This window comes from Bacterioplanes sp. CLAM21 (genome assembly GCF_059641015.1).
The window spans coordinates 1,471,932-1,933,304 of record NZ_CM184929.1 but is presented as its reverse complement, the minus strand read 5'-3'; the positions used below and the strand labels follow the sequence as shown (position 1 = coordinate 1,933,304).

The window sequence follows — 461,373 nt, the reverse complement described above, 5'->3', positions numbered from 1 at the left end:
ATCACCGTTCATTAACCCCAGATTGTAATCATTGGCGGTAATCATAATAGGACGCCCGGCATACCAGCCTTTCGATGCTTCGATGTAGCCTCTGGCATGTAGCCTTTCAGCAATCGCCTCATTAAGCGCTTCCACTCCCCATGGCCCTTGCCGCACTGCACACAGCATCTGAAATTCAGAAAAATCCTTTAGCAGCTGCTGCGCCAGTACTTGCCACTCATCTAAGCTGCTGTGCTCAGTCAAGCTGTGGCCGCGCAGACGCTCAAGATAATGGCCATACCCTACTGGCGGCGATAAACAGTGATCTCCAACTATTCGCCCTTTTCCACCCTGTAAAAATGCGCTTGCCGTGCCATTTATCGCATGATTTAACAAGGCGGGCATTGGCTCAGACAGATCAGTTAGCCACAGCACATCGTTAAACAGCGGTGTACGACAGGCCTGCAACAGAGGTTTTGTTAGTTGTCCATCATTAACCGCTTGGGCCAGTTGCCGAATACCGCTGTCCTGCTGAAAACGGTAGCTCTTGCGCAACATCGCAATGGCCTGATCCAGGGGCTGGGCATCATCACACACCAACGCCTTTGGCAGCGACTGCTGACACACAGATGCCAGCCAATCGGCCGTTTGCTGAGTGTAATGACCGGCCGTTGCTCGTTGACATAATTCCCCCAGCACCGCACCGGCATCCACTGACGCCAACTGATCTTTATCGCCCAATAAAATCAGCTGTGCGTTAGCTGGTAGAGCGTCCATTACCGCAGCCATTAATTCCACATCCACCATAGATGCTTCGTCCACTACCAAAATATCTAACGGCAATGGCTGGCCACTGTGATGTCGAAAATAACGACTGTCGGGCCGACTGCCCAGCAGTCGATGCAAGGTCACCACCTGAGTAGGAATCAGCGACATCGACGGCGCACCGGGTAATTCAGACAATGGCAATTGCTGCACGGCCGAGGCAATGGATTCATTTAAACGTGCCGCCGCCTTACCCGTGGGGGCTGCCAAACGAATACGAAAGGGTCGTGATTGATGCGTTACCGCGATCGACTGCAATGCCGCTAATAACTTCACCACGGTGGTGGTTTTACCGGTACCAGGGCCTCCGGTGATGACCGCAAATGGACTTTTTGCAGCAATCGCGCAGGCCATCTTCTGATAATCAATATCGTCCTGCGGCGCTGTCGCAGTATCAAATAACACTGCCAACGCCGCCGCCAAGGTTAAACTGGGCTCACTGGTAGGCCGACTTAATTCCGACTCTGACGCCAGCCTTTGCGCAACTGCCGCAGCAATATCCTGCTCGTACCGCCACCAACGTCTTAAATACAGACGTTGGCCTTGCAAAACCAGTGGTGTTAACGATTGGCCATCACTCACGACTGTGCTCGTTTTCAGCACGTTCACACAGGAAGACAAATCCGTGCCCTGTAACAGCGCCGCTGGTTGCTGCTGTTTTGGCAGTCGCCAGCCAGATTCAGGTGGGGGCAACGCTAAGGTTGCTTGTGGCTGGTTAAACAATGCCTTTAAATCCAGACACACATGACCGCGCCCCACCTGATGGGAAAGCAAGGCTGCTAGCAGCACCACCAATAGCTCGGCTTCACGCCCCTGCTCTTGCTCAAGTTCAACAATAAGACGGGCAAAACCCACATCTAACGGTCGCAGCCATTGTAGTTGTTGCCATAAAGCCAAGATATCGAGCAGTTCTGCCAGGTCAGGTAAGGATTCATTCGGCTCGAACCATAATGATAATTGGCGCTTATCCATCGTTCGACTCCAGTGGCTCTGACGTGACGCCGGCAAACAAGGCATCTAACGATTCAATCACACAACGTTCTGGCTTATCGATAAAGACACCCCGACTATCGCTGTGAACACCGCGCAAAAATACATACACGGCACCGCCAATATCACGATCATAATCGTAATTGGGCAGCCTGGCTTTGAGTAAACGATGTAAGGCCAACAAATACAGCATATATTGTAAATCGTAACGTTTATCAATAATCACCTGGGCCATCGCTTGATCATGGTAAGCATGGTCATTATCTCCCAGATGATTGGATTTATAATCCAGCACGTAATAACGTCCTTGATGCTCAAATACCAAATCAATAAAGCCTTTGAGCATGCCATTTAAACGCCCTGGTTTAATACTGGCGCGCGGCTGAGATGCCAGTGTGTTTCGACTAACACACAGATCAAGCTGAGTTAATACGACGTCCTCACTTTCAAACCAAAACTCCATTTCCACCTGGTACTGTTGCAGTTGCGCCAAACTCACCTCGTCGTCAGGCAAGGGCAAAGGCATTTGCAATAGCTGCAATAACCAGTCGTACACACAGGACTGCCATTCCTGCCAGCCCAAGGTCAAACAGCGCTGCGCCACTATCTCTTGTAACGGTTGTGAATCTTTTAATAATTCGCCAAAACCAAAATCAGCACACCACTCCAGCAGCTCATGCAAGAAGGTGCCCGCCTGAGCGCCACGCGGAAATTGATGAATAGGAGAACCAATAAGGCCACTATCAGGCTCATTCATCTCCGTATTAGCGTCGGCCTCATCGGCCAAGTTTTGTTGCTGTGGCTGCTCAAATTCAGTCCGAAATGCCGTTTTCGCCTCACCCACGGCACTGTATTCAAGTGATGAGTAACTGGCGATCCACCAGTCTTCCTGGGTCTGACGCAAAGCCACTTGAGCGTCGCCTAATTGTTGTTGCGCTTGCGGTTGATAACGAAGCTCAGCGGGTTCAGGCAGAGGCTGCACAGCAATAGCGCTGCAACATGTCGACAATGCTTGAAGACCTGCTTCCAGATCCTCATTGGCGACTAGATAACCGAGCGCACTGTCTTGCCATCCACTGACGGTGGGTGCCCCAACCCAAGTGGCGAAGCGCGCACGGGTCAAGGCTACGTACAACTTACGTATTTCTTCGCCCAAGCGTTCACGCTCGGCTTTTTCCAAGTCGGCTTCGGTCGGGTCAAAAACCAAGCGTAACTGACCTTGCTCGTCATGGTATTGAGCCAAAAAGACTTTAGCGGGCCGCGACCGGCTATGAGTAGCAAAAGGCAAAAATACCAGTGGGTATTCCAGGCCTTTTGATTTATGCACGGTCACGACTTTTACTAAGCCCGCATCACTTTCAAGACGCACAGTCCGGTGCTCATGCTCATCGTCGGCCTGTAGCAATAGCTGTCGATAGTGACGCAATAATGCTTGCTCACCTTCCAATTGCTGACTGTCTTGTTGCAGCAATTCTGCCAAATGCAAAATATCCGTTAAACGTCGTTCACCGTCATCAAAACTCAGCAGCCGTGCCGGTACCTCATAATCCATTAATAAACGCCGCAACATCGGCAGAACGCCTTGGCGCTGCCACAACTGCTGATAACGTACAAAACGCTCGATGGTGCGCTCCAACTGCAACTCATCGCTCAGCAAGGCATCCAGTGACTGCCAGTCCAATCCCAGCGATGGCGTTGCCAAAGCGGCGCGAATATACACCAGTTGCGATGGCTCTGCACAGGCGCGCAGCCAACTTAGAAGCTCCAGCGCTTCTTGGCATTGCAATACCGAATCGCGATCGGATAAATAAACACTTTTCACACCGTAAGCCGTTAACGCTTGACGAACAGCTTGAGCCTCGCTGCGATTATTAACCAGCACAGCAATATCATGCGGCGCTAGCGGTGTTAGTTCATCATCGCCTTTAAACCCCGCTCGACCTTGCTGACCCAGTACCAGTAAACGGGCTATTTCACTGGCACAACCTATAGCTAACTGCTGCTGGCTATCGCCTTTGCTCAGGTCTTTACCGGAATCACTCCGCTGGCTATAAAAAATCAAACTGGCAGGAGCTTGCTCATCACAGCACCAGTATTTATCGGCCAGCTTTGCGTCAACGGGCAAAAATGGTAGCTGCGACTGCTCACCTTGACCAAACAGAAAGGCACCATCGCCACCGTGCTGATCGGCGTAACTAAATACATGATTGACGGCATCAACCATCGCCGGCGCAGAGCGATAGTTACTGGCCAGGGTGAATATTTGCTCATCCACCAACTGTCGAGCTGACAGATAGGTAAAAATATCGGCGCCGCGAAAACCATAAATGGCCTGCTTGGGGTCACCAATCATCAAAAAACAGCCAGCACCTCTTGGCGGCGATGTCTCGGCATAAATATTGCGAAAAATTCGATACTGGACCGGATCGGTATCCTGAAATTCATCCACTAAAGCAACAGGAAATTGCTGGCGAATAGTAGTAGCCAGCTGCTCTCCACGATGGCCACGTAAAGCCTGATCCAAGCGCAGCAGTAAATCATCAAAACCCATTTGACTATGTAGCTGCTTTTCGTATTCCAACCGTTGCTCTATCCAGCAACAAGCATGGCGTAATACCGCGCTGCGAGCCGAAGGCATATTGCGCGCCAGCGCCTGCAAATCGCCAATGGCCGTAAATGCCGGGTGCTGAGGCACGTCTTCGTCGCCTTTAACAATGCGCGCCAAGCCTTCTGGGGTTTGATTAATCAGACCGGCTTTATCCAGCCCCTCGGGCAAACGAATATCGGACTGAGACCATTGCAACAACATCGACCAAGCCTTTAGCATGGAATTTTTGCTATTACCGTTTAGGCGTTTCTGCTGCTGCAACTGGTTAAGTAATTCTTCAACCTCACTGTGCCAGGATGACCAGGGATGCTGCTTTAATGCATCCACCTGTTGCTGCTGTTGCTGCAGCGTTTTAACGATACGCTGCTCCACATCACCTGCATCGTCGGTAGCCGCCGGCAACTTACCAAGCAACGAACGCACCGACACCAACAGCTCATGGGGTTCGCGCCACCAACACAAAAATTCCTCGGCAGCGCGATCCGACAGAGGATAAATAAAGGTGCGCCAATAGTCTTCACAGGCTCGGGTTAGAAGTTCAGTCTGATCTGCTTGCAACGTGAGACGAAATAAATTCCCACTGTCAAAAGCGTGTTCACTCAGCATCCTATGACACCACCCATGAATGGTCGACACCGCCGCCTCGTCCATCCATTCAGCGGCCAGTAGCAATTTTTTTCGACACTCTGGCCACAATGCTGGGTCGCTATAATGCTCGTCACGCAGCTGAAATAAAGCCTCGGTATGGGTAGAAACAACCGCATGCTCACTAAATACCTCAGCAGCCTGTGTTAGGCGCGCACGAATGCGATCACGCAATTCTTTGGTGGCGGCATCAGTAAAGGTAACTACCAAGATATCTGGCGGTAACAAGCCATCCGTTAAACCTCCCTGGGCTTTAGGCTGGCCTAACACCAAACGCACGTACAACAATGCAATGGTAAAGGTCTTTCCTGTGCCGGCACTGGCTTCAATTAATATTTGACCCGTGAGAGGCAAGGATAACGGGTCTAACTTAGCCGGCTGATGAGGTGATTTTTTTTCAGGTTGCTTACTGCTCATAAACAATCCTTCAGCTCAGACAAATCGGGCGCTATGACGGGTTCACCTTGCTCAGCTTGCCACAAAGGTAAATAAACCGCTTTAAGCATCACAGTAAAATAGTGATCAAATAATTGCTCAGGCTGTGAATAGGCTGATCGCAAATAGCCTAGGTCACGCTGCCATGCCTGTTCTAAAACGGCAAGCGCCGCCTGCTTGGCCTGTAACTCATCACCCTGATACTTTTTACTTTTATAAAAGCTTTGAATCCAGGCAAAGGCGGCTTCGCAATGCAACGCCAGCGGCTGGCAACTACCATGACACCAAAGCTGAAGAATGGCTTGCAAGCAGGCCTGCGAGACATCAGCAGACAGACGCGCAAAGTGAAACTCGCGACCTTCTTCTTTAGCGATAATCAGTGTTTCAAACGGTTGGTCTGATAATTGGCCGGCCAAATGATAGAGCCAGTCTTTCATTAAATTGCGATAACGCACCTTACGCTGAGCACCACTGCCACTCAGCAAACTGCTTTGCGCAACCACCAAACGACAATAATGGCCCTGGTCGTTCACCCGAACATCCGCTAACCAATCCGCGACCTGCACATCAGAATGACCGCACATGGCAGTATAAAAGGATTGGCTTTCAACCGCTTGCGGCCAACTGTGTTTGGCCTTGATATAACGTCGAAAGAGATCGGGCATGCGCCCTGCTAGAGCAGTAGTCAGCAGTTGCTCGTTAATACCCATGCCGAGTTCACCACGCTGGGCCATACGCAATAGCTGTTGTTTTAGTGCAGCGTCAAATTCTTCCTCAGACTCACAGCGCTTCACCACCTGCTCAATCAGCTCCTGATCCAGACGCCAACGAGTAAGTCCATCAAAGGCGAAAGTCTCATGATCAAGGTCCATTTGCAGCTCATCAGCAAACTGCACTTGCAAACGGCGTTGATAGAAGGTTTCGATCGGAGATTTTAAAAACTGCGCCAAATCGACCAAGGTCAGCGGCTCTTGCGGTGGTCTAAATGCCAACGGCTGACGCGATGGTGATGGTAAAACGCCCTCGTGGGCTGCGCGCCATTCCTGTTCATAAGTAAAAAAAGCAGCAGCGGTCGATGGTTTATCTTCCGCATTAGGAAAATATTCACGACTAAAGGGCTGCAATGGATGGACCGTCGTTAATGGCTGACAAACACTCTGTGTATCATCATCACTGCAGCGCCACAGCAAATTTAAATGATCTTGCAGCTGGCTAACCAATACCGATGGTGGGCGCTCACTATCGTCGCGAATGCTGCGTCCGACCCAGCTGATGTACAAATGATCGCGCGCTGACAACATGGCTTCCAAAAACAGATAACGATCATCTTCACGACGTGAACGGTCGCCAGGGCGATAATCATGAGCCATTAAATCAAAATCAACAGGCGGCCTAGAACGTGGATAATCCCCATCATTCATACCCAGCAAACAAATTCGTCTAAATGGAATCGCTCGCATCGGCATTAGGGTGGCAAAATTCACTTTACCCGCTAAAAAACGCTGATTAAGGCCGGCTTCGTCTAGGCCATCCATCACGGCATCACGAACGATATCCAGCGGCAATGGCTGAGTTAATAGCGCCGCTTGGCAATCTTCCAGCCAGGCCTCTAATTGCCGACGAAAGCGATTCAGCAGCCAGATATCGTCGCTTTCAGCTTGATCAAAAAAATCATCCAACATGGCCGCCAACAGCGCATGCCACTGCTCGGCACTGTGGGATTGCTGTAATCGTTGCCACAGCCATTGCAACTGCCTGACAAACGCATCTAACCGCCCCGCCAAACTGGCCTGTAAACCGGCCACCTCGGCATAGGGCTCAACCCCATTCCAGGCAACATCACCACCCAAGCCATAGCCCAATAACATGCGTCGCATACCGGCTTGCCAGGTATTGCGCGTTAAACCTTCGGGCAACTCAAGACTATGGCGCTGTTTAGCGTGCAGCCCCCAACGAATATTCGCACCTTGAACCCAACGTCGCGCCAATGGCAGTTCGTCATCACTAATACCAAATCGCGCTCGCAACGATGGCACTTCGAGTAAAGATAAAATATCGCTACTGGCAAAACGACTGCGTGGCAATGACAACAGCGTCTCCAGCGCAATATACACAGGCGATTGATGCCGCTGCCCCTGATCTGAAATAGTAAACGGAATAAAGCGTAAATCGGTGCGATCATGGCGGCCAAATACCGCCTGAATATGGGGCGCATAAACATTAATGTCTGGCACCATCACCATAATATCCCGCGGCCGCAGACTGGCATCGGCATTAAACGCAGCGAGCAGCTGATCGTGCAAAATTTCTACTTCACGCAATGCACTGTGAGCCTGCTGAAAACTCAAAGACCGATCTTTTTTTACATCAACCACACGCTGTTGCTGGGCAATATCATTGACCGGCACTAAATGCAGAATATCGTTTTGTAGCTGGTGCAGTAGGTTTTGACAACCGAGTTCACCATGATCAGAAAAAATATCGATTTTCTGTTTGGGTGTCGGCAAGGCAAAACCATAGCTGGCCGGGTCATCAAATTCATCCAGCAAACGAATATAATCGCGCCCTTGTTTGCCCCAAGCCGCCAGTAACGGATTAGCGTATTGATGTAAGGTGTCAGGATCATCAATAGAGGAAAGAACCGGATGAAGTTTGCCTCGTCGCCGCGAGGCGGTGAGCAACTCTCGGTCAGAGATAATGTCGGCCCAAAAATACTGGCAAGGGTTATGAACGCATAATACCACCTGACTAAAGCGGCTCAGCACCGACAACGCCTCCAATGCCTGTCGCGGCAGCGAGGACACACCAAATACCACGATACGCTTAGGCAAGCGCTGCGGATTAGCTGGCTGTGCGGCAACCGTGCCTTGCTGCATAAAACGCGTGTGAATATGCGCACGACTGCTGCGCTCACTGCCGACGTCATCCAATAAACAGCGCCACAGCTGCGGCTGCCAACAGGATTCAACTGGCAAGGGTTTTCTCTCACCACGGGCGTTAATAACGATATCGTCACCCTGCTCCCAGGCCGCTAACCAGTCGGCGCGAAATACTTGGTACTGGTCGAATAAATCGGCGATTTTTTCTGCCAGCTGAAACACTCGTTCGTCTACGTCGTGTCCTTGCAAAAAACGCGCTAGCGGAGCAAATACGTCATCGCTTTGCACCAACTGAGGAAGCAGGCGATATAAGCGCCACAATAGCCGTCGTTTATCGAACGGCGATTGCTCAGGAACCTCGCCATCCGCCAACACTGCCCGGTAGGCTTGCCAAATAAACCGCGCAGGAAACAAGAACTCCATACTGGCCGCAATACCAAGGCCACCTGCGCCCCCAGCTTGAGGCCGCTCCGCCAGCGCTAGCTTCAACCATTGCGCGATGCCATTACTTTGCACCAGAAAAGTCTCTTGCTGCAGCGGTGGCATGGGGTTTTGCTGACACAAATACACCACAGCCCGCCGCAAATCTTCGAGATGATTGGCGTGAATCGCAAAAAAACCAGGCGTAATTGAGCGTGAATCAGACATAAAGACAAATCGAGCCGTGAAAACAGCCCCATGGTAAACCGAGGTGTGGCAAGAGGATACGCCCGAACGAGAACTATCGCAGTTCCGCTGCAGAAAAGAAAAAGGCCCGCTAAAAAGCGAGCCTTTTGAATTCTTTAAAAATGGTTGCGGGGGCCGGATTTGAACCGACGACCTTCGGGTTATGAGCCCGACGAGCTACCAGGCTGCTCCACCCCGCGGCATTTTTATCTCTGACAATATCAACAATTAGTGCAAAAATGGTTGCGGGGGCCGGATTTGAACCGACGACCTTCGGGTTATGAGCCCGACGAGCTACCAGGCTGCTCCACCCCGCGGCATCTCTTGCTTCTAACTGTTCTAACAACAACTCTACAGTAAACTGCAGTGTTGGTTGCGGGGGCCGGATTTGAACCGACGACCTTCGGGTTATGAGCCCGACGAGCTACCAGGCTGCTCCACCCCGCGTCAGAGGTTGCGCATAATAGGGATGCGGACCTCGGCTGTCAACACTAATTGCTTGTTTCTTTTAGATTTTTCGTAACTAACGATTGTTAGTCAGCGAATCGTAAGGAAAAAAGTCTCGTCTGTGGGTAGCCGACCAGCAACGGTGGTGATAGGTTAGAGCCATAGGGTCATTCGGGCCGTTTTCTTGGGAATAGCGCTAGAGCATCACTCTATCGTCTTAGCCAGAGACAGCCAGGACCGAGCGGTGTCGCAGATGCAGCACCGAACAATAACAACAACAAACAGACAGAAGCAGCACTATGAGTCCACATCCAACGTCTTCCATGACGACGGCGGTGCTCACACCGCTATTTGAAGCGCTAGAGAACCGCGGGCTGTCCACTAGTGAATTACTCCGCAGCATTGATATCAATGCCGATCAGGCTCTCACCCCTGGGCAACGCATGCCCATTCACCAGTTCGACCGCTTGCTGGAGCACTTATGCAAATGGCTGGATGATTCGTCCATTGGCATGCAAATCGGCCGTCATTTAGACATTCGTAATTTTGCTTTACTGGGTTTTCTGCTCAGCAGCTGTCAAACCGCACGCGAAGCACTGACTATTTTGCGGCGTTATTATTCGCTTATCAGCGACTCCCGGGCGCCGGATATTTTTACCGGTCACGAAACTATTAAGGTGGTGTTTTATGTATCACCTGGCAGCAGTGCCGGAAACGCCGCTCGGGCGGAGCTGATCGCCAGCGGCATTCACACCCTGGGTCGCTCACTGGGCGGTAAATACTATCGCCTGACCGGGGTTGGCTTTAGTGCCCCTGAGCCTCAGCACCAGCAACGACTACAAGACTTTTTTGGCTTGCCACTGCAGTATGAGCAGGGCCAAAACTGGATTAGCTTCAGCAGCCGCCATTTGGACAGCCCACTGTATTACGGTAATCCGGCTTTGTTTAATGAGCTGCGCGAGCAAGCAGAGCGAGCGCTGAATCAATTCAGTCAATATCGTGCTTTTAGCCGGCGGGTGCTGTATATCCTGCATCAATGGCCAGAAAACCTGCCAATGACAAAAGACGCGGTGGCCGATTTGCTCAGCACCAGCAGTCGCACCCTAACTCGACGATTGCAAGAAGAAGACTGTCAGTTCTCCACTCTGGTCAAAGACGTGCGCTTAAAAAAAGCCAAACAGGCCTTAGCCACGACCAGTACCGATGTTCAGCAGTTAGCCATGGAGCTAGGATTTTCTGATCGCCGCGGCTTTGAACGAGCCTTTAAGCAGTGGACAGGAGAAACGCCGGCGGCGTATCGGCGACGCCAGCAAAGCCACACAGACGAGCGGATTCTGGTGGCCAGCTAAGTGCTTGGCGGTGCTACCAGTCGTTGACTGATAGCGCCGCCCGTACAGTTCGAATTTTTTCCGTTTCTTCCAGCTTCACCAGATTCTCAAACAGATTGCGCGAGGCTTCGCTGGTCGCTTCACTGGCCATTTGCCGATACAAGGTAATGAGGTAGTCATCGATTTTTAACGCAATGGCTGACAGTTCTTCCACGGACATATCCGGATGACATTCACGGCAATTTCGTAACGCCTCGCTGATCGAGCCCGGCTCAAACTGATGCCACTCGTCCAATACTTTTTGCGCGGTGTTTTCGCTGGTGCTGGCCATGGTGCGAGCCAGAGCGTCTTCATGCTCCGCCAACAACTTGAGCATCATATCAACCCGCTCACGCTGCGTTTGATCTCTTAATTGCTGATATAAGTTGCTCGCATGCTCATGCAGCTTGCGACTGTAATCCAGCACATCCTTCACCGTGGCGTAGCTCATTTAGCGGTATCCTTTTGGCCAGTTAACTGCCTTTAGTTTAGCTGGCCAGCGCTACTCCATATTGATCTGACGCCGATAGATGCATATTTCTACCTGTTGATCAAAATCGTCCAGTACTGGCAAGGTGCCAAACACCGACTTCTCCATGGCATGAAGCTCAGGCAAACAATCGCGCCGCTCGACAATGGACTGACTTTCTGCCAACCACCACTCCGGCACTTGTTTAAGCCAAACCGATAAATCTTGATTGCTACTGATGTCATACAGCACATCCGCCGCCAGAAGCAGATCAATATCCTTTGCCAATAAACTTGCTTCGCTGATGGGCATGACCGTCACGCCATTTAGCTCAGCGTTCACCTGAGCCGCCAACAGCGCCATCGGATCACTGTCGAGTACATAAACATGGGCCCCTGCTCTGGCGGCTGCAATGCCAGCCAAGCCCGAGCCACAACCGAAGTCCAATACGGTTTTATCACCAAGCTCTCTGGCATTGCGATGAATATGACCGGCCAACGCCTGTCCACCCGCCCAAGCAAACGCCCAATAGGGCAGCTTTTGCCACCAAGCCTGAATTTGAGCACTGTTTAGCTGCACATTGACATCGTCGAGTGTCATTAAAGCTAATTTCACGTCTGTCTTTGCAATTGGTGTAACGGCTAATGATGCACCCTCCAAGAGCAAAGCGTGCTGCAGGTGCTGCCAGTTGTCTGTCTTGGTTATTTCCATGCGGCGTATTGCTGTTGTTTAGCGGTGACTTTTTGCAGGTAACGTCGGCTTTCACGACTAGGATGACTCTGCACTATGGTGTTGTACACCTGCTGATCTGACATGGCATTAATTCTGGCGATAGCATGGCGGCGGCCACGAGCAAAGGTTTTAAACAAGTTACCCGCTCCGCCATTGTAAGAGGCAATCATACAGTACTGACGTTTGCGCCAGCCCTGAATGTCTTTGAGATAGATGTCCCGCAAAACCGACAGATAGGCGGTACCCACGTCAACATTATTGGCGGGGTTAAATAAATAACGCCGCGACGGTGTATCTGAGCGCCGATAGATCTTGTCAAAAACATCCCGACCGGCAGTTTTCGGCATCACCTGCATCAAGCCATAGGCTCGTACAGGGGATACCGCCATGGGGTTAAAGCTACTTTCCGTCTCCATTATGGCCAGAATCAAGGCCGGCGATATCTGGTAGCGCTGCGCACTGGCTTGCACCAAGGGCCAATACTGGCGTGCACCGGCATGCAGAAAGTTGCGCACCATGGGAATGTCTACCCAAATCCGCTGCCCTTGCCTTTTGACTGAGCGCTCTGTTAACTGCTGGGCATAGCGATTGGCGCGCCAGGGAAAGAGAATGTCTTCGCCATCGAAGTCTTTCACCCGACCGGCTAAAAACGGTGTCCCCGTCAGCCCCATATCGGCTGCGGTATAAAGATCCACCTGATTAGGGTCCGCTGGCGTTAATAAAGTCGCGGTGATGGCATGCTGCAAGGCCTCCACTGGCTGCTCACCACCACGCTGCTCAACACGGATGCGTCCAGCAGCAAAATCTATGGTGACCCGGCTATGATAATTATCCAGATACTTCACTAAGCGATAACGATCCGAAGCAGCGAAGTCATCACCCCAGATCTCGTCGGCCTGCTCAGAAAAAAACAAGTACTCAAGAATGACCGCCTGAACATCATCGTCGAGCTGCTCGAAGTTCTCCGGCAGCTCGGTTGCCGCTGTCGTTACCGCCCAGAAGAACAGACACCCTAACCACCATCGCACAATAGTATGACTCCCGATTGCTAAGCGGCGAGTATGCACAAAATGGCTAGGCTAGGGCCAGTGGCGATTACCGACGCGCTTCGCGACGTACGGAGCTGGTAGAGAAATCCCTCGGCGTTAACCGCTCACTGAAGTTAGCCGTTTCGCCGCGCTGGTTGTCCAAGCCCTCAGCATAATAACGTCCTGACTGCAGGTCATAGGTCACTTCTAAAGTGGGATACACCATAGGCACATCGTAGAAATTAATGGTGTGGGCTTCCGTGACCTGCCACAGCTCACCCTCACTGTCGTATTCTTCAGCGTACAAAATGGACCAAGAATCTTCATCCACGTAGTAGCGCCGTTTAGCATAACGATGGCGATAGCCCACCCTTAAATTAGCCTCGACCACCCATACTCGGTGGGCCTCATAACGCAGTAAATCTGGCGCTATATGCCGCTCACCCAGAATGCGATCCAGGGTCAGATCCCCTTGGTGCACACGATAAGCATTGTACGGCACGTACAGTTCCTGCTTGCCGACCAAAGTCCAGTCGTAATAGTCCGGCGCGCCATTAAACATATCGACTTGGTCGATGGTACGAATGGAGTTGGTGTTAACGTCGGCGGTGTCATAGGACAAATCGGGGGTGCGTCTTAAGCGCCGCTGGCCAGGCACATAAATCCAGGATTTACGTGGTGAGCGCACCTGATCAAGCGTTTCATGCACTAAAGTAATACGCCCGGCCATCTGCCCTGGCGCTAGGGTTTTACGCTTTAGAAAAAAGATTTTGTTATCAAGCTCTTCTGGCTGCAACCCCACTTCGCTATAACGAATGTAATACTGATAATCGCGCAGTACATCCATACGCTCACCGCCTTGGGTAATCGAGGTAGCAACCGCTTCAAAGCGCATGGCATGGCCACGAAACCTTAAAGTGTGGTTCCACAACACTTCCAGCCCCGTCTTCGGCAATGGAAATGGCGACGCCATGGTGGCATTACGTACGCCGGCACCATACTCAAGCAACTCGGCCCGAGCAGCGTTCTGGCGAATGCCTTGGTATACATACTCTGGATACGACGCACTGCGCCGAGTTGGATAAATGTCCAAATAGAAGTCAGGAAAGCGCTGTAACAAGGCGATTTGACCCGCGGCCAAACGATCTTTGTGCTGCTGCCAATTATCGCCGTTGATGCGTAAATGAGGCCGATCCTCCACAAAGGGATCAGGATGAAAGGCACCGTCGGGGTGGCTGTTATCCTGCTTAAGACCGCCGCGCCAAGCAGGAATATCGTTGCCATTGCCCTGACGTTCAGCGCCTATTGGCGTCAGATCCTGTTGTAAACGCATGACATCCACTGCTGCAACATCGGCCCAACTGACACTGCTCAAAGCAGCGCTCATCAATACAATCAACCCAACACGCATTTATTGTTATCGCTCGTGTGATCAAAAGGGCGTCAAAGGCTAATGAGCGGCGAAAGTTTGATCAATAGATTGTTACAATTTTCTACATTGTGTATTTCCAAAACCTCAATTATTACCATAGTGCAAAAAAATACCGCGCTCAGCGCGGCATTCTGTAGGTGGAACCATTCAAACTATAAAGGACGGAGCAATGCCCATTCCCCACAAGATCACTGTGATGGCCATGCAACCGACCAGGGCACATAGACCCACGGTCAAAATGGAGCTGGCAAAAATAAAGCCACGTTCTTCCGGGATGTCCATAAAAATAGGAATACCGCTGTAAAGCAAATAAATGCTGTAGCTAGCTGCTGCTAACACCACTAATACATCTAGCCACAAGATGGGCACCAGACCAATAAACCCAGATAGGAACATGGGCGTGGCGGTATAAATAGTGAAGATCAAGCAACGCTCAAAGCTGGCGCTGGCACCAAAGGTTTTCTCCATCCACATAGTGCAATAGGAGACAAAGGCCACTCCCGCCAGCAAAGCAAAATAGAAGGCTATTGCCATGGGAACGGCACTCGCCATCGATAGCTTCACCACATCACCGCCAGCGATACTCCAGCCCATTTGGGTGGTGCCTATCAGTAGCGAAACGGGTGGAATAAGGGCCAGAAAAATTAGGTTGCGAACAAACACGGAAGTGATCGACCCGGGTCGCTCACGTTTGATTTGATCCCATTCATCACGAGGGTGATATAACAGGCCAAACATATGGCTGGTGAACATAGCAGGTCTCCTTCACGCATGAACTTGTCTCCAGACTATGCATGGCACAAGCAAAGCTCCAAGCGGTCATTGCTCCTTGTGAAAACCTTGTATAAAAAACAACCTGCTAATTTTAATCAATTATAACGTTTTTTTAGACTTTAAATTGTTCGCGGAAAAGTTGCTGATTTTGCGCCGCTATTTGTGCCAATGACTGGCGTTTCAACCGGGCCAGTATCTGAGCAATCAAAGGAATCATGGCGGGTGTATTGCCTGATTTTAAAAAAGCAGGAGTCATATCTGGTGCATCGGTTTCCAAAAGCCAAGCATTGGCGGGTAATTTGCTAACGGTTTGCCTAAGCTTTTGCGCGCGCGGATGCGTCACCGCGCCCCCCAGTCCCAACGCCAAACCACAATCTAAATATGCCTTTGCCTGTTGAACACTGCCACTGAAGCCATGCACCAAGCCTCCAGCGGTGAATTGCCGTTGACGCAAACGTTGAGCGACTTGATCGTGTGCCTTGCGCACATGCAGCACCACAGGAAGATTTAACCTGTGCGCCAGCTGCAATTGCTGATCGAACCACCACCACTGCTGCTGGCGCTGCTCATCCGTTTTAGCCAACACATAATCCAAACCAAACTCACCAATAGCCACACAGTGTGACTGTCGGGCCAATGATGCTAACGCATCAATGTGTTCTGGGCGATGCTGATTGATAAAATACGGATGCAGACCAACCGCATGCCACCAGTTTGCTTGGCTAGCACATAAGGTTTGCAAAGTCTGACTTTGCTGCAATGAAACACCAGGGATAAGCAAGCCCGTCAGGCCCAACGTCTGACACCACCGCCAGTGCTGCAAACGCTGTGGTTCAAATACCTTAAAATCATAATGGCAATGGCTATCAATCCATTCGAGCATAAAAGCACACCCATTCGGGTTATTTGATGACAAATACTTGCCAGCGAGGAAGCACAGCGCTAATACTGACGCCGTTTCAACGCGCTCCAACAAAGCGGAGAAAGCGCTATGGATCTTACGCTGGATGAGTTACGTGAAGTTATTGTCAGGCCGACGTTGCAACAACTCAACTGCCACAGTTGCGCTAGCGAAAATTTATTAGTTGCCTTGGCGTATCGCCATCAGCGTCACGGCAACCACGATAAATACCCGGGTATTTATCCCATTGATGCAGCGTTACACATGCGGCTTTGGAATCAATGCTTGGCGTTTAATCCGGATTTGGCCAGTCGTATACGCGGCTTAGCCTCACAGCGTGAATTCCTCAATAATCCACATCCAGAACTGACACTGAATCTCAGATATGCCACAGCCATTGCCTGGGCTGCCTACCTAGCCTATCCAACCGAATTAAAAACCCATAAGCCGGCAGCGCTACCGTAAATTTAACCGCGGCAGCACCTGCGCCCACAATGCCCGATAACTGCGCGCTAAAGGTACTTGCGGCTGAGCGATGACAATTGGCTGGCGAAGTTCTAGCATTTTTTCGGCACTGGCCGAATGGGCAATAAAGGTAGGCAACAGACCGTCGCACTGGGCAGCCTGATCTCGAACCCAGCTCACCTGAGCTGATTTGCGTTTATCAAGCATAGTGACAAACGGCAGCCACTGTTTTTTCTTCACCCAATCGAGCTGTTGGCGCATTTGCTGATAAGCGTGCAAAGATAAGCCCGACGGCTGCAGCGGTATTAATAACCGATCAACCGCTCTCAGCACGCCTTCCACCTGTGGTGTCAGTGCCGGTGGACAATCAATTACCACCAACGCGTAACGTTCTGATAGGGCACTCAGTGCTTGCAACATTGCCTGTCTGGCAGCCGATTTATCAGCCATGGTTTGCTGAAATTTTCGCAGTGAAAGATCGCCAGCAATAAGGTGCAAATTGCGCCAGTGTGTTGGCTGAATAAATTCACCTAAAGGAAGATCACCACGCCAGAATTTATTCTGTTTTTGCTCAGCCGTGCAATTCAAAGCCCAACTGGCGCCACCCTGGGGGTCTAAATCCCACAGCAAGGTTGGCAAACCGTCGGCGGCCGCCAAAGCCGCCAAATTAACTGCGGTGGTGGTTTTTCCCACACCTCCCTTTAAATGAAAAACGGCCGCCGACCGCATTGCAGCCTCCTGCTTTATTGGGGCCATCATGGCCCGCTTTATGATGGCACCATGATACCCGTCAATAGCTCACATTACAGCCCGATAGTCCACAATAGCCGTTGGGGTTTTTCGCTAAATATTGTTGATGCTCTTGCTCGGCAAAAAAGAACTCGGTCAGCTGTCGAATTTCCGTAGTGATATCACCCTGACCAGCCTGAGCCAAACGCTGTTGATAATGCTCTTTACTGGCTATAGCCGTGGCTAAATCCTGTTCCGACTCTAGGTAGATGGCCGAGCGATATTGGGTACCAACGTCGTTGCCCTGACGCATACCCTGGGTTGGATCATGACTTTGCCAGAAAACCGCCAGCAATTGTTGTAGCGACACGTCAGCGGCATCGTACCAGATGCGCACCACCTCGGTATGGCCGGTATTACCCGTGCAGACTTCTTGATACGTTGGGTTGGGAGTTGATCCTCCGGCGTAGCCAACGGCAGTGACCAGCACCCCCTCTTGTTGCCATAAGCGTCGCTCTGCCCCCCAGAAACACCCCATGCCGACAATCAGTTGGGCAGCGCCTTCAGGGCGCTGTAACAATGAGCGTTGATTAACAAAGTGCGCATCTTCCACCGGCATCGCTTGTTGGCGCCCGGGTAAGGCTTGTTCTGCGTTAGGGATGGACATCAGTTTTGGACGCCACATAATGCACCTCAATTACAAATTTGTGATGGCAAGCATTATGACAGAAGTCACCCGCACAGATTCCTGCAATCCGCTGAATTTATTTTTCCACGGCACCGGCAGCGGCGGACATTTAGCCCTTGGCAGTGCCGCCGCAACGATCGAGCGTAATGGCCAACCCTTACTGCTGATTGATTGCGGCCCCGGCACACTAGCGTCCTTTGTGCAGCGTTACCAACAACTGCCAGCGGCTATCTTTATGACTCATGCTCATATGGATCATATCGCCGATCTGGAGATTTTGACGGTCAGAGCCAGGCTGGCAAACCTGCCGCCCATTCCGATGTTTGTGCCACTCAATATTATCGCCACGTTGCATCAAAGGCTGGCCACCTACCCCGGCAGCATGGCGGAAGGAAATCATAATTTCTGGCAGTCGTTTCAATTATTACCCGTCAGCGATCACTTTATCTGGCAACAGCTGCACTGGCAGGTGTATCCCACACGCCACCATGCGCCAGGCTCCAGTTACGCTTTACACCTTCCTGGCGTGTTGTTTTATAGCGGTGATACTAGGCCCATTCCGGAGTTAATCGCACACCATGTGCAAGGTAGTGAGCCAATCTTTCACGATTGTGGACTGCAGGCCAATCCGTCTCATACTGGTCTGGATGACTTAGCGCGAGAATACCCAGAAGCCGTACGCCAGCGCTTGGTGCTCTATCACTATGCCGATCAATCGGCTGGTGATGCACTGACGCAAGCGGGCTATCGTGTCGCCCGGCCAGGCGACTGTTTTACCTTGGGCTCCCACGGATGAGCACGATGGAAACACTCAACCAACACCTGCAGCCCATGTTAACGGATGCCAGGGTCACAGCGCAGACACTGCCAAACTGCCAAAATCTCAAGTTATGGCTGCTTGACCCTGTGCCACTGCAGCGGCCATTTAGTGCCCAAGAAGTAAACACCATTGAGCAGTTCCCCGCTTACTGGGGGTTTTGCTGGGCCAGCGGCTTAGCTCTGGCACAGCTATTGCTGAAACAGCCACAGTTAGTGGCAGGCAAGCGCCTATTGGATTTTGGTGCCGGCTCCGGCGTGGTTGGCATTGCCTGTCTGATGGCGGGCGCCAAAGAGGTGATTTTTTGCGATATCGATGAGCAAGCATTGGATGCTTGCCGGGCCAATATTGACCTCAACGGTTGGCCCAATAATAACTGGCGTACCTTAGGGGAACTCACTGACGATCCCGTTGATGGCTTGGATATGCTGATTGCCGCCGATGTATTATACGACCGAGCCAATTTACCCTTATTGTCGTTATTTCGACGCCATAGCGAGCAAGTATTAATTGCCGACTCGCGTGTTAAACAGTTTGATTTTCCACCCTATCAAACCATCGGTTCAGCACCCTCCTGCACTCTGCCCGACCTGGATGAGTCACAAGAATTTCGCCAGGTTCGCTTTTATGGAACTGGGCTTAATCTTCATCAACTGTCGCCAGTATCAATAACGCCATAACCAGTATCAATAACACCATAAAAAGTGCAGATATATCTGCGAGCAATAAAGTGCCGACAGCTCTGTGAGTAAAAAAGTGCCGACAGCTCTATGAGTAGAAAAGTGCCGACACCTCGGTGAGAAATAAATTACGGACAGCTCTGTGAGCAATAAAAAGCCGGGCATTGCCCGGCTTTTATCTCTTATTAACTCAAACGTCGCTGGCCTTTGCCTGGATAGGTGGTCAGCGTCTTCGCCGTGGTGGCAACAAACTCCTTACTGGCGATGGTGTCAACAAACACCCAATCGCAACTGGCTTTTTGCTGAGTAAATTGCACCCGCATAAACCCACGAGATTTCGCATTAAGGAATTTCAGATCATCAACCAGTGCCGTCACCGCGCCTTCAAACCCGGCTTGCAGTTGTGCGTTGTCACCAAAACCGACATAGGTTTCAAATCCTGGTGAGGTCACTGATGCCGTTGCAAATTCAACCCCTACCGCCCCTTGCTGGCGCTGCACCACACCACTATCGTCAGCTACGTACAGTTCACTGGCCCAAGCGTTATGCGTATCACCGGCCAACACCACCAGGTTTTTATCCAACAATTGCGCTCGGCGTAGAATTTCTTCGCGAGCAGGGAAATAACCATCCCAGGCATCCAAATTGTAAGGTGCAACACTGGTCAGTCGGGCATTACTAGGGTCTGTCGCTTTTAATGTAGCCAACTCACCCAATAGCTGCGCTACCTCGGCTTGCTTGGCACTGGCGTCAACACCGGCTTCTAACATCGCTTGTATTGCACCCAGGCCCGACAGTAATTCGATTGGGATCATGATGCGACCCATCAGCACCTGCTGGCCCAATACCTGCCAGGTGGCTGTTGAATCAATCATGTCGCCCACTAATTGCTGCTGTTGCTCAGCGCCTAATAAGGTACGACTGCTGTCGGCCAGCGCGGCACTGAAACCGGCAATATCAATATTGCCTTCCGCATCGGCAAAATCTCCATATGCCAACGGCTTATCACGTGCCAGCATACGGGTATCACACATATGTAAACTGAGCAGATTGCCAAAATCGAAACTGCGATAAATCTTGCCGCGATCGGCCCCGGTGCGAATGGGTAACCATTCATGATAAGCCTGATGGGCGGCATCACGGCGAGCCGTAAAGTCGCCTTCACCGTCGTTATGATTTTGCGCGCCGTCTTTGTAAGTGTCGTTGGCCAGTTCGTGATCATCCCAAACGCAAATAAACGGCTTTTGCTGATGCACGGCTTGCACATCGACATCGGCGCGATATTGCGCATATCGAGCGCGATACTGCTCAAGACTCAGGATCTCATTAACCGGCTCTGGCGTACGGCCTTGTGCATCTGGGCTTGGGTACTCATTAGAACCATATTCATAGATGTAATCACCTAAGTGTACGACCACATCGGCATCGCTGTCGGCCATCGCCTTATAGACATTAAAAAAACCAGCCGGGTAATTGGCACAGGAACACACCGCCAAGGTGACACGATCAACCGCACCAGAAGGCAAGGTCTTAGTATGCCCAACCGGTGATGCCGCATTGTCTTTGCCGGCAAACTGGTAATAGTAGGTTGTACCTGGCTGCAAACCGGTGACATCCACTTTTACAGTGAAGTCTCGCTCCGCATCTGTGTATTCTTTGCCCGAGGCCACCACATCAGTCATGGCTTCATCGCGCGCCACCACCCAGGCTACTTCCGCTTCAGTACCATCGCTGTTATCAGGAGTAACCCGAGTCCAGATAATCACAGCGTCTGCCAGCGGATCGCCGGAAGCCACACCATGGCCAAAAACGAACACAGTCAGATCACGATCATCGTCGTCGTCACCAAAGCAGCCGGTCAGCGCCGCTGGAACAGATACGGCACTGGCACCTAAGGCAACGGATTTAAGAAAGCTACGGCGACTCACGCCAGACGGTTGCGTCATAAAAGACCCCTTATTGTAGTAAGAATCGTCCGACCTAATGCCATCGAGCTAAGGTCGGCTAGTTATTATGCAATCAGATTTATATGAAGGTTAGGGCATTTGAGCCCGACTTTTTGTGTATCTTTTTGTTACCTTCCGCTCCACCATACAAGCTCATGCGCCCCCCGCAAACCAGTAAAACTGGGCGATCTCCTACCTGTGTATCAAGTCTAAAACGCTAAGATTTCAGGCTTGAAACGCCTTAGCCACTACGCAACTCAGATGCGAGGTGCTGGCTCAGTTGCGGCAGATCCAGTACACTTGCGCCTCATTTTTTCGCCATGGTTCCCCTGCGGATGCTTGATCAAAACGCCCTTTCTCAGCTGAAATCCCTGAAACAAGAATTGCACGACAGCACACCACGCTTTCAGGGGCGGGTACGCGCCACCAGTGGGCGTTTTGGCTTTGTTAATACCGACGACGGTCAACAGTTTTTTATCCCACCCGATGAGATGGATAAAGTTCTGCCCGGCGATGTGATTGAATTTCGCGTTGAAACCAGCAGCGAAGGCAAGCAGCAAGCAGCAATAGAAAAGCTGATCGACAGTGAGCTGGACGACTTTTTTGGCCGCTACATTGTGCGCGGTAAAGGCCACTTTATTGAGCCTGACCATGGCAGTTTAAATCGCTGGATTTTTGTGCCGCCAGCCAAACGACAAAACTGCGAAGATGGCGATCTGGTCTACGCCCGCATGAGCCAGCACCCGTATCCTAAAGGGCGCGCCCAAGCCAATGTTGAAAAACGCATTGGGCCTGCGCAGGGCAAAGGCGTCGAGCACAGTTATATCCAACAAAAGTTCAATCTAGCCACAGACTTCAGTGACGCTGTGTTGAATGAAGTTAACGCCCTCAGTGAGCAAGGTCTGGATGACGTGCTGGCAAATCGTGAAGATTTCACCCATTTGCCTTTTGTTACCATAGATTCTGCTGGCACACGCGACCTCGACGATGCCCTGTACGCCGAAGCGCACAGCCATGGTTGGACACTGTGGGTAGCCATTGCCGATCCAGCCGCCTTGATTCAGCCAGGTAGCGAGCTCGACCGCAGCGCCCAACAGCGTGCGACCTCGGCCTATTTCCCGCAGCAAGTATTGCCTATGTTGCCCGCCGAACTGTCGGAGCAGCTGTGCTCACTGAATGAAGACGTTGAGCGTGCCGCGCTAGTGGTTGAGCTGCGTATCGCCGACAGCGGTGCCATCGAAAATACTCACTTATATCAGGGCCGTATCCGTAGTCGCGCCAAATTGGCCTACCCGCAGGTAGCCCAACTGATTGCCGGTGAAGATAACGACATCAGTGCCGAACTGCACGGACACTTACTGCATTTACACTCTTGTGCCCAGGCGCTGGCCCTGTTCCGTCAGCAGCACTGCCTAGTGATGGAAGAGCGTCCGGACTACAAGTTGCTGCTGGATGATGAAGGTCAGGTGCGCGATATCGTTAAGATCGAGCGCAGCGATGCCCACCGCTTGGTGGAAGAATGCATGTTGGCCAGCAACCGCTCAATCGCTGACTGGTTGGCGGAAAAGCAATACGGCATCTACATCAACCACGCCGGCATCCGCACCGAACGCCTTGGTGAAGTCACCAGCCTGTTACGTGAGCAGCTGCAATTAGAACAAAAGCCAGAGCTGCAGCACCTTGATCAATACGTTCAGCAGTTGCAAGCGGCTGCACAGTATGACGGTGAACTGCCACTGCGCATGATCATCAGCCGCCAATTGGAACGCAGCAGCCTGACCACTACCGACGCTCCGCACTTTGGCCTGGGCTTTCAGCGCTACACCACTGCCACCTCGCCGCTGCGTAAATACAATGACCTCTTGGTTCACCGTATTATTGGCGCCCTCCTGCATCAGCAAGCGGTGCAAGTGCCAGAGCAGCAGCAGCTGGAGCAAATACAGCAGTTGCAAAGCAACGCACGTATCGCCTCACAGCAAACCGAGCACTGGTTAAAGCTGCAATGGCTAGCACAACAGCCGGCGGATGCACTGTACGATGCCACTCTGGTGCATATGAATGCATCGAACTTTACCGTTCGTCTTGAAGATACCGGCATTGAAGGCACCATTGATCGCCGTAAGCAGCGCAAAGAATGGACCTTCGACACCAAAACCTTAAGCCATTACAAGGGTGAGCAGCGTTATATTCTTGGCCAGTCGATCAAGGTACGCATTCAACAGCTCGACAGTGATAAGCGCCAAGTGCAGTTCGCTTTAGCGGGCTAACACGGCAAACCGGCTTCGGTGTCCGAAGCCGCTGACGCCTTTGACTGGGTAACACGGATAGGGCATTGAATGGTTAATAGTTACCGAGCCGTTCTCAAGTGACAAAAAAGGAGCCGACTGGCTCCTTTTTTAAATTCATCGACTTTATATCAGTCAACTTTCCACGTTTTTACGGTAGCAAAGCCGTATTCGTCAATCCAATGATCAAGAATCTTTGGATTACGCTTAATCTTTTCCACCTTCTCATGGGTGGCTGGATTACGGTAGGTACCGACTGCCAACTTAGGTTTAGGCAAGCTGCTTTGCTTAACCACGGTCTTACGACCGGCAGTCTTTTCAAAGTGTTTTTTCAGATTGGTATATATAGATGAAGGCGCTTCCTGACCGGCCATACCAACAATCCACTTTTCAATCGCCGCAGAACGGGCAACAAACAGCTCATCTTCAGTCAGGCTGTTCTGGTTGCACAGGCGTTTAACAATGGTATCGAACTCCTTAATACCTTCGAGCTTCTTTTCCTGCTCTTTTTTCAGCTCTTGTAACTCTTCTATCTTTTGCTGATGCAGCTGAATCTTTTTATCGATATCCTCGGAGAATACGCTCACGGTTTACCTCAAATATAACCAATAGAAATGATCGCCATAACATACGGCGCACAAAAGCCCGCTTACGCAAAACGCAAACAGGTAATAAATATCAACGGATTCCAGAATCACCTGACAACGGTGACCCGTATTCGACGGTAGAGTATCAAACAAACATTAATATAATTCAATATTCAATATTGGCTTCAATCACAGCGGCAGACCAGATTCAACCTTTCTTCGCATTCGTTGACGCTACAACTTGATTTGGAACAGGCCGTCCCTAAAACCCGCTTGATGGTGGTAGTGCTAAAGATTACCATTCCCATCCTTTTCATCACAGAGATTGAGCTAATGATCACTCTCGCACACCTGAATGTCGGCCAACGCGCCCGAATTGACGGATTTATCGCCGATATCAGCGCGTTTCAGCGTAAGCTACTGGCCCTTGGCCTGGTGCCTGGAGCAGAAATAGAGCTGCGACGCATTGCCCCCTTGGGCGATCCCATGCAATTTCAGTTAACTGGCGGCTCTATTAGTCTGCGCCAGCAAGAAGCACAACAGATACACATCAGTTTGCTGCCCTAACAGCCAACCGTAATCGCCTGCCTACTGTTATCGAGGTTTCTATGTCTAAGGCTGTTGTTGGCCTGATCGGCAATCCCAATTGTGGTAAATCCACACTTTTTAATGCCTTAACCGGCGCTCGCCAGGTGGTCGGCAACTGGCCCGGAGTCACGGTTGAGCGCAAAAGCGGCGAATTACGCTGCCAGCAATGGCAGTGTCAGCTGGTCGACTTGCCCGGCACCTACTCATTAGATGCCAGTGACGAAGAAACCCCGGCCGATGAGCTAATTGCCAGGCAATTTTTATTAGCCCAAGAAGCCGACCTAATCATCAATATCATTGATGGCAATAATCTGCAGCGCCACTTATACCTGACCACTCAATTGCTGGAAATGGGCATTCAGTTGATTTGTGTCGTCAACATGCTGGACGTCGCCGCACGGCACGGTAAACGCATTGACTGCCAGGCACTGTCGCAGCAATTAGGTGTCACGGTGGTGCCCATGATCGCTGCCAGCGGAGAAGGTATTGACGCACTACAGCTAGCGATTGCTAACCAGCTCGATATTGGCCAACACGCCAAACCGATTATTCATACGGATAAAACACTGGAGCAGGCGCTTTGCCAAATTGAGAAACAAGTGCCGCAAACGTCACGCTTTATGGCCACCCACTGGCTGCAACATCCGGCTAATGCACCGCAGGCAATACAAGCATCCGTGACTCGTATCAGAGAGCAACTAACGCTGCCACAAGCCCTGGATACACATTTGGCCAGCCAGCGTTATCACACCATCAAACAGCTCGCTATCCCCGTTGAGCACCAAGCGTCTTACGACACGACCTTAACGGAGCGCATCGACCGCTGGGTATTACACCGTTGGTTAGGCATTCCCATCTTTTTGTTGGTGATGTACGGCATGTTCACCTTCGCCATTAATATTGGCGGCGCTTTTATCGACTTTTTTGATATTGCCGCAGCGACGATATTTGTCGATGGCACACGTGCATTATTAGACAGCAGCGGATCGCCCGCTTGGCTCACGACCCTGTTGGCCGACGGCTTAGGTGGCGGCATTCAGCTAGTGGCCACCTTTATTCCCGTCATTGCCGGCTTATATTTATTTTTGTCTGCCATTGAAGATTCCGGTTATATGTCTCGAGCGGCATTTGTTATGGACCGGCTGATGCGCAGCGTCGGCTTACCAGGAAAATCCTTTGTTCCGCTGATTGTCGGCTTTGGCTGTAACGTTCCAGCAGTCATGGCGGCCCGTACATTAGACACTCATAAAGACAGACTGCTAACCATCGCCATGGCACCTTTTATGTCATGCGGAGCCCGATTGTCGGTATATGCCATGTTTGCTGCAGTATTTTTCCATCAGCAAGGTGCCAGCGCGGTCTTTGCCCTCTATGTGCTCGGCATTATCATGGCCATTGTTACTGGCCTGGCGTTAAAAAAGACGCTGTTTCGCAGCGAGCTAACGCCCTTTGTTATGGAATTGCCCGCCTATCACATGCCCACCGTACGCGGCGTGTTATGGAAAACCTGGCAAAAACTGCAAGCTTTTTGCACCCGAGCAGGCAAAACCATTTTGCTGGTCGTTACCCTACTGAGCTTTATTAACTCCATTGGCACCGATGGCTCTTTCGGCAATCAAAATCGTGACGATTCAGCATTGTCTGCTGCCGCCCAGTGGATGACGCCGGTGTTTGCCCCTATGGGCGTAGAGCAAGACAACTGGCAGGCCACCGTTGGCATTGTCACTGGCTTATTTGCCAAAGAAGCGGTGGTTGGCACACTAGACGCTTTATACTCGCCTGCCGACTCAGACCAGCAACCGTTTGATTTGCTGGCTGGCCTACAACAAGCGCTGGCTACTATCCCTGAAAACCTGGCCGCAGCCGCCGATGGATGGCTCGACCCACTAGGCCTGTCGTTAGTCGGCGCCGATCAACAAGACGAGCAAGGTGTACAGGCCGCGACTTTTGAACGCATGGCCAATGCCTTTGGCAGTCCTGCGGCCGCCTTTGCGTATTTGGTGTTTGTGCTGCTCTACACCCCTTGCGTCGCCACTTTAGGGGCCATGGTGAGAGAGGCCGGTCTGCGTTGGATGCTATTTGTTGCCGCTTGGAGCACCGGGCTAGCCTACTGCAGTGCTGTGGTGTGTTACCAACTGGCGCAACTATTTAGCCATCCATTAACAGCCGTCGGCTGGATTATTGGCTGTTTTGCACTGCTCGGCTTGTGCTTGTGGCAGATGCGCCAATACGGCAATAAACGCGACCGCCAGCTGATTCCACTGACACCTATTTCCTGAGCTTTTGGCTGGCCAAATCATTGGCCAGCATAGACAGTCATAATCCGTGCTCATAGCGGCTATGATCTGGCGATTCGCTGGGGTAGAATGCGCGCGCTTAAAATCCGAGGACTAGACGATGGAATTAATCGCTGACCAGGGCACCTTGTTTGTCATCCTGGCCTGCATTTTTGGAGCATTCATGGCTTGGGGTATTGGTGCAAACGATGTTGCCAATGCCATGGGCACGTCAGTAGGCTCCAAAGCAATCACCATTAAGCAAGCTGTGTTGATTGCCATTGTATTCGAATTTGCTGGTGCATTTTTTGCCGGCGGTGAAGTAACAGCCACCATCCGCAAAGGCATCATTGATTCTGACGTCGTCAGCGCCAATCCTGACCTGCTGGTGTTTGGCATGCTGTCTTCCCTACTCGCGGCAGGCACCTGGTTATTAATCGCCTCCATGCGTGGCTGGCCGGTTTCGACTACCCACTCTATTGTGGGCGCCATTGTGGGCTTTGCCGCCGTTGGCATTTCCATGGAAGCGGTCAAATGGGGCAAGGTCGGCAACATTGTTGCCAGCTGGATTGTGTCACCCTTGGTGGCTGGCAGCATTTCGTTTGTATTGTACAAATCGGTTCAGCACTGGATTCACGACAGTGACAATCCATTTGCACAATCCAAGCGTCTAGTGCCTTTCTATATTTTGTTGGTGGGCTTTGTTATCGCCATGGTCACCCTGACCAAAGGCTTGAAGCACCTAGGCCTCGATATCACCTTTATGCAAGCGCTGGGCTACTCCTTTATCGCAGGCCTAATCATCATGGCCATTGGGGCGTTTTTTGTACGCCGCGTGCATGCCGACTCAGAAGTTTCGGAGGCCGCTCATCTCGCCAACGTGGAAAAAGTGTTCGCCATTTTAATGGTATTTACTGCCTGCGCTATGGCCTTCGCACACGGCTCTAACGACGTTGCCAATGCCATTGGTCCCGTCGCTGCTATTTACACCGTAGTCGCCAACGGTGGCGAAGTGGTCGCTAAATCTGTGGTGCCTATTTGGATCCTGTTGGTCGGCGCCGTCGGTATTGTGATCGGCTTAATGACCTTTGGTCATCGGGTAATCGCTACTGTCGGCACCGGCATCACTGAACTTACCCCTAGCCGTGGCTTTGCCGCCACCCTGGCCTCGGCCACCACGGTGGTCGTAGCCTCTGGCACCGGCCTGCCGGTGTCGACGACTCAGGTACTGGTCGGTGCAGTATTGGGGGTTGGCCTGGCAATGGGAGCTGGTGCTCTAAATCACCGCAAGATTGGATCTATCTTTATTTCTTGGTTGGTGACCTTGCCGGCTGGCGCCTTGCTTGCCATCATTTTCTTCTTAATCTTCAAGTGGATCTGGCTGTAAGGCCAATCTACCTCGGCCTGGGCTTTTAGATCGATTAGCTCAGGCCGACATCTTCTTGATCTTCAAGCGGATCTGGCTGTCAGCCGATCTACTCAGGCCTGACCTTTGAGATCAGCTCGCCTAGGCCAGCATAAAAACTTCCTCCCAGCCTGGATACCGGATCGAGCAACTGAGCATCGACCATAGTCCTTGGCGGCTCTCCCGTTACCAGCTCATCACGACAATACAGACGCTCAATCTGCAAAAACACAATATTCTGCTGCCCTGGCCCCAAACAAATTTGCTGCTGCCAGTGACATAAAAAGGCCACCGGTGCCTTGGCTATTCGTGGCAGTGGCGAGCCTGGCCAATCGATCAACTGCAGATCTTGTAGCTCAGGCTGATTCAGCTCACTGACCCCAGTTGGCAAACTAGCGGCACTTTGATTTAAGGCATCCAGCTGCTGCAAACTTGCAATATGCACTACTGCCTTATCGCGTCGCAGATTGGCGCAGGTATCTTTCACCTGGCCATCCGCTTTGTGGCCAATGGATACCATTAGTGTCGGCGGCTCAGAACATACCGGAGCAAAAAAAGAAAACGGCGCCAGATTTAGCTCACCATTGTCATGGCGACTCAATATCCACGCCACCGGCCTTGGTACAACGGTTTGTGTAAGCCAATGATATCTTTGATTAGGGCTGAGCTGATCCAATTCGATGTCCATAACACCTCTAATGGCATTTGCGGTGATGCCAGACTGTCGGTATAACGCCTGACTGTTCTTGGAGAATCTATGTTATCAGTCAGCCGTCTATTCCCTCTATTAGCCATCGTCATCAGCTTTATGGCCTGGGCCTTTCCGCAGCCCCTGATCAGCTGGAAGGACAGCATAGTGCCATTACTGATGCTGGTCATGTTCTGCATGGGGCTGACACTGCGCTGGCAAGACTTTCGCCGTGTCTGGCGTAAACCTCAGCCGCTACTGCTCGGCGTTGCTTTGCAGTTTACTCTTATGCCGTTGTTTGCTTGGGGTTTGAGCGAGGCGCTGCAATTACCACCCGATCTGGCGTTAGGCCTGATACTGGTCGGTGCCTGCGCCGGTGGTACAGCCTCTAATGTAATTACCTTTCTGGCGCGAGGCGACGTAGCGCTGTCAGTGGGCATGACGGTCACGTCCACCTTATGCGGCATCCTATTAACACCGTATCTTGTGTGGCTGTATGCAGGAAGCGATATCCAAGTCTCCCCTTCTGCCATGATCACCACGTTACTGCAGATCGTGTTACTGCCGTTGCTGGCCGGCGTCCTTTGTTATCGTTACCTGCCAGCCATGAGTCGCGCTCTACAACCTCAGTTAGCTAACATTGCCAGTGCGGTCATTCTATTTATTATTGCCATCATTGTGGCTCTCAATTCAGCTCAGCTGACGACAGTGGGCTTAACCACAGTATTGGCCGTGGCTCTGCACAACCTGCTTGGCCTCGCTTGCGCTTATGGTATTGCTCGCTTAGCCGGCCAGACTGAGGTTGCGGCTCGCACAATTGCAATTGAGGTGGGCATGCAAAACTCGGGATTGGGGGTTGCCTTGGCCATGAAATATTATGGTCCACTCACCGCCTTACCTGGCGCACTGTTCAGCATCTGGCACAATCTTAGCGGCAGCGCCCTTGCAAGCCTTTGGCAATGGCAAACTCGTAAAAAAATTGCAACACAAGTCAGGCAGTCTCACTAACGGCTACGCCAAATATTGAGATTGTGTGCAAAAGCCGCTTGGTATGCTCAGGGAAGTGGGCTACTATGACCTTGCCGGTAACCCCGGTGGTATTGACGAGTGCTCCATATTTGAACGATATGCTTGATACTGGTCGATGATAGAAAGGCATAGTTGCGACACCAGGCAATCACAAGACCCCAGTATCGACAGCGTATGCCAAAGTAATACCCGCCAATTTAGGCACAACTGTTAGGAAAAACGCATGGCAGATTTAGTTCAAGGCACCGTCAAATGGTTCAACGATGAAAAAGGCTTCGGCTTCATCGCTCAAGAATCCGGTAAAGACGTATTCGTTCACTTCAGTGCAATCAACGGCAACGGCCGTCGTTCACTGGTTGAAGGCCAAACCGTGACCATGGAAGTGGTTCAAGGTCAAAAAGGCCCTCAAGCGGAAAACGTGACTCCGGTCTAATTTTCCGAACCCAGCAGCTTCTGCTGCTGGGTTTCTTGCGTCCCCTACAGCCCGATGGTTAACTACTAAACATCTCAACCGGACAGCGTTGTTATGTTGGATCAGGGCGAACTTTTCAGTATTCCCAATCCTTGTCGTGGCATTTGCCAGGCCAATAATCGTGGCTATTGCAAAGGCTGCCTACGCAGTCGCGAAGAACGTTTCCATTGGCACGAACTTACCCCCCACCAACAGCAAATCATTATCAATTTGTGCGAAAAACGCCGCCGCAAAATACTGCAAGCCAAATATCGCAGTGATGACACTGCTCCCCCCGAACCAGCCCCTACTCAGCAAGAGCTGTTCCCACCAGAGCCGGAGCCCACTGCAGGTGAGCTCGATGGACGTCCGACTAACGGCACTCAGCAATCGCTGTTTTGAAGCTTGGATAGTGTTTGCTCAGCTGCCTGACTGGGCCGGTATTCAGCACCCAGCCCTGAGCCTGTAACTGAGCAAAAATAGCCTGCAAATCAAGCGGTCCAGTGCCAGGTTCAGCACGCCCTGGGCAATCGGCAAATTGAACATACCCAACCCGGCCAATATGCTCATCGAGCCAAGCATGAGTATTTTCCTGCATCATCGCCATATGATAACAGTCAACTGAGGTCTCTAATCTTCAGCCTCGAACATCATGGCCATAGTGTCTTGCTGAGCACTACTGCCCCTGCGCATCCAACCAATGACACTGCTGTGTTTGCAGTTGCACATGCACTTCTCCACTCAATAATTGAGCCGATAATATCAGAGCTTTTTCGCAACTCAGGCCGACAAAGCGCGGCGCGCAAGTGGTTATTGCCTATGCTGATGAGATGAACACCTCACAAGGAACCCACCATGAGCTTGTCGGATATTTTTGCCCAGAGCACTCAGCTGCCTCACATAGCCAAAGTGGTGCAAGAGCTGATTGACAGCATGAACGATGAAAATGCAGATATGGATCAGCTAAGCAAAAAAGTGGCCATGGACCCAGCCCTCACCGCCAAAGTCTTACGATTAGCCAATTCAGCTCACTATGGACTGTCACGTGACGTTTCTAGCGCCCATGATGCCGTTACCCTGTTAGGGTTCAGCACACTTCGCACCATGGTACTGGCGTCTGGCATGACTTCCGCTTTTAATGCGCCGGCGGGCTTTGATCAAACAAAATTCTGGCGAGATGCATTTGCCGTTGCAGCCATTTCTCATTGGTTGGCCGGATTCACGCCCGATGGCGATAAAGAAACCGCCTTTACCTGTGGCATGCTACATAGCATTGGTGAGTTACTGCTTCATAGCACCATGCCCGAAGCCGCACACAGCATTGACCAATCAGTAAAACTCGGTGGTACTCGACATTTATTAGAGCAGGTACAGCTGGGCTTTACTTCAGCCGAAGCCGGCGCCGAGCTGGCGCGACGCTGGAATTTTCCCACCGCCATACAAGAAGCAATTGCCGGACAAAATAATCCCGAACTAGAACTGCCTTTTAGTAATCTTGCCGGACTTTTGTATCTGGCACGCTACTTACGTAGCTGCCAGAGCGACCACGAGCGAGAAGATGACATTATCGAGGGATTTCCAAGCCATACTGCCCATCAGCTGGGTTTGGACGAGCAGCAGCTGTTTGATCAACTAGGCTCATTAAATGAACTATCATCAGGCTTGGAAGGACTATTAGATTGAGTATACAGCTGCTGCGCTGTTGCAACGCGCTGTGCCGGGTCCCAACGCAGCGCCTGCTGACGGCGCTGCTCCGCTGCTTTTAAACGCGGTAATAAACCAGTTTGATTGGCCACTTGAATTGCCAGCCCAGGACGAGCATTTAATTCCAGCAATAAAGGCCCACGATGCTCGTCGATCACCAAATCCACGCCCAGATAACCAAGCCCTGTCATGTCGTAACACGTGGCAGCAAAGGTCAATAAATCAGTCCAACCAGGGATAAATAATTGCTTAAGAGAACGGCCAGTATCTGGATGCTCGCTGACCGGGTTGCCATGCTGAACGGCACTGATGGCTTGCCCCGTTGCCATATCCAGGCCAACGCCAATCGCACCTTGGTGCAGATTGGCTTTGCCGTCCGATTCCCGCGTCGGTAAGCGAGTCATCGCCATCACCGGAAAACCACAGCAAACAATGACGCGAATATCCGGCAAGCCTTCATAAGCAAATGCTTGCAGCGACGTTTCTGCCACCACCCTCTGCTCAATAATGGCGCTATCAGGGCTACCACCCAAACTGTGCAGACCTGACAAAGTATTGGACAAGTGACGGCGTAAGTCGTCCAGCGTTAAAACGGCGCCACTGGCTTTAATGTAGCGACCCGGCTCACTGTGATCGATAACGACAATGCCTTTTCCGCCACTGCCCTTCGCCGGTTTAATGACAAAGCCTTCGCCCTCCGGCACACAATGATGCCATTCGTACACATCATGCTGTCGTTCAACCTGATGCAATAATTTCGGCGTTGGAATATTAAAGCGCTCAGCCAGCTGCTTGGTTTTTAGCTTGTTATCCACCAATGGAAACAAAGCACGATCATTGTATCGGCCAATGTAGTGACGGTTGCGGCCATTCATTCCAAGAATGCCGTTGGCTTTAATTTTGCGCCAGCGGTCAAACATCAACGCCCAAACTCCCGAAAGCGATGTAGTTCAAGCAAACGATAACCACCATAAGAACCTATCATCAGCACTAGGGCCAACACCACAAATTGCAAACCAAGGAAGTTAAAGGTCAGATGCTGAATCCAAGGATGGCTCATCGCAAGATACGCCAACACAGCAGTGAGCAGACTCCCACCTCCTTGAATAACCACTTCACGAGCACCTTCTTCTTCCCACAAGATAGACATGCGTTCAATGGTCCAGGATAAAATAATCATGGGGAATAAGGTGATTTTTAGACCTTCTGTCAGGCCAAATTTATAGGCCAATACGCTGAATAATCCGACAATAGCAATCACCGACACTATCACTGCTGTTATTCGGGCGACCAATAATAAATTCAGGCTAGATAGGTAGCTGCGCACCATCAGACCGGCACCCACCACCAAAATAAAGCCCACCAAACCCGTCAACAACGATGTTTGCATAAATGCCAGAGCGATCAGTACTGGCATAAAGGTTCCAGACGTTCGAAGACCCACAAGAATTCGCAAAAAACACACAATTAATGCACCAATGGGCAGTAGCAGAATCGTTTTAAAAACGGCTTGTTCTTCAATCGGTAGTGCGTGAATAGAAAAGTTAAATAAATCATATTGGCCCGACAGCTGCTCGGACAAGGCACCGTAGGCCGACTCCTGCTGTCGAATCATGGAAAAGCGAATACTGGAATGACGCGCTCCCATCACGTCCACCACTGGCTGACCGCCAGGATTCCAAATCAGTAGCTGCTCAGGTGCCAGAGTAGGCAGTTCATGCCCCGGCACAGGGAACAATTCGCTACCATCGCCTTGCCACACCTTAACAATGGGCAACAGCCCCTGATTACGGCGCCCATCTTCCAACGGCAAGGCATACACGACAGCGGCGGGAATATTCGCTTGCTGCAGCATATCGGCCAATAACTGAGGAATCTGCTGACCGTATTTATCTTTTAACAGCGCCACATGCTGTAGCGGCTGTGGCGCAGCAAACAGCTTAAACAACTCTCTGGCATAGCTAAAATGATCGGCCGATGTTTTTTGCGCACGCGCCATCACGTCACGAATCGCACTGGCGTAGGGTGCCGGCCACTGACGTTGGCGTAACTCAGGCGCAGGTTGTGGCTCGACGTCCTGTCCCGGGCTGACCAGTATCTCACTGCGATAAAATAGCGTTTGCGGCCCACTAGCCTGACGCACCGTCCACACCGCCCTGGCGTGGGGCTGCTCAACAAAATTGAGGCCATAACCGGGCGAAGCTCCCGTTTCCTGCAACGGCACTAATGCTGATTGCAAGGTCGGCCTGGCCATTTCCACTCGAACCGGTTGACCATCGGCGACAAAGTCAATGCGCGCCTCCACCAGCCACAGCGTTTGGCTTTCGCCAGGCAATAAAGGCACGTCGTATTGCACATGGCGGTGCAGAATTAAGCCCGAACCCAGTAAAAACAGCAGCACCACCAATACAAACGGGCCACGAGCCGTCATGGCGCAGACTCCTCAGAGGTTTCATCATCTTTGACTAGATTGGCTTTCGGGTGGATATGCTCACGGGCGACATCGATCAAAGCGACATCACGCAGAAACTCTCGCCCCAGCAACAGTGGGAAATCCATATCGCGGCGATCCGTTAGGGTAAATTCGGCGTCCTGTCGCAGCACTTTGCCCAACGACACCGTCAGAGTCACCACCGCCCTGCGATCCAGGTCATCACTGGACGCCTGACGGATACGCACATAGCGCTTAATCGGCGACTCCATTTCAACCTTTCCACCTATGTCTTCGTGATTAACGGTAAAGCGCACCCAACGCTTACCATTACGCTCAAACGGTGTGATATGCGTGGCACTAAGAGATGACGTGGCGGCACCGCTATCGATACGAGCAGGCAAATATTTTTGCAGTGCCGGCAGGTACAACCACTCAACAGAGCCAACAATGACTTTATCTATCTGGCTGTCATCATCCACAACCGGTGGTAAGCAGCTAACATCTGTAGCCGTCAATTCAGGCGAAGATGGAACTGCCGTCGCCGGCTCAGGTGACGTACTGACTGGCTCATGAGCAAGCCGCTGCACCGTCTGGTTCAATTCTCCCAGCGATTGCTGCACGCCCTGGCATGCCTCCAGCCATTGCTGCGACATCAGCTGCAACTGTTGTTGCTGCTGTGACTGCAAGGCATCATTCAGTGTTTGAGGGGTTAGTTGGCGATGTTCTGCCGACGGCCAATAGGCACAGCCACTCAGCATCATCAGTGCCAGCCAGCAAACTCTGAACATGTATTCTTTCTCCACCACAAAAAACCGCTGCGCATTTAACCACAGATTGCACTGTCATCAGAGGGCAGAAAGCGACGCCCACCGACTTCAGGCTGCAGAGCATGGCATAAAAGCGGGGTTCGATGGGTAGAGAAAGGAAAAGTTCAGAACAATGAGGACGCGGCGCCCAAAGCATAGGGCGCCGAGCAAACATCAGCCCATCTGCGACTGCAGGTAGTTCGGCAGACCAATCTTAGTAATCAGCCCCAGCTGCTGCTCCAGCCAGTGGGTGTGGTCGTTTTCGGTATCATCCAACAGCACTTGCAGCATATCTCGTGTCTGATAGTCACGAACCTGCTCACATAGCGCCATAACGTCACGCAAATCAACAATCACCTTATATTCCAGGTCAAGGTCACTTTGTAACATGGCCGGAACATCCTTACCGATATTCAACGGCACTCGGGTGACCATATCAGGGGTTCCACCTAAGAATAAAATACGCTCGATCAGTTTAGCGGCATGACCCTTTTCGTCTTCAAACTCGTGGTCAATACGTTCGTAGAGCTTGGTCAGGCCCCAATCTTCATACATGCGTGAATGAATAAAGTACTGATCCATCGCACTCAATTCACCAGCCAGCAGCTCATTCAGCTTTTCAATAACTTGCGGATCACCTTTCATACCTTACTCCTGCATCATGGACTGCTGATAATTTTGAATACCGATATCGGCGATAAGCTGCAACTGCGTTTCCAGCCAATCCAGATATTCTTCTTCATATTCAAGAATATCTCGCAACAGCTCACGACTAACAAAGTCCTTGACGCTTTCGCAGTAAGCAATTGCCTCGCGCATCACGTCCAACTGCTCTACGATTTGCTCTTGATCGCAGCCCAGCATTTCTGCCGTCGCCTCACCGATACGCAAACGATTCAGTTTTTGTAAATTGGGCAGACCTTCGAGAAAAAGAATACGTTCGATTAAGGCATCCGCCTGCTTCATATCTTTGATCGATTTTTTGTATTCTTTTTCATTCAGTTCTTCCAAGCCCCAGTTTTTGAACATACGGGCATGAAGAAAGTATTGATTAATTGAGGTCAGCTCGATACTGAGCACCTGATTCAGGTACTCGATCACCTTGCTATCACCTTGCATAAGAGTCACTCCATTCAGCAATAGATGGGAGTGTATGCCGTGAAGCGCGCAGACGCCAATAGTTTAATAATATTGGCACTCTACGCATATTTTTAAGAAATATTAAAATAAAAACCAATCGTATTTATATCTGCATGCAATAGTTATTTGCACTGATCATTTAGGTTTTATACCTAATTGATATTGGCCGTCACTAAAAAACTGCACCACCTCTTGGCGACGCTTGGCAATCAATAGAGGACCATCATCAAAAAATAGAAAGTTCTTCCAGTGCTGCTTAAAGATACGCCAGTTGGTTTCCACCACATGGTGTACATCGTAACAAAAGAAAACGACGGTATTATCCTGCCAATCACAATGTTCGGCGATCTCCTGCGGCAGCTGCACATCGTCACTTTCCCATGGCTCTTGCCAAGCAAAGCGTTCAGATTGCCAAACGCCATTGCGCGCCGGCCAATCATCGCTAAGAAAGTGACTGGCATGGGAAGCTTCTAGGCTAATCTGCTGGCGCCACACCTGTGCGGCACTTTCGGCAGCCAAAGGGCGTATCTGCTGACGCTGATCATCAGGTATAGGAAGCTCGCGGTGACGAAAAATCCAACCCTGACGGTATTCTTGCCAATCTTGATACTGCATAGCGCCCTTCTATTGTGACTACTCAGAGATAACGATGCGATCGCGCCCCTGCGCTTTCGCTCTGTATAAGGCCTGGTCAGCCTTATGAATCAACTCGGTAATGGTACCAGAATCCGACTGCAACGCCGTTAAACCAATACTGATAGTGACGCTTTCAACGTCTCCCGGCCACAAACAATCATGCAACTGCTGCCGCAACTGTTGGCACAAATGATGACCATCCAACAACGCAGTGTGGGGCATCAGCAACAGGAACTCTTCCCCTCCCCAACGCATTAACACGTCCGTACGCCGCAATCGAGTCGATAACTGCTGCGCCACTTGCCGTAGCACTTGATCTCCCATCTGATGGCCACAGCCGTCATTTATGCGTTTGAAAAAATCGATATCTATCAGTGCAACGGCCAATGAAAACTGATGACGCTGGGCCAACTGCAATTGTTGCTCAAATTGCTGATAACCAGCACGACGATTCAAAAGGCCGGTCAAATCATCCAGACCGGCAAGCTCTCGCAACCTGTGCTCCAGCTGCTTTTGCTCATCGATATTGTGCACCATACCGACCATTCGATAAGGACGACCCTGCTCATCATACTGACAAATACGACCGCGATCGCGAACCCAAATATATCGCCCGGCACGATTGGCAAGACGATACTCAGCGGCGTAAGCCTCTGTTTTGCCCTCAATATGCGACTGAATAGCAGCCATCACAGCAGCAAAGTCATCAACATGGATGTTGTTTTTCCAGCTATCCAAATGGGGCTTTAGGTCATATGGGCCATAGCCCAGCATGCGCTTTAACTGCGGGCTAAAAAATACTTCATTGGTGATGATGTTCCAGTCCCACATGCCATCGAATGCTTCATTCAAAGCATAGTTTAGCAACGGCTCACAACCGCCCAACTGCCTTTGTACGACATCGCGCTGGGCAATTCTACGGGCCTGCAACAGCACATAACTCTGCTCACCCCAGAGCAACTGGCGAAATAGGATTTCAACACTAAATTCACCACCATCGCTGCCAATATGATGGCCGCAAAAGGTGTAATCTGACTGAGCAGCGATGCTATTGACCATGCACTGCCAGTGCGGCACGTCGTCTACTTCTTTTAACAGCTGAACGATGCTGAGCTGACGCAGCTGCGATAGATCCAGCTTCAGTTGTAGCAAGCCGACGGTATTTGCCAACAGCAACTGGCCACTGACAGGATCAACGAGATAGACCGCATCTGCTAACAGATCAAAGCTGGTAAAGGCGTGCAGCGCTTCGGCGGGGAGTTTTAAAAGCGCCTCGTGAGAGGCGCTGAAAGATAAGTCAATCAAGCAAATACGGTATCCGCAATGTGCTGCTGCACAGTGCCCAGCTCAGCTGGAAGTACCGTGAGACGCTCCTTGCGAGTCAGCAGATCTGACAAATGATGGGGCAGCGCTGGGGTCGGGAAGCCTGCTTGTTGAATAGCCTGTTCAAATTTCACCGGGTGGGCAGTGCCCAGCGTGATCATGGGCAAGTGAGCATGACGACGGGTGCGACGTGCAGCTTCCACGCCGATGGCCGTATGCGGATCCAATAGATAACCGCTTTCGGCAAACACCGCTTGTATAGTGGCAATGGTGGTCTCTTCGTCAACGGCATGACTATCGAACAGCTCTCGTGCCCGAGCCAATCGATCAACATCCAGCTCAACCGCTTGCTCGCGCTGGTTCATTTGCTCCATCAGCTGTGCCAGCGCAGCGCCGTCGTGGTCATACAAATCAAACAACAGGCGCTCAAAGTTACTGGAGACAGCAATATCCATCGATGGAGTGATAGTGTGCAGCAGCGGTTTAACCTGATACAGGTTGCTGCTCATTAAGCGATGCAGCACATCGTTACTGTTGGTTGCGATCACCAGCTGCTCTATCGGCAAGCCCATTTTACGTGCCATGTAGCCAGCAAAAATGTCACCAAAGTTGCCGGTAGGTACTGAGAAGGCCATTGAACGCAGTGGCCCTCCCAAGTTCAGACTGGCGTAAAAATAGTAAACAATCTGCGCCATGATGCGTGCCCAGTTGATGCTATTCACCGCCACCAGTTTGCGCTCGCCGCGCAAGAACTGCTGATCACGGAAACTGGCTTTGACCATATCCTGAGCTTGGTCAAAGTTACCTTCAATGGCGATGTTATGAATATTATCGCCCTGAACTGTAGTCATTTGCCGACGCTGAACATCCGATACCTTACCATGAGGATGCAAGATAAAGATATCAACGTTGTTGCAAGCCTTAGTGCCTTCGATGGCAGCGGAGCCGGTATCACCAGACGTGGCACCCATAATCACCACCTTCTCGTTGCGCTTTTCCAGCACATAATCGAGCAGGCGTCCCAGCAGCTGCAGGGCAAAATCTTTAAATGCTAACGTTGGGCCATGGAACAACTCTAATACATATTCGTTGTGATCCAGCTGCTGCAGAGGGGCAATGGCTTTGTGACCAAAACTGGAATACGCCTCGTCAATCATGCCCTTCAACGCGGCGGCATCGATACACCCTTCAACAAAAGGATAAATCACCTTGTGCGCCAGCTCGGTGTATGGCAGATCACGCCACGACTCAATCTCTTCCAGACTGAAGTGTGGAACCGCTTTAGGAACATAAAGGCCGCCATCACTGGCCAAGCCAGTCAGCAATACCTCTTCAAAGCTCAACTCAGGAGCGCTACCACGGGTAGAAACGTACTTCATCATGACGCTAGTTGCTCTGCCAGAAACTCGGGGGCTAGGTATTCTACATAACTTGACCAAAGCACGCACTAGAGCTTGGCCAGCAGCCCTGAATGATAATCATCCACACTGATGGATAAGCCCAGCCGTTCTATTTGCTGATCGAGTTGAACCATTTGTTCCTGCAGCTCATCCAGAGTCAGGGTGTTATTTTCCAGTTGGTATAAAAAGAAAGAGCCATGCAAGCTGTAGTAGCGAATGCAAATTGCGTCCGGATCATCTTTGGCCAATGCCGCTTCTAACTTGCGACTGGCACGATAAATACGGTTAAACTCGCCCTTTAAAGTCAGCACGTAACGGATATCTTCCATCCAGGGCCGATGCCGAACTGAGTAAACCACGCCTGACACCAACAATAGAGCCGTCATTACCGCAGCGGCATTAAGCCATAAACCCTCCACATCCGCCCACAGCAGGTGGTACAACTCAGACAAGCCTAAGCTCAATACAAATAAAGCTATCACTAGCGTCCACTGCAAACGCGATACGGTGCGCAGATAGCTAGCCTGGTCTATTGCTTTAAAGCCCATACAACTCACAATCTATATTCAAACGGGCTTGCATTATACCGAGTTGCCCTGACCACAAGACATAAAAAAACCGGCACCACCTAGGTGAGCGCCGGTTTCAACAGCCGCAACCAATATGGTTACTGCACGTCAGCCATGTATTCAAAGCGTTTCCGCTCATGCTGAACGTGTGCCAACCACTTTGGAGCGATAGGGTCGTCAGGATTATCAGCCACTATGCCGGCAAATACTTTCTCTGCCGCATCAAAGCGCTTCAGCCTAAACAGCACCATACCCTTTAAGCTAAGAGCCTCATGACGTGCCTTTAAAGCGTCATCTTTTAATGCCTCATTGACACTATCAAGGGCTTCTTTCCACTCCTCGCGAGCGCGATAGTTCTGAGCCAGCTTGTAATAATCATCGCCTTTGCCGGACGTTTTTGCCGCTTTGGCCATGATAACAATGGCTTTATCGTACTCTTTAGCCGCCATCCAAGCATCACCCAGCAAAGTTAGATTACGTGCGTCTTTCTCAACCACGTCATCTTTCATGCCTTTGGCAAGGACGCGCCCAGCTTTGTATGGAACGTCTTGGCCCAACAGCACACTAGCGAAGTTCACCAGAGAGCTTTCCTTAACCAATAATCCTTTATCGTATGCCGTTTCCAGCGCCGATAATTGCTTGATTGGCTGATCTAGCTCTGCATACACCGCCGCCAATTGAATCCAATACTGCTCTTTAGGATAGTAGGTGGCCAGGTCCTGCATGCAACGGGCTAAGCTTTTGAAGTCCTTATTGTGATGATAAATACGACCTTCAATCACTAACCAGTTTTCACGCGGTTTTTTGCCCCGTTCCTTGAAGTCAGCGATAGCCGCTTTAATATCCGGCAAAGCTTTGTTGAACTTATCCAATTGGAAATAAGCCTGGGCACGCAGTACGTAAGCCGAAGCACTTGGCTTTTCAACCAAGTCAAACCATTGGTTTAACGGCACCAGCGCCTTTTCAAAGTCCTCATTTCTCATATGAAGACCAGCTAAGTTGTAAAGCGCACCCTGCTCAAGGCTGTCCGGAATATCTTCCAGGGCAGTCATCTGCTTATAAGTCTTGATGGCCTTTGCACTGTCTTCCTGACTGATGTAAATCAGAGCTTTAGTATTGAGAACGAGCGCCTTCTCGTAACTATTGAGCCGTCTATCTTCCAGACTTTGCAGATCGTCTAGGGCTTCGCCATAGCTTTCATTGGTCACCAGCTCGTTAATCGCTTCCAGGCGTTTATACACCTGCTGGCTTAAAGTCTGCGTGCGCTTCACACGACTCTTCTTTTCCTTAGCCTGCGAAGATGCATGCTCAGCAGCCAACACAGGCGCAGGAGAAACAGCCATCAAGGAGCACGAGAGAACGCCGGTGGCGACCATGGTCACTAAAGTTTTCATAGCTTATCTCCCATCACTTCTTTTCAAGCTCAAAGCGGATGATATTGCGCACCCCTGGCACTTCGATCGGCTGACCGTCAGCAACTTTAGGCTTGTACTTAAACCGAGCAGCTGCTTTCAGAGCGGCGCGATCAAATACGCCTGGTGGATCTGCTTCGACAACGCGAGGGTCGGATACGGTGCCCAATTTGGTCACAGTAAACTCAACCACCACATAGCCTTCAATACCACGATTTGCGGCGCGCTGAGGATATCTCGGTGCCACTTTGAAAATTGGCAAATACTCGCCATCACTAACAGCTGCCCCGCCCAGACCACTGTCAAGATTTAAGTCAGCTTCGATATCAAAACCACCGAGATCAAATCCATCAGCGGATGCCTTGGCAACGTCAGGCTTTGGCATCTCTGGTGGCGGTGGCTCTTGTGGCGGTGTCGGTGGCTTTTTAACCTTTTGCTCTTTGGTTCGCACCTCATCATCAGGCTCTTCCATGATGAAGCTCTCGATGCGAGCATACTCCTGAGTGTTGACCACAGAGCCACTACTACTAATGAGGCTCTGCATGACCCAGAAAACAGCAAAGGTTGCCACCGCTGCAATGGCAAGCGAAGCGCCATAGCGTACAAAGGCAGATTGCATGTTTACCTCTCTGTCGCCAGGGATACGTCGTAAACACCTGCAGCACGAGCCGCGTCCATTACCGCAACCAAAATTTTGGTTTTGGCTTCTTCATCCGCCTGAATCACCACAGTACCCTGTGGGTTTTCAGCATGCATACGCTCAATATTGGCACGCACCTGCCCTTCTTCCACCCGGCGCTTATCAATCCAGATCTCATCCATTTCATTAATGGCAATCAGGATATTGGCTCGCGGTTTTGATTGAGCAGTGCTGGCATCAGGGCGACTCACCTCGATACCGGTTTCTTTTACGAACGACGCCGTCACAATAAAAAAGATCAGCATGATAAACACCACGTCCAGCATTGGTGTGATGTCGATTTGACCTTCCTCTTCGGCCGCCGCCAGATTGGAAAAACCACGTCTCATAACTTTTTTCTCACTCAGTGATCAAATGTTAATTGATCTTCCAGATGAATTTTTTCTCGACTGATGTAACGGTCCAACAATGACTGCGCAAAGACGCCAGTCAGTGCTCCCACCATGCCAGCCATGGTAGGAATCGTGGCTTTGGAAATGCCCGAGGCCATTGCTTTAGGGCTGCCATTGCCTAAAAACGCCATTACATCAAACACCTCAATCATGCCGGTCACTGTTCCCAGCAAACCGAATAGAGGTGCTAAGCCGATTAACATTTTGATCGTGCTCATATTGGCTACTAGGTCGAACTCAAGCTTGCCGATCAGGTCCTGACGGACCTGATGGGCATGCCAAGAGCGACGTTCCGAACGAGCTTCCCACTCTTGTACAGCGGTCCTAACAGACCGCTTATGTACGAAAGTGAAATAAGCAACACGCTCTAGAACCATCAGCCACAGAACGAATATCAACCCGAGAATACCGTATAGAACGTCACCACCACGCTCCATAAACAAATATACCGGCTCGTACAATTCAACGAACATAGTAGTTACGCCGCTTTAGTATGTTGCTCAGCTTGACGCGCCAAGATGCCCGTGGCGCGCTCTTCCAGAATCATCATCAGTTCACGCGAACGGTTGTACGCTAAGGTATGCAGGAACACACATGGAATCGCTGCCACCAGACCCAGAACTGTCGTTACCAGAGCCTGAGAAATACCGCCCGCCATCAGTTTTGGATCGCCCGTACCATACAGAGACATAGTTTCAAACACGTCGATCATACCGGTTACCGTACCCAACAGACCCAACAATGGCGCCACTACAGAAATAATCTTGATCCATCCGATCGCACGCGTCAGGCGTGGAATCTCAGCGGCAATGGCTTCACCTAAGTGCAGTTCCAAGGTTTCGGTATCCGCATGTTTATTGGCATTAAAGACCGCCATAACACGACCCAATGAGTTACCTTCATCGGCTGCGTCTGTGTTCATTTGCTTATAGACCTTGCTGCGCTCTACTTGCAGTGCGGCCATACGCCAGATCGCCAATGCCACACCTAGAGCGGCCAGTGCAATAATGATGTAACCTACTACACCACCTTGCTCAACGCGCTGCATCAATTCAGGGGACTGGCCCATGATTCTCAGCAGAGTGCCTTTTGACGGATCGATCCAGAAACCGGTCAACTCAGCGCCGCTGGCATTTTCAAGCTCGGCAGCAGGGCCGGTATAACGGCCTGCCGGTTGCTTGTCCAACTCAACTAAACGACCCGTTTGGATGTCCCAGTTCAGATATTTGCCGTCTGCAATTGCGTTAAAACCGCCGACACGAGTCACGGTTTTGGTCACTGTATCGCCCGTTGGTAAAACCACCGGCGCTTCATACTTGGCAATATGACCTGAGTAAGTCGCTTCGGCCTGCATTTCAAACCACAAGCGCTCTAGCTGTTCGATCGATGGCAATTTAGATGAAGAGCCTGCGGTAGCAATGAGGTCTGTCAGGAACTGATCGCGGCCAGGCAGTTGAGAGCTGACGACAGAGCCATCAAATACACCCTTTGCATCACCGGCTACTTGTTGCAGTACACCAAAGAGTTCTTTCAGGTCACCCATCTGCTCAGTGAGAGTTGCCGTTGTTTCAGCAATGGTCTCTTCATTTTGACGCGCTTGCGCTTCTTTTTGTGAACTGAGCTTTTCCAGCTGGGCAAGTTCAGCTTTGGCTTGCGCCAGTAACTTTTCTTGCTCTGCTTTTGAGCTATTAAAGCGATTCAGTCGCTGTTTGAATTCTTGATTGTCGCGTGCCTGACCTTCTTTAACGAGCTTCAACAGATCATCAACGGTCAGCGACTCTTGCGCTTGGCTGAACGGAGCCGCAATCGTCAGTGCAGCGGCCATAAATAGAGCTTTGATTTTCATTATTTGGCCTCCTGCGGTGCTGCAACAGGCACCTCAATCAATGCTGGCGCTGCTTGTTCACGTGCAATACGAATACCAGCCATCACACGGCTCTTATAGGACGCATCCAGTGACTGCCATTCGCGCAAGGTGTTGTTCCAAACACCCAATTCCTTACCGTCGAGCGACTGGTAAACCAGTGCAATGCGCCCAACTCGTAAGAAGTCAACTTCACGAGCCTGACCATTTAATTCCAACGTGCCGCGGTAAGACTCGATGCTACGACCGTAATCCACCTCTGCCTGATAAGCATCCATCACTTTGCGATATTTCTCCGCCACAGTGACGTCAGAACGCTTCATCAAGTCAAACAAGCCAGCAACACGACCTTGGCGCTTGTCCGCCAAGAACGGAACGTCTGCTTTCACAAACTGAGCAAGGGCATTGGTCATTTTCAGCATCAAAGGAGTGATCTGGCGTTCAACCAACTTCACTTGTTTGATGCTGGCCTCCAGCTCGCTTAGCTTGTTTTGTTGATCGTTGAGCTGCGCATCCAGCTGTTTAACGTAAACCTTCAGGTCGTCAATCTGCTTTACTTGAACGCGATAGTCGGCTTCGGCAGCTCGAATTTTATCTTCGACCGCATCGATTTTTTTCTGTGACTGCTGAGCCTTATTGACTCGCTTAGCGCCATTTTCCAGTGCTGTGTCGACTGTGTTGGCTTGCGCACCGAACGCTACTCCGGCGGTGATCACTGCAGCCGCCAGGATATTACGAGTTCGCAGTTGCATCGGCATAGTTGTTACCCGTATCAATCTTCTTTTGCCTGTTACCAGGCCCCCAAATAAACCCGCGCAGGGTAAGGTTGTTATGTTACAAGTCTGTTACTTGACAGAAACGCCGCAGTTTTATGACAGGAACAGAGGTAGCTTGTCAAATAACTGCAGCAGATTTACTTACCCCAAGTCAGCGCGCATCTTACTGTTTTTCATCAGAAACCGCTGCATTTTATTGCTTTTGTCTTATTTGACCGATAGTCAAAAGTTCAAATAGTAACAAGCTGTTATTTATACGCCACAAAAACGAATATTGTTCGATTAATCAACAGAGTTCCGCATATTATTTACAACCTGCCAAACTGACACTGCAAATAGAAATTTCACAACCCCGACCTATGTAGTTACCCGATTATGACTAAGCATCCATCACGGAACCGCGAAGGCCTTCGCTGCTGTATTTATTGAATGCAGATCAACAAATAGGTATTAACCGCAAAATACCTATAAAGGTCATTGTGAGCCGATCCACTGCAAATCGTCGCCTTTTCAGGAATCGCCCATTACGCAAGGCCGCATAGCGCTACTCTGGCCGCTCGCGCAACCAATAGAGAGACGCGACCCACAACAACGATAAGTTAAGGACAATTCACCATGACTCTTAAGCCCTTGTCGGGCCGGCGACCACTGATTATGGCGGCGGCCATTACTTTAAACGGCTGTATCCTCGAACTCCCAGGCGACTTTCCCGATCAGGAAGAGATCTGTCAGTTCGACCAGCAGCGTGAAAGTTTGCGCTCCCAGTCGGCCCAACAGCGCCAGCCGCCTGTCATTGAGCAGATTTGGATCAATAATCAGCTCAGCTGGACCCCATTAAGCCCAACCGCACCTACCTTCAAACCTGGCGATCACATTCGTTTGCTCGGCCGCGGTTTTGGCCAAGGGCCAGATATCGATTTCAGCAAAATAATGATCGGCAATGCCCGCATCCTGGAAACTGATTTGCGCATGTTCAAACAAGAGCTGGCGCTCAAGGATCAGGTTAATTTTGAGCTGCCCGAGGTGGTCGACCGCTGGGATAAGAACATCCTTGGCTGGAGCAGTGAGCGCATTGACTTTCGTGTACCGGACCATGTCAGCTCAGGACCGCTGATCGTTCAAGTGCAAAAGCGCACCGGCTATAACGAATCGCTACTAAAACCCGGCTCGTCCCACAATGTGATTGATGCACAAACCTCACGCATCATTGATGACAGCTTTGAGCACAACTGCGATGTGGTCTCCACCCTGAGCCAAAGTCAGGCCACGAGCCCTATAGAAGTCAACGTCGACAACCCGGACTTTGCGGCACTGGCAGCCAAAGGTGAAAAGGTATTCTGGTCGTATGATTACAACATTGGTGTCGCCCACAGTGTGCGTAACCTCGATTGGGATGCCATCTTTGACTATCGCGCCAACGACCCCATCGGTGGAGGCAAAGCCGACCCGTTAAAACTGTTTGGCGCCTACCCGAGCGTGCGTGGTCAGGTACCCGATGTCGCCATGGACGATGTGTATTTTCCCGAATACCCCATGCCGACCCCTATTCCTGGCTTATTAACCAAACAACCGGCGCTGTTTAAAGGCAATACTAGAGATTCTGGCTGGGTCGGCTATCGCTACGCCGAAGCCAATGAGCCCTATAAAGGCAAGGGCGAGTGGATTGGCTTTAACTGCGCCTCCTGCCATGGTTATCGCATCAGTTACTCCCCCGCACCAGGCGAGCAAATCACCAAGGTCATTCCTGGTTTACCCAATCCGCGCTGGAGCATGAAATGGACGGTACTGCAGACCTTGCTGGATAAGTTTGACGGCGTGTATGGCTTAGAAGAAGGGCCGGCCTGGTCGCCAGGCAATAAACTGGTGGCCAAAGACATGCTGCTATATCACATCCCCGCAGGGGCAGGTGAGCATAATGTCGTGCGCGTCAATGGTGAAGGTAGCCATACCGACAACGACTATCAGTTCTCGCCCATTGCCATTCCGAACGTTACTAACTACATGGCCATTCGCCGCTCGCTGTCGCACACCGAATCCTACGTCGGTTTTGAAGGCTCTTATATTCACTCCGAAGAACCCGATGGTGCTCAGGGAGCGATGAAAAAAGAGTGGCTAGAAGCGCTCACAGCTTATATGACCACCCTCGACCAAAACGACGATGATTTACGCAACGTCGGCTTGTATCGCTGGCTTAAAGCCAACCAAAAGTTGGCTCAGCAAACGACGGAGCCGTCGTTAAGTGAAGGGCAGTTTGTGCAAACCGGCTGGCAACACTACCCCGGCGTCGTCGCCGCCGTTGAACGCGGCCAGGCCATCTTTGATCGTGACTGCGGCAGCTGCCATACCGATCAACTCGGCGCTCATACCAATGAGCAAATGCTGCGTTTGGATGAAGTAGGACGCTTCTTTACTCCTACTATCTACCAAAAAGAAACTCAGTCGGTGCGCGTCACCTTCTTGCGTGACTTGTACTGGACTCAGCATCGCGGTTTGTTGTCCGATGGCCATGTGCGCAATCTAGAAGACTTGGTAGCGGCCGAGCGCTGTGAACCCGGCAGTGAGTTGTACAACCAGTACTATACCTTGCACCCTCCAGTCCGCCCTGAGCTGGGTGGCCCGGATCATATAGCGGCTCACCCGGATTTAAATCGCAAAGGCGATGTTTTCCGCATGCCTAAGTCGAGCTATATCACCAAGCTCGATAAAGGCTATCAACGCAACCGCTTTATTGAGCGGCACAAATACTTTGTCGAAGTGCCCTGGGACGATCAGCATTATTATTGGGACTACCAGAAAATGCGCAGCGAATATGGCCCAGATGAAATGGGCACAGCAACGCCGATTGGCATGCCGGCTGCGCCCCACCCGTGGTGCGCACAACCAGGCAGCGCTACCGATGATTTGGTGCAGTACTTGTTAACGCTCTAAGGCACTGCCGCCCAGTGCTATGCTCTGGGCGGCAAGCTTTTACTGCACACAATAACCATTCCACAGCTGCTCAGAACTCACTGACGAGGCCGTCAAATGATGACTGGTGGCAGCCTGATCATCTGAATAATATTTAAACAATGACAACTCGCTATCGCCCACACGATTAAAACCATAGTATTTGCCATCAATTCGTCCGCCTTCACTAAGAAGGAACCAGCCGTCTTGATCAGAAAACAACATATATTCACGATCGGCTTCAAAGCAGCCTTGCAGATTGCGATAAAATGGCGTCACCACCATGGGCGAATAAAAGTAGTAAATGGCCGATAGCTGTCCTAGGCTGCGTGACTCCCAAACACCGTAAATTGTCAGCACATCATCACGACTAAATCCTACATCTCGACTGACTAAGCTGGGCAGCTCAGGAATGGGGGCAGTCACACACACATTATTCAGTTCCGATGCGCGAATATTCGCAGCTTTCAACACACCACTAAATCGCTCCGATTGATAACGCCAGATATCACCGTCTTTAGCGAGCGTGAGAGCCAGCTGGCCTTGGCTGGCGGTATTAACGGTAAATGTCGCGGCTCCTGATTTAATGATTTGCCCTTCATTCAAGTCATAACAGCCTTCCTCGGCCTGCCAATCATAATGGTCATACTCGCCCGATGTTTGCACGCGGATATATTGAGTATCATCGCCAAGCTGCCAGACGCCCGCGATCTGCGACAGGGAAATATCAGCCGTCGGCTGTTCGGGGGTGTCATTCGTATCCGTCCCGCATGGCGAGTATGCGCTCAGCGATACAGCACTTTGAGGCCTGGCCATAGAAACATTGCCAGCAGGCGTTGCCAAGGATAACTCGCCGGCAGCATTCACTAGTTGAATAGACTGATCGTCTTTCGTTAGCGACCAGCGCGACGAACTGATAGCGGCTAACCCATAGCGATCTTCGAAATAACAGCCATTGCCAAAGTCGAGGGTATACAGCATCGCCTGTGCGTCACCGCTATCTACCTGCAATAAATAATCGTCATAGCCATCCGGGCCATTAAAATTCACCCGCCACTGACCATCAATAGAATTGTCTGCTGTCATTGTCGACCCAGGGCCTGAACCTACAGAGGGGGCGCCGTCAGAGGAGCCACCACCTGAAGAATCAGCGCCACATGCACTCAATGCGCAAACCGTCGCCATCACCGCAACGTATTTGTTCATCGCAAAATCCTTTTTATAAAATATCCGCTCAGGTGCACATGAAAAGCACACCTAAAAAGTTCAACTTCCAGGAAAACGGCCGCTCATAGCGGCCATTGTTTACGACCAACGCTAGGGCTGAGTGGTAGCCACACCTTCAGGCTGATAGCGCAACCACTCTTGACTGCGCCCTAACCAGGACACACCAATGTAGCCACGTACTTCAAGAGACTGACCATCCTCGGCTACATCTAGCTTGGACTTATAAATACTGCCAGATTTAGGATCCAGGATTTGGCCACTACGCCACTCGCCCTCACCCTCGTGCTCCAAACCCCACATAAAGGTTAAGCCCTCTATCGGCTGATCTTTAAAATCATCGGGGCACTCTTCACAGGTTTTACCCTTATCGTCCGGCCTTAATAATTCGACAATGGTGCCTTCGAGCAAGCCCTTATCGTTAATTCGTATTTCCACCACACTGGCCTTAGAACCATCTTCATCATCAATCGTCACCCAGCGCCCCTCTGCCGGATCAGCGTGCACAGCAGCAGCCAGCAAACCAAGGGAGACGATAGAACCGATGGCAGGAAACAAACGAGTCATAGCAGATCCCCAAAATTTATAGTTGTTGTAATCATTCATACCCATAAGGGCAGCCTGATTATATAAAGCCGCTATGACCTGTCTAGCAAAGACCTGTTACTAGGCTCCAATAAGTTCTTATGCTAGTGAGCAACTGCGTTTTATAAGGCTTACAAATGCCACCTCTTGCCGATAGCCGTGCTTTATTTCATGCAACTTCGGCATGCTGAAAGAAACTTCACACACCCTATGTTAACCGCAGACATCTACGACCAAGGTCGTGTCGGGTTAAAAAGTAACACCTTAAAACTAGTTCTAACTCATTGTTTATTAACTATTTTTTTGAAAAACACTGATATTCATACGAAGTTAATACCAAGGTCTATCTTCTTAACCCGATACGACTCACCTAGCTTGAATAAGTACTAATAATAATCAGGAGGGGACTATGGCTTTCAAATCCGATGATGACAGGAGCGCATACTGGCGCCGCAACATACGACTTATGCTAACGCTACTGGCTATCTGGGCGCTGGTGTCATATGGCTTTGGCATATTGCTGCGCCCCATGCTGGATGTTATTCCCGTCGGCGGCGTAGGGCTGGGTTTTTGGTTCGCTCAAAACGGCGCCATTTATGTATTCCTTGCCCTGGTGTTCTTCTACGCCAAAAAAATGCGCCAACTCGATCGTGAGTTTGGCGTTGATGACGACTGACTGAGGAGCACATTATGGACCTGCAAACACTCACCTATCTGGTGGTCGGCGCGACATTTGCGCTCTACATGGGCATTGCTGTCTGGGCCCGAGCCGGTACTACTGGGGAATATTACGCCGCTGGGCGCGGTGTGCACCCTGTTGCCAACGGCATGGCTACGGCTGCAGACTGGATGTCTGCTGCTTCCTTTATTGGCATGGCCGGTTTAATCGCCTTTAAAGGCTACGACGCCTCGATCTTTTTAATGGGCTGGACCGGTGGTTATGTACTACTAGCCCTGTGCTTAGCACCTTACCTGAGGAAGTTTGGCAAATTTACCGTGCCGGATTTTATTGGTGATCGTTATTATTCGCGCACCGCACGGATTGTCGCCGTTATCTGCCTGATCGTCGCATCCCTCACCTATGTTATTGGACAAATGAAAGGCATCGGCGTGGCCTTTTCTCGCTTCCTGGATGTTGACTACGCCACAGGTTTGTACGCTGGCATGGGAATCGTCTTTTTCTATGCCGTGCTAGGTGGCATGAAAGGTGTTACTTACACCCAAATCGCCCAGTATTGCGTATTAATTTTTGCCTATACCGTGCCTGCTGTCTTTATTTCACTGAATCTAACTGGCAATCCATTACCGCAGCTGGGCTTTTTAAGTGACACTGCAGACGGTACGCCACTGCTCGTCAAACTGGATCAAACCTTAGTCGCACTAGGTTTTGCTGAATACACAGCACAAAAAGGCGGTACCTTTAATATGCTGATGTATACGCTGTCCTTGATGATGGGCACGGCGGGTTTACCTCATGTCATCATTCGCTTCTTTACTGTACCAAAAGTGTCTGATGCTCGTACATCCGCAGGCTGGGCACTGTTATTTATTGCCATTCTGTACACCACTGCACCCGCCGTCGGTTCCATGGCACGCTTGAATCTGACCAATACCATTCAGCACGGTGAAGTCGGTGCAACCGATGGCAACCTGGAATACGCTGAACGCCCAGATTGGTTTAAAAACTGGGAAACAACGGGTCTGCTGCAATTTGAAGACAAGAATGGCGATGGCCGTATTCAGTACTACAACGATCAAAATCCAGAATTTGCCGCTATGGCTGAAAAAGAATTCGGCTGGAAAGGCAATGAAATGGTGAAAGTCGATCGCGATATTATGGTGCTGGCCAACCCTGAAATTGCCAATTTACCAAACTGGGTGATCGCTTTGGTCGCTGCGGGTGGTTTGGCAGCCGCTCTGTCTACCGCAGCCGGCTTGCTATTGGCAATCTCATCGGCCATTTCTCACGATCTGCTGAAACGAACCTTTATGCCCGACATTAGCGAAAAACAAGAGCTGATGGCTGCTCGCATCGCCATGGCGGGGGCAATATTGGTGGCCGGCTATCTGGGACTAAATCCTCCAGGCTTTGCTGCTCAGGTTGTTGCATTGGCCTTTGGACTGGCAGCATCGTCAATATTCCCAGTATTGATGATGGGTATCTTCAGCTCGAGGGTAAATAACACAGGTGCCGTCGCCGGTATGCTCGTTGGCCTGAGTTCGACACTGCTGTACATATTCACCTACAAGGGTTGGTTCTTCGTCCAGGGTACCAACATGTTGCCCAATAGCGCTGAACATTGGTTCTTAGGTGTTGCGCCAGAGGCCTTTGGTGCCCTGGGCGCACTGTTGAACTTTGCCACGGCCTTTATTGTTACCAACCTCACCAAACCTGTGCCAGACGATATTCGTCATATGGTGGAAGACATTCGTTTTCCAAAGGGTGCCGGTGCCGCTCAGGATCATTGATACTTAAAGAGAACTTAGCCCGGCTTAGCCGGGCTTTTTTATACCCTGAAGATATCCAGCTGTACGATTCAGGCATTGCTGCACTGCCATCTGTTTGCCATGATCCCCCTTTTATTCAGCGGAGTTTGTATGTTTCAGGATATTTTGTTTTCGGTGGAAAACCGACTCGCCACCATTACCTTTAACCGTCCTCAAGTGTTTAACGCCATTCGCGTGCAAACCTATCAAGAAGTCATCTCCGCTTTACAAGAGTGCGAACAACGCGACGACATCAGTGTTGTCATTATGACGGGGGCTGACGGTAAATTTTGCGCCGGCAATGATTTAAGCGACCTATTGCCCGGTGGCGACTTGGCTGGCGTTCAGCAAGGTGTTGCTGGGATATTTGATACCCTAGCTGGCATGCAAAAACCGCTAATTTTGGCACAAGAAGGGGTCGCCGTCGGCATTGGTGCTAACCTACTGTTGCACGCAGATCTTGCCTTCGCTGGCCGTAGTATTCGCTACAGCCTACCCTTTAGTAAAATTGGCGTCGCTGCCGAAGGGGCATCCTCTGTATTGTTAAAAGAAGCCATTGGCGCCAAAGCGGCAGCCGATTTATTACTTACCGGCCGTTTTTTCACTGCTGAAGAAGCCGAGCACTGGGGTCTGATCAACACCGTGGTCGATGATGGCAGCGCCTTTGCACAAGCACAAAAAGCCGCACAATCACTGCTACAGAATTCCCAAGACTCGCTACGCGCTATCAAACAGTTGATGCGCCAGGAAAACCACCAGCAACGGGTAAACCTTGCAGTAGAGAAAGAGATGCAAGCCTTTTCAGCTCTGTTAGAAAGTGACGAAACGCAGATGCGTATTAAGCAGGTATTAAAAGGAAAAGGCTAATTCTCAGTGCATAGCAACCCTATGCTCTGACTCCAAGGTTCATATCTTTCTCCTGTCAGATGTAGCAGCATCCATCAGCCATTGATTGGTTAAGCTGTTATTCAGAAAAGCGACGTATGATGGCGACGCTTTGATCCAGGAGACTAATATGAACCTTTCCTACGTTAGTGCCAGTGCCCTATTACTGGCCCTAAGCTGCTCAACCAGCTTCGCCCAAGCAGAACCATCCAAGCATTTGGCGCAAGTTGGCATTAACTTGGCCAAAGGCCATGCCGAACACGACTTCTTTGGTCTGACCGACACAGAGTCAGATGTTAAAAGCCGTGGTTTTAGCCTGGCCTACAGCCGCTATTTTCCCCAAACGGGTAACCAATTACAGTTCAGCGCATCAAGACGCAACGTTGAATTTGATGACATCGATTCACGCGGGCATTTTTGGGGAGCTGAGGTCGACTGGAAAATCACTCTGACCAAAACACTAGTAAAACCTTATGTCAGTGTTGGCATGGGCTATCAAGATTTTAACAGCTCAGACGATCTAAAATTTGCAGACGACGATCTATCGGGCCTGAGTTTTAACCTAGGTGCCGGCCTTATTGCTGATATTTCTGATACTTGGCGCTTAGATCTGGGCTACCAACGTAAGGCCATTTGGAGCGATGATAATTTGGCCATCTTTGTCGATAGCGAAACACGCTTGGATGAAGTGAGCTTTACCGTGGGACGTTTTTTCTAATCGATTTTATGTGTGCAACACTAGGTGGATGGATCCACCACCCGTGCTGCCCGGCCATTGGGCTATTAGCGAACCATGCCTTGTTGTCGGCCAATGTCCGACATATTTCACCATCAAATTTTTGGCTGCATTTACTAGCTGGCAGGCTCATGACACTGCCTTCCCAAAGGAAGGCAAAGCCTCATTGACGCTGGTTATGACTTCAGCGTTTCAAGCCATTGTTGCTGCCATTTATCTTTTTGCTCACTCGATGCAAAACTTGACGATAAGCTGTGATGAGCCAACCAAGCCGCCTGACGACGAGTCATATTTAGGTGCTCCGCCAGTGCTAAATAGTTTTGCATAACATCGCCGCCAAAAAACGCCGGATCATCTGAGTTAACCGTAACCCGAACACCGCGTTCTAACAGCGTTAAAATCGGGTGCTCTGACATATGCTGATACACTTTTAAGCGAGTATTAGACAATGGACATACGGTTAAAGGCATTTGTGTATCGATGAGTTGTTCGATTAACTCATCGTCATCGGTACAACGCACACCGTGATCCACGCGCGCAACATCCAAACCATCAATGGCATCACGAATAAACTGTGCTGGCCCTTCTTCACCGGCATGGGCCACTGTTTTAAGGCCAAGCTCTCGGGCGCGGGCAAATACTCGCTCAAATTTAAGCGGTGGATGTCCCAATTCAGACGAATCCAAGCCCACGGCGGTTATTTTATCGAGATACGGCTCTGCAGCTTCCAATGTTTCAAACGCCGCCGGTTCGCTTAGATGGCGCAAGAAACACATAATCAGCTCACTGCTGATACCCATTTGCTGCTCTGCGTCTGCCAAGGCTCGAGTGATACCAGTCACTACGGTTTCAAACGCAATGCCGCGATCCGTGTGCGTTTGCGGATCAAAAAACGGTTCGGTATGTACCACACCTTGGCACTGACACTGCTGCATATACGCCCAGGTCAGATCATAAAAATCTTGCTCGGTACGCAGGACGTCAGCACAGCGGTAATAAATATCAAGAAAAGACTGCAGATTGTGGAAGTCGTACGCTTCACGCACAGCATCGACATTGGCAAACGGCAATTCAATACCATTACGTTGTGCCAGCTCGAACATCAGCTCAGGTTCCAACGACCCTTCTATATGCAGATGCAACTCTGCCTTAGGCAAAGCGCGCAGAAACGCTTGCTCGGCGATGTCGTCGGCGCGGGACAAATGGGTGTGAATCAAATCTACAATGGCCATGGAGCACTCCTCTGAAAATGGCGACACCTTAGAGGAGTTAAGCACTAAAGCCAATGCCAGGGGCTGTTACCACTTGCTAGATCTTAGCGGCTGAAGTCCATTTATGCTTGAACAAGGCATAAGGAATACCGTTAAACAAGCAACCCTCAGAGAACACCTGACCCCAGAACTTTGGGTTATCGTCGGGGTAGCAAAAGACGGCATAAAAAAAGGCGACCCAAAGGCCGCCTTTTCATCACACTTAAACCGTCACAACTTAGATGTTGTTGAACTGGTTAGAGGTGTTTTTCGCACCACCGGCTTTCAGTGCACGATCGCCTGCGTAGTATTCTTTGTGATCGTCACCCAGGTCAGAACCCGCCATGTTTTGGTGTTTAACGCACGCAATACCTTGACGAATTTCTTTACGCTGAACGCCTTCAACGTAACCCAGCATGCCTTGCTCACCGAAGTATTCTTTCGCCAAGTTATCAACCGACAGAGCCGTAGTGTGGTAAGTCGGCAGTGTGATCAGGTGGTGGAACACGTTCGCTTCACGAGAGCAATCTGCTTGGAAGGTCTTAACGCGTGCATCAGCTTCTGCTGCCAGTTCAGAATCGTCGTAGTCAGCTGACATCAGACGATCACGGTCATAGCTAGAAACGTCTTTACCTTGCTCAACCCAAGCGTCAAACACTTGCTGACGGAAGTTCAAAGTCCAGTTGAACGATGGAGAGTTGTTGTACACCAGCTTGGCATCTGGGTGTACTTTGCGCACTTCGTCCATCATCTCTTTGATTTCATGCACGGTTGGAACGGCAGTTTCGATCCACAGCAGGTCAGCGCCGGCATTGATGGCTTCAATACAGTCAAATACGCAACGCTCATGGCCAGTGCCCTGACGGAACTGGTACAGACCAGATGCCAGACGCTTAGGACGAACCAGCTTGCCATCACGGTTGAGCAACACATCACCGTTTTTAACGTCTTCAACGTTCACTTCTTCAACGTCCAGGAAGGAGTTGTAGATGTCGCCTTGATCGCCTTGCTCGTTAACCACAGCGATTTCTTTGGTCAGACCAGCACCTTCAGAGTCGGTACGAGCAACGATGATACCGTCGTCAACACCCAGCTCCAGGAAGGCGTAGCGCAAAGCACGCAGCTTAGCGTGGAAGTCAGCGTGAGGAACGGTCACTTTACCGTCCTGGTGGCCACATTGCTTCTCGTCCGCTACCTGGTTTTCGATCTGCAATGCACAAGCACCGGCTTCGATCATTTGCTTAGCCATCAGGTAGGTCGCTTCTGCGTTACCAAAACCTGCGTCAATGTCAGCAATGATAGGTACGATGTGAGTTTCGTAGTTGTCGATCTGACCTTGGATCTCTGCAGCTTTTGCAGAATCGCCTGCTTCACGTGCCGCATCTAGAGCACGGAACAAACCGCCCAGCTCACGTGCATCCGCTTGACGCAGGAAGGTGTACAGCTCGTTTACCAGCGAAGCAACAGCGGTTTTTTCGTGCATAGACTGGTCAGGCAGAGGACCAAATTCGCTGCGCAGAGCCGCAACCATCCAGCCAGACAGGTACAGGTAACGACGCTTAGTAGTACCGAAGTGTTTTTTGATTGAGATCAGCTTTTGCTGACCAACAAAGCCATGCCAGCAACCCAGAGACTGAGTGTACAGCGACTTGTCTTTATCAAACGCAGCCATGTCTTCGCGCATGATCTTGGCAGTGTAACGAGCAATGTCCAGACCAGTTTTGAACTGGTTTTGCACACGCATGCGAGCAACGTATTCTGGGTTGATTTGATCCCACGGGCTGCCGGCCGCTTCCTTAACTGCTGAAACCGCTTTGATTTCTTCTTGATAAACTGACATGAGCCAATCCTTCAGTAATATGTAGATGACGGCGATCTCCTCTACCCCACAGTTGGAGGATCTCGCTGGCTGCTGAGCATATTAGAGAGTTGCCCCACATAATTAAAATCAATAGCGTCAATATCTAGTATTTTACAGATGAATAATGGTGGAGCCTTCAGCCTGCCTTAAGCGGTAGCCAGATATGAAACTGTGTTCCTTGGCCTGGCTCACTGCTCACTTCTATACGCCCGCCGTGCTCCTGAATCAGACCATAAGAAATAGACAGCCCCAGGCCCGTACCATCGCCGACCGGTTTAGTGGTAAAGAATGGGGTGAACAGATGATCCAGATGCTCAGCCTTGATGCCATGGCCAGTATCACTGACATATATGCTAACGCCATCAGCGTTTTCGCCGGTACTGACATGAATTCGGCCATGGGCGGGTGTGGCATAGGAGGCATTGCTGAGCAAATTCACCAACACCTGGGTTAGTTTGCCAGGAAAACCAGTAATGACAGGTAAGTCTCCATACTCAACCTCAACCTCTGCAATATTATCCAGCTCGCCTTGCATGATATTGAGCGCACTGCGCACACACTCATTCACATCCATCGATTCAGCTGCGCTGTTGTCATTACGAGCAAACACTCTCAGGTCAGCGACAATCTGGCTGACCCTACGCAGCCCTTCTGTGGTGTCGGTAATGATGTCTTCGCTGTCCTCCAACACATAACTCAGCTCATGGGCTTTTACCATTTTGTCCCATTCGATTTTTAACGCATCCATGTCGCTTGCTTCCGACAGCTGCTGCTGAAAAGACTCAAAACAACGACACATCACCCGCATATTCTCTGCCAGCATATTGACGTTAGCGGTCACAAAGCCAATGGGGTTATTAATTTCATGGGCAACGCCTGCCGAGATAATGCCCAGAGACGCCATTTTATCGGCCTGCACCAGCTGGCGCCGGTTTTGCTCCAGCATGCGATTGGTTTGTTCTAACTCGCACAAGGAGTCGTACAACTCACGCGATTTTTCTTCCAACAATTGCTCAGCCTGCTGGCGAAGTTCGCGTTCGCGCTGCAATGCCTGTTTGTACGCTTGCAGTTCATCCATGCCCATACTCGCAACGTACAATCAATTCACAACAGTCATCGCCCTGGTGCATACAGCGCTGATGCGACAGCTCATAGGCATTACCAAAACGCTGTGCCGCTCCATCTATCAGCCCCTCCGCCAAACGGCACAATTTGCGTGGACTACGATATTGCATGCGCAGTTCACCCGGTTGTGTTCGAGTTAAATCAAAGGTCGGCAACGCAGCATCGGCATATAACTTGCGCACTTCGCGGTGCACGGTGTCTTCCACCGTTTCAAGAAAATCCAATAAATGATGGAAATCATGAAAGAACACCGGATAACTACGCTCAAAGGCTGGCACCATAAATTGGCCAAAGCGATATAACAGCGTATCGACACTGGCTTCAGATTGCTGCGCGGCGGCCTGCACTAAGGCAACCAGCTCTGCATCTGGGTAGGTGCCCGTCGCGACATACAAACCATCACTGCCGGCTTGATCCAACACCTGCTGCCAACCCATTATGCCAATTTGCTGCTCTGTCATTTGCCGAAGCAAATCAAACACCACACCTTTCATAGTGACACCTCCCTGGCTTTTACCATGACGTGCAAATCCTCGCCGGATACGCTCTGCAGATGTTGCAACTTGCTAATCAGTGCAGCATCGAGCACTTGCCCTTCACGCAGTAATGCAATGCCCCGATTGCTGAATAAGTGACGACTTAACTCCATACCAGGCTGTAACGCCGCGGCCGTTAATTGCCGCTCATCTTGATGCTGAAGCTCCAACCTATGCTGCTGCGAGGCAAAGGCCTGCACCACATCCGGGTCATACAATACGCCAGAAAAGCGTTTAATTTCTGCCAGCGCTTCATCATCGGAGTAAGCGTTCCCTGTGTAATAGCCCAGCGTTAAATCCATATAGTCACGCGCCACAGACATAATTCGACTGCCCAAGGGTATTGCGTCGGCCGCTAATTGATCAGGAAACCCAGAACCATCAAAACGCTCAAACTGATGGCGAATAAAATAACTGGCTTGCCCCAGACTGGGTATGCCCATAAGGGCCGCTTCTCCCAGCAGTGGAAACTGCCGAAACTGTTGTGCTTCCGCCTCACTCAAGCTGGCGTAGGGTTTATTAAACAAATTATCGGAAAAACCAAGCTTACCCATATTGGCCAACAACACCGCATCACGTATGGCATGAACCACCTTTTCAGGTAAACATAATTGCTGCGCTAGCTGCACGGCGAGATCAGCTTTGCTTTGATCCGCTTTATAGCCCGCGGGATTTCGTAAACCGGCAATACTGGAAGCCAGCGCCACCATCTGCTCATAGCTTTGTTGCAGCTCAGCGTGGGACTGCTGCAATAAGGCGTGGCTGTCTTGCAATTGCGCGGTGCGCTCACTGACAGTTTGTTCAAGGCTGCGATTAAGTGCCTCCAGCTCAATATTCTTTTCTGCCAACGCCTGACTGAGTTGTTGGTTTTGCTGCTGCAATAGCTTGCCCTGCAAGTGACGCTGCACTATGTCGCGCAGCTGTACATCATCCCAAGGCTTCGTTAAATACTGCACGATCTTACCGTTATTGATGGCGGCAATGGTGGCATCGAGATCGGCATAGCCAGTCAGTAAAATGCGTATGGTATCGGGAAAACGATCGGCGACGATGGCTAAAAATTCTGCCCCTGACATATGCGGCATGCGCATGTCGGAAATAATTAAATCGACATCGTACTGCTGCAGTAAATCAAGGGCGTGCTGGCCAGAGCTGGCCGAAAGAGTAGTCACATCCAGTGTGCGCAAGGTACGGGTAAGGGCCCGTAGAATGCTGTCTTCGTCGTCCACCAACAGCACCACAGGCGATGTAATTGAACTATCTGACAGCAGCTCTGCCACAGCAGGCCCATCCCTTGGAGTTATCTGCCCTCAGTTTAGGTCAGATCTACTCTTACTGCTGAGGCACGCGCAGCAAAGCCGGCCAATTGAAATTCGCAGGCATGCTAAGCATGGCTTACAGATGCTGAGCGCAAGCAAAAGCACTGGACCAAGCCCATTGGAAGTTAAAGCCACCTAAATGACCGGTGACGTCCACCACTTCGCCAATAAAATACAGCCCAGGCTGATGCTTTGCTTCTAACGTTTTGGATGACAGCTCGTCGGTGTCGACGCCACCCAGAGCAACTTCAGCGGTACGATATCCTTCAGTACCCGACGGCTTTACCTGCCAGAAATGCAGTTGAGCAGCGACCTGATCCATTTGCTCACCGTTAAGCTGGGACAAGCTCATGGCAGCCAGCGACGTTTGTGGCAGCCACCAATGCTCGACAAATCGTTGTGTGGTTTTTTCTGCTAGCCACTGACGCACACTTTGCTTGGGCTTTTGGTGCTGGTCCTGACGCAACTGTTGGGCAACATCCTGCCCAGGGAGTAAGTCGATCGATAAGCAATCACCCGCTTGCCAATAGGAGGATATTTGCAGCATTGCAGGTCCGCTCAAACCACGATGGGTAAACAGCATATCGTCAGCAAAGTGTTGGTTATTGCATTCCACCGCCACGGCCAACGCCGTGCCCGACAACGCTTTGCAGGTGTCTTTAAGCTGATCAGTAATGGTAAAAGGCACCAAACCTGCGCGATGAGGATAAACCTTGAGCCCAAATTGCTGTGCAATCTGATAGCCAAATCCAGACGCGCCCAAAGTAGGAATAGACGGACCTCCTGTAGCAACCACTAAGCGAGGCGCTCGATACTGCTGGCCCTTCGCCTCGACGATATAATGACCGTGTTGAAATCGCACACCCTCAACCGGCACAGACAAACGAACATGCGCGCCCTGCTGCTCGCATAGATCGAGCAACATATCGACGATTTGTTTGGCCTTATCATCGCAAAAGAGCTGACCATCTTTCTTTTCGTGATAAGCAATGTTGTATTTTTCGACTAACGAAATGAAATCCCACTGGTTGTATTGGCTTAAAGCAGACTTACAGAAGTGTGGGTTGTGACTCAAATAGCAACTGGGCTCAATATAATAGTTGGTAAAATTACAACGCCCACCGCCTGACATCAGAATCTTTTTACCAGCTTTATTGGCGTGATCCAATACCTGGACCTTAAGCCCGCGCTTAGCCGCCTGAGCAGCACAAAACAAACCGGCCGCACCCGCGCCCAGCACAATAACATCAGATTCCACAAGCATCTCAGAAGGTATCTTTGGTGAACATATCAGCGGTGCTATTATGCCTGCTCAGCATGGCCAGGTGCCAGCTGGCTGACCGATTGACATATGGGGATATGGCACGATGGAGCTGTTTGACCGCTCAGGATTGATGCAGGCGACGGGCTTAACGCCCACCAAGCTGGAGTTATTATTGCGACTGCTTAAAGGTCCTACACTGGATCGTATTTATCGGCAGTTGAATACCCAGCAGGGTATCGAAATGATTGCTGATGCCCTTGACCACCTAGGGATAGAGCTTGATTACGACGAGCAAGCTCTGAGTGCCGCACTGCCGTCTGAAGGGCCCTTCATTACCGTATCAAATCATCCATTTGGCTTCTTAGATGGCATCATACTGCTGCTCATTATTGGCAGACAGCGGCCACAGTTTCGCGCCGTTGCCAATTTTTTATTGAGTTATTTCGCCCCCATTTCTGACCTATTCATCACCGTAAATCCGTTTGAAAAAGGCGGTCCACGTGGCATGAACGGTATGCGTAAATCGATGCAGCAGCTGCAACAAGGCTATGGTTTGGGTGTATTTCCTGCCGGCGAGGTCTCTACCTGGTATAAAGGCCAGCAAGGCATTGCCGATCGGGAGTGGTCATTATCGACCATGAAAATGATTCAAAAAGCCAAAGTGCCCGTTATTCCCATTTATTTCCATGGCCACAATAGCCGCAGTTTTCATATGCTCGGCAAGGTTCACCCAGCGTTACGCACCATACGTATTCCGGCTGAATTTTTGAAAAAGCGTAACAGCGTTATTCAATTGGGTATTGGTCAGCGCTTAGAGTGGCAGGCCTTAGAAAACTATTCATCACCTGCAGAGCTTCGAGATGTTCTACGGCAACAAACCTACGACTTACGTGAACAGTGTTTAACGCCAGAGAAAAGCAGACGCTAGCCAGACAGTAAGACATACAAGCTGGCTGCAGTCATATAGAATTCGACGAGCGATACCAAAGCAGACAACAATACAGCGTGGTTATACTTCTGCTAGGGCCTTTTTTACCGGAGCGTAGCTTCGCCGATGGATGTCGCACGGCCCTAGACGCATTAATGCCTCCAAATGCACCTTAGTACCATAGCCTTTGTGCTTAGCAAACCCATAACCAGGATACTGCTCATCCAGCACAAGCATTTCACGATCACGTTGAACTTTGGCCAAAATAGATGCGGCAGCAATGCTGGCCACCAATGAATCACCCTTAATAATGGCGGTTGCTGGCATGTCGAGTTCAGGCAACCGATTACCATCAACCAGCGCATGCTCACAGCGTAACTGCAAACCATCAATGGCACGGCTCATGGCCAACATGCGCGCATTAAGGATATTTAAGCGATCTATTTCTTCCACCGTTGAACGGGCAATGCAGAAATCTAACGCATGCTCACAAATCTGCTCAAACAAAGCTTCACGCTTTTTTTCACTGAGCTTTTTTGAGTCAGTTAAACCAACAGGAATATTGTTCGGGTCGAGAATCACAGCAGCCGCGACCACATCACCGCACAGCGGCCCCGCCCCGGCTTCATCAACTCCGCAATAAAGGCTGTCAGCCTGCATCAGCTGCTGTTCAATATCGAGCACTTCGGTCATACCCGCTCCAACAGCGCCGCAACGGCATCGGCTGCCTGCTGATCAGCATCACGCCTAAGCTGGCGATGAATAAACATAAAGGTCTCATGCAGTTGCGACATCGCTTCACTGTCTTGCAAGCGCACCAATAAAGCATCAGCCAAATTTGTGGACGTCGCCTGCATCTGCAATAGCTCAGGCACGACCTCTCGCCCTGCTAACAAATTGGGCAGAGAAATATAAGGCTGCGTCACCAAACGTTTTAAAATGTGGTAGGTCAAAGGTGCGACGATGTAACTCACTACCATCGGCTTTTTCAATAACATGGCTTCTAAGGTGGCAGTACCTGAAGCCAGCAAGACCACATCGGCAGCCGTCATACAGGTATGAGACTGCCCTAAAACCACGGTTACTGGCAGTGGAATAGCAAACTCAGCTAACAGCTGCTCGAGCTGATTGCGACGCTCGACACTGGCTGCGGGAATAATAAAATGTAGGTCGTTACGTACCCGCAGCATACGCTGCGCAGTTTCGAGAAAAAGCGCACCCAGACGTTGCACTTCGCTGCTACGACTGCCCGGCATTAAACACACCAAGGCTTTGTCATCAGGTAGCTGTAATTGTTGCCGTGCAGGCGCAGGATCGGTATTTAAAGGAATTTTATCAGCCAGATGGTGGCCGACAAATTTAACGGGTACCTGATGCTGTTCATAAAACTGCGCTTCGAATGGAAACAAGGTCAGCATCAAATCAACCGAACGAGCAATCTTTTCTACCCGTTTCTCACGCCATGCCCACACTGATGGACTGACGTAATGTACAGTTTTAATACCGGACTGCTTGAGCTTTTGCTCTAGCGTCAGATTAAAATCTGGCGCATCAATACCGATAAAAACATCCGGTGGATTAGCGCGCCAGTATTTAAGCAGATCGCGACGTACCTTTAGCAGTTCAAACAGCCTACCCAAGACTTCGACCAAGCCCATCACCGACAAGCGTTCCATCGGCACAAAACTGTCCATGCCTTGAGCCTGCATCAATGGCCCGCCAATTCCCTCAAACGAGGCATCTGGGTACTTAGATTTTAATTCTTGAATCAGGCCTGCGCCGAGCATGTCGCCTGACGTCTCACCGGCTACTAAAGCAATGCGCATCAGCGAATAATACCCCGACTCGCCGCTTGTAAAGTTTGCACCAGCATTTGCACGGCTTCATCGGAGTCTTGCGACAATTCCGCCAGTGCTTCCTGTAACGTTAACCCCTGCCGATACAGGGTTTTATACGCCTGCCGTACTCGTTGAATGCTATCCTTGGCAAAGCCTCGGCGACGTAAGCCTTCAATATTAATGCCATGGGGCTTGGCAGGATAACCCTGCGCCATCACATAGGCTGGTATATCTTTCAATACAACAGTACCAGCCCCACACATGGCATGTGAGCCGATCAAACAATATTGGTGTACTTGCGTCGCACCGCCCAGAATCACCCAATCCCCAACATGCACATGACCAGCTAGGTTAGTGTCATTGGCAAAAATACCATGATCGCCAATCACCACATCGTGAGCGACATGAACATTCACCATAAATAAATTATCGTTACCGACCTGAGTGTGGCCATTGTCCTGCACTGTGCCACGATGAAAGGTGCAGGCTTCACGAATGACATTGTTATCGCCAATACTCAATGTGGTTGGCTCGCCACGATACTTCTTGTCCTGGCATTCCTCACCAATGGAAGCGAACTGAAATATGCGATTATTACGGCCGATTTTGGTTGGACCCTTGATCACAACATGGGAACCAATAACAGTTCCAGCATCAATTTCTACATCCGGACCAATAATACTAAAGGGCCCGACAACAACGTCATCGGCCAAAGTCGCAGCAGGATCTACTATTGCATGCGGATCAATCATTCCAGCTCCAGTTCCCGCTCTGCACAGGTGATATCAGCTTGACAAGCCACTTTATCTTCCACCAAGGCACGGCAGGCAAATTTCCAGATTCCACGCCGACCACTGACGAAACGAGATTCCAGTACAACTTGGTCGCCAGGGACAATGGGGCGCTTGAACCGAACGTTATCTGCACCTGCGAAATAATACAGAGTGTTATCAGTACGCTTTTCACCCAACATAGTCAGCCCCAGCAAACCAGCCGCTTGTGCCATCGCTTCTAGGGTAAGTACACCCGGCATAATAGGATGACCCGGGAAATGGCCATTAAAAAACTCTTCATTAATGGTGACGTTTTTCAAAACGCGAATCACCGCGCCTTGTTCGTCATCGAGATCAACTGACTGAACTCGATCAACCAGCAAAAACGGGTAACGATGGGGAAGAAATTCCTGAATTTGCTGAATAGTTTGCAGGGACATTACGTTTCACCTTTTTGGTGTTTCTCTAACTGTTGTAGCCGTTTGGCCATGGAGTCCAGTTGTCGGAAACGCGTCGCGCTGCGGCGCCACTCCTGGATGGGCATTTGTGCCGTACCAGAAGCATATACGCCTGACTCAGATATCGACTTGCTGATCAGCGCCATGGCTGCGACGTGCACACCATCGCCGATGGTCAAATGCCCGGACAAACCGGCACCGCCCGCAAGAGTACAATCTGCGCCTATTTGTGTGCTCCCTGCAACACCAGCACAAGCGGCAATAGCAGTTCTTTCGCCAACAGACACATTATGTGCAATCTGAATAAGGTTATCCAAAATAGCACCATCAGCAATAACCGTGTCGCCCAATGCACCGCGGTCAATACAAGTGTTGGCACCGATTTCCACATCATTGCCAATACTCACACCGCCTAGCTGCGCTATTTTATGCCAGCTGCCTTCGGCTTGGGCAAAGCCAAAGCCATCGGCGCCAATAACAGCACCTGAGTGAATGGTCGTGCGACTACCAATTTGAACACCGTGATACAGAGTTACATTGGCAGCAATACGGCACTGGTTTCCCAGCACAGAACCGTCGCCAATCACGGTACCTGGGCCTACTTCGGTATCATCTCCGATGACCACATGCTCACCAATCACGACATTAGCCGCCACTTTGACCCGTTCGCCAAGTTGCGCCGTATCGGCTACAACCGCTGTTCGGTGAACACCCAAAGCCGGTTGCGGACGGTTATCAAATATCTGGGTTGCCTTCGCAAACGCCAAATAGGGATTGTCCGCAATCAGTGCAATTCCAGGTACTTGGCTCGCCTGCTCAGCAGTGACAATCACAGCCGTTGCCTGAGTTGAAGCAAGATGACGCTTATAACTGTCATTGGCCAGAAAGCTGACCTCTCCCGGCTGAGCTGCTGTTATGGTATTGACACCAGAAATGACCAAGTCACTATCAAGGTTCGCAGTAGCGCCTATACGCTCAGCCAGATCAGTCAGCTTTATTCGCATACTCACCGGCCTACTTATCAGCGTTCAGTCGTTCCAACAATGGTTTTGTCAGGTCAGCTTGAGGTGATGCAAACACCACAGCGCCAGCCTGAAGCACGACATCATACTCGCCCTCTTCAATAATTGCTTTAAGCAACTTCTCAACATTAGGCAATTGTGTTTGGAAAAACTCTCTCTTCCAGCCTTGTTCAAGCTTCTGCAACTTTTTGGCAAAAAATTGGAACTCAGAACGTTTCTCAGCAAAGTCACCCGACAGCTTCTTAGCTTCTTCTTCGCTCATAAAATCGGCATTTTTTTCGCTCTTTTCTTTCATTTTCCGCAGTTCATCTTCGAGAGATTTCAGCTTCTTTATATCTTCACTGTTATCTTTTTCGAACTGTTGAATAGATGCTTTAGCAGCATCCGACAAAAACAAAGCCCGCTCCATATCAACCACGGCGATTTTTTGTTCAGCCATCGCTGTGTTCATTACTAGCCCTAGGGCCATCATTAATAACCAACGCATTATTTGCTCCTTGTAAATCAAAAATCAGAACACTTGGCCAAGAGAGAACTCAAAGCCTTCAGTACGATCGCCTGACTGTTCGTTCAATGGAATAGAATAAGTAAAGGTCAAAGGTCCGATCGCTGTAATCCAAGTAACACCGGCACCCACACTGGTGCGTAACTCGCCTAAGTCAAAGCCGTTTTTACAATACGGGTGCCTAGTCAAAGTTGGAACATCTGAATCACTCGGCTTGTAACACTGATCGGTAAAGGTATTACCGGCATCAAAAAACAGCACGCTACGCAAAGAACTGCGATCTTCGACAAATGGGAAAGGGAAAATCAACTCCAGACTGGCTTCAGTAATAACGTTACCGCCCAAGGCTCGCTCTGATTCAACAAAATAGGGAGCCGTTGCAATACTGCCATTATCGGTCAGCTCATAAACTGGCTTGTAACGATTGCTATTACTGACAGCGACTGCAGCACCATCATCATCTTCTTTGTAAACGACGCTAGGTGCATCCGCATCGACATCAGGGCGCCCCAGTTCATCTAACTCGTAAATAATGTCGTCATTGCTGTCGGTTTGAGCCAGCTCAACAACATTATATTCAGGCAAACCTTTAGGGCCAAGGCTATTAGAGCTATAACCTCGAACAGACCCGATACCACCTGCACGGAAGTTTTTAAAGAACGGCAAGCGCTCTTGATCACCAAAGCCATCGCCATAGCCTAGCTCAGTGCGCAGCCTCACAGACCATTCACTGGCGATAGGGAAATAGTAATTGGCAGAATAGTTTAGCTTGTAATAGGTTAAATCACTGCCAGGGACAGAGATATCAGCACTGACTTTGTGCTCGGTTCCCGCTGTTGGGAACAAACCACGATTGAGTGCATTGTAGCGCCAGGTCACCCCAAGCTTATACTCTAAGAAGTGCTCGCCTTCGTCTTCAATAAAATCAATAATTTCAGAGGGAACGGTACTTCCCCGGAACATATCAGTACTGGTCAAACCTAACGAAAAGTTCAGTCGCTGACGATTGGAAATCGGATAACCAAAAGTTAGATTGCCGCCTTTGGTATTGGTCTGATAGTCACTGACGGCGCTCAACTTCTCATAGTCAGTTTCACGATAGAAAACATTATAGCCACGGCTAACACCATCAATGGTGTAGTAAGGATCAAAGAAAGAGAAGTTATAAGACTGTACGGTGTTGTTTTTTTGCACGCCCAATGACATGCGATTGCCACTGCCCATGAAGTTATTCTGACTGATACTGGCGCCTAAAATAACGCCCGTACCACCGGCATAACCAATGTTAAAATTCAGGCTGCCGCTCAGCTGCTCTTCGACATTGTAGTTCACATCAATCATATCATCGGTACCGGGTACCGTAGGCGTATCAACCGTAACGCTTTTAAAGAACCCCAGTTGATCAAGACGCGATTTACCGGCATCAATCTTTTCAGTGGAGGCCCAACCGCCTTCCATCTGAATCATTTCTCGGCGAAGAACTTCATCCATAGTACTTTCATTGCCAGCGAAGTTGATACGGCGAACATAGGTACGCTTGCCAGGCTCAACAAAGAAAGTTAAATCAACTTCTAACGATTCATCATCAATGTCAGGAATGCCATCAACTTTGGCGAAAGTATAACCATCATTTCCTAAGCGTTTTGACATCCATTCACTGCTGCTGGTAACGCGACGTCGAGAAAAAGTCTCGCCGCTATCAAGCAGCACCAAAGATTTTAAATCATCTTCATCAACCACTAGGTTGCCAGCGAAGCGAATATCACGAACTTTGTATTTTTCACCTTCACTGACATTTAACGTGATGTATACGCTGTCTTTGTTCGGTGAAAGAGAGACTTGAGTGGATTCGATGTTAAAACGAATATAACCACGATCGAGGTAATATGAACGTAGTGTCTCCATATCCGCTGCTAACTTCTCGCGCGCGTACTTGTCATCGCTGGCATACCAAGACCAGAAGTTAGAGACTTGCAGCTCAAATTGCTTTAACAGTTCATCGTCGTCAAAGGCTTCATTACCAACAATATTAATGTGGGCAATATTGGCAACATTTCCTTCTTCAACGTTAATTTTAAGTGCCACCCGATTTCTTGGCAGAGCCTCAACATCTGTAGTGATACGGGCGTCATAGCGACCTTGCGCAACATATTGTCTCTCAAGCTCGAGAGAAATACGCTCCAGAGTTGACCGCTTAAACACCAAGCCTTCATCCAAACCAGACTGTTTTAAGCCATCCTTCAGCATATCTGTTTGAATGGCTTTATTACCCTTTATTTCTATATTGCTGATGGTTGGCAACTCCACCAATCGCACCACCAACACATCACCATCTCGCAATAATTGGATGTCGTTAAACAATCCCGAACGAAACAACTGCTTCGAAGCCCGAACCAAACGACTATCATCTACCTGATCGCCAACACTAATTGGCAATTGTTCAAAAACAGTACCGGCGGAGACTCTCTGCAAACCTTCCAGGCGAATGTCTTCAATTTTAAAAGATTCAGCGCTGGCAACCGATGACCAAACCCCGAACAACAGCGTAAACAGCACACAACGCATTAGTTTTTCCAGTCTCTCTCGGCTACATCAGCCGGCTGATATCGTTATAAAAGGCAACCATCATCAAGCTCGCCAACAAAAACATGCCCAGGTACAGTGCAGCTACTTGCACTCGCTCTGACAGCGGTTTTCCACGTAACGCCTCAATGGTGTAAAACAGAATATGACCGCCATCGAGCATAGGCACCGGCAGCAAATTCAAAACCCCTAGGGACACACTAAACAACACCAAGAAGTCAACAAAATATGCCAGCCCACCTGATGCTGAAGAGCCGGCTACTTTAGCAATGGTAATCGGCCCACTCAAGTTCTTCACCGATAAGTCGCCGGCTAGCATTTTCCATAGCGACTCTAGTGTCATACCAATCAGCCCCCAGGTTTTCTCCAACCCTTGCTGTAGAGCACTCAGTGGTCCGTAGCTGTGACTGCGAACCCAATCATCCGGATAAGGGACTGGCTTGGGGCCAACGCCTGCATAACCAATAGGCTTGCCTTCACGCTCTATGGCGGCCGGCGTCATAAACACATCCACCGTGCTATCACCGCGCACGACTTGCATGTTCAAGCCAGTATCTGGGTACTCGCGAATGAACTTTGCCCATGCGTACCAATCAGAAACTGGCTCTCCATTGACGTGGGTTACCTGATCTCCAACTTGCAAACCGGATGCCTGCGCGGCCCCACCCTCAACCAACTGCCCAACAACGGCCGGGACGGGCACATCCCGCAGCGCCAATCCCAACCCCGACAAAGGCGATGGCTGATCACTGCCCGACAACCAGTTATCCAGCAACAGCGTATGTTGGCGCAACTCGCCGGCCTCAGTCCGCACCGCTACCACTAGATCGGTGCTTTCCCCCAAGTAAGACAGCAAAGTCCACTGCACTTCTTGCCAAGTCTCGGTGCGCGTGTCGGCAATCTGGACAATTTCATCACCCGCTCTCAACCCTGCCCGGTCTGCGATTGAGTGTTCATCCACCGCCCCTATGACAGGCACCAACCCCTTAGTGCCTAACATAAACAACACCCAAGAGGCAGCTATGGCAAACAAGAAGTTGGCAAGCGGACCAGCACTGGCAATAGCAATGCGTTGCCACACGGGTTTACGTGTGAAAGCGCGGTCGAGCAAATGCTCAGGCACCGGCCCTTCACGCTCATCCAGCATTTTGACGTAGCCGCCCAAGGGAATCGGCGCTAAAGCGTACTCCGTGCCGTGCTTATCTCGCCACGACCATAGAGGCTTGCCAAAGCCGACCGAAAAGCGCAGCACATCAACACCGCAGCGCCTAGCCACCCAAAAGTGGCCGTATTCATGAATCACCACCAGCACGCTGATGGCGATAATAAAAAATAACACCGTCATAGAGGTCGATCCTCTTGCCAGAAAGCGCGTTCCATTAACGCCTGAACACAGTCACGCGCCCACTTATCAGCCTGCATAACAGACGCCAAAGAATCTGCATCGACCACATCATGGGCCTGCATAGCGGCCAAGACCGCATGTGGGATCGCGTTAAACGGAATTTGTTCCGCCAAAAATGCCGCCACCGCCACTTCGTTGGCAGCATTCAAGACAGTTGGCATGGTCCCACCTGCAGCAAAGGCATCAGCCGCCAGCTGCAAACATGGAAATGTCCGATGATTCGGCGCCTCGAAATTGAACTGCGCTATGTCAAACAAATCCAGCGAGCGCACACCCGCATCGATGCGCTCAGGCCAAGCCATACCATAAGCAATAGGTGTACGCATATCGGGCTGGCCTAACTGCGCTATGACAGAGCCATCACAATATTGCACCATGGAATGAATAACACTTTGCGGATGGACCACCACCTGTATTTGCTGTGGCTGGCAATTGAACAAAAAACACGCCTCAATCAGCTCTAAGCCTTTGTTCATCAAGGTGGCCGAGTCGACTGATATTTTTTGCCCCATCGACCAGTTAGGATGGGCCACCGCTTGGGCTGGCGTTACTTGCTCTAGCTGCTCGGCGGAATACCCTCGAAACGGTCCACCAGAAGCAGTCAGCAGTATTTTTTCAATGCCATGAGCATCGAAGTCGCCCGTGTAATGGGCTGGCAGCGATTGAAAAATGGCGTTGTGCTCACTGTCGATAGGTAGCAGTTCGGCGCCGCCATCGCGCACCGCTTGCATAAACAAAGCACCCGCCATCACCAGGCTTTCTTTATTGGCCAGCAAAATACGCTTACCGGCCCGAGCCGCTGCCAGCGTTGGCAATAAGCCAGCAGCACCGACAATGGCCGCCATGACTTGGTCGACTTCGCCCGCTGCGGCCACATCAGCCAATGCATCAGCACCGCCATGAACCTGAGTGGATAAACCCGACGCTGTGACCTGCTGTTGCAGTTGCAGCGCAGCACCTTCATCGGTCATCACCACATGCTGCGGTTTAAACTCACTGACTTGCTGCCACATACGCTCAACGTTACTGGCAGCAGTCAGCGCATAAACGACATAGCGCTGAGGATGACGTCGAATGACATCCAGCGTGCTCATACCGATGGAGCCAGTGGAGCCCAGTACAGTGATGGCTTGCATCAGGCGCTAAGCCCCCAATCCAGCAACACCATACAAAAAGCAAACACAGGCACAGCTGCCGCCATACTATCGATACGATCGAGCACTCCGCCGTGACCCGGCAGCAAAGCAGAGCTGTCTTTGATACCGCGATAACGCTTCATCATACTTTCCACTAAATCGCCAAGCACCGATATCACCATGGTCACCATGGTAATCGCCAGTAGCTTCCAACGACTTTCGATCGTCATTGGTTCAACGAAGTGATGCAGATAGAAACCAAAAGCAGCGGCAATCAACAAGGTGGTGGCAAATCCACCCCAAAAACCCGCCCAGGATTTACCCGGGCTCACTTCGGGTGCCAATTTTGAATTCCCCCAGCGTTTGCCGGAGAAATAGGCGCCGGTATCCGCACCCCAAACAATCAGCATGACGTAAAATATCAATAACGAGCTGTGCGGCTGCTCTTTTAGGTGCATAAAGCCAACCCACATAGGCACTAACACACACAAGCCGAGCAAGGCTCGAATCGGCCGTGATTGCCACAAACGGGTGCCACCGGGGTAACGTTGCACTAACGCAAAAGCGACCGTCCACCACAAAGTCCCCAGCGCCAAGTAGACGATCAGCCATTCCGGAAAGACCCGCAGCAACCGTGCACTGATATACAGACACACAAACACCACCAAGGCATACAACACCCGACTCCAGGTGCGTTCATAGCCAGCAATATTGGCCCATTCCCACGCACCTAGCGTGGCGATAGCGGCAATAAAAAAGGCAAAAGGCTTGAGCGGCAAAAAGAAAATGCCGACGATCATAATCGGGGCCAACACCAAGGCCGTTAACACGCGCTGCTTAAACACTGCGTTCCGCTTCCTCTAGCTGCTCGTCAGTGCGTCCAAAGCGGCGGGTGCGCTCAGCAAAGGCCACCAACGCTTGTTGGTATTCTGATTGTTTGAAGTCCGGCCAATATACGTCGGTAAAATAAAACTCGGCGTAGGCCATCTGCCATAACATGAAATTACTAATGCGCTGCTCTCCACCCGTGCGAATCATCAGGTCGGGAGCAGGCAAGTCGTGTAACCAAGTATGCTGATGCAACAGTTGCTCGTTGATTTGCTCAGGCTGCAACGTACCTTGCTTTACCTGCAGAGCCAACTGCTGGGCCGCCTGGGCGATATCCCATTGGCCGCCGTAATTGGCCGCAATCACCAGCGTCATGCGGTCGTTATCGTGCGTTAATGCCTCTGCCTCCTGCACCAGCTGCTGAATGCGCTGATCAAAGCCGGACAAATCACCCATCACACGCAAGCGAATATTATTACGATGAAGCTTTTTCACTTCTCGCTCTAATGCCAGCGCAAACAGTTGCATTAAGGCACTGACTTCATTCGCAGGACGCCGCCAGTTTTCGCTACTAAACGCAAATAACGTCAGCACTTCAATGCCGTGACGCGCAGAGGTCTCGACCACCGCACGCACCGCATCAACACCCGCCTTATGACCAGCCACTCCCGGCATAAGGCGGCGCTTTGCCCAGCGATTGTTGCCATCCATAATAATGGCAACATGCTTAGGCAGCTGACCTTTGGCGGCCAGACTGTCATCAATACTGGTAGACACGAAATTAAACCTTCATCAGGTCCTTTTCTTTATCCGCCAGCAAATCGTCGATCTGAGCAATATATTTATCGGTCAGTTTCTGGATTTGCTCCTCACCACCGCGTTGCTCGTCTTCAGAGATTTCTTTTTCTTTTTGCAGGTCTTTCAGGGTGCCATTAGCGTCACGGCGAATGTTACGAACGGACACTCGGCCCTTTTCTGCCTCAGCACGCGCTTGCTTGATGTAATCTTTACGGGTTTCTTCCGTCAGCGCTGGCATAGGTACACGAATAGTGTCACCAGAGGTTGCAGGGTTCAGACCCAGATCTGATTTCATGATGGCTTTTTCGATCTCGGGCACCATCGGCTTTTCCCACGGGTTAATCGCCAACGTACGAGCATCTTCCACCATGATGTTAGCCACCTGAGACAGCGGCGTGTCGACACCGTAATAACTGACCATAACGCCGTCGAGAATCGCTGGAGTCGCGCGACCGGTACGTACACGCTTAAATGCTTCCACTACCGACGCCACACTCTTGGCCATGCGCTCTTCTGCATCTTTTTTGATGTCGTTAATCATCGTCACTTATCCTCACTGACAATCAGAGTACCATCGCTGCCACCCGTCATCAGGCGGGCTAGCACTCCCTGTTCGTTCATATCGTAAACACGCAACGGCATGCTGTGATCGCGAGCCAAACAAATCGCGGTCAGATCCATTACGCCAAGCTGTTTCTCCAGCACTTCCTGGTACGTCAAACAATCGTACTTTTCGGCGTCTGGAACCTTCTTCGGGTCGGCAGTATACACACCATCGACGTTGGTTGCCTTCAGAACAAGATCGGCATTGATTTCAATGCCACGCAAACAAGCAGCCGAGTCGGTGGTAAAAAATGGATTACCGGTACCCGCAGAGAAAATTACCACATCGCCGCTATCCAGCGCCCGGATAGCACTACGACGGTCGTAGTGATCAACAATGCCGCTCATCGGTATCGCCGACATCACTCGGGTCGGCATATTAGCGCGCTCTAACGCATCGCGCATAGCCAACGCATTCATAACGGTGGCCAACATGCCCATATGGTCACCGGCAACACGGTCCAAGCCCGCTTCACTCAAGGCCTTGCCGCGGAACAGATTACCACCACCAATCACCAGCCCGACCTGCACACCAATGCCGCGCAACTGACCAATTTCCAGCGCCATACGGTCGAGCACTTTTGGATCAATACCAAAATCCAGCTCGCCCATCAGGGCCTCACCACTCAGTTTTAACAGAACTCGTTTGTATTTTGCGCTTTTCATTTCCGCCATGGCCTGGGTCTCTCCGGTGATCATCATATACAAATATGCCGGGCGAACCCGGCATATGGACAGGGGCACTCAGCGGTGCCGGCACCCCGATGGGCAATTAGCCTTTCAGCTGCGCTGCCACTTCCGCTGCGAAGTCAACTTGCTCAACTTCGATACCTTCGCCCACTTCAACGCGAACGAAAGATACCACTTCAGCACCTGCGGCTTTCGCCAGCTGGCCAACAGTTTGCTCAGGGTTTTTAACGAAAGGCTGCTCCAGCAGGCTGTTCTCTTTCAAGAACTTCTGCAGACGACCACCCATCATTTTTTCAACGATTTCATCTGGCTTGCCAGCCATATCTGGCTGCGCCTTGATGATTTCTTTCTCTTTTTCCAGAACTTCGGCTGGCATGTCTTCTGGGCTCAGAACACGTGGGTTCACAGCAGTAACATGCATGGCAATTTCTTTAGCCAGTTCAGCGTCGCCACCTTTCAGTTCAACGATAGCGGCCAGCTTGCCAGTTGCGTGCAGGTAAGCACCCACAGTTTCGCCTTCAACAACAAACGCGCGACGAACAGTGATGTTTTCACCGATCTTTTGTACCAGCGCCATGCGGTCTTCTTCCAGCTCACCTTCGGTCAGCTTAACCACATCGGTTTCTTTGCTTTCAGCCAGCTTTGCAGCCACTTTATCAGCGAAATCACCGAAGTTAGAGTCGCCCGCAGCGAAGTCAGTTTCTGAGTTAACTTCAACAGCAACGACAACGCCGTCGTTAGCGATCACACGCACTTTACCTTCGGCAGCAGTACGGCCCGCTTTCTTAGCTGCTTTCAGACCAGAGTTCTTACGCAGGTCTTCAATTGCCTTATCGATATCGCCTTCTGCAGCTGCCAGTGCTTTTTTGCACTCCAACATGCCCAGACCCGTGCGCTCACGCAGTTCTTTTACCTGTGCGGCTGAAATATTCGCCATGTCTAAATTCCTCTATAACAGTGTCTAAATATCTAAAAAAAGGGGGCAAGCCCCCTTTTTCATTCAGAGCCTGGAAGCTTATTCTGCAGCCGCTTGCTCAGCGTCTTCAGCCACTTCTACGAACTCGTCAGCAGCGCCAGTTGCCTGACGGCCTTCCAGAACGGCATCAGCAACGGCTGAAGCGTAAATCTGGATCGCACGGATAGCGTCGTCGTTACCTGGGATAACGTAGTCAACACCATCTGGGTTAGAGTTAGTATCAACGATACCAACGACTGGGATACCCAGCTTGTTAGCTTCTTGAACAGCGATACGCTCGTGGTCAACGTCGATCACGAACAGCAGATCAGGCAGACCGCCCATTTCTTTGATACCACCGATAGAACGCTCCAGCTTCTCCATTTCACGAGTACGCATCAGAGCTTCTTTTTTAGTCAGCTGCTCGAAGGTACCGTCAGATTGCTGTGCTTCCAGGTCACGCAGACGCTTAATAGACTGACGAATAGTCTTGTAGTTGGTCAGCATACCGCCCAACCAACGGTGAGCTACGTAAGACGCACCAGAGCGCTCGGCTTGCTCTTTGATGATCTTACCAGCGGCACGCTTAGTACCTACCATCAGAATCTTGTTGTTACGAGACGCTTGACCTTCGATCACTTTCAACGCTTCGTTCAACGCAGGAACCGTGTGCTCCAGGTTGATGATATGAATCTTGTTGCGAGCACCAAAGATGTACTTACCCATTTTAGGGTTCCAGTAACGAGTTTGGTGACCGAAGTGTACACCTGCTTTCAGCAGGTCACGCATGCTTACTTGTGCCATGATTTTACCTTAAGTTTCATTGGGTTAGGCCTCCACACTTCACGTTGCCGACCGCTCAAAAGAGCAGCACCCCGACTCCGCCTTAAGAAGTGTGTGTGTGTTCCCCAAACGCCTGAATGAACAACATCCAGGCAGGGGTGTGCTTTTCGCGGGCGCTTTATACCACTTTTCACCCTTGCAAACCAGTGTCAACGACAGGAATTACCGCACTGTTCACGCTGTCGGTCAGTCACTGTACAATAGAGACTGTTTAGAAATGTGCGAGCGATGGTCTCAATGTCTGTAACCTTTAAAACTGCTGATGAAATTGAAAAGATGCGCGTTGCCGGCCGACTGGCCGCTGAAGTGCTGGAAATGATCGGCGACTACGTCAAGCCCGGCGTCACCACCGGCGAGCTGGACCGTATCTGCCACGATTATATTGTCAACCAGCAGCAGGCCATTCCGGCACCGCTCAACTATCGCGGCTTCCCCAAATCGATCTGTACGTCCATCAACCATGTGGTGTGTCACGGCATCCCCAGTGATGACAAAGCCTTAAAGAAAGGCGACATCATTAATATTGATGTGACCGTCATCAAAGATGGCTACCACGGCGATACCAGCAAGATGTTTTACGTTGGCGAACCTACGCCAGCGCTCAAGCGTTTGGTCGACATCACCCAAGAGTGCCTGTACATCGGCATTGATATGGTTAAGCCGGGGGTACGCCTGGGTGATATTGGCCACGCCATTCAGCAGTACGCCGAAAGCAACCACTATTCCGTGGTGCGCGAATATTGCGGTCACGGCATCGGCAAAGAGTTTCATGAAGAGCCACAAGTCATGCATTATGGCCGTCCCGGCACGGGCTTTGAATTACAAGCCGGTATGACCTTTACCATTGAGCCCATGATCAACCAGGGCAAACGCTTTACCAAGCTGATGAAAGATGAATGGACGGTGATCACCAAAGACCGCAAACCATCGGCTCAATGGGAGCATACCCTGCTAGTGACGGACAGCGGTGTTGAAGTACTGACTCGCCGCCAGGAAGAGACGCGCTTCGCCTGAGCCACATTATGGACACAGTCAGCTTGACCTTACCCGAAGTGGATGTCGCCAGCCTGCAACAGCAACTGCAGCACGCTGTGTCCCCCATACCCGTTGTGCGCGGTCTGTTATCGCAACTGCAAGCAGACTGCCACGACTACTTTCGAGCCACGTTAGATGCCGTCACCCTAGTGCATCATCGCGCTAAGCTGATCGATGTTATTTTGCATACCTTGTGGCAACACCTGCAACTCGATGCCGACCATCTCGCCTTAATTGCCGTTGGCGGTTATGGGCGCGGCGAGTTGCATCCACACTCAGATATCGATTTGCTGATCCTGGCGCGCGACGAAGCCTCCATCAATCGACACAGCGAGCAGCTGCAAAGCTTTATTACTTTACTGTGGGACCTCAAACTCGATATCGGCCACAGCGTTCGCACCTTAGATGAGTGCCTAGAGGAAGCTGGCAAAGACCTCACCATCATTACCAATATGATGGAAAGCCGGCCACTGGCTGGTGATGCCAGCCTGCACCAATCGCTGCAAGCCGCTACCGCACCACAACAGCTATGGCCAGCCCAAGCATTCTTTAATGCCAAATGGGAAGAGATTCAGCAGCGCCACAAAAAGCACAAAAGCTCCGAATACAATATGGAGCCGAATGTAAAAAACTCTCCCGGCACCTTGCGCGACATTCAAACCATTACCTGGGTAACCATGCGCCATTTTGGCGAAGGCACACTGCAAGCGCTGGAAGACAACGGCTTTTTAACTGAATTTGAACATCAGCGTTTGGCCGGCAGCCTGACCTTTTTATGGCGAGTACGTTACGCCCTACATATGTTGTCTGGTCGCGAAGAAGATCGCCTGCTGTTTGATTTACAGCGCGAAGTTGCCGAATTATTAGGCTTTGAAGAAGACAACCGCCAGCTCGGCGTCGAGCAGTTTATGGGGCGTTTTTATCGCAACCAGCTCGCCACATTGGAACTGTGTGACTTGCTACTGCTGCATTTTAATGACGATTTTATGCACAGCGGTCAGCTTACGGATGTGGTTCCTCTCAATGAGCACTTTGTACTTTGCAACGGCTATTTACAGCTCACCGATCCAGATTTATTTCGCCGCGAACCCGAGTGGTTATTAAAAGTGTTTTTGCTAATGGCGCGCACTGCAAACGCCAAAGGCATACACACCACGACTATTCGTGCACTGCGCGATCATCGCCACCTGATCGATGACGATTACCGCAACAACCCGCAATACAATGCGGTATTTATGGAACTCATGCGCAATCGTGAACGCGTAGTACGCGAACTATCGCGCATGCTGCGTTACGGTATTTTGGGCGTTTATATTCCGGAGTTCGGCAAAATCATCGGCATGATGGAGCACGATCTATTTCACGTGTATACGGTCGATGATCACAGTTTGCGCATGGCCAGACTGTTACGCCATTTCCGCTTTAGCGATGTCCGTGAACGCTATCCACTGGCGTCACGAATCATCCATCGCATTATGAAAAAAGAAATTCTTTATTTGGCCGCCTTGCTGCACGATACCGGTAAAAGCATGGAAGGTGATCATACTGCCAACGGCGGGGAAATCGCCGCACGCTTTTGCCGTCAGCATAATTTACGCCCCACTGACAGCCATATGGTGACTTGGCTAGTCAGCAACCACTTACTGATGTCCAATGCTTCACAACGCCTAGACCTAAACAATCCAGAAGATATTCATGCCTTTGCGGTGGAAGTGGGTGATCAGCAGCATCTGGACATGCTGTATCTGATTTCTGTAGCAGACATTGTCAGCACCAACCCTAAGCTTTGGACCCCATGGCGCGCTGAGCAAATGCGTGAGCTGTATCGCAACACACAAAATGCTCTGCGACGCGGCCTAGGCAATCCTCGCAACATTGATGATGTGGTGGCAGAAATCCAACAGGAAGCTAAATCCCGCCTCATGCAGCAGGGCCTGAGCGAAGAGCGCATTGAACTGTTGTGGTCTAACCCGGGCAATGATTATTTTCTGCGCGAAGGCGTCGACAATATTATTTGGCAAACCCTGCTACTGGATCAGCATAATTTCAGCGACAAACCCCTGATTGCGGTTAGGCCAACGTCAGAACGCGAATTTGAAGGTGCGACCCAGATCTTTGTATTAGCCAAAGACCAACCGAATTTATTTGCCGTCACCACCGCCACGCTGGATCAGCTCAACCTGAATATTCAGGACGCGCGCATTATGACCTCCGAGCAGGAGAAAAATGCCGTCGATACCTACATAGTACTGGATGAAAACAACTTGCCGGTGGTCGATCCTAAACGTATTGACCACATTCGCTCGGTACTGGAAGACGCCATCAGCCGACCTGATGACTACAGCACCATCATTCAGCGCCGCACACCACGCGCGCTAAAACAATTCCGGGTCAACACCCAGGTCACCATGAGCAACGACCCCAGCACTCAACGTACGGTGTTGGAAATTGTCGCCGCAGATCGCCCTGGACTGCTGGCACGTATGGGGGCTATTTTTGCGCAATTTGGCGCTGAAGTTCAGGGCGCCAAAATTCTGACCGAAGGTGAGCGCATTCACGATATTTTCTTTATCGTCGATCACCATGGCCAACCGTTTTCCGATGCCAAACAGTGTGAAGCGCTGCGCCAAGCGGTGATTGAAGGCCTGGATCGCCAGGTCGAAGCACAGAGTGCGGTGTGATAGAACAAGCTTGCGAACACAGACATAAAAGTGCACGCCCGAGCCTTGGCGTGCACTGTTGGCTATTTTCAGTCTTTTTTGCGTCGGATCGGCGCAAAACCTTCGCCATCCATTAAGTTGCCAGTACGCACAGGTTTGCGTGGCGACGATTTGCTGTCGGCTTTTTTCCCTTTAGCCGCAGATTTTTTATGGCCTGGCGCTGGCTTTTTACCGCCTTTTAGCGCACTGGGCTTTTTCTTTTTACCCGCTACCTTACCCGAGCTTTTAACTTTTTTCGGCCCTTGATATTTAGCCTTTAAGCCGTCAATGGTGCGTGGCTCCAGCGTTTGCTGCTGATACTTTTCGATACGTGCCTTGAGATTCCATTCATGGGCACTGATCAGGGCAATGGCCAAACCATGCTGACCGGCACGCCCGGTGCGGCCAATACGATGCACATATTCATCGCCTTTGCGGGCCAGATCATAGTTAACAACCAGATCCATACCTTCAACATCCAGACCACGGGCGGCGACATCCGTGGCCACTAAGATACGTCGCTTACCCTGGCGCACCTGCTGCAGCACATAGTTGCGCTCATCCTGGGTCATTTCTCCGTGCAAAGCAGCGATACCATCGCGATGTTGACGCAGGAAATCAGCCAAACGATCCACCTCATCACGGCGGTTCACAAACACAATGGCCTTGTCATAGCTTTCATTGGCCAGCAGCCACACCAGCAAACGATCTTTATGGGCATTGTCGTCGGCCAAAATGCGCTGCTGGCGAATAAAGGCATGGGCATCACTGGCACTTTGGGTGGTGATCTCTTTGGCATCCACCAACCAGCTACCGGCAATGCGTTGTACACCTTGATGATGCAGCGTTGCTGACAATAAATACGTGCGGCGCTCGGCTTTGGCACGCTGCAAAATAATGTCCATATCGTCGGCAAAGCCCATATCTAACATACGGTCGGCTTCGTCCAACACCAGAAACTCCAGATCAGTCAGATCGACGGTTTCACGTTTAATATGATCCACCAGGCGTCCAGTCGTAGCGACCAGGATTTCAGGATTCTTGCGCAGCATTGCAGCCTGATACTTAAACTCCTCACCGCCGGTCAGCACGCCGACATCGAGGGTATTCATATCGGTAAAGGCTTTGCAGTCTTTGTAGACCTGACGGGCCAATTCTCGCGTCGGCACCAGAATCAACGCCCGAGTGGCTGTGTTAGGCGCATTGGTGGTCAACAACTGCTGCAACAATGGCAGTAAATAGGCTAACGTTTTGCCGCTGCCAGTCTCGGCACAGACCTGCAAATCATGCTCAGCCAGAGGCAACACCGCCTGCTGTACTTCGGTCGGGGTATCAATAGCGAGTTTTTCCAGCGTCGCCATGATGCGCGGATGAAATTCAATGCCTGCAAACACAGTTTGTTTCCCATGGTTTATGATGGCAGCAGTATACCAGAGCAACGCCTCAGACTGGGGCGATGACAGCAAACTAAAGGATGCCTGATGAAACCTTTGAACAAGTTTTTGATTATGGCCTTGGTCAGCACCGGTCTGCTGGCCGGCTGCGCCACCAGCCCCACCGGCCGCTCACAGCTGATGCTGGTATCGCCCCAGTCGGCCATCGTGCAATCGGAAAAAGCCTACGCCAGTACCATGACCCAGCTCACTGAGCAACGGCAGCTGGTGAAAGATGCAGCCAGATTGAAACGCATTCAGCAAATTACTGGCCGCCTGGTGAGCAAAGCAGTGGAAAAATACCCCAGCAGCAAAAACTGGCACTGGAGCGTTGCCGTGATTGATGACCCTAAAACCCTTAATGCTTGGTGCATGGCTGGGGGACGCATGGCCATTTACACCGGCATTATTGATCAGCTGTCGTTAACAGACGACGAAATCGCCCAGATTATGGGCCATGAAATTGCCCACGCCCTGGCCAATCACAGCGCTGAGCGCATGTCGCGCGCCATGGTTATGCAGGCCGGACTGATCGCCGCCGGCGCCGCCACAGAACAAGATCAGCTAACCCTGGCCGGAGCGGCCTTGGCTGCCAAACTGGCCCTTGAACTGCCCAACAGTCGCACCGCAGAAAGCGAGGCTGATCGCATCGGCATTGAACTGGCCACCCTAGCCGGCTATCAGCCCGAAGCGGCGGTAAGCCTGTGGCAAAAAATGGCCAAAGTCGGTGGCGGAGGCGGCCCTGAGTTCCTTAGCACTCACCCGGCACCGGGCAATCGTGCCAAGACCTTAGGCAAGCTGGCGAAACGCATGCATGCTCTTAACCCAGGACTGCAAAAAGCCGCCATTCATCCCATCAAGATGGTGACCTCAGGTCAGATCTAACCTTCCTTCTTAAGAGACGGCAGCGCCTTTGTTATACTGGCGCACCGTTTCCTCTTTTGGTTGTTGTATGAGCAAAAAAAAGCGCCGCGACATTCCGCTGTACGCGCACCCCATCATTGAAACCCACTGCCACCTCGATTATCTGAAAGACCAGCCGATTGATGACATTCTGGAGCAAGCTCGAGCGGTAGGCGTTGAGCGCTTTATGACCATCAGTGTTGAACCTGGCAATATGCCAGCAGCACTAGCCTTGGCACAGCAATACGACGACGTGTATGCCACCCTAGGGGTTCACCCCCATGAAGCAGCCAAATTCGACAGCGACTGCGCATCCTATATTCGCCAGCATGCCAGTGATGCCAAGGTCGTTGCCGTGGGTGAAATCGGTCTGGATTATTATTACGACAACTGTGATCGCAGCGTGCAGCGCCAGCACTTTGCTCGCCAGTTAGAGCTGGCCATCGAGTGCCAGTTGCCGGTAGTCATCCATACCCGAGACGCCGATGACGACACCATAGCGTTGCTTGAAGAATATGCCCCACAGATGACCCATAAAGGCGTGATTCACAGCTTTACTTCCGGCCTGCCATTGGCACAACGTGCTGTGGAGCTGGGCTTTTGCTTAGGCATCAATGGCATTGTCACCTTTAATAAAGCCGACAATGTTCGCGAGGTCGTGGCAGCCACTCCGATCGAACACTTATTGCTGGAAACGGATGCACCGTTTTTAACGCCCGTTCCCTTTCGTGGCGTAGAAAATGCGCCTAAATATTTGCCGTTTGTGGCAGAGACCATTGCCCAAGTCAAAGAATTAACCACCGAAGACGTACTGCAGCAGTGTTACCACAACAGCATACGTACCTTTTTTAATGGCTGATTTAGGCCCATTGGCATTGCGGGTGTTTTGGCAATCTTATTATCCATCACATCAATTTTCTGACGCCAACGCCATATGCACCAATGGGTATGGATTACCCTGCCCATCCAAATCAGAACGCCCCACCGGCACAAAGCCCAGGCTGCGATAAAACCCAATTGCTGCCGGGTTTTGCTCATTGACATCAACGCGAGTCACATGCAAATCACTGATGGCAAACTGACACAGTTGCTTGCCGATGCCGCTGCGGTGGACTGTAGGACAAACAAACAACATTTCTAGATTACCATCCAGCGCGCCACAAAAACCGACAATATGACCATCAGCTTGGCGCGCAACATACAGTGATACCGCATCAAAATACTGATCTAAGATCAGGCTTTTCAGCGTTGCTATGTCCGCTTCAGGTAAAAAATCGTGGGTGGCTCTGACAGCTGCTTCCCATACACTAATCAGTTGCCCATAGTCAGTGGCGAATGCAGGTCGGATAAAGATCATAATAAAATACGAAAAAGGGGCACCCGGAGAGGGGCCCTAAAGAAGGAAGTCATTCGAAGCGATGCAACAGCAATCAGCTACGAGCGTGCAAGCAGAATACCTTTAGAACAAAAGTATCTATAGATACAGTTGTCAGTTATATAACCAGTACAGTTGTAACTGTCTTCAATACAGCCGCCTATTCAACACTCTCTTATTGAGCCCCTGCTAGCGGTCGTAAAAATCAGTACTACAACAACTCATATCATGACTGCAATAAATGCACTAGGGAACCTCATCACACTGCCAGTGCTTGACCAGAAAACACTCATGCCTCGTCACTATTCCTGAGCCCAACCTATTATAAGTCGACAAGAAATAAATTGGCGTACGAGCAAAAACGAGAAAGCACTAGAAAGCACAGAGTGGTTCGCTTTTTGCACCTTGTACGAGATTTTATTGGCCTACTTATTGATTGTTGAACCAGAGCTCCCATTAAGCTCTGATGCGAATATGACAACCGCATCAGAGTCGTCCAGGCGATTTAAAGCTCTATTACTTTAAACAGAGAGATGCCCCAGTGGTAAAACAGCTCAGAGCCAACCTCAACCAAGCCACTACTTTTATCGACTAGCTCTACTGGCTCTAGGCCAGGCAAAGCACGGTACAAAGACGTCGAATGAGTAAAACGAAGGGTACCGTCATCTGCCAGAGAAAACAGCAGCGAATCACCTTGGAAGAAACTTCGTTGCAATTTATTGCCGTCTTTGTCTAGCAGCCACACCTGTTGATTGCCCGCCTCGCTGAGCTGGTGGTACGCTGCGAACGAGTCTGTTAAAGCAAATCGCATTAGATACAGCGCATTCCGATCACTGAGTACTTGCGACTCTTGAAGTTGTATCCTTTGCCCCTGTTCAAGTAGCGTTAAGGCATACTGATCGTCAGATCCAGCTTGCAACTGTAAATACATATGACGCGTACCATTGGGTGAGGTTTTTATGGCACGTACAGAACCCAACGGAAATGAAGCCAATTCAGTGGTACTTCCTTGGAAATAGCGCATCCTGATAGCTTCATTTGAGATATGGGTATAAAAAGCGGTGCCATCATCTAACAGCTGAATGTCGCTGATGTCATTGCCCAGCAGCTGAGTTGTATTAGTCTCCAGGTCGCGAATACTGGCGCGCCCATCATTCACCCACAGCGCCCATTGTCCGGCAACATGAAATTCACTGACGTTTTGTGCAAGAGCCGTCACTTCACCATCAGAGAAATAAAACAATGTTGGGGCATTTGCGTTATCGACAAACACAATACCATTAGAACTAAAAACAGGTGGATGGGATCGATCAATTCCCTGCCCCGAAGGACTGGCAATAGAGGTCAACTTATCGGAGTTAATCTCATTAATAACCAACGCATCGCCTTGCCAAGAAGCTAATCGCCGGCCTTCAAAAGCAGCAAAGTCTCCTTCAGCATCATACAACCGCTGTAGAGCGAGTCTTTCTTTTACTAAGATGTTCCCTTCGACTCTCGTCGTTTGTCCTTGCTCATCGATCGCCTCCAAGGCATAACGAACACTATCACCTACACCATAAAACGGCAGTTCGATGACCTCATGTAAGCGACCTTGCGACTCAATCAATGGTAGATTTTGCAGTCTAATTCGTTCGACAAACCTGACACGACAGGAGCCTTCTTTGTCTTCACACTGAGCATCGACGTCCACAGTATCACTATTCGCTGCCCAGCCAGATATCGGCGCCGTTACATATATTTCAGGCGGACGATCTAAATGAATTGCTTGGCTACGAACGCTTAGATTGCCTTTTACATCTTTCACTATCATATCCAGCACATAGTGCCCGGATTCAATGCCAGACAAATCTAACTCCGCCTGATAGTCTGCCGTGCATTGTCTGCCATCCTCTGCACAACTGGTCAGATTCAGCGCTTGTGACACGCCAGCAACAGACGCCGTTACAGAATCTATTTCAAACTCAGATGCCTCGATTTTGACACCCGTGTGATAGCTGTCATGGGCATACGATGAATGTGCAGATGCCCCTAAAGCAACAATACTAAAACGTGTTTTTGATTCGGGGCCAACCACAACCGTCAAAGAGCGCGTGACAGTGGCACCTGACTCTCCCTCCACGGTTAACGTATATTCAGTATCTTCGCCTGGTGTGTGCGAATACCAAACTGAAGACTCAATATCACCAATATCCGGCTCAATACGAGCAGAAGTCCCAGTAAATTCGGTCATTATCTGGATCGTCTGGCCTTTGGATACCTGATCATGACTGACGCTAAATTGCTTGATCGTTGGTGTCACAACCCCTCTACCCGGTTCTGGCTTGGTGTCTTTGCTGCGACTATCCGCATCATCAGAACCGCAAGCCGCCAGAAAAAAACTGAGTAGCGTAACTAGTGTAAAACGCACAATCCAAGAAGTATCACATCCGCGCCAACAACAGCAGTTGATGCCCATCCCTGAGTACTGCATAAAAAATCATCCTTGTAAGACATACTGATATAAGTATAAAGAAGCGCCAGAGGAATATCAGATAGCTTTACCTCATGCTGTCAAAGATCGGTCTCCATCCCGGTTACATCAATAGGCGTTGCCGAAGTAGTGTTACTAGGCTGCCTTCATCTATACTGAACGACTTGCCAACTCTTTCTATTAGCAGGTTATGAGCAAACGCCCAACTAAGCGCGAGCTACGTGAGCAACTGCAGCAACACACCCAACGCTATTTGCAGCACGGCGGTGAGATTCACAGTTTTCAGCGTGGAGAAACCGGCCTTGAAAATGGCCAGTACAATGACCGCTCCTTAGGGTTTGAGCAACCGCCCAGCAGCCGCACCCCGGTTGAAGACGTCTTACGCACCATCGACCAACGCCGCCAACAGCAGCGCAAAGGCCAGCACAAAGAAAAGCCTCGCCGTAAAAAGCCCAAACAAAAGATTATCTACGATGACTTTGGCGAACCCTTGCGAGTGATCTGGGAAGATGACTGAAACTGTCATCATGATTCTTGCCGCAGCACTGTTTATATACGGCTTAGTGGCACGGCAAATTGAACAACTGGACATTACTGCGCCCATGCTGTTTGTGCTGCTGGGCATTCTGTGTGGACCTTTACTGCTCGATTGGGTGGAGCCGGCCATCGATAGTGACGGGCTGCAACATATCGCCGAACTCACCTTGGCCATAGTGCTGTTTACTGATGCCAGCCAAATCAAACGTCAGCAGTTATGGCGCTACGAATCCTACCCTATCCGGTTATTGGCCATTGGTTTGCCGCTAACCGTGGCCGTCGGCACGCTGACGGCTTTTTACTGGTTCGCACTGGACTGGTACACCGCTGCCATTATCGCCGTTATCCTCACGCCAACAGACGCCGCGCTAGCACAAACCATTATGGACAAGCGCGAATTTGATACCCGCCTGCGTCAAAGCATTGCCGTTGAAAGCGGCCTCAACGACGGCATTGCCTTGCCCATTTTATTATTATTCGTCTCCCTTCTGGCAGCGGGCAGTCAGCAAGATGCCTGGCACTGGGCAGACTTTATCGTTACCCAATTGCTACTAGGCACGGCTATGGGGATTGGTGCCGGCCGCCTCGGTGGCAAACTAATCGATTACGCCATCGTACAGCATTGGATGCCGCCGTTGTATCAACGGCTTTCGTCGGTCGCCCTGGGCATATTCGCCTTTGTCGCCACCGAATCGATTGGCGGCAATGGCTTTATTGCGGTTTTTCTCGCCGGGCTATTTTTACAGTCAAAACGCAAACGGGTAATGGGCCGTTTAAAAGAATTTGGAGAAGCCGAAGGTCAGCTGCTCTCACTGGTGATCTTTTTTTTGTTTGGCGCCATTTTTGTTCCCGCCGCCTGGCCCATGCTTACTTGGCCCATGCTGGTTTATGCACTGCTCAGCCTAACCCTGGTACGCATGTTGCCAGTCGCCATTAGCCTGATTGGAACGCCACTCGATGCCAGCAGCCGGGCATTTTTAGCCTGGTTTGGGCCGAGAGGTATTGCCAGTATTTTGTATTTATTATTAGCCGTTGAGCAACTGGGCTACGCCGCCAACATTGCCCATTATGACGTGTTGTTTGGCACCAGTGTTGTGACTATTTTGCTCAGTGTTTTTATCCATGGACTGTCCGGTGGCGGCTGGGCCAACCTCTGTCAACGCCGCCAGCAAAGAGCCAAACAACCGCAGCAACAATCACGTTAGATGTAAAAGATAGCTATCAGTGCTGTCGCCAGCGTTGGTACATCAATGCTGTCATTGCAATTAACAGAGCCGCCAACCAAAAACCCTGCACTGCCCAATACGTAAATCCATAACTGCCAACACCTGCGCCAAGAGTAAACGCTGATACCAAGGTCAGATGCAGCCATAACTGGCGACGGTCCACCGTTCGTCCTGCAAGACGATTACCCAACCAGGAACCGATGTCAGATAAAATGCCAGTCAAGTGGGTGGTTCGGATTACCGAGCCACTAAAAGTCGCTACCATGGCATTTTGTAATCCGCACGCCGCCGATGCCAACCATTCCCCTGCCAACCATTGCCGCTGCAGCGCCCAACCGGCCAGTATTAGCAACAATGCCTCCAACCACAACGCCAATCCGTAGCGTCGACCTGGGCGCAGCGATTCATGGCCAACCACCATGCCGCTGACCATGGCTCCCAGAACAAAGCTCAACACCACAAGCAGCACAGGCCAGCCACTCTCTCCCGTAGCCCAATGACTGGCAACAAGCGTCACTGTTCCCGTTACATGGGATATTGCCTGGTGGACAAAACTTAATAAGGCTAATGCATTGATAAATCCGGCATTAAAAGCCAGTAGTGCTCCGCCCAGCATAACCCAGCGGGGTAGACGACGAATCAAGACCACCACCCCGAGAGCGGATAGCGCTGCTCGCTGCGGCGAAAAAATGCCACCGCAAACAATACGATCAGTACCGCACCAGACAATACTGGGGCAATTAAAAACTGCCACGATGGCGCTACCATCAACACCAGCAATGGATTTGCCCCCGCCGGTGGATGCACACAGCGACACAACATCATCAATGCCACTCCCAATCCTGATGCCATCGCCAGCCACATAGGATGATCAGCAGGCCAAGAAAACTGGTTTGCGATAAATAGCAATACCAGCCCCAAAGCGGCTGTTAGCACATGACCGCCAATCACATTACGTGGCTGCGCCAAAGGACTGGAAGGCAAGGCAAAAACAATCACCATAGTGGCGCCAAAGGGCACCATCAGGATTTTAACGTCAGTAAGCTGACTTAACCCGGCCAGCAATCCAATACACAAACTGGCTCCCAGCCCCGCCAACAGTGGGGGCCAAAACACTTGCTTGAAGTGGCGAGAAAAAGTGGATGTTTGCAAAGGTAATTCTCTCTAAGTAGACCAATCAGTCTACCAAGGTAGACAAACTGGTCTACTCATGTCAAGTTAACACCACGCCATTCACCTCAAAGACTCAAATGGAAAAACGACAACAACTGGTCGAAGCAGCCTTAACACTGTTTTATCAGCGCAGTGTTCACAGTGTCGGCATTAACGACGTACTGGCACAGGCCAAGGTGGCCCGAAAAACCCTGTACCATCATTTTGATAGCAAAGAAGCCTTGCTGCTGGCCGCCCTTCAGCTGCGCGATCAGCGTTGGTGCGACTGGCTACAGCAACGACTGACCCCGGCGTCATCACTAAATGATTTGATTAAGCGGCTATTCGATGCCCTGGATGATTGGTTCAACGAACGTGATTTGGCGCCGTTTTACGGCTGTTTTTTTCAACAATGTGCCAGTGAATACAGTCAAAGCGATAGCGATGTTTGGCTGTATTGCCATCAACATCAACAACGGGTACTGGCAATACTGAAGCAACAATGTCAGCGAGTCAGCCCAGAGCAAGAGCAAGAGCAAGCCATTGGATTAAAGCTGTTGCTTGATGGCGCCATCGCCCAAGCACAAACGGGAAATCGCAGCGCAGCGCTTGAAGCCAAAACCATCGCCCTGACAGCGCTTATCTGATGCTAGTGCTGAGCAAAATACTAATCACCTTTGCCAGTGTCTGCTTGCTAGCCAGTGTGGCCGAGCGCTTAGGGCCACGCTACGCCGGACTACTGGCTGGCTTTCCGCTCGGTACTGCCATCGTGCTGTATTTTTTTGCCCTGCAACAAGGCGATCAGTTTGCTGGCAGCAGTGCGGTCTTTACCCTGGCGGGCTTGTCTGGCGCGTTGGCGTTTGCCTGGGGTTATTGGCAAGTCATACGCAGACGCCCCCAGCTCAGTTTCCTGCCTGTTGCTGTCGTTGTGGCGCTGCTGTGTTTTGTTGCTGTGATCTGGCTGTTACAACACATGCCAGCCAGCCGCATTGCCTCCCTCGTTGTTACCGTGATCGCCATACTGGTGTTTCACCGAATGCAGCGTGGCATAGAGCCACTCTCTACCATTGACCACGGTGGTCAGCCAAAACTCGGGCATTCCTTCCTGAGTCACTCCCTTCTAAGCCAAGTCCTTCTAAATCATCCCATTGCCAGCTTGGTCTTTCGTGCGGCGCTGGCCACCCTGAGTGTTGTGCTCATTACGGCACTGGCCAGCTGGCTCGCGCCTTCGCAAGCGGGATTATTGGCGGCATTTCCGGTCAGTTTTTTCCCGTTGATGTTACTGCTGCACATTCGCTACGGTGCGCAGGTATTGGCGGCCAGCATTCGCCACTATCCAACCGGCATGGGCGCACTGCTGAGCTATTGCTTAACCGTCAGCTACAGCTATCCGTATCTGGGCCGCGATATAGGCACCCTGGTCGCGTTAGTCATGGCCTGTGTCTATCTGTTACTCAATCATTATTTCAGCCAAGCCCCAAGCCGCCGATAACCTGCCAATAGTCAAAGGAGCTGGCCATGGCATCAAGCATCAAGCTGGGCGCGGCACTGAGCCAACAGCTGCAACATCATGCTGTGAGTCGCCTGCCAGCAGAGCAAAAGGCTCCACCATCAACGGGCTCGGCGGGCATGAACGTTGAGCTGACACTGACCTCGGGCCAGCGCATCCAAGTGCAATTTGCCCAGCGCTTAAACGGCGGTTTGAAACACTTTTCTATCGCCAGTAGCAGTGAACTCAGCAACAGCACCGAGCAACAAATGCGCCAGCTGGTTCGCGACCTTGGCCACAGTGTCAGCGCCCTATTTTCTGGCAGCGAACATTCAGACCTATTTGCCTCATTACGCCATAACGACGTCAAAACTGCTGATCTTCAGGCATGGCATAACACCGGAGAAAACCAACAACGATTAAGTGTGCAGCAACAACGCCACGGTGATGGTGCCTTGGATTTAGACGGTCAATGGCAAGTACGGCAAGGCAGCCAATACAGCGAGCACAGCTTTGATGCTTTCCGCCGCGGCTTTGATCAGGCGGCATTGCTAGGACACAACGACCTGGCTTGGCTGCAACAGCAGATACAAGAATCCAGCGATGGTTTAGCGCCACAAATCAGCGGCTTTTTTGAATCGGCGATGAACGCCTTGTTACAACGCGCCGAACAAGGGCAACAATGGTTGCAACGCTTGGGCAGCGACCAACCCAGCGCCCAGCAATTTATTGTACAAACCGTTGAGCAACTGGCGCAGCCCTATTCCCCCGCCGCCAGTAATGCCTTGCCCGATTTTCGCGCCGAGTTTTTTAGCCGCAGCCAACAGCAAGGCCATCCCCCTGACGAGCAACTGTCGTTAAAGCTAACTCAAACCAGTTTTAAGGGACAGCAAGATGAGCATGGCGTCGCCTTTGCAAATCAAATCCGACGTTTGGATATGTGGCGTTTAGTCGATGGCCAACAGCAGCACATTCAGACCCGTTGGCAACAACGTGAAGAAGTGAGGCACAGGTACGACAACGGCGCATTAACCGATAGCCAGTACCGACTGGATTCGCAGTGGCAACAACAGCGCCAGGGACAACTGCCCAAGCGCCAGCAAATTCATTTAGGGCACCTCTGAATAATTCTGCACAGATCTGCGCGAGTGCAGCAGGCTTTCAGAACAAGGCGGAGATGGCAGGAAATGGCCAGCCCTTTTCAACATCGCCAACGACATTATGGAAGCCTGCAGCCCGCGCCCTAAGGGGATCGCCAGAGAACTCCAGCTCTGTGTCGCCGATTTTTGCTGTAGCTGGCTAGAGCGGCAAACCGGCTTCGTGATCTGGAGCCCTCTGGCGATCCAGAGCGGGCACCGAATTATTCAGAGGTGCCCTAGATACTCCCATCGCGCAGGGTTAAACGCCCGTTGCTATGCACAGTAACGCTGACTGCAACTCACGGTTTTAAAGATGTTAAGGTGCCAGCCTGTTGATATACTCGGCTCCTTGCGCCTGAGTCCATCGGGCATGATTGCTATTTATACGAGAGGTTTGCGTGAGCACAGAGTCCACCCCCAGTCAGTTTCAGGATACTCAGCAACTGCTTAGCCAGGACGGCTTTCGCGTCAGCAACATCTGGTATCACGGCACCGCATCTGGCCTGCTGGATTCGATTCAGCAACAGGGGCTGAAAGGCGCCGGCGACGCCGAGCTGATGTCACGCCAACAGCATTTATTAAAAACCATTGGTCACAGCAGCATTGGCAGTGACGATCCGATATTTTTAACCCAGAGCAAAGAACTGGCGTATTTCTGGGCACAACAAAAAACCCACAGCCGCAACCTCGCTTTTCAGCAACAAGAGCAGCCCGTGGTGTTACAGATCACCCTATCGCCAGAAGACAATGCGCAAGTTAAACCCGATGCCGGCGGCGCCGCTTTAATGCTAGAACCTGGCAACGCCTATATGACATTTCTGAAAGATTTATACCAACAGCATGGTCTGACACTGGAAGACATTAATCCGCTGCAGGCAGAGCGCCAGTACTTCTTGCAACAGCTGGGTTTAGCCTATCACCAGCAACCCATTGCCACCGATTGCCTACAGCCGTTGTAATCAGCGCCCTTTCGGTGATGGTGTTAGCCATGACAAAATGCCTGTTTTAGAAAATCGATAAACGCCCGAACCAAAGGGTTCGGGTGGCTGGTGGCCAAATACACCGCATATACCTGGCCGCTACCCGCCGCTTGCAAACTGGCCTGCCAATCCGGCAAACAAGGCTGCAATAGGCCGTTTTCGACGGCCTCTGCCGATACCCAATGTGATAATTGCACCACCCCAGCGCCGGCGATGGCTGCAGCCAATAACGGCATTCCACCGCGTGAACTGAGATTGCCATTAACGGCAATGCGCACATGTTGCTGTTGACGGCGAAAATGCCAATAGCTGAGCTGACGACCGCGACTGAGCAATAAACAATTATGACCACTGACGTCCTCTGGCCGCTCCGGCATGCCGTGGCGCTGCCAATACTGAGGGGCTGCCAGGACATGGGTATGATTATCCATTAGACGCAGCGCTTTAAGGCCAGAGTCCGTCGGTCGACCGATACGAATGGCAACATCAACATCTTCTTCTAATAAATCGACCATACGATTGTCGTGGGCAATCTGCAGCTCTATATGCGGATACTGGGCGATAAAATCCGCCAACTTAGGGGCCAACTGCTGTATACCAAAGGCCTCAAACACCGACACACTTAAGCGCCCTGACAGCGGCCCTTGCTGTCGCAATAAGCTGTACTTTAGCTCGTCCGCCTTAGCGACCCAGGGCCTGACATCCGTTAAAAAACGTTGCCCGCTTTCAGTGAGTTTAATTTGCCGTGTACTGCGGGCAAACAAAGCAACCCCCAGCTCCTGCTCTAAACCGTCAACCGCACGAGTGACCGACGACGGTGCCATGCTTAACACCTTAGCGGCTTTAGAAAAACTGCCCTGCTCAACCACTTTCAGAAAAATGCGCGCAGCATTTAGCATCTCTACCTCACTCACTATCTTTTGCATTTAGTGCAAAAAAGATACGCATAACATTTGCATTCTAAGCAAGATATCAGAGTCTTACACTGGCCATCCAGTTATTGGAGACGACATTATGAATCGTATAAGCTTTCAACAAATTCCAGCCGAGATGATGGCAAGCCTGATGCATACAGAGACCTTGCTCAAACAGCTGGATTGGGCCGATATTAAACTGTTTGAGCTGATGCGTTATTACATCTCACAGCTGAATGCCTGCCCCTACTGCCTCGATATGCACTACAAAGAAGCCTTGCATTATGGCGAAACACCCGAGCGCTTACATGCCGTGATTCATTGGCAAAGCCTGCCCTTTTACAGTGATCAAGAGCGTGCATTACTGCGTTGGGTTGATTGCTGCGTGGCAAAAACGGTCAGCGAAAGCGATAAACAACAGGCATTTGAGCAATTGCTCATGCACTACGATCGGGCTCAAATTGCTTGGCTCACTCTAGTGATCAGCCAACTGGCGCAGTGGAATTTACTGGTAAAGGCGTTTGGGTTTGAAGCTGGACACTACCAAGTAACAGCGAACTAACGGACACTCCCCGCTATAGCCTTTATAGCGGGGACGCAAATAAAAGTGCGACAGAGATAAATACAGCCCGGTTGTCAGGGCCTGTTAACACTATTTAGCTCTTTGCTGCTGCAAGTCAGTTTTTCTTGAGTGAGGCATGAGGAGTGTGGCTTACCTGAATGAGCAGCCAATAATGCTACTCAGGGAAAAACGGACTCCAGCCCTTCGGGGTATGGCTGAAAACCCCTCAATCTGTGTTGCTCATCCTTCATTTAACTCGTTAAACATCCCTCTTCGCGCCTTGATTGAGGAGTTTTCAGCTCATAACAGCGTGATCGAAATAGTGTTAACAGGCCCTAGGCCCTGGGGCGTTTGTCCTTAGGCTCAATGTGCCAATGGCCTAACAACCAGCCCGATAAGCACTGGCAGGTAAAATAAACCACAAAGCCTGCGAATACGGTATCACTGAGAAAGTGCCCTCCTTGCATGATACGAACAGCACTCATCATCACACCGAGCAGTAGACCAGCATACAACCAGCTGCGACGGCGAAATACCCAGGCCAGAGCGATAAAATAAAATGCCATGGCAGCGTGGCCACTGACAAAGGACTTGCCATTACCCTGATCATTGATAATAAAGGCCGGGGTAAACTGGTCCTTTCCACCAAATTGTTCAACGGCTCTCGGTCTTTCGCGCTGGAAGGATTCTTTAAATACGCCGTGTACAATCAGCCCAGGTCCGATCAATAACACCAGTAATAAAAATAGCCAAGGCCTTCGCTGCTGAGCATCAACGCCGTTAGGAATAAAGGTCAGGGTAATGACCAGCAGCATGATGGGAATAAGCACATGGGGCAGGTAACGAAATAACCAATAAATAGATTCATTAATTGGCTGATCGGCCAATGGCCAAGTAGCGCTGCCAGCATCATAAAACCAGCCACTCACGGTTAAATCTAACTGCGGAAAGAGCACAAAAACCACGGCCAATGCCCCGCAAGCCATCCATTCCCAATATCGCAACATGCTCGCCAGCCTCACACAAAAGCGCACAGCATACTTCAAGCTAAGATCAACGCCCAGTCAGACTGACTGACCTTTACGCCTGGGCTATGGCCTATTAACGCCATTTCGTCGCGCTGTTATGAGCTGAAAACCTCTCAATTCAGGCGCGAAGATGGGTGTTTAACGCGTTACAGGAAGGATGAGCAACGCAGATTTAGGGGTTTTCCGACATAACCCAACGCGCTAGAGTCCATTTCTTGAGCTGTGTTATTCGTTGCTTATTTAACGGGTTAAACGGCGCACCTCATGCCTTACTCAATCCAGCAACAAAGAGCTAATAAGCGTTAACAGGCCCTAACACCGCACGAGTGACCTCGTTGGGGGCCTCGAGCTGCGGATAATGACCGACGTCGCTCAGTTCCGTGACCGGCTCTTTAGCCACCACTTGGCGATATCGATCCACCATATGCTGGCCAGAAATTGGATCAGCCAGGCCATTGATCAGATGCAAGGGTTGAGGCCAATCAATCAATGCCGATACCCAGCGCTGTCTATGCCGTTTACGCTCTGCCATATAGCTCAGCAGTTTTGGCAAGACCTTAGTGCCCTGGTGCAACTGGATAAAGCGCCAGCATGCAGCGATATCATCATCCGACAGCGGCTGCCGGCAAATACGCTGCAAGCTTTTACGCAGTTTTTTTTCATTCAGCCCAAAAGCCAACCACCGCCCTAGCGGGCTGGCTAACAAACGCTGAGCCATTAATGGCCGGTGGGCCTCGGCAAATAAGCCACCATTAAGCAAGGTGACCGCACGCAACCGATGCTCTGAGCCATCTAACTGCCTAGCCATCAATTCCTGAGCCACGGTATCACCATAATCATGGGCTAAAACATCACACTGCTGCACAGCCAGATGTTGCATCAATGCCTGCTGCATATCTGCTTGCAGGGCAATGCTATAGGGAAGATCTCGAGGCTTATCGCTACAACCAAAACCGAGCATATCCGCGGCGATCAGGTCATAGTGCTGAGCTAGCGAGTCCCATATTCGATGCCAGTCCCAACTGCTGGTCGGAAAGCCATGAATCAACAGCAACACGGGCTTGTGCTGGCCAAATTGAGTAAGCGCCACCGAGGTACGATAAAAAATTCGCAGATCGTAACTGCGTTTAGCCGTTTGTGGGCGAAAAACCAGCCAGTGACCTTCGGCTTGCCAATCAGAAGGGTTCATAGCACATCTCAATATTCTGAAGTCTTATGCTAACAGCCAGTCACCTGTGCGTGTTTAGTGTGGTCTGTGCGCACCCACCAAAGTACTAGGACTCTTGTTTGAGCTGCAATGTTGGTAAGCGCAGGATATAAATACTCACACCCAATCCGATCAGAGGCAACAGCACCTGCAACATAGGACGAGGCACCAACACAAACGCCGTCAGCAATAACATGCTCCACATCAGTAACAGTGAATACACCTTAGCGCGCAGAGGCATTCCCTTACCATCAAGGTAATAAATAACATAACTCCCCAACCGCGGATGGCTCACCAACCAGTGATAAAAGCGGCTTGAAGTGCGTAAAAAACACGCGGCGGCTAACAGCAAAAACGGTGTTGTTGGCAGTACGGGCAAAAAGATCCCGAGCACGCCCAATACCACGGCCAGCCAGCCACAGGCAAAGACCAGATGGCGCAGCAATGGATGACGAATGGCTTTTTGTTCGGCCAGCTCTGAGTGCATAGCTAAGCTCCTTGCGCTATGGCGACAAGAATAGCTCAATAGCGCCGTGCAAAGCGACGCCGATATTCAGTTGGCGTTAAACCCGTCTTTTTACGGAACAGGCGTCGAAACGAGCTGGCATCCTCATAGCCGACTTCTGTCATCACCACATCGACGGTGCGGCTGGTCTCTTCCAGCAGTTTTTGCGCAGCTTCGATTCGCAACGATTGCACATACGCATTGGGTGGCATCGACAAGGCCGTATTAAAACGCCGGATCAAGGTACGTTTAGACACACTAAAGCGCTCGGCTAGACCTTCGACGCTAAAAGGATTGGCAAAATTTTGCTCCAACCAACTTTGTGCCTGGCGTACCAGTTCATCTTTATGGGGCTTGGCCAAGCGCATCAATGAATAAGACAGCTGGGTATCACGACGGTAATCCAACACAAAAGCCTTGGCCGTCTGCAATGCTGCTTCAAAGCCTGCGTGGCGTTCAATAATGTGCAGTCCCAAATCAAACCAGGCCAAGCCGCCACCAGCGCAGTAAATGTTTTCATCACGGGTAATGAGCTGCTCAGCTTGCAGCGCCACGTTTGGGTAGCGCTGTTCAAACTGTTCTTTAAAGCCCCAATGAGTGGTAGCCGCGCGGTTGTTTAATACCCCCGCCTCGGCTAACAGAAAGTTCCCGGTACAGTTGCCAGCAATGGTCCAGCCCTGGCCATCGGCATAGCGTATCAGCGTCCTAAGGGCCTCGGTATCGGCTAACACCTCTTCTATGGGGCCACCTATGGTGGGAACAATCAGCGCATCCACCTTGGCGGAGCCACCGATAATGTCGGCAAAATTGAGGTGGCTGGCCAGTTGCAAACCATTGATGCATCTCACTGGCTGGCCGACTTCAGTGGCGATACGCACGTTAAATAAACGCTCGGCATCACGTCCTTCAATCCGGTTCCAAGTCACGCCGGCAAGCGCAAACAAATCGGCCAGGCCAGTAATAGCAGACGCCAAAGCACGATCAAACCCCACTACCACGACATCGATCATAGTTGTCACTTACAGCCTTAAAGGTGTCTATATTGCCAATTACTGAAAGACGCGACAAGCGCCATAGTGTTGTCTTTTGAAGCCAATACCAGAGGCCGCCATGAGCAAATTGATCAACCCCATCGACCTCGACTTTCTGCTATACGACGTATTGGATGCTCAAGACCTTACCGCACTGAGCTACTACCAAGACCATGATCGCAGTACTTTTGATCAAGTATTGCGCACTGCCGAACATATCGCAGAGCACTATTTCCTGCCCCATCATGCCAAAGCCGATCAGCAGGAACCACAATTTAGCCATGGAAAGGTACGCACCTTAGAAGAGGTAAAACACGCCTGGCGCCACTACAGTCAATCTGGCTTACTTAACGCACGCCATGCCTACCAAGATGGTGGCATGCAGTTACCGGCCCTCATTCACAGTGCTTGCAACGCTTTTTTTATGGCCGCCAATCCAGCCACCGCTGCCTACCCCTTTTTAACCAGTGCAGCCGCCAATGTCATTCACCGCTTTGCCACGGACGAGCAAAAATCTCAGTATTTGCCTGGCTTATTTAACGGACGCTTTGCCGCCACCATGGCCCTGACCGAGCCCGATGCGGGCTCATCATTGGCAGACCTAAAAACCCAGGCTCGACCCCAGTCAGATGGAAGCTATCTCATCAAGGGGCAAAAAATGTTTATTTCCGCCGGTGATCACGACCTAACGGACAACATCGTACACCTAGTACTGGCACGAATTCAGGGTGCTACGGCTGGCGTCAAAGGTTTATCCCTGTTTATCGTACCCAAACACCGCATGCAGCCCAATGGTGATGCGGCCGGACATAACGACGTCAACCTCAGTGGTTTATTACACAAGATGGGGTACCGTGGTACGACCTCGACATTGCTGAATTTTGGTGAACAAAATCGCTGTCAGGGATGGCTTTTAGGTGAGCCTCATCAAGGCCTGCGTTATATGTTTCAAATGATGAACGAAGCGCGCATAGGCGTTGGTTTAGGCGCTGCCATGATAGGTTACCGCGGCTATTTAGAGTCATTAAATTATGCCCGTCAGCGCCCTCAGGGGCGGTCGCCACAGCAGCAAGACCCACAGTCACCAGCCATTAACATTATTGAGCACGCCGACGTTAAACGCATGCTGTTAGCACAAAAAGCCTATGTCGAAGGCTCCGTTGCCTTGTGTTTATTCGCTGCCCGGCTGGTCGACGACAGTGAACACGGCCATCAACCAGACAGCGCCGACCTGCTGGAGTTGCTCACCCCTATCGTGAAATCCTATCCGTCTTTCTATGCTGGCAAAGCCAACGATCTGGCCATTCAGGTATTAGGCGGCAGCGGTTACACCCGTGATTACTCGGTTGAGCAGTGCTATCGCGATAATCGCCTCAACCCGATTCACGAAGGCACCCATGGCATTCAGTCGCTGGATTTATTAGGCCGGAAATTATGGCAGGGACAGGGCCTAAAGCAGCTCAAACAACGAATGCAGCATACCCTCACCCAAGCAGAGCAACATGAGCAGTTGCGACCGCTGGGCCAAGCACTAGGCAAACATATTAAAACACTGACAGATACCATCACGCTGCTAGGAAAAACCTTGCAACGAGGGCAGCTGCAATTGGGGCTAGCCAACTCGGCACTGTTTCTCGATATGATGTCGCGCTGTGTCGTCGCCTGGTTATGGCTAGAAATGGCGGATAAGGCCTTGCACAGCCAACGCAGCAACGATTTTATTCAGGGAAAACTACAAGCGGCACGCTATTTTATTGTCTGGGAGCTGCCTGAAATTGAACACCAGGCAACCTTGCTGCAGTCGCTGGATAGCACTTGTCTGGATATGAAAAACGCCTGGTTTTAGCCAGGCGTTTATCTCAGAAAATACTAGCAAACAAGCCAGCAGTACCGCCGGCGATTAATTGTTACCTGGTTTTCGCCGTTGACGACGGGTTTTATCTTTTTTCGCCTGGCGAATATTACTGGTACGCTCAACCGCTTGAGCACGTTTTTTACTGCGATGCTTAACTTCGGCACTGCGCTCCGCAAAGGGGTTATCTCCCTGGCGGAACTCAAAGCGAATGGGGGTGCCTTGAATATCCAATACCCGGCGGAAGGTATTCGCCAGATAGCGTTTGTAATCCTCTGGCAATTCATTGGTCATATTGCCGTGCACAATAATACGCGGCGGATTGGAGCCACCTTGGTGGGCGTAGCGTAACTTAGGACGACGGCCACGAATTAACGGCGGCTGATGGCTGGCAATGGCATCTTCCAAAATGCGCGTAAGCATATTGGTTTGCCATTTCGCCATTGCAGACTGATAGGCTTTATCGACGGACTCATACAAGTGACCAACACCAGTACCGTGCAAGGCCGAAATAAAGTGCTGCTCAGCAAAGGTTAAAAAGTCAAAACGACGATCCAACTCATCCTTTACCCGCTGCTTATCGTAGGAATCCATGCCATCCCACTTATTGATCGCCAATACCAGAGCACGGCCAGAGTTGAGGATAAAGCTCAACATGTGCAGGTCTTGCTCGACAATACCGGTACGCGCATCCAGCACTAATACACAAACATGGCAGTCCTGAATCGCTTGCAAGGTTTTAATAATGGAAAATTTTTCCGCCGCTTCGGAGATATTTTTACGCCGGCGAATACCTGCAGTATCAATTAAGGTGTAATCCTGACCAAAACGCTCATAGGGAATATAAATACTGTCGCGCGTTGTGCCTGCGTGGTCATAAACCACCACCCTATCTTCGCCCAACATGCGATTCACCAGAGTTGACTTACCGACGTTAGGGCGGCCCACCACGGCTATTTTAATTCCGCGAACGTTCAGTTCTTCGTGGGTAACATCTTCTTCGACAGGCTCATCTTCCAGATAACCTGTTTCTGGCTCTTCGTCGCTAAACTCTTCACCTAACAACTCATCCATAACATGGTCAATCAGGGTCGATACACCGCGGTTATGTGCAGCGGCAATGGCCAAGGGATCGCCCATGCCAAGTTCGAAAAACTCACCCAAAACCACGTCGGGATTTTTGCCGTCGATTTTATTCGCCACCAAATAAGCGGACTTACCGGCCCGGCGTAAATGGTTGGCAATCATGCGATCACCAGCGGTGATTCCAGCACCGACATCGACCATAAAAAAGACGATATCGGCTTCTTCGATGGCCTGGAAGCTTTGCTGCGCCATGGCCTCGTCAATGCCTTCCTCTTCACCGCTGATACCACCGGTATCAATAACGATAAAAGGACGGCGTCCGACCTTGCCTTCGCCGTATTTACGGTCCCGGGTCAGGCCAGCAATTTCAGCCACCAGCGCATCACGGCTTTTGGTCAGACGATTAAATAAAGTGGATTTACCAACGTTGGGACGACCAACCAGGGCAATGACGGGTAACATGACGGTAACCTTAGATGGGACGAGACGACACGCTGACCTTATTGGTCAGCGTGTACTGTTAAGAGTAGCAGCTCACCAGTATTACTGGTGACCAGCAGGCCGCGCTCGGTTGCGACCATAGGTGCAGACAAACCAAAATCACGGCCACGCAATGCGTGCCAATTGGTCATTTCTGGAGAATTAGGCACATTTTGATGCAACGGCTTAGGACGCAAACGCTGACGTAATAACAGCTCTCCATCCACCTGACTGAGCAAATACAAAAAGCCTTCATCATCGGCAACAGCCAAATAACGATCAAACGCCGTCACCTGCCCAAGAGCTTTTCCTTGCAAGAGCGTTTGCTGCCACTGGCTGGCGCCATTGTATAAGTCGTAGGCTTTCACTGTGCCATCATCCAGGCTTAGGTAAAGACTGCCTAACGCCAATTCCGGATGGCCATAGCTAGAACCATCTTCCTGCCAGCGTACGTCACCACCTGGCGACAATGCGGCTACCTTGCCATGATAACTAGCGGCATAAACCACACCATTATCCAACACCGGAGTGCCATCAATATCGACCAAGCGCTCCAATTCTGAGCGGCCATCAGGAATTGCCAAACGAACATTCCAACGTGGCACGCCCAAGCGTTTATCCAGCGCGACGACTTTACCACTGGCAAAACCGGTCAACACCAGTTGATCCAGTATCAAAGGCGAACTGGTTCCACGCACCGACAATATCGGCATCGCATGTTCATAAGTCCACAGCTGCTCACCGTTATCACGCTGATAAGCCGTTAAGCGACCATCGATGGTATGCACATAGACACGGTCTTCATCTGCCGCCACGGGCGATACCGACTCAGAGGCCAAGGCCGTGCTCCAGTGGCGTTCACCATCAAAACCAAAGCTGTGCAGCATGCCATCATGACTGGTGACAAAGAGCTCATCGCCCGCGACAGCCACACCGCCGATGATGGGTTGCTCCAGCTCCAGCTGCCACACGGTATCGCCACTCTCAAGATCGAGCGCTAACACCTGGCCATCGTTGGTGGCAACGTAGACACGCTCACCCACCACTGCGGGCACTAAACGATTTTGCCGTGCACCCGCATACAAGCCGGTGTCGTAACGCCATTCAACGTCGACGTCGACCTGATTATCGATATCCGTTACACGAGCGGGCTGTTGCGCTGTGGTGCTACAGCCGGTCAGCGCCAACGCCAGCACCAATGAACCGAACCAATGCCGCATCAGACCTCTCCAGTGGAGGACAGGTGGTCAATCTTGCGTTGCAGTAATTGAGCGCCAGCACCATTTTCCTGAGCGGCTTGCAGTGCTTTTTCATACGCCGCCAGTGCTTCTTCAGACTTACCCTGACGCCAGTAAACGTCACCACGCGCTTCTTCAAATTGCGCCTGATACGCAGGATCTGGCACCGTCGCTACCGCGGCTAAGGCATCATCAAAGCGTTCTAGTTGCGTCAATACCAGTGCCAGCCGTGCTTGCGCTGTGTACTTAATCGGACCTTGTTCAGCACTATTGACTACTTGCTGTAACGCCTCTGCTGCGCTGTCGAAATCACCGGCGTCAGCGGCCAAGCGAGCGATAAACAAGCTGCCAAATTGTGCGTAAGCCGTGCCATCAAAATCATTCACCAAACGCTCTGCCAGCAGCTGCATTTCTGCACGACTGGCATCGGTTTGCTGCGCTTGCGGTAAAGCAGCTTGCTCCACCAACTGTGAATACAACTGTGACGCAGCTTCTGCAGTGGCCTGCTGACTTGCCTGGTAGTTATTCCAACCAAACCAACCGGCTGCAACAATCACAACGGAAGTCAGCAGACTTTTACCGTTCTCTGACCACCACTTTTTTAATGCTTCTGCTTGTTCTTCATCTGTGCGCATGTCACTCATGACTGCATCCCCAATCCGTTTTTATTAATTAATGTGCTGTGCTAGCCAGGCGGCTACATCTTGCTGCGGTAGTTGCACTTGCTCCAGTTCGCCGCGCAAGTCTTTCACCGTCACCTGCTGCTGAGAAACTTCGTCTTCACCTAGCAACAGCGCAAAACGAGCACCACTTTTATCCGCTTTTTTCATTTGTGATTTAAAGCTGCCGCCACCACAATGCGTCTGCACCCGCAGCCAGTCTTGCTCATTACGGATGCTGTCAGACAGTAACACAGCGGCGATATCAGTGTTGTCGCCTACGGCACAGACGTAAACATCCACCGTTTGATACACCTCAGCCGGCACACGTTGTAAGCTTTCCAGCAACAGAATCAAACGCTCAACTCCCATGGCAAAGCCAACGGCTGGCGTGGCTTTACCACCCAGCTGCTCGACCAAGCCATCATAGCGGCCGCCAGCACAGACAGTACCTTGAGCACCGAGTTTATCGGTCACCCACTCAAATACCGTTTTGCAGTAATAATCCAGGCCACGAACCAAACGCGGATTAATCTCGTATTGAACGCCAGCGGCATCCAAAATGCGGCGCAGCTGCTCAAAGTGTTCACGACTGTCGTCATCGAGGTAATCAAATAAGCTCGGCGCCGCAGCCAGCATCTCTTGCATGGCTGGATTTTTGCTATCCAGAACGCGTAATGGATTGCTATCTAAACGACGCAGGCTGTCTTCATCCAGCAACGCTTTATTGGCCGTCAGATAGTCGACCAAGGCTTGACGGTACCGGGCTCGCGCTTCGTTACTGCCCAGGCTATTAAGCTGCAGCGTCACGCTATCAGACAAGCCCAATTGCTGCCATAAACGCGCCGTCAGTAAAATAACTTCAGCATCAATATCCGGTGTAGCAATACCAAAGGTCTCTACACCGATTTGATAAAACTGACGGTAACGACCTTTTTGTGGCCGCTCATGGCGAAACATGGGCCCGGTGTACCAGACACGCTGGGTTTGGTTGTAGAGCAAACCATGCTCTTCACAGGCACGCACACAACCAGCCGTTCCTTCTGGACGCAACGTCAGACTGTCACCATTACGATCCTCAAAGGTGTACATTTCTTTTTCGACAATATCGGTCACTTCGCCAATCGAGCGCTTAAACAGATTGGTTGACTCAACAATCGGCATGCGCATTTCGCTGTAGCCATAAGCCGCTAGCAGTTCCGCCACCGTACCTTCAAGATACTGCCAAACCGGAGACTGGCTTGGCAAAATATCGTTCATGCCACGAATGGCCTGAATTTTATTACTCATGAGATGTGCTTTCCTCAACCAGCTGTTAACTGTCGCTGGCGATTAAATCTTTACGTTGCTGATCGAGCTCTGCGGCACGCTGACGAATCAAACGCTCCAGATCATCGACAAGATTTTCATTCTTCAGTTTCTGGGCGGGCTTACCATCAATGTATATCAGGTTCGGCTGACCACCCGCCAGACCGACATCGGTTTCTTTCGCTTCACCAGGACCGTTAACCACGCAGCCAATGACAGAAACGTCCATATCGGTGCGAATATCTTCAACCCGCTGCTCCAGCTCGTTCATGGTTTTAATGACATCAAAGTTTTGTCGCGAGCAGCTGGGACACGCAATAAAGTTAATACCACGTGAACGTAACTTCAGGGACTTCAGCATATCCCAGCCGACTTTGACTTCTTCTACCGGGTCTGCTGCCAGCGACACTCGAATGGTGTCGCCAATGCCATCCCACAACAATAGACCCAGGCCAATGGAGGATTTCACCGTACCACCGCGTAAGCCACCGGCCTCGGTAATGCCTAAATGCAAAGGCTGCTCAATCTGACTGGCAATTTGCCGATAGGCGGCCACCGTCATAAAAATATCGGAGGCCTTTAAACTCAGTTTAAAATCTGGGAAGTTTAACCGGTCGAGAATATCGATATGCCGCATGGCTGATTCAACCAGCGCATCAGGAGTCGGCTCACCGTACTTTTTTTGCAGCTCTTTTTCCAAAGAACCGGCATTAACACCAATACGAATAGGAATGCCATTATGACGGGCTGCATCCACCACAGCTTGAACTCTATCATCACGGCCGATATTGCCAGGATTAATACGCAAACAATCGACACCCAGATCGGCCACTTTCAGTGCAATACGGTAATCAAAATGAATATCAGCGACTAATGGCACGTCGACTTGGGCTCGAATTTTGCCAAAGGCATCGGCAGCGTCCATAGTCGGCACCGATACCCGTACGATATCGGCTCCCGCATCGACCACACGTCTGATTTGAGCCACGGTAGCGTCAACATCTAAGGTGTCGGTATTGGTCATGGTTTGAACCGAGATTGGCGCATCACCACCCACGGCGACCTTACCTACCTGAATCTGACGACTTTTGCGGCGCTTAATCGGGTTTTCAAACTGCATGATCAGCCAGCCGCTCCATCCAACGATTCACGATACTGCCGATACTCATCAGAGTCGGGAAATTGCTGCTTTAAATCCGCTGCAAACTGTATCGCACGCTTTTCCTGCTGCGAGATGGTTGCCAACTTAATACCCAGCCATAAACTGTGCGCGCTATGTTCCGTCTGATCGCGCTCTACCAAACGGTCAAAACGATCAAAGTAGCGTTGCGATTCTTCGTAACGCTGCTCTTCAAATAATAATGTTGATGCATTCACCAAAGCATCAACATTATAAGGCGCCAACCTCAACGCACGCATGTAGACATCGATAGCTTCGGTGCGCTTGTTTTGATGAAAGATCGTTATAGCCAGATCATTAAAAGCTGCTACACGGTTGTCATAATAACGATCATCTACAACGTCATGCAGCAAATCAGCAGCGTCTACATAACGTCCTTGCTTTAAGTATAAACGACCAAGATGATGTCGTGCTTGAGTGTAAGAGCTATCGTAATTCAGAGACTTTTTAAAGTACTCTTCCGCCAGGTCATCTTCACCTTCGGACTGCCACACCAAACCCATGGCATCATTAGCTGCTGGATCATTAGGGTCTATTTGCAAAGCCTTGGTCAGCCTTTGGCGCGCCCAATCAGTTCTGCCACGCTGCAAGTAACCCAGCCCTAACTGAGTATAGTTTTCCACTGCTTTTTCAGGTGACGCTTTGGCACTAAAGCGGCTCTCAGTTACGGTTACACAGCCGCTGCTGACAATGGTGGCCAGAAGCAATGCAGCCAGAGTCCGAAATCTATTGCTCACGCTCATCACTGTAGTCCTGTTGATTGGTCTAACTGTACAGCTTTAATATAACGCTCACTGCGGCGAGTCCGATCGGCGACCTGGCCCACCAGCTGACCACAAGCAGCATCAATATCGTCACCCCGAGTACTACGAATGGTCACCACATGACCGGCATTAATTAGGTAGTCTCGAAAGCGATAAACCCGGTTATTACTTGGGCGTTTATAGCCTGAGTTTGGAAACGGGTTGAATGGAATTAAATTAATTTTGCACGGTACCTGGCGCATCAGCTCAGCCAGCTCTTTGGCCTGCTCCATACCGTCATTTACACCATCAATCATGGTGTATTCAATGGTCGCTTTACGCTTATCAGGCAGTTTCTTCAGATAGCGATTGGTTGCCGCTATCAGTTCTGACAATGGATATTTCTTATTCAGTGGTACCAGCTGATTACGCAGTTCATCATTCGGTGCGTGTAATGACACCGCCAATGACACATCAATATCGTCACCTAGTTTGTCCATCATAGGTACAACGCCAGACGTACTCAGTGTGACGCGACGCTTAGATAAACCGTAACAAAAGTCGTCCATCATCAGACGCATGGCATCCACCACGTTGTCATAATTTAGCAGCGGTTCACCCATGCCCATCATGACCACATTGGTTATTCTTCCGCTGCGCCGCTCGCCTTCCTGATGAAAACTCATGGCAGCAACATAGACCTGACCGATGATCTCAGCCACGCTTAAATCGCGGTTAAAGCCTTGCTTACCGGTTGAGCAAAAACTGCAGTCTAATGCACAGCCTATTTGCGAGCTGACACATAAGGTACCGCGTTCCTTTTCTGGGATGTATACGGTTTCGACGGCACTGCCACCATCCATGCGCATCACCCATTTTTGCGTACCGTCGCTGGAAATATCGTGATAAATCACTTCCGGCAAACGAATTTCACAGACCTCATCCAGCTTGGCTCGCAGCGCCTTGCTCATATTGGTCATATTGGAAAAATTCGATTCACCGTATTGATGGATCCACTTCAGCATTTGCTGTGCACGAAAGCGTTTTTCGCCCAGGCTATCGAAAAATTCAGCCATTTTTTCTGGCGCCAAACCCAGCAGGTTAATTTTATCGACCTTGGCAGATGTCTGTTCTGACATAGTGGAATCCCGACGGTTTTCGTCCTCTATCAATTGAGCAGGGCAGCTCCTGCTGCCCTACGCCAGACTATAACTAGCCTGTGTTTCTTAGCGAGCGCAGATTTCTTCAGCAGAGAAGAAGTAAGCCACTTCGCGAGCTGCAGATTCAGCTGAGTCTGAGCCGTGTACCGCATTCGCATCGATGCTTTGAGCGAAATCGGCACGGATAGTGCCCGCCGCCGCTTCTTGTGGGTTAGTTGCACCCATCAGCTCACGGTTTTTAGCAATCGCATCTTCACCTTCCAGAACCTGAACAACCACAGGGCCAGAAGTCATGAAAGACACCAGATCACCAAAGAAAGGACGCTCTTTATGCTCAGCGTAGAAACCGCCAGCCTTGTCGTCATCCAGTTGCATCATTTTCATGGCAACAACGGTCAGGCCAGCCTTTTCAAAGCGAGTCACGATCTCACCAATTACGTTTTTGCCTACCGCATCTGGTTTGATGATGGACAGGGTGCGTTCTACAGCCATGTTAGTCTCCAATATAAAGCAGTTATTCACTAAAAAGCCCGTGTCAGTGTCATACATGACACCGGCCGGATTCAAAACCCGCGGATTATACGCACCTTTTAACGAAAGTTGTACGGCTCAACGTTGTCCACGCAATAAGCCGACTACTCGCGTGACTTCAGCCACCACAGCGTCGATGTCTTGTGTCTGAGAAAAGCGACCGGCGGAGAAGCGCAACCCAGCATGGGCTAAGGCATCACTGCGACCGATGGCCTTAAGCACATAAGACGGTTTAACACTGGCCGAGTTGCAAGCGGAGCCCGACGACACCGCAACTTTTGCCAAAGATGCCAGCAGTATCTCGCCATCGACGCCATCAAAGCTGACGTTTAAATGATTCGGACTCAGATGATCGATATGACCATTAAGGTACACGCCGCCGATCGCCTGTAAGCCTTGCCACAACTGATCACGCAAGGCCGACACATGGGCAACATCCTCTGCCAGCTGCTGGCGAACCAGCTCAGCTGCCACTCCAAATCCAACCAACTGATGAGTCGCCAAGGTACCGGAGCGAAAGCCCCGCTCATGACCACCGCCATGAATCTGAGCTTCTAGCTCAGGTTGTGGATCACGCCTGACATAGAGTGCTCCGACGCCCTTAGGACCATACGCTTTATGGGCCGACAGCGATAGCAAATCCACCTGCCAAGCCGCCACATCAATGGCTATCTTGCCCAATGCCTGGGCTGCATCGACGTGAAATATCGTATCATGAGCTGCCAGCAACTGACCTATGGCGGCAATATCCGTGAGCGTGCCAAGCTCATTATTAACGGCCATCAGAGATACCAGCACAGTGTTGTCCTGCAACGCATCCATCACTTGTTGCACACGGATCAGGCCATCGGCATCTGGGTTCAGCAACGTCAATTCAACATCATCACGCTGCGCCAGCCAGGCACACGGATCGAGCACCGCTTTGTGCTCAATAGCAGAAGTAATAATGTGCACCTTGCCTTGGCAACGTTTTAAAGCAGCCTCGACTGTGCCCTTAATCGCCAAGTTATTGCTTTCAGTGGCTCCCGATGTCCAAATGACTTCCCGCGGATCGGCAGCGATAACATCGGCCACCTGCCGGCGGGCTTGTTCAACGGCCTGCTCCGCTTTCCAGCCAAAGCGATGTGAACGAGAGGCAGGGTTGCCAAAATTGCCATCCAGAGTCAGACACTCTGCCATTGCCGCCGCCACAGCCGGATCGGCGGGTGCGGCGGCAGCATAATCGAGGTAAACGGGGGTCATATTCATTTCACCAGTGCAAGGTCGGCGCGATTGTACACCGCATTAACAGCCATCAGACAACCAGGGGATCATCATTTAGCACCGCATCGATGCGACTACTGGCCTGTTCTTCCTGGCGAGCTGCCGTATGTTGTATTTCCTGACGCTGAATCAGACAGTGCAAACTGATACCCGCCAGAAAGGTATGAATCTGATCACTGAGGTCGAGCCACAAATGGTGCGTTAGGCATTGCTGTCCGTCCTGGCAGTCCCCCTTACGCTGGCAACGGGTCGCATCCATGGATTCATTGACGGCATCAACAATGTCGGCAACATTGATATCACGATCGGCACGACTCAGACGATAGCCACCGCCTGGCCCACGCACACTAGCGACTAGGCCATTGCGGCGCAACTTTGCAAACAGCTGCTCTAAATATGAAAGAGAAATGCCCTGGCGACCGGATATGTCATTAAGGCTTACCGGGCCATTTTGAGCATGAATGGCCAGATCCAGCATGGCCGTCACCGCATAGCGGCCTTTGGTTGTCAGACGCATAATCCCCCCTCCCTATAAGTTGTGGGGGCATTATGCTAATGCCTGAGCAAAACAGTCAACTTTAGCCACATCCGTACTGACGCTTTCTTACTGACGCTGCTCTGAATGTGATGCCTGTGCGCCGTCCGTCGACTCAGTACCAGCCTCCACTTCGGTCAAACTGACAAAATCCTCTTTCGCCAGCTCTGGCAAGGCTTCGTCGCAGGTACGATCGCCCAGGTTGTGCAGCGCCTGGCACATGGTATCGATTTTCTTATCTACCGCGCCCATATGATCCATCAGATTATGGATAGATCGCGCAATCGGGTCTGGCATCTCATCGGTCATACCATAAGCATCGAAGCCAATCTTACGGGCAATTTCCGCCCTGCGATCATCTTCCTCAGCACGCTCACTGGCCTTCCGTACGATCCGACCAGGAATACCAACCACAGTCACCGCCTCTGGCACATCTTTCGTGACCACGGCATTAGAACCAATGCGAGCATTATCACCCACCAAAATAGGGCCTAACACTTTGGCGCCAGCGCCGACGACCACGCCATTCGCTAAAGTCGGGTGGCGCTTGCCTTTATTCCAGCTGGTACCGCCTAAGGTCACACCATGATAGAGAGTGCAATCGTCTCCGATTTCTGCCGTCTCGCCGATCACCACCCCCATGCCATGATCGATAAAAAAGCGCCGACCAATGCTTGCCCCTGGGTGAATTTCAATACCCGTCAGCCAGCGACTAAAAGCCGACAGAAACCGTGCTAGCCACTTAAATCCACGACGCCATAACGCATTCGCCAGGCGGTAGTGGATAATGGCATGCAAGCCAGGATAAGTGGTCACGACTTCCAGCGTATTGCGTGCTGCAGGGTCACGTTCAAACACACAAGCGATGTCTTCACGCAGCAATTTAATAATCAAGTTGGCTCCTTGGTGCAGATGAATGCCGTATAAATAGTGTCACTGGTCGTCGCGACGGATGCGTTTGCCGATTTGCGACAGCATACCGCGCAAGATATTCACTTCCATTTGGTCCGGTGCCGCACGCTGATACAAACGGCGCAACCGAGTCATCAGTTGCTTGGGAGTATTGGGATCTAGAAAGCCAATATCAACCAAGGTTTGCTGCATATGCTGCAACAGTCCGTCTAGCTGCTCATGAGTTGCCAGCGGATAGTCCCACTCCACTCCCCAGGCCTGCGAGGCTTGGTCAGATTCTCCGGCGACGGCCAGACGCATCTCATAACACAACAGTTGTATCGCTTGCGCTACGTTGAGCGACGAATAATCAGCGTCCGTTGGAATATGCACGTGCAAATGACATAGCTGCAATTCATCGTTACTTAGGCCGTTGGATTCTCGGCCAAAGACCAACGCTACTCGATTACCTGCTGGCACAGCACTCGCAACACGAGCACCCAACTCACGTGGCGATAGCAGCGGCCAAGGAATATGACGATTGCGAGCACTGGTGCCAATCACCAAGTGACTGTCTGCCAAGGCTTGCTCCAAGGTCGGCACGATCTGAGCAGCGTGCAAAATATCGTCAGCCCTTGAGGCGCGGGCAATGGCCTCGTCATCGATCTGGGCCTGAGGGTTCACCAGCACCAGACGGCTTAAGCCCATGTTCTTCATTGCCCGGGCGGCTGCGCCCAGGTTGCCAGCATGAGTGGTTTCGACCATTACCACGGCAACATCTGCCAGCGCAGCACGGATTGCAGCATCATCCATCATGATTTGCTTCAGTTTACTCGTTTTAAGGGCGGCAAAGTGTAGCGCAATTTATAGGTTGACTGATATAATTGCCGGTTCCCAATCGTTCTTTAAGAGATTCACTGCCTTATGCAACCCATGGTGAACTTGGCGTTGCGCGCTGCGCGTAATGCCGGTCAAGACCTGGTCCGTCGCTTGGACCGTTTTGATTCGTACCAGAGTACGGACCAAGAAAAGGCGAAGTTTATTGCCGACTGCACCATCGGCCTGGAAAAGGGCATTATTTTCGAACTGAAAAAAGCCTACCCAGAACACAACTTCCAGGGCCGCGAAACCGGTCTTAACCAGGGTGAGGCACACCAGCCAACCTGGCAAATATGCGTTATCGACGACATTGCTAACTTTCGTGTCGGCATACCTAGCATTGCCATCACCATTTGCTGCCTAATAAAAGGCAAAGCAGAGCATGCGGTAATTTTGAACCCCATGAACGGCGATGAATTCAGCGCAACCCGCGGGCGCGGTTGTCAATTAAACAACCGCCGTATTCGCTGCAGCACACTGCACTCATTAAGCGACGCCATTGTTGGTTACACCCAACCAATGAGCTTTAACGAATCCGCGTTCGAACAGCGTCAGCGCATTCAATCACTGATGTCACAAGGACAAGAGCTGCGCAATATTGGTTCCAACGCTCTGTCTATGGCTTATACCGCAGCCGATCGTTTTCAGGCAGCATTATTAGCCGATGTTGATGAGTTTTCCCTGCAAGCCGGCGGTCTAATCGCTCGCGAAGCGGGCTGCTTGTTGGCCGACATTCACGGCAAACCCAGCCTTAGCGCGCCAGCCAACTTGGTTGTCACTAATCCCAAGCTACTGCGCTCATTAGTCAGTGCTGGCGAATAAGCGAACGCAAAGCACAAAAAAAAGCGGCCGAAGCCGCTTTTTTTGTATCTGCCATCAACGAATGGCCGACACATCTTCCGCCTGCGGGCCTTTTTGCCCCTGAACCACGGCAAACTTAACACGCTGGCCTTCGGTTAATGAACGGTGGCCCTGGCCACGAATTGAGCGAAAGTGAACAAACACATCTTCACCTTCATCCCAAGTGATAAAACCAAAACCTTTTTTCACGTTAAACCACTTCACCACGCCGCGCTCACGGCCATCCTCAACGTCCTCTTCAACAATAGTGCCACTACCACGATGACGGCGACGACGGCTAGGAACCAGTTGGGCGGAAGCAAAACTAAGCACAAACCCCAACACAGCAAATACCGCCACCAATAACGCCGCTTGCTGCAAAGACCAGAAATTGGCCGTCGATAACGATGAACCATCCGCCAAAGTGACGTCTGACAATAAGGAGGTGACCGACAACACTGCTACCACCGCAGCCAGCACTGCACAAACGATTGCCACTAATATTTTTCGTACCACTAACTTACCCATGCGCTCTCTCATTTGGATTACGTTATTATGCCTACAGATCGGACCAACCTGATGACGATATCCTGACTGACCCGCTGTTTACACTGCCTAATTCGGGCCCTGCTGTAAATGGTTGATCGATAGCAATTCAGGAGAAGTATTAGGCGGGGGCGGAACATGATCATTTGCTGACAGTCAGCACCGCCGGGCCAGCCCCCGAGGCTGAAACAATCGATAAACCGTCCGGTATAAAAGCCCAATTCATTAAAAAAATCAACACGATAGCCAGGAGCACAAACACCATGACCGAAAACGCCGAACAACAGGACGACAGCCGCCTGGTAGAACTGGAGACCCGAATCGCTTTTCTAGAAAACACCGTCGATACGTTGAATGAGCAACTAAGCACCTTAAACCGTGATTTTCTGTTGGCTCACCAGGCATTGCAGCTACTAAACAAAAAATTGGAATCCCTGCATTCACAAGGCAGTGGCATTAAAGATGCCAGCGAAGAAACACCGCCGCCTCATTACTGAGACGGCGCCACATCATATCGCCTGGCGACGCTGCCACAACAGCGACAGCAATGCCAACAACCCGGTCAACAACAGCGGCAGTAACAATATGTTTAACACTTTGAGCCAAGCGCCCAAGGTTTCGATATCTTTATTTAGCGCATGCTGTACATCGCGCAACTCACGTCGGATATCCAGCTTTTGTTGCTGAAATTCCTCCAACGCCTGTTGCTGCTCAGCACTTAAGGTCAACTCTCCTTGGGCGCCACTGACAGGTTGCAACTCTGCCAACTTTTGCTCAGTTTCTGCCAGGCGTTGTTGCAGTTGTTGCTCGCTAGCCAAAAAGCGCGCCTCCGCCTGCTGGCGCAAGTCATCTACCCGCTCAAAGGGGCGTTGATACTGTCCGCGCGCGCGCAACGACATAAGCTCGGAGCTGCCGGTCAAATGATCGGCCAAATTAACCAGCAGGGTGCCATTATCCGCCCACGGCGTCGCAATGCGCTGGCCAAAGAAATTCTGTATCTGCACCCACATTCGATCACTGAGGATATCGCTGTCGGCAATAACGGTGACGGCGAGCTTATCGCTACTGGCTAAATGCTCACTCACTGCTTCCAAGTCAGCACGCACGGCATCTGCCTGCTGTGGGTTAAAAGCAGAACTCACCGAACCCGTGACCGTCGCTGCCAACACCTGACGCTCGCCCGACGCGATAAAATCACGCTGCAACGCCATTAAATCAGCGTTGCGTTGTAGTTTATTGGCATCCACTAACATGCTGTCAGCGCTACTCAGCAACCAAGGGGAAAAATGACTACTGGCCTCTGCTAATGGGGCTAAAGAACCCGCACTGGCTATATTTACCGACTCCAAGTTAGCCGATAATAATTGCTCCTGATCTAGACTGTCGGCGCCCAATGACAACAGCCCTAGATGACGCATGGGTGGTTTGCCAGGGCCCTGGCTGACCACCAACGCATTAGCCGCGTCAACGACGGCCTGATCAGGCTGCCAATTAACCCCCCAGGCGGTTAACAAACGTTGCAAACTGGTCGCACTGGCTGCTGAAGCCATGCCCATCATGGTATCCGCGTGCTCGGCGACCGGATCAATAAAGGCCAAAATGCGCCCGCCATTCAATGCATATTGATCAATGGCGTACAAGGTCTGCTCAGTTAACTCCGGCGGTTGAATTAACAACAACACATCGATATCACCATCGATTTGGGTGATGTCCTCGGACAAGGTGCGCACTTCATACAAGTCACGCAACTGCTCTATCGCGGTCCATGCAGGAGTTGGCTGCCCGCTACGCGGATCAAAACCACCCATGACAGGCAAGCCGCTGAGCATGCCGATCACTGGCGCCCTCTCTTGCTGCAGCCGATATATCATCTGGGTCAGCTCATATTCCAGGTAACCTTCGCGATCGGGCTGCAAAAATGGCAAAGACTCATAATTGCCCTGCTCATCACGCACCACCAAACCAAAATATAATTGCTCGCCAAAGCTACCCACCGGCACAGACTGCAAACCAAAACGCGTGGCATCATCTTCTGCGATAGAAAAGGCCTCTGGATCAACCTGCCTGATAGAAAGCTGAGCATTGGCATTCAGCCGATACTCTTGCAACAACTCATTAACTCGCTCGGCATAGGCTCTAAGCTGACTTAAATCACGACTGCTTTGCTCGGAAAAATACAGTTCTACGGTCAAAGGCTTGGCTAAATGTTGCAACACCTCTCGCGTCCCAACAGACAAGCTATACAGCTGCTGCTCAGTTAAGTCCAACCGAGCACTGCCACCGATCAGCTGCAATAAGCCCGCACCTCCCAGCAGTGCAGACATTGCCAGTAAAAACACCGATAAAGTTCGCATGCTGCTTCCTCCTTAGGCCGCTTTTTTAGACTGTAATAAGGCCGCCGTTGCAGCTAACCAGATACCAATCAGCAGTAAAAAATAGGCAACGTCGCGCACATCAACCACTCCACGAGAGAGGGCTTCAAAGTGGGTTAAGAAACTCAGCCCCGCTACCAGATCCACCATCGACAAAGGCGCCCAGGCGCGGAAAAACTCCAACACCAGGGGCAAGCCAGACACCATCAATAAGAAGCACATCACCACAGCCAAAATAAATGCGACGATTTGATTGCGGCTCAACACCGACATACATGACCCTACTGCCAAAAAGGCTCCGGCCATTAACCAACTTCCCAAATAGCTGGCGGCAATCACACCGTTATCCGGGTTGCCCAAATAGTTGACGGTTAGCCAAATAGGAAAAGTCATCAGCAGCGCAATGCCAGCAAATAGCCAAGCGGCCAAAAACTTGCCCCATACCGCTTGCACTATGGTGACCGGCAGAGTCAGCAACAACTCAATGGTGCCTAGTTGCCTTTCTTGGGACCACAGCCCCATGGCAACCGCTGGCATAAAAAACAAGTACAGCCATGGGTGAAAATTAAAAAAAGGCACTAAGTCGGCCTGCCCGCGCTGATAAAATTGACCGAGGTAAAAGGTAAATACACCCGCCAAGGCCAAAAACATGAAAATCACCACATACGCCACCGGCGTCGAAAAATAGGCACCCAGCTCACGTTTGCAAATAATCCAGCTCATCAGGCTACCTCCAACTGCGTTAATTGCTGGAACACGTCATCCAGTCGACCACGCTCCATATGCAGCGTATCGACTGCCCACTGCTGTTGATTCAGCAAGGTTAACAATGGCATATGCAGTTGCGCCGATGCTTGCGGCAGAATCATATAACCTTGCTGTGGCTCTAATTCCTCCACCGCACTAACCCCCGGCAATGCCAATAGCGCCGCTTCCAAATCGGCCTGAGGCGACTGCAACCTCAATGAAATTGCACCGTGATAGCGCGATTGCCGTTCCAGTTCGTGAGGCATTTGATCGGCGACCAATCGGCCAGCTGCAATAATCACTGCACGCGAGCAAACGGCCGTTACTTCCTCAAGAATATGGGTGGAGATAATGACAATCTTGTCTGCCGACAGTTGGGTAATGAGCTGTCGAACCTGATGCTTTTGATTTGGATCCAAACCATCGGTCGGCTCATCCAAAATCAGCACTTGTGGATCATGAACCAGCGCTTGAGCTAGGCCGACACGCCGCTTAAAGCCTTTAGACAGTGTCTGAATACGCTGGCCCAGCACCTCGCCAATATCGACCAGATCAATAACATGACGCAAACGCTCACGCAGTTGCTGCCCTCTTAAACCGCGCATTTCCGCAATAAAGCGTAAATACGGCAGCACCTTCATCTCTTCGTAGGCGGGGGCACCTTCGGGCAAATAGCCAATGCATTGCTGCACCGCCACCCGCTCGGTCACTACGTCATGACCCAAAACACTAATCTGTCCACCACTAGGCTCAAGGAAACCCGCCAACATTTTCATGGTGGTCGACTTCCCAGCGCCATTAGGACCCAAAAAGCCCAGTACCTCGCCGGGCCTTACTTGGAACGACAAGTCATCGACGGCAGTAAAACCGTCAAAGCGTCTCGTCAGATGCTGTATATCAATCATCTTTCACTCCATGCCAAACGCACATACTCGTGACGGCTCACAACAGCCGCCCATAACAGACTGACTAACGTCAGAATAATTCCCACATGGGTACCACTGGTCTTTAATAACGTTTAATCCCAGTCACGACCGGGGTAAACTCGCCCTCTATTTCGTCAGGCAACCGATTCAGGCCAACATGAGCTTTTTAAAGTCGTTACGACGCACCCTGTTCCGCTGGCAGCAAAAATGGCTATATGGAATTATTCGCACCCAGATCATTGGGCCAAGCGTGCAAGAATTCAACCTCGACCCCAGCAAGCCAGTGGTGTACGCATTACTGTATCGTTCACGCGCCGAGCAGCTAGTCATTGATAAAGAAGTGCGAGCCTTTGGCTGGCCTTCACCGCGAGAAGGTGCAGAACAACAGCAACTGGCTGGCACTCCGTATTTCCCAATATATCGACGCGCAGGTGCCCCTTTTCGCAAGCGCCCGACACCGGTAGTACATCGCTACTTAGTCCGTCATTGCCAATGGCTGCAGCAGCACGATGAGCAAGATATCCAGATTGTGCCGGTACGGGTATTCTGGGGCCGCGCCCCGGATAAAGAAGGATCGTTTTTACGTATCTGGCTGCAAAACAGCGGCACCCTAGGCGGACGGTTAACCACCTTAATGGCGATTCTGCTTAACGGTCGCAACACCTTTGTTCATTTCAGCAAACCCATGTCACTGCGTGAACTAAACGAAGGCAACAAAAGCCCCGAGCTTTTGGCACGAAAAGTTGCACGCGTATTGCGCGTTCATAACCGCCATGTATCTGCATCGGTACTCGGCCCCGATCTTTCGCACCGTCGTACCCTGGTACATAAAATCCCCCACGCCCCCAGCGTGGTCAAAGCCATCGAAACCGAAGTGGCCAGCACTGGCATTTCGCGCCAGCAAGCACAAAACAAGGCGTTAAAATACGCCGATGAAATTGCTTCCAATATTTCTTATACCAATGTCCGCTTCTTAGATGCCCTACTGACTTGGGTATGGAATAAGATTTACGACGGTGTTCAGGTGCATAACATTGATCACCTGAAAGAAGTCAGCAAAGACAATGAAATCATTTATGTGCCTTGCCACCGCAGTCATATCGATTATTTGTTACTGTCTTACCTGCTGTACCATCAAGGTTTACAACTGCCGCAAATCGCGGCTGGCATCAATCTGAACATGCCGATTGTTGGCCCTATCTTACGCCGCGGTGGTGCTTTCTTTATGCGTCGCACCTTCCGCGACAACCAGCTTTACTCTGCTGTGTTTGACCAATATCTGCACACCATTTTCACCCACGGTTACGCCACTGAGTATTTCGTCGAAGGCGGACGCAGCCGCACCGGTCGAACCTTGAATCCCAAGGCCGGCATGCTGGCCATGACACTGCGCAGTTACCTGCGTGATGCACGTAAGCCTATTTTGTTTGTGCCTGTATACACGGGTTACGAAAAAGTATTTGAAGCCAGCAGTTACTTGGGTGAATTGCGCGGCAAGAAGAAGCAAAAAGAAAGCTTATTGGGTGTCGTCGGAACCCTGCGCTCGTTCCGCAAATCATTTGGCAAGGTGCATGTCACCTTTGGTGACCCCGTTTATTTGACGGAGTTTCTCAATCAACAACAACCTGGCTGGCAGCAACAGGACTATCAAGCCTGTGACTATCGCCCTGACTGGTCGCGCACTACGGTTGATAAACTGGCCGTGCGGGTCGTCACTGAGATTAACCGTGCCGCATCGGTCAATCCCATCAACCTGATCGCGTTGTCAATTTTATCGGCGCCTCGCCAGGCCCAAGAAGAGGCCCAAATTATCGCCCAGATGGAATCTTACAAACGCCTTCTGGAGTTTATGCCCTACAGCCATTTAACCCAGCTGCCGGACGGCAATGGTGCTGACTGGCTGGCATATGGCGAAAAGCTAGAGGTGGTATCACGCTCTTCTCACCCGATGGGCGATTTAATTCAGACCAATGAGCGCCAGGCGGTTACCCTCACCTATTACCGCAACAATGTGCTGCATTTATATGCCCTGCCATCTCTACTGGCGTGTCTGTTTATCAGCCATACCCGTTACCAACAGCACGAGGTGGTGGATACCGTCAGGGAGCTTTATCCCTTTTTACAAGCCGAACTGTTTTTACAATGGTCAGACGATGAACTGGCTGAGCTGGTGCAGCATTGGCTGGAAGCCCTGGTCGGAGCTGGCTATCTGTATCAGAATGAGCACGGCTTTGATGCCACTCCCAGCAGCAGTGATGAATTCACTCAGTTAAGCGGTTTGGCAGATAATATGCGGCAAACATTGCAGCGTTATTATCTGACATTGAGCATTTTACAGCACGCCAAAGAAGACCTGGACGCTCAACAACTGGAAGAGCGCAGCACCTTATTAGCGCAACGCATCGGCCTGCTGTACGGCATTAATTCACCGGAGTTTTTTGACAAGCAGTTGTTTAGAACCCTAATCCGACAACTGCATCAGCAGCAGATGATTGAAGAGCGCGAACAAGGGAAACTGCATGCCACCGATAAGCTGCAACCCCTGCTCACCATTCTAGAAAAGCTATTGGATGGCGCCTTACGGCAAAGTATTCAGCGCAGTGTCAGCAGCGCCGATCACGACTAATGGCCAACTCTCGTCATTCGGGGCAGCGACCTGCCCCGAATATCCCCTCCAACGTTTGGGCTTAATACTTATTAAGGCGCTTCAACTTTAGCCAAGGCATAGACATCAAAGCGATTGGCTTTACCCACCAGGCTATAACTCGGCGGCTTATTATCCAGCGGCGGTGCTTTACGAGCACGCTTTACCACACAACGGCAACGTGCCACCCGCAGCGCTTGCCGCAATAACGCATCGGCATCGTCATCTGCCCCCACTAGCGAGCGAAATGCCTGCATGTCTTTTTTGACCTGAGCCTTTTGTCGGCCATCGTGAGCAAACATGGGGTCCAAATAAATAACGTCGACCACATCATCTGACTGCTCAAGCAGCCAACTGGCTGCCGGTTTATGCTGCAGCTGGATGCGATTAATAATGGCAGATAACTCTCTGTCCGGCTCATCAGATACGGGCTTACACAGCTGACTCCAAACGTCCGGTAAATCAACATGCCCAGCACGACGCAGCCCATCTGCGAGCAACGCCGCTACGACTGGGTGACGCTCCAGTGCTGTCACCTGACAACCAAGGGATGCCAGCACAAAGGCATCTCGACCCAAGCCCGCCGTCAAATCCGCAACGCTCGGGACATATTTTCCTATACCGACAGCTTTAGCTATGTCCTGCCCCTTACCGCCACCAAAGCGGCGACGATGGGCATTGGCACCGGCGCAGAAATCAACCTGGACTGGATTCTTCTCTTTATCGTTGCAAGCCAGACTTAAGCCAGTGTGATTCAGCCATAGCTGGTAATCATCGTTTTCCGGCCAATGATCCAATAACGTGAAATCCAAAGCCTGCGCGACTGCTTGAGCAGTAGCCTGCAGCTCCGGCTGGGTGCAAACCAAGGCCGTCATACCATGCCCATCATTAATAGCAGCACCAACAAGGAACCTAGTAACAAGCGATAAATAACAAAGGGCAGCAAGCCAATTTTTTCCAGCCAGCTAAGAAACAGCAGGATACACAACCAGGCACTAACAGCGGCTACCACTGTGGCCAGCAGCAACATGGACCAATCTATATATTCACTACCCTGCAGTAGTTCGGTTGTTTTTAACAGCATGGCTGCCAAGATCAGTGGAATCGACAGTAGAAATGAAAAGCGCGCAGCATCAACACGATGAAAACCAAGCAGCAATGCTGCTGTAATGGTGATACCACTGCGTGAAGTACCCGGAATCAATGCCAAAGCCTGGGCCAAGCCGATCAGCAACGCTGCTGTTAACGTCATTTGCAACAAAGACTTAGTTTCAGCCGCCTTAACATCAGCCCACCACAACAGCGCACCAAACACTAACGTCGTGCTAGCAATAACCCAAGTGCTGCGTAATGAGGTTTCTATCCAGTGGTTTAGTCCAAGTCCAGCAAGGCCGGCCGGTATAGTGGCAAGAATCAAGAACCAACCAAGGCGAGCGCTGTCATCAGGGCGAGAAAATCCTGTTTGCACAAAGCGCTGAGTGATCAGCCATAAGTCACGACGAAAATACGCCATCACTGCCAACAGGGTTCCAAAGTGCACGGCCACATCGAAAGCCAGACCCTGATCAGGCCAGCCCAACAATTGAGATGGCAGAATTAAATGGGCAGAGCTGGAAATCGGTAAAAACTCCGTCAGCCCTTGCAACAACGCTAAAAATATCGCCTGTAGCCAATCCATTTCACACTACCGTTTTAACAAGCTGGGTTGTTCGGACAACTTCTTCCAGGCCACACCATCACGCAAATATACCGGCGGGTGCTGATCGATATCACCAAACAGATTATTTTCCCAGGCATCAAGCACCAGTGGGGCAAGGTTTTCTGCCGTTAACGTGGCAGCGGCATCACCTTCAACGGCCGCCAAAGCTGGCAGAGACAATCCATTACCCACCGCCAATACTCTTTCAGGCGCATCCTGCAAAAACTGTTCAGGCGTGCAAACGTGCTCCTCACCCAGCAAATGCGCCAGTCCTTGGCGACGCTCATAATGAGCCCAAAAGACTTCACCCATATGTGCATCAATAACACTGACACAAGACTGACCATCCTCTGCCATGCTTTTCTGAGCCAAGCCCTGCAAAGTAGAAACCCCAGCAACAGGAATATCCAACGCCATAGCAATACCCTGCATCACCGAGGCTGCGATACGAATACCAGTAAATGAACCAGGCCCACGGGCATAAGCTATGCCGTCGAGCTGGTCTTTATTAAATTGCAGCTGCTGCAGAAGTTCATCCACCATAGGCAATAAACGCTGCGCATGCTTGCGTGGCTGCTGCTCAGCTAATCCAACAACACCCTCAGGACGAACCAGCGCAACAGAGCAAATATGGGAGGAGGCATCAAGAATCAATAAATTTGCCATAACGACCCGGATTAGTTTTTTAAAGGTCGCGAGTATAGCAAAAGAGAAAGTCCTTCTCCCGCTCCTTCATCGGTAGCAAAAGAATGACACAATAGAAGTGACGCCACACAGCCTTTAAGGCTGTGTGGCGTAAAAGGCTTATTCTGCGGAGGTTTCCACTTTTGCCTCAGTTTTTGCTGGCGCTGCCGCTTTAGGTGGACGACCGCGACGCTTAGGTGCCGCTTTTGCTGCAGCAGCTTTAGGTGGACGACCGCGACGCTTAGGCGCTGCCTTCTCTGTGCTAACAGCAGCTGCCTTTGGTGGACGACCGCGACGCTTAGGTGCCGCTTTCTCTGTGCTAGCAGCAGCTGCCTTTGGTGGACGACCGCGACGCTTAGGGGCTGCCTTCTCTGTAGTAGTGGCGGCAGCTTTTGGTGGACGACCGCGACGCTTTGGTGCCGCTTTTTCTGTGCTTGCTGCAGCAGCTTTAGGTGGACGACCACGACGCTTAGGTGCTGCTTTTTCTGTGCTTTCGGCCACAGCTTTAGGTGGACGGCCGCGACGCTTAGGTGCTGCTTTTGCTGTGCTGGTGGCTTTGGCCGGACGACCAGGACGAGATTCTTTTTCTGCCGATGCTTCGGCTTCTGCCAGACGCTGCTTCAGCTTTTTAGCCGCTGCCGCTGCTTTCGCCTGTTCTTTCTTCAGCTGAGCCTTAACTTTACTGCTGTCTTTACGCTCACGCTGTTTACGCCATTTAGCTTCGAACGCTTCAACGGCTTTTGCCAATTCAGCATCTGCTTTAGCGGTCAACTTAGCCTGAAACTCTTGCATAGCCTGCTCGGCCTGAGTTTCCGCTTCCTGGATGCGGGCCTGTAATTCAGCAACTTTTACGCCCGCCTTCGCTTTACGCATGGTGGCTTTTAACTTCTGCAGCTTCTCTTTCTCAGCCTTAACCTTATCAGCCGCCCGAGTAGCAGCGCGCTTAGTCGCAGCAGTTGCGCGGGGGCTGGTGGTTTTCGCTTTGGCTTCTACTGCATTCTTTTCAGCAGCTTGTACTTTACCTTCTTGAGTCGCGACGGCTGACTCAGCTTTGAGTAAGGCAGCACTGGCCTTAGCGATTACCGCAGGTACAGCCTTATCAGCCGCTTTTGCTGCAGCTGGTTTACGACCGCGCTTGGCAGGGGCTTTTTTAGGTCTGGCCATGTTTTGTTCCTCTGTTTTCACCTGATCTTTTAAAGCGAACGCCAGCGCAGACACTGACGATGGGTGCTATTTAATGCTCTGAATAAGAACGTGGTATTCCGATCCAGATGGGATTTAAACATCATTGCCAAGCAACGCGTTACGTTCAATCAGTTACACAGCAACCGATCGAATCCCATACAAAATCGTGAATCCAAATTCCTACCCAGTGCAATAATAGTATTTATATAACAAAAACCAAAACATTTATGCGCCAAAACACCACATTCAGGCCATTTTGTGTAAATTATCCGATTATCGGCGGTATCCAACCCTCTCTTATGGCCATTTGGCAGCCCGCAATCAAAAAAACTCTCACTCATCACAAAGCCGATACAGTACCGCTTTTGTTATTTGCTACGCTCGTTATTCATTCTACCGACACTCATCCAACAAATGAGCGTTCCCTATGCTAGGCACTAATGCCCTGCACACAGGTAACTTACGCAACAATAATTACGGCCACTAGCAAGTCACCCGGGTAAATACCCGCTAGCACACGCCCTTGCCAGATAACGCATTACCAAAGACCAAACGGCTTAGTAACAAATGCATGCATCACGATGCAATACCATTCCACACAGCGGCAAATACTTTATATAAGAGGAAACAAACTCTGACACCCTCAGAGTAGATGAGTTACGGAAAAGCGAAAGCATAGACAACCGTATTTGTTTCTATGCACCAAAGCGAGTTACTAATCTGTCGTTCCCCAGATAGTCACGACTCATCGATGCTAGCCAATAACACTAACCCTAAATGTAGAAACTAGTGGACACCAAGTCTTGTTTACACTCATGAAGTCATGCTTGCGGAGAGTGAGCACAACTCATAACAAGGAGAGAATTGATAAAACGACGAACCTTTGTGTTACCGCGCCAGAAGCTTCACTCACCTTGACTCCCAGCATACGGGGTCGTCAGCTAAATGAATGACGAGTAACGCCACATCAAAGAAACCGGATCCAGGCGATTAGATTATGGGCAAAGACACCTTATTACCGCATTGTTGTTTGCTAAACCCAAGACCAAGAGATAACAAGCAGGTTGGCATGTGGCGGCGAACGAACACTCTAAATACCCGCTCCATTCGGGTCCGACTGAGTTTTTTGCGGCAATAGCTAACGAATGTAATTAGTGAGCACAAACCTTAAGCAATTCGCCAAAGATAAACTGCGCGTCGAATTATGGTGTTGGAACACCCAAAATCTGTACAGGCGGCGCACTAACAAAACAAGGGAAACAAAAGAAAGGAACCGACGACCACCAAGCCGCCGGTCGGGGGATCTAGCTATTCAAAGCAGCCAGTACGGCAGTTTTAATGTCGTCTAGCGAACCAACACCTGCGATATGATGATAGTCTGGGGCATCATTACCCTGCTGCTGCAATTCTTTATAGAAGCTCACCAAAGGCGCGGTTTGATCATGATAGATGGCTAAGCGCTTACGTACCGTATCCTCCTGATCATCATCACGCTGAATCAGATCTTCGCCAGTAACGTCGTCCTTGCCAGCCGTTGCTGGTGGGTTGTACTCAACGTGATAAACGCGACCCGAACCTGGATGAACACGACGACCGCTTAGACGTGTGACAATTTCTTCATCATCAACATCTATTTCGACCACATGATCAATGGCGACACCGGCATCCAACATGGCTTGGGCTTGAGGAATGGTCCGCGGAAAACCATCAAACAAAAAGCCATTATTACAATCTTGCTGCGTAATACGCTCTTTAACCAGGTCAATGATGATGTCATCAGACACCAAACCACCGGTTTCCATGATTTCTTTTACTTTCAGACCTAGCTCAGTACCAGCCTTAACCGCAGCGCGCAGCATATCGCCCGTCGAGATTTGCGGGATAGCGAACTTGTCGCAAATAAATTGTGCCTGCGTACCTTTACCGGCACCGGGAGCACCCAACAGAATGACGCGCATGCGCATACTCCTTGTGGTTGTTAAATAGCCTACGGCTCTGAATGATTGTGCACTTTTCAACCAGAAGCCAAAAAAATAGGCCTAACCTTACTCTGAGCAAGGCTTGGCCTCAAGTCGAAAGCAGGAAAAAGCCTGCTTAGTAACCATCGAGTTAGCGCCAATGCAACGTCGTTACCAGCTACGGCAGCCTAACGTCAATCCGCAGCAACCCTTTCGATTAACACATGGACTGGCCATTTCAGCACCAATCATCACACTCTTTGGCATGGATCAGTGACACTCCGCTGTCGTCAGCCGGTATTTCGCATACCAGCCGCAATGCCAGCCATGGTCACTTTCAACGCCTGTTCAACGGCTTCATTAGAACTATCACCAGCCTGCCGTTCACGATACAAAAGCTCGGCTTGTAAATAGTGCAATGGGTCGGTATAGGGGTTGCGCACATTCATCGAATGTTGAAGCATAGGATTATCGTGCAACAGTTCAGGCTGCTGCTTTATTGCCAACACCAACTCGCGCATGCGCTCCAACCGCTGACGCAACAGGCTCCCCAATGGCTGTAGCTCTGCCGCTACCAATCGCCGTTCGTAATAGGCGGCTATCTCCACATCAGATTTCGACAATACCATTTCAAGCATATCGATATAGGTCCGGAAGAAAGGCCAGCTCTCATACATAGTATGCAAAGTGCTTAGTTCATCGCGTTCAAAGCTGGCTTGCAATGCCTCGTCTGCTCCTAACCAGGCAGGCAGCATCAAACGCATTTGTGTCCAAGCAAAAATCCAGGGAATAGCACGCAACGAGTTAATACCACCACCGGCTTTTCGCCGGGCAGGACGACTGCCTAACGCTAATTTGCCCAGTTCCATTTCAGGGGTGGCGGCGCGGAAATAAGTTACAAAGTCGGCCTCATCGCGCACCATGGCACGATAGGATTGCACCCCACCCGCTGCCAACGTTTGCATCAGCTGACGCCATTGCGGTTTAGGTGCGGCCGGCGGCAATAAATTTGCTTCCAACACGGAAGACACGTACACCTTCAGATTTCGCAAAGCAACGGCAGGCATACCAAATTTAAAGCGAATCATTTCACCCTGTTCAGTAACCCTTAGCCCTCCTTTCACTGAGCCCGGAGGCTGAGCCAAAATTGCGCTATGAGCTGGACCACCGCCACGCCCAACGGTGCCGCCACGACCATGAAATAAGCGTAAACGAATACCCGCCTGCTCAGCCGCTTGGGTCAGATTTTCCTGCGCCTGATACTGCGCCCAAACCGCTGCCAATTGACCGGCATCTTTAGAAGAGTCTGAATAGCCAATCATGACTTGTTGTCGCTGTTGGCAATACTGGCGATACCAAGGAACCTGCCACAGCTTTTGCATGCGCGGCGTCGCCAGCTCAAGATCATTTAGGGTTTCAAATAAAGGAACGATAGGTAATGGCTGATCAACACCAGATTCTTGCAACAGCAGTGCTACCGCCAGAATATCTGAAGGCTCACTGGCCATCGATATAATGTAACAAGACACTCCGGCACCAGCGTCAGATGCAATGACTCGCATCGTCGCCAATACTTCCTGCGCTTCCTCCGATGGTTGCCACTGCCTAGGAATTAATGGCCGCCTAGATTGCAGCTCACGCAATAAAAACTGCTGTTTTTCTTCTTCATTCCACTGTTTATAGTCGCCCCACTGATAAAAGTCGCACAGCTCGGCAATAACATCGCGATGACGCGTTGACTCCTGACGAACATCCAATTTCACCAAGGTCAAACCGAAACAAGCCACACGCCTGATTGTATCGAGCAATAGACCATCAGCCACGGTTTGCATGCCCTGGCTGACGAGACTGTCATAACACAACCGTAATGGCGCCATAATGTCGTCATCATTCAACATCGGTTGCTTGTCACTATCTTTTCCCGCCGCTTTTTCCTGAGCCCAGCGCCGTGTCTCTTTTAGACGATCACGCAACATATGCATGCAAGCACGATAGGGTTCGTTGCCAGGATACGCCTGGCGTAATTCGGCACTGGCTTCGGCCATCGACAGCTGACCGCTGAGCGCATGAACATCGCGTAACAATAAGTCCGCGGCCATCCAGCGAGCCAAGTACAAGACTTCGCAGGTGACCGTTGACGTTACATTAGGATTACCATCCCGGTCTCCGCCCATCCAGGAAGCAATTTTTACCGGCGCGGCCATCAATGGCAAAGGCTGGCTACCACGTGCCAACAACTGCTCATCGAGGTGGCGGGTTAATTGCGGAATCGCCTGCCACAAGGAGTTTTCGATCACTGCAAAACCCCATTTGGCTTCATCTACCGCTGTGGGCCGGACGCGGCGGATTTCATCAGTTTGCCAGATTTCTTCAACCAGTACCGCTAATCGTTGATCAATATTAACGAGCTGAGGATGACCATCACGTAAGTCATCACGCTGCTGCAGCAACTGTGAAATTTCATCGTATTTTTGAATCAAAGTACGACGGGTCACTTCTGTTGGGTGAGCGGTTAATACCAATTCGATGCTGACATCGGCCACCTGTTGACACAAATCCAAGCCGCGAACGCCATGCTCCTCAAGACGATCGAGTAGATCATTAAATAACTGGTCAACGTCATCATTTAGTATTTCCGAGCGCCGCCAGCTGGCCGCATGCTGCTGCTCAGCGATATTGGCCAAATTCAAAAACTGGTTAAATCCACGAACAACGGGCAAAACAGCATCATCAGGAATGGTTTTCAGCATGGCCAATAAACGATCACGCTCATGCTCTTCCCCACTTCGGGCCACTTTCGCTTGCTGACGAATATCTTCAATACGCTTTAACATGTCATCGCCCTGATGATGGGCAATGGTACGTCCTAGCAAATTTCCCAATAAACGTACTTTGTCTCTCAGCAAGGCATCCAACTCACTCATGATCACCTCCGTTATTGACCTAAGGCCCATCTTGTCCTGAATAGTGGCAAGACACAAATACTTTGCATTAGTGGCCTTAAAGTGCAAGCAGCGCGATTTGTTACACTTTTTTAAAGCAAGCAAGAAGTCCACACCTGACTGATGTTCATTCAGTTCGACAACGGAAGTTTCAATTTGCAAAGGAGAGCCATAAAAGGAGAGCCATAAAAGGAAACTCTCTCGACAGAAAACTGCCGAGAGGCCAATAACGCGACATCGCTTGGCAATAAAGAAAGCAGACACACTGCCTGACTGTGGCAGTGGGCGAGAGAAGAATTATTTAGCCAGTTGACGTTTAGCTTGCTGCCAAGCCTGTTCCATTTGCTCAGCCGTTGCCGTTTGCCAGCCACCCTGCTGTTCAATAGATTGTTCTACAATGTTAAAACGCTGGACAAATCGCTGATTACAACCGCGCAGCGCTGCTTCCACATCAACGTCGAGGTGTCGGGCTAGATTCGTTACAGCAAACAACAAATCGCCAATTTCGTGCTGCAAACGCTCAGAATCACGCAGCTGCAGTTCATCTTTTACTTCCTGCAGCTCTTCATGGATTTTATCCACCACGCCTTCGACATCCGGCCAGTCAAACCCCACCTTGCTGGCCTTTTTTTGCAGTTTTACCGAGCGCTGTAGCGCTGGCAAGGCCACTGGAACATCGGCTAATAAAGACGTTTTTGCGGTGGGCTTTTCTTGCTGCTTGATAGCATCCCAGCTGCGAGCGATATCGGCCTCTTGCGGACAGTTATCAGCACTGCGCTCACTTTCAAGGGTACCTTGCGGAAATACGTGAGGATGACGGCGAACCAGTTTAGTTACCAGCTTATCGATGATGCTAGCGACATTAAAATAACTGCGCTCCTGTCCCAACTGGCCATAAAAAATAACCTGAAACAGCAAATCGCCCAACTCTTCTTCCAGGTGAGGCCAGTTTTGCTGCTCAATAGCATCGGCCACTTCATAAGCTTCTTCTAGCGTGTGAGGCAAAATGGTGTGAAAGTCTTGCTTTAAATCCCACGGACAGCCCGTTTGAGGGTCGCGCAACCTTGCCATGCAATAGAGCAAATCATTCAGCTGATACGCCACTACAAACCTCCGCGTACACGACGTGCCGAAATCACATTCGGCAATTGGTCAATCTTATTCATAAGGCGGGCAAAATGCTCCAAGCTATCTACCTCGACGGTTAAACTCATCAAAGCGGTATTGTCATTCCGATTGGTTTGCGTATTTACCGACAGAACATTAATGCGCTCATTCGCCAACAAAGCACTAACGTCACGCAACAAACCGGTACGATCGTAGGCCGATATTTTCATATCGACCGGATAATGATTAGAAGGCTCTTCGCCCCAGCTCACTTGTAAAATTCGCTCCGGCTCATGTGCACTGAGGTGCAATAAGTTGTCGCAGTCACTACGATGTACCACTACGCCACGGCCTTTAGTGATGTAACCTCGAATATCGTCACCAGGCACTGGCGAACAGCAGTTGGCCATTTGCGTCAACAGGTTGCCCACCCCTTCGATAAAGATATCGTTGCCACCATCATCCTGGCGTTTGGGCGGTGACGTACGACGCAGCAGCGGCAATTCTTGCTGATCCATCGGTGCTGGCTGGCGCTGATCGACTTGTTGCAGTACTTGGTGCACTATCTGGCCCAGACGCAGATCGCCTGCTCCGACGGCAGCATACATGTCATCAATGGATTTCATGTTCATTTTTTCCGCCACCGGCTGCAGCGCTTCATCGGCCAGGTCCAAGCGGTCTAATTCACGCAGAACCATCTGCCGCCCTTCGTCGATATTCTGATCGCGGGCCTGGCGTTTAAACCAATGGGTCACCTTGGCGCGAGCCCGGGTGGTATGCAGATAACCGGCATCCGGATATAGCCAATCACGGCTTGGGTGGGCATTGGCGCTGGTCAAAATTTCTACCTGCTCACCGGTTTTCAACAAGTAGGTTAAAGGCACAATACGGCCATTGACCTTGGCGCCACGACATTTATTGCCGACCTCTGTATGTACCCGATAGGCAAAATCAACAGGCGTAGCCTTGGGCGGCAAATCCACTACGTGACCATCCGGAGTAAATACATAAATCCGATCAGGATTAATGTCCGAGCGGAATTCACCGGCCAGCTCTGGTAAATCATCCAACTCTTCGTGCCACTCTAATACTTGCCGCAGCCAAGCAATTTTTTGCTCGTAACCTTGGTCTTTGGCGCTGGTGTCGGTGCCTTTATAGAGCCAATGAGCACATACCCCTAACTCGGCATCTTCATGCATCGAATGGGTACGGATTTGCACTTCAAGAATTTTGCCTTCGGTATCAATCACTGCCGTATGCAGTGAGCGATAACCATTTTCTTTGGGGTTCGCTATGTAGTCGTCAAATTCATGGGGGATATGGCGCCATAAAGAATGCACTATGCCTAGGGCGGCATAACAATCTCGTAACTCTGGCACCAGAATACGCACCGCACGGATGTCATAAATCTGTGAAAAATCGAGATTTTTGCGGCTCATTTTGCGCCAGATACTGTAGATATGCTTGGCGCGACCGTAGACATCGCATTTTATCCCTGCTGCCAGCAATTCATCACGTAAGCGCTGCACGGCTTGCTCGATATATTGCTGCCGTGCGATGCGCTTTTCATCCAGCAAGGAGGCGATTTGCTTATAGGCTTCGGGCTGCAGATAGCGGAAGGACAAATCCTCCAGCTCCCACTTTAAATGACCAATGCCCAGCCGGTGGGCCAAAGGCGCATAAATGCTAAACACTTCATCAGCGACTTTGCGGCGTTTGTCTTCCGGAGCGTCTTTTACTGCACGAATCGCTGATGTGCGTTCAGCCAGTTTGATCAGCGCCACTCGCACATCGTCGATCATGGCTACCAGCATTTTACGCAGGTTATCCACCTGAGCTTCGCGTTGGCCTAACACACTGTCTGCGGTGGAGTTTTGAATGGCACTAATGGCGGCCATCCGCAGCACGCCTTCAATAAGGCCCGCCACTTCAGCACCAAACTGACGCTCGACTTTTTGCAACGCCACACGTCCCTCACGCACCGCGCGATAGAGAATGGCTGCGACGATAGAGTCAGTATCCAGGCGCAAATCCAGCAGTACGTGGGCCATCTCAATGCCCATTTGCGCACTGTCGATGGACCAGTAAGTACGATTGGCAATGGCTTCATCCGATAGCTGCTTGGCCAGTAGCAGCGCCTCGCGCAAACGCTCAGGATCTTTGACATCCTGGGCCTGCTGTACACCCTCTAACCAGCGTTCGACATCTAATGAGCCATCATGCAGTAGCGGATGGTCCTCACGTACTTTAACCATAACTATTTCCCCACCCTGGTTAGTAACACCATGGTTTCCACATGATGGGTGTGTGGAAACATATCCATAATACCTGCGCGTGTTACCCGGTAACCCCCTGCTACCAGGCTGCCCAAATCACGACTCAGCGTAGCAGCGTCGCAGGCTACGTAAAGAATGCGCTGCACAGATTTGTCTAACAAGTGTTTTATGACCGCTTCCGCCCCGGCCCGGGGTGGATCTAGCAGCACAGCATCGCACTGCGGAAGATCAGCGAGTGAAGACAATTCAGACAAATCTGCCATTTGCGCCTCAATAGTCAAATCAGACAAGTGCGCTTGCTGTTGCAAGCTTGAGACCATCTCGGCTTGCCCTTCCACTGCGACTACCTTGCTACCACGCCGCGCCAATGCCATAGAAAAATTACCATGGCCGGCAAACAGGTCGGCAATCGTCTCTCCCGCCCTAGGCTGTAACCAGTCCATGGCCTGCGCCACCATGGCGATATTGATATCACGGTTCACCTGAATAAAGTCATCGGGTTGTAGACGCAGCGGGTGACCATCAACACTGTGCTCGAGGGCCGGATAATCTGCCTGCAATGGCTCTGGCGCGGCGTGCTTGTCGTACTTCAGCCACCACTGTACCGGCAAAGCGTTGGTTTGTGTGTCGGTAAATGCCCGTAATTGTTGCTCACTGTCGGCATCTAACGGTTTAAGCAAGCGCAGGGTCAGTGCCAGGGCGTTATCGGCTTGCAGCACCTCAATTTGGGTCAATTCCGCCCGTCGCGGCCACTGGGTCAGAAAGTGACGCCAGCGCGACCAGTCCAACATGGGATGGGGTATCAGGACCGGGCAGGCATCAATGTCACTCAAGTGTTGTGAGCCTGCTTCGCGAAAACCAATGTAAACGCGCTGCTTTTCTTTGCTAAAACGCACACCGATACGGGCTTTGCGGCGATAGCGCCAGGGCGATGCCGTCAGTGCTGGTTGCCAATCTTCCACCTCAACACCGGCGCGAGTGAATTCACGCTGCACCCGAACCTGCTTGGCCTGTACTTGTTGCTCATAGCTAAGATGTTGCAGCTGACAACCGCCGCAGCGGTTAAAATGTGGGCATTCAGGCTCGATGCGATGCGGGCTGGGCTCGATGACACGTTTCAGCTCGGTGTAACAAACCTTCTTGCGTCGTTGGCCTAGCTGTACCTCGACGGTTTCACCAGGCAATGCCCCGGGAACAAAATAGACTTCACGCCCACGACGGGCGACGCCCAGCCCTTCGGAAGTCAGGTTATCGACCTGTAACGTCATCAGGCGGGGCGTTATTTGAGTCACACAGTTATCCTCTTATCATGCTAGTCACCGGCAAAAAGTCACGGCAGCGGGCATTATTGGGATCTGTCCGGCCTTTTCAAGAGCCCTTTGGTAACCGAGACAGTCTGTTGCATGACGCGAATTGACTAATTTGTCATTGCTGTGGAGCAAACACCCCTGACGACAGGTAACGATCTCCACGGTCGCAAATGATGCAAACAATGGTGGCGTTCTCTAAAGTTTGCGCCAGGCGCAAAGCACCCGCCACACTACCGCCCGACGATACACCACAGAAGATACCTTCTTCACGTGCCAGTCTACGCATGGTCTGTTCTGCTTCTTGCTGACTGATATCCAACACCTGATCAACAAAATGATCGTCGTAGATGGTCGGCAAATAGGCTTGAGGCCAACGCCGAATACCGGGAATGGAGGCGCCTTCAGCCGGTTGTAAACCAATAATTTGAACATCAGCATTCTGTTCTTTTAAGTAACGTGAGGTGCCCATGATGGTACCTGTGGTCCCCATCGAACTGACAAAATGGCTGATGCGTCCAGCGGTTTGTTGCCACAACTCTGGCCCTGTGCCACGGTAGTGCGCTTCTGGGTTATCACTGTTACCAAACTGATTAAGCACCTTTCCCTGCCCTTGCTGCTGCATCTCAAGCGCCAGATCACGCGCGCCTTCCATGCCCTGCTCACTGCTAACCAAAATCAGCTCAGCGCCATAGGCCTCCATCGCCCAGCGGCGTTCCATAGTGGCATTATCTGGCATGATAAGAATCATGCGATAGCCCATAATCGCTGCGGCCATGGCTAAAGCAATACCAGTATTGCCACTGGTGGCTTCAATTAAGGTATCCCCCGGGGCGATATCCCCACGCTGCTGGGCGCGCTGAATCATCGATAACGCTGGGCGATCTTTGACCGAGCCGGCGGGATTATTGCCCTCAAGTTTCAGCAGAACGGTGTTGCTGGAGTCTACCGGCAGCATTCGCTGCAAACGTACTAGCGGAGTATTGCCAACACAGTCGGCGATTGTCGGATAGTTTACTGTCACAACCGTGCCTTATTGTTTCTCTCAATTGCGCGCATCATACCCAGGCCAATAGCAAAAACGTAATAGCGATTGCGTCTTTGCTTATACTGAGAGTCGAGTTAATAATGCTAGCCATTTAGCTGCACACGACTAACGGCGCCATTGCCCCGCCTAAAGAGTGTCGATAATCTAACTTTCCTAAGCAGTCAGCCGGTAACGCCCTTTATATGAAACAGTGGAGTATTCAAAACCAGATTCTTTTACTGGCACTGCTGCCAGGCATTCTGGTGTCGCTGTTATTGGGCGGCTTTTTTGTCTATGACCGCAGCCACGCCCTCGACGACCTGCTAACGCAGCGCGCCTTAGCCATGGCCAATCAGCTCGCGCCGACATGCGAATACGGGGTGATGACGGGCAATGCCGGCATACTGCAAAACATCGCCAACAGCATGCTGGAAGAACGTGATGTCAGAGCTGTTAGTATCTACAACCAGGATATCAAGATGCTGGCCCACGCCGGCCCTAAGATGCTCACCGAGCGCATGGGCAGCACCGAACTCAGCGGCGAGCAACTGCAGCTGCTGCGCACCGAAGGCTCCATCCGGGTAAGGGCCCCGGTGTATGCTGAGCACCTGGTGATACCCGATCAACTGTCGGATCAGTTCTACGCCGAAACCGAAACGGCGCCGCCAAAGTTATTAGGCTGGGCTGAGCTGGAGCTGGCCACCACCAATACCCGCTTGGCGAAGTACCAGCATTTGGCCACCGCACTGAGCATTGTTGTCATCTGCCTGATTGGCTGTTTGTTAGTGGCACTGCACATAAGCCGGCGCATAGCATCACCCCTCACTAACATGGTCGAAGCCATTGGCAAGGTAGAAGATGGCGAACTCGATACTCGCGTGCACATAGACAACGGCAGTGAATACCAGCTGCTGTCATCGGGCATCAACTCTCTCGCCAGCGCTTTACAGCGCGCCCATCGTGAATATCAGCAAAGCCTTGAGCAAACCACCACTGACCTGCAGGAAACCTTGGATGAGCTGGAGGTACGCAACCACGAGCTGGCCATCGACCGCAGCCGGGCACTGGAAGCTAGCCGGGTAAAATCTGAGTTTCTAGCCAACGTCAGCCATGAGATTCGCACGCCGTTGAATGGCATCATTGGCTTCAGTGACGTGCTGGCACGCACGCCGTTAAGTCCACACCAGCAAGATTTTCTCAACACCATTCAGCGCTCTTCCGACGATCTAATGCGCATCATCGACGATATACTCGATATTTCAAAAATCACTGCCGGCAAACTGTCGCTGGAGCGTGAAGCCTTTATTCTGCGTGATGTTATCGATGATGTAATGACACGCTTGGGCCCACAAGCCCAGAACAAAAATATCGAGCTCTATCATTTGGTGTATTCAGATGTGCCCATCTGTCTCACAGGCGATGCCTTGAGGCTAAAACAAATTCTGAGCAATTTGGTCAATAACGCCATCAAATTTACTGAACGTGGCAATGTCACCTTACAGGTATCTTTGATCAGCCTTGAACCTCAACGCGCTACGCTGCAGTTTGTGATTCAAGACACCGGCATCGGCATGGATGAGCAACAAACCAAACGCTTATTCCAAGCCTTTAGCCAGGCGGACTCCAGCACCGCACGGAAATTTGGTGGCACCGGCCTTGGGCTCATTATCGCTCGAGCTCTGGTTGAGGCTATGCATGGCGATATTCAGGTGCACAGCGAGCCCGGCAGTGGCAGCACATTTACGTTCCATATCGGCATTGATCTGGCCGATGAACCCATGCCCGAGTCCTTTACCTCAGCACCGTGTGTAGCGCTATATGAACCCCATAGTTTGAGTCGCATCAACATCAGCAACCTGCTGCAACAGTGGCAAATTGCGGTGATTGATATTGCTGACAAAGAGCAGCTACAGCAATGGCTCGGCCCACAGCCACCTCAGCATATTGATGCCATTATTATGTCGTGTGAACGTGGCAAGCAGCTGCCACCCCTATCTCATAGCACGATGCCCATCATAGCGCTGATCAATAGCTTTCAGGCCAGCGACCTTGAGCTGCTGGAAAACTCGGGTGCGCACACGGCGTTAAGCAACCCGTTTTCACATCGCAAATTGCAAGCCGCTTTATGCCGCATATTGAATGGCGACGTCATAGAAGCTGAACCGCTCTCGGATGGAGAACCCGGGGCTCAGAAAGCTCATGTGCCGCCGCCGACGGTACTGGCCGTCGATGACAACGACGCCAATCTGAAGCTAGTGGTGACCCTGCTGCAAGAGTTGGGGGTGAAAACCTTATCGGCCACATCTGGCCACGGCGCCATTGAGCAATGCCTGCAACACAATGTCGATATGGTCTTTATGGACATTCAAATGCCGGGTATGAATGGCCTAGAGGCCAGCCAAGCCATACGTAAACTGCCTGGCAAATCACGACTGCCGATCATAGCCCTCACGGCACACGCGATGAGCGATGAAAAGGAAGCATTGCTCAAGGCTGGGCTCAATGATTATCAAACCAAACCCATCAGTCAGCGCCAGCTGGCCGACAGCATAGCCCAATGGACCCGTTATTCTGCTAAGCAAGGCATCGACAAACCGCCGGTTAAGAGTGATCAGAACTGCGTCATGGACATCGCAGCGGCCTTACAAGTCACCAGCAACCGACCAGAGCTGGCCGAAGAAATGTTCGACATGCTGCTTAGTTCCTTGCCTAAAGACACCGCGGCCATCGTCGAACAATGGGAAAATGAAGACTATGACGGCCTGCTGGCCGCGGTACATCGTCTGCACGGTGCCACCCGCTACTGTGGCGTGCCTTGTTTACGCCATGCCCTCGACCAGTTTGAGACCTGTATCAAAGCCAAACGCTATAACGAGCTACCGCAACACATGAAGCACTGCATGCAGCAAATCGACAGCTTGCAGCAATGGGCCCAGAGCCATGATTGGCGCTCACTGCTGGTGCCCGTGGATACCCTTTAGCAGCGACTAACTGCTTCAGCGCGACAGCAGAGCAAAGGCCAATACCCAATCGCCTTCGTCTGACAAACTGACCCAAGCACTGCGACCACCCAATTGCTGTAAGCGCTGCTCGGCGGCGCCAAAGAGTTGAACGCTCGGCGCTCCCTGCTGATCCCGCAGCACCTCTAACTGCTGAAAACCGATGCCTTTGGCAATGCCAGTACCTAGCGCCTTGGCTAAGGCTTCTTTGGCAGCAAACTGCTTGGCAACGAAGTTAATCGCCTGGCCTCGCTGCTGCCATAGAGCTTGCTCTGCCGGAGTCAAAAAGCGTTCAATTAAACGGTCGCCACGGCGCTGCCAGGCAGCCAGCATGCGCTGGCTATCGAGCAAGTCCGTGCCGATACCGACCACACCCGCATGCTGCGCCAGGTCAATCATGGACGCTGCAACAGTGCACGCATGTCCGCTACAGCCTTAGGCAAACCGACAAAGACCGCTTGAGCAATCAAGGCATGACCAATGTTAAGCTCATTCATGCCCTCAATGGCCACCACCGGCTCAACATTGTGCATATGCAGACCATGGCCAGCGTTAACGATCAGTCCGCAGCGCCGAGCGTAAGCGGCGGCCTGCACCAGTCGCTGCAGTTCTTGCTGTTGCTTAGCTTCGGTAGTGGCACTGGCGTAAGCGCCGGTATGCAGCTCTATAACAGGAGCTTTAGCTGCCAAGACGGCGTCAATTTGACGTTCATCCGGATCGATAAACAGCGAAACCTCACTGCCAAAAGCGTGCAACCGAGCTACGGCATCGGCTACCTGAGCTTGCTGTGACGCCACATCCAAACCGCCTTCGGTCGTCAGCTCCTCACGCTTTTCTGGCACCAAACAACACGCCTCAGGCTCTACCTCTTCCGCCAGTGCCAGCATCTCTTCAGTAATCGCCATTTCCAAATTCATGCGAGTGGTCAGGGTTTCTTTCAGCACGTAGACATCACGGGTCTGGATATGACGGCGATCTTCACGTGGATGGATGGTAATGCCATCAGCACCCGCCTGCTCTGCCAACATGGCCGCCATGACGGGATCTGGGTAACGGGTACCCCGGGCCTGACGTAAGGTCGCGACATGATCGATATTGACGCCCAGCAGGACGCGATGAGGGTTTTTCATGGATATTTCCCTTTTAACTAAATGCGGCACGTAAATAGGAGCTGATCAATGGACGTTGCAAATAGAATTGCAACGCCGCCTGCAAGGCTTTTTTAGCCATTTGCCATAGTTCAGGCCGATGTGAACCCGCAGCAAATTCTAACAACCAGGATCCAGCAACGGCATAGGCATAGGCATGGTGAACAGGCACCTTTTGCCAACCGTCAGGTGCAGCGAAAAGATAATAGTTATCGGGCTCGATCGGCCAGCCATGCACATCTTCGGTCCAGCTAAAGCCATAGCCCAGCGCGTGTAACAACCGCTGCTCAAACAGCCGTAACCAAGGGGAAGGAAGACTGCCGCCAGCCAGATGGGTCAATGCTTGACTGTAAACATCAAACAACTCAGGTAGTGGCTCACCACTGGGGAGCAGTTGCGCCAATAATTCAGTGAGATAACAGCCACAAGCCAATTGAGCATCAGACCAGTCACCGCACCAACGTGATTGCAACAGCGGCAATTTTGGCCAATCACGGCCCTCGCTCCAATCACCTTGGTACAGAATCAATTGATCGGCGCCACTGCGGCTGCTGACCCATAGCCGTCCTTGATCACGACTAAACAGCTCCAGCAGCCACTCCTGTTCACGCCATGGCTGCTTTTGCAACAGCCAGAAAGACTTCACTGATCGTCGTACCCCAAGCTACGCAGAGCACGTTCATCGTCCGACCAATTGGATTTTACCTTGACCCACAAATTCAGCATGACCTTGCTATCAAATAACAGTTCCATGTCTTTGCGTGCCTCTTCGCCAATACGCTTCAAACGATAGCCACCGTCACCGATCACAATGCGTTTTTGTGACGAACGCTCCACCAAGATTAAAGCGCTGATTTCCAATATCCGCCCATCATGGGAAAACTCTTCAATTTCCACCGTCATAGAGTAAGGCAACTCATCACCTAACTGACGCATTATTTTTTCCCGCACCAGCTCTGCCGCTAAAAAGCGTGAACTGCGATCGGTAATCTGATCTTCGGGATAAAAGTGCATGCTTTGCGGCATAAAACTAGCAATCAATTGCTCTAAGCGATCGACATTATGGCCAGTCTTAGCACTTAAAGGCACGATTTGTTCAAACGGATGACGCTCATTCAACTCCTGCAAATAGGGCAAGAGCTCTTCTTTTTCACGTACAAAGTCGACTTTATTGACCGCCAAAACAATGGGAGCACGCTGCTGCTTAATGGTTTTTAGCACCATCTCGTCTTCATCCGTCCAGCGCATACGATCCACCAGCATCACCACCAGATCAACGTCTTTAACCGCCGTTGTCGCCGCTCGATTCATATAGCGATTAATGGCTTTATCATGATTGCGGTGAATCCCTGGCGTATCCACATACACTACCTGTACATCATCTTCGGTTTTAATGCCAACAACCTGATGACGGGTGGTTTGCGGCTTACGCGAGGTAATAGATAGTTTTTGACCCAATATCCGGTTCAACAGTGTAGATTTGCCCACATTGGGACGGCCTACAATAGCAACAAAACCGCTGCGCTCGCTCATGCTTCTTCTCGCCCATGCAGACCTAACTGCTCTAATACTAATTCGGCGGCTGCCTGCTCAGCGTGACGCCGGCTATTGCCTTTTGCAACCAATGGATCTGCCAGCTCAGGCACACTGCAGCTCACAGTAAACACCTGTTCATTGGTGGGACCAACAACAGACTGCACATCGTAAATAGGTAAACGTAAACGATGCTTTTGCTGATATTCTTGCAGACGTGTTTTGGCGTCTTTTACCGGATCTTCCAAACTCAGGTTTTGCAACCGGCTCTGATACCAAGCCAGCACGACCTCGCGAGTAGATTCCAAACCACCCTCAAGATAGATTGCACCAATTAGCGCTTCGACCGTATCCGCGAGAATGGATTCGCGTCTATGCTCTCCACTTTTAATCACACTGCTGCCAAGAATCAAAAATTCACCCAGCTCAAACTCTCGGGCGATAGAAGCCAGGGTTTTACCACGTACCAACTGCGAGCGTAAGCGCGTTAACTTGCCTTCTTTCGCTTGCGGAAAACGTTTAAACAGAGCATCAGAAATGATAAGACTTAAGATAGAATCGCCCAGAAACTCCAGGCGTTCGTTATTCTTACCACCTTTACTGCGGTGGGTTAGGGCCAGATGCGCGAGTTTTTCATCCTGAAACGAGTAACCCAGGCGCTGACCCAGTTTTAACAAAGGATCATTCACCGGTCGAACACCATCTCGTGCTGAAAGCGTGCCACCAAATCGATATTGGCAACAACATTATCACGGCGCTCATAGGGCCAACTAAGAGTGATACGATCACGGGTACGCTGTATTTCCAACGTATCAATTGGGATTTGCAGGCGGTTAAAGTCAAGCCTATCTTCCAACAACCGCCGAATATCACGATTAGTCGTTTTTCCGTCAACTTCACCATTCTGCTCAATTTTCTGCAAAATCTGTTGTAGCATGGCGTCATCTACGTACATAGGCACCAGCGCCATGCCAGTGCGGATTACTAATAAACCGATAACAGCTATTAGCAATACGACCGGCAGAGAAATGCCACGTTGTTTTGTTATCATCATTCTTTCACCTGTAGTACCGCGAGGAAGGCAGACTGTGGAATTTCCACACTACCAATCTGCTTCATTCGCTTTTTGCCTTCTTTTTGTTTCTGCAGCAGTTTTTTCTTACGGCTGACATCACCACCGTAGCACTTTGCCGTCACATTTTTGCGTAACGCCTTCACATTCGTGCGTGCTACCACCTGATTTCCGACCGCCGCCTGAATGGCTACGTCAAACATCTGACGAGGAATCAGCTCTTTCATCTTTTCAGTCAAGGCGGCACCACGGCGACGCACGTTATCACGGTGCATAATCACCGCCAGTGCATCAACTCGATCGCCATTGACCAATACATCCAAACGTAGCAGAGGTGCTTCTTGAAAACGAACAAAGTTGTAGTCGAGGGAGGCAAAACCACGACTAGCGGACTTAATACGATCAAAGAAGTCCATAACCACTTCCGCCATAGGTAACTCATAGCGCAGCGATACCTGACTGCCGGTGTACTGCATATCCACCTGCACGCCACGCTTTTCGACACACAGAGAAATCACATTACCCAGGTACTCTTCCGGCACCAGAATGTTGGCTTCGCAGATCGGCTCTCGCATTTCTTCGATGCTGCCCACATCCGGCAATTTTGACGGATTGTCGACCTTCATCAATTCGCCTTTTTTGGTGATCACTTCGTACACCACGGTCGGCGCGGTAGTAATCAAATCAAGGTCATATTCACGTTCTAATCGCTCTTGGATGATCTCCATGTGCAGCATTCCCAAGAAGCCACAACGGAAACCAAATCCTAACGCATCTGACGATTCTGGCTCATAAAACAGCGACGCATCGTTTAGCGACAGTTTTTCCAGCGCATCACGGAAGTTTTCATAATCGTCAGAGCTGACCGGGAACAGACCAGCATAAACCTGAGGTTTTACCTTCTGAAAACCGGGCAAGGCATCGCTGTCTTTGTGTTTGGCTGCGACAATGGTGTCACCCACCGGCGCACCGTGGATGTCTTTAATACCAGCCACCAAGTAGCCCACCTCACCGGTGGACAATACGCCTGTTTCTTTACGCTTAGGGGTAAAGATACCAACACCATCAGCGCCATGATCACGGCCAGTTGATTTGATGTGAATCTTATCGCCTTTCTCAATACGGCCATTCTTGACACGAATCAGCGACACCACACCCAAGTAAGGGTCGAACCAGGAATCAATGATCAGTGCTTGCAGCGGCGCATCTGGGTCCCCTTCCGGGGCTGGAATGTGCTCTACCAGATCTTCCAGCACATCTTCGATATTCAGCCCGCTCTTGGCGCTACAACGCACCGCTTCTAGCGCATCAATGCCGATAATGTCTTCAATTTCTTGCGCGACCTTATCCGGATCGGCCTGCGGCAAGTCCATCTTGTTCAGAACAGGACGTACTTCAAGGCCCATATCGATGGCGGTATAACAGTTAGCCACCGACTGTGCCTCGACGCCCTGGGCAGCGTCGACCACCAGCAAGGCTCCTTCACAGGCCGCCAGCGAGCGCGATACTTCATAGCTGAAGTCTACGTGCCCCGGGGTATCAATGAAGTTGAGCTGATAGGTTTTGCCGTCACGCGCGGTGTAATCCAGGGTGACACTCTGCGCCTTGATCGTGATACCACGCTCACGCTCGATGTCCATGGAATCCAGTACTTGTTCTTGCATCTCGCGATCACTCAGACCGCCGCAGACCTGGATGAAACGATCAGACAAGGTCGACTTGCCATGATCAATGTGGGCAATGATGGAGAAGTTGCGAATGTGGTCCAGCTGGCTCACAGAGTAATCCGACGTTGATTGAAATGGGCCGGAATTCTACTGCAAAGCCAGCCAAATGGCTATGTAGTCGCCACCGAGGTGGCGACCAGGCAGGTTATTTGGGTATCTGAAGCGGCAAGAACATGGCCGATCCGCGGCGCACAATCCTGACAGGTACACTGCGCCCTTCTGGCAGGGCCTTCACCACCCGACGGAAGTCCTCCACCGAGCGAATGGCCTCTCCATTCAGCATGGTAACGATATCTCCATTGACCATGCCCGCCATAGCGGCTGCGCCGCGCTGCACTTGCTTAATGACCACACCATCGCCATAACGTTTACGCTGAGCATCGGTCAATTCGGCCACCGTCACACCAAGGCGATTACTGCTTTGCTGCTGTGGATCACTGCTCAGTTCAGCCACATCGCCGTCAGGTAACACGCCAATTTCAACCTCAATATCTTTACGCTTGCCATTGCGCACTATGCGTATCTCAGCCTCGCTGCCAGGCTTCACTCGGCCCACCTGGTGAGGCAGATCCGACGACAACTGAATAGCGTTGCCATTAAAGTGGGTGATGATGTCGCCATTCTCCAAGCCAGCCTCTTCTGCCGGACTACCTGGTACCACTTGCGCCACCAATGCACCCGCAGCCTTATCCAGACCAAAGGACTCAGCCAAGTCTTTATTAACTTCTTGAATGACAACACCCAGCCAACCGCGACTCACTTTGCCACGCTCTTTAAGCTGGTCAGCCACATTCATAGCAACATTGATAGGAATGGCAAAAGACACACCCATAAAGCCACCAGAGCGGGTATAAATTTGCGAATTAATACCCACCACTTCACCATCGAGATTAAATAGCGGGCCACCTGAGTTGCCTGGATTAATGGCCACATCGGTTTGAATAAAAGGCACATAATTTTCGCGCGGCAAGCTGCGACCTTTGGCACTCACAATGCCTGCCGTTACCGAATAATCAAAACCAAAGGGAGAACCTATAGCCACCACCCACTCACCGACCTCTAACCGATCAGAGTCGCCTAATTCAACGGTAGGCAGATCGTCAGCGTCTACTTTTAACAGCGCCAAATCGGAGCTGGGATCGGCGCCAATTAACGTAGCATCCAGTTCACGGCGGTCGTTTAAGCGCACTAAAATTTCATCTGCGCCCTGCACCACATGATTATTGGTTAAGATATAACCGTCTTTAGAGACAATAAAACCGGATCCCAACGAAGACTGTTCTTGCTGACCTCGTGGCATCGGCGCACCAAAAAAATGGCGAAATATTTCAGGCACATCGTCGGGCATGCCATACCGATTCATCGCCCCAGAGTTATGCTGTACGGTGGAAATATTCACCACTGCGGGCGATGTTTCTTTCACCAGATCACGAAAATCCGGCAGCGATGCCTGAGCTGGCAAACTTAAAACACACAACAGTGCCAGCACTGCCGTCATGAATGAGGAATAGGATTTAATTGATGTCATTGAAGTCCCTCTGTCATCACTGTGAAGCGTTTTGCTTCATCTAATCAAACTGTGAAGTTGTAATTCTGGGTGTCCAATTTTTGGCAAAGCGCCGACTGATCACCCGAGCTATCAGAAATCCCGCTAACAATGCCAGCATCGACGCAACGATACTGGCCAACTCACCCCAAGCACTAAATAGGGTCGCTGCCAGCACAAACAACAGTAGCGGAATGCCATATGCCACCAGCGCACTTTTGGCAACGCCACCGCGAGGAAGTTCGATAGTTACCTGATCACCCACCTGAAAGCGATGCTGCGACGTTGAAATCCATAATTTCATCGGTCGTCCTAACTCAGACAAGGTCCTCTGGCCACAGCCAGACTTGGCTTGGCAGGCCTGACAAGCACTGCGCTGTACCGCTTCCACCCAGACACCCTGTGGTTCAACCGCAACGATCTGAGCTGATTCAACGCTCATGACGACTCTCCGATCCGTTCTAGCGGATGAACTGAGTGGGCAATGCGCTGCGCCGTCACCATTGGCACTTCGCCCACCACTGTGATGCGATACGGCGTATCTTGCACCACCAGAGTACGAACGACGGCAGAGGTCGCACCCCACTGGCGCTGTAAAGCACCACCATCACGGTTAGTTTGATCAACAAAAATGCTCACCGCAGCCAGTCCATCGGTATACATCACAGTAGCAACATGGGCCTCATTATCGCTACTAGAGGGTTCACTGTTGACTTGCGCAAACCCCGACGGCAGCCAAGCAGGCAACCAAGTGGCAACATCCTTATCGACGACGCCCGTACCATTGTCATCCAAATGCTTGGCCACATGATGATGAGCCTGCTGAGGCTCAAAGTCGTCAATAGACGGATTTACATCCGTGTCGATTTGGGCAAATTGCAAACGTTCCAGTACGGTACCGTCGTGGCGCACCAGATCTGAGCGCAGCAGTAAGGCCGTTTTTTCATCCAGCCATAAGTCATAACCAAAGCGGTGCTGATCTTTTGGAATGACCCGCACTATCTGTGCGGCACGCCCAGCGATACGATCCTGGCCCGCTAGGCTGAGTCGATACCAACCCTCGATATCGCCCAGCTTTCTCCAGGCATCCAACGCCAGTGGATTACTGGCCGTACCGCCCAATCGCACCGCATGGTCACCGGGATGAGTACAGCTAATGGCATGACCTCGGCGAATCACCTCACGCGGCTCTCCAGTCAGGTGCTGCAGTTTCTCGTATTCTGTATTGTCGTGCACGGCATGACTGACGGCCATGGTTTCCCAGCGCCGAGCATCGCCATAGATCAACACCCCTTGATAGCTTTGTTCCTTAAAAGCGTGGGACATACGATCAAGCCAACTACGCGCATCCTCGGCAGACACCAAGCTTGCTGCCAGCAACAGCCAGCAGCCCAACAGGTAGTTCACTGCGGTGACGCTCCCGATGATTTTTGTGTTTGCTCAGGCTCGCCAAAGCTGGCCACACGAGCAAACGGCATCATGCCACGGCCGGTATTCAGCGCAGCATGCTCGGTATGCTGCAGCACATATTCCTGCAACTTGCGTTGCGCCTCCGGCAACTCAGCCTGCAACTGACTGGCCACCTGCAGCTCTGCTGGCGAAGCCGGGGCATCGGTTACCACCGAAGGTCCTGATGGAGCAATCGACTCAGACTGCGATACCGGCAAGGCATTTTCAGCCACCAAAGGCTGCTGCTCACTGTCTAGGCGTACACCCAGCAATACCGCCAAGGTTACAGCCGCCGCCACAGCACCACCGGTCAGCCAATGCTGCCAGCCTTGCGCGCCAGCCTCTGGCACGGTTTCAACCTGAGGCAGACTTCGCGCAGGAACATCGTCCATTGGCTCACCGTCAATGGCCTGGCGAATTCCACGCGACAAATCGACCGTATTGACCGCTTCTTCGCGCATCACAGCGCCAATCATTTCATAACGAGCCCAGGTTTGTTGCAAGCTAGGGTCGTTGTCCATTTCGTTTAATAGACGCCGCAACTCGAGCTCATCGGCGTGCCCGTCTTTCAGGGCGGATAAAGTTTCTTTTAAACGATCATGCATAGTTATCACCTAACACTCAGGCGCTCATGTTCAACAATGGCTGCATTTTTTTATCAATCGCTTCACGGGCACGGAAAATCCGCGAGCGCACCGTTCCGATTGGGCAGTCCATCACCTCGGCAATCTCTTCGTAACTCAAGCCATCGAGTTCTCGCAGCGTAACCGCCACACGCAGTTCTTCTGGCAACTCAGCGATGGCGGAAAATACCACCTCTCGCAACTGCTCACGCTGCATTAACGCATCTGGAGTATCAACATCCCTTAACCGATCTTCATCAGCAAAGTAGCTGGCGTCATCCAGTTCAATATCCTGAGTTGGGGTTTTACGACCACGACTAACCAGAAAGTTTTTAGCGGTATTGACCGCGATGCGATAAAGCCAGGTATAAAACTGACTTTCACCGCGAAAACCAGGCAAAGCACGATAGGCTTTGATAAAGGCTTCTTGGGTCACATCCTGCGCTTCGGCGTGATCACTAATAAAACGACTGACCAAAGCCAGTATTTTATGTTGGTATTTTATGACCAATAGATCGAAAGCACGTTTATCTCCGCGCTGCACACGAGCTACCAGTTGTTTGTCGGTCTGCTGGGCATCCGGCATGTGTCTGTCCGTTGGTTTGATTCCGGCATGGCTGGCCACTTGCGCGTGCATCACACCTTTCCTCCCGTCATCATAGTTACAGTAGAAAGGCATCGGCCGCTGCCGTCAGATGAAACATACCACAAGCGCTGGCCAATGCCTTACCTGCGATCAGAACCAATCTGGTTAAAATAGTTCCCCAGTGACAAAGATCTAACCGCGGCAGTATAGTGGCGACCATCTTCAACAAACGAAAATTCGGATGAACCAGTCTTTTACCTTTGACGTATTAATTATTGGCAGTGGCGCTGCAGGCCTGACGTTGGCGTTGTCTCTGCCGCCAGAGCTGCAGGTGGCGGTGGTCAGTAAGGAGTCATTGGAGGCAGGCTCCACCCGCTGGGCACAGGGTGGTGTCGCGGCGGTACTGGCGAAAGAAGACAGCGTTGAAGCGCATGTCGCCGACACACTAGACGCAGGCGCAGGCCTGTGCCATGAATCCACCGTGCGTTATACCGTCGAGCATTCGACCGCCGCGATTCACTGGTTAATCGAGCAAGGAGTGCCCTTTACCCAGGAAAACGGCGACTATCACCTGACCCGAGAGGGCGGACACAGCGCCCGTCGCATTATTCATGCCGCCGATGCAACCGGTCACGCTTTATCAGATACCTTACTGGCCAGAGCCAAAGAGCGCAGCAATCTGACACTGCTACACGACTACATGGCCATTGATTTAATCACCCGAGAAAAGCTGGGTGTTGGCGGGCATGGCTGTGTTGGTGGTTATTTCCTCAATAACCAGACTGGCGAGGTTGACGTGATTACCGCCCGCGCGGTGGCTCTGGCAACCGGCGGGGCATCTAAAGCCTACCTCTATACCAGCAACCCAGATGGAGCCTCTGGCGATGGCATTGCCATGGCGTTTCGAGCCGGCTGTCGCGTGGTCAATATGGAATTTAACCAGTTCCATCCCACCTGTTTGTATCACCCGCAGGCTAAATCCTTCTTGATTACTGAAGCGGTACGTGGCGAAGGCGGACGATTATTATTGCCCGACGGCCAGCCCTTCATGCATCAGTTTGATCCACGAGCAGAGCTGGCTCCACGTGATATTGTCGCCCGTGCCATTGACCATGAAATGAAGCGCCTAGGGGCTGATTGTCTGTTTCTCGATATCAGTCATAAACCGGCAGATTTTATTCGCGAGCACTTCCCCACTATTTATGAGCGCTGCTTGCAACTGGGCATTGATATCACCCGCGATCCCATCCCGGTGGTGCCGGCGGCCCACTACACCTGCGGCGGTGTCGCCAGCGACGAGTTTGGTCAAACCGACGTTCAGGGCCTATACGCCATTGGCGAAACGGCCTGCACCGGCCTGCATGGTGCCAATCGTTTAGCCAGCAACTCATTATTAGAGTGTTTGGTGTTTGCTCGCTCAGCGGCAGATCACATCGCTCACCACATTGATCACAGCGACCCCATTCCTAGCGCCCCCCATTGGGATGCCAGCCAAGTCACGGATTCGGATGAAGACGTCGTCATTGCCCACAACTGGGATGAGCTGCGGCGCTTTATGTGGGACTACGTTGGCATCGTTCGCACCACCAAACGATTGCTACGCGCCAAACACAGGGTCACCTTGCTACGCCAGGAAATTGAAGAGTTTTACAGCAACTATCGTGTTAGCCACGACCTACTGGAGTTACGTAATCTGGTCGATGTCGCCGATATGATTATTCGCTCGGCGCTACTGCGTAAGGAATCGCGAGGACTGCATTATTGCCTCGACTACCCTCAGCCGCTGCCAAGGGCCTACGACACGGTACTGACACCCAAATACTTGCGTGAACTGGGCGAACTATAACGCCCTAATGATGTAGATCCCGATACACACAGCGCCTCAATGCTTTAAAGTCTTCGGCGCTGTGAAACTGATCGGCCCGCAACAGCCAGTACTGCCAAGGCCAGCGACCATACTGTAATTTGACCAGCGATGCCCGACAGACCGTCGAGCTACGAATTATAAATGACTGCCTTTGTGCTGCACTTGAGCACCACCATCCATTGTCATCACAGCCAAGGGCCGAAAGCGGCGCGACCTTGAGTAGCCGCAGCCACCAAAGTGCAGGCACCAGCAGTAACCACACTGGATTGTGTTGACGCCAAGACAGCGCTAACAACACCGCCAGCGCGACCAGCAAAGCCATCGCATCTAGCCTGGGCTGGATTCGACTCGGTTTTAATATCCACTCATGCCTTGCGAGCATGGGCCAAAACGACCTCGACAATATCCGCCAGCGCCGTATCGTCAGGCACCTGTCGCTCTAAGAAGTAAGCAAACAGATCACTGTCTTCACATTCCAGCAGCTGCGCATAGGCCTGCTGCCGCTCAGTCGTTAACTGCCCATATGCTTGTTCAACAAAGGGCAATAACAGCACGTCCAGCTCCAACATACCGCGGCGCGAGTGCCAGCGCAGACGCTTTACTTCCGTTGATTCAGTCACAACATCATTCCTCATTAACAGAGGGCCATTTTAATCCTTCGATGGCGATGACAACAGAGGCAGTCAACAACCCCATTTCCTATGGCGTTATGTCCGGCAATAGATTGCAGTAAACTAGTGCCAATGATGGCCTGCTGGCACTGCAGAACAACCGCTCATCCACTGTGCAGCACCAATCCGAGGCTACAACTAAATAGCGCCACGCCCAATAACACCATAAATACCGAACTGTTATTGCCACGCTATAGCAGATACAAGGAATTCGCCCCATGTCCGCGATAGAAACACTAAGCTCTTTTGGCCATATTGATACTCACCGTGGTTTTGTGCCGGCATCGGCCAACGATAGCGGCAACGCCACCTGGCTATCACAGTTCTCGTTATTGCAGATTTCTGGCAATGACTGCGAAAAGTTCCTACAAGGCCAGCTCACCTGCGACGTCAGTCAACTCGATCAACGCTGGACCTTAGGCGCATGTTGCACCGCCAAAGGGCGCATGGTGGCCAATTTTGTTATCGCCCGCATGGGTGACGACTGTTGGTTGCGATTACCAGCCCAACAAGTCCAGGCACTGCTAAGCCATTTAAAAAAGTATGCCGTGTTTTTTAAAGTATCGCTGCAGATTCGCGACGACTACTGTGTGCTGGCCAGCTGGCAAGATCAGTCTGGCGATGATCTGTTAGATGACAAACTGACACTCAACTGGCCACAGCGCAGTGAAACCTGGCTGCCACTAACAGAAGCCCAAAGCTGGCTCAGTGAGCATCTACTCTGTAGCGAACAGCGCTGGCACGCAGAAGACATTCAACAAGGTTTAGTTTGGGTAACTGCTGCAACGCAAGAGCATTGGGTTCCACAAAATATCGACTGGCATCAGCACGGCGGTGTTAGCTTCAACAAAGGCTGCTATACCGGCCAGGAGATCATCGCTCGCCTGCAATACTTGGGCAAAGCCAAAAAAGCACTGGCCCTGCTGCAGGCCGACCATCCTGTTGATATCGACCTACTGAGCGACATTAACGATGGCAACGGCAAATCGGTGGGTGAAGTAGCCAGCTGGCGTCAGCAGCAAGGCCTTGGCCTGATCAACCTGACAGCGTTAAGCGCTGGCCAGCTCAATATTGATGGTCACGCCATCAGTGCTCAGCCCATCGCCTATACTCAGGAGCAAGAAGCGTAAGAGAACTCCCCCGTTTAAGGATGTAGCCGCGCATGACGAATCTGGCCAAGCAGGTAAAAGATGACATAGTCGCCCAGATTAAAAACGACGAGCTGGTATTGCCCACCTTGCCAGAGGTGGCTCTTCGTGTTCGCGAAATCGCCGAAGATGTGGACGCCAGCATCACAGATCTAACCTCGGTTATTGGCCAGGATCCGGCTCTGGCGGCGCGGATAATCAAGGTGACGAACAGCCCTTTGATTCGGGTATCGAGCCAGATTACCGACTTAAGCACCGCCATATCCCGCTTGGGCATCAACTTCACCAGCAACCTAGCCATTGGCCTGGCGATGGAGCAAATGTTCCAAGCTACCCATGACAACATTGACCAGCGCATGCGAGAGTGCTGGTCGCGGGCGATGGAGATTGCCGCCTCCGCTCAGGTGCTGGCCAAACACTTCACTAAGCTACATTCCGACCAAGCCATGCTAGCCGGCCTAGTGCATCAGATAGGCATGCTGCCCATTCTGAGTTATGCCGAGCACCATGAAGGTCTGCTATCTGACAGTTATTCCCTCGACATGGTGTTGGACAAACTACACCCGTCGTTAGGTGCTTACATTCTGAAAAGTTGGGAATTTCCAGAAGAACTGGTATTGGTGCCACGTAACTACCTTAATCTTGACTTCCAGGCACCAGAAGCCACTTACGTCGATCTGGTACAGGTCGCCACCGTGCAAAGTTATGTCGATACCGACCACCCACTGAGCGAAGTCGACAGCTCTAAGCTCGGCTCATTCCAACGTTTAGGGCTCGACTCCGACAATGACATCACTCAGTGGGACAGCCTCAGCGAAGAAGTGGGCGAAACCCATGCAGCCATAGGCGGAGGCGGCGAATGAGTCAGCTCAGTGATGACATTATCCAGGCGCTGGGAGAAGAGGGCGAAACCTATGCAGCCATCGGCGGAGGCGGCGAATGAGTCAGCTCAGTGATGACATTACCCAGGCGCTGGAAAGCGGCGAGATGGCTATGCCCACCTTACCCAGCGTGGCCGAAAGTATTTTACGCAATAGCCAATCCGATATGCTCACCGCACAATCGCTGGCACGGCAAATCGAGCAAGATCCAGCCATCGCCGCCAACCTAGTACGCATCAGCAACAGCCCCTTAGTCGGGCGACCCAATCATATTGCCGATCTTGCCACCGCCATCGGTTTATTGGGTGTGAGCTATTGCGCACAATTGTCCATCAGCCTGGCTTTAAAACAGCTGTTCTCCGCGAAAAAGCCCGAAGTCTCTAAGGCGCTGGAGAACACCTGGCGTCACAGCAGTGAGCAAGCGGCGTTGTGCACCATAATGGCGAAAGAGCTGGACGCCAGCCCTGGCGAGGCATTCCTTGCAGGTTTACTGCATCAAATTGGCGAATTACCGCTACTGCGCTGGTACGACAACCACCCTGAAGAAGGCGATTTAGAGCAATTATTGACACAACAGGCCAGACTCGGAGAGCAGCTGCTTCAACACTGGCAGTTCCCGCCTCTGTTGCAATCGGTACCTATGATTCGCAACGATCTCAGTGATCCGGCCTTGTATCTGGATCAGCCGCCAGAGCATCAAAGTGACGAGCGTTTACTCGACATCGTTGCCTTGGCCAGTTTTTACCTGGCCCATAACGACATCGAAGAGTGGCCTAGCTGCGCCATTTTACAGCGCCTCGATATTGCTCCTGATGAGGCCGGCAAAGCCATGCAAACATGGGACAGCCTGGCCATTCAGTCAAAATGGCAATAACAGCCGTGCCGACTTCGTTGAGTTGCTTAATAGATTAAATACGGCTTAGAGCTGCGCCAAAGGATGCTTGTCATCACTCCAAGGCGACTGGGTTAATTCTGTCAGCCAGCTGGCTGGCACGTCTGCAGCTTTGGCGTGTTGCCACTGTGGCTGGTTGTCTTTGTCGATCACCATGGCTCGAATGCCTTCAGCAAAGTCAGGATGACGCACGGCTTGGTAGGCCAGTACCAGTTCCCACTGCACCACTTCTTTTAAGCTCATCAGGGCACCACGCTGTAATTGCTGCATAATCAGCGCTGCCGTCGCTGGACAACCCTGACGATAATTATCCAGCCCCTGCTGCAGCCAAACATTGTCACTTTGGTAGTGACGCAAACGTTGATCCAACAGTGTCAGTGGCTCTTCGCCCAATGACGCCAGCGAATCACCAAATAATTCGTTCAAATCCTGCGACACCGCCTGCCAATGGCTCTCGATGCCCTCTTCGTTTGTCATAGCACGCAACAAGGTACGAACCTGGAAGTGGTTCATGGCGCGATTATCGCCCCACGCCAGTTGCTGCAACGACGACAGCAATTCTGGCCAGGCATCATCGGCCAAGGTGTATTGCGTTAACGCCAGCTGTCGAGCATCAGCAGCATTGATATGACTGCCACTTAGGGCCATCCAATGTCCCATTGGGTAAGGCAAACGTGCCAAGTAATAGCTAGCAGCAACATCGGGAAATAAACCGATGCGCACTTCAGGCCAGGCTAACTTGAGAGAATGACAACCAATACGGTGATTGGCACCAATAAATAGTCCCAAACCACCGCCCATCACAAAGCCCTGCCCCCAGGCAATTAATGGTTTGGTAAACTGATGGACACGGTAATTTTTGCCATATTCTCCAGCAAAAAATGCATCGGCATAACGGTAGCGCTGTTTACCTTTAGCCTGCATGCTGTCGTATAGCTGGCGAATATCTCCGCCAGCGCAAAAGGCCTTATCGCCCGCCCCGCGCAACAACACAGCCACAATATTATGGTCGTTCTGCCAACGCTCCAGCGCTTCACCAATCATGCCGACCATAGCTAAATCGACGGCATTCATTGCACTGGCTTTATTTAACGTCAGCACACCCAAACGATATCGTTGACCGCATGCTATTTCTTCCGTCATTACTGCTTTTTGCGCTGACACTGTCGACTCCTTTTCTGCACTGAGATTACACTGGCCACCATGACTCTGATACTCAGCCTTATTGTTGTCTCAATTATTATTGGCCTGCTCTTGCTGCTGATGCTAGTCGACCGAGGTCGAAGAAACGCTGTTTTGCGCCAAGCAGCAGACCAACTTGGTCTCAAATTCAGACCCTACGCCAGCCTCAGCCAGCCGGTACGTCAGGCAGGATTTCACCTGATCAACTGTGGCCAGTTTCGCCACTTTCGTTACCTGCTAGAAGGGCAATACCAAAACAAGGCGGTCAATATATTTGACTACAGTTTGGTGAATCAACAGGGAACCGCGACCCAGACCGTGCTCTTGATGCACTGCCCAGTGCCAGACAACAAGGATTGGCGCATGCAGCTGTGGCACAACCACTGGCTCAAAGCCGATCCACTGACCGATAAAAACCTGGTGGATTTACCGATATTACAGCCACACCAAAAACCCAAGGCCCTGCGCCAGTGGCATATAGCTAGCCAGCCCATCGCCCGCATGCACCCCTGTATGGATGCATTACAAGGCTGGTGTCTGGCACATCCCCACCTTCACATTGAGCTGGCCAATGGCATGCTGATGCTCTATCGACCGCAGTTTGAATTGAATGCAGAGCAATTGCAGCAAGCCCTGGATGATACCTTGCAACTGTGCGCTATTTTGCAGGAACCGAATAAATGACCCGATTATTGTTTGCCATAGCTAATGCCTTACTGGTGGCACTATTAACCGCCTGCAGCGCCTCGCAACAGGATGCACTGCTCGACACCAGCATCAATTTTGCCCGTAGCAGCCAAGCACTCGAGCTGAAATACAGCCAAGCGCTGGACGTGAATATGGCCTATCTGGAGCGTGCTGGTAGTGGCCTAACACTGCTATTGGTGCACGGTTTTTCGGCCAATAAAGACACCTGGCTACGTTTTACTCGCTATCTGCCCGATGATTATCGGCTGATTATTCCCGACTTGGCCGGTCACGGTGATACAGACGTCGCCGATAGCCATGACCTGATGATGCAGATGCAGCGCTTGCATGCACTGGCTGACCAGCTCGACATCAAAGCCTGGCATATTGCCGGAAACTCCATGGGCGGTGCCATCGCCGCCTTATACGCCGCGCACCATCCAGAACACGTGTTAAGCCTGGCACTGCTGGACGCCGCCGGGGTTGATGGAAGCCAGCAAAGTCCGTTTTTTGCCGCCCTAGAGCAAGGTCGCAACCCTTTGATTGCCAGCGATGAAGCCAGCTTTGAAAAGCGCTGGCAACTGGTGATGAGCCAGCCGCCGCCTCTGCCCTGGCCACTGAGACCGGCGGTGATTCGCCGAACACTAAAGCGACAAGCCCTAAATCGTCAGATTTTTGCCGATATGCTGGCCACCAAAGAAACCCTGGCACAGCAGCAATTTGCGCAGCAACTTAAACAGCGTGCACACATGCCGGTGTTGATTATGTGGGGACAAGAGGATCAAGTATTAGATGTATCGTCAGTCGAGGCTTATCAGCAACTGCTGCCCCAGGCTGACGTAGTTATTTATCCCGGCATCGGGCATCTGCCAATGATAGAAGCAGCAGAGCAAAGCGCTGAGGATTATCTGGCATTTTTGCAAAAGCACTTCGCTGCCATTGCAGCGAAGTAATCCAAACACTGCCGTCGTTATTGAATCCCCAGACTTTAGCAGCCTGGGGAGATCGAGCTTAGACCTTAGCCGTTTCTGCTATCGGCGCCAAAGGCACATCATTGTGCACCCCAGTCACCGGCGATGACGCGGCACTCACACGGTTAGAGCCGTTATCGGTTTTATACGAGGTGGCGTGATAGTGAGCCGTGGTACGCTTATCGACCGCCTGCATAAAGTACCAATCGGCCTGAGCCCGTTCCTTGGTAACATCAAGCAAAAAGAAGCCGCGATGCACCATGTCACAGTACTTCAGATGTGGACTGGAGCCCTTTAACGCCGCGGCAGCGACGTCCCCTATCACCGGCGGCAGCGCTGGCGATGTCACTGCCGGGGTGACAAATTCCACCCCTAATGCCCCCTCCCCGGTTTTGCCGTTATAAAGATGTCGATCAAACGGATCTTTGGCCAAATCGGCAACCCAAGTCGAATGAATATCGCCGGTTAACACCACAAAATTATTGATCCGATTGGCGGCGATATGATCAAGCAAACGTTTGCGCGTAGCGGTATAACCATCCCAAGTATCCAGGAAAAAAGACGCCCCTCCGCCCAGTTTATCGGGCAGCGCCACTGGGCCAATTTCTTGCATCTGTACCTGCTGGCCACACAATTTCCAACGAGCTGTCGAGCTGGATAATTGATTGTGCAACCACGCTTCTTGCTCAAAACCCAGCAAGGTTCGATTGGGATCATTACGCTCGCTCTGGGTAAAGAAACCCACCTGCTCGTCACGCCCTTCGACCCGGGTATCCAACATCATTAAGTCGATTAAATCGCCAAACTGGAATTTACGATAAACAGCCTCTAATGCATGGGGCTGCTGACGAATGGGCATCCACTCAAAATAGGCTTGCTTGGCCGCCGTTTTTCGCGCTAACCATTCACCTTCGCCGTCGTTATGATTTTCAGCACCGTCTTTCCAGGTATCGTTGGCAAACTCATGGTCATCCCAGGTCACAATAAAAGGATATTGCTGATGAGCGGCTTGCAAGTCGGGGTCGCGCTTGTACAGATTATGGCGCAAGCGATAATCGCTCAGACTGATGATTTCGTGTTTTGGCAACAGCGCACGCTGGGCACGCAGATCTTTATCGTCGTATTTGCCCTCGGCGTATTCGTAGATGTAATCGCCTAAATGCACAATAGCATCCAAATCGTTGCGCTCTGACAGCACCCGATAAACATTAAAAAAGCCATGGGCAAAGCTGGAGCAAGACACCACCGCCAAACGCACTCGGTCCATTCCAGTTTCTGCCGCTGTGCGAGTGCGTCCAATGGGTGATAACACATCCCCCGCACTGAACTGAAAATAATACCAGCTGTCTGGCATCAGACCATCGGCGTCGACTTTAACGGTGTAATCACGGCTGGCGTCGGTGGTGACCGTACCGCTATTCACCTCGTACTCCATATTCACGTCTTCGCAAATACGCCAGTGCACCGTGACCGGCGCCTCCACCTCGGGCGTGATACGGGTCCATAAAATCACTTGATTAGCGAGCGGATCGCCCGAAGCGACACCATGGGCAAAGTCTGCCAATTCACGATCGGCCAAAGGATCATCCCCAGGTTTACTGGACATGGCCAAAGCCGGACCCGCGACTGCAGCGGTTGCACCTAAAAGACCTGCTTGCTGGAAGAATTTACGGCGAGAAACAGTCATGATCCGTCTCCTTTATTGACGCGTCAGGGTTTGCGCAAAGGCGGCCTGATGCTCGCCGCTGTCGCTGTCGACTGTGTAGGCGGTACCGCGAAACTCATCGCCCTCTATTTCGATAAAAAAGAAACCTAAGGTGTTATCGGCTTGCCAATAAGCGGGGTTTTTATCTTTATTTTTTAATTCGCGTGTTTTACCGCCAGCGCCGGAGACGATATGAAACGTCTTACCGCATTTGTCGACCGGCTTCAGCCACTGCAAATCGTGATCATGGCCAGCAATCATCACATCAACACGATCGCACACGTGTTTTTTCAACATGTTGTAATAAATAACGCCAGCACCTGGAAAACCGTCGTACATGCCAGCGTTACCGTGTTTGCCATTGGAGATAAAAGCATGATGGGCAAAGGCGATTTTCCACGGCGCGTTAGAATCCTGCAGCTCAACATCCAACCAGCGTTGTTGTTTATCGCGATACGGCAGCTGCCAATACTCCGGATCGGCATCCGCCACTGCGGCTAACGGGTTTGAATCAAGGGAGAAAAATTCCACCAATGGCTGCACATCACCTTTGGGCGCGGTGAAATTGTAATAACGTGCCGGCATGTGCCACTTATTGCTCAGGCGATCGCGCTTGTAGTGGTACTCCACCTGCACCTCGCCTTTGTCGTTATTCAGACCATCGCCGCCGACCAACCAGGAGTTATCGTGATTGCCCAAAGTCATATAAAACGGAAAATCTAACTGCCGATAGGGCTGCTCGAACTTCATTTCAAACTGAATATCGTTACTGGAATCAGCGCCGGCCTCGTAAATGTTATCGCCCAGGCCAATGGCAAAATCACAGCCGCGCTCAGCGCACACTGCTTCTATCGCCTGTGCGACTTTATATTGTCCATCTTTGCCGGTACCCATATCGCCAATGGCAATAAAGCGCACGGTCTTGCCTTCGACAGGATCGACATCCGGCAGTGGATCAGGCTTATCTGACATAGCATATGTCGAGCAACACAACAGCAGCCCCACTAGGGCGCTAGCAATGGGCGTAACCTTATCGGTCATGGTGGTTCTCCGGGTGAGGGTCATTATTAGCGGGCAGCCTAGTGTCAGCGTGTTACAGCCTAATGATTGTTTTATTGCAGCCCTCAAACCTGGCTTTTTGCCATAACAGAGTTTGTTATCATGGCAGCCACCGCCGGCAAAGAGCTGGGCTTACGCAACTAAACGCCCTGCCCCAGCAGTCCAGCACGACTCTGCACCGACTCAGTAGGTACCAATGTGCCAAGTTGATTTTCGACCCGATTCGCCGCTTGTCGACTGCAATCGACTGTATAAACAGCAGCAAGATGGCAATCGCGCAGGCCCCCATGAGCAAAGACCCGGTTTATATCAACAGCAGCAACTCATCGCCGTTGCCCGCTTACTGCCTGGCCAGCAAGGTCAGGCGTGGCTGCTGCGAGGATTATGTGTGGCACAGCCATACCGAGGTCATAAATTTGGCCAGACACTGCTGCACTGCATTCATCAATACTGGCCCCAGCACGACATGTATTTAAGGCCACTGGCTGGCCTTGAAGGCTATTACCAAACCCTGGGCTATCACCTGCTGAACGATCAGCCAGCATGCCTGCGCGCCTTTCCTCGTCTGACGCGCGTCAGATCGGTCATGTTCAGAGCCGCCAGGCCGACATACACTGCGCTTTTTGATGGGAAAATAGATCATGGCGAAAGCGAATCAACTGACTCAATTGCTCAATAAAGTGCGTCGTCTGCCCAGCGCGTGGCAACCCAAAGCGCTGTCTTTCATTATGGGGAAGGTCATCCCCTTTGCTGGCACCGCTGGTACCCGGGTAGAAAAGCTTGAACCACAAGAGTGCGTAATCATACTAGCCAATCGCAGAAAGGTGCGTAACCACATAGGTAGTGTCCATGCGGCAGCGATGGCGCTATTAGCAGAATCCGCAACCGGATTTATGACGGCGCTGTCAGTTCCTGACGATCGCATCATTGTTATTCGAAAAATGGAACTTGAGTACCTCAAGCGCGCGAGCGGCGATATGAAGGCGGTGGCCAGCTTCAGTGACGAGCAAGTTGAGTATGTTCGTAACACTGACAAAGGCGACATTGAAGTGCCCGTGGTGATCACAGACGCCAATGGCACCGAAACCGTAAAAGCCACCATGGTGTGGGCCTGGACACCGAAAAAACGCAGCGCCTAACCCCTCTTATGGCGTAGCCTGACTACCCTCATGCTGGACGGATGCCGCTGCAGCGGATATTGTCATCGGCTTTTAAGCACCGGATAAGGCTCAAATGCTACGGCTTTTGCAGCGTATCCGGCATGATATTCACACAATAACAACGGCGAAAGCAGCATGAGCAATCCAACCCTCGCTCTGGAGCTCACCGACATCCACAAGTCGTACGGTGACCTGGAGGTGCTGAAAGGAGTCAGCCTACAAGCCAACACTGGCGATGTGATTTCCATATTGGGATCCAGTGGCTCCGGCAAAAGCACCTTGCTGCGCTGCATCAACTTGCTGGAGAACCCCAGCAAGGGCAGCATAGTCATCGGTGGTGAGCCGCTGGCGTTAAAACCTAATAAAAATGGCGAACTGGTGGCCGCCAGTGATAAACAACTGCAAGCCATGCGTGCCCGTTTGGGCTTCGTATTCCAGCAGTTCAACCTGTGGCCACACAAAACCATACTGCAGAACATCATCGAAGCACCCACCCAGGTGCTGAAGTTGCCCAAAGACCAGGCCATCGAAAAGGCACAAGCCTTGCTTAAGAAGGTGGGACTGGCGGACAAGCAGGATGCCTACCCGGGCAATCTTTCCGGCGGACAGCAACAACGTGTCGCCATTGCCAGAACTCTGGCCATGGATCCACAGGTGCTGCTGTTTGATGAGCCCACCTCCGCACTTGACCCGGAACTGGTCAACGAAGTGCTGGCGGTGATGCGGGAACTGGCGCAAGAAGGCCGTACCATGCTGATTGTGACCCACGAAATGCGCTTTGCGCGGGAAGTGTCGTCACAAGTGGTGTTTTTACACCAAGGGCAGATTGAGGAAATGGGGCCACCTGAGCAGGTGTTCGACCATCCGAAATCGCAACGTGTACGTGACTTTATGTCCAGCCATCAATAAAAACTTAAAAAAGCTGAAAACGAGGATGACTGTATGATTCGTAAACTGTTCGCTGCTGGCATTGTTCTGGCTTCAGTAGCCGCAGCTCCAGTGACGCTGGCTGCCGATAAAATCCGCATCGCTACCGAAGGTGCATACGCACCTTTTAACATGGTGGATTCTGACGGCAACCTGATCGGCTTTGACGTCGATATTGCCAAAGCCTTGTGCGAAGAAATGAAGGCAGATTGCGAAATCGTAGCCCAGGATTGGGACGGCATTATTCCAGGTCTGCGCGCACGTAAATACGATGCCATTATTGCCTCGATGTCGATCACCGAAGAACGTCTGCGAGTGGTCGATTTTTCTGAAAAATACTACTCCAACGTACTGGCGTTTGTTGCCGCAAAAGATAGCAAACTGGACGCCAGCAAAGACAGCCTGAAAGGTCTGACCGTCGGTGCTCAGCGCGCCACCATTGCCGGTCAAATGCTGGAAGATAAATACAGCGATGTGGTTACCGTCAAACTGTATGACACTCAGGACAACGCCTACCTAGACCTGACCTCGGGTCGTCTGGATGCGCTATTGTCAGATAAGTTCCCAGCCTTTGATTGGTTGCGTACCGAAGCGGGTCAGAAATTCGAATTTAAAGGCGAAGACCTCGACATCAATGACGAAATCGGCATTGCCGTTCGCAAAGGCGATAAACTGAAAGACAAGTTCAGCGCTGCGATCAAAGCCATCGTTGCCAACGGTAAGTACGAAGAAATCAACAAAAAATACTTCCCGTTCACCATCTACTGATCAAAACGCGATCTCCATACCCGGCCCAGGGATAGGCTTAAGCGCAGCATCGCTGCGCTGACAGGCTATCTGCTGCCGGGTTATTTGTATTCAGGACCTGGTTATGGATTTACAAGGCTTCGGCCACCTTTTACTTAGCGGCACTTGGCTGACCGTGCAATTGGCACTGAGCAGCTTATTCATCGGACTGGTGATTGGCTTATTAGGCGCCAGCGCCAAGCTGTCACAATCACGTTTATTGCGTGGTATTGCCACCAGCTATACCACCATTATTCGCGGCATCCCGGAGCTGCTGCTGGTACTAACCCTATACTTTGGCGGCTCACAGCTGATCATGCTGGTAGCTGGTTGGTTTGGCCACGACGACTACATTGAAGTCGGCCCCTTTGCCGCCGGTGTTGCGGCGCTATCGATTGCCTTTGGTGCCTATGCCACCGAAGTATTCCGTATGGCTATGCTAGAAATCCCCAAAGGCCAATGGGAATCGGCCGCGGCCATTGGCATGGGCAAAATACAAACCTTTTTCCGGATTATTTTGCCGCAATTATGGCGCTTATCGATTCCGGGCCTCGGCAATCTATTCCAAGTGTTATTAAAAGACACCGCCCTGGTGTCTGTGGTCGGCCTCAATGAGTTAATGCGCCAGGCCGCCGTTGGTGCTGCCAACACCAAACAACCGTTTGACTTTTATATGGCAGCAGCGTTGCTGTATTTAGGGCTGACTCTGGTCGCCACCGTCGTCACCATGCTACTAGAGCGTTGGAGCAAACCTGAATTACGTGGAGGCCGGGCATGAGCTGGGAATGGTCTGTTATCTGGGAATACCTGCCAAGACTGTGGCAAGGTGCCTTATTAACTCTGGAGTTGGTATTTTTCTCCGGCATTATTGGCATTGCATTGGCCATACCGCTGGCACTCATGCGCGCATCTCACAATGCTGTACTGCGAGCACTGCCATTTGCTTATATTTTCTTCTTCCGTGGCACCCCATTGCTGGTGCAAATCTTTTTGATTTATTACGGCGCAGCCCAGTTTGCAGTTATTAAAGAATCCTCGTTATGGCCCATTCTCAAAGAGCCCTACTGGTGCGCCATTATCGCCTTCTCATTAAATACCGCAGCCTACAGCGCGGAGTTGATTCGTGGTGCCATTCAGGCCATCCCTAAAGGCGAAATCGAAGTATCTCAGGCCTTGGGCATGAGCCGCGCGACTATGATTCGCCGCATTATTTTGCCACGCTCCTTTGGCATTGTATTTCCGGCCTACAGCAATGAATTACTGTTAATGCTCAAGGGCAGCGCATTGGCGTCAACCATCACCTTGCTGGACCTAACCGGCATGGCGCGCACCATTATTGCCCGCACCTACACGCCGCTGGAGATGTTTTTTGCCGCTGGCATGATGTATTTGCTGATTGCCGCTGTGATGATTGGCTGCTTCCGATTATTGGAACGGCGGATCAATCGCTACCAACACTATAAGCTGGATCATCAAAAGTACTGATTAAAGCGCCCTCTTTTGAGGGCGTTTTTTTCGTCTATTCCTGAACAATTTCATCGCGCATACTTCAAACTGATCATCTAAATGCAAAACTGAGATCTATTTAACAAGATCCACACCCCCCTTTGAGATACAACTCATTCACGGAATAATTTCCATTATAATCAATGACTTAGCCAAGAACGGTCAATAGGAAACCAAATGAAACTAGGAAACATTTTATCTGCAACTGTTATTGCTCTTCACCTAACCGGGTGTGCCTCGTACGGATATGATGTTGAAAGCGAAATTGTTACGATCGGGCCGAGCTACCCTCCAACAGAAACTCTAGAGCTGTCCTTTGGCGAGTACGATGGCGCAAAGAAATACCAGCAACTGGCTTTTATCCGCATCCTAGGCAACGAATACTCTGATACCGCAAAACTTGTCGATGAAATCAAACGAGAAGCCAAAGCAATCGGCGCGGACGCTGTTATTAACATCAAAACGGCAGATAAAGAAAGAACTCAACGCATGTCTAGCCCCCTAGACATCGTACTATCTGACGATTATGGATCAAAAGATAAAAAAGAAGACTACAAGTATGAAGCACTGGTATTAGAGGGAATAGCTATCAAATACCAAGAAGAGTAATGTCGGCGACAGTGTGTGATTGAAGGCTCGAAGTCCGAGGTGTTTTTTAAAGCAGAATGCTTTAAACCTGCCCAGCCCTATACCCTCCTTGAGGGATCTTATCCCTCACGCCGGCCCGGCGAGCGACTGAAAGCGTATATCGAGGCAGCTTCTGCTAGGAAAAAAGCGAGTGTAAGCCTCCTCGACTAGCGCAGCTTACAAACCGTAAGTGAGCATAGCGAGGCGCTTTTTAACGCAGCAGAAACAACGTAGATAGCTTTCAGCCTGCTTTGCGCTCAGCAGGCCGTGCTCCCTTCGTTAACAATGCCGTGGTCGCCGCAACGCCAACAGCCGGCAGGACGTTGGCTGGTGCTGCCATCCAGGCAGGCCCTGCGGACACAGCCATTGCCAACTCAGGCGGCCTGCTAGGCGCGGAAAAGCTGGGCGCTATACCGCGCTCGAAAGTTAGGATGGGGGCTGGTTTGTAGTAATTGCGCGAGAATCAGGCAAACCTTTCAAGCACCATGAAGTCAGCATGACCAAACTGAGGAACTTTTGAACAGAAGCAATCAAAAATAGATGTAAGACCGACCAGTTCTCGTTAGGATAACAGCTGAGAGCACCGATATACGATCAACATTCAGCCATGAGCTTACTTATTAAATGCAAATTTGCCATTGACAACTTAGCGGCCAAGATGAGTGATTTTTTCTCAGCCATTTCAGCCCGAATTAACTGGATATATGTCCGATTAATAATCATTACAATAAGTGCTGTTATACAGCTAATTGCAACATTAAGTGGTGTACAAACGACAATGCCAGCAATGTGGCACGCACTTCCTGTTGTCTTTATATTTAGTATTCTCGGCGTACAATTCCTCATCGGTCTTCAAGCCGTCAACCCTTTTTCAGCTAAGGTTTGGTTACGTCCAGCCTGGAGGCACAATCCCTTTAACCTTACGCAGCCGCTTCAAGTCTTTCATTTTGCTGGCTGGCTTATGCTCTCGAATGCCCTTTCATACACTCCAGCGGCTATAACTTGTAATAACGAAAACATGTTCCTAGCAGCAATGGCTGCAACGTTTGGCTCAGGTTTGCTGCTAGGCGTTCGGTTGTCAGTTTTCATTTTCGGCAGAAAGTTCACTCAGCTATAAAAAGCACTTTCATACAGTAAGCCGTATGCCCTCCTTGAGTGATCTTATCCCTCACGCCGGGCCGGCGAACTCCCTGCTTTGCGCTGCGCAGGCCTTCCTTCCTACGCTTGCAATGCTGTGATCGCCGCAACGCCAACAGCCTGCATCCCGGCAGGATGTTGGCTGGTGCTGCCATCCAAGCAGCCCCTGCGGGCACAGCCATTGCCAACGCAGGCGGCCTGCTAGGCGCGGAAAACCTGGGCGCTATACCGCGCTCGAAAGTTAGGATGGGTGTCTCGTTTGTTATTTCGTTTGTTATTTTGGAAGGATTTGCCAATTACCCTCAAACTCAGCAACGTCCTCGATGTTGAGAATCGCTTGCGAAGAAGCGCCCCCTCCAGGACGCCGATAGTCGTGCTTCTCCATGAATGCCGAGTAACGAGCTACGATCCTCTCTTGTATGTCGCGTTCAGTGCAGATGAAAAATCTTGCCCCGCTGATTTCCGCATCGGCCACCCGTACCAAAACCCAGACTAAATCTGGATGCTTAAGCGGTTTCAATGAACCTATTGTTTGACGGTTGCCTCCGTTGATACTGTGTTCGCACCACTTGTCGATAGAGGAGTGGACCAGCGCGCCTTTAGTACTCGCTTTAACCTGAACAGGGAATGACTTGAGGGATTCAGAATGAACTGCGGTGACATCAAATCCTGGTACGTTTCCAGAGTAAGGAGAAGCGTAATAGCCAAGTGTCCCCAACACTGCCGACACCAAGTGCTCCCCCACCTGTCCCATTAGTTTGTTCGATACCCCTGATGCCATACTCTCAACCATTCCTTAGCGTATAACGCCGCGTTAAGGCGTGCCGCTATGGGTGCCAAACTTGAGCAAAGCGAAACTGGCATGCGCTGCGGAATCGCTATTGAACACTTTGTTACGCTTTATTTTCAAGATTATGCTGAACCTTTAAGTACACATTCACACACTCTTCAACCAAATCCTGCTTACCATGTTGAATTACTAAAAGATATATTATGTGGACCAGTATGGTTGCACCAATATGTCTCTGAAGCTCTGCATTAACGCTTTCAACACTAGGTAACGCAGTAGCAGATGCATATAACAATAGATTTCTTTTGTTAGCATTATCTTTAATATATTGAAATATTGAAGTAATTCCTCGCTCGGACGCAACCGCACGTACTTCGCCCAGGTAATTTTTAGCATTACCTGAGGCATCAACATTAACCTGATTAAGTGGAGGGTCTGGCTGTAAAACTAAATCACCGATCTGCAACTGGGTCCTAAGTATACCTTGCCCATTATTCTTTTCGACAACTAGCTGATATGGATCCTCACTTAACTTTAATGCAACGCCTAAGAGAGTTAAAAATGGGTACAGGCCACCCTTATGCTTATGATCATGTATTTTTAGTTCATTAGAACGAAGATACCCTTTACTTTTCAGAGCAAGAAACAGAGCTGTTGCAGCCTCTTCTTCAGCAGTGATCGCCAAAAATGCAGCCACTTCAGGCATTGTTTCCGCAAGTTCAAAGGATCTCTCGACATAGCGAATACTCGACTTTGCAGCGAAACCTGAATGTCCTTTCGTAACCGATGACATTTCAAACACTTTCTTCTGAAAATCACTTAACTCCATGGAATCCTCATAAAACATAACAGTCTAATACCGTGCATGCCTGTTTTTCCAACTAGAACTATTCGAGATATTCCTTCCAAGCTATTGATTTACAACTAGACATCATGCTTTCTATCATCTTATCCTCTGGAAAAACGTGCTCGCCTACTATCCACGTTTCAAAGTTCTGGCACTTTACTTTAGGGTTAACTCAATGATTTATCGGTCATTTAAAGCTAACACCCTGCAGGAATACAGGCAAGTCGACCGAAAAAGCGTGGCAGCTCCTTGTCGCCTCCATAAACAGTACCTCTTTACATTACGTCTCTAGCCATTTTTTAGCTGATTGCTCACTCTTGCGCCTAGGTTTTCTGCGCCTTAGCTGGCCGCCTGAGTTGGCAATGGCTGTGCCCGGAGGGGCTGCCTGGATGGCAGCACCAGCCAACATTCTACCGGGATGCAGGCTGTTGGTGTTGCGGCGACCACAGCATTGGCGACGAGGGAAATACGGCCTGCGCAGCGCAAAGCAGGGAGTTCGCCCGCCCGGCGTGAGGGATAAGATCCCTCAAGGAGGGCATTGGATTTGGCGGAAAAGAAAAACCCTTTAAACAGCCCTGCTAATAATACAAACGAATAGCAGCAACAGCGGGAGCATCCATCCCAAGCTTAAAATTCGCTTTCGCGCCTAGGTTTTCCGAGTCTTAGCTGGCCACCTGCGTTGCCTATGGCTGTGCCGACAGGAGCTGCCTCGATATACGCATTCAGTCGCTTATCCGCCCGGCGTGAGGGATAACCTCAAGGAGGGCAGAAAAATTAGTTATTTCTCCAACGCCACCTTAGTAGAGACCAAACCTCGACTATCAATGCAACGAATATGCAAAGATTTTAACCCAGCTAGTCCTTACTGAAACGACTGCGTTAAGATAAAAAATCCCACTAAGGTTCTGATGCCAGCACCAGAAGCTAATCAGAACTCGGATGCAACGATACCAGTAAGGATTAATTCATGTCTGAAGTAATCATAAGGCATAGCGACAATAAAGATATGCAATCAATCAGAGAGATATACTCTGGCGATCTAGCTTATTCTGGTACTTTGCAGCTCCCTTACCCATCCGAACAGCTATGGCAAGCACGATTAGAAAAGCTTCCGCAGGGATCTTATTCCCTCGTTGCCGAAATGGACAAACAAGTCGTTGGGCAGCTGGGATTACATATTGAGCAAAACCCAAGGCGCAAACATGTCGCAGGATTCGGCATGGCCGTAAAAGATAGCTACCAAGGCCTGGGAGTCGGCAGCAAACTTCTCTCAGCGGCCATTGACCTGGCAGAGAACTGGCTCAATATCCAAAGAATGGAGCTAACCGTCTACACAGACAACCAAGCAGCCATTGCTCTGTACAAGCGGTACGACTTTGTTATTGAGGGCGAGTCGAAACATTACGCCTTTAGAAATGGTCAGTATGTCGATGTTTATCATATGGCAAGAATTAAGCAATCCATAGTGGCAAACCGCTAAGTTCCATATGGTTTTAACTGACAGCGCGATACAACACCAAACGGTAGTGGTCAACTTAAGTTAGCCACTACAGTCCCAACTGCTAACGAATATGCTACCCACCCGGCTCCACCAAATCGTTTCTGCTGTACTTACATCACATACCACTATCACCTTCATAGTCGATCACACCACGTCTTAAACTAATATCATTGCTCCTTAATCGAAACTCAGTATTTCACCCAGCATTCCCCTACATGAGGGTAACTGGTATCACAAGCTGAAAAATTTAGGTATAAACATGTGTTGAAAAATGAGCAAAGAGAACTTTCATGAAACTATACCGTTTTGTTACCGGCCCAGATGATGCCACCTTCTGTTTACGCGTCACTAAATCATTGAACAATGGCTGGGAACTGTACGGCAGCCCCACACTGACCTTTAACGGCGATACTCCGATTGCAGGCCAGGCCTTGGTAAAGGAAGTTCCCGAGGAAGAGTTTTCGAAGGATATAGATCTTCGTTCATACTGAAAGATCAAGTCGATGGGCACAGGCCAAACACATCAACAATCCAGCAAAACTTTTCGTTTCCAAGACTCAGTTCATGTTATGCATTTACGACATTTAATGCAGTCCGCTGAATTTTTCACGACAGCTAATATAAGCATTTCTTTGCCTATGAACCCTCCCTCTAGACAATCTGGCTATTTGCAACGACTTTAACAGTTAGCAAAAAAGATCATGCCTACACATCAGAGAATATAATGAAAAAATTTATTGCAATTCTATCTGGAAAGAAAAAAGGCACACTCACTGACGAGTTGCTTGCGGGTCATATCAGCTATCTCGATGAACTCGATCAACAAGGCACTCTTCTACTGTGCGGCCCTTTTACGGACGACGATTCTGCTATGCAGGTTCTACTCTGTGAAAGTCTACAGCAGGCATCAGAGGTCATTCACTCAGACCCCTTTGTAGAGCAGGGCTACTACAGCGAAGTAACACTAAAAGAGCTTATCGAAGCTAATCGCAGCAACAATTGGTTGTTATCAAACCCTCAGACACTGAGCAATCGCTCAAGCACTAACGACTAGGCAAAGTCCACTCTCAGGCAATCTGTAGGTGGTCTGAAACCACATCATATACCCAGATACATGGAGCAGCAGTACAGACCACCTCGGTTTCATTTCGTTTTCGCCAGTATCCATACGAATGTACAAACATCAAATATTAATCGCTATCGTTTCCAAACACTTCGTGCCTTAGCAGGCCGCTGGGGTTGGCGAGCCAACATCCTGTCAGGATGCTGGCTAGTGGCGTTGCGGCGACCATAACATTGGCAACAAAGGATAACGGCCAGCACTGCGCGAAAAGACGGAAGTCTATCAAGGCTGTTTCTGTTGCGTTAAGCACTCCTGCGCGAGTACGACTCAAATGCTCATTTACGGTTTGCAAACTGCGTTTTTGAAGTGCGACTATCGCTCACTTTTTCCTTACAAACACTGGCTCGATGTACGCTTTCAGCATTCGCCCACCCGGTGGGAGGGATATAATCCCTCGAGGGTGGCATAGAAATTGGCAAGAAATAACCCAAACCCAGTTATTTATCAAGCTCCGCCAAAATTGTCTCGGCATTACTGACTTCAAACGCCTTAGGTGCTTCCACATTTAACTGAGTGACGACACCATTATCGATAATCATGGCATAGCGCTGTGAGCGAAGGCCACCAAAGCCGCCGGTATCCATTTCAAGTCCTAACGCCTTGGTAAAGCTGCCATCACCGTCACCTAACATCATAATCTCTGAAGCATTTTGCGCCTTGCCCCAGGCCTGCATCACAAACGCATCGTTCACCGACACACATGCAATCAAATCGACACCTGCGGCTTTAATTTTGTCGGCCAGCACTACATAGCCTGGCAGGTGAGCCTCTGAGCAAGTGGGGGTAAAGGCACCAGGAACCGCAAACAATACAACACGCTTATTGGCAAATAACTCGTCAGTGCTGTGGGTCTGCATGCCATCAGCATTGAGTTCGCTGAGGTTAGCAGTAGGTATGGCTTGACCTGTCTGGATCATATCGACTCTCCTTTCATATTGATTGATCAGTGTAGCGAGCCTAACCACAACAAACCACTGACAAAAAGTATGGAATAAGCACCTGAGTCGGTATCACTGGGGCCTGTTAACACTATTTCGATCACGCTGTTTTGAACTGCCCCCCCAATCAAGGCGCGAAGATGGATGTTTAACGCGTTAAATGAAGGATGAGCAACACGGATTGAGGGATTTTCAGCCATAACCTGAAAGGCTGAAGTCCGTTTTTACCTGAGAATCATTGCATATTCATTTAAACCACGCTCCTCATGCCAAACTCAAGAAAAAACTGACTTGCAGCAGCAAAGGACTAAATAGTGTTAACGGGCCCTAGCAGTGTCCATTATCCTATTTTTTAGTATGCTGCCGTGCCATAAGGACCCGTTTTCACGGCTCCCCACGGCACGACAACACTGAGCGTGATCAATTGGATTAACGTTTCACATGGATTAGTTAGAACCGATATGACGCAAAAGAAGTTTCTGGCCCTGGCGGTTATCACATTGACCTGCCTGGCTATAAGCCTGGCCGCCCTGCCCTTCTTTGCCTCCCTGAAGCCAAGTGCTAGAGCGTATGCCAACTTGCCCAGAGTAGACTTATCGGCCATCCATCCCGGCGACTTTCAACGGCTTATTCATCCTACTAATACCCAGCTATCCCATGGCTATGAAATGAGCTTATTGGTATACCGAGCACACGATGGAAGCTTTCACCTGTGGGATGTGCCCAGCAAAGATGGGGCCATTGGCATGCCAGACATAAGCTGGTGGCGGCCCATGTACATGTGCAAGGATTTTGGCCCAAGCATTGAAGCCGGCCGAGTGGATGAATCACTGCCAATCACATGCCACGATAAGCCACTGCCATCTAAATGGTGGGCGAACGAATGGCGCTGGAGCATAACTGGAGAGGCGCTAGACTCACAGGTTGATGATATGCAAAATGCCGTCGGCACACTGGACGGCCAGATTTTTGTGCTCGGCAAGCGCCATTAATTCTGTGTTGCTCACCCTTCATTTAACTCGCCAAACATCGCTCTTCGCGCCTTCATTGACCAGTTTTCAGTTCATAACAGCGTGATCGAAATCGTGTTAACAGGCCCTAATACCCCTAAAAAAGAACCAATTTCAATATGAAACTAAGAAAAGCAACACCCAACGAGTTGGATCGTATTTTTGCCATGGGCTATGACGCTTGGCATGCTGGACTGTCCCTCAACGATTATCTGGATTCGTGTCGCAACAGCAAAAAATATCAAGCCGGCAGCTGGTATGTGCTTACTAACAAGAATGAGATTTTATCCTCCCTTATCGTTTATCGCGATCAGTTTGGCCTGCCATCGGGTTGCTTTGGTATTGGCTCAATCGCCACACCACCCAAGCTTCGAGGTCAGGGCTATGCATCACAACTGATTAAACTGATAAAAATGGAGCTGTTTAATAACCCTGGGGGCCAGGCCATCTATTTACACAGTGACATAAAGCCAGAGTTCTATAGCCAGCTTGGCTTTATTAAACTAGGAAACTCCAACTGTATGATATGTTTTAACCAGCCTGCCATTCAGCAAGTCGGCATGCGAGTCAGTGAAGATGCCGTCATTCCAGAGTATTTTTAGCCAAACTTACCAGGTGAAAACGATATAAAGCCTGTACTCATATCCTGAAACCGAGCAAGTCAATGATGCCAACTCTAGGATAAGGACCTATTAATCAGATAAGTATTTATAGGCAAATAAAAAAGGGCCTCAACTGAGGCCCTTATAACGACTTAGCTATTGCTACACCTAGGTATTATTCACCCTGGGTTTCAATGCCTTCTAACGATCCTGGAATAGTCCAGCCAGCCCACCAAGCATTCGCTTCGCTGGTACCCGGCGCTACCGCACCGATGTAGTCAGTGTTGTCGAAAGCAAAGCCAGAACCATTATCCACTGGCTGCCAAGCGTTTACGGTACCAGCTGGTGCACCCACCAGAGCCGCAGCAGCGTCGAGATCGACTGTGTTAGCACCAACGGTACCATTCACTGTATCAGCGTCGCGCTTAGCGTAAAAAGAATCAGAGCAAGCGCCGATCACGTTGGTCAAAGTCACATCAGACGGGATTTTTGCTGTTGCCTCATCACCGTCGTGATCTGAATCGTCGATACGCACACAATCAGCAAAGTTCAGCACTGCAGTGTTATACAAACGAGTGGTTAAAGAACCACGCAGACGCATGCCTGGCTGACCATCACTCACCGCACTACCAACGATGGTGATATTAGCCAGCGCACCTTCTGTTTGTGGCACATACTCATCGTCAGACGAATTGGCTTCGATACCACGAGGATCGTTAGAGCCACTAGGACCGGCTTTAACAGCATCTTTACGCACGATGGCGTATTGGATATTACCCTGATAACCGGTATCGAAGTCGATATCATCATCGTCATTGCCAGTCAGTACCAAGTATTTGGCATTCACGGTGCCACCAAACCACTCAACACCGTCATCCAGGTTATTGTGAACCTGAACGTATTCAACCGTGGTGCCGTGACCGACACCTTGCAAGGTCAAACCGTTTACTTCATTGTTAGGGCCTGCCACCTTGCCTGCTTCAGCAATACGGACGTACTTGAGCACACCACTGTTATCGGCTTTATCGTTACCGGCGTAAAAGCCAACACCGTCACCACCTTCACCCTGAACATTACAGATTCCGTCGGTATTGCCTTCAAAACATGCACCGGTATTACCAGCACCGTACTGAGGAGCAAAACCTTGAATAATTACGCCGCCCCATTCACCCAGGCCGTCAAAATCGTCGTCCATATCTGAGCTGAAGGTAATAGGTGCTGCTGCAGTGCCTTCTGCCATCAGTTTAGAACCGCGCGTTACCAATAAAACGCCATCGTCCAGGCCACGAATATCGGTGCCAGGCTGAATGGTTAAAGTAACGCCTGCGGTTTTAATGGCAGCCACTTGAGCAGCCGTTTCCGCTCGTGCATTACCATTTCCGACTTTTACAAAACCGTCCAACAGCCACTTTTTATCTGCCGTCAGTTGGTAGTCTTGATCAATTGTACCGCTCAACGTGCACACATCACCTGCACAAGAAACGAAGGCAGGGGTTGCATCTGGCTCAGTCACATCAGGAGGCGTTACACCACCGGTTGTGTCGTCATCATTGTCATCGTCATCACCACCGCAACCAACGAGCGCAGCAGCCAACAATGCAGCAACCAGGTAGTTTTTCTTCAGTTCCATGTTCATCCCTCAATATTTACAGGTCTTTCTTTAAGAGTTACGAACATTGTCCGAAACTCTTGTGACAGTCAGGTTACAACTCAGAAAAAATACTCAACTGAAGCAGAATACTTACTGCCCTCGTAATAACTTTCTATTTCTTTATTATTACGAGAAAAACTTACTTTTGAGTCGGTAATATTCTGAGCTTTAGCTTTAATTACAAAGGACTCGTTCATGTCATAGCGATAAACAATATCGTACGTCGTTCGACCATCTTCAATTTCAGCGGCCAAATCACCACGACTGGTCGCATAAATACGATCATCAAAATAATTCGCTAATAAAGTGAGAGACTGACCTGTCGAAAAATGATCAAAGCCAATTTGCAAGTTTCCTAAGAACTCAGATTGACCTTGTAACTGACGAGAAGAATCACCTTCAAGACGCTCAGCATCCGTGCCAGACAAGTCCACCTCAGAATCTATATAAGACAAGTTACTGGCAACAAACCCGGTAAAGTCAGAGTCTTCCAACAGGTTGATTCTGAAGTCCAGTTCAATGCCCTGAATATCTGCACTGGTAACATTATCAAAGGTGTAACCGTTAGCAGCACTGCCATCACCTTCGATAACAGATCGTTCAATAGGATCAGTAACGTCTTTATAGAACAACGCAAGGGTTAGACTTTCTTCATCTGAAAAATAGTACTCAGCGCGAAAGTCTACATTGGTGATATCCGAGATTTCTAGGTTTGGATTACCCTGAATCAAGTCATCGGTTTCTGGATCATATTGTGCCGACTCAGATCGTTCAGTAATACCTGGACGCGACACGGTCTGCGACAGCCCTAGACGTAGCTGCATGTCATCAGTCACCCGCCAGTTCAAAGATAATGCCGGTAAAACCACACTATCAGAGAGGGAGCTGGTAGCGCTGTCATTATCTGGGTACTTCAGCTCTTGTTCAAAGTCTTCATAGCGTAATCCAGCCATCACACTAAAACTGTATAAATCCAGCTCGGTGGAAATATATGCCGCAGCCATGGTATCGCTGGCACTGTAGTTATCGGTACCTGTGGTCGAACCCCGGAATTTAACACTGCCAGATTGAATATTATCACTCGAGAAAATATCTTCAGGCGATAAAGATAAGTCAATGCTCGGGTCATTTATATTCAGGTTAGAGTAACGTGCTAGCTCAACGTCACGGTCTTTATCGATAAAGCTCAGTCCACTTTTTAGCTTCATCGTCGCAGTGTCACTGAGCATGATATCCGCGCTGTAGTCCAGGCCAAGGTCAAAAGCATCTTCGCTTAAATCTGAGAAGCGACGTTCAACACTACCTAATAACCGCAACGGATTATCACTGCCTAGGGTGCGGCCATAGCTGTAGGTACGACGATCCGGCTCATAACGTGAGGTTTGGGCAAAGCCGATTCGCCAGTTTAATTTGTCTTCATCGCTTAACCCGGTGAAATAATGACTGGCGGAAAACTGCTGAGCAATATACTGGCGCTCCACCCACTGTAAGATAGCGGATTCAATCTGCTGATCTTTGCCTTCATCTTCAATTGAAGTAGTACGTACCGTATCATCAGTTTTTCGCAGCAAGATGGTTTTGCTCAAATAGCTACTGCTATTGGTATCCAAGCCGTACAGCAAGTAACCCGCTAAATCGATTTTTCGTTTGCTGCGTTCGAATTGTCCTTTCGCATCAACGTCATCAATCTCGCCGCCATGACGCGCCTCCCAGCTATCCTTGTAATCGAATGCAACATAATAACCATGGCCACCAAAGTCAGCGTCGAAATAGTCACCGGTTGAAAGCGCAAAGCCTCGATCCGGAGAGGCTTGTACCTGATCAACGTTATAAATGCCTTCAAATGAATCACTTAGGCGAACACTGTCTTCAGCGGAAGCACAGCCTGCTCCAGATTCACAAAAACGAGGGTTGTCTAAGCCACCTCGAGTTAATGAATCAGCAAAGGAAGGCTGCTCACGAATGCCATCGTCCACACCCAGCCAATCGCTGTTGCCACCTTGGTAGCTGTTGATGTCGCTGAATGTGGTACGAGAATTAATACCACCGGATAGCGAAATTTTGGTGATCGACTCTTCTGGTAACCCTTTGGTGCTCATGCGAATAGCGCCACCGGTAGAATCGCCTGGCAGGTCTGGGGTAAAGCTTTTTTGAATATCGATACCGCCCAATACCGTGGCTGGAAATAAATCCAGCGGCACATCTCGGCGCATGGGATCGGTACTCGGCATCATGCTGCCATTCAGGGTGGAAGAGATGTAACGCCCCTGCATACCGCGCACCACAGCAAACTGGCCACCAACGACAGAAACCCCTGCAACTCGCTGTAACGCCGATGCCGCACTGGTATCACCAAAGCGCGCTAACTGATCGGAGCCAATGGCATCGAGAACCGACGTTGCTTCTCGCTCCTGCGAGGTGGTGTTTATTGATGAAGATGAACCTAACGCCACCACTTCTTCAATAGCGTTTGCACCTACCATGCTGACATTTAGATTTAAACCGGTATTAACGCCCGCCATCACTCGTACATCATTGACTTGATGGTTGGAGTAGTTGGGATGTGCCACAAGCAAGCGGTACGCTCCACGCGGTAGCTCAAGGAAGAAATATCCATCCTGATCGGTGGTCGCAGATACGTCTGTACCTTCAACTCGTATAACGGCATTACTCACAGAACCACCAGTTTCCTGAGAGTCTAGGTAGCCACTGATTTGACCGACCGCGTCGCTCTCGTTGCCTTGGTAGAGCTTAACGCCTGGGACCGCTTTTCCGCCGACCATTTCAACCATGACCTCAGCGTTAGGTTTAGCCGCTGACACTTGTAAGGGAAACTCGCCCCATTTTTCACCGTATTGGGACAGCTTCACCTGATGTTCGCCTGCAGGTAACTGAAAAACGGCAAAACCAGCGTCGTCGACCAGTTTCTTTTGACCGTCGACACTGACAGCCAGATCACGCACAGCGGACCCTTCATCCGTTACATAGAAAACAGCTTCACCAGCCAATACCTGGCTTACCAATAAAGTCGATGCCGCACCCAACAGCACATGAGTCGGTTTCATGAGACCCCCACAAAAATATAGGTTTACTGCATGGCAAGTGGTGCGAGAACGCTTGGTTTGACCCACCGCCATACTTCGAACGTGGCGGCAGTATGTTGCTAAGATGTGACACTAACATGACAACTGGCCGAACCAGTGCATCAACAATAAGCATCAAAATTGAGGTTATTTCATATAACTGTCATCTTGTTGAGCATCGATGCCAAGCACAGCAAGACTGATCAGCCTATTTAATCAATTAAGCCGCTGCCATCGCGAATAAAAACAGCATCGAAAGAAGGAAGTATTCGAATAATCTTTTAAACCATCAAGGTTTGAAACCGGCGGACCGATTCAAAGAATAACTTATGACACGGATAAAACAGTGAATCTATTGACAATGGTTGCCAATATGAACAAACCATCTCAATTATAGTACTTTACGCTACCTCTCTTAATGAACAGTAGCTACTGCCCCTGCAAGTTCAATCAACTATAAGCCATTGACCCACTTACCGAATGCCTGAAGTTGCTGCTGTCGATCAGGCAATGAATCGAGCATGGCATCTAAGCTTTCAACCTCTTCCACCATAAAGTCGATAAATTTTCGAACTTTTTGTGGTAGATATTGGCGCGATGGATAAGCCAAAGAAATCGCCCTTGGCTTAAGTTGCCAATCCTCAAATACGGGCACCAGTTTTCCCTGAATAAGGTACTCACCTGCTAACAAGAATGGCACTTCTCCTATGCCCGCTCCATGAACCATGCTATTGACTGCACCAGCCAGCATATTAATAACAATATTCGGCTCTACTTTAACCAAATAGTCTTCGCCCTCGGCAGCATTATGTAATTCGTACACCTGAGGCTGCACACCTTCGCCAATTTTCACGCAGCGATAGCCCACTAAATCCCGTGGGTGGCTCGGACGACCCATGGCCGCTAGATACTCAGGACTGGCACAAAGCACATCATCTGTTCGCGTGATGGTTCTACATATCAAGCTACTATCAGGCAACGGGCCAAAATATACCCCCAAATCAAAGCCTTCTTCGGCTAGGTTTATCTGACCTTCGGTGTGCACCACTTCTAACCGTACGTGGGGATAGAGTTTCTGGTAGCGTGCAAGATAATGACCTATTACGCCACTGCCAGCCGCCATAGGCACAGCGATACGCAATAAACCATGGGCTTGGTGCTCACGATCGGCAATCATCTCATGTACATTAAAGATACCGCTGATACTTTTGTGGCAGCCCTCATAATAAGCTTGACCAACCTCAGTCAAGTGAATTTTACGTGTTGTGCGATGCAACAACCGCACACCAATTTTAGCCTCCAGATCCGCCAGCATCCGGCTCACTCTCGACTTAGGTATACCTAGCGACCTAGCTGCAGCAGTAAAACTGCCTTCGTCCACCACCCGGATAAATACTGCCAATTGATTAAGATCGAGCATTAGTGTTTCTCATTAAGAGGTCTGTTCGTGCCAATCACGCGCTGCAGTTGGACAATAATTGAACTATGGTACTATCAAGTGCCAATAATAATAATCGAGCGACGCTTATGTTCACAGCTTCGACCCGTACCGTTTCCGCCTGCATCTGCGCCATAGCCCTAGGTGGTTGCCTTGAGCAGGGAAAATCCACCGATAATACAGCAAACCATACACTCACACCTGACACCATGGTCAGCACAAGCATTGACTACAGTCGTTTTGTGGATAAAGCCTTGGTTAGCTGCTTACAGCGCCAGGAAATGGTGACCAGCGCGCAAGCTCAAATAATTAGTTGTCCGCAACAGAAAATTCGCTCGCTAGAGGGCATAGAACAACTCAGCGAACTGCGTATTTTGTCGGTGCCGCATAACACGATTGAAGATGTAACACCTGTGAGCACTCTCACTCAGCTACATAGTTTAGATATCAACAACAATAGAGTAACGAGCCTTGACCCTGTTGGTAAACTGTCAAATTTACGCACAATATCGGCCAAGCATAATCAACTCAATGATATTACCGGGCTAAAAGGCAGTGGCATTGAAAAGCTTTACCTAGACCATAATCCACTACAGAATCTCGATACCTTAGCAGACATGTCAAAACTCAAACACGTTAGTGCAATCGGGCATCAAGCGACCATTCCACAGCTGGCCGCTTCCGTGCAGAGCTTTAAGCTGTAAAAAACAGCCTGTAGCCTATGGCCTGGAAACACTAGAATCCATAGCTACACGCTGGTTTATAATGAGATCCGAACGAACGCAGATAACTCCGCTCAACACGAAGTGTTATAACTCTAACCCCTTAGCTTCCAAATGCAGAGCTTTGTCTTTCCGGGGCCTGTTCACACTATCGGTTATACGTCTGCGACCAGGATGGCAGCGCATTAACATTGCCGTAGTTTTCGCTACCGCTGTACAAGTCGTGCTTAGGGTGACCAGGAAAGTAGTTCATCGGGTGATCACCCTGCTGGGTCCTGGCTTGCAGACCACCATCTCCGCCTAGGTTAATCCAAAAACCAGGGTTGGAGGCCTCAGGCTTAAAGCTGCCTACCTGACTCCACTGAATAGAACGAGTACCAACACTAAAGAAAAAGGCCTCGGTATGCTCAAGATAGTTGGACTGAACTGGATACAACTGGCCATGGGGTGATTGTGCAATAAGGCGCTCAGGATTACTCACCAAAATACTGGCGGGAAAGCCGACACTGAATAAATCCAACGTTTTTTCATCCAGAAAGCCGATACTGCGTACACCTCCCAAGCTAGCCGCCAGCTTAATATCTCCCAAGGGGATACCAATAATTTCCGTTTCAGCGACGATGTCTGGATAGATGTAGCCTGAAATCACATCGATGATATTGCCCTGATAGCCAAAAGCATCTTCAGCACCAATTCGAAAACCTACTAATTTGCGAGAACCTGAGGTTTCATCAAATGCCAGTTCAATGTAGGGGTTTTCTTGTACAAAAGGCAGCATTTCGTAGCGACCATTTTCTCGACGAATTTGCCCTAACGTCAGGTCACGAAGTTTTACATCAACACCACCATCGGGGCGAAATCCACCAGGGAAATCAAAAAAACTTTTTTCACCCACATTATGAGTCAAGTTCGAACTTAGATAGTCAGAATCCGGTAGGCCCACATGGCCACAGGGCTTCGCGGTACACGCCCAATTAATATTGTCGTCATAGCTCTCTGGCAAAACATTGTTGTAACAGACCTTGTTGCCTCCGGCACCGCCACTACAGTTAGTGCCCTCAGGGCGCCAATAGCGCCCCAAGCTCACTTCTTCGATATTGGCGTTGATCTCTATTCGAGCGCCCATCGTAAGACGCAGAAGATCCAGGTCAGAACCATCCGGTTGAGCGATTTGTTGATCCTTAAGTTCAAATATGGCTTGCCCTACTGTCTCAGACAGCTCGGTTTCAGACATTGGCTGCAGCGCCATTGCAGCCTGAGATGAACAAACAAATGCAGCTATTATTATTGTTTTCATAAGCCATCCACCGGAAAGATATTCACTTTAGTTTGCGCCGGCATCTGCAGTTTCCCGTCTATCTCTACGGCAAAGATAAAGCGACTGTCTGACATTTGATTCACATCTTTATTGTCACCCAAATAAAAACCTTCGGTTTCCAACTGAGTAAATATCAGCTCTTCAGGCATAGTGATTTGCAGCGCTGTTTTATCACTGGCAGGCCCTACTCCGTCTATCAAATCGAGTCTCATACGATTAAACTCTATGGCACCAGTGACTTCGTTCATCACCAACCAATAATCTGTGACATCGATATAATCGGCATCTTGGTTCTGATAACTAAATCGAGTGCCAGAGGAGAATTCCATTCTCCCACTCAAAGTGATGCCGGCCTGGCCATCCACTTGTTGCAATTCATGGTCAGCCAGAGAAGCGAGTTCAGCAGCGGCCAGGGTCGACCATCCAACACCAATAAGCAGCATCCATTTCATGACTATAGGTCCTGTGTGGTGATCACCAAACGCTGGATTTCCAGGCCGCGAATTTCAATAACATTCTGGTTGGGAATATTCGGAATCTGGTTGCTAGGATTCTGGCTGTTATACAAGTCGACTTGTTCGTTATAGGTAACGGTTTTAGGCACAAACGCCCGATGGATAACATCAGGAACCGTTTCAACGATATTGCCATTGGCATCGCGCAAGTAGATATCCTGTCGTCCGGTAATCACTTCTTCATCATTTGGGTCACCAAACGACATAGACTCAATAAAGATATTGCCCTGAGGAGCCTGTCCGACATCTTGCGGCAACGCACCTATCTCTAACCGTAACTGGGTTTTTTCAACTCCCTCTCGCACACCTTGTGCCCATTTGCCACGCACATATTGATCGTATTTAACCGTACTGATAGTGACCGGCTGATCAACGCTGCCAAAAGGAATATACATATCAACATTATTCAACGACAATGTACTCGATAGGGATTTATTCGGGTCTGTTGTTAAACGAATGGCTTCGGCTTGAAGGCCAAAAGACAAGGACAATGCAAGACCTCGGTCGGCATAAACAGGCGCACTGTTGTTGCGATAGCCATTGTCAGTCAGCTGCTCTCCTTGATTGTTATGACCCCACAGGTAAAATTCAGTGCCGTATAGACGTGCGCCTTGAACATCGACATAACTCAAGAATGATTCATTAGTGTCAATCCGATCGGCATCTGTCGTTAAGGAATCCACCCGCATATGTAAGTCAAATTTACTGGCCGCTTGTCCTAGCTGCTGCTGCTGAGCATCACCTTCATTCTGATGACGCTGATATAGACTGCCCAAATTTCCCACATTCACATTGCTGCTTGTACCGTCGAAAAATCCGATGGGCAGGCCGGTGTAGTAGCGTTCTTGTTCACCACGATTCAAATTGATGGTGTTGTAGCGTACGATTTCATTTTCAACGCCCAGTTGATTATCACTGTAGTGATAAAAACCCAATTCTTGTTGCTGAATATCGGCGGCAGGAAAGGCCGTATAAAGTGCCGTTTGCTGGCGATTTTGACCAACCAATGGACCATTAGTTACCGTGTGCAGCTCGGTCAGTGTGCGAATATCGGCCACCACAAACGGGTCTGTATAACTGCCAAAGTATCCTGCACCGTTAACACTGCCTGGTACTTCACCCGCTTTATTGAAGCGCAACTCACTGAATACTAGATAGTCCGCTTGTAACGGCGACTCTTCCGTAAGACGTAAACGCAGCTGAAAATCATCAGGGCGACCATAATCGCCGGAGTAAAGCACCACGTTGTCAAAGGTGGCGCCAATCCCTTCACCAGTCACTTCTGCCAAGGAATTGTCTGACATTGCTTCCAGTGCCATGGAATGGTGCGCAGATAACATAACCAGCCACAGATAATGTCTCACGTTAATCCCTCCATACCCAGCGACGATCGCCATTCGAGCAGCTGCTGGACAGATTTAAGCGATTAATATTGCCGCCGATATAGCCACAGACAAAGTCGCCATCAATGCGGAAATCAGTTACACCACTATTGCCAAAGGTGGCACGCTGATCGCTATCGCTACTATTACAATTCCTATAGGTCGGCTCATCGTCTGCAAAGCTAGTCGGCAGAGCAAAACAGTAGGCTGAGCTTCCATTGAGATAAGCTTCTTGACTAATCATCAACCGATTATCAGGGTTCCACAGGAAGCGAGTCTGACCACTGCAAGGTTCACGGCCATCTCCATAAGAAACAAGACAGTCACTATCCTGATTGTCCAAACTGAGCGAGCGCCACACAGGTACGGCATTAAAACTAAGTTGCTTGTTCAGCTGCTCGGGTATGCTTCCGCCTGTTCCTGTTATCACCAGCTGCAAGTCAAAGGTGGTGACTGACGCCACAAATGGAATCAGCAAAGTTCCGCTAAAGACCGTGCCAGTCGTATTGTTATAGCTGGCAGCACCGGTGCGATTAGTAAATAACGAGTTGCCATTGCTCTGGGTCACTACACCATCAAACCAACTGCTGGTCATTAGCTGCCATTCATAGGCAATTTGATCCGGATCAATATTGGTGCCTGCCGGTATTTCTATTTCAAAGTCTACTTTCCGCCTTGCTGGGCTATGGTCTTTATTGGTCACTAAATAACTTGGCATACTAGGGAACTGCCCCGGTAGAAACTCAGTCACCACACCGTCATCTTTTAACCTAACAATCACGTGATCTTCCAATCGAGAAGCCTCTGCCAAGCGAATTCGAGTATCTGTTGGTGTACCCTTATTCGCTTCCGTAATGGCACCTAGGCCAACCACTCGTGCAGGTGCTGGATTAAGCAACTCTAAGATCAAATCAATGCCATTATTCGGCTCAATGGTGTTTAAGGTGCGCAGTGTCAGAGTCTGACGATCACTACCTGATGCATGAAAACTTAGGCTACCGGATGCAGAGCCAACACTGCTATTGCTAAAGTCGATGTAGTCATGGATGTCTTTGCCGACCGGTAGACCATCCACAGCGAGTTGATAAGACAGCGTAAATTCTGTTGCTGAATTCAAACTGCGATCAATGTGAATGTCTACATCAGCCCCTTCTGCAACACTGGCTTGGTCAGAGAGCGACGGCTCCAAGGCCACCAGTGAAGGGCTGGTAACATCCGTGATACTGATCTCGGCCATATCGTTTGGCCCCAGTACTTCAGATCCGACCGGCGCCAATATCAGCTTTAATACTTCCAAGGTTTCTTGAACATTATCGTTACTGACATTGACCTGCAGTGTTTGAGTTTCATCGGCATTGTTGATTGGCGAGGAGGGGCTGATTTCTGGCCAGCTAAGGCTGGTCAACGGCGAAGCATCATTGCCATCGGCACTGCCGCTTCCGTCAATGGCGACTGTTAGGCTAGCACTTGGCGCAAATACCCCGGTCTTGCTGCGAACGACTTCCACCTCGCACAATAGCTCTGACGCAGTCGGACGTAATTCCGACGGTACTGTTGCATCAGTATTAGGCTCCTTGCAGCTATAGCTGGTATTGGCAAAATTAAACTCCCCCGGCGCCCAGTCACGAATGATGAGCGTGGCACTGTCCTGATCGGTTAATAATGGATCTTTGCCCGCTTCCGCCACGAGCCCCATCAATTCCAATACCAAGGTGCGATCGCTGTCGTTACTGCTACGATTAATTACCTGAATATCAACACACTGAGATTCAGGTAAGCCTGCGCCTTGGTTGAACTGTGCAGAGCCTAAACCGCCAGCGACTGGCAGCCCGGTATTTAATACCTGATAATCAATACCCGCTTGAGCCGTTCCCGTTAATTGAAAGTTCACTGTCACGCTGCCTTCATTGCCAGAACGACGCCATATACACAACTGTTGGGTAGCCTGATTATTTTCTAATACAGGTTCAGTCAGCAGAGTTTCAGCAGAAAAATTACCGTACGGATTTGGGGTAACATCTTCCAGGCGTAAACGCAGCGTATCAGGCTCTGAAACATCAGCTATGGTGCCATTTCCAGGCAAACGCAATACAGCGGTTTCCGTACCTTCTCGCTGATTATCATCGCTACTGGCCAAGGACAAATTTACGCTTTTTACGCCGCGTTCGCCGGCTGCCCAATTTACCGTCACTGAACTATCGCCGGTACTGTTAAAGGCTAAATCTGCAGCGCCGGAGCCAACTTCTGCAATATTCCCTAATGTTGCTGTGCCATCGTTCGCAATAAAGTGCATTTCTGCACTAAGCGCATCAACACTGCCACGCCGGCGTTCAACCTGTATGGCAACGCTGCCTGCATCTTCCGACACCGTCTGCTGTGCTAGGGTAAAGCTCACTTCGCCAATGGGAGGCGGAGGCAACACTAAACCACGCTCTGCTGGCGACAGTGCGCGGCGATACAGTTGGATATCGTCGATCCAGCCGACAAATGATTGCGGTGCACCTGGTACATTACCAATATACAGATTGCCATCGTTGGCTAACGCAATACCACTGGCGGGTAAATTACCGACCTCGACACCGTCAATAAATAACCGTAACTGAGTCGCTGTTTTTTCATAAATCACATTGATCCACTGACGATCCAGCAGTGGCTGCGGTGTATCCAGCACTAGGTTGTCATCAAAGCCACCATCGTTGTTAGTGTCGCGACTGCTGTTTGTATGCAAGACATCAGTATTGGGATATAGAAATAGTCCGGGTTGCCGTTGTTGTGACCCGTCATCACCCTTTTGCAAAATACCGCGCCAATTGCCGTTGCCGGCCTGCTCAATACTGATACGAAAAGCAAGGGTGTATTCCTGCGCTGGAAGCTCAAGACCGTTACTATTATCTTGCTGCTTGCCAGCCACCACCATGACGTCATTGGCTGTCAGTACCAAAGCTTGGTTGTGGACAGCAGGCAAGGGGTTGAGTGAGGTATTTACAGCATCGTGGCCATTACCAGTCACATCCTTGCCCGGATTAGCACTGTCGTCGAAGGTGTAATGTGCTATGGCGGGTGCCACTACGGTGACAGTTATCGTTTTTTCGCCGCTGGCAGCGCTGGCAGTACCGCCGGCAATATCCGTCGCCGACACCTTAAACAGCAAAGTAATGTTCTGCTGCAATAACCGTGGCGCCTGATAATTGGCGGTAAGCACAGCAGATGCACCATTTTTCACCAGGTTTATATTACTAACCACCACGTCGGAGTCGGCAACATTGGAGTAGCGACTGTCCGCTATCAGCTCCCAGTTAGCCACATCGATACCCAAGCCTTCTTCATCGGTTAGAGTCGCGTGTAATACCTGACTGCTTTGCTCATCAACGCGTACCGATGTCAGACTGATATCGATTAACGGTGGGAAATTCACTTCATCACCGTTTAACCACCAGTTCCCCTCTTTCACTCTATCCTGGGCATTAACCCAGGCTTGACTTAATCCCGCCAACTCCAGCGCTAATTTAAGCTTGGCATTTTCCACAGCACTGGTAGGCGTAGAAAAACGCCATTCTGCACCTAAATTTTGACAAGCGGTGAATCCCTCAAGCCAAGATAATTGCCCACTGCTGCTGGCCGGCGCCAAACGCCATTCATATCCATTATTGCAAGCATAAGCACGATCGGAAACACTGGCCGGTGTATATTGACAGGCGTCCATCTGCCAAGTACCACCGTTACTAGCTAGGCGATCAAAATAGCCACAATCAAGATTCTCATTAAACAGTGAATTAACCGCCCAATCACTGTAAACCTGATAGCTGCGCCAGTTCCCTTCAGCTTGTTGATCACTAAAATTGAGCCATACAGAACGAGATACAGCTGTCGCTGCGGCTTGTAAACTTTGCTGGCTTTGACTGGCCGATACATTGCCAAATCCACTCGGTAAATAAAATTCACTGCCGGGATATTCTCGCTGGCAAGCAGCAAAACCGCGCGACCAGATATCGGCGCTGGCGGTAACATGCCAACTAATGCTGCCGCCTTGCAGTCGGCGACAAGCAAATGGACGCTGCTCGGTATCACACTTAGCTGCCAGCCACTGGCCATCCGAGTGGTCTAGTACCGCACAGTCGCGATTGTTCTGATTAACGGGCTCACCCTCACGCCACCAGCTATGACGCTCACGATTAGCAATCCACTGAGATTCTAATGCGGTATCCGTCCAGTTTATCCATATGGGTGAAGACATTTGCGCCAACAGCGCCTGTAACTCATCGGGGCTACGTGGTACAGCAAATACCGCATTCAACTCATCCTGACAGCGTCGAAACCCTGCCCGCCAAGAATCATTGCCGCCGTTAGCCAACACCTGCCAGTTACCATCAAAGCAAGCAAAACCTAGTGGATTGCCCAGGCTGTCAACGCTGGCGTGGCAGTCGCCATCAGTGACTGAGCCGTCGCTGTGCAACATGGAACAATCGGCGTTATTAATATTTTTAAAGCTAGGCCGCGCCCAGCCGGTGGTATTGATACGATTATTAAACCAACGACTATGCTGACTATTCACCTCCGACAGATAGCGTAAATTTAGCCAGGTGTTTTTTACTTGCGCTGGGGTTTTACGAATGGCGGCATCAAGCGCCGCTTCTTCAACCGCTGTCACTGGGGCTGCAAAAAAATATTCATTGCCATGTTGTTGTTTGCAAAGGCGCTCACCACGTTCATACGACCAGTAGTCTTCGCCAACTTGCGGCACCACTTGCAACTGACCTTCGACCAATTGCCCCTGGCTGATAGCAACACGCCAACGCGAACCATTAAAGCAGGCATAATGGGCTGCATCCTGACTACAGCTGGCCAAACGCCAAGGGTTATTACCGCTAGCCACACTGCTTTTATAGGCGCAGCTGACTCCGGGTTGCTGCCCTGGATAATCCGGTAGCAGCCAATTTTGATAAGGTAAGTTACTGACAAACTGGCCTTCATTACCGCCATCCGTTTGATTCAGCCAGACGCTATCTATATTTGCCCCACGACGCGCGGCGGCGGTAAGACGAGCAAAATCTAATTTAATGACCTCATCCGTCGACTGCGGGCTGGCAAAGACAAAGTCACCACCGTATTCGACAAAGCAGGCGTGATGCCCCTCGGCAAAACGGCGAATAATGCCCTCCGCCGTAGTCACTTTCCATTCATTGCCATCAGTACACGCATAGGGCAAGCTCACGCTGGACAAGCAACTGACGTCATGCCATTGACCACTGCCGTCCTGATAAACGCAATCTTCTCCAGGTGTGGTCTCAGAATCCGAGCCAATATCAACACCGCCATTATCTGGCTGCGCAGCCGCCCAATTTGGAAAGCCTGTGACAGCTGCGGCATTAATAACCCAATTATCTTCATCTTGCTTATCTGAGGCATTAATCCATACCGGCGAACCACCAGCTGTTGAAATCGCCGCAGCCGCACGGCTGTTATCATTTAAACTTGCCGGTGCAGCAAAGCGCCAACCGCTCCCCAGTGCCTCACAAGCTTGCGTTGCCTGGCGAAAATCCTGCAACATACCATTACCGGTAATTTGCCAACTATTGCCATTGCGACATAAATACCCTCGACTAACGTTTGCACACACCTCATCCGACCAGTCGCCATTGGCCGCTAAGGTGGCGCAATTTTCTGCCTCGCCACCGTCGGGTTGGCCACCCGACCAAATCGGCACTTCGACTGCAACCGTGTTCCACTGCCAGCTACCGGTAAAGCGCTGACCGTTAATCCAATAATCACTGCCTGCAGCGGCTATACGCGCGTCAAATCGCAACCGACTGGCGGCGTCAAAGGTGCGTGTAGCGGCAAATAGATAACCACTACCAAAGGCCTGCTGACACACATCAGCAGCGTGGGAGAAATCGGTTAAATCGGTCGTCAGAGTGGAAAAATACCAGCGGCTGCCAGAACTGCAGGCAACGGGCAACACATCGCTACAGCTACGGCTGTGCCAGCGCCCGCTAGCAGCATTTACGGCAACACATTGACCACTGCCAGGTTCAGCAGTGTCCCAACTATTCACCTGCTGATTCAGTTGCCAAACGCCTTCCTGAGCGGCATCACTGGCATTAATCATAACCGCACCTGAGCCGCTTAATAATGCGCTTAGTGCTTGCTGTTGACGGCGAGTGATGGGGGCAGCAAATTGATATTCACCGCCATGTATATTTTCACAACGGCGTCGCAAATCGTCATCGCCATTATCGACCGCTAAACGCCAATCACCCCCAGCGCCCATAAATGGGTTGTAACAGGCCGCCGTATAGCTGCCACTACAGCTCACATCTTGCCAGTCACCATTGGCATTTTGCACAGCACAATCGCGACTATCGCCAGCATTGCCTGGTTCACCATTGCCCCAAAACGGTGCCAACACATCCATGCCGGTGTTATAAACAAAGGTGTCTTCGTAGCGAATATCATTGATATTAATCCATACATCACCACTGCCCGCTAACTGCACCTGTTGCAGTACCGCCATGGTTTGTTCAAATGATACCGGCGCGGCAAACTTGTAATTGCCCGTTAAACCTTTATTGTCCACTACCGCACTGCAGGCATCGTGACCACGTTGCATGCTGTCGAACTCACTGCCCGCAGTTAATGTGGTTGCCGCTGGACTAATAGCCCAATCACTGCCGTTATAGCAGGCTACACGCTTGCTATTGCCACAGCCATTGTCATCCCATAAGCCTGCTTTTGCGCCTGTACCGCTGTACAGTTGCACGCAGTCACCACTGTTATTAGGCTCACCTTCATCAAAATATGCGTTGGTACCCCGATTATGAGCAATAGCATTTTGCAGATTAACATTGCTGCCGGTGGCGTATTCTTGCCAGTTTTTATTTTTATACACCAAGCTATTGGAATCGACTTCTAACAAGTCGTACCAGGTATAGAGCGCCAAATCACCACCAGGCTGGCTAGGCTCGCGAAAGTCGATATTCCAAGCAAAAGCACTGCGGTCACTCTGATATTGAATATTGAGCCACACCGGCTCACCTTGAGCCGTTATCAAAGCTCGCACTGTTGATTCATCACTGTTGGTTTCTGGTGCAGCAATTACATAGGATCCACCAAGCTGTCGTTCACATGCGGGAATGGCGGTATTGGTAAATTGATGAGTACTGTTGGATAACACCCAATTATTGCCATCACTGCACAAGGTTCGAGCACGGCTATTGCAATCGGCCATTTGCCATAAGCCATCGCTGGAGCGAGCCGTCACACAATCCCCCACACTGGTATCCGGTTGCCCTGCAGCCCAGGGCGGATTAGCACTGCCTTGCCAATCGGCATGGGTATTGGCAGTGGCCAGTAAAAAAATCAGCGGCAAAGACCACAACTCACGCATCATGCTCACCTTTGTTCTACTGTAGTGGCTGCACCCGCAGATAACTGCCGGGTTGCATAGTGAAGTTATTTAATACAACCCGACCGGTCTGGCCCTGATAGGTTTGTCCCGTACCCAGGCGAATAGCATTCACGCTGGCATCCATACTGGCGTCGACCACACCAATATGTAGTCCCTTTTCGGTTTGATCTAATGTCTGCGACAACGACACATTATTGAGCACCACCTCAGCCGTAAAGGCAGGTGCATCGGCATTAAAAGGATCGTCAATAGGTGAATCTTTAATGGTTAAATCAAAGCTGGTGGTACCAGCCAGGGTGGTATCAATACGCAGGCCTTGGTTGCCTTGGCCCGCCAGCGTATAGAGGACCATGTCCAGACTGCCGGTGTTAAAATTCATGTTTTCAACGCCGTAAGCCCCCATGCTGACAGATTCGTTACTGCCATCACCATCACTTAACGTCAGCCCACCAATGACCACATCGACATCGGTGACCTGATCAATCATGCCTTCTAGTCCAGTGGCGTAACCATTGTCCACCACCTGCAACTGATAGGCGATATCACCATTGGTGTTGATAGCGGCATTGCGAAAATTAATGCGTTGATCGCCAGTACGATAAAAAGCAGTGCCGACCGTGATATTACTCGCCAACTCCCCTCGAATGCCCTCACCTTGATCATTGGCACGAAAACTGACGTAGCCGCTAACGACGTCAATATCGCCATAACCAATATCGCCAAAGTCACTACTACCAAACAAATTGTTACCATTGTTATCGCGCAATGTGATGTTATTCATCTCAAAGCTGCCCTGGGTTTCACCAAACTCCAGCTTCAAGCCATCATTATCACCACTTAAAAATAATTCACTGACAAACTGAGCATTGCCGGTGGCTGGCTTAAATACAACATCGGTTCCCAAGGTGACGCCATCTTCGGTTAATGCAAAGCCAAGGCCACTACCATCCTCCATTGCTAGGCGATAGCGTAGCCGAGCACCATCAGATTCATTTAATAAAGCCGTTTCTATGTAGCTATTGCCAGCAAAGTTCCAGTCATTAATTTGCAAGGCACCAAATACAGTTCTATGGCCAATATTAATATTTCCCATTTGCAAGGTTAAGAAATCCATTCCATGGGTTCGAATAACTAAATCGCCATCCGCATTAACATCGAGGGTGGTCACAAAGTTGTCGCCGACCCGACCGCCATTGCCGTCAGACTGAGTTGCTCGAACCACAACGTCGTTAATGGCGATAAACTCATCCCGGCCATCATTTGCGCGATCCTCTTCGGTATAACGTATTTCCGAAGCCGTGATTACAGTGCCATCGGCTTGATCAATCGTGGTTTCGATGGTCAGCCCAGCTTGGCCAGTCACCGTCGACAGCGAATCTTCAGAAAGCGGCTGCAACGCCAGCGCAGGCAACCAGAAAAAAATGCCACTCACAGCCCAATTACGCATATCAGTGGCCCTCTATTTGTAGATACGAGTTGTTCGACAACTGCACCTGGGCGTCTAGGGTTCCCAGGCCAACAGCGCTTGCATTGAGCTGGTCGCTGCGCTCCAAACGCATATTTTCAACACTGAGGTTGCCGCTAATACCGCTGTCTGCCCGACTACTGTCAAAGTCCAACACCAGGCCACGCTCACCATCGACATTTAGCCGCATGCCACTCACATCCAAATGACTGAGCAATGACACATCGGCTGAAAATTCATGGGTTTGCTCATTGGGATAATCGGCACCTACGGCGCCGGCTATATATACCCACTGAAACGAGGTATTGGCGGGAAGGCGACTGTCGATTTCAATGCCGATATCAGCGGCATTTTTGGCATTTTTAATTAGCCAGTAACCACCCGTAGGAATTGAAATATTGCGAAAGGCGACGGAATTAAGTACATCATCACCAAGGCGAGCATTATAAATATTAAAGTTACCCGCAGAGGTGGTGGGCACACCAATGCGCAGGCCATCATCTTCCAAATCAAACGTCATGCCCTGTAATATCAAACCACCTGCAGCTGGATTTCTAGCATTGCTAAAACTAAAGGTATTGGTTAAACGTGCCCCGTCATCTTCGTAATAGGCGTCATAGCTCATCGAAGCCGGTATCGCTACATCCAGAGTAAAACCACTGCCCTGCTCACCACCGGCAAACATATGAGTGACCAGCGCATCACCGCTACCAATAACAAAACTACCCTGACCGACGGCACCCAGCGACTGACCATTAATGGCCAATGAGCCTATTTCTAGCTCTAGCGGTAAATCGCGATTGGTAAATACCACGGCTTTTTTGCCGCCCACATCTTTGACTTCAATATCGATCTGCAGTGGGCGATTATTGGCGGTGTACAGCCGGACCGGCGACATCGACAGCACACCAACAGTGCCATCATCACCCACACCGTCATCATCGATGTAACTGACGTTATCAATTCGGGCATCGTATTCACTGGTCAGCCGCAACCCTTGCGCTTGACCTGTCACCGCCGCGAGCTGCTGATCGGCCATTGGCTGCAAAGCCACCGCTGGCGTCACCAGGCTGATGCCCAGCAGACTACTCAGTAGACGTGGGGGCATGGTGAAATCCCTAGTTATTCTTGTTATTTTTGCTGATACGCCCAGGCAACATATCAGAAGCCGTACACTAGTGCTACTTTCTACCGGCGTACTGACGTAAGGCAATCCGAGCCAGTGTCATAAGCACACCCAAACACCGGGCTATAAGGCCCATGAAACATGAGGTTCTTGATTTTTGTTAATTCGTTCTGTAATAACAAATCATTATTACAGTATGTTACAAAATAAAGGCATAGTGAGCTTAACAGCAAGGCAGCCTGAGCAGTAAATACCTACGGGCTGGCACGTAAACTGCCATGATGGAGCTTGACAACTGGACGGCAACGGAACGGAAACCGGGCTGCAAGAGAGCAGACATCGGCTGCATAAATACAACGCCGGATGAATAACAATAATGAGGGAGCACAGCCTGTGGCCTTAACATCGATTTTTCGTATCAGCTTGATACTCGCCCTAGCCAACCTTTATGCCTGCGGTGGCCAGTCAGGAGGCAGCCAATCAAGCCAACAACCCGATGCAACAGACACTCCCTCAACACCGGACCAGCCACAGCCAGACCAGCCCGATAGCCCTGAGCCACAGCCCGACAGCGATACCACAGAGCCAGACTCCAACAGCGCGCTATGTACCCTGCCAGACATAGCCGAACCGGCAAATAAACAATTGCTCGCTCAGGCTGACGACAGCAATAGTTATAAGCTTGATGGTTTTTTGCAAAGGCAAGATTTAAATCAGGATTTAACCGGCACCTGGCTGGCGATTCATCAAGTTGAGCAGCATACAGATTTGGGCTTGCGTGGCCGCGAGGTGGTGCAAGTATGGCAAAGCAATGTATTTCAAATTCGCAATCAGCAAGACCAGTATCAGATCGCGTCCTGTGATTTAAGCGGTGGCTGGCAGGACTTTTCTGAGCATGAGAGCACAGTGCAATTGCCATTATTCGCCAGCGCAGGTTACCACCCTAGCTTTACCATCGAAGGCCCAACCATGATCAACGGCCAAATAATGGATAATATTAGTGCAGACGATGGCCATCAGGGGCGGCCTGTCAGTTTTCACCGGCAGCATACTCAAGCCATTAAAGTGGCTGCACTGACCGATGATTTAGGACACATTGATCATCAGATTAATCAGCTGTCACTGAATCAGCCCATTCAGTGTTTTACCCGCAGACTTGAGCGCAAGTTTGAACAAGGCTGCGAGCAAGATGCCAAGCTGATATATGACAGCACCACGTTAGTGGCGACTGGCGAACAAGGCAGCAGTGCGCTGGCCGTCAGCGCACAACAGGAAAAATATTTACTGATTAGCTCATTGCAACGCGGCAATGAGCAGCGCGATGGACTCACAGCCAGTCAGCCGGAGTTGGTGGGCGAACAAGTGGAACCAGTGCAAACTGCCATCAGCACCCAGTTTACTGGCACAAACATCAATCAAGGGCAAAGCACAGTGTCTTTTACCCTCAATATTGATGCCGTGCCCTAAGTCCTGTTAACACCGAGTGCCATTAGCCTTGCGACAACAGTTCACGCAGATCCAATATCGCGGCATTGGCACGGGAAATATACGACGCCATCACCAAAGAATGATTAGCAAACAAACCAAATCCACTGCCGTTCAACACCATAGGTGACCATAAAGGCTCCTGGGCGGCTTCCAGCTCGCGGATGATCTGACGCAGGCTTACCAGGGCATTTTTCTTTTCCAGCACATCATGAAAATCGACTTCGATGGCGCGCAAAATATGCGCCAGCGCCCAGGCCGTTCCACGCGCTTCGTAAAAGACATTGTCAATTTCCAGCCAGGGAGTTTTCACTTCTTGCTCGTCGGGTGTTGGGGTCGATTGAGACGCTGCAGGGTCACCGGCCAAATCGGTATTGAGCTGACGCTTGCCAATCGAGGCACTAAGACGCTGCGACAAACTACCCAAACGGGTTTCTACGTCAAACAACCACTGGCGAAGATTATCGGCACGCGCGTAAAACTGCGCATCGCCGGCATCGTCATCGGCCAAACGCTCCAGGTAACGCTCTAAAGCATCCAAACCCCGCCCGTACTCAGCCTCAGAAGATGGTATTGCCCAACTACGTGCATCAAAGTGCAACTGCGGCTCTGCTATCGCCAGATCCTTATCTTCCGTAGATTGGCTTTGTGAACGGCTAAAGTCTTTTCGCAACGCACGGGAGAAATCACGCACCTGTACTAATACACCGTATTCCCAGCGAGGAATATTATCCAGCCACAAACCCGGGGGAAATAGATCATTATTCAAATATCCACCCGGCTTATGCAATAGAGTATCGGTAATTTCCATCAGCGTCGCCGTAGTGGTAAAGCCAACCACAGGCTTAACACCTAAAGCATCGGCCTTGCTTTGCGCAACACCTTTCACCGAGAAAGCGTCGGGTTCCTGGCTCCAGTAAATGCCAATGAACACTGATCCCAACAAATAAATACCCACCAGCGCCAATAGACCGCCACGTAAAAAGCCCCGGTCGGCCCACCAATCTGCCAACCGTTCCTTGTTGTCGGCCCAACGCTCACTTAATTTGCTCATAACTACACTGTCTCCAACGAATGCCGTTGTCTGCTATCGGTATGACGCCAAGCCTACTGGTACAGCGCATGGTCGACAAGTGCTATAACCCAATCACAGCACTGGTATACTGGCATATTTACGCCAGCAAGCCGTCGCTATGAGTCTTTCACACCAACAGCTCACCCACCGCTATCAGCGCATACTCGAATCCATGTCAGAAGGCGTTTATGGCTTAGATGCCAATGGCCATGCCACCTTCGTCAACCCAGCAGCAGAGCGATTAACGGGCTGGCTACAGCAGGAAATTGAAGGCAAAACCATCCATCAGTTTCACCACCATAGCCACGCGGATGGTAGCCATTACCCCCATACCGAGTGTCCGATTTACCAAACTCTCATCACAGGACAAAGCGCTCACTGCGATAACGAAGTCTTTTGGCGCAAAGATGGCAGCTGCTTTGCCGTTGAATATTCCAGCACAGCCATTATCGAAAACGAGCAAATAACCGGTGCTGTGGTAGTGTTTAAAGACATCACTGAACGGCTGGAGCAACAGCGTTCATTGCAGGCGGCACTAAAGCAGGTACAGCAACTCAAACAGCACTTGCAACATGAAAACCACTATTTGCAACAAGAACTGCAGCAGCAAAAGAATGCCAGCGAATTATTAGGCCAAAGCGAGCCTATGCAACAGCTAAATGAAGCCATTCAGCAAGTGGCTCCCACACCCAGTTGCGTGCTGATTTCTGGCGAAAGCGGCACCGGTAAAGAACTGGTGGCTGAAGCGGTGCACAAATTAAGCCCCAGGCAAGAACGCACTCTGGTAAAAGTGAACTGTGGCGCCCTCAGTGACACCTTACTAGAAAGTGAGTTATTCGGTCACGAGCGTGGCGCCTTTACTGGTGCCCATCAACGCCGTACTGGCCGCTTTGAGCAAGCCAATGGCGGCACCTTGTTTTTAGATGAGGTCGGAGAGCTATCCCCTGCCGCCCAGGTCAAACTACTAAGAGCATTGCAAAACGGAGAAATACAGCGGCTTGGCAGTGAGCACACCATCACCGTCGACGTACGCGTAATTGCCGCCACCCATAGAGACCTGGCCGCCATGGTACGCGAGGGCCAGTTTCGCGCCGATTTGTATTTCAGGCTCAATGTATTTCCATTAACGGTTGCACCGCTTAGGCAGCGCCGCAGTGATATTCCACTGCTGGTACAGCACTACCTCAAACATCTGGCGCGCAAACTCAATAAACCCGTACCTATTTTGGAACCATCGCAACTGCAGCAATTAATGCACTACCACTGGCCAGGCAATGTACGGGAGCTTGTTAATGTGTTGGAGCACGCACTGATTTTGGGACAACACGAGTTACGACTACCGACCCTAACTAGCGAATTTCATCCGCACAGCAAAGAAAAAACACCCAGCTCTATGGCGGATGCTGAACGTCAACATATTCTGGCAACACTTGAATATTGCCAAGGCGTGATTGGCGGTAAAAAAGGAGCTGCCATGCTACTCGAATTGCCAGAGTCGACTTTGCGCTCGCGAATGAAAAAACTGGGCATTCGATAGGGAACTGCTGGCTTGCTGCATTTATTTCTTCATTAGTGTGCAATACGCCGACGCCAAGTAGAACCGTGTTTAAAATATTCCAAAGCCTTCGTCCTCACGCCAGGACGGAGCTTTCTGCTTTGCGTTGCACATGATTATCAATAGACCAGTAGTCCGGGGAAAACCAAACAACCTGCTCACTGCTTCAGAAAGCAGCAGGTTTTTGATATCGAAAGAACTGACACTGAATCAGCCGACCAACTAACACTCTCAATTCACCATATTTTCTTTCTAATAGGCCAAACATTATCACCACAGGGCTAGCAGGATCTACAATCAGCATCCTTACTGCTGAGCCACTTCCGTTATATGCTCACTTCCACGCAGGGTTTCATCAGGCACCCTCTGTTCAACATGACGACTAGGATAAGTTTTTATGACTCACCATTCTGGATCATGCCTATGTGGCGCGGTCAGCTTTGAAGTACAGGGTAATTTCGACAGTTTTTATCTATGTCATTGCCAGCATTGCCAAAAAGACACAGGTTCAGCTCATGCAGCTAACCTCTTTTCACAAACGGCAAAACTGGCCTGGCTCTCTGGAGCCGACAAGGTGACATCTTTTGCGCTCGCGGACACTTCTCACAACAAGAGTTTTTGCAAAGTATGTGGCTCAGCATTACCCAATACTCAGATCGAAGGCCTACTCGTCGTACCGGCTGGTTGCTTGGACAGCGAAGTTCCTTTATCACCAACGGCTCATATTTTCTTATCCAGCCAAGCCAGCTGGGAGCACGCGCTAAAAGATGCACCTCGACTCGAGCAACTCCCAGAATAGAAGTTATCGAGCCAATACAATAAGTACGATTGAACTCCAAATGCGCGGCTGTATTATTGTCGCTGCGTTTTCCTTTACTGGCACAGATACCCGCACCAGCAAACAACGTCAAACCAGGTGTCTTCATCTGATACCCTGGCCCGCACTTCAGACCAAGTTACGTTATGAAAATTGAGAAAATACAAGTACTTCCAGAGGACATCCACAATCTGGTTAATGAAAGCCAAGCCGATGGCTTTCGTTTTTTAAAACGCCTAGTGGATGATTTCAGTAACGGTACAAATCGATTTGATGGCATTGGAGAGGTTCTGTTGGCAGCGAGAGAGCATGGCCACCTCATTGCCATTGGAGGTATCAATAACATCGACGGCGTTGCACGATTAAGACGATTCTATGTCAGTAAGGCATACCGAAGAACAGGCACTGGCCGCCTCTTGCTCAACGAGCTTGAGCAGCACGCCAAAGATGTGTTTTCAGAGCTCGTATTGTTTACGGACACAGCCAGCGCCAGCCGCTTTTACCAAGCTTGTGGCTACATGTGCGTTAATGAAGCTGGCATCAGCCATCGCAAACGAATCACAACATAGGGCGCTCAAGGGAGCCTATTACCTTATCATGTCATCACAATGAGGTAATAACAGCTAAAACTGCAAAGGCCCGAACAAGCTGTAGGAGCTGCACAACTACCTTAAAATGCTGCTGACAGAGAACACCACCAAGGCCTTCGATCGCGCTGCTCAGTTGCGTTATTCGTTGCTTATTTAATGAGTTAAACGGCGCATCTAATGCCTCACTCAATAAAAAATGGATTCCAGCAGAAAAGAGCTAAATGGCACTAGCAGTGCCCTAATTAGCATCGTCTCCTTGTACAGGCCTGCCCAAACGCGCGGCATCCAAGGTGGATACCAGCCAAATCACAATTAACACCCAGATGGCCGTATTGGCAGCACTGCCATCTACCATAGCCATCGCTTGCTGTACCAGCTCGGTTACTTTGCCCGTATCCAGTGGTAAATCTTCTATGGTTAACTGAGCAAAGACTTGCTTACTCACCGTGATAACCGTCGTCATAATAAAATACAGACAAGCCGCCGCCAGCCCAAAGAAAATTGATCCCTGCACGTACTTTTTTAAATAAAAATGTCCCATCCCGGGAAACACCAATGCAGAATAAAGAGCAGCCTTTATCGATTTTGACATGCTATCGATCAACCTCGTTCAATATTTAATAAACAGCCATAGACCAACAACAATCTACCCATACCAGCATCTCCCTCAGATGCCGATCCGCCACTTTAGTTCACCCGCCCAAGATCGAAGAAAAATAAGCCTCAGTGCGACTAACAAGCCATAACAGTGGCCATTTAAGCTCTAGATTGCTAAGCCGATTTACCGTTCTCAAAAACTGGTACCACAGAACTCGAGTCCTCTGTATTCCTCAAAGGCGCAGGCAATGGGCCTCCATAACGTCTTTGCCGATGTTGAAAGGGCTAGTCATTTCCTGCCTCCACCAGCCTCGTTCTGAAAGCCTGCAAATCTCGCGCAGAGGTGTGCAGAATTTTTCAGAGGCTACTTAGGCACCGGATTATACAATCCAGCAGCGAGGTGCGTTAGAGATACCTGCCTTGCTTTCACCTTAGTGACTATAGGGTACACTCAGCAGATCACCCCGCTCGATACTAAGGAAAGCAGAATGCGGTATTTCGAGGACATTGCCACAGACACGACCTTAATGCTCGGACCAAGAGCACTGAGCCTAACGGATTCACAAGATTTTTGTCGCCAGTTTGACAACTTGCCTATTCATATGGATGCCAAACTTGCCGAGCAGTCGATCTATGGCGGTTTAATTGCCAGTGGCCTGCATACCTTATCCCTCAGCGCCTCTATTGTTGTTGATGGTTTCTTGGCAGATACTTCCATGACAGGCGCATCAGGCATGAGCAATGTGCGCTGGCTCAAACCTGTCACCTTGCCCAACCAGCTGTCAGTACGCTTTAGCGCCATTAAAAAGACGCCACCCAAAGCTGGGCGTAACTTTGGCAGCGTGCTCTGTTTATTAGAAACCCTCGATAGCGACGATGATTTGGTGATGACGGCAGAAGTAAACTATCTATTTCATTGCCGACCGACAGAGAAGCACATATAGTAAAAACACGAGACCTTGTGCATGAACATAACCAAGAAGCAGTTAGAAGACGCAGCCACAGAGAATATTATCACGGCGCAACAAGCCGAATCCTTGTATCAATATCTAGCCAGCCGCAGCAAAGATGTTCCTAGATTCACCTTTACCCATGTGCTCTACTACCTAGGCGGATTGATCGCCATTTCTGCCATGACGCTGTTTATGAATCTGGGCTGGGAGGCATTCGGCGGCGCAGGCATAGTGTTTATTTCCATTCTCTATGCCGCAGTCGGCTTAAAAGTTTGCCACGCTTTTGCAGCCAAGAACCTCGCTATTCCAGCCGGTATCTGCGCCACCTTTGTGGTTTGTTTAGCACCGCTGGCCATCTATGGGCTACAGCTATGGTTAGGAGTTTGGCCTGATGATAGCGTTTACCGAGACTATCACAGATATATCAGATGGCACTGGCTCTATATGGAGCTGGGCACTCTAGCAGCAGGCGTTGCCATTGCCTGGAAATATAAGTACCCATTTTTAATCATGCCAATTGCCGTCACACTCTGGTATATGACCATGGACATCACTGCCATGATTTCAGGCGGGGACCTCAGCTGGGAGCTTAGAAAGTTAGTATCCCTCTACTGCGGCCTGTTAATGATAGGCCTGGCCTTCTGGATTGATATTCGTTCGCGAAAAACCGCCGACTATGCTTTTTGGGTTTATATCTTTGGCGTTCTGGCTTTCTGGGGTGGCCTGTCGTTGCAACACTCAGACGATGAGCTGTCAAAATTCATCTACTTTTGCATTAACTTGCTTATGATAGGCGTCGGTGTCTTACTGGTTCGCCGAGTCTTTGTTATTTTCGGTGCACTTGGCAGCTGCTTTTATGTTGGCCATTTGGCAGCAGAGGTGTTTAAAGATAGCTGGCTATTTCCCATCGCCTTAACTGCCATCGGCTTTGGCGTTATTTATCTGGGTGTATTGTGGCAAAAACACGAGCATAACATCACTCGAAAAGCACGCCGCTTTCTTCCTCAGCCACTACAAGAATTACTCGATGGAAAGCCCTAGGGCCTGATCACGCTGCCATGAGCCAACCTTTGCTCAACTAAGACGCGAAGATGGATTTTCAGGCTCCTCAGCGCACACAGCTGGCTGCCTCCGGAATGACTAGCGATTAAACCAGACCAAGGCAGCCACTGGCCCCGTTTATTACTCTGCTCTCTCCATTTTTATTCTATCAACTCAAGCGCAACCGGCTGGCGACAATACCGCGACAGCCTCTTATACAAGACTCGCGACATATCGCGAGGCACGATATATCGCGGCTAAATATCGCGACGAAACCCAAACAGTTAGCACCCACTATCACGCCAACCATTATAAAAACTAAGCCAACAACTCTGGCACGTTCTGTGTACTAAAGGCGGCAACCCGTGATTATGATGCTGAGCGAGGCTTTCCATGCCATCACACCCACACTCCAACCTGATTGCCACAGATGCCCCCCTGCCCCACAGAGTGCGGCTATTTAACGGTCGTTTTCGCAACTGGCGCCGGGCAGCCAGCTGGCCACTGCTGACTTTTTTCTTTTTAACACCCTGGTTAAGCTGGAATGGCGAGCCAGCGGTTTTTTTAGACCTTAACGAAAAACAATTCCATATTTTTGGCTGGCTACTATGGCCAAAAGATTTATTAATGCTGACTCCAATAATGATTGGCAGCGCCTTTGCCCTGTTTTTTGTTTCCATGTTTGCCGGACGCCTGTGGTGTGGTTATAGCTGCCCACAAACCGTATGGACGTTTTTATTTATCTGGCTGGAAGAAAAAATCGAGGGCTCGCGCAATTTGCGCCGTAAGCTGGACCAAGGCAAAGGCAGCCCAACGCAAAAGCTGCGACGCGCTGCTAAATATGTGGTCTGGGCCGCTCTGGCACTGGCCACGGCCATCACGGCATTAAGTTATTTTTACCCGCTGGCGCATTGGTGGCAGGACGTCTCCCAAGGCGATATTTCAGCCGTCGCCATCACCTGGGTGGTCATTATTGGCTCGCTCACCTTTGTAAATGCAGGCTGGCTGCGTGAGCGTGTATGTACCCATATGTGCCCCTATTCGCGCTTTCAATCAGTGATGTTTGACAGCCAAACCTACACAGTGCGCTACAACGCCGAGCGCGGTGAGCCACGCGGCAAAAAAAGCGATAGCGGCAAACCATTGGGCGATTGTGTTGATTGTGGTGTGTGCGTACAGGTATGCCCAACCAATATTGATATTCGCCACGGCCTGCAGATAGCCTGCATTGATTGCGCCGCCTGTGTCGATGCCTGTGACTCCATTATGGAAACCCTCAATCGCCCCAAAGGCCTGATTGCCTACGAGCCAGAAGAACAACTCACGCTGGCGCAGCGCTGGCGCTTATGGGGCTACGGCAGCGCCGCCAGTGTCGCCTTTGTATTAGCCTTATTATTACCCGCCATGGCACCCGACATTGATATCAGCAGCGAACGCGACCGCCAGCGCCTATACCAGCTGACGGCGGCTGACACCATTGAAAACAATTACACGGTGAAGGTTCACAATCGCCGCCAGCAGGATGTCACGGTGACTATCTATGACGGTGACAAGCCCTTAGCCGAGCTGTTTTTAAAAGCCGGCGCACGCGGCAGCGCCGATATCGCCATCGAACGCTCGATGGACTTTGCCGAGCAACAGGTGGCCATCCGCATACATCATGGCCAACAGGATGAAATAGAAACCCTGAACTTCTCTAACCCGTACCGGCATAGCCTGGCAGCGAACTAACAATCCTGATTGGGCACCGACCTTATAAAAGGTGCCCAAGGCATTTCCTCGTGCGGCACATGCTTCCGCTTTGGCCTGCCCGGAGACTCTTCTCGCCTCCGGTGCAGGTCTTTTTTTGCCACCAGCCATCTGCATCAGTCCTGCCAGTTACGCCAGCGATCGTCCATCGTCAATGGCGGCCATTGGCATGCACTAACGGTCAATTTCAGCTTTTTATCACAAAGCGAGCGCCGTCCCTTGAATCAAGCCAACCAGCGCGTATCATCGCGCCAGCTACGGGCACACTGCCTGTTTTTCTTTTTTGCCACTGCGCTACCGGAATAGCACCATGACTCACTCAATAGCCAATAAACCTCAGCGCGATGCCCTGCTCGCCACCGCCCATACACATATGCCACTTGGTGTGGCCGACAGCTATCGCTACTGGGGCGATGACAACACGGTCTTTGTTGAGTCATTAAAAGGCTGCACCTTGACCGATGTTGATGGCCAGGAATTCATCGATTTCCGCCTTGCTTATGGCCCCATCATTCTCGGCTATCGCGATCAGCGCATCGACCAAGCCGTAATCGAAGCCATTACCAACATTGGCACCATGTCTGGCTTTTCTACCGGCCTAGATGCCAAGGTGATCGAGCTGGTAAAAAGCCTGTGTCCACAAATTGAAAAAATGCGCTTTGCCAACTCAGGCACCGAAGCAGTATTAGGCGCCGTTCGCACCGCACGTGGCTATACCGGACGCAACAAGATTGTGGTGGTCGAAGGCGGCTTTCACGGCCTCTACGATGAAATGATGTGGAAGCCCGACGTCGATGGCTGGAACCCAGACGAAAACAGCGCGCCTGAAATCAAATCCTTTGGCTGCGGCATTCCTGAGGCCAGTCGTGAGCACCTGGAAACCATTTCCCTCAACGATCAGCAAGCCTTAAGCGATGTCTTCGCACGCCTTGGCGATGACATTGCTGCCATCGTTATTGAGCCTATTATGGGCAACTGTGGCTCTATTGCCGCCAGCCAAGAATACATGCAAGCGCTGCGCGACCAGTGTGACCAGCACGGCGCACTGCTGATCATCGATGAAGTAAAAACCGGCTTTAGGGTTGCCAAAGGCGGCGCCCAGGAGCTGTACGGCATTTATGCCGACCTCACCACCTTTGCCAAAGCCATGGGCAATGGCTACCCAGTAGCGGCCTTCGGTGGGCGCGCCGAGGTAATGGACACCATTCACTTTGGCGCCAAGGGCGTTACCCATGGCGGCACCTACACCGCCAATATGATCGCCCTGTCGGCCGCCTATGCCACCTTGAGCGTACTCAAAGACACCGATGCCCTCGAAACCGTGCATCGCACCGGCGCCGCCATTCAACAGGTACTGTCGCGGGTGTTTGATAAACATGGCATCGAGCACAAGTTTGCCGGCCCAGATTCGATGTTTGGCATTCACTTTAACACTCGCGCTCATCAGCCGGTGCCACACAACTATCGCGACTGGAAGCAAACCAACAGTGAGCTGTATACCCGCTTTGCCCATCGCTTAATTGCCAAGGGCATTATGTTAGAGCCAGATTCGCGTGAGCCCTGGTTTATTTGCGAAGCCCACCAGCAGATCGATCTCAACTGGCTGGAACGCATTGCCGATGAAGCGTTGGCCGAGGCCATGGCCGAGCAAGAATAATTTATTTAGCGGCGGGGTTTACATTTAATCTGAATCTGGTTAAAGTACGCGCCGCTTGGAGGGATGGCTGAGCGGTTGAAAGCACCGGTCTTGAAAACCGGCATACGTTAATAGCGTATCTAGGGTTCAAATCCCTATCCCTCCGCCATATTCTAAAAGGCCGCTGCAGAAATGCAGCGGCCTTTTTTTATGGCTTCACCTTCATTGCTGCTCCGCTACTGACTAGCGCCACTCATTTTTTCACGACCGCACTGCCATGCTCACAGCAAAACCTGCAGCTGCTTTCTACTGACAACTTTTGATCCTAAGCAACTCCAGCAGACGATAAAACACAGGCATAAAAAAACCGGGCACTGGCCCGGTTTTTAAATTGCACTAAAAATGCACTACATGCGGTAGTTCATTTGCAGAGAAACACCCAACGCGTCCATTTCATAGGTGCCCTGGGCATTTTGCAGACCTTTTTGGGTATCATCGAGGTCATAGTCGTATTCATTCAAATCCGACTTATCCATCAATAAATACGCCAGGCCCATATCAAAACTGATAGCATCATTAAGATGGTATTTTGCACCCGCAGTCAGCCACTGGCGGTCGTTATCCGGCACGCGAGCGGTACGGTGCTTCTCCGCGACTGGTGACTCATCAAAGGCGTAACCAGCACGCAGCAGCCAGCTGTGATTGACCTGATAGCTAGCACCCAAGGCATAAGACCAGGTGTCATGCCACTTCTCAACGATATGACCAATGTAGTTTTCACCCAGGCCACTAATATCATCGATAATGCCGCGACGCGTGGCAATCACATCAAAGTACTTAAACACCGACCAGTCGGTCCAGGTCGCTCCGCCTTGCAACTGCAAACGATCATTGACCTGGTGCGCCAAACTAAAGGTGGCCGAACGTGGTGTGGTTAAGGGTACACGCGCTTCCTGGCTTTTCACTTCGCCAGTAAAACTGCCAACAGCGTTCATCAGTTCAGCATCGCTTAAACCAAACAGCTCACCATTTTTCGCGGCAATGGCGGCATCCGCCAGTACTACACCGTTGTTATCTGGGTCCAGCAGCGGGTTGCCTTTTAAATCGGCCGAGAACACTTCAACGCCTTGGCTCTGCTTAAATTTGGCCGTGCCTTCCAGGTTCAAATCGATTTCTGAGCGGTAGGCAAAACCAAAGGTCGTGGCCGGACTGATATCCCACATAATGCCAAAATTCCAGCCGTAGCCTTTATCGTCGCCTTCCACTTCAAACTTATTGTCGTAACCCATATAGCTCGGGTCAGACAAGCCAGAAATAGCGTCGATTTTGCCACGCTGCTGTTGATAAGCCGCCGAGTTAGGATCCAAACCACTGTTATTTAATTGCTGCAATGCACCGTCGACGTAAGCCGATGGCACAAAAGGTACGGTATCCAATTGCTTCGATAGCAGACCTTCGGCAAACACAATATCGATGCCCACACCAATCGATAAGGTATCGGTCAATTGATAAGCGAAGGTTGGCTGAATATCTATGGTGGTCAGCTTAGTTTCGTCAGCAAATCCACCGACCAGCGCATTGCTTTGATAATCGGTATGGGTGCCAAAAGGGGCAAAAATACCCAGGCCAATGGCTGCTTTATCATCCAGCGGGCGCACATAATACATAAAGGGAATGGTTGGATTGGGCACAAAATCGCCACCATCACCATAAGCACCCGGCTCGTATTGATTCGACAGGCCGGCGCTATTGCTACGTTCACCGCTAAAACTGCCTTCAACATCGATATAGGTCACACCCACACTCAGTTCTGGGCGCTTAAGACGAGTCATACCGGCGGGGTTGTAAAACACCACAGAGGCATCTTCGGCAACGGCAGCACGACCTGCGTAGGCGTTACCAACACCACTGGCGCTTTGCTCATTGATCTTATATCCCGAAGCCATAGCCTGACTGGCCAGAGCTACGGCGGTAGCCAATACCGACGCTTGCTTTAACATGAGGGGAGTTTCCTTGCTGACTGTTATGTTTATTAGGCGCGGGTCGATGAACTGACCTCATCGCACCTGCTGAATAGAAAACGGCGCGAGTATGCCAGCCAACTCCAGGCCAATTTGTAACAATTTGTGCCAACTAAGTAACATAAGGAAACAGAGCGGTGAGAAAGCATCAGCAATGTCGAGTGATATACTGCCCAGCCAGCCGCTCTAGCATCGAGATTTTGCAGTGACGTCAGCAACAGACAGCCATTACAGCCTGCGCCCCATTGCCATCGCCCGCACGCCGTTTAAAGAAAAGTTTGCCATCCCCCGTCAGCCGCGCTTGGCGGATGCGGTCCATAGCCAGTTACAACTGCTGCCACCGTACGACGATGCCAGAGCACTGGCCGGATTAGAGCAAGTCAGCCATTTGTGGCTGAGCTTTATCTTTCACCAAACACTCACTCAGCATCAGCAGCCACATTTACAAGTGCGACCACCGCGCCTGGGCGGCAATAAAAAAATCGGTGTATTCGCCTCACGTGCCACCCACAGGCCAAACAATCTGGGCATGAGCTTGGTCAAATTGCTCGCCATAGAACCGGGCCAGCTGGTGGTCGCCGGTGCCGATTTACTCGATGGCACCCCGATTGTCGATATTCGCCCCTACGTGCCTTACGCCGATCAGGCAACAGACGCTCATAACCACATAGCGCCCGCGCCACCAGAGCAAATTGAAGTGGAATTTGCACCACAGGCCTTGCAGCAAGCTCAACAGCATGGCCAACGTTTATCGCAGCCGGTGCAATTAGTGATACAACAGTGCCTGGCCCAAGACCCCAAGCCCGCTTATCAGCAGCCTGAGCCGACGCGGGAATATGGTGTGCAGCTATGGGATATCAACGTGGTCTGGCACTACCCAGCTGCCGATCATATTCGGGTGTTGCGCCTGGAATTAGTGCAGCAATAAGTATTCAAGGCCCTCGGCGCAGACCCTAACGGGGCAGCAGTTTATACACTCGCTGAACAAAGGACGTTAAGCCACGCTCACGAAACCTAGGCTCTTGCTCAATCAGCTCACGACTGTCTAACAGTTCAATATGATAATGACTGCTGTAATGCTGCTGAACTTCCTCATCGCTGAGGGCAAAGGGCGGGCCGCTCATGCTGGGCTGGTGATAATCGAGGGTTACCAATAGCTGCGGCGCCGTGCCACTGATATGGCGCAGGTGACGGCTGTAATCTCGGCGCATGTTCTCCGGCAAGGCCACCAAAGCAGCACGATCGTAAATCCAATCAATGGCCGGCAGTACAGGCTGAGCAAAAAAGTCGCCGCAGATAAGCGTCACGCCATCGGCACGATAAACGCGGGCATCGCCTTGCTCACTGATATGCCACTCTAGCCCCAAGCTGTGGCTGAGCTGCTCAGACAGTTGCTGAATAGCGATATCACTGAGTTCAATGCCAACCACGCTATGACCTTGCTGGCGCAGCCACAGCAAATCTAGTGATTTACCACATAAAGGGACCAGTACGGTTTGCCCGGCTCTGACCGACAAGGTCGGCCAGTACTTCAGCAAGGCTTTATTTACTTCATCCAGATGGAAGCCAATTTCCATCTTTTGCCACTTATCCATCCAAAACTCAGACTGCATGAAACCTGTCTATCTCCGTGTTTATTGCGTTCACTCGGTGCGATCTACAATCAGCGCTGTGATCGCAGAGCCCATTCGTTATGGCTACCGAGTCACTTTATAAAGTGCCTGCGACTTAAGCGGCCATCAATGGAAATCAGCTCTCTGACCACACTGCCCACTCATTACCGCTGGGTTCTATGAAGTGAAAACGACGACCGCCAGGGAAGCTGAAAATGTCCTGCTGAATACGACCGCCGGCGGCTTTGACTTGCTCCAGCTTGGCTTCCAGATCATCCGCCTGAATCACTGCCAAGGCCGCACCATTGGCCATGCGACTGGCTTTATCGCTGCGGTAAAAGCCGCCCGGAGTACCAGCACTGGAGAAGGCGATATAATCGGGGCCATACGATTCAAACTGCCAACCAAACACCTGTTCAAAAAATGCTTGGGTAGCGCTTAAGTCGCGGGCCGGAAACTCTACGTAGTTAATCATATCAACGTCCTTGTTCGCATTAGGTTAGGCTCAGGATTTTTTCACATATTCGGCAATGATCACAATACGCTGACCGTTTACCCGCCCTTCAATGTGCTTAACATTGTCGCTTAATGAGATACCGCGCACAGCCGTACCGCGCTTGGCGGTAAAGCCGGCACCTTTAACATCCAGGTCTTTAATCAATACCACGTTATCGCCAGCCTGCAGCGCCACACCATTGACGTCCAGAGTCGGCTCGGCATCCATCTCGGCCAGACCACGATCGGCCCATTTCCGCGTGTCTTCGTCCAGGTACAGCATCTCTAACAGATCCTGGGCCCAGGTCTCGCTGCTCAACCGCTTAAGCATGCGATACGCCATCACCTGCACCGCTGCTTCTTGGCTCCACATACTGTCGTTTAGGCAACGCCAATGATTGGCATCCAGATCACCCGACGCGACTTGCCCCTGGCAAGTACCACACAGCAATACACTGTTATCCACCCGTGCAACACTGTCAGGCGGCAGTAAATAGCCCACCAACTCGTCAGTACCACCACATAGTTCACACTGCTCATTGGCGCGCTGGCGCAAAGCTTGTTCAACGTTCATGCAATACTCCTACAAAAGAGAAGGGATTATCGCACAGCCTTAGGGATTTGACTCAGCTTCTGCCATTTACGCCTTGCCCTGATGTTGGAAACTGGCCGATTTGCGTCGCAAAACCTAAACACGCCCTAGGGCCTGTTAACACTGTCTCGATCACGTTGTTATGAAATGCCCCCTCAATTAAGGCGCCAAGAGTGATGTTTAACCAGTTAAACCACACGCCTCACTCAAGAAAAACGGACGTCCAGCAGCAAAGAGCCAAATAGTGTTAACAGGCCCTAGGCTAAGCTAACATAACAACAACGATTCCTGTGGCCCTCCCCATCATGCAGCGGTGGTCTTTTTTCATTGTGATATGGCTGCTCCAAAGCAGCCTGGCAGCCGAGCCGTTGCAGCTGGTGACGCTGCAGTACCCGCCCTATATTTACGAGCAGCAAGGAATGGTGCGTGGTGTCGCCGTTGATCTGGTGCAACAGGCCTTCGCCGATATGGACGTCGACATCAACATTCGGATTTTGCCCTGGGCCAGGGCCATCAGTGACATTGAATACGGCAAAGCCGATGCCATATTCACCGCCTTTAAAACGCCGGAACGCGAACGCTTTGCCGACTACAGCGAGGAGGTATTGTTTTTACAAAATATCAATATCATCCAGGCCAGAGACCACCCGCTGGATTGGCAACGCCATGGTGCGCGCATGTCGTTGTGTTTGGTCAATAACGTTAGTTATGGCAAACATATGGATGCGCTAATAAAACAGTCGTATTTTGCTGACCTGTATCGCACTAACGGCGCCAGCCAATGCGCTCAAATGCTGGCCACCGGCCGAGCCGACATCTGGGTCAACAATGAATATGGTGCCAGAGTCATTATTCAGCGCCTGCGCCTGGAGCAAAAATTGCTCATTCATCAACCGGCCGTGCAAAGCACACCCAGCTATATCGCATTTTCTAAAAAGCGGCAGCGAAGTGCTATTCGAGATCGCTTTGACCGCGCGTTAAAAAAGATGAAACAAGACGGCCGCTATCAGCAGCTGATTGATCAAGCGGCCAGCGAGGCTGGCCTTTTATCACACGATACCTTATTGCATTAAGGCAACCCAGCTCCTGTTATGGCTGCGCTACTAGGGACTCATCAGCAGCTGACTCACTAAGCGTGGCTGAAGCAGCAAATGGCGCATGACTAGCAATACTTTTTTGGTATTGATTAAATCCATACGACATCAGTATGACAACAGCAAATAACAGCATAGCTTTCATAACAATACGCTCCTTTGTTGTTAGGACCTGTTAACACTATTTCGATCACGCTGTTATGAGCTGCCCCCCTCAACTAAGGCGCCAAGATGGATGTTTAACGAGTCACATGAAGCATAAGCAACACAGATCAAGGGATATTCCGCCACCGACGGACTGGGGGCCATCGTTCCCCCAGCTGTGTTATTTGTTGCTTGCGTAACAGATTAAACGACATGCCTTATTCAGGAAGGCTAATTCCAGCAGCAAATACCTAAATAGTGATAACAGTCCCCAGCAGCGTATGCCCAGATTCTGGCTAGGTATTGTATAAAATTGCCATCAGCCATATTTTCCGAGCTGAGTTTAAGGCTCGTTAAACGCCTTAGTGCTGTTGCAACGCCGCCACATCGGGAAAGCGCTGCTGCCAATCTTTGATTAATGCCTGTTGGTCGATATCCCACGGGTGAAAGCCGGTACGAAAGAACTTGGCCAGTCCTTTCATATTGTCGCGCAAAATTCCACGTTTTCCCCAGAAAAACTGCCAGGCTTGCTTCCACTCACCAACACTAGGCCAATGGCGATCGGCCCATAACATCTGCACTTGATACCAGGCCAAACGCGAAAACAAACTGACCATGGCGATCACCATCACCCGCTTGCGCATAAACTCCTTATCAACACACTGGCGATAAACATCAAAGGCCACGGCTTTATGTTCAATTTCTTCGACCGCATGCCAAATCAACATTTGCCGTATTGTGGGATCAACGTCGTCCAGTAAATCTGGATTCTTTAACAAAAACTCAGCCAACGAGGCGGTAAAGTGCTCCATCGCTACGGTTAACGCCAACTGCCTGGGGGGACTTAGGGTTTTTAAAAATTCAATGCGTTTTTGCACAGCGTCGGTAATGTTTCCAATCGGAAAACCCAGCGACTCAATAGCGGCATTGAGCTGTTCATGGGAAACACCATGATGCGCCTCCTGGCCAATAAAGCCTTTAATTTGCTGTTGCAGCTGAGGGTCCTGAATATGTTGGCGATAATGGCGTACCGAATGAATAAAAAAACGCTCACCATCAGGGAACAAGGCCGACAGCGCGTAAAAAAAGGTGCTCACCAGAGAGTTATCATGAAAGGTGTATTTTCGCTTAGGTGGCTGAGTTTCAAAGCGCATACGCCTGGGTTTGATATCCGGCTGCCAAGCCTTGCCATCGAGATGATCTGCCGTTTGCGTCATTGTTTTATTGTTATTCATGCGCACACTCCGTAGAAGTTGACAGTGTCACTATCGCACAGTGCCTAATGCAGCGCCCGGTGATAAGCTTGCAAACTGCGGTGAAAAAATAACAACAAGGCACAAGCATGAAGATTGCTCACCCGGGGCGAGGCCATTTTCGCATCTCCTCAGACTACCTGATTTTATTGACCGAGCTGGCCTTTGAACGTGGCATTAGCGCCAAAACCCTGCTGCAAGGCTCAGAGTTACAAGAGTCGATATTGTTGCAGCCCGGCGTATTGGTTGGCCATGAGTCTGGCATCCAGGTAGTAGAGAATTTCTGCCAACAAGTACAAGACCCCAGTGCCGCACTGGAATACGGCAAGCGCATGACCCTATCCAAGCATGGTGCTCTAGGCTACGCCGCCCACTACAGCGCCACCATGACCGATGCCGCCATTAAGGTGATGCGTTATGTTGAAACCCGAGCGCAGATTTTTACTCTGCAACGCTACAGCGATGCCGACGTACGCAAACTCTATATCGAACCCAGATTCGACAGCCCAGCGGCCGCCGCATTTTTAGTCAGTGCCTTTCTTGCCAGCATTGAAACCATCTGTCGCACCTTAATTCAGGGCCCTGAGCATGACGCCCACAGTCGTATCGAACTGAGCTTTGATATTGATCTCAGCACACAGTCGGTGCTACCCAACTGCCAGCTACTCAGCGGCTGTGCCGATAACTGCCTGATCTGGCCGACTCAAGCCCTGCAAGGGCCGTTACCCTTTTTTGACGCCACCATGGAGCATATGGCCGAGCAGGAACTGGAGCAGGCCCTGCGTGAGCTGCAAGGTCGGCGCAGTATCAGCGGTCAAGTTCGTGATCTGATTGCCGATCACTTATCGCAGCCACTGAGCCTGGAGCAAATCGCCGTCCAGCTGCATATGTCCGCAGCCACCTTAAATCGCAAACTCAAACAAGAGCACAGCAGCTTTCAGCAGCTCAAGGATGACATTCGTGAGCAGCAAGCGCGCCATATGCTCAGGCAGCACGCCCTCACCATTGATCAGATTGCGCTGCAACTGGGCTATTCTGATGCCAGCAATTTCAGCAAAGCCTTTAAAACCTGGACCGGTATGTCGCCGTCGGCCTATCGCCGCCATTAACAGCACAAACACTGGTATTTTGCTGAGTTTTTCCGTATAAGGCGCAGCCTTACGTCTTCGCGAGTGAACCATGCCCTACCATAACCGCACCCCCCGACAAAGAGCCCGCCGCCCTCAGGCAGATGATCGTTTGCACTACCGCGAGCTCAGCGGTTTATGGCTGCAGTGGCTGCAACGCCAAGACCGCATGCCAATGGACCGCTGGCTGCGCAAAAACAACAGCAAAGGCAGCGCCCTGCGCCAACAACCGGCGCTGGCCCAAGCCATGTATCAAGCCCAGCGTTTTTTACAGCTGGCCTGCGCACTGGAACATCTGCAACGCCAGCCTCAGCCGCTCACTGACGCCCAGTGGCAAGCCTGGGATGCCGACTGGCAGCCTGAACAAGCCGAACAGCTGGACGCTCAGCACCTATGGCACTGGGTACAGCAGCGCTGCCAGGAAGACTGGCGCTGGCCCGATGGTTTTCGCAATCACGAACGCCGCGCCGAAGTGTTTCGCCAGTTCCGTGAGCAATGTCAGCAGCCACTGAGCGCCTCCTGGCTACTGTGGCACGGCATTCGCCCGAGCTGGCTGGCCAGCCTGAAGCAGCGCCAGCAATACAGTGATTGGAGCGACGAGCAACTGCTGCAATGGCTGCAACAGCAAAGCGAAACCGCACCGCTATGGCTGCGAATAAACCCTATTGCCAACAGCGCCAAGCTTGATCAACAAACCATCGTGCAAGAACTGCAGCAAGAAAAAGTATCGGTGCAGCAGCGCGGCTCACACCTGTGCGCGCGTGGCGGCCGCCACCTGGGGCAAACTACCCTGTACAAATCTGGCGTGGTTGAAATTCAAGATTTGGCCAGTCAGCGCATTGTCGCCGCCATAAGCCCAGCACCGGGTGAAAAAATCTGGGATGCCTGCGCTGGAGCCGGCGGCAAAGCCATCGCCATGGCTAGCCAGATGGATAATAAAGGCGCCGTGATTGCCACCGACTTGCACGAATACAAGCTGGCTGAACTGAAGCGCCGCGCCAAACGTGGCCAGCTGCTGAATATTCGCAGCTTTATCTGGGAAGGCAAAGAAGCACTAAAACTGCCCAAAGAAATTGCTCGCCAGCAAGGCTTTGACAAAGTGCTGGTCGACGCCCCCTGTTCATCCAGCGGCACCTGGCGTCGCAATCCAGATGCACGCTGGCGTTTAAGCAATGACGACACTCAGGAACTGATGGCTTTGCAACAGCGCTTATTAGTGCTGGCCAGCCAAGCCGTACGTCCACAAGGTGAGCTGATTTATGCCACCTGTAGCTGGCAGGTAGAAGAAAATGAGCAGCAAATTGCGCAATTTATGCAGCAAAATAACGGCTGGCAGTTACTCGAGCAAACCATGTTAGGTGCGCCCAAGGATGACGCCGATACCATGTTTGTCGCGCGGTTAAAGCGAGCGTAGATTGGTATTGGTTTAAGCGCTGCTGTTGTTAGTGGAAAAGCCGTGGTAATTGCCACGGCTTTTTTATTGGTGTTTTTTAAAATTACCGAGCAGCACAGATTTTAGCGCCAAGCCCTCCGCTCTCCTTGAGGTTATCCCTCACGCCGGGCGGGCGAACGACTGAAAGCGTTCATCGAGGCAGTTTCTGCAAGGCAAAAAGCGAGCGGAGTCGTGCTCAAGAAGCGCATTTTTCTTGAAGTAAAGCAGGACTCGCGCTCGAGGTGCTTATTAACGCCAATCCCTTTGCCCTCCTTGAGGTATCTTATCCCTCACGCCGGGCGGGCGAACTCCCTGCTTTGCGCTGCGCAGGCCTTTTCTCCTTTGTTGCCAATGCTGTGGTCGCCGCATCACAAAAAGCCTACTTCCCTGTAGGCCTTTTGTTGGCGCTGCCCTCCTGGCAGCCCCTGCGGGCACAGCCATTAACAACTCAGGCGGCCTGCTATGGCGCGGAAAACCTAGACGCAAGAGCGAGTTTAACGTTTGGAATGGGTATCTCTGATACTGATCATTAAAAAAGCGACTCTGCTCCCAATGTGAAGACATACTGATGGCAAACGCTCTTAAGCATCTCTAGTAGTAGATAATCTGGCACGCTTTCCCGGCTGGGTTGCCTGTATTCTCCTGGGGTGGTAGCTTAAAAGCCCAAGAAATCTGTGTGTTAGATCTTGAGTGCCAGAACTTTGAGTTGTGGATAGTAGGCAAGCACGTTTTTCCATATGAGAGAAAGCAGGATATCCAGCTGTCAATCAATGACTTGGAAGAGATACCTCGAATGGTTCTGGCAGGAAAACAGGCACGCACACTATTAAAACTGTTATGAATAATCAGGAAAGTTATGGAAGGACTCATTAAGTACGCAGAAAAAGCTTTTGAAATACCCTCGATTGCCATCATGGCAATGTTGGCTTTTCTAGCTATTCTAAAGATGGCAAAAAGATACTTTGATTCAAAGGTAGAAGAACGCAGCTCAAAAATTAGATATGTGGTTGATGAAATTAAAACCCTTGATATGAACAAGGCTTACCTTGTAGAGCAGGTCTTTTGCGAAAGATACAAAGTTCTTCTAAATTACAAAGAGATACTCTATTTTCTCCGAACGTCTAGGCCGTCGCTAAATTTATATCTTTATCAATCATCTTCAGAATATTTTACATTCAATAATACTGGCTACAAACTATCTCTACATAGTAATCGAACAGCTAACTCCTTGAGACGAAAAGGATTATTTTGTGGTTTCGGCTACTATATTTTTTCTATGCTAGCATTGACGTTTGCACAGGCAATGCCTGAGATGTATCTAAAAAATATTAGTGGTTTTGTATCGTTTTATTTTGTTTTTATATTTCTCGCGCTATTGGCAATCATTTGCGTACACTCCCAAATAAAGACTGAAAATGCACGTAAATTAATACTAAGCATCGAGCATGATAATTCATAACAAACCGCTCAAATACGTTCCGGCCACAAAAAACGTGACCTCCACCGGACTCGCTAACGCTCGCCGTTTAGCGGGGCGTTATGTTTTAAGAGAGTCATGAAGAAAATTACGATTTACATCGATCACTTGGATGATGACACTGATTTTGTCTTTATGAAAAAGTGGCTAGCGAAATGGGAGACAGACGTAACTATCGCTGACTATTCAACAGGCGGGTGGGAGCATTGCTGGGATTTAGAAGCACCGGAAGAAGCCGTTCAAGAAATACCTGAAGATTGGCTCTGTGCCAGTGACTGGGCCACTCCAGAGATATTTAATAAAGAATGAGACCGCAGATAAACATAACAAGCAAAGTCAGCATCGCCCTGCGGGCTGGACGCGCTAACGCGCGCCGCTACCTTGGGCGTTAGGTATCCGAGTTACCCATGAAAAATAGACACCTCACAACAACAATTGAGAAACAACAATTGAGACACCCACTATAGCCCCCACCCTAACCCGACACCCCAGTGGCAACTACTTCCGCATCAGCTAGGCTGAGTATCTGTGCCGTGAAGTGGGAGTACCGGCACAATAAAGACACAATAAAGACACCCACCCTAACCTCTGATGGCAAACGCTCTTCAGCATCTCTAGTAGTAGCTAATCTGGCACACTTTCCCGGTTGGGTTGCCTGTATTTTCCTAGGATGGTAGCTTAAACGCACGAAAAATCAGTGGGTTGGTCTTTGATCACCAGATCTTTGAGGCAAACAATCGAGACACAGATCCTGACCTGCTCTATTGCTTGGTTTGCTGGTGTAGCATCGTGATGACAATTGAGACACCCACTGATGACAATTTCCACCGGACAAAATTGGGTACGCTTCGTTTCACTATAGCGCACCCAATTTTGCCGTTTAGCTAGGCGTTAAATGTGAAATGAAATTAGGCGATATAGAACCAAACAAAAAGTACTTTCTGCTTTTATGGGTTGTTGGAACTGCACCGACGGCTTCTTTAGCATTTGACTATTTATACTTTGGCAAGTTAGTTAAATATCTTAAGTATGGTGGTTATATTGAGTATGGCTATTACGGTACAGTTCTTTTTTGTATTTGGTGCCTTACTTGGGGCGTCGCTATGCTAGCTTGTTCTTTTGTATATGCCAGTAAAGCAAACCCATTTAGGAAATGGATCACTTATACTGTAGACCGTGAGCTATGTTACATACGAACTCTTAATCTATTGGGATTTACAAGCGTAGCGTCTTTAACCATAGGGTGGCTGCTTCAATGGTAAGCTCCGAGCATCATTTAACAGAACGGTGCACCAGATGCTAACCTGCTGCTTTTTTATGTGCAGTACGCTACGCTCCATTATTACACATAAAAAAACCATCAGCTCAGTGCTTATGACATGGGCGTTATGTTGCTTGAGGCCGCATGGAACCCATAGAAGCATTTGCACTGTTTAAACAATCCAAACACCTACCCTAACCTGACACCCAATGGCAATCACTTCCGCAGCAGCCAGACTGAGAATCCGCACGCGAAGCGGGAGTACCATCACGCCCAAACCCAGATCATTAGAAGCCACACCCTAGAATCACGCTACATGTTACGTGCGTTTTTATGCGGTACGGACCATAACACTGGCCAGTGCTATGAGCACCGCCGAGGCTTGCCGGAAGATAAAACAACAACCAAGCCCCCCTCGAGCGTTTAGGTATTGATGATGCTCAATGGTTAGAAATAACCCAGCATTTCGAAAACTGCTTCCATACCTTGGCCTGCGGTAAAGATAAACTGCGCCCGAGCTATGAAACGCTGAATTATCATCGCTCGCTGGGACTCAGTCGCTGCCGCTCACTACTCAACTGGTCAGCCTAGCTCCTCGACCACTGCGGAATAACCAGAGACTTCCACGCTGAGGATAACCTACGTTCTCAATAAGACAATCATGCATAAAACGCATCAAACGGACTTATTGTGAACGCTCCTGCTCAAACAACACATGCGGTTGACAGGCCGAGGTCATCGCTGGAACAATCACTTTTCAGATGGATATCTTTTTAGTATGTGGGTTAGCCTTTTGACGCCAAAGATTCAAGACGCGAATACTAGGCGAGCACGTTTTTCCAGAGGGGAATATGAGAGAAACAGGATATCCATCTGCAAATCAATGGCTTGGAAGAGATACTCTGAATGGTTCTTGCTGGTAAAACAGGCATGTACACGAATAATCTGTTACACAAAATGAGATAATCAATCATGTTAAAAAAGGTTTGGACACTATTACTATTGCTGCCATTCACTTTTGCTTACGGAGAAGAAGAAAAAATGACTGAACACATAGACTTTGACGCTTCATGGGGAGGATATTACGCGGCCATTTCTAAAGACAGCGGCGAGATTTCGGTATTTCGTTTGCTCGACCTCAATAGAGACGCTTACCATATAGCTATTTATAAAGAGAAGTTCAGTTCAATTCCATCTAAAAAAGAAATCTCGCAGCTATCTCCATTTATTGGTCATGTACCAATTGATTCCAAAGCGTTATTGAATTATAAGCAGATTATCCTAATAGATAGCAAGAAGCTCACTGGAGAAGATTTGGACGGTTATCTGTATTATCTCGAAGAGTTCGGAGTATCTCCAAAAGATAGAGAGGAACTTTGCCAATCTCTCATTTCCTTTAGCAAAGAGCCGCCCTATAAGCTCAGGCTATCTATTGCAGAAGGTAATTTAGAGATTAGCGAAAGAATGTAACCATGGAGAAGGCTCATAACAACGCAGGCACGTTCGCCAAATGCATGTGGTATTTGGCTGGGCCGTCGCTTTCTGCGCCACCCCCACGCTGCGGGCGTTAGGCATACAAAATGATCAATAACTGGGATAGCCTAATAGAAATCTTCGGAACGGATGATGGTTCACTACCAGATATAGAACTAGGCCATCTTTCAGGCGATGAAGTGATTCGTGGCTATGAGTTCATAAGGAATCACGCAGTTCGGATTTCTTCACAAGAACCGAGTTATTGGTCCACGTCAAAAGATTGCGATGTTCCGTTTGCTTTTGAAGATAACCCAGCCATACAGGTTGTCTCTGGAGAAGCGGAACCTTTTCATTTATGTTTTGATGGACTTAAAAGTCCAAGTGGCCAGCATATCCCTGCACTGGGTTTGTTCGTTTTTACAGATTGCTTGTCCTTTGATTACCGTATGGGGCCGCAATGGAACAAAGAAGCAGTGCAGGGTTTATTTGAGATTATTTCGTGCATGGCTGATGATTTCGAAGATATGAAAATAGCTCACAAAACCAATCTAAATGACGATGATGGTAGTATTTTTAAAACACACTGGGCTGCATATCAACATGCTTAGCATCAAACTTGAAGTACGACAGGAATAGCTAAAAATCATAATAGATCTCCTCAGGTGTTTTGTAGTTGAAGCGTATCCTTGGCCGGGTGTTAACGGCTTGTGCAATCCTGTCGCACTGCTGCTGAGTTATTTCACCATACTTGCTGTTTTTTGACGAATTAAGCCATTAACGTTCTCATTGCTCCGGCGACAACAGCCAGGACGCCCGCCCTAACCCTCCCCCCCCCTGACCTGCTTTGGCCAGACTCGCGCACGAGCGTTTTTTAACGCAAGTCCCTTTGCCACCCCTGAGGTTATCCCTCACGCCGAGCGGGCGAACTCCTTGCCTTGCGCTACACAGGCCTTTACTCCTTTTTCGCCAATGTTGTGGTCGCCGCAACGCCAACAGCCTGCATCCCGACAGGATGTTGGCTGGTGCTGCCATCCGGGCAGCCCCTGCGGGCACAGCCATTAACAACTCCGGCGGCCTGCTAAGGCGCGGAAAACCTAGACACGGAAAACCAAGACGCGAAAGCGACTTCAAAGCTTCGAGTATGTTTCGCTAGTGCTCATACAGATAAAAGCGGCTTGGCTGCCGATGGAAGAGCAGATTCAACCAGTACATGTCGCAAGACTGCAGAAACCTGGCACGCTTTCCCGGCTGGCTTGCCTGTATTTCCGCGTGGTGGTAGCTTAAACGCCACAAAAAGAACGGGTTAGCCTTTTGGCTGCCAGAACTTTGAGTTGTGGATAGTAGGCGAGCACGTTTTTCCAGAGGGTAATATCAGAGAAACCAGGATATCCAACTGCAAATCAATGGTTTGGAAGAGATACCTCGAATGGCTCTTACTGGTAAAACAGGCACACACACGAATAATCTGTTATGCGCAGGAAGAAATACAAGAATGGATAAGATAGAAGTAATCGAGCATCAATTAAGAACAGCACGCAGACCTCATCCTATGATTTCTGTCAATGGAAATTCATTAAGCGAGCACCTAGCTGAAGTCTTTGATGATGATTGGATATCTGGTTTAGCACCAGCCATAACCTGGCTTTGGGATGAAAAAGAAGTCGAGTTAGTTGTTAAACGGTTTATAAATGAAGACTTGGCTTCAACAATTGTTCCGTTACTAATTTGCCCTGATGATTGCGATTTATGCTGTACTGTTTTGCATGTGGAGGTAGAGATTACAGAAAACACGGTATTTTGGCGTCGATTTGGCTACGATCGAACTAAATCCCTTCACCCGTATGAAATAGGAACAACGATTAGTTGGCTAAAAGGTGATTTATCATTTGAGTTCGATAAAGCAGAATATTTCAGAGTTAGAGATGAACTAGTTGGCTTAGCAAACCAATATTAACAAAGAGACACATAATAAACGCAAGCACGCGGAACATATATCCGCCGAAGTCAAACTTCCCCTGTGCTGAGAGCGTTATATTTTTCGCAGGACAGTCTGCATTTGAGATGAGAAAAAGAATTAGACCTCCTAGTTACACCGCACTAAAGAAAGGACGAAGTCACGAATTTGGTCTTCTTCTGGATGCAGTGTTAAACGAGCCTCATAAGGTTAAGGACATTATTACTGCCAACCCTGAGGTGCTCTATGAGACATGCTGGGCAGGGGAAAATGTGTTGCATTGGCTAGCCATTGAAAACCATACTGCAGGCATTGATCTTTTACGTAACCTAGGTTCACCTATACCAGAATTTGCAATAATCCATGCGGCTGAGCACGGACATACCGAAACCGTGATTCTGTTGCTAGAGCTGGGAGCAGAGCTGAATGATTATATAGTGAACACATGCGCCAAAGCGCTTGAACACAATATGTTTGATATTCCGCCAAAAAACATCCGTTTAATAAAGCGTTATTTCAAACAGTATGGTTATGATATATAGCAGGCCGATCAAGCACCAATAGATATCCGGAATCAACGAACTATGCGGGGCCATCAGCCAGCCATGCTGTTGGCCAATCTAAGAACACTCACTCATGATTAAAAGCAATCAGCGAACTATACTCCCCGCTAAGCCACAACTACCACCAAGAAACCGAACAACATGAACAGCTGCCTGACTAACGTAGTTAGCAGCCTTGGTTTCGATACTGATGGTAGTACCGACTAAACACATGATTAGCGAATCAACAACTAACGCACATACCGCCCCCTTAACCAGAAGCACGACGACAAACCTAGCCCCATGTTACTTAGCACTTTCTGTCAAGGATAGTGAAAAACAGGGAGCATCAATAAAGGAAGAAGATCCATAAAAAAACCATTAAACTACTCAAACCACTAATAGCTAGACGACCAAACAGCGCAGAACCTATGAAGATCATTGGGATATTACTAAGCTTAACTGTTTCATTCACCGCAGTCGCGGAGGCTCACATTGAAAACATCTCACCGAGTTTTTGTACTGCTGGAGAGCATAGCCAACCGCAAGGTAGTTTTGCCATTTTTGTTTTCTGTGATGATGCATTAGGAACAAATATCGCTGTATTCGCAAAGACCATGGATGCCCCCACCATCGAGAACTACCAGCTAGGAAAGCGATTCTGGCAAGGACAGGAGTGGTCGTATGACGTAACGTCTTTCGCTTGGTTACCAGGCAACCAGCTGGTCATCGCAACGTCAGCCATCTACGGTAGCGGTTCGGTTTATCTACTCAACGTAGAAAAACAGTCGACCCAAGTATTATTCAACAACAACAGCGCCGTACTTGAACTGGAATCGGTGTCTGAGTCAAACATTAGCGTTCGATACCAAACCACACCAGACAGCCATGAAACCATCAACATCAAACGATGACGGAGGCACCTTGAGTAATCCCAGCTTATATTGGGGACGGAGACACTAGCCCTTGTAGCCGCAGCCCCATCATGGGCAACACTAATACGCTCTATGAACTATTTAATGGATATTAGATATGAAAGAGAAAGGAAGCGCGATCTATCAGCTTTTTCTGCTAGCATTGAGTGTCTATGTTCTTACAGTGGTCTTCGCTGAGACGTTTCTGATTCAAGACAAGGAAATATCTATTCTCCTTCAACGGATAGATCTATGCGTTTGCTTGGTGTTTTTAGCAGACTTCTTTGTCAACCTGTACAAAGCTGAGAGCAAGATTTCATACATGAAGTGGGGATGGATTGACCTACTGTCCTCAATACCTATGATCGATCCCTTCCGCTGGGGAAGACTTGCAAGAGTTGTTCGAATACTGAGATTCTTCCGCACAATAAAGTCACTCAAACTGCTCATAAACTCGATCCAAACAAGCAAGTTCCAGAGCCTTACATTCATTGTTCTGTTAATCACCTTTGTCATGTACACTACCTGCTCCACCCTAATACTTGAGTTCGAGAGAAACATTCCCGGCGGAATAGATTCTGCCAATGAAGCATTATGGTGGGCATTCCTCAATGTTATGAATGCCAAGGTAGCGATCACACAAGCCCAATCAACTGGTGGCATGATAGCCACTGTTGTACTAAACAAGACTGGCTTTCTTTTGTTCGCATATTTCAATGCGATCATCATCGCTTGGCTACTTCAGAAAAGAGTAGACATCAAAAAGAATGCCTTAAGCAAAGGCAGTCTATAGCAAAGAAACAAACCCTATCATGACTTTTGATCATATTCGCTAGCAACAGCCTCCTTAAAAGAAGTCCAGAAAAGACCAAACAACAATCCTATGAAAGTAAAAGTTGACCCCGACAAGTATTCTGACAGCTCTAAGCAGTCATATGGATTCGAACTTAGAAAGCGAGATGAATACTACGCCGACATTCACTATAACTGTATAAAATGCGGGACGGCCGCTATCTATCCAGCTCTTGAGCAGAAAAAGGCTTATGAGAATCGTCGAGACCATATTTGCTCAAAAAGAGTACTTTGCCCGACTTGCTGGCGGAATAAAAGAGCATTGAAGGAAGCCCTGGCAGCCTGTGAGAATCACTATATCGCCAACAAAGAAGTCACCTTGTCTGATCGAATTTTTCTGGAACAGTGGCTGCAAAAACTAAACCAATATAACCACTACACTCACAAGCCTAACCCTATGCGCATACAGTTCCTGCAAAAGCACTTGAAGAAGTTCACTTAACATAAGCCCCCAACCCACAAGATCACTGTTACGCCAGGCCACCCAGGCATACTACCGACAGTCTCAATCTATATAGGCAAGCAGGAGCCGGTATTAGCTTTGCGAGTCATTCCGATCAAGAACGGGCACCACCAAGCATTCATCTAGAGCATGACTTCTTGCCCAGGCTTTCAGTGTTTAGTCGTTCACCGGCACTGGGCTATCTGCATCACCCTAGCCCGAATAAGAGCGCAAACCAGAAAGACCTTATCGCAGCAAGCCGCAGACAAAAAAGCCGCGATAACATCGCGGCTTTCTTTTTTTACACAACGCTCTGTTAAAAATCGTATTGTGCTACCACACCGGCGCTACGAGCTGGCACCCAGTTTACATAATCGCCATACAATACAAAGCTTGGGTCAGGTGTGTAATCGCTATAATCGTACGCGTACGACTTTGCACGGCGATCAAACACATTGTTAACGTAAGCCTCGACCTTCCAATCGGCTGCCGCATAGCCCAAGCGAACATTGGTTAACGAGTAAGCTGGCAATTGCTGGCGATTGTCATTGTCCAAATATACGTCTCCGGTGTAGCTTTGGATCACAGAGGCGCGATAGCCAATGCCCTGGTCATAACTTAGGCCAGCAGCTGCGGTTTTTTCCGGCGCAAACTGGAAGCGATTGCCGGAGTAATCCGCCGTACCAGTCACAAAATCGTCATAACGGGTTTTAGCGATTCCGGCGTTGGCAAACACATTAAAGCCTGCGCCAATGCGGAAATTCATATCTAGCTCAAATCCCTTAAGACTTGAAGAGCCCGCATTGGTGATGTAACGATCGTAAATATTGCTACCAATCACCTGCACCTGCTGGTCTTTCCACTTCATATAATACAGGTTGGCATTAGCCGTTAAGCGCTTATCCAACCATTGGCTACGTAGCGATAATTCATGGTTAGTAACAAATTCAGGATCGTACTCCACCGTCGACATGACCGGATTGATCGGATTTAAGCTCACACCACCGGAGCGATAACCACGAGACAGTACATAGCCTGCACTGAGTTCATCACTAAACTGATGGCGAATGCCGATTTTAGGTAAAAAGACGTTATTTAAGTGTTCTTTTTCTGACGTGTTATTGCCTGCTGCGGCCAACACATTCAGTACTTGGTTAAGACTGTCGTTTTGCAGGTTATCGGGGTCAACGCCTGCCAAGGCCATATAACTCGACAACAGCGCCCACTGTGCCTGGGAGGTGGTATCGCCGGCCGCTGCTGCAGCTTTTATTGCGCCAAATAGCGGATTAGCGCGAGGCCCCAAGGCGATCATATCGTCCTGGTTAACATTATTGGCACTGACATCGGCCGAATTTTTGTTGGTTTCCCGCTCCAAACGTGCACCCAGTAATAAGGTGGTATCAGCCGTCAGGTAATAATCCAACTCGGCAAATAGCGCATGGTTGGTGGCCTCACGCGTGGTGCCACGATCTGTATACTGGGTTTGCAGCACGGTATCGCTGACGCCATTAGGATAAGGCGGAAAAGGCGCCGACGACGTTGCTTGATAGAAGCCCGGCAAATAGGTATCCAACGGGTTGGCCAGTAAAAAATCATAACCACGTTTTTCTTCGCTGCGGCTGTAATAATAACCAAAGCTGCTGCGCAGCTGATCACTGTCGAAGCTCAGTCTTAGCTCTTGGTTCAAGCTTTTATCTTCTTCTGATTCATCGCGCACCCCCATCTCGCCAGCACCGCTATAGTCCGAATTGCTAGGCGCCATATTATCGGCATCTTGGCGCTCGGAACGGTCACGCCAGGAGTTGGAGGTTATCGACGTCAGCTGCCATTGGCTATTCAGCTCGGCTGTTAGCTTAAGCGTCTGGTAGTTAAAGCGATTGGTCAGCTTGCCATCAATATCGCGAAAAGCGGTGTATTCGTCGCAGTCAAACACACCATCACGACTGGTATTGGCACCACAAGCGCGATCGTCGCCCTGGTCCGACTTATCTTGGCCAATGGTCAATAGCGCACTAAAACGCGAGGAAGGTCGATACAGCAGCTTAATACGACCATTAATATGCTCGTCATGGGCTTCGTCTTTATCACTATTAAACTCATTTTCTATCTGACCGTCGGTGTACACCCGGTCAGCGGCAATACGTAGCACCCACTGCTCGTTTAAAGCGCGGTTTAGCATAATGCTAGAGATCTGAGTATTGTCGGTACCAAAGCCTAGGCGTAGTGAGCCTTCATCATAAAATACCGGATCATTGGTTTTCACCACTATGGTACCGGCCAGGGCATTTTTCCCTTGGCTGGTCGATTGTGGGCCTTTGTACACCTCAATGTTGTTGATATCCCAAAGGCCAATGCCCATTTCTAGAATATCGGCATCAAAATAGGCGCCGTCCATCACCACACCCGCAGTATCCGCCGTTGATGCATCGGAGGTGGGCCCACCCTCAGCATTAATACCACGAATACTAAAGCCGCCACGGCCATTGTTGCTGGTATTGGGCGTTAGCACTAAGGCATCGTTGAGATTATAACTGTTGTTATTCTCCAGCTGTTGGCTATCGAGCACACTGATGCCAGTGGTCGTCTGCTGCAAATCACGCTCAATTTTTCCACCCGTGACCACCACGGTTTCCAAATCTTGATGTTTATCAGCGGCCACACTCTGCGCGCTGATCGCCATTATGGCCAATGCCAACGGCGAGAGACGTAAACGGTTCATGACTCCCCTTCCTGTTAAAACAGAGAACTCCTGAACCTATCGCTGACGGCCATCATAAAACCGCTAGCCGACGCATCGAAGCCACGCAGGTCTTGTTCGGAGTGCTCTGAGCCTTCACTCTAGTTAGGGCCGGGATTAAACCTGATACTAAATACTTATGCAAATCGTTTTCATTTGCTAGGCAATAACCACACAATAACTAGGTTCGAATATTGGATAGTCGATCTTTTGGGGATGCATGGGAGGCAAGATATCAGACTCATCACCGGCCAACAGAAATGCGATCATATCGCCACCACTGCCAACTCGCATTGAAGTCAACTGACGAGATCATAGGCCTATCAGTTCTGCCAGATGATTTGAGATAGTCCAAAGCTTCTATATTTCCTGCCTCTACGATCAGCTTTTTCATATGCCTCACATATCACCCGATTTTCTGAGTTTTTTTACGCCAAATAATATTTCCAGCGTCACAGGTTGTACCACTAACACAGAGTTCATTATCCGCTCTTATGCCGAGGCCAAAATTATTACCAAGCACCACCTTTAAGTTCTCCCTTCAAGACAGAAGCAAACCTGTACATCACCGTTTAAATCATCACCTCCCATCGCAATTAATACGGATAAAAAGAGAATAAAGAAGGAGCAAAAATTGAACAAAAACCCATCATTCCCCCAAGATTCACGCTGATAAATCATTCAAATCGATGCAGTTTCTTGATCTTTCTTTACTTAAACATCTGTTTTTTACGATTCATTTCCGAACTCTCCTATGGTTCAGTACTCACACTTTATCAATGGGATTAAATTCAGATGCACCACTGCCACTAGGAGACAAACCAAGTAACAATACCGCAAGAAAATAGCCATTTGATGGCAATGTAAAATTTATTTTTGCCGACACAAAAATCAACACTAGTCATTACCGGCCAGCCCGTACACCAAAGGGAATAACAATAGATTAATTTCTCTGATTATTAGCTCGCTAAGCAGTTCGACTATAGACGAATACTAATAAAAATTGGTCAAGCCGGTCACCGCGACCAAGTGCTGATTGCCATTATTAACAATTAAAACTATGGATCTAATCAACATGAACCTTCAATGGTTTCAATCAAAAACAAAGATATACCGCCACGGATGGATCAAATATGCCGAGTAACAATAAAGATCTGGCATTGACGATTCTAGAACTGGTGTTTAAACGAAGAAAACTCGTGGACTCTGACAATAAAAGCTCAGAATCTCTAGAGTTTTCAGCATTACCAGCATCCGAAACCCAGCATCATCTTAAAAAAATCGAAGATCTGCTGGCCGACAACCAAGCCATACACATGATATTGCCAGCCTACCCTGGCAAGTCACCAAACCGCAACAAAACCTTGTCTAAACTGCCGGATCTATCGGAAGAGCAGTCCATTGACAATCTCGCCAGGCTTTGCCAAGAGATCAAGGCCGTATATCCGCCTGGGGCGAGAATCGCAATTTGCTCGGATGGCTATGTATTTTCCGATTTGGTTCGGATCCCCGATGAGGATGTAAAGGCCTATACAGATATCATTCAAGCGTACTACCAGAAAAAGTTCCCTGATTATTTTGAGTTCTATGATATCAAAGATGCCTTCCCGACACTGACTTGCCTGGACTCAATGCGCGAAGAGTTAATGGTGCAGTGTGGAGAATCACTGATTGCTTTAATGGAAAAGGCACGAGCAGAAAAGCAAACCTTAGCCATGTATAAAGGCATTACCCGATTCCTATTCGAAGATTTCTGTGGACTAGAAGAGTTCTCTGACTTCTCTAAAGCCCAGATCCAAAAATTAGCAAAGCAAGTATCTCTACGGGTGATTCAACGTAGCAATGCTTGGAGCCAGCTTTTAGAGAGAAACTATCCGCATTCATTACGGCTTTCTATCCATCCACAGTTTCGCCAGTCAGAGAAAATAGGCATTCAAATGGTGCCATCAGAGGATTGTTGGCGCACTCCCTGGCACTCGGTAGCGGTCAAACACGGCAACAAGATCAGTCTGCAAAAACGAAGTTATGTTGATGAAAGCAGATTCCGGCTCATATTTAGCGGCGGTAGGCCAAGTCATTACCAGCAATTGTCTTATTTAGCCGGAGAAAATGACAATGCCTAAACTGGCGATTTTTGACCTCGATGGAACCCTGGTGGATACCCGTAGCGATATTGTTGATGCCATGAACGTGACACTGTCTGCTTTCGGCTTTGCTCAAAAAGACAAAAGCTGCTTTCGCACCTTGATCGGTAACGGTTCACGCCATATGGTAGAATCTCTCGTGCCAGAAAATATTGCCCCTCAAGCCTATGAATATTTCTTGAAGCAATATGATTCACAACTTACCGATAAAACTCGACCTTACCCAGAGATAGGGCAAACACTGCATACACTGGCGGAAAACGGCAGCCGAATAGCCGTCGTCACCAACAAATATCATGCACAGGCTGAGGTGATACTGCAGCGACTGTTCCCTAATATCCGGTTTGACGTGATTCAGGGCTATCTGAGAGGCCAGCCACGAAAACCCGACCCTGCAACTGCGTTAAAAGTATTAAAGCAACTGGGCATATCGGCAGACAACAGCCTGTTTATTGGTGATACCCGAATTGATATAGAAACAGCCTCCGCTGTCGGTATGAAATCAGTATTTGTTACCTGGGGATACGGCGATATCAATGACCTCATTGAATACAAAGCGGACTATACAATCGATCATATGTCCAGCCTATTAACTCTGACCAGCAACAGCGATTAAGCACGGGATACTTGTGAACAAACTAATGGATAACGCCGCCTTCACGGGTACTGGCATGGATATGGCTGAGAGTATTGCAGCCTTGATAAAAACCTATTTAGTACAAAAAGATAATGATGCATTTGAAAACGAGGGAAAGAAATATCTGATTAATGCTCTACAGCATTATACCGAGAAACAACAGCCGGTAGCCCTGCTATTGCCGGGCTTTCCTTGTAAGTCTCCCAACTGTGTCGATAAGTCTTTTTCAACCATGCCTGACTATGGCGAGGTACTCGCCATACAAAGATTGGATAATTTGTGCAATGAAATAAACCGTATTTACCCACCAGGAAGTCAATTAACCATTGTCAGCGATGGCACGACTTTTTCGGATGTAGTCCAGGTTGATAGAAATGTAAAAGAGAGCTACAAGCACGCCCTACGCTCATTGACAGCAACAGATAATATCAGCTGGGCAGACTTATCGTCATTATTACCAGAGCTGAAGGAAAATCGATCAGACGACGATACCCGCAAAGCATTGGTGCGTGGCATTGCAAAAGGTGCAAGACCTTACGAGCGGTTTATCGAAAAGATAAAGAGTGACCCACAGCAAGTGGCTATGCACGACAAAATGTGTAGCTACCTATATCACGATATCAATCTGGAGAGGTTTAGCGACGACAGCCGCGATCAATATCTTAAGACAATCAGCGATAAAGCTTATCAAATGATGTATCGCGGCAAAGCATTAAACCATGGGCTAGAGAAGGCATTTCCACACCATATACGTTTATCTGTACACCAATATAACAATGCGGGTCCGAAATTTACCGTTTCGCTAAGCGGCGACACCAGCACGGCACTGTCTCCCTGGCACAGCGTGCCATTACGGCTAACCGATGGCCGAGTGATTCTGTTGCCTCACGCCATCGCCAAAGAGCTCAACATCGCATTGGTAACCTGTCAGAAAAGAAACTGGCTGTATCTTGAGGTCGAACAGCCTGACGCAAGCAAATTCAGCTTTGAAATCATCAAGAGTCCTGATTTTGGAATCAGCGTCAGCGACCCTGAAAAAACAGGGTTTTCTGGCATAACTACAGAATTTGTTGAAGCACTGTGTCTCGATTTCGGGTTTATCTATTTTAAAAGCGATAACGCCCAGGTCATAGAAAATCTCAAACACGTTTGCCAACCGGCAGGTAACCTTATTTATTCCGATACGGGGGATACGCAAGAGCCAGCTGAGCTGACCGTGAGCGCCAATCCCGTACCTGGGTTCCCAGCCAACACCATTCAAGATATCAGCCAGCAACCCGGCTTATTGGTGGTTAATCGCAACAAGGTCATATCTATCGAAGCTGAGATTCAGACGCTACTCGGCGATTTAAATTCTATGAAAAGTGAGGCAGTATAAAATGAAATATAAGGCTATTAACCTGAAACCGTTTGGCATACTGTTACAAGCTAGCGAGCCCACACACGACATTCGAGATCTAGATATAGATCTTCTGCACGACTATTTCCATCGAGAACAGCTGGTAGTGCTGCGCGGATTTCGGTCGTTTAATACAGCAGATGCGCTGGCTGATTACAGTGAAAACTTGGGAGAGATCAGTGTATGGCCATATGGCAAGGTGTTAGAGCTGGTTGAGCATGACGAACCCGACGATCATATCTTTGCCAGTAACTATGTACCGTTACACTGGGACGGCATGTACCGACCTCAAGTACCTGAATATCAGATTTTTCACAGCGTTAAGGCATCTCCTGCGGGGAAAGGTGGAAACACGACCTTCTCCCATACCGCACGAGTGTTACAAACCATTCCTGCTGAGGTGCGACAACTATGGGACAAAGTAAGCTGCATTTATGAGCGAACGACAAACTTATACTACAGCCGCACGTCATCTCCGATCATTACCCAGCACCCTTATAAAGACTACAAGGTCATTCGCTATAACGAACTACCGGCTGCGGAGAAAGGTGAATTTCTTAACCCACAAGATACCGAGTTTGTCGGTATCGACATGGCAGATATTCAGGCATTTAACCAAAGCCTAGTTGAGGCGCTATACCATCCCGATAACTTTTATTCACACTCATGGCAGAGCGGCGATGTCGCTATTGTTGATAACTACACATTACTGCACGGTAGAGAAGCCTTTGTCAGTAAAAGTCCACGTCACTTGCGTAGGGTTCATGTGTTAGGTAACCCTCCGCTGGATAACCCAGCGGTGGAAACCTATAAAGAGGTTAGCCTGCAATGTGCGGAATAACGGGCTGGCTAGACTTTAGCAGAGACATAAATAATGAACGGCCAACGCTGAATGCCATGACCGACACCCTAGCGCAGCGCGGACACGATGCCAAAGGGATATGGACAAATAAATATATTGGCCTAGGGCACAGACGCCTGAGTGTGATTGACCCACAAGGTGGTGTGCAGCCGATGCTTGCAGCCAGCGATTCAGCAGGGCCACCGTCATTGGCGGTCATTTCATACAATGGCGAGGTGTATAATTATCAAGAGCTACGAGAGGAGCTAATAGCCCTAGGCCACACCTTCAATACACTCAGCGATACTGAAGTCATTCTGCGTGCCTACCTTGAGTGGAAAGCAGATTTTGTGCATAAACTGAATGGTATTTTTGCTATTGCTATCTGGGATCAGGCCGAACAACAGCTGTTACTGGTCAGAGACAGGCTGGGCGTTAAGCCCTTATATTATTACCCTCTGCCTGCTGGTGTGCTGTTTGGCTCCGAACCAAAATCTATACTGGCCAATCCGCTGGCCAAGGCACAAGTATCCCGCGAGGGGATATGTGATTCATTACTCTTTATAAGGACCCCAGGGCGCGTACCATTTGTGGGAATGCACGAGTTAAAACCAGGCCATACTTTAACAATCAGCCGTGACGGTATTGAGCAAAACTGCTACTGGCGGCTAACTGCCAAGCCTCACACTGATGACTTGGGCACAACCATCAAAACGGTGCGACAGCTGCTTGAGGATGCTGTTAAGCGTCAGACTATTTCGGATGTTCCTCTTTGCTCGTTGTTATCGGGAGGGCTGGATTCCAGCTCGGTGTCGGCACTGGCACAAAAAGCTTTTCAGGACAAGGGCGAATCAGTCTCTACCTTTGTGGTGGATTTTGTTGGTCAGAGCGATAATTACCGAGCTGACCCTGTCAGGCCATCTGCAGATCTACCCTTTGCCAAAGAAGTCGCTGAATATATTCATTCCAACCTGCAATCCATCATTCTCGATAAATCACAATTGCTAGACCCGACAGTACGACAAGCTGTGATGGAAGCCTGGGATTTGCCCTATAACTTTGGCGACTTGGACATTTCGCTGTATCTGCTATTTAGCGAGGTACGTAAACACGCCACCGTCGCCCTATCGGGTGAAGCGGCTGATGAGCTATTTGGTGGTTACCTGTGGTTTACCGATCAAAATGCCATTCATGCCAACACCTTTCCATGGATTCAGCTGGCCGCTCACCGTGGTTTGCAACCCGGCAAGTTATTTAACCAAGATGCACTTGATACGCTGAAACTGACAGAGCATCAGCAGTCACTGTATAGCGAAGCGCTGGCGGAGGTACCGGTATTATCCGGCGAAAGTGCGGAAGAGCAAAAAATGCGCGAAATCAGCTATCTGACATTAACCCGCTGGTTGCCCATACTACTGGAAAAGAAAGACCGCATGAGTATGGCCGTGGGGCTTGAGGGGCGTGTGCCTTTCTGTGACCACCGATTAGTCGAATATGTGTTTAACATTCCATGGAAGATGAAATCGGATTTCCCATTAGAAAAAGGCATATTGCGCGAAGCTGTCAGTGATATCTTGCCAGAGTCCGTGATCCAACGAAAAAAAGCCGCCTACCCCTCCGTTCAGGACTGCGGCTATGACAAGGCGCTGGTATCCATGCTGAAGTCAATACTCGATAACCCAGACTCAGCGCTGTTTGGCTGGCTATCAGAAGATGGCGTCAACGACCTGACCTGTAAAACTGAGACAGAAAGCCTTTCAGATCTGGAACGCATATTAGTGGACTCCACCGTGCGACTGGATGCCTGGATAAATAGGTACAATGTCGAGCTTTTGCTATCGGAACCTGCAACAGCCGACGCTTGTTGTTAACGACATGGAGCAATAGCCAGCCCTGAATAGGGTTAATGTGGCACAGGGAGTGTGCCGCATTGCTAAAATCGAAAGATAAAAGACAAACCAAGCCATTACCAACCAGCCCTCACGGGTAGACAGAATAGTTGTTCTACAAATGGGAGAATCGGGTTAACCTAGCAATCACCCTCTTTAAGGACCCAGCAGATGGCAGCATGCGAATGTGTTTCTTTTATTATGCTAGCCGACTCGTTAGTGCTACTGGAGAAACGCAGCCAAGCTAAAAAGACCGACCCTGGTTTAGTGACTATACCTGGCGGTCATATCGAAGCAGGAGAAACACGCATTCAGGCTCTGTTGCGTGAAGTTAACGAGGAACTAAGTGTCACTCCAACCGACTATCAGTACCTCTGCTCTTTGTATCACCCCACTCAAGAGCTGCAGCTTATTCACTACTTTATAGTCAGCAGCTGGCAAGGTGATATAGTCGCACACGAAGCTGACGAGCTTCAGTGGCAATCACTGGACTGCGCTCAAGTGGATATAGCAGCCGATGCTATTGCCCTGCAAGAAGTGCTGCGAGTTCATCATCACCTGCCAAATCAGTAAATTAATGGGTATAACATTGTGCACTTCTGACTTTACCGTAGAACATTATGCAAATTGAGTCATAAATTAAAACAGCGTACTCAAGGCAAGCGATACAAGTTGACCGCCCATAGTCATTGCTGCAGTCGTCACACCACATAAACATAATTGCCACACAACAACCCACCTAAAACCGATCCATCAAATAAACGTTATCCAAAACTAGTCGATAAAACCTTGCAAGCACCACAACAGCAAAACACTTGATAAAATATTCTACTTGCAGCCACTAATAAGGAATTTGAAAATGACAATCATAATCCGCCCCGAGCGAGCTGAAGACATCCAACCTATTTATGATGTCACCGTCGCTGCATTTCTCGATTCCCCCCATAGCGATCATACCGAGCAATACATTGTCTCAGCACTGAGAGAGTCACACGCGTTAACCTTTTCTTTTGTTGCCGAAGACGAGGGAGATGTCGTCGGCCATGTGGCGATCTCGCCGGTGATCATTTCGGATGGTTCAGAAAAGTGGTATGGCTTGGGACCCATTTCGGTGCTACCACGCTGCCAAGGCAAGGGCATTGGCAGTCAGCTGATGACAGCGGCGATTGAAGGGCTAAACAGTATCGGAGCCAACGGCTGCGTGTTACTGGGCGATCCAAGTTATTATCAGCGCTTTGGCTTTTGTGCATGCGCAGGGTTAGCTCTACCCGGTGTTCCTGCTGAGTATTTTCAAGCTTTGCTGATGCAGGGAGAACTGCCTCAAGGCGAGGTGTCCTATCATAAGTCCTTTGCTGCGAAGGAATAACAAATCAACAGCGCCATTCATCAGACCAACGAGACGCAGATACGTCTCGTTCGCTGGGGCACTGGCAAAGGCCCATCTGTTGCGATCTGTTCTTCTGCTCATTACACGCATCTGTAGATTCAACCCACCTGTTGATTCCACGCTTCTGTCTCACTCCACACGCTTGATCCAAAACACCACACTACATTAGATGCTCAGCAACACAGGAGCAACGCTCATCGCAGATAAGCCAGGCAAGTCCGGTCAATACCAGTACTGGTTCACCCCTACTGTGCAAACCTCTTCAAGGAAGTTATGAATTAGCTTCTATACTATTTATCGTCAGCATAAGAAATACTTGCTTCACGGCCGCTGACAACCTAGGCATGATGCGCGCCCCCACAAGAACAGTGACCCTGAGTTGTACCCATGAATGAGTTCTCGTTTGAATATAAGGCCCTCGCTACTGCGGCGTTTTTGTTTATAGCACTACTGCTACGCTGGGTCAGCGTGAAGTGCTTATTAAAGATGCCAACCAAAGAGTCGGGCAGCAATCGCCGCTGGATCAACCTGGTCCGCAACCTTATCACCACTGCGATTGTGATTGGCCTGATCGTTATATGGCTGTCTGAGCTGCGCTTTGCCGCCCTCTCCATTGCGACCTTTATGGTGGCTTTGATCATAGCCACACGTGAGTTTATTCAATGTTTTCTGGGGGCGGTGTACCAGGCCAGTTCGCGCATTTTCACCATTGGTGATTGGATCAAGGTACAAGGCCAATACGGCGAAGTGGCCAGCAGTGACTGGCTAACAACCAAACTACTGGAAATTGATATCGAGTCAGGCAGCTACGGCTATACCGGGCGCACATTGATTATTCCTAACAATCAGTTTGTGACCGGCGCAGTGCAAAATCTGAATTACATGCGACGCTATGTAAACCACACCTTTTCCATTGTGCGCGATGCCGACCACGTTAATTTGATTCCGATTAAAACGATGATTCGTGACAAAGCTCGTGAGTATTGCCAGCCCTTTGAAGAAGTCGCCAGACGCTACAACACTATGCTAGAAACCCGCATGGGGGTTACCTTATCTGGCCCGGATGTCAGTGTGACGGTGACGACCACAAACCTGGGTAAAAACCAGTTTAATATCACTATCTTTTGCCCGACCCATGAAGCGGCTGGCATTGAAGAAAAGCTGACCGACGAAGTGCTGGAGTACTGGTATAAAGAGATGGAGAAACGAAAGGATAAGGATAAAAACAAAGCTGCGTCCAACAGCCGCAGTGATGATAACGCTACCGACAGCGAGTCAAGCCAAGCACATTAAGACCTACCCGCCATCATCGAATCGGCCTACGCATCAGTGAGCTTTGCGATAGGCCAAAGGCGATACGGAAAAATGGGCTTTAAAGCGCTGGCTGAAATGGCTCTGACTGGAAAAACCACACGCCAATGATATCTCCGCCAACGGTTGCTGGGTTTGCTGCAGCAATTGCGCCGCACGCTGCAGCCGCTGCGCCATCACGTATTGGTGTGGCGACTGTCCCATACTGACCTTAAACTGGCGGGCAAAGTGATATTCGCTGAGCTGAACCTGGGCAGCCAGTTCAGCCAGGGTTAACGGCTGATCAAGGTAACTGTCGATATAATCGAGAATTCGCCGCACGGCATAAGGTGCCAAACCACCCTGCTTTATATCCCACTGCATCTGGCCGTGACCGTGACAATAGTGCTTGAGCAAATGCACCATCAGCATATCGCTGGCACTGGACAGCGCCAGTTGGTCGGCATTGTCGTGCCAGTTTAGCGGCATAATCAGCTGCTGGCATAACTGGCTGATCCAACGGTCTTCAATAAAGGTTAAGTCCTGCAGCGCCAGCTGGCCCATGTCTTTGTCCTGTATTTTTTCTGCCAGCGCTCTTAGCTGGGTATCGGAAAAATACAGATGCATAAACTGAATCGGGCCGTTCACTTCCCAGTGGGAATCGTGCTCACTGGGCATTAGGCAGATGCGCCCAGGCCCACCACCGCTTTGGCTGCGCTGGGCAAATAAGCGCCGAATGCCCTGACCACCAGACAAATAACAACTCAAGGTATGGTGGCCGGGACGCTGATAACGGGTTAGATCGGTTTCCTGACGTTGCCAAATGGCGGCGCTGGCACCGTTGCCCAGGCTGACCTGCTGTTGCAGCTGTGCCCGGGTTTGCGCCAAACAGTCAAACACCTGTATCGCTGAAGAAGTACTGGCCACCCGCTTACCTCGCAAATGTTGGACAGACATGCTAATACCAGCGCCTGATAGCAGCAATCTTTTTGCACACAACGACAGGACTTTGATTTTGCACACAGATCAAGCAGCAACAATGGCGCAAGAATCTGACAAAGCCGCACCTTTATGCAAGAAAGCTCAGGCTCAAAAGGTCATTATCTTGCGTGCCCAGCCATAAAGGAGCAGTTTACGGTGAATGTCGGCTTGTATTTGATGACTGTCATCATTTGGGGAACCACCTGGATCGCAATCAAGTTGCAACTTGGCGAGGTCGCTATTCAGGCATCTATTTTGTATCGCTTCAGCCTGGCGGCGCTGGTGATGTTTGCCGTGCTGCTGTTACTGCGCCGGCTACAGCCCATGAAGCCACAAGATCATATATTTTGTATGCTGCAAGGCGCTTGTCTGTTCAGCCTGAACTTCTTTTGCATTTATAACGCCACCAGCTATATCAGCAGCGGCCTGATGTCGGTCATTTTCTCCATGGCTACCGTGATGAATGTCATTAATAGTCGCCTATGGTTTGGCCTTAAGCCCAGCGCCAAAACCCTGGCCGGAGCGACCATAGGCCTAACCGGTATAGCCACCTTGTTTTGGCCACAAATCAGCGCCGACGGCTTAAACCCGGATGCCTTGCTTGGCATAGGTTTAGGGGCAATAGGCACCTATATGTTTTCCAGCGGCAATATGATCAGCGTGCGCCACCAGCAGCGCGGACTGCGCCCACCCACCACCAATGCCTGGAGCATGTTTTATGGTGTCTGCCTGATGAGTCTGATAATCGCTGCCATGGGAGTACCACTGACCTTTAGCAGCGAGCCCAGTTATATAGGCGCTCTGCTGTATCTGGCCATACCCGGCACAGTGATTGGATTTACCGCCTATCTGATGCTGGTCGGACGCATTGGTGCCGACCGCGCCGCTTACGCCACGGTAATGTTTCCGGCCGTTGCTCTGACCGTATCGACCTTGTATGAAGGCTATCAATGGACACCACTGGCAGTATTGGGCTTTGCTCTGGTTATTAGTGGAAACCTAGTGATTTTTGCGCGCTGGCCAAACAAAACCAGCAGTGCCAATCAAGCGGCTTAAACAGCCCGCCGAACTGGCGGGCCATTAACTAGTTTGCCTTAACCGCCTCATAGGCCGTTAAAAAGGGCTGGTAATCACCATAATCAATATGCTCAACCACGCGTCCTTCTACGACTTTGATGACCGTCAGTAATGGCATGGCGCGAGTTTTTACTAAGCTGCCATTCTTTAGCCGCAAATCCCAATCCAATGCCCCCTCAAAGACAGCAAATTGACCCGAAAACAACTTTCTATCTGCCATAAATTGCATATGAGTAATGCCAGCATAACCTTCACGGAAATTCGCCATCATGGCTTGCTTGCCCTGAAAATGCACAGGTCCAAATACCGGCTCAGCGGTGGGATCAGTAAAAAATGCCTGATCGGCCAGCAAGCCTTCTACAGCTTGCCAGTTTTTGGCGATATATGCTGCGTGATAACGCTCAGCAACCTCTTGAGTGGCGGCAGATTGCTGCTGGTAACTCAGGGGTTGCGACCATGCAAAAGAAGCACACAGCAACAATAGAAAACCCATTATTCCAGCCTTGCTTAGCGTTATTTTCATCATTACCTCGTGTAGCATTTTGTCTTAATTTCATGAATAGCATGCCGTATAAATCAGCTCAGGTCACGCTGAACAATCGCCCCACTCCTCTTAAGCTGGAACTGCCTTTCTTCCAAGGCAACACCTGGCTTTGAACAGCCATGCTACACAATTCGACTAACCTGCAGCGTTAAAATATCTGCCGTTAACTGGTATTCGAAAGCGCGTTTCGGTTCCTAGACCAATGCCCTCCTTGAGGGATCTTATCCCTCACGCCAGGCGGGCGAACTCCCTGCTTTGCGCTGCGCAGGCTGTTCTTCCTTCGTTGCCAATGCTGTGGTCGCCGCATCACAAAAAGCCTACGTCCCTGTAGGCCTTTTGTTGGCGCTGCCGTCCTGGCAGCCCCTGCGGGCACAGCCATTGACAACTCCGGCGGCCTGCTAAGGCGCGAGAAAGCTGGGCGCGAAACCGAGAGCTAAGCGACTTGGCCTAGAGCTGGGGTGGAAACTGAGATGGGTGTCCGGCTTGTTCGTGGCTTGTTCGTCCTTGGCAGGATGGTGGCATTAATAAGGAAAAGAGACCTATGCTACACTTTGTTGCTGAAGACAATCTGAGTGATAAATGAGGTACTTGGCGTAAAGCTAATGCTCGATATTTACATGTCGTATCCTCATAGCGCGGATTCACTCTGCTCTTCACCGCCCCTACTCAGAAATATTCAGCGCCAACGACATGAGAAACAAAAACAGCAGAAATACACCTTTAGAAATTTATCACGGCGTGCCAAAAGGCTGGTCAAAAGAGGAGTTAATCACAAGGTACCATCGCCTCGGAGGTCAGGGTTCCATTGCTGCGGAGGAAGCTACAGAGCCAGGCGCGCCCTCATGGATTCCTGACAGGTACAACTGGTTACAATACAGAGCCACACTATATAAAATTGCTGACGGATTGAGCGCGAACGACCCGATTTGCATTGAGCTGGCCATAGAGTACATCGAACTCAATTACTTTGGATCTTACTCTGGCTACATTCGAGAACGACTTGCACGCCTTCTTAAAAACTCCAATCTGGAATACAAACAAGCTGTTAGGATCAAAAGGCATATCCAGGCACTTAGAGACAATGGAGCATTTTCGTACGAATTCAGAGCGTATCTAAAACTTGAAAAAAGAATTATACAAACGTGGCCACAGTGCGCCTAGCATGACAGCCAATCCACTCAAGCCTCGAAGCAAAACAGCTCCACCTGACAGGCTCATCTTCTAACTTGGACTTCTGCATGGGTCATGCTAACTCTAGAACCCACCAAAATACTCACTAAACTTATATCAAAAGAAATGCAATTATGAATCTCGCTTTCAAACCTTTCATAGGTCTTGGTCAATTTCAATTCGGAATTTCCCCGACAGAGACAAAAATCCTTCAGTCAGAAATATCTGGATTTGAAGACTTTGTTTACGAAAATGGGAAGCTCTGCAAATTCTCTGTATACCCCGACGATGTAAAGCAACTAATAATTAGTGGCAAAGACATCATAAAAATGGATAGGCTATCAGCAGCTCTTCATCTTGCTTATCAAAGTAACGATTTTGGACAGGCCCAAGGTGGCTCGCTCTATTTCATGGATCTAGGTTGTGCCATTCTGCAATTTGAATCGCCCTCTCGTGAGTTCCTATTTTTCGCCCGTGAGTATGAAATAGGGGAACCTCTTCTTTGCATGACTCCTGCATCCATTAAGTCATACTACGAAGATAACGCTTGGGATGAATGATAAGTTACTGGCAAGGCTACAGCTAATCGGGGTATTTACCGAACTCCCCCGTTTCAACAAACGCCCATGAAACCAAACCCAGGTCTAGCGCCTAGGTTCTCCGCGCCTAGCAGGTCGCCTGAGTTGGTAATGGCTGTGCCCGCAGGGGTTGCGACCATGCAAAAAAAACACACAGCAACAATAGAAAACCCATTATTCCAGCCTTGCTTAGCGTTATTTTCATCATTACCTCGTGTAGCATTCTGGCTTAATTTCATAAATAGCATGCCGAAAAAACGACGCCAGGTCACGGCCCAACACAAGCCAATCGACCGGATCCGAATTACAGTTTTGCTGTCCATAGCGCACGTTTTTTATCGACCATACACTGCATGCTCGCTTGCCAAATATCCAGACAAAAAACGCTTATGCGCAAATAGTTTATTTTTCACTGTGCTAGAGCGGCTCAGATAGCTTTCAGTTGCCAAGCCCAAGCCCTCCTTGAGGGACCTTATCCCTCACGCCGGGCGGGCGAACTCCCTGCTTTGCGCTGCGCAGGCTGTTCTTCCTTCGTTGCCAATGCTGTGGTCGCCGCATCACAAAAAGCCTACGTCCCTGTAGGCCTTTTGTTGGCGCTGCCGTCCTGGCAGCCCCTGCGGGCACAGCCATTGCCAACTCTGGCGGCCTGCTAAGGCGCGGAAAACCTAGGCGCGAAACCGAGATTTAAGCGACTTGGCCTAGGAGCTGGGGTGGAAACTGAGATGGATGACCGGCTTGTTCGTCTCCTGGGAACTGAGATGGATGTCCGGCTTATTCGTCGCGAATTTGATGTGCTTGCTAGATGCTTTTAAAACCTTCTGTAAGGATTAGCTCCTAAGTGATTAATTAAGATGTCAAGCTTTTCATCTAAACCTGCATATAAAGATTCTTTATCGTTGTGGCTTATGAGTGCACCGAGTCTACTGAGCTCTTTCCAGATCTCGTTAACCGTCACATTCGCTTCTGAAGCATCAGCTGCAGATTGTTCTGCTGATCCAAAAATATCTTCTAGATAGCTAAACACCTCACGATTTAGGTTTTGCAAGGATGAAACTAGGTTCGCTAGTTCACTTGAGACTGTTTGATCGATCGATTCAACGCTATCTTCTAGTTCAGCAACTGCATCTTTAAATTGAGAAAGAAATTTCTTACCTTCTTTACTCATAAAAATGGCCAGAAGCTCATCGGGATGGAGTGCTCTTACTCTTCCATCTTCTCTGATTTTATATTCACCAGATCTTGTACAATAGGGTTTGTTTTCACCTGAAGGCACCTCAATTCTAAAAAATGGATTATTGTTTGTGTTCTCAACAAATATGCTAAGCTTGACTGGAGGTATACAGTCTGAAGCCATATTTTGAATTTGAAGACGATCATTATCAGAGGTTGAGCATCCTATGACTTTTCCTCGTTCCAACCCTTCACTGGTTCTTTCTTCGTCGACTCCTACGAGTATTGTGCCGCCTGTATTTGAATTAGAAAACGCAACGAGAGTACTTGGCTTTACTCCGTTAATTTTTGTTTTAAATTCAACACCTATTCCTTCCGGCTTATCTAATGCTTCTCTTGCTTTTTTTGAGATAGTTTTAAATTCTCGAGACATGAATTGTTACTCTGATTTGCGCCTAACGCCACCAATATCGGCAAAGCGTGGCTCGGTCAAGCGCACGCAGTGCGGGATGGTGCTTGATATTAATAGGCAATCACTCATTCCTACTCCATGATTTCGGCACTTTATAGCGCGCAAGCATTTCAGGACTTTCTTGGGCGACTTTATAGAAAAACTCCCCCATTTGGCTTGTGAGAACTCTCAAAAAAGACTCCAATTCTCTCAATTCTTTTTCACAGAAATGGAGGCCTTCATTGAACTGAAAGTGGGCGAAATTGAAACCCGTATCCGTCATGGGAAAAACAGTAACCCTGAAATGCATCTCTTCTTGGTCCGAGTGCGCCACAATTTTTCGTCTGAGTTCTAAGATTTTGTCAACCAATGATTTCTGGTCTTGACTCAAGGTGATACCGAGAGCACGCAAGCCAATCGCTGTTCCTTTTCTGGTCTTTTCGAAAGGGCGTGCCATTGAGATTATCAAAGTGGACTCATAGCACCTAAAACGACGCAACTCGATTTTGTTGTACTTGGCATCGAAATCACAATCCTCTAGTAAAAAGGTCAGCGCAGAGAGCGCCTGCTGGAAATCCCAAACAGAATAGATAGCCCTCTCAAGTTGTGCTTCAGTGATATTCATATTGCCTAACAGATTATTAGTGTGCGTGCCTGTTTTTCCGCTAGAACCATTCGAGGTATCTCTTCCAAGCCATTGATTTACAGTTGGATATCCTGGTTTCTCTCATATTACCCTGTGGAAAACGTGCTACTGTCGCGCCTCAAAGTTCTGGTGCTCTAAGACCAACCCACTGATTTTTCGGGCGTTTAAGCTACCACCCTAAGAAAATACAGGCAAGCCAGCCGAGAAAGCGTGCTAGGTTTCTGCAGCCTTGCGACATGTACTGCAAGCTTTGAACTCGCTTTCGCGCCTGGGTTATCCGCGCCTTAGCAGGCCGCATGAATTGGCAAGGCTGTGCCCGCAGGGGCTGCCCGGATGGCAGCACCAGTCAACATCCTGCCGGGATGCAGGCTGTTGGCGGTGCGGCGATCTCAGCCATTGTTAATCCAGGAATAACGGCCTGCGCAGCGCAAAGCAGGGAGCTCGCCCGCCCGGCGTGAGGGATAAGATCCCTCAAGGAGGGCATAGTTTTTTGCATTCAAAAGCCCCTACCCAATAACGCCCCCTAAATAATGCCTCAGAACAAATCCAAATTAACGGCAAGAAATCAACAAAACCCGTCAATCGCCAAAGCGACCATTAGCAATTCTCTCCGGTAATTCGTCCTGCCAGCGACTGGTGTCCATCACATAGGCCCAGGTTTCTACATCACTGCCATCGCTCTCTAGCACAGCATTCACTCGCACTCTTTGATATTCATACGGCGGTCGATCGATCCCTTCGTAGTGATCCAGTACCGGCCATAAACTCGGGTCTATTTGCCATAATTCGCCAAACACCCAATCACTGGCATCCTCACCTGCCCGCTGGCAGCGGGGGTGCTGAGCATTGGTCATTTTATCAGTTTGCGCCAGCACTAAACCTGGGTAGCGACCCAGGTTAAATAAAGCACCTTGCAATCGTGCTTCGCCTTGGTACTGGCCATATTGATGCAGCTGGGTCACAACCTCAGCCGCTTCGGAATTAAGCTTGCTCTGCTGCTGCCACCAAGCCTGTTTGAGGGTGCCATAAACGAATAAAGAATGAGTCATAGATTTTTAATGATGATGTTTGTCCGCCATGCTGGCGTGATGGGCAACGACTTGCAAGCCACCTACATTAACAAAACAACCAACAGTGTTATTAAAACTGCAGCTCGGCACCCACCAAAGCACTATTGTGATCGCCCATACGATGCAGCATCAATGACCAAGGCCCAATGCCCGCCTGCAGTGCACCGGCCAAACCATGATTGCCAGCGCCGACGGCTAGCCCAACGCGATAGCGCTGCAACGAGCGTGCCGCCAGCTGGCGATAATCGCCAGCCAAGCTGTCCAATTCATCGGCGCTTTGTTGATAACGACGAATAAGTCCGGCTTGTTGCTGCAACTGAAGCTGGTAGTCATCGCTGAGGCTTCGGTAGCGCTGATTAATTTGGCTGGCTTCTGCCACCACTTGCCGATAGTGCTCAATTTGCTGCTGATAATCGTCTATTAATTGCTGCTGCTCTACCACTTGGCGACGGTAAGCGGCCAGATTGTCCTGATTACGCTGCAGCAAGTCCGCCACATTGATACAAGGCTGACTCAGCGCTTGGTAGCGCTGCGCCGATAAGGTGTACACAGTTTCACCATTGATCTGTTGGGGCACCAAATCGCTGGCTTCAATAATCAGATCACAACGGCCATGGGCGAGCTGCGTGATTGATAACAAAAACAACAGTGGCCAGCGCATCAGCCTTGCTCCCCTGCCAGTTGCCGCCATTGATGCAGCTGCTGCAAGCGCTGCAACACCTGCTGATTTTCCAACTGCAATGCTTCGGCGCGCTGCTCTAATGACTGCTGCTGTTGCTGCAGCAATAAACGCTGATCGTCCAGCGCCGCATCGCCTGCCGCTAGCGCATCGACTTGCTGCTGCAGTTGCACACTGTCACGGCGTAATTGCCGCGACTGCGTCGCCAGTTGTTGATTGCGCTGCTCTAATTGCTCTGCTTGTTGGGCCAGCTGTTTTAACGTCAGTTGCAGCGCTTTACGTTGCTCATCCAAAGTCCGCAGCCGTTGCCGTGCTTGCTGGCGCTGATAACCCAGCAGTAACAGCCAACCTAAGCCAAACGACAATACATACCAACGCGCTTTGCCGGGTAAGTTACCCGCCAACCACCACAGCAATAACAGGCCAATAAGCAAATCACCGTATTCAAGGGCAAAGTACATAACATCAGCCACGACCCACCTCCTTGTTATCCGTCCTGGCCCGCTCCAATGCGCTAATCACCTTGTGTAACGGGCCCGCTCCCAAACCCATCACTATGCCGCTCAACAACAGCGCCAGCCAGCTAGGCAGTTGGGCAGAAAAATAGCGCCCGGCCTGCTCACCAGAACTGGCATTCAACTGATCCAGCGCCACCGCCAAATTCAGCTCAAAGGCAAAAGCCAACGCGATACCCAGGCCAACCGCCACACACTTACTCACCACCTGCAACATAACCAGCCGCACCTTGGCCACCGACACCACAGCCACACCATTGGCTTCTTGGGTTAAATAACGCGCCATCGCCTGCTGCAGTTCTTGCTGCCAAAATCCTTGCCCGGGCTGTGACAGCTGCTGCGCTAACCTTTGTGCCCGCTGGCGCCAAAAGCGCTGCCAGTCTTTACGCACCTCACAGTATTCCAGACACGCCATTAATACTTCGGTGCAACGCTCCACCAATAAAGCGTAAAACAGCGCCATCGTAATCAACAATAATGCTTGCTCGGCACTATCCATGTTGAAACTCCTCTTGGGCATTGCTGGCCCAGCGCGGCGGTACTTGCGCCACATACACCATGGGCTGCTGCGCCAAACGCCTTAACTGAGGTTGCTGCTCCGGCTGCTGCCAGTATTGCAACCAGTGTTCTATGCGTTGAATCAGTGCTTGCCAAGGAAATCGATCACCCGGGCAAACGGTACTGGCGGCTGATAAGGCACGATGTGGCACCACGGCATCGACCCCGGCAATGCCCGGATACAGCATGATCCAGGCAGCGATCAGACGGGCGCCGGCATCCAGCTGCACATCACTAGGCCGCGCTTGGCCGTAGCGACCATCGTGATTGGCCCAGGGGTCGCTGCGATCGCTGTGAAAATTGCCATGAAAAGCAATGCCCAAAGTACGGTCATTGTGCCCCTTGGCATGGTTGCCACGACGATCCCAACGACAAAAACTGCGTACTTCGCCGTCCGGCAGGGCAACGGCGTGGTAGCCCGTCAGCCAGCCTTTATTCAGCAAAAACTCATTCACCAGAGTGTCAAAGCTAGTGGCAGAATGCATGGCACTGTGATGCACCACAATTTGCTGCGGGTCACCGCTGCGTTTGTGCACATGCTCTAGAGTCAGTGGCTTAATGCCGCCCTGATAGGCCAGAGGCAAGGCGTGTGAGGTCGCGGGATCGGCGGCAATAATGGGCTCAGACTCGGCCAGCGGTTTAATTCCTTGCAAGGGCGACCTGGCTTGCAAAAAACGAATCAGCACATGCAATGGCTGACTGCCGCCAGCGATAAAGACCCCGCTCAGTAGGGTATCTAGCCATTGCAGCCAAGCTTGGCCATAGCGGCCCTGCTGCCACAACTCTGCCAGCGGTATCACCTCAGCGCCGCGCATCAATGCTAATAACTGCAAATCCATAATGGCGGCAATGATCAAACCCAGGGCTAGCGGCGTTAGCCTGACAAACAATCGAATTCTGGCCTGATTAATACTGGGGCGCGGCCGCTCCAGTACCGGCACCGCCGTATATTGCTCAAACTCATCGTCGCCTGCTTCCACGCTCAGCTCAGACTCTGGCCACTGCCTAGCTTGTTGCAGCGCCTGCTCTATGGCTTGCTGCTCATCAACAAACAACTGCTCTTCTGCCTGCTGTTGCTGCAAACGCTTTTGCACATGCTTGAGATATTCCGTCACTCGTTCAATGACCAAAGCGCCGCCAGCGGCAACGGTTAAGCCATTAATGATGAGTTCGGCACTGGTCATGGTGTTATCCCTATCGACACAGATCCTTACTAATGAGATTGATAATAGCCTTGCTGTCCAGTGACGACGGCCGTTATCCTGCCCACCACCCTGCATTAAAGGTAGATCATATGAGCAGACATCTGGAAAGCGCCGCTGGACTGTGTGAAAACAAAGACCCCGCCACAGAAGGTTTTGTTTTTAATCAGACCATGCTGCGGATAAAAGACCCGCAAGCGTCGCTGGATTTTTATACCCGTGTCATGGGCATGACCCTGGTAAGAAAGCTGGAGTTTGCTGAAATGCGCTTTAGTTTGTTTTTTCTTGCCGCCATCGACAGCGATCAGCTCGACCAATGGTCAGAAGACCCGGCAGAGCGCACCATACAGACCTTTGGCCGTCCAGCAATGCTGGAATTAACCTACAACTGGGGCAGTGAAAACGACGATAACGTCAGCTATCACAATGGCAATAGCGATCCGCGCGGATTTGGCCATATTGGCTTTGCCGTGCCCGACGTCGACGCCGCCTGCCAGCGCTTTGAAGCTCTGGGTGTGCCTTTTGCTAAGCGCCTGCAAGATGGCAAGATGAATGACATCGCCTTTATTCAAGACCCTGACGGCTATTGGATTGAAATATTTCAGCCCAGCCGCTTGCCCGCAGGCTTAGCAGCGCACTTGCAAGAACAATAACCGCGGCGACGTTTATTAACGTCGCCCTCAGTCCATCGATGGACTTTACAAGTGCTCGCCAGCTCTCATACTGGAGGGTGCTTGTTATCAGCAAAGATAAACGACGGTTCATTGCCAGCCATCGCCAACCACGCACAGACAGGGCACGTTATGTTCATACCATTGCTGTACATGATTCCCGCCACCTTACTGTTTACCGTGGGATTTTTATCGTCATCACTGATCGTCACTGTGTTATGCATCTGGAGCGGCGCGGCATTGGCCATTGTGGCCGGAGGTTATTGGCTCAATCGCCATGAAATATTTCGAAAGAATGCCGATGGCCGCATACCCTCATCCATTCGTGTACTGTTGTGGCCCTTTATGCTGGGGGTCAGTCTATACAACCACTGGCGTCGTCAACGTGATAATGGACCGGCCTACCACCAACTGGCGGAGCATCTGTACGTTGGTAGTCGTTTATTTGAGTCCGATGTCGATGAGCTGAGACAGCAAGGTATTGTAGCGATTTTAGATGTCACCGCCGAATTTAACGGCCTCGATTGGCGCCAACAGGATGACAGCCTGCACTATTTAAATATTCCGGTGCTGGATCATAGATTTCCGGCACTGGAGCAGTTGCATCAGGCTTTAAACTGGCTGCACAACCATATCCGGCAAAAGCGTAGTGTTATCGTTCATTGTGCGTTGGGCCGTGGCCGCTCGGTATTTACCTGCGCTGCCTATTTAGCCGCCAGCCAAAATGATAAATCATTAAATCAGATTCTTGCTGACATTAATGCGATCCGCGCTATTGCTAAACTCAACCCCAGCCAGAAAAAACAGCTGCATGGTCTAGATCAGGCACGGCAACTACATTTTGGTGACAATGCAGCGCTGATTATTAACCCGGTTGCTGGCGGTAAAAAATGGCAGCAGCACAAGCACCTGATCATGCAACAGCTGTCACAAAGCTATCAGTTAAGTGTGTATAAAACCACGCCCGAGCAAGATGCTACTGAGCTGAGCAAACAAGCGCTGCAACATCAGCCGCAAATCATAATTGCCGGCGGTGGCGACGGCACGGTTAATGAAGTCGCCGCGACATTGCTGCACACAGACACGCCGATGGGCATTTTACCGCTAGGAACAGCCAATGCTTTCTATATGGCATTGGTGGGTGAGCACGCCGCCCTGCTGCCAATAGACATCGCCTGTGACGTGATTCAACGTCGCCACGTCTCGCGCATCGATACTATTTGCTGCAATGAGCGACTGGCGTTACTGATGGTGGGCTTAGGTTTCCAATCAGATATGATTCGTGGCGCCGATCGTGATGCCAAAGACGATGCTGGGCAATGGGCCTATTTACGCAGTTTTTGGCAATCACTCAATGAAGGCAAAGCATTGCCTTTGCATTACCAGCTGGATGACAACGAGGCATTTGAACAATCGACCGCCAGCGTGGTGATTGCTAATGCAGCGCCATTGTCATCGCTATTGGCACGTGGAGCTGGACGTCCGCAATTTGATGATGGCAAGCTGGCCGTGACTCTAATCCCAGAACACCCGTCATTAGCCGGCCACCTGGCCAGCCTGGTTGAGTTGCTGGTAGAAAACCTCAGCCCGCTCGATGATGGCAAATACAAACAATCCTACACACCCGAAAAAATGACCATTAAGGCACCCGCCGCTATGACGGCACCATTGCACTATGTGATCGATGGTGAGCCCTTTTCCGCCGATTCTCTCAATATTCATAACCAACCGGCGTCGCTCAGTGTATTAACCCCCTAAAGACGCAACACAGTGTGCAGCCCAGGGTCAGGCGATTTCTGATAAGGTAGCAAGCTTTCATCGTCTGTACCCTGAGCTGGCCATGTTACGCTTTTTTGAATCCCTGATTAATCCATTTCCGGCAATCACGCCGGCCAAGCCACCGCAAGGGCTATTAGCCTTTTGCTTGCATTACACCCGTGGACTTCGAAAACCGCTGCTGATTATGTCGGTGCTGACTGCGGCACTGGCCATCTTAGAAGTATACCTGGTGCAGTTTATGGGCAGCTTGGTCGATTGGCTGGTCAACAGTGATCCGGCCACTTTGTGGCAGCAACAGCAAACCACCTTATGGGGCATGGGGCTGTTACTACTGGTGGGCATGCCGCTGCTGGTATTTTTGCATGCCGCACTGGTGCACCAAGCATTGCTCGGCAATTATCCGATGAAAATTCGCTGGTTAGCGCATCGCTATTTGCTGCGCCAAAGCATGAGTTTTTATCAGGATGACTTTGCTGGCCGCCTAGCAACTAAGGTGATGCAAACCTCATTAGCAGTACGCGAAAGCGTGATGAAATTACTTGATGTAATGGTTTATGTCGGTGTTTATTTTGTCAGTGTCATTGCCATTATTGCCGCTGCTGATACACGCCTGGTCATGCCTCTGCTGGTATGGCTGGCCGGCTATATTGCTGTGCAGCTGTATTTTATTCCCAGACTAAAACAGGTCGCCACCGAACAAGCCGACGCTCGCTCAGTGATGACAGGCCGTATTGTCGACAGCTACACCAATATCCAAACGGTTAAATTGTTTGCTCATACCCAACGCGAAGCCGACTATGCCCAAGACAGCATGCAAGGCTTTATGAATACGGTTTATCGGCAGATGCGCCTGGCCACCGGTTTTAACGTTGCGGTCAATGTGCTGAATTATTGGCTAACCCTGAGTATTGCGGGCATGTCAGTGTGGCTATGGAGTGAATCGTTAATCAGCGTCGGCGCCATCGCCGTGGCCATTAGTCTGGCCCTTCGCATCAACGGCATGTCGCAATGGATCATGTGGGAAGTGGGCAATTTATTTGAAAACCTTGGCACTGTCACCGATGGCATGAACACCTTATCCAAACCCGTTGATATCGACGATACGGCCAATGCACCGGCGCTTAAGGTCTCCCAGGGCGACATTCATTTGCAGCAGGTGAGCTTTCACTACCAAGGTAAAAATCAACGTCCAAAACAGGTATTTGAGCAGCTAGATTTACATATTAAAGCCGGTGAAAAAGTCGGCCTGGTTGGACGCTCCGGTGCTGGCAAGTCGACCTTAGTCAACTTATTGCTGCGTTTTTACGACGTTCAATCTGGGCGTATTTTGATTGACGGCCAGGATATTCGCGACGTCAGCCAAGAAAGCCTGCGCCAGCATATTGGCATGGTGACTCAAGACACCTCACTGCTACATCGTAGCATTCGTGACAACATTCTTTATGGCCGACCAGACGCCAGCGAAGCTGAATTGCAACGCGCGATCGAGCAAGCTGAGGCCCATAGTTTTATCAGCGAACTCACCGACCCAGATGGCAACAGCGGCCTCGATGCCCAAGTCGGTGAGCGCGGCGTTAAACTGTCTGGCGGCCAGCGTCAACGCATCGCTATCGCCCGGGTGTTATTAAAAGATGCACCGATTTTAATTTTGGACGAGGCCACCTCGGCGTTGGACTCTGAAGTCGAAGCTGCCATTCAGCAGAGCCTGTACCGATTAATGGAAAATAAAACCGTTATTGCCATTGCCCATCGCTTATCGACTATCGCTGCCATGGATCGTCTGATTGTTATGGACAATGGCCACATCGTAGAACAAGGCACACACCAAGAATTACTGCAAGCCAATGGTATTTACGCCCAATTGTGGGCACATCAAACCGGCGGCTTTTTAGGAGAGGAATAATGACCATCGCTATCCGCCTGGCGGATTACCACAACCCTGAGCACCAAGCGATTATTGGCCAATTAATGAATCATTATGCCTGCGACCCGATGGGCGGCGGAGAGGCCTTGTCGCCTGAAGTGATTAACAACTTAGGCGCAGAACTGGGCCAGGTGCCCAACGCTTTTACCGTATTGGCTTTTGATAATGGTGAGCCGGTCGGCTTAATCAATTGCATGCAAGGATTTTCGACCTTTAAGTGCCAGCCACTGATTAATATTCATGACGTCATTGTTGACGAGAAAGGGCGCGGCCAAGGCGTATGCCAAACCATGCTGGCCGAGGTGGAACGCATCGCTCGTGAGCGTAACTGCTGTAAAATCACTCTGGAGGTATTGCAAGGCAATAGCGGTGCCCGCAACGCATACGCCAAATTTGGCTTTGGCAACTATCAGCTAGACCCTGCCATGGGCATTGCCGAATTTTGGCAAAAATCGCTTTAATCTCTACCACCGAAAGTCGTTAGGGCTGTGTCAACTGCGGCATAACCTAACGACGATTAGTATCCAGTTACTCTTGCGATCGGTACACGCAAACTCATCATAAAATAGTGACAATAACGGGTCCCTTATTGCTTATTAAAGGCAAGGAGTGACCATAATTGTCATATGTTTTTACGCTACTACATTCCCTACCATTAGGCCATTAACCGCCAGTGCTAATGGTGCCATTTACAAGCAATGCGACAAGGTACATAACCACTGGGCTATCCAGTTCTCATTATTGCCCAGTCATTTATGACACACCCCATTTTCGCTAGCACATCTGCGATAGCTGACGTAGTTTGCCGTACCAGCCTGTATGAGAGAGTGAGATGAGACATCAGGCCATCGTCCGTAACGGGCACAGATAACAAAAATTCAGGAGCAGATTATGCAGTGGCTTACGGTAACCATATTAGCCATCGCCCTAATCGGGTGCGGTGGCGGATCAGGCGGTGACGGCGGCCGCTCAGGCAAAACGACTCCCACTACGGATAATGCCAACAACGATAACTCTGGCAGCGATAACTCCGGCAGTGATAGCTCTGGCGGTGATAGCTCTGGCGGTGATAGCTCTGGCGGTGATAACTCTGGCAGTGATAACTCTGGCAGTGATAACTCTGGCAGTGATAACTCGGGCAGTGATAACTCGGGCAGTGATAACTCGGGCAGTGATAACTCGGGCAGTGATAACTCTGGCAGTGATAACTCGGGTGGTGATAACTCGGGTGGTGATGGCTCAGATGATAGCGGGTCTGATAACGGCAGCGGCTCAGGTGACGATTCTGGCAATGAATCAGACGACGGCGACACCCCGGTGGCGGCACTCAGCTACAGCGATGCCTTTCATTTTCTCAATCAAGCCACCTTTGGCGCTACCCCTGAAGCTGTCGCTGAACTGCAAACGCTAGGCACCGACGCTTGGCTCAATCAGCAAATCTCTGGCCAGCCTGACTACATCAGCCCCTCTATGGAAACGCTGAAATGGCGCATGTGCCTATACGAGGTCAGCGGTCATGCAGGCGATAAAGATCTGGGCACCCCTAGTGTCAGCAACCCAACCTGGGCCATTCGCGGCACCCCGCAAGATAAACACGCCCGCCATCAGGCTTGGTGGAGCACGGTACTGCGCAGCGACGATCAACTTAGACATCGTATGGCGCTGGCGCTCAGCGAAATCATGGTGGTATCAGACCAGGGCAATGAAACCCTATATCGCCAGCAAACCGGCTTGGCACATTATTATGACACCTTGCTAAAACACTCCCTTGGCAACTTCCGTGAGCTGCTGGAGGCAGTCACCCTGCACCCGGCCATGGGCACTTATTTATCCCATGCCCGTAACGCCAAAGCCGATCCTGCCAAAAACACTCGCCCTGATGAAAATTACGCCCGCGAAATCATGCAGTTGTTTACCATCGGCTTGTATGAAATGAACCTGGATGGCAGTTACAAGCGTCGCAATGGTGAATTAATTCCTACCTACAGCCAAACCGATATTGAAGAGTTAGCACGAGTATTTACCGGTTGGATCTATGATTTCAGACCCAACGGCTATTTAAAGTGGTGGGTGTCTCGCTATGGCGGCTATCAGGGACAAGACGTGCGCCTACCACTCGCACCGATTGAGGATTACCACGACAGCGATGCCAAAACCCTGTTCGATGGCCGGGTCAATTTGCCAGCCGGCAACACTGCCCAGCAAGATCTAGATCTGGCCCTCGACGCGCTGTTTCAGCACAATAATGTGGCGCCTTTTATCAGCCGTCTGTTGATTCAACGTCTGGTTAGTTCCAACCCAAGCCCTGGCTATATTCAGCGCGTTGCGTCTGTATTTGAAAACAACGGCCAAGGTGAGCGTGGTGATCTGGCAGCGGTTGCCAAAGCCATTCTGACCGATCAAGAAGCCCTGTCTGCTAGCAACAGCAAACTGGTTCAGCCCATGCTGCGCATGGCGCGTTTATGGCGCGCCTTTCCGCTGAGTGCACAAAAACGTGAAGGCTGGGTATGGAACCCATGGCAGCCTGATGACAAAGACGTCGTCTGCAATCAGCCTGGTTACGAATACTTTGAACTGCACGCCCGTCATCGCCTGGAAGATTTGCAAGGCGCTTTAGGCCAAACCATCTTGCGTGCGCCATCGGTTTTTAATTTTTATAGCCCTGAGGATCAGCCTGCAGGTCCTGTATCAGAGCAAAACCTAGTGGCACCAGAGTTCACGCTAATGGGGGCAAATCAGTATATAGAAATGCAAAACTACTTCGATTTAATGCTCTATCGCACCACGGTTCCCATTGCCGAGCGCGACAATAATCAACGTTATTTGGCGCATATGAATATCGAAGTGCTGACTCAGCTAGCCGGCAATAATGAACAACTGATTGATACGATAAATCAGCTGCTGCTGGGCGGCGATATGTCTAGCGAGCTACACAATATCATTGCTGATTACCTTAACAGCCGTAGTTACAGCGCCGACATCAAAGGTCGGCGACAAAAAGCTCAGGATGCACTATCCCTGCTGATAGCGTCGCCGGAATTTATGCTGGAGGGCAAATAATGAAACGTCGTGACTTTATCCAACGCCTGATGACCGTTTCCGGCTCCGCTACCTTACTGGGTACGGGTACGTCCCTGGCTCTGATGGAAAAGGCAATGGCTGCTAGCAGCACATCCTTTAGCGATCATAAAAGCCTAGTGTGTGTATTTTTATTAGGCGGTAACGATTGCAGCAATATGATTGTACCAACCGACAGCGCCGGTTACGCCGACTACAAAGCTCATCGCAGTGCCATCGCCATCAACCAAGCATCTTTGCACACTTTGAATAACAGTGAATATGGCTTTCACCCAGCCATGAGCAGTCTGGCATCGCGCTTTAATAAGGGGCAGCTGGCCGTAGTAAACTCGGTCGGTGCGTTAATTGAACCTGCCAGCAAGGCCCAGGTGCAAAATGCTCAAGTGGCGTTGCCACCGAGTTTGTTTGCCCACAACCACCAGCAACATTTTTGGCACACCTTAGGCCCGATCAAGGTGACCGGCGGTCATACCGGCTGGGGCGGACGTATGGCCGACCTGTTTGCTTCGTCACAAGCCAATGTGCCGGCCGCATTGCGTATCGCCAGTGGCAGTCCATGGCTGGATGGAGTGAGTACCCACGCCTATACCACCGGACTCAACGGCGTAAACCGGCTGCAATACCAGCACGCCAACAGTGATCGTCGCGCCGCCTTGCAACGTTTACTCAACTCAGGCAATCAATCGGTAATGGGGCAGCAGCTTAAATACAGCATTAATCAAACCGTCGAGACCACCGACCAACTGGTCGATGCCTTCACCCTGGCGGCACAGCCGGGTTTTGACGCCAGCAATAGCTTTGAGCGCAAACTGCGCACCACAGCCCAAGGCATATTGGCGCGTCAACAATTGGGCGCCAAACGTCAGCTCTTTATGATTACCTTGGGTGGCTTTGACACCCATGCCAATCAGCTGGAAGGCCAAAATGGCCTGCTAACAATGCTGAATAATGGTCTGGAAAAGTTCCAGGCAGAAATGGACGCCCAGGGCTTAAGCGATAGCGTGACACTGTTTACTGCCAGTGACTTTGGCCGCACCATGACGGTCAATGGCGATGGCACCGACCACGCCTGGGGAAGCCAATGTTTGGTGATGGGCGGTGCCGTTAACGGCGGCAAATTCCATGGTACCATGCACGATACCACGCCTGGCGGCAGCTCTGACGCCGCCAAAAGTGGTACTGGTCGCTTTATACCCAACTATTCTGTCGACCAATATGCGGCAACACTGGCGCAATGGATGGGCCTGAGCGCGAGTGAGTGCCTAGATTTATTCCCGCACCTGGTGAACTTTAATGAAAAAAACCTGGCCTTTATTTAATCGCCTGGTCGCTTTATCCGCTGCCGTTGCAAGCCTGGTGGCTTGCGGCGGTGGTAGTAGCAGTGGCAATAAAAGTGAAAACAGCGATGGCATGGACACAGACACACCCACCATCACGGCTGCGCTAAACGTTAGCAGCCATCATGCTGACAGTGGTGTCGCTACCTTAGTGGTCGACTTTTCCACCAACCAAGCCGATAGCTTGCCACAGCTGATCATCGAAGAAGTGGGCAGCCAAACCACCCTGGTCAATCAGGCACTAACGCTCGAGTGCAACACCGACTGCAGCGCCACCTGGCGCGGCCTGATCAACACACCAGGTCAATGGCGAGTGCAGGTTGATTTCCGTGATGACAACCAAAGCGTGCTCAACATCTTGCGCGAGGTCCCTTTGGAGCTGGGTGAATGCTTGCGCAACAGCACTTTTTACCAGCATCACGTTCAGCCCGAACTGCAACAACATTGCATTAGCTGTCACGGCTTAGGTTCGCAAGGCGTGTTTGATCCACGCTGGGAGTGGTCGCAGTTTTCTCTGCTAATTGATGACTACGGCGACTTCTTGCACGAATTTCCCTCACAGAACACCAGCTATACCTTACTCGGTGAGGTACATAGCCACCCTGTAGAAGCACTGCCGGAAGACCAGCCCGGCTATCACGCTTTAATGCACCTAGTACAACGCCAGCAACAGGGCTTTGACTGCCCCTGACACGCCCCTCCAGCTGAGCAAAAAACAACCAGCTTCATTGCCAGCACGACCTCAATCTGTATAATCGCCGCTCCCATGCACACCAGCCCAGAGCCATTCTGCGTGCATGTATCTCAGCCACCGCATGGATGTTCAGTCGCAGTATTTTTGCCCCTGACCCGCGTGGACACTCAATCTGATTTTCAATTTTGGCCCAGTGGCCTGTTGGCACTGGACACATAATAGGAACCTTTATGCTTGCACGATTACGACAGGAGTGGTTCTCCAACGTCCGCGGCGATTTATTGTCCGGTACCGTTGTGGCACTGGCACTGATCCCTGAGGCCATCGCCTTTTCTATTATTGCCGGTGTCGACCCCAAAGTTGGGTTATACGCTTCTTTCTGTATCGCCGTGATTATCGCCTTTGTTGGCGGTCGTCCGGGCATGATTTCTGCTGCCACCGGTGCCATGGCGCTATTGATGGTGACCTTGGTTAAAGAGCATGGCTTGCAGTATTTGCTCGCCGCTACCTTGCTCACCGGGGTGCTGCAAATTGGCGCAGGCTATTTAAAGCTGGGCAACCTGATGCGTTTTGTCTCCCGTTCGGTGGTAACGGGCTTTGTAAACGCCCTGGCTATTCTGATTTTTATGGCGCAGTTACCTGAGTTGACCGACGTCACCTGGCATGTCTATGCCATGACAGCGGCCGGTCTTGGCATTATTTATTTGTTCCCTTATGTGCCCAAAGTTGGCAGCTGGTTGCCATCACCTTTGGTGTGCATATTGACCATGACCGCCGTGTCGATTGGCTTTGGCTTGGATATTCGCACCGTGGGTGATATGGGTGAGCTGCCCGACACCCTGCCGATCTTCCTCTGGCCAGAAGTGCCAATGACGCTGGAAACCCTGTGGATCATCCTGCCCTACTCCATTTCACTGGCCGCCGTCGGCCTACTGGAATCTATGATGACAGCCACCATTGTCGATGAATTGACCGACACCGACAGTGATAAAAACCAGGAGTGCAAAGGCCAGGGCATTGCCAATATTGGTGCCGGTTTACTCGGCGGCATGGCCGGCTGTGCCATGATTGGCCAATCAATTATTAACGTTAAATCCGGCGGTCGCGGACGTTTATCGGCCTTTACCGCCGGTCTTCTGCTGCTGATCATGGTGGTGTTTTTATCCGACTGGGTCGGCCAAATTCCAATGGCGGCATTGGTGGCGGTGATGATTATGGTGTCCATCGGCACCTTCTCTTGGGAGTCGATTCGCAACCTGAAAGAGCACCCTATGTCGACCAATATCGTGATGCTGGCGACAGTCGCTGTGGTGGTGGCCACCCACAATCTGGCATTGGGTGTGTTTACTGGGGTATTGCTGGCTGCACTGTTTTTCGCCAACAAGATTGGTCGCTTTATGGTGGTTAAAAGCGAACAACCTAGCAGCGATGAGCGCCATTACGCCGTAGTTGGCCAGGTCTTTTTCGCCTCTTCCGAAGCCTTTATGAAATCCTTTGATTTCCGCGAAGCAGCCAGTAAAGTCACTATTGATCTGACGCAAGCGCATTTCTGGGACATTACGGCAGTATCGGCATTAGATAAAGTCGTGATCAAATTCCGCCGCGAAGGTGCCGAAGTTGAGCTGGTGGGCATGAACGAAGCCACCGCCACCATTGTTGACCGCTTTGGCATGCACAACGATCCGGCTGAGGTTGAAAAACTCATGGGTGGCCATTAAGCCGCCCTTTTAAGGAGAAACACATGAGTCATATTGTTGCCTGTATTGATGGCTCCAACGTCGCCCCCTCGGTGTGCCAGGCCGCGGCCTGGGTCAGCCAACGGCTGCAAACGCCACTGCGTTTATTGCACGTGTTGGAGCGCGACAGTAGCCATCAAGATAATCTGTCGGGCAGCATTGGCCTGGGAGCGCGCGAGCATCTGCTACGCCAACTTACCGAGCTGGATGAGCAGCGGGCGCGCTTGGCATTGGAGCATGGTAAACATATTCTCGAAGACGCCGCCCAGTTAGCTGAGCAGCACGGCGCACAACAGATAGATACTTTGCAACGCCACGGCGGCGTGGTAGACACCTTATTAGAGCAGCAGCCAGATACGCGAGTATTGGTGATGGGCCGCCAAGGAGAAATTCATGCCAGTTTGGATCATAGCCTGGGCTCTCACCTAGAAGCTGTGGTTCGTGGCTGTGATAGCCCTCTGCTAGTGACCGTAGGCGAATTTAAAACGCCAGAACGTTTTATGGTGGCCTTTGATGGCAGCGACACCGCCAAAAAAGCTCTAGATGCGTATTCGCAAAGTCCGCTGTTACAAGGTTTGCCTTGTCATTTAGTGATGGTCGGCCACGACGACGATGCTCATCAGCAACAGCTCAATCATGCTGCCACGCAATTACAGGCCCAAGGCTTTGATGTTACCGTGGCGACATTACAGGGTGAGGTGCAGCCGACACTGTCGCAGTATCAAAAAGAACACCATATCGATCTGATGGTGATGGGGGCTTATGGCCATTCCCGTATTCGCCAGTTTTTTGTCGGCAGCCATACCCGCACTATGGTAAGCCAGAGCGATATACCGCTGTTGTTGTTGCGTTGAAATTGGTGTTAATTGCTGCGCGAGTAGTTATTCTATTGGCCTGAAAAACCGCCCAGTGCTTGCAGCAGTGGGCGGTTTTTTTATAGCTGGTAATCTTCATTCAAAAAACTTCTGTAGATAGATGTCGTATGAACAGTATTCTTAAGCGCGCCATTTTAAATAACGCACGCTGGTGCAACCTGGTGTGCAGCGCTGCAGGAGCCAACGGCACCTTCTACTCAGACGCCTGGGTTACTACTGCGAGTGTTTCTAAGTTTTATCCCAATATCGTTTCTTTAGAGGATGGAAGCTCGCTGCTAGAGCATATCCACTCTCTTATCAACGCTGGTTTACCTGGATCTTGGGGTATCAAAGACAGCTTTGCCAGCTTAGCACTCGATAGTCTAGGTTTTACACTGCTATTTGATGCCGACTGGTACTGGCGGAAACCCCTCCCCACGAAGAGCTCAGATTCAAGCTGGCAACGCGTACTCTCACCGGCTGACTTATTACATTGGGAACGAGGCTGGGCAGGCGATTCAGTACTTACTACCTCGAGAACGTTTACCGAATCATTGCTTCAACGGGAAGAGGTTTTATTCCTAATTCGCACAGAGGAAAGTGGCACGACGTCGGGTTTAATTGCAAACTACAGCGATGGTGTTGTCGGAATATCCAATGTCTTTGGTGCAAGTGACATCGACTTAACTCAAGCATTGGCAACCGTCAACAAGTATTTTCCAGAGGCACCTTTAGTCAGTTACCAGACAACAGAATACAGCAGCCCCTTAACCAGCGTAGGGTTTAAAACAATGGGACCACTGCGGGTGTGGTTAAAAGATTAAGTGCGATATCCCCACTAATTGTTATGGAGACAGGAATGAAGATTATTAGAGCAAAAGACTTTGTGGCCAAGCGTGCTTGGGATGCTCTTGATATCGCCAATATGAATAGCATCACCACCCGCCTTCACTGGACCGATACACCCTACCAATGGCACACCAACGATGGCGAAGAAGTGTTCGTCGTATTGGATGGCACTGTCGAAATGTTCTATCGCCAAGATGGTGTAGAGTTATCCACAATACTGGAGACTGGTGATATATTCTTTGCTTCTATCGGTACAGAGCATGTGGCACACCCCAAGGTTGCCTCGAGAATTCTGGTGATTGAAAAAGAGGGCAGCGTATAACAAACAATCAGCTGATTGTGTTTAAAAGCTATTTCTTGGCACGCATCCCCAACCGCTTGCCTGTATTCCCCTGGAGCAGTAGCTTAAACTCCAATTAAATCGATCCGTTAGAATTTGGCATCCTAAGTTTTGAGACCAGCTGCTTAGTGGATAGCAGGCATACATCCCCAGGAATAAATACCCTACAGAAGGAGGTATCCTGGATCAAATCAAACCCTGCTATGGATTCATTCTAGTGATCGACATACTCTTTGAAACAATACTTCCCACACTGGGTAGGCTTCTAGGTTACATAATCTTAGAGCTATTTGGACAAGTTATTTGTTACAGCACTGGGTATACATTGGTAAAGATCTCCACTCTAGGGAAGCGACCAGCAAGGTATATAACAGCCAGCAGTGGAGAACCACAAGGCGCAACATTAATACTGATATGGCTTCTGTTTTGGATTTTAGTGGTTGTTTATGGCCTATTAGTTTTATATAAATGAGGTATTTTACACACCATTTAAGAACACTCCGACATTTAGGGGTAAAAACAACCTCAACACGGAGAATCGAAGGATGAATCAATACAGCAAGGACATTATTGAAACTATCAGAGCAATGGATTCGTCACCTGCTGCGGATTGGCTTATAGAAAACCAGCAAGGCAATGCATGCATCTATGCCTCGAAGAGAACCTGGAAGAAAGAAGATCAGGTAAAACTAGCAGCGTACTACCTAAAATCTGCTCCTCACACAAGTGGAAAATGTTATGATTCGTTATTAACTATCATGCCCATTCGAAGATTTATTAGCGTGCTAAAAGACTACTTACCTACCAAAAAAAATGATATCGATCTACTCTGTTATTATCTGTATCCAGCACTAGAAAAGCATGTGAAAAATGATAAAGATAAGGCTATAGTTGCTGACCTTAAAAATTCAATCTAGCTATAACCAGAAACTAACAATATTGGGCTTCGGATTTAGCTCACTCTTACCGAAAATTCGTCAACTACAAATGCCTATGCTAGATCATATAAAAAAAGCCTTTCCATCCGTAGTGAAAAAAGAACTGTCAGATGATTATATAAGGGCTCATACCGATCCGATGTGGGATACTCCACCAATCCCACTGATCAGAGCTATTCCGCTATACATGCTTTGGTGCATTGAACACAGTTCAGAAGAGAGTGAACTGATCTTTGATTATACAATCAGTGCATTGAACAAGTATGCAAGGGCGAAGACCCCTGACATTGAATGGCAAAACTTCAGATTTCACTGTACGCCAGAGCAAATAGAGGCAGTTAAAGCCTTTCTTTATTGGTGTCAGACTTCACTATCTCATGACTATGAGCCAACTCTATCGAGAGCAATAAAAAATTGGGAATCAATCAGTTAAACTGTACTATGATAGAGAGGGTCTATGACAGATAAAACATCAATAGAGACACCAGTTTTTTACGGGGTTGAAGATGAGAATATTTTCTTTTTCTGCATCTACAATCTACCAGGGTTCAAATCTTTGACGGGAAAGGGAACAAGCTTAAATATAGAGTTCGAAAATAAAATCAGCGATGACGCTATCGAGCAGATCGACGTACTCATTCAAAGGTGGAACACCAAAAAGTCGCAACGCTGAACTTGTTACAAAACCCGAGTCTGTAAGCCAAATAGCTGTACGCTCACCCAGGCTGCCCACTCCTTAACAGGCTGCTTGTGCCGGTAATGGCTAGCTGCCTGGACGGCAGCGCCAGACGACATCCTGCCAGGATACAGGCTATTGACGTTGCGGCCACCACAGTATTGGCAATGAAGGGATACGACATGTCCAACTCAAGGTAGGTTGAAAGCCATCTACGTCGTTTCTACTGCGTTAAACAACTCCCAAAAATTCTCACTGACTGCAGGTCAGCTGTGCTTGCCGAGGGCGCCTTCCTCTCGCTTTTTGCCTTGCAGAAAAGGCCTGCATTCGTTCGTCCACCCGGCGAGGGATAACCTAAAGAAAGGCATAGGACTTGATACCTGAATGCAATTTGTATTGCTGCCACATAAGTCCATTAACATTCCGCCATCCCGCCTTAAAGCCTGATACTATGAAAGCTCCATCCGCTATTACATACATCAGATATGAGAACGCCAGCAATGGACCCTGTTGTTAAACAGCGCTTCGAGCAATATCCAGCTGCTGCAAAGGCCCGATTAGAGGAACTGCGCAGCTTAATCTTTCACTGCGCCACGGAGCTGGGCATCAAGAAAGTCGATGAGTCGTTAAAATGGGGAGAGCCCAGTTATCATGCAAAAACCGGCAGCCCTATTCGCATCGACTGGAAAGATAAGTCGCCCAATCACTACTATCTGTTTTTTCACTGCAAGACCAAGCTGGTCGATACCTTTCGTGAACTCTACGGTGACAGCCTAAACTTTGAGGGCAACCGTGCCCTGGTACTTAATCTGAGTGATCCATTACCTGTGGAAATGATCAAGCACTGCTTATCACTTGCGCTTAGCTATCATCAGCGCAAACACCTTCCACTGCTGGGTGCATAAGCCTACACTGTGACGGCATCAGCCTTTGTACTAAAAGCATTTTTGGAGATTCAGCATGTCATTCGAGAGCTTTATCGGGCTATTTTTCGCCATGACTCTAGTAGCTGCCCTTCCCGGCCCTGCCGTGGTGGCTATCACCGCAGCCTCCATAACGGGTGGGTTTAAGCGCGGTTTTGCTATGACACTGGGCCTAGTGATGGCTGACTACATTTTTATTTTGCTGGCCGTCTCGGGCTTAACGGTCATTGCCGAAGCACTGGGTCCTGCTTTTGCGGTACTGAAGTATGCTTGCGCCGGCTATTTGATTTGGCTGGGCATATCACTGTGGCGCTCGAATCCAACTTCTGATGCGCCTATGCCTAAACGCTATGGCTCAGACATAGTGTCAGGCTTGCTGTTAACACTCAGCAATCCCAAAGCCATCTTGTTTTATATTGCTCTATTTCCTGCGTTTGTTGATGTAGCGGCCATTACTACAAGCGATCTGATAGTCATTTTAGCGTGTGCCACTCTGGCATTTGGCAGCGTCAATCTGGCATATGCATACCTGGCTAGCCAAGCAGGTGAAAAACTTAAACGCTCGAGCAAACTGGGTTTCTTTCAAAAGGTAGCGGGTGTCGTTATGGCTTCAGCAGGCCTCTCCGTTGCTGCCAAAGCCTGATTCTGGTGGCTATGGCATTGCCCCTAGCCACCAAACCATTCAACACAAACACTTTCCCATAACGCCATTGAGTGATTGTTTCAGTCTTCAGCACAACATTAAACCTTACAATGCCGGCAAGCACCTCGCTGTAGACTGAGAGGAAAAAAGTGGCAGAATATTGATCTGTCTTTTGCCACTTAGGCTAAATCCAGATTAGTTGATTTATTTTTATCCGAGCAATGGATGATATTCATCAAATAGAATAAGACCGGACAATCACCGTAAAGCACTTATAACCCCAAACGATTAACTTACTATAAACACAAAAAGAACACCAAACCCTGACTAAATTGACACATTTACAACCAACAAACACCGATGTTTTATACAACTATAAACGTATTTATTAGACCCATTTCTACTATTGGATTTATGTAAAAACTCACCCACCCATGTGATTGACTTTCGTGCCCTAGCAGCGGTAATGCCAACCAACGTGATCTAGCGTTTATTACCTGCGATGTATCTGGCCAGACACCCGTCTCACCAATCGCTCTACTCGCTATAGTCCACATGGAGTCAAGGATATGAATAAAGTGACTGAACAACTTTTAAATAGATCGATCAATAGGCGACTATTTGGCAGCCTTTCGGCATTAACTGTCGCGCTACTGCTAAGCACACCAGCAAGCGCTCAACCACAAATGGAAGCCGGCTGCATGGAAGAAACGGCGGGCTTTAATGTGCAGTGCTCAGCCAACGATATTCAGATTGCTGGCGTCGCCAGCAATCCAGATGGCAGCCCTCAGCTTGAAATCCTGGATGATGGCTGCGCCTATCAAGGCGATACCGTTGAATTTATCGCGACCTTTGAGCTGGTGTCTTCTGCGAAAGAACGCCACGATATTGGTATTTATTTTGTTACTGACGGTGACCCTCAGCAGGATGGTGCCATCAGTGGCACTTGCAATATATCGACCCTGCCCTATCAGCCAGATCCACCCTGGCTCGATTTAGATGGCAGCAATGATCCCTACCCAGGCAGCAATACACCATCAGGTGTGCAAGATACCTGTGGCGATATCGATAAACCCGGCCACAATCCACTCTACCCTACCGTTACCCTCACTGCTATTTGCGTCGACCCAGACCAAGACGGCAAACTCAACTTGCCCTACTGTACCAGCTGGCGTCAGGCTGGCGCCAACGAGTTGTGTACCGTGCCCACGGACGCCTTCCCAGGCTCACCGTCCAAATGTAAATGCGATGATGGATTCAATGTGCCTATCGATGTGCCACCAGCAGAGTTGCACGTTAATAAAAGTGCATCACCGACACAGTTAACCGAGCCTGGTGGACAGGTGACATTTTTGGTCTCAGTCACGAACACTGGCGTTGACCCGAATAACTCCGTTACGTTAGATGTATTAACAGATGATATTTACGGCGATATTACCACCGCAGGTCACGATGGCATTGTTGCCACCAGCTGTACCCTGCCGCAAGTGATTCCAGCAGATGATCGCAACCCAGGTGGCATAGACACTTATAGCTGCCAATTCAGCGTGAATCTCACTGGCAATGCTAATGACGTTGAAGTGGATACTGTCACCGCCAGCGGTACAGACAGTAATGGCAACAGCCTGTCCGGTAGCGATACTGCCACCGTCACATTGCTGGATTCCCTACCGGACCTTCAAGTGATTAAAACCGCCTCTCCTGAACAGCTGGCAGAACCCGGCGGCCTGGTAAACTTTAATCTGACGGTTAATAACACCAGTCCAGCAAGCAGCGATGCCGTGATTCTTAATACCATCCTCGACAATATTCATGGTGATTTAAATGGCCAGGGCGACTGCTTGGCAGGTACAACTGTACCCGCTGGAGGCAGTTACAGTTGTAGTTTTAGCGCCCAGGTCAGTGGCAACTCAGGTGATTCAGAAACCGATACGATCACTGTCTCGGGTGTCGATGATGAGGGCAACCCCGTCAGTGACAGTGACTCAGCGACGGTGCTGATCCTGAACGTACCGTCCGCCATTGTCATGAGCAAAACTGCATCGCCAACACAAGTGTACGAACCAGGTGGCAACGTAACCTACAGCTACACCATTACCAATACATCACTGGTCGACACTGTCACCATCAACAGCTTGCAAGACGATATTCTGGGCGACTTAAATGGCCAGGGTAATTGCAGCGTGCCTCAGCTTATTGCCGTCTCCGGCTCATACAGCTGCACAGTTACAGCCTGGGTCAGCGGCAATGCAAATAGCTCGATTACTAACGTGGTAACTGCCAGCGGTATCGATGACGACAACGAGCCCGTCTCGGCCATGAGCGATGCGACCGTTAACATAGAGAACCAACCACCGGCAGCCAGCGTCACTAAAACCGCAAGCCAGGCACTGGTAACCTACCAGGTCATGGTAAAAAATGATTCCGATGCTGAAGCACTAACTCTAACCACACTGAGTGATGATCAGTTTGGTGACATTACCCAAATACAGGGCAAATTGTCTTCAACCACCTGCAGTGTGCCCCAGGTACTGCAACCCGCGTTGCAACCCGGCTACAGCTATAGCTGTAGCTTCGAAGCCCTGGTCGATACCCCTGTACATAGCAACACAGTGACAGCAACCGTGGTAGACGATGACGGCTCAGCCCCCATCACCCCCAACGCAAGTGCCACAGTGACATTGCAATAATCAACAGACCGACCCAACCAGCAAAGGGCCTTCACGGCGGCCCTTTGCTTTTTATCGCACCAATTCCTACGATAAGCATCCATTTAACGACATAGCTGAACTAGATGGTCATCGCATCAAGCTACTTACTGTTTATATTACTGCCAGTATGGGTATGTAGTGTGGCGAAAAACCTGGACATCGCATCCATCGGGCCACTGATTCCTGCCACCTGGCTGCTCAGTTCAGTTATTCTACCAGTGCTATTTCTAAGGACCGTCAGCGCATCATCTGTGTATCGCAAGCTAATCGCCGTCTTACTTGGTGTATGTGTCGCCTATCTACAGTTCATCAGTTACATGATTCTGGTGCCACTATTTGGTTTTGCCAGCGTCGGATGGCTCTAGTTTTATTTCAGGGGTAGAAGCGTATGCCAGTGATTATTCTGAATGGCGCATCCAGCGCAGGAAAGTCTTCCATTGCAAAACAGCTACAAGCCTTACTGCCCGATTATTACCTGCATCTGGGCATTGATACCTTTATAGCCATGATGCCAGAAAAGAGCAATCAGTTAACGGTGGCCAACAAAAAGGCAGATGGCTTTTATTTCAAAACAGTGCAGCAAGATGGCGAAGTCCTGCAGCGTATTAAAAGTGGAAGTTACGGCAAGAAAATTAACCAGGCCTATCACACCAGCGTTCAGCAGTTAGCGCAAAGTGGCTTCAATATTATTGTTGATGACATTATGAACGGTAAAGTTGAGCAAGACATCTGGCAGAAGGTTTTGTCAAACATCGAAACACTGTTTGTCGGTGTTCATTGTGAGACCTCAACATTGGTGCAGCGAGAGCGTCAACGCCAAGACAGAGTGCCAGGGTCTGCTCGCGAACAAGCTGGACGTGTTCACTTGGGTGTTGAGTATGACCTTGAAATATCCACGACAACGTCTTCCCCCCAGCAATGTGCCAAGCTGATTGTGCAGTTTCTCAAGCAACAGCCACAGCACAAGGCTTGATACTTTTAGTATGGAATAATCCATGAATTTAGTCCCCTGGATCACCCGGCGCAAAGCCATCACCGTCTTTCAAACCCAGCTTAAGCGCAAGCTCTCTGACGACTGGGGAAATAAATCAAAATACAGTGCTAGGGCCTGTTAACACTATTTAGCTCTTTGCTGCTGGCAGTTAGTTTTTTTCTTGAGTAAGGCATGAGGCGTGTGGTTTAACGGGTTAAATAAACAACGAATAACGCGACTCAGGGAAAAACGGACGCCAGCCCTTCGGGGTATGGCTGAAAACCACTCAATCTGTGTTGCTCATCCTTCATTTAACTCGTTAAACATCACTCTTCACGCCTTGGTTGAGGGGTTTTCAGTTCATAACAGCGTGATCGAAATAGTGTTAACAGGCCCTAGCCAAGTCAACGACACGATTCAACAACATTTCCCTAGGCTCTGCCGCTACCAGGCTTATGCCATCTATATGTGGGCTGGCAAGACTCAACTGGATAAGTATGCCGCCGACAACGGCCTCACAATAAGTTCAATGGATATCCGACAACACCTATTATCGGCGCAGTCAGTGCCTCAAGCCTCTGCCAGCGACAGCGGCGATTGCCCAGCTATCGATAGCCCGCAGGATTCAGATGGCGGCTAAACTGCCCGCTTGACAGATTCTCGCTTGAAAGAAAGCTGATTGCTCGATTGAATAGAGCCGACTGAAAATCCGCCTGGTAAAAGCCCGCTGCGGATTGGCAGCGACAGGGACTCAGGTTACACTGTCCCATTCATTCACCCAACAGAGGAGCTCCGCATGCAGTTTACTGCATTTATGTGCGTACATTGTTACGCATATCACCTTGGAGACCCACGCACAGCGATTCTGGCCGTTTAACGCACAGAGTTCGCTGATCTCTCTATACATCTCAGTGTTCATCTGTGCTTCGTTTTTGAATTGCACACAGGTGAGTTATGTCTTTAATTTCGTTAATTAATGTGTCCTATCAAGCGGGCACCAAGCCTCTTTTTGCCCAAATTTCGACCTCGATTGAACACGGCGACCGCATCGGTTTGGTTGGCCACAATGGCTCAGGGAAGTCCACGCTGCTCAGTTTAATGGCAGGCGATATCGAGCCTGATGAAGGCCATTTACAGCGCCAACGCGGACTCGTGATTGGTCAGGTGGAGCAGTTTTTGCCCGATGCGCTCAGCCAATATCGGCTAATCGATGCCGTAGTCGACGTATTGCCCGTCGAGCGACAAACCCAGGAGCGCTATCAGGCGGAAAACATTCTGACTGAGCTTGGTTTTACTGAGAAGCAATGGCACATACCTATGTCGGCTTTAAGTGGCGGGCAAAAAAACCTGGCGCTATTTGCTCGTGCCATGTTATTGCAGCCTGAACTGTTACTGCTCGATGAGCCTGGTAACCATATGGACAGCAGTGCTATGTGGCAGCTTAAACGCTACTTGCAAAAACCGGATACACCCGGATTTATCATGATCTCCCACGATCGTGATCTGCTCGACAGCGTCACCAACCGGACGCTTTGGCTACGTGATGAGCGTATTTATAGTTTTAATGCGCCCTACTCTGACGCCAGAATAAAACTAGAGCAACAAGATGAAGCTGCGGCCAAAACCCGTAAAGCCGAAGAGCAACACATCGATAAACTACAGCGCAGTGCCAAACGCTTAGCCCATTGGGGCCAAGTGTATGACAACGAAGATTTGGCTCGTAAAGCCAAATCCATGGAAAAACGTATTGAACGCCTCGAAGCCAACAAGACCTTTGTGACTCAGGGCACAGGACTAGCCCTTAGCGTCGACACCGAGCTGTTAAAGGCGCGACAGCTATTTATTATGGAAAATGAGCAGGTTAGCGCACCAGGTGGTTCTTTGTTATTTCATGTTGAAGAGTTGGTTTTGCGCCCGGGTGATCGAGTTGCCTTATTGGGCGTCAATGGAGCGGGCAAATCCAGCTGCATTCGCAGGCTGATTGAAGCGCACTTAACGCCACACGATCAACAGACAACGACACGCTTTAATCCCAATGTGCGCCTAGGATACTTTGATCAGGAACTGGAGCAATTCGCTGTTGAGCAATCCATCCAAAGTTGGGTCAGTCAACACAGCCAAGCCTGTGATGACGATATTCGACAAGCCTTGATTCGCTGGGGTTTTCCTTACCTGGACCATAGCCGCTCAGTACGTGTGCTTAGCGGCGGTGAAAAGGCGCGGCTGTTATTATTAACCTTTCAGCTCGACCAGCCCAACCTGTTAATCATGGATGAGCCCACCAACCATATTGACTTACAGGGTAAAGAAGAGCTGGAAGCCGATTTGATACAGGATGGTTTATCCTTGCTGTTTACCTCCCACGATCGCCACTTTATTGAAAAAGTTGCGACACGATATTGGTGGATACAGCAAGGAAAACTGATCGAAATTCACGATTTACAGCAGTACGACTGTGCCTTTAACAGCGAGTATCAAACTCAGGCTGAGGAGAATAAGACACAACCATTGCTGAAAGGCTCTACTGCAAACCCGGATTCGACAGATCAACTACTAGAGCGAGTCATAGAACTGGAGCAGCTATTGTCTGATGACCGTAGGCGAAAACCCAAGTTCCAAAAGCCTCAACGACAAGCGCAATGGAAACAAGAGCTTGATGCCCTATTAACACAACTTGATGACTAGAAGTGCTCCCCGGTGGCTCGCATAGCCGCACCACCGGGAACCTAATCCCATAACACCGCACTAACACCATCATTAAAGGGAGTTTAACTGTTTATGAAGTTACTGATTTTAGGCGGTACCCGTTTTCTTGGCCGCCACTTGGTCGACATCGCCTTACAACGAGGCCATGAGGTCACGTTATTTAACCGTGGCCACAGTAACCCTAAATTGTTTAATAACGTAGAAACAATCATTGGCGATCGTGATCAGGACCTCAGTGCACTACAGGGCCGTCACTGGGATGCTGCTATTGATACTTGTGGCTATTTTCCGCGCCAAGTACGAGCATCCGCACGCCAATTGGCTGATTCCGTTGCACACTACAGTTTTATATCCAGCATCTCGGCCTATCGTGATGGCATGCCAAATTGGTTTGATGAAAGTGCTCCATTATGGAAACTGGACACCCCTGAAGTCGAGCAGATAACGCCACAAACCTACGGTGGCTTAAAGGTATTGTGTGAGCAAGCCGCCAACGCTGAAATGCCAGGGCGAGTTTTGGTGATTCGCCCAGGGTTAATTGTTGGCCCAAACGACGAAAGCGATCGTTTTACCTATTGGCCACTGCGCCTAACACGCGGCGGTGAAGTATTAGCGCCAGGCAGCGCCAATGCTCCGGTACAGTTTATTGATGTTCGCGACCTTGCGCTCTGGAATATCATAATGGCCGAGCAGCAAAACACCGGCATTTTTAATGCAACCGGGCCTCAGCAGCCGTTAACGATGGGTGAATTTTTCGATCAGTGTCAACAGGCATTGGCGATTGAGGCCAATCTTACCTGGGTGAACGACGATTTTTTGCTGCAGCATAATGTGGCTCCCTATACCGATATGCCGCTTTGGATTCCGCCAAGCGATATCGCATTCAGCACCGCCAATTGCCAACAAGCATTTGCAATGGGCCTTGCTCTACGCCCACTGGCTGATACGGTGACAGATACCCTGGCTTGGGCAACTTCTGCTACTGACAATACAGCGTTACGCGCCGGTTTATCGGCCGAGCAAGAACAGCAACTGTTACAGGCTTGGCACCAGCTTGCCGAGCTACCAGCCTAATTTAGTAGCCTGATGGTAAGGTCACATTATGGAAAACACGCTTCTTCAAATAAAAACCATGACACCAGAGCAGGTCAATACCGCCGTTGGCTGGGCCGAAGCTGAAGGCTGGAATCCTGGTTTGCACGATGCGAGCTGCTACCTCAAAGCCGATAATGGTGGCTTTATCGGCGGTTTTTTACAGGAGCAAATGATCGGCTGTATTTCTGCGATGCGCTATAGCCATGACTTTGGTTTTATTGGCTTTTACATGGTTCAGCCGCCTTATCGCGCTCAAGGCTACGGCATACAATTGTGGCAAGCAGCCATGCAGCGCCTGCAGGGCTGCAATATCGGCCTTGATGGTGTCACTGAGCAGCAGCACAATTATCAGCGCTCGGGCTTTAAACTGGCCTATCGCAATATTCGCTACCAAGGGCTTGGCGCAGGCCGCCAGCTTGATGAGCCAAACCTTGATAGCCCAAGCGTAGATACCGAAAAATTAGTCCCGCTGTCTGAACTGGCCTTAGATACATTGCTCACTTTTGAGCAAGACTTTTTTCCTGCAACACGCCACAGTTTTACCCAAGCCTGGATCGAGCAGCCAGATAGCCGAGCTTTGGCTCTGGTCCATAATAATGTTGTGCAAGGCTATGGCGTTATTCGCCGCTGTCACACGGGTTATAAAATCGGGCCATTATTTGCCGATACTGCCGACGGTGCCGATACATTATTTCAGGCTTTGATTGCCACCATCGGTCCTGAGCAGCCAGTATTTCTCGATGTGCCAGAAATCAATGAGCATGCGATGGCGTTAGCTCAGCGCCATGGTATGCAGGTATCTTTTGAAACCGCCCGTATGTACAGCGGAGAAACACCGGATATATCCGTTGCTAGGACCTACGGCGTAACATCCTTTGAAATTGGCTGAGAGCCGAGAGACAAGTGCACCCCATTGCCAGGGTGCACTCTGGCACTATTTAGCGCGCTTCCATGCCCATACAGCTGGCATAGTAGGTTGCGGTACCGGCCCAATCCGAGAATACCCCGATAACACCGACATCCTGCGCCAGCACATGCAGTAACTGCAGCTGGTCGCCATCGTTATTAACAACATCGTTAATGCCTTGATAATACCAGCCACCTCCCGTATTTAAATGACCCGAACGTTCTAACGTCCAGGTAATCAGCTGCAAGCCTGCCGCTTTGGCTTGCTCAGCATAAACCGACGGAACCATGCGGCCGTTCTCTTCTCGAACCAACATCCACATAGGCGGGGCGAGAATTTTTACGCCATCAGCAGCCAGTTGCTGCATACTGGGCTGCCAGCTTTGCGGATCGGTGTGATCGAATTCAGCATCGTCATAGCGGTCATCCAGAAAAACGGCCTGGGCGCCAAATTGTGGATTTTCTGCTAACCACTGTTTAACATCGGCCAAATTAAAGGACTGCATCCACACATCCTTGGCAGGCACGTCGGCATCAATATATTCCTGCAGCATTTTGCGCGCGTAATCCTGCTGACTAAAACCATCAAATGGCATAGTCACACTGGGACTTTTCAGTTCGGGGGTCATGCCAACACCTAACTGCTTAAACAACTCGATGCTTTCTTTATGGGTCATTAGCGTACCGCGACTGGCATATAAGTCCGTACGCCAGTTGGCGGTGCCATCGAGATATTCCTCGACGTTGCTCGCCTGCGGATTAGCCGCATCCATCTTGCCTTGCAGGGTTTTAAACTGCGCCAGGGTAATATCACTGGTACAGCATTTGGCACTGGCCGGTTGCTCACCCTGTGCAGGAGTAAAAGGCTCACTGCATTGATCCGCCAGATCCGTTGCTAAAATGTTGGTGGTGGTATGCAAATCACACTGTGAATGGCGACAAACCAGTTCTTTATCTGCGGTAAAGGTTACGTCACACTCGATAATACCCGCGCCCATTTTTGCTGCAGCAACATAGGATTCGCGCGTGTGCTCTGGATACTGCATCGGTGCACCGCGATGGCCAATGGAAAAATTGGTGCGGTAAAAGGGGCCATCCTCACAAGCTTGCAAACGCTGCTTCAGCTCACCTTCATCCATATCGTTCACCAGAAAAAACGGCCGAGTACCGATTTGTGCATCGTTTCGACTGGAGTTTGAGTTATTGTCACTGCCGCAGGCAGCCAACAGGCTGCAAGTGAGCAGCAGCCAGCGTTTTGTCATCAACATATCTACTTCCTGTTAAATAAAAGCCCATTAAGGCAAAACTAGGGCCTGTTAACACTATTTCGATCACGCTGTTATGAACTGAAAACCCCTCAGTTAAGGCGCGAAGAAGAGTGTTTAACGAGTTAAATGAAGGATGAGCAACACAGATTAAGGGGTTTTCAGCCATACCCTGAAGGGCTGGAGCCCGTTTTTCCCTGAATCGCGTTATTCGTTGCTTATTTAACCCGTTAAACCACGCTCCTCATGCCTCACTCAAGAAAAAACTGACTTCCAGCAGCAAAGAGCTAAAGAGTGTTAACAGGCCCTAGGGTGCACTACCCTAGGGCCAAACTTTTACCGATTGATGACACACTGTCTACTGCACCAGAGGTGTATTGCATTATTCGAGTTTTGCGCTGCACTCAGGGTGAACCGGCTCATATTTACAACGAATCCGGCGCTGCAAACGCAACATATCAGCGTCGTAATAACCTCGATCACGTAGCTCAATGCGCGCCTGTTGCATCAGGGTTTGATATTCCTGCTTATCGTCCAGGCTAATATCAATCCATAAATCCTTGGGAATATCGCCGGTTTGCTGTACCACACGTTGCTCAATTTCATCCAGGCGACGAGCAAAATCCTCACGTACCAGCTGTGCTACTTCTCGCGGAAAAGCCTCTTTTCGGCCGACCAGTTGCAAAGTTAGCTGTGAAAAGGGGTAATCGACTATGCCACCGTCATTTCCCAGGCCGTGATACAGCTCCATTACGTGATAGGCCACCAAAGGAGCTGGCAATACATCCACAAAACCATTATTAAATTTACTGCCGGCGCTGACGATGCTGGTAGGCACAGGATTTCCGCCCAGCCCCAATACCATTTCCGCCTGTACTGGGTCGTAATCCATCACCGCAATGCGCTTGCCCGATGCCTTTGCCAAGGTACTAATAGCACGGTCATTAACAAATACGTAAGCAGCGCCCATTGGCGCGACCCCCATCACCACGTAAGGGCCCTGCTCCATGCGCCCTGCCATCTTCGGGCTGGCCAGTACCTGTAATAACGTTTGCATATGCTGCTTGGCTGGAATGGCGCCAACCGCATCAATGGTGCCAGCAAATCGATTAAACTCACGCGCGCGAATACCGGTAAATAATGCCGCGTCACATTGACCGGCTTTTAAATCGTCGGTGAGCACACTTTCATTGGTGTAGGCTTGCAGTTGAATTTTTACGCCCAGAGCCAGTAGTTGAGACTGCTGATCTTGCGCCGCCGCGTACACTGGCCCGTTTCGCCCCATCACATCCCATACACAAATGCTGCGCTGCGGTAGCTCATCGCCTTGGCTCAATTCAGGATACAGTGCTCGAATCGCCGCGATTCGCTCTTCCTTAGGCAGCTTAGGATTCATGGCAGTGGTCGATAAGGCGTCCAGATCGGTGCTTTGTGCTTGGCTGGCTGGCGCTACGAGCGTCATTAAACCAGACACTACACCAACCCCTAGCCAAAAGTTACGCAGCTTTGCGAATACCATTATGCTGATTCCTTTATTATTGTTTGCTGCGCCTGTACCTGAGCAGTGCCCGCCACAGGCGGTGATAAACTGCCACTGCGCATCGCAGTATGACCGACATTCACCGCCACTATGACAGAAACATAGCGGCCGATCATCACGGAGAGACACCATGACTGTGCTAAAACGCTTACTCAGTGCCACCTTGCTCGCACTGGCATTGCCAGCATTGGCCAATGACAATTACGCCATTGGCACCGGCAGCCAAAGTGGTACCTATTATCCTTTAGGCGGCATGCTGGCGAAAATCTGGAGTGAACATATTGATGGAGTTAATGCCCGTGCAGAAGTGACTGCCGCGTCGGTAGAGAACGTGATTAAAGTCGCCACCAACAAGCAACTGGCCGGCATTGCCATGGGCAATGTTGCACTAAAGGCGCATTTAGGTGAAAAACCCTTTCCACGGCAAATGCCAGCCAATGTGTTGTTTGCCCTGTATCCTAACGTGGTCCAAATCATGGTACCGGCAAAGTCCGATATCACCAGCATCCAGGACCTTAAAGGCAAACGTGTTTCACTAGGAGCGCCCGGCTCTGGCACCCGCGTTAGTGCGCTGGCTATCTTAAATATTCTTGGTCTACAAGAAGACGATATTCGTGCCCAATCACTAAACTACACCGCCACCACAGAGGCCCTGGCCAACGGCCAAATTGATGCAGGCGTGATTGTTGGCAGTTTGGGCGTAGGAGCCATTACCGAACTGGCATTAAGTCGTGACATTCGAATTTTGTCCTTTAACCAAGGTGAGCTAGATGCCATCAGTGCAGCTGCCCCTGCCTATATGAGTTATCAAGCTCCAGCTGACACCTACAACAAAGTACCCGCCTTTACCGCTCCTGCGGTATGGAACGTGTTGGTGGTTAACCCCAACCTAGATGAACAGCTGGCCTATCAAATGACCAAAACCGCCTATGAAAATATGGCCCAGATCACCAAAGCCATTGATGTCGCCAAATACATTACCCCTGATAATGCCCGCCAGCTTCAGGGAGTCCCTTTGCACCCCGGTGCATTGCGTTATTTAAACGAAATTGCCGATGCACAATAAGGCCGATTTATGAGTAGTCCTGCACCAGCGCGCTGGCTGTTATGGCCACTGACTGCGCTCGCCATCGCCCTGTCTGTATTTCAAATTTGGCAGGGCATTAGCGCACAATTATCAGCGCCGGTATTTCGCCCAGTGCATCTGGGTTGGGTGCTGGCATTGGTTTTTCTAGCCTACCCGCTAATCGCCCGCTCTCATCACCGGACTGGACTGTATCTGATCGGCAGAGTATTCGACCTGCTCTGTATGGTCTTGTGTTGCTGGTGCACTCTACGCATTGCCCGCTTCGATTATGACGACATCAGCTTTCTGCTCGATGGTCTGGGCATGGCTGATTTAATCGCCGGTATTATGCTACTGGTGTTATTGCTGGAAGCCACCCGCCGTACCGTCGGTATGATCATGGTATTGGTGGCGGCCACCTTTATCGCCTACGCCCTGTTTGGCGATGTATTACCTGCGGCCATCGCCAGCAAAGGTTTTGCCGTAGAAGACATGGTGCGCTTTCATATTTATTCCACCAATGGTGTATTTGGTGCGCCACTGGCCATCGCTGCCGGCGTGGTCTTTATGTTCGTATTATTCGGTGCATTTTTAAATGTCACAGGCGCTGGTCAGTTTTTTATTGACGCAGCCTTTGCCGCCGCCGGTAAATATCGCGGCGGCCCGGCCAAAGCCTCAGTGCTGGCATCGGCGGCGCTGGGCTCTATTTCTGGCTCCGCCATCGCCAATACAGTGACCACAGGGTCTCTCACCATTCCGATGATGAAAAAACTCGGTTATACCCCAGAGCAGGCAGCCGGTATTGAAGCCGCCGCTTCCACTGGCGGGCAAATAATGCCGCCTGTGATGGGGGCAGGTGCGTTTGTAATGGCACAATTCACTGGCATTGCCTACAGCGACATATTGCTGGTATCCATAGCACCGGCCATTTTGTACTTTCTATGCACCTTACTGTATGTGCATTTAATGGCCGTTAAGCTCGGGCTAAAAGGGTTGAGCAGCAGTGAAAAAATCGCCACCGTACTGGCCAGAGGCTGGCATTATTTATTGCCATTATTGCTGATTACCTGTTTACTGATGCTGAGTTATTCGCCCGTATGGGTCGGCATTGCCGGCTGTGCTGCAGTATTAATTGCCGCGCTGATTGCTGGCTTTACCTCTGGTCATGAGCGTTTAACACTGGCGCACATCATCGCAGGGTTAAAAGACGGTGCCTTGATGGCACTGCCTATTTCCGTTGCTTGTGCCACGGCCGGTATTGTCGTCGGCGTGGTGGGGCAAACCGGGCTCGGGCTATTATTTACTCAATTTTTATTGGATTTATCCGGCGGACAGTTGTGGTCGGTATTGCTGCTGGTCATGGTGGCCGCCATTATTTTGGGCATGGGCCTACCAGTTACGGCCGCTTATATTGTGCTGTCGGTCATGGCGGTACCAGCCATGATGGATCTGGGCATCAGTATGCTGGCCGCCCATATGATCGTATTTTGGTTGTCGCAAACCTCTAACGTCACACCGCCCATCGCCTTAGCCGCCTTTGCTGGCGCCGGTATTGCCGGTGCCAAACCCATGGGCTCTGCCGTACAGGCTTTTAAACTGGCTCAAGGGTATTTTCTGATTCCAGCCATGATGGCCTTTTCAGCGCTGATCTGGACTCAGGACGTGAGTGCCTTGCAGTATCTAAGCGCATTATTAGCAACAGCCGCCCTCATTCTGGCTTTTGCCTGTGCCATTGAGGGCTATTTTGCTAGCCCCCTAGCAACACCCATGCGCGCAGGGCTGCTGCTGTTGGCATTGGCACTGCTGCTAATGCCAGACAGCTATCGCTGGCTGGCCGCCATCGCAGTGGCGTCCTTGCTGACGGTTAATTATTTCCAGCAGCGTTCTTCGCCAACCAGCGATCCAGCTGGTTAGCGAACTGCTGCCGGTCGGCCTGGCTGAATGCTGCCGGGCCGCCGGTTTCTACACCGCTATTGCGCAGCGTCTCCATAAAGTCACGCATATTGAGTCGTGCCCGAATATTGGCTTCGGTATGGTATTCACCTCGAGGGCTGAGCGCCGTACCGCCTTTGGCCACCACTTCTGCTGCCAGCGGAATATCGCCAGTAATCACCAAATCACCCGCTTGCAAACGCTGAACAATTTCATTGTCGGCCACATCAAATCCCTGACTGACCTGAATGCTGTTAATCACCTTAGATGGCGGCGTGCGCATGGCTTGATTGGCCACCAGCGTCAGCGGTGTTTGTGTACGTTCAGCGGCTCGAAATAGAATTTCTTTTACCACCACAGGGCAAGCATCGGCATCGACCCAAATATGCATGTAAAACTCACTGTGTTTGATCAGCACTCAGTATAATTGACCGCCAAGCCACCAAGCGAGGTTTCCTTGTATTTTTCCGACATTTCCAGGCCGGTTTGCTTCATCGCAGCAATGCAGTTATCCAGCGACATAATGTGCTGACCGCTGTCACGCAAAGCCAGCGATGCCGCGGTATAGGCTTTTAAAGCACCAAAACCATTGCGCTCAATACAGGGCACCTGCACCAACCCTTTGACCGGGTCACAGGTCATGCCTAAATGATGCTCCAGAGCAATTTCTGCTGCATGCTCCACCTGCTCGGCACTGCCACCTAAGACTGCGCATAAGCCAGCTGCTGCCATGGCGCTGGCTGAGCCTACTTCGCCCTGACAGCCAACCTCGGCGCCAGAGATCGAGCTTTTATGCTTAATAATGCCGCCCACTGAGCCTGCGGTTAATAAGAAGTCTTCGATTTGCTCATCCGATAACTGATGACGCTGCCAAGCGTAATACAGCACCGCAGGAATCACGCCTGCAGCGCCATTGGTAGGCGCAGTGACCACGGCATGACCAGCGGCATTTTCTTCATTCACCGCCATGGCATAAGCGCACAGCCACTCATGCAATTGCGCTTGCTGCGGATCATCCAACAGCTGCTGATGCAACTGTGCAGCCCGGCGTTTTACTTTAAGGCCACCAGGCAGTTCACCACTGGCCTTGAGGCCTCGTTCAACACAGGTCTTCATTGCCTGCCAGATATGCGCTAACCCCTGCTGCAACTCGTCAGCCGAGCGGTGCAAATGCTCGTTTTTGCGCTTCATCTGCGCAATGCTTAAGCCGCTTTCGCCTGCCATGCGCATCATGCAAGCAGCCCCTTCAAAAGGGTATGGGTAGGTGCTGTCTGACAATAAGGTGAGCGGCGCGACTAAGCCGGTCATTTCTTCTTCATCGTTAATAAAACCACCACCAATGGAGAAATAACGACGGCTGGCAAGACAGTTACCATCACTATCTAACAACTCAAACACCATGCCATTAGGATGCTCTGGCAAGGTATCTTGCATATCAAAAATCACATCCTGCTCTGGGTTAAAATCGAGCGTCCTTTGTTCTACCTGAATCTGTCGAAGAGGCATCACCTTGGCCAATTCTTCTTCAACGTCGGCCAGTGCCATGCGCTCTGGCGTATGACCATGCAAACCTAAAATCACTGCACGATCACTGGCATGGCCATGGCCCGTCAGTGCCAACGAGCCCTTGAGCACACAGCGTACCCGACTGGCCTGATCTGGCAGTGGCATTTCGGCCAAAAAACGACTGGCAGCCAGCATTGGCCCCATAGTGTGTGAACTCGATGGCCCAATGCCTGGCTTAAACAGCTCCAGAACACTGATAAACATGATTACCCTGCCTTACTTTTCTATGGTTATTCTGCCGCCTGTTATTTCACGCTAGCCCAGTAAAGGCAAGCCTCATAGCACGTCAGTCTGCTGTTTTCAGGCATCATAGCTATGCCTGAAAGTTATAAAAAATAAGTGTGCTCTACAGCCCACCCTGATCGAACAGATATTCGTTAAATGACCTTTTAGAAAAAATTAAAATCGACCGCTAACAATGGCTCGCTAACCAGCCTCACTTTGTCAGCTTAACGCCAATCGCCCTAACACCATCCAGAAGGGTCATTATCCATACCGACACGTTTTACCCTGGTAAGCATGATCAATGCCTGGATAGTCGTAAGCAGAGATGTCGAACATAAAGTAGATACCAGTGTGTATTGCTAAACTCACCAGGTAGCCTCATGCCATTTTCCATTAGCAAGGACCACATGTATGGGCACACTTTAACCTCTGCCCGCCAATGCCTTGTGGGCATAAACCTATTATCGTGGGATTAAAAGTTCACAGTTATTTTTTTACCCACTGGCTGCAGTTGCGTAACAGGCCTTGAAACCCTAACTAATACCGGCCCAAAACCCGCAGGAAACTGCAGTTCAAGCGCACTGGCATTCACAGGGGCATGTCCTTCGATCTGAATGGCTAAAAACCTCGCCTGCACACTATTATCTGATCCCACTTCATGAAGGGAACCTCCCAATAATATCTGCGCCCTTTGCAAACGTAGTTTTTGTCGAACCTCATTGATGGATGGAAAATGTACCGAGTTAGGCTTAAGCCTCGTTTTCCCATGCAACAATAAAAACTGTTCAAGAAACCGCTGTTGGGCGCCATTAATGGTTTGCATAAGTTGATCGTCACTGATTGAATCCAAACTCAAGTCAGGCTGCCCGGCCGCCACAAAGGCCAACCAATCACCACGAAACTGAATCGAATAATGGCCATCGTACCAATGCACATGGGCATTGCTCAGCGCCATAGGGTGAGCCTGCAAGCCAACAGAAAAGCCCAATAAGCACAGTAGAAAATAGCAAAACCGCAGAGTATTCATATGCATTAACGGCAATAAGTGAAGATATCGTCAGCAGCATCTGACCATTGAAAATCCCAACAGTCATTGCCTGTCGCCGACGTTTTGTACTTAACGCTTCTAGCGCCGTTACCGTAAGTTAGCGTGTGCCAGCCATCGCCTTCTTGACTTAGGCTGTTGATCACTGTCATTAACGGCTCTCCGGCCAGCTCGCCATTCGGTTGCACGTCGCCAAAACTTCGGCCCTGCAGTGAGGGGACATTCATATTCAAACTATCATCGACCGCTGCCCGATGGCATCCCAGCACATACGGAACCGTCGCTGTGGTGTAATAGACAAAGCTGCCATCAACGCCTGCTTGGGCATTGCAGTCGTCTAAATTGTTATTGGCTGGCAAATTATTAATATCGTTAAAACGGCCGCTGCCGTAATAATCGCTACCACCGGTGCCAAAATACACAGGTATGCCATCTAAGCCAAAGGCAATGGGCTGGTTTAAATCATGTTTATCCAACAAACACACCGGCGCATAATGGTAGTGGTAATCATCGCCCTGACCGGCATGGCCACCACACTGATCCAACTCGCCCAATAACACGGTATCGTTTTCTTGGCGATAGTCATAAACACGCGGATCGGTATCGACATCAGGACGTTTATCGTAGTGAAAAATGGGCACACCATTGACAGCAAATGCAATCGGACCACGGGCAGACGCTGACTGCCAGGTATCGCTGTAAAATTCAGGTGCCAACGGAATTTTCCAGTTAAAACCATAAGGAATGGGTACCCGATTAATCCAGGCACTGATGCCCACCATCATTTGGTTGCGACTATCGGTTGGATTTTGCTCAGGCAATCCTGTTGCGCTGGTCACATATAGATAGCTCTCATCGCATTGTGTCGAGACTAAATCACTATAACCAGCAAAGGCCGCCGATTTTTGCTCACACACACTGCTCGCTGGGCTGCTACTGGCCAAATAGCTCAAGTTCAGTTCGGCCGTTGCCAGAATACGACTGCTAATGGCCGTTTGCACTGTGCTGATCTCAGCCCCGGTTGACAAACCCGTGGCTGTCGATAACGCGTACAGGTTTAGTCGATAGTTCTGTTGCGTGCCAGTTGAGCAAGGTGGCAAATAGCTTTGGCTACCTTCTGCGTTTAAGCCAAGGCTTCCCGAATCCATCGTAGCAGCCAGCAACTGTGAGCTGCTGACTGGAATATCGTACAGCAACCAGTGCGCAACACCGCTACTCACATCGGTCATAATGAGTGCCAGCGCCTGGCTTTGCTCGGGCAACTGCTGCCAACTGACAGGAAAAGATATGCCCTCGCCGTCACAGCTGTATTGCTGATCCAACTGCCCGTCAGCATTCACGCCACTACTGGAGACGGCAAAATCAGCGACATCATCGCTAGGCAGTGTGTCCTTATCTTTGCTGCTGGAGCCGCCAGAACCACCACAAGACTGCAGCAATAAACAGAGAGCACACAATACAAATCTTGTTATCATCGTCTTGCCCTTTTGCTGGCGTCAATCAATACATGCTGCTTTTACCCTAGCCTAAGGCGCAGCACATACCGAAGCTAGCTGACCTCTCATTTATCCCTGGCCATCAAGTCACCTAGCTCCTTGGTGGCTCTTTAGTTAAGGACAACCTGTGATACGCCACGCCACCGCACAAGATGCCTATGCCATTGCCAACATTCACGTCGCCAGTTGGCAAACGGCCTATGCGGGCATAGTGCCAGACAGCTATTTGCAATCCCTTTCTATCGAGCAACGCCAACAGCAATGGCAGCATACCTTAACCAACGGCAAAGCCATCACTTGTGTATTGGAAAGCGCCGGACAGATCGCCGGCTGGGTGTGCGGTGGGTCTTATCGAGACGACAGCAGCAACGATGCTGGAGAAATCTACGCTCTGTATATAGAGCCACAGTATTGGCGCCGAGGTTATGGCCAGCAGCTGCTGCACCACATAGCCGATGCTTTAACCTTGCTAAATTATCAGCCCCTCTATTTATGGGTATTGACAGACAACACCCCTGCTCGGCATTTTTATCAGCAGCAAGGTTTTAGCCCAGATGGCGTTGTAAAAGACATTGTTATTGGTGATAAAACACTGCAAGAGATGCGTTACCGCTGGCACAAAAAGTAATAGTAGCCTGTAACACCAACCGCTTAACCAGGCATATTTCTGCAGTGTCGGCTGATGTTATTGTGGCTGATATAGCAGCCGGGCAATAGCAAAATACGCTGTTACCTGGCTACTTGATTACAACAGTCGCATTGATTCATTTACTCAATGCACATTAACGACTGCCGCAACGTTCAATATCATCTGCCATAGCAATGAGTTTATCGAGAATGCGCTCGCCATCAACACCTATGCCATTATGCTCGTATTCATTTGTTTCCCAGGCACGGGCATTGGCCATTTTGCTCAGAGTCTCGCGGCTAAAATCGTATTCAACAAACATATCCTGGGTGTACATAGCCGCCGCCACTGGCACTGTGTTATGCGCCAATTGCTGACGATCATACAAGGCAGGCCAGTCGGATTTTTCTGCCAAATTGTGAGCGGCGCCCTGCAACGGCTTTAACGTCTGCAATTGCTCAAACATCCATGGGAATACCATTTCGCCAACCAACTGTAACCGGCTTTGCTCAGCGCCAAATTCGGGCAACTGCTGCCATACTCGCTGGGCCGCCCAGCGAGATGCATGACCTTCGCAATAAATCGACTCATGCAGCAAAGCATAAATTGGGTTGGTTAAAAAACCTTGCTGCGCCAGCATGTCTTGCAAAAATTCATAACGAACCTGCAAGCCTTGCTCTGGCACCTCGATGACAGCGTTATCGAGCAAATGATAAATACTTTCCGCGCCGCCACTGCGTCCTAAATCAATACCCAAGGCTTGAATTTGCTCAGGCGTCAGTTGCTGACCATTGGGCATTAACACTACCTGGCCACGCAGCAGCTCGGCCAGCTGATCGGTTTTGTTGGCTAAGCCTGCAAAGCGCTGCCATAAACGCTGGTTTTTTTCCGCCGTACAGGCAAAGGTCGCTTGGTAGACCTCTTCAATGCTGCGATGAATGGGCGGTATGCCACCGGTAATGTACACCTGCTTTAAGCTGTCGGGGTAAAACGACAAATAGCTCAGCGCACAAAAACCACCAAAGCTTTGCCCCAACAGCGACCAACGCTCGATGCCCAATTGCTGACGAATGGCCTCGGCATCGGCGATAATTTGATCGGCACGAAAATACTGCAGGTACTCCGCCTGTTGCTCGGCCGTTAAATGCGCCAGGGTTTGATGAGTTTGCGGCGTACTTTGGCCGGTACCGCGCTGATCTAACAATAAAATGCGAAACTGCTTGGCGGCTCGTTTCATCCAGCCCGTTAAGGCCGTTGGCCTTGGTGCAGGAAAACCCGGCCCGCCTTGCAAATACACCAGCCAAGGTAAGCTTTCTGCCTCACGCCCGTGGGCACGCAGTTCACGAGCAAACACACTGATAGTACGACCATCGGGCTGATGATGATTCACCGGCAGCTCAAACCGATGATCGACCCAAACACAATCGCTAAGATTAACCGTCATAACAATCCTTACAGGCCAGCGCCTGACGCGTCAATAATGGGCTGCCAGCAACAGCAGCAAGGCGGTTATAGTAGCGATTACTGCTCGGTTGGCACAGAGGCACCGTTAGAAACACAATGACAGTGGTTCTGAGCAATGCAGCTATTTGCTGCGTAAAAACTGCTGTCGATAGTGAGTCGGCGACACTCCTAAGGCTTTTCTAAAGTGATGCCTCAAAGTGCCAGCATGATCAAAGCCTGCTTTTAGCGCCACCTCGTCAACACTGCCCTGGGCCTGCTCTAATAAACTCTTCGCCAGTTGTATCCGCTGCTCCGTTAACCAAGCCTTCGGCGATAAATTAAAATTGGCGCGAAATTTTCGGTCAAAGGTACGGCGCGACATGTTGGCTTTATTTGCCAGTTGGTCAATATCAATAGAGTCAGATAAATGCTGCGTTGCCCAATCCAGCGCAGCGGAAAACTGGCTATTCACCTGCATCACAGGCGCATCGGCAAACTGTGATTGGCCGCCTTGGCGATGGGCCGACAAGACCAATCGTCGCGCCACCGCATTCGCGACATCACTGCCAAAATCCTGCCGTATTACTTCAATGCCCAAATCCAGTGCCGCAGCACTGCCGGCCGAACAGCCCAGATTTCCCTGTAGCAGATACAGCACATTATCGACAAACTGTACCAGGGGGAATCGCATTTTAAACGCTTGGGCATAGCGCCAATGAGTGGTGGCCTGCTTACCATCCAAAAGACCGAGCTGCGCCAATAAAAATGAGCCCGAGCAAAACGATAAGATGCGCTGTTTATTTTTATAAAAGGATTGAATCGCACTGGCTAGCGCTGGCGCAATATCAGCCCCTTGGGTCGGCCAGCTGGGTATCACCAGGGTATCAAACCCATGCAGGCTATCGACCACAGTGGCACTCAATCCAACCCCGGCCGTTGATACTAATGGGCCTTTCTCGAAAGTTACCACCTGGCATTGGTACCAATGATCAAATTCCGGCCTCGGCAGGCCAAACAGCTCTACGGCACAGCCCAGCTCAAACAAAGCAGCACCGTTATAAGTCAGTACTGCAACAGTTTTCATATCGAACATCCGAACAACATTTGGCTGGATTTTAACGAATCATGTCTTTTAAGCCAATAGTGGTGAATAAGGATCAACGCCATACTGACGGGGTTTTCATCCACTAGGAGTCTCGCATGAGCAGCGCCGTATCCCGCATTCCCGCCGCCCAAAGCCAACAAGCATTGGCCCACTTTGAACGCCTACTCACCTTTGAGACCGATTGCTGGGATGTGCACCATGCCATCAGTAACCAACGCATGGATTTTGTATTGCTTGATGTGCGCGGCGAGGCACAGTTTCAGCAGGGTCATATCGCAGGGGCTATGCACCTGCCCTACAGCCGCATTAATTCAGACAGCCTTGAGGGCTTTAGCGACGACACCTTATTTGTGGTGTATTGCGCTGGTCCTCATTGCAACGCCACCGAAAAAGCCGCCATCCGTTTAGCGCAACTCGGGCGACCGGTGAAAAAAATGATTGGTGGAATTATGGGCTGGCTGGATGAAGGCTTTGAGCTGAAATCACTATGAAACATAGTGTCACACTCGTACTAACCTGAATTGTTCAGCCATCGAATTTTAGGATTTAACTGATTACACCAGTAAAAAGGAATGAACATGACCCATCGCGGAAGTTGTTTATGTCAGCAAGTGCGTTATGAAATACACGGAGAGCTCAGTGATGTATTGAACTGCCATTGCAGCATGTGCCGTAAACTGCACGCCTCAGCGTTTCGCACTCGCGCAAAGATTAATAGCAACGACTTGACCATAGTCGCAGGGCAGCACTGCATTCGATTCTATGAATCATCACCAGGTGAGCATAAAGGTTTTTGTCAACATTGTGGTTCTAGCCTTGTTACCCGCTTTGACAATCAACCCGATGTGTTAGGTTTTCCCTTAGGAACGTTAGATACCGATCCTGGTGTAACAGCCGAACGTCATGTATTTGTAGCTAACAAAGCTCCTTGGTTCACCATCACCGACGAGCTACCACAATATAATGAGCTTGAGTAATTTGATCGGTTTACTGCGGCGGGCTGCAGGCGCTGGGGGATTAGGCGCAAAAGCGATTTTAAAAATAAGGACATTAATATTGGCTGCGTATGCGGCAGCGAACCTCATGTCCTAGCAATGTTGCTGGGTTACTTTTTTGAGCTGCGGCAATTCCCTTTGCCCTCCTTGAGGGGACTTACCCCTCACGCCGGGCTGGCGAACTCCCCGCCTTGCGCTGTACAGGCCTTAAATCCCTTACTCACAAGACTGCGCTGACCGCCACGCAAAAAGCCAACGTCCCTGTCGGCCTTTTGCTGGCGCTGCCGTCCAGGCAGCCCCGACGGGCGCAGTCATTGTTCGTTGCGGCGGCCTGCAGGCGCAGGGGGTTAGGCGCAAAACCGATTTTAAAAATAAGGACATTAATATTGGCTGCGTATGCGGCAGCGAACTAGATAAGAGCAGACCTAACTACCTGATTATTAAAGAGCTTATTACTAAAAGGTGCTCAAACCCCTTCTTTGTCTTATCGCTATGTGCCTGAACGCAGTTTCGAGCAACCCCCAAAGGAGGGATGTAACACAGCGTAACCTTTAGAATTGACACGAGAAATTGAGTGACTTTAAGTAGTACTGACCAATTAGTTTAGGGAAGAACTATGAAACACAGCCATCACTGCTCTCAGTGCGCATGCCACAACCCCTTATGGAAGAGCTTGGAAAACTCAGCTAATAGAGCATCCTCTAGCAGCGCACTCAACCGTTTCACTAACGATAATCCAAACTTGCAACCACCGGAACGACAAAAACTTATCATGTACTCAGGTGGAACCATTCGCCCAATGACAGGCGGCATGACAGGTACTGTTGAAGCGATTGGATTTGCAGACGGTAAAGTAGTCGCTGTAGGTAGCCAACATGACGTTGCCAGTAAGATGAAGGCACTGGGGCTAAGACCCGACGATCACATTTCTCTGCCCAACGAACACACCTTACTTCCGGGATTGATCGAACCCCATGTTCATATCATCCCTACAGCAATGACAATGAGCTGGCCAGACTTGGGGCCGTATCAAGGACAGCATCTTAAAGATAATTATTGCCCCGAAAGTATTATCTCGGAAGCCAAGAAGAATCTAGTCAAACTTAGCACCGACGATTGGATACTAGGAACCGGAGTGGACCCAGCCTTAATGCCATTTAGGGATGGGCAGCTCGATACCATCACCATTGACAAACTTGACGATGCTTTTCCCGACAGAGGTGTGTATTGGATATCTGCTTCCATGCACACGGCGTATATCAATAGTGTTTCTTTAAATGCTATAACCGAAGGCATGAAAAATGACGAGAAATCTTCATTTATTGAAAAAATACGCCAGCAGGGTGCCCTGCAAGAACTTGAGCAAATGACGCTAGGGTTCACTGCAATACCGGAGTCACAGAGAGCCGATATAACAACCAACTTACCTGAAAACATATATAAGATCTTCAAAACTGCCAACGAACGTGGTGTCACCATGATGTTTGAGGCTGGAATGCGTCCTAAAATGAAGGAGGAGCTTGAGGCGTATCAAGCGGTCATGCCGCAGAATATACGTGTTGGCTATGCCCTATTATGTGAGAATACTGCTGACACTGACAATCTTAAACACCACAAGTCGCTCACAGAATTGGATCTTTACCAGCCTTTCGTTGTTGCTACCAAATTAGTATCGGATGGTTCAAATCAGGGGCTAACTGGCTATCAAAGCGAGCCCTATTGCTGTGAACCAGATAACAACTACGGTATTTTCAACTTCTGCAACCCACCTGCTTGCACAGCTTCGGACGAAAGTGCGCTTAACTACCAAAAAATGGTCGACGATATCATTAAAAAAGGATGGCCTTTACTCATCCATGCCAACGGCAATGAAGCCGTCGACCTTGCCCTCGATGTATACGAAGAGGCATTAGGCGATGAATCAGGGCTAACATCTCGACACCGTATTGAACACTGCTCCCTTTTAAGTGATAACAGCGCTAAGCGCATGCAGAAACTAGGAATATCACCCAGTTTTTTGATTGGTCATGTTGGCTATTGGGGCTATGCATTTGATCAGGTGATATTTAAGGAAAAATCACAACTGCTAGATCGTTGTAACACCATGCTTGAACTGAATGCCCGTATCACTCTTCACAGCGATCTTTCTGTTAGTCCAATTGGACCGCTGCGAATGATGGAGCAAGCAGTCACTCGCATCATGGAAAAATCACCGGAAAAATCAGTATTGAGCAAGGATGAACGTATCAGCAAAGAGCAAGGGCTGCGCGCTATAACATATGATGCGGCTTGGCAGTGCCATACCGAGCAATGGCTAGGCTCTTTAGAGCCCGGAAAACTGGCTGACTATATCATACTTGCCGAAGATCCACTTTCTATCAAGGATGATACCAAGATTCGTGATATTCCTGTGTTAGAAACATGGGTTGGAGGAAGACGGTTCCACTCGGAACCATCTGCTAACAACTCATAATTTAAATACGAACAGATTTTCAAATGAAAATCTGTTCGTTTATTCAAACCAATGCCGAGTACGATTCGCAAACCATACCAATGACAACATCACAGGCACTTCGACCAGCACCCCCACCACAGTTGCCAGAGCAGCACCTGAATGTAGACCAAATAAAGAAATAGCAACAGCTACGGCCAGCTCGAAGAAATTAGAAGTTCCTATCATGCATGCTGGCGCGGCAATATTGTGGCTTAGCTTTAAACGCTTGGCAGCCACATAAGCAATAGCAAATATGCCATAGGTTTGAATCAGTAGCGGAATGGCGATCATGCCAATGACCATGGGTTGCTCAAGGATGGTTTGTGCCTGAAACCCAAACAGCAGCACAACCGTTGCCAATAAACCGATAATGGACCAGGGCTTTAAGGTGGCAACAAATTGATTTAAACGACTATGGTCGTTGCTTTTATCCAATATTTTACGAGTGAACACACCTGCCACCAATGGCAGCACTACATACAACACAACAGACAATAGCAAAGTTTGCCAGGGCACCTGTATATCGCTGATACCGAGCAGAAACGCGGTAATGGGCGCAAAGGCAAACACCAAAATGATGTCGTTGATAGATACTTGCACCAGGGTATAGTTTGCATCGCCCTTAGTCAGCTGACTCCAAACAAACACCATGGCCGTGCATGGCGCCACCCCTAGCAAAATCATACCAGCGATGTATTCACCCGCGGTTTGTGCATCGACCCAATCGGCAAACAATACACGGAAAAACAGCCAGCCTAATAAGGCCATGGTGAAGGGCTTAATCAACCAGTTAATGGTTAAGGTCAGCAGCAGACCTTTGGGCTTTTTACCGACGTCTTTGATGGAAGAAAAATCCACCTGAATCATCATGGGATAGATCATCAACCAGATTAATACCGCCACCACCAGATTAACGTGAGCATATTCCAGCATGGCGATTTGACTGAATACGCCTGGTATCCAGTTGCCTAGCAAAACGCCAGTGACAATGCCAAGTGCTACCCATACAGACAAATAACGTTCAAATAACCCCATCATATGACTCCTACATTGAACGTTGGTTAACGCGCTGCATCAGCTGCTCTGCCGACTCTACTCGCTCCGAGTAACGATCGACTAAATAATCACTGTTATCGCGCGTCAACAGAGTGAACTTCATCAGCTCTTCCATCACATCCACAATGCGGTTGTAGTAGCCAGATGGCTTCATGCGGTTATTATCGTCAAATTCCAAAAAGGCTTTGGCAACTGACGATTGATTAGGGATGGTGATCATACGCATCCAGCGACCCAATACACGCAGTTGATTGACCACATTAAAGGATTGCGAACCGCCTTCTACCTGCATCACGGCCAAGGTTTTTCCTTGAGTTGGACGTACCGCACCCAAAGATAGAGGAATCCAGTCAATTTGCGCTTTCATAATGCCAGTCATGGCACCATGGCGCTCGGGCGAACACCAGACCTGACCCTCAGACCACACAACCAAGTCGCGCAATTCTTGCACCTTTTCATGCTGCTCATCGGTGCTATCAGGCAAGGGCAAACCCTGCGGGTTAAATATGCGTACCTCGGCCCCCATTTTTTCTAACAGGCGCGCGCATTCTTCGATAACCAAGCGGCTAAAAGAGCGCTGACGCAGTGAGCCGTATAACAACAGTATGCGTGGTTTATGGGTTGAAAATTCACGTTTAAATTCTGCCACGGTAGGTGTTTGAAACTGCTCGCGGTCGATATTGGGTAAAAATTCGTCTGTAGATGGCATAACGGCTCCGACACCAGATATTTTTGTGCATGTTGAGATACTGCGATCACTCGGCTAAGTATCTGCTAAATTCCGCAATGCCTGTGACCATTGTTCACGTGGTAGACAGGCAATGGTTTTTAATCGCTGCACCCGTGCTTGAATAAGCGCTATACAGTGTTTAAACGCCTCCGCTTGCTGTGCCGGTGTGCCTTCAACCTTTGACGGATCTTCAAGCCCCCAATGCAGCTTGATGGCTTGGCCAAACCACACCGGGCAACTCTCACCGGCGGCAGAATCGCATACGGTAATCACCACATCCGGGGCAAAGTCTTCAAACTCGTGCCAGGATTGGCTTTGCAGCCCCCCAGTGTCGATGCCTGCTTGCTGTAAATATTTAAGCGATAGCGGGTGCACCTCGCCGCTAGGCTGGCTGCCAGCGCTACGCGCTTCAATGACGCCTGGAGCTTCATGATTAGTCATAGCCTCAGACAAAATACTGCGGCAGCGATTATGGGTGCAGATATAAAGGATTTTCATGGCGGGCCTCAGCAACAGTTGGCGGTTAAATTTTTCCGTGCGCTAGATACATAATCCGGATTTTGCTTTGCCGTCAGCACTAACACCTGCCGTGCCCAGTCAGGCAGCTGCGGGTGCAAGCTGTAATACACCCACTGCCCTTGTCTGCGATCCTGCAGAATGCCGCTTTTGCGCAGCTGCGCCAAGTGGCGAGAAATTTTCGGCTGCGACTGTTGCAGTGCTGCCATAAGATCGCACACACACAGCTCGCCCTGCTCAGCAATCAACAACAAGGATTGCAGCCGAGTATCATCCGCCAGCGCTTTGTAAAACGTTAATGGAAACAGTGCTGCTGCTTTAGTCGTGCTTGCCATCCTGTACTCCTATCCATTCACCCACTACCTATGGCACCAAATACCCACCAAACTTTTTGAATAACAAAGGGAGTCGCTCAACCACCGTTGCCGACCATAAATATAACAAATTTCATATATATGGCAAATCGTATATTCTAGACATAACGCCCGTCAAACAGGCATTGGTGAGCCATAAAAAAGCCGGCCACAAGGGCCGGCGACATCAGCTACAGCTGGCTTAGATTCAATCTCTGGTGTAGGCGTTGAAAAAGTTATCTCCAAAATACCCTATCGCTTGCAGATAGTAGGTTCCTGGCTTGGATATAGGGTACTCAATGGATCTGCAGCCCGATACTTCGGTACGCTCCCCTTGAGCCAGTAGTGTTTTTCCATCTCGGTCAAAGAGATCCAGGTAAGTACCACTGTCATTGCAGTCAACGCCCTCAATCACTAACTCTGAGCTTTGCGGAACATCAAGCTTGAACCAAGCAGGGCCATAAAAATAACCATGATGGCAGCCACGATTGAGGGTTGCAACGATCGCGCTGTCTGCATCTTTGCCCTTGGTTTGCGCAAAAACACAGCCGGATTCTTCATAAAGCTTTTGTACGGCGTCGAAGTTCACCAACTGGTTAATATCTTCGCTACAGGAAGCACCAGAGCTATTCGAATAATATTCCCTTACCTCACCATCGGCTGCAGTTACCGTAATGCTATGCCCCAGTGTGTCCGTCCAGCAGTCACCGGGATTTTCCTGCAAGCTAAAGTCAGACAAGGCTGCTATCTGCTGCTTCGATAAATCGGCAAACTCGGAAGAGAAGCCAGAGCCCCCATCCCAATAACCAAATGAGGAAATACTTATAGCCGTATCTCCTGCTTGAAACACAGGGCTTTTCGCACTGAGCTGAGCCGCTACCTCTTCATTTTTATTGGCTCGAATAAAAGGATCATCGCCAACGCCCTTATCTGGTTGTTTTGAAGAATGATTATCTCCGCCACAACCAACAGCCATAACTGCAAAAATAACCGGCAATAGTCGTTGTTTAGTGTCCATACAAACCTCCTTATCAATTGAGCACGCAGCTTAAAGCAACAAGGAGAAGTAAAATCTAAAGAAACTGCAAATAAAACAACGACTTACAATGACATTACAGTTATAAGAACAGCCCCACAAGCCAATCATTGGCGGTTTCCGTTCTGCGCGAGAGTCGCCAGTGGTGGTAAATCAACAGGCATAAAAAAACCGGCCATAAAGGCCGGTTTTTATTCGCATAGAGCGAGCAGCTTACATCATGCCGCCCATACCACCCATGCCACCCATGCCGCCCATATCAGGCATTGCAGGAGCGTCTTCTTTTGGCACTTCAGCCACCATGGCTTCAGTGGTGATCATCAGACCAGCAACAGAAGCGGCCGCTTGCAGCGACGAGCGAGTCACTTTTGCAGGGTCCAGAATACCCAGCTCGATCATGTCGCCGTATTCACCGGTAGCAGCGTTAAAGCCAAACGCGCCTTCGCCCGCTTTTACTTTATCGACAACCACTGAACCTTCTGCACCAGCGTTAGCCGCGATTTGACGAATCGGTGCTTCCATCGCACGCAGTGCCAAAGCGATACCAACGTTTTGATCTTCGTTATCGCCTTCAACGGTGACGTTAGCCAGAGCGCGTACCAGAGCAACACCACCGCCAGCAACCACGCCTTCTTCAACGGCTGCGCGAGTTGCGTGCAGAGCGTCGTCTACGCGGTCTTTTTTCTCTTTCATTTCAACTTCAGAGCCAGCGCCGACTTTGATCACAGCAACACCGCCTGCCAGCTTGGCAACACGCTCTTGCAGTTTTTCTTTGTCGTAGTCTGAAGTAGAGGCTTCGATTTCAGCACGGATTTGCTCAACACGTGCTTTCACATCGCCTTCAGAACCAGCACCGTCAACGATCACAGTGTTTTCTTTGCTGATCACGACTTTCTTAGCCGTACCCAGGTGATCCAGAGTAGTGGTTTCCAAAGACATGCCTACTTCTTCAGAGATCACTTGTGCGCCAGTCAGCACTGCGATGTCTTGCAGCATGGCTTTACGACGATCACCAAAACCAGGCGCTTTAACCGCCGCTACTTTAAAGGTGCCACGCAGGTTGTTAACCACCAGAGTGGCCAGCGCTTGACCTTCAACGTCTTCAGCAACGATCAGCAAAGGGCGACCAGACTTAGCTACGTTTTCCAGTACTGGAATCAGCTCTTGCAGGTTGTCTACTTTTTTGTCAACCAACAGCAGCAGTGGGTTTTCCAGCTCTGCAGTCATTTTTTCTTGGTTGGTCACAAAGTAAGGTGACAGGAAACCACGGTCGAATTGCATACCTTCAACCACTTCCAGCTCGTCGTTCAGGCCTTTGCCTTCTTCAACGGTGATCACACCTTCTTTGCCCACTTTTTCCATCGCTTCAGCGATGATCTGACCAACGGTTTCGTCAGAGTTTGCAGAGATGGTACCTACCTGAGCAATAGCTTTGCTGTCGGCACATGGTTGTGCTTGTGACTTCAACTGCTCAACCACAGCCGCAGTCGCTTTGTCGATGCCGCGCTTCAGGTCCATTGGGTTCATGCCCGCTGCAACCGCTTTCAGGCCTTCGTTAACGATGGCTTGAGCCAGTACGGTAGCGGTAGTGGTACCGTCGCCCGCTTGATCGTTTGCCTGAGACGCCACTTCTTTAACCATCTGGGCGCCCATGTTCTGGAACTTGTCTTCCAGTTCGATTTCTTTCGCTACCGATACACCGTCTTTAGTGATGGTTGGCGCACCGAAAGACTTTTCCAGTACCACGTTACGGCCTTTAGGACCCAGGGTTACCTTAACGGCGTTGGCCAGGACGTTAACGCCTTCCAACATTGCCTTGCGGCCTTCGTTACCGAATTTTACTTCTTTAGCTGCCATGATTTTTTCCTTAACTGTATTTAGGTTTCGATGTCACTTAGCTGGATGGATCAGGATTCCAGCACACCATAAATTTCGCTTTCGTTCAGAATCAGCAGCTCTTCGCCATCTACTTCGATGGTATTTGAGCCAGAATATTTGCCAAATACGACAACGTCGCCTTCTTTGACATCTACCGCGCGGCTCTCACCGTTATCCAGAACTCGACCAGTACCAACGGCAACAACCACACCCTGGTTAGGCTTCTCAGCCACAGAGCCCGGCAGCACGATGCCACCTGCGGTGGTTTGCTCTTCTTCCTTGCGACGAACAACGACGCGATCGTGTAAAGGACGGATTTTCATTTGAAGTCTTCTCCAATGTTTGAACCAGTGTTGTGTTGTCGGCTGTGGCGTTCACACCACCGGATGCCGTGTTTTGCTTAATAAGGGTGGCAAAACAGATTTCAACACCCCGCATGAAATTTTTTTCTAATGCCTGCGCAAATAGCGCTGGCGCTAGTCTTGATCTCGACGAATGTAGTCACCTTCAATCACCCGCCCAGAGCCAGAAGGCGACGGCCCAGGGCGCCGTGACTCACCGTCATAGACGTTGCCAGCACCCATCACCATATTGGGCTTCAACAGCGCCATAACTTTACCCAGCAGAGCCCGGCGCACGCCAGGCACCAGTAGAGCAAACCCCAAGCTGTCGGTCACGAAACCAGGTGTTAGCAACATGGCACCCGCCAGTGCCAATAAAAAGCCTTCTGCCAGCTCTTTGGCTGGCAGGCTGCCCTGTTCCAGCTTGGTGCGAGCACGCATCAAGGTCGCCAGGCCCTGGGCTCTTAATAAGGTCACACCCACCATGGCAGTCAGCACCACCAAAGCCACGGTCGCTAAGCCACCAATGATCCCGCCGACTTGAATCAAGACATAGATTTCAACCAGAGAGATCACAGCAAAAAGGATAATAAGGGGCACATTCTGCTCCTGTTAACGAGTCATATTGGGTAGATGGGGCCATCGTCGCAGCAAAACAAGGGGGCCCAGTGGTGCATTGGTCAAGCAGTGTCAAACCTGTACTGCATGTGCAGTACAGGTTTGACCTCAGCAACGGATAAGTGGGCTAAGCACCGCGGTCATTCGTTCACAGTTAATACACGCAGATCGGTGTTGTTACTTATATCAACATCTGTATTAGCCATACGCACCAAGCTACGTATATCCCATTGACCAGCACGAGCAGGCTTAACCACCACTTCCAGCTGACGCTGCTCCCCTGCTGCCAAGTTGCCAATAAAGCAGGTCAGTAGCTCACCGTTACGCTCACACCCTGCGGGCAATGAAATGTCATAAATACTGTTTGCTAGCTGCAGCTCTGTATGCACGCCCAACGCCTGCACAGCCCCTATATTCGAGATGACAAAACTCAATTTGCTTTCAGTACCCGAAATAACAGCACTAGGTGATTGCAGCTGTAGACTCACATCGCTGTCTTCACCTTGATAGTCACCGGTAATGAGTAAATCGCCCCAGTCACGGCCATCGTACGGATAACGGCTACGGCCGAACTGCTGAAAGCGTATTTTAAACTGTTCGTTATATTGAAAAGTTGAATCGTGGTTGGCTTCGATTCGAGCAACTTGCTCGTCAAGGTTAATACTAACGTGACCGCCATTCGCTCCCAGATCCAATTGCTCTGCACTGATGACAGGGTACCAATCGACGCCATTGTGGCTGAGACTGACGCCATCACCCTGCATAGAGGTAACAAAGCGGGTGTCTAGCTCATCAGCTTCATCAGCTGACTCTGTCTGAAAAAAGCTTAAAGTGACATTGTCGGCGTGCTTTAGATTCACACTCCAGTCCAGCTGATTTAATGTTGGTGTAGAAAAATAGTTGGTTTGATCCATACGTAGGCGATCATCGACCACCCGCACTCGCCCACCACGACTGCTTTCAAACGCAAAGTTCGGATATTTCTCAACACCCCAGCCGAAGTTATGCTGATGAAGAACATTCGCAGGTGTGTATGGCGCTGCAGCTGTATTATCAACGACCACCTGTAGTCCATCACTCATTTGCGGCCCTCGAAAAATAACTTCATCATCAAATGTATTATGCGTCTTCCCCTCACTGGTGGTGCGGATATTAATGCCCAAATAGCGCTGACCTTGTGCTTGAAGTTGCCTTGCGTATTCACTGATATCTACTTTCACAGCACGAAGTGAATCAATGGTTTTAGTGGCTAGTAGTTGCTCGCCCGCAGCGGCATCGGATAACTCCAACACCCCGTCACCAACATAACCACGAAACTCCAATTCTGGTGTATTACTTGTACCCACCAGTTCGAATTGCAGCCATGCCTGTTCGATTCGATCCGCCATTAGGTAATCGCTTAAGTCAACTTCTACAGCGACACGCTTTGTATATCTTTGATTCAGATAATTAACATTCCGCCAGTGTGCATATAAATATCCGCTATTCGATGAGGATTCGAAAACGCCATCAGCATTATTGTCGCTAAAGGTGCTGGCGATTACGTTATCAATAGGTTGCTCTTCAGCTTGAATCGGCGCCAAAGTGCTGCATAAGGCACAAGCTGCCAGTAGAGAATAAAAATTAGTTTTCAACGTTCTTCCTTTTACATTTTTGAGTTCAGTAATGTTTGCAATCCAGCTTTGTCAGTCTCTGCCCATAGAATATTGGACAAAGTCCCCACTACCTCTGGGCCCTAACTATTGCTGTGATCATCTCAATGACGGTGCCAATGTTATCGAACGCTTGTCCCCTGTTGTTCCAAAACAGGGGACTACTTAACAAAAGAAAGGAAGGCGCTAGTTTTACAGCTATTTAACCGAGCCAAATGGTATGAACTCATACCAAAGCAGGACTTTTCCTTAAGACAAGCGGCCATAGTGGGCTAGCCATCTAGGCTTATTGTCTTGCTATTGCTCCCAGTGTTGCGCTGTCACGGAAGCACAGCAACAGCAACCGCTAATCCCACCAACCGCCCCACCCACACAGAGGACGGAGCCTGATGAAACTTAACCATTCCGAATGGGCGATGGAGCACCTGCACGATCACCTGCAAGCGGCAGTCGATCTGGAGTTGTGGACCATTCCCTTTTATATGTCAGCCATGTATTCGATCAAAGACCGTGAGTCAGATGCCTACCAGCTGATTCGCACTATCATCAATCAAGAAATGCTGCACCTACAATGTGCTGCCAATATGGCCAACGCCTATGGTCTATCACCCAAGATCACACCACCGGTATACAGTGGTACGAAAATACCGCATCTCGATTTTGCGTTAGATCCCAGCGCCGATACTGAACCCTATATGCCCTACACGGCAGAAATAGGACCGCTGGATTTATTGCACATTAATGGTATGTGTCTGGTGGAACTGCCAGAGTTTGGCGTTTCTAAAAAAGAGATCGCTCTGCAAACAGCCATTAATGAATATGGCACTATCGGCGAGTTTTATGACGCACTGCGCTTTGGTGCAAAATTACTAAAAACCCAAATCAAGGGTGGTGTACGCCAGGTAGATTTCTTTTCTGCCTTTTATCGCAACATGCCCAACATGACCGTCACCAACTCTGGAGCACCAGGCTTTGATCAAGTGTCACTGTTGATTGATCTGATCACCGATCAAGGTGAAGGCCAATGTAAAAAAGATCCCACTGTGCCCAAGGTTTTCCAAAACACTGCCGATGACATTGAGCCGAACAGCGATCATTTTGTGAAATTTAATCAAATCAAAGACGCAGGCGGCAGCGATGGCAGTAAGTTGCCGGAGACCTACTCTGTCAAGCCAGTGAGCGATTACACCGAAGAAGACAAGCAGTTACAGCGCATACTGATTAAGCAATTTGGCCAGCTCACCCAATCGATGGAAGGGCTATTTAAGGGTGACAACCCAGCTAACTTCTTCCCGGCCATGGCCAGCGTCGGCGGTGCGATAAAAAACTGCTGGGAACATGGGGTAACACCTCAATTCAGCGAAGCTAATCAGCAATAAGGATGTTTCTGCCATGAGTAATAAAACCGTATTCAGAGTACACCCAAGCGTTAACTTTGCCCGCTTTGGCACCAGTGATGATTATATTCTTTCGCCGGAAACCAGCGCAGGTTTACCGCAGCCCGGCAGCGATGTCACGGGTGGTTTACCGATTAAAAAAGGGACTGATAATACCCCTGTAACCAGCAATGATTTGCGTGACGATGAAGGTAACCTAAAAAAACAAGCAGCACGCTTTCGCATTTATGCCTACGACCTGGATGGGCCTGACAGCTACCCTAATGGATCAGGGTCTGAAATCGTGATTGGCACCCGCCTGGCCGATGGCAGAACCGTGACCGATCTTATTTGGTCTTGCCACCTGGCCAACAAAAAAGCCGCTGCTTACAACGTGGTCAACAATAAGGGCATCGATGCCTATGCAAACAACGAAGTTCCGCAAATGCGCAACCCGGAAGTGCACGGTACCATTGATTCCAGTTATCGATTAAACCGATTAATGATAGATGCTGGCCCAAGGGCCATCAGTGCTAAGAAAAAAGAGACGGCAGAGTTTAATCGTGGCTCAATCGCCAAATGCGTCAAAGAAGGTGGCGAGATTGTCACCCTGGCCGACTACCCCATTCGCTTTCCAGAAGACAGCAATGATGAGCTGTTTGAACCCTGTGGACCACTCAACACTCTGGGCGGCATACTGACCGATGATCAAGGTCGACTGCTAGTACTGGCCAGCCCTGGCAATGCCGTTGGTCAGTATGATGAATACGGTGTACCGATTCAAATGACTGGCGATCTGAATAATGTCGGTTGGTTTGACTCCGCCGCCGACGGCCCGGTCAAGGTCACACTGAAATTCGACGATGGCAGCTGTGAAGAAGCGTTTGGCGCCTGGGTGGTTTGTGGCGACCCAGCCTACGCACCACAGATTCGCAACGTCGTTTCGGTATGGGACGATGTTTATAATATGTTTGTCCGCGACCTACAGCTGCAGCCTGAGCTTTATGGCATATCCCCTAGCACGGACGACTATGGCTATAAATCCAGCTATAAACCGAACTTCTTCAGCGATATTCAGCCAATATTTATTGCCTGTAATCTGCAGCGCTGGACAGCCAACCTGCCTCCTTTAGCCTTGCATGCCCACGATGCGGTTGAAGCCATATCGGAACACGACAACCCCGATGAGACCATTATGGCAGCGCTCAATTTCATTCGAAATCCAAATGCGGATGAAACCAACATCGGCGCCCCGCTAATGCCACTGTCATTAGGAGCTGCCGGAACCTCTTTTTTGACCGTGACCAAAACCCAGTATTTTATGCTGGAGCAGTGGAGTAAACATCAATTCGATAAAGACAGTCCATCGGCACTCGGTGGCGGTGAGTTATTGGATATGGCTTCACTGGCTAATTGCCTGGGCGGACGTTATGTTCCTGGCATTGAAGTCAGTTACACCATTATGGAAAAGGACATTTATCAGCAAGACTGGAAAACCACCGGCAGTGGACCGTTTCGAATTAAGCACAAACCGCTGGATTATGATGGTCTCAAACGCGACACCCCCTACCTGTCGAGCGGCTGGATCCCACTGCACAATATGACCGACGGACTAGAGCCAGGCGACATTTCTAAGTTTATGGCCATTCCCTGGCAAACGGATTACAACTCATGCTCGATTCACGCCACGGCCATCAACACCGACGGCGTCAATGAAAGCAATGGTGCTGAAAGTACTTTATATTGGTCCTGGCCTTCGCAAAGGCCCGATGCGGTGTATGTAGCTGAAGAAGTCTTTAACAACGTATTACCCCAGCAAAAATGGTCCATTCGAGGCAAAGGCACCTATGCCGTTAACCCAGCCTCGGCCGCCACTTTCCAAGATCCACTGCAGTCGGTACAGGATTGGGACAAGATCGGCATTATTGTGCAAGGCAGCAATGTTGATAGTGAAACCCAAAGCTACTCGCCAGAGCTTTACCTTGAAGTACAAAGCCAGCTAACCCAAGTTGGCGATGCCACAGACCCGGTTGCAGCCTGGCCATTTAACGCTAACCCAAGCAAAAAGAAACGCGGTCGCCCACATTAATATGGAGACGTTAAAACCTTATTACGACGTTGTCGTTCTGGGTGCAGGCCCAGCCGGTTTGGCTGCGGCCATTGCTATCACCACCAACACAGACGCGTCTGTGTTGGTGGTCGATAGGCAAAGTCCTGGCCAGCTACGCGTGGGGGAAAACTGTCCTCCTGAAACACTATTATTACTCAAGCAATTGGGGGTTTTGGAAGCGTTTTATCAAAGCGGCCACGAGCCCTGCCCAGGCTTTGCATCCATTTGGGGAAGAGCCACACCTGGCTACAATGATTTTATCGTCAATCCATTAGGGCCTTCCTGGCGCTTAAATCGCCCAGCTTTTGACGCCATGTTAGCCGCCCAGGCCGAACGCTGTGGTGCCCAACTGTGCTGGTCGACGAGTTTTATTGGCTGCCAGGAGGGCGATAATCAGCCGTTTAACCAGCAACCCACCCCTGAAAGTAATTACACTCTAATTTTAAAACAGCAGAAAACACACACAAACCAAGGTATTCAAGCTGGCTTTGTTATTGACGCTACTGGCAGTAAAGCGCGTTTTGCTAAAGCACTTAATATTCATAAGACCCTCAACGATCAATTGTATGCGACCGTTCGATTTGCTGAAGTTAGCCATAGCCAACACCAAAAACTGTCTAAGCAAGTGCAGCTAGAAGCGACGCCATTTGGCTGGTGCTACCAGGCCAGACTTCCGCACAATAAACTCGTCAGCATGGTTGTATCGGAGCACGCTTTACTCGCGGCCATTAAAACCGATCAATATCAGGGCTTTGAGCAAGCATTAAACTCCACCTTATTAATCGGCCCTTGCATCGCTCAGTTGCCATTACAGCAGCTTAGCTTTCATCACTACGCTTTAGAGCCTGGCCTTCTCAATACCCTAGAGGGAACGAATTGGATGGCCATTGGCGATGCCGCACTCAGCTTTGACCCCATCAGTGCTCAGGGTATTTACAAAGGTCTTAACCATGGGCTGTTAGCTGCAAAAAAAGTTCAAGATTGGTTAGCGAAGGCCTGTGCAGAAACAACGGACTACAGCGCCAAGGTTAAACAGCAATACCAGATTTATCGCCGTACTCGTGACCAAGTCTATGCTAAGGAACAGCGCTGGAGAGATTCAGATTTCTGGCAACAACGACATGCAGCAAAGGTTAACGCACTGGCGATATAAATCATCTAGGGCCTTGTGTACAGCTGCCCCTCACATTGATTTTTACCCAATGCAAATGGCAGGCTGACAGCCTTGAGACAGATATCGGCACTACTTACCTATCGCCGATAAAGTCCGCTACGTTTGGTCAGTAGCCATCGAAGTTATAATATGCAAGATTGATTAGTTTTCTACGTTGCTCACTCGTCATAGTCATTTGACTAAATAAATGCTTAGCCGGTTGGAAAGACGCGATGAGCAGGCCGTCACAGCAGCGTTGACAATGCAGCCAAAGACTGTGCATTGCCAAGCTGCTGCTTAATGTTGACGACCGGCTACATTCGCGCTCACTCAGCAGAAGGATTACACCGCGATCTAAACCTAACCTGCCGGGTTTAACTCGCTTAACATCTGCTCAGCCTTTTTCAGGAAAATGTCGTTCGCTCCTTCGACCTTACTGATTTCATTTTCCAAAGTATCTTGAGCTAAGCGATGAATATCCTCAGGTTTAGTCTTAATTGAGCCTGCTTTGTTCGACTGATCAGCCGGGTGCTTGAACACACGGAAAGGACCATGCCCCTTGCTGCTTGGTTCACTCACTTCGTAGCGACCGTCTTCACCTTTAGGTGTATTTTCAGGCGTCATTTCGGCCGTATCTATCCATTGGTTTTCCGCAGGAATACGCCTCCTATTGGCATCCTTATTAGATTGATTGTAAGAGTTACCATGATAGCTGGTTAGCTTGTCATAGTACTTTTCATTGGGATCAACATCAGCAAGACCATCCCTTTTAACCTTGCTATTAAAGTTTTCTGCATAGCGAGCACGAAGATCATTTGATGCGGCCATTGTCCCTATCACCTGATTTTCAGGAAGCCCGCTGGCCGTATTACCACCACGAGAGTAGCTCACCAGTCTATTATCAAACGCATTCAAGTAGTCTTTAAGGTGCCCACTGGGGCCAACTTTCAAGTCAACCGTCAAGCCCCTTCTGGTACCACCTAAATAGGACTTAGTCATATCCACCATGTTAAAAATATGATCTACGCTCGGTTTGCCATCATCTGGTATTTTATTCAACCATGTCCGAAGCGTTTCACGAGTGTAATCAAGCTTAGCTTGTGGACTAGTAGCATCTTCACTGGCGATGCGTTTATCTGATCCAAGAATATCATCCAGTTCAATAATGTTAGCATCTCCCTCTGAAATCCCCAGGCTTTCAAAGGTGTGATGTTCGCCTTTCTTAAATCGGTGGGTATAAATATTCACTTCGGCTCCAAGCGCTCTCCAAGAGTAAATATTAAATTTATCCGCGGCAGACAGAGACCGATCTCCCAAGAAAACATGGTTGATAGTCAACCGTCCCGTCGCAAATGCTCCGGCACCACCTTTTACCAACAAGCGTGTTTTACGTTCCAACTGGAAACTTCTGCCATCGTCTTTGCGTCTGAGTTGCAGCTCTGAGCCAGACTTCAGAGAGTAGATATTCGCCTCCTCTGTAGGTATGACCTGATGGTATTTCCCTCCCGGACCATCAGGGGCAACAAACAGCTCACCTGCGCTATTTTTTAGCAACCCCGAATGAGCACCCTCTGTGAGTAACTGAGGTAAATCGTCGCCAAAGGTGTTAGCCAAACGTCCTGATTGAGCAGGGAATCTATTGCCGATCACCACAGGATAATCACCCGTGGTTTTGACTGAGTCAGCGATATCGATAGCGGATGATGGAGGTGTCTGGTCATCTACCGGGTTGATGCCATCATCCTGACGCCCAGAGTCTTTTGAATGACTGGGCCCATCCACTGCTGGCTGAGAAGGAGTACCATCTACGTCAGGTGTAGATGCCCGAGGCGTATCACCTTTTAAGCTACTCAGTTTTCGCGCACTGTAAATCAAAGGCGTAGGCGCAGCCATAATGGAGGTGGTCACCAGCCCCATAATAGCCAGGCGTCGCTCTTCAGGGGTTCTGGCATTGATCAGCGCTTCAACACCGAGGCCAAATTCAACGGATTCGGCTCCCGCTCCTAGCGCTATCGATGACGCATCGACGGCTCGTACCTTAGCGGATTTAAGAAAAGCCCTCGTTGCCTTTGCGCTGGCTTCTGCTGCCTCATAGGATGTTTTTCCTGCTTTTAACGCAGCATTTTTTGCCGCGTTGCCCACCCCGGTCGCCAGGCGGCTAGCACCCAGTGACACGACGTCTGCTAAGCCAGAGGCCATACTGGTACCAAATGACGTCCAATTGCCAAGTTGAGCATGAATCGGCGCGGCAATAAGACTGCCCACAAATGGCACGAACTCAACCAGTGTAGCAACGTCCGTTAACGTTCTTTCCAAATTCGTCGATAGCGCTTTAAAGTCATCTTTATCCGAAGCAGCAATGATTTGCTCATAAAATTTCTGCCCTCTGGATTCGATCGCACCTTCAACAAACCAACCCAAGTCGAGCTGATTAAGACTGGGGATCGCATGAGGGTCTGCATCATAATTGGCTTGCTTCCAAGCCTGATACATGTTCTCAAAGTGATCTTCAGTGCCAATAATAATGCTGATCTTTTTCGCTTCTAGAAACTCATAGTGCTTACGAGCCTCACTGGCCAGTTGCGCTCTCTTCTTGACAAAATAACCAGGAAGATCTCTCATGAATTCTGGCAAACTATCATAGTTTAAAGAATGCCTATCACCTTGATGAGTACGATTATATGGCTGACCATAGTAGCTATCAAAGGCAAGATTAAGGCTCATCAAAAACTCAGATTTTCTCTCCTCATCGATGACTTCAAGGCCGGAATAAAGCTTATTAATGATCTGTGCTTTGGAGAATCCTTTGCGTTTGCTATTCGCTCGAAACCCACCTGAGGCTGCAAAAGTACCGCTACCCTCCCAACTTTCGTAATCAGGCACCAAAGCATCTAAGAACTGATAAAGCGCTCCTTCACTGGAAAAATGCTGAAAGGCACTCTTGCCTTCCCAGCTATCATTCCCCTCTGGCACAGACGCTAAAGCTGACAGAGATCGGTGAGATACACCCATAGCATCGGCCAGCTCCTGCAAAAATAAAACATCCGGTGTTATCGGATTATCTTTCAGCTTATTCTGTGCATTAGTAATCCTGGAAATCCTTTGCTGATAAATCCAGTAATTGATTCTTTCACCCGCCTGAGCAGCCAACTCTTCTTTTCCTGACTCACTTAGGTCACTAAAAAATAGGCTTTTTTCAGCCAATTTATAAGCTGCCTCAACAAAGGTGGGTGATTGGGTGACATCTCCACCAAATTCACTAGCTTCGTCGAGAATTTTATTCAGCACTTCAGTTTGCTGCTGCTGGCCCAGCTCACTCGCTGGCTGAACTGGATCGACACCGATAGCCTCTGCTACATCGCTGACCAAGGCACCTCGCGAATAAACCAGCGGGACCTTGGCTGTCAGTTTCAGATAATCGATATAGGCATTGCCCTCGCCCTCGGTAAACTCGACATATTCCCTGAACCTGTCATGAAACGCATCCACACTGTTGACAATATAATTATCCAGCGTGTCAGTTCCGTTTTCTATATCCGCCTCACTGGCTTCGAGGTCAATGCTTACCCCATAGGTATAATAGTTGTGCTCTCCATCCCTATCTTGCAGCTCTGCCGCAAAGTTAATACCACCAGAGTTACGCAGTTGATTAAGAATATCCTGCTTCTCTTCAAAGCTATATTCCTCAAACTCTTGCAGCAACTTCTGGCGCAGTACCCCTCTCATTTCACTGAGACGTGAGTAGCGGCCAAAATACGTCAGGTAGTCTTTCTCCGCCACAATATCATTGGTTGTCACTGGGTCCAGACGAAGATTACGCTGCTGCTCACTTCGCTGTTGCGCAAAAGAATAAACGCTTTGGCTATCTAAGCCTGCAGCCTGGGCTGGTAATGATGCCTGCCCTATAGCCAATAGCGCGTAAAATAACTTGGTTCGGTGACATCCTAAGATGCCCGATGACGTCTTGCTCATAACCACTAGCTCACTGTGTTAGTTTCTGTAACTAGTCGTGAATCATAGAGAGTTACGGCCCTGCGCTGTATTTAAAAAAAGCTATTGGGGGCATAGATAGGACCGGAAATAAGCCAGAATTAAAGACCAAAATGGACATTATCAATAACCAACCTGAAAGACTCGTTAAACCCCCATATCCATATACGTAGATCTGGCAGAAAACAGAAAATTAGTACGCAAGCTTATGCGATTTCCAACATCGGCTTATACGCCCTACTCCCAATCATCCGTATCGAAACTTGGTTATTTGTTCGCGGTATGCTTCTTCCCAAATCAATAAAATGATATTTTTATTAATAAACTAATTTCCATGCGACTTATATACCTGTGCCCGAACCAGGCAATGGAATATCGATGATTTCGAGGTATTGAGTCAGACCACAACCATTAGACGCTACATCGACCATATTGGTGACGTCGCAGAGCACAAGATGAGTTCATCTGCTAACGAAGAGCAAGAACAAGGTTGAATATAGACTTGCCAGTCGGCGTCAGACTCCAGTACATAGCCGGTAATGCGCTATCAGCACACAGAGATTACAGCCGTATTGCCGATAACAGAAGTTATCATCGAGACAGCTTCACTATCAGTGTAAAGTGCAGCCTCTAACCCTTCTCTGAGTCACTATCAGGTTGAAGACTACCGGCTGCAGGGCCAAATCGGCAGCTTTCCATGCCCCTACTCTCCCCACCCTCTTAACCAACTCCACAACTCACTGCTCACTGCTCATTGCTCATTGCTCATTGCTCATTGCTCACTGCTCACTGCTCATTGCTCATTGCTCATTGCTCATTGCCATCTCAACAACGCCTGCTGGTTTTTGCCAATTTTCCTGCCTCAAACTGTCATGGTTGTTGTGAGGCGGGAGATAGACACTGGTTGCTAACAAGCAACAATAAGAGAACACTTATGGAATTTAGTAATGTTCCTGCCGTCGTGACTGGTGGCGCCTCCGGCTTAGGCGAAGCGTCTGTGCGAGCACTGGCCGCCCAAGGCTGCAAAGTCGCTATCCTGGATTTAAATGAGGCCCGTGGCCGAATCGTCGCTGAAGAGGTGAACGGCCTTTATCTGCACTGTGATATTTCTTCTGCTGACAGTGTTGACGCTGCCTTTGCTGCGGCGCGCGAAGTCCATGGTGCCTGTGGCATTGCCGTCAATTGCGCCGGCATTGCCCCCGCCCAAAAGATCATCGATCGTGATGGCAAACCGATGCCGCTGGAAGCCTTTAGCCAGGTCATTAATGTCAACCTGATCGGCAGCTTCAACGTGCTGCGTGTCGCAGCTGCGGACATGGCAACACGGCAAGCCAATGCCGATGGTGAGCGCGGCATAATAATTATGACGGCTTCGATTGCTGCCTACGAGGGCCAAATTGGTCAGGCCGCCTACAGCGCATCCAAAGGTGGCGTGGTGGGTATGACACTGCAGGCGGCGCGAGAGTTGGCGCGCCAGGGCATTCGGGTAAACACCATAGCGCCGGGTATATTTATGACACCAATGATGGCCGGGATGCCGCAAGAAGTGCAAGACAACCTGGCTGCCACTCTGCCATTTCCCAAACGCCTTGGAGAACCGAAAGAATTTGCCCTAATGGTGCGGCAAATGGTGGAAAACCCGGTACTCAATGGCGAGGTAATTCGCTTGGACAGCGCACTGCGCATGGCGCCCAAATAAGGAGGCAATATGAGCAACTGGAACCAAGAGCCCCAGGAGCAGGTGTTATTTCGCGATAACGTCATCAAGTTATTGCAGACCGAAGTGGCACCTCACTATGAGCAATGGGAACAAGACGGCATAGTGCCGAGACAGCTATGGCGTTTGCTGGGCGAGGCTGGGCTTCTGTGTGTGGATGTGCCGGAGGAATACGGTGGTTTCGGCGTACCGTTCGACTACTCGGTAGTGGTCGGTGCGGAGATGGCACGTTTAGGCTTTGGTGCATTGGCCACCAATGTGATGGTGCATTCCGATATTGTCGCGCCCTACCTCACCCATTTGGCCAATGAAGAGCAAAAACAATATTGGTTACCGAAAATGGTGTCGGGCAACGCCGTTGGTGCCATCGCTATGACGGAGCCTGGTGCCGGTAGTGATTTACAAGCACTGCGCAGCAGTGCTCAGAAAAAAGGTGATGTCTATATTTTAAATGGCTCTAAAACCTTTATTACCAACGGCCAGCACGCCGACATGGTGATTGTTGCCGCCAAAACCGACCCGGACGCCGGCGCCAAAGGCGTGAGCTTATTTTTACTCGACACCTCGTTGCCAGGCTTTAGCCGTGGTCGCAATCTGGAAAAAATTGGCCAGCACAGCGGCGATACCTCAGAGCTGTTTTTTGATGATGTCGAAGTGCCAGCTTCAGCCCTGCTCGGTGAAGAAGGCATGGGCTTTGTTTATTTAATGCAGGAGCTGGCACGAGAGCGCTTGGTGATTGGTGCCTTGGGTTGCGCAGCTGCACGTGGCTGTATTGAGCAAACCGTTGATTATGCCAAAGAGCGCAAATTATTTGGTCAGCGATTGGCTGATTTACAGAATACTCGTTTTCGCCTAGCTGAAATGGAAACCGACGTTCGCATTCACCAAGCTTTTATTGACCAATGCATCAGCCAATACAACCAACAGCAACTCGATAGCGCCACCGCCTCTATGGCCAAATACAGCGCTACGGAAATGCAATTTCGCATCGCCGATGGCTGCTTACAACTGTTTGGTGGTTATGGTTACACCAGCGAATATCCCATTTCTCGCGCCTTTGTTGATGCCCGCGTACAGCGCATTTACGGCGGCGCATCCGAGGTTATGAAAGAAGTCATTGCCCGTTCAATATTTGGAAAAGCAGGAGGCAAGCCATGAATATTAATGATGTTGTTATCGTCGGAGCCGCACGCACCCCGATGGGTGGGCTGCTGGGCTCTCTTAGCAGTGTCAGCAGCCCGCAGCTGGGTAGCACCGCCATCAAAGCGGCTATTCAGCAATCTGGCCTTAAACCGGCCGATATTGATGAAGTCATTATGGGCTGCGTGCTGCCGGCAGGACTAGGCCAAGCGCCAGCGCGTCAGGCTTCACGCGCGGCCGGCATTAGCGACAGCAGCGGCTGCACTACGGTGAATAAAATGTGCGGCTCTGGTATGCAGGCGGTGATTTTAGCCCATGATCAAATTAAAGCCGGCACTAACGGAATTATGGTGGCAGGCGGTATGGAGAACATGAGTCAGGCGCCCTACTTACTGCCCAAGGCACGTGCCGGTTTGCGCATGGGCCATGCTGAAGTTAAAGATTCCATGTTTTTAGATGGCCTAGAAGATGCCTATGAAGGCGGCTTGATGGGCAGCTTTGCCCAGCGCAGTGCCGACGACTACAACATCAGCCGCGAAGCCATGGATGAATTTGCCCTGCGCTCATTGAGCCGTGCGCAAACGGCCATAGAACAAGGCTGGTTTAAAGATGAAATCGCCGCTGTCACTGTGCCTGGACGCAAAGGTAATATTGACGTCAGCGTTGACGAGCAACCTGGCAATGCCATGCCAGATAAAATTCCAACATTAAAGCCTGCCTTTAAAAAAGACGGCAGTATTACTGCAGCCAATGCTAGCTCCATCAGCGACGGCGCATCGGCATTGATACTGGCCAGTCATGGTGATGCGTTAAAGCATGGCTTAACACCCATGGCACGCATCGTTGCCCACGCCACCCATGCGCAATTACCGGCAGAATTTACTCTGGCGCCCATCGGCGCAATCAGCAAAGTATTGGCTCGGGCCGGCTGGAGCAAAGATGACGTCGATTTATTCGAAATCAACGAAGCCTTCGCTGTCGTCACCTTATTAGCTATGCAGGAACTGCAATTAGATAGTGATAGGGTCAACGTGCACGGCGGTGCCTGTGCGTTGGGTCACCCGATTGGCTCATCGGGCTCTCGCATTGTGGTTACCTTGATCAACGCACTCAAGCAGCGCGGATTAAGCAAGGGCGTAGCGGCATTATGTATCGGTGGTGGTGAAGCCACTGCAATCGCCATCGAGTTGCTGTAACACCACTCAACAGAAAACTCCTCAGGGGCAGCCAGCTGTTCCTGGGGAGTTACTGCAACAGTCAGAATGTTTGGGTCAACCTAAATGCTCAGCCTTCATGTTTGCGATAAGCCAGCGGGCTGACGCCCGTCCAGCCTTTAAATGCTCGAGAAAAAGCCCCCGGCTCGGCGAACCCTAGCGCGGTCGATATATCAGCAATACTAAGGTGTTGTCGAGTGAGCATAATCACAGCCTGATCTCGGCGCAGATTATCTTTAATTTTCTGATAGGCACTGCCCTCGGCTTTAAGTCTGCGACTGAGAGTATACGAAGTCATATGTAGCTGCTCGGCCACTTGCTCTAGTGTTGGCAAGCCTTGGCCATCACCGGCCTCCAGCAAGCGCCTTACCCGAGTACTGATGCTGTCGTCCTCAGCCGTCCAGATCATTAAATGGCGCGGTGAGCTGCGCATAAAGGCATCCAGCTCTTGCTCCGACCGCACCACCGGCAACGCCAGGTAGTTTTTACTAAAAAACAGACTATTTCGAGATTCTTCAAAAAAGCAGCGACAGGGGAAAACATAAGGGTATTCGTCAAAGTGGCCTGGTAACACGTGCTGAAAAGTCGCCTTGGTCAGCACGATTTTGTGATCAACCAGCCAACCACAAAAGCGATGCCATACCAATAACAGCCATTCAACTAAAAACCGATTGGGATCTAACTCCGGCCGGCAGTGATGCAAGCTCAGCTCAACATGCTCATCGTGCTCATAAAGGCGAATTTGAATATCGTCAGAAAAAAGATCGTAGCAGCGAATACTTTGCTTTAGCACTTCATGCAAATTGGCCCCATGCACGACTAAAGAACCCATTAAATGAAAATGCCCGACCCGACAAGGCCTTTGTGTACGCCCCATAAATTCGTCATCAAGCCGCCGCCATACCAAACGAAACAAGCGAACAAATTGGTCGGCCGGAATGCGGGCCAAAGGCTCATTGATCAGATTATAGTCTATGCCCCGCTCGGCCAATTGCTGGCGCCAGTCGCTGCAGTTCAGCTGCAGTCCATACAGAGCAGCCCGTGCGTAATGGGAAGAAAAGGTCAAATGCTTCATATCACCTCAGCAAACACGTCCTAGAGTCGCATAAGTTGTCACGTTATCTGCGCTATCCTGTCAATTCTTGCTACTCAGTAAAGGCTTAGGGGCTGTTACCACTATTTCGATCACGCTGTTATAAGCTGAAAACCCCGAAAGGCTGAGTCCGTTTTCCCTGAGTCGCGTTATTCGTTGCTTATTTAACCCGTTAAACCATTCTCCTCATGCCTCAAAAAGCTGACTTACAGCAGCAAAGAGCCGAAGAGTGTAACAGGCCCTAGGGCCGGTGCAGTATACCAGCCTTTATTTACCGCGTTTGGTCTAGGTGTGATCGACCGCCGGCTGCAGAAGGCTAACGCTAAGCTGATTGTCAGCAATGCGAGCATTGGCAAAAAGCAGGCAAACATTGAGAACCGGCCTGCGACCAGGCTCGCGTTAACGGAAGGCATTCAAGCCATAGAAGTCAATTCTGGCGAGTGCGATAAACTGCCGTATATAGGGAAACCTGCAGCGGCAAAAACCAGCTTTTTACTGTACCAGCAAGCAGCACAAGAGACGAATGCAAAGACCTAACAATGCCAGTCAGTATTCACTGACTGGCATGACGGCTTCAGCACAACTATTTGTACGACCTACCCTGCTAGGCCAGGGTTGGGTAATCGATATAACCCTTTTCACCTGGTACATAAAATGTGTTGGGATCGGCTTCATTTAACGGTGCATCACTACGAAAACGTTCAACCAGATCGGGGTTAGAAATAAAAGGAACACCAAAGGCCACCGCATCAAATTGATTATCAGCAATGCCCTGACTGGCTTCGTCACGGCTGTAGCCCATGTTAGTGACCAGATTGCCTTGGTACACATCACGCGCTGCAGTAATGACATCGGCTTGCTGCTCACCGGTAAAGTCAGCACGCATTAAATGCCAAAAAGCCAGGTTCAGCTGATTAAACTGCTGCGCCAAGTAGCGTGTCATGCCCACCGGATCACTGTCTTTCATGCTGTTAAAGCTGTTTAATGGCGAGGTTCTAACCCCAACACGCTGACTACCCCAAACGCTGCTGACGGCTTCTAGCACTTCGATCAATAAACGGGCCCGATTTTCAATGGAGCCGCCATAGGGGCCAGTGCGGTGATTGCTGCCATCACGTAAAAAGTTGTCCAATAAATAACCATTGGCACCGTGTACTTCTACACCATCAAACCCGGCTTCTTTGGCATTCTCGGCCGCTTGGCGAAAACCTTCAATAATGGCTGGAATCTCATCATCAGCCAGCGCTCTCGGTACCGTATACGGTTGTTTGCCGTTAGGTGTATGCACTTCACCATCGATAGCAATGGCACTGGCGGCAACAGCTGTTTTACCACCATTTAAGTCTGGATGACTGGCACGCCCACCATGCCACAACTGCAATACAATTTGACCACCTGCCTGATGCACAGCATCCGTTACTTTTCGCCAGCCAGCAATTTGCTCAGCACTGTAGATACCAGGCTCCTGCATAAAAGCAGAGGTATCTGGCATTACCATGGTAGCTTCGGCAATAATCAAGCCTGCGCTGGCACGCTGGGCATAATACTGCGCCATTAACTCTCCTGGCACATGGTCGGCTCCAGCCCGCACTCGCGTCAAAGGTGCCATCCAAATGCGATTTTTAAGCTCTAGTCCACCTACGGTAATAGGACTAAAGACATTCGTTGCTGTGTTCATAGTGATCTCTCTTGGCTAAGTAGGGATACTCTAGAACCCACATCCAAAACGAACAATAAACCAAACCAACAACGGATTGTGCACAAAACAGAACAATAACAACCCTTGAATTGCGTCAAAACCAACCCAGAGGCAGGCACCAAAGCCTGCTCTGCTGTTATGCCAACGGCACTAACCTGCAACCATTGGAGCAAGGTCCTGGTGCGGTCCAAACACCTCGTAATGAATGCGCTGCGCATCCACTCCTAACGTCAGCAACTGCTGACAGATAGACGCCATAAAGGCCGTTGGACCACACAAGTAAACCTCTGCCTGAGTCAGTGGCAACTCGTCCGCAGCCAGGTCAGACAACGTCATTAACCCTTGATAAATACGCCCAACTGAAGTGGCTTCAGGGCTATCTGCACCGTGTCGATACCAGGTATACAGGCAGAGATCTAATTCGCTGGCCAGCCTTTGATGGGAGCGCCAAAAGCTGTGCTGAGCGGGATGTTCACAAGCGTGCAAAAACAACACACGACGCTCAAGCTGCTGCTCCACAAGGCTTTCCAACATCGACTGCATAGGCGTTATGCCAACGCCAGCTGATATCAAGATTAACGGCGCCTGCGATGGCTTAAGATAAAAATCACCCGCTGGCGCATACAACTGAACCGACTCGCCCAGCTGCAGTTCATCATGCAAATAATTTGATACCTGCCCTGGAATGTCACCGCCTTCGCGTTTAACCGATATGCGATAAGCATTATTCATCGGCTTAGAGGACAGAGAATATTGGCGAATTTCACGGTACTGGCTGCCAGAGGGTTGCACCTCGATGCCAAGGTACTGGCCCGGCTTATAGCCTGCGACCCTGCCGCCATCGGTTGGCTTAAACACGAAACTAGTAACCAGCTCGGATTCACTGCGTTTTTCTACCAGAATAAATTCCCGCGGCCCCGACCAGCCGCCAGTGAGCTGTTCATTGTGCCGATAAATATCATTTTCACGGCGCACAAATAGAGCCGCTAACTGTTGATACGCCAGCACCCAGGCTTCTTCCACCTCGGCACTGAACTGCTCTGGTAACAATTCGCGTAAGGTTTCAATTAAATGATGTCCAACAATGGGGTAATGTTCAGCACGAATATTCAAGCTGCTGTGTTTGTGCGCAATGCGCTCAACCATTGGCATAAGCACCTCTGGTGTATCGAGGTGTTTCGCATAAGCAGCAATGGCAGAAAACAATGCAAAAGATTGGCGCCCTGTTTTTTGATGACTCATGTTAAACACATGCTGCAATTGTGGATGATGGCGAAACAAACGCTGATAAAAATGCTCTGTCAAGCGGGTGCCTGACTCTTGCAGCAGTGGCACTGTGCTTTTAACAATATCAATATGGGCTTGGGATAGCATTAGCAGTCATCCTGATGATGGGTTGAGAAACCAGCAAAACGGTTCAAAGCGACGACCCGCATGATGTAGCCAAACTTCACTAGGGTGGCAAACACCAGCGTGCTGATATGCGCCAAGATTTGCAGCGGCAGCGATAGCCAATGGGCCAGAGGGTAGCTCGCCAACACGGAAACAATGGCCAGTGCCACTCCCACAATCATGCTCCAGTTACCGGCCACTAACAGGCAATGGAAACGGCGTGCATATTGAATGCTGGGGCGTTGCCCGCCCAGATGAAGATGTGAATACATAAGTCGTCACTCGCTCGTGTCACTGATGATGTTCAACCGGGTTATAGCGAACAGTGTGCCAACACCAAAAAACTCGAGCTTATCCATGATTATCAATGACTTACGATCAGAAATCGGTAGCAATAGAGTCATTATGACTACAGAGAATACATGTCATATTGACACATAACTATCATAACGACTTAACCAAACCTAAATAGCGTTATCAGCAGTCATCTCCTCAAGGCAGCAATCGAGACAAGGCAAAATCGCTGAGTTTGATCGGCGAGATAATCCCCCAAGGAAACCCAGCTGCGACTGGGTAATGACCCAAAGATGACAGCAAACAGCGGCAGAAAGGATGCACAGAAAAGAAAGGGGTTGCAGGAAATAAACTGAGGAAAGGTTTGTTGCTAGCGGTGGCGTTTAACCGTTGAAAAATATCGCCCAGAGGAGCACCACCAGGCGATAAATTTTTATGTCATCAGATGGTTTGGCACGTCCGTTGTGCCAACCCAATACCTACGTTAAGGACGTTGCTCCACTTTATTTTTTGACCAGGCGGTCATCGCCATATAAAACACGGGAGTAAACAGCAAGCCAAAGAAAGTGACGCCCAACATTCCTGCAAATACCGCGTTACCCATGGCTTGGCGCATTTCCGCACCGGCACCAGAAGCTAACACCAAAGGTATAACACCAGCAGTAAAAGCAATGGAGGTCATTAAAATGGGCCGCAAACGTAAACGACACGCTTCTAAGATCGCATCCAATCGACTCAGGCCATGACTCTGACGATCACGTGCAAACTCCACCATTAAAATGGCATTTTTACAGGCCAAAGCGACCAATACGATCAAGGCGATGCGCGTAAAGATATTATTATCTCCACCAGCAATAGCCACACCGAGCAATGCCGACAAGATGGTCATAGGCACAATTAGGATAATGGCCAATGGCAACGTCAGGCTCTCATACTGAGCCGCCAGCACCATAAACACCAATAGCACCACTAACGGGAAAATATACACCATGGTATTACCCGCCAGAATTTGCTGGTAAGTCACCTCGGTCCATTCATAATCAATACCGTCTGGCAAGTGCTGCTCCAGGATAGCCTCCATGGCGGCACGTGCTTGATCGGAACTGTAACCCGGAGCCGGATTGCCATTCAGCTCAGCACTCATGTAACCGTTGTAGCGCATCACTCGATCGGGGCCTGTGGTTGGGGTTATTTCCACCATCGAACCCAGCGGCACCATATCACCAGCACGGTTGCGTACTTCCAGACGCAAGATTTGCTCTGGATCTAAGCGGTATTCGGCATCGGCTTGGGCATTGACCTGATAAGTACGACCAAATAGGTTGAAATCATTCACGTACACCGAGCCCAAATAAATTTGCAGCGCATCAAATACTTCGGTGAGCGGTACACCTTGGATAAGCGCCTGCTCACGATCCACGTGAATATCCATTTGTGGAACCTGGATGCGGAAGCTTGAAAACAGCCCAGTTAATGCAGGGTCTTGCCAACCTGCACCCTGTACCGTTTGCAAGGCAGCAAACAGCGCATCGAACCCTAAGTTACCACGGTCTTCCAATTGCAGTTTAAAACCACCCGTCGTCCCTAGGCCCAATATTGGCGGCGGTGGGAAAACAGCAACAAAGGCTTCATCGATCGCGCTAAATTGACCATTCAGTGAGCCGGCAATAGCAAAAGCACTTTGGGCGGGGTCTTGGCGCTGATCAAAATCCGTTAGCGGCAAAAACACGATGGCTGAATTGGAGGAATTAACAAAACCATTTACCGACAAGCCAGGGAAACCAATGGCATTGGCTACACCGGGCGTCGCCAAGGCAATATCGGTCATCTCGCGCACCACCTGTTCGGTACGATCCAAGCTGGATGCATCTGGCAATTGCGCAATAGCAACCAGATATTGTTTATCCTGTGCTGGAATAAAGCCACCCGGAACATCGTTAAAGACCTTGCCAGTCATGGCCAATAAGCCAAAATACACTAAGCCAACAATGGCAGCGAAGCGAATTAAACGTCGCACTGCACCTTCGTACAAATCACCGGCACGATCAAATACCCGATTAAAGGGTTTAAATAACCAGGCACCAAAGATCGCATTCATGCCGCGCGTCAGTGCATCAGGCTTATCATCGTGACCTTTGAGCAGTAACGCCGATAAGGCCGGAGACAAGGTCAAAGAATTAAAGGCAGAAATCAGCGTTGAGATGGTAATGGTCAGGGCAAACTGCTTATAGAACTGGCCGCTCAAACCCTGAATAAAGGCCGTTGGAATAAAGACCGCACACAAGACCAAGGCAATAGCAATAATGGGCCCGGTGACTTCAGTCATGGCTTGCTTAGTAGCAGCAACGGGAGATAAACCATTGCCAATATTACGCTCCACATTCTCGACCACCACAATGGCATCATCGACGACGATACCAATGGCTAACACTAGACCAAACAAAGATAAGGTGTTAATCGACACACCCAGCAACTGCATTACGGCAAAGGTACCAATCAAGGATACCGGCACGGCAATTAACGGAATAATCGACGCTCGCCAGGTTTGCAGGAATAAGATCACCACCAGCACCACCAAGACGATGGCTTCCAGCAGGGTATTAATCACCGCCTCGATGGAGCCGCGAACAAAAATGGTGGGATCGTAAGCAATGTCGTAGCTCATCCCCTGCGGAAATGACTGCGACAGTTCTGCCATTTTGGCTCGCACCGAATCAGACAATTCAATGGCATTTGACCCAGGACGCTGGAAAATAGGAATGGCAATGGCATTTTTGCCATCCAACAGCGAACGCAATGCATAGCTGTCTTCGCCCAACTCGACTCGGGCAACATCTTTTAGGCGAGTAATTTGCCCTTGCTCACCCACACGAATAACAATGTCTTCAAATTCTTCGACACTGCTTAAACGGCCTTGCACATTTAGCAAAATCTGAAATTGGTTTTCACGCACCATAGGCTGAGCACCTAAAGTACCTGCCGCCACCTGACGATTTTGCTCTCGCACTGCATTGACGACATCGCCCGCGGTCAAACGCCTCTCGGCCAGCGCTTCTGGCTGTAACCACAAACGCATGGAATAACTGCCACCACCAAACAATCTGACATTACCCACACCAGGCAGCGCCTTTAATTCATCTTCAATGTACAGATCGCCATAGTTGGCCAAGTAGCTGTTATCACGTGATCCATCGGGTGAAAAAATATGCACCACCATAGTCAGGTTAGGAGACGACTTTTCAACCGTAAGGCCAAGGCGCTGCACTTCTTGTGGCAAACGTGGCAAAGCCGTATTAACCCGGTTCTGTACCTGCTGCTGGGCACGATCAAGATCGGTGCCGAGCTTTAGCGTCACAATCAAGGTCATACGGCCATCGGCGGTCGACTGTGACGATACGTATAGCAGATTTTCTAAACCGGTCAGTTCTTGCTCCAGTGGCGCAGCCACGGTTTCAGCAATAACCTTAGGGTTAGCGCCAGGGTAACTGGCCCGCACTTCCACCGTCGGCGGTACGACTTCGGGGTATTCACTAACCGGCAGCTGAAATAACGATATTCCACCACCAATTAGGATCAGCAACGATAAAACCGAGGCAAAAATCGGTCTATTAATAAAAAAGTGACTGAAATTCATAATGAGATCCTAAGCACAAGCCTTATTGAGCTTGTGCTATGGCTGCCTCTCCATCTTGATTAACTCGGGTTGCGGGCAAGCTTTGCGCCAGTGCTGAGGTATCAATAGACACGGCTCGTGGCTCAATCGGCATTCCTGGACCAACACGGGCTGGGCCATTGACCGCAATGCGATCGCCTGGCTGCAGACCTGTGGTAATAACACGCAGCGAACCCACTCGCGAGCCCAGCGTCACGGGTCGATATTCCAGTGTATTTTCGCCGTTAATAGTCAATACAAAGCGGTTTTTTAGATCCGTACCGATGGCGGTTCCAGGCACTAAAATGCTGCTAATTTGTTGCTCGGGGGCAATGCGCACACGGGCAAAAGCACCCGGTCTTAGCTGGCCATTATCATTAACATCAAAGGTGGCGCGCACACGCAACGTACCTGTGCTGGCATTTACCCGGTTATCGATGAAGTCCAATGTGCCAGCATGGGAAAAGTCTTGCTCACCGGTTAACTGTAAGTACACCGCCAGTTGCGTGCCAGCACTAACGCCGGCGAACTGACGATTCCAGCTGCGCTCATCGATATCAAAATACGCATGCACACGATCCGTCGACACCAGATTGGTCAATACACTGGCATTGGCGTTCACGGTATTGCCCGGTTGAATAAAGGCACTCGACACTCGTCCTTGCATGGGAGCACGAACTTCCGTGAACTCCAACTTCAAACGTGCCGCTTGCAATGCTGCTTCAACCGAGGCCAGTTCAGCCTGGCGCTGCTGGGCCAAAAACACCCGAGCATCGGCTTCTTCAGCGGCAATAGCCTTGTTCGCACGCAGACTGCTGCTGCGTTTTTCTTCTAACAGTGCCTGCTTCAGTGCCGCTTTGGCCGCATCACGCTGGGCTTGTAATCGCGCCACTTCCGCCTCAAACGGTCTGGCGTCGAGCTTAATCAACAAGTCGCCTTGCTGAACTTCTGCACCTTCGACAAACTCGACCGACTCAATCACACCGCTGACACGCGGACGCAGCTCCACCGTATGGGGCGCTTGCAGGCGAGTGGTGAACTGACTCCAATCGATAACATCAGCACTGACCACAGCCGCCACATCGATGGGCTGTAGCGGCTGAGCGGCAGCCTGGGCCTCAGCTTGTGGCTGCTCTGAGCAACCCACGATTAACGCCGATAGCAAGACCAAACTGGCCATAGGCAATTGCAATGCTTTCATAACTTCCTCCCGGTGTTTTGCTGGCACACTGTAGGGAGAAGGTAAGCATCAAACAATAATGGCTACTGGCATAGGTTTGTTCCATTCAAATCAACAAATGGCCGCCATTGACCTTAAGCCTTTGCCAGGGAAACATAAATGATCTGTTAGACATTGCGCGGGAAGCACCATAGACACTCACGGGTTTGGCCAATCAGCATATCTGACAGGCCACTTAGGTAGTTTCCAACTCGAGCCAAACGCCTCGAGCCGCTATAATCGCCGCCCCCTTTACCCGGCCAACCCCATCGCATCAGCCCTGGCCATACTGAGATCATTTATGTCGTTCGCCGAACTGGGTCTGTCACCCGCCATTCTTCAGGCTATTGAAGAACAAGGTTACCAACAACCATCACCGATTCAGCAACAAGCTATTCCAGCGGTACTGAGTGGCCGTGACGTGATGGCAGCCGCTCAGACTGGCACAGGTAAGACAGCAGGTTTTACTCTGCCCATTCTGGAAAAGCTGAGTGCGGGTGAACGTGCACGACCCAATCAGGTTCGCGCCTTGGTGGTAACCCCCACCCGCGAGCTGGCTGCGCAAGTGGGCGATAACGTGCGCGCTTACTCTGAGCACTTGCCTTTGACCTCTGCGGTGGTATTCGGTGGCGTAAAGATCAATCCACAAATGATGCGCCTGCGCCGCGGTGCTGACGTACTGGTAGCCACACCCGGTCGCTTGCTGGATTTATACCAGCAAAATGCCGTGCGCTTTAAACAGCTCGAAGTCCTGGTGCTGGACGAAGCCGATCGCATGCTGGATATGGGCTTTATTCACGACATTAAAAAGCTATTGGCCATTTTGCCAAAAGAGCGTCAGAACTTGCTGTTCTCGGCCACCTTCTCCGACGACATTCGTGCCCTGGCCAAAAGCCTAACCAATGATCCGGTAGAGATATCCGTTACACCAGCCAACAGCACCGCTAAAAAAGTGGAACAGCTGATTCACCCGGTGGATAAAAAGCAAAAACCAAAACTGCTCAAAGCGCTTATTAATGAGCACAACTGGCAGCAGGTATTGGTGTTTTGTAAAACCAAACACGGCGCCAACCGCCTGACCCGCTATTTAGAAGAAAACAATATCACCGCCGCCGCCATTCATGGCAATAAGAGCCAAGGTGCACGCACCCGGGCATTGTCCGAGTTTAAATCTGGTGATATTCGTATTCTGGTGGCTACTGACATCGCTGCGCGCGGTATCGACATCGACCAACTGCCTCAAGTAGTCAACTTTGACTTACCTAATGTTGCTGAAGATTATGTGCACCGCATTGGTCGTACCGGACGTGCAGGCGCCAGTGGCCAAGCCGTTTCTTTGGTGGCAGCCGACGAGGTCAAAGAGCTGTCACAGATTGAAAATCTGATCGGTAAATTGTTGGAGCGTGACTACGTGCCTGGCTTTGAACCTGTGCATGAAGTGCCGCAAACCACTTTACGCACTAAAGCTAAAAAACCGAAAAAGCCGAAACAACCAAAGAAACCTGGCCATCAAGACGGGCAAAAATCCGTTAGCCAGCACCACCAGCGCGCTAACAAGAATACTGCAGCAAAACCCCGCCAGCAGCGCAGTGGCCAAGGCCCGCAAAACAAAGAAGGCGCCGCTAAGCCTGCCCGCAGACCAAGACGTCGGCCTGCCCAAGGATAAGCACAAGTCTAGCCGGGCCAGGCCCGGCTTAGACAAAAAACAATGAGCGCTTTACTCTCCTGGCACCCTTTTCCTTAGCTGCATTTACGCCACCGCCCCTATGCCATTGGCTAAACTCTGGATAATCACGGCCAGGGAAATATAGATAGGCTTAATATCAAAGCACATCAGTCATAACAACACCTGAACCAAGCAAGACCACTCGATCGGCGCCAATATACAGTTCACCGCAGCACGCCCCGCTGATGGCTTATATCACATTACTGCCACTCAATTCTGGCTTAAACCAACAGCACCAGACATAAAACCTGCACATCGCTGAGCAAGCGGGTCAACACTATAAAAATCTTACTATTTATTACATTCAACCTCACTCGATATGCAAACACATTTGGATATTTTATCGTTCAACTAATGACACATAATTAACCGAAATGGCAAGCTGCGCCTAACCTTCCACTTTTCGTCAGAGAAATCACATCAGCACCAAGTAATAAAAAGAAGAGTCAAAACGAGCATTTACAAAAAATTTTCTTAGAATCCAAAATATGCACTAACAACATATTAAATTGAAATAAAGTAACATCCCTGTAAAATGCCAGGCCGCTGAAAAGCACCACAGCCGATAAGTTGAGTAACACTTTAATCGGAAAACCAAGGCTAAACCCACTTCCCCATAAAGGAATTATAAAAACACCATGAACAAAAGAAAACTGAGCATACTACTTGCCGGAACGGTCATATCAGTATCCGTTACGGCAGACAGCATATCGACAGAGAAAATTAAAATAGCTGTATTATATGACGACTCAGCACTATGCAAAGCGTTTAAAAAAACACCAAGATCATCAATAACAACTATCGAGTCAAAGTTAAAAGCCCGCCTACAAGCTTGGGTCAGCTCAGCAGACACCATGTTTAATAACAGCCAAGCAAAGGCCTCGATCCACACAACACCCGATGCTATTCAGTACAGGTACGTTACAACAAAAAACAAATCTGGAAATCTACCACCAAGATATTTCAAAGACAGGAATTCTTCACTTCGATCTTCATGGATCAACTGGTGTGAAGAAACAGACAGCGGGAAATACCACTCTATCACCAAAGAAAACGTTTCCAAGAATATAGCCAACAAAGCAAATGGAACAAAATTACTAGAAAACCTAAAAACAGACGAAGATGCCGAAAGAATCCGAATCGAAACCCGGTCAGATCTAGTTAGTCAAATAAGTGGCTTCATATACTACGACGAAGATTCACAAAAGGGAATGGGTGGACTGGCATACACACCAACTGAAAAGAACTCTTTTCTATCATCAATCTATAGCGACAGAGAAAACACAAAAGGATACAGCCACCATAAATATGCATTTAGCACGGTAATGCTATCAGCGAGTGATGCCAACCTCAACAATTTCGACAAAGAATCCGGCGACATCTTTTCTTTCACTCATGAAATTGGGCACAATTTCGGACTAAAGCACTCCGAAAAACAAGAGAATAAGAACAATCATCCAATGATAGATTTCGCATGGGGGTACGGCAAAGAGCGTTACTTCTCTACCATAATGACCTACCCTAGGGCCTTCAATGTAATGACGAGGTCACCATATTTCTCCAACCCTAATATTAGAAATTGCAGAATCGGTAGAGTGACTACCACATGTGGCAGCAGCCGTGCAAATTCAGTCAACGGGATCAACAAAACCGCCTTCATTCTGTCTAGATACAAATCCGAAAGGGTAATCGGAGGCAACATTGATGACGGATTATTCGGAATAAGAAGTAAGTCGGGACTATATTTGAACTATCCAACAGATGCTCCCTATCATGAAGATGAATACGTCGCATCATCTAAAACCTACCTACCAAAAGACACAATTGGAACAAAGTATATCCAAGATAAAGATAGATATATATTGAGACTTGTTGCAGGCATGGATGGAAAAATTGTCACAGACCGATGCCTCTCTGAGGAGAACACCACCCAGCCGAAGTGGGTATCTTGCAACTATTCAGATAACAAACAGCTATGGGAGTTTATAGAGGATAATGAAAGCTACTACTACATCAAGTCAAACAGTGGAAACTTCTTAAAGGTTAATGAAAACCGATATTCTACTCTCGAAGGCATAAGAAATTCTGGAGATATGAAATTCGCTCCAATACCAAACAACAGAGAAAACAAACTCGTTGTCGACGACAAGCTGAACACAAATCAGCGCATATACTCACCTAATCGGGAATATTTTCTTGCTATGCAAGGGGATGGCAATCTGGTGATCTACAACAAACAGTATACACCCGTTTGGTACACAGCCACAGGCGGCAGCAACAAGACATTTGCCGTATTGCAGTCGGACGGCAACTTCGTTGTACACGACCCGAATAGTGGACGCACACTTTGGTCTACACGCACAGGAGGCTCACGTGTTTATGCAGAATTGGAAAACAGCGGTCGTTTCAAGATAAAAACCGAGTCTGGCAGCGTATTGTGGCAATCACATTAAGTAAATAATCATTTAGCCAGCCGGGTCATTGGCCCGGCCACTTTTAAATCTAAACAACGCCACTGCAATGCCACGATCAGTCGAGTACACTCGGGTCATCAATCATAACCGCCAAACAGCCTTGGAAGCAGCCATTTCACAGACAGTTTATACGCCGACATTTCCGACGACGACATTCCCTGAACCAGAAATAGCATTCCCATCAGGATTATCAGTCACCACGCACCCCGTCACAGCATAGCCACGCCCATTTAACACCAGCCCTTTTTTATTACCATATATTTTACAGCCACTAATCGAATAATCCCGGACAGAGCCACTAGGTACCCAAACACCAATACCTTTGTTATTTCTAACACATACACCATTCATCGAGAATGATCCCGAATTAACCACGATACCATTATGTGCATTGCTAACAGGGTACGGATGAGCAGCACCACCATTAAAAACAGTTCCACCACTTATCGTCAGCAGCGCACCAGAGTACCCAGGTGCAACATGAATGTTGTCCTGATCACAGGATGCTGCCCAGCAACCAGCAACACTCACATAAGCATGATCATTGATATCGAGTCCACGCCAGCAACCATCAATCGTTGCATGTGTGATAAATATTTCCCGATTTTGTTTGTCTACTACATTTTCAATAAAGATTCCACGTTCGAATTCAATAATGTCGACCATAGATATATGTACACCACCATTGCCACCCGTCAGATGAACTCCTGAGCTAGGCCTGGTTTTATGCCCAACAAGTCGTCCTCCGATAATCCTTACTTCTGATCCGCTCCCCAGCTCAATCGCGGTATTTTCCATACCCCAAAATATACAATTCAATATATTGGTTGTATCAACCACGCCCAATAACGATATAGCTTTCGAATGAAAGCCAGAGTTGCCAGATGAAAAGCCGAAATAGATATTATCAAATACCGAGTGCGCAGTATAATTTGACTTAATGGCAGCGGTATCTGAATATCTGTCAGATTTACTAAGACACCTTATCTTGACATCCTTAATACTACTTTCAGCGCAGCGCCCTCGCCACTCAAATAGACTACCACCATCATTTGACCAATCAATAATAGTTGAAAATCCAACGCCAAAGACATCAACAGGAACATCTGGCATCCATATGGTTCCATCAATGGCATAGGTTCCCGACTCAAGAAATACACCGCCACCTCCTGAAGAAGCAACGTGGTTAACTACAGCCTGAACCGCCTCTCGATCACTTAGACCAGGATGCTCTCTTTGATATTCCCGAACATTAACAACCGCACCTCCTACCGGTAAAGCATTAACAGATCGAGCACTTAACAGCGCAGCTGACGCACCGACGGCTGCGCCCCCTTGAATGAATAATCGCCGTCCAACCTCGACGTTAGACATTGCATACTCCCTTAAAATAATATCAATTCGTTATATCCAGCGCATAGTAACATATAGTATGTATAACCAAATATCGCTATGCCCGTAAAGCTCGGCCAATTAAGGGATTAATTCCAAAAATCTCCAGCAAGCAACGCTTTGCCTTAGATACCAATAATAATCGCATTCGCGCCAACCAGGGCCACTCGATTGATGTTGATCTGCAACTAAAGCCTGCACAGCCACCTGAGTTTTTATACCATGGCACCGCATCGCGTTTTTTAGATTCTATTTTTCAGCAGGGTTTAACGGCTCAGCAACGCCAACATGTGCATTTAACAGACAATCTGACAACAGCGAAACAAGTTGGCCAACGCTATGGCAAGGTGGTTATTTTACAGATAGATGCACAAAGCATGATGAATCAGGGCAAGGTGTTTTATCGAGCGGACAACGGCGTTTGGCTGACTGAAGCCGTTGCTGCTGAGTTTCTGAAAATCCACAGTCAATAAGCCCAAACAGTACGTGCTTTGGCCACCCTTCATCGCGACAGTGGTAGCGTCTACACTCATCTCATAGTAACAACTGAGATGATGCCTAGAGCGACCTGGAGGACACTATGCCAGCAAACCGCCAACCAATCAGACCTCTCCTGTCCCTACCGCATCTTCTTCTACTGTGCATCTTGACGCTTGGCCTTTACTCACCTGCTCCCGCTTCTCGCGCCCAACAAACACTCATCATTGGCACAGAGCACTACCCACCCTATGAAATGGAACAACCGGTTGATGGCTTAAGAGGATTTGACTACGAGGTTGTGAGCCGTATTTTTGAGCAACTAAACAGAGATATCGACATTCGGTTTTATCCCTGGAAACGCGTATTAGCATACGCCCAAAAAGGAGAAGTCGTTGGCATCATGACCTGTGCCTATAGCCAGGAACGAGAATCTTTCATTAGTTATTCTGATCCTATTAGCCACTATAACGATGGCTTTTATATACGCAAAGACTTCACCGGCAAGCCGATTACCAATCTCACTGATTTCATTGGCACCAATGTAGCGTCGGTCGATGGTTACGAAAGCCTAACGTCCCTACAAGCCGCCGGCGCCACACCGATGTCGACAAGAACAACCGAGATGGCGGTGAACATGCTGGCCAAGCACCGTTTTGACTACCTCTATTTAGGCAAACAAGCAACAGATTTTGTCATAAAGAAACTAGGCATGACTGAGAACTTTCGCTACCTAAGCCTGAAGCAACAATACTTTTACTTTTGCTTTTCTAAAGCGCATCCACAAACACATCAGTTAATTGAGCGCTTTAATCGCGCTCTAGCCCAACTAAAAGCCAGCGGTGAATATGACTTAATTCACGCCAAATACCGATAAACCACCCAGATCACTGAATCTGTCATATGGCAGTGAAATAAGCCTGCAGATGATTAGCCGAATCTTTGCTGCAAATAGCTGATGATATCCTTGGATTCATACATCCATACATCGTCTTTTCCCTGCTCACTGATGCGCAGACACGGCACTTTAATACGCCCGCCACGCTGCTCCAACTCAGAGCGCGCTATTGGGTCGTTCATGGCATCGCGCGTTTTTATATTCAGCCCCAACTTATGAATGGCGCGACGGGTTTTGATACAAAACGGGCACGCGGTAAATTGATACAGGGCCAAACGTGCCGTTTCATCATCAATGGCAGCTTGCTGAGCAGCAGAGCGTTTTTTGCCAGGAACACGAGTGAGAATATCAACAGCAGCAATGCTGTAGCCGAGAGTATTGCGAATGGCTTTTACTAACATAACGACGTCAAACGGCCCACTAAAAAAGAGGCGGCGATTGTAGCAGGAAAGGAACTAAAACAGCAGACTAAGCCCCCAGGTAGGGGCTTGGCAGCGACGATTGACACAAAAACGCTTACAGCAGCGGGCACTGAGCAACGCTGCTCACCGTAGCACCCGCCTGATCTACGCTGACGCCATTATTCACATTCGACAGATTGGCCAAGTCGGCCACGCTCAGCGTGCCCGCCAGAGTAATGCCGTCCGCTGCGGCACTGATGGTATTGCCGCTGATGGCAAAGCAGTGGTTGGTATTCTTTCCACTCAGCTCAAGAGCCGCTGTCGAACTGCTGGTCAGCCGACTATTACTAATGATCATAGAGGCTTCGGTGGGGTCGGCATCTTCAGCAACAAAGCGCAAAGCTTGCAGTGAAGTATTGAAGGTAGATGCTGTCACATCAAGATTCACCTTGCCGCGATTTTCAAGATAAAAATCGAGCCCCTGCCCCGCCGTATTAGAAAAAGTAACGCCATCAAAAGACCAATCGACACGGCTACCATCACCCGACTGGGAAGACTTCACCACCTCAATATACGAGGTTGGATTAATATTATTGGGATTACCGTCAGAAATAAGCTGTCCGCCATTGACGCTGACAACGGCCGTTGCATCAGAACCGGCATAAAGATCTATCGCCTGCCCCCCTCTAGCGGTAGCAACCGCTGAATTCACTCGACTCTCCAGGCGCGTATTTTGTATCTGTGCATCTAAGTGTGCAGTCCCCTCCAAATAAAACAGTACAGCATCCGTTTCTCGGTTATTTCCTACACCAACAATACTGCTGTTTTGCACACGAATATTTGCGCGATTGCTATCCATCAGATATACACCTAACCCAACCGGGGCACCGTCGACCGTCGACGTTTGCTGCACGTCGGCATTATTCAGGGTCAAGTCCAGCTGACTTGTGCCTCGCATGGATACGTTAATAGCATCGGCACCACGACCAGCCGTCGCACGAAACACATCAGAATTAGATACCCATGTCAGCTGGGCACTGTTATCCCGAAACGATACATCCAACACATCGACGTTGGTGTCGTTATTGCCGGCATCGGCCTCAAAATGGTTATTGCTGCTGTTGAGCGTCACCACCACAGACTCATCCAGCTGCAAATCCAACACACGACAGGCTTGCTGGCACTGGTTGGCAATGGTGTTATTGCTTAAATTCAAGCTGACAGGGTCGCTGCCATAAAATCTCAGCAGCATGGCATCCTGCCAAGCGGCCGTTGGCGAGCCTGTTTGAAGGGTATTATCACGCAGGGTTAAGTCCGAGTCGCTTAATAGCATGGTTATGGCAGTCTGTACGTCGTTAAAGCGGTTATCGATGAATTCGATAGTACCGAGACCTGTGCCATTCGCCAGCAAACCGACACGAGTGGTGTCATAGTTGGAAATAATGCCATTAATCACGTATTGAACACTGGTAACGCCAGAAGCATTGCCACTGGAGCGAATTTCCAAACCTTGCAAGCGGTTATCACCCAGCAAGGTAATGGCCGGGCCATTGCTGGCGCCATCAATCACTGGGTATTGGCTGGCAGCAATATAGCCACCGGAGGCACTGATAAAGTTGGCACCCGCACCGTACATTTTTACGCCATAAGGCAAGGTGAACTGGCCGGTATAAGGAGCTGTCGCAGGCATCACATAGATTTCACCACTAGCGCCGACCTGACTAATCGCATCGCTCAAAGACTGATACGGATTATTGCGACTGCCATCACCGGCACTAGTATTGTCGCCATCAACAAAAGTGACGCCGTTGAGCAGCTGCGCATTGCTGACGATGGAAAAATCAGAAATATCCAAAGGGTCGGATACATTGCCAGCGGCATCCGTAACCGTCACGGTACAGGCACTGTAGCTACCTACGCCGACGTTTAATGCAATCACATTATTACCGCGTTGGGCTGATGTTGCCGAACTGGCACAGCCACCAGCGACAGACACGGCACCCGCTTCTGATGAGTAAAATTCATAATTGACGACACTGGCATCCACCCTTCTACCAATGGCGGCCAACTCGCTTAATTCCGGCTTGGTGGCATCAAACACATCAAAGGGGCCAATCATCAATGGCGTTGAGGTATTACCATTACTATCGGTCACTGTCATCGCGCAGCTTTCGTAGCGCCCCGCAGATAAGGGGGTTAAAGAAATCTGATTATCTCCCGCGACGGCTTTAGCGGCCTCACTTGAGCAGGCTCCTGACCAAGCGATTTGACCCGCTTCGCTACTATGAAAGTGCAATACTGGCTGAGCCTGATCCGATATCGCCGCTATGTCTTTTAGCTGCGCTAGCACAGGGGCTTGTGTGTCTTTGACCGAAAAAGGAGGTATCGCCAAGGTTGAATGATTGCCTGATGTATCGAGCACAGTTAAGGCACAGTCGTCATAGCGACCACCATCCCCAGCTCCCAACATAATTTGGTTCTCACCTGCTACCACCGTAACCGCTTCGGTAGTGCAAGCACCCGACAAAAACACCCGCCCAGCCTCACTGGAAATAAAACGATAAATAACAATACCTGAATCTGTAGCCGCAGAGCTTTCGGCAGCTTCGGTAAGCACAGGAGCAGCGTTATCCACCACATTAAATGCTGGTATTAATAGCGGAAGAGAGACATTGCCGGCGTGATCACGCAACGTCAAAGTGCACTGGCTATAGCGTCCTACCGGCAATGGGTCAAGTGTAATCTGGTTATCGCCCGCAACCACTGCTGTCATTTGCGATGAGCAACCACCAGCAAAACTTAGCGACGCTGCTTCTGAAGCGTTAAACCGAATAACAGCCTTACTGCCCTGCTGAGTGTCTGATACGCCGTCACTAAAACTGACGGTAGGTGCTGTATGGTCCTGGGATGAACCCGAGCCGCCACAAGCGCTTAATACTAGAGTAGCCGTACCGACTAAGGCTAATTTGATAAACCAATCACTCATTCTAAATACCACTCAACCTATAAATCGGTTACGTCATTAGGCGTCATCCAGACACAGCTCGCCATCATTGACAAAAACATCAAATAAACATCAATCCGGATGCAGGCATTTAGGCGGCGATTGTATCCATATTACCTCCCGTTACAATGCCATTACGGGAAGATAACCATGACAACCTGGCAAAGTTCACAAAGTAAGTGGCTTTTCTATATGACCTACTAGGCGTAGCCGAGTAGACCCTCGAATTACATTTTCTTAATGGGATTCCTGGCAAATATATGCAGGAAACTGCCTATCAGGGCGAAGATAATTTTTAACGATATGATTATGTTGATAATAACAAGATATGCAAATTATCGGTATCAATCAGAACAAACCTCTAATTGATACCGTTGAAGATAAATACCAGGATACCGACGATATTATCCAGCACCGACTATTCATCGAGCACCACCAGGTTAGCCCTCAAGGGCACACTCATCATCGAGTTGCATTCGCACTGTATGCAATCCCGGTCCGAAGCCATTCTCTGTGCGCTTTACTTCAATAAAACCCAAATGCTGATAAACAGGTGCGGTATGCTGTGAGGTTTCGATACAAACGGGCAAAGACCCAAATTCCACACGGATTTTTTTAATTCGGCCATTAATCAGCTCACGTCCTAGGCCTCGGCCGTGCAGGCTGCGCTCTAACATGCCCCAGGTTAAAAATACCTCATCGCCACAGCGCATATAACCACCACAGCCGACAATATCGTTACCATCCAATAAGACAAAATATGGGGCTGTTTTAGCATTTACTTCTTCAGTCAAAAACTGCCGATACTCCTCATATTCATCTGCGGCAAAATAGGGTTGCTGGTTTGAGCGAAATAAACGTAAACAGTCGTCCAGATCTTGCTGTTGATAGGCACGCCAATAAATATCCTGCATACACTCTTCCCTTGTATATTTTATAGCAGGACAGCTTAGCACGCCCCATCCAGGCCCAGTCGACAGACAGAACGTCAAGCTTAAGCAAAGATCTGGCGACGACAACACACCCAGCTAATAACAGGAGTTGGGCGCAATATCTGCGTTTATTTCACCATCCACTTCCTGCGGATCAATCCCATTGTGCTCTAAAATTTGACTGACCAGTTCAATATGCTTCAGTACTTGATCGTAGCGCTCTCCGTATTCAAAGCGAGTGACCTCAATGGCTTTAGGCATGTAGCTAAAAGCGATTTTTAGCGCCAGCAGACTATCGGCATCCATTTTGTCAGACATAGCGTATCTCCATGATGATGGCTCAGACTTACCATATCTCGTTTTTCTTCAACGATGCTAGTTTTTTCACCACTTCTGTCATTCACCTTGTAGGGTTGCCAAAATGCGACGCCCTCCAGCCTGATTACGATGCTCACACAAATAGATGCCTTGCCATACGCCCATATTCAACCGACCAGCGGTAATCGGAATGCTGACGCTGGCACCTAACAAACTGCTTTTCAGGTGCGCTGGCATATCGTCACTGCTCTCAAAGGTATGGCGATAATACGGCTCGTTTTCAGGCACGGTGTGATTAAAAAAGCTTTCAAAATCCTGGCGTACGGTTGGGTCAGCATTTTCATTGATGGTTAACGACGCTGACGTATGCTGAATAAATAGGTGTAAAAGTCCGACACTAATACTCTCCAGCTCTGGCAACTGCGACAGTATGTCGTCTGTCACCAGATGAAAACCGCGCGCTTTAGATGACAGCTGCAGCTGTTTTTGCATCCACATAACTATCCCTCTTATAAACAGCAGCAATAGAAAAGAAACGGCAATTACTGCTATTGGTTAAGACTCAGCCACTTACATCTGCTAACGATGGCAGTAAAAAGGAGACGGCAGATACTGCAGTATTCCAATGCCAGCACACCGCCATACCATTTAGCGTTGGCAATAAAAAAGGAGGCCGAAGCCTCCTAGTTTTATGCTTAGCGCATCATAGGTGGTAAACCACCACCGGGAGGCATACCACCGCCGCCCATACCACCAGGGCCACCCATTGACCCCATGGCACGCATCATCTTCTTCATGCCACCTTTGGCGGTGACTTTTTTCATCATTTTTTGCATTTGCTTGTGCTGTTTCAGTACCCGATTCACGTCCTGAATCTGGGTGCCAGAACCAGCGGCAATACGCTTTTTACGCGAGCCGTTAATTTTGTCGGGAAAGCGTCGTTCATCACGGGTCATGGAGCAAATAATGGCTTCCATTTGCTTAAACTGACCTTCAGCAGCGTTAGTCTGCTTAGCCATAGCACCGATATTGCCCATGCCTGGCAGCTTTTCCATCATGGAGGTCAAACCGCCCATGTTTTTCATCTGCTGGATTTGATCCAGGAAGTCTTCCAGATCAAAGCCTTTGCCTTTTTGAATCTTCTTGGCCAGTTTATCGGCTTTCGATTTATCAATTTTGCGCTCGGCTTCTTCAATCAGGGTCAGTACATCACCCATATCAAGAATGCGCGAGGCCACCCGGTCTGGGTGGAACGGCTCGAGGGCATCGGTTTTTTCACCCATGCCCATAAATTTAATCGGCTTGCCGGTAATGTGTCGTACCGACAGCGCCGCACCGCCACGAGCATCACCGTCGGCTTTGGTCAGCACCACACCGGTTAATGGCAGTGCTTCGCTGAAGGCACGAGCGGTGTTGGCAGCATCCTGACCCGTCATGGCATCCACCACAAACAGGGTTTCGACCGGTGTAATAGCGGCGTGCAAACGCTGAATCTCAGCCATCATGGCATCGTCGATGGCTAGGCGACCGGCGGTGTCTACCAGCAGCACATCCGCCTGGGCGCGACGCGCGGCATCGATAGCGCCATTGGCAATATCCACCGGGTCTTGATCTGCGGTGGACGGATGGAACAAAGCACCCACCTCACCAGCCAAGGTCTCTAGCTGCTTGATCGCGGCTGGACGATACACGTCAGCCGATACCACCATGACTTTTTTCTTCTCACGCTCGGCCAAATACTTAGCCAGCTTGCCCACCGTGGTGGTTTTACCCGCGCCCTGCAGGCCAGCCATTAACACCACAGCCGGAGGTTGAGTAGCGAGATCAAGACCTTCATTGGCCTCGCCCATCACACTCATCAGTTCCTCATGCACAATTTTGAGGAACACCTGGCCTGGGTTCAGGCTCTTCAGCACTTCGGTGCCGACGGCTCTGTCCTTAACCTGATCGGTAAAGGCTTTCACCACCGGCAGCGCCACATCAGCTTCTAACAGCGCCATGCGCACTTCGCGCACGGTACCTTTGATATTGTCTTCGGTGAGCTTGGCCTGGCCAGAAATGCTTTTCAGCGCATTGCCAAGGCGGTCGGTAAGACTCTCAAACATCTCTTATGACTCATGCCCAATAAAATAGAGCGCCAGTATACCGGCATGTCCGATCAACTGCGACCGCCGTGCCCGTCACTGCACAAAAACTGTACCCTGCTCGGCGCCCTGATGCACAAATAACCACCACTAAAGGGGCACGGACAATGCTTTCCCCCTTGCCTGCCATGTGCGACACTGCTGGCCTTGCGAGTGGTTCGCATTAGGGAGAGTGTGATTTCTGTTATGACAGGGTTCATGTTTGCTGTTCCGGCAGCAGGTTTGTATCTGTTCAGTGCCATCCGCCAGTGGCTAACACTGCGCGGCCAACGCCCAGCTAATCGAGGGCTGGTACTGACTGCCGCCATGGTGGCCTCGCTGCTGCATTTAGGCTACATAGGCACCGATATGCTGTTGGGCGACAGCATTAACTTTGCGTATTTTGAAGTAGGCTCATTGATCTGCTGGGTGATTAGCTTGCTGCTGATTTTTTCCAGCTGGCGCAAGCCGGTCGACAATCTGTTTATAGGCCTATACCCCATGGCAGCCTTGATTCTGCTGTTGGCTGCCGCGTCCGATCAATACCTGCCTCTGGCCCATGTGAGTTATGGTTTGGCCTGGCACATACTGCTGGCGATTTTGGCTTACAGCGTGTTCACCATCGCTGCCGTGCAAGCCGTATTGTTGTACCTGCAAGACAGAAACCTTAAACGCCATCAAACCCGTGGCCTGCTGCAATCTTTGCCGCCGTTGCAAACCATGGATCTGCTGCTGTTTGAAATGATTTGGCTGGGCATGCTGCTGTTAACCGCGGCATTTGTCATTGGCTGGCCTTATGTCGTCGATCTGCAAGAGCAGCATCTGCAGCACAAGGTCATCCTATCGCTGATTGGCTGGGCTGTGTTTGCGGTATTGCTACTAGGCCGCTATCGCTATGGCTGGCGCGGTGTTGTCGCCAGTCGCTGGACCTTAGCCGGCACCGGGTTGCTGGTATTGTCTTACTTCGGCTCGCAATTTGTATTGCAGATCGTGCTGCAACGCTATTGACAGCTCACCGGCACTGCCTATGATGACGGGACCTTAGTCCATACAGGATCCCGTCTTGAACGACGTTCCCTTAAGTGTGTTATTCGGCATACTTACCCTCTTAATTATCTTTTCCGGATTTTTCTCCAGTTCTGAAACCGGCATGATGTCGCTTAACCGCTATCGCTTACGTCATCTGGTGAAAAACAAACACAAAGGCGCAGAGCGCGCTGCCAGCTTGCTGGAAAAACCAGACCGACTGATTGGTACCATCCTTACCGGCAACAACCTGGTGAACTTTGCTGCCGCTGCTTTAGCGACCATCATCAGCCAGAGGCTGTGGCCCGACAACCCGGATCTTGCGGTGTTCGTCAACACCATATTGTTTACTCTGGTGGTGCTGATCTTTGCCGAGCTAACGCCTAAAACCCTGGCCGCCATTGCGCCGGAAAAAATCGCTTTTCCCGCAGCGCCCTTACTGGCCGGTTTACAGTGGATGCTGTATCCCTTTGTCTGGCTGGTAAACACCATTGCCAACGCGTTACTGCGATTGGTGCGGGTTGACGTCAACAACCCCACCCCCGACAGCCTTAGCACCGAAGAGCTGCGTACCGTCGTGCGCGAAGCTGGCTCCATGATTCCTAGCCGCCACAAGCATATGCTGCTCAGTATTCTCGATCTTGAGAAGATGACCATCAATGACATCATGGTGCCGCGCAGCGAAGTGGTAGGCATCGACTTGGATGACAACGAAGAAGCCATCTTGGATCAGCTCAGCAGCACCGAGCATACCCGCTTGCCGGTCTATCGCAGCGAGCTAAACCAGGTGGTTGGGGTACTGCATACGCGCAATGTCAGTCGTTTTTTGACCAATGGCGATAATCTGCGTGATGGCATAGTGGCCGCTTGTCGCGAGCCTTATTTCATTCCAGAAAGCACACCACTGCATACCCAGCTGTTTAACTTCCAGAAGAATCAGCGCCGTATCGGCCTGGTGGTGGATGAATATGGCGACATCCTGGGTATCTGTACCTTAGAAGACATTCTCGAAGAGATTGTCGGTGAGTTCACCACCGATGTGGCAGCCGCCCAATCGCCCGACGTTCATCCACAGGCCGATGGCAGCTACATCATCGATGGCACCGGCTTTGTGCGCGATATCAACCGTGCCCTGGGCTGGGAGTTGCCCACCGACGGCCCTAAAACCTTTAGCGGCCTGATTGTTGAAACCCTGGAGTTTATTCCTGAAAGCCCGGTGTGCTTAAAGCTGATGAACTATCGCATCGAGATCCTCGAAATTGCCGATAACATGATTCGCAGCGCTCGGGTGACGATCGCCCGCTAAACATTGCTTGTCTTATTCGCCCCTGTTCACCGCAACAGGGGCTGAACCGCTGCCAAAATCCCGCTACAATGCGCGTTTCTTTTGAACAACTGGCAGTCAAATTCCATGACCGACACAAGCGCACGCAAAATTCTGGTAACCAGTGCCCTGCCGTATGCCAACGGCTCGATCCACCTAGGACACATGCTGGAATATATTCAAACTGACATTTGGGTTCGTTTTCAAAAGTCGCGCGGTCACATGTGTACTTACGTGTGTGCTGACGACGCGCATGGTACTGCCATTATGTTGCGCGCAGAGAGTGAAGGCATCACGCCCGAGCAGCTGATCAACAACATGAAAGCCGAGCACGAGCGCGATTTTGACGAGTTCCAAATTGAATTCGACAACTTCTACTCCACTCACTCGGACGAAAACCGTGAGCTGGCGGCAAAGATTTATCTGGCCTGTCGCGACAAAGGCCACATCGCCACGCGCAACATCAAGCAGCTGTATGATCCGAAAAAAGAGCTGTTTCTGGCCGATCGTTACGTGAAAGGCGAGTGCCCTAAGTGCGGCACCGGCGATCAGTACGGTGATAACTGCGAAAGCTGCGGTGCCACCTACACACCGGCTGAGCTGAAAAATCCGTTTTCGACCATTTCTGGCGCCACGCCGATCGAAAAAGAATCCGAGCACTACTTTTTTAAGTTGCCAGATTTTGAAGCCTTCTTAAAAGAGTGGACACGCAGCGGCACACTGCAAGACGAAGTGGCCAACAAACTGGCCGAATGGCTCGATAGCGGCCTGCAAGAGTGGGATATCTCCCGCGATGCGCCTTATTTTGGTTTTGAAATTCCAGAAGCACCTGGCAAATACTTTTACGTCTGGCTGGATGCCCCCATCGGCTATATGGCCAGCTTTAAAAATCTATGCGACCGCCGCGATGACTTGAACTTTGACGACTACTGGGCCAAAGACTCAGACGCCGAGCTGTACCACTTTATTGGCAAAGACATCGTCAACTTCCATGCCCTGTTCTGGCCATCCATGCTGTCGGCGGCGGACTACCGTACGCCCACCGCAGTCAACGCTCATGGTTTTGTTACCGTCAATGGCGCCAAAATGTCCAAGTCACGCGGCACCTTTATTAAGGCCCGCAGCTACTTGAATCACTTAAACCCCACCTATTTGCGCTACTACTTTGCCGCAAAACTGGGCAATGGCATTGACGACTTCGACCTCAACTTCGAAGACTTTATCCAGCGCGTTAATACCGACCTGGTGAATAAGCTGGTCAATATCGCCAGTCGTACCGCCAACTTTGTTAAAAAATCGGGCGGCCAACTCAGCAGCGAATGTGCCGAGCCACAAATGCTGCAGGACTTTATTGATCGCGGCGATGTCATTGCTGAGCATTACGAAAAGCGCGAATACAGCCGCGCCATCCGCGAAATCATGGCGCTGGCCGATCGCGCTAATGAATACATCCAAGAAAAAGCCCCTTGGGCGATGAATAAAGAAGAAGGACGCGAACAGGAAGTATTAGAGGTTTGCTCTGTTGCTATTAACCTGTTCCGCCAGCTAATGACTTACTTGGCTCCGGTATTACCCGAACTGGCTGATAAGACCTGCCAGTTCCTTAATATCGATAACCTCAACTGGGATGAGCGTCAGCAGCTATTGTTAGGCCATAGCATTAACAAATTTAAGCCGATGCTGAATCGTGCCGAGTTGAGCCAAACCGAAGCGGTACTGGAAGACACCCGTGCCGAGCAAGAAAAAGAAGCCAAACTGAATAAGCCCAAAGATGCTGCTCCGGCCAAAACAGAGAAAAAATCCAGCAAACCGGCCAAACGTGACGATGACTCCGAGGCCATAGCCGACGAGATCCAGTTTGATGATTTTGCCAAGGTCGATTTGCGCATTGCTCGCATTGTTAATGCCCAGCATGTAGAAGGCGCTGACAAATTGCTGCAGCTAACCTTGGACATCGGCAATGGCGAAACGCGCAATGTCTTCTCTGGCATTAAATCGGCGTACCAGCCAGACGATTTAATTGGCAAGCTGACGGTGATGGTCGCCAATCTGACACCGCGTAAAATGAAGTTTGGCCTGTCTGAGGGCATGGTACTGGCGGCAGGCCCTGGCGGCAGCGATATTTGGCTGCTAGAGCCCCATGACGGCGCTCAACCCGGCATGCGTGTCATGTAAAACCATCAACGCCGGCACTTGCCGGCGTTGTTTTATTGAGCCTCGCTTCTTTAATTAACAGCTGGCCCAGGAGGGTCATTATGGTTCGTATCAGCCTGCTACTGTCACTGCTATTACTGCCCGGATGGGCATTGGCGCAGACATTTTTATGGAACGTCAGCAAAGGCGATCAGCATTTGACCTTAGGCGGCACGATTCATTTATTAACCGCTGACGACTATCCGCTGCCGAGTGAATTTGAGCAGGCTTACCAACAAGCCAACACCTTGGTATTCGAAACCGATATCCAGGCCTTAAGCCAGCCGAAAATTCAGCAACAGATGACGCAACGCATGATGTTGCAACCCGGACAATCATTGCCAGCCATGCTCAACGATGAAGCCAGACAAGCATTAATTAACTACCTGGAAAGCAGCCCGTTAAGTATGGATCAGCTGCGCGATTTCAGTCCGCAGTGGGTGTCTCTGGTTATTACCGTCACTGAGCTGCATCGCCTTGGTATGAGTGAAGAAGGTGTTGATGCCTATTTTGATCGCCGTGCCCGCCAGCACGGTAAGTCCATTAAAGAGCTGGAAAGCGTCATCGAACAACTCGAGTTTATCGCCACCATGGCCGAAGGCCGAGAAAGCGAATTAATATTACAAACAGTCGCTGATACACGCATCTTAGCGCAGCAAATGGATGGTCTTCGCCAGGCCTGGCGCCAGGGTGATCGCGAGCAATTACGTCAACTCGGCCTGGATCCCATGCGCAAGGATTACCCTAAGGTATACCAAAGCTTGGTGGTGAAAAGAAATCAGAATTGGCTGCCACAAATTGAGCAATTATTACAATCTGGACAGCATCCTTTAGTGCTGGTCGGAGCATTACATCTGGTCGGACCCGACGGATTGTTGCAACAGCTGCAGCAGCGGGGTTACACCATTACTTACTATGGAGATAAATAAATGAACTCAGTATGGACTGTGCTGTTGTCCGTATGTTTGCTATTTAGCGTTAGCGCCAACGTGGATGCCAAGCGACTCGGCAGTGGCGGCGCTGGCAAAAGCTACAAAACCCAGCCAAAGCAGACTCAACAGCAAAGCCAAAATACTAATGGCAACAACAGCACCACAGCACCACAAAAACGCAAGAGTATGATGCCAGCCATATTAGGTGGCTTATTGGCCGGTGGTTTGTTTGCCTACTTGTTAGGCGAAGGCGCATTTGAGGGCATGCAACTGATGGATTGGCTGCTGATCGCTGGCGTACTGTTGTTATTGTTTAAGCTGTTTAAAAAGCCGCAGCCACGGTCGCAACCACGTTATGCCCACGACGGTCCGCCGCTAACAGCAGAGAATCAGGATATTCCTCAGGCCAGCGTCAAACCACAACCCATTGAGCTGCCAGAGGGCTTTGATCAACCAGCATTTTTAGCCGCCGCATTAGAGCACTATCGCACTCTGCAGCAAGCCTGGAATGACGGTGATATGAGCGTTATTCGTGAATACGTCGCGCCGCAATTATGCGAAGCATTAGAGCAACAGCGACGCAGTCTGATGGTACCGCCTCGCACCGAAATTTTGGAGCTGAGTGCCGATATTGTACGTGCCGGTCGCGATGGCCAAACGGCTTACATCAGTGTGCTGTTTAAAGGGCGCTGCAAAGATGACCTAGAGCGCAGTGAAGATGGCATCTTTGATGCGTGGCATTTAGAGCGGGCCTTGGATCAAGACAACGCTCCGTGGATGGTGGTCGGCATCGAAGCCGAATAACACGATACATCGATCATGCGGCGTTTAACGCCGCATTTTTTTCACCTTTTTTAATGCCATATTGCGCTTTAACACCGACAAGTGGTCAATAAACAAGGTGCCTTTTAAGTGATCAATCTCGTGCTGCATCACTACCGCGAGAAAATCATCACGACTCACACTGATGGCATTGCCGTCACGATCTAACGCATTGACCGTCACACGGGCGTAGCGCTCAACGTCAGCGGAATAACCGGGTATCGACAAACAACCTTCCGGGCCAACGGCTGAACCGTCAAACTCATCAATGCTGGGGTTAATCAGAATCAGCGGATCATTTTGATCATCCGATAAATCGATCACCACCACGGCCAACGACTCACCCACTTGCGGTGCCGCCAAGCCAATGCCGTTTTCTGTGGCATACAGGGTTTCTAGCATATCATCGATCAGGGTTTGCACCTGGGCAACGTCTTCTACCGGCTGAGCAGGCTGTGCCAGCACCGGATGAGGGGCGGTTAAAATCTCTCTAATCATGGCTTTGCTCGGTCAAAAGCGGGCATCATACCCGAAAACACCACAACATCACTGCAACTCTCTGTTACTACAGCAGGAATGTCACATGCCTATGGCTTAGACCGCCGCATCTGTCATTGATCACTAGATTTAATATATGGGTTCGTTACCTTGGCATTACTTTGTATATTGGAAGTCAGCCTTTGCTGAATGCTCTCACCCTGAGTACCTTGGCCACCGCTAGCATAACGATAACTGTTATCTTGGCTATTAAAGGTAAACGTCTGCTTAGGAGTAGACGGATTAAATCCAAAACCAGGATTTTGTTGATTGGCCATAACATTGCCCTGAGCAAGATTGTTCTGGGCTCCGAAATAGCTCAGCTGATTCTCAGGCTTTTGAAAATTGAACTCACTCATCTGTGCGCTTCCCTGAGAGAAGTCCTTTTGCTGAATTACCCCCTGATCAAGACTATGCATACTGCGCTCAAATGCACGCGCACGGTTTTGGGCATCAAGAGTACTACGCTGCGCTTTGCTACCATCTACATCCGTGTCTTGTGTGGATTGACGACCACCATACGTGTCACTAAATGAACTGCCATAGCTGCCGCGATGCATATCTGGATTATTAATCGCCATGGTCAGCCCTTTATCATAGGCCTCTTGACTATTATTCTGATTTGAAAGTTTGAGGCTTTTCCCTGAGGGATTATGATCATTATTAGCAGGCCAAGCTCCTTTGGCTTTAGGCAATGTAGGGAACTGTATACCACCATAACTGGCATCGCGATTATAGGTTCCGATATCAAACCCCTGCAAAGAATCTTTTCTTCTGTCTTCGCGACTCAAATCTAAAAACAACCCTTGTTTTCTATACCCCTGCAATATTTCATTATCTTTGTTGCCCACAAATTCTCCCATCTGTCCGGTATTGTTGGGCTGATACTGATGAAACTGTTGCGTACCTTCATCATACGAATACATTTTGCCCGTGGGCTTAAGCATATGCTGATTGGTGGGTACACGATCACCAGAATTATGAAACCTCTGGTAGTCTTGATTGCTCATTTGAAAATAATCGCCTGACGATTGCATACGGGTATCCAGGTGGTCTTGCCCCCAAGGAACCTTAGAAAAGCTCTGAGAATCAATCCTGACCCGCATTTGGCTCTGATGATCAAGCGGCTGAAACTGACTATGTACACGCTCGCGCTGTCGTTCTATTTCATTTATCTGATTGCTCACCTCCTCCATGTCCATATCGATCGATGAGCTCGATTTATCTCTAGGAGATTTTGGATTCATGATCAGATTCCTCCCTGATATCTGTTACTGCAATCCCAGTCTGGCTACCCAGACCTCACTACAATTGGCCACCCATACCGAGCACATTCTGTTATTACCAAGTCGTGCTGACTGGCCATAAGCCATCCACAGCCATAATTCCAGGATGCACAGATTCTCTAGCAACGCTTATTGACCAAGATTTAGCCAGACCATATCGCTAAATAAAAAGATTCCTTGTGCAGCCCGGCAGATGAGATCCAGTCATTGCCAACCGGTATTAAAATGCAAAACAGATACCATGACCTTAGGGCCGGTTAACAGGCTCTAGTACGTCCAAACTAACGCCAGCCACCGGATCCTTACACTGAGATTGTACCTTCCGGGTCATTATCTACCCGCAACAACAACCTCAGACAGCCCATCTATGGCCAACACTTATTCAATCACCAACGCTGCAAAAAAAAATCGTCACATTAGGTACTCATGAGCCTTAACCCAGGATCTCCCTTAGTACATTCAACCAACGTATAGCTCCCACATACGTTGATAAAATTGTGAGCGTGCTATCAATCTTGTAGCACAGAGAAAGACATCTCTACTGGACCTTTGACACAAATCCCGCTAGCATCCACCGCCCTAATCAACCTCCAACCAGACTGGTGGCTTTATGTAATCTCCCACTTCAACACATCGATGCAGAGCCTCTGTAGGCCGCATGACGTCTGAAGTTTTTGGAGATTATATAATGGATACACGAGTTAAATACCCGCGCACACCGCATTTGCCCTGGTCACCCGGCGCCAGCCATGACGATGTTTATCTAGCCGATATCAACCACTTTATTGGCAAGCACGTCGTTATTACCGAAAAGATGGATGGTGAAAACACCTCCCTGTATTGCCATGGCCTGCACGCCCGGTCGCTCGACAGCCGCCACCATCCATCGCGCGATTGGGTTAAAGCGCTGCACGCCCAAGTTGGCTATCGAATTCCGGCGGGCTGGCGAATTTGTGGCGAGAACTGCTTTGCCCAACATTCAATTGGCTACCACAACCTAGACAGCTACTTTTTGGCCTTTTCCATCTGGAATGAACACAACCTGTGTTTGCCTTGGGCACAAACGCAAGACTTCTTGCATAAGCTGGGTCTAACGCCAGTACCGGTGATATTTGAGGGTCTATTTGATGCCGAGGCCGTGCAGCAAATCTGCCTGGATACCAAGGTATCGGAAGGCTATGTCGTACGCAGCGCCGGTGAATTTGCCTTTGCTGATTTTGCCAACAACGTTGCCAAATGGGTGCGCAGCCATCACGTCCAAAGCGAGCAACACTGGATGCATCAAGCCGTTATAGCTAATGGCTTAAGGAGCCCATCATGAGCCGCCCAAATGCCCAGCAACAGCGTTTAAGTGAGTGGTTTGAGCACCTTGCTGATAGCCAACACACCAACTTGTGCGAAGCCATTGAAGTACTCGCTGACGACTTGCCCTGGTTACGCCGCTTAGCGGATACGCCACAAGATCCGCAATGGCATGCGGAGGGCAATGTCTTTATCCATACACAAATGGTGCTGGATGAGTTGTATAAAATATTAGCCAGCAAAGCCTTTACCCGTGAGGAAACATTGCTGCTGGTATTGGCGGTGATTCTGCACGACATCGCAAAACCCGAAACCACCCGTAATAAAGAAATAAACGGTATTAATCGCGTGGTGGCCAGCGGCCATGAAGAGCTGGGTATGGCCTATTTGGCCCCGCGTATTGCCCACTGGCCGCTAACACATCGGCTAAAAACACACTTATTGGGCCTAGTGGGTGCCCATCAAAAGCCCAAACTACTGGTGGTAAAAGACGGCGCCCGCCATGATTACTTTAACCTGGCTCGACAGGCACCCTTGTATTTGTTTTATTACCTGGAACTGGCCGATATGCGTGGCCGGATTTGCGATGACCTTAGCGGTCAAATTGAACTGCTAGAGCTGTTTAAGTTGTATGCTAAAGACTTTGGCTTTTGGCGCAGCGATGTTGAAGATGTGTGGCTGAAGCAAGCAGAGCAAGCCCTGCCAATGCACAGCGATAAGGCAAAAAACTATTTAAGCCAGCACAGCCTGCTGTGCTTCTCGCAAGGGAAAATCTCTCAGCCCGAAGAAGGCATTGCCATGGGCTTTGGCCAACGTGACAGTCATGGCCACTTAGAAATTCTGGTAGGCATCAGCGGCAGCGGCAAAAGCAGCTGGATCAGCAAACATAGAGCCGACTGCCAAGTCATCAGTCTAGATGAGCTACGCCAGCAGATTAACGGCGACCGACAAGACCAAAGCAACTTTGGCAGCATTATTCGTGAGGCGAAAAAGCGTTTAAAAGCGGCACTGGCAAACGGTCAGCATGTGATCTGGGATGCGACTAGCTTACGGCTAGATTTTCGTACGCCGCTGGTAGATATTGCCCTCGCCTATAAAGCCAAAGTCAGCCTTATCTGCTTTTGGGTTCCACTGCAGCAGCTGCAGCAACAAAACGCCTCTCGGCAATATTCTGTGCCCAATGAAGTCCTACAAAAGCAGCTCTATAGCTGGCAATGGCCACTGCCGAGCGAGGCCCATGAGTTAATTTATGTGGACGGCGATGGCAAGACCTTGCGTTAGGCCATGGCAGTTATAAGGGCATCCAGCAACGCAAGCTTTACTTGTACAAAAAAGGCCAGATATTCTGGCCTTTTTTCAATCAGACAACAGCACTTGGGCCTGTTAACAAGCCCTAGCACATGGCCTTTAACTTGGTCTCTACCAAATCAATAGCCACGGTATTTTTGCCGCCCTTGGGAATAATTACATCGGCATATTCTTTAGTCGGCTGAATAAAGCTGACGTAGCCCGGGCGCACGGTTTTTTTGTATTGCTCGATTACTGACTCTAGGCTACGGCCGCGTTCCACGGTGTCGCGCTTAATACGACGCAGCAAACAAATATCCAGCGGTGTATCGACAAACAGCTTTAAATCAAAGGTATCGCGCAGATTCTTATGGGAGAACAGCATAATGCCTTCAATAATGATGATCCGTGTTGGATTGATCACCACCGTCTCTGGCTTGCGGGTATGAATGGTGAAGTCGTAACAAGGTGCGTTTACGCTGTTACCCTGCTTTAATTGCTCCAAATGCTGCTGCAGCAGGTCATGCTCCATCGAATTGGGATGGTCATAATTGGTTTTTTCGCGCTCTTCCATGCTCAAATGAGACTGATCAAAGTAGTAGCTGTCTTCAGAAATAACCTGAATGTGCTCAATTGGCAGACGTTGCTTAATGGTTTTAGCCAGCAGGCTTTTACCGGACGCCGAAGCGCCAGCAATGCCTACCAGTAAAGGGCGTTGAGTGGTTGATGTCATGTCGTACTTCTTACGTTAACTACCAATGATTACAGGGAAAGACTGATAAACAAGCCAGCGATGGTGGCGCTCATCAGGTTAGCCAGGGTACCGGCAGCCACGGCTTTCAGGCCCAGGCTGGCAATCTCTTTTCTCCGTGATGGCGCGATTACACCCAAGCCACCCAGCAATACTGCAATCGATGCAAAGTTGGCAAAACCGCACAACGCGAAGGTGCTAATGGCTTGTGAGATCGGCTGCATCGACCCTTTCACCTGCATAAATTCACTGTAGGCGACAAACTCGTTAAGAATCAGTTTTTGCCCGATCAAAGAGCCCACGGCATTGATATCGACAGACGGCACACCAATCAGCCAAGCGACGGGTGCAAACACATAGCCCAGCATGGCTTGGATGGTGATATCTGGATAACCAAACCAGCCACCAATGCCGCCCACGGCTCCGTTCAGCAAGGCAATCAAACTGATAAAGGCAATCAGCATGGCGCCGATATTGACCGCTAGCTTAAGGCCATTACTGGCACCGGTGGCTGCGGCATCGATGGCATTGGCCGGCTGCTCAATCTCCGCCAGCTCCTCGGCGTCTTCGATGTTTTTAGGCTGCTGTGTTTCAGGGATAATGATCTTGGCCATTAACAAGCCACCCGGTGCCGCCATAAAACTGGCAGCAATCAGGTACTTCAGCTCCACGCCCATAGCGGCGTAACCGGCCATCACGGAGCCTGCAATCGACGCAAGGCCACCGACCATAATGGCAAACAGCTCAGAGCGGGTCATATTCTTGATGTAAGGACGCACCACCAGCGGCGCTTCAGTTTGGCTGACAAAGATATTGGCCGTGGCCGATAACGACTCGGTCGGGCTAGTGCCCAGCAGCCGCTGCAACCCGCCACCCAGTACACGAATAATGGCCTGCATGATGCCAAAGTAATACAGCACCGCCACCAAGGCGGAGAAGAACACCACAATCGGCAACACCTTAAAGGCAAAAACAAAACCGCCATTGGGGAAGACTTCAAACATCTTGCCGCTCACCAAGCCACCGAACATAAAGCCGATGCCCTCATTGGCATAAGAGATAACATTGGCCACCGCCGAGGTCACCAAATTCAGCGCCGCCTGGCCAGCCGGCACAAACAGCACCAAAGCGCCAAAGACAATCTGAATACCAAGAGCACCTACGACGACCCTCTTACTAATGGACTTTTTATGCTCAGACAGCGCAAAGGCGGCTGCCAGCAATACGAGGATACCGACCACGCTCATGAGGACGCTCATGCATATGCTCCCAGAAAATACGATAAGGAATTACCCCAACGAATTGGGGCCTTTTGGCTGGGCGCGGATTCTACCAGAACTGCCGGCATGAATAAGCCATTATATGAATCCGAGATGAATGGCAGGATCGGCAGGAATGAGCAGGCTCGCTGGTGGTGTTTTTATCAATAGATATTTAGGTGGCGACTTGAGCAGCGTGCCCTATGACCTCCTTGAGGTTAGCCCTCACGTCGGGCGGGCGAACGACTGAAAGTGTACATTGAGGCAGCTTCTGCCAGGCATAAAGCAAGCGGAAGCGTCCTTAACAAACGCAGCTTCATGCAATAAGTGAGCATTGAGTCGGACTAGCGCACGAGTGCTTTTTAACGCAGCAGAAACAACTCAGATTATTTAAACGCCAAGCCCTATGCCCTCCTTGAGGGATCTTATCCCTCACGCCGGGCGGGCGAACTCCCTGCTTTGCGCTGCACAGGCCGTGATTCCTGAGTTACCAATGCTGTGGTCGCCGCATCACAAAAAGCCTACGTCCTTGTAGTCCTTTTGTTGGCGCTGCCGTCCTGGCAGCCCCTGCGGGCACAGCCATTGCCAATTCAGGCGGCCTGCTAAGGCGCGGAAAACCTGGGCGCAAGAGCGTAAACACCCACCTCTCAGCTCTATCCAAAGCCAGACCAGCGACAAGCCACCCCACCTACCTCAATGCAAAGACATACCGAGATACAATCCGCCAAGTCACAGAAACCTGGCACGCTTTTACGGTTGGGTTGCCTGCATTTCCATAGGGTGGTAGCTTAAACGTCTGAAAAATCAGTGGATTAGCTCTAGAGTGCCAGAACTTTGAGGCGTGGATAGTAGACAAGCACGCTTTTCCAGGAGGGAATATGAAAGAAAGGGAGACATCCAATTGTAAATCAATGGTTTGGCAGAGATATCTCGAATGGTTCTAGCTGCAAAACAGGCAAGCACACTATTAAAACTGTTACATGCACTAATGCTGAGAGATCGAAGTGTTAAAACCAACCGTCAAGGAATCAGGGACAACCGAGCGAGAAAGGTATCTATCTAAGCTATCTGAAGATGTCTTTTTTGGTCTTTGGTCTTTTCCAAATGTCTATACGAACGAGGGGATTTCTAAATCAGGTGTTGGTAAAGAGCTTTGTGATCTTCTAGTTGTGTTTCAAAATAAGCTACTCGTCTTTTCCGACAAGGATATCGCATTCAATCCTGATGCGGATTTGGATGTTGCTTGGAAAAGATGGTTTAAACGAGCCGTGATAAAATCATCGAATCAGCTTTATGGTGCTGAAAAATGGTTAAGATCTCATTCAGAACGAATCTTTCTGGATAAATCATGCGCTAATAGATTTCCAATAAATCTATCCGAAGAAAAATATGAAATTCATCTGATCGCAGTTACCTGTAATACGGCAGAACCAGCCGGAAGGTATTTTGGGGGAGACAGCTCAGGAACTTTCTATCAAGTATATCCATTAGATGAGAAAGACTGTTTGGAAAAGCCATTTATTATCGGCGATTTATATCCAGAAAAAACATATGTACATGTCCTAGATGAAATCACCCTAGATCTTTTATTAGAAGAGCTTGACACCATTTCTGACTTTGTGGGATATCTTGAGGAGAAAGAAAGAGCTATCAGGGAAGGAGAGATTATTCAGGCTGCAGGTGAAGAAGAGCTTTTAGCACACTATTACCGTGGGCGGAGCGAGTCAAATACATCAGGAAGAATGATTCACCCAACCGGAAATCTAGATAAGGATGGTCCAGTTTCATTATCTGAAGGGCTATGGTCAGAGTATATTTCTGAAGAAGAGTATGAATTGTTCCAGAGGTTTACCAAAGAAAGTGCCACATGGGACAAGTTAATAGAAAGATTTTCATTCCATATTCTGGAAGGTAGTGTTGGTAGAGGTCAGGATTTAGAATTCGAGTACCATGAGCGTGCAGTTCGTCATTTAGCATCAGAAAGTCGCTTCTCTAGATATTTATTGTCAGTGGCTTTCGAAGAAAAATTTGCCGAAGTTCCGCCCAATAGGCGTAGTAGCAGGTTGATGTTTTCTCCATTAGATAAAGATAAACTCTATGTTTTTCTTTTCTTGCCTAGAGATGATGGTCAAGATTATAAGGAATATAGAGATGAACGGATCTCACATATTGAGGCATATGCTCTAGTTGCAAAATACAGATATCCAAGGGCCAAGGATGTCATCGTTATTGCTACCGAGCCAATTATGGCTGACGGGAGATCAGAAGACATATTTTCAATCGAGTTCGACAATGAACTTTCAAAGGAAGAAGAGTCAGAAGCCAAGAAGTTAATGGATGAAGAGCGAATACTCAATGATGTGTGGACGCAACGATATAATCCTATTGTGCCTCAACGAAACAAACCATACCGAAATAAGGCAGCTAAGTACGGCAGGAATGAGAAGTGTCCTTGTGGATCGGGAAAAAAATACAAAAAGTGCTGCATGTAACAAGTTGCTGAACACGGAAAAAATACTCGCTTCGCTCCCATTTCTCCGGTGAGCAAGGCGCTATGTAACTTAGCAAATAAGCAAACTATGAATTTTGGAAATATTTCTCTAAGCCATGTAGCCATAAGCTGTTCGTCGCTGGAAGATTCTATATCTTTCTACACAGAAACGCTTGGCTTTAAAGTCAATGAATCCCTTGGTAGAAATAGGGGTAATATTAAAATAGATTTAGGAAGTGCAACGTATTTAGAGCTGTGCCCTTTTGAAATGTACAAGTCTTCAAATCAGGGTAGCATTGCCCACTTTGCCATAAATGTTTTCTCTTTGGAAAAGACTATCAAATACTTATCATCAAAAGGTGTACCAACCATCAGAGGGCCATTTGAGATAAAAAGTCCAGATGGTTTCAAAACTTCAAGGATTGTAGCCTTTATTTCTGGTCCTGATGGAGAAGAAATAGAGATAGTGCAAAACAACGTTACATAACAAGGCGCACCACTGGGACGGTGATCTTGCCCCGATTTAATGGAAGGAACAAACCGGACATCCACTCCAACTCCTAGACCAAGTCGCTCATCTCTCGGTTTCGCGGGGAGGTTTTCCGCGCCTTAGCAGGCCGTCTGAGTTGGCAATGGCTGTGCCCGCAGGTGCTGCCTGGATTGCAGCACCAGTCAACATCCTGCCGGGATGTAGGCTGTTGGCGTTGCGGCGACCACAGCATTGGCAACGAAGGAAAAACGGCCTGCACAGCGCAAAGCAGGGAGCTCGCCCGCCCGGCGTGAGGGATAACCCCAAGCAGTGCATGGGGCTTGTCGGAAAAATGTAGGTACGCATTAAACCTGTCACAAACTAGACAGCCACGATAATAGTAGCCTCAATCGCGCCGCCCTAATTATCAAGGCTGACGGGCTTCAGGGTAATCCAGCACGGCATCGTTGGAAAAAGAAACCATCAAGCGCTTGATCGGAGCATGCCCTGAATTACCTGCAACGCGATTTTACTGCTGAGACGGCTAATGCAAAGTGAGTAACAGGTATCACATCCATCCACACAGCCCAAAATTGGCTGCATCTTGCTGTGATCATTGATCCTCACAATGGCCTAGCCAGTTGTTGGCCACTTTTATACATAAACTAAAAAACCCGCTGCAGCGGGTTTTTATTTAGCGAAAGTGGTTATTTCCAAGTAGCGGTTAGCGACATACCGGAACGATAGCCCGTGTTAATAGTCACTATCCAATCACCGGCAGATGGATTATTCACTGAACAACTGCCTGATGCCGCAGAGATGATACTACTACAACCTTCACCATTTGCATTGGAAACTGTCAGATTTCCATTACCTGAGGCACCACTGGTTACCACATCAAGCGATGTCATTCCCTCTGGAGTCGTTACAGTGAAAGACAAAGTTGGCTGGCCATAGTCCCAGAACCACCAGCGGTAGTAATCGGCAACATCGAAGCTTTCGCTACCACTGATAGGATCTGGATCAACAACGCCATCCAGCGCTTGCAATACCTTATCCGCATCGACGATACCGCTACCACAGCCTGTGCAGTTATCTGTCAGAGGATTTGTGTAGTTTGAGTTCTTAAGTATTTGCTCAACCTCATCTGGAGTAATATCTGGTTTCTTTTCATACATCAGTGCAACCACACCAGCAATATGAGGCGCTGCCATAGAGGTTCCAGGTTTTTCTAAGTACGCGTCGCGCTGTGGGCCGTTCGTTCCACTATTATCAGTAGATAAAACACCAGCCCCCCATTCACCACCGGGCGCGGTAACATCTACCACACTGCCATAATTTGAGAAGCTAGACTTCGCAGCATTGTTATTACTGGCTGCAACGTTCACTACGCCATCGCAGTTACTCGGCCTAAAGTTAGCTGCATTTGCATTACTATTACCCGCCGCCACAACAACAGTTGCACCTTTAGAACGAGCAAAATTAATCGCGCTTTGATAAGTGCCGTCACATTCACCACCGCCACCCAAGCTCATATTGATGACTTGAGCGGGGTTTTGGTTAGCAGGAACACCAGCGACACTGCCACCCGCCGCCCAAACGATACCGTCAGCAATATCAGATAAGTTACCACCACACTTACCTAAAACACGTACCGGTACAACTTTGGCGTCATAAGCAACACCGGCCACACCGATGCTATTATTGGTCACCGCTGCAATCGTCCCTGCGACATGAGTGCCATGCCACGAACTATCGAGATCATAAGGAGGATAAGGATCTTCGCCAGGGTTAACAGGACATTCGCCCTTTTCCATGCGATCACCCGGATCTTTGGCATCGTCATCACGGCCATCGCCGTCGACAGAATAAAACGTATCTGTGATCATATCGTAGCCAGGCAAAAGGTTGCCGACCAAATCTTCATGCGGGCGATAACCGGTATCCAAAACCGCAACGGTAACACCTTTACCAGTAGCGCGCTCCCAGGCATTAGGCAGATTGATGCCCGCCTGTTGATCGAAGTAGTGCCACTGATCGGCATAACGTGGATCATTCGGTGTAGAAAAAGCCCGCATAATGGCGTCTTCTTCAATATGAGCCACAGCTGGGCTTTCTGATAATTCTTCAATGCGTTGCGACAATTGCTCTTCACTGTCCGCCGTCACGGTAATCACATGATAACCATCCATCAACATAGAACGCTGATAGGCAACATCACCACGAGCCAGCATTTGCCGCTGAGCTGCCATCACGTCCATCCCCTGGGCGGACATAGTGCTGACCTGACTGGCATCTGGGTACTTAACGATAAATCGTTTAGTCACTTCAGCCTGTGCATTTGCTCCCATAACCGCTAGAGCCAGAATGGATGTAGCCATTGCTGTTTTCTTCGTTAACAACTTCCTAGAACTCATATTGAGCCTTCCTTTCACTTATATATTTTTAGTTATTAATTCGACAAAAAACATCGAACTGAAAAATAAAATACCAATAAGCAAACATTTATTTAATGGAAAAAAGGACAAAATAAGTGCCAATCAGGCCAGTCGAACAAAAACAGAATTTAATGCAATAATTTATAAAATCAGTCTAACCCACAAATACTACTTTATTGGTTATATGAAAATAACGCAAAAATATATACAGCAGAATGCATTTACATTCCAATACATTTCAACAAATAAAGCCACACAAAGAACACCCACGCTCAAATTTCAAAGGCAAAAAACAACCGACAACCTAGCAGTAAAAATATAGATTCAAGACAACCAGCATCATGACCCATAACGCCAGAGGCTTCTAACCGAATAAAAACACGCAAAAAGCCTGACTAAATAAATATGAGATACTATTACTCAGACAAAAATTAAAAAATCAGAAGGACAAACCTTGTAGAACAAAGATCTACTCGAAGAGCTATCACAGATAAAGACTTGGCAAAAAACGCCACACAGTCTACAAGTAGAGAGGAGATCCAAATAAAGAAGGAGCACTAGGATAGTGATTTATAAGGGAGGATCTCTAGATATAAAACTTAATATTTGACACTAGAGTCGAGTGTTTTCTAGGCACTAGAGTAAAAATCAATCCATAGCAGCTTAAATAAACTATGGGATCACACCGAGGTTAGCTAATGATCCAATAAAACTCAGGATTCAGGCTTTGCTCTTCTCATTACACTGTCTGCGGTGAGCGACAGAACCAATTCTAGCGATGTAATACAATCTTGTTGCTGCGAAGACAGCTCATTCGCGACAGAAAATCGATAAAAACCAGGAATGCCCATAGGCATGATTTCATCGACGACGACATCGCAGTCGCGCATGGACACTTTGACCGTTTCAGTTATTTCATCACTAGGCCACTGCTGAGAGTCTGCCGCTACTTTCATTATCCATCGACTATTCATTTGAGAAAGACTCGATACCGATAAGATAACACCCAATGTCAACAGCGAAAATTTAATCATAAACACAGCATCCAAAAAGGCCCGCCTAAGCGGGCCTATTCACGATCAGAAATTACTTCCAGCTAGCTTTAACAACCAGGTTGCTGTTCCAGCCAACCGCATCGAAGCTTACAGTCCACTCACCTTCAGCCGGTGCACCGATGCTGCAGTTACCTTTAGAGAATCTAATATCTGCAGTACAAGAGCTGCCATTCTCATGAGACACGGTCATGCTACCACGACCCAAGGCAATGAAGGCAGACTTGTCGATAGCAACGTCAAGTACTGACATACCCGCAGGAACAGTAATAGTAGTGCTCCAGCTCAATGGCTTGAACTTGAAGTTATTTGGTATGGCGACGTCAACGCTGCCTGGTTCACCGCTACCGTCATCCAAAGACGCCAGTACTTTATCGGCATCAACAATACCAGCACCACAGCCAACACAGTTGTCGGTCAGTGCGTTAACGTTGTCACTATGAGTCAGCGCTTTTTCAACTTCGTCTGGAGAGATGCCCGGCTTCACTTCGTGCATCAAGGCAACCACACCAGCAATATGAGGTGCTGCCATAGAAGTACCTTGCTTAGTCAGATAAGCATCAGCTTCTGCTGCGGTCTCCCCTTCGTTGTCTGTAGACAAAACACCATTTGGATCGTTAACGATACTCCACTCACCGCCTGGTGCAGTCACATCAACCGCATCGCCGGTATTTGAGTACCAAGCCGTAGCACCATCAATATTGTTAGCTGCTACGTTAACGACACCATCACAGTTACCCGGAGTAAAGTCATTTGCATTGCCCTGGCTGTTACCTGCCGCCACAACAACAGTGGTACCTTGAGAGCGTGCATAGTTGATCGCTTGTTGTGTGATGTCACCACAAGCACCGCCGCCACCCAAGCTCATATTGATGACTTGCGCAGGATGACGGTTAACAGGCAGTCCCTGAACCTCACCACCAGCAGCCCAAACAATACCGTCAGCAATATCAGAAGTGTAACCACCACATTTACCCAGTACACGTACTGGAACAACTTGAGCGTTAAATGCGACGCCTGTCACACCCATCTCATTATTACCAACGGCAGCAATAGTGCCGGCAACGTGAGTACCATGCCATGAGCTTGGGTAATCACGTGGCGGATAGTCATCACCACACTCACCTTTAGCCATGTGGTCACCTGGGTCGGTAGCGTCGTCGTCACGGCCATCGCCATCAACAGACACAAACTCATCCGAGATCATGTCATAACCTGGCAGGATGTTACCCATCAGGTCTTCATGAGGACGATAACCAGTATCCAGTACCGCGACAGTTACGCCCTTACCGGTCGCACGCTCCCATGCATTCGGCAGGTTAATACCGCCTTGCTGATCAAAGTAGTGCCATTGATCCGCATAGCGTGGATCGTTTGGAGTGAAGAAAGCACGCATAACACGGTCTTCTTCAATAGACAGCAACGCCTTGCTGCCTGCTAACTCACTCACACGCTGCTGCAGTTTCTGCTCGTCTTCTGCAGTAACCGTGATGACATGGTAATCTTGCAGCGTCATAGCACGCTGATATTCTACGCCCTGCTGCTTCAACAATTGTTGCTGTTCGGCTTCAACATTAAAGCCCTGCTCAGACATGGTGCTCATCTGGCTAGCAGATGGATACTTCACAATATATCGCTTTGTCAGCTCGGCTTGAGCACTAGCACTCATAATTGCCATTGACAACAGTGATACCGCAAATACTGAGTTTTTTGTAATTAACTTCTTAGAACTCACTCTGAGCCTTCCTTATTATTTGTCATTGTTGTCCCGATCACCTAAGTAATCAGCTCGGTAGTCACGTTATCAACAAAAGTCATCAAACTGTAATAGAGTAAAAAACGAAATAAGTGACAAACTCGGCATTTTTATTTTTTTTTGTACCTTTTGCCGGACCGAATATCCCACTCGAGTCAAACTCGTCTCATCTCATTTTCTTAGTGATTATTAAAATAGCAGAAATACGCCAAATACTTTCTCTCATGACTTGATTCACAAATTGGTGATTTTTTGCTCGACCAGTCACACCTTCTCACTAAAATCGCCGCTGATTTCAATGAGGGAGAAACCAGCATGAGTCGTATATGGCTTAGCTTATTAATAACAATAGTATTAACTGGTTGCGGTGGAGACACAGTAGGTGAAGGCCGCGACATCAATGATGACAACCCAGTTACCGATGATTCGGACAGCGGCTCCGGCAACGACAACGATTCCGGCAACGACAACGATTCCGGCAACGACAACGATTCCGGCAACGACAACGATTCCGGCAACGACAGCGATTCCGGCAACGACAGCGATTCCGGCAACGACAGCGATTCCGGCAACGACAACGATTCCGGCAACGACAACGATTCCGGCAACGACAACGATTCCGGCAACGACAACGATTCCGGCAATGACAACGATTCCGGCAACGACAACGATTCCGGCAACGACAACGATTCCGGCAACGACAACGATTCCGGCGACGGAAGTGATAAAGATGACAATAGCGGCTCCGACGATAATGATAACGGAGACGACAATAACGATGGCTCAGACGACAACGATTCTGGCAGTGATGATAACTTCTCCGGAATTGCCCATGACTGGGACTGCAAAGCAGCGAGCCTAGATAGCTTTAGTCATGAAGACTTTGCTGCCACCGTCGCCGCGGCAGAAAGCCAGTGCGTCAACGGCCTGTTTTCTTTAACTGGCCCACAAGCAGCTCGCACTTTCGCTCAAGCCAGAATGGAAACTGTGGCCAAACATATTGCCGGTTCGAAGCAACCTAGCGAGTCGTCAGTGTTATTTCTGCGTGCTGGCTTATATGTACAGTGGTACCACAAAGACGACGTAGGCGAATACAGCAGTAGTTTGCGCGACGCCACACAAAAGGCATTAACAACTTTATTATCAACTGATCGTATCGAAGGAAAAGCTGACAGTTTGCTGTCTGAATCCGTCACTTTGATCGACAGCTCAGGATTAAATACTCAATTCGTTGATACTCTGATTCAAATATTAGAATTTTATCCAAAGTCTGATCGCGATAATCGCAGTCGCAATGTTGCCACTAATAACGTGTTCACTGTGCTATTCCGTGGCCACTATCAAGATGACTTTGTCACTGATCAGAAGAAAACACAGAAGTTGTTAGCTGCCGTAGCACACTTTGCCGAGCAGCAAAAATCTCTGTTAGGTACCGATAACGCTTACCTGGCTGAAAATGCGTATCGCGAATATGCACGTTTTTTACAACACGACAGTCTTAAATCAACACTGCGCCCACAGATTAAATCTTGGCTGCAAACGTTACCCAGCTCTGGCGATCAATCCGGTGCCTGGTTGGCACTGGCAGATGTCACCAGCAGCTACGACGATTGTAACTATTACGGCATCTGTAATTTCGAAAAAGAGCTTGAGAGCAGAATTTTGTCCATTGAACATAGCTGTGGCAACGTAGCCGCTGATATTCGTGCACAAAATCTGACTGCTGGCCAACGCCAGGAGGTGTGTAACACTTTGGCCGATCAGGCTAAGCGTTTCCATGATCTGTTTAATACTCAGTACCAGCCAGTTGCCGACGACTATAACGACCGTCTGGAAGTGATCATTTTCGACAGCTCGTCTGATTACAAAAAATATGCTGGTTTGTTCTTTGGCATTAGCACCGACAACGGCGGTATGTACCTGGAAGGAAATCCTTCAGATCGAAATAACCAGGCTCGATTTATCGCCTACCGTGCCGAGTGGATAGATGACTTTGCGGTATGGAACTTGCGCCATGAGTTTACCCACTATCTGGATGGCCGCTTTAACCTATACGGCACCTTTGGCCGCTCACAGGGCTTCCCCACCACTTGGTGGACCGAAGGCATGGCGGAATACGCGACTCACCTGGATGATAACGATGCTGCAATTGAAGCAGCTAAGCGTCAGAAAGTAGCATTGAGTGAAGTACTGCAAAACACCTACAGCGACGGCACCGAACGTGTTTATCGCTGGGGTTATTTGGCAAGCTGGTATATGAAAACCGTGCAAGCAAACACGACTCAACAATGGCTAACGGCGATGCGTCAAGACCGCTTTGAAGATTACAAGCGTGACCTAGAACAGCTAGGAAACCGTTACGACGCTTCTTTTTCCAACTGGTTGGATCAACGTATTGCCGAGTACGACAAAAACCAAGGTGGATCAGACAATGGCGGTGATAACGGTGGCGGTACCGATAACGACGGCCATGATGCTCCAGACTACCAGCTCAGCGTAAATGAGCCGCGTCGGATCAACAGCAGCGAAGGAATCTATTTCTTGATCCGCGTGCCAGAGAATGCTCGTAACCTGCGCATTACCACACAAAACGGCAGTGGCGACGTGACGATTTACAGCAGAAGCGACAACTGGCCAAGCACGACAAACTACCAGCATCAAGCTAAGGGCCATGGCACCCAAGCGACTCTGTTTATCGATAACCCAGCATCCGGCAACCTGTTTTTGCAAGTAGATGGTAACTATCGGAATGTGGATCTGAGTTATAGCTTCGACCAGTCCAGTAGCGCTAGTCGCACTTGGTAAACCTTGTCAGGGGTTCGAGTTGAGCAATAGCTTTGCTCCAACCTAGGGCAATGGTCGCAACCAATAAAAAAGCGGGGTTTATCCCCGCTTTTTTTTTACTTTCGGCACAAACTTTGCGAGATTGCTGATCCAAGGTGCTAGCCACGATATAAGGATGCAGCAATGGCAGATATGGATGACAATTTAGATTGGGATGATTATCCCGATGAAGGCGACGATGCCGTAGAAATGTGAACCCGGCTTTGCTCCCGGTAACGCCCTGGAGCAATACCACTCCAGCGCTTAAAGGCTCGCTGAAAAGCGGCCGCAGAGCCAAAGCCCAATAAATAGGCGATTTCCCCTAACGTTAAGCTGGTATCGCGCACATAACTCAGCGCCAAATTTTGCCGGGTATCGTTTAAGACTTGCTGAAAATTGGTGTTTTCTGCACTGAGTCTGCGCCGCACTGTCCACGGAGCCATGTTTAGCCGCTGCGATACAGCTTCCAATGTCGGGGTCTGTCCATTCAGTAATGGGCCAATGGCTCGCTCAACTTGTTCACGAAAACTCAACCCTAATCGCACGCGCTGCAATTCACGATCAGCCAGTTGCTTTAACCCATGAAAGGTTGATGCACAACGGTGGCGCGATGGCAGTGATAATGCCCAATCATGCAGCACCACCGCATTGCGCTGAGCGCCAAACACCCATTCACCCGCAAAGCAGTCGCGATAATGGTCAGCGTAATTGGGTCTTTCAAACTCGACTTCTACTCTGGCGACAACATCGTCACGACCGGTAAGCCAGCGCAGCATGCTGAGCCAGCCGGCCAACACCGAATCCACAACAAACAGGTTGTAGGCATTATAGGGGCTGATGGAATAAAAATGCGCTATTCCCTGGCCAGCTTCTATTAGAAATTGCGAGCGACCTCGGGCATTAAAGCTGGCTAATAATTCGTATTCCGTGAGACACCGGCATGCGGTACGGACATCACTGGCGCTTTGCGCCAACAGCCCTGCCAAGCCTAAATGTGATGCGGTCGTCAGCTGGCCCATTACCAAACCCAGATGCGGTGCCTGACTGCTCACAATCAAGTCATGCCCCAAGCGCATAAAACGCGGAATACTGATACGCGCATCGGGCGATGCTAGACGAACTTCATCCAGCTGATACTGCTGCAACAATGGCCGCGCATCGGTCCCCAGCTGCTCTGCCGCCCGCACCAATAACTCCACATAAGCGACCGAGATATCTCCCAGTTTCATGATTAGGCGTCGAAGTGATTGTCGGAATCAGATGGTTGTTCGCTTTGGTTGCTTGTGACGGCATCAACCTGGTTGAGGTCACAAATAAACTGATATGACAGTGACAACATGACCAATGAAATCAGGCTGGTAATGTAGATCCCAAAACTACCCAAATACGCCAGAATACCAACGCCAGAATCCAACCCAGCCATCAGCATAAAAGGCGAGCCCATTAAAATAGGAATAATAAATACAATCAGCACCAGCTTACTGCCATAGCCACGACTTAACTGCCATGCTTCTCTCAGCGTGCTCTGTTGACCCAATGCCAGCGCCGGCAAAGTGATCACCAAACGTGACATAACATATAAAGCGATCATCACAGTGACGGCTGCAGCAATCATCATACCTTGCTGACCAACCAGCGCCATGATGGCGATCATCACAAGCAAGGCAATTGGAAGGACCACCAATCCGATCACGATTGAGCGCAATAGGTAACGCCATTCTTCACGGCGAAAACCATGCAACGCATTTTTTTCCCATTGCTCTTTGGGCAGTAAGGTAAATCGATGACAGGCGGTCGCCATTAAGATGCTGATCAGCAGTGACGCCAGAATAAAAATCACTTGATTTGGCTGAAACACGACTCCCGTCGCTGCCTCGCTGATTGGGTACAGATACTTAGACAGCCAATCGATTCCTGCCAGTAACAGCACGACAGGTAAAAACATACGCACCACCTGAGCACGTTTTTGCCACAATAAACCAATGGCTTCAGAGGTTATATCCACCACAGGTAAATCAGGCTTCAAGCCCAGAGGCGACGTCATACTACACTCCAGCGGTCGAGAAAAGATGCTGTATTGTCGATGATTCTCAGCAGCAGTCAATCCAAGTCGTTGGCTGACGTTTATTCGAACAAAAAAACGGTGGCCAAGGCCACCGTTTTTCCATGCCATTAACCCGCCGGTGGGATATCACCATGACGCGCTTTATGACGTGCTCGCATACGCTCGGGGCGCAAGGCAAAAGTTGCCAGTGCAGGCAATAACACTAAGGCGCCCAACATATTCCACAAGAACATAAAGGTCAGCAGGATGCCCATATCGGCCTGGAACTTAATCGGTGACAGTATCCAGGTACCCACACCAAGCGCCAAAGTAACCCCGGTAAAACTCACCGCTTTGCCCGTTGACTTTAACGTCTCCAAGAAAGCTTCCTGCATCGACTTCCCTGCAATAATCATCACTTCAAGTCGATTGTAGATATAGATGCCGTAATCAACACCGATACCCACACCCAATGCAATCACTGGCAAGGTAGCCACTTTCACGCCAATGCCGAGATAAGTCATTAACGCTTGAGACAATACCGACGTCAGCGCCAACGGAATAATAATGCAGGCCACGGCAGTAAAAGAGCGGAAGGTAATAAAGCAGAGAACAAACACCACCACGTAGACAAACATCAGCATGGTATTTTGCGCTTCGGCAATCACCTGATTGGTCGCCGCCTCAATGCCAGCATTACCAGAAGCCAACTGGAAACGTACTGGTACTGAGTCAATTTCACCATTGGCAATGGCCTCTTCAATTTGCGCAATGCGCATCTCAAAGTATTTTTGCTCTGCATTATCGTCATATTCGGCTTTAAAGGCTTCAACGGCGGCCACAGCGGTTTCGAGGGTTTCGGCTTTGTGATCGTTTAAGTACACAATCACAGGTGCCATCGAACAGGCCGGATTTAATAAGCCACTAGGCGCACGCTGAATCGAGGTATTGAGGATGGTCTGGTTTCGTGACAGCGCTGACCAATTGAGGTTGCCCTCGTTCATCGCCTTGGTGACTAACTTAGAAACCGACACCAAAGAGACCGTCGACTGCACACCCGGCACGTTTTCCATATGCCACATAAAGCGATCGATGGCATCCATCACTTTAAAGTCGTTGCACTGCTCTGGCGGCGTTTCCACCATCACCACCAACACATCGGAGCTGGTGGAGTAGTTAGACACCATAAAGTCGTTATCTAGGTTATAGCGAGAATCAGCGCGAAGCTCTGGTGCGCCTTTATCTAAATCACCAATTTTAAGATCCTGGCTAACCTGAACACCCACAACAGCCATCACCACGGCAGCAATAATCGGAATCGGCGCTACTTTGCGATTGGCAAATTGCGATACCAAACGCCACAGCACCGGGTCTGCACGCTCGGTTTTTTCTGCATGGCGCACACCTGAGCGGCTAATACCCAGATACGACATCACAATCGGCAACAGCACTAGGTTGGTGACAATAATCATGGCGACACCCACCGAAGCCGAAATAGCCAACTCCTGAATCACGCCAATATCGATAAATAACAGGGTTAAGAAGCCAATGGCGTCAGACATTAATGCCAACATGCCTGGCACATACAAACCACGAAACGCTTGTCGGGCCGCCTGCTCACGGTTAGCACCTTTGCCACTTTCAATGGCGATGCCGTTAATGATTTGCACACCATGACTAATGCCAATCGCAAACACCAAAAACGGTACCAGCACGGAATATAAATCAATGCTGAAGCCCAATAACGCCAATGCACCCAACTGCCAAACCACGGCAATCAACGATGCCACAATCGGCACCACAGTACCTATAGGACAGCGTGAATACAGGTATAACAGCACCGCGGTGGCTATCATGGCCGCCAAAAAGAAGAATACAATTTGACCAGCGCCATCCAACAGATCACCGAGTTTTTTCGGCGTCCCTGTGATGTAGATGCGATAGTTATCGCCAGCAAACTGGCTGCGAATTTTTTCTTCCAACTGATGCGAGAACTGCTGATAACTCAGCTTTTCACCGGTTTCCGGATCGTACTCGACCAAAGGTACATCAATGATGGAAGAGGAAAAATCATTCGCCACCAAACGGCCGACTTGGCCAGACTTCAAGACATTCTGACGCACCTGTTCAAGGCTGTCGTCCGAGCCATCATAGGTGGCGGGGATAACGGGGCCACCCTGAAAGCCTTGCTCAGTCACTTCGGTCCAGCGGGTATTCGGAGTCCATAAAGACTGCATGCCAGAGCGATCTACGCCGCCAACAAAAAACACTTCGTCGTTAATTTTACTCAGTGTTTCCATGTAGTCTTTGGTGAAAATATCGCCTTCAACAGCCTCTACCGCGATTTTCACATTGGCCACACCGCTCTTCATATCATCCTTGTGCACCAGATAATTCTGGATGTACTCGTGATTCAGCGGAATGTATTTTTCGATACTAGAATCCAGTCTGACCTTGCTCAAACCATAGGCAAACACAGCAGTCAGCAATGCCAGCAGAATTAAAACCGTCGTGCGATTGCCAAAAAGAAAGCGCTCCAGCATAGGTTCGGTTTCTGGCGACAGAATGTAGTGTTCCGGCTCGCTATTAAAATGGTGTTTTTGCTCACTCATCTGCCGTTATTCTCCTGACGCCATACTAATACTGCTGCTCAGCAGCTCACCCGAAGCAGACAAGCGCTTAACGCCGACCTCACCCACCAGAATAAAATCGCCTTCGCTGGTTTGAGCAACGCCAGCAAACGCTTTGCGCCCTTCGATGATAATGGAGCGAATCTTGTTGTTTTTGTGGGACAGCATAACCACCGAGCCACCATTGCCCACCAGCACCGTATGATCGCGCGTCGTTACGCCAGACAATAGCGTTTGCTCACTGCCCGTTTGCAGCTCTACCCAGCTAATACCGGCATCGGTGGAATGATAAACATGACCGCGCAGACCATATAACCACTGCTGCTGATCGTCATTAACCAAGCCAAATAACGAGCCTTCATAGGGTGCCAACATGGCACGCCAGTTGGCGCCCAAATCATCTGAGCGAATTAAAGTGCCCGCTTCTCCAATTAACGTCAGTGCAGTAGCACCTACGGGTTCAATGGCATTTAAGTGCATGCGATCGGGATTAGGAATACGGGCAGAAATATCCTGCCAGGTTTGGCCGCCATCGGCGGTGTAAAACGCCATGCCGTATGCGCCAACGGCAAAGCCGCGACGAGCGTCATAAAACCACACGTCTAAAAAAGGCTTGGTTGAACCGGTTTCCTGATCGTATAAGGCATCATCCAGTGCAAAGGTGGCGCTTTCTAAACGAATTTCGGCCTCTTCAATAGCAACGTCATCGCCATCGGCTTCTGCTGTTGCTAACGCCGCTTCGCGGTTGGCTTTTAATTGTTTGGCTGCACTAACAATGGCATCGTTAGCGCGAAAGCCATCAAATTGTTTGATCCAGCTTTGGCCAGCATCAGTGCTGTGCAGAATCACACCATCATGACCCACGGCCCAACCAAACTGCCCCGATGGAAAATGCACCGACGTCAGGGTCACCTTGACCGGCACCTTGGCTTGTTGCCAGTGACGGCCGTGATCGTCTGAATAAATAATATGGCCATGGGCCCCCACCGCAATCAACCGCTGATCAGCACGGGTCACATCAAGCAACAGCTCTTTGTGCGCCAGTGCCGTGGTCATGGCGGGCGTGTTTAAAGGATCTTGCCAAGCGCTGTGCGCAGCCGGTGCCAAAAAAAGACAGCACACAAGGCCAATGGTGAAGCGTCGCCACAGCGCCCGCCAGGCACAGCCACGGCGCTGAACCAAATCAGATAACATAGAGAACTCCGTTATTATACTAATGTCGGAAGGCGGCTAGCATAGCCTAACGCTAAAGGCTTGCCTAACCGCCTGATGTTACAGAATGTAAGATATCAACAATCCACTATTACCGCTGTTCATGGGCCTTTCAGCCCAGCCAAGCCATCGGTCGAAAGCAGCCAAACAGTGATTCTGGCACGCTTTCACGGCGACTTAGCGACGCCCCCTCCTACGTAGTTCTGCGGGGGTGAAATAGCGCTCGCCCGGCGGTTCCTGACTGTAATCGATGGTGGCTTCTTCTTGGTTATCTAAGCCCTGCAGATGATAACGGCCGGCTTTCAAGTCATGGAAAACATCCATAGTGGTCCAGGTTACCGGCAGCTCGTAATAGGTTTTGATATAGGCCATATTGACCCGCCACAGCTCATCGGCGGCATCGTATTGATCAGCCACCGCTATGCCCCAGGTGTCTTCATCGAGGTAAAACACCCGGCGCTGGTAAACATGGCGCATGCCTTCTTTTAACGTCGCCTCAACCACCCAGACACGATGTTTTTCATAGCGGGTATAGTCTGGATTTAAATGGCCAGGCTGAATCAAATCGTCATAGTTCACGCCTTTGGCGCTTAAACGATAATTATTGTAGGGAATATAGAGTTCACGTTTACCGAGCAATTTCCAGTTGTAGCGATCCGGTGCGCCGTTAAACATATCGGTATCGTCGGCATAACGCAGTCCGTCTGCGGCGGCAATCGGCGTATCATAGGCCAAATTAGGGGCACGTCGTACCCGTCGCTGACCGGCATTGTAGCCCCAAGCCTGACGTGGCTCATCGACCTGATTCAGTGTTTCATGCACCAGTACGGCACCACCGGCCAATCGCGCTGGGGCCTTAGTGAAAGACAGGTAATAAAACAAAACGTTATCTAAGTCTTCGATGCTGCGATCTCGGCGATAGTAGTTAAACTCCACCTCTTGCTGCACCGTCACTAACGAATAATCACCATCTTTATGCACCGCCAGCTCAGACGCACGACGGGTTAAATAAATACCACGCCAGCGCGTGATGTGATTCCAGATGGCTTCCAAACCATTGTTCGCGATTGGGAATGGAATGCCACCATAGGCATACAACAGCGCATTACCCTCACCACCTAACTCCGCACGAATGGCATTTTTGTAGGTGTTTTCGTACACCCACTCAGGTGCGGCGGCGGTGCGGCGGGTCTGGTAAATCGGCATGCGAAAGGTGTCAGGATATTTGCGAAACATTTCCTGCTGACCTTCGGTCAGGTACTGCGCATGCTGCTTCATATTCGACGCTGTGATGGTAAACAGCGGTTGGTCTTGCGGGTAAGGGTCGGCATGATGCTCGCCAGGCTTGCTATAGCCCAACGGCGGTAAGGTCAGACCACCACGCCAGGGCGGAATGTCGTTGCCATTACCGGCACGTTCGCCGCCTAAGGGGGTCAGCTCCTGTTTCAGACGGTCTGCCTGTTTGACTGAGACGGCGGCCCAACTGTGTGAAGCGAAGACAACCAACGCGATGGCGCCGGCCGCGATCCAATTATTGTTTTTCATTATGCGACCTCTTACTTCCGCTGCAGCGGCTTGAACCTCGCAGCATAAAGAAACTTGCGTTATTGCTCAAACGGCAACGCAGTATTGTCTGGGTGTCAGTACCTCTCAGCACTGACACCCTGGCAGGTCAGGACAGACTTTTGCTGACCACTTCGTACACGTCTTTCGACAGATCGTCAGCCGCTTGAATACGCTCCAGCTGCTGTCGCATCTGGCCCGACAGCTCAGGTACCAAGCGCTTCCAGCGAGTCAGCGGCGTGAGCAAGCGTGACGCCATTTGCGGATTGATAGCATTCAGTTTCAATATCGCATCGGCCAGCAAGGCGTAACCACTGCCGTCGGCTTGATGGAAGGACACCAACGCCTGAGACGCAAAGACACCCAACACCGAACGCACCTTGTTCGGATTGCGCCAGTCAAAGGCTTCGTGGGTTAGTAACTGCTCGATCATAGCGACATTGGCGCGCTTGCTAGAGCCTGCTTGCACCGACAACCACTGGTTCACTACTAGGGTATCGTGCTGCCATTGCTGGTAGAAACGTTGCAATGCGCTATCGGCTTGAGCTGTTTCTGCGCAGTTCACCAGCACAGACAGCGCCGCCATTTGGTCGGTCATATTATCGGCCGTTTCAAACTGCGCTTGCGCTGCCGCCACGCCATCATCACTGGCCAGCGCCCAATAACTCAGCAGCAAGTTCTTCAGCGCGCGACGCGCCATTTGCTGGGGTTCTGGCTGATAAGCATCGTCAGATTGCAGTTGCTGATAACGCGTCGGCAGGTGCGGCAGCAAGGTAGCCGCGATGGCTTTGCGCACCGTGTCACGGGCGGTGTGAATCGCCAGCGGATCAACCGGTGAGCTGAACTCAGCAACATAGGATTCAGATGGCAATGCCAGCAAATAGCTCAGCATCGACTTATCCAGCTCGTCATTTTGCAGCAAGCCAATCAGCACCTGCTGCTCCGCTGCCGTTAACGCAAAGTCCTGCTGCTGTGCTTGAGACATCCATTGCAGCATCAGCTTTTGGCCCGCATCCCAACGGTTAAAGCCATCACTGTCATGCTGCAACAAAAACAACAGCTGCTCTGGGCTTTGCTGATATTCCAGTTTTACGGGTGCACTGAAGTGGCGCAGTAAGGACAACTGCGGCTGCTCACTCACACCATGGAAGACAAAGGTTTGCTCCGCTTCTTTTAAATGCAGAACTTGGCTGCTGTCTGTCCAGGCCGAGGCAGGCTCTACCTGAATAGGCATATCCTTGCCGTTTGCATCGATCAAGCCCAATGCCAACGGAATCCACAAAGGTTGCTTGTCGCTTTGCCCTGGAGTATCTGGCGTGTGCTGCTTCAGCGTTAAGGTCAGAGTCTGAGCGGCAGCATCATAGTGGCTGCTGGCCTGTACTACCGGAGTTCCGGCCTGCTTGTACCAGCGTTTAAACTGGCTAAGGTCAATGCCATTGGCCTCTTCCATTGCCGCAACAAATTCATGAATGGTCACCGCCTGGCCATCATGACGGTCAAAGTACAGATCCGAACCTTTGCGGAAACCATCAGCACCCAATAAACGGTGCAACATACCGACAACTTCAGCACCCTTTTCATAAATGGTAACGGTGTAGAAGTTTGAAATTTCGATGAAAGAATCTGGCTGCACTGGGTGCGCCATAGGGCCGCCATCTTCGGCAAACTGAACCGTGCGCAAGGTTTGCACATCTTCAATACGCTTCACCGTGGCCGAGTTCATATCGGCAGAGAAACCAGCGTCGCGGAAAACGGTAAAGCCTTCTTTCAGGCTGAGCTGGAACCAATCACGGCAAGTCACTCGGTTACCGGACCAGTTATGGAAATATTCGTGAGCAACAATGGCTTCAATGCGCTGATACGTGCTGTCGGTAGCAGTAGCCGGGTTGGCCAGCACACAAGATGAGTTAAAAATATTGAGGCCTTTGTTTTCCATCGCCCCCATATTGAAGTCGTCTACCGCGACGATCATAAAGACATCCAGATCGTATTCGCGGCCGTAGACTTCTTCATCCCAACGCATAGAGCGCTTTAACGCGTCCATGGCGTATTCGGTTTTGTCGATATTTTGTGGCTCAACAAAGATCTGCAGTGCCACTTCACGACCATTCATGGTGGTGAAGCTGTCTTCCAGCACACGTAAGTCGCCGGCCACCAGTGCAAATAGATAACAGGGCTTAGGGAATGGATCGTGCCAGCTCACCCGACGGCGACCGTCCGACTGTAACTCATCCGCAATCTTATTACCGTTAGACAGCATCACCGGCCATTGACCATCGCGAGCAACGATATGGGTGGTGAATTCTGACATCACATCAGGGCGATCCAGGTAGTAACTGATGCGACGGAAACCTTCCGCTTCACACTGGGTGCAGTACATACCGCCACTGCGGTACAGACCTTCCAGAGCGGTGTTTTTATGTGGGTAAATGCGATTTTTAATGGTCAGCTGATGTTGCTCGGCCAAACCGTGCAGAGTCAGTGTTTCCTCACCCAGCTGGTAGCGCTCAGCCGCCAACGGTTCGCCGTCTAAGTCAATCGACAGCAGCTCCAATTCCTGGCCATCGAGTTGCAGAATGCCCGTCGCATCCAGCTCGTCATTGCGACGCAGGCTTAAGGTCGCAGTAACGTCGGTGTAATCGTCCAGCAGCTCAACGGTCAGCTCGGTTTTATCAATCCAATAGGCCGGAGCGGTATAGTCTTTTAAATATTTGGTATTGGGTTGTGCATCGCGCATGCGCGTCTCCTTCAATCTGCCACGCTGACCGAGATGCGGTAAGCGCTAAATTTTCGTAAATTTATGACACCTGTATCCAATATCAGGTACTGGCCTTTGATACCCAGTAAGCGACCACTCACTTCCGGAGTTTTATCAAAGTTGTGGCTGACTACTTTACTGGGGTATTGCTGCACTGGATAGGCCACCTGCCAGGGCGCTTCCATCAACCACTGCAACTCGCCGTCATATTGCTGCGCTAGCTCGGCCAAAGGCGCCTGCAACTGCTGACGCAAATCCTGCCAGGTGGCAGTCAAATCGACAGCCTCGGCGTCGCCTTTTAATAGCGCTCGCCAATTGGTTCGGTCGGCGACGCACTGGCGTACCCTATCTTCCAATAACCCAGCCAGACGGCGATTGGCAGTACGGGCAATGGCCAGCGCCTGACTAGCACCTTGGTCCAACCAACGAGTGGGTATCTGAGTCGCGCGGGTAATGCCGACTTTAACGCCGGACGAATTGGCTAGATAGACAATATGATCGCGAAAACAGACTTGCTGCGCCCATTGCTCATCGCGACAAGTGCCTTGCTGATAATGACAGGTCTCAGGCGCCATCATGCAGCGATCACACTGCGCCAAGGTCTGAAAACAGGGATAACAAAAACCTTGGGAGTAGCTCTTTTTAGTAGCCCGACCACAATGCTGACAATGAATCTGGCCCAGATGAGTCAGGCTAACATTGGCGCCAACATAGCGATTCAGTGGCAACACCGGCTGATCATCCAGCACTAGGCTATAGGCCGCCATACCAGCGTCATCGACCTGGATCTGAAGTTTGGACAAATGCCCTTCGAAGGTGGTCATCAATGCAAATTCAGCGGCTGCACATCGTCATCGTCGGACTTTGAGCTACATTGGCCGCCAATGTAGCCGACCCGCTGATCTTCCGGCACGTCATGGGCCTGCTCGTAATAAATCACCGCCTGCATGCACAGTTCGCGCTGGTCATCCACCAGTCTGCGACCATCCGGCCAGCGGCCAGTGGCAATGGCATTTTTGAGGTTCTCGTACACCTCAGGTGTCAGCGACTGAATCAGTTGCTCCAGTGTCATGAATTTACCTCTTGTGAAGGTCGTTTAGGCCATAGCAGTGCCATGGTCAGGCCAAAGATCAGGCCGCCCAAATGAGCACCGTGAGCGGTGCCGCTCAGGCCCGGAAACAGAGTGTCTGCAAATAGGGTTAACAGCAGCCACCCCAACATTAACGGCAATAACCCGGCCGGTAGCTGATAATGCCAGCCTCGCCTCTGGCGCAGACCGACCCATCCTAACAGCGCCAAGGTAATGCCTGATGCCCCGCCAAAGGCCGGACCTGCATACCACCACTGCACCAGATTTCCGATCAGGCCACTGGCCAGGGTGAGAATAATCAGCCATACCGCGCCATCGACCCGCTCAATGCGCCGAGCCAACAGCCACCACCAAAAACTGTTCATGACGATATGCAAAATAGAAAAGTGCAGCAGTGCCGGACGCCACAGAGGCCAAAAGCCGATGTCCCAGTAAGTTGCCAACTGCCAGCGCTGCTGGGGCCATAACTCTTGTCCAAACAGCAGCCAAGCTTGCCACTCAGGGCTCAGCTGCATCCAGCCATACATCATCCAAATAACCAATAACCCTAACGTCGACAACGGTGTTGCCGTCAGCGCCAGTAAGGCCTGCCAGGGACGACTGTCATGGGGCGTAGCCTGATCGTTCAGTTCACCGTTTTGCCACTGCTGCAGCAATGATTTCACGCGCTCGGCATCTTCGGCTTGAGCCACCAACAAATGCTGCTGACCATCTTCGATGATTACCCGATGAGCGACACGTTCGGCCCATAACTGCTGGGTTAGCGGTGACAAATCAATATTGAGATCGGCCACCAACACACGTACTGCCGCCATCAACGCTCGCTCTTCTCGACCCGAACCCAGGTGAACTTGCCAGGCTGCAATCGCCGCTCGGTATCCATGCGATAAGCCACCAAGCGACCGTATTTGACCGCACTGTAATCCAAGCAAGCGATGTTGGAGACAATCGGCTCTGGAATGCCAGACATCCAATAATGACCGATAAACAGTGGTTTTTGATCACGACCGTAATACAGCAGCTGCTGCTTTTCTTCCGGGCTGAGCAAGGCATGCTGAATGTCTTCTGGCAAAGGGTCGGGCTGAAAAATCACATCGCTGTAACGCTCGGGATTATGCTGCCAAAACTTGGTGCGAAAGAACTGTCGTACCATGCCATCTTTGGCCGTCATCGAACGGCCGTCAGGCAATTTTAACGAGGTTCCGCGCAGCGAGCGGTCAAGAAAGCGATACAGAAAACTGGAGGTATCAATGGATTCTGGTAATAACCCGGCGTGCAGTTGGTTGCCGCCATAGCGCGCCACAAACTCATCCACCATGTCCTGATCCCAACAAGCGTGGATCACCCGGAAGTGGTCGTAGTCTAAAAACAGTGGCAGCTCAGTAAACCAGGCCAGAAACTCTTTAAACTCGGCCGGATAGTTGGCGAACTGCTCCAGCGTTTGCTCAACAATAAAGTTATTGCGTTGAGTGTGCGGCCGCAGGTAGGGCTGGCGCATTCCAGCCGGAGATTCGGTGCAATATGTCACCACATTGTATTCGTGATTGCCCATCACAATGTCGGCATGGCCTGCGTCGACCATATCGCGCACCACATGGCAGGCCAGGCGGATATTCGGACCACGGTCGACAATATCGCCAACAAACACCACTTTACGCTTAGGGTGCTGATAAACACCGTTTTTTTTGCTGTAGCCCATTTGCTCCAGCAGGGTAATCAAGGTGTTACCACAGCCATGAATATCCCCAATCAGGTCATATCCCTGATGCATACCTCAATCTCCGACGCTGCTGTTCCAGCCCAGCTTAGTGCGACATATTTCGTAAAAGTTGTGGTTCTTGGGATGAATCAACTTCAACTTATGCGCTTTTTTGCGAATCGTCACACTGTCACCAGGCGCACAAGGAGTGTGTGTCTGGCCGTCGCAGCTGACGGTCGGATAAATATCCTGGCTGGCATCAATCACGATCTTAATTTCGCTCTTACCATCTACCACAATCGGACGACTCGACAGGGTATGTGGGAACATGGGCACTAAAACCAAAGCATCTAGCCGGGGGTGCATGATCGGACCGCCACCGGATAAGGCATAGGCCGTTGATCCCGTTGGCGTAGACACAATCAAACCATCGGAACGCAGGTTGTAAACAAACTGGCCTTCAATATACAAATCGAAGGCGATCATACGGGCCGATTTGCCCGGATGCAGCACCACATCGTTTAAAGCAGCACCACTGGCAATTGGATTGCCATCGCGTTTGACTTCGGCATCCAGCAGAAAACGCCGCTCCTCAACGTAGTCTCCGTCAAGCACGGCCTGCACCGCTTCGCACATTTGCTCATCTGGGCTGATATCCGTTAAAAAGCCCAACCGACCACGGTTAATACCCAGCACCGGCACATTGTATTTAGCCAAGGCGCGCGCGGCGCCCAGCAAGCTGCCATCGCCGCCGATCACGATCACCAGATCGCAGATCTCACCTAGAAGGCCGACCTTGGAAACCTGCATGCCATGCCCGGGCATCACTTCGGCAATACGATCATCAAGGATGACGTGATAGCCTTCATCGAGCAGATAACGATTAAGTCGTTTAACCGTTTCTATTACCTTGTTGCTGTTTAAACGGCCAATAATGCCGATGTTGCGAAACTCTTCCATCAACTGTTCCATACCGGGCAGGGAATGTGGCGCTCATAATACAGGAGTTTATGACACTTGATAGACCAGCCCAGCCAACCCTCCAGCGCTTACCTTGAACTACCAGCTGAGCAACGGCCCTGGTATTGGAGTATTTATGGCCCGTCATTGCTCGATTGTGACTGGAGTCCAGCAACACCGTCCTGGTTGCAATACCGCCAGCAATGGCCGCAGCAAACGCCTGACTTCACCAGTCCCAGATTAGGCTTTCGCTTTGAACATTTGTGGCAGCAATACTTTCAGCTGCTGGGCTGGCCGGCGCAATTTAATCTGCAGATACGCTCGCCGGAACGTACCTTAGGTGAGCTGGATGCTCTGATTCAGACTCCATATGAGGTGCTGCATTTAGAGCTGGCGCTGAAGTTTTATCTGGGTTTTGGCAACGACTGGATCGGCCCAAATCGGCGAGACTACCTGGCTGATAAGATCCGTCATACCCGCGAGCGACAATTGCCACTGGCACACACGTCGCAAGCCCGCCAGCAACTACCCGCTGAGTGGCAGCCCAAGCACAGCCAAGCCTTAATGCGCGGTTGCTTGTTCCACCCCGCCAATGTCGACTTTTCCGCATCCTTGCCCGTTGAAGTCAATGACGAGCACTGGCAAGGCCGCTGGTGCCATATCGGCGAAGCCGCTCACTATTTGCCCGACGGCAACTGGTACATAATGGCCAAATCCGACTGGTTGAGCCCAGTACAGGCACCGCTGAGCGTGTCACGCCAGCAGCTGATCGACTACTGTACTCGCCACTTTCAACAGCTTGATAGCGGTCTGTGCGTTATTCTGCTGGCACCATCGATGTTAGAGCAGCAGCGCTGGATGCTGATGCCCGATCACTGGCCCAACTAAAGCCTGCTGCGCGCCGACCTTGCAGCCCACCGGTATGCAACAGCAGCGCTCTTTTATCGGCCTGGCCGTAGGTTTCATAGGCTTGCATCAGTTTCGCGGTGTACACGGGATCAAGGCTAATACCACGACCATCGTAGCGCCGAATCAGGTCGCGCAATGGCTGATTAATGCGGCCAAAGCCGCCGCCATGCATGTCGTCTATCAAGCGCCAGCGACAGCGCAGCTGCTGCCATTGTCGTTGACGCTCACCTTGGTCCGCGACCACATTAACCCCGACCAGCTCAGTATCAGCTGTCAGCACACTGGCGATACCTTCTGCTGTGGTACCAGTTCCGACCGCCAGCCATAGCTCGTCGTAACCCACGGCTAATTGCGCCAATGCTGCACAGCCCAAACGCCCCGCCTCGCCGCCGCCACCTTCAGGCACCACCACGGCTTGCCACTGCTGCGCCAACGCGTCGATAAACTCATCATCATGACGGCGGCGATAGGTCACACGATCAACAAACTCGAGTTTCATACCAAAGCCTTGGCAATCCTGCAGCGTTGGCGTTAAAGAGCAATCAGCATAACCGCGTACCACCCCTATGGTAGGTACATTTAACAACTGGCCACAGGCTGCCAAAGCATGCAAATGATTGGAGTGTGGCCCACCAAAGCTGAGGATTGCTTGCGGTTTTTGCTGCAATGACTGCAAATGGCCAAACAGTTTCCACGGTTTATTGCCGTTGATATGGCGGTGCTCTGTGCTTAGCCAAGCAATATCGGCAGTGTCGTTCAACGGCTGAATAAGCGGCGAGAAAGTTAATAAATGAGCAAGGGGTTGTAGCCAGTCGGCCACGGTATGGTTTGCGTCTTTCAAAAGCGTTTTTTAACTCCAGAGTTTGGGTCCAAGGGTATACCAAACTCATCTTGTTGGGCACGAGCTTCTTTCGACAGCTCTTTCGCCAGATTATCTTCCGCTTCGTATTGCTCGCCGCGATACAAATCCGAGGCGCGCTTGGTCAGTGCGCGTATACGTTCATTTTTTTCCGGATACTGCAAATCACATTCAATCAGCAGTTTTTTCGCCGCTTTAAAATAGGTACTGGCCGTCACCACATCGGCACGCTGGGCGGCCAGATCGCCTTGGGCAGTAAAGGTATCAACTTCCTTCTCTAGCAAGGTCAAACGCAGATAACGTCGATACTCCATGCCCGCCGCTTCAGAGATCACCTTGCTTTTGATCATAGGCCCGAGGGCTTTTAACACCTTGGAAAACTGGGTTTTGGCGTAGCGAATTTCACGATCACTTTTTAATACCCGTCGATTGCCCTTACTGGATTCAATTTGCTGGCGGTAATAATCCACATCCAGCTCGGCACTGGCTTCCTCTGGCTGCTCGGTTTTTGGCAACTCCTGGCGATAGCGGTCGTATAGGTATGCCGCCCGCTCCAGTAATAAGGTTTGAATCTCTTTGTGGTTATCTACCGAAATCAAAAACTCCAACGCTTCTAGTAGCTCATCCGCGCGCTGGCGAATGGCTTTGGCCTGCAAGCGCTTAGAATGATTCTTTTGCTGACGGCGCCCTGCGTACACCAACCCCAGCATGATCAACGCAACGGGAATTGCGATGGCAATGACCAACCCTATCGCCGACATTCACTTCACCTTGATAAGACGATGAAACCTTCGATTAATGCTGACCATCTGCTATGGCGCAGCTACCGATAAGAATAGTCGATATCTGCTCGCTACCGCGAAAGGCTGGCACGGAGCACTCTACATGGCCGCCAGACTGGTCTACATTGACTGCACTGACACTCGGCTGGAACTGGCATTTAATGTGCCAAATTTGCCGCAAAGCCGCCCATGGAGCAGTACTTGGGCTTGACCCACCCCGGGGGTATGCCTATAAAGTGTCGCTTTCAGGGCTTCCGCCATGGCAACAAAAAACAGGTTTAGCAAAGGAATATGGGCAAATCGCTGGTAATTGTGGAGTCGCCTGCCAAGGCGAAAACCATTAACAAATATCTGGGCAAAAACTTCGTCGTTAAGTCCAGCGTCGGCCATGTGCGCGATTTGCCGACCTCCGGCTCCGGCAGCAAGGCTGACCCCAAAGAACGGGCACGCCAGGCAGCACTGACCCGTAAAATGTCGCCGGAAGAAAAAGCTACCCATAAAAAGCGCAAAGCCAAAGAGCAGTTGGTGGCGCGAATGGGCGTTGATCCGGAACATAACTGGCAAGCCAATTATCAGGTACTGCCAGGCAAAGAAAAAGTGGTCGATGAGCTGCAACGCTTGGCCAAAGACGCCGATCACATTTATCTGGCAACGGATTTGGACCGCGAAGGGGAAGCCATTGCCTGGCACCTGCGTGAGCTGATCGGTGGTGACGAGCAACAGTACCGCCGGGTGGTGTTCAACGAGATCACCAAAAATGCCATTCAGTCAGCCTTTGATCAGCCCTCCGAGCTGAACATGAATCGTGTTAACGCGCAGCAGGCGAGACGTTTTCTCGATCGCGTGGTGGGCTTTATGGTATCGCCATTACTGTGGGCAAAAGTCGCGCGCGGTTTATCTGCCGGTCGTGTACAAAGCGTTGCCGTGCGCCTGATTGTCGAGCGTGAGCGCGAGATCCGCGCTTTTGTGCCAGAAGAATATTGGGAAGCCTTTGCCCAACTCAACACCGCCCAAGGTGATGACCTCCGAGCCCAGGTAACCCGTTATCAGGGGCAAGAATTCCGCCCCACCAATGAGCAACAAGCGCAGACGGCCGTTGATGCTTTGCAAGCCGCCAGCTATCGGGTAGCCAAACGCGAAGATAAACCTACCAGCTCTAAGCCTGCTGCACCTTTTATTACCTCGACTTTGCAGCAGGCAGCCAGTACACGCTTAAGCTTCAGCGTTAAAAAGACCATGACGCTGGCTCAGCGCTTGTATGAAGCGGGTTACATCACCTATATGCGTACGGACTCAACCAACCTGTCACAAGACGCCCTGGACAGCGTACGTCAGTACATCAGTGATCAAATGGGCAGCGATTATTTACCGCAAGAGCCCAGACGCTACAGCTCGAAAGAAGGTGCCCAGGAAGCGCACGAAGCCATTCGTCCGTCCGATGTGACTGTACGTGCCGCCGACCTGAGTAGTATGGAGCCCGACGCGCAGCGCCTGTACGACTTAATCTGGCGCCGCTTTGTTGCCTGTCAGACCACAGATGCACGTTTCACCAGCACCAGCATTGTGTTCGCCGCTGGTGACTATGAATTACGTACCCGTGGCCGGGTCATTCGCTTTGACGGCCATTTAAAAGTATTACCGCCGCAGGGCAAGGGTGAAGACGATGTGTTGTTGCCCGACGTTCAGCAAGGCGACGAATTAGCGCTGCAAAGCATCGATCCAAAACAGCACTTCACTAAACCATCGCCACGCTTCTCAGAAGCTGCGCTGGTAAAAGAACTGGAAAAACGCGGCATTGGGCGACCCTCGACTTACGCTTCAATTATTTCGACCATTCAGGAGCGTGGTTATGTCAGCCTCAAAGGGCGGCGTTTTTATGCAGAAAAAATGGGCGATATCGTTACCAGTCGTTTAACGGAAAGCTTTGCCGACCTGATGGACTTCAGCTTTACCGCCAATATGGAAGAAAAGCTGGATGATATCGCCGATGGCGACGTCAACTGGACCCAAGTGCTGGACGATTTTTATTCCGGCTTCCAAGCACAGTTGGAACAGGCCGAGGGCGACGACGGCATGCGTCCCAACGCCCCGGTCGACACCGACATTAGCTGCCCTACTTGTTCTCGCAACATGCAAATACGCACCGGCTCGACCGGCGTATTCTTGGGCTGTTCAGGCTATAACTTGCCGCCAAAAGAGCGCTGCACACAAACGCTGAATCTGATTCCGGGCGAAGAAGCCATTACTGCCGATGAAGATGAAGAAGCCGAAAGCCGTCGCTTAATGGATAAGCGTCGTTGTCGTTTGTGTGACGCAGCCATGGATAGCTACTTAATCGATGAACAACGTAAGTTGCATATCTGTGGTAATAATCCAGATTGCGACGGTTTTGATGTTGAACTGGGTCAGTACAAAATCAAAGGTTACGATGGTCCGGTATTGGAATGTGATCGCTGTGGCAGCGAAATGCAGCTTAAATCTGGCCGTTTTGGTAAATATTTTGGCTGCACCAACAGCGAATGTAAAAACACCCGCAAACTGCTAAAAAATGGTGAAGCTGCACCGCCGAAAATGGACCCGATTCCCATGCCGGAACTGCGCTGCCAGAAGGTAGACGATACCTATGTACTGCGTGATGGCGCCGCAGGTTTATTCCTGGCGGCCAGCCAGTTCCCCAAAAACCGGGAAACACGAGCGCCACTGGTGGCGGAATTACTGTCACACCAGGCTGAGTTGCCACAGAAATATCATTATCTGCTGGATGCGCCGCGCGCCGATAACGATGGCAATGCCAGTATTATTCGCTATAGCCGCAAAACCAAAGAGCAGTATGTAATGACTGAGGTAGAGGGCAAAGCGACAGGCTGGAGCGCCTATTTCGTCGATGGCCAGTGGCAGCAACAAGAAAAAGCCAAGGCTAAAAGCAAAAAAAGCAAAGCCAAGGCCGACTCCTAAGCTAGGGCCTATTAACCAGATGAACATCGACAGGATGTTCATCTGGTTTCCCATCGGCTGATGGTTCAATTAAGCCACAACCTACCGGCCTGCAAACTGTCTCTTACCGTACAAAATGACACCAATCTCGGTGAGAAGTCTGATAGCTGAACCCTAGGGCCATTGCTAGGCTCATTTTCCCCAACAAGGAGGATGACACTATGCAATGGATAAAAGCATGTTTACTCAGCACATTAATGGCCAGCTGTTTGGCTTATGCCGACCCGACTAGCAATGTTGAGCCGGTTAATATCAATACCGCCAGCGTCGAACAGTTAGCGTCATTGAAGGGCATTGGAGAAATGAAAGCGCAGGCGATTGTGGCCTACCGTGACCATCACGGTAAATTCACCAGCCCAGAAGAGCTGACCAAAGTCAAAGGCATTGGAGAAGCGACTCTGGCATCGAATCGCCAGCTGCTGGTGGCAGAATAACCACCATAGAGCCACGAACATCGTGGCTCTATTTTTCAGCGTTCAACTGCTGATACCAATGCAATACCGATATCGCATCAAACGGCCAAGACAAATACTCGCCAGATTCTTCATCCAGCAACACCGGGATTTTTTCAGCAAAGCGCTGCAACCACGGCTCGTTATCAATAATATCTTGCACAAACACATCAACGGGCAGCTGCCCATGCAGCGACAAAATTACCTGCTGAGCATCATCACACAAGTGACAGCCTTCGGTACCTAACAAAACCCAGGCCATGATCTCCCCCGACGGACATTATCGGCGGCCAGTATACCCGTGTCAGGCTTCCACGGAAGAGGTATTCATGTTCGCCAGCGCCTGATCTAACCCGTCACTAAAGGACTGCCACACTGGCATTCTGGATTCTTCGGGCAATAAAGCAGCCATCATGTCACGTAATGTTTTTTGTGGTTCTGCTAGAGGTTGAGCACGCTCCAATGCCTGTTCATACGCTTCACTATAAGCAGCTAACGGCGCTTGCAATGCTTGTAAATCAGCAGTCGGTAACTGTGGTTGGGCGCTAGGGTAAAACGCTTGGCGTGACACACTGGCTTGTTGGCGCAGATCTAAGCTCATCGACGCCAGTTGTTGGCCATCAAAGCCCAAATTCATCGCCTGCTCTAGCGCACCGCCTAAGTCACCTTTGAAAAACTGCTCTGACAAGGCATAAACATCGGCAAACAATGAATCTAATGCCTGTGTCTCCTGCTGGCTTAACTGCCCAATCACCGTCATCTGATAACCCAGATCGGCACTGCTACTTAGAGACAGCCGATTGCCAGACAGATTGGCAGCAGCGCTAGATGATTGGGCAAAGCTGACCTGTACACGATCGCCATCGCGTGTCACCACCTCCAGGCTCATCTGATTACTGACCGACAATGCCGCCGCACTGTATTCAACCTCACTGGGCTGTTCAAATAGCTGGGCAGAAGGATCAGCAGCGAGTTTCTCTAAGCCCTGATCAACCATTTCTCGCCCTGCAGCAATTTGTCCTTGCAACGCCTCATCGAGCATGCCCATGCCATCAAGCATTTCCTGAGCTTGTTTATAGCCTTTTTCGATTCCCTGACGAGCAGCCTCCAAACGCTGCTGAATGCGTTGATCATCCGCCCCCTGAGACTGCAATTGTTGCAGCCCACGTTGGACGAAATTCAGAATATTGGCTGCTGTTCTTTCCGCACTCTGCGGCTGAGTACGAACAATACCGGCCACTTGCTTAGCCGAGTCGCTGGCTTTCGCATCAGGAGATGACTGCGCAGGTGACGATGACGCAAACGGATTCGATGAACGTTGATACGATGATGGTGGGATTTGAATGGCCATAAGCACCTCCTGATGCACCTTACCTATCATATCGGCCGTAAAGGCTGGGGGCTTGATAGGCGCTCAGGTAAAAATAGATCAACGACAGCTAAGTCGCTCAGGCCATTATTCAGATTATTAACAGAATCAAACTTTAAACATGACAGCGATTCGCAGGAAGCTTGCCTGGCAGCAGAGCCGGCAGCGGAAAAGTGGGACCAGCAGTGGAAAAGACGGCAAATAGCGCTCTTCCCCCGCCGGTTAGATAGGGCTAGTAGCTGATGGCGCCTTGCTTGAAGTCATCGCTCAAGTCAGTAGGCCAACAAGCTTGATGCTTTTCAATGGTTTGCAGTAGCTCTTCACTGCTGCAATGCATCAGCTGCACATGACGCAAGGTGCGATAAGCAATGCTCACGGCGTCTGGGGTCATTGCCAATAATTCTGAACGACTGAATACTCCAGCTTCTAATAAGGCCTTTTGGGCACTGCTGGGATCGGCTTGCTGTACCAGATGATCAACCAATGGCTGAATCAGATGCGGTGCGTGCTTCATAGTGGGCTCCTTGAGTAGTAACAGTACACACAATGGCCCGCAGCCGCGGTAAGAGCCAGCGTCTTAAGAAAAGACAGCTGTGACTATCCTTCAACAGCTTCTTGCACCAAAGCACGCTTATGCAAGCGATACTCAACCGGCGTCTGCTGAGTCCAGCGCTTAAATGCCCGATAAAAGGTACTGGGCTCAGAAAAGCCCGTTAAGTACACAATTTCATCAATGCTTTCATCGGTATTAGCCAATAAACGTTTCGCCAAATTGCAGCGATAGTCGGCCAACAGCTGATTAAAATTAGTGCCCGCATCTGACAAACGGGTACGTAACGTACGCGCTTTAATTCCTAGCCGCGCTGACACCGACTCTAACGTCACTTGGCCGCTTTCGAGCATTTCGCCAAAGGCTTTATATACCTGGGTAACAATGTCTTGGCGCTCAAGTCTGGCGACGTGCTCACTGGCCAAACGTTCATGCAGCTGCAATAGCTCAGGTTCAGCCAAGGATGATGGCAAACTAAGAATTTGACGATCAAAATACAGCCGGTTTTCTGACGCTGAGAAATTTATCGGACAGCCAAATAATCGCTGATGTTCGGCAATGCACTCAGGCTCGTCATGGCTAAAATCGATCGCTGCAGGACGAAAGGCATCGTCGGTGACAAAACCAAAAAAACGCACCAGCCCAAGTGCCAGGCATTCATTCAGCTGCCTGAGCCCAGCCACTCGACCACTGCTGCTATCAACTTGGATGTAGGCCAGTTCACCCTCTTCGCCAACGGAAGACTGCGAGGCATCACTGAGCAATCGCTGATAATTCAGCGCTCGGGTCAAACCATCACCAAAGGTAGCGCTGGAAAGAAACAGATACTGCAACACTTGGCCACTGTACACCGGCATATGCTCGCCTAGATGCAAACCAATATCCGCATCTGCCGTTTCCTGTTCCATCACTTGCCAAAACAGCAGCTGCGCCTCATGCGGTGTACGCACATGACGATCATTTAGCAGCTCGGGAGTGACACCAAGACGCTGCATTATACGCTGTCGACCCAAGCCCATTCTTTCCATGGCCTGAAAAGCCAGCTGAATCATAATGCCGGAGTCGCGCAGTTCTGCCATTCCACCTGACATAAATGTCTGAAATCCTCAATAAAGTGGCTCGATTTTGCCAGATCAGCCTTGCAGAGCAAGTAACAATTGACTGTGCTGACGCACACCGCGCTGAAGTCGTGCCAATGGGGCACATTGATAGCCGCCTTAGACTGGTTAGAAACCCCGCGAGATCTGCATTGAATATGACCACACAAATGCAATACCAACAGCCTCCAGCACTTCTGTCTCAATATTTGCGAGCGCTGCTGGCGCGCGGTTCCGCCACCCCCGTCACCGCCATACCAAATTTAGAAGCTGCACTGATTCAACAGACAGTAAACAGTGACAAGGTTGCAGCTTATGCCGCTGTATGTGGTTTTTCGCAGCAAAGCGATTGCCTGCCGTTTACCTACCCTCATTTATTAGCCTTTCCACTGCACCTTGAGCTGATGCTGCACCGCGACTTCCCGCTGGCACCCATGGGGTTGGTACACATACGCAACCACATCACCCAGCACCGCCCCATTGCCATCCATGAACCATTGGATATCCGTTGCTTGCTAGGCAACAGCGAGCAAACAGATAAAGGTCTCGAGTTTGACATCATTAGCCAGGTACGAGTGCTGGGAGAACTGGTCTGGGAAAGTGTTAGCACTAACCTCGCAAGACGCAATGCTGCTAAAACGCCTCATAGATCTAACCCAGCCAAGCCACAGTCCTACCCGCATCAACAGCAATGGCAATTGCCGGCCAATCTCGGCCGACGATACGCACGAGTATCAGGCGACTCCAATCCCATTCATTTATACCCTTTCAGTGCACGCTTATTTGGTTTTCGTCGTCCAATTGCTCATGGCATGTGGAGCAAAGCCCGTGTCGCCGCCGCTCTTAGTCACATCACTGACACACAACAAGGGCAACTGGACGTCCAGTTTAAACAACCGATTTTTCTGCCCTGCCAGGTCAACTTTAATTTCCAGCCTGATGACAAGGGGGTGGTGTTCGATATCCGCCACCATGAGCAAACACGCATCCATATGACAGGCTGCTGGCAGACGTTATAACCCCAACAGCAGACGCTGGTCATCACCGGCCAGCATGACGCATTATGACAACAGCAGATGACGGAGCACTAAGCACGCTGTTATCATCCCGCCAGCCTACTGAAACAACAATAACAACAACGACTCACCCACAGGACTTCCTATGCCACGCTTTTTGCTTCGTGCATGCCTGCTGTTGGCCAGCGCTCCTTTCGCCGTTGCCGAAGGCGGATTTATTAGCCTGCAAAGCGGCATTACCGACTCCCAGGATATGGACAGCTTTGGAACACCGATACAGCTGCATTTCGGCCCTAATATTACCGATCAGCTGTCATTAGAATTCGGCCTGATGGATATGGGAGAGGCCAGTTATGACGATCCCAAAGCTGACTTTAGCGAGGCCGATCGTGATACCGCACCCAGCTTTAGCAACCTCGCCCAAGGTGAAGTCAGCAATCAAAGTGCCAATGATGACAGACCCGCATCAGCGACTTACACCGGCCTAAGTAGCATTCGGCCACAAGGTTTTTTAGTCATGTTGCGCTATCGATTTCGGCTGCTCGATGACGTCGACGTATTCCTTAAGACCGGTGCAAATATCTGGGCCGGTGACTATGAAGAAATAGAAATTACCGCCCAGGTTAACGATGACGGCAGCCACAGTGTTGTTAAACAGCGTGGCAGCAAAGGTACTGCATCGGCCGTCGATCAGATCACCGGCGGTGGCGTTATCTGGCATCTGTCCCATGGACTGGCAGCGCGAGCTGAGTTGATTACTACCGCCCTAGACAGCCAAGACTTTGAACGGGTTCGCTTTCAACTGATGACGCTGGGAGTACACTACGAGTTCTGATCCCTCGTTTATGATCGCCAAGAATGGCAATACACTTTCGTCAAACTGCGACGGCCAATACCCAATAATTTGCCGGAGTTGTCTGAAAAAGTGTGACTGGGGTCACGAGGATTGAAAATTTTCGTCGACCGGTTACAAGTAGACGCAATATGTGACAGATTTTGTCACTATCGATAACTATAATGGTTATTATTAGCCAAAACGGTGGCAAAACACGCCACTCCGGTCGCTCAACCAAAGTGAACACAGTCCTACGCCTATGAACACGGAACAAGGTTACATATCAACGGCCCTGATTCGGCCACTGCTGGACGTTGCTGGACCAGCTTTCTTTGATGCAGACCAGGACGAGGACGCTGCGATCCAGCGAGTCTTGAAGCATCTTCGCGATCCTGATGGTCGAGTGAGCGTCGCCGACGCTGATCAGCTTATCAGCCGCATCATTCGCCAAACCGGCAATGAAGCCCTGTGTGTGCAACCTGCACACAAGTTCAGCGCCCATGGCAGCTGCCAACTGCAGCATCTGTTTCTCTGCTGCAACACGTTGCGTGAAGCGCTGTATTACATGGAGAAGTTTTCATCGCTGCTGTGTGATCAATTAGAAGTTCAGGTGACACGCACCCGCGACAACATCATCAAGGTGAAACTTCCGGTTCCAGATAACTTTATCCTGTCCGCCGAACGCCACCGCAGCGAAATCATTATCAGCACCTTGCTTAACTGGCTACGTCAGCTGTGTGGCCAGGACTTAGCCATTGAAGGCATTGCGCTGCCTTTCCCGGCTACTCAATACAGCCCACAATATGAACGCCAATGGCGCAGCCGCATCGACTTTAACAGCGATGAATGTTCGATTCAGTTCCATAGCCGCTGGCTGGATGAAGGTCTGCATAATACCAATCCTCATATTCTAAATATGATGAAACGCGAGGTTGAGGAGCAATATCGCAAGTTGGCGCGGTCGGGCTCACTGGCAGAGCGTATTCGCAAAGCCTTGGCGCAGAACAAAGTGCGATTGAATGCCAACCAGCAGGAGGTGGCGGATTATTTTCACATCAGCGCCCGCACTCTCAATCGCCACTTGCACAAAGAAAACACCTCTCTCAAGCAAATCGTCACCCAGGTTCGTATCGAAACCGCTAAGCGTATGCTGGTTGATAGCAATGACAGCATCGAGCAAATCGCTTTGCACATTGGCCTGTCAGGGCGTCGTACTCTGGATCGGATTTTCATCAAAGAGATGGATCAAAGCCCGGCTCAGTACCGCCAAAATCACCGCCAAATGCCTTCGACACCGCACTTGGCCGTCAACGCTTGATCTACGGAGCCCTAGGGCTCCGTTTTCTTTTTCTCACTGGTACTACCAGCGATTCCAAGGTCACATTTGGCCGCTTACCGGCCTAGAGCTAACCTCCCTGCTGCTGAATAAAGGCCAACGCCCGCAGCTCCAGCCAATAGCGCTGTCCTTTGCTAACGAACCCCACATGCCCGCCATGCTCAGGCTGCTCCAAATACAACCAGGGAGAACGCTTAGCAATATCTCGCGGATAGCAACTGGCAGGCAAAAAAGGATCGTCCTGCGCGTTGACCAATAACGCCGGGATTCGAATGGCATCCAAGTAAGACAAACAACTGCTTTGTGCCCAATAGTCTTGGGCATCTTCAAAACCATGCAATGGCGCTGTGTAGCGGTCGTCAAACTGCTGAAAGGTGCGAATACTGCGATAATCTTGCACAGACACCATTTGTGGAAAACGCTGGGCTTTGTCGGTCATTTTGTCGTGCAAATCCCGTAAAAAACGCCACATAAAGACCCGGTTGCGCTTTCTGGCGAGCTGTACCGCACTGGCATTAAGATCACAAGGCACAGAAAACGCGACAACAGACTTTACCGCCGGGTCAGCGCCATCTCGGCCAGCATACAGCAAGGACAAATTACCACCCATGGAGAAACCGACCAGGTGCAGCCGCCTATAGCCCTGCTGGATGGCGTAACCCACAACGGCAGCAAGATCTTCCGTGGCGCCACTGTGATAGCTGCGCGGCAAACGATTCGGACGACCACTGCAGCCGCGAAAATTCCAGCTGAGCGCATCCATCCCCTGGCGGTTGGCTTCGTGCATCACTCCCAACACATATGGACGGCGTGAATGGCCTTCTAAGCCGTGTGAAACGATCACCAAGGAGGAGCCAAAGCCTCGACGCCAATCAAGGTCGAGAAAGTCACCATCGGCCAATTCTAACGTGTCGCGCTCTAGACCTTGCTCGGATAAACGACGAAATAAGGTTGGATAGATACTTTGCAGATAGCCATTGGCAAAGCCAAACGGCGGCTGGTAATCGGAAGCTAACAGTGGCATGACCCCTCCTTAACAACCCAAGGGTAATGGCACAAACACAAAAAAGAAGTGGGAATATCGCCAGTGCGGCGTCAGAAATGACTGTTGAGGTATTTCAGGATGGCATCTGGGCTATAAAGCCAGTGCTCTTTTTGACCATCGGCGATGCGCAGACAAGGTACCCGAGGCTGACCGCCACCACGTACCAATTCGTTGCGGAAGGAGTTCACTCGATCAACATCTTTTTCTACCACCCGAAGACCGAGTTTTTCACAGTGGCGTTTGACAGAAATGGACGACGGGCAAGAGCGACAAAAGTACAGCTGCATTCGACGCGACTCACGGTTCAGCCGGCTTTGCTCACGCTGGTCTCGTGCGACCGGTCGAACAGGTACCACCCGATCCATAAGATTCAGCGCCATACCTTTCATTTGTCGGGTTAAATTCATTGCCACTGCCATCATTCCGCTCTGCGCCATAGAGACGTTACAAACCTGTGAACCGGCCGGCATTTTATGCAAGTGGATCGAAATATCCAGCCTTTTTGAGAAAAAAATCACATTGTCTGTCAGAAAGTCAGAGCCCAGCGGTGACGCGGCTTACAGCTGAAAAGTAGGCATTTAAATTGCTTGAAGGAGAGAAACTTCAAAAGAGTTTTATAAGGAGATTTTCTTATTACTAAAAATAGTAAAAATCGATCAAAACGCGTTCAAATAACCACGCTCTGACAACAACATGGTTAGCATCATCACCAGTATCACCACTGTCAGCACCCAACGAGAGTACTGACAGGCCTTGCACGGTGCTTTGTCCATTAATCCATCCAACGATTACGTGAGAACGACGGTATATCCGTCCAGCTTTCCCAATGCATCCATACCGCAGTGGCTTTGCCGACGATATTGCGCTCAGGTACAAATCCCCAGCTGCGACTATCGGCACTGTTGCCGCGATTGTCACCCATCATAAAATAATGCCCTTCGGGCACCGTCCACTGTCCTTCAGGACCGGCCCAGATCACTTCATCACTGGTGCGCATATCACGGGCGCGCATCCATTGAATGTCAGCCTGGTGCTCCCCCAGCTGTTCTTTCGCCAGGTAACGCACCGGATTGTAAGCCGGCACACCACCCACTTCTTCTGTCTCGACGTTTTCACCGTTAATCGTCAGCTGGCGGTTACGGTATTCAATTTTATCGCCCGGCAAGCCAATCACTCGCTTAATAAAATAGCGTGGGTCCTCCGGCGGGAAAAACACCATCACATCACCGCGCTGGGGCATACCGACAGGCACCAACTCAGTGCCAAATACTGGCATCCTTAAACCATAGTGGAATTTACTGACCAGAATAAAATCCCCTTTCACTAGGCCAGGTTCCATAGAACCCGACGGTATCTGAAAAGGCTCAGCAATAAAGGAGCGCAGAACAAATACCAACGCCAACACGGGGAAAAATGACTTCGATTGTTCGATGATAAACGGCTCTTTCACCTCTTCATCAAAGCCAACGGCTTGCTGTGAGCGACGCTTGGCCAGCCAAAGCTTATCAGCCGCAGCAATGATCCCTGTCAGCCCGGTAGCCACCATCAATACCAGAGGAAAATCGATATCCATAACGTCGTCATTCTCACTTGTTGTTCGATTTGCTTGGCGGCATTCTAACTGGCTGCCAGGCTGCTGGCGAGGAAAGCCAAGCACAGGCACACAACTCGGCAGGCTTTGGCTAAACTTGCGCCACTATGACACAGATTCTCACCGCCCAAGGTATTCAGCTCGCCTACGAGCGATTTGGTAAGCCGCAAGACCCCTGCGTGATTCTTATCATGGGGCTTGGCGCCCATATGCGCATCTGGCCAGATGCCTTATGCCAGAGTATTGCCAGCCAAGGTTTTCAAGTCATCCGCTTTGATAATCGCGACAGCGGCCAATCAAGCCTGATGACCGAACAGGGCAGCCCCAGCTTATGGCGCACCTGGGTGCATACCAAACTTAGGCGCAAACCAAATTTGCCTTATACCCTCAAGGATATGGGTAAAGACGTCCTCGGTTTGATGGATGCACTGAGTATCGAGAGCGCCCATCTGGTTGGCGCTTCCATGGGCGGCATGATTGCTCAAATACTGGCCGCCAAAAAACGCAAGCGAGTACGCAGCCTGACGTCCATCATGTCGGCTGCCAGCAGCCCTGGATTGCCCGGGCCAAAGCTGTCAGTACTGTTACAGCTGGCTAAACGCCCACCACCTTTTAATCGTGAGGCTGCGCTGCGCTATACCATGCGTATGAACCGTCTAATTGGCAGTCCGGACTACCCGCTCAACGATGAAGAGCTACAGCAGTTGGCGGAAATCAGCCTAGCCAGGGCGGCACCTGCCTGCGGGTTTAAACGCCAGCTCGCGGCCGTGACTGCCGCTGGCGATCGACGTGCTCTGCTCAGCAAGATCAAAGCGCCCACCCTGGTCATACACGGTTCGGCCGACCCACTGATTCCTGTTCGTATGGGCATGGATGCCGCTTCAGCGATTAAAAAATGTAAGCTTAAAATCATCGACGGCATGGGCCATGATTTACCGCCCGCCTTATTACCTAAGCTGAGCAAACTGCTGAGCAAACACCTTAAAAAGGCAGAAAAAAAATGGCAAAAAAAGCAGTTAAAAGCTTCTCTTGCCTGCCGACCGGTTAAAAACGAGCCGGTGGCTGGTAGCCAGCAAACTGTCGCGCCAACTCCGCTGCATAGTTATCCGTCATCCCAGCAATAAAATCGATGGCGCGCATATAGGCTTCATACAAACCCCAATCGGCTTGTGGTGCTGAACGCCCCATCAATTCCAACACTCGGTGATTACGAAAGGTTGCTTGCCCTTCTAGTACTCGCTCACGTACCGCACTCAAAAAAGCATCCAACAAGGTTCCTAAAGTAGAGTAGGAGCCAATTTCCACCGCCAGCTTGCGCCCGTCACGGAAAATGCGCTCTCGCGCCAGCGCTTTTGCCTGATTCACCAGCGTCTGAACCGGCTGCGGGCAATAATCGATAATATCTCCCTGCAGCTGGCCGCGGAGAATCTGCGGCTCGTGCGCAACAAAGGTTTGACTGACAGCATTCACCAGTACTTCCATGACTTGCCCTCGCAGCATTTGCAGACGCCTGCGCTCGTTATCGGCATTTTCGAGTTCCAGCGCAATGTCATTCCAACGCGACGACAGTAATGGCTGCAAAATAGCCTCGACCTCGTGATAGCGCAGCAGGCCCATTTCAATGCCGTCTTCTAAATCAATCAGGCCGTAACAAATGTCATCGGCCGCCTCCAGCAAATACACCAGGGGATGGCGCGCCCACCGATCTTCACCCAGTTGCAGCATGCCCAGCGCCTGTGCCAGTTGCCTAAGCCAAGGCAGTTCCGCTTGATAACAACCAAATTTTTTCGCCTGGCCCTGGATCACTTGATCAACGCCCCAGGGGTATTTAAGAAACGCACCTAAGGTGGCATAGGTCAGACGCATACCACCGTCAAAGCGCTGATATTCCACCTGCGTAACTAACCGAAAGCCCTGGGCATTGCCTTCAAAGGTTTTCAGATCGGCCTGCTGTAGCGGCGTCAAAGGCGCAAGAAAGTGGGCGTTTTCTTCCGCCTGAAACCAATGGCGAATGGCATCTTCTCCTGTATGCCCAAAAGGAGGGTTGCCAATATCATGGGCCAAGCACGCCGCCTGCACCATGGCACCGACATCATCAGCACTGATACCGGCGGGCAGCTGCGGCATCAATGCCTGCCCTACCCGGCTACCCAGTGATCGCCCAACGCACCCCACTTCCAAGCTATGGGTCAGGCGCGTATGCACATGATCATTTTCGGACAACGGATGAACCTGGGTTTTGCGATCGAGGCGGCGAAAGGCCGATGAAAAAACAATGCGGTCGTAGTCTTTATGAAAGGGCGAGCGCCCCAATTCAAGCTCCTGTTCAGGCGATTGCCCAAAACGTTGTGGAGACAAAAGCTGCTGCCAATTCATGGCCTGCATAAGGTGTCCTTAGCTGACGGATGTGCATGTTATTAACGCCAATCAGCTTAGCCGATGCAACGGTTTGTCTCGCACAGGCCCGTGGCACTATTGGCACTTATCATTTAACTTGTGCCATCTATGCTATCAACCTTACCTAGCTGCCAAGGATTCCTCATGACTTCCTCTGCCTTGTTTAGCCCACTGCAATTGGGCCCATTAACCCTGCCCAATCGCATTGTCATGGCGCCCATGACACGCACCTTTTCGCCGGGCAATGTCCCTAACGACTTGAATCTTGCTTATTATGCGCGCCGCGCAGAAAACGGCGTTGGCCTGATTATTACCGAAGGAACTTGTATCAATCATGCCGGCGCCAATGGCTATCCGCGAGTACCCTTCTTTTATGGCGAAACGGCACTGGCCGAATGGCGCAAAATAGTAGCGGCAGTGCATGCCAAGGGGGGAAAGATCGCTCCCCAACTGTGGCATGTCGGCGCTATTCGCAAAACAGGGGTAGAACCCGATCCACAAGTGCCTGGCTTTAGCCCATCTGGGTTGAGCGCTCCTGGCGTTGAAAATGGCGTTGAAAATGGCGTTGCTATGAGCCAACAGGATATCGATGAGGTAATCGAAGCCTTCGCTCAAGCAGCGGCTGACGCCCAACAGATTGGCTGTGATGCCATTGAAGTTCATGGTGCCCACGGTTATCTGATCGATCAGTTCTTCTGGTCAGGCACTAACCAGCGTGATGATCAATACGGTGGCGATCTGGTCCAACGTACTCGTTTCGCCTGCGATATCGTGCGTGCTATTCGCCAGCGCGTGGGCGATGAGTTTCCCATTATCTTCCGCTTTTCGCAGTGGAAGCAGCAGGATTACAACGCCCGACTGGCAGAAACACCAGAGCAGCTGGCGGCCTTCTTGGCGCCGCTGGTGGAAGCCGGAGTGGATATCTTCCACTGTTCTACCCGTCGTTTTTGGCAAGCAGAATTTGAAGGCTCACCTCTGAACCTGGCAGGCTGGACCAAGAAGCTCACCGGCAAGCCAGTGATTACTGTTGGCTCTGTGGGACTGAACAGCGGCTTTATCGATGAAGATAAGCGCGACATGATCGACGAATCCGGTGTGGCAACTCAGTCGATCAGCGAGCTAGAGCAGCGCTTATCGCAGGGGGAGTTTGATCTGGTTGCCGTGGGTCGCGCCTTACTGCAAGACCCCGAATGGGTGCACAAAGTGCGCGACAACCGCCTTGATGAATTGCAAGACTACAGCAAAACCGCGTTAGCAGAGCTGGTGTAACCACTTGCCGGACGGCGTCCAGCGTTCACGACATACCATTGCTAAAGTCACTCAGGCCAGCCATCAGCTGGCCACGCAATGGCGCCAACGCATTGGCGTAGGTAATCAGTTGATCCAACGCATAGCGGCTGCGCTGATCCAGATATTCGTCGCTGCGCCGCCCACTTTCGCCAGCCCAAAGCTCATTGGCGTCGCGCAAAATTAAATGCTCAGGTAAAAACAATAATCTGGAGTTTTTGTAGCCGCTAGCGCGCAGTTCTGCGATCACAAAAGCACCGCCAGCCGAGGCAGACACGGCCACCAGCAGCACTGGTTTATGGGCCAGTTCATCACGACCAAGCCATAACAGCATGTTTTTTAATGCAGCGGGCACCATGCCGTGCCATTCAGGCACCACAAAGACAAAGCCGTCCGCGGCATTGGCCTTAGCCTTGGCATCTTGCACCGCTGCAGTCTCGGGCTGCTCACCATCCCAAAAGGGTAATGGCTGCTGGTGCAAGTCAATCACACTGGCTTGGCCCAGCAGGTACTGCTGGTTGAGAATATCGCTGATTCTGCGGCTGTTGGATTGCGCCCGCTGGCTGGCGCTGACGATACAGATTTGGCTCATATTAGAACTCCACACCATAACTGGGCCTTTGCTGCATGCGTTGATACCAGCGCTGCAGCGCAGGATAGTTTGACCAGTCTAGCTGGATAACACGTGAGAACTCCAACGCACACAACGCGGTGATGTCGGCCACTGAAAACTGCTCACCGGCAATGTAAGCCGTTTGCTGCACCGCCTGCTCCAGCAGTGGCACAAACTGTTTTGCTTGCTGTTCGACAGCCTGCCCCCAAGCTTTAATGGGTGTCATGCGATCGCGAAAAATTCCCCGGGTGTGCTGATAGCACTGCATCACGGGAATCATCAGCCCCTGCTCTATTCGCCGATCCCACATTTCAATGATGGCTTTGCTCACTGCGTCGTGGCCAAGCAGACAAGGCTTAGGGAATTGCTCATCCAAGTAGCGGTTAATTGCACCGACTTCAGCGATACAGGTACCGTCGTCTAACTGCAATAGGGGCACTTTGGCGATAGGATTGAGGCGGGTAAAGTCGTCACGCAGGTTATCACCCGCCAGCAGATCCAGTTGAACCAGCTCGGGCTGCAAGCCTTTTTCGGCCATTAACATCAGAATTCGGCGCGGGCTGGGAGCCCGCTTAGCGCTGTAGAGTTTCATTCGACTGTCCTTGGCAAATACAGTCGAGTTGTAACACAGTCGCGAAAAGATACTCAGTGCCGCTGATGCAACACTGAGTTAACGCTTAGCTCGCCTGACGACGTGGCTTATTGCGATTAAACTTCTTCTGGCCATCGCCACGGCGAGGGCCCTTGTTGCCATCACGACGTGGTGGACGACCGCCTTCCGGCACCTGCTCTGGGTTGTACGCTTTCAGCCCCAACGCTTTGCCACATACACGTGCGCGCTTCAGCGTTTGCAAGGTTTCCGGCGGCATACCAGCGGGCAAATCGATCACCGAGAACTGACCCAAGATTTCGATATGACCGATATATTTGCTATCCAGCTCGGCTTCGTTAGCCACAGCACCCACCAAGTTACCCGGACGCAAACCATCGTCATAACCAACGGCTACCTGATAACGCACCATATCGACATCTTTCATGCCTTTTAATGGCTTAGGCTGTGCTTCTGGCAACGCCTTGCGGTTACGTTCGCCGCGCTCACCGCGCTCGCCACGTTCAGGACGCTCACGATCACGTTCAGGGCGTTCGCGACGCTCCTGCATGCGCTGATCCGCTTTTTCATCGATGAACAACGGCTTATTGCCTTGCAGCAAAGCCGCCGCCGCAGTCGCCAAATCGAGTGCATCCAGAGGGTGCTCACGCAGCAGCTCTTCGATCATGTCGCGATACAGCTTGTTTTGCTCTGGCTTAACCGCATCCATCAAACGACCCATAAAGCGCTGACGACGCTTGTCGTTCACTTCTTTGGCGGTCGGCAATGGCATTTCTTCGATGGTCTGGCGGGTGGCTTTTTCAATATCACGCAGTAGGCGCTTTTCGCGACCACGAATAAAGGCAATAGCAACACCATCACGACCTGCACGGCCAGTACGACCAATACGGTGCACGTAGGATTCGGTATCCGATGGAATGTCGTAGTTAATAACGTGACTGATGCGCTCTACGTCCAGACCACGCGCTGCCACGTCTGTCGCCACAATAATATCCAGCTGACCACGCTTTAGCTTGTCGACGGCTTTTTCACGCAGCTGTTGCGGAATATCACCATTCAATGGTGCACAACGGAAGCCCTGGGCTTGCATGTACTCGGCAACTTCTTCCGTCGCTTGCTTGGTACGTACAAACACCATCATGGCGTCAAAGTCTTCAACTTCACAGATACGCAGCAAAGCATCGTTCTTGTGAGCACCGGCCACAAACCAGTAACGCTGGCGAATGTTGGCATTGGTGGTGGTCTTGGTTTTGATTTTGACCTGCACCGGATCTTTCAGGTGAGTTTCAGCCACCTGTTGAATTTCACGCGGCATGGTCGCGGAGAACAAAGCCACCTGACGCTGGCGCGGCGTGTGCTCGAGAATCCAGTTTACGTCGTCAATAAAGCCCATGCGCAGCATTTCATCGGCTTCGTCCAACACCACAGCTTTAATATCAGCCAGGTTCAGAGTGCCACGACGCAAGTGATCCATAACACGACCAGGCGTACCCACCACCCATTGCGGGCCGCGCTTCAGTTCACGCAATTGGCTGCCATAGTCAGCACCACCATAAACGGCAGACACGCCGACACCCGGCATGTATTGGCTATAGCTCTTAACGGCCTGAGCCACCTGTTGTGCCAGCTCACGAGTGGGTGCCAATACCAACACCTGAGGTGATGGCTGTTCGGTTTGAGTACGTGCCAGCAATGGCAGAGTAAAGGCGGCGGTTTTACCGGTACCGGTTTGTGCCATGCCCAGTACATCACGTCCTTCAAGCAGTGACGGAATACTGTCGGCTTGAATCGGTGATGGCTCTTCGTAGCCCAGTGTTTCTAGTGCACGAAGAATAGAAAAAGGTAATCCCAGGCTTGCAAAGCCTGTTTTTGCATCGGTCATGAATGATCCTGCTGTGTTGTATAGAAGGTGGGCGTGGCCGTTCTCACACTCTGCGCAACACGGCGGGCCCGACTCGGGGGTTTTTCAAAGGCGCGGGAGTGTACCCAAAAATGCAGACCAATGCCCGTCTTATTTTAACTAAGTGCGCTAAAGTCAGGCGTTGGCCCGGACAGGCCCTTGGCCACTCAATACAAACCGAATCGCAGCTGCTAGGCTAATCACAGCGCACCACTAGTCAAAACTATGAATATAAAAACGCGTATTCTGTTGTCCGCCGTTGCTCTGCAGCTGATTGGCTTCGCGGTGCTCATCTATCGAAACAATGCCCATATCAGCCACTCGGTCATCGACGATAGCCATCGTCAGTTCCGCCAATCGGTGGATATGGCGGTAAAACATTTTGACGATGTATCCGACCGCATGCAGCGCATGGCTGCTGGCTTGGCACGCTCGGGCGAACTGTTGCATCAGCAGCGGCAACTGCTTAGCCGCAGCGTACTTGAAAACCAATCCAGACAACTGTTACTGCGCACCTTCGACGACTTTGACCAAGCCATCGGCGGTGGCATTTGGTACGAACCTTTTACCTTAAAACCAGATCTGCGTTATTTCGGCCCTTATGTGTATCACAGCGATCAAGGTCTGACCTTTAGTTGGGAGCTCAGCAATAGCGACTACAACTATCACCAGCAAGACTGGTATCAATTGGCCTTGCCGCCAGGCTGGGATCGCAGCTTGAGCCGCAAAGCCGCGTTCTTTTGGACCCACCCCTATGTTGACCAGGCTGGCAGTGAAGCCTTAATGATGACGGTCGATGCGCTGATGTACGACCGCGAGCATCAACTGATTGGCATGTCGACGGTTGATTGGTCACTCACCCAGGCACGCGATTACATCACGGCCTTAGCCCCCACCACCAACAGCCAAAGCTTTATGCTTCACCCCGAAAGCGGCACCACGGTGTTACTCAAAGGTGAGCCGACCTTTACCCCCCTAACTCAGCCCAGTGACTGGCAATCTCAATTGCTGAAAATTAAAAACGGCGATGTGCAGCAACTGCAGTATCAGCATGAGGGTAAACTCTATTACGCCTACGCAGCGGCCACGCAAACCGGATTTGTAGTCGGCTTCTCCGTTCCGCGTCAGGATTTATTATCGTCGGCCCGCGCCTACACCTCTCACACACTGCCTATCAGTGCCTTGATCGCTGCGTTATTTGCCATTGCCATGCTGTTGATATTACGTCTGCTGTTTGGCCCGTTTGATACCATATTGACACTGCTACGCTCGACTGTGGCGTCCAACAAAGATGGCGATAGTATCAATGTACGTCCCATCAGCTATCAGGGGCGTAATGAATTCAGCCCCATCGTCAGCACCTTTAATACGCTGGTGGAGCAAGTGAAGGAATATAACCAGCAATTAGCGACCAGCAATCAGGCATTAATTGAACAGCAGCACCAAGTACAAGAGCTTAATAGCAGCCTGGAACAAAAAGTGGCTCAGCGCACAGAAGAGCTGCAGCAAAAAAGCAGCGAAGCATTGGAGTCTTTGCGACAGCTGCGCATGACACAAAACCAGCTGGTTAATATGGAAAAACATGCCGCGCTGGGCGATATGGTGGCCGGGCTAGCCCATGAAATTAATACTCCCTTAGGTATTGGTGTCACTGCAGTCAGTGCATTAGAAGATTATTTAGAAGAGCTAAAAAGCCAGTACCAGTCCGAACAGCTGAGCAAAAGCAGTCTCAATGACTTTATCAGCTTTGCCGAAGAAAGCATCGATATTACCGGTGAAAATCTGCGTCGCGCCGCCGACATGATCGGCCGTTTTAAACAAGTGGCCGTTGACCAAGCCAGTGAACAACGACGAGATTTTGAGGTCGGTGATTATCTGCAATCCATTGCCAGCTCACTGCGCCCCAACTACAAATATCGTCCGATTGAAGTGCAATTTGATGTGCCCGAACGCATCGTCATTTCCAGCTACCCGGGTGCGTTGGCGCAAGTGATTACCAATTTAATGATGAACTCTCTGACTCACGCCTTCGACCCTGAACAAAGCGGCACCATTGCCTTTAAAGCAGAGCGCAGCGGCGATGAGCTGGTATTGCACTACTCAGACGACGGTAAAGGCATGAGTGAAGAGGTGTTAGAACACTTGTATGAACCCTTTTTCACCACCCGCAAAGGCAAAGGTGGCAGCGGATTGGGAGCACATATCATTCACAATCTTGTCACCGGCCAGCTGCACGGCCAAATAGACGTCCGCTCTACTCTCGGCCAGGGCACTCAGTTTACCCTGCGCCTGCCCTGTACCCCACCCAGCGCCGGCGTATAATCCTCTGGCCCCACTCCAAGGTGGAGTGGCCCTTAAGGATTTAAATATGTTAACCGTAAACGAATATTTCGACGGCAAGGTGAAGTCCATTGCTCTACAAACCGACCACCAGCCAGCCACCGTCGGTGTCATGAGTGCAGGCCAATACCAGTTCTCGACCAGCCAGCAAGAAGTCATGACCGTAGTGTCTGGCACGATGACAGTGCGATTACCGACTGCTGACGACTGGCAAACCTTTGCTCAAGGTGAGTCTTTTACTATTGCAGCCAATGTCAGCTTTGACGTCGAAGTTGCCGGCGATACCGCGTATTTCTGCCGTTACGGCTAGTGTGTTAATGCCTTCACCCAGGCATTGATACTACACCGCCTGCTGCAGCAACGGCTGCAGCTGTGCCAATGGCAGTGGTCGACTGAACAAAAAGCCCTGATAGGTTTGACACAAATTATCGCGTAAAAACGTTAGCTGCTGCTCGCACTCCACGCCTTCGGCCAGCACCTGAAGCCCTAAGCCACGGGCCATGTTGATAATAGTGGTGGTAATCACCTGACCATCGTCTTCATCTAACCCCAGCACAAAACTGCGATCGATCTTTAGCTTGTCGACTTTATAGCGATGCAAATAAGCCAACGAAGAGTAGCCGGTACCAAAATCATCGACTGCTAAGGACACACCCAGTGCCTTTAAACCGGCAATGGTATTGAGCACCGCTGGCGTCGGCTCAAGCAAAGCACCTTCGGTAATTTCCAGCTCCAACCAGCCCGCATCAATTCGGTATCGCTGCAACAATAAACTCAGGGTTTCAACCAAACCGCCGGCGACAAATGTTGGCTGAGTAATATTCACCGCCACCGTTAAAGGCTTTAATCCTTGCTGTTGCCACAGAGCGATTTGCTGACACGCCTGTGTCAGGGCGCACGTATCCAGCTCGGGCATTAAACCATTGTCTTCCGCCACCGGCAGAAAACGCCCTGGAGGAATGATGCCATCTTGTGGATGGCACCAACGCATCAGCGCCTCTAACCCCACTACGCGATTGCTGCGCATGCATACCTGCGGCTGGTAATAGAGCTGCAGCTGACCACCCCATTGCAAGGCATGGCGCAACTGACTCCCGAGCTCTAGCCGATCACTGGCAGCTCGGGTCATTTCATCACTGTAAAACTGGTAGTGATTGCGACCCCGTTGCTTAGCACGATACATAGCAACGTCGGCATTGCTGAGCAGCTGGGTGGCATTGTCGCCATGATCCGGGTACAGGGTAATGCCCATGCTGGCGCCAATCATCAACTCCTGGCCAATGCCTAGATCAAATGGCTGGCGCAGCAGTCGCTTAATGCCGTCTGCCATTATGGCGACTTGTTGCTGGCTTTGAACCTGTTCGATGATCACAATAAAATCATCACCGCTCTGGCGCGCTAGGGTATCGCTATCACGCAGGCGTTGCTGCAAACGCTTGGCAAATTGCTGCAGCAAACGATCTCCCGCCGGATGGCCAAGGCTGTCGTTAATATGCTTAAAGTGGTCTAAGTCGATGGCTATGACGGCAAGCTTGTCATGGTTCTGAACGGCATCGGTTATGGCCGCTTGTAAACGTTGCATTAATAAATTGCGATTGGGCAGATTGGTCAGCGAGTCGTAATACGACAGTTGCTCAAGCTGCTGCTCGGAGCGACGCTGTGACGATATATCGTTAAAAACGCCCACATAGTTGCCGATTTGGCCTTCAGCGTCCTGAACCGCGGTCACCGTCAACCATTGCGGGTAGGTTTCACCATTGCTACGACGGTTCCAAACCTCACCGTGCCAGCGCCCTTGCTGGTGCAGCTGACTCAATAACGATTGATAAAAACTGTCATCATGGCGGGTCGACTTGAGCATGGAGATGGGCTGCTGCACGACATCTTTGCCGAGATACCCCGTGATTCGCTCAAAGGCAGGATTCACCGCTTCGACCCGACCGCTGGCATCAGTAATGACCACGCCTTCATTGGTGGATTCAAACAGCGTTGCCGCTTGCAATAAATTACGTTCAGTCAGCTGCTGCTCAGTTATGTCTTGCACAGAGCCCCAATGGCCGACTACCTTGCCTTGCGCATCGGTCATCACTTCCGTCACCGCATGCAAGGTACGCTGCTGCCCGTGCAAATCGATAATCCGATAAATAATGTCCGACCCCTGCCCACGGCGTACGGCCAGCACTTTTGAGCGACGTACCCGCACACTGTCTTCAGGATGAAGACATTTTAAGAACTGGCGAACATGTAACGTCTGAGTATCTTTGGCCAACCCCAATAGTCGTGCCGTTTGCGCCGATACCTGCACATAAGCTTGATCGCCATAGCCGTGCCAACTTCCTATCGCCGCTCGCTGCTCCGTACGCGCTAGCAGCTGCTCACGGCTTTGCAGCCGTTGTAACAGTGACAGCCGATCGACCGCCAAATAGCACAATTGAGCTAAAGCCGACAATAATGGCAGCTGTGCTGGAGCGGGGGCATGTTGCGAAGTTTCAATAACGATCAACATGCAACCAGACTCAGAGTGCTTACCGACCACCGGCACTAATATGGCGGCTTCTGCGCCGAGCAGCGCTAACAGTCGCTTCTCAGCGGGTTGACTCCGACTTATTAGCCTAACCCGTGAGCCAACGATCAACCCCCGCCAAACATCACTGTACTGCAGTAGCTGTTGATGCAAACGTGGCTGTGTAGGCGACACCAAGGCATGACAACCATTGGCATTAAGCTGCGGGCACAATAGCCAAGCCACGGTTGGTGCCTGTAAATGTTTGCCCAGATGCTTAAGAACCAACCCCAAGTCAGTATTGAGGGTATCTGGCGTTGAGGTTATAAAGATGCGCATTGCATGTGCTAACAATGACTGCAGTCGCGCGTCAGGATGAGTATCCTGAGCTAAAGGCGGCTCAGCTGTTGAGCAACAGCGAGAATCATTCATTCGCACAATAGAATCAGCCATGAATATTGGATAAAACGTAGGCGTGCAACATTACCCGATCGGCATCATTCATCTGTTTAAATTGCACTCCGATACTGCATTGCCCATCTTCTTCCTGATAGGAACGTACCAAGGCATCGACCGAGACAATACGTTCAACTCCGCTCACTTCCAACTGAGCACTAATTCGAATATCGTCACCACTGGCCACCGGCAGCTGCTTAGCACTGATGCGTGCGCCACCGCTACTCAGATCATCAACAATGGCTGAACATTGATGCTGTTGTTGGGCACCGTGATGAATAGAGACAATGAGCCTTACCTTAGCGCGCACACTTTTGCGAACCTCCCCCGTCACCACGGTCTCAGGCATGGCCAAATGCATATGCGCATAGGGAGCTCGGGAGACGTGAAGAACCTCGGTACGAAAAGCACAAGCACTATTCACTCGTGGCGCAAATAACCGTACCGCCAGCCGCATACCCAACTTCAAAGCCATGGGCGAACCATTGACCATGGGTGTCGTGACAATCAGGCTGTGATTGGCGCGGTAACCCAACAGCACACTGCGATCACGCTCACTGGAATAGCCATCAAATTCTAACTGCATCGGCTGCCCGGGCAGCAATTTCAGATCTTCAAAGCGGGCCACATTATTATCCGTTCAAGTTTGGACTGGTCGGCTACGCTCGACGTGCATGCATGACACGATCAGCTTTAACCGGGCTACAAACGACACAGATCATTCCGTGGCTGGAATATACCACCGAAACCATCAACCGGGTATGACAGCGAGCACATCCCCTCGGCACTTGTCATCACAATCCCCTGGCAGGCATCATCTTGACTTATTCTTTGACAAGTACCGATGCCAATGTGGGACAAACAGGATTTGCTGCAACTCGTCACGACTCCCATGCCATTTGGCAAATACCAGGGTCGTTTGCTGATTGATCTACCAGAGCCTTATCTACTGTGGCTGCAAAAACAGGGTTGGCCTAACGGCCAATTGGGCCAATGGCTAGCACTGGCTTTGGAAATTAAAATCAATGGACTGGAGGATCTGCTAACACCGCTGCGCCAAGGCAAGCACAGCACCTACAATCCTCACACAAAGACCTCAACGGAGCTGCATTAATGACACGACTGGGCATACTGGAAGCGGACGAACTTTACAGTGATCTCATTGACGATTATCGCTCTTACGGCTGGATGTTCCGCCAGTATTTTGATGCCTTATCTGCTCGACTCGACTACCGCCACTACCATATTTGCCAAGGGGAATGGCCGCAAAGCCTGGACGAGTGTGATGCCTGGCTGATTACAGGGTCAAAGAGCGGTGTTTACGACCAAGAGCCCTGGATTCAGCAACTGCAAGACTGGATCCGAATGGCGTTTGAGCAGCGTCAGCGCTTGTTAGGGGTTTGCTTTGGTCACCAAATTTTGGCCCATAGCCTGGGCGGATTTGCTGGTCCTAGCCCAAAAGGATGGGGCATAGGCGTGCATACCACCGCCGTTGAGCACCGTCCGTTATGGCTTAATGACGAGCAGCAGCATATCCGATTGTTATACAGCCACAGAGATCAGGTTGAACGCTTGCCACGCGGTGCCAGACGCTTAGCTGGCAGCGATTTCTGTCCCAATGCCGCCTTTTTTATCGGCGATCAAGTATTGGGCCTACAAGGCCACCCGGAATTCAGTCGTGATTATTTACAACGCCTGTTACCCCGTAGGGCGGACAGCATTGGCACCGAAAAGCTGCAACGCAGTTTTGAAGGCTTATACCAAGCCACCGACGAAGAGCGCATCGGTCATTGGCTGTTGAGCTTTATCGATCTTGCCAAATCAGCAGAGAGCTAATACGTGAGGCTATGGTCCTGCCATCGGCACCTTTAAACACCGACGGCAGGCACCCAGGCGCACTTGCGGCTTACAAGTGATGGGGTTCTAAGTCGAGTGACACCAGCCGCCGTCCGTGCAGCACCAGCTCGCCTTGGTAGCGTTCTGTGCCTTGGCCAGAAGAAAACTCAAAGCAATAACGGCGCTCGAGGTTCCAACGACCCGGATCCAACCAGCGTCCTGCTAATAAACGCCAACCGCACATATATAGAGTGTCATCCAGCAACTGCAACTGCAGTTGCTGGCAATGACGGCGCAGGATAAACAAGGCCATCATTTTTGCCTGTTGCTGGCGCTGCCACAGCAGCCATGCCAAACCGGCAGAGACAACCACAATCAACAGCGCCCAGCTCATGCGCTTATTCCTGCTTGATTAGCGCTGTTGACCGACAAACTCATCCACAACTGCTTGTTCTTCATGCAAATCTTCCGTGTCCGCGTGATGCGGCAAAATCAAATTTAGAACAATGGCCACCAGGCCGCATAAAGCAATGCCCTGCAAGCTCCAATCCTTTGAGCCAATGGCCATGCCGCCGATACCAAATACCAGCGTGGTAGCGACAATCACCAGGTTACGCTGCGCAGACATATCTACTCGCGCCTTCACCAAAATATTCAAACCAACACTGGCGATGGAGCCAAACAGCAATACCAAAATACCGCCCATCACAGGCGTTGGAATAGTCTGCAAAAAGGCTCCAAACTTGGCAATAAAGGCCAGTGCGATGGCAAACACCGCAGCCCAAGTCATCACCACAGGATTAAAGGCCCGCGTCAGCATCACCGCACCCGTCACTTCCGAGTAGGTGGTATTAGGCGGCCCACCAAACAGTGACGCTGCAGAGGTCGCTAAGCCATCACCCAACAGGGTGCGGTGCAGGCCCGGTTTTTCGACATAGTCTTTACCCGTCACACTGCCAATGGCCAGTACATCCCCCACATGTTCAATGGCCGGCACAATAGCAATCGGCAACATAAACAAAATGGCGTTGAGATTAAACTCAGGGGCGACAAAATCTGGGATGGCCAGCCAGCTCTTTTGCTCGACGGGTGTCATATCGACCATGCCAAACATCCAGGCCAGGGCGTAGCCTACCGCCACTCCAGCCAAAATAGGTACTAAACGGAATATACCTTTACCTACCGCTGACACCAGCAAGGTCACCGCCAGTGCTGCCATGGAGACAATCACTGCGTCGGTATAGGGAAACAATTCGGCACTGCCATCACCGGTTTTGCCCATCGCCATATTGACAGCAATGGGCGCCAGCCCAAGGCCAATCACCATAATGATGGGGCCCGTCACCACCGGCGGCATCAGTCGATGCAGAAAACCCGGCCCTTTAACGGCCACCAGCCCCGCCAATGCAACATACACTAATCCTGCGAAAAACAGGGCTCCCATGGTCGCTGCCATGCCCCAGGTTTCAACGCTATAAGAAATCGGGGCAATGAACACAAACGACGATGCCAGAAACACCGGCACCGAGCGTTTGGTCACTAGTTGAAACAACAAGGTTCCAATGCCTGCGGTGAACAAAGCAACGGATGGATTAAGACCTGTAATTAGTGGCATTAATACCAGCGCGCCAAAGGCCACAAACAGCATTTGCAAGCCAGACAGCGCGGTGCGCAAACTGGCCTGATGTTTAGCGTCAATCATAAGAGTCGCCTCAATTATTTGGTGCCAAAGATCTTGTCGCCGGCATCACCGAGGCCAGGAATAATGTAACCATGCTCGTTCAGGTGACTATCGACAGAAGCGGTATAAATATCGACATCAGGATGCGCCTGCTGTACTTTTTTGATGCCTTCTGGAGCGGCCACCAAGACCAAGGCACGAATGCTGGTACAACCGGCTTTTTTCAGCAAATCGATGGTGGCAATCATGGAGCCTCCAGTCGCCAGCATAGGATCGACCACTAATGACATGCGCTGATCGATATCCCCAGCGAGCTTGTCAAAGTAGCTAACCGGCTCCAGAGTTTCTTCATCGCGATACAAACCCACTACGCTGATTTTGGCGCTCGGCAACAGCTCAAGTACACCGTCCAACATGCCAAGGCCGGCGCGTAAAATGGGTACCACAGTGATTTTTTTACCTAAGATGCGCTCCGCCTGAATTTCTCCGCACCAACCTTCCAGGCTGTAATCTTCTAGTTCCAAATCTTTGGTGGCTTCGTAGGTCAGCAGATTGCCCACTTCCCCGGCGAGTTGACGAAAGGTGCGGGTGCTGATGTCTTTAGCTCGCATCAGTCCCAGCTTATGTCGGACCAGTGGATGACGAATTTCATGAACGCTCATGGGCTCTCCCCTGCTGTAGGTAACGATAACGGCAATTTTCGGCGCGCGATTCTCGCATAAGCAGCGCTCAGGGCGAAGCAATACAATAACCAGACGGTTAGATTTTGCGGCATAATGGCCAATAGTCAGGTGCTGACCCTGACCGATTGAGTCGCGAAAAAGGAACGAATAATGCGCCGAGCTTGCGCCCGCCACATTCTGGTGAAATCCAAATCCCAAGCGCTAGAACTGAAGCAACAATTGGCCAAAGGTGCCGATTTTGCGCAGCTGGCCAAACGTCATTCGCTGTGCCCATCCAAGGCTAATGGCGGCAGTTTGGGTGAGTTTAATCGGGGTGAGATGGCCAAGGCATTTGATGATGCCGTCTTTAAAGGCCCCTTGTTACAAATCCAGGGACCGGTGCGCACCCGCTTTGGCTATCATCTGATCGAGACCATTTATCGAAGCTAAGCGCCGCTCGTGCTACACTCGCGCGCTTTGTTTTGACTGCATACAGGCGCACACGGCATGGCCGAACTCGGACGCACCAATACTCTGACCGTGGTCGAGCTGGCCCCTCAGGGTGCCTACCTCGATGACGATGATCAACAACCTATCTTGCTGCCCAACAATCAGTGCCCTGACGGCATTAAGGTGGGCGATGAGCTGACCGTGTTCGTCTATCTCGACTCGGACGATCGCTGGATCGCCACCCGCCAGCGCCCTCGAGCGCAAGCCGGACAAGTGGCCCACCTCAGCGTTAAAGACGTCAATAACACAGGTGCCTTTCTCGATTGGGGTCTTGCCAAAGATTTGCTGGTGCCGTTTGCCGAGCAAAAGCAACGCCTGCAGGTCGGTCAGCAGTGCCTGGTATATGTCACTACCGACAATACTGGCCGCCTAATTGGCTCCACTCGGCTGAATCGTTTTATCAAAGACGAAGCCAAAGCTCAGTGGCCAGGCGCTGATGATCCCTATAACAATGGCGATCGCGTTAAGCTGTTGATCAGCCAGCGTACCGATCTTGGTTATAAAGCCGTGGTCGATGACCAGTTCTGGGGCGTGTTACACAATAATGATGTTCGCACCGCCGTGCGGCCTGGACAGCGCCTGACCGGCTACATCAAACGCGTGCGCGACGATGGTCGGCTGGACTTGAGTCTAGAGCCGGTCGGCAAGGACAAAGTTAATCTGCTGGCAGAGCGCATTCTCGACAAACTCAAGCAGCAAGATGGCAGACTGTGGCTGAGTGATCAGAGCAGTCCTGAAGACGTCGAGCAACAGCTCGGTATGTCTAAGCGGGCGTTTAAAGCCACCATCGGCCGGCTGTTAAAGCTGGGTAAGATACGCTTAGAAGATCAGTCCATTGCCCTCACCGACGCTGAGCCCGTTAAAGGCCGCAAGCCACAAGAGCCTAAAACACCCAGCAAACAAGCCCAGGCCGCAGCAGCACAATTGAAGCAGCAAAGCGGCACTAAGGCACCGAGCAAGAAGGTTTATCGCAACCCTCGCAAAGGCGCCAATACACTTTCCCTTTCATCCAAAAAGTCTAGTTAAATCAGGATTTTATAGTGATTACGACCGCCAACATCACCATGCAGTTTGGTGCCAAGCCACTGTTTGAGAACATTTCCGTCAAATTCGGTGACGGCAACCGCTATGGCCTGATTGGTGCCAATGGCTGTGGCAAATCCACCTTTATGAAAATTCTTGATGGCTCATTAGAGCCATCTGCAGGTTCCGTGAGCATCAGCCCAGGCGAGCGCTTAGGTAAACTGAATCAGGACCAGTTTGCCTTTGAAGAGTTTATGGTGCTCGATACCGTCATGATGGGCAATCGCGAACTGTGGGCCATTCGTCAGGAGCGCGATGCCATCTACGCCAACCCAGAGGCCAGCGAAGAAGACTACATGCGTGCCGCCGAGCTGGAAGGCGAATTTGCCGAGCTGGACGGCTACACCGCCGAAGCCCGCGCCGGTGAACTGCTACTGGGGGCTGGCATCCCACAGGAATACCACAATGGTCCTATGGCTGAAGTAGCTCCAGGCTTGAAGGTACGGGTGTTATTGGCCCAGGCGCTGTTTTCCAGCCCTGACATCTTGCTGCTCGATGAGCCCACCAACAACCTCGACATCCATACGATTCGCTGGTTGGAAGGTGTGCTTAACGACATGAAGTGCACCATGATCATCATTTCCCACGACCGTCACTTCCTTAACTCGGTGTGCAGCCATATGGCCGACATCGATTACGGTGATATCAAGATTTACCCGGGCACCTACGACGACTTTATGATCGCTTCAACGGCGGCACGCGAACGCTTGCAAGCCGACAATGCTCGTAAGAAAGCACAGATTGCCGAACTGAAGCAGTTCGTCAGCCGCTTCTCTGCCAATGCCTCAAAAGCCAAGCAGGCCACCTCACGTGCCAAGCAGATCGACAAAATTGAACTCAACGACATCAAGCCGTCGAGCCGTCAAAGTCCGTTTATTCGCTTTACCCAAGAGAAAAAGCTGCACCGCCTGGCTCTCGAAATCACCGAGCTGTCGCACGGTTACGACGGTGAAACCCTGTTTGCCAATACCGATTTAATGGTCGAGGCCGGTGAGAAAATTGCTGTGATTGGTGCTAACGGTGCCGGTAAAACCACCTTCCTGAAATGCTTGGCGGGTGTGCTGCAGCCGAACCAAGGCACCGTCAAATGGGCCGAAAACGCCGATGTGGGTTATTACGCTCAGGATCACGAATACGAGTTTGAAGGCGGCCAGAATCTGTACGACTGGATGGAGCAATGGAAGACCCAGGAACATGATGATCAGGCCGTACGCGGCAGCCTGGGACGTTTGCTATTTAACCAGGACCAAATCAAAAAATCGGTCAAGGTCTGCTCCGGTGGTGAAAAAGGCCGCTTATTGTTTGGCAAGCTGATGATGGGCAATCACAACGTCTTGTTAATGGATGAGCCCACCAACCACATGGACATGGAGTCCATTGAGTCACTCAACCTGGCGCTGGAGCTGTACGAAGGCACCTTGGTGTTTGTCTCCCATGACCGCGAGTTTGTATCCTCATTAGCGACCCGCATCATCGAGATCAAAGACAATAAGATCGTCGACTTCCACGGCAGCTATGACGAGTACCTTAAGTCGCAAGGGCTGGAGTAACTCTCCTCCACAGCGTAATCAGATCACTGACGCCGGGCTTTGCCCGGCGTTTTTGTTTTTATTACCTTTGCCGCCCTGTCTTTGTTAATCCTGTTTTTGCCGGCCCTGCTTTTGCTAGCCGTGTTTTTATCACCCCGGCCGTTGTCTCCCTTGATTTTTATCCACACCGCTACCAACATACGATTCATATATAAAACGTAACGGATCAAATAATGGGTATCGTAAAAATCAACGACCAGCTGCATGACGATCTGCGCGATGCCAGTCAGGCTATGTCTCGCTCCATCAACGCCCAAGCCGAACACTGGCTGCGCCTTGGCATGCTGGCCGAACTCAATCCACAGCTGACCTATCCAGAACTAACGCGCTTGCTGTTAAAGCACCCTCAGGCGTCATTACAGGAGTTATTGCAGCATGCCAGTTGAACTTAAAACCGCTCAGCAGCTGCAGCACATGCGCCATGCCGGCGAACTACTGGCACAGGTGTTTGCCATGCTGGATCAGCACATGCAAGCTGGCATCAGCACTATGGAAGTCAATCATCTGGTCGAGCGCTTTATTATCGATGAGCTGAGAGCTCGGCCCGCCAGCAAAGGCCAGTACGATTACCCTTATGTGCTAAATGCTTCACCTAATGAAGTGGTCTGTCACGGCATGCCGAACGACAAAGATATTCTGCGTGACGGCGACATTATCAATATCGATATCACGCTGGAAAAACATGGCTATATCGCCGATTCCAGCAAGATGTATTGCATCGGGTCAGTATCAAACGAAGCACGGCGCTTAGTTGACACCACCTATGATGCGCTGTGGGCAGGTATCAATGCCGTCAAACCTGGAGCTCGCTTGGGAGACGTAGGGCATGCCATTCAGCGGCTGGCAGAACAGGCAGGCTACAGCGTGGTACGTGACTATTGTGGCCATGGTATTGGCCAGCAAATGCATCAAGCTCCCGAAGTACTGCACTATGGCAGAGCCAACACCGGCCTGGTCCTGCAACCCGGCATGACCTTTACCATTGAGCCCATGATCAATCAGGGCAGCCACCGACTACGCCATTTAAGCGATGGCTGGACCGTATTAACTCGGGATAAGGGCTTATCTGCCCAGTGGGAGCACACCTTGGCGGTGACAGAAGACGGAGTCGAGGTATTGACTCTAAGAGCGGACGAGTTACGCCATAGCAACCATTAAAAACATAAAAATCAATAGTCAAAACACCAGTGACAGCAAGGCTTTGCGGCCATATTTGTGACAATAATCACGAGGTACATTGTTAAGTTCTGTGTCAGATCAAGTCCAATCCAACCAGTTCACATCCTATCTACAGCACGTCTTTTTTCCTGCCCGGGGCGTGCTATAGTCGATCTACTAACAGATTCAAGGATTCACAATGCATCGTGTCACTCGTGAGGAGTATCCGCTTGATTCTCTGCAACGCATGGTCAACGGCGTCACCTTCTTTAAAGACCTAATCCAAACCGACAGCTCACAATTTGAATTGCTGATGAGCGTGTCCCAATTCATCACCGCCGAGGCAGATGAAACTATCTTGCACCGCGGCGACGATGCCAACACCCTGTATTTTCTGCTGCGAGGTCAGTTAGAAGTGTTGGCCGATGACGAGAAGAAAGAAGTTATCAACGAAATTAACCCAGGCGAGATGTTTGGTGTTATGGCCATGTTGCTTAATCATCGCCGCTCGGCTTCCATTCGGGTTAAAGCTCGCAACGCGTTGCTAGCGGGCATTGATTATCAACATTTTAACGATATCAATGAATTTTCGACCTTTACTTTGGCCACCAAAATCAGTTTCTTTCGTATGCTGTCGAATAATCTGCGTTGGACCTTAGAGCGCAACAAGATGGAGTTGCCAGATCACCCGCTGGTAGGACGTCTGCGTAAGCTGCCTCTGTATACCGGTCCAAAGAACACCGTAGAGGAGCTGCATGCACTGCATGATCTGGCCAACCAATTAGCTGAGCTGCTGAACGACTGGAACAGCAGCATGAATGGTGGCGAAGGTGAATGGGTGAGTTTTTAACTCAACGGCGTGGATTATTCGCCACGCCACCTTTAATACGACGATTTGTTCCTTCATAGACCTTGGTCAGACCATTACAATAACGCGCGTTTTCTTGCCGTAATGAGTGACACATGCCCGATTTTCTCCCCTATGTGCTGATCTCTCTAGCGCTGATCGGTCTGCTGGCCGTCGTACTGGAAGAAGTTATTCACATTAACAAAGCTCAGGTGGTGCTGTTTTTAGGTGCTCTGTCCTGGGTTTTGCTGTTTGTTTTCACCCCTGATACCGCCCATCACCTTCGAGTGAAGTCCGGCTTAGACGAAAATATCGCCGAAATTGCCAGTTTATGGCTGTTTCTGCTCGCTGCGATGACCTTTGTTGCTTACCTCAACAAAAAGGGCTTAATCGAAAGCCTGATCTATAAATTGCTGCCAGGCCAGATATCAGAACGCAAGCTGCTGTTATTAGCCGCCTTATTTTCCTTCGCCTTTTCATCGCTGGCAGACAATATTACCGCCACCTTGGTCTCGGTCGCGCTGATCTTATCGTTGCGCTTGCCGGCTAAGAAAACCTTACGCTTCGCCACTGTGGTGGTGTTTTCAGTCAACTCGGGCGGCGTCGCCATGATTACCGGTGACGTCACTACCTTAATGATCTTCCTGGCCGGTAAGGTCAGCATTGTTAACCTACTGCTGCTATCCGCTCCAGCATTGCTCGCAGTACTGGTATTGACCTTACTGCTGGCCCGGCCGTTAAGCGCTGTCGCGACCATCGATCGCAAGCCCACCGATGTTCAGCGTGTGGATGTCGTCATTGCCGTGGTCTTCTTGCTAACTATCATTAGTACCATCATCAGTAACGTACTGTTTGATATCCCTCCAGTACTGAGTTTTCTAACCGGTTTGTCAGTGATGTTTTTGGTCGCAAGGGCGTTTGGCGAGGACACGGAAAATCACCCGATTCTAAATTACATTCGTCAAATCGAGTTCGATACCCTGCTGTTTTTCCTCGGTATTTTACTGTTGGTCGGGGCATTGAAGGAAATAGAAGCGCTGGACACCTTTGTTCGCTTGTACGAAATTATGCCAGCCTGGGCAGCAAATTATCTGATGGGGCTGTTGTCAGCCGTGATCGACAACGTACCACTGACCGCTGCCCTGCTGAAAGCCGACGTTAGCATGTCTTTGCAAGAATGGATGAGCCTAACCTATGCCGTTGGGGTGGGGGGATCACTGCTGATTATTGGCTCAGCTGCGGGCATTGTTGCTATGAGCAAAATCCCCGCACTGACCTTTGGTGCCTATATACGCTACTTTGCCGCGTTACTGGTGGCTTATAGCGTCGGCTATGGGGCTGTCTTGCTGCTCGGTCTGTTCGTGACGCACTGATCGATACTGCTGATACAGAGACTGCAGCGGCTCCAGATAAGGACGCTGCTGTTGAATCCACCCTTGCAACTCCGCTGGCATAGACTGAGGCCATGGCAGATCAAACTGCTGCGGCTGGAATAGCGGAGCTAACAAGGCTGCAGCAGTGATATCAGCGCGACTAAAAGTAGGGCCTGCGAGAAAGCGTCCGTCTTGATACGCCTGCCCTAGGTCCTGCAATGTGCTTTGCAGCCTTTTCTGAGCCGCATTGGCGGTGCGCTCATTGATGCGCATCCAACGTCGCATACCCTTTTCTACCTTGCCAAATCCCAAGCGCAGCAACCAGCCGGTATACCAGGGCTGGCGGTGACACAGCATCGGAATAATTAACGAGGGCTGTTGCAACAAATAGTGGTAACACAACAGCCGCACATCAGGCCCAGTTTCATCGTCCAGACGCTGCTCCCATTGACGCGCCCGTTGCTGATCCTTAGCCGCGCCAGGCGTTAAGCTGTGTTGCGGATATTCGCGTTCAAGATAATCGATGATGGCTGCCGAGCCCTGAATTTTGAGACCACCATCGACCAGTAATGGAACACTGGTTTCAGCGGCCAAAGAACGAACCTTGCGCATATGCCGACCCGGCATAAGATCAACGGTTTCATAATGCAGGCCTTTGTAGTCCATCGCCCAACGTACTTTCTCGCAGAAATGCGATACCGGAAATTGATACAGCCTCATCACAACGCCGTTCCTTGCCAACAAAAGGCTCACCATAGCAGACCGCCATGGCGTGGCAAATGATAATCGGTCTACAAGTGGCGGATACTGTCGTAGTTTTGCTGGGCCTCGACGTTACCTAATGCGGCTGATTTCAGCCAAGCCTCTTTAGCCTTGTCAAACTTCTTCATATGGAGATAGGTGCCACCAATTTCCAACCAAGCAATACTGTCATCAGGATGACGTTGCAGGTAGCTCTGCCAGAAAGCCACTATTTTGTGCCATTGCCTGCCATGAACCACCAGAAAACGGTCGTACTGACGGTGTACACGCAAATTATCGGGAGCCACTTGCAATAAGTGTTTAAACTCTGCCTCAGCCTTTTGCGGCTGTTTCACATCCCAATAGTAAAAAGCAAGCTGTAAACGTGCATCGGCATCATAACCACCCAGTTGCTCGGCCAGCTCAACCCTGCTCGACTGCTCTTGCTGAGTGTAAAGGGAAATGTTCTTGCGCAGGTCGTAGATCAGGCTTTCCGCAATCCTAGCCGCCCTAGCTTGATAGCGAGTACTCCAAGGCTCACTAAGAATAACTCGACTGATTGATTGAGCCGCGTGATAGTAGTCTTTGTGCTTATATTGAGCACGCGCCAGCTGGTAACTGGTATCGGTTGCAAATGGATTGCCCTGCATCGACCGCTGCAACCAGTGAATACTCTGCTCGTAGTCCTCTAAGTGGTAGTGCGCTTTACCAAGGTAACGCTGTAATAAAGGACTACTTTCGTCGTCTGACAAAAAGCTTAAAACCTCTCGGTAGCGGTTGGAGTGAATCAAAGTTTTCATGGCATCTGCTGTGATTTCAGCCTCCACATCAAGCAGTCGAGGGTTCAGCCTTGCAGACTCTTTCGCTTGAGAGGCGACGCTTTGCATAGCTTCATAGCTTCCTCCCCAGCGTGGTCTAAGAGAGCGAATAAAGCTTTGGTATAAATGTTCACTGGCTGGAATATAATCCAGACCTTGGCGATAAAGTGCTTCAGCACTGCGTTCTTTTCCAGCCAGTTTATAGACCCAAATTCCGCTACTGTAGGCTGCTAGCGCCCGAGGGTTTCGATTCAACACCCGGTTAATATCTGGCATAGCTTGTTCAACAAAAGACGTCATGGCAGCAATCTGCTCTGCCTTCGTATCACCAATCACCTTTCCTCCACGAGCTTGGAAGGCTTTGGCCAACAGCGCATTAAGGCGCACTAAATAGGGCTGATAATGAGCGGGGGAATGTCGAACCCAATCCTCAATGGGTTGATCAAAGCGGGGATCTACTCCAGCTAACGATTGGTAAATCCATACCTCTTGGCGCTCCAGCAAACTATCTTGCTCTCGCTGCTTGCTCAGTTGTTCCAAGCCATCATTAAGCTGCTGATAGTTGCCGCTTAGTAGCCACTGCCGATACTGAAGTAACCTCGACTTTGCCTGGGCCCAATCGGCCACCCAACTGCCATTGTCAGGCGCAGAGTTGAGTTCAACCCCCTCGCTTTCATCCGCCGTGGAAGCCGGTGTTACCACCTGTTGTGTCGATTGTCCTGCAGGATTTTTATCACTGAAATGCACCTTGCCATCAGCGTCTACCCAGCGATAAATACCTGCGTGGGCAACTGTGAGGCATTGCAACCAGAGAAAAGAAAGTGCGATGAGCTTCATCATGATAAATAGAGCAGAATGACTCCGTAACGGCCTTAACCGCCCCTACGGAGTAAGAATTATAATTTCCAGACCAGCACCGTTGATGCTTTCTAGAATCGGAACCTCTTCCGCTTGCTCTGTTTCGTCCCAGTAAAGCGTGCCCGACAAACTCATTCTGCCACTGGCATCTTCATCACGAAACAGATTGGGGAAAGGATTGGCTAGCCGTTCAGCACTCGTCTCTTCCAGTAACTCTTTTGGCAGGGTCAAGTTAAGAGGACGGCGCTGTTTAACACTAGCCATCTCAACGACCTCAGACACCTGCTCATCTTGAGCTGGCTGAAGAGGCACGACAGACTCTGATTTACTGGTGCTTGCAGCATCAACAGCGATCTCATTGTAAATTGCAGCATCGTGCTTATGGCCACGCAAGATATGCTCTGATGGCTCGCTGCATCCCATACAAACCAGGGCGAATATCCAACTCACTGGCATTCCCGGTACTCGCATTCAGTTAGCTCACTTTCATCCACCTGTTCGTGGCGCACCAAGTTTACCGACAACTGCACCACGCCTACAGATTCCGCTTCAAATTCAACTTGCCCAACGTTATCAGGCAGAACTTGTATCGAAGGAGTTCCCAGTAGAATCAGCTGTTTACCGTTATCTGACAGAATTTGACTGTGAATGGTGTAAGTGTTGTTGGCATTTTCATCCACGCTTAAGATCAGCTGATACCCCCCCTCACCACGTTCTTCAAATCGACTGCTATCGCCTTCAAGAATGACATAGGACGACTTGCTCATTTGTTGGCCAGCAAAAAATAACTCAGCATCGACCTGATAAACAGACAGTGCCATAGCGAAAGACGGCAACAAGAGAGCAGAGATCAGCAGTGATTGTTTCAAAAAACGCATTACACTTTTCTGCGTGATGGACGAAAGTGCAACTTTACCTGATTGTAAGCAGCGCTCCTAGCCCGTTCTGCACCACTGCAGCGTGATTTTGTGATCCATGTTTGCTGCTAAGCCACCTACGTTGCCTAACTGTGCGACAGCTCTCACCTGCTGGTCATCGTCAACTAAGATAGGCCAAATATTGCGTAGCCAAACCGGAACTTGCCACTGCTGCCACCATTTTTTCAACGTCTTAGTTGGACGCCCCTGCGGTTTGAACTGATTTTGCGCGAAGCCGTCAGCCGCCACGATCCGCCAGCCATCGGGCAGTTCACCCTCAAACACCAGTTCGCCCAATGCCCAGCTCGATGGCAAAGTGGCTATCGACACTTCAACGGGCACAGCCACCGGCTGGAACAAATACAGATGCTGCTGATAGCGCCGCCAACGGTAGTCACCAACCTGGCCACCGGGACACTTGTCGGATGCGGAATGCAAACTGTCTAATAGCGATTGTAAACGTGCTTCACTGAGCGCTTGTGCGCCCTGACTTTGCCACCACAAGCGCAGCAGATAGCTGTGCATTAGCAGCGGCTGTTGCAGCAATAGTTCTAAATTCAAACGGCTAGCCGTGGTGCCTGGCCAGCAGCTTTGTGACAGCAAAGGCTGTAACTGCTGTTGCAGTAGAACCGTCAGTAAATCAGCATCTTGTTGCAACCGCTCCACAGTACGTAATGCGGCTGTTTTCGCATCTGGGTATTGCTGCCAAATGGGTGGCAAACCGTTATGACGCCACCAGTTGCGCGTTAACCGAACGTCGCAATTAGAATCATCCTCTATCCAACTAAGCTGGTTTTGACAGGCATACTGTTCCAGCTCGCTGCGGTAGACCGACAGCAATGGTCGCAGTAGCAGACCGGCCGCCAATGGTCGCTGCCGGCGCATGGCGGCTAACCCCTGCACTCCACTGCCGCGCAACCACCTCTGGGCAAAGGTCTCAAGTTGATCATCACCATGATGGCCCAGCACTAATACATCACCGCTCACCAAACAACGCTCAAACTCTTGATAGCGTGCCTTCCTTGCTGCTTGCTCTAAGCCATCACCAGCAATGTTGACCGCCACTGAACGCACCGTCAAAGGCACTTGCCAGCTTTGTGCTTGCTGCAAGCAATGCTGTTGCCACTGCCCCGCTAACGCAGATAAACCATGGTTGATGTGTAACGCTCTAACACGTGCTTTTAACGGCGAATGAGCCAAACAGTGCAGCAGTACGGTTGAGTCTAAGCCACCACTGTAAGCCACCCATATTTGTCCTTCGGGAGCCAGTGTTTGCAGCTCCTGCAGCAGACGTTGACGATCAATGGAAGACCAACTCAACGGCATCCTCTCCATAAGCGTACTTGAGCTCTTGAAGCAGCTCATCACTGGGGTCGATTCGCCACTGGTCACCTAAGCGAATATCGCAGCGTGCGACGTCGTTGCGATAGTCCAAGACCACCGGACAACCATCGATACGAGTGGTTAGCTGCTGTCGCAGCTGCTGGCAGAACTGCTCACCAATGCCATTGGCCTGCACTCTGAGTCGCAGCGCTTTGGCATAACTGAGACGCGCCTGACTGATTTCCATAGCGCTGCGGCCGGTAGCCTTTAAGCCGCCAGAATAGTCGTCATAACTGACTTGGGCTTCGAGGATCAGCACCTTATCTTTAGCGATCAGCTCACGCACTTGCTCGTAAACATCGGAAAACAGCGCCACTTCCATGCGTCCACTGCGATCGTCTAGGGTGACGAAGCACATAGTCGCGCCGCGTTTATTTTTCATCAGCCGCATATCGACGATCAGGCCCGCTAGTTTTTGCGTGCCCTTGCCCTCTTGCAAATTCGACAGTCGGGTTGGCACCAGCTGTCGGACTTCCTGCTCATATTCGTCGAACGGGTGTCCAGTAACAAATAGGCCTAGCGTGTCTTTTTCACCAGACAAACGTTCCTTCAGCGACCACTCTCGTATCTGGCGATAGCGCTCATAAGGGTCGGACGTCAAACTAGCCTCGGCTTCGGCCTCGCCAAACAGGTCCATAATACCCGCCGCCTGGTTGGCAGCATTTTGACTGGCGCTCTTGAGCGCATCCTCAATGCTGGCCATCAATACTGCTCGTGGCGCTGTTCGTTCCAGGTTATCAAAAGCACCACAACGTACCAGCGCCTCTAACACCCGTTTGTTTATACGGCCATGATCGATGCGTTTGCAGAAATCAAACAAATCCCGGTAGGGACCGTCTTGGCGCCCGGCAATAATGGCTTCAATCGGCCCTTCGCCGACGCCTTTAACCGCCCCTAGGCCATACACGATGGAACCTTGCTCGTTGACGGTAAAACCATAATGACTCTGATTAACATCAGGCAGTACTAGCTCAATAGCCATCTGCCGACACTCTTCAATAAAGGTGACGACTTTGTCGGTATTTTGCATATCTGACGTCAACACCGCCGCCATAAAGGGCGCCGGGTAATGGGTCTTTAGATACAGCGTTTGGTAAGACACCACGGCATAGGCGGCCGAGTGAGATTTGTTAAAGCCGTAGCCGGCAAACTTCTCTACCAAGTCAAAGATCTTCATCGCCAGGTCAGGATCAACGTCCTGGCTAATGGCACCACTGCGGAAGATTTCCCGTTGTTTGGCCATTTCTTCAGGTTTTTTCTTACCCATGGCGCGGCGCAGCATGTCAGCTCCACCCAGGGTATAACCGGCCAGGGTCTGGGCAATCTGCATCACCTGCTCCTGGTAAACAATGACCCCGTAGGTCGGCTCCAGAATTTCTTTCAGGCTGTCATGCTGGTAGTCAGGGTGTGGATAAGCGACTTGAGCGCGACCGTGTTTACGGTTAATGAAGTCATCTACCATACCCGACTCCAGTGGGCCAGGACGAAACAAAGCCACCAGTGCGATCATATCTTCGATATTGTCAGGCTGTAGGCGTCGAATCAGATCCTTCATACCACGTGATTCGAGCTGGAATACCGCCGTCGTTTGCGCCGCCTTAAGTAAGTCGTAGGACGGTGTGTCATCCAGCGGAATGGCATTAATATCGAGTGGCGGCAGTCCTTCTTTGGCACGCAGCCGATCGATGGTTTCTAATGCCCAATCGATAATGGTCAGTGTACGCAGACCTAGGAAGTCGAACTTCACCAGACCCGCTTCTTCCACATCGTTTTTATCAAACTGGGTGATCAAACCAGCGCCACCGGGTTCACAGGCAGTGGCAGAGAAATCGGTCAACTTGGTGGGTGCGATGACCACACCACCGGCGTGTTTACCGGTCTGTCGAGCGATGCCCTCAAGTTTTAGCGCCATCTCCCAGATTTCCTGGGCTTCCTCATCTTCGTTCAGGAATTCCTCTAACGCCGTTTCGCTGGCTAAGGCTTTTTCCAGCGTCATGCCTGGGTCGCCAGGAATCAGTTTGGATAATTTGTCCGCTAAACCAAAGGACTTGCCTTGTGCTCGAGCTACGTCCCTCACCACAGCCCGCGCCGCCATGGTGCCGAAGGTCACAATCTGCGATACCGCTTCTCGACCATAGTTATCGGCCACGTATTCAATAACGCGCTCACGATCTTCCATACAAAAGTCGATATCGAAATCCGGCATCGAGACCCGCTCCGGGTTCAAAAAGCGTTCGAACAGCAGATCGTATTCCAGCGGATCGAGGTCGGTAATTTTTAAGGCATAAGCCACTAACGATCCGGCACCGGAGCCACGCCCAGGGCCAACGGGAATATCTTCATCCTTGGCCCACTGGATAAAGTCCATCACGATCAAGAAGTAGCCGGGAAAACCCATCTGAATGATGATGTCGAGCTCAAACTTCAAGCGCTCGTCATAAGGCGTGCGTTTTTGCTGATAGTCGGGATCTGACTTATCGAGGATCTTCTCAAGGCGCTCTTCAAGACCTACCTCAGAGATGCGACGGAAAAACTCATCTTCCGTCATGCCGGTGGGAATCGGGTAATCCGGCAGGAAGTATTTGCCCAGCTGTACTTCAACACTGCAGCGTTTGGCTATTTCTACCGTGTTTTGCAGCGCTGAGGGGAGATCCGCGAACAGTTGCTCCATCTCTGCGGCACTGCGCAAGTACTGTTGTTCGCTATAATCGCGTGGCCGGCGCTTATCATCCAACGCATAACCCTGGCCAATTGAGACCCGTGTTTCATGGGCATCAAAATCATCCATGGTCATAAAACGCACATCATTGGTGGCCACCAATGGCATATTGAGCTTGGGCGCGAGCATAACTCCGGCTTTGACAATGGCTTCATCACCCGGTCTGCCAGTGCGCTGTACTTCGTAATAAAAACGGTCGCCAAAGGCTGCCATGTATTCACGCGTTAGCGCTTCAGCATCTTGCAGCCGGCCTTTAAGAATGCGCTGACCAATATCTCCATCACGACCACCTGACAGCAAAATCAAGCCGTCATTGTCTTCCAGCAGCCACTCTCGTTTTACCTGCGGCATGTCCTGATGCTGATTTTCCATGTAAGCACGGGATATATGCTCGCGTAGCAGCAAATAGCCAGCAGATGTCAGACACAGCGCGGTGACGCGATTGGGCTTAAACGGGTCATCAGGATTCTCTAGCCAAAGATCAGCTCCTAGAATTGGCTTAACGCCGGCTCCCAAAGCCCCTTTGTAAAACTTCACCAAGGCAAACAGATTCATCTGATCCGTCAGCGCCACTGCGGGCATCTGCTCGGCGGCGATCTTCGAAATCAGCCCCTTAACACGTATCGTGCTGTCATAAAGGGAATATTCGGAATGAACGCGGAGGTGGACAAAGGTCGAAGGCATAAAGACTCATGCAGGCATCATTGATCAAAGGCCATTTTACCAGCCTGATGACGGAAGGCTATCGCCATCGAGTGTCGTGTCAGACAGGCACTTCAGCATTAGCTGAGGTATCATGGCCGACATTTGGCTACGCTAGGATGGATGCCTAACCTGGCGACAGGATACGCCCATAACAGAGAACAATTTCATGCATCGCACCATGTTTGATACCCCCATTGTCAGTCACTTGCTGAGAGCCGGCTCACTGCTGTACTTACGCTTAAAAGGCTGGAAAATTACCGGAGAGATTCCGCGAGATCTTCGCAAGTGCGTCATGATTGCTGCACCGCACACCAGCAACTGGGATTTGCCCTATATGCTGATGATCGCCTTTGTCATGCGCACGCCTATTTACTGGATGGGCAAAAAATCTATTTTCAAACCACCCTTTAAGCACCTAATGATGTGGATGGGCGGAGTGCCCGTCGATCGTTCAAAATCAAATAATTTGGTGGATGCCTCCATCGCCACCATTAAAACCAATGATCGACTGTTTTTGATCGTGCCACCGGAGGGCACACGCAGTAAGGTCAGTGACTGGAAAACTGGTTTTTACCACATTGCCAACGGCGCTCAGGTACCTATTTTGATGGGCTTTTTGGATTATCAACGCAAAACCGGTGGCGTTTTAGGGACGTTTAAACCCACCGGAGATGTGCAACAGGATATCGCAGATATTCGTAAACACTATGCCCATATCGCTGGGCGAATAACGGATAAATACCAAGCCTAATCCTCAGCCCTAATATTCGGTCACAAGCCCTCTCACGTGGAGGGCTTAGATGTTTATTAATCGTTTGATCGACTCGAACATTCGCTGTTTTCAGCTCAGTCCACACCTGTACCTTTTCTTATTAGATGGCAACAGCCAGACTGCTCACAGTCTTTGTAGGTAACTCTAGCTAGCTCGCTTAAATTCAAGCAGACCGCAAGTTGGTATTGCACGACGTCTAGCGCCGACAAGACAAGCGGCCGTTATCGCACGGCCTTCATTGCTTTATTCCACCTTTTATATCTTTTTAAATCACGTCTTTACCTAGCCAAGCCAATGTTCCTCGCGAGGCTTTTGGGAGCATCGTAGGTTTACGATGCTCCACTGTTTGCTGCGTTCAATACACATCCTCCGAATTTACCTAAGCCAGTAGGTCATTGCTGAAAGGCGTTTGTCCGTGATGCCAATATCAGCATCGGTGTTGGTGAGCATGATTAGGTAACACGAGGAGAAGTTGGCTAGGCGTAATAAAATGCTGGGGATTTTTGGGCTATTGGCATCAGCACTGATAATGACCGTATTAAATAGCAACGCCACGATGAGCGCCTGGCGATATACCACTAAAAACCTTGGGGTGAGAGATGAGTAGCGTGCGCTAGCGAGGCTGTAGAATAAGCGCAGGATCGCGGCATTATGACTTCGATAGGTCTAGAACGGCGTTCGGTCTGGCGTGGCTATGATTGTTGGCGATTTAAAACGAAAAAACCCCGATAGCGTGAGCTACCGGGGTTTTGAATAAGAGCTTGACGATGACCTACTCTCACATGGGGAGACCCCACACTACCATCGGCGATGCTGCGTTTCACTTCTGAGTTCGGGATGGATTCAGGTGGTTCCACAGCTCTATTGTCGTCAAGCAAACCTGTATGAAGTGTTGTCGTCTTACGCGTTCAGCGACGTGACTTCAAATAAGGTTGGATACATGAGTGTTTTTGAGAATTCTCTTGCGAACCGGCGGTGCCTGTTCGTATTTCTTGGCTTGTGCTGAAGTTTCAGCCGCCCACCCGGGTTTGGGTGTTATATGGTCAAGCCTCACGGGCAATTAGTACAGGTTAGCTCAACGCCTCACAACGCTTACACACCCTGCCTATCAACCAGGTAGTCTTCCTGGGCCCTACAGGGAACTCGAAGTTCCAGTGAGATCTCATCTTGAAGGAGGCTTCACGCTTAGATGCTTTCAGCGTTTATCCCGTCCGAACGTAGCTACCCGGCAATGCATCTGGCGATACAACCGGAACACCAGAGGTTCGTTCACTCCGGTCCTCTCGTACTAGGAGCAACTCTTCTCAAATCTCAAACGCCCACGGCAGATAGGGACCGAACTGTCTCACGACGTTCTAAACCCAGCTCGCGTACCACTTTAAATGGCGAACAGCCATACCCTTGGGACCGGCTTCAGCCCCAGGATGTGATGAGCCGACATCGAGGTGCCAAACACCGCCGTCGATGTGAACTCTTGGGCGGTATCAGCCTGTTATCCCCGGAGTACCTTTTATCCGTTGAGCGATGGCCCTTCCATACAGAACCACCGGATCACTATGACCTACTTTCGTACCTGCTCGACGTGTCTGTCTCGCAGTTAAGCCGGCTTATGCCATTGCACTAACCTCTTGATGTCCGACCAAGATTAGCCGACCTTCGTGCTCCTCCGTTACTCTTTGGGAGGAGACCGCCCCAGTCAAACTACCCACCACACAGTGTCCTCGATCCAGATAATGGACCTGAGTTAGAACCCCAAATTGACCAGGCTGGTATTTCAAGGTTGGCTCCACCAGGACTGGCGTCCTGGCTTCAAAGCCTCCCAGCTATCCTACACAAGCCAATTCAAAGTTCACTGTGAAGCTGTAGTAAAGGTTCACGGGGTCTTTCCGTCTAGCCGCGGGAACGCAGCATCTTAACTGCGAATTCAATTTCACTGAGTCTCGGGTGGAGACAGTGTGGCCATCGTTACGCCATTCGTGCAGGTCGGAACTTACCCGACAAGGAATTTCGCTACCTTAGGACCGTTATAGTTACGGCCGCCGTTTACCGGGGCTTCGATCAAGAGCTTCGCAGATGCTAACCCCATCAATTAACCTTCCGGCACCGGGCAGGCGTCACACCCTATACGTCCACTTTCGTGTTTGCAGAGTGCTGTGTTTTTAATAAACAGTCGCAGCCACCTGGTATCTTCGACCGGTCTCAGCTTACGGAGCAAGTCCTTCACCAAAACCGGCGCACCTTCTCCCGAAGTTACGGTGCCATTTTGCCTAGTTCCTTCACCCGAGTTCTCTCAAGCGCCTTGGTATTCTCTACCTACCCACCTGTGTCGGTTTAGAGTACGGTTTCTTTGTAGCTGAAGCTTAGAGGCTTTTCCTGGAAGCATGGCATCGACCACTTCGGACTCCGTAGAGTCACCGTCATCACGTCTCGGCATTAAGAACCCGGATTTACCTAAGTTCTCTGCCTACCAGCTTAAACACGGACAACCAACGCCGTGCTGGCCTAGCCTTCTCCGTCCCCCCATCGCACTACAAACAAGTACAGGAATATTAACCTGTTTCCCATCGACTACGCTTCTCAGCCTCGCCTTAGGGGCCGACTAACCCTGCCCCGATTAACGTTGGACAGGAACCCTTGGGTTTCCGGCGGGGATGTTTTTCACACCCCTTATCGTTACTCATGTCAGCATTCGCACTTCTGATACCTCCAGCCTGGTTCACACCTTGACCTTCAACGGCTTACAGAACGCTCCTCTACCATGCACAAAGTGCATCCGTAGCTTCGGTGTACAGTTTGAGCCCCGTTATATCTTCCGCGCAGGCCGACTCGACTAGTGAGCTATTACGCTTTCTTTAAAGGGTGGCTGCTTCTAAGCCAACCTCCTAGCTGTTTTAGCCTTCCCACATCGTTTCCCACTTAACTGTAACTTTGGGACCTTAGCTGACGGTCTGGGTTGTTTCCCTTTTCACGACGGACGTTAGCACCCGCCGTGTGTCTCCCGGATAGTACTCACTGGTATTCGGAGTTTGCAAAGGGTTGGTAAGTCGGGATGACCCCCTAGCCTTAACAGTGCTCTACCCCCAGTGGCATTCGTCCGAGGCACTACCTAAATAGTTTTCGAGGAGAACCAGCTATCTCCGGGCTTGATTAGCCTTTCACTCCGATCCACAAGTCATCCCCTGGCTTTTCAACGACAGTGGGTTCGGTCCTCCAGTTGATGTTACTCAACCTTCAACCTGCTCATGGATAGATCGCCCGGTTTCGGGTCTAATGCTAGCGACTGGACGCGCAGTTAACACTCGGTTTCCCTACGGCTCCGCTATAAGCTTAACCTTGCCACTAACATTAAGTCGCTGACCCATTATACAAAAGGTACGCAGTCACCGAACAAAGTCGGCTCCCACTGCTTGTACGTACACGGTTTCAGGATCTATTTCACTCCCCTCACAGGGGTTCTTTTCGCCTTTCCCTCACGGTACTGGTTCACTATCGGTCATCTGGGAGTATTTAGCCTTGGAGGATGGTCCCCCCATATTCAGTCAGGATATCACGTGTCCCGACCTACTCGATTTCACTGCAGATAAGATTTCGTATACGGGGCTATCACCCACTACGGCCGCACTTTCCAGAGCGTTCTACTATCTACAAAGCAGCTTAAGGGCTGGTCCCCGTTCGCTCGCCGCTACTAAGGGAATCTCGGTTGATTTCTTTTCCTCGGGGTACTTAGATGTTTCAGTTCTCCCGGTTCGCCTCTACAACCTATGTATTCAGTTGCAGATACCTGCCTTATGACAGGTGGGTTTCCCCATTCAGAGATTTCCGGATCAAAGGTTGTTTGCCACCTCCCCGAAACTTATCGCAGGCTACCACGTCTTTCATCGCCTCCAGATGCCAAGGCATCCACCGTGCACGCTTAGTCACTTGACCATATAACCCCAAACCGTCTCAACATTTACAAGCTATGAAATGTGAAACTTTATGGTTGGGCTTACTGATTAATTACGGGTAGTAATTAATCAAATCAAGCAACCGCCGGTTCGCTTGAGAATTCTCATTCTCATGTATCCAAATTTTTAAAGAGCAATACAGGACCGAAGTCTTGTATTAAAAGCATTAAAGCAATTCGTGTGAGCACTTAGCTGAGATGACTGAAGCATCGTTTAAGGAGGTGATCCAGCCCCAGGTTCCCCTAGGGCTACCTTGTTACGACTTCACCCCAGTCATGAATCACTCCGTGGTAACCGCTCTCCCGAAGGTTAAGCTAGCTACTTCTGGAGCAACCCACTCCCATGGTGTGACGGGCGGTGTGTACAAGGCCCGGGAACGTATTCACCGTGACATTCTGATTCACGATTACTAGCGATTCCGACTTCATGGAGTCGAGTTGCAGACTCCAATCCGGACTACGACGTACTTTGTGAGATTAGCTTCACCTCGCGGCTTCGCAACCCTCTGTATACGCCATTGTAGCACGTGTGTAGCCCTACTCGTAAGGGCCATGATGACTTGACGTCGTCCCCGCCTTCCTCCGGTTTGTCACCGGCAGTCTCCTTAGAGTCCCCAACTAAATGATGGCAACTAAGGACAAGGGTTGCGCTCGTTACGGGACTTAACCCAACATTTCACAACACGAGCTGACGACAGCCATGCAGCACCTGTCACTGCGTTCCCGAAGGCACCAAGGTATCTCTACCAAGTTCGCAGGATGTCAAGAGTAGGTAAGGTTCTTCGCGTTGCTTCGAATTAAACCACATGCTCCACCGCTTGTGCGGGCCCCCGTCAATTCATTTGAGTTTTAACCTTGCGGCCGTACTCCCCAGGCGGTCTACTTATCGCGTTAGCTTCGTTACCAAAGGATCAAGTCCCCCGACAACTAGTAGACATCGTTTACGGCGTGGACTACCAGGGTATCTAATCCTGTTTGCTCCCCACGCTTTCGCACCTCAGTGTCAGTATCAGTCCAGGCAGTCGCCTTCGCCACTGATGTTCCTTCAGATCTCTACGCATTTCACCGCTACACCTGAAATTCCACTACCCTCTACTGTACTCTAGCCTGCCAGTTTTGAATGCAGTTCCCAGGTTGAGCCCGGGGCTTTCACATCCAACTTAACAAGCCACCTACGCGCGCTTTACGCCCAGTAATTCCGATTAACGCTTGCACCCTCCGTATTACCGCGGCTGCTGGCACGGAGTTAGCCGGTGCTTCTTCTGTCGGTAACGTCACACTTGAGGGGTATTAACCATCAAGCTTTCCTCCCGACTGAAAGTGCTTTACAACCCTAGAGCCTTCTTCACACACGCGGCATGGCTGGATCAGGCTTGCGCCCATTGTCCAATATTCCCCACTGCTGCCTCCCGTAGGAGTCTGGGCCGTGTCTCAGTCCCAGTGTGGCTGATCATCCTCTCAGACCAGCTACGGATCGTCGCCTTGGTAGGCCATTACCCCACCAACTAGCTAATCCGACGCAGGCACATCTGATAGCGCAAGGTCCGAAGATCCCCTGCTTTCCCCCGTAGGGCGTATGCGGTATTAGCAGTCGTTTCCAACTGTTGTCCCCCACTACCAGGCAGTTTCCTACGCGTTACTCACCCGTCCGCCGCTCGTCAGCAACTAGCAAGCTAGTTCTGTTACCGCTCGACTTGCATGTGTTAAGCCTGCCGCCAGCGTTCAATCTGAGCCATGATCAAACTCTTCAGTTTAAAAAGTTTCGATTGAAGGAATATTCAATCTAAATCTTGCTCAAGAATAAAACTGACTTAAATTCTTAAATGAATTTTCGACGAGTTCTTACTTGATAATGCTTTGTCTCCAGAGCATCTCAGTAAGCACCCACACGAATTACTTAATGCTGATTTTTAAAGAACGTTGCCAGATCTTTCGATCAAAGCGGGCTGCGTATTTTAATGAAGCAGCCTTTAGTGTCAAGCGATTTTTTAAGTTTCTTTCGAAGCTTGTCGCTGACTGATCTGGAAGAAAGCTTCTCAGATCGAGCGGCGCATTATACAGCGCCTTTTTGGTTTGGCAACCGTTAATTTCAAATATTTTCTAGTGAAATCAACGAGTTACTTAACCGACCAAAGAGCTCACCGAGCTAGCTGGTCTCGAATCAAGGCGGCGTATACTACACTCAAAAACCAAAAGGTCAATGCCTTGTTTCGATATTTTTCAGTGCTTAGTGAGATCGAATAGAACTCTCTAAGTCATTGAAAAAACAGGGGCTTCTTGCCCACCTGCCGCGTCACAGCGATCAGGAGCGGCGCATTATAGGGAGTTGCTTGGCGCCGTCAACTGCTTTCTGAAAATTTGTTTCCAGCCCCAATTAAAAAACAGCTAAAACGCGTATAATGGCCATCGAGGCTGCTCGCCTCCTGGCCCGGACTGTTTATCCGTTTCAGTACATCTATATAGAAGAGGTTCACCATGGCCGATAAAGCCGTCGTCATCTATTCCGGTGGAATGGATTCCTTCACCATTTTGAATAAAGCCAAACAGCAAGGTTATGAGCTGTTCGCCCTCACCTTCGACTACGGGCAGAAACACGATAAAGAGATCGAGTACGCCCGCCGGGTTTGTGCCGAACTAGAAGTGCAGCATAAGATCATCGACATCACAGCGATCAACCAATTACTGCAAAGCTCTTCTCTGACCTCAGACAAAGATATTCCCGAGGGCCACTACCAAGACCAGAATATGAAGTCGACTGTGGTCCCCAACCGCAACATGATTTTGTTGTCGCTGGCCATTGGTTATGCTGTTGATATCGGTGCTAATAAAGTTTTTTACGGCGCCCACTCAGGTGACCATGCAATCTACCCGGATTGTCGCCCAGAGTTTGTACTAGCCATGAATGACGTTGCTAAGCTGGCTAACTATGAGCCGGTCGATATTGTGACGCCTTACCTGAACAGCGACAAAATTGAAATTTTGAAAGATGGTTTGGCCATGGGATTAGACTATGGCAAAACCTGGACCTGCTACAACGGACGTGACAAGGCCTGCGGCAAGTGCGGTTCCTGTGTTGAACGCTTAGAAGCGTTTGACAAAAACCAGGCAACCGATCCTCTGCCATACGAGGCCAGTTAATGGCTGCTCAGTACCGAATCAAAGAGATCTTTTATACCCTGCAAGGAGAAGGTGCCCAGGCTGGGCGCCCTGCCGTATTTTGCCGTTTTTCCAAATGTAACTTATGGAATGGACGAGAAAGCGGTCGCGCGGCTGCCGCCTGTAATTTTTGCGATACCGACTTTATCGGTACCGATGGCCATCTCGGCGGCGTTTACGACCTAGAGCAACTGGTCGCGGTTATTCAACAACAATGGCCTGGTTCTACGGCGAATGGGCAAGGCAAGCCCTATGTCGTGTGCACCGGTGGCGAGCCGGCATTGCAACTGGATGACGAGCTGGTCAGTGCACTTCATCATGTTGGATTTGAAGTGGCGATTGAAACCAACGGCACCTTGCCCTTGGCCAATGGCATCGATTGGGTTTGCTTAAGCCCTAAAGGCGAGTCAGAGCTGGTGGTCATTGCCTGCGATGAGTTGAAACTCGTTTACCCTCAAGCCGATGCACCACCTGAGCGCTTTGACTATATACAAGCAGACCACTATTACCTGCAGCCGATGGCCGACTATCAGCCAGTCGTAATCAGCTCGGATAAATTGCAGGGCGCCGCCGATAGCTTATCAACCAGCAACACCCACAAAGCATTGCACTATTGTCTGAAGCACCCACGCTGGAAGCTCAGTTTGCAAACCCACAAGATGATTCGCATTGAATAAACCTTACGGCCAAACAAACGCCACCTTATGTTTTAACTCACCGGCTTCGTAGCGTTGGTGCACCGCCGCCACTTCACTGGCGGCACACTCTTCAACATCCAACGCCGCTATTTTTCCGTCGTTAATCCAGCCACTGAGCTGCTTTAAAAACTGCCCGTGTGCCTCACGGCCCTGCCCCGTTAATAGCGGCAGCAGCATAAACACCGCATGGATGCTCAAGCCTTTAGCGTGAGCCTGGGTGAGATCATAGCTATTGCGGGCATTTATGGTGGCGGCCTGGCCATTAATAGATGCCTTGCGCAAGGCCATTTGCAAACTGTCACCACCAAAGGTATCCAGTACCTTAGTAAAACTTTCGGCATAAGCATCCACGTCGCTATGCAAGCAGCCCTGGGCGCCCAGCTGTTGCAGCCGCTTTACACGTTCTGCCGAGCCAGCGCTGGCCGTGACCTTAGCACCTTGCAACTGCGCCAATTGCACTGCCATTTGGCCAACACCGCCAGAGCCTCCTAATACCAACAAGTTATCTCCAGCCTCTAGTTGCAAACGTTGCAAGGCTTCAAAGGCAGTAATCGCCACCAAAGGCAATACTGCCGCTTGTGCTGCCGTCAATTGAGAGGGCACCAATGCCAGCAAAGCAGCATCCGCCAGCAGATACTGGCACAAGGTACCGCTGCTGCCTTTAACACCACCAACACAGCCATACACCCGATCACCAACAGCCAGCCCGGTAACATCGGCACCGATGCCAATCACTTCACCACAGACATCACAGCCAGGCACCTGATTATCCGAAGCGATGGGCGCCACGCCAGAGCGAATCTTGGTATCAACTGGATTAAACCCTGAGGCCAGTACCTTGATCAGCACCTGACCTGAACTCACTTCAGGCATGGGCAACTCTACGGGTTCAAGAACGCTTGGCTCTCCAGTATTGGGGAAATGCCATGCAGCATTGACGGTCATTGAGATTCCTCTGGGGTTGATAGATGCCGGATAATGTCCTGGATCAGGGTATCCTCTTTGCGGCTATGCAAATAACTGGCAAACACTTGTCGGGTCATTACTGGAGCCAGCTGCACGGCAAACAACTCGCCAGCGTCAAGATAAGGAGCGACTAGGCCTGCTGGCAGGTAAGCCGCGCCACCTTGACTTAGCAGGCAATCCAGCGCGATACGACCGGTATTGGTGGTCAATACCGGCGGCGGCATATCCTTAAATTCACTGGCATGCTGAATGCGAAATGACGTTCCCCAATCAACCAAGACGTAACCTAACGACGCGGCGCTTTGCCAGTCGTCGCAGGGCTGAGAAGCTACCATCATCAGCGACGTGGTCATGACTTCTTTGGAGACCAGCTCATCAGCTTTCGGCGCATCAAATACCAGAGCCAGATCAAGGTTGCGCTCCAGAATCTGCCGCACCAAGGTTGAGCTACTGTGAGCCAATGCACTGATCGCCATGCCGGGTCTGCGCCACAGGGTTGGCAAGCGCGGTTGCAACACCGCATCCCAAAGGTTAGGCGTTGCCCCTATCGCTAACTGATAGTGACGGTCGTCCGCAATTGAAACTTCCTGACGTATGCGTTGCTCCAGCAGCACGCTACTCTCAGCCAAAGGGGTAAGTTTTTCACCCGCTGGCGTCAGCTGAATATTGTTGCGATGGCGAGAAAACAACTCGACTCCCAGCGAGCCTTCGAGCTGGCGAATACGCGAGCTCACCGCTGATTGAGTCAGGTATAAGTTTTCTGCCGCACGACCAAAATGGCGTGTGCGCGCTACTTCTAAAAATGTCTTTAATAAATCTGTATCCATAGCTGTCTTTTATTCAAAATTGTTACTCGTGTCGATCAATTTTTTTTGTTTTACCCGACAAAATCAGCCGCCCATACTCCGCGCCAATACACTTCCCGACCACTGAATATCGGTAGCTGAAAGATGAATAATCGTTCATTTGAGACCTTATTTATTCAACGCAAACGCTTTTATGACGATGCCAACTTTCCTCACGGTTTTGCCCGTTCTGGCGATTTCACGCGCGAACAATCAGAACTGCTAGAGTGTTTGGGCACACGACTATTGGAGCTCAGCCAGGGTGCTAGCGCAGAAACTGAGCAGGAACATCTGTTCCAAGCGGTTGTTTCGGGCGAGCGCTTGCCGCAGACTGCAGTGGAGAGAGCCTGGCTGCAATATCAACGAGCCTTACAACGCCGCCAGGATTACTATCGCGCCCCCAGCCTGGCGAATGCCAGCGCAGGAAATGCGACCGCCATGGAGGACGATGACACTTGAGTAATGATCACACAAAGCCATTGCTGGGCCATCTGGAGCACATTGAATTACCCGAGCTGGGTATTAGCTGTCGCGCCAAGGTGGATACCGGAGCCTGCAGCAGCAGCTTGCATGCTGAGAAAATTGAAGAGTTTGAACGCGACGGTGCCCTGTGGGTACGTTTTCAGGTTCGTTTTAATAATGAACTGGCTCGCATCGATCAAAGCTGTGAGTACCCGGTACACGACCGTCGCCGCATAAAAAGCTCCAATGGCATTGGCAGTCAGCGTTATGTCATCCGTCCCTGGTTAATCATTGCCGGCATTCGTTTTCAGTCAGACGTCACACTGAGTCATCGCGGCAGTATGAAATACCCGGCCCTAATCGGTCGCAAGGCGCTTAACCAACGTTTTCTGGTGGATGTTTCCGGCCAGTATTTGGGAGATTTAAAAGGATGAAAATAGCCATTTTGTCACGCAACGCCAAACTGTATTCAACGCGTCGCTTGATAGAAGCTGCTGAAAGCCGTGGCCATGAAGTGCATGTGCTGGATACCTTGCATTGCTACATGAACATTAATAGTGATGAGCCTGGTATTCACTATAAAGGGGAAATCTTGACCGGTTTTGATGCCATTATCCCCAGGATTGGTGCGTCTATTACCTTTTATGGTACTGCTGTCGTTCGCCAGTTTGAAATGATGGGGGTGTACTCATTAAATGAGTCCGTCGCTATTAGCCGCTCACGTGACAAACTGCGCTCAATGCAGCTGATGACGCGCAAAGGCCTCGGTATGCCGATTACCGGTTTTGCCCATAGCCCGGATGATATTCCTGACCTGATAAAGATGGTCGGCGGTGCGCCTTTGGTCATTAAACTACTCGAAGGCACCCAAGGTATTGGCGTGGTGTTGGCAGAAACCCGCAAAGCCGCAGAGAGTGTAATCGAAGCCTTTCTTGGCATGAAAGCCAACATCATGGTGCAGGAATTTATCAAAGAGGCCGGCGGCGCCGATATTCGTTGTTTAGTGGTGGGAGATCGTGTTGTTGCCGCCATGAAGCGTCAGGCCGGCGAAGGTGAGTTCCGCTCCAATTTACACCGCGGCGGCACCGCATCGCTGATTCGTATTACCCCAGAAGAGCGTGCAACGGCAGTAAAAGCCGCCAAGACCATGGGGCTTAACGTCGCCGGGGTGGATATTTTACGCTCTAACCGCGGACCGGTAGTGATGGAAGTGAACTCCTCACCCGGTATTCAAGGCATCGAAGAATCCACCAACATCGATGTGGCCGGTAAGATTGTTCAGTTCCTGGAAAAGAACGCCCGCGCCAATCGCACTCGCACTCGCGGCCGCGGCTAACCACCAAAGCCAGCCACGCATTGCAACAGCTTCTGAGTGTGTTGCAATGCCTGCTTCATCTATTGTTATCCAGCAAAAAGTTCTTCATCGGACCTGTTGCTCCTTGGCACATCGTTATTCTTCCTTATCACAGCCCCTGATGGAAAACACAGCAAGATTAGCTGTTTGGCCGGCCTGAAAACTCCAGCAAATATAATCCTCTCACTGTCTGCAAATACGCCTTTTGTGGCGGATAAACGGCTATCGATGGGCAACAGGCCTGTCACATCCATCATGGCTTGGGCGCGATCATGACGGGGCACAACCCGTTCTCCAAGGCGCAAACCTAGGCTCACACAGCACGCCCCATAAAACCGAATTAAATCCCAAGAAAAACAACAAACCCGAATATTCATCGGTTTTGTTTACAAGATAATCGAGCTTTCGTATGATTCTTCTATCGGGCAGCCTCTTTATCGCTGCCCGTTTGCGTTTATGGAATGACCCCTTGCTTGCAATTCAGTGACAGCGATACCTGAGCAATGCAAGGAAACAGATTATCAATGCTGTCACTTTGAGCTGACAGACGATTGCCAAGGCTGCGCCAAACAGACATGACAGCCGGCAGAAGACCAAAGGATGTGCCAAAGGTGAGACATTTTTTAACCCTGCTTGATCTGACCCAAGACGAACTGCATTGGATAGTTAACCGTGCCAGTGAACTAAAACGTTTTCAGCGCCAAGGGCAAGTACACGAGCCGCTAAAAAACCGCGTACTGGGAATGATCTTTGAAAAATCCTCGACCCGCACACGAGTATCCTTTGAAGCAGGTATGGCGCAACTGGGTGGCAGTGCGATTTTTTTATCGCCAAGAGACACTCAGCTTGGCCGTGGCGAACCGATAGAAGACAGCGCTCGAGTATTATCGCGGATGGTCGACGTCATCATGATTCGAACCTATGACCACGATACCGTCGAGCGCTTCAGCGCTTATTCAAAGGTACCAGTAATCAACGCCCTGACCGATGACTTCCACCCCTGCCAGTTATTGGCGGACATGCAAACCTACCACGAGCAACGTGGCGATATTCGCGGCAAGACGGTTGCCTGGATCGGTGATGGCAATAATATGTGCCACTCCTATATTAATGCCGCTCGCCAGTTTGGCTTTAAGCTGCGTATCGCTACCCCTGAAGGATTTGAGCCAGCACCCTTTTTACTGCAACAAAACCAAGATTGTGTCGACGTTATGCGCAGTCCAGAGCAAGCTGTTGAAGGCGCTCATCTAGTCACTACCGATGTGTGGGCATCCATGGGACAAGAAAATGAGCAACAGCAGAGAGCGCAAAAGTTCGCCAGCTATCAAGTCAACGAAGCCCTGTTAGACAAAGCCCACTCTGACGTCGTGTTTATGCACTGCCTGCCTGCTCACCGAGGTGAAGAGATCAGCCATGAGTTGCTTGATGATCGCCGCTCGGTCGTTTGGGAACAAGCGGAAAACCGCCTGCATGCACAAAAAGCCCTGTTGGAATTTTTGCTATCGCAAGAAGACTAGCGTTGTTGCTATAGCAACGATGGCCATACTAACGGGCTACTTAGCTAGGCCACTACTGTGCGGCAATGATTCACTGACGACGCGATTACGGCCGCGTCGTTTGGCTTCATACAACAGGCGATCGGCACGCACCAATAACTGCTCGCCGCCTTCACCAAGGCGAAACTGCGCAGCGCCAATAGACACACTGACGGACAATTGATGCTGGGAAAAACGGCTATTCATAATCTGTTGGCGAATTCGCTCCAATACTGGACACGCTTCCGACAACACCACGCCACTGAGCAGTAATACAAACTCTTCGCCACCATATCGCGACGCCATATCGGCATCTCGCACACTGTTTCGCAGTACCATCGCCAGCTCGACCAACACCTGATCGCCAACTGCATGGCCATACTTATCATTAATTTGCTTAAAGTGATCAATATCGACAAACGCCGTCACAAAGGCCAACCCTTCGCGATCTGCCAGAGCCGCATGCTTCTCTATTCCACGTAACAAATAGCGGCGGTTATACAGTCCGGTTAATTCATCCGTGACCGCCAACTCTTCAATACGGGTCAGAGCTTGGCGCAGTTCACGATTTTTTTGCCGATAGGCGTCCCGTAGATGGGTGAACTCACGGGCCACCACCACAAAGCACAGCAAGCTGGCAACAAAGGCAACGGCCACCACGGTTTCTTTTTCAATCTGCCAGAAGGCTCGGCCACTGCCGTGCAATGCCAGCAGCACAGCGACATAACACAAGGTTGTTACCATGGTGACCAGCAAAAAACCGCGCCATGTCAGTTGAAACATACCAAAGGGAAGCACAGTGACATAGCCCAGAACCAACACTGGACGTAGCGATGGTGAAAGCCAGAAAAATACGCTCAAAAAGACGATGCTTAACAGCATAAAAGGAAGGGTCAAACTGGGATCTTGAAAGCGCTGCGAGTAGCCACTGACAACCATACTCAACAGTAACAGCTGCACAGTCCAGTAGCTTCCGATGAGTTGCCACAACTGAACATCCGTTAGTTGTGACAACTGCAAATGATGGCCGATATATAACAGTGCGGTGTAGGCCATGGCCCACACAGCCGCGTACCAGTGCCTTCTCAGAATATCCCGTTGCAGCTGATGCACGGCGACCATCCTTGATTATTTTTCGCCCATTATACTGAGCCTAGGCGACCTCACTATGTCCGTTTAGGCAAAGCCTTGCCTGCATACTAGTCATTCCTGACTATTACGCACCCGTGTTATGGCGTCCAGCCAGCCTTGGTATAATTTTGCCTGTTGCTGCGGCGCAATATCTGGAACAAACTCACGCTGCTGCTGCCACAAAGTGCGCACATCGCCTAACCCCTGATAGACACCAGCCTGCAAGCCAGCCAGTACCGCCGCCCCCAGAGCAGTCGTCTCGGTAATGCCAGGACGTTGAATTCGAACATCCAGCACATCGGCAAGGAATTGCATCAGCCAGTCGTTCACCACCATGCCACCATCCACGCGTAAAGTGGCGGGATTAACGCCGTCGGCTTTCATTGCCTCTAATAAATCCCGGGTTTGATAACAAACAGATTGCAAACCTGCGGTGACGATTTCTTTTATGCCTGTGTCGCGGGTGAGGCCAAGAATAGCGCCGCGCGCATCGGGGTCCCAATAAGGTGCACCCAATCCCGTGAATGCTGGCACCATATAAACGGGATTGTCGTAGCCGGTTTGCTCCGCCAGCAGTTGCGTGTCACTGGCTTTAGCGATTAATTGCAAGCCATCACGTATCCATTGAATGGTGGCCCCTGCCATAAAGATGGAGCCTTCCAAGGCATAGGTCACGCGCCCTTGCAGCCGATAGGCTACGGTGCTCAACAAACGATGCTCAGATGCCAGCGCTTGTTCGCCGCTGTTCATCATCACAAAACACCCGGTGCCATAAGTCGACTTGGCCATGCCGCTTTCAAAGCACGCCTGTCCGACCAGAGCCGATTGCTGATCACCAATAACCCCACCAATGGCGATCTCACCACCTAACCAGTGGGCAGCACTGACACCATAATCGTCGCTGCTGTCACGCACCTCAGGCAACATGGCTTTGGGCACATCAAACAACGCCAATAGCTCGTCATCCCAGCATTGCTGGTGAATATTAAACAGCAAGGTACGAGAGGCATTGGTGGCATCGGTGGCATGGACCTGACCGTCAGTCAATTTCCATAATAAATAAGAGTCGACGGTACCAAACGCCAACTCTCCTCGCTGTGCCCGTTCCCTGGCACCCTCTACATGATCGAGAATCCAGCGCACCTTAGTGGCCGAAAAATACGGGTCCAACAACAACCCTGTACGCTTCTGCACCAGCGATTCTTTATCGTCCGCCTTTAAACGCGCACAAAGGTCGGCGGTACGACGATCCTGCCACACGATGGCTGGGTAAATCGGCTCACCAGAACTGCGATCCCACACTAGGGTGGTTTCACGCTGATTGGTAATACCGATGGCAGCAATATCGGCGGCACTGGCATTCAGCTGTTTCATTACTTGTCTGGCACTGTCCAAGGTGGATTGCCAGATATCATTGGCTTGGTGTTCAACCCAACCAGGCTTAGGGAAATGCTGCGGAAATTCCTGCTGCGACAGCGCTTTGATACTGCCATCGTAGCCAAAGGCAATGGCTCGACTGCTGGTGGTTCCCTGATCGAGACTGAGGATATAGCGAGACATGTAGAACCTCTTATTGTTTTGATGGGCATATTACTGAGCTAACCGCAGCGCCACCAGTGCTTTTGCCGATCATGGTTGAACAGTTATGATAAAAGGCATACTAAACGTTGAGATTTATTAATAATGCTCGATCTCAAGCATCTGCGTACTCTGGTGGCACTGCGTGATGGCGGTACCCTGGTGGAAGCAGCCCGGCGCTTACACCTCACTCAATCAGCCTTATCGCATCAATTAAAAGACTTAGAAGAGCGTCTCGGCACGCTGTTATTTGAACGCAAAAGTAAACCGCTGCGTTTTACCCGAGCAGGGCTGGAAGTATTGCAACTGGCTGATCAAATACTGCCGCAAATACGCAATTGCGAACGTGCACTTCAGAAACTGGCATCGGGTCAGAGTGGCCGACTGCATATGGCGATCGAATGTCACAGCTGCTTTGAATGGCTGATGCCAGCCATCAATGCCTTTCGCGATCATTGGCCAGATGTGGAAATCGATTTCAGTACCAGTTTTCATTTTGATCCGCTGCCGGCATTACTGCGCGGTGATATTGACCTGGTCATCACCTCGGACCCCGATGATCACCCCGGCATTCATTACCAACCCTTGTTTCGCTACCAATCACTGTTGGCCGTTAGCCGCCAACATCAGCTGGCAGAGCAACGCCGGATAACACCACAGCAGTTAGCCAATGAGACCTTGATTCATTATCCGGTTGCACGGCGCAAACTGGATATTTTCGCCCGCTTTCTTGACCCTGCTGGCATCAGCCCGGCTGCGACCCGGGAAACAGAGCTGACGCTAATGATGATACAGCTGGTGGCCAGTGGTCGCGGCATCGCTTGCTTGCCCAATTGGGCGCTGCATCCCTATTTGGAAGCTCAGATGGTGACCGCCTGTCAGCTCGGTGATGGCATCTGGCCAACGCTGTACGCTGCTGTTCGCAGCGATCAGCAAGATAGCCATTATATTCGTGATTTTTTGGCCCAGGCTCTGGACACTTGCTTGAACTCACTGCCCGGAATTGCAGCGGTTGAGGATAGCTAAAACAGCCATAAAAAAAGGGGCTCAAACGAGCCCCCATAAAAGCGAATAACTTCGCTACATTCTCACCACGTCTCCTAGGGATACGCACCGCTATGATGGCCTGATAAACCAACACTGTCTGTTACGACTGTCACTCTTTGTGTAACTGAATGTATAAGTAGCGCCCTAGTCATGGTGCCTTCTGGGCCAAATAAGGCTAAATCTTGCACCACCCAATTCGTCACTGCGACTCACCTGGGCTCGACCACCGTGCCAATAAACAATGCGGCGTACGATCGACAGGCCCAAGCCATAACCCCCTGAGCTACGGGTGCGACTGTCATCAAGCCTAGCAAAGGCGGTAAACACCTTGTCCCAATCCTGCTCAGGAATCCCTGGGCCATCGTCTTCGACATCCACTCGACAAGTATCGGTACCCACCACGCAACTGACTTGCACTTGCCCTTGAGCGTAGCGCAATGCATTGCCCACCAGATTTTGGATGGCTCGATGAACGTACCTAGGTTCTACTTCGGCATAACGTGCATGAGCGACGTCTTCACCAACGTAACGCACATAAATATGTTCCGGTGGTCTGGCCTCTTCCACCACCTGCAAGGCCAAATCGGCAACATTCGCCCGCTGAAACTCCAATAATGGCCCACCTTCTTCCAACCGTGCGTAGGTCAAAATTTCATCGATTAATTCATCCAGCTCCTGAATATCGGCATCCATTCCGGTGAGCTGCTTGTGCACAAAAGCGTCATCCATCACGCTGTCTTCAATTATCTGCAAACCAAAGCGAATACGGGCAACGGGGGTCCGTAATTCATGGGAAACGGCACGCACCATTTCGCGCTGAATCGAAATAAGGCGCTGAATATGATCGGCCATCTTGTTAAAGGCGACTCCCAAGCGCTGCACCGCATCCCCACCCTGTACCGCCACACGAGCATTCAAGTGTCCCTGCGCCAGGCGACTGGTTGCCTGCTCGAGTTTGCGCAGCCGCACTTCAAAAGAGTTAACAACCCAGTACACGCCCAACCCCAACAACATAAAGCCAATCACAGCGACCACTAAAATGGCCTGCCAAGAATAAGGATTAAACGCTTTGATAGGGCCTAAACGCAGGGCCTGGGGGCGACCTGGTAACTTCACTAAGGCTTCCGCTTGATTGCCTTCAATGGCAATGCGCACCAACACATCGCCATATTGCATACGCGCATAATCACTGTCCGACAAAATTAAGTCATCGATATTTGCCACCGACAGTGGAAAGCCAAAATGAGGACGCATACGTTTTAAAAAGGTGTCGATGCTATCGCCACTGCGTTGCCAATCTTCCAGCAACCAGTAAGCCGACGCCTGGGCCTGGACATCGGTGACCGTCGCCAATTGAATTTTTAATACCGTAGCGCCAGCGACACGACGCATAAGCAGCGCCGCCCGCCCATCGTCACTGGTATTGATCACCACCCGACCACGTTTTAACCGCAGTTGCTCGTAATAGTCATCCGTGGCAGTCATTAGCTTGACCAGGCTGAGGTCAGCATCCAGACGGCTTGCCAGCTCACTCAGAGCATGGGGATCTTGCTCGATACGCTGCGCCATCAAGCGCAATGTACCGCGAGCAATGTCTTCATTAAACTGAGCTGTGCGCACCACGTTAATCAACTGCAGTGCGGCAGTGCACAACAGCCCCACGACCAGCAACGCGGCCAACAGCCCAGAGTAGACTCGAATGAAAATAGGAACGCTCCGTCAGACTTCTTTGACGAACAAATAGCCTTTGCTACGAACCGTTTTGATGCGCTTGGGGTTCATCGGATCGTCGCCCACTTTGGGACGAATACGCGATACACGAACATCGATTGAACGATCTTGGCCATCGTACTCAATACCGCGCAGCTGATGAAAAATTTCTTCTCGTGTCAGCACACGCCCAGCACTGCTGCAAAGCAACCACAACAGATCAAATTCTGCACTGGTCAGGTCAATACTGTCGCCATTCAACCAGGCCTCACGCATGGCATTGTCGACCACCAAATTGCCAAAGGTTAAACGGTTGTCATTGCCGTGCTCTTCGCCGTCAACCACTACAGTATCTTTCACCCGTCGCAGCAAAGCGCGAATACGTGCCAATAACACACGCGGCCTCACCGGTTTGGCGACATAATCATCAGCGCCCATCTCAAGCCCGAGCACTTGATCCAAATCCTCAGTACGAGCGGTCAACATTAAGATAGGGCCCTTGTAATAAGGCCTCACAATGCGGCATACCGCTAAGCCATCTTCACCTGGCAGCATCAAATCTAGTACCACTAGGTCGGGCTGTTCATTTTTTATTCGTTCAATGGCGCGACTGCCATCGCCCTCCACGGTGACGTGCAGACCGTTACTTTCCAGATAGTCTTTGGTCAGAGTGGCCAACCGCTCGTCGTCTTCAACGATCAGAATACGCCAGTTCTCTTCTGCGGCTGCGCCGGTTTCATGGTTACGCATGACCTTACTCGTTCCCTTATGTGACTATGACCTAATTGGCAATGCTATTACTTTAGCTTTAGTTACGCACGGTTGCACAGTAACTCTCACGGCAACATTTCAGCTGTGCTCTTGGCTGCGACCCAGTCGCGGTTTTATGTCCACCATTGGTGCACAACTTATCCACATCACAAATTCTTATACCCACAATATCTTGGGGTTGAATTCACCCCTGCACCGCATTATCTTGTGTCTCACTCTCTTTTTTTGCTTTTACGTCAGCCACTTAGATCTGGTCAATCCACATCTTATGGCTGCCGTCAAGCACTTTACGGATGAACGGATCCTTCATGGATCGAAGGAGTCAAATCCTTGAATACAGGCACACAAAACATGAACACTCAGCTCCGAGTCACCAAGCGTGACGGGCGTCAAGAATCGATCGATCTGGACAAAATCCACAAAGTTGTTACCTGGGCCGCCGACGGTCTAGATAAGGTGTCAGTATCTGAGGTGGAGCTTAAAGCCCATCTGCAATTTTTCGACGGTATCTCTACCTCGGAAATTCATGAAACTCTGATCAAGGCAGCTGCCGATTTGATCTCAGAGCAAGCGCCGGATTATCAGTATCTGGCTGCGCGCCTGAATATTTTCCATCTGCGTAAAAAGGCCTATGGCCAGTTCGAACCACCGACATTATTCCAGCATGTGACTGCCATGGTGGAAGGTGGCCGCTATGACGCTCATTTATTGAGCGATTATACCCAAGAAGAACTGGAAGCCATGGACGCCTTCGTTGACCACAGTCGCGACATGAATTTCAGCTACGCGGCGGTCAAGCAGCTGGAGGGCAAGTATCTGGTGCAAAACCGTGTGACCGGTGAAGTGTATGAAAGCGCTCAGTTTTTGTACGTCTTGATCGCAGCCTGTTTGTTTGCCTCCTACGACAAAGAACGTCGACTGGAATACATTCGTCGTTTTTACGATGCTGTGTCTACGTTTAAGCTGTCATTGCCAACACCCATCATGGCCGGTGTACGTACTCCAACTCGCCAATTTAGCTCATGCGTATTGATTGAAGCCGGTGACAGTCTCGATTCAATTAATGCCACCGCCGCGGCCATTGTTAAATACGTATCTCAACGTGCTGGCATCGGTATTAATGGCGGCCGTATTCGTGCACTCGGTAGCCCAATTCGTGGCGGCGAGGCCTATCACACTGGCTGTATTCCGTTTTATAAGCATTTTCAAACAGCGGTTAAATCTTGCTCACAAGGCGGCGTTCGCGGTGGCGCAGCAACCTTGTTCTATCCCATTTGGCACTACGAAGTAGAAAGCCTGCTGGTATTAAAGAACAACCGTGGTGTGGAAGAAAACCGTGTGCGTCATCTCGACTATGGTGTGCAAATCAATAAGTTGATGTACGAGCGCCTGATTAAAAATGGCAACATCACTTTGTTCTCGCCATCCGATGCACCAGGCCTGTACGACGCTTTCTTTGAAGACCAACAGCTATTTGAACAGCTGTATGTTAAGTACGAAGCCGATGACAGCATTCGTAAACGCACGTTAAAAGCAGTGGATCTGTTCTCTGCCATGATGCAGGAACGCGCCAGCACTGGCCGGATTTATATCCAGAACGTCGACCACTGCAACACCCACAGCCCGTTCAACCCGAAAAAAGCGCCGGTTCGCCAATCCAACTTATGCTTGGAAATCGCATTGCCAACACGTCCGCTAAACGACGTGAACGATGCCGAAGGTGAGATTGCACTGTGTACCCTGGCCGCCTTTAACTTAGGTGCTCTGAACAATCTGGATGAGTTGGAAGAACTCTCCGACTTGATTGTGCGTGCTTTAGATAGCCTGCTCAGCTATCAAGATTACCCAGTGCCAGCCGCTGAACGCGCCAGCTTGTCGCGTCGAACTCTGGGTGTGGGTGTGATTAACTACGCCTATTATTTGGCCAAAAACGGGGTGAAATATTCCGATGGCAGTGCCAATGGCCTGACTCATCAAACCTTTGAAGCCATCCAGTATTGGCTGTTGCGTGCATCTAATAAACTCGCTCAGGAGCAAGGTGCTTGTAGCGCCTTTGACGATACCACTTACGCACAAGGACTGCTGCCGATCGACACCTACAAAAAAGATGTCGACAATTTCTGCCAGCAAGCGTTGCGTTATGATTGGGAAGCTCTGCGCGCTGATATCGCAAAATATGGTTTGCGTAACTCAACGTTGACCGCACTGATGCCATCAGAAACCTCTTCACAAATCAGTAACGCCACTAATGGTATTGAACCTCCACGTGGTTATATCAGTGTTAAGCAGAGCAAAGATGGTATTTTGAAGCAGGTTGTTCCTGAGTACGATCGCTTAAAAGAGCACTATGAATTGTTATGGCAGATTCCTAGCAACCAGGGCTATCTGGAGCTGGTGGGCATCATGCAGAAGTTTGTTGACCAGGCCATTTCTGCCAACACCAATTACGACCCATCGCGATTCGATGGCAAGGTACCAATGCAACAATTGCTGAAGGACCTGCTCAGTGCTTATCGCAATGGTCTGAAGACTTTGTACTACCACAATACCCGTGATGGTATGCAGGATCCTCAAGGTGCAGATGATGACTGCGCCGGCGGTGCTTGTAAGATTTAAATCATCACCTATACCGGCGCCCGCTGACCGGGGGCTGGTTTGTGCAGCGTCGCAGTTTTCTGCGGCGCTGTTTTAGCTTGACGGGCATCGGTCAGAGCCCACTTCTAGAATTTATCCGCTATGGCATATACCACTTTTAATCGCAACGAATTTGATACCTTCGCCCAACCGATGTTTTTTGGCGAACCTGTAAACGTGGCTCGCTACGATCAGCAGAAACACAAGATTTTTGAAAATCTGATCGAAAAACAACTGTCGTTCTTTTGGCGCCCGGAAGAAGTCGATCTGACCAACGACCGCAAGGACTTTCTTGACCTTCCGGCCCACGAGCAGCACATTTTCGTCAGCAATTTAAAATACCAAACCTTGCTCGACTCGGTACAAGGACGCTCGCCCAATGTGGCTTTGCTGCCGGTTGTTTCTTTGCCTGAGCTGGAAACCTGGATCGAGACCTGGTCTTTCAGCGAGACCATTCACAGCCGTTCTTATACTCACATTGTGCGCAATATCGTCCCCAATCCGGCGGAGATCTTTGACGATATTACCAAAAACGATTACATCGTACGTCGCGCTATTTCAGTAACCCAGTACTACGATAATTTTATCGAACTGGCCAACTACTATCAGCAATTGGGTGAAGGTGTTCATCAGGTTAACGGCAAAAACATCGACGTTAACATGCACGAATTAAAGCGCCGTTTGTACCTGACCATGGTGTCGGTCAACGTATTGGAAGCCATTCGGTTTTATGTCAGCTTTGCCTGCTCATTTGCATTTGCAGAGCGTGCAAAAATGGAAGGCAATGCCAAAATCATTAAACTGATTGCCCGTGACGAAGCCCTGCACCTGACTGGTACTCAGCATATATTGCAAATCATGGCGCGCGGTAAAGATGACCCTGAATTTGCCGATATTGCCCAAGAGTGTCGTGACGACGTTGTTCAAATTTTTGCAGAAGCGGCTCAACAGGAAAAAGAATGGGCCGAGTATCTGTTTAAAGATGGCTCCATGATTGGACTTAACCGCGACATTTTGTGCCAATACGTTGAATACATTACCAACCAACGGATCAGTGCCTTAGGATTTGAGCCGATTTTCGACAACGTAAAAAATAATCCACTGCCCTGGATCAATGCCTGGCTGAACAGCGATAACGTACAGGTTGCACCTCAAGAAGCAGAAATCAGTTCTTATTTGGTCGGTGCCATCGATAGTGAAGTGGATACAACGGACTTTGGTGACTTCGACCTGTGATGCCGCAAAAATCGCCATCAACCTGGCCAGCTGAGTTTGAGCTCAATGGCCAACCTGAACAGCACAGCCCAGATTTTGAGCTGGAGATCGTTGATCCCAGCCGTGACTTGGATGCTGTTCAGGGCGAGCTATATCTTCCCGATGGTAATCCCGAGCAACCAGAAGACAGCCCTCAGCTACCGCTGTCAGAGGACATGCAGCCGCCGCGCTACGACATTCAGTTAAGCGATGGCCGTATGGCTTCGTTTCAGCACGCTCAGTCGCTGTTGGAATCGCTAGAAGCACAGAATATCGACGTCCACTTTCAATGCCGTGATGGCTATTGTGGCAGCTGTCGTGTGCAGCTATTAGAGGGACACGTACATTATGCCAAAGAGCCACTGGCATTTTTGGATGATGACGAAATCTTGCCCTGCTGCTGCATTCCTACCAGTGCACTGAAAATTAAACTCTGACCTGCGATAGATCAATGGCCAGACCTCCTGGCCACCGTATGCTGAGCCTACCATTTAAAAGGAGGCTCAGTATGGCTCTCATTCGTATCACCCCAAATGTCGCTATGGTCCGCATGAACGCTCGCGAGCACCTGGAAGAAATTCCTGGGGATTTTTATATTAATCTGGATGCTTTGGTTGAGGCCCGCATGCGCCCGGTGCGGCCTGAGCATGAAGGGGATTTCTGTGCGGATGTGTTATTGGTCATGGAAAACAAGACCCATGAGTTTTTGTTTCGCAACAGCCCTGCGGGCAATAAAGCCAAAGATTCACTGACCTTATATTTGAATCAACTGAGCATCAATAGCGACTGAGCCAGTCGAGGGCATCGCCCTCGTACAACTATTGTACAAGCACTTTGCAACTCAGGTTCATTCCGTTACCCTTTGCTTTTATATTCAATAGAGGGACTCATGATGAGCCTGAATCTTCCTAGCGTCGGCCAAGCTGCGCCACAGTTTTCTACCCAAAATCAACGCCAGGAAATGGTATCGCTCAGCGACTATCGTGGCAAAACTGTGGTGCTTTATTTTTATCCTAAAGCCATGACCCCTGGCTGCACCACACAAGCCTGCGGTATACGAGATACCCACGCAGAGTTTGAGAGCCGCAATGCGGTGGTATTAGGTATCAGTCCGGACGCACCAGCACGCTTGCAAAAGTTCATCGATAAACATGAATTAAATTTCGATTTGCTGGCCGATGAAGAGCACAAGATTGCCGAGCAGTATGGTGTTTGGGCAATGAAAAAATTCATGGGTAAAGAGTTTATGGGCGTGCACCGCCTGACCTTTATCATTGGCGAAGACGGCACCCTGCTCCATGTTATCGAAAAGGTAAAAACCAAAACCCATCACGACGATGTTTTGGCCTTGCTGGACTCACTTTAACGATACTGCTGACGCACCGCCAACGGGGACGCTGCAAACCAGCGATGACAGGCACGAGTAAAACTACTGCTGGATAAACCCAGCTGTAGTGCAATGTCCGTCATGCTGTCGTCGCTATCAGTCAGCCTCTCGTGCGCACGCTGTTGTCGACACTCATCAAGCAAGGTCTGAAAACTCAGCCCTTGCTCACTAAGACGCCGTTGCAGCGTGCGCTCACTGATCAAAAAGTGCTGCGCTAATTGCGCCCTGCACACATCCAAAACCGGTTGTTGCTGCAACCAGTTCTCCACCTGTTGGCGCAACTCTGGCTGTTGCAGCGATATTAACTGCTGCTCTAGCATGTGCTCATGCATAGCAGCTAATTCGGTATCTTCCAAAGCCAGCGGCTCATGCAGCCAATGTTCGGAAAACAACAATGCATTTCTTGACTGAGAAAAATGCAGGGGGCAATCAAATATCCGTTGATAGTTATCGAGCCGAGGGGGTGGCTCATGGCAAAAGTCTGCCCGTAGCAAAGGGATTCGACGACAAGCGAGCCAATCTGCAAAGCCTCGCAGCAATGCCAGTACCGCATCCACTTGATGACGGCTGAAGTTATCGCCTAACGGCTGATAACAAATCAGCGCCTGATGATCATGGCGCTCAATCTTAAACTGACCGGCATCACTGAGTATGCGTGTATAACGAATGGTTTTTTCAAAAGCATCAGCCAGATCACGAGAGTGCAACAGCACCAGAGAAAACAGCTGAAAATGCGTCGGCTTGACCCACTCGCCCATGGCCAAGCCAAAATCCATCACTGGAGAAGCGGCTTCGGCTGCGCGCCATAGGGCCAAGGTTTTCGACAAAGACACTCTTTGCCCGTTCTGCAACTGCTGCGCTTGCAAACCCGCTTGCTGTAGCAATGATGCTTGATTTAGGCCCTGATGTTCGGCTGCAGCTAACAGAGCCTTTAACCACAGAGTCGATACCGTTTTTTCTGTCGTCATCGCATTATTGTCCGTCAAAGGCAAATGTCTTGGCCGCCATAGGCAAGCAGACGCCGACGCTTGTTTATTATGATGATGAGGTACCCACATCATAACAACAACGAGGTGTCAGATGAGTAGAAAAAGTGCCGATCAGTGGTTCAATGAATACGGAGAAAGCCACCAGAATCCAGTCAACAAGCTAATTCACTGGATATGCGTGCCATTAATTTTTGTTGTGATCATGGGGCTCTTGTGGGAAATACCGACCCCAGCCTTAATGGAGTCTGTGCCTTACCTGAACTGGGCAACCTTATCAGCCATTATCGTCGTAGGGTTTTATGTACACATGTCACCCAGCTTGGCCGTAGGGCTTACTCTGTTTACTTTGGCCACCTATGCATTGCTGGCCTGGTATGAGATGCAAACCCAACTACCCAGCTTGTGGCTGGTGTGCGCTATTGCCTTTGTCATACTGTGGATATTCCAGTTTATTGGCCACTATATCGAAGGTAAAAAACCGTCTTTTTTTAAAGATATCCAGTTTTTATTGATAGGCCCTGCCTGGCTGATGGGATTTATTTACCGACGTTTAGGCATTCCCTACTCATGAGCCAACAGCCCACCGGCAACTACCAGTGGGCTCTTAAAGCTCAACCATACAGTGTCGGGGGTTTGCTTTTATAGCAGCTTTGAGCGCCACAGAAGATGATGATCTGCCTGCCTTTGTCCTGAGTGTGAATGATGTATAAATCGGTGAATTCACGTGTGCGCTCAAACAAGCTCGCATCTTGCACCGCTTGAGTCAGCTGAAAATCAGAAGTGGTTACGTCGTCACGGCTAGCGTTCCATACTGGTGACAGAGTCAGCACTGCGGCCAACCCGAAGACAGCTAGCTGCATTGCTGCTCCTCCCAGTCGCTTATGGCATGCCCTGAAAGATCAAGGCCCTGACTCCATTATAGGTTTCAGGGCCTTGTACGTAGGAATATTTGGTTATAATGCGCCACGAGGAAGTGTTTGTTACCGTTCGACGAGGACTAATGCGGGCGACGTAGCGATACCAGCAACTCTGCTTCACCACGGGCCATGCCGCAGTTTTCAACCAAGTCAGCGGCAGATGCACCCATGCCGGCCAAACGTGATGCTTGATGGTACACCCTATCATCAGACTTAGGCGCCAACGCTGACTTCTGAACTTTTTGCAGCCGTGTGTCGAGCTCTTTAACCTTACGACCGACACCAATAGCACTGCGACTGATGGCTTGATGGTTGCCTTCTACCGCGGCTAACCGACCTTCAAGGGTGCGAAAATCTCGCTGCTGTTGGCGATGTAATCCCCACAGAACAACGGCAACCAATACCAACAACCCCATGTTTCCAGCTAACAGCCAGTGCAATAGTGACCACGATGCCATGACAACCTCCTACAAGTTGTGCAGATCGTTCCACTCCTCATCCGACATCATTTTTTCCAGTTCAACAAGAATCAGTAGTTCATCATTCTTATGACAAACCCCTTGTATAAACTTGGCACTTTCATCATTGCCGACGTTCGGAGTGGTTTCTATTTCTGATTGACGCAGGTAAACCACCTCCGCCACCGCATCCACGAGCATGCCAACCACCTGGTTCTCCGCTTCGATAATCACGATCCGAGTTTGATCGGTCGTATCTGCTGTCGGCAGACCAAATCGTAAGCGTGTATCAATCACGGTAACGACGTTACCACGCAGATTGATAATCCCCAGAACATACGGGGGAGCACCAGGTACCGGTGCAATTTCTGTGTAGCGCAGTACCTCTTGTACCTGCATTACGTTGATGCCATACGTCTCTTTTTCGAGACGAAACGTCACCCATTGCAGAACCGGATCTTCCCCGGTTTTATTACCGGCTATCGCAGACATATGTCATCCTCGCTATGAAAGGCCACTGCCGGGATCGTCAACACAACCCGCCAACCTTCCATTACTATAGAAGAGAGCACAAAGTGTACCAGTTGATTTATATCTAATCCGGGCAGCTGTTGCCGCCTTCAACAGCAGCGACAGCCCCTATTATTGCTGCGGTTGCAGAAAACGTTGCTGTTCTAACATGGCCAATAAGCCTGGCACATCGAGCAAAGCACACATCTCTGATATGACTGTACCGGCAAGCCATTGACGTTTGCCCTTTTGACCACGCCATTTAATTGACGAGCGCTGCAGGGTAATGGTGTCGCAAATCTCCTGGCACGCCAAAGCCCAAGGGGTGCGCTCTAGCTGAATGGCATAAGAAAAACCATCTCGTGCCAGCTTCATGCCGCGCTCAGGCATAATCAAATCGGCACTATCAACGATGCTAAGACGGATATCATCCGTTTGCCATACACCCAGCGCCCAGCTGACTTGGCCAAAGAGCGGGGTTATCTCATCCTCTATTCGATGTACTCCCCCCAGAACTGGCAGCGGTATCGCCAACTTCAGGCCGGATACTTTGAAAATCAAACATTCGACGCCCTGACTGCTATTCCAGTCCAGCTCTGTGACCGGCTCCTGCGGAGGGGCTTGATGCGTAGCGGCGAAAGAATCATCCGTTACATTAGGCGCATCAAGTTCTGGCGGCTCATCGATTGTCTGCAGATCAGCCTTATCGGTGACAACCTCCGGAAGCTTTTCTTCATTAACCTCAGTGAGTACCTCGGCAATGCTATTTTCAACCACTTGCTCGGGCGCAACGCCTGTCGCTTCCAGTGGCCGAACTTCCGTTGCCGTGACCAGTAGCTGATCAAGGTAGTCTTGCAGTACACCGTCAACCTGATTGACCTTGCCTGAGGTAGGAGCCGATTCAGCCATCTGAGCCTCCTAAACATCGATGGCAAAACGACAACATCAGCGTGCGAAGCTTTCCTTCCGCAATAGCATGAAGAGCACACAGAAAATACAGTGCGGTACATAACTGCGAGATACCACGCCTCGATGTTGTATCAAGCACGATCAATCGATAGCCCGCCTCAACACTGTCACACGGCTGATCACAGGTATCAACAAAGGGTGATACCGCCTGCGACAGTTTTTCATCCCAGGTTTGTGATGAAGAGTGTAATAAACTGTCCAGATAATCATTCAACGGATCGGCAGTTTTCATGCGCTATCCTCTGAATGCTCCAGATCCCTCAATAAATGCCGATAAGCTCGAACGCCTCGACTTTCTGCATCCAGTTGATGAGGGAAAATGCCATCATGGCTAGCATCGCGAAGGCGCGTATCGACAGGAATCGACTCCTGCCATAAAGAGTCCTGATATTCGCGTCGCATTTCACGCAAGGTTGTCACGGACGCTAACGTGCGTCGATCGAACAGTGTCGGCACGACCAAATACGGTAAACTACGATTTTGCGAACGCATCACCATTTTTAGCGTATGAATCATGCGCTCCAACCCTTTCATGGCCAGATGTTCTGTTTGCGTTGGAATCACCAAGCGTTGACAGGCAGCCAATGCATTCACTAGTAGTACGCCCAATATCGGCGGCGTATCCAACAATACGTGATCGTATTCATCCCATAGCTGAGCCAGGCTGCGTGCCAGCACTAAGCCCATGCCGTCCTGGCCGCTAACTTGACGTTCTAGCGTTGCCAGCGAAGTCGTTGCTGGCAACACCTGAATTTGCTCATGGGAAGTGGGTTTTAGAATTGATTGAATAAACGCTTTATCTTTACAGCGCTGCTCAAAAAATAAATGGTATAAACTGCGCTCCAAACTGTCAGGATCTTGTTTGAAATAACTGGTCAGTGAACCGTGTGGATCCAAATCCACCAGTAGCACACGTTTTCCTTGCTCGGCCAGCAAACCTCCCAATGCCACCACACTGGTTGTTTTACCGACACCGCCTTTCTGATTTGCTATGGACCAGATGCGCACCTGATTATCCTCGATTGCAGCAAACGCTTTTCATCATTTGCTGAATGAAACAAAAAACATGCCACATTAATTGTTAACGCGGGCGTGACCAGGGTGCATCCTGTGCATCCTGAGTCATAAATAACACCACCCGCCTATTTTGCCGCCGAGCATCGTCCGTTTGCTCAGCCACCATAGGGTGATAATGAGACAAGCCCATGGCCGCCATTCGCTGTGGTGCCACCCCGTATAACACCAAATTTTGTACCACCGATGCAGCCCTAAGCGCTGAAATTTCCCAGTTGGTTATCCCTCCCCGGGTAGGCGTATCATCAGCATGGCCTTGTACATTAATTGGATAAGGCCAGGGCCTTAACTCTTCCGCGATGCGCTGCATTAATGGCAAAGCTGTATCCCGGATTCGGGTTTCGCCAGGGGCAAACAGCAGATCGGCATTTAATGATACGGTAATCCAGTCTTTTTCCCCTTCCACTACTATATCGTCCGACTCAGGAATTAATTGAGCCACCTGGCGAATATCTGCCACCAGCGGCAATAATCCGCTGCCCTCATTTAACGGCGATGTGTAAGCAGGGGGTGGTTCAGTGTGCGGACGTGCGGGGGAAAACAGATGTTCAATGCGATCGCGAATAATTGCGCCCTCTTCTTCATCTATCAGCTCTACGGCATACATCATGATGAAAAAAGCGCAAAGCAGCGTCATATAGTCTGCATAGGAAACCAGCCAGCGATGATTATCAGCACCTTGTTTATGTGAACGACTCACAAGGTAATCCCCTGCAAGCGATACCTTAATATCGCCGGATTAACGCCGGCGCGGATGCAGCGTATTCCGACCAGCATGGCATGATAATATCGATTACGCTGTGCCAAGCCTTGCCGTAGGCGATTAGCAATGGGGATAACCACAATATTGGCGCTAGCTACGCCATAAAAAGTCGCCACAAATGCCGTCGCTATACCAGCGGCTAACATATCTGGCTCCTTGATGCTCGATAACACCTGCATTAAGCCCAATACCGCACCGACGATTCCCAGCGTTGGCAAGTAGCCTGCGAGTTGCTCCAGGTGGTCTACTAACTCATGGTCCCGTTCCGACAATGACTGCAGCTCAAGGGATAACGACTGTTCAATCATTTTATCGTCGTAGCCATCTGCCAACATGGTTAAGGCACGCTGAAGCAAAGCTTCAGACTCTGCCGACGCTAATTGCTCGAGGGCCAATACGCCGTCTTTACGCTGGGCATTGGCACATACGGTCAACTTGCTAATCAAAGCATCGGTAGAAAAAGCCGGAGGCAAAGCCAGCCAGGATAATAAAGAAATAAATGGGGACCAATGAGCCACTGGGATTTGTGCCAGTGTCGCTAAGCCTGCACCACCAAAAACAATCAGTGCAGCGGGCCCGTTCAATAACAGACTCCAGCGTCCACCTTCCAGAGAAAAACCGACCAGAACGGCCAACACCGCTAGCGCAATAATTGCCAGCGCCCAGCGATCCATCAGCCCAGCTCAGCAGACAGTCTGGGTCCGATGTCGGGAAGTGAAAGAACCTCATCCGATAGCCCTTCCTTGAACACCGCCATCGGCATGCCATAAATAACGCAGGTGGCTTCATCCTGCGTCCAAATCGTGGCGCCAACATCTTTTAATAAGCGCGCTCCTTCACGGCCATCGGCACCCATACCAGTGAGAACCATGGCCAAGGTTTTTTTACCGTAATGCTTCGCCGCGGACGCAAATGCGATATCCACACTAGGTCGATAATTGACTCGTTCATCACTTTCCCGAATGTGGATGGAGCCACCGTTACGTTTGTCGACCATTAACTGCATGCCACCCGGTGCCACGTAGACATGACCAGCTTGAATACGTTCACCATCTTCAGCTTCTTTCACCGATAAAGAGCTTAAGCGGTTTAGGCGCTCAGCAAAGGCTTTAGTAAAAGAGCCAGGCATATGCTGAATAATAATAATCGGAATACGAAAACCAGCAGGGATTGTTTTGAATAACGTCTGTAATGCCGCCGGACCACCCGTTGAAGTACCAATCATGACTAAATCTTTTGGCCCCACAGAACCTGTGCGTCTAACAGGGGCTGCTTTCGGTGCAGGCGGTGGCGCAGCAGCGGCTTGTCGGCGGCTACCAGCAACCGCTGCAATTTTATCGGTTAGTAACTGACGGATCTGAGCGCTATTTTTGGCAATGGCATCAAAGTTTTTGGGTAAAAAATCTAATGCTCCAGCTTCTAACGCATCCAGTGTCACCCTGGCACCTTCAAACGTCAGGGAGGAAAACATGAGTACCGGAACAGGCCGTGAGCCCATGATATTACGCACTGCGGTAATACCATCCATCACCGGCATTTCATAGTCCATCGTGATGACATCGGGCTTTAATTGTTCATTTTTATCAATGGCTTGGCGGCCATTATCTGCCACCCCCACAACTTCCATGCGAGGATCTGCGTTGATAATCTCAGACACCCGGCGCCGGAAAAATCCCGAATCGTCTACCACCAAGACACGTATGGTCATTGCTCAAACTACTCCCATCGGTTTAGGCGGCGCTCATGGTTTTTGTGGCATACCGTCCCAGCATGCTAGGAATATCCAAAATTAAAGCGATACGACCATCGCCGGTAATGGTCGCCCCCGCCATTCCTGCGGTGCCGTGCAGCATACGTCCCAGCGGTTTAATCACCACCTCTTCCTGCCCAATAAGCTGATCCACTACAAAACCAACCCGTTGAGTGCCAACAGACACCACCACCACATGAGCTGATTCATCGGCTTTAGAATATTCTTCACCTTTTATCAACCAGCGCTTTAAATGGAACAATGGAATGGGCTTTTCACGCACCACGACCACTTCTTGTCCATCAACAATGTTGGTTTGGGTCAGATCTAAGTGGAATATTTCGTTAACGCTGACCAAAGGAAAAGCAAATGCCTGATCTTTCAACATCACCATCAGGGTTGGCATGATAGCTAGGGTCAGCGGAACCTTGATGCGAATAGCAGTACCGCGTCCTAATTCAGAGTCGATATTAATGGTGCCATTCAGTTGGGTGATTTTGGTTTTCACCACATCCATACCCACACCGCGCCCAGACACATCAGAAATAGTTTCTTTAGTAGAAAAGCCCGGTGCAAAAATCAGGTTGTAACATTCGTTGGGGGTTAAGCGATCCGCTGCGTCCTGATCCATCAAGCCTTTTTCAACCGCCTTACGCCGCAAAACGTCGGCATCCATACCGCCGCCATCATCCTGAATGACCAACAGAATATGGTCGCCTTCCTGCTCAGCTGATAGCACGACAGTGCCGACCCGGGCTTTGCCTTTCTGCTCCCTTGCATCTGGCATTTCCACACCATGGTCGACCGCATTACGCACCAAATGCACCAGGGGATCAGCCAAGGCCTCAACCAGGTTTTTATCTAAGTCTGTCTCTTCGCCGCGCAGTTCAAGGTTAATTTCTTTTTTGAGTTGGCGAGCCAAATCTCGAACCACTCGAGGGAAGCGGCCAAACACTTTTTTAATCGGCTGCATCCGGGTCTTCATAACCGAGGTTTGCAGGTCTCCCGTTACCACATCTAAATTGGCAACCGCTCGGGACATGGACTCATCGGTACTTTCTAGCCCTAACCGCATTAAACGATTTCGAACCAGTACCAACTCGCCCACCATATTCATAATATCGTCCAGACGTTTGGTATCGACCCGAACAGTGGCTTCTGCCGCGGGCTGGTCACGCTCAGATTTTTTCGCTTCGGGCTTGGGTTCAGGTTTAGCTGCTGCCTTTTGTGGCGGTGGACTGCTCGCGGCAGGCTTAGGAGCAGCTGCCACAGGCTCAGGCTTGGGTGGCTCTGCTTTAGTTGGCTCCGGCGCACCGCCCTCAGTGGGAGACTTACCTTTGCCGTGCAAACGATCCAGCAGTTCTTCAAATTCCGAATCAGTAATTAAATCATCACCGCCAGCGGCTTCAGCCACCGGTTCAGGTTTGCTGGCGCTCACCTCTCCGCCAGCATCGTCGCCCGAAGCCGTCGCATGTTTGCCTTTGCCATGAATCTGATCGAGCAATGCCTCAAATTCGTCTTCGGTGATTTCATCGTCACTGTCACCATCTGCACTACCATCCACATCAAAAAAGTCATCGGCTGGTGCAGCAGCGGCAGCCGCTTCGGCAGGTGCAGCGTCCTCATCTAAGGCGTCTAATAACTGCTCAAATTCGTCGTCTGTAATATCACCCGAAGCCTCTGATGAATTGTCATTAGCTTGCGCAGCAGGTTCTGCTGCTGAAGGTTCAGGTTCTGGCTCCGCAGGCGCGGCAGCCGGTGTCTCTGATGCAGGTTTCGCCAGTTCGTGTAAACGCTCGATGAGACCAGGGTCAGCATCCTCTGGCATACTTCCGCCGCGTACGGCTTCAAACATATCGTTGACAGAATCCAGTGCCTGAAGCACCACATCCATCAAGTCAGAATCGACCCCACGCTGACCGTTGCGCAGCGTATCAAACACGTTTTCTGCTGCATGGCAGCAATCGACCAAGGCGTTAAGTTGTAAAAAGCCGGCACCGCCCTTTACGGTATGAAAACCACGGAAAATGCTGTTGAGCAGATCATGATCATCTGGGCGCTGCTCCAAATCAACCAGCTCCTCAGACAGGCTCTCAAGAATCTCTCCAGCCTCTACCAGAAAATCCTGGAGAATTTCTTCATCAGCATCGAAACTCATCCGTTGGCTCCTCTAAAAACCAAGACTGGATAACAAGTCGTCAACTTCATCCTGGTTACTCACCACATTTTCACTTGAAGTATTTATTTGCGGACCTTCCGGTGCGATATCTTGTCCTACTTCTACTTTGGGTTCCGGCTCTTCAGCAACAGGCTCAGGAGCTCCTGTTAAAGAATCCAAGGTGCCTGCCATAGCGACTAAGTCAACCAAGCGGTGTTCAACATCTTTTACCAAGGCAGCCACTTTATGAATAATCTGCCCCGTTAAGTCCTGAAAATCTTGTGCCAGCATTATTTCCGATAAATTGCCCTGGACCTGCTGACTGGTATCCTGGGTGTGCTGCAAAAAAACCATAATGTCTTTGGACAACTGACGAAACTCGTCTGGTTTAATTTCACGATTTAAAAAGCGCTGCCACTGCTCTGCCAGCTGCTGTGATTGCTGCTGAATATCGGAAATCTTTGGCACGCTCGCATCGACCAGATCCATGGTTTTATTGGCCGACTTATCCGTCATTTCCACGACATAGGTTAGTTTATCGGTCGTATCAGTAATTTCTGAACCAGCACCAATGGTATCAATGTTGAGATTCTTGATAGATTCGTGCACAGCACGAGTCAGTTTGCCCACTTCCTGATACAAGGTGCGATCGCGAATTTCGTTCAGTTTATTGACCACCGCAACAGCATCGCCAATGCGACCATTTTCCACCTCAGCGATCATCTGCTCTGCTAAGGTGCGAATCTCCTCCGTCACAGTGTCTTCAACAGACTGCGTGTTGCCATTTTCGGGATAATTGTCGGCCATGTGTCCGCCTATTTCCGTCAGCCTTCCACACGCTCAAAGATTTTGTCGATTTTTTCCTTGAGCACCGCCGCAGTGAATGGTTTCACCACATAGCCATTCACACCCGCTTGAGCCGCCGCCACAATTTGATCGCGCTTAGCTTCTGCGGTCACCATCAATACGGGCAGGGTTTTCAGCCTGTCGTCCGCTCGTACCTTTTGCAGTAGTTCCAAGCCCGTCATACCAGGCATGTTCCAGTCGGTCACCAGGAAGTCGAAATCACCAGACTGCAGCATCGGCAACGCTGTATTGCCATCATCCGCTTCTGAGGTATTGGTAAAGCCCAAATCCCGCAGCAGATTTTTTACGATGCGCCTCATTGTCGAAAAGTCATCCACAATGAGAATTTTCATGTTTTTATCCAAAACGACCTCCACTAAGTCGACTTTGCATATTCCAAGTCGTTCCTAAGGGTTATTGTAGACCGTGTCAGCGCTTTATCCATATGACCGTAACCAAGTGCTGACCGGCGCTGTAGATTAGTCTGACAGCCAATCGCCCAAGCGCCCACGCAGGCGGTGAGCTGCCTGGCTGTGCAGTTGGCTGACCCTAGATTCACTAACGCCCAATACGGCGCCAATTTCTTTCAAGTTCAGCTCTTCGTCATAATACAATGCCAACACTAGCTGCTCACGCTCTGGCAGCTGGGCAATGGCCTTGGCTAAATGCCGTTGGAAATGTTCCCGTTCGATGCCGTCTAGTACGTTAGTGGCCGGCCCATCCAGAGCAGAGGAATCACCACTTTGGGTCACCTCTTCATAACTGAACAGGCGACAACTGGCGCTGTCTTGCAAAATGGCATGGTAATCTTGCTGCGAAATGCCGAGATACTCGGCCACCTCAGCATCATCTGCATCACGCCCCTTGGCACTTTCGACCACTTTAATGGCTTCGGTAATACGGCGGGAGTTACGATGGACTGAACGAGGAGCCCAATCACCGCGACGGATTTCATCCAACATGGCACCGCGGATGCGAATGCCAGCATAGGTTTCGAAGCTGGCGCCTTTACTGCCATCGTACTTACGTGCAGCTTCCAGCAGACCAATCATGCCGGCCTGTAACAGGTCATCCAGTTGCACGCTGTCAGGCAAGCGCCCTAACAGGTGATGGGCAATGCGTTTAACCAACCCGGCGTGTTCACGCACTAACTGGTCGGCTTCATGCTTCTGTATGTCTGAATACACCAGGCAACTTCCCGCTGACACGGATCAGGCTCCTGCTTCTTGCACCAGCCGATCAACAAAGAATTCCAAATGTCCACGAGGGGTGGACGGTAGTGGCCAAGCATCTACTTTTTTAGCCAATGCTTTAAACGCCAGCGCCGCTTTTGAGCGAGGATAGGCATCGACTACGGCTTTTTGCCGCTGCACCGCTCGGCGTACGGCATCATCTTGCGGTACCGAGCCAACGTACTGCATGGCAATATCTAAGAATCGGTCTGTCACTTTAGTAAGCTTGCCAAACAGCACATTGCCTTCTTGCGGGGACTTGACCATGTTGGCCACCACACGAAAACGAAACACGCCATAGTCTCGGTTTAGCAGTTTTATTTGCGCATAGGCATCGGTAATCGAAGTCGGCTCATCCGTCACCACCACAATGACCTCTTGGGCGGCACGAACAAAGCTCATGACGGTATCTGAGATGCCGGCGGCTGTGTCGATGACTAGTACATCAATGTCATCACCAATGTCACTGAACGCCTGTATCAGTCCAGCATGTTCCATCGTGTTCAGCTGCGATAGCCGCTGTGTGCCAGACGATGCAGGTACGATTCGAATGCCCCCAGGGCCACGTACCATGATGTCCCTAAGCTCGCACTCACCTTTCAACACATCTTCAATCGTGCGATTGGCATTCACCCCGAGCAAAATATCGATGTTCGCCAACCCAAGGTCAGCATCAAGCAGTACCACCCGTCGACCGATTTCGGCCAGCGCAATGGAAAGATTAACCGAGACGTTGCTCTTACCAACGCCACCTTTGCCGCCAGTGACGGCGATGACTTGTACCGGATGCTTCGCCATAAACAGCTGTCGCTCCTTGTTATCAATGTGGCCAGATTAGCGGGATGCCGCTGCCGCTTCGGGCGCCCGCCAGCGGGTTCTTGCCATGCGCGCCATTTGCTCAGCCAAACGCACCAACTTGCCCGCTTCTGGCAGGTGCAGATCGTCCGGAATATGTGGACCATCGGTCACCAACGTTAGAGGTAAGCGGGTTAGGGCAGCCACGCTCATGGCTGGCCCGAGGCAAAAACACTCATCCAGTTTGGTAAAAATACAGCCGCTCAATGCGACGGATTTAAAGTGCTCGTAGTTTTCCTGCAAACACCGCCCCTGACTGGTCAAAGGCAAAACCAGCAGTTTATTCACCGCCTTGCCACAGTCTTTAAGCATAGACAATTGCTCGTTGAAATGCGGGTCCTGGCTGGCCAGCCCAGCACTGTCGATTAATACCAGCTTGGCTTTCGCCGTTTTCTTTAACAGCTCTGGTAAGCTGCCATCTTGCGGCGCCCGCAGCCATTTTACCGATAGCAATTTGGCAAAGGTTTTCAATTGATCATGGGCCGCAATGCGATAGTTATCGAGGGTAATCAACACCACTGATTCAGGGCCATGGCGGATCACAAACTGCGCTGCCATCTTGCCGATGGTGGTGGTTTTACCAGCACCAGTTGGGCCTAATAAGGCAAAGCGCCCGCCCTGTTCGAGCCAGCTAAGACCTTGCACAGGTAAGTCTGCTTCCATAAACCTCAGCGCCTGTCGCCAACTGTCGTCGACGTTACCGTCAGCACCAACGCGACTGACTAATCGATCGGACCATGCTGGCTCCAAGCCGACATCCTGACAGCGCTGCCATAGCTGCGACTGTTGCCAGGTTAGCGGGCGATCACTGTCCCAAGGGCTGCCTTGATGACTGACCAGCCAGTTCTTAAGCTCTTTCAGCTCACCGCTCATGCGCTGCAGTTCAACGTCGTTTTCTTTCGCCCTTGGCTGAGAAAATTGCTCGCGTACCGATTGCTCTCGCCGCCGTTGGGCTATTTCCGAGGTATCACTGTGCGGTCGCAGCTGCTGGCGTGTCTGCTCCAGTTCACGCTGTAAATTGAGCTGGCGTTCGACTTCGGCTTCGGCCTGGGCATCACCGGACTGATAGTCGGTGGCGGCAACCACTTCAAACCCCTGCTCCACTTTTTTGCTCGATAAAATAACGGCATCGCTACCCAACTCGTTGGATACCTGCCGCAATGCTTGCTGCATATTGTCTGCGGTGATGCGTTTTACTTTCATGAGCTCAGGCCTATGTCAGTTAGCCGTTCTGGCCGCCAACGGTGGCGACTATGGTAATACTCTTGTTGTCCGGAATTTCCTGGTACGACAATACGTGCAATTGCTCCAGACTATTGCGAACAAAAGCAGCCATGCTAGCCCGCAGTTGCGTCGTAACGAGTAACACTGCTGGGCGTCCCGCCATCTCTTGGTTTTGTACTGCCTCGGCCAGTGACCGCTGCAGGCTGTCTGCCATATTGGGCTCCAGCACCAAACCCGTTGGAGAAGTGGGCTGATTGCTTTGCTGTACTGTTTTAAGCAACAACTGTTCCAATGAAGGATCCAGCGTCATCACCGGCAGCTCATCCTCATTACCAAAGATGTTCTGCACTATCATGCGTGCCAGGGCCAGGCGAGCAACCGAGGTTAAAGCGGCGATATCTTGACTCTGGCCGGGGTAATTCGCCAAAGACTCGGCGATTGAACGCAGATCCCGAATCGGCACCTGTTCACGCAGCAAATTCTGCAGCACCGTCAGCAGCTGACTGATACTCACGGTATTGGGCACCAGCTCTTCGGCCAATTTAGGCGAGGTCTTGGCCAGCATATCCACCAGCTGCTGCACATCTTCGTGACCCAACAGTTCATGGGCATGGCGCTGCAGCTTCTGATTGATGTGAGTGGCTACCACAGTACTGGCGTCGACCACGGTATAACCCAATGTTTGCGCTTTATCTTTCTGACCGGCATCAATCCAGTAGGCTTCCAAACCAAACGCCGGGTCTTGGGTAGCGATGCCATCAATCTTGCCAAACACCTGTCCGGGATTAATGGCCAGCTCACGTTCCGGGTGAATTTCTGCCTCGGCTAACGTCACCCCCATCAGGGTCACACGATACTGATTGGGCAATAAATCTAAATTGTCGCGAATATGAACCGACGGCATTAAAAAGCCCAAATCCTGCGACAATTTTCGCCGTACGCCTTTAATCCGACTGAGCAGCTGGCCGCCCTGATTTTTATCCACCAGGGGGATCAAGCGATAGCCCACTTCCAGCCCCACCCGGTCAACGGGTTCAACATCATCCCAGCCGAGTTCTTTCACTTCCATTTGCTGCAGTGCTGCCTGAGCCTTTTCTTGTGGAGCCGCCAAGGCTTTGCCGGTCGAAGCATCGGCACTGGTATCTGCACCAGCGCTGCTAGAGCCAAAGCGACGGGCGATTTTATCCCCCAACGCCCCTCCCTCTTTGCGCCAGTGAATCCAGTAAGCGACAACACCCGCAATCAAGGCAGCGGACAAAAACACCGTATGCGGCATGCCCGGAACTATGCCCATTAAAAACATCAGCCCAGCCGATACCCCCAGCGCCCGTGAGGAGGCAAACATTTGGCCAAAGACCTGCTGACCCATGTCTTCGTCAGTGCCATTACGAGTCACCATAATCGCAGTGGCAGTCGACAGCAGTAACGATGGAATTTGTGCCACCAGACCATCACCAATGGCTAGCAAGGTATAGGCTTCAACGGCACTAGAGAGGGTCAAGTCGTGCTGGCCCATGCCGATGGCAAAACCACCCACGATATTGATGATTAAGATTAAAATGCCGGCCACGGCATCGCCTTTAACAAACTTACTGGCACCGTCCATAGCACCATAAAAATCAGCTTCAGCGGCAATTTCAGCACGCCGGGTTTTAGCCGAGTCAGCATCGATCAAACCGGCGTTCAAATCGGCATCAATGGCCATTTGCTTACCCGGCATGGCATCCAGGGTAAAACGCGCGGTCACTTCCGACACCCGGCCTGCACCTTTGGTCACCACTACAAAGTTGATAATGACCAGGATCATAAACACCACCAAACCAACGGCGTAGTTGCCGCCAATCAGCACTTCACCAAAGGCTTCAATCACTTTACCTGCTGCAGCACCACCTTCATGGCCGTTGAGTAACACCACACGTGTACTGGCAACATTCAAAGCCAGACGCAGCAAAGTGGCGACCAGCAAGATGGTAGGGAAAATGGCAAAGTCGAGCGGCCGCCGGGCGTATACGCTGACCAGCAGCACCACCACAGACAAGGCAATGTTAAAGGTAAAAAAGGTATCCAATAAAAATGGCGGCAAAGGCAGGGTCATCATGCCCAGCAATACCAATAGCATCAGCGGGATGGCCAGGCTGGCATTGCTCAACGCGCCAAAGATTGAGCGAACTTGATTACGAACCGTTGCGGAAGCTGCTGCCATGGACGCACCGTCAAAAAAACAACTGATGACGGTCTCCTGCAAAAACCTTTCCTATTTACTTCAGTGCTGTGGATTTCCGTCGGGATCTACTTTCAAATCACGTGGAATCGGCATCTCCGGTTTACGCTCAGGCTTAGGTCCACGCCCTTTGGCATACATGTCCATCTGGTAGATGTAGGCTAATACTTGCGCAACCGCGACGTACAGACCCTCTGGGATTTCATCGCCTACCTTGCCATGGGCATACAGCGCTCTGGCCAGAGGCGGGGCCTGCATCCTTGGCACATTATGCTCACGGGCAATCTCCTGAATTTTTTGGGCCACCTGATCGGTGCCCTTAGCCAGCATAATAGGAGCTGTCATGGCGTCGGCTGCATACTTAAGCGCCACGGCGTAGTGGGTCGGGTTAGTGATCACCACATCGGCATCGGGCACGTCGGCCATCATGCGTCTTTGTGCCACCTCACGCTGCAATTGCCGAATCTTGGCTTTTACTTCGGGTTTGCCCTCGGTTTCTTTGTATTCGTCTTTGATTTCCTGCATCGACATACGCAGCTTCTTGGTATGGCTATAAATCTGCCAAGGCACGTCGGCAATGGCGATCACCAGAGTCGACAAACACAGCACCAATACACTCCATAAAATGATATCAACAGAGCCCTTAACCGCAGGCTCTAAGGATTTACGCTGCAAATTCATCGATTCTTCGAAGAAGAAAGTCAGTACCAGCCAGGCCACGGTTCCTACCACCAACACCTTAGCCCACGCCTTAATCAGCTCAACCAGCGAGTTGAGAGAAAACATCCGTTTCAACCCTTTTAAAGGGTCAAGACGATCAAGCTTAGGCGTGATGGCTTTGCTGGAGAATAACCAGCCACCAATGCCCAATGGGCCAGCAAAGGCTGCAATCAGCACCAACACCATCCAAGGAGCTAGTGCATAAATGGCGTCTTGCAACGAAGCGCCTAAATGCCGTCCCAGTGCACTGGTATCAAAAGCGGCAGAGCGCTCAACATCAAAGCCATAGCGTGCTATGCCGTTCATGTAATCGGCCATCCAAGGGCCGAAGGCGATCAACCCTGCCGCACCGATGACCAGCACCATAGTGGTTGCTAGCTCTTTCGAACGTGGCACCTGGCCTTCTTCTCGGGCCTTTTCCAATCGCCTGGAGGTGGGTTCCTCGGATTTTTCCTGACCGCTGTCTTCTTCTGCCATATCAGCCTCGGGTCAGTTTTTTTAGAAATTCAAACATGGCTTCCATTTGAAAATGAAAACCCTGCGCCATCTCTCCAATATTGAGCCACATAATAAACAGGCCAACGATCATGGTGACGGGAAAACCAAGTGCAAAAATATTGAGCTGCGGCGCAGCCCGAGTCATCACACCAAAGGCCAAGTTAACAATCAGCAAGGAGGTCAATGCTGGCAAAGCTATAACAACGGCAGCGGCAAACATCCAACCGCTCCACTCGACTATCATGCCAAAATCAGCCGCTTCCAAGCCGTCAAATCCAACCGGTAAGGTGTGAAAGCTATCAGCTAAAATCTCCAGCATAATGAGGTGACCATCCAGCGCTAAAAACACCATGCTCACCATAAACAAAAACCATTGGCTGATAACCACCACCGAAGCCCCCTGGCTGGGATCGACGGTAGTAGCGATACCTAAGCCCGTTTGCATAGCAATCAGCTGACCGGCAATCACATAAACCTGGGTCACCAGCTCAATAACAAATCCCATGGCAATTCCAATCAACAGCTGCTGAGCAACAATCAACATAGAAGCCAAAGACAAGGCATCAACTTTAGGCATCGGAGGCAAGAGGGGGGTAAGCACTAGGGAGACCATCAAGGCCAAAAAAATACGAATACGTTGCGGTACCATACGCGTACCGATCAACGGCATCACCATCAATAGGCCAGATACACGGGCGAACGGATACAAATAGCGGCTGATCCAATGCCCTACTTCCAATGACTCCAGTTCAAACACACGGCTATCCGATGATGTAAATAATATTGGTATAAATATCGCGACTAAAATCTAGCACGGCACTGACCGCCCAAGGGCCAAACCCTATCATCGCCAGTAGGGTCACCACTAACCGTGGCAAAAAGCTTAAGGTTTGCTCGTTTATCTGAGTCGCGGCCTGAAAGGTACTTACAATCAAACCAATAATCAGACTAGGAACAATCATGATCACAACAATCATCAGCACCAAATACAAAGCATGAGAAAACAAATCACCAATTTCTGCAGCGTTCATAGTCTCTCCTACACAGTGCCAAAACTGTTTGCCAGCGTTCCCATCACCAGAGCCCATCCATCGATTAAAACAAACAGCATAATTTTGAACGGAAGAGAGATGATGATAGGTGACAACATCATCATACCCATTGCCATTAAGATACTGGCCACCACCAAGTCAATAATCAGAAAGGGAATAAACAGCAAAAAACCGATTTGAAAAGCCGTCTTTAATTCACTGGTCACAAAGGCCGGAATAAGAATATGCAGTGGTGTTTCCTCAGCACTGGCAATATCCTCACGCCCACTGATTCGAATAAACAACTGCAGGTCGTTTTCACGTGTCTGCGCCAGCATAAACTCATGAATCGGAACCGTTGCTCTCTGTAGTGCATCGGCAGGCGTTATTTGCTCATTGATATAGGGCTGCAATGCTTCGGCATTAATCACACGAAACACCGGCATCATGATAAACAAAGTAAGAAATAGACTTAGCCCTAACAAGATCTGATTAGAAGGCGTTTGCTGCAAACCAATTGCCTGGCGCAAGATGGCCAGAACCACAATAATGCGAGTGAAGGAGGTCATCATGATTAACAGTGCCGGCAATACCGACAGCAGCGTCATGATGACTAGAATCTGGAAGGTAACCGAATATTGACCACCTGTATCGGTGGCCTCATAAACGATGGCGGGAACTCCCAAAAATGCTTTGTTAGCCTCTTCAGCCAAGGTAGGAAGAGGCAACAGCAAAACAACCAGGAAACTCAGCAGTAGCCAATTTCTCATGTATGAATGGCCTTCTTTAGCACCTCAGAGAATGAACTCGCTGAAGTCGAAGGTTCACTGACCACAGGCTCATCAAACTCTGCCAGTGCGGTAATTTGATGTGCAGTAATACCCAACAGAATTTGCTTTTCTCCGACCTGTACTAACGCTAAGCGCTCTTTAACGCCCAAGGATAACGTTGCCACTGGCCGAATGGCCTGGTTACCAGACATAGGCCTGATTACTCGTGCTTTTGTCGCCAACCAAGCAAACAGAAAAATCATGCCGATCGTTAATAATAAGAACATGGCTACGGTACCTGCCGAAGAAGCCACATCCGGTCCTTTAGTCACACCCTCTTCCGCCAACACCCACACAGGAAAAAAAGAGAGTATCAGAGCCTTAACGCAAGCGTTGAATACGTTCACTTTGACTGACCACATCCGTTAGCCGTATACCAAACTTATCATTCACCATGACCACCTCGCCGTGAGCAATCAAGGTCCCGTTTACCATCACATCCAAAGGCTCGCCCGCCAACCGATCTAATTCGACGACAGAACCTTGATTCAGTTGTAACAAATTTCGAATCGGTATTTGTGTGCTACCCACTTCCATTGAGATGCGCACCGGAATATCGAGAATGACATCCAGTTCTGGCCCATCGCCGCTCACGGTTCTTGGTTGACCTTCATCCTGTAAAACATCCAAGGGGGCAGGTTCGACGCCGTCCGTGTCGTCACTGGCGCTGGCTTCTTCCTGCATCGCCGCGGCCCAGTCGTCTTCCACACTGGAATCACCATCGTCACCACTTTCTGCCATGGCTGCGGCCCATTCATCCGCCAGCGCAGCCTCATCTTCTCCGGCCTCTTCAATGCCGTTGGCAACGGATTCAGCCAATTCATCAGGGTTTACTGACTCTTCTGGATTTACCGATTCATCTGGGCTTACATCATTTTCTTCATCAGCCATAACCTTCTCCTGCTAACGAGACTTTTGACGGTGAACCTGGTCGATGACTTTCACCGCCAAATTGTCGTCAGATATACCGAGCTTACCTAGAAACACCGGGATTCCATTTGCTTGTAGGATGAAGTAGTCGGGCATTTCTATCGGGATAACATCACCTGCTTTAAGCTCCGCTACTTCACGTAAAGTGATGTCACGCTCTACTAAGGTGCCGTGAATGGGCACCTTGGCTTCTAAAATATCTTCTCGCAATGATTGCATCCAACGCTCATCGACGTCGTCAATATCACTTTGCACACCTGCATCCAAAACTTCCCTCATAGGTTCAATCATGGAATAAGGAATGGTCAGATGAAAATCACCACCACCACCGTCCAACTCAACATGAAAGGTGTTTACAACCACCACTTCACTGGGGCTAACAATGTTAGCCATGGCGGGGTTGACTTCAGAGCCAACGTACTCAAATTCGAGTTTGCAGACCGGTGCCCAGGCTTCAATCATGTCACTAAAGATTTGATTTAACACAATCTGAACGACACGAACCTCTGTCGGTGTAAATTCCCGTCCTTCGATTTTTGCATGGCGACCATCGCCACCAAAAAAGTTATCTACCAATTTGAACACCAACTTGGCATCCATAATAAATAACGCCGTACCACGTAGTGGTCGCATCTTCACCAAATTAAGGCTGGTAGGCACGTAGAGGGTATGAACGTATTCACCAAACTTCATAATTTGCACGCCACCCGATGCAACATCGGCACTGCGGCGTAGAAAATTGAACATGCTAATGCGCATATAACGAGCAAAGCGCTCGTTAATCATTTCTAGCGTTGGCATCCGACCGCGAACAATACGGTCGTTGCTGGTCAGGTCATAGGATTTGACACCGGTTGCATCTATGTCGTCTTCTGGCTCGATATCGCCATCGTCGACGCCATGCAATAACGCATCAATTTCGTCTTGTGACAGTAAATCTTGCACTGGGCTTTCCTACTGCATCACATAATTAGTAAACAGCACAGCCTCTACGCCACCTGTGCCACTTTCCCTTTGAACCAGCATCTCCAAATGTTCTGTCAGGGCTAACTGCAATGACCTACGCCCTTCTGCAGTTCGCAGTTGCTCAAAATCCTGCTCACTGATGATCCGAATAATGTCATTGCGGATCATAGGTTCATGCAGTGACAAGGTATCAACGACGGTTTGCTGACGCGTCATTACTTGCAAACTTAATTGCAAATACCTCTGCCTAGGGCCTACCTGGAAGCTAATAACAAACTCGGGTTTTAAAATTACATACATCGCAGGCCCAAGTGGCTCTTCGACCACTTCTTCTGCCACCGCTTCACCGGTGTCTCCGTCTTCCGCCGCTTCTTCATCGCCTCCCATAAGGAAGAACAACGTTCCCCCCACAGCTGCGGCAACCAGAATTATCACCAGCAGGATGATAATGATGAGTTTCTTTTTACCCCCCTTTTTTTCTTCACTTACTGGGGCGTCATCAAGTTTGAGATCTTGCTCTGCGGCCATAAACATTCTCTCCTGTCATGCATACTAGGAAGCAATCCACGTGCCACCCAAAAGTGTCAACAAAACGACACCTCGACAGGAGTTTAGTAGTTCACTAGCGAGTAAGCAGAAAAAAGCGCTACCAGTGTGCTGTTTGAGTTTTTCCCCAGCGTTGAAGATGGGCGCAAGGCCATCAATTTTTGTCCTACATTACGTTAGTTGTACTACACCTATTAGCCTTTACAGCGACTGACCTGCAAAGCGTCAATAGGATTGATGAATGGTCATTA

General features: G+C 50.3%; 408 protein-coding genes, 4 tRNA genes, 3 rRNA genes and 1 pseudogene (1 of these 416 cut by a window edge). 168 read left to right on the top strand and 248 right to left on the bottom strand.

All coding sequences use genetic code 11. The annotated features are described in order from the left end of the window. The 6 genes from recD to AC55FS_RS08955 form a co-directional block, all read right to left on the bottom strand. Positions 1-1,776, bottom strand: the 5' portion of a protein-coding gene (gene recD, locus AC55FS_RS08980) for an exodeoxyribonuclease V subunit alpha (RefSeq protein ID WP_496935742.1). 375 nt of this gene lie to the left of the window's left edge; the window shows 1,776 of its 2,151 coding nt (coding positions 1-1,776); the start codon lies at positions 1,774-1,776; its stop codon lies beyond the left edge, outside the window. After that, on the bottom strand, positions 1,769-5,464 hold the full coding sequence (gene recB / locus AC55FS_RS08975; RefSeq protein WP_496935741.1) for an exodeoxyribonuclease V subunit beta: 3,696 nt from the start codon (positions 5,462-5,464) through the stop codon (positions 1,769-1,771). The genes recD and recB overlap by 8 nt, the downstream gene beginning before the upstream one ends. Beyond that, positions 5,461-9,009 (bottom strand): exodeoxyribonuclease V subunit gamma, encoded by a 3,549-nt coding sequence (gene recC / locus AC55FS_RS08970; RefSeq protein WP_496935740.1) that lies wholly within the window; start codon positions 9,007-9,009, stop codon positions 5,461-5,463. The genes recB and recC overlap by 4 nt, the downstream gene beginning before the upstream one ends. A gap of 141 nt (positions 9,010-9,150) precedes the next feature. Beyond that, positions 9,151-9,227, bottom strand: a tRNA-Met gene (locus AC55FS_RS08965). A 40-nt stretch (positions 9,228-9,267) separates the two neighbouring features. Continuing rightward, positions 9,268-9,344, bottom strand: a tRNA-Met gene (locus AC55FS_RS08960). A 53-nt stretch (positions 9,345-9,397) separates the two neighbouring features. Continuing rightward, positions 9,398-9,474: transfer RNA gene (locus tag AC55FS_RS08955), tRNA-Met, on the bottom strand. A gap of 299 nt (positions 9,475-9,773) precedes the next feature. On the opposite strand from AC55FS_RS08955, the gene AC55FS_RS08950 reads away from it, so the two are divergent. Further along, positions 9,774-10,823 carry an AraC family transcriptional regulator gene (locus tag AC55FS_RS08950; RefSeq protein ID WP_496935739.1) on the top strand — a complete coding sequence of 350 codons (1,050 nt, stop codon included), beginning with the start codon at positions 9,774-9,776 and terminating at the stop codon, positions 10,821-10,823. A 13-nt stretch (positions 10,824-10,836) separates the two neighbouring features. Here AC55FS_RS08950 and AC55FS_RS08945 read toward each other — a convergent pair whose 3' ends face one another. The 6 genes from AC55FS_RS08945 to AC55FS_RS08920 all read right to left on the bottom strand — a co-directional run bounded on the left by AC55FS_RS08945 (position 10,837) and on the right by AC55FS_RS08920 (position 16,159). Continuing rightward, entirely contained in the window at positions 10,837-11,292 is a 456-nt protein-coding gene (locus AC55FS_RS08945; RefSeq protein WP_496935738.1) for a hypothetical protein, read from the bottom strand. A gap of 51 nt (positions 11,293-11,343) precedes the next feature. Continuing rightward, on the bottom strand, positions 11,344-12,021 hold the full coding sequence (locus AC55FS_RS08940; RefSeq protein WP_496935737.1) for a class I SAM-dependent methyltransferase: 678 nt from the start codon (positions 12,019-12,021) through the stop codon (positions 11,344-11,346). After that, positions 12,012-13,070 (bottom strand): murein transglycosylase domain-containing protein, encoded by a 1,059-nt coding sequence (locus tag AC55FS_RS08935; RefSeq protein WP_496935736.1) that lies wholly within the window; start codon positions 13,068-13,070, stop codon positions 12,012-12,014. Before AC55FS_RS08935 ends, AC55FS_RS08940 begins: the two co-directional genes overlap by 10 nt. Before the next feature lie 67 nt (positions 13,071-13,137). Continuing rightward, a complete protein-coding gene (locus AC55FS_RS08930) occupies positions 13,138-14,457 on the bottom strand; it encodes a DUF1329 domain-containing protein (RefSeq protein WP_496935735.1) in 1,320 nt (439 codons plus the stop codon). 192 nt (positions 14,458-14,649) lie between these two features. Beyond that, the gene (locus AC55FS_RS08925) at positions 14,650-15,255 is read right to left on the bottom strand and encodes a Yip1 family protein (RefSeq protein ID WP_496935734.1); all 606 of its coding nucleotides are present in this window, start codon (positions 15,253-15,255) and stop codon (positions 14,650-14,652) included. 133 nt (positions 15,256-15,388) lie between these two features. After that, positions 15,389-16,159: a TatD family hydrolase gene (locus tag AC55FS_RS08920; protein ID WP_496935733.1), complete on the bottom strand. Its 771-nt coding sequence runs from the start codon at positions 16,157-16,159 to the stop codon at positions 15,389-15,391. Between the two features lie 108 nt (positions 16,160-16,267). Between AC55FS_RS08920 and AC55FS_RS08915 the strand changes: the two genes are divergently transcribed. Beyond that, a complete protein-coding gene (locus AC55FS_RS08915; RefSeq protein WP_496935732.1) occupies positions 16,268-16,642 on the top strand; it encodes a hypothetical protein in 375 nt (124 codons plus the stop codon). On the opposite strand, the gene AC55FS_RS08910 is transcribed toward AC55FS_RS08915, so the two are convergent. Next, positions 16,634-17,371 carry a ParA family protein gene (locus tag AC55FS_RS08910; RefSeq protein ID WP_496935731.1) on the bottom strand — a complete coding sequence of 246 codons (738 nt, stop codon included), beginning with the start codon at positions 17,369-17,371 and terminating at the stop codon, positions 16,634-16,636. The genes AC55FS_RS08915 and AC55FS_RS08910 overlap by 9 nt on opposite strands. A gap of 61 nt (positions 17,372-17,432) precedes the next feature. Then, positions 17,433-18,056, bottom strand: coding sequence for a peptide-methionine (S)-S-oxide reductase MsrA (gene msrA / locus AC55FS_RS08905; protein WP_496935730.1), 624 nt, complete (start codon positions 18,054-18,056; stop codon positions 17,433-17,435). Positions 18,057-18,093: 37 nt separating this feature from the next. On the opposite strand from msrA, the gene AC55FS_RS08900 reads away from it, so the two are divergent. After that, entirely contained in the window at positions 18,094-18,855 is a 762-nt protein-coding gene (locus AC55FS_RS08900; protein ID WP_496935729.1) for an MBL fold metallo-hydrolase, read from the top strand. A gap of 5 nt (positions 18,856-18,860) precedes the next feature. Further along, positions 18,861-19,556: a class I SAM-dependent methyltransferase gene (locus AC55FS_RS08895; protein WP_496935728.1), complete on the top strand. Its 696-nt coding sequence runs from the start codon at positions 18,861-18,863 to the stop codon at positions 19,554-19,556. 185 nt (positions 19,557-19,741) lie between these two features. On the opposite strand, the gene AC55FS_RS08890 is transcribed toward AC55FS_RS08895, so the two are convergent. After that, on the bottom strand, positions 19,742-21,502 hold the full coding sequence (locus AC55FS_RS08890; RefSeq protein ID WP_496935727.1) for an alkaline phosphatase D family protein: 1,761 nt from the start codon (positions 21,500-21,502) through the stop codon (positions 19,742-19,744). A gap of 335 nt (positions 21,503-21,837) precedes the next feature. Here AC55FS_RS08890 and AC55FS_RS08885 point away from each other — a divergent pair, with 335 nt between their 5' ends. Then, positions 21,838-23,769, top strand: coding sequence for a VacB/RNase II family 3'-5' exoribonuclease (locus tag AC55FS_RS08885; protein WP_496935726.1), 1,932 nt, complete (start codon positions 21,838-21,840; stop codon positions 23,767-23,769). A gap of 149 nt (positions 23,770-23,918) precedes the next feature. On the opposite strand, the gene AC55FS_RS08880 is transcribed toward AC55FS_RS08885, so the two are convergent. Continuing rightward, a complete protein-coding gene (locus tag AC55FS_RS08880) occupies positions 23,919-24,374 on the bottom strand; it encodes a hypothetical protein (protein ID WP_496935725.1) in 456 nt (151 codons plus the stop codon). 333 nt (positions 24,375-24,707) lie between these two features. Here AC55FS_RS08880 and AC55FS_RS08875 point away from each other — a divergent pair, with 333 nt between their 5' ends. The 3 genes from AC55FS_RS08875 to AC55FS_RS08865 all read left to right on the top strand — a co-directional run bounded on the left by AC55FS_RS08875 (position 24,708) and on the right by AC55FS_RS08865 (position 28,625). Continuing rightward, a complete protein-coding gene (locus AC55FS_RS08875) occupies positions 24,708-24,941 on the top strand; it encodes a FeoA family protein (RefSeq protein WP_496935724.1) in 234 nt (77 codons plus the stop codon). Between the two features lie 41 nt (positions 24,942-24,982). Then, a complete protein-coding gene (gene feoB, locus AC55FS_RS08870) occupies positions 24,983-27,241 on the top strand; it encodes a Fe(2+) transporter permease subunit FeoB (RefSeq protein ID WP_496935723.1) in 2,259 nt (752 codons plus the stop codon). 118 nt (positions 27,242-27,359) lie between these two features. Next, positions 27,360-28,625 (top strand): inorganic phosphate transporter, encoded by a 1,266-nt coding sequence (locus AC55FS_RS08865; protein WP_496935722.1) that lies wholly within the window; start codon positions 27,360-27,362, stop codon positions 28,623-28,625. A gap of 88 nt (positions 28,626-28,713) precedes the next feature. On the opposite strand, the gene AC55FS_RS08860 is transcribed toward AC55FS_RS08865, so the two are convergent. Next, entirely contained in the window at positions 28,714-29,331 is a 618-nt protein-coding gene (locus tag AC55FS_RS08860) for a flavin reductase family protein (protein ID WP_496935721.1), read from the bottom strand. A 69-nt stretch (positions 29,332-29,400) separates the two neighbouring features. Between AC55FS_RS08860 and AC55FS_RS08855 the strand changes: the two genes are divergently transcribed. From AC55FS_RS08855 to AC55FS_RS08845, 3 genes are all read left to right on the top strand, one after another. Then, the gene (locus AC55FS_RS08855; RefSeq protein WP_496935720.1) at positions 29,401-30,339 is read left to right on the top strand and encodes a bile acid:sodium symporter family protein; all 939 of its coding nucleotides are present in this window, start codon (positions 29,401-29,403) and stop codon (positions 30,337-30,339) included. A gap of 244 nt (positions 30,340-30,583) precedes the next feature. After that, positions 30,584-30,793 (top strand): cold-shock protein, encoded by a 210-nt coding sequence (locus AC55FS_RS08850; protein ID WP_496935719.1) that lies wholly within the window; start codon positions 30,584-30,586, stop codon positions 30,791-30,793. 93 nt (positions 30,794-30,886) lie between these two features. Next, positions 30,887-31,213, top strand: coding sequence for a DUF1289 domain-containing protein (locus tag AC55FS_RS08845; protein WP_496935718.1), 327 nt, complete (start codon positions 30,887-30,889; stop codon positions 31,211-31,213). On the opposite strand, the gene AC55FS_RS08840 is transcribed toward AC55FS_RS08845, so the two are convergent. Continuing rightward, positions 31,185-31,418 carry a hypothetical protein gene (locus tag AC55FS_RS08840; RefSeq protein WP_496935717.1) on the bottom strand — a complete coding sequence of 78 codons (234 nt, stop codon included), beginning with the start codon at positions 31,416-31,418 and terminating at the stop codon, positions 31,185-31,187. The genes AC55FS_RS08845 and AC55FS_RS08840 overlap by 29 nt on opposite strands. A 248-nt stretch (positions 31,419-31,666) precedes the next feature. On the opposite strand from AC55FS_RS08840, the gene AC55FS_RS08835 reads away from it, so the two are divergent. Beyond that, positions 31,667-32,494, top strand: coding sequence for an HDOD domain-containing protein (locus AC55FS_RS08835; protein ID WP_496935716.1), 828 nt, complete (start codon positions 31,667-31,669; stop codon positions 32,492-32,494). Here the strand turns inward: AC55FS_RS08835 and AC55FS_RS08830 are convergent. The 15 genes from AC55FS_RS08830 to AC55FS_RS08760 form a co-directional block, all read right to left on the bottom strand. Further along, positions 32,440-33,435 carry an alpha-L-glutamate ligase-like protein gene (locus AC55FS_RS08830; protein ID WP_496935715.1) on the bottom strand — a complete coding sequence of 332 codons (996 nt, stop codon included), beginning with the start codon at positions 33,433-33,435 and terminating at the stop codon, positions 32,440-32,442. The genes AC55FS_RS08835 and AC55FS_RS08830 overlap by 55 nt on opposite strands. Then, positions 33,435-34,946, bottom strand: a complete 1,512-nt coding sequence (locus AC55FS_RS08825) for an inactive transglutaminase family protein (RefSeq protein ID WP_496935714.1) — start codon at positions 34,944-34,946, stop codon at positions 33,435-33,437. The genes AC55FS_RS08830 and AC55FS_RS08825 overlap by 1 nt, the downstream gene beginning before the upstream one ends. Then, positions 34,943-35,737 carry an ATP-dependent zinc protease family protein gene (locus tag AC55FS_RS08820; RefSeq protein ID WP_496935713.1) on the bottom strand — a complete coding sequence of 265 codons (795 nt, stop codon included), beginning with the start codon at positions 35,735-35,737 and terminating at the stop codon, positions 34,943-34,945. Before AC55FS_RS08820 ends, AC55FS_RS08825 begins: the two co-directional genes overlap by 4 nt. Positions 35,738-35,929: 192 nt before the next feature. Further along, positions 35,930-36,400 carry a bacterioferritin gene (bfr, locus tag AC55FS_RS08815; protein ID WP_496935712.1) on the bottom strand — a complete coding sequence of 157 codons (471 nt, stop codon included), beginning with the start codon at positions 36,398-36,400 and terminating at the stop codon, positions 35,930-35,932. Between the two features lie 3 nt (positions 36,401-36,403). Continuing rightward, positions 36,404-36,874: a bacterioferritin gene (bfr, locus tag AC55FS_RS08810; RefSeq protein WP_496935711.1), complete on the bottom strand. Its 471-nt coding sequence runs from the start codon at positions 36,872-36,874 to the stop codon at positions 36,404-36,406. 156 nt (positions 36,875-37,030) lie between these two features. After that, positions 37,031-37,510 (bottom strand): DUF2947 domain-containing protein, encoded by a 480-nt coding sequence (locus AC55FS_RS08805; protein ID WP_496935710.1) that lies wholly within the window; start codon positions 37,508-37,510, stop codon positions 37,031-37,033. An 18-nt stretch (positions 37,511-37,528) separates the two neighbouring features. After that, positions 37,529-38,836 carry a sensor domain-containing diguanylate cyclase gene (locus AC55FS_RS08800; RefSeq protein ID WP_496935709.1) on the bottom strand — a complete coding sequence of 436 codons (1,308 nt, stop codon included), beginning with the start codon at positions 38,834-38,836 and terminating at the stop codon, positions 37,529-37,531. Continuing rightward, complete coding sequence (gene thrC, locus AC55FS_RS08795) at positions 38,833-40,233, bottom strand: threonine synthase (protein ID WP_496935961.1); 1,401 nt, start codon at positions 40,231-40,233, stop codon at positions 38,833-38,835. Before thrC ends, AC55FS_RS08800 begins: the two co-directional genes overlap by 4 nt. 68 nt (positions 40,234-40,301) lie before the next feature. Next, a complete protein-coding gene (locus AC55FS_RS08790) occupies positions 40,302-40,802 on the bottom strand; it encodes a DUF3087 family protein (RefSeq protein ID WP_496935708.1) in 501 nt (166 codons plus the stop codon). A 119-nt stretch (positions 40,803-40,921) separates the two neighbouring features. Beyond that, the gene (locus AC55FS_RS08785) at positions 40,922-42,217 is read right to left on the bottom strand and encodes a tetratricopeptide repeat protein (RefSeq protein WP_496935707.1); all 1,296 of its coding nucleotides are present in this window, start codon (positions 42,215-42,217) and stop codon (positions 40,922-40,924) included. A 13-nt stretch (positions 42,218-42,230) separates the two neighbouring features. Further along, the gene (locus AC55FS_RS08780; protein ID WP_496935706.1) at positions 42,231-42,854 is read right to left on the bottom strand and encodes an energy transducer TonB; all 624 of its coding nucleotides are present in this window, start codon (positions 42,852-42,854) and stop codon (positions 42,231-42,233) included. A 2-nt stretch (positions 42,855-42,856) separates the two neighbouring features. After that, on the bottom strand, positions 42,857-43,264 hold the full coding sequence (locus AC55FS_RS08775) for an ExbD/TolR family protein (protein ID WP_496935705.1): 408 nt from the start codon (positions 43,262-43,264) through the stop codon (positions 42,857-42,859). 14 nt (positions 43,265-43,278) lie between these two features. Further along, positions 43,279-43,800, bottom strand: a complete 522-nt coding sequence (locus tag AC55FS_RS08770) for a MotA/TolQ/ExbB proton channel family protein (RefSeq protein WP_496935704.1) — start codon at positions 43,798-43,800, stop codon at positions 43,279-43,281. A 5-nt stretch (positions 43,801-43,805) separates the two neighbouring features. Continuing rightward, positions 43,806-45,173 (bottom strand): MotA/TolQ/ExbB proton channel family protein, encoded by a 1,368-nt coding sequence (locus tag AC55FS_RS08765; protein WP_496935703.1) that lies wholly within the window; start codon positions 45,171-45,173, stop codon positions 43,806-43,808. Beyond that, on the bottom strand, positions 45,173-45,949 hold the full coding sequence (locus AC55FS_RS08760) for a DUF3450 domain-containing protein (protein ID WP_496935702.1): 777 nt from the start codon (positions 45,947-45,949) through the stop codon (positions 45,173-45,175). The genes AC55FS_RS08765 and AC55FS_RS08760 overlap by 1 nt, the downstream gene beginning before the upstream one ends. 633 nt (positions 45,950-46,582) lie before the next feature. Here AC55FS_RS08760 and AC55FS_RS08755 point away from each other — a divergent pair. Next, positions 46,583-48,895 carry a hypothetical protein gene (locus AC55FS_RS08755; protein ID WP_496935701.1) on the top strand — a complete coding sequence of 771 codons (2,313 nt, stop codon included), beginning with the start codon at positions 46,583-46,585 and terminating at the stop codon, positions 48,893-48,895. A 39-nt stretch (positions 48,896-48,934) separates the two neighbouring features. Here the strand turns inward: AC55FS_RS08755 and AC55FS_RS08750 are convergent, their stop codons facing one another. Then, on the bottom strand, positions 48,935-50,119 hold the full coding sequence (locus AC55FS_RS08750) for a hypothetical protein (RefSeq protein WP_496935700.1): 1,185 nt from the start codon (positions 50,117-50,119) through the stop codon (positions 48,935-48,937). Between the two features lie 111 nt (positions 50,120-50,230). Continuing rightward, positions 50,231-50,704: a DUF2147 domain-containing protein gene (locus tag AC55FS_RS08745; RefSeq protein WP_496935699.1), complete on the bottom strand. Its 474-nt coding sequence runs from the start codon at positions 50,702-50,704 to the stop codon at positions 50,231-50,233. A gap of 427 nt (positions 50,705-51,131) precedes the next feature. Here AC55FS_RS08745 and AC55FS_RS08740 point away from each other — a divergent pair, with 427 nt between their 5' ends. From AC55FS_RS08740 to AC55FS_RS08725, 4 genes are all read left to right on the top strand, one after another. Further along, positions 51,132-51,398 carry a DUF4212 domain-containing protein gene (locus AC55FS_RS08740; protein WP_496935698.1) on the top strand — a complete coding sequence of 89 codons (267 nt, stop codon included), beginning with the start codon at positions 51,132-51,134 and terminating at the stop codon, positions 51,396-51,398. A 14-nt stretch (positions 51,399-51,412) separates the two neighbouring features. Then, positions 51,413-53,191 (top strand): sodium:solute symporter family protein, encoded by a 1,779-nt coding sequence (locus AC55FS_RS08735; RefSeq protein ID WP_496935697.1) that lies wholly within the window; start codon positions 51,413-51,415, stop codon positions 53,189-53,191. Positions 53,192-53,320: 129 nt separating this feature from the next. Next, on the top strand, positions 53,321-54,076 hold the full coding sequence (locus AC55FS_RS08730) for an enoyl-CoA hydratase/isomerase family protein (RefSeq protein ID WP_496935696.1): 756 nt from the start codon (positions 53,321-53,323) through the stop codon (positions 54,074-54,076). Between the two features lie 148 nt (positions 54,077-54,224). Continuing rightward, positions 54,225-54,812: an outer membrane protein gene (locus tag AC55FS_RS08725; protein WP_496935695.1), complete on the top strand. Its 588-nt coding sequence runs from the start codon at positions 54,225-54,227 to the stop codon at positions 54,810-54,812. 194 nt (positions 54,813-55,006) lie between these two features. On the opposite strand, the gene AC55FS_RS08720 is transcribed toward AC55FS_RS08725, so the two are convergent. The 6 genes from AC55FS_RS08720 to AC55FS_RS08695 form a co-directional block, all read right to left on the bottom strand. After that, positions 55,007-56,062 carry an adenosine deaminase gene (locus AC55FS_RS08720; protein ID WP_496935694.1) on the bottom strand — a complete coding sequence of 352 codons (1,056 nt, stop codon included), beginning with the start codon at positions 56,060-56,062 and terminating at the stop codon, positions 55,007-55,009. Positions 56,063-56,318: 256 nt separating this feature from the next. Beyond that, entirely contained in the window at positions 56,319-57,920 is a 1,602-nt protein-coding gene (locus tag AC55FS_RS08715; protein WP_496935693.1) for an isocitrate lyase, read from the bottom strand. A 157-nt stretch (positions 57,921-58,077) separates the two neighbouring features. Then, on the bottom strand, positions 58,078-59,019 hold the full coding sequence (locus AC55FS_RS08710; protein ID WP_496935692.1) for a sensor histidine kinase: 942 nt from the start codon (positions 59,017-59,019) through the stop codon (positions 58,078-58,080). After that, positions 59,012-59,560 (bottom strand): heme NO-binding domain-containing protein, encoded by a 549-nt coding sequence (locus AC55FS_RS08705; RefSeq protein WP_496935691.1) that lies wholly within the window; start codon positions 59,558-59,560, stop codon positions 59,012-59,014. The genes AC55FS_RS08710 and AC55FS_RS08705 overlap by 8 nt, the downstream gene beginning before the upstream one ends. Then, positions 59,557-60,882 carry a response regulator c-di-GMP phosphodiesterase, NosR family gene (gene nosR, locus AC55FS_RS08700; RefSeq protein WP_496935690.1) on the bottom strand — a complete coding sequence of 442 codons (1,326 nt, stop codon included), beginning with the start codon at positions 60,880-60,882 and terminating at the stop codon, positions 59,557-59,559. Before nosR ends, AC55FS_RS08705 begins: the two co-directional genes overlap by 4 nt. A gap of 115 nt (positions 60,883-60,997) precedes the next feature. Further along, positions 60,998-62,185 carry a BaiN/RdsA family NAD(P)/FAD-dependent oxidoreductase gene (locus tag AC55FS_RS08695; protein WP_496935689.1) on the bottom strand — a complete coding sequence of 396 codons (1,188 nt, stop codon included), beginning with the start codon at positions 62,183-62,185 and terminating at the stop codon, positions 60,998-61,000. 103 nt (positions 62,186-62,288) lie between these two features. Here AC55FS_RS08695 and AC55FS_RS08690 point away from each other — a divergent pair, with 103 nt between their 5' ends. Next, a complete protein-coding gene (locus AC55FS_RS08690; RefSeq protein ID WP_496935688.1) occupies positions 62,289-63,113 on the top strand; it encodes a lysophospholipid acyltransferase family protein in 825 nt (274 codons plus the stop codon). 81 nt (positions 63,114-63,194) lie between these two features. Here AC55FS_RS08690 and rnhB read toward each other — a convergent pair whose 3' ends face one another. The 15 genes from rnhB to rpsB all read right to left on the bottom strand — a co-directional run bounded on the left by rnhB (position 63,195) and on the right by rpsB (position 77,511). Continuing rightward, positions 63,195-63,806 carry a ribonuclease HII gene (rnhB, locus tag AC55FS_RS08685; RefSeq protein WP_496935687.1) on the bottom strand — a complete coding sequence of 204 codons (612 nt, stop codon included), beginning with the start codon at positions 63,804-63,806 and terminating at the stop codon, positions 63,195-63,197. Further along, positions 63,803-64,939, bottom strand: a complete 1,137-nt coding sequence (gene lpxB / locus AC55FS_RS08680) for a lipid-A-disaccharide synthase (RefSeq protein ID WP_496935686.1) — start codon at positions 64,937-64,939, stop codon at positions 63,803-63,805. Before lpxB ends, rnhB begins: the two co-directional genes overlap by 4 nt. Further along, positions 64,939-65,703, bottom strand: a complete 765-nt coding sequence (gene lpxA / locus AC55FS_RS08675; protein WP_496935685.1) for an acyl-ACP--UDP-N-acetylglucosamine O-acyltransferase — start codon at positions 65,701-65,703, stop codon at positions 64,939-64,941. The genes lpxB and lpxA overlap by 1 nt, the downstream gene beginning before the upstream one ends. Continuing rightward, complete coding sequence (gene fabZ / locus AC55FS_RS08670; RefSeq protein ID WP_496935684.1) at positions 65,700-66,164, bottom strand: 3-hydroxyacyl-ACP dehydratase FabZ; 465 nt, start codon at positions 66,162-66,164, stop codon at positions 65,700-65,702. The genes lpxA and fabZ overlap by 4 nt, the downstream gene beginning before the upstream one ends. Then, positions 66,164-67,186 (bottom strand): UDP-3-O-(3-hydroxymyristoyl)glucosamine N-acyltransferase, encoded by a 1,023-nt coding sequence (lpxD, locus tag AC55FS_RS08665; protein ID WP_496935683.1) that lies wholly within the window; start codon positions 67,184-67,186, stop codon positions 66,164-66,166. The genes fabZ and lpxD overlap by 1 nt, the downstream gene beginning before the upstream one ends. 10 nt (positions 67,187-67,196) lie before the next feature. Next, positions 67,197-67,691: an OmpH/Skp family outer membrane protein gene (locus AC55FS_RS08660; RefSeq protein WP_496935682.1), complete on the bottom strand. Its 495-nt coding sequence runs from the start codon at positions 67,689-67,691 to the stop codon at positions 67,197-67,199. 24 nt (positions 67,692-67,715) lie between these two features. After that, the gene (bamA, locus tag AC55FS_RS08655; RefSeq protein ID WP_496935680.1) at positions 67,716-70,274 is read right to left on the bottom strand and encodes an outer membrane protein assembly factor BamA; all 2,559 of its coding nucleotides are present in this window, start codon (positions 70,272-70,274) and stop codon (positions 67,716-67,718) included. A gap of 22 nt (positions 70,275-70,296) precedes the next feature. Next, positions 70,297-71,637, bottom strand: coding sequence for an RIP metalloprotease RseP (gene rseP, locus AC55FS_RS08650; protein ID WP_496935679.1), 1,341 nt, complete (start codon positions 71,635-71,637; stop codon positions 70,297-70,299). Further along, positions 71,634-72,833 carry a 1-deoxy-D-xylulose-5-phosphate reductoisomerase gene (gene ispC / locus AC55FS_RS08645; protein WP_496935678.1) on the bottom strand — a complete coding sequence of 400 codons (1,200 nt, stop codon included), beginning with the start codon at positions 72,831-72,833 and terminating at the stop codon, positions 71,634-71,636. Before ispC ends, rseP begins: the two co-directional genes overlap by 4 nt. Then, positions 72,833-73,678, bottom strand: a complete 846-nt coding sequence (locus AC55FS_RS08640) for a phosphatidate cytidylyltransferase (protein WP_496935677.1) — start codon at positions 73,676-73,678, stop codon at positions 72,833-72,835. The genes ispC and AC55FS_RS08640 overlap by 1 nt, the downstream gene beginning before the upstream one ends. Next, on the bottom strand, positions 73,671-74,438 hold the full coding sequence (uppS, locus tag AC55FS_RS08635; protein ID WP_496935676.1) for a polyprenyl diphosphate synthase: 768 nt from the start codon (positions 74,436-74,438) through the stop codon (positions 73,671-73,673). The genes AC55FS_RS08640 and uppS overlap by 8 nt, the downstream gene beginning before the upstream one ends. Positions 74,439-74,442: 4 nt before the next feature. Continuing rightward, positions 74,443-75,000, bottom strand: a complete 558-nt coding sequence (gene frr / locus AC55FS_RS08630) for a ribosome recycling factor (RefSeq protein ID WP_496935675.1) — start codon at positions 74,998-75,000, stop codon at positions 74,443-74,445. Between the two features lie 2 nt (positions 75,001-75,002). Beyond that, positions 75,003-75,764 carry a UMP kinase gene (gene pyrH / locus AC55FS_RS08625; RefSeq protein ID WP_496935674.1) on the bottom strand — a complete coding sequence of 254 codons (762 nt, stop codon included), beginning with the start codon at positions 75,762-75,764 and terminating at the stop codon, positions 75,003-75,005. 70 nt (positions 75,765-75,834) lie between these two features. Further along, positions 75,835-76,689 carry a translation elongation factor Ts gene (gene tsf, locus AC55FS_RS08620; RefSeq protein ID WP_496935673.1) on the bottom strand — a complete coding sequence of 285 codons (855 nt, stop codon included), beginning with the start codon at positions 76,687-76,689 and terminating at the stop codon, positions 75,835-75,837. Between the two features lie 78 nt (positions 76,690-76,767). Beyond that, on the bottom strand, positions 76,768-77,511 hold the full coding sequence (gene rpsB / locus AC55FS_RS08615; RefSeq protein WP_496935672.1) for a 30S ribosomal protein S2: 744 nt from the start codon (positions 77,509-77,511) through the stop codon (positions 76,768-76,770). Positions 77,512-77,787: 276 nt separating this feature from the next. On the opposite strand from rpsB, the gene map (AC55FS_RS08610) reads away from it, so the two are divergent. Beyond that, a complete protein-coding gene (map, locus tag AC55FS_RS08610) occupies positions 77,788-78,564 on the top strand; it encodes a type I methionyl aminopeptidase (protein ID WP_496935671.1) in 777 nt (258 codons plus the stop codon). A gap of 8 nt (positions 78,565-78,572) precedes the next feature. Next, positions 78,573-81,266: a [protein-PII] uridylyltransferase gene (glnD, locus tag AC55FS_RS08605; RefSeq protein ID WP_496935670.1), complete on the top strand. Its 2,694-nt coding sequence runs from the start codon at positions 78,573-78,575 to the stop codon at positions 81,264-81,266. A gap of 68 nt (positions 81,267-81,334) precedes the next feature. On the opposite strand, the gene AC55FS_RS08600 is transcribed toward glnD, so the two are convergent. After that, positions 81,335-82,678 carry a DEAD/DEAH box helicase gene (locus AC55FS_RS08600; protein ID WP_496935669.1) on the bottom strand — a complete coding sequence of 448 codons (1,344 nt, stop codon included), beginning with the start codon at positions 82,676-82,678 and terminating at the stop codon, positions 81,335-81,337. Between the two features lie 87 nt (positions 82,679-82,765). On the opposite strand from AC55FS_RS08600, the gene AC55FS_RS08595 reads away from it, so the two are divergent. Together AC55FS_RS08595 and AC55FS_RS08590 are read left to right on the top strand one after the other, a co-directional pair. After that, the gene (locus tag AC55FS_RS08595) at positions 82,766-83,602 is read left to right on the top strand and encodes a M48 family metallopeptidase (protein WP_496935668.1); all 837 of its coding nucleotides are present in this window, start codon (positions 82,766-82,768) and stop codon (positions 83,600-83,602) included. 67 nt (positions 83,603-83,669) lie between these two features. Beyond that, positions 83,670-84,479 carry a TatD family hydrolase gene (locus AC55FS_RS08590; RefSeq protein WP_496935667.1) on the top strand — a complete coding sequence of 270 codons (810 nt, stop codon included), beginning with the start codon at positions 83,670-83,672 and terminating at the stop codon, positions 84,477-84,479. Between the two features lie 51 nt (positions 84,480-84,530). Here the strand turns inward: AC55FS_RS08590 and AC55FS_RS08585 are convergent, their stop codons facing one another. Both AC55FS_RS08585 and AC55FS_RS08580 read right to left on the bottom strand, forming a co-directional pair. Next, complete coding sequence (locus AC55FS_RS08585) at positions 84,531-84,977, bottom strand: GNAT family N-acetyltransferase (protein WP_496935666.1); 447 nt, start codon at positions 84,975-84,977, stop codon at positions 84,531-84,533. A 523-nt stretch (positions 84,978-85,500) separates the two neighbouring features. Beyond that, positions 85,501-87,294 carry a hypothetical protein gene (locus tag AC55FS_RS08580; protein WP_496935665.1) on the bottom strand — a complete coding sequence of 598 codons (1,794 nt, stop codon included), beginning with the start codon at positions 87,292-87,294 and terminating at the stop codon, positions 85,501-85,503. Between the two features lie 361 nt (positions 87,295-87,655). Here AC55FS_RS08580 and AC55FS_RS08575 point away from each other — a divergent pair, with 361 nt between their 5' ends. Both AC55FS_RS08575 and AC55FS_RS08570 read left to right on the top strand, forming a co-directional pair. Then, positions 87,656-87,982 carry a hypothetical protein gene (locus tag AC55FS_RS08575; RefSeq protein WP_496935664.1) on the top strand — a complete coding sequence of 109 codons (327 nt, stop codon included), beginning with the start codon at positions 87,656-87,658 and terminating at the stop codon, positions 87,980-87,982. Continuing rightward, complete coding sequence (locus AC55FS_RS08570) at positions 87,975-89,207, top strand: cation:proton antiporter (protein ID WP_496935663.1); 1,233 nt, start codon at positions 87,975-87,977, stop codon at positions 89,205-89,207. Before AC55FS_RS08575 ends, AC55FS_RS08570 begins: the two co-directional genes overlap by 8 nt. 16 nt (positions 89,208-89,223) lie before the next feature. On the opposite strand, the gene AC55FS_RS08565 is transcribed toward AC55FS_RS08570, so the two are convergent. Both AC55FS_RS08565 and AC55FS_RS08560 read right to left on the bottom strand, forming a co-directional pair. Further along, a complete protein-coding gene (locus AC55FS_RS08565; RefSeq protein WP_496935662.1) occupies positions 89,224-89,871 on the bottom strand; it encodes a YoaK family protein in 648 nt (215 codons plus the stop codon). Continuing rightward, a complete protein-coding gene (locus AC55FS_RS08560) occupies positions 89,868-90,305 on the bottom strand; it encodes an HPP family protein (RefSeq protein WP_496935661.1) in 438 nt (145 codons plus the stop codon). Before AC55FS_RS08560 ends, AC55FS_RS08565 begins: the two co-directional genes overlap by 4 nt. 173 nt (positions 90,306-90,478) lie before the next feature. On the opposite strand from AC55FS_RS08560, the gene AC55FS_RS08555 reads away from it, so the two are divergent. The 4 genes from AC55FS_RS08555 (at position 90,479) to AC55FS_RS08540 (ending at position 93,967) form a co-directional block, all read left to right on the top strand. Then, positions 90,479-91,027, top strand: a complete 549-nt coding sequence (locus tag AC55FS_RS08555; RefSeq protein ID WP_496935660.1) for a TetR/AcrR family transcriptional regulator — start codon at positions 90,479-90,481, stop codon at positions 91,025-91,027. Next, entirely contained in the window at positions 91,027-91,872 is an 846-nt protein-coding gene (locus AC55FS_RS08550) for a hypothetical protein (RefSeq protein WP_496935659.1), read from the top strand. The genes AC55FS_RS08555 and AC55FS_RS08550 overlap by 1 nt, the downstream gene beginning before the upstream one ends. 26 nt (positions 91,873-91,898) lie before the next feature. Beyond that, positions 91,899-92,993, top strand: coding sequence for a hypothetical protein (locus AC55FS_RS08545; protein ID WP_496935658.1), 1,095 nt, complete (start codon positions 91,899-91,901; stop codon positions 92,991-92,993). A 413-nt stretch (positions 92,994-93,406) separates the two neighbouring features. Further along, positions 93,407-93,967: a hypothetical protein gene (locus AC55FS_RS08540; protein ID WP_496935657.1), complete on the top strand. Its 561-nt coding sequence runs from the start codon at positions 93,407-93,409 to the stop codon at positions 93,965-93,967. Positions 93,968-93,990: 23 nt separating this feature from the next. Here AC55FS_RS08540 and AC55FS_RS08535 read toward each other — a convergent pair whose 3' ends face one another. After that, entirely contained in the window at positions 93,991-94,902 is a 912-nt protein-coding gene (locus AC55FS_RS08535; protein ID WP_496935656.1) for a LysR family transcriptional regulator, read from the bottom strand. Positions 94,903-95,002: 100 nt separating this feature from the next. Here AC55FS_RS08535 and AC55FS_RS08530 point away from each other — a divergent pair, with 100 nt between their 5' ends. Continuing rightward, entirely contained in the window at positions 95,003-95,464 is a 462-nt protein-coding gene (locus AC55FS_RS08530; protein WP_496935655.1) for a carboxymuconolactone decarboxylase family protein, read from the top strand. A gap of 335 nt (positions 95,465-95,799) precedes the next feature. Here AC55FS_RS08530 and AC55FS_RS08525 read toward each other — a convergent pair whose 3' ends face one another. From AC55FS_RS08525 to AC55FS_RS08510, 4 genes are all read right to left on the bottom strand, one after another. Further along, positions 95,800-96,471: a phosphatase PAP2 family protein gene (locus tag AC55FS_RS08525; protein ID WP_496935654.1), complete on the bottom strand. Its 672-nt coding sequence runs from the start codon at positions 96,469-96,471 to the stop codon at positions 95,800-95,802. Between the two features lie 313 nt (positions 96,472-96,784). Beyond that, entirely contained in the window at positions 96,785-97,681 is an 897-nt protein-coding gene (locus AC55FS_RS08520) for an alpha/beta fold hydrolase (RefSeq protein WP_496935653.1), read from the bottom strand. Between the two features lie 85 nt (positions 97,682-97,766). Beyond that, a complete protein-coding gene (locus AC55FS_RS08515) occupies positions 97,767-98,186 on the bottom strand; it encodes a YbaN family protein (protein WP_496935652.1) in 420 nt (139 codons plus the stop codon). Positions 98,187-98,221: 35 nt separating this feature from the next. Further along, the gene (locus AC55FS_RS08510; RefSeq protein ID WP_496935651.1) at positions 98,222-99,214 is read right to left on the bottom strand and encodes a GlxA family transcriptional regulator; all 993 of its coding nucleotides are present in this window, start codon (positions 99,212-99,214) and stop codon (positions 98,222-98,224) included. A gap of 100 nt (positions 99,215-99,314) precedes the next feature. Between AC55FS_RS08510 and AC55FS_RS08505 the strand changes: the two genes are divergently transcribed. Next, positions 99,315-101,081: an acyl-CoA dehydrogenase gene (locus AC55FS_RS08505; RefSeq protein WP_496935650.1), complete on the top strand. Its 1,767-nt coding sequence runs from the start codon at positions 99,315-99,317 to the stop codon at positions 101,079-101,081. 54 nt (positions 101,082-101,135) lie between these two features. Here AC55FS_RS08505 and der read toward each other — a convergent pair whose 3' ends face one another. The 12 genes from der to AC55FS_RS08445 form a co-directional block, all read right to left on the bottom strand. Further along, positions 101,136-102,635: a ribosome biogenesis GTPase Der gene (der, locus tag AC55FS_RS08500; RefSeq protein ID WP_496935649.1), complete on the bottom strand. Its 1,500-nt coding sequence runs from the start codon at positions 102,633-102,635 to the stop codon at positions 101,136-101,138. 38 nt (positions 102,636-102,673) lie between these two features. Then, on the bottom strand, positions 102,674-103,873 hold the full coding sequence (gene bamB, locus AC55FS_RS08495) for an outer membrane protein assembly factor BamB (protein ID WP_496935648.1): 1,200 nt from the start codon (positions 103,871-103,873) through the stop codon (positions 102,674-102,676). Further along, positions 103,873-104,535, bottom strand: coding sequence for a YfgM family protein (locus tag AC55FS_RS08490; RefSeq protein ID WP_496935647.1), 663 nt, complete (start codon positions 104,533-104,535; stop codon positions 103,873-103,875). The genes bamB and AC55FS_RS08490 overlap by 1 nt, the downstream gene beginning before the upstream one ends. Before the next feature lie 24 nt (positions 104,536-104,559). Then, a complete protein-coding gene (hisS, locus tag AC55FS_RS08485; protein ID WP_496935646.1) occupies positions 104,560-105,840 on the bottom strand; it encodes a histidine--tRNA ligase in 1,281 nt (426 codons plus the stop codon). 25 nt (positions 105,841-105,865) lie between these two features. Continuing rightward, positions 105,866-106,978, bottom strand: a complete 1,113-nt coding sequence (gene ispG / locus AC55FS_RS08480; protein ID WP_496935645.1) for a flavodoxin-dependent (E)-4-hydroxy-3-methylbut-2-enyl-diphosphate synthase — start codon at positions 106,976-106,978, stop codon at positions 105,866-105,868. Positions 106,979-106,980: 2 nt separating this feature from the next. Then, positions 106,981-107,781: a tetratricopeptide repeat protein gene (locus AC55FS_RS08475; protein ID WP_496935644.1), complete on the bottom strand. Its 801-nt coding sequence runs from the start codon at positions 107,779-107,781 to the stop codon at positions 106,981-106,983. Beyond that, on the bottom strand, positions 107,781-108,920 hold the full coding sequence (gene rlmN, locus AC55FS_RS08470; protein WP_496935643.1) for a dual-specificity RNA methyltransferase RlmN: 1,140 nt from the start codon (positions 108,918-108,920) through the stop codon (positions 107,781-107,783). Before rlmN ends, AC55FS_RS08475 begins: the two co-directional genes overlap by 1 nt. 87 nt (positions 108,921-109,007) lie before the next feature. Beyond that, entirely contained in the window at positions 109,008-109,433 is a 426-nt protein-coding gene (ndk, locus tag AC55FS_RS08465) for a nucleoside-diphosphate kinase (RefSeq protein WP_496935642.1), read from the bottom strand. Between the two features lie 117 nt (positions 109,434-109,550). Next, complete coding sequence (locus AC55FS_RS08460) at positions 109,551-110,714, bottom strand: aminotransferase class V-fold PLP-dependent enzyme (protein ID WP_496935641.1); 1,164 nt, start codon at positions 110,712-110,714, stop codon at positions 109,551-109,553. A 52-nt stretch (positions 110,715-110,766) separates the two neighbouring features. Beyond that, the gene (gene iscR / locus AC55FS_RS08455; RefSeq protein ID WP_496935640.1) at positions 110,767-111,252 is read right to left on the bottom strand and encodes a Fe-S cluster assembly transcriptional regulator IscR; all 486 of its coding nucleotides are present in this window, start codon (positions 111,250-111,252) and stop codon (positions 110,767-110,769) included. An 87-nt stretch (positions 111,253-111,339) separates the two neighbouring features. Next, positions 111,340-112,161 (bottom strand): serine O-acetyltransferase, encoded by an 822-nt coding sequence (gene cysE / locus AC55FS_RS08450; RefSeq protein ID WP_496935960.1) that lies wholly within the window; start codon positions 112,159-112,161, stop codon positions 111,340-111,342. Between the two features lie 42 nt (positions 112,162-112,203). After that, entirely contained in the window at positions 112,204-112,977 is a 774-nt protein-coding gene (locus AC55FS_RS08445) for an RNA methyltransferase (protein ID WP_496935639.1), read from the bottom strand. Between the two features lie 108 nt (positions 112,978-113,085). Here AC55FS_RS08445 and AC55FS_RS08440 point away from each other — a divergent pair, with 108 nt between their 5' ends. Then, the gene (locus tag AC55FS_RS08440; RefSeq protein WP_496935638.1) at positions 113,086-113,862 is read left to right on the top strand and encodes an inositol monophosphatase family protein; all 777 of its coding nucleotides are present in this window, start codon (positions 113,086-113,088) and stop codon (positions 113,860-113,862) included. Between the two features lie 54 nt (positions 113,863-113,916). Here AC55FS_RS08440 and AC55FS_RS08435 read toward each other — a convergent pair whose 3' ends face one another. Then, a complete protein-coding gene (locus tag AC55FS_RS08435; RefSeq protein ID WP_496935637.1) occupies positions 113,917-114,408 on the bottom strand; it encodes a cold-shock protein in 492 nt (163 codons plus the stop codon). A gap of 281 nt (positions 114,409-114,689) precedes the next feature. Between AC55FS_RS08435 and AC55FS_RS08430 the strand changes: the two genes are divergently transcribed. After that, positions 114,690-114,923 carry a SlyX family protein gene (locus AC55FS_RS08430; RefSeq protein ID WP_496935636.1) on the top strand — a complete coding sequence of 78 codons (234 nt, stop codon included), beginning with the start codon at positions 114,690-114,692 and terminating at the stop codon, positions 114,921-114,923. 12 nt (positions 114,924-114,935) lie between these two features. On the opposite strand, the gene AC55FS_RS08425 is transcribed toward AC55FS_RS08430, so the two are convergent. The 3 genes from AC55FS_RS08425 to AC55FS_RS08415 are packed head-to-tail and all read right to left on the bottom strand — an operon-like array spanning position 114,936 to position 118,450. Beyond that, positions 114,936-116,780 carry a Gldg family protein gene (locus AC55FS_RS08425; RefSeq protein ID WP_496935635.1) on the bottom strand — a complete coding sequence of 615 codons (1,845 nt, stop codon included), beginning with the start codon at positions 116,778-116,780 and terminating at the stop codon, positions 114,936-114,938. Positions 116,781-116,792: 12 nt separating this feature from the next. Beyond that, positions 116,793-117,521, bottom strand: a complete 729-nt coding sequence (locus AC55FS_RS08420) for an ABC transporter permease (protein ID WP_496935633.1) — start codon at positions 117,519-117,521, stop codon at positions 116,793-116,795. Next, positions 117,521-118,450: an ABC transporter ATP-binding protein gene (locus AC55FS_RS08415; RefSeq protein WP_496935632.1), complete on the bottom strand. Its 930-nt coding sequence runs from the start codon at positions 118,448-118,450 to the stop codon at positions 117,521-117,523. The genes AC55FS_RS08420 and AC55FS_RS08415 overlap by 1 nt, the downstream gene beginning before the upstream one ends. Before the next feature lie 178 nt (positions 118,451-118,628). Between AC55FS_RS08415 and plsB the strand changes: the two genes are divergently transcribed. Continuing rightward, positions 118,629-121,097 carry a glycerol-3-phosphate 1-O-acyltransferase PlsB gene (gene plsB / locus AC55FS_RS08410; protein WP_496935631.1) on the top strand — a complete coding sequence of 823 codons (2,469 nt, stop codon included), beginning with the start codon at positions 118,629-118,631 and terminating at the stop codon, positions 121,095-121,097. Positions 121,098-121,168: 71 nt separating this feature from the next. Here plsB and AC55FS_RS08405 read toward each other — a convergent pair whose 3' ends face one another. The 10 genes from AC55FS_RS08405 to cysM all read right to left on the bottom strand — a co-directional run bounded on the left by AC55FS_RS08405 (position 121,169) and on the right by cysM (position 135,297). Continuing rightward, entirely contained in the window at positions 121,169-121,990 is an 822-nt protein-coding gene (locus AC55FS_RS08405) for a class I SAM-dependent methyltransferase (protein ID WP_496935630.1), read from the bottom strand. Continuing rightward, complete coding sequence (locus AC55FS_RS08400) at positions 121,987-122,793, bottom strand: undecaprenyl-diphosphate phosphatase (protein WP_496935629.1); 807 nt, start codon at positions 122,791-122,793, stop codon at positions 121,987-121,989. Before AC55FS_RS08400 ends, AC55FS_RS08405 begins: the two co-directional genes overlap by 4 nt. Positions 122,794-122,799: 6 nt before the next feature. Then, a complete protein-coding gene (gene tsaB, locus AC55FS_RS08395; protein ID WP_496935628.1) occupies positions 122,800-123,480 on the bottom strand; it encodes a tRNA (adenosine(37)-N6)-threonylcarbamoyltransferase complex dimerization subunit type 1 TsaB in 681 nt (226 codons plus the stop codon). 138 nt (positions 123,481-123,618) lie between these two features. After that, positions 123,619-124,662: a hypothetical protein gene (locus tag AC55FS_RS08390; protein WP_496935627.1), complete on the bottom strand. Its 1,044-nt coding sequence runs from the start codon at positions 124,660-124,662 to the stop codon at positions 123,619-123,621. A 1,325-nt stretch (positions 124,663-125,987) separates the two neighbouring features. Further along, the gene (gene adk / locus AC55FS_RS08385; protein ID WP_496935626.1) at positions 125,988-126,641 is read right to left on the bottom strand and encodes an adenylate kinase; all 654 of its coding nucleotides are present in this window, start codon (positions 126,639-126,641) and stop codon (positions 125,988-125,990) included. A gap of 290 nt (positions 126,642-126,931) precedes the next feature. Continuing rightward, positions 126,932-129,565 (bottom strand): phosphoenolpyruvate carboxylase, encoded by a 2,634-nt coding sequence (gene ppc, locus AC55FS_RS08380; protein ID WP_496935625.1) that lies wholly within the window; start codon positions 129,563-129,565, stop codon positions 126,932-126,934. A gap of 315 nt (positions 129,566-129,880) precedes the next feature. Next, complete coding sequence (mazG, locus tag AC55FS_RS08375) at positions 129,881-130,687, bottom strand: nucleoside triphosphate pyrophosphohydrolase (protein WP_496935624.1); 807 nt, start codon at positions 130,685-130,687, stop codon at positions 129,881-129,883. Then, positions 130,687-132,945, bottom strand: a complete 2,259-nt coding sequence (gene relA / locus AC55FS_RS08370) for a GTP diphosphokinase (RefSeq protein WP_496935623.1) — start codon at positions 132,943-132,945, stop codon at positions 130,687-130,689. Before relA ends, mazG begins: the two co-directional genes overlap by 1 nt. A gap of 2 nt (positions 132,946-132,947) precedes the next feature. Then, positions 132,948-134,258, bottom strand: coding sequence for an RsmD family RNA methyltransferase (locus tag AC55FS_RS08365; protein ID WP_496935622.1), 1,311 nt, complete (start codon positions 134,256-134,258; stop codon positions 132,948-132,950). Between the two features lie 133 nt (positions 134,259-134,391). Then, the gene (cysM, locus tag AC55FS_RS08360; protein ID WP_496935621.1) at positions 134,392-135,297 is read right to left on the bottom strand and encodes a cysteine synthase CysM; all 906 of its coding nucleotides are present in this window, start codon (positions 135,295-135,297) and stop codon (positions 134,392-134,394) included. A gap of 206 nt (positions 135,298-135,503) precedes the next feature. On the opposite strand from cysM, the gene AC55FS_RS08355 reads away from it, so the two are divergent. Next, entirely contained in the window at positions 135,504-138,281 is a 2,778-nt protein-coding gene (locus AC55FS_RS08355; RefSeq protein WP_496935620.1) for an ATP-binding protein, read from the top strand. A gap of 15 nt (positions 138,282-138,296) precedes the next feature. Here the strand turns inward: AC55FS_RS08355 and acpS are convergent, their stop codons facing one another. From acpS to rpoE, 12 genes are all read right to left on the bottom strand, one after another. Next, on the bottom strand, positions 138,297-138,698 hold the full coding sequence (gene acpS, locus AC55FS_RS08350) for a holo-ACP synthase (RefSeq protein WP_496935619.1): 402 nt from the start codon (positions 138,696-138,698) through the stop codon (positions 138,297-138,299). After that, positions 138,695-139,429, bottom strand: coding sequence for a pyridoxine 5'-phosphate synthase (gene pdxJ / locus AC55FS_RS08345; protein ID WP_496935618.1), 735 nt, complete (start codon positions 139,427-139,429; stop codon positions 138,695-138,697). Before pdxJ ends, acpS begins: the two co-directional genes overlap by 4 nt. Before the next feature lie 13 nt (positions 139,430-139,442). Beyond that, positions 139,443-140,093: a DNA repair protein RecO gene (gene recO, locus AC55FS_RS08340; RefSeq protein ID WP_496935617.1), complete on the bottom strand. Its 651-nt coding sequence runs from the start codon at positions 140,091-140,093 to the stop codon at positions 139,443-139,445. After that, positions 140,090-140,980, bottom strand: coding sequence for a GTPase Era (era, locus tag AC55FS_RS08335; RefSeq protein WP_496935616.1), 891 nt, complete (start codon positions 140,978-140,980; stop codon positions 140,090-140,092). Before era ends, recO begins: the two co-directional genes overlap by 4 nt. Continuing rightward, entirely contained in the window at positions 140,977-141,669 is a 693-nt protein-coding gene (rnc, locus tag AC55FS_RS08330) for a ribonuclease III (protein ID WP_496935615.1), read from the bottom strand. The genes era and rnc overlap by 4 nt, the downstream gene beginning before the upstream one ends. Further along, positions 141,666-142,034, bottom strand: coding sequence for a DUF4845 domain-containing protein (locus tag AC55FS_RS08325; RefSeq protein WP_496935614.1), 369 nt, complete (start codon positions 142,032-142,034; stop codon positions 141,666-141,668). The genes rnc and AC55FS_RS08325 overlap by 4 nt, the downstream gene beginning before the upstream one ends. Further along, positions 142,031-143,830: a translation elongation factor 4 gene (gene lepA / locus AC55FS_RS08320; RefSeq protein ID WP_496935613.1), complete on the bottom strand. Its 1,800-nt coding sequence runs from the start codon at positions 143,828-143,830 to the stop codon at positions 142,031-142,033. Before lepA ends, AC55FS_RS08325 begins: the two co-directional genes overlap by 4 nt. Before the next feature lie 94 nt (positions 143,831-143,924). Continuing rightward, positions 143,925-145,307 carry a DegQ family serine endoprotease gene (locus AC55FS_RS08315; protein ID WP_496935612.1) on the bottom strand — a complete coding sequence of 461 codons (1,383 nt, stop codon included), beginning with the start codon at positions 145,305-145,307 and terminating at the stop codon, positions 143,925-143,927. Between the two features lie 40 nt (positions 145,308-145,347). Further along, a complete protein-coding gene (locus AC55FS_RS08310) occupies positions 145,348-145,767 on the bottom strand; it encodes a SoxR reducing system RseC family protein (protein ID WP_496935611.1) in 420 nt (139 codons plus the stop codon). Then, the gene (locus AC55FS_RS08305) at positions 145,764-146,732 is read right to left on the bottom strand and encodes a MucB/RseB C-terminal domain-containing protein (RefSeq protein WP_496935610.1); all 969 of its coding nucleotides are present in this window, start codon (positions 146,730-146,732) and stop codon (positions 145,764-145,766) included. The genes AC55FS_RS08310 and AC55FS_RS08305 overlap by 4 nt, the downstream gene beginning before the upstream one ends. Beyond that, positions 146,729-147,379, bottom strand: coding sequence for a sigma-E factor negative regulatory protein (locus AC55FS_RS08300; protein WP_496935609.1), 651 nt, complete (start codon positions 147,377-147,379; stop codon positions 146,729-146,731). The genes AC55FS_RS08305 and AC55FS_RS08300 overlap by 4 nt, the downstream gene beginning before the upstream one ends. A gap of 16 nt (positions 147,380-147,395) precedes the next feature. Then, on the bottom strand, positions 147,396-147,983 hold the full coding sequence (gene rpoE, locus AC55FS_RS08295; protein ID WP_496935959.1) for an RNA polymerase sigma factor RpoE: 588 nt from the start codon (positions 147,981-147,983) through the stop codon (positions 147,396-147,398). A gap of 241 nt (positions 147,984-148,224) precedes the next feature. Here rpoE and nadB point away from each other — a divergent pair, with 241 nt between their 5' ends. Further along, positions 148,225-149,829, top strand: coding sequence for an L-aspartate oxidase (nadB, locus tag AC55FS_RS08290; protein ID WP_496935608.1), 1,605 nt, complete (start codon positions 148,225-148,227; stop codon positions 149,827-149,829). A gap of 4 nt (positions 149,830-149,833) precedes the next feature. Here nadB and AC55FS_RS08285 read toward each other — a convergent pair whose 3' ends face one another. Both AC55FS_RS08285 and AC55FS_RS08280 read right to left on the bottom strand, forming a co-directional pair. Beyond that, positions 149,834-150,172, bottom strand: a complete 339-nt coding sequence (locus AC55FS_RS08285) for a hypothetical protein (protein ID WP_496935607.1) — start codon at positions 150,170-150,172, stop codon at positions 149,834-149,836. 43 nt (positions 150,173-150,215) lie between these two features. Continuing rightward, positions 150,216-150,470, bottom strand: a complete 255-nt coding sequence (locus tag AC55FS_RS08280) for an FAD assembly factor SdhE (protein ID WP_496935606.1) — start codon at positions 150,468-150,470, stop codon at positions 150,216-150,218. 269 nt (positions 150,471-150,739) lie between these two features. On the opposite strand from AC55FS_RS08280, the gene ygfZ reads away from it, so the two are divergent. The 3 genes from ygfZ to AC55FS_RS08265 all read left to right on the top strand — a co-directional run bounded on the left by ygfZ (position 150,740) and on the right by AC55FS_RS08265 (position 153,424). Further along, entirely contained in the window at positions 150,740-151,651 is a 912-nt protein-coding gene (gene ygfZ, locus AC55FS_RS08275; protein WP_496935605.1) for a CAF17-like 4Fe-4S cluster assembly/insertion protein YgfZ, read from the top strand. A 32-nt stretch (positions 151,652-151,683) separates the two neighbouring features. Further along, positions 151,684-152,532 carry an HDOD domain-containing protein gene (locus AC55FS_RS08270; RefSeq protein ID WP_496935604.1) on the top strand — a complete coding sequence of 283 codons (849 nt, stop codon included), beginning with the start codon at positions 151,684-151,686 and terminating at the stop codon, positions 152,530-152,532. Between the two features lie 76 nt (positions 152,533-152,608). Further along, the gene (locus tag AC55FS_RS08265) at positions 152,609-153,424 is read left to right on the top strand and encodes an HDOD domain-containing protein (RefSeq protein ID WP_496935603.1); all 816 of its coding nucleotides are present in this window, start codon (positions 152,609-152,611) and stop codon (positions 153,422-153,424) included. Between the two features lie 45 nt (positions 153,425-153,469). Here AC55FS_RS08265 and AC55FS_RS08260 read toward each other — a convergent pair whose 3' ends face one another. Next, positions 153,470-154,606, bottom strand: coding sequence for an enoyl-CoA hydratase/isomerase family protein (locus tag AC55FS_RS08260; protein ID WP_496935602.1), 1,137 nt, complete (start codon positions 154,604-154,606; stop codon positions 153,470-153,472). Positions 154,607-154,738: 132 nt separating this feature from the next. On the opposite strand from AC55FS_RS08260, the gene AC55FS_RS08255 reads away from it, so the two are divergent. Both AC55FS_RS08255 and AC55FS_RS08250 read left to right on the top strand, forming a co-directional pair. Further along, complete coding sequence (locus AC55FS_RS08255; RefSeq protein WP_496935601.1) at positions 154,739-155,308, top strand: hypothetical protein; 570 nt, start codon at positions 154,739-154,741, stop codon at positions 155,306-155,308. Then, a complete protein-coding gene (locus AC55FS_RS08250; protein ID WP_496935600.1) occupies positions 155,305-156,264 on the top strand; it encodes an alpha/beta fold hydrolase in 960 nt (319 codons plus the stop codon). Before AC55FS_RS08255 ends, AC55FS_RS08250 begins: the two co-directional genes overlap by 4 nt. A gap of 58 nt (positions 156,265-156,322) precedes the next feature. Here the strand turns inward: AC55FS_RS08250 and AC55FS_RS08245 are convergent, their stop codons facing one another. Both AC55FS_RS08245 and AC55FS_RS08240 read right to left on the bottom strand, forming a co-directional pair. Beyond that, a complete protein-coding gene (locus AC55FS_RS08245) occupies positions 156,323-157,969 on the bottom strand; it encodes an alkaline phosphatase D family protein (protein WP_496935599.1) in 1,647 nt (548 codons plus the stop codon). A 12-nt stretch (positions 157,970-157,981) separates the two neighbouring features. Continuing rightward, complete coding sequence (locus AC55FS_RS08240; protein WP_496935598.1) at positions 157,982-159,028, bottom strand: metallophosphoesterase; 1,047 nt, start codon at positions 159,026-159,028, stop codon at positions 157,982-157,984. 214 nt (positions 159,029-159,242) lie between these two features. Between AC55FS_RS08240 and AC55FS_RS08235 the strand changes: the two genes are divergently transcribed. The 8 genes from AC55FS_RS08235 (at position 159,243) to AC55FS_RS08200 (ending at position 165,169) form a co-directional block, all read left to right on the top strand. Continuing rightward, a complete protein-coding gene (locus AC55FS_RS08235; RefSeq protein WP_496935597.1) occupies positions 159,243-159,725 on the top strand; it encodes a GNAT family N-acetyltransferase in 483 nt (160 codons plus the stop codon). After that, entirely contained in the window at positions 159,688-160,185 is a 498-nt protein-coding gene (locus AC55FS_RS08230; protein WP_496935596.1) for a DUF4442 domain-containing protein, read from the top strand. The genes AC55FS_RS08235 and AC55FS_RS08230 overlap by 38 nt, the downstream gene beginning before the upstream one ends. Positions 160,186-160,341: 156 nt before the next feature. Further along, positions 160,342-161,115 carry an ABC transporter ATP-binding protein gene (locus AC55FS_RS08225; RefSeq protein ID WP_496935595.1) on the top strand — a complete coding sequence of 258 codons (774 nt, stop codon included), beginning with the start codon at positions 160,342-160,344 and terminating at the stop codon, positions 161,113-161,115. Between the two features lie 33 nt (positions 161,116-161,148). After that, positions 161,149-161,901 (top strand): ABC transporter substrate-binding protein, encoded by a 753-nt coding sequence (locus AC55FS_RS08220; RefSeq protein ID WP_496935594.1) that lies wholly within the window; start codon positions 161,149-161,151, stop codon positions 161,899-161,901. Between the two features lie 103 nt (positions 161,902-162,004). After that, entirely contained in the window at positions 162,005-162,697 is a 693-nt protein-coding gene (locus AC55FS_RS08215; protein ID WP_496935593.1) for an ABC transporter permease, read from the top strand. Further along, positions 162,694-163,404 (top strand): ABC transporter permease, encoded by a 711-nt coding sequence (locus AC55FS_RS08210; protein WP_496935592.1) that lies wholly within the window; start codon positions 162,694-162,696, stop codon positions 163,402-163,404. Before AC55FS_RS08215 ends, AC55FS_RS08210 begins: the two co-directional genes overlap by 4 nt. A 198-nt stretch (positions 163,405-163,602) precedes the next feature. Beyond that, positions 163,603-164,034, top strand: a complete 432-nt coding sequence (locus tag AC55FS_RS08205; RefSeq protein WP_496935591.1) for a hypothetical protein — start codon at positions 163,603-163,605, stop codon at positions 164,032-164,034. A gap of 625 nt (positions 164,035-164,659) precedes the next feature. Beyond that, complete coding sequence (locus AC55FS_RS08200) at positions 164,660-165,169, top strand: hypothetical protein (protein WP_496935590.1); 510 nt, start codon at positions 164,660-164,662, stop codon at positions 165,167-165,169. A gap of 294 nt (positions 165,170-165,463) precedes the next feature. On the opposite strand, the gene AC55FS_RS08195 is transcribed toward AC55FS_RS08200, so the two are convergent. Both AC55FS_RS08195 and AC55FS_RS08190 read right to left on the bottom strand, forming a co-directional pair. Continuing rightward, positions 165,464-165,919 carry a hypothetical protein gene (locus tag AC55FS_RS08195; protein ID WP_496935589.1) on the bottom strand — a complete coding sequence of 152 codons (456 nt, stop codon included), beginning with the start codon at positions 165,917-165,919 and terminating at the stop codon, positions 165,464-165,466. A 163-nt stretch (positions 165,920-166,082) separates the two neighbouring features. Further along, positions 166,083-166,808, bottom strand: a complete 726-nt coding sequence (locus AC55FS_RS08190; protein ID WP_496935588.1) for a hypothetical protein — start codon at positions 166,806-166,808, stop codon at positions 166,083-166,085. A 985-nt stretch (positions 166,809-167,793) separates the two neighbouring features. Between AC55FS_RS08190 and AC55FS_RS08185 the strand changes: the two genes are divergently transcribed. The 3 genes from AC55FS_RS08185 (at position 167,794) to AC55FS_RS08175 (ending at position 169,381) form a co-directional block, all read left to right on the top strand. Continuing rightward, a complete protein-coding gene (locus tag AC55FS_RS08185; protein ID WP_496935587.1) occupies positions 167,794-168,306 on the top strand; it encodes a GNAT family N-acetyltransferase in 513 nt (170 codons plus the stop codon). Between the two features lie 311 nt (positions 168,307-168,617). Further along, positions 168,618-168,818 (top strand): DUF1737 domain-containing protein, encoded by a 201-nt coding sequence (locus AC55FS_RS08180; protein ID WP_496935586.1) that lies wholly within the window; start codon positions 168,618-168,620, stop codon positions 168,816-168,818. A 233-nt stretch (positions 168,819-169,051) separates the two neighbouring features. Further along, positions 169,052-169,381 carry a YciI family protein gene (locus AC55FS_RS08175; RefSeq protein ID WP_496935585.1) on the top strand — a complete coding sequence of 110 codons (330 nt, stop codon included), beginning with the start codon at positions 169,052-169,054 and terminating at the stop codon, positions 169,379-169,381. A 506-nt stretch (positions 169,382-169,887) separates the two neighbouring features. Here the strand turns inward: AC55FS_RS08175 and AC55FS_RS08170 are convergent. Next, the gene (locus AC55FS_RS08170) at positions 169,888-170,367 is read right to left on the bottom strand and encodes a peroxiredoxin (RefSeq protein WP_496935584.1); all 480 of its coding nucleotides are present in this window, start codon (positions 170,365-170,367) and stop codon (positions 169,888-169,890) included. Positions 170,368-170,849: 482 nt separating this feature from the next. On the opposite strand from AC55FS_RS08170, the gene AC55FS_RS08165 reads away from it, so the two are divergent. After that, a complete protein-coding gene (locus tag AC55FS_RS08165) occupies positions 170,850-171,380 on the top strand; it encodes a hypothetical protein (RefSeq protein WP_496935583.1) in 531 nt (176 codons plus the stop codon). Positions 171,381-171,517: 137 nt separating this feature from the next. Then, positions 171,518-172,000: a GNAT family N-acetyltransferase gene (locus AC55FS_RS08160; protein ID WP_496935582.1), complete on the top strand. Its 483-nt coding sequence runs from the start codon at positions 171,518-171,520 to the stop codon at positions 171,998-172,000. A gap of 175 nt (positions 172,001-172,175) precedes the next feature. On the opposite strand, the gene AC55FS_RS08155 is transcribed toward AC55FS_RS08160, so the two are convergent. The 3 genes from AC55FS_RS08155 to AC55FS_RS08145 form a co-directional block, all read right to left on the bottom strand. Next, entirely contained in the window at positions 172,176-173,630 is a 1,455-nt protein-coding gene (locus AC55FS_RS08155) for a beta-helix domain-containing protein (protein WP_496935581.1), read from the bottom strand. An 80-nt stretch (positions 173,631-173,710) separates the two neighbouring features. After that, a complete protein-coding gene (locus AC55FS_RS08150) occupies positions 173,711-176,716 on the bottom strand; it encodes a TonB-dependent receptor (RefSeq protein ID WP_496935580.1) in 3,006 nt (1,001 codons plus the stop codon). A gap of 472 nt (positions 176,717-177,188) precedes the next feature. Continuing rightward, a complete protein-coding gene (locus tag AC55FS_RS08145; RefSeq protein ID WP_496935579.1) occupies positions 177,189-178,154 on the bottom strand; it encodes a LysR family transcriptional regulator in 966 nt (321 codons plus the stop codon). 107 nt (positions 178,155-178,261) lie between these two features. On the opposite strand from AC55FS_RS08145, the gene AC55FS_RS08140 reads away from it, so the two are divergent. Continuing rightward, a complete protein-coding gene (locus AC55FS_RS08140) occupies positions 178,262-178,876 on the top strand; it encodes a leucine-rich repeat domain-containing protein (protein WP_496935578.1) in 615 nt (204 codons plus the stop codon). 166 nt (positions 178,877-179,042) lie between these two features. Here AC55FS_RS08140 and AC55FS_RS08135 read toward each other — a convergent pair whose 3' ends face one another. From AC55FS_RS08135 to AC55FS_RS08110, 6 genes are read right to left on the bottom strand one after another with little or no spacing between them, the layout of a single operon-like run. Beyond that, on the bottom strand, positions 179,043-180,191 hold the full coding sequence (locus tag AC55FS_RS08135) for a hypothetical protein (protein ID WP_496935577.1): 1,149 nt from the start codon (positions 180,189-180,191) through the stop codon (positions 179,043-179,045). After that, the gene (locus AC55FS_RS08130; RefSeq protein WP_496935576.1) at positions 180,188-180,664 is read right to left on the bottom strand and encodes a DUF6160 family protein; all 477 of its coding nucleotides are present in this window, start codon (positions 180,662-180,664) and stop codon (positions 180,188-180,190) included. The genes AC55FS_RS08135 and AC55FS_RS08130 overlap by 4 nt, the downstream gene beginning before the upstream one ends. Positions 180,665-180,666: 2 nt before the next feature. After that, positions 180,667-182,091, bottom strand: coding sequence for a hypothetical protein (locus AC55FS_RS08125; protein WP_496935575.1), 1,425 nt, complete (start codon positions 182,089-182,091; stop codon positions 180,667-180,669). 1 nt (position 182,092) lies between these two features. Then, positions 182,093-189,496, bottom strand: coding sequence for a lectin-like protein (locus tag AC55FS_RS08120; RefSeq protein WP_496935574.1), 7,404 nt, complete (start codon positions 189,494-189,496; stop codon positions 182,093-182,095). A 13-nt stretch (positions 189,497-189,509) separates the two neighbouring features. Continuing rightward, positions 189,510-190,961: a DUF6160 family protein gene (locus tag AC55FS_RS08115; protein ID WP_496935573.1), complete on the bottom strand. Its 1,452-nt coding sequence runs from the start codon at positions 190,959-190,961 to the stop codon at positions 189,510-189,512. Between the two features lies 1 nt (position 190,962). Next, positions 190,963-192,087 (bottom strand): DUF6160 family protein, encoded by a 1,125-nt coding sequence (locus tag AC55FS_RS08110; RefSeq protein WP_496935572.1) that lies wholly within the window; start codon positions 192,085-192,087, stop codon positions 190,963-190,965. A 411-nt stretch (positions 192,088-192,498) separates the two neighbouring features. Between AC55FS_RS08110 and AC55FS_RS08105 the strand changes: the two genes are divergently transcribed. Continuing rightward, positions 192,499-193,572, top strand: a complete 1,074-nt coding sequence (locus tag AC55FS_RS08105; RefSeq protein ID WP_496935571.1) for a hypothetical protein — start codon at positions 192,499-192,501, stop codon at positions 193,570-193,572. Between the two features lie 22 nt (positions 193,573-193,594). Here the strand turns inward: AC55FS_RS08105 and AC55FS_RS08100 are convergent, their stop codons facing one another. Then, on the bottom strand, positions 193,595-194,644 hold the full coding sequence (locus tag AC55FS_RS08100) for a DUF2333 family protein (RefSeq protein WP_496935570.1): 1,050 nt from the start codon (positions 194,642-194,644) through the stop codon (positions 193,595-193,597). Between the two features lie 139 nt (positions 194,645-194,783). On the opposite strand from AC55FS_RS08100, the gene AC55FS_RS08095 reads away from it, so the two are divergent. The 3 genes from AC55FS_RS08095 (at position 194,784) to AC55FS_RS08085 (ending at position 197,606) form a co-directional block, all read left to right on the top strand. Next, positions 194,784-196,202: a sigma-54 interaction domain-containing protein gene (locus AC55FS_RS08095; protein WP_496935569.1), complete on the top strand. Its 1,419-nt coding sequence runs from the start codon at positions 194,784-194,786 to the stop codon at positions 196,200-196,202. 415 nt (positions 196,203-196,617) lie between these two features. Next, the gene (locus AC55FS_RS08090) at positions 196,618-197,019 is read left to right on the top strand and encodes a GFA family protein (protein ID WP_496935568.1); all 402 of its coding nucleotides are present in this window, start codon (positions 196,618-196,620) and stop codon (positions 197,017-197,019) included. 164 nt (positions 197,020-197,183) lie between these two features. Next, positions 197,184-197,606: a GNAT family N-acetyltransferase gene (locus AC55FS_RS08085; protein ID WP_496935567.1), complete on the top strand. Its 423-nt coding sequence runs from the start codon at positions 197,184-197,186 to the stop codon at positions 197,604-197,606. 259 nt (positions 197,607-197,865) lie between these two features. On the opposite strand, the gene AC55FS_RS08080 is transcribed toward AC55FS_RS08085, so the two are convergent. Beyond that, complete coding sequence (locus tag AC55FS_RS08080) at positions 197,866-198,090, bottom strand: hypothetical protein (RefSeq protein ID WP_496935566.1); 225 nt, start codon at positions 198,088-198,090, stop codon at positions 197,866-197,868. Positions 198,091-198,712: 622 nt separating this feature from the next. Between AC55FS_RS08080 and AC55FS_RS08075 the strand changes: the two genes are divergently transcribed. From AC55FS_RS08075 to AC55FS_RS08055, 5 genes are all read left to right on the top strand, one after another. Then, the gene (locus AC55FS_RS08075; protein ID WP_496935565.1) at positions 198,713-199,168 is read left to right on the top strand and encodes a MaoC/PaaZ C-terminal domain-containing protein; all 456 of its coding nucleotides are present in this window, start codon (positions 198,713-198,715) and stop codon (positions 199,166-199,168) included. 21 nt (positions 199,169-199,189) lie between these two features. Next, positions 199,190-200,218 carry a DUF2157 domain-containing protein gene (locus AC55FS_RS08070; RefSeq protein WP_496935564.1) on the top strand — a complete coding sequence of 343 codons (1,029 nt, stop codon included), beginning with the start codon at positions 199,190-199,192 and terminating at the stop codon, positions 200,216-200,218. Between the two features lie 393 nt (positions 200,219-200,611). Continuing rightward, positions 200,612-201,949 (top strand): cytochrome c oxidase accessory protein CcoG, encoded by a 1,338-nt coding sequence (gene ccoG, locus AC55FS_RS08065; RefSeq protein WP_496935563.1) that lies wholly within the window; start codon positions 200,612-200,614, stop codon positions 201,947-201,949. 328 nt (positions 201,950-202,277) lie between these two features. Further along, positions 202,278-203,624 carry an aspartate aminotransferase family protein gene (locus AC55FS_RS08060; protein ID WP_496935562.1) on the top strand — a complete coding sequence of 449 codons (1,347 nt, stop codon included), beginning with the start codon at positions 202,278-202,280 and terminating at the stop codon, positions 203,622-203,624. A 57-nt stretch (positions 203,625-203,681) separates the two neighbouring features. Further along, a tRNA-Ser gene (locus AC55FS_RS08055) sits at positions 203,682-203,772 on the top strand. A gap of 238 nt (positions 203,773-204,010) precedes the next feature. Here AC55FS_RS08055 and AC55FS_RS08050 read toward each other — a convergent pair. Continuing rightward, the gene (locus AC55FS_RS08050) at positions 204,011-205,603 is read right to left on the bottom strand and encodes an OmpP1/FadL family transporter (RefSeq protein WP_496935561.1); all 1,593 of its coding nucleotides are present in this window, start codon (positions 205,601-205,603) and stop codon (positions 204,011-204,013) included. A 226-nt stretch (positions 205,604-205,829) separates the two neighbouring features. On the opposite strand from AC55FS_RS08050, the gene tsaA reads away from it, so the two are divergent. Beyond that, positions 205,830-206,552: a tRNA (N6-threonylcarbamoyladenosine(37)-N6)-methyltransferase TrmO gene (gene tsaA, locus AC55FS_RS08045; protein WP_496935560.1), complete on the top strand. Its 723-nt coding sequence runs from the start codon at positions 205,830-205,832 to the stop codon at positions 206,550-206,552. A 25-nt stretch (positions 206,553-206,577) separates the two neighbouring features. Here tsaA and tmpT read toward each other — a convergent pair whose 3' ends face one another. The 3 genes from tmpT to AC55FS_RS08030 all read right to left on the bottom strand — a co-directional run bounded on the left by tmpT (position 206,578) and on the right by AC55FS_RS08030 (position 208,306). Beyond that, positions 206,578-207,219 carry a thiopurine S-methyltransferase gene (gene tmpT / locus AC55FS_RS08040; protein ID WP_496935559.1) on the bottom strand — a complete coding sequence of 214 codons (642 nt, stop codon included), beginning with the start codon at positions 207,217-207,219 and terminating at the stop codon, positions 206,578-206,580. Positions 207,220-207,373: 154 nt separating this feature from the next. After that, entirely contained in the window at positions 207,374-207,712 is a 339-nt protein-coding gene (locus AC55FS_RS08035) for a VOC family protein (RefSeq protein ID WP_496935558.1), read from the bottom strand. A gap of 30 nt (positions 207,713-207,742) precedes the next feature. Next, positions 207,743-208,306: a PhnA domain-containing protein gene (locus tag AC55FS_RS08030; protein WP_496935557.1), complete on the bottom strand. Its 564-nt coding sequence runs from the start codon at positions 208,304-208,306 to the stop codon at positions 207,743-207,745. Positions 208,307-208,653: 347 nt separating this feature from the next. Between AC55FS_RS08030 and AC55FS_RS08025 the strand changes: the two genes are divergently transcribed. Beyond that, positions 208,654-209,397 (top strand): substrate-binding periplasmic protein, encoded by a 744-nt coding sequence (locus AC55FS_RS08025; RefSeq protein ID WP_496935556.1) that lies wholly within the window; start codon positions 208,654-208,656, stop codon positions 209,395-209,397. 16 nt (positions 209,398-209,413) lie between these two features. Here the strand turns inward: AC55FS_RS08025 and AC55FS_RS08020 are convergent, their stop codons facing one another. Next, entirely contained in the window at positions 209,414-209,563 is a 150-nt protein-coding gene (locus AC55FS_RS08020; RefSeq protein WP_496935555.1) for a hypothetical protein, read from the bottom strand. A gap of 361 nt (positions 209,564-209,924) precedes the next feature. After that, on the bottom strand, positions 209,925-210,797 hold the full coding sequence (locus tag AC55FS_RS08015) for a metal-dependent hydrolase (protein WP_496935554.1): 873 nt from the start codon (positions 210,795-210,797) through the stop codon (positions 209,925-209,927). A 107-nt stretch (positions 210,798-210,904) separates the two neighbouring features. On the opposite strand from AC55FS_RS08015, the gene AC55FS_RS08010 reads away from it, so the two are divergent. The 6 genes from AC55FS_RS08010 to AC55FS_RS07985 all read left to right on the top strand — a co-directional run bounded on the left by AC55FS_RS08010 (position 210,905) and on the right by AC55FS_RS07985 (position 218,196). After that, positions 210,905-211,924 carry an AraC family transcriptional regulator gene (locus AC55FS_RS08010; RefSeq protein ID WP_496935553.1) on the top strand — a complete coding sequence of 340 codons (1,020 nt, stop codon included), beginning with the start codon at positions 210,905-210,907 and terminating at the stop codon, positions 211,922-211,924. A 70-nt stretch (positions 211,925-211,994) separates the two neighbouring features. Continuing rightward, positions 211,995-213,356, top strand: coding sequence for an RsmB/NOP family class I SAM-dependent RNA methyltransferase (locus AC55FS_RS08005; protein WP_496935552.1), 1,362 nt, complete (start codon positions 211,995-211,997; stop codon positions 213,354-213,356). Between the two features lie 874 nt (positions 213,357-214,230). After that, positions 214,231-214,833, top strand: a complete 603-nt coding sequence (locus AC55FS_RS08000; RefSeq protein WP_496935551.1) for a hypothetical protein — start codon at positions 214,231-214,233, stop codon at positions 214,831-214,833. A gap of 96 nt (positions 214,834-214,929) precedes the next feature. Further along, positions 214,930-215,160 carry a hypothetical protein gene (locus AC55FS_RS07995; RefSeq protein WP_496935550.1) on the top strand — a complete coding sequence of 77 codons (231 nt, stop codon included), beginning with the start codon at positions 214,930-214,932 and terminating at the stop codon, positions 215,158-215,160. A 1,924-nt stretch (positions 215,161-217,084) separates the two neighbouring features. Then, positions 217,085-217,582 carry a hypothetical protein gene (locus AC55FS_RS07990; protein WP_496935549.1) on the top strand — a complete coding sequence of 166 codons (498 nt, stop codon included), beginning with the start codon at positions 217,085-217,087 and terminating at the stop codon, positions 217,580-217,582. 110 nt (positions 217,583-217,692) lie between these two features. Beyond that, complete coding sequence (locus AC55FS_RS07985) at positions 217,693-218,196, top strand: hypothetical protein (protein ID WP_496935548.1); 504 nt, start codon at positions 217,693-217,695, stop codon at positions 218,194-218,196. 28 nt (positions 218,197-218,224) lie between these two features. Here AC55FS_RS07985 and AC55FS_RS07980 read toward each other — a convergent pair. After that, a pseudogene (locus AC55FS_RS07980) lies at positions 218,225-218,385 on the bottom strand (IS30 family transposase); the annotation flags it as partial. Between the two features lie 695 nt (positions 218,386-219,080). Here AC55FS_RS07980 and AC55FS_RS07975 point away from each other — a divergent pair. The 5 genes from AC55FS_RS07975 (at position 219,081) to AC55FS_RS07955 (ending at position 222,292) form a co-directional block, all read left to right on the top strand. Then, entirely contained in the window at positions 219,081-219,542 is a 462-nt protein-coding gene (locus AC55FS_RS07975) for a hypothetical protein (protein WP_496935547.1), read from the top strand. Between the two features lie 107 nt (positions 219,543-219,649). Then, positions 219,650-220,084, top strand: coding sequence for a hypothetical protein (locus AC55FS_RS07970; protein WP_496935546.1), 435 nt, complete (start codon positions 219,650-219,652; stop codon positions 220,082-220,084). A gap of 431 nt (positions 220,085-220,515) precedes the next feature. Beyond that, the gene (locus tag AC55FS_RS07965; RefSeq protein WP_496935545.1) at positions 220,516-220,998 is read left to right on the top strand and encodes a hypothetical protein; all 483 of its coding nucleotides are present in this window, start codon (positions 220,516-220,518) and stop codon (positions 220,996-220,998) included. 118 nt (positions 220,999-221,116) lie between these two features. Next, on the top strand, positions 221,117-221,791 hold the full coding sequence (locus tag AC55FS_RS07960; RefSeq protein WP_496935544.1) for an ion transporter: 675 nt from the start codon (positions 221,117-221,119) through the stop codon (positions 221,789-221,791). Positions 221,792-221,881: 90 nt separating this feature from the next. After that, a complete protein-coding gene (locus AC55FS_RS07955; RefSeq protein WP_496935543.1) occupies positions 221,882-222,292 on the top strand; it encodes a zinc-ribbon domain containing protein in 411 nt (136 codons plus the stop codon). 316 nt (positions 222,293-222,608) lie between these two features. Here the strand turns inward: AC55FS_RS07955 and AC55FS_RS07950 are convergent, their stop codons facing one another. Beyond that, a complete protein-coding gene (locus AC55FS_RS07950) occupies positions 222,609-225,011 on the bottom strand; it encodes a TonB-dependent receptor (RefSeq protein ID WP_496935542.1) in 2,403 nt (800 codons plus the stop codon). A gap of 1,151 nt (positions 225,012-226,162) precedes the next feature. Here AC55FS_RS07950 and AC55FS_RS07945 point away from each other — a divergent pair. The 8 genes from AC55FS_RS07945 to AC55FS_RS07910 all read left to right on the top strand — a co-directional run bounded on the left by AC55FS_RS07945 (position 226,163) and on the right by AC55FS_RS07910 (position 234,619). After that, the gene (locus tag AC55FS_RS07945; RefSeq protein WP_496935541.1) at positions 226,163-227,152 is read left to right on the top strand and encodes an L-tyrosine/L-tryptophan isonitrile synthase family protein; all 990 of its coding nucleotides are present in this window, start codon (positions 226,163-226,165) and stop codon (positions 227,150-227,152) included. Next, a complete protein-coding gene (locus tag AC55FS_RS07940; RefSeq protein ID WP_496935540.1) occupies positions 227,145-227,789 on the top strand; it encodes an HAD family hydrolase in 645 nt (214 codons plus the stop codon). The genes AC55FS_RS07945 and AC55FS_RS07940 overlap by 8 nt, the downstream gene beginning before the upstream one ends. A gap of 25 nt (positions 227,790-227,814) precedes the next feature. After that, positions 227,815-229,188 carry an L-tyrosine/L-tryptophan isonitrile synthase family protein gene (locus tag AC55FS_RS07935; RefSeq protein ID WP_496935539.1) on the top strand — a complete coding sequence of 458 codons (1,374 nt, stop codon included), beginning with the start codon at positions 227,815-227,817 and terminating at the stop codon, positions 229,186-229,188. A 1-nt stretch (position 229,189) separates the two neighbouring features. Further along, positions 229,190-230,050, top strand: coding sequence for a TauD/TfdA dioxygenase family protein (locus AC55FS_RS07930; RefSeq protein WP_496935538.1), 861 nt, complete (start codon positions 229,190-229,192; stop codon positions 230,048-230,050). Further along, the gene (gene asnB, locus AC55FS_RS07925) at positions 230,038-231,921 is read left to right on the top strand and encodes an asparagine synthase (glutamine-hydrolyzing) (protein ID WP_496935537.1); all 1,884 of its coding nucleotides are present in this window, start codon (positions 230,038-230,040) and stop codon (positions 231,919-231,921) included. Before AC55FS_RS07930 ends, asnB begins: the two co-directional genes overlap by 13 nt. A 189-nt stretch (positions 231,922-232,110) precedes the next feature. Then, on the top strand, positions 232,111-232,512 hold the full coding sequence (locus AC55FS_RS07920; protein ID WP_496935536.1) for an NUDIX hydrolase: 402 nt from the start codon (positions 232,111-232,113) through the stop codon (positions 232,510-232,512). Between the two features lie 286 nt (positions 232,513-232,798). After that, on the top strand, positions 232,799-233,305 hold the full coding sequence (locus AC55FS_RS07915) for a GNAT family N-acetyltransferase (protein ID WP_496935535.1): 507 nt from the start codon (positions 232,799-232,801) through the stop codon (positions 233,303-233,305). Between the two features lie 408 nt (positions 233,306-233,713). Next, complete coding sequence (locus AC55FS_RS07910) at positions 233,714-234,619, top strand: mechanosensitive ion channel family protein (RefSeq protein WP_496935534.1); 906 nt, start codon at positions 233,714-233,716, stop codon at positions 234,617-234,619. Positions 234,620-234,652: 33 nt separating this feature from the next. Here the strand turns inward: AC55FS_RS07910 and AC55FS_RS07905 are convergent, their stop codons facing one another. Continuing rightward, a complete protein-coding gene (locus AC55FS_RS07905; RefSeq protein ID WP_496935533.1) occupies positions 234,653-235,573 on the bottom strand; it encodes a helix-turn-helix domain-containing protein in 921 nt (306 codons plus the stop codon). Positions 235,574-235,774: 201 nt separating this feature from the next. Here AC55FS_RS07905 and AC55FS_RS07900 point away from each other — a divergent pair, with 201 nt between their 5' ends. Beyond that, positions 235,775-236,653, top strand: coding sequence for a DMT family transporter (locus AC55FS_RS07900; RefSeq protein ID WP_496935532.1), 879 nt, complete (start codon positions 235,775-235,777; stop codon positions 236,651-236,653). Positions 236,654-236,681: 28 nt separating this feature from the next. Here the strand turns inward: AC55FS_RS07900 and AC55FS_RS07895 are convergent, their stop codons facing one another. Beyond that, a complete protein-coding gene (locus tag AC55FS_RS07895; protein ID WP_496935531.1) occupies positions 236,682-237,167 on the bottom strand; it encodes a nuclear transport factor 2 family protein in 486 nt (161 codons plus the stop codon). 1,355 nt (positions 237,168-238,522) lie between these two features. On the opposite strand from AC55FS_RS07895, the gene AC55FS_RS07890 reads away from it, so the two are divergent. Continuing rightward, the gene (locus AC55FS_RS07890) at positions 238,523-238,948 is read left to right on the top strand and encodes a hypothetical protein (protein ID WP_496935530.1); all 426 of its coding nucleotides are present in this window, start codon (positions 238,523-238,525) and stop codon (positions 238,946-238,948) included. 826 nt (positions 238,949-239,774) lie between these two features. Here the strand turns inward: AC55FS_RS07890 and AC55FS_RS07885 are convergent. The 7 genes from AC55FS_RS07885 to AC55FS_RS07855 all read right to left on the bottom strand — a co-directional run bounded on the left by AC55FS_RS07885 (position 239,775) and on the right by AC55FS_RS07855 (position 245,239). Continuing rightward, on the bottom strand, positions 239,775-240,569 hold the full coding sequence (locus AC55FS_RS07885; protein ID WP_496935529.1) for an AlbA family DNA-binding domain-containing protein: 795 nt from the start codon (positions 240,567-240,569) through the stop codon (positions 239,775-239,777). Between the two features lie 100 nt (positions 240,570-240,669). Beyond that, positions 240,670-241,212, bottom strand: coding sequence for a hypothetical protein (locus tag AC55FS_RS07880; protein ID WP_496935528.1), 543 nt, complete (start codon positions 241,210-241,212; stop codon positions 240,670-240,672). Between the two features lie 599 nt (positions 241,213-241,811). Further along, positions 241,812-242,282, bottom strand: coding sequence for a gamma-glutamylcyclotransferase family protein (locus tag AC55FS_RS07875; protein WP_496935527.1), 471 nt, complete (start codon positions 242,280-242,282; stop codon positions 241,812-241,814). A gap of 91 nt (positions 242,283-242,373) precedes the next feature. Next, on the bottom strand, positions 242,374-242,964 hold the full coding sequence (locus AC55FS_RS07870; protein WP_496935526.1) for a hypothetical protein: 591 nt from the start codon (positions 242,962-242,964) through the stop codon (positions 242,374-242,376). Continuing rightward, positions 242,964-243,455, bottom strand: a complete 492-nt coding sequence (locus AC55FS_RS07865; RefSeq protein ID WP_496935525.1) for a hypothetical protein — start codon at positions 243,453-243,455, stop codon at positions 242,964-242,966. Before AC55FS_RS07865 ends, AC55FS_RS07870 begins: the two co-directional genes overlap by 1 nt. After that, positions 243,448-243,996, bottom strand: a complete 549-nt coding sequence (locus AC55FS_RS07860) for a hypothetical protein (protein WP_496935524.1) — start codon at positions 243,994-243,996, stop codon at positions 243,448-243,450. Before AC55FS_RS07860 ends, AC55FS_RS07865 begins: the two co-directional genes overlap by 8 nt. Next, positions 243,989-245,239, bottom strand: a complete 1,251-nt coding sequence (locus AC55FS_RS07855; protein ID WP_496935523.1) for a peptidoglycan recognition protein family protein — start codon at positions 245,237-245,239, stop codon at positions 243,989-243,991. The genes AC55FS_RS07860 and AC55FS_RS07855 overlap by 8 nt, the downstream gene beginning before the upstream one ends. A gap of 110 nt (positions 245,240-245,349) precedes the next feature. On the opposite strand from AC55FS_RS07855, the gene gloA reads away from it, so the two are divergent. The 21 genes from gloA to AC55FS_RS07750 all read left to right on the top strand — a co-directional run bounded on the left by gloA (position 245,350) and on the right by AC55FS_RS07750 (position 270,073). Then, on the top strand, positions 245,350-245,910 hold the full coding sequence (gene gloA / locus AC55FS_RS07850; RefSeq protein ID WP_496935522.1) for a lactoylglutathione lyase: 561 nt from the start codon (positions 245,350-245,352) through the stop codon (positions 245,908-245,910). Positions 245,911-246,060: 150 nt separating this feature from the next. Then, complete coding sequence (locus tag AC55FS_RS07845; protein ID WP_496935521.1) at positions 246,061-247,686, top strand: diacylglycerol kinase family protein; 1,626 nt, start codon at positions 246,061-246,063, stop codon at positions 247,684-247,686. An 82-nt stretch (positions 247,687-247,768) separates the two neighbouring features. Beyond that, a complete protein-coding gene (locus AC55FS_RS07840; RefSeq protein WP_496935520.1) occupies positions 247,769-249,610 on the top strand; it encodes an ABC transporter ATP-binding protein in 1,842 nt (613 codons plus the stop codon). Next, on the top strand, positions 249,610-250,092 hold the full coding sequence (locus AC55FS_RS07835) for a GNAT family N-acetyltransferase (protein WP_496935519.1): 483 nt from the start codon (positions 249,610-249,612) through the stop codon (positions 250,090-250,092). The genes AC55FS_RS07840 and AC55FS_RS07835 overlap by 1 nt, the downstream gene beginning before the upstream one ends. A gap of 430 nt (positions 250,093-250,522) precedes the next feature. Then, positions 250,523-252,691, top strand: coding sequence for a DUF1800 domain-containing protein (locus tag AC55FS_RS07830; protein WP_496935518.1), 2,169 nt, complete (start codon positions 250,523-250,525; stop codon positions 252,689-252,691). After that, a complete protein-coding gene (locus AC55FS_RS07825) occupies positions 252,691-254,028 on the top strand; it encodes a DUF1501 domain-containing protein (protein WP_496935517.1) in 1,338 nt (445 codons plus the stop codon). The genes AC55FS_RS07830 and AC55FS_RS07825 overlap by 1 nt, the downstream gene beginning before the upstream one ends. After that, complete coding sequence (locus AC55FS_RS07820) at positions 254,003-254,737, top strand: hypothetical protein (RefSeq protein ID WP_496935516.1); 735 nt, start codon at positions 254,003-254,005, stop codon at positions 254,735-254,737. Before AC55FS_RS07825 ends, AC55FS_RS07820 begins: the two co-directional genes overlap by 26 nt. A gap of 233 nt (positions 254,738-254,970) precedes the next feature. After that, positions 254,971-256,458 carry a SulP family inorganic anion transporter gene (locus tag AC55FS_RS07815; protein WP_496935515.1) on the top strand — a complete coding sequence of 496 codons (1,488 nt, stop codon included), beginning with the start codon at positions 254,971-254,973 and terminating at the stop codon, positions 256,456-256,458. A 23-nt stretch (positions 256,459-256,481) separates the two neighbouring features. Next, the gene (locus AC55FS_RS07810; RefSeq protein WP_496935514.1) at positions 256,482-257,330 is read left to right on the top strand and encodes a universal stress protein; all 849 of its coding nucleotides are present in this window, start codon (positions 256,482-256,484) and stop codon (positions 257,328-257,330) included. Between the two features lie 128 nt (positions 257,331-257,458). Next, on the top strand, positions 257,459-258,154 hold the full coding sequence (locus AC55FS_RS07805; protein ID WP_496935513.1) for a hypothetical protein: 696 nt from the start codon (positions 257,459-257,461) through the stop codon (positions 258,152-258,154). A gap of 35 nt (positions 258,155-258,189) precedes the next feature. Continuing rightward, positions 258,190-258,501 carry a cupin domain-containing protein gene (locus tag AC55FS_RS07800; RefSeq protein WP_496935512.1) on the top strand — a complete coding sequence of 104 codons (312 nt, stop codon included), beginning with the start codon at positions 258,190-258,192 and terminating at the stop codon, positions 258,499-258,501. Positions 258,502-259,064: 563 nt separating this feature from the next. Then, the gene (locus AC55FS_RS07795) at positions 259,065-259,436 is read left to right on the top strand and encodes a hypothetical protein (RefSeq protein WP_496935511.1); all 372 of its coding nucleotides are present in this window, start codon (positions 259,065-259,067) and stop codon (positions 259,434-259,436) included. 478 nt (positions 259,437-259,914) lie between these two features. After that, on the top strand, positions 259,915-260,130 hold the full coding sequence (locus tag AC55FS_RS07790) for a hypothetical protein (protein ID WP_496935510.1): 216 nt from the start codon (positions 259,915-259,917) through the stop codon (positions 260,128-260,130). A 503-nt stretch (positions 260,131-260,633) separates the two neighbouring features. After that, positions 260,634-261,038 carry a DUF1801 domain-containing protein gene (locus AC55FS_RS07785; protein ID WP_496935509.1) on the top strand — a complete coding sequence of 135 codons (405 nt, stop codon included), beginning with the start codon at positions 260,634-260,636 and terminating at the stop codon, positions 261,036-261,038. Between the two features lie 55 nt (positions 261,039-261,093). After that, positions 261,094-261,699 (top strand): LysE family translocator, encoded by a 606-nt coding sequence (locus tag AC55FS_RS07780; RefSeq protein WP_496935508.1) that lies wholly within the window; start codon positions 261,094-261,096, stop codon positions 261,697-261,699. A gap of 569 nt (positions 261,700-262,268) precedes the next feature. Next, the gene (locus AC55FS_RS07775) at positions 262,269-264,389 is read left to right on the top strand and encodes a COG1361 family protein (protein ID WP_496935507.1); all 2,121 of its coding nucleotides are present in this window, start codon (positions 262,269-262,271) and stop codon (positions 264,387-264,389) included. Between the two features lie 409 nt (positions 264,390-264,798). Next, positions 264,799-265,383, top strand: coding sequence for a chloramphenicol phosphotransferase CPT family protein (locus AC55FS_RS07770; protein ID WP_496935506.1), 585 nt, complete (start codon positions 264,799-264,801; stop codon positions 265,381-265,383). Positions 265,384-265,582: 199 nt separating this feature from the next. Continuing rightward, complete coding sequence (locus tag AC55FS_RS07765) at positions 265,583-266,023, top strand: hypothetical protein (RefSeq protein WP_496935504.1); 441 nt, start codon at positions 265,583-265,585, stop codon at positions 266,021-266,023. 314 nt (positions 266,024-266,337) lie between these two features. Then, positions 266,338-268,068, top strand: coding sequence for an ABC-F family ATP-binding cassette domain-containing protein (locus AC55FS_RS07760; protein ID WP_496935503.1), 1,731 nt, complete (start codon positions 266,338-266,340; stop codon positions 268,066-268,068). Between the two features lie 93 nt (positions 268,069-268,161). Continuing rightward, positions 268,162-269,163 carry an NAD-dependent epimerase/dehydratase family protein gene (locus AC55FS_RS07755; RefSeq protein WP_496935502.1) on the top strand — a complete coding sequence of 334 codons (1,002 nt, stop codon included), beginning with the start codon at positions 268,162-268,164 and terminating at the stop codon, positions 269,161-269,163. A 28-nt stretch (positions 269,164-269,191) separates the two neighbouring features. Then, positions 269,192-270,073, top strand: a complete 882-nt coding sequence (locus tag AC55FS_RS07750) for a GNAT family N-acetyltransferase (RefSeq protein ID WP_496935501.1) — start codon at positions 269,192-269,194, stop codon at positions 270,071-270,073. 49 nt (positions 270,074-270,122) lie between these two features. On the opposite strand, the gene AC55FS_RS07745 is transcribed toward AC55FS_RS07750, so the two are convergent. Continuing rightward, positions 270,123-271,358, bottom strand: coding sequence for a glycerophosphodiester phosphodiesterase family protein (locus AC55FS_RS07745; protein ID WP_496935500.1), 1,236 nt, complete (start codon positions 271,356-271,358; stop codon positions 270,123-270,125). A gap of 379 nt (positions 271,359-271,737) precedes the next feature. Further along, complete coding sequence (locus tag AC55FS_RS07740) at positions 271,738-272,874, bottom strand: putative solute-binding protein (protein WP_496935499.1); 1,137 nt, start codon at positions 272,872-272,874, stop codon at positions 271,738-271,740. 151 nt (positions 272,875-273,025) lie between these two features. Here AC55FS_RS07740 and AC55FS_RS07735 point away from each other — a divergent pair, with 151 nt between their 5' ends. Both AC55FS_RS07735 and AC55FS_RS07730 read left to right on the top strand, forming a co-directional pair. Next, positions 273,026-273,961, top strand: a complete 936-nt coding sequence (locus tag AC55FS_RS07735) for a TAXI family TRAP transporter solute-binding subunit (protein WP_496935498.1) — start codon at positions 273,026-273,028, stop codon at positions 273,959-273,961. A gap of 9 nt (positions 273,962-273,970) precedes the next feature. Next, positions 273,971-275,875, top strand: a complete 1,905-nt coding sequence (locus AC55FS_RS07730) for a TRAP transporter permease (RefSeq protein WP_496935497.1) — start codon at positions 273,971-273,973, stop codon at positions 275,873-275,875. Here the strand turns inward: AC55FS_RS07730 and AC55FS_RS07725 are convergent. The 4 genes from AC55FS_RS07725 to AC55FS_RS07710 all read right to left on the bottom strand — a co-directional run bounded on the left by AC55FS_RS07725 (position 275,826) and on the right by AC55FS_RS07710 (position 280,204). Further along, complete coding sequence (locus tag AC55FS_RS07725) at positions 275,826-276,284, bottom strand: YaiI/YqxD family protein (protein WP_496935496.1); 459 nt, start codon at positions 276,282-276,284, stop codon at positions 275,826-275,828. The two genes, AC55FS_RS07730 and AC55FS_RS07725, sit on opposite strands and share 50 nt — an antisense overlap. Before the next feature lie 20 nt (positions 276,285-276,304). Further along, positions 276,305-277,663 carry an L-serine ammonia-lyase gene (locus AC55FS_RS07720; RefSeq protein WP_496935495.1) on the bottom strand — a complete coding sequence of 453 codons (1,359 nt, stop codon included), beginning with the start codon at positions 277,661-277,663 and terminating at the stop codon, positions 276,305-276,307. A 493-nt stretch (positions 277,664-278,156) separates the two neighbouring features. After that, positions 278,157-278,711 (bottom strand): hypothetical protein, encoded by a 555-nt coding sequence (locus tag AC55FS_RS07715; protein ID WP_496935494.1) that lies wholly within the window; start codon positions 278,709-278,711, stop codon positions 278,157-278,159. A 5-nt stretch (positions 278,712-278,716) separates the two neighbouring features. Continuing rightward, on the bottom strand, positions 278,717-280,204 hold the full coding sequence (locus tag AC55FS_RS07710) for a YbhB/YbcL family Raf kinase inhibitor-like protein (protein ID WP_496935493.1): 1,488 nt from the start codon (positions 280,202-280,204) through the stop codon (positions 278,717-278,719). Positions 280,205-280,352: 148 nt separating this feature from the next. Here AC55FS_RS07710 and AC55FS_RS07705 point away from each other — a divergent pair, with 148 nt between their 5' ends. Beyond that, positions 280,353-280,853: a GNAT family N-acetyltransferase gene (locus AC55FS_RS07705; RefSeq protein ID WP_496935492.1), complete on the top strand. Its 501-nt coding sequence runs from the start codon at positions 280,353-280,355 to the stop codon at positions 280,851-280,853. A gap of 154 nt (positions 280,854-281,007) precedes the next feature. Here AC55FS_RS07705 and AC55FS_RS07700 read toward each other — a convergent pair whose 3' ends face one another. Both AC55FS_RS07700 and AC55FS_RS07695 read right to left on the bottom strand, forming a co-directional pair. Next, on the bottom strand, positions 281,008-282,297 hold the full coding sequence (locus AC55FS_RS07700; protein WP_496935491.1) for an alpha/beta fold hydrolase: 1,290 nt from the start codon (positions 282,295-282,297) through the stop codon (positions 281,008-281,010). Positions 282,298-282,438: 141 nt separating this feature from the next. Next, the gene (locus AC55FS_RS07695) at positions 282,439-283,380 is read right to left on the bottom strand and encodes a helix-turn-helix domain-containing protein (protein WP_496935490.1); all 942 of its coding nucleotides are present in this window, start codon (positions 283,378-283,380) and stop codon (positions 282,439-282,441) included. A 116-nt stretch (positions 283,381-283,496) separates the two neighbouring features. Between AC55FS_RS07695 and AC55FS_RS07690 the strand changes: the two genes are divergently transcribed. The 3 genes from AC55FS_RS07690 to AC55FS_RS07680 all read left to right on the top strand — a co-directional run bounded on the left by AC55FS_RS07690 (position 283,497) and on the right by AC55FS_RS07680 (position 286,869). Next, positions 283,497-283,892 carry a rhodanese-like domain-containing protein gene (locus AC55FS_RS07690; protein ID WP_496935489.1) on the top strand — a complete coding sequence of 132 codons (396 nt, stop codon included), beginning with the start codon at positions 283,497-283,499 and terminating at the stop codon, positions 283,890-283,892. An 87-nt stretch (positions 283,893-283,979) separates the two neighbouring features. Beyond that, positions 283,980-284,378 carry a GFA family protein gene (locus AC55FS_RS07685; protein ID WP_496935488.1) on the top strand — a complete coding sequence of 133 codons (399 nt, stop codon included), beginning with the start codon at positions 283,980-283,982 and terminating at the stop codon, positions 284,376-284,378. Positions 284,379-285,012: 634 nt separating this feature from the next. Continuing rightward, complete coding sequence (locus AC55FS_RS07680) at positions 285,013-286,869, top strand: amidohydrolase (RefSeq protein WP_496935487.1); 1,857 nt, start codon at positions 285,013-285,015, stop codon at positions 286,867-286,869. 39 nt (positions 286,870-286,908) lie between these two features. Here the strand turns inward: AC55FS_RS07680 and arsB are convergent, their stop codons facing one another. The 9 genes from arsB to AC55FS_RS07635 form a co-directional block, all read right to left on the bottom strand. After that, complete coding sequence (gene arsB, locus AC55FS_RS07675) at positions 286,909-287,925, bottom strand: ACR3 family arsenite efflux transporter (protein ID WP_496935958.1); 1,017 nt, start codon at positions 287,923-287,925, stop codon at positions 286,909-286,911. 10 nt (positions 287,926-287,935) lie between these two features. Beyond that, positions 287,936-288,655 carry an arsenical resistance protein ArsH gene (arsH, locus tag AC55FS_RS07670; protein ID WP_496935486.1) on the bottom strand — a complete coding sequence of 240 codons (720 nt, stop codon included), beginning with the start codon at positions 288,653-288,655 and terminating at the stop codon, positions 287,936-287,938. A gap of 54 nt (positions 288,656-288,709) precedes the next feature. Further along, entirely contained in the window at positions 288,710-289,174 is a 465-nt protein-coding gene (locus tag AC55FS_RS07665; protein ID WP_496935485.1) for an arsenate reductase ArsC, read from the bottom strand. A gap of 8 nt (positions 289,175-289,182) precedes the next feature. Beyond that, positions 289,183-289,527 carry a metalloregulator ArsR/SmtB family transcription factor gene (locus AC55FS_RS07660; protein WP_496935484.1) on the bottom strand — a complete coding sequence of 115 codons (345 nt, stop codon included), beginning with the start codon at positions 289,525-289,527 and terminating at the stop codon, positions 289,183-289,185. A gap of 226 nt (positions 289,528-289,753) precedes the next feature. Further along, complete coding sequence (locus AC55FS_RS07655; protein ID WP_496935483.1) at positions 289,754-290,563, bottom strand: hypothetical protein; 810 nt, start codon at positions 290,561-290,563, stop codon at positions 289,754-289,756. A 231-nt stretch (positions 290,564-290,794) separates the two neighbouring features. Continuing rightward, the gene (groL, locus tag AC55FS_RS07650; RefSeq protein ID WP_496935482.1) at positions 290,795-292,438 is read right to left on the bottom strand and encodes a chaperonin GroEL; all 1,644 of its coding nucleotides are present in this window, start codon (positions 292,436-292,438) and stop codon (positions 290,795-290,797) included. A 50-nt stretch (positions 292,439-292,488) separates the two neighbouring features. Further along, positions 292,489-292,782 carry a co-chaperone GroES gene (locus AC55FS_RS07645; protein ID WP_496935481.1) on the bottom strand — a complete coding sequence of 98 codons (294 nt, stop codon included), beginning with the start codon at positions 292,780-292,782 and terminating at the stop codon, positions 292,489-292,491. Positions 292,783-292,935: 153 nt separating this feature from the next. Then, positions 292,936-293,400 carry an FxsA family protein gene (locus AC55FS_RS07640; RefSeq protein ID WP_496935480.1) on the bottom strand — a complete coding sequence of 155 codons (465 nt, stop codon included), beginning with the start codon at positions 293,398-293,400 and terminating at the stop codon, positions 292,936-292,938. 158 nt (positions 293,401-293,558) lie between these two features. After that, on the bottom strand, positions 293,559-295,052 hold the full coding sequence (locus AC55FS_RS07635) for a hypothetical protein (RefSeq protein WP_496935479.1): 1,494 nt from the start codon (positions 295,050-295,052) through the stop codon (positions 293,559-293,561). A gap of 407 nt (positions 295,053-295,459) precedes the next feature. On the opposite strand from AC55FS_RS07635, the gene AC55FS_RS07630 reads away from it, so the two are divergent. From AC55FS_RS07630 to AC55FS_RS07620, 3 genes are read left to right on the top strand one after another with little or no spacing between them, the layout of a single operon-like run. Beyond that, complete coding sequence (locus AC55FS_RS07630; RefSeq protein ID WP_496935478.1) at positions 295,460-296,449, top strand: ferritin-like domain-containing protein; 990 nt, start codon at positions 295,460-295,462, stop codon at positions 296,447-296,449. Positions 296,450-296,462: 13 nt separating this feature from the next. Beyond that, entirely contained in the window at positions 296,463-298,535 is a 2,073-nt protein-coding gene (locus AC55FS_RS07625) for a LodA/GoxA family CTQ-dependent oxidase (protein WP_496935477.1), read from the top strand. A gap of 1 nt (position 298,536) precedes the next feature. Continuing rightward, entirely contained in the window at positions 298,537-299,709 is a 1,173-nt protein-coding gene (locus tag AC55FS_RS07620; RefSeq protein WP_496935476.1) for a tryptophan 7-halogenase, read from the top strand. Between the two features lie 360 nt (positions 299,710-300,069). Here AC55FS_RS07620 and AC55FS_RS07615 read toward each other — a convergent pair whose 3' ends face one another. Next, on the bottom strand, positions 300,070-303,681 hold the full coding sequence (locus AC55FS_RS07615; protein WP_496935475.1) for a hypothetical protein: 3,612 nt from the start codon (positions 303,679-303,681) through the stop codon (positions 300,070-300,072). Positions 303,682-304,633: 952 nt separating this feature from the next. Between AC55FS_RS07615 and AC55FS_RS07610 the strand changes: the two genes are divergently transcribed. Genes AC55FS_RS07610 through AC55FS_RS07600 form a run of 3 tightly spaced genes read left to right on the top strand, consistent with a single transcriptional unit; the run spans position 304,634 to position 307,752 of the window. Beyond that, a complete protein-coding gene (locus tag AC55FS_RS07610) occupies positions 304,634-305,398 on the top strand; it encodes an SDR family NAD(P)-dependent oxidoreductase (protein WP_496935474.1) in 765 nt (254 codons plus the stop codon). 9 nt (positions 305,399-305,407) lie between these two features. Then, positions 305,408-306,574 (top strand): acyl-CoA dehydrogenase family protein, encoded by a 1,167-nt coding sequence (locus AC55FS_RS07605; RefSeq protein WP_496935473.1) that lies wholly within the window; start codon positions 305,408-305,410, stop codon positions 306,572-306,574. Further along, positions 306,571-307,752 carry a thiolase family protein gene (locus tag AC55FS_RS07600; RefSeq protein ID WP_496935472.1) on the top strand — a complete coding sequence of 394 codons (1,182 nt, stop codon included), beginning with the start codon at positions 306,571-306,573 and terminating at the stop codon, positions 307,750-307,752. The genes AC55FS_RS07605 and AC55FS_RS07600 overlap by 4 nt, the downstream gene beginning before the upstream one ends. 88 nt (positions 307,753-307,840) lie before the next feature. Here the strand turns inward: AC55FS_RS07600 and AC55FS_RS07595 are convergent, their stop codons facing one another. Further along, a complete protein-coding gene (locus AC55FS_RS07595; protein ID WP_496935471.1) occupies positions 307,841-308,845 on the bottom strand; it encodes an AraC family transcriptional regulator in 1,005 nt (334 codons plus the stop codon). A gap of 309 nt (positions 308,846-309,154) precedes the next feature. On the opposite strand from AC55FS_RS07595, the gene AC55FS_RS07590 reads away from it, so the two are divergent. Beyond that, positions 309,155-309,400: a hypothetical protein gene (locus tag AC55FS_RS07590; protein WP_496935470.1), complete on the top strand. Its 246-nt coding sequence runs from the start codon at positions 309,155-309,157 to the stop codon at positions 309,398-309,400. A 67-nt stretch (positions 309,401-309,467) separates the two neighbouring features. Here AC55FS_RS07590 and AC55FS_RS07585 read toward each other — a convergent pair whose 3' ends face one another. From AC55FS_RS07585 to AC55FS_RS07565, 5 genes are all read right to left on the bottom strand, one after another. Continuing rightward, complete coding sequence (locus AC55FS_RS07585) at positions 309,468-310,541, bottom strand: alkene reductase (protein WP_496935469.1); 1,074 nt, start codon at positions 310,539-310,541, stop codon at positions 309,468-309,470. A 171-nt stretch (positions 310,542-310,712) separates the two neighbouring features. After that, a complete protein-coding gene (gene hmpA, locus AC55FS_RS07580) occupies positions 310,713-311,936 on the bottom strand; it encodes an NO-inducible flavohemoprotein (RefSeq protein WP_496935468.1) in 1,224 nt (407 codons plus the stop codon). Further along, the gene (locus AC55FS_RS07575) at positions 311,936-312,226 is read right to left on the bottom strand and encodes a hypothetical protein (protein ID WP_496935467.1); all 291 of its coding nucleotides are present in this window, start codon (positions 312,224-312,226) and stop codon (positions 311,936-311,938) included. Before AC55FS_RS07575 ends, hmpA begins: the two co-directional genes overlap by 1 nt. 506 nt (positions 312,227-312,732) lie before the next feature. Further along, a complete protein-coding gene (locus AC55FS_RS07570) occupies positions 312,733-315,882 on the bottom strand; it encodes an efflux RND transporter permease subunit (RefSeq protein WP_496935466.1) in 3,150 nt (1,049 codons plus the stop codon). 22 nt (positions 315,883-315,904) lie between these two features. After that, complete coding sequence (locus AC55FS_RS07565) at positions 315,905-317,101, bottom strand: efflux RND transporter periplasmic adaptor subunit (RefSeq protein ID WP_496935465.1); 1,197 nt, start codon at positions 317,099-317,101, stop codon at positions 315,905-315,907. Positions 317,102-317,420: 319 nt separating this feature from the next. Here AC55FS_RS07565 and AC55FS_RS07560 point away from each other — a divergent pair, with 319 nt between their 5' ends. Together AC55FS_RS07560 and AC55FS_RS07555 are read left to right on the top strand one after the other, a co-directional pair. Further along, positions 317,421-318,785, top strand: coding sequence for a DEAD/DEAH box helicase (locus tag AC55FS_RS07560; RefSeq protein ID WP_496935464.1), 1,365 nt, complete (start codon positions 317,421-317,423; stop codon positions 318,783-318,785). Positions 318,786-319,483: 698 nt separating this feature from the next. Then, complete coding sequence (locus AC55FS_RS07555; RefSeq protein WP_496935463.1) at positions 319,484-321,298, top strand: bulb-type lectin domain-containing protein; 1,815 nt, start codon at positions 319,484-319,486, stop codon at positions 321,296-321,298. A gap of 147 nt (positions 321,299-321,445) precedes the next feature. On the opposite strand, the gene AC55FS_RS07550 is transcribed toward AC55FS_RS07555, so the two are convergent. Then, positions 321,446-322,693 carry a hypothetical protein gene (locus tag AC55FS_RS07550; protein WP_496935462.1) on the bottom strand — a complete coding sequence of 416 codons (1,248 nt, stop codon included), beginning with the start codon at positions 322,691-322,693 and terminating at the stop codon, positions 321,446-321,448. Between the two features lie 53 nt (positions 322,694-322,746). On the opposite strand from AC55FS_RS07550, the gene AC55FS_RS07545 reads away from it, so the two are divergent. Both AC55FS_RS07545 and AC55FS_RS07540 read left to right on the top strand, forming a co-directional pair. Next, positions 322,747-323,184: an RNA 2'-phosphotransferase gene (locus AC55FS_RS07545; RefSeq protein WP_496935957.1), complete on the top strand. Its 438-nt coding sequence runs from the start codon at positions 322,747-322,749 to the stop codon at positions 323,182-323,184. A 107-nt stretch (positions 323,185-323,291) separates the two neighbouring features. Next, positions 323,292-324,065, top strand: coding sequence for a substrate-binding periplasmic protein (locus AC55FS_RS07540; RefSeq protein ID WP_496935461.1), 774 nt, complete (start codon positions 323,292-323,294; stop codon positions 324,063-324,065). Positions 324,066-324,118: 53 nt separating this feature from the next. On the opposite strand, the gene AC55FS_RS07535 is transcribed toward AC55FS_RS07540, so the two are convergent. From AC55FS_RS07535 to ffh, 6 genes are all read right to left on the bottom strand, one after another. Further along, positions 324,119-324,487, bottom strand: coding sequence for a glutaredoxin family protein (locus tag AC55FS_RS07535; RefSeq protein ID WP_496935460.1), 369 nt, complete (start codon positions 324,485-324,487; stop codon positions 324,119-324,121). Positions 324,488-324,602: 115 nt separating this feature from the next. Continuing rightward, positions 324,603-327,473 (bottom strand): hypothetical protein, encoded by a 2,871-nt coding sequence (locus AC55FS_RS07530; protein ID WP_496935459.1) that lies wholly within the window; start codon positions 327,471-327,473, stop codon positions 324,603-324,605. Positions 327,474-327,931: 458 nt separating this feature from the next. After that, positions 327,932-328,405: a GNAT family N-acetyltransferase gene (locus tag AC55FS_RS07525; protein WP_496935458.1), complete on the bottom strand. Its 474-nt coding sequence runs from the start codon at positions 328,403-328,405 to the stop codon at positions 327,932-327,934. A 114-nt stretch (positions 328,406-328,519) separates the two neighbouring features. Continuing rightward, entirely contained in the window at positions 328,520-328,741 is a 222-nt protein-coding gene (locus AC55FS_RS07520; RefSeq protein ID WP_496935457.1) for a hypothetical protein, read from the bottom strand. A gap of 78 nt (positions 328,742-328,819) precedes the next feature. Then, positions 328,820-329,239, bottom strand: coding sequence for a secondary thiamine-phosphate synthase enzyme YjbQ (locus AC55FS_RS07515; RefSeq protein ID WP_496935456.1), 420 nt, complete (start codon positions 329,237-329,239; stop codon positions 328,820-328,822). Positions 329,240-329,436: 197 nt separating this feature from the next. Next, entirely contained in the window at positions 329,437-330,846 is a 1,410-nt protein-coding gene (gene ffh, locus AC55FS_RS07510) for a signal recognition particle protein (RefSeq protein WP_496935455.1), read from the bottom strand. Between the two features lie 225 nt (positions 330,847-331,071). Between ffh and AC55FS_RS07505 the strand changes: the two genes are divergently transcribed. The 5 genes from AC55FS_RS07505 to AC55FS_RS07485 all read left to right on the top strand — a co-directional run bounded on the left by AC55FS_RS07505 (position 331,072) and on the right by AC55FS_RS07485 (position 337,143). Next, positions 331,072-331,872, top strand: coding sequence for a cytochrome C assembly family protein (locus tag AC55FS_RS07505; protein WP_496935454.1), 801 nt, complete (start codon positions 331,072-331,074; stop codon positions 331,870-331,872). Between the two features lie 55 nt (positions 331,873-331,927). Next, on the top strand, positions 331,928-333,196 hold the full coding sequence (locus tag AC55FS_RS07500; RefSeq protein ID WP_496935452.1) for an HlyC/CorC family transporter: 1,269 nt from the start codon (positions 331,928-331,930) through the stop codon (positions 333,194-333,196). Between the two features lie 105 nt (positions 333,197-333,301). Then, a complete protein-coding gene (gene metG / locus AC55FS_RS07495; RefSeq protein WP_496935451.1) occupies positions 333,302-335,389 on the top strand; it encodes a methionine--tRNA ligase in 2,088 nt (695 codons plus the stop codon). Positions 335,390-335,469: 80 nt separating this feature from the next. After that, positions 335,470-336,336 (top strand): TraB/GumN family protein, encoded by an 867-nt coding sequence (locus AC55FS_RS07490; RefSeq protein WP_496935450.1) that lies wholly within the window; start codon positions 335,470-335,472, stop codon positions 336,334-336,336. Further along, positions 336,337-337,143 (top strand): Tim44 domain-containing protein, encoded by an 807-nt coding sequence (locus AC55FS_RS07485; protein ID WP_496935449.1) that lies wholly within the window; start codon positions 336,337-336,339, stop codon positions 337,141-337,143. A gap of 24 nt (positions 337,144-337,167) precedes the next feature. On the opposite strand, the gene def is transcribed toward AC55FS_RS07485, so the two are convergent. Beyond that, positions 337,168-337,659 carry a peptide deformylase gene (def, locus tag AC55FS_RS07480; protein WP_496935448.1) on the bottom strand — a complete coding sequence of 164 codons (492 nt, stop codon included), beginning with the start codon at positions 337,657-337,659 and terminating at the stop codon, positions 337,168-337,170. A 113-nt stretch (positions 337,660-337,772) separates the two neighbouring features. Continuing rightward, positions 337,773-338,945 carry a hypothetical protein gene (locus tag AC55FS_RS07475; protein WP_496935447.1) on the bottom strand — a complete coding sequence of 391 codons (1,173 nt, stop codon included), beginning with the start codon at positions 338,943-338,945 and terminating at the stop codon, positions 337,773-337,775. Positions 338,946-339,672: 727 nt separating this feature from the next. Here AC55FS_RS07475 and AC55FS_RS07470 point away from each other — a divergent pair. Then, positions 339,673-340,305: an RNA ligase family protein gene (locus AC55FS_RS07470; protein ID WP_496935446.1), complete on the top strand. Its 633-nt coding sequence runs from the start codon at positions 339,673-339,675 to the stop codon at positions 340,303-340,305. Further along, the gene (locus AC55FS_RS07465; protein WP_496935445.1) at positions 340,302-341,567 is read left to right on the top strand and encodes an AAA family ATPase; all 1,266 of its coding nucleotides are present in this window, start codon (positions 340,302-340,304) and stop codon (positions 341,565-341,567) included. The genes AC55FS_RS07470 and AC55FS_RS07465 overlap by 4 nt, the downstream gene beginning before the upstream one ends. A 112-nt stretch (positions 341,568-341,679) precedes the next feature. Here the strand turns inward: AC55FS_RS07465 and udk are convergent, their stop codons facing one another. Continuing rightward, positions 341,680-342,306, bottom strand: a complete 627-nt coding sequence (udk, locus tag AC55FS_RS07460; protein ID WP_496935444.1) for a uridine kinase — start codon at positions 342,304-342,306, stop codon at positions 341,680-341,682. Between the two features lie 29 nt (positions 342,307-342,335). Continuing rightward, positions 342,336-343,583 carry a NupC/NupG family nucleoside CNT transporter gene (locus AC55FS_RS07455; protein ID WP_496935443.1) on the bottom strand — a complete coding sequence of 416 codons (1,248 nt, stop codon included), beginning with the start codon at positions 343,581-343,583 and terminating at the stop codon, positions 342,336-342,338. 1,004 nt (positions 343,584-344,587) lie between these two features. Here AC55FS_RS07455 and AC55FS_RS07450 point away from each other — a divergent pair. Together AC55FS_RS07450 and AC55FS_RS07445 are read left to right on the top strand one after the other, a co-directional pair. Then, positions 344,588-346,075: a YecA family protein gene (locus AC55FS_RS07450; RefSeq protein ID WP_496935442.1), complete on the top strand. Its 1,488-nt coding sequence runs from the start codon at positions 344,588-344,590 to the stop codon at positions 346,073-346,075. Between the two features lie 87 nt (positions 346,076-346,162). Then, positions 346,163-346,561, top strand: coding sequence for a VOC family protein (locus AC55FS_RS07445; RefSeq protein WP_496935441.1), 399 nt, complete (start codon positions 346,163-346,165; stop codon positions 346,559-346,561). A gap of 689 nt (positions 346,562-347,250) precedes the next feature. On the opposite strand, the gene AC55FS_RS07440 is transcribed toward AC55FS_RS07445, so the two are convergent. Continuing rightward, positions 347,251-348,924 carry a S8 family peptidase gene (locus AC55FS_RS07440; protein ID WP_496935440.1) on the bottom strand — a complete coding sequence of 558 codons (1,674 nt, stop codon included), beginning with the start codon at positions 348,922-348,924 and terminating at the stop codon, positions 347,251-347,253. On the opposite strand from AC55FS_RS07440, the gene AC55FS_RS07435 reads away from it, so the two are divergent. Beyond that, positions 348,911-349,303 (top strand): hypothetical protein, encoded by a 393-nt coding sequence (locus AC55FS_RS07435; RefSeq protein WP_496935439.1) that lies wholly within the window; start codon positions 348,911-348,913, stop codon positions 349,301-349,303. The two genes, AC55FS_RS07440 and AC55FS_RS07435, sit on opposite strands and share 14 nt — an antisense overlap. 391 nt (positions 349,304-349,694) lie before the next feature. Here the strand turns inward: AC55FS_RS07435 and AC55FS_RS07430 are convergent, their stop codons facing one another. After that, positions 349,695-350,015: a hypothetical protein gene (locus AC55FS_RS07430; RefSeq protein WP_496935438.1), complete on the bottom strand. Its 321-nt coding sequence runs from the start codon at positions 350,013-350,015 to the stop codon at positions 349,695-349,697. A gap of 52 nt (positions 350,016-350,067) precedes the next feature. Then, on the bottom strand, positions 350,068-351,660 hold the full coding sequence (locus AC55FS_RS07425; protein WP_496935437.1) for a S8 family peptidase: 1,593 nt from the start codon (positions 351,658-351,660) through the stop codon (positions 350,068-350,070). Between the two features lie 444 nt (positions 351,661-352,104). Between AC55FS_RS07425 and AC55FS_RS07420 the strand changes: the two genes are divergently transcribed. After that, positions 352,105-354,594 carry a M9 family metallopeptidase gene (locus AC55FS_RS07420; RefSeq protein WP_496935436.1) on the top strand — a complete coding sequence of 830 codons (2,490 nt, stop codon included), beginning with the start codon at positions 352,105-352,107 and terminating at the stop codon, positions 354,592-354,594. A gap of 197 nt (positions 354,595-354,791) precedes the next feature. On the opposite strand, the gene AC55FS_RS07415 is transcribed toward AC55FS_RS07420, so the two are convergent. The 11 genes from AC55FS_RS07415 to AC55FS_RS07365 all read right to left on the bottom strand — a co-directional run bounded on the left by AC55FS_RS07415 (position 354,792) and on the right by AC55FS_RS07365 (position 368,568). Continuing rightward, entirely contained in the window at positions 354,792-355,841 is a 1,050-nt protein-coding gene (locus AC55FS_RS07415) for an AraC family transcriptional regulator (RefSeq protein WP_496935435.1), read from the bottom strand. 2 nt (positions 355,842-355,843) lie between these two features. Further along, positions 355,844-356,656, bottom strand: coding sequence for a hypothetical protein (locus AC55FS_RS07410; protein ID WP_496935434.1), 813 nt, complete (start codon positions 356,654-356,656; stop codon positions 355,844-355,846). Between the two features lie 128 nt (positions 356,657-356,784). After that, positions 356,785-359,268 (bottom strand): efflux RND transporter permease subunit, encoded by a 2,484-nt coding sequence (locus AC55FS_RS07405; RefSeq protein WP_496935433.1) that lies wholly within the window; start codon positions 359,266-359,268, stop codon positions 356,785-356,787. A gap of 6 nt (positions 359,269-359,274) precedes the next feature. Beyond that, positions 359,275-360,480, bottom strand: a complete 1,206-nt coding sequence (locus AC55FS_RS07400; protein WP_496935432.1) for a YCF48-related protein — start codon at positions 360,478-360,480, stop codon at positions 359,275-359,277. Positions 360,481-360,675: 195 nt separating this feature from the next. Continuing rightward, positions 360,676-362,043: a DUF1329 domain-containing protein gene (locus tag AC55FS_RS07395; protein WP_496935431.1), complete on the bottom strand. Its 1,368-nt coding sequence runs from the start codon at positions 362,041-362,043 to the stop codon at positions 360,676-360,678. 127 nt (positions 362,044-362,170) lie between these two features. Further along, positions 362,171-364,798 carry an aminopeptidase N gene (pepN, locus tag AC55FS_RS07390; protein ID WP_496935430.1) on the bottom strand — a complete coding sequence of 876 codons (2,628 nt, stop codon included), beginning with the start codon at positions 364,796-364,798 and terminating at the stop codon, positions 362,171-362,173. A gap of 11 nt (positions 364,799-364,809) precedes the next feature. Beyond that, the gene (locus AC55FS_RS07385) at positions 364,810-365,643 is read right to left on the bottom strand and encodes a DUF2797 domain-containing protein (protein ID WP_496935429.1); all 834 of its coding nucleotides are present in this window, start codon (positions 365,641-365,643) and stop codon (positions 364,810-364,812) included. Beyond that, positions 365,643-365,891, bottom strand: a complete 249-nt coding sequence (locus AC55FS_RS07380) for a YeaC family protein (protein WP_496935428.1) — start codon at positions 365,889-365,891, stop codon at positions 365,643-365,645. Before AC55FS_RS07380 ends, AC55FS_RS07385 begins: the two co-directional genes overlap by 1 nt. Next, positions 365,888-366,724 carry a rhomboid family intramembrane serine protease gene (locus AC55FS_RS07375; protein WP_496935427.1) on the bottom strand — a complete coding sequence of 279 codons (837 nt, stop codon included), beginning with the start codon at positions 366,722-366,724 and terminating at the stop codon, positions 365,888-365,890. The genes AC55FS_RS07380 and AC55FS_RS07375 overlap by 4 nt, the downstream gene beginning before the upstream one ends. Beyond that, positions 366,724-367,680, bottom strand: a complete 957-nt coding sequence (locus tag AC55FS_RS07370; protein ID WP_496935426.1) for a metallophosphoesterase — start codon at positions 367,678-367,680, stop codon at positions 366,724-366,726. The genes AC55FS_RS07375 and AC55FS_RS07370 overlap by 1 nt, the downstream gene beginning before the upstream one ends. Before the next feature lie 3 nt (positions 367,681-367,683). After that, the gene (locus tag AC55FS_RS07365; protein WP_496935425.1) at positions 367,684-368,568 is read right to left on the bottom strand and encodes an NAD(+) kinase; all 885 of its coding nucleotides are present in this window, start codon (positions 368,566-368,568) and stop codon (positions 367,684-367,686) included. Between the two features lie 57 nt (positions 368,569-368,625). Between AC55FS_RS07365 and AC55FS_RS07360 the strand changes: the two genes are divergently transcribed. Next, positions 368,626-369,456 carry a DUF1853 family protein gene (locus AC55FS_RS07360; protein WP_496935424.1) on the top strand — a complete coding sequence of 277 codons (831 nt, stop codon included), beginning with the start codon at positions 368,626-368,628 and terminating at the stop codon, positions 369,454-369,456. Here the strand turns inward: AC55FS_RS07360 and AC55FS_RS07355 are convergent. Together AC55FS_RS07355 and AC55FS_RS07350 are read right to left on the bottom strand one after the other, a co-directional pair. Further along, entirely contained in the window at positions 369,386-370,318 is a 933-nt protein-coding gene (locus AC55FS_RS07355; protein WP_496935423.1) for a 1-aminocyclopropane-1-carboxylate deaminase/D-cysteine desulfhydrase, read from the bottom strand. The two genes, AC55FS_RS07360 and AC55FS_RS07355, sit on opposite strands and share 71 nt — an antisense overlap. Beyond that, positions 370,315-371,097 carry a hypothetical protein gene (locus AC55FS_RS07350; RefSeq protein WP_496935422.1) on the bottom strand — a complete coding sequence of 261 codons (783 nt, stop codon included), beginning with the start codon at positions 371,095-371,097 and terminating at the stop codon, positions 370,315-370,317. Before AC55FS_RS07350 ends, AC55FS_RS07355 begins: the two co-directional genes overlap by 4 nt. A gap of 312 nt (positions 371,098-371,409) precedes the next feature. Between AC55FS_RS07350 and topA the strand changes: the two genes are divergently transcribed. Both topA and AC55FS_RS07340 read left to right on the top strand, forming a co-directional pair. After that, entirely contained in the window at positions 371,410-374,073 is a 2,664-nt protein-coding gene (gene topA, locus AC55FS_RS07345) for a type I DNA topoisomerase (RefSeq protein WP_496935421.1), read from the top strand. A gap of 200 nt (positions 374,074-374,273) precedes the next feature. Next, positions 374,274-374,546, top strand: coding sequence for a ComEA family DNA-binding protein (locus AC55FS_RS07340; RefSeq protein ID WP_496935420.1), 273 nt, complete (start codon positions 374,274-374,276; stop codon positions 374,544-374,546). 28 nt (positions 374,547-374,574) lie between these two features. On the opposite strand, the gene AC55FS_RS07335 is transcribed toward AC55FS_RS07340, so the two are convergent. The 4 genes from AC55FS_RS07335 to AC55FS_RS07320 form a co-directional block, all read right to left on the bottom strand. Beyond that, positions 374,575-374,826 (bottom strand): glutaredoxin family protein, encoded by a 252-nt coding sequence (locus AC55FS_RS07335; protein WP_496935419.1) that lies wholly within the window; start codon positions 374,824-374,826, stop codon positions 374,575-374,577. Positions 374,827-374,868: 42 nt separating this feature from the next. Beyond that, positions 374,869-375,915 (bottom strand): DUF5610 domain-containing protein, encoded by a 1,047-nt coding sequence (locus AC55FS_RS07330; RefSeq protein ID WP_496935418.1) that lies wholly within the window; start codon positions 375,913-375,915, stop codon positions 374,869-374,871. 250 nt (positions 375,916-376,165) lie between these two features. Further along, positions 376,166-376,447: a hypothetical protein gene (locus AC55FS_RS07325; protein ID WP_496935417.1), complete on the bottom strand. Its 282-nt coding sequence runs from the start codon at positions 376,445-376,447 to the stop codon at positions 376,166-376,168. A gap of 83 nt (positions 376,448-376,530) precedes the next feature. Beyond that, the gene (locus AC55FS_RS07320; RefSeq protein WP_496935416.1) at positions 376,531-377,574 is read right to left on the bottom strand and encodes an AraC family transcriptional regulator; all 1,044 of its coding nucleotides are present in this window, start codon (positions 377,572-377,574) and stop codon (positions 376,531-376,533) included. A 164-nt stretch (positions 377,575-377,738) separates the two neighbouring features. Between AC55FS_RS07320 and AC55FS_RS07315 the strand changes: the two genes are divergently transcribed. The 3 genes from AC55FS_RS07315 (at position 377,739) to AC55FS_RS07305 (ending at position 380,749) form a co-directional block, all read left to right on the top strand. Then, positions 377,739-378,599, top strand: a complete 861-nt coding sequence (locus tag AC55FS_RS07315) for a MaoC family dehydratase (RefSeq protein WP_496935415.1) — start codon at positions 377,739-377,741, stop codon at positions 378,597-378,599. 142 nt (positions 378,600-378,741) lie between these two features. Then, on the top strand, positions 378,742-379,431 hold the full coding sequence (locus AC55FS_RS07310; RefSeq protein WP_496935414.1) for a hypothetical protein: 690 nt from the start codon (positions 378,742-378,744) through the stop codon (positions 379,429-379,431). A 259-nt stretch (positions 379,432-379,690) separates the two neighbouring features. Next, entirely contained in the window at positions 379,691-380,749 is a 1,059-nt protein-coding gene (locus AC55FS_RS07305; protein ID WP_496935413.1) for an AraC family transcriptional regulator ligand-binding domain-containing protein, read from the top strand. Positions 380,750-380,837: 88 nt separating this feature from the next. Here the strand turns inward: AC55FS_RS07305 and AC55FS_RS07300 are convergent, their stop codons facing one another. From AC55FS_RS07300 to lepB, 3 genes are all read right to left on the bottom strand, one after another. Continuing rightward, a complete protein-coding gene (locus tag AC55FS_RS07300; protein ID WP_496935412.1) occupies positions 380,838-381,791 on the bottom strand; it encodes a YheT family hydrolase in 954 nt (317 codons plus the stop codon). 71 nt (positions 381,792-381,862) lie between these two features. Next, complete coding sequence (locus AC55FS_RS07295) at positions 381,863-382,234, bottom strand: glutaredoxin family protein (RefSeq protein ID WP_496935411.1); 372 nt, start codon at positions 382,232-382,234, stop codon at positions 381,863-381,865. Between the two features lie 350 nt (positions 382,235-382,584). Beyond that, complete coding sequence (gene lepB, locus AC55FS_RS07290) at positions 382,585-383,385, bottom strand: signal peptidase I (RefSeq protein WP_496935410.1); 801 nt, start codon at positions 383,383-383,385, stop codon at positions 382,585-382,587. Positions 383,386-383,510: 125 nt separating this feature from the next. Here lepB and AC55FS_RS07285 point away from each other — a divergent pair, with 125 nt between their 5' ends. Next, positions 383,511-384,527: an alpha/beta hydrolase gene (locus tag AC55FS_RS07285; protein ID WP_496935409.1), complete on the top strand. Its 1,017-nt coding sequence runs from the start codon at positions 383,511-383,513 to the stop codon at positions 384,525-384,527. Here the strand turns inward: AC55FS_RS07285 and AC55FS_RS07280 are convergent. Beyond that, entirely contained in the window at positions 384,448-385,788 is a 1,341-nt protein-coding gene (locus AC55FS_RS07280) for a deoxyguanosinetriphosphate triphosphohydrolase (RefSeq protein WP_496935408.1), read from the bottom strand. The genes AC55FS_RS07285 and AC55FS_RS07280 overlap by 80 nt on opposite strands. A 156-nt stretch (positions 385,789-385,944) precedes the next feature. On the opposite strand from AC55FS_RS07280, the gene AC55FS_RS07275 reads away from it, so the two are divergent. Further along, positions 385,945-387,069: an NADH:flavin oxidoreductase gene (locus AC55FS_RS07275; protein WP_496935407.1), complete on the top strand. Its 1,125-nt coding sequence runs from the start codon at positions 385,945-385,947 to the stop codon at positions 387,067-387,069. 25 nt (positions 387,070-387,094) lie between these two features. On the opposite strand, the gene AC55FS_RS07270 is transcribed toward AC55FS_RS07275, so the two are convergent. From AC55FS_RS07270 to AC55FS_RS07260, 3 genes are all read right to left on the bottom strand, one after another. Continuing rightward, positions 387,095-387,679: an NADPH-dependent FMN reductase gene (locus tag AC55FS_RS07270; protein ID WP_496935406.1), complete on the bottom strand. Its 585-nt coding sequence runs from the start codon at positions 387,677-387,679 to the stop codon at positions 387,095-387,097. A gap of 1 nt (position 387,680) precedes the next feature. Further along, the gene (locus AC55FS_RS07265) at positions 387,681-388,292 is read right to left on the bottom strand and encodes a glutathione S-transferase family protein (protein WP_496935405.1); all 612 of its coding nucleotides are present in this window, start codon (positions 388,290-388,292) and stop codon (positions 387,681-387,683) included. 85 nt (positions 388,293-388,377) lie between these two features. Continuing rightward, a complete protein-coding gene (locus AC55FS_RS07260; RefSeq protein ID WP_496935404.1) occupies positions 388,378-390,192 on the bottom strand; it encodes a DEAD/DEAH box helicase in 1,815 nt (604 codons plus the stop codon). A gap of 243 nt (positions 390,193-390,435) precedes the next feature. Between AC55FS_RS07260 and AC55FS_RS07255 the strand changes: the two genes are divergently transcribed. Next, positions 390,436-392,532 carry an ATP-binding protein gene (locus AC55FS_RS07255; RefSeq protein WP_496935403.1) on the top strand — a complete coding sequence of 699 codons (2,097 nt, stop codon included), beginning with the start codon at positions 390,436-390,438 and terminating at the stop codon, positions 392,530-392,532. 46 nt (positions 392,533-392,578) lie between these two features. Then, complete coding sequence (gene ppnP / locus AC55FS_RS07250; protein WP_496935402.1) at positions 392,579-392,860, top strand: pyrimidine/purine nucleoside phosphorylase; 282 nt, start codon at positions 392,579-392,581, stop codon at positions 392,858-392,860. 30 nt (positions 392,861-392,890) lie between these two features. Here the strand turns inward: ppnP and AC55FS_RS07245 are convergent, their stop codons facing one another. Both AC55FS_RS07245 and AC55FS_RS07240 read right to left on the bottom strand, forming a co-directional pair. Continuing rightward, positions 392,891-395,392, bottom strand: a complete 2,502-nt coding sequence (locus tag AC55FS_RS07245) for a putative bifunctional diguanylate cyclase/phosphodiesterase (protein WP_496935401.1) — start codon at positions 395,390-395,392, stop codon at positions 392,891-392,893. A gap of 106 nt (positions 395,393-395,498) precedes the next feature. Further along, positions 395,499-396,137: a flagellar brake protein gene (locus tag AC55FS_RS07240; RefSeq protein ID WP_496935400.1), complete on the bottom strand. Its 639-nt coding sequence runs from the start codon at positions 396,135-396,137 to the stop codon at positions 395,499-395,501. A 216-nt stretch (positions 396,138-396,353) separates the two neighbouring features. On the opposite strand from AC55FS_RS07240, the gene AC55FS_RS07235 reads away from it, so the two are divergent. Then, complete coding sequence (locus AC55FS_RS07235) at positions 396,354-396,623, top strand: DUF3820 family protein (RefSeq protein ID WP_496935399.1); 270 nt, start codon at positions 396,354-396,356, stop codon at positions 396,621-396,623. Further along, entirely contained in the window at positions 396,623-397,345 is a 723-nt protein-coding gene (locus AC55FS_RS07230) for a glutamine amidotransferase-related protein (protein ID WP_496935398.1), read from the top strand. The genes AC55FS_RS07235 and AC55FS_RS07230 overlap by 1 nt, the downstream gene beginning before the upstream one ends. A 70-nt stretch (positions 397,346-397,415) precedes the next feature. Here the strand turns inward: AC55FS_RS07230 and AC55FS_RS07225 are convergent, their stop codons facing one another. From AC55FS_RS07225 to upp, 3 genes are read right to left on the bottom strand one after another with little or no spacing between them, the layout of a single operon-like run. Beyond that, positions 397,416-397,739: a DUF3301 domain-containing protein gene (locus AC55FS_RS07225; RefSeq protein ID WP_496935397.1), complete on the bottom strand. Its 324-nt coding sequence runs from the start codon at positions 397,737-397,739 to the stop codon at positions 397,416-397,418. An 18-nt stretch (positions 397,740-397,757) separates the two neighbouring features. After that, entirely contained in the window at positions 397,758-399,047 is a 1,290-nt protein-coding gene (locus AC55FS_RS07220) for a uracil-xanthine permease family protein (protein ID WP_496935396.1), read from the bottom strand. A gap of 14 nt (positions 399,048-399,061) precedes the next feature. Continuing rightward, entirely contained in the window at positions 399,062-399,688 is a 627-nt protein-coding gene (gene upp, locus AC55FS_RS07215) for a uracil phosphoribosyltransferase (RefSeq protein WP_496935395.1), read from the bottom strand. Between the two features lie 171 nt (positions 399,689-399,859). Between upp and AC55FS_RS07210 the strand changes: the two genes are divergently transcribed. The 7 genes from AC55FS_RS07210 (at position 399,860) to nhaD (ending at position 406,248) form a co-directional block, all read left to right on the top strand. Next, positions 399,860-400,138, top strand: a complete 279-nt coding sequence (locus tag AC55FS_RS07210) for a peptidylprolyl isomerase (protein WP_496935394.1) — start codon at positions 399,860-399,862, stop codon at positions 400,136-400,138. Between the two features lie 57 nt (positions 400,139-400,195). Further along, positions 400,196-401,224 carry a CvfB family protein gene (locus AC55FS_RS07205; protein ID WP_496935393.1) on the top strand — a complete coding sequence of 343 codons (1,029 nt, stop codon included), beginning with the start codon at positions 400,196-400,198 and terminating at the stop codon, positions 401,222-401,224. A gap of 14 nt (positions 401,225-401,238) precedes the next feature. After that, positions 401,239-402,831, top strand: coding sequence for an ABC-F family ATPase (locus AC55FS_RS07200; RefSeq protein ID WP_496935392.1), 1,593 nt, complete (start codon positions 401,239-401,241; stop codon positions 402,829-402,831). 212 nt (positions 402,832-403,043) lie between these two features. Further along, a complete protein-coding gene (locus tag AC55FS_RS07195) occupies positions 403,044-403,256 on the top strand; it encodes a ParD-like family protein (RefSeq protein WP_496935391.1) in 213 nt (70 codons plus the stop codon). Next, positions 403,246-404,028 carry a type I methionyl aminopeptidase gene (map, locus tag AC55FS_RS07190; protein ID WP_496935390.1) on the top strand — a complete coding sequence of 261 codons (783 nt, stop codon included), beginning with the start codon at positions 403,246-403,248 and terminating at the stop codon, positions 404,026-404,028. The genes AC55FS_RS07195 and map (AC55FS_RS07190) overlap by 11 nt, the downstream gene beginning before the upstream one ends. Positions 404,029-404,227: 199 nt before the next feature. Then, complete coding sequence (locus AC55FS_RS07185) at positions 404,228-404,878, top strand: cyclic nucleotide-binding domain-containing protein (protein ID WP_496935389.1); 651 nt, start codon at positions 404,228-404,230, stop codon at positions 404,876-404,878. A 113-nt stretch (positions 404,879-404,991) separates the two neighbouring features. Further along, positions 404,992-406,248, top strand: a complete 1,257-nt coding sequence (nhaD, locus tag AC55FS_RS07180) for a sodium:proton antiporter NhaD (RefSeq protein ID WP_496935388.1) — start codon at positions 404,992-404,994, stop codon at positions 406,246-406,248. Here nhaD and AC55FS_RS07175 read toward each other — a convergent pair. From AC55FS_RS07175 to dnaE, 6 genes are all read right to left on the bottom strand, one after another. After that, positions 406,183-406,968, bottom strand: a complete 786-nt coding sequence (locus AC55FS_RS07175; protein WP_496935956.1) for a glutathione S-transferase family protein — start codon at positions 406,966-406,968, stop codon at positions 406,183-406,185. The two genes, nhaD and AC55FS_RS07175, sit on opposite strands and share 66 nt — an antisense overlap. A 71-nt stretch (positions 406,969-407,039) precedes the next feature. After that, on the bottom strand, positions 407,040-408,647 hold the full coding sequence (locus tag AC55FS_RS07170) for a DUF4124 domain-containing protein (protein ID WP_496935387.1): 1,608 nt from the start codon (positions 408,645-408,647) through the stop codon (positions 407,040-407,042). A gap of 42 nt (positions 408,648-408,689) precedes the next feature. Next, a complete protein-coding gene (locus AC55FS_RS07165) occupies positions 408,690-409,121 on the bottom strand; it encodes a hypothetical protein (RefSeq protein WP_496935386.1) in 432 nt (143 codons plus the stop codon). Beyond that, entirely contained in the window at positions 409,112-409,543 is a 432-nt protein-coding gene (locus AC55FS_RS07160; protein WP_496935385.1) for a hypothetical protein, read from the bottom strand. Before AC55FS_RS07160 ends, AC55FS_RS07165 begins: the two co-directional genes overlap by 10 nt. 57 nt (positions 409,544-409,600) lie before the next feature. Next, positions 409,601-410,902 (bottom strand): tRNA lysidine(34) synthetase TilS, encoded by a 1,302-nt coding sequence (tilS, locus tag AC55FS_RS07155; RefSeq protein WP_496935384.1) that lies wholly within the window; start codon positions 410,900-410,902, stop codon positions 409,601-409,603. After that, positions 410,883-414,368 (bottom strand): DNA polymerase III subunit alpha, encoded by a 3,486-nt coding sequence (gene dnaE / locus AC55FS_RS07150; protein WP_496935383.1) that lies wholly within the window; start codon positions 414,366-414,368, stop codon positions 410,883-410,885. The genes tilS and dnaE overlap by 20 nt, the downstream gene beginning before the upstream one ends. Before the next feature lie 187 nt (positions 414,369-414,555). On the opposite strand from dnaE, the gene AC55FS_RS07145 reads away from it, so the two are divergent. Then, on the top strand, positions 414,556-415,140 hold the full coding sequence (locus AC55FS_RS07145) for a lysophospholipid acyltransferase family protein (RefSeq protein WP_496935382.1): 585 nt from the start codon (positions 414,556-414,558) through the stop codon (positions 415,138-415,140). Between the two features lie 396 nt (positions 415,141-415,536). Here the strand turns inward: AC55FS_RS07145 and AC55FS_RS07140 are convergent, their stop codons facing one another. From AC55FS_RS07140 to AC55FS_RS07125, 4 genes are all read right to left on the bottom strand, one after another. After that, on the bottom strand, positions 415,537-415,716 hold the full coding sequence (locus AC55FS_RS07140) for a hypothetical protein (protein WP_496933914.1): 180 nt from the start codon (positions 415,714-415,716) through the stop codon (positions 415,537-415,539). Positions 415,717-415,920: 204 nt separating this feature from the next. Then, positions 415,921-416,036 (bottom strand): 5S ribosomal RNA (rrf, locus tag AC55FS_RS07135). A 164-nt stretch (positions 416,037-416,200) separates the two neighbouring features. Further along, positions 416,201-419,088 (bottom strand): 23S ribosomal RNA (locus tag AC55FS_RS07130). A 234-nt stretch (positions 419,089-419,322) separates the two neighbouring features. After that, a 16S ribosomal RNA gene (locus AC55FS_RS07125) occupies positions 419,323-420,861 on the bottom strand. Together the 16S, 23S and 5S rRNA genes form the textbook arrangement of a ribosomal RNA operon. Positions 420,862-421,582: 721 nt before the next feature. On the opposite strand from AC55FS_RS07125, the gene queC reads away from it, so the two are divergent. Together queC and queE are read left to right on the top strand one after the other, a co-directional pair. Next, the gene (gene queC / locus AC55FS_RS07120; RefSeq protein ID WP_496935381.1) at positions 421,583-422,245 is read left to right on the top strand and encodes a 7-cyano-7-deazaguanine synthase QueC; all 663 of its coding nucleotides are present in this window, start codon (positions 421,583-421,585) and stop codon (positions 422,243-422,245) included. Next, a complete protein-coding gene (gene queE, locus AC55FS_RS07115; RefSeq protein ID WP_496935380.1) occupies positions 422,245-422,940 on the top strand; it encodes a 7-carboxy-7-deazaguanine synthase in 696 nt (231 codons plus the stop codon). The genes queC and queE overlap by 1 nt, the downstream gene beginning before the upstream one ends. A 3-nt stretch (positions 422,941-422,943) precedes the next feature. Here the strand turns inward: queE and AC55FS_RS07110 are convergent, their stop codons facing one another. Both AC55FS_RS07110 and hdfR read right to left on the bottom strand, forming a co-directional pair. Further along, positions 422,944-423,906, bottom strand: coding sequence for an alcohol dehydrogenase catalytic domain-containing protein (locus AC55FS_RS07110; RefSeq protein WP_496935379.1), 963 nt, complete (start codon positions 423,904-423,906; stop codon positions 422,944-422,946). Then, positions 423,903-424,754 carry an HTH-type transcriptional regulator HdfR gene (gene hdfR / locus AC55FS_RS07105; RefSeq protein ID WP_496935378.1) on the bottom strand — a complete coding sequence of 284 codons (852 nt, stop codon included), beginning with the start codon at positions 424,752-424,754 and terminating at the stop codon, positions 423,903-423,905. Before hdfR ends, AC55FS_RS07110 begins: the two co-directional genes overlap by 4 nt. A gap of 123 nt (positions 424,755-424,877) precedes the next feature. Between hdfR and AC55FS_RS07100 the strand changes: the two genes are divergently transcribed. From AC55FS_RS07100 to argF, 4 genes are all read left to right on the top strand, one after another. Next, the gene (locus tag AC55FS_RS07100) at positions 424,878-425,231 is read left to right on the top strand and encodes a MaoP family protein (protein WP_496935377.1); all 354 of its coding nucleotides are present in this window, start codon (positions 424,878-424,880) and stop codon (positions 425,229-425,231) included. After that, positions 425,228-425,668 carry an ATP-dependent zinc protease family protein gene (locus AC55FS_RS07095; protein ID WP_496935376.1) on the top strand — a complete coding sequence of 147 codons (441 nt, stop codon included), beginning with the start codon at positions 425,228-425,230 and terminating at the stop codon, positions 425,666-425,668. The genes AC55FS_RS07100 and AC55FS_RS07095 overlap by 4 nt, the downstream gene beginning before the upstream one ends. Continuing rightward, a complete protein-coding gene (gene rimK, locus AC55FS_RS07090) occupies positions 425,665-426,570 on the top strand; it encodes a 30S ribosomal protein S6--L-glutamate ligase (RefSeq protein ID WP_496935375.1) in 906 nt (301 codons plus the stop codon). The genes AC55FS_RS07095 and rimK overlap by 4 nt, the downstream gene beginning before the upstream one ends. A 629-nt stretch (positions 426,571-427,199) precedes the next feature. Further along, positions 427,200-428,105: an ornithine carbamoyltransferase gene (gene argF, locus AC55FS_RS07085; protein WP_496935374.1), complete on the top strand. Its 906-nt coding sequence runs from the start codon at positions 427,200-427,202 to the stop codon at positions 428,103-428,105. A 36-nt stretch (positions 428,106-428,141) separates the two neighbouring features. Here argF and AC55FS_RS07080 read toward each other — a convergent pair whose 3' ends face one another. Then, positions 428,142-429,236, bottom strand: coding sequence for a GGDEF domain-containing protein (locus AC55FS_RS07080; RefSeq protein WP_496935373.1), 1,095 nt, complete (start codon positions 429,234-429,236; stop codon positions 428,142-428,144). Positions 429,237-429,326: 90 nt separating this feature from the next. Continuing rightward, positions 429,327-430,814 (bottom strand): glycerol kinase GlpK, encoded by a 1,488-nt coding sequence (gene glpK / locus AC55FS_RS07075; RefSeq protein ID WP_496935372.1) that lies wholly within the window; start codon positions 430,812-430,814, stop codon positions 429,327-429,329. Between the two features lie 123 nt (positions 430,815-430,937). On the opposite strand from glpK, the gene AC55FS_RS07070 reads away from it, so the two are divergent. Next, on the top strand, positions 430,938-431,858 hold the full coding sequence (locus tag AC55FS_RS07070) for a LysR family transcriptional regulator (RefSeq protein WP_496935371.1): 921 nt from the start codon (positions 430,938-430,940) through the stop codon (positions 431,856-431,858). Between the two features lie 165 nt (positions 431,859-432,023). On the opposite strand, the gene AC55FS_RS07065 is transcribed toward AC55FS_RS07070, so the two are convergent. Together AC55FS_RS07065 and AC55FS_RS07060 are read right to left on the bottom strand one after the other, a co-directional pair. Continuing rightward, positions 432,024-433,532: an ATP-binding protein gene (locus tag AC55FS_RS07065; RefSeq protein ID WP_496935370.1), complete on the bottom strand. Its 1,509-nt coding sequence runs from the start codon at positions 433,530-433,532 to the stop codon at positions 432,024-432,026. Between the two features lie 66 nt (positions 433,533-433,598). Further along, positions 433,599-434,339, bottom strand: coding sequence for a response regulator (locus AC55FS_RS07060; protein ID WP_496935369.1), 741 nt, complete (start codon positions 434,337-434,339; stop codon positions 433,599-433,601). 372 nt (positions 434,340-434,711) lie between these two features. Between AC55FS_RS07060 and nrdA the strand changes: the two genes are divergently transcribed. The 5 genes from nrdA (at position 434,712) to bcp (ending at position 439,614) form a co-directional block, all read left to right on the top strand. Then, positions 434,712-436,976 (top strand): class 1a ribonucleoside-diphosphate reductase subunit alpha, encoded by a 2,265-nt coding sequence (nrdA, locus tag AC55FS_RS07055; RefSeq protein ID WP_496935368.1) that lies wholly within the window; start codon positions 434,712-434,714, stop codon positions 436,974-436,976. 120 nt (positions 436,977-437,096) lie between these two features. Continuing rightward, the gene (nrdB, locus tag AC55FS_RS07050) at positions 437,097-438,230 is read left to right on the top strand and encodes a class Ia ribonucleoside-diphosphate reductase subunit beta (protein ID WP_496935367.1); all 1,134 of its coding nucleotides are present in this window, start codon (positions 437,097-437,099) and stop codon (positions 438,228-438,230) included. Further along, complete coding sequence (gene yfaE / locus AC55FS_RS07045; RefSeq protein ID WP_496935955.1) at positions 438,230-438,685, top strand: class I ribonucleotide reductase maintenance protein YfaE; 456 nt, start codon at positions 438,230-438,232, stop codon at positions 438,683-438,685. Before nrdB ends, yfaE begins: the two co-directional genes overlap by 1 nt. Positions 438,686-438,756: 71 nt before the next feature. Beyond that, complete coding sequence (locus tag AC55FS_RS07040) at positions 438,757-439,038, top strand: hypothetical protein (RefSeq protein WP_496935366.1); 282 nt, start codon at positions 438,757-438,759, stop codon at positions 439,036-439,038. A 99-nt stretch (positions 439,039-439,137) separates the two neighbouring features. Continuing rightward, positions 439,138-439,614, top strand: a complete 477-nt coding sequence (bcp, locus tag AC55FS_RS07035) for a thioredoxin-dependent thiol peroxidase (RefSeq protein WP_496935365.1) — start codon at positions 439,138-439,140, stop codon at positions 439,612-439,614. On the opposite strand, the gene AC55FS_RS07030 is transcribed toward bcp, so the two are convergent. Then, complete coding sequence (locus tag AC55FS_RS07030) at positions 439,611-440,603, bottom strand: AraC family transcriptional regulator (RefSeq protein ID WP_496935364.1); 993 nt, start codon at positions 440,601-440,603, stop codon at positions 439,611-439,613. The two genes, bcp and AC55FS_RS07030, sit on opposite strands and share 4 nt — an antisense overlap. Positions 440,604-440,715: 112 nt before the next feature. Here AC55FS_RS07030 and AC55FS_RS07025 point away from each other — a divergent pair, with 112 nt between their 5' ends. Beyond that, positions 440,716-441,195: an Mpo1 family 2-hydroxy fatty acid dioxygenase gene (locus AC55FS_RS07025; RefSeq protein WP_496935363.1), complete on the top strand. Its 480-nt coding sequence runs from the start codon at positions 440,716-440,718 to the stop codon at positions 441,193-441,195. Positions 441,196-441,235: 40 nt separating this feature from the next. Here the strand turns inward: AC55FS_RS07025 and AC55FS_RS07020 are convergent, their stop codons facing one another. From AC55FS_RS07020 to AC55FS_RS06905, 24 genes are all read right to left on the bottom strand, one after another. Beyond that, a complete protein-coding gene (locus AC55FS_RS07020) occupies positions 441,236-441,484 on the bottom strand; it encodes a hypothetical protein (protein ID WP_496935362.1) in 249 nt (82 codons plus the stop codon). 137 nt (positions 441,485-441,621) lie between these two features. Continuing rightward, positions 441,622-441,999 (bottom strand): DUF2802 domain-containing protein, encoded by a 378-nt coding sequence (locus tag AC55FS_RS07015; protein WP_496935361.1) that lies wholly within the window; start codon positions 441,997-441,999, stop codon positions 441,622-441,624. 9 nt (positions 442,000-442,008) lie between these two features. After that, positions 442,009-442,491 carry a chemotaxis protein CheW gene (locus AC55FS_RS07010; protein ID WP_496935360.1) on the bottom strand — a complete coding sequence of 161 codons (483 nt, stop codon included), beginning with the start codon at positions 442,489-442,491 and terminating at the stop codon, positions 442,009-442,011. A gap of 150 nt (positions 442,492-442,641) precedes the next feature. Next, complete coding sequence (locus AC55FS_RS07005) at positions 442,642-443,418, bottom strand: chemotaxis protein CheW (RefSeq protein ID WP_496935359.1); 777 nt, start codon at positions 443,416-443,418, stop codon at positions 442,642-442,644. Then, positions 443,411-443,710: a hypothetical protein gene (locus AC55FS_RS07000; protein ID WP_496935358.1), complete on the bottom strand. Its 300-nt coding sequence runs from the start codon at positions 443,708-443,710 to the stop codon at positions 443,411-443,413. The genes AC55FS_RS07005 and AC55FS_RS07000 overlap by 8 nt, the downstream gene beginning before the upstream one ends. Continuing rightward, a complete protein-coding gene (locus tag AC55FS_RS06995) occupies positions 443,707-444,486 on the bottom strand; it encodes a ParA family protein (protein WP_496935357.1) in 780 nt (259 codons plus the stop codon). Before AC55FS_RS06995 ends, AC55FS_RS07000 begins: the two co-directional genes overlap by 4 nt. 73 nt (positions 444,487-444,559) lie before the next feature. Continuing rightward, positions 444,560-445,252, bottom strand: a complete 693-nt coding sequence (locus AC55FS_RS06990; RefSeq protein ID WP_496935356.1) for an OmpA family protein — start codon at positions 445,250-445,252, stop codon at positions 444,560-444,562. Next, complete coding sequence (locus AC55FS_RS06985; RefSeq protein WP_496935355.1) at positions 445,249-445,989, bottom strand: motility protein A; 741 nt, start codon at positions 445,987-445,989, stop codon at positions 445,249-445,251. The genes AC55FS_RS06990 and AC55FS_RS06985 overlap by 4 nt, the downstream gene beginning before the upstream one ends. Continuing rightward, entirely contained in the window at positions 445,989-447,023 is a 1,035-nt protein-coding gene (locus tag AC55FS_RS06980; RefSeq protein ID WP_496935354.1) for a protein-glutamate methylesterase/protein-glutamine glutaminase, read from the bottom strand. Before AC55FS_RS06980 ends, AC55FS_RS06985 begins: the two co-directional genes overlap by 1 nt. A gap of 22 nt (positions 447,024-447,045) precedes the next feature. Then, complete coding sequence (locus AC55FS_RS06975) at positions 447,046-449,223, bottom strand: chemotaxis protein CheA (protein ID WP_496935353.1); 2,178 nt, start codon at positions 449,221-449,223, stop codon at positions 447,046-447,048. A gap of 12 nt (positions 449,224-449,235) precedes the next feature. After that, positions 449,236-450,030: a protein phosphatase CheZ gene (locus AC55FS_RS06970; RefSeq protein ID WP_496935352.1), complete on the bottom strand. Its 795-nt coding sequence runs from the start codon at positions 450,028-450,030 to the stop codon at positions 449,236-449,238. A gap of 17 nt (positions 450,031-450,047) precedes the next feature. Then, positions 450,048-450,422 (bottom strand): chemotaxis response regulator CheY, encoded by a 375-nt coding sequence (gene cheY, locus AC55FS_RS06965; RefSeq protein ID WP_496935954.1) that lies wholly within the window; start codon positions 450,420-450,422, stop codon positions 450,048-450,050. A 126-nt stretch (positions 450,423-450,548) separates the two neighbouring features. Next, positions 450,549-451,256 carry an RNA polymerase sigma factor FliA gene (locus tag AC55FS_RS06960; protein ID WP_496935953.1) on the bottom strand — a complete coding sequence of 236 codons (708 nt, stop codon included), beginning with the start codon at positions 451,254-451,256 and terminating at the stop codon, positions 450,549-450,551. 24 nt (positions 451,257-451,280) lie between these two features. Continuing rightward, complete coding sequence (locus AC55FS_RS06955) at positions 451,281-452,099, bottom strand: MinD/ParA family protein (protein ID WP_496935351.1); 819 nt, start codon at positions 452,097-452,099, stop codon at positions 451,281-451,283. A 36-nt stretch (positions 452,100-452,135) separates the two neighbouring features. Then, entirely contained in the window at positions 452,136-453,359 is a 1,224-nt protein-coding gene (gene flhF / locus AC55FS_RS06950; RefSeq protein ID WP_496935350.1) for a flagellar biosynthesis GTPase FlhF, read from the bottom strand. A gap of 19 nt (positions 453,360-453,378) precedes the next feature. After that, a complete protein-coding gene (gene flhA, locus AC55FS_RS06945) occupies positions 453,379-455,583 on the bottom strand; it encodes a flagellar biosynthesis protein FlhA (RefSeq protein WP_496935349.1) in 2,205 nt (734 codons plus the stop codon). Between the two features lie 60 nt (positions 455,584-455,643). Then, positions 455,644-456,798, bottom strand: coding sequence for a flagellar biosynthesis protein FlhB (gene flhB, locus AC55FS_RS06940; protein WP_496935348.1), 1,155 nt, complete (start codon positions 456,796-456,798; stop codon positions 455,644-455,646). 1 nt (position 456,799) lies between these two features. After that, positions 456,800-457,576: a flagellar biosynthetic protein FliR gene (gene fliR, locus AC55FS_RS06935; protein ID WP_496935347.1), complete on the bottom strand. Its 777-nt coding sequence runs from the start codon at positions 457,574-457,576 to the stop codon at positions 456,800-456,802. Between the two features lie 4 nt (positions 457,577-457,580). Continuing rightward, on the bottom strand, positions 457,581-457,850 hold the full coding sequence (locus AC55FS_RS06930; RefSeq protein ID WP_496935346.1) for a flagellar biosynthetic protein FliQ: 270 nt from the start codon (positions 457,848-457,850) through the stop codon (positions 457,581-457,583). Positions 457,851-457,858: 8 nt separating this feature from the next. Further along, positions 457,859-458,620, bottom strand: coding sequence for a flagellar type III secretion system pore protein FliP (gene fliP / locus AC55FS_RS06925; protein WP_496935345.1), 762 nt, complete (start codon positions 458,618-458,620; stop codon positions 457,859-457,861). Further along, a complete protein-coding gene (gene fliO, locus AC55FS_RS06920) occupies positions 458,617-458,952 on the bottom strand; it encodes a flagellar biosynthetic protein FliO (protein WP_496935344.1) in 336 nt (111 codons plus the stop codon). The genes fliP and fliO overlap by 4 nt, the downstream gene beginning before the upstream one ends. Positions 458,953-459,001: 49 nt before the next feature. After that, positions 459,002-459,571, bottom strand: coding sequence for a flagellar motor switch protein FliN (fliN, locus tag AC55FS_RS06915; protein WP_496935343.1), 570 nt, complete (start codon positions 459,569-459,571; stop codon positions 459,002-459,004). 12 nt (positions 459,572-459,583) lie between these two features. Continuing rightward, the gene (fliM, locus tag AC55FS_RS06910) at positions 459,584-460,555 is read right to left on the bottom strand and encodes a flagellar motor switch protein FliM (protein ID WP_496935342.1); all 972 of its coding nucleotides are present in this window, start codon (positions 460,553-460,555) and stop codon (positions 459,584-459,586) included. 9 nt (positions 460,556-460,564) lie between these two features. Continuing rightward, positions 460,565-461,104 (bottom strand): flagellar basal body-associated FliL family protein, encoded by a 540-nt coding sequence (locus AC55FS_RS06905; protein WP_496935341.1) that lies wholly within the window; start codon positions 461,102-461,104, stop codon positions 460,565-460,567. Between the last annotated feature and the right edge of the window lie 269 nt (positions 461,105-461,373).

Excerpts from the sequence above, each read along its gene's own strand:
- rpsB (WP_496935672.1), bottom strand. The coding sequence starts at position 77,511 with ATGGCACAAGTAAGCATGCGTGACCTGCTGAAAGCAGGTGTACACTTC.
- AC55FS_RS07430 (WP_496935438.1), bottom strand. The coding sequence starts at position 350,015 with ATGATTAAATTTTCGCTGTTGACATTGGGTGTTATCTTATCGGTATCG.
- hisS (WP_496935646.1), bottom strand. The coding sequence starts at position 105,840 with ATGAGTAATAAAATTCAGGCCATTCGTGGCATGAACGATATTTTGCCA.
- AC55FS_RS08660 (WP_496935682.1), bottom strand. The coding sequence starts at position 67,691 with ATGCGTTGGTTATTAATGATGGCCCTAGGGCTAGTAATGAACACAGCG.
- AC55FS_RS07380 (WP_496935428.1), bottom strand. The coding sequence starts at position 365,891 with ATGACACTGGAGCAACTGATTCAGTCGCTGACACCTGAGGTGTACGAG.
- AC55FS_RS07020 (WP_496935362.1), bottom strand. The coding sequence starts at position 441,484 with ATGCAGCTAGCTGTCTTCGGGTTGGCCGCAGTGCTGACTCTGTCACCA.
- AC55FS_RS08205 (WP_496935591.1), top strand. The coding sequence starts at position 163,603 with ATGAAACTAGGAAACATTTTATCTGCAACTGTTATTGCTCTTCACCTA.
- AC55FS_RS07600 (WP_496935472.1), top strand. The coding sequence starts at position 306,571 with ATGAATATTAATGATGTTGTTATCGTCGGAGCCGCACGCACCCCGATG.
- hmpA (WP_496935468.1), bottom strand. The coding sequence starts at position 311,936 with ATGCTATCCCAAGCCCATATTGATATTGTTAAAAGCACAGTGCCACTG.
- AC55FS_RS07405 (WP_496935433.1), bottom strand. The coding sequence starts at position 359,268 with ATGAGTGAGCAAAAACACCATTTTAATAGCGAGCCGGAACACTACATT.
- AC55FS_RS07900 (WP_496935532.1), top strand. The coding sequence starts at position 235,775 with ATGACTGTCATCATTTGGGGAACCACCTGGATCGCAATCAAGTTGCAA.
- AC55FS_RS07935 (WP_496935539.1), top strand. The coding sequence starts at position 227,815 with ATGGATAACGCCGCCTTCACGGGTACTGGCATGGATATGGCTGAGAGT.
- AC55FS_RS07950 (WP_496935542.1), bottom strand. The coding sequence starts at position 225,011 with ATGAACCGTTTACGTCTCTCGCCGTTGGCATTGGCCATAATGGCGATC.
- groL (WP_496935482.1), bottom strand. The coding sequence starts at position 292,438 with ATGGCAGCTAAAGAAGTAAAATTCGGTAACGAAGGCCGCAAGGCAATG.
- AC55FS_RS08240 (WP_496935598.1), bottom strand. The coding sequence starts at position 159,028 with ATGACCGATAAGGTTACGCCCATTGCTAGCGCCCTAGTGGGGCTGCTG.
- AC55FS_RS07160 (WP_496935385.1), bottom strand. The coding sequence starts at position 409,543 with ATGCGTTTTTTGAAACAATCACTGCTGATCTCTGCTCTCTTGTTGCCG.
- AC55FS_RS07805 (WP_496935513.1), top strand. The coding sequence starts at position 257,459 with ATGAACAGTATTCTTAAGCGCGCCATTTTAAATAACGCACGCTGGTGC.
- relA (WP_496935623.1), bottom strand. The coding sequence starts at position 132,945 with ATGGTTAAAGTACGTGAGGACCATCCGCTACTGCATGATGGCTCATTA.
- AC55FS_RS08490 (WP_496935647.1), bottom strand. The coding sequence starts at position 104,535 with ATGAGTGACATGCGCACAGATGAAGAACAAGCAGAAGCATTAAAAAAG.
- AC55FS_RS06975 (WP_496935353.1), bottom strand. The coding sequence starts at position 449,223 with ATGAGTTTCGATGCTGATGAAGAAATTCTCCAGGATTTTCTGGTAGAG.
- AC55FS_RS07420 (WP_496935436.1), top strand. The coding sequence starts at position 352,105 with ATGAGTCGTATATGGCTTAGCTTATTAATAACAATAGTATTAACTGGT.
- AC55FS_RS07735 (WP_496935498.1), top strand. The coding sequence starts at position 273,026 with ATGACTGTGCTAAAACGCTTACTCAGTGCCACCTTGCTCGCACTGGCA.
- AC55FS_RS07940 (WP_496935540.1), top strand. The coding sequence starts at position 227,145 with ATGCCTAAACTGGCGATTTTTGACCTCGATGGAACCCTGGTGGATACC.
- AC55FS_RS07265 (WP_496935405.1), bottom strand. The coding sequence starts at position 388,292 with ATGAAACTCTACAGCGCTAAGCGGGCTCCCAGCCCGCGCCGAATTCTG.
- AC55FS_RS07490 (WP_496935450.1), top strand. The coding sequence starts at position 335,470 with ATGGTTCGTATCAGCCTGCTACTGTCACTGCTATTACTGCCCGGATGG.
- AC55FS_RS07040 (WP_496935366.1), top strand. The coding sequence starts at position 438,757 with ATGGCTCTCATTCGTATCACCCCAAATGTCGCTATGGTCCGCATGAAC.
- udk (WP_496935444.1), bottom strand. The coding sequence starts at position 342,306 with ATGACATCAACCACTCAACGCCCTTTACTGGTAGGCATTGCTGGCGCT.
- AC55FS_RS07945 (WP_496935541.1), top strand. The coding sequence starts at position 226,163 with ATGCCGAGTAACAATAAAGATCTGGCATTGACGATTCTAGAACTGGTG.
- AC55FS_RS07715 (WP_496935494.1), bottom strand. The coding sequence starts at position 278,711 with ATGAATACTCTGCGGTTTTGCTATTTTCTACTGTGCTTATTGGGCTTT.
- AC55FS_RS08015 (WP_496935554.1), bottom strand. The coding sequence starts at position 210,797 with ATGAATAACAATAAAACAATGACGCAAACGGCAGATCATCTCGATGGC.
- AC55FS_RS08070 (WP_496935564.1), top strand. The coding sequence starts at position 199,190 with ATGAACATAACCAAGAAGCAGTTAGAAGACGCAGCCACAGAGAATATT.
- AC55FS_RS07330 (WP_496935418.1), bottom strand. The coding sequence starts at position 375,915 with ATGGCCATTCAAATCCCACCATCATCGTATCAACGTTCATCGAATCCG.
- AC55FS_RS07225 (WP_496935397.1), bottom strand. The coding sequence starts at position 397,739 with ATGAGCTGGGCGCTGTTGATTGTGGTTGTCTCTGCCGGTTTGGCATGG.
- AC55FS_RS07320 (WP_496935416.1), bottom strand. The coding sequence starts at position 377,574 with ATGTCAGGTGGAATGGCAGAACTGCGCGACTCCGGCATTATGATTCAG.
- AC55FS_RS07730 (WP_496935497.1), top strand. The coding sequence starts at position 273,971 with ATGAGTAGTCCTGCACCAGCGCGCTGGCTGTTATGGCCACTGACTGCG.
- AC55FS_RS08850 (WP_496935719.1), top strand. The coding sequence starts at position 30,584 with ATGGCAGATTTAGTTCAAGGCACCGTCAAATGGTTCAACGATGAAAAA.
- AC55FS_RS07195 (WP_496935391.1), top strand. The coding sequence starts at position 403,044 with ATGGGTATCGTAAAAATCAACGACCAGCTGCATGACGATCTGCGCGAT.
- AC55FS_RS08220 (WP_496935594.1), top strand. The coding sequence starts at position 161,149 with ATGATTCGTAAACTGTTCGCTGCTGGCATTGTTCTGGCTTCAGTAGCC.
- AC55FS_RS08210 (WP_496935592.1), top strand. The coding sequence starts at position 162,694 with ATGAGCTGGGAATGGTCTGTTATCTGGGAATACCTGCCAAGACTGTGG.
- AC55FS_RS08180 (WP_496935586.1), top strand. The coding sequence starts at position 168,618 with ATGAAACTATACCGTTTTGTTACCGGCCCAGATGATGCCACCTTCTGT.
- AC55FS_RS07855 (WP_496935523.1), bottom strand. The coding sequence starts at position 245,239 with ATGACCAGTGCCGAACTCATCATTAATGGCTTAACCGTTGCCGCTGGC.
- ppc (WP_496935625.1), bottom strand. The coding sequence starts at position 129,565 with ATGAGTGAGTTGGATGCCTTGCTGAGAGACAAAGTACGTTTATTGGGA.
- pyrH (WP_496935674.1), bottom strand. The coding sequence starts at position 75,764 with ATGATGATCACCGGAGAGACCCAGGCCATGGCGGAAATGAAAAGCGCA.
- AC55FS_RS08925 (WP_496935734.1), bottom strand. The coding sequence starts at position 15,255 with ATGTTCACCAGCCATATGTTTGGCCTGTTATATCACCCTCGTGATGAA.
- AC55FS_RS07965 (WP_496935545.1), top strand. The coding sequence starts at position 220,516 with ATGAAGATCATTGGGATATTACTAAGCTTAACTGTTTCATTCACCGCA.
- AC55FS_RS07475 (WP_496935447.1), bottom strand. The coding sequence starts at position 338,945 with ATGAATCCAAAATCTCCTAGAGATAAATCGAGCTCATCGATCGATATG.
- AC55FS_RS08780 (WP_496935706.1), bottom strand. The coding sequence starts at position 42,854 with ATGCAATCTGCCTTTGTACGCTATGGCGCTTCGCTTGCCATTGCAGCG.
- AC55FS_RS07840 (WP_496935520.1), top strand. The coding sequence starts at position 247,769 with ATGTTACGCTTTTTTGAATCCCTGATTAATCCATTTCCGGCAATCACG.
- AC55FS_RS08520 (WP_496935653.1), bottom strand. The coding sequence starts at position 97,681 with ATGAACCCTTCTGATTGGCAAGCCGAAGGTCACTGGCTGGTTTTTCGC.
- AC55FS_RS08160 (WP_496935582.1), top strand. The coding sequence starts at position 171,518 with ATGAAACTAAGAAAAGCAACACCCAACGAGTTGGATCGTATTTTTGCC.
- cheY (WP_496935954.1), bottom strand. The coding sequence starts at position 450,422 with ATGAAAATTCTCATTGTGGATGACTTTTCGACAATGAGGCGCATCGTA.
- AC55FS_RS07005 (WP_496935359.1), bottom strand. The coding sequence starts at position 443,418 with ATGGCTGAATCGGCTCCTACCTCAGGCAAGGTCAATCAGGTTGACGGT.
- flhB (WP_496935348.1), bottom strand. The coding sequence starts at position 456,798 with ATGGCAGAAGAAGACAGCGGTCAGGAAAAATCCGAGGAACCCACCTCC.
- AC55FS_RS08775 (WP_496935705.1), bottom strand. The coding sequence starts at position 43,264 with ATGAGACGTGGTTTTTCCAATCTGGCGGCGGCCGAAGAGGAAGGTCAA.
- lepB (WP_496935410.1), bottom strand. The coding sequence starts at position 383,385 with ATGGATATCGATTTTCCTCTGGTATTGATGGTGGCTACCGGGCTGACA.
- AC55FS_RS07550 (WP_496935462.1), bottom strand. The coding sequence starts at position 322,693 with ATGTCTAACGTCGAGGTTGGACGGCGATTATTCATTCAAGGGGGCGCA.
- AC55FS_RS08035 (WP_496935558.1), bottom strand. The coding sequence starts at position 207,712 with ATGATTAACTACGTAGAGTTTCCGGCCCGCGACTTAAGCGCTACCCAA.
- AC55FS_RS07535 (WP_496935460.1), bottom strand. The coding sequence starts at position 324,487 with ATGTTAGTAAAAGCCATTCGCAATACTCTCGGCTACAGCATTGCTGCT.
- AC55FS_RS08100 (WP_496935570.1), bottom strand. The coding sequence starts at position 194,644 with ATGAGCAAATTAAGTGAGCGTTGGGCCGACAACAAGGAACGGTTGGCA.
- AC55FS_RS08820 (WP_496935713.1), bottom strand. The coding sequence starts at position 35,737 with ATGTTCAGAGTTTGCTGGCTGGCACTGATGATGCTGAGTGGCTGTGCC.
- AC55FS_RS07835 (WP_496935519.1), top strand. The coding sequence starts at position 249,610 with ATGACCATCGCTATCCGCCTGGCGGATTACCACAACCCTGAGCACCAA.
- AC55FS_RS08115 (WP_496935573.1), bottom strand. The coding sequence starts at position 190,961 with ATGCGTAATTGGGCTGTGAGTGGCATTTTTTTCTGGTTGCCTGCGCTG.
- AC55FS_RS07280 (WP_496935408.1), bottom strand. The coding sequence starts at position 385,788 with ATGCAGGCCATGAATTGGCAGCAGCTTTTGTCTCCACAACGTTTTGGG.
- AC55FS_RS08435 (WP_496935637.1), bottom strand. The coding sequence starts at position 114,408 with ATGGGTAAGTTAGTGGTACGAAAAATATTAGTGGCAATCGTTTGTGCA.
- AC55FS_RS07100 (WP_496935377.1), top strand. The coding sequence starts at position 424,878 with ATGAATAATCGTTCATTTGAGACCTTATTTATTCAACGCAAACGCTTT.
- AC55FS_RS07655 (WP_496935483.1), bottom strand. The coding sequence starts at position 290,563 with ATGGACACTAAACAACGACTATTGCCGGTTATTTTTGCAGTTATGGCT.
- AC55FS_RS06955 (WP_496935351.1), bottom strand. The coding sequence starts at position 452,099 with ATGGCGAAGCATCCGGTACAAGTCATCGCCGTCACTGGCGGCAAAGGT.
- AC55FS_RS08505 (WP_496935650.1), top strand. The coding sequence starts at position 99,315 with ATGAGCAAATTGATCAACCCCATCGACCTCGACTTTCTGCTATACGAC.
- AC55FS_RS08250 (WP_496935600.1), top strand. The coding sequence starts at position 155,305 with ATGACCCGATTATTGTTTGCCATAGCTAATGCCTTACTGGTGGCACTA.
- pdxJ (WP_496935618.1), bottom strand. The coding sequence starts at position 139,429 with ATGAAAAACCCTCATCGCGTCCTGCTGGGCGTCAATATCGATCATGTC.
- AC55FS_RS07000 (WP_496935358.1), bottom strand. The coding sequence starts at position 443,710 with ATGAAAACTGCCGATCCGTTGAATGATTATCTGGACAGTTTATTACAC.
- AC55FS_RS07555 (WP_496935463.1), top strand. The coding sequence starts at position 319,484 with ATGAACAAAAGAAAACTGAGCATACTACTTGCCGGAACGGTCATATCA.
- AC55FS_RS07890 (WP_496935530.1), top strand. The coding sequence starts at position 238,523 with ATGAATCTCGCTTTCAAACCTTTCATAGGTCTTGGTCAATTTCAATTC.
- AC55FS_RS07010 (WP_496935360.1), bottom strand. The coding sequence starts at position 442,491 with ATGTCTGCGATAGCCGGTAATAAAACCGGGGAAGATCCGGTTCTGCAA.
- AC55FS_RS07930 (WP_496935538.1), top strand. The coding sequence starts at position 229,190 with ATGAAATATAAGGCTATTAACCTGAAACCGTTTGGCATACTGTTACAA.
- AC55FS_RS07775 (WP_496935507.1), top strand. The coding sequence starts at position 262,269 with ATGAATAAAGTGACTGAACAACTTTTAAATAGATCGATCAATAGGCGA.
- AC55FS_RS08145 (WP_496935579.1), bottom strand. The coding sequence starts at position 178,154 with ATGCTCGATCTTAATCAATTGGCAGTATTTATCCGGGTGGTGGACGAA.
- AC55FS_RS08730 (WP_496935696.1), top strand. The coding sequence starts at position 53,321 with ATGTTTCAGGATATTTTGTTTTCGGTGGAAAACCGACTCGCCACCATT.
- recB (WP_496935741.1), bottom strand. The coding sequence starts at position 5,464 with ATGAGCAGTAAGCAACCTGAAAAAAAATCACCTCATCAGCCGGCTAAG.
- flhA (WP_496935349.1), bottom strand. The coding sequence starts at position 455,583 with ATGGCAGCAGCTTCCGCAACGGTTCGTAATCAAGTTCGCTCAATCTTT.
- AC55FS_RS07025 (WP_496935363.1), top strand. The coding sequence starts at position 440,716 with ATGAGTAGAAAAAGTGCCGATCAGTGGTTCAATGAATACGGAGAAAGC.
- AC55FS_RS08575 (WP_496935664.1), top strand. The coding sequence starts at position 87,656 with ATGAGCAAACGCCCAACTAAGCGCGAGCTACGTGAGCAACTGCAGCAA.
- ffh (WP_496935455.1), bottom strand. The coding sequence starts at position 330,846 with ATGTTTGAGAGTCTTACCGACCGCCTTGGCAATGCGCTGAAAAGCATT.
- tsaB (WP_496935628.1), bottom strand. The coding sequence starts at position 123,480 with ATGGCAAATTTATTGATTCTTGATGCCTCCTCCCATATTTGCTCTGTT.
- ndk (WP_496935642.1), bottom strand. The coding sequence starts at position 109,433 with ATGGCTGTAGAACGCACCCTGTCCATCATCAAACCAGATGCGGTAGGC.
- AC55FS_RS08475 (WP_496935644.1), bottom strand. The coding sequence starts at position 107,781 with ATGAGCGTGAGCAATAGATTTCGGACTCTGGCTGCATTGCTTCTGGCC.
- AC55FS_RS07970 (WP_496935546.1), top strand. The coding sequence starts at position 219,650 with ATGAGAAAAAGAATTAGACCTCCTAGTTACACCGCACTAAAGAAAGGA.
- lpxB (WP_496935686.1), bottom strand. The coding sequence starts at position 64,939 with ATGCGCATTGCTTTAGTAGCCGGTGAGACGTCAGGCGACATGCTCGGC.
- AC55FS_RS08595 (WP_496935668.1), top strand. The coding sequence starts at position 82,766 with ATGAAACCTTTGAACAAGTTTTTGATTATGGCCTTGGTCAGCACCGGT.
- rlmN (WP_496935643.1), bottom strand. The coding sequence starts at position 108,920 with ATGTCAGAACAGACATCTGCCAAGGTCGATAAAATTAACCTGCTGGGT.
- AC55FS_RS08400 (WP_496935629.1), bottom strand. The coding sequence starts at position 122,793 with ATGGATTGGCTACAGGCGATATTTTTAGCGTTGTTGCAAGGGCTGACG.
- AC55FS_RS08890 (WP_496935727.1), bottom strand. The coding sequence starts at position 21,502 with ATGACGCAACCGTCTGGCGTGAGTCGCCGTAGCTTTCTTAAATCCGTT.
- AC55FS_RS08010 (WP_496935553.1), top strand. The coding sequence starts at position 210,905 with ATGAAGATTGCTCACCCGGGGCGAGGCCATTTTCGCATCTCCTCAGAC.
- AC55FS_RS08710 (WP_496935692.1), bottom strand. The coding sequence starts at position 59,019 with ATGGATGAACTGCAAGCGTACAAACAGGCATTGCAGCGCGAACGCGAA.
- AC55FS_RS07920 (WP_496935536.1), top strand. The coding sequence starts at position 232,111 with ATGGCAGCATGCGAATGTGTTTCTTTTATTATGCTAGCCGACTCGTTA.
- AC55FS_RS08155 (WP_496935581.1), bottom strand. The coding sequence starts at position 173,630 with ATGGAACTGAAGAAAAACTACCTGGTTGCTGCATTGTTGGCTGCTGCG.
- AC55FS_RS07245 (WP_496935401.1), bottom strand. The coding sequence starts at position 395,392 with ATGCGCATCTTTATAACCTCAACGCCAGATACCCTCAATACTGACTTG.
- AC55FS_RS08420 (WP_496935633.1), bottom strand. The coding sequence starts at position 117,521 with ATGAGCTGGATTATTTGCAAACGTGAGCTGGGTGCCTATTTTTCGACG.
- AC55FS_RS07255 (WP_496935403.1), top strand. The coding sequence starts at position 390,436 with ATGAATATAAAAACGCGTATTCTGTTGTCCGCCGTTGCTCTGCAGCTG.
- AC55FS_RS08300 (WP_496935609.1), bottom strand. The coding sequence starts at position 147,379 with ATGCATGATCGTTTAAAAGAAACTTTATCCGCCCTGAAAGACGGGCAC.
- AC55FS_RS07610 (WP_496935474.1), top strand. The coding sequence starts at position 304,634 with ATGGAATTTAGTAATGTTCCTGCCGTCGTGACTGGTGGCGCCTCCGGC.
- AC55FS_RS07030 (WP_496935364.1), bottom strand. The coding sequence starts at position 440,603 with ATGACGACAGAAAAAACGGTATCGACTCTGTGGTTAAAGGCTCTGTTA.
- AC55FS_RS08920 (WP_496935733.1), bottom strand. The coding sequence starts at position 16,159 with ATGCTCGAATGGATTGATAGCCATTGCCATTATGATTTTAAGGTATTT.
- AC55FS_RS07305 (WP_496935413.1), top strand. The coding sequence starts at position 379,691 with ATGAACACGGAACAAGGTTACATATCAACGGCCCTGATTCGGCCACTG.
- AC55FS_RS07810 (WP_496935514.1), top strand. The coding sequence starts at position 256,482 with ATGAGTCATATTGTTGCCTGTATTGATGGCTCCAACGTCGCCCCCTCG.
- AC55FS_RS07400 (WP_496935432.1), bottom strand. The coding sequence starts at position 360,480 with ATGTTATCTGATTTGGTTCAGCGCCGTGGCTGTGCCTGGCGGGCGCTG.
- AC55FS_RS07870 (WP_496935526.1), bottom strand. The coding sequence starts at position 242,964 with ATGCGCTGGCCACTGTTGTTTTTGTTATCAATCACGCAGCTCGCCCAT.
- AC55FS_RS07485 (WP_496935449.1), top strand. The coding sequence starts at position 336,337 with ATGAACTCAGTATGGACTGTGCTGTTGTCCGTATGTTTGCTATTTAGC.
- AC55FS_RS07825 (WP_496935517.1), top strand. The coding sequence starts at position 252,691 with ATGAAACGTCGTGACTTTATCCAACGCCTGATGACCGTTTCCGGCTCC.
- AC55FS_RS07780 (WP_496935508.1), top strand. The coding sequence starts at position 261,094 with ATGTCATTCGAGAGCTTTATCGGGCTATTTTTCGCCATGACTCTAGTA.
- AC55FS_RS07985 (WP_496935548.1), top strand. The coding sequence starts at position 217,693 with ATGATCAATAACTGGGATAGCCTAATAGAAATCTTCGGAACGGATGAT.
- AC55FS_RS08170 (WP_496935584.1), bottom strand. The coding sequence starts at position 170,367 with ATGATCCAGACAGGTCAAGCCATACCTACTGCTAACCTCAGCGAACTC.
- AC55FS_RS06905 (WP_496935341.1), bottom strand. The coding sequence starts at position 461,104 with ATGGCCGCAGAGCAAGATCTCAAACTTGATGACGCCCCAGTAAGTGAA.
- AC55FS_RS07585 (WP_496935469.1), bottom strand. The coding sequence starts at position 310,541 with ATGAACACAGCAACGAATGTCTTTAGTCCTATTACCGTAGGTGGACTA.
- msrA (WP_496935730.1), bottom strand. The coding sequence starts at position 18,056 with ATGTGGCGTCCAAAACTGATGTCCATCCCTAACGCAGAACAAGCCTTA.
- tmpT (WP_496935559.1), bottom strand. The coding sequence starts at position 207,219 with ATGGATAAGTGGCAAAAGATGGAAATTGGCTTCCATCTGGATGAAGTA.
- ispC (WP_496935678.1), bottom strand. The coding sequence starts at position 72,833 with ATGCAAGCCATCACTGTACTGGGCTCCACTGGCTCCATCGGTATGAGC.
- AC55FS_RS07210 (WP_496935394.1), top strand. The coding sequence starts at position 399,860 with ATGCGCCGAGCTTGCGCCCGCCACATTCTGGTGAAATCCAAATCCCAA.
- AC55FS_RS07905 (WP_496935533.1), bottom strand. The coding sequence starts at position 235,573 with ATGTCTGTCCAACATTTGCGAGGTAAGCGGGTGGCCAGTACTTCTTCA.
- AC55FS_RS07205 (WP_496935393.1), top strand. The coding sequence starts at position 400,196 with ATGGCCGAACTCGGACGCACCAATACTCTGACCGTGGTCGAGCTGGCC.
- AC55FS_RS08770 (WP_496935704.1), bottom strand. The coding sequence starts at position 43,800 with ATGTTCGTTGAATTGTACGAGCCGGTATATTTGTTTATGGAGCGTGGT.
- AC55FS_RS07070 (WP_496935371.1), top strand. The coding sequence starts at position 430,938 with ATGCTCGATCTCAAGCATCTGCGTACTCTGGTGGCACTGCGTGATGGC.
- AC55FS_RS07470 (WP_496935446.1), top strand. The coding sequence starts at position 339,673 with ATGGATACACGAGTTAAATACCCGCGCACACCGCATTTGCCCTGGTCA.
- AC55FS_RS07310 (WP_496935414.1), top strand. The coding sequence starts at position 378,742 with ATGCCACGCTTTTTGCTTCGTGCATGCCTGCTGTTGGCCAGCGCTCCT.
- AC55FS_RS08050 (WP_496935561.1), bottom strand. The coding sequence starts at position 205,603 with ATGTTAAAGCAAGCGTCGGTATTGGCTACCGCCGTAGCTCTGGCCAGT.
- AC55FS_RS07745 (WP_496935500.1), bottom strand. The coding sequence starts at position 271,358 with ATGTTGATGACAAAACGCTGGCTGCTGCTCACTTGCAGCCTGTTGGCT.
- AC55FS_RS08740 (WP_496935698.1), top strand. The coding sequence starts at position 51,132 with ATGGCTTTCAAATCCGATGATGACAGGAGCGCATACTGGCGCCGCAAC.
- AC55FS_RS07560 (WP_496935464.1), top strand. The coding sequence starts at position 317,421 with ATGTCGTTCGCCGAACTGGGTCTGTCACCCGCCATTCTTCAGGCTATT.
- AC55FS_RS07165 (WP_496935386.1), bottom strand. The coding sequence starts at position 409,121 with ATGCCAGTGAGTTGGATATTCGCCCTGGTTTGTATGGGATGCAGCGAG.
- AC55FS_RS07845 (WP_496935521.1), top strand. The coding sequence starts at position 246,061 with ATGTTCATACCATTGCTGTACATGATTCCCGCCACCTTACTGTTTACC.
- AC55FS_RS08190 (WP_496935588.1), bottom strand. The coding sequence starts at position 166,808 with ATGGAGTTAAGTGATTTTCAGAAGAAAGTGTTTGAAATGTCATCGGTT.
- AC55FS_RS08715 (WP_496935693.1), bottom strand. The coding sequence starts at position 57,920 with ATGTCAGTTTATCAAGAAGAAATCAAAGCGGTTTCAGCAGTTAAGGAA.
- AC55FS_RS07270 (WP_496935406.1), bottom strand. The coding sequence starts at position 387,679 with ATGAGCCAAATCTGTATCGTCAGCGCCAGCCAGCGGGCGCAATCCAAC.
- AC55FS_RS07540 (WP_496935461.1), top strand. The coding sequence starts at position 323,292 with ATGCCAGCAAACCGCCAACCAATCAGACCTCTCCTGTCCCTACCGCAT.
- AC55FS_RS08545 (WP_496935658.1), top strand. The coding sequence starts at position 91,899 with ATGGCATCAAGCATCAAGCTGGGCGCGGCACTGAGCCAACAGCTGCAA.
- AC55FS_RS07440 (WP_496935440.1), bottom strand. The coding sequence starts at position 348,924 with ATGGCTACATCCATTCTGGCTCTAGCGGTTATGGGAGCAAATGCACAG.
- metG (WP_496935451.1), top strand. The coding sequence starts at position 333,302 with ATGACCGACACAAGCGCACGCAAAATTCTGGTAACCAGTGCCCTGCCG.
- frr (WP_496935675.1), bottom strand. The coding sequence starts at position 75,000 with ATGATTAACGACATCAAAAAAGATGCAGAAGAGCGCATGGCCAAGAGT.
- AC55FS_RS07710 (WP_496935493.1), bottom strand. The coding sequence starts at position 280,204 with ATGATAACAAGATTTGTATTGTGTGCTCTCTGTTTATTGCTGCAGTCT.
- AC55FS_RS08725 (WP_496935695.1), top strand. The coding sequence starts at position 54,225 with ATGAACCTTTCCTACGTTAGTGCCAGTGCCCTATTACTGGCCCTAAGC.
- AC55FS_RS08430 (WP_496935636.1), top strand. The coding sequence starts at position 114,690 with ATGACCGAAAACGCCGAACAACAGGACGACAGCCGCCTGGTAGAACTG.
- AC55FS_RS07110 (WP_496935379.1), bottom strand. The coding sequence starts at position 423,906 with ATGACCGTCAATGCTGCATGGCATTTCCCCAATACTGGAGAGCCAAGC.
- AC55FS_RS08140 (WP_496935578.1), top strand. The coding sequence starts at position 178,262 with ATGTTCACAGCTTCGACCCGTACCGTTTCCGCCTGCATCTGCGCCATA.
- def (WP_496935448.1), bottom strand. The coding sequence starts at position 337,659 with ATGATTAGAGAGATTTTAACCGCCCCTCATCCGGTGCTGGCACAGCCT.
- dnaE (WP_496935383.1), bottom strand. The coding sequence starts at position 414,368 with ATGCCTTCGACCTTTGTCCACCTCCGCGTTCATTCCGAATATTCCCTT.
- AC55FS_RS08845 (WP_496935718.1), top strand. The coding sequence starts at position 30,887 with ATGTTGGATCAGGGCGAACTTTTCAGTATTCCCAATCCTTGTCGTGGC.
- hdfR (WP_496935378.1), bottom strand. The coding sequence starts at position 424,754 with ATGGATACAGATTTATTAAAGACATTTTTAGAAGTAGCGCGCACACGC.
- AC55FS_RS08445 (WP_496935639.1), bottom strand. The coding sequence starts at position 112,977 with ATGATGGATGATGCTGCAATCCGTGCTGCGCTGGCAGATGTTGCCGTG.
- AC55FS_RS07170 (WP_496935387.1), bottom strand. The coding sequence starts at position 408,647 with ATGATGAAGCTCATCGCACTTTCTTTTCTCTGGTTGCAATGCCTCACA.
- AC55FS_RS08835 (WP_496935716.1), top strand. The coding sequence starts at position 31,667 with ATGAGCTTGTCGGATATTTTTGCCCAGAGCACTCAGCTGCCTCACATA.
- AC55FS_RS07060 (WP_496935369.1), bottom strand. The coding sequence starts at position 434,339 with ATGCGTAACCATGAAACCGGCGCAGCCGCAGAAGAGAACTGGCGTATT.
- AC55FS_RS08790 (WP_496935708.1), bottom strand. The coding sequence starts at position 40,802 with ATGGGCTTTAAAGCAATAGACCAGGCTAGCTATCTGCGCACCGTATCG.
- AC55FS_RS07185 (WP_496935389.1), top strand. The coding sequence starts at position 404,228 with ATGCATCGTGTCACTCGTGAGGAGTATCCGCTTGATTCTCTGCAACGC.
- AC55FS_RS07910 (WP_496935534.1), top strand. The coding sequence starts at position 233,714 with ATGAATGAGTTCTCGTTTGAATATAAGGCCCTCGCTACTGCGGCGTTT.
- AC55FS_RS08200 (WP_496935590.1), top strand. The coding sequence starts at position 164,660 with ATGAGCTTACTTATTAAATGCAAATTTGCCATTGACAACTTAGCGGCC.
- AC55FS_RS07880 (WP_496935528.1), bottom strand. The coding sequence starts at position 241,212 with ATGAATATCACTGAAGCACAACTTGAGAGGGCTATCTATTCTGTTTGG.
- AC55FS_RS07435 (WP_496935439.1), top strand. The coding sequence starts at position 348,911 with ATGGATGTAGCCATTGCTGTTTTCTTCGTTAACAACTTCCTAGAACTC.
- AC55FS_RS08910 (WP_496935731.1), bottom strand. The coding sequence starts at position 17,371 with ATGCGGTCGGCGGCCGTTTTTCATTTAAAGGGAGGTGTGGGAAAAACC.
- AC55FS_RS07175 (WP_496935956.1), bottom strand. The coding sequence starts at position 406,968 with ATGAGGCTGTATCAATTTCCGGTATCGCATTTCTGCGAGAAAGTACGT.
- AC55FS_RS08525 (WP_496935654.1), bottom strand. The coding sequence starts at position 96,471 with ATGTTGCGATATTGGGAATGGATGGCTTGCGGGGCATTGGCCGTGGTT.
- AC55FS_RS08165 (WP_496935583.1), top strand. The coding sequence starts at position 170,850 with ATGACGCAAAAGAAGTTTCTGGCCCTGGCGGTTATCACATTGACCTGC.
- AC55FS_RS08030 (WP_496935557.1), bottom strand. The coding sequence starts at position 208,306 with ATGAACGTTGAACAAGCTTTGCGCCAGCGCGCCAATGAGCAGTGTGAA.
- AC55FS_RS07955 (WP_496935543.1), top strand. The coding sequence starts at position 221,882 with ATGAAAGTAAAAGTTGACCCCGACAAGTATTCTGACAGCTCTAAGCAG.
- AC55FS_RS07830 (WP_496935518.1), top strand. The coding sequence starts at position 250,523 with ATGCAGTGGCTTACGGTAACCATATTAGCCATCGCCCTAATCGGGTGC.
- AC55FS_RS07300 (WP_496935412.1), bottom strand. The coding sequence starts at position 381,791 with ATGCCACTGTTAGCTTCCGATTACCAGCCGCCGTTTGGCTTTGCCAAT.
- AC55FS_RS07575 (WP_496935467.1), bottom strand. The coding sequence starts at position 312,226 with ATGTATTCACATCTTCATCTGGGCGGGCAACGCCCCAGCATTCAATAT.
- AC55FS_RS07625 (WP_496935477.1), top strand. The coding sequence starts at position 296,463 with ATGAGTAATAAAACCGTATTCAGAGTACACCCAAGCGTTAACTTTGCC.
- AC55FS_RS08860 (WP_496935721.1), bottom strand. The coding sequence starts at position 29,331 with ATGGACATCGAATTGGATCAGCTCAGCCCTAATCAAAGATATCATTGG.
- AC55FS_RS08245 (WP_496935599.1), bottom strand. The coding sequence starts at position 157,969 with ATGACTGTTTCTCGCCGTAAATTCTTCCAGCAAGCAGGTCTTTTAGGT.
- AC55FS_RS07680 (WP_496935487.1), top strand. The coding sequence starts at position 285,013 with ATGAAACACAGCCATCACTGCTCTCAGTGCGCATGCCACAACCCCTTA.
- map (WP_496935671.1), top strand. The coding sequence starts at position 77,788 with ATGTCTGTAACCTTTAAAACTGCTGATGAAATTGAAAAGATGCGCGTT.
- AC55FS_RS08110 (WP_496935572.1), bottom strand. The coding sequence starts at position 192,087 with ATGCCCCCACGTCTACTGAGTAGTCTGCTGGGCATCAGCCTGGTGACG.
- bamA (WP_496935680.1), bottom strand. The coding sequence starts at position 70,274 with ATGCGTTGTGTGCTGTTTACGCTGTTGTTCGGGGTTTGGTCATCGGTT.
- AC55FS_RS07630 (WP_496935478.1), top strand. The coding sequence starts at position 295,460 with ATGAAACTTAACCATTCCGAATGGGCGATGGAGCACCTGCACGATCAC.
- AC55FS_RS07515 (WP_496935456.1), bottom strand. The coding sequence starts at position 329,239 with ATGTGGATGCAAAAACAGCTGCAGCTGTCATCTAAAGCGCGCGGTTTT.
- AC55FS_RS06985 (WP_496935355.1), bottom strand. The coding sequence starts at position 445,989 with ATGGATCGCTGGGCGCTGGCAATTATTGCGCTAGCGGTGTTGGCCGTT.
- AC55FS_RS08940 (WP_496935737.1), bottom strand. The coding sequence starts at position 12,021 with ATGGAAATAACCAAGACAGACAACTGGCAGCACCTGCAGCACGCTTTG.
- bcp (WP_496935365.1), top strand. The coding sequence starts at position 439,138 with ATGATGAGCCTGAATCTTCCTAGCGTCGGCCAAGCTGCGCCACAGTTT.
- AC55FS_RS07505 (WP_496935454.1), top strand. The coding sequence starts at position 331,072 with ATGACAGGGTTCATGTTTGCTGTTCCGGCAGCAGGTTTGTATCTGTTC.
- AC55FS_RS07990 (WP_496935549.1), top strand. The coding sequence starts at position 217,085 with ATGTTAAAAAAGGTTTGGACACTATTACTATTGCTGCCATTCACTTTT.
- AC55FS_RS08765 (WP_496935703.1), bottom strand. The coding sequence starts at position 45,173 with ATGAAAATCAAAGCTCTATTTATGGCCGCTGCACTGACGATTGCGGCT.
- AC55FS_RS07285 (WP_496935409.1), top strand. The coding sequence starts at position 383,511 with ATGACACAGATTCTCACCGCCCAAGGTATTCAGCTCGCCTACGAGCGA.
- rseP (WP_496935679.1), bottom strand. The coding sequence starts at position 71,637 with ATGACGGTGTTATTTTTTATTATCGCCATCAGCGTGCTGGTGGTGATT.
- nrdB (WP_496935367.1), top strand. The coding sequence starts at position 437,097 with ATGGCATATACCACTTTTAATCGCAACGAATTTGATACCTTCGCCCAA.
- AC55FS_RS07885 (WP_496935529.1), bottom strand. The coding sequence starts at position 240,569 with ATGTCTCGAGAATTTAAAACTATCTCAAAAAAAGCAAGAGAAGCATTA.
- AC55FS_RS07690 (WP_496935489.1), top strand. The coding sequence starts at position 283,497 with ATGAGCAGCGCCGTATCCCGCATTCCCGCCGCCCAAAGCCAACAAGCA.
- AC55FS_RS08090 (WP_496935568.1), top strand. The coding sequence starts at position 196,618 with ATGACTCACCATTCTGGATCATGCCTATGTGGCGCGGTCAGCTTTGAA.
- map (WP_496935390.1), top strand. The coding sequence starts at position 403,246 with ATGCCAGTTGAACTTAAAACCGCTCAGCAGCTGCAGCACATGCGCCAT.
- AC55FS_RS07295 (WP_496935411.1), bottom strand. The coding sequence starts at position 382,234 with ATGATGGCAGTGGCAATGAATTTAACCCGACAAATGAAAGGTATGGCG.
- AC55FS_RS07335 (WP_496935419.1), bottom strand. The coding sequence starts at position 374,826 with ATGGCCTGGGTTTTGTTAGGTACCGAAGGCTGTCACTTGTGTGATGAT.
- AC55FS_RS08830 (WP_496935715.1), bottom strand. The coding sequence starts at position 33,435 with ATGTTTGACCGCTGGCGCAAAATTAAAGCCAACGGCATTCTTGGAATG.
- fabZ (WP_496935684.1), bottom strand. The coding sequence starts at position 66,164 with ATGTCCCTGCAAACTATTCAGCAAATTCAGGAATTTCTTCCCCATCGT.
- AC55FS_RS07015 (WP_496935361.1), bottom strand. The coding sequence starts at position 441,999 with ATGGCATCGTGGTCACTATTGCACTGGCTGTTAGCTGGAAACATGGGG.
- AC55FS_RS08080 (WP_496935566.1), bottom strand. The coding sequence starts at position 198,090 with ATGACGACGGTTATCACGGTGAGTAAGCAAGTCTTTGCTCAGTTAACC.
- tsf (WP_496935673.1), bottom strand. The coding sequence starts at position 76,689 with ATGGCGAATATTTCAGCCGCACAGGTAAAAGAACTGCGTGAGCGCACG.
- adk (WP_496935626.1), bottom strand. The coding sequence starts at position 126,641 with ATGCGCGTCATTCTGTTGGGTGCTCCCGGTGCCGGTAAAGGTACGCAG.
- AC55FS_RS07785 (WP_496935509.1), top strand. The coding sequence starts at position 260,634 with ATGGACCCTGTTGTTAAACAGCGCTTCGAGCAATATCCAGCTGCTGCA.
- acpS (WP_496935619.1), bottom strand. The coding sequence starts at position 138,698 with ATGATTGACCTGGCGCAGCATGCGGGTGTGGTCGGTATCGGCACGGAC.
- AC55FS_RS07860 (WP_496935524.1), bottom strand. The coding sequence starts at position 243,996 with ATGGATAGTGCCGAGCAAGCATTATTGTTGATTACGATGGCGCTGTTT.
- AC55FS_RS08415 (WP_496935632.1), bottom strand. The coding sequence starts at position 118,450 with ATGATTGATATACAGCATCTGACGAGACGCTTTGACGGTTTTACTGCC.
- AC55FS_RS07815 (WP_496935515.1), top strand. The coding sequence starts at position 254,971 with ATGCTTGCACGATTACGACAGGAGTGGTTCTCCAACGTCCGCGGCGAT.
- AC55FS_RS07960 (WP_496935544.1), top strand. The coding sequence starts at position 221,117 with ATGAAAGAGAAAGGAAGCGCGATCTATCAGCTTTTTCTGCTAGCATTG.
- AC55FS_RS08705 (WP_496935691.1), bottom strand. The coding sequence starts at position 59,560 with ATGAAAGGTGTGGTGTTTGATTTGCTTCGGCAAATGACAGAGCAGCAA.
- AC55FS_RS07260 (WP_496935404.1), bottom strand. The coding sequence starts at position 390,192 with ATGACCGATGCAAAAACAGGCTTTGCAAGCCTGGGATTACCTTTTTCT.
- upp (WP_496935395.1), bottom strand. The coding sequence starts at position 399,688 with ATGAGCGTTCATGAAATTCGTCATCCACTGGTCCGACATAAGCTGGGA.
- AC55FS_RS07975 (WP_496935547.1), top strand. The coding sequence starts at position 219,081 with ATGGATAAGATAGAAGTAATCGAGCATCAATTAAGAACAGCACGCAGA.
- AC55FS_RS08215 (WP_496935593.1), top strand. The coding sequence starts at position 162,005 with ATGGATTTACAAGGCTTCGGCCACCTTTTACTTAGCGGCACTTGGCTG.
- AC55FS_RS08270 (WP_496935604.1), top strand. The coding sequence starts at position 151,684 with ATGACGAATCTGGCCAAGCAGGTAAAAGATGACATAGTCGCCCAGATT.
- AC55FS_RS08310 (WP_496935611.1), bottom strand. The coding sequence starts at position 145,767 with ATGAGCGTTGAATCAGCTCAGATCGTTGCGGTTGAACCACAGGGTGTC.
- AC55FS_RS07375 (WP_496935427.1), bottom strand. The coding sequence starts at position 366,724 with ATGGCGGCAGTACGTGTGTTGGTGGCCGATCTCAATATTGATTTGTCA.
- AC55FS_RS07820 (WP_496935516.1), top strand. The coding sequence starts at position 254,003 with ATGAAAAAAACCTGGCCTTTATTTAATCGCCTGGTCGCTTTATCCGCT.
- AC55FS_RS08750 (WP_496935700.1), bottom strand. The coding sequence starts at position 50,119 with ATGAACAAATACGTTGCGGTGATGGCGACGGTTTGCGCATTGAGTGCA.
- AC55FS_RS07755 (WP_496935502.1), top strand. The coding sequence starts at position 268,162 with ATGAAGTTACTGATTTTAGGCGGTACCCGTTTTCTTGGCCGCCACTTG.
- AC55FS_RS07145 (WP_496935382.1), top strand. The coding sequence starts at position 414,556 with ATGCATCGCACCATGTTTGATACCCCCATTGTCAGTCACTTGCTGAGA.
- AC55FS_RS08120 (WP_496935574.1), bottom strand. The coding sequence starts at position 189,496 with ATGATGCGTGAGTTGTGGTCTTTGCCGCTGATTTTTTTACTGGCCACT.
- AC55FS_RS07340 (WP_496935420.1), top strand. The coding sequence starts at position 374,274 with ATGCAATGGATAAAAGCATGTTTACTCAGCACATTAATGGCCAGCTGT.
- AC55FS_RS07645 (WP_496935481.1), bottom strand. The coding sequence starts at position 292,782 with ATGAAAATCCGTCCTTTACACGATCGCGTCGTTGTTCGTCGCAAGGAA.
- AC55FS_RS07875 (WP_496935527.1), bottom strand. The coding sequence starts at position 242,282 with ATGACTCATTCTTTATTCGTTTATGGCACCCTCAAACAGGCTTGGTGG.
- AC55FS_RS08265 (WP_496935603.1), top strand. The coding sequence starts at position 152,609 with ATGAGTCAGCTCAGTGATGACATTACCCAGGCGCTGGAAAGCGGCGAG.
- AC55FS_RS08825 (WP_496935714.1), bottom strand. The coding sequence starts at position 34,946 with ATGACGGCTCGTGGCCCGTTTGTATTGGTGGTGCTGCTGTTTTTACTG.
- AC55FS_RS08690 (WP_496935688.1), top strand. The coding sequence starts at position 62,289 with ATGGAGCTGTTTGACCGCTCAGGATTGATGCAGGCGACGGGCTTAACG.
- AC55FS_RS07995 (WP_496935550.1), top strand. The coding sequence starts at position 214,930 with ATGAAGAAAATTACGATTTACATCGATCACTTGGATGATGACACTGAT.
- AC55FS_RS08175 (WP_496935585.1), top strand. The coding sequence starts at position 169,052 with ATGAAAAAATTTATTGCAATTCTATCTGGAAAGAAAAAAGGCACACTC.
- arsB (WP_496935958.1), bottom strand. The coding sequence starts at position 287,925 with ATGGGGTTATTTGAACGTTATTTGTCTGTATGGGTAGCACTTGGCATT.
- iscR (WP_496935640.1), bottom strand. The coding sequence starts at position 111,252 with ATGCGTCTGACAACCAAAGGCCGCTATGCGGTGACGGCCATGCTGGAT.
- rimK (WP_496935375.1), top strand. The coding sequence starts at position 425,665 with ATGAAAATAGCCATTTTGTCACGCAACGCCAAACTGTATTCAACGCGT.
- yfaE (WP_496935955.1), top strand. The coding sequence starts at position 438,230 with ATGCCGCAAAAATCGCCATCAACCTGGCCAGCTGAGTTTGAGCTCAAT.
- AC55FS_RS08885 (WP_496935726.1), top strand. The coding sequence starts at position 21,838 with ATGCTTGATCAAAACGCCCTTTCTCAGCTGAAATCCCTGAAACAAGAA.
- AC55FS_RS08005 (WP_496935552.1), top strand. The coding sequence starts at position 211,995 with ATGCCCTACCATAACCGCACCCCCCGACAAAGAGCCCGCCGCCCTCAG.
- AC55FS_RS06930 (WP_496935346.1), bottom strand. The coding sequence starts at position 457,850 with ATGAACGCTGCAGAAATTGGTGATTTGTTTTCTCATGCTTTGTATTTG.
- AC55FS_RS07370 (WP_496935426.1), bottom strand. The coding sequence starts at position 367,680 with ATGCATCAGGGATATGACCTGATTGGGGATATTCATGGCTGTGGTAAC.
- AC55FS_RS08745 (WP_496935699.1), bottom strand. The coding sequence starts at position 50,704 with ATGACTCGTTTGTTTCCTGCCATCGGTTCTATCGTCTCCCTTGGTTTG.
- gloA (WP_496935522.1), top strand. The coding sequence starts at position 245,350 with ATGAGCAGACATCTGGAAAGCGCCGCTGGACTGTGTGAAAACAAAGAC.
- AC55FS_RS08425 (WP_496935635.1), bottom strand. The coding sequence starts at position 116,780 with ATGCGAACTTTATCGGTGTTTTTACTGGCAATGTCTGCACTGCTGGGA.
- AC55FS_RS08355 (WP_496935620.1), top strand. The coding sequence starts at position 135,504 with ATGAAACAGTGGAGTATTCAAAACCAGATTCTTTTACTGGCACTGCTG.
- AC55FS_RS08095 (WP_496935569.1), top strand. The coding sequence starts at position 194,784 with ATGAGTCTTTCACACCAACAGCTCACCCACCGCTATCAGCGCATACTC.
- AC55FS_RS07695 (WP_496935490.1), bottom strand. The coding sequence starts at position 283,380 with ATGAAAACTGTTGCAGTACTGACTTATAACGGTGCTGCTTTGTTTGAG.
- bfr (WP_496935712.1), bottom strand. The coding sequence starts at position 36,400 with ATGAAAGGTGATCCGCAAGTTATTGAAAAGCTGAATGAGCTGCTGGCT.
- AC55FS_RS08585 (WP_496935666.1), bottom strand. The coding sequence starts at position 84,977 with ATGATCTTTATCCGACCTGCATTCGCCACTGACTATGGGCAACTGATT.
- AC55FS_RS07230 (WP_496935398.1), top strand. The coding sequence starts at position 396,623 with ATGACACGACTGGGCATACTGGAAGCGGACGAACTTTACAGTGATCTC.
- AC55FS_RS08510 (WP_496935651.1), bottom strand. The coding sequence starts at position 99,214 with ATGATCGATGTCGTGGTAGTGGGGTTTGATCGTGCTTTGGCGTCTGCT.
- AC55FS_RS07570 (WP_496935466.1), bottom strand. The coding sequence starts at position 315,882 with ATGAATTTCAGTCACTTTTTTATTAATAGACCGATTTTTGCCTCGGTT.
- AC55FS_RS08805 (WP_496935710.1), bottom strand. The coding sequence starts at position 37,510 with ATGCAGTATCAAGATTGGCAAGAATACCGTCAGGGTTGGATTTTTCGT.
- arsH (WP_496935486.1), bottom strand. The coding sequence starts at position 288,655 with ATGCCATCTACAGACGAATTTTTACCCAATATCGACCGCGAGCAGTTT.
- AC55FS_RS06970 (WP_496935352.1), bottom strand. The coding sequence starts at position 450,030 with ATGGCCGACAATTATCCCGAAAATGGCAACACGCAGTCTGTTGAAGAC.
- AC55FS_RS08930 (WP_496935735.1), bottom strand. The coding sequence starts at position 14,457 with ATGAGCGCTGCTTTGAGCAGTGTCAGTTGGGCCGATGTTGCAGCAGTG.
- AC55FS_RS08720 (WP_496935694.1), bottom strand. The coding sequence starts at position 56,062 with ATGGCCATTGTAGATTTGATTCACACCCATTTGTCCCGCGCCGACGAC.
- AC55FS_RS07720 (WP_496935495.1), bottom strand. The coding sequence starts at position 277,663 with ATGTTTATCAGTGTTCTGGAGCTGTTTAAGCCAGGCATTGGGCCATCG.
- fliN (WP_496935343.1), bottom strand. The coding sequence starts at position 459,571 with ATGGCTGATGAAGAAAATGATGTAAGCCCAGATGAATCGGTAAATCCA.
- AC55FS_RS08530 (WP_496935655.1), top strand. The coding sequence starts at position 95,003 with ATGAATCGTATAAGCTTTCAACAAATTCCAGCCGAGATGATGGCAAGC.
- AC55FS_RS08405 (WP_496935630.1), bottom strand. The coding sequence starts at position 121,990 with ATGACGGCCTTGGTTTGCACCCAGCCGGAGCTGCAGGCTACTGCTCAA.
- AC55FS_RS08020 (WP_496935555.1), bottom strand. The coding sequence starts at position 209,563 with ATGAAAGCTATGCTGTTATTTGCTGTTGTCATACTGATGTCGTATGGA.
- rnhB (WP_496935687.1), bottom strand. The coding sequence starts at position 63,806 with ATGACCGAAGTGCTCGATATTGAACAGCAGCTGATGCAGGCTGACAGC.
- AC55FS_RS07615 (WP_496935475.1), bottom strand. The coding sequence starts at position 303,681 with ATGAGCAAGACGTCATCGGGCATCTTAGGATGTCACCGAACCAAGTTA.
- bamB (WP_496935648.1), bottom strand. The coding sequence starts at position 103,873 with ATGCGGCATTGGTTCGGTTCATTGGTGCTGGCGTTGGCGCTGACCGGC.
- AC55FS_RS07530 (WP_496935459.1), bottom strand. The coding sequence starts at position 327,473 with ATGAGTGATTGGTTTATCAAATTAGCCTTAGTCGGTACGGCTACTCTA.
- queC (WP_496935381.1), top strand. The coding sequence starts at position 421,583 with ATGGCCGATAAAGCCGTCGTCATCTATTCCGGTGGAATGGATTCCTTC.
- AC55FS_RS08855 (WP_496935720.1), top strand. The coding sequence starts at position 29,401 with ATGTTATCAGTCAGCCGTCTATTCCCTCTATTAGCCATCGTCATCAGC.
- AC55FS_RS07660 (WP_496935484.1), bottom strand. The coding sequence starts at position 289,527 with ATGGCAAGCACGACTAAAGCAGCAGCACTGTTTCCATTAACGTTTTAC.
- ispG (WP_496935645.1), bottom strand. The coding sequence starts at position 106,978 with ATGCAGTTTGAAAACCCGATTAAGCGCCGCAAAAGTCGTCAGATTCAG.
- AC55FS_RS08230 (WP_496935596.1), top strand. The coding sequence starts at position 159,688 with ATGGCGAAAGCGAATCAACTGACTCAATTGCTCAATAAAGTGCGTCGT.
- lpxA (WP_496935685.1), bottom strand. The coding sequence starts at position 65,703 with ATGATTGATCCGCATGCAATAGTAGATCCTGCTGCGACTTTGGCCGAT.
- AC55FS_RS08785 (WP_496935707.1), bottom strand. The coding sequence starts at position 42,217 with ATGAAAACTTTAGTGACCATGGTCGCCACCGGCGTTCTCTCGTGCTCC.
- AC55FS_RS08075 (WP_496935565.1), top strand. The coding sequence starts at position 198,713 with ATGCGGTATTTCGAGGACATTGCCACAGACACGACCTTAATGCTCGGA.
- AC55FS_RS08225 (WP_496935595.1), top strand. The coding sequence starts at position 160,342 with ATGAGCAATCCAACCCTCGCTCTGGAGCTCACCGACATCCACAAGTCG.
- AC55FS_RS08555 (WP_496935660.1), top strand. The coding sequence starts at position 90,479 with ATGGAAAAACGACAACAACTGGTCGAAGCAGCCTTAACACTGTTTTAT.
- AC55FS_RS07770 (WP_496935506.1), top strand. The coding sequence starts at position 264,799 with ATGCCAGTGATTATTCTGAATGGCGCATCCAGCGCAGGAAAGTCTTCC.
- AC55FS_RS07325 (WP_496935417.1), bottom strand. The coding sequence starts at position 376,447 with ATGAAGCACGCACCGCATCTGATTCAGCCATTGGTTGATCATCTGGTA.
- AC55FS_RS07445 (WP_496935441.1), top strand. The coding sequence starts at position 346,163 with ATGAATTTTGGAAATATTTCTCTAAGCCATGTAGCCATAAGCTGTTCG.
- glpK (WP_496935372.1), bottom strand. The coding sequence starts at position 430,814 with ATGTCTCGCTATATCCTCAGTCTCGATCAGGGAACCACCAGCAGTCGA.
- ccoG (WP_496935563.1), top strand. The coding sequence starts at position 200,612 with ATGCCATCACACCCACACTCCAACCTGATTGCCACAGATGCCCCCCTG.
- AC55FS_RS08060 (WP_496935562.1), top strand. The coding sequence starts at position 202,278 with ATGACTCACTCAATAGCCAATAAACCTCAGCGCGATGCCCTGCTCGCC.
- AC55FS_RS07895 (WP_496935531.1), bottom strand. The coding sequence starts at position 237,167 with ATGGGTTTTCTATTGTTGCTGTGTGCTTCTTTTGCATGGTCGCAACCC.
- AC55FS_RS07395 (WP_496935431.1), bottom strand. The coding sequence starts at position 362,043 with ATGAAAAACAATAATTGGATCGCGGCCGGCGCCATCGCGTTGGTTGTC.
- AC55FS_RS08000 (WP_496935551.1), top strand. The coding sequence starts at position 214,231 with ATGGAAGGACTCATTAAGTACGCAGAAAAAGCTTTTGAAATACCCTCG.
- nadB (WP_496935608.1), top strand. The coding sequence starts at position 148,225 with ATGAACCAGTCTTTTACCTTTGACGTATTAATTATTGGCAGTGGCGCT.
- AC55FS_RS08185 (WP_496935587.1), top strand. The coding sequence starts at position 167,794 with ATGTCTGAAGTAATCATAAGGCATAGCGACAATAAAGATATGCAATCA.
- AC55FS_RS07315 (WP_496935415.1), top strand. The coding sequence starts at position 377,739 with ATGACCACACAAATGCAATACCAACAGCCTCCAGCACTTCTGTCTCAA.
- AC55FS_RS07740 (WP_496935499.1), bottom strand. The coding sequence starts at position 272,874 with ATGGTATTCGCAAAGCTGCGTAACTTTTGGCTAGGGGTTGGTGTAGTG.
- ppnP (WP_496935402.1), top strand. The coding sequence starts at position 392,579 with ATGTTAACCGTAAACGAATATTTCGACGGCAAGGTGAAGTCCATTGCT.
- AC55FS_RS07415 (WP_496935435.1), bottom strand. The coding sequence starts at position 355,841 with ATGAAACTGGGAGATATCTCGGTCGCTTATGTGGAGTTATTGGTGCGG.
- lpxD (WP_496935683.1), bottom strand. The coding sequence starts at position 67,186 with ATGCGAATAAAGCTGACTGATCTGGCTGAGCGTATAGGCGCTACTGCG.
- AC55FS_RS08570 (WP_496935663.1), top strand. The coding sequence starts at position 87,975 with ATGACTGAAACTGTCATCATGATTCTTGCCGCAGCACTGTTTATATAC.
- AC55FS_RS08285 (WP_496935607.1), bottom strand. The coding sequence starts at position 150,172 with ATGGCTTTGCTGGTCGCGCTGGCGGTGTTGTTAGCGCTGTCTTGGCGT.
- AC55FS_RS07760 (WP_496935503.1), top strand. The coding sequence starts at position 266,338 with ATGTCTTTAATTTCGTTAATTAATGTGTCCTATCAAGCGGGCACCAAG.
- AC55FS_RS07800 (WP_496935512.1), top strand. The coding sequence starts at position 258,190 with ATGAAGATTATTAGAGCAAAAGACTTTGTGGCCAAGCGTGCTTGGGAT.
- AC55FS_RS08895 (WP_496935728.1), top strand. The coding sequence starts at position 18,861 with ATGGAAACACTCAACCAACACCTGCAGCCCATGTTAACGGATGCCAGG.
- AC55FS_RS07685 (WP_496935488.1), top strand. The coding sequence starts at position 283,980 with ATGACCCATCGCGGAAGTTGTTTATGTCAGCAAGTGCGTTATGAAATA.
- AC55FS_RS08755 (WP_496935701.1), top strand. The coding sequence starts at position 46,583 with ATGACTCTTAAGCCCTTGTCGGGCCGGCGACCACTGATTATGGCGGCG.
- AC55FS_RS08390 (WP_496935627.1), bottom strand. The coding sequence starts at position 124,662 with ATGGCCAGACCTAAAAAAGCCCCTGCCAAGCGCGGTCGTAAACCAGCT.
- AC55FS_RS08325 (WP_496935614.1), bottom strand. The coding sequence starts at position 142,034 with ATGATGATAACAAAACAACGTGGCATTTCTCTGCCGGTCGTATTGCTA.
- AC55FS_RS08945 (WP_496935738.1), bottom strand. The coding sequence starts at position 11,292 with ATGAGCTACGCCACGGTGAAGGATGTGCTGGATTACAGTCGCAAGCTG.
- thrC (WP_496935961.1), bottom strand. The coding sequence starts at position 40,233 with ATGAAGTACGTTTCTACCCGTGGTAGCGCTCCTGAGTTGAGCTTTGAA.
- feoB (WP_496935723.1), top strand. The coding sequence starts at position 24,983 with ATGTCTAAGGCTGTTGTTGGCCTGATCGGCAATCCCAATTGTGGTAAA.
- AC55FS_RS08550 (WP_496935659.1), top strand. The coding sequence starts at position 91,027 with ATGCTAGTGCTGAGCAAAATACTAATCACCTTTGCCAGTGTCTGCTTG.
- AC55FS_RS08460 (WP_496935641.1), bottom strand. The coding sequence starts at position 110,714 with ATGACCCCCGTTTACCTCGATTATGCTGCCGCCGCACCCGCCGATCCG.
- AC55FS_RS07525 (WP_496935458.1), bottom strand. The coding sequence starts at position 328,405 with ATGCAGGATATTTATTGGCGTGCCTATCAACAGCAAGATCTGGACGAC.
- AC55FS_RS07365 (WP_496935425.1), bottom strand. The coding sequence starts at position 368,568 with ATGGAAGAGTTTCGCAACATCGGCATTATTGGCCGTTTAAACAGCAAC.
- AC55FS_RS08900 (WP_496935729.1), top strand. The coding sequence starts at position 18,094 with ATGACAGAAGTCACCCGCACAGATTCCTGCAATCCGCTGAATTTATTT.
- AC55FS_RS08235 (WP_496935597.1), top strand. The coding sequence starts at position 159,243 with ATGTGCCAAGTTGATTTTCGACCCGATTCGCCGCTTGTCGACTGCAAT.
- AC55FS_RS08150 (WP_496935580.1), bottom strand. The coding sequence starts at position 176,716 with ATGAAACCGACTCATGTGCTGTTGGGTGCGGCATCGACTTTATTGGTA.
- AC55FS_RS07350 (WP_496935422.1), bottom strand. The coding sequence starts at position 371,097 with ATGTCGGCGATAGGGTTGGTCATTGCCATCGCAATTCCCGTTGCGTTG.
- AC55FS_RS07665 (WP_496935485.1), bottom strand. The coding sequence starts at position 289,174 with ATGAAAATCCTTTATATCTGCACCCATAATCGCTGCCGCAGTATTTTG.
- AC55FS_RS07790 (WP_496935510.1), top strand. The coding sequence starts at position 259,915 with ATGACAGATAAAACATCAATAGAGACACCAGTTTTTTACGGGGTTGAA.
- topA (WP_496935421.1), top strand. The coding sequence starts at position 371,410 with ATGGGCAAATCGCTGGTAATTGTGGAGTCGCCTGCCAAGGCGAAAACC.
- AC55FS_RS08950 (WP_496935739.1), top strand. The coding sequence starts at position 9,774 with ATGAGTCCACATCCAACGTCTTCCATGACGACGGCGGTGCTCACACCG.
- AC55FS_RS08515 (WP_496935652.1), bottom strand. The coding sequence starts at position 98,186 with ATGCACTCAGAGCTGGCCGAACAAAAAGCCATTCGTCATCCATTGCTG.
- AC55FS_RS08315 (WP_496935612.1), bottom strand. The coding sequence starts at position 145,307 with ATGACATCAATTAAATCCTATTCCTCATTCATGACGGCAGTGCTGGCA.
- AC55FS_RS07275 (WP_496935407.1), top strand. The coding sequence starts at position 385,945 with ATGACTTCCTCTGCCTTGTTTAGCCCACTGCAATTGGGCCCATTAACC.
- AC55FS_RS07795 (WP_496935511.1), top strand. The coding sequence starts at position 259,065 with ATGAATCAATACAGCAAGGACATTATTGAAACTATCAGAGCAATGGAT.
- AC55FS_RS08840 (WP_496935717.1), bottom strand. The coding sequence starts at position 31,418 with ATGGCGATGATGCAGGAAAATACTCATGCTTGGCTCGATGAGCATATT.
- AC55FS_RS07455 (WP_496935443.1), bottom strand. The coding sequence starts at position 343,583 with ATGAGCGTCCTCATGAGCGTGGTCGGTATCCTCGTATTGCTGGCAGCC.
- fliP (WP_496935345.1), bottom strand. The coding sequence starts at position 458,620 with ATGAGAAATTGGCTACTGCTGAGTTTCCTGGTTGTTTTGCTGTTGCCT.
- AC55FS_RS08875 (WP_496935724.1), top strand. The coding sequence starts at position 24,708 with ATGATCACTCTCGCACACCTGAATGTCGGCCAACGCGCCCGAATTGAC.
- AC55FS_RS08440 (WP_496935638.1), top strand. The coding sequence starts at position 113,086 with ATGCAACCCATGGTGAACTTGGCGTTGCGCGCTGCGCGTAATGCCGGT.
- AC55FS_RS07700 (WP_496935491.1), bottom strand. The coding sequence starts at position 282,297 with ATGACGGTTAATCTTAGCGATTGTGTTTGGGTCGATCATCGGTTTGAG.
- rpoE (WP_496935959.1), bottom strand. The coding sequence starts at position 147,983 with ATGCCGGATGCCCAGCAGACCGACAAACAACTGGTAGCTCGTGTGCAG.
- nhaD (WP_496935388.1), top strand. The coding sequence starts at position 404,992 with ATGCCCGATTTTCTCCCCTATGTGCTGATCTCTCTAGCGCTGATCGGT.
- asnB (WP_496935537.1), top strand. The coding sequence starts at position 230,038 with ATGTGCGGAATAACGGGCTGGCTAGACTTTAGCAGAGACATAAATAAT.
- flhF (WP_496935350.1), bottom strand. The coding sequence starts at position 453,359 with ATGAAAGTAAAACGCATCACCGCAGACAATATGCAGCAAGCATTGCGG.
- AC55FS_RS07220 (WP_496935396.1), bottom strand. The coding sequence starts at position 399,047 with ATGATTGACGCTAAACATCAGGCCAGTTTGCGCACCGCGCTGTCTGGC.
- AC55FS_RS07235 (WP_496935399.1), top strand. The coding sequence starts at position 396,354 with ATGCCAATGTGGGACAAACAGGATTTGCTGCAACTCGTCACGACTCCC.
- glnD (WP_496935670.1), top strand. The coding sequence starts at position 78,573 with ATGGACACAGTCAGCTTGACCTTACCCGAAGTGGATGTCGCCAGCCTG.
- AC55FS_RS08135 (WP_496935577.1), bottom strand. The coding sequence starts at position 180,191 with ATGAAAACAATAATAATAGCTGCATTTGTTTGTTCATCTCAGGCTGCA.
- queE (WP_496935380.1), top strand. The coding sequence starts at position 422,245 with ATGGCTGCTCAGTACCGAATCAAAGAGATCTTTTATACCCTGCAAGGA.
- AC55FS_RS08590 (WP_496935667.1), top strand. The coding sequence starts at position 83,670 with ATGAGCAAAAAAAAGCGCCGCGACATTCCGCTGTACGCGCACCCCATC.
- AC55FS_RS07725 (WP_496935496.1), bottom strand. The coding sequence starts at position 276,284 with ATGCATATTTGGGTCGATGCCGATGCTTGCCCTGTGGTGGTAAAAGAA.
- plsB (WP_496935631.1), top strand. The coding sequence starts at position 118,629 with ATGAGCTTTTTAAAGTCGTTACGACGCACCCTGTTCCGCTGGCAGCAA.
- AC55FS_RS07750 (WP_496935501.1), top strand. The coding sequence starts at position 269,192 with ATGGAAAACACGCTTCTTCAAATAAAAACCATGACACCAGAGCAGGTC.
- AC55FS_RS07410 (WP_496935434.1), bottom strand. The coding sequence starts at position 356,656 with ATGACGTCGCCTCTGGGCTTGAAGCCTGATTTACCTGTGGTGGATATA.
- AC55FS_RS07565 (WP_496935465.1), bottom strand. The coding sequence starts at position 317,101 with ATGAAAGCATTGCAATTGCCTATGGCCAGTTTGGTCTTGCTATCGGCG.
- pepN (WP_496935430.1), bottom strand. The coding sequence starts at position 364,798 with ATGCGCGATGCACAACCCAATACCAAATATTTAAAAGACTATACCGCT.
- bfr (WP_496935711.1), bottom strand. The coding sequence starts at position 36,874 with ATGCAAGGTGATAGCAAGGTGATCGAGTACCTGAATCAGGTGCTCAGT.
- der (WP_496935649.1), bottom strand. The coding sequence starts at position 102,635 with ATGTTACCCGTCATTGCCCTGGTTGGTCGTCCCAACGTTGGTAAATCC.
- AC55FS_RS06980 (WP_496935354.1), bottom strand. The coding sequence starts at position 447,023 with ATGACCATACGTGTCTTGGTGGTAGACGATTCGGGATTTTTCCGGCGC.
- AC55FS_RS07465 (WP_496935445.1), top strand. The coding sequence starts at position 340,302 with ATGAGCCGCCCAAATGCCCAGCAACAGCGTTTAAGTGAGTGGTTTGAG.
- AC55FS_RS08130 (WP_496935576.1), bottom strand. The coding sequence starts at position 180,664 with ATGAAATGGATGCTGCTTATTGGTGTTGGATGGTCGACCCTGGCCGCT.
- AC55FS_RS08915 (WP_496935732.1), top strand. The coding sequence starts at position 16,268 with ATGGATCTTACGCTGGATGAGTTACGTGAAGTTATTGTCAGGCCGACG.
- AC55FS_RS08865 (WP_496935722.1), top strand. The coding sequence starts at position 27,360 with ATGGAATTAATCGCTGACCAGGGCACCTTGTTTGTCATCCTGGCCTGC.
- AC55FS_RS07620 (WP_496935476.1), top strand. The coding sequence starts at position 298,537 with ATGGAGACGTTAAAACCTTATTACGACGTTGTCGTTCTGGGTGCAGGC.
- AC55FS_RS08735 (WP_496935697.1), top strand. The coding sequence starts at position 51,413 with ATGGACCTGCAAACACTCACCTATCTGGTGGTCGGCGCGACATTTGCG.
- AC55FS_RS07605 (WP_496935473.1), top strand. The coding sequence starts at position 305,408 with ATGAGCAACTGGAACCAAGAGCCCCAGGAGCAGGTGTTATTTCGCGAT.
- AC55FS_RS08760 (WP_496935702.1), bottom strand. The coding sequence starts at position 45,949 with ATGCCGATGCAACTGCGAACTCGTAATATCCTGGCGGCTGCAGTGATC.
- era (WP_496935616.1), bottom strand. The coding sequence starts at position 140,980 with ATGAGCGAGCGCAGCGGTTTTGTTGCTATTGTAGGCCGTCCCAATGTG.
- ygfZ (WP_496935605.1), top strand. The coding sequence starts at position 150,740 with ATGTCCGCGATAGAAACACTAAGCTCTTTTGGCCATATTGATACTCAC.
- AC55FS_RS07520 (WP_496935457.1), bottom strand. The coding sequence starts at position 328,741 with ATGTCTGACAAAATGGATGCCGATAGTCTGCTGGCGCTAAAAATCGCT.
- recC (WP_496935740.1), bottom strand. The coding sequence starts at position 9,009 with ATGTCTGATTCACGCTCAATTACGCCTGGTTTTTTTGCGATTCACGCC.
- AC55FS_RS08085 (WP_496935567.1), top strand. The coding sequence starts at position 197,184 with ATGAAAATTGAGAAAATACAAGTACTTCCAGAGGACATCCACAATCTG.
- AC55FS_RS07595 (WP_496935471.1), bottom strand. The coding sequence starts at position 308,845 with ATGAAGCATTTGACCTTTTCTTCCCATTACGCACGGGCTGCTCTGTAT.
- AC55FS_RS07385 (WP_496935429.1), bottom strand. The coding sequence starts at position 365,643 with ATGACCACCTTCGAAGGGCATTTGTCCAAACTTCAGATCCAGGTCGAT.
- nrdA (WP_496935368.1), top strand. The coding sequence starts at position 434,712 with ATGAACACTCAGCTCCGAGTCACCAAGCGTGACGGGCGTCAAGAATCG.
- AC55FS_RS08695 (WP_496935689.1), bottom strand. The coding sequence starts at position 62,185 with ATGCTTGTGGAATCTGATGTTATTGTGCTGGGCGCGGGTGCGGCCGGT.
- AC55FS_RS07915 (WP_496935535.1), top strand. The coding sequence starts at position 232,799 with ATGACAATCATAATCCGCCCCGAGCGAGCTGAAGACATCCAACCTATT.